This is a genomic window from Flavobacterium sp. 2755, assembly GCF_031455715.1.
In the GTDB taxonomy this organism is placed as follows: Bacteria; Bacteroidota; Bacteroidia; order Flavobacteriales; family Flavobacteriaceae; genus Flavobacterium.
The window spans coordinates 1-461373 of the sequence record NZ_JAVDTG010000002.1; the positions used below are offsets into that span (position 1 = coordinate 1).

A 461373-nucleotide genomic window follows, 5' to 3' on the forward strand; every position below is an offset into this window, starting at 1 on the left:
ATTGAAGCTGTATTGGTAAGGTGCTGTTCCTGTTCCCGCAGTTACGTTGATTGTAACAACTGCTGGCTGAGTAGCATTACCTGTTCCACAAGTTAGTCCCTGCGTTAACACAGCTGTTGCAGCAAGAGCTGTAGGCTGAGTAATAGTAGCTTGTACGCTTACTGAAGAACATTGCTTAGCATCACGAACAACAATGTTATAAGTTGCCGCTGCTAATCCTGTGAATATGTTTGAAGCTTGGAAAGCTCCTCCGTTGATACTGTACTGATATGGAGCAATTCCATTTGCAGCAGTAACAGTAATACTTCCGTCATTTCCTCCTACACAGCTTACATTTATTTGTGCTAATGTTGCTGTTGGAGTTGTTGTTGGCGTTACTACTACCGGAATAGATATTGCCTGACATCCCTGACTGTCTGTTACTCTGAAAGTATAAGTTCCAGCTGCAGTAGCAGTATAAGGTGATGTTGCAGGGAAGTATCCTCCTGCATTAAAGTCAACTTCGAATCCTGCGTAAGTACCTGTTCCCTGAGTTGCCGTTAATGTGATAATCGCTGATCCTGCACAAGTTAAATCTTGTGTTAAAGCAGCATCTAATAATAATTGTGGGTTTAATGTGTACGGACTTGGAACAATACAGCCGTTAGCATCTTTAATATAGAATGTATAGTCGCCTGGTGTATTCAATACAAAATTAGGACTAGACTGATATGTATTATTATCAATACTGTATGTTAGAGGTGCAACACCTGTTCCGGTTATTATAATTGGCACAGGGCTTCCTGTATAGCAATATAATCCAGCTGATGAATTAATTGTTGGAAGTGGATCTGTATCAATTGTAACAGGAATCTGAGTTCTACATCCATTCGCATCCAGTACATAAACATCCCATTGTGTGTTTGTTGTCGGAGCCAATACAGCACTTGCGCTATTAGTGTAATCTGAAGCCTGTGGAGTAACTCCAACCTGAACAAATGCATATCTGTAAGCCGGTGTTCCGCCTGAGGCAAGAACTGAAACTTTAGCACCAGAATTACAATTTGCATTTACGTTGCTTATTTCAGTAAGCGTTAAAGCCGCTGGTTCAGTTACATCAACAGAGGCAGTGTTTTTACATCCTGTAATTACGTCAGTAACTTCAAGAGAATAAGTTCCAGGAGCTAATCCTGTAACAGTTACTGTATCTCCAGTTTGTGTTAATGTACCTGAAGCAGGTGTCAATACTACTGTGTAAGTACCGCCGTAATTTGCAACTGTGAATTTAATCGCTCCATTTGCATTTCCGTTACAAACCACATCACTTACTAATTCTCCTGAAACAGTAATGTTTGTAACCGGATTAACAGTATATGATTTTTGATCTTTACATCCATTAGCGTCTGTTACTTCAAATAAATAAGTATCTGGAGCTAATGATGTAAATATTCCACTAGCTGCACCTGAAACGTTTGAAGTTGCACTAGCTGGTGATAAAATTGCATAAGCTAAAGTACCAACACCATTTGTAGTAGTGATTGTAACTGTACTTGTCGTATTAGCCACTGGCTGACAATAAATTGGCGTTCCATTAATTGCCGTAATTGTTGGCGGGTTTAACGCCGGAATATTAACTCCATTTGTTAACGTAAATGGACATCCTTTAGCATCTTTAACTAAAACATCAAATGTTATTCCAGCAAAAGCTTCGTATGTATTAGTACTTGTATAAGTTACACCGTTATCGAAACTATATAAATATGGACCAGTACCACCTGCACCTGTTACCGTAACTACTGCTTTTGTCGGCACATTTCCAACAGCACATGTTAATGCTGTTGTAAGAGTCGAAGTTGCTGTTAGAGCTGGCGGTTGTGCAATTGTGATTGCTGTACTTGGGTAAAGACATGATTTAGCATCTCTTACCGTAATAGTATATGCAGTACCTGCAGCTAATCCTGTAAATACATTTGATGTTTGGAAAGTTCCACCATCTAATTGGTATTGATAAGGACCAACTCCAGAAGTAACATTTACAGTAATAGTTCCATCTGCACCACCATTACAGCTAACATCTGTTTGAACAGTAGTAAATACCGTAGGCGGGATAGGATCTAATGTTAAAGCAGCTGTAGCCTCACATGCAGTTGCTACTGGTAATTTAGCATCTTTAACTCTAAATATATAGTTTCCTAAACTACTAGTTGTTAGAACATTTGATGGCATTAATATATATGTACCTCCATTTAGAGAATACTCATAAGTGTATGCTGTATTGTAACCTCCAGTAGCATTCAATGTAATTTCAGCACTGAAAGTTGCAGTACAATCTAATTCTTTTGTTAATACAGCATTTAAGTGTAACTGTGGTTTAACCTCATAAGTTGTAGTTGCTGTACAACCATTACCATCTTTAATTACAAGAGTATAAGTACCAGGAGCATTAAATGTAAAGTTTGGACTTGTTTGGAAAGCACTTCCGTCTACGCTGTAAGTAGCACCACCAACAGCTGAATCAACAGTTCCGGAAATTGCAAATGTGAATGGATTACCGTCATAACAAATTTCAGCTGGTGCTGTGATTGTTGGATCAGCATCTTTATTTAATATAACATTCGCAAATTTAATACAGCCATACGCGTCTTTTACATATGCAGTATAACTTCCAGCGTTTCTGTTAAATGAATTTGCAACAGCCCATCCCGCAGTCACTGCTGTTGGTGCAGGATCTGTAGACAATAATAATTGATACGTATATGGACCTGTTCCGTCTTTTGCAATAGCTGTAATTATACCAGAGTTTGGATTACAATTTGCCTTTTTAGTAACTGAAGCTGTAAGTGATAAATCAATAGCTGATTCGGTAATGTTAAATGTATCACTAGCAACACTACAGCCTGCATTAGTTCCACCTGCAGTTTCTTTAATTACCACTACGTAATTTCCAAAACCTAAAGCTCCAATATTGCTAAGTGTAAGTATTCCATTAGCAGGTACTGTACCTGCTCCTGTAACACCAGTAGTAACCATAGTGAAAGAATTAAATATCTCATAACTAATAGGTGTTGCTGCTGGATATGTACTATGTATAGTCAATGAAACATTTCCATTATTACTTCCTTTACATGTAACATTGTTAGTTGTTAATCCAGTTACAGTTAAAGTAGAGCTAGTAGGAATAGCGAATTCAGATGTTTCATAATAGTAACAACCTGTTCCTGCATCATGTACAATAAAAGTATATTTAACACCTGGTAATAAATTTGGTATAGTTGTTTTTTTACTTCCTGGGTTTGTTCCTGCAGGAACCCCTAAAACGTCTTCATCATACCATGGTAAAGTAGTTGGAGAAGTATAAGTCATTCCCGGACCTGTATAAACAGCAAAGTGAAATGGACCATTACCTGTAATAGTACCCATAGGATCAGCACCAATAGCTACAACTGCTGAACCCAATGAAGAACAATCAGCTGGTGGTGCTGTTACAGTAATATCTAAATCTTTTGGCGGAGAAGCAACGAGTATATTTTGCTCGATATTAGTACAGCCATTCGCATCTGTAATAATAATTTGGTATAAACCAAAGTCAACAACTTCAAATACTGCTGTAGCTCCTGTTTGACCTGTAATTTGTTTGTTATATCCGTTTACTCCTGTTACATGGTACGTATAATTCGGAGTTCCACCAGAAACAGAATTAATTGTAATAGATCCTAAAGAAACACCTAATGCACCACATGTAATTGGAGTAACAGTTCTGATTACTACTATTGGTGTTGGCTGTGTAATGTTAATATTGTCCGTATCTGTACAACCTTTTGCGTCAGTTACAGTAATTACATAATTACCTGCAGCTAAGCCTGAAGTTTGTGAACCATAATTAACACCCGTAGTTGTGTTTAAAACAGTATATACAAATGGAGCTTGTCCTTGTGTATTATCGATTGTAATAGCGATTGCTGCAGTAGCATCACCATTACAGTTTATGCTTTGAGTTTGTGAAACTCCAGTAATATCTGGATTAACTGGGGTCGTAACGATAACCGCAGAAGATGTAGCTGTACAACTTCTTGAGTCAGTTACTGTGAAAGTATATGATCCCGCTGTGTTTGTCGTAAATACGTTTCCAGCAAATGTTCCCGTGTTAGGAGAAGCTGTGTAAGTGAATGGTCCACTTCCACCTATTGGTGTCAAAGTAATTTGTGCATCAGTAGGAACTGAACATGTAATATCTTTGTCTAATGCAGCATTTAATGTTAATGCATTATTTACTAAAACAACATTACTATCTGCTGTACATCCGTTACCATCTTTAATTTTGATAGTATAACTTCCAGGAGCATTAACAACAAATGTGTTACCTGCCTGATATGAAGCTCCTCCATTAATACTGTAGCTCAATGGTGCTACTAATCCAGCTCCAGGAGTTGCTGTAATAGTATAGCTTCCTACACCAAAACATTGACCCGCTGCAGAAGCTGTAACAGTTGGAACAACATCTTTAGCGATAGTAATATCTAATTTAAATGTACATCCGTTTGCATCTATAACATGAACGTCCCAGTTTAAGTTTACAGCTGGGTCCAAGTTTGCTTTGTTATTGTTTGAATAAGCTCCTACCGCAGCACCATCCTGAACAAATGAATATCTGTATATAGGCGTTCCTCCAGTTGCAGTAACTGTAACTGCTGAAGTACTAACGAAACAGTTAGCATTTACCGCAGCATAAGTTGCAGATAAAGCAGCAGCCGGTTGATTAATTGTAATCGAAGCAGGAGCAGTACAACCTGTTACTTCATCTGTAACAACGATCGCATAAGAACCTGCCGTTAAATTTGGTAAAGTTGCTGTTCCAGTATTAACTCCTGTTACTGCTGTACCTCCATTAACTGTATAAGAATATGTAGAACCGAAACCTGCAACATTTAATCTTATAGATCCTGTATTTCCTCCATTACATAATACATCACTTAGTTTACTAAGTGTAACAGTAATTGGAGTTACCGGATTAACTGTATATGATTCTGTATAATAACATCCGTTAGCATCTGTAACTTTAAACATATAAGTACCTGGTGCAAGATTTGCAAAAGCATTAGATGTTTGTTTAGGAATGATAACCGGAGATGGTGCAATTGTTTCGTATTGTAAAGTTCCAACACCATTTGTTGCTGTTAAAGTAACAGTAGTTGTTGTAGCTGTACAAGTAACTGCCGGAGCAGCGAATGTTAAGTCTGTTGGAGAGTTTAATCTCAATAATGTTCCATTACCTGTTACCGGACATCCTTTTGCATCTCTTACTGAGTAAGTATAAGCTTGGTTAGTTCCATTATCATTTAATGTTAAAACATTATTTGAGCTGTATCCACTTCCGTTGAAGCTGTATTCGTAAGGAGCAGTTCCTGTTCCTGCAGTAACATTAATAGTAACTGTTCCTGCAACTTTAGTATTTGAAGTGTTACATGAGAATGGAACTTCAGTAACTGTAGCTACTAATGTTAAAGGCTGTGTAATTGTAACTGCTACTGATCCTGTACAGTTTTTACTGTCTTTTACGTAGAAAGTATAAGAACCTGCAGCTAATCCTGTAAATACCGGATTTGCAGCAAATGGCCCTGCAACATTGTTGCTATATGTAAATCCGCCTGATCCTCCAGCACCTGTTAAAGTAACTGAACCGTTTGAACTTCCATTACAGCTTGCATTTACCTGAACAGCCGTAACTGTAGGGTTTGTAATTGGTGCAACTGTAACAACTGCAGTTCTTGTGCAACTGTTAGAATCTGTAATTACAAATGTATAAGTATCTGCATTTGCAGGTGTTACTGTGTAAGTAAATGTTGGCCCTGAAATAGGCGCACTTGCCGCACTTGGTGCACCTGCACCTTTTTGTACTGTATAAGTATAGGTAGATCTACCGCCGCCAATTGTAACTGTAATTGTTGCGTTTGGAGTAGCTGTACAATCTAATGTTTTTGTAACTGTACCAACAGCTGTTAATTGTGGGTAAACCACTGTTGCAGCCGGAGCCGCAGCAATACAGCCATTTTTATCTTTTACATAAACTGTATAAGTTCCTGCAGCTACTGAGAAAGTATTACTTGTTTGGAACGCTCCAGTTGGACCGGCAATTCCATAAGTTAATGGAGCTAAACCTGTAGCAGTCGCTGTAATAGTGAATCCGCTTCCAGAAGCTGTACATTGGTTGTTAACCGTTACGTTTGTTATTGCTGGCATTGCATCCAAAATAACTGTAGCCGTTGATTTAGCAATACAGCCATTTGCATCTTTTACGTAAACATCCCAAACTAAATCAGCTCCAGAATTAGTATCTACTGTTAAAACAGCGCTATTTCCGTAAGTTGATGTTGGAACTGTTGATGGGCTTTTCGCGAAAGCGTATGTATAATTTGGAGTACCGCCTGTAGCAGTAACCGTAATTTGTGAATTATCGTTGTTACAATTAACATTAGTTCCTACTGCTGTAGTAATTGCCAAAGCAGCCGCCGGCTCTCCAATAACAATACTTGTAGAATTAGTACATCCTGTTGCTGTATCTGTTACCTGGACAGTATAAGTACCAGCCGTAGCATTTGATAGTATTAATGTGTTTCCTGATTGTGTAACTGATGCTCCAACTGGAGTTACAGTAAATGTATAAGCACCAACTACAGCATTTCCTGAAACTGTATAAACTCCAGATCCTGTGTTTCCTCCTCTACATAAAACATCACTTGTTTTATTTCCTGTAATTGCAATTGGAGTAACCGGATTTACAATGTAAGGTTCTGTATAATAACATCCGTTTGCATCTGTAACTCTGAAAGTATAAGATCCAGGTGCAAGACTTGCGAATGCATTAGATGTTTGTTTAGGAATGATTACTGTTGATGGAGCAATAGTTTCATATTGTAAAGCTCCAACTCCATTTACTGCTGTTAAAGTAACAGTAGTTGTCGTAGCTGTACAAGTAACAGCTGGCGAAGCAAAAGTTAAATCTGTTGGAGGGTTTAGTCTTAATAAAGTTCCATTACCTGTTACCGGACAACCTTTTGCATCTCTTACTGAGTAAGTATAAGCTTGATTAGCTCCATTATCATTTAATGTTAATACATTATTTGAGCTGTACCCGCTTCCGTTGAAGCTATATTCATAAGGAGCAGTTCCTGTTCCTGCAGTAACATTGATAGTAACTGTTCCTGCAACTTTAGCATTTGAAGTGTTACATGTAAATGGAACTATTGCAACTGTTGCTGCTAATGTTATAGGCTGGGTAATTGTAACTGCTACAGATCCAGAACAGTTTTTACTGTCTTTTACATAGAAAGTATAAGTACCAGCAGCCAATCCTGTAAATACCGGATTAGTTGTAAATCCTGTTGTTGGATTATTACTGTATGTGAAACTACCTGATCCTCCAGCACCTGTTAAAGTAACTGAACCATCTGCAGCGCCATTACAGCTTGCATTTGTTTGAACAGCCGTAACTGTTGGATTTGCAATTGGAGCAACTGTAACAACTGCAGTTCTTGTACAGCTGTTAGAATCTGTAATTACAAATGTATACGTATCTGCATTTGCAGGTGTTACTGTATAAGTAAATGTTGGTCCGGTAATAGGTGCGCTTGCTGCACTTGGAGTACCAGCACCTTTTTGTACTGTATAAGTATATGTAGATCTACCTCCGCCAATTGTAACTGTAATTGTTGCATTTGGAGTAGCTGTACAATCTAGTTCTTTTGTAACTGTACCTGCAGCTGTTAATTGCGGGTAAACCACTGTCGCAGCCGGAGCTGAAGCAACACAGCCATTTACATCTTTTACACTTACCGTGTAAGTTCCCGCAGCAACTGTAAATGTATTTGAAGTTTGGAAAGAAGTTCCATCAATACTATATGTCAATGGAGCTAAACCTGTAGCAGTCGCTGTAATAGTGAATCCGCTTCCAGAAGCTGTACATTGGTTGTTAACCGTTACGTTAGTAATGGCTGGCATTCCATCCAAAATAACTGTAGCTGTTGATTTAGCAATACAGCCATTTGCGTCTTTTACGTAAACATCCCAAACTAAATCAGCTCCAGAATTAGTATCTACAGTTAAAGTAGCACTAGCGCCATAAGTCGATGATGGCACTGTTGATGGGCTTTTCGCGAAAGCGTATGTATAATTTGGTGTACCACCTGTTGCCGTAACTGTAATTTGTGAATTATCATTATTACAATTTACGTTTGTAGCAACTGCAGTAGTAATTGCTAAAGCAGCCGCTGGCTGGCCAATAACAATACTTGCAGAATTAGTACATCCTGTTGCGGTATCTGTTACCTGAACAGTATAAGTACCCGCCGCAACATTTGATAACGTTAATGTATCTCCTGATTTAGTTAATGTTCCTGATCCTAAAGTCCCTGCTGTTAAAGTAAATGTATAAGCACCTACTACAGCATTACCAGAAACTGTATAAGTTCCAGATCCTGTTGAACCTCCTCTACATAAAACATCACTTGTTTTATTTCCAGTGATTGCAATTGGAGTAACTGGATTTACAATGTAAGGCTCTGTATAATAACATCCATTTGCATCTGTAACTCTGAAAGTATAAGATCCAGGTGCAAGATTTGTGAATGCATTTGATGCTTGTTTTGCTCTAATTACTGTTGATGGAGCAATTGTTTCGTATTGTAAAGTTCCTACTCCATTTACTGCTGTTAAAGTAACAGTCGTACTTGTAGCTGTACAAGTAACCGCTGGAGAAGCAAAAGTTAAATCTGTTGGTGGGTTTAGTCTCAATAAAGTTCCTGAACCTGTTACCGGACAGCCTTTTGCATCTCTTACTGAGTAAGTATATGGCTGATCAGCTCCGTTATCATTTAAAGTTAATACATTATTTGAGCTGTATCCGCTTCCGTTGAAGCTGTATTCATAAGGAGCAGTTCCTGTTCCTGCAGTTACATTGATAGTAACAGTTCCTGCTACTTTCGCATTTGAAGTGTTACATGTAAATCCTACAACGGCAACTGTTGCTGCTAAAGTACTTGGCTGCGTAATTGTAACCGCTACTGATCCTGTACAACCTTTACTGTCTTTTACATAGAAAGTGTAAGAACCTGCAGCTAATCCATTAAATACCGGATTAGTAGTAAATCCTGTTGTTGCGTTATTACTATATGTAAAATTACCTGATCCTCCAGCACCTGTTAAAGTAACTGAACCATCGGCAGCACCATTACAGCTTGAGTTTGTCTGAGCAGCTGTAACTATTGGGTTTGAAATTGGGTCTACTGTAGTTACTGCTGTGGCCTGACATCCATTAGCATCTGTGATTACAAATGTATAAGTATCAGCATTTCCAGGAGTAACTGAATAAGTAAATGTTGGTCCGGCAATAGAAGCACTTGGTGCACTTGGAGTACCTGAACCTTTTCTAACTGTATATGTAAATGGAGTTCTTCCTCCGCCAATTGTAACTGTAATTGTTGCGTTTGGAGTAACTGTACAATCTAATTCTTTTGTAACAGAACCTACAGCTGTTAACTGTGGATAAATAACTAATGCAGCAGGTGTTGTAGCTGTACATCCGTTTCTATCTTTTACAGTTACTGTATAAGTTCCTGCAGGTACGCTAAAAATATTTGACGTTTGGAAAGAAGTTCCGTCAATACTATATGTCAACGGATTCAATCCTGTTCCTGTTGCAGTAATTGTAAATGAATTACCTGAACCAGTACATTGGTTGTTATTTGTTGCAGTTACGCTTGGTAAATTATCTGTAGCAATAGTAACTGTATTTTTTGTTGTACAGCCATTTGCATCTTTCACATAAACATCCCAAACTAAATCAGCCCCAGAATTAGTATCTACCGTTAAGGTAGCACTATTGCCATAAGTCGATGATGGTACTGTTGATGGGCTTTTCGCGAAAGCGTAAGTATAATTCGGTGTACCACCTGCGGCAGTAACTGTAATTTGTGAATTATCATTATTACAATTTACATTAGTAGATGTTGCTGTAAATGTTAATGCATTTGCAGGCTCAGTAATAATAATACTTGCTGTATTTGTACAACCTGTTGCATTATCTCTTACTTGTACAGAATATGTTCCTGCAGCAACGTTTGCTAATGTTAACGTATTTCCTGATTTTGTTATAGAGGCAGCTGCCGCAGGAGGTGTTACTGTATAAGTATAAGCACCAACTGTTGCATTACCAGAAACTGTAAAAGTTCCTGAACCTGTTGCGCCTCCTTTACAAAGAGCATCACTGGTTTTGTTACCAGAAACTGAAATTGGACTTACAGCATTGATAATATATGGCTCTTCATAATAACATCCGTTAGCATCAGTAACTTTAAAGTTATAAGTTCCCGCTGCTAATCCAGCAAATACTCCTGTAGTATTTGTTGCTACAGATGCTGCTGGTGATGTAATTGCATAAGTTAAAGTACCTACTCCATTTGTTGCAGTAGCAGTAACTGTTGTTGTAGTTGCTGTACAAGTAACTGCAGCGTTACTAAATGCTAAATCTGTTGGAGGGTTTAATCTGTTAATTGTAACTGTCTGAACTGGAGTTTTACAACCTTGAGCATCACTAACTACATAAGAAATAGTTTGGTTTATTCCATTATCTGTAACAGATAATGTACGTGTGCTTGTAAAAGTTGTTCCTCCGTCAAAACTATATTGATAAGGAGCTGTACCAGTTGTTGGAACAGCAATTGTTACAGTAGCCGCTTGTTTCACATTTGAAGCATTACATGAAAATGCTGTTGCACTTGCAGTAGCTGTTAATGTTGTTGGCTGTGTAATAGTAATATTTCCTACCGCAGATTTACAACCTTTACTATCCATTACCTGGAATGTATAAGTTCCTGCAGCTAATCCTGTGTAATCTGATTGAGCAATAAATGTGGCACTTCCGTTGAAGCTGTAAGTATAACCTCCAGAACCTCCTGCTCCAACTAATTGAATAGAACCTGTTGAAGCTCCGTTACATGTTGCATTTACTTTCGTAGCTGTAACTGTTGGGTTTGAAATTGGATTTACAACTGCACTAGTTGTAGTAACACAACCTTTTGAGTCTGTAATTTGGAAAGTATAAGTATTTGCAGTCGTTGCTGTATAAACAAATGAATTACCTGTTACATTATTACTACCACTCAAAGTTCCTGAACCTATTCTAACTCTGTATGTAAATGCACTTGTTCCTCCGTTAATAGAAACTGTGATAGTAGCATTTGGAGATGTAGTACAATCTAAAGTTTTAGAGATTGTTGCAGTTCCTTCTAATTCTGGTGCAATTACAATGTTGCTAACTGTAGCTGTACAGTTATTACTGTCAGTTACAACAACATTATGGGCACCAGGACCTACATTCGTAAATGTATTTGAAGTTTGTGCAGCCCCACCGTCTAAACTATATGTTAAAGTTCCTGTTCCTGTAGCTGTTACTACAAGTGTTGCCTGATTAGTAGAATCATAACATAAATCTGAACTTGCAGCTAATGAAGCTGTTGGAGCTGTTGGATTATTAATATTTACAGTAGCTGAAGCTGGAGAAGTACAAGCGTTTGCATCTCTAACCACTATTCTATATGTTCCTGAAGGAACATTTGTAAATATATTCGAAGTTTGGAAAGGAACCACTACAGTAGTTCCGTTATTTCTTCTTAATTCATATTGGTAAGCCGGTGTTCCTCCAGTTACCGTTGCAGTAATTGAAGCACCTGTTGTACAAGTTGGCTGAGCCGTAACCTGAGCCGTAACCGCCAATGCTGCTGGTGCAGTAATAGGTTGAGAGAACGGGAAGGTACAAGTCGATGCACTATTATTGAAACGAACTCGAATTGAATAGGTTTGGCTTGTTAAACCTGTTACTGTTACAGGAGATACTTTAGAGTTTACCCAAGTAGTTCCATTATTCATAGAATAATCGAATCCGTATGGAAGATTAAAGTTTTCTGCTGCTAATGTAATTTCTCCGTTATTTCCTCCGTTACAAGTAACATTTTTAACTCCAGTTATAGAAGCAGTAAATGCTTTATTACTGTCGACAACAATAGGGAAATCTTTTTGAGTAATACATGATTTTGGAATTTGACGTACCCAGATATCATCAATTACAATATCATTACCTCCATAAGTAATATATGTAGAACGTATTTTAAACGTAAGATTGGTATTATTGCCTGGGTTCATAGAAATACTAATAGGAACCCATTTCGTTCTGTTAGGATCATTTATTGCTTTTGCTATTTCACCCGTAAAATCTGAAGCCACAACATTGCCAGAACCATCAACTAACTCAATTTTTATATTTGGCGGATCACCAGCCTGTCCAACATTTAATAAATTACCTACATACAAATCAACCATTACGGGTTGGTTTGGTATTACATCTATAATTGGCTTACTATATAAAACTCCATCTGCACCTGCGGCATCACCAATATTTACCAATAAATATCTTCCGTTTGCATCAGCTCCATTTGTTGTATGATCTTTAAAAGGATACCAAGCTGTATCAGATCTCCAAAAGAAACTTGTAACTGAATACATATTGTCTTCAACAGAGCGTCTTGGCACACCATTTAAAGAACATGTATATGGCGGGTTTACTCTTTGATCATTGAAACAATAAGCTGCTGCAATACCAGGAGTTGTTGTGGTTCCTCCAGACCCAAAATTTTCAATTAATAAATTACTATAAGTTGGTACTGAAACTAATTTGTATTTTACACTTACCGTATGAGATCCTGATGGAACGTTTACAAAAACATTTGAAGGAGTATTTGTGTTTAAAACATTATCTAAATAATATTCATAGCTATAATTTGCTCCACCTCCATTTGTTACTGTTACAGTACTAGTTGCAGTTCCGTTACAGTTAAATACTGGAGCACCAACTGAAATTGTAGGATCAGCCGGTTTTGGATCTAAAACTACACCAGGCATTGGGAATGTACAGCCTTTTGAATCTCTAACATATAATGTATAAGTTCCCGGAGCTACGTAAGCTTCATTTGAAGTACCGTAAGTTGTACCTCCGTTAAAGCTATATGTATAAGGAGGAGTTCCACCTTGAGGGTTTGTAATACGTACTTTACCAAAACCATTACCTGATGGGTCGCAACCTGCTAATTCAGAAACACCTGCAGAAGCACTTAATGCATTTGCAGGAGCTGTAATTGTTATAGTAGTTGCAGGATCAGTACATGTAGTTCCAGATAAAGTATATCTAACTACAACATTGTAAGTTCCGCCTGTTAAATTAGAGAAAACAGGAGTACTGCTAAATGTCGCACCATTATCAATACTGTATTGTAAAGTATATCCGTTTGCGTTTGTAACATTAATATTGATTTGCGCAGTACCGCCGTTACAGTTAATTTCTGTATTTGTTATATTGTAAACTGGCTTAGGATTTCCTGTAACTGTAATTGATGTTGTTGCCTCACAGTTATTAGAATCAACTAAACGAATATTATATGTTCCAGCTGTTGTAAAAGTAATTTCGTTTGACGTAAGGAAAGTAGTCGATCCATTTACAAAGAAGAAATACGGTGCTGTACCTCCAGAACCTGATAATGTAATTTTACCATCGCTACAAGCGGTAAGAGGAGTTGTCAAAGCTGCAGTAGCCACTAAAGGAGCTGCAATGTTATTTATAGCAATAACACTTGACACATTACAAGTTGGCGCTGGTGTACCACCAATTGGCGCATTTGTAACTCTTACTCTATAAGTAGTTCCTGGATTTAAATTAGCAAAAGTATAATCTGAAGCTGCAATTGGTCCAACACTGTTTACAAGTGCATTAGTAGCATTATTATATAAGTAATAATAATATTGTGGATCTATATTAAGAGCACCAACTTTTATACTTCCTTTATCTCCATAACAAGTTGGCTGTGTAACCGCTGTAGTAATCTGTAAGTCTCTGCTTCTAATAAGAATACCTGGAACAGTAAAAATACATGGATTAGTAGCAACACCAATTTGTCTGATATAAACAGTATAAGAGTTTGGAGTTGTAATATTGAAAGTATTACTTGTTTGGTATGCTCCAACTGCACCACTAGGGTCCGTTCTTATAGCATATTCGTATCCTGCAGGTACTCCACCAATTGTAATACTTCCCGGAACACCACAAATAATATCTTTATGAGTTTCTGTTGGAGTTAACAAATTCGTATAAACATTAAAGTAGAAACGGTTGAAACATCCTCCCGCATAATTTAATGTTACTCGAAATTGTCCTGCCTGATTTGCTGTGTAATTTGGTCCTGAGCCTACACTAGTCCAAGCACAGGCCTCATTTTGGTTCGCACAATTCTGGTTTGTAACTGCTGGACAGCTTGCTGTATCTAACTTTTCCCAAACAATACTTGTTGCATCAGAAATACTTGTAGTAATTTGTCTGACAGCATTTGAACCACACAAGAAAATATTTGGTAATTTTTTTCCATCATTAGCACAAGTTACTACCTGATCTGCAAATGGTATTACCGGATTTTCTACTGTTGTTCCAAATCTTGTTACAACAAATGACTGATAGATTGATCTACAAGGTGCAGCAGCAAGATTGTAAACATAATAAGTTCCAGGATCTTTTACATTAAATACTTGTCCTTTTCCTATTTCAATAGTTCTTGCTTCATCGCTATACCAAGTATAATCTGTATAACCGTTAGCAGCTGTTAAATTAATATTTGCTCCACAAAGCGTAACATTCGTGGTGTATTTACAACCATCAACTCCAACTAAAAAGTTTGTCGCTTTTGGAACTAAAATACATCCCGTATTGGTGTTAACACTTGGGTCATCAGAAATTGTAAACGATGTATTTTGTTGTCCTTTGTATGTAGCATAAGCAGAGTTGTCAATACTATTAGAACAAGCCTCACTTAAACTTTGACAATCAGGAACAACTCTAACTTTAAAACTGATAATCTTTTCTGGATCACCAACTTTAACAATGTTACTGTTTACTGTAAAAACGATATTTCTCGTCGCTGCATTATAACTTTGTACCGTTACACCTGTTGGTAACGAAACAATATCTGCAGGATAATTAAAAATAATATTAATAGGCAACTGATCTCTAATCGTAAACTCAGTAGCATTATCATTACCCGTATTTTTAAATCCTATTTCATAATTTAACTGCTGGCCTAAAGTAACATTTTGCCCACCAATATTTGCTCCTAAATTATTTTTTACAATTTTAGTTAAAACAATTTTTGGCTCAATAATCTCGACGTTAAAAGCATTGAAGAAGAGTCCATAACCATCTCCCCCCGTACTAAGTTTTAATTGTGCCGAAGTATCGTTGTTTTTTATAATTGCATTTGCGGCATTATTAAGATTTATAATCCCGGCTTCAAATCCCAGCGTATTACCACTACTCGGTGTTCGATCTGTATAAGGACCATTAACGTCATTAAACGTACTATTAAAGAAGTTATTTACATTACGTTCAGTAGTAAAAATATCAGTATTATTGATAGAGTATTTATCCCCTGTAAGGTTAACGTCTCCCTCTAAAGCAGCAAAAGCCAGTTTTGCTTTTACAACTCCTGTTGGAATTGTTTTAAAACCTGTTAAGTCATAAGTTACTGGTCCACTAGATGCTTGTATCCAACGAAGACCATCGAAAGAAGTGATATATTTTGCAGATGATTTTGGATCTTCATAAACCACAAATAAATTCCAACCTGCAGAAAAACCTCCATTGATTCCACCTCTTCCAGAAATAATATTAGCAACTGTATACGTTCCTTCAGGATTTGCTAATCCTTGTACCATCGTTGTTAGATCATAATAGTATGCATAAGGCATCTGATCACCATTTGACGTCGTTGGATAGTAATCATAAATTAATGATCCTGAAATATTCGTATAAGCTGTTTGATTTGGAAGTTTAATCTTAATTGAACCAAGATTAGCACGATTTACAGTACCATTGTCAACAGTACCTTTACTGTAAATACCAGCCCAATAAAGACCTGCATATACTATTTTATAACATTCTCTACTAGATTGCGGAACAGTTAAATTTGCCGAACTCGAACTAAACGTAGTATTGTCACTATCAATATCAATATATTGCATAGTAAGGTCGTTATTGTTCTGGTTCGTCGCATTGAACGCATTGTTCGGCCGCTCACCATTCTTATTGTTATCTCTATTCAAAATATTATTACCTATCAAGAGCATATCACCTTTTAAACTCTGGTCAAAGCGAGAGGTGAAATCCTTTTGAGAGAACATAATAAAACTCTGTATAAAAAATAATACAGTTAAAACTAATTTTAAAGTAGTAGGTTTCTTCATGTTACTATGGTTTCAGTTTAACTGTTGTTCTTTGAAGGGGCATTCAAAGAACAACATTCAATCTTAATTTAAATTTATGTTTTTACTTTCCTTCTTCTTTCGAAGAAGCCGCCGTCTATATATCCTATTATTAATTCTCGACTTTTACGATAGCCATTTTCCCGTTGTATGGTGATTTGCCTTTAGCTTCTAATGCCTTAGTTGCTTCTTGCAGACCATCGAATTTCTCGTAATAGATATAATATTTACTTGTTGTTATATTGTAAAAGAAATTAATATTTGAAAGCCCTGATGCAACAGCTTTTGTTAAGAACTCATCTCGTTTTTCAACACTGCTGTGTACCGCAAGAATCATGTAATAACCACTTTCAGAATTTTTAATATTCTTAATAATCTGCATGTTTGACTGATCTTCACCAAAATCAAAATCAGCTGCTGTGAGCGGTGTACTGCTTACTTTCGTTGTTTCCTTAATACGTTTAAGAGCAGCTACATCCTGAGCATATCTTCCCTGATCATTTTCGTATGCCGCACGCTTAATTCTACGTTTTTTCTCAATTTCAGTTTCAGCTTTAATACGCTCTAAATCGGCTAATAATGCTGCGCCTTCAAGTTCCATTTTTAACTGTGCTGCTTTCAATTCGTTTATCTTCTCAAGATAAGCTTTGTTTAAAGCATCATTTTTATTTGGAACTTTTTTAAGTCTTTCGTTATATAAATTCGTCAGCTTCGCAATCTCATCTTTTTGAACTCTACTTGCATCAGCAAGCTGTGATTTTAAAGCTTCTATCTGACTGTTTTCTGCAGCTACACTTTTGAAAGGTTTTGGTTCTTTGTAAATACCTTTTTCACTTAAGTCATTCTCCTCTTTTAAATCATTCAGGTCTTTTTGTTTATTAGCAACTGTTGATTTAAACTGATCTAATAAATCATTTTGTGTTTTACCTGAACTTTCAATTGACTGAGTTAAGCTTTCAATTGCTTTTGCTGTTTCATCTTTTGCTGCAGCTGCTGCTCTGGCCGCTGCTGCTTCTGCATCAGCTTTTGCTTTCTCCGCAGCTAATCTTGCCTGACGCTCTTCTTCTTCTTTTAATTTTCTTGTTTCTTCGTCAGCTTTTTGTTTTTCTAAAGCTTCAGCATCCGCTTTTGCTTTTGCATCAGCTGCTAATTTTACTTTAAGAGCTTCAGCGTCAGCTTTTGCTTTTGCGTCTGCTGCTAATTTCGCTTGCAATGCTTCTGCATCGGCTTTTGCTTTTGCGTCTGCAGCCAGTTTAGCTTGTAATGCTTCTGCATCGGCTTTTGCTTTTGCGTCTGCAGCCAGTTTAGCTTGTAATGCTTCTGCATCGGCTTTTGCTTTTGCGTCGGCTGCTAACTTAGCTTGTAATGCTTCAGCATCTGTCTTAGCTTTTGCGTCGGCTGCTAATTTTGCTTGTAATGCTTCTGCATCAGCTTTTGCTTTTGCATCGGCTGCTAACTTAGCTTGTAGTGCTTCTGCATCAGCTTTTGCTTTTGCGTCAGCTGCTAATTTCGCTTGTAATGCTTCTGCATCGGCTTTTGCTTTCGCGTCTGCTGCTAATTTAGCCTGTAATGCTTCTGCATCAGCTTTTGCTTTTGCATCCGCTGCAAGTTTAGCTTGTAATGCTTCAGCGTCGGCTTTTGCTTTTGCGTCTGCAGCTAACTTAGCTTGTAGTGCTTCTGCGTCTGCTTTTGCTTTTGCATCGGCTGCTAACTTAGCTTGTAGTGCTTCTGCATCAGCTTTTGCTTTTGCATCGGCTGCTAACTTAGCTTGTAGTGCTTCTGCATCAGCTTTTGCTTTTGCGTCTGCTGCTAACTTAGCTTGTAATGCTTCTGCATCGGCTTTTGCTTTTGCGTCTGCAGCCAGTTTAGCTTGTAATGCTTCTGCATCTGCCTTAGCTTTTGCGTCTGCTGCTAATTTAGCCTGACGTGCTTCTTCTGCTTCTCTTAATTGTTTTTCTTCTGCTTCCGCTTTAGCTTTTGCAGTTGCTTCTGCATCGGCCTTAACTCTTGCATCAGCAATTAATTTAGCTTGTAAAGCTTCCATATCTGCTTTTGCTTTCGCTTCTGCAGCTAATCTTGTTTTTTCTGCTTCAGCATCAGCCTTAGCTTTTGCATCTGCAGCTAATTTCGCTTGTAATGCTTCTGCATCAGCTTTCGCTTTAGCATCGGCTGCTAATTTAGCCTGACGTGCTTCTTCATCTGCTTTCGCTTTCGCATCTGCAGCTTGTTTTGCTTGTAGAGCTTCTGCATCTGCTTTTGCTTTTGCGTCTGCTGCAAGTTTCGCTTTTAATGCTTCTGCATCTGCTTTTGCTTTAGCATCTGCTACTAATTTTGCTTGTAATGCTTCCGCATCTGCTTTCGCTTTTGCTTCTGCATCAAGTTTTGCCTGAGCTTCAGCATCGGCTTTTGCTTTTGCATCGGCTGCTAATTTTGCCTGAAGTGCTTCTGCATCAGCTTTCGCTTTTGCTTCCGCATCTAATTTTGCCTGAGCCTCAGCATCGGCTTTCGCTTTTGCATCTGCTGCTAATTTTATTTTTAATGCTTCTGCATCTGCTTTTGCTTTTGCTTCTGCAGCTATAATTGCTTGTCTGGCTTCTGCATCTGCTTTTGCTTTTGCATCAGCTGCTAATTTTTCTTTTAGAGCTGCTTCTTCAGCGGCTTTTGCTTTTGCGGCAGCGGCGGCTTTTGCTCTGTTTGCAGCATCAATCGAAGCTTTTGTTTTTGCTTCAGAAGCGGCTTTTGCTTTAGCTTCTGCAGCTAATCTAGCCTGAAGTGCATCAGAGTCAGCTTTTGCTTTTGCATCTGCAGCCAGAATTGATTGTAAATCTGCTTCTTCAGCTTTTGCTTTAGCATCGGCTTTACGTTTTGCTTCTGCGGCGTCTGCTTTAGCTTTTGCGTCTGCAGCAAGTTTTATTTTAAGTGCTTCTGCATCCGCTTTTGCTTTTTCAGCAGTTAATTGTGCTTGTGTTTTTTGCGGAGCCTGTGCTGGAGCTGGCGGTGTTGCTGCAGCAGTTTGTTTCGCTTTAGCTTCTGCATCTGCCTTAGCTTTTGCATCAGCAGCAAGTTTTATTTTTAATGCTTCAGCATCAGCTTTTGATTTGTCTGCTGCTAATTGTGCGGCTGTTTTTTGTGCAGCTGTTGCAGATGGTTTGCTTGCTTGTGCTTGTGCTCTCGCAGCAGCAGCAGCATCTACTCTAGCTTTATTATCTGCTGCTAATTTTATTCTTCTTGCCTCAGCATCAGCTCTTGCTTTATCTGCAGCTAATTGTGCGGCTGTTTTTTGTTCTGCTGCAACGGCTCTGTTTGCTGTTGCTGTCTGCGCTCTTGCTGCAGCTGCGGCATCTGCCTTAGCTTTAGCATCGGCGGCTAATTTTATCTTAAGAGCTTCTGCATCTGCTTTAGCTTTATTGTCTGCGTCTAATTTTGCTTTTGCTGCAGCATCGGCATCAGCCTTAACTTTTTCTGCAGCAGCAAGTCTTGCTTGTTTTGCTTCGGCATCAGCTTTTGCTTTTGCTTCAGCAGCTAATCTTGCTTTCTCGGCTCCATCTACTCTTGTTACAGGAGCTGCATTTGTTTTTGGTTTAGCAATTACTGGTTTAGATGTCGTTCTCGAAGGGTCTATTAATGATCCTTCTTCGTCATCTCCGTAATAGTAATTTCTGTTTTTGAATTTATAAGCAATTGCAAATTCATGAGAACCTCCCATATTTGTAAAATTGCCCATTCCTCTTTCGTAGTTATATTCGATTGCAATGCTAGGTGAAATGTTAACCCCTAAACCTGCAGAAACTCCGTATAAAGTATTGTAACCTGCCTGTGCCCAAACTCCTTGTTTCAGCGAAAGCATGGCAAGTCCTGAAAGAACTGTTTTATCTTTTTTAATTTCTGTTTTTACGATTCCTGAGAATTTACTTTGCTCAAAAAAACCATAACTGTCAATGTATCCCGTGTACATTGCATGCAATTCAATTGCTCTTTCCGGATCTTCTTTTACAACGCCTGAACCAAAATTGTAAAGAATTAAATTGTTTACCGATAATCCGAAATCAAGAAAAGCGGTTCCGTAATTAATCCCCGGATTTACAGTAAGCATTGTGTTTGAAGGATAGTCGCCATTTAAAATATCCGGATCATCAGATATAATTTTTCCTTTGTCTAAACCACTTTGATAAGCACCTACGTTTAAACCAAAAGTAAGATTGCTGTCTTCCTGCAAAACGATATTGTGAGCGAAATTGACAACTCCGCCAAACACGGTCATCAAACCGTAATTTTGTTGAAACAAACCAATAGCAAAAGCTTCATTTTCTCTGAATCGGCCAGAATAATTGGCTAAATAAGTTTGCGGTGCATTGTCAAACTGCACCCATTGTCTTTTGTTATAAAAGCTTGCATAAGCGTTTGTTTCGCGAACAAAGCTAAATGCAGGGTTTATTAAATATCTATTAAACTTTAATGAATTTCTGATAGGTAATGAAAACGAAACAACTCCATTCTCAACTTTGTCCTGAGAATAGAGTACATTAGAAAAACCGTAAAATAAAGTTATGAATAGTAAAATTTTCTTCATTATTTAATCACAGTTATTGATCCTTTTTTTTCACCTGTGTCTGATTGAATGACATAGTAATAAACTGGATTTACATTTTTAAAATCTTTTATAAAAGAGTTAAGTTCCGGATCGTAATTGCTGCCGACATCATCATACATTACCTCTCCATTTGAACTTAAAATTATTAGCTTCGTCGATGGTGTTTTATACGCATCTGGAATATTCCAGTAAGGATAAGCACCGCTCAGTTTAACAATGTTTGGAATTACAGTAGTAACAGCATCTGTTTCTGAAGTAACTCTAAATGTAAATTCTTTTGAAGCTATACAACCTGATTCCTGTGATATTTTAACTCTATATAAACCTCTTACGGCTACCAGATAACTTGAACTGCTAGCGCCGTTTATTGCAATATTATTTAAAAACCATTCGTATTTAGGAGTTGTAGCATCAGTCGTTATTGATACGTTTAATGTTTCTCCTTCTTTAAGCTGATACGTTTCCGGAACATCTATACTTGCCGTGAAACCATTAATTTTTAAATCGATACTTCCTGTAGCTTTACAACCTCCAAAATCAACCTCAACAGAATAAAGACCAGATTCACTTGCAGTAATACTGCGAGTATTTGGAGCGATTACTACACCGTCTTTTTTCCAAACATAACTGTTACCTGATGTTGCTGTTAAAATAGTTCCTGCACCATTTAAACAGAAAGGATTTCCTAAGCTGGAATCAACCGTTACTGCAGATCCTCCGCCAGAAGATACTACCGTAACACGATTAGAACTAAAGTTATCATCATCACAACCGCCATAATTGATTTGGGCATAATAAACACCCGGAGCATTTGCTACTAACGTTGTACCGCTTTGTCCTGCAATTAATATATCATCTTTGTACCATTTATAGGTTAGATTTGGATAATTGGCAGGAGAAGATGGGGTGTCTGCAGGAGTTGGATTATCAACAGAAAGACTTAAACTTCCGCCTGAACAAATAGTAGCCGAGGATTCATTATTATTGATAAAAAATTTCTCTGCATAGATTCTGTAATAAGCCGGAAACGAAGTCTGGTCCTGAAAATTCTTAACCCTCTGGCTGTAAGTAGGCGTCGCCGTATTACTTTTAATACGAAGACTGTATATATTTGATCCTTTTAAATTCGTAGGAATAGCAAACTTAATTGTTTGCTGCTGCGCCACAGGATCATCTACAAATGAAATTTTTGTTGTAGCAGTAGGAGTTGTGAAGCTTCCCAAATCGTCTGAAAGTTCTACTTCAAAAGTAGTTCCTGCCGGAAAATTTAAATAGCTGAATGTTGCGAAGTATTCATTAAATGGCGTTCCATTTACTTCTAAACCGGCACAAATTCTTTCAAAAGGAAGCTGTTGTCCAACTATTGCTGGTGTTTGGGCATAGGTATTCGATTTAGTAAACAGAATTATACTAAATAAAATGAAAACTTTAAAAAAAGATAAAGTAGTTTTTTGAATCATATAGTACGTGTTCTTGCTAAGTCTATACGCTCAAAAAACAAGATATCAATGAATGTTTCAGAAAAATCATATTTGTAGTTCTCTATAATATCTTTTGCAAGAATTGAAGTAGAACCAATCAATGAGTTTTCTTCACAATCTGAAGATTGATCTTTCGTATCAGCCGGCATAGTAAGGCTGTCCTTGGGGGTGGACAGCCCTACTATTAACTGATTAGAATTATCTAATTTGCTGACGCATTGATCAGCTGATTCGTTATTTTGATTTATCTCAATTGAAGCTAATTTGCAGTCAGAAACAGCAGAAACCGTAGGCTTTTCTATTGCTGAACTTTGTGCATACAGACTTAACGAAATAGGAGAAACCAAAAAGAATATATATAAATACTTTTTTGTAGATAGAGCCATTATGTTTTGATCTTTATTTGGTCCTTTTAAGACGGATACATAAATTGTGTCTGGGGACTTTATTAATAAAATTTACGCTTTGAAATAAAAATCGAAATCTATTTATCTATTGCCGCTTGAAGCTGTAATTTTTCCTAATTGTAATCTAAAGTCTGGCTTTTTAGGGTTGAAAATATCAATAAATGTCTCTTTATTGTCACTTTGAGAATAAACATTAAAGAACACACTGTTTCCATACCAGCTCTCTAAATCTTCGTTGTTTGAGTTGTATTCAGTAAAGATGTTTCCTTTACATAAGTTGAAATACATTTCCTCAAATTTGATTTTTTTAAGGTTGGCATCATTGATTTCTGTTTTGCTGTCTAATAACACTGCAGGGTTAAATCCAGAGATCACACTTCTTTTCATTTCAAGAGAAGCAGTTTCAGCTACGTAAACAGCCTCTTTTACTAAACCTGATTGAATGTCAGCATTGATGTTTTCACTGTCATTAAGCATTGTAATGTTAGTCGCAACAACTAAAGTAGTTTTTTTAGTAAAATCTGTTTCGCTTTTCTTTTCGAATGATTTTACCTCCATACAACGAGATCCGTCTTTGTTACTAGATAAGTAAGAAGATCTAACTGCTAAAGAGTTATATAAACGACATTGTACACCTTGTGTAAATTTGTAATCGTCGTTGATTGATTTATAAGAAACGAATTTTGTAGCGTTAACGTCTCCACCGAAGAAAGCAAATGAATCTCCTCCAGAGTAGCTAACCATAACGTTTTCAAGAATTGTTTTGTTACCAACACCTGCAATAGTTAAACCGTTGAAAGTATCAACTCCTTTCACTTTTTTACCTGCAAATTCGATTCTAACATATCTTAAAATTCCAGAGTTTGAAGCAACATTGTCACCACCATAAGTAGTTAAAGTTGGATCAAGGTCCATATTGTAAGAACCTACGTTACCGAATTTGTTAATTGGCGCATCACCAAGAATTACAACTCCACCCCAGTCTCCAGCTTTTTTCTGGCTGCGGTTAGATGTAAATACGATTGGGTCAGTTTCTAAACCATCAGCAACAAGTTGTGCACCTTTTGTAACTACCAATGTTCCTTTTGTTTCGAAATCACCAATAATTAAAGTTCCAGGTTCGATTGTTAAAACCGCATTGTTTGTAACGTAAACGTTACCTTGCAAAACATAGATATTCCTTTTAAGCAATTTAGTATTAACAGAAATGTTTCCTGCTAAAATTTGATTTGCTTCTCCATACTCTACTTTGTTAGGCTTAAATTCAGTCCAGTTATTTAACCAGTTAGTGTAGCCCATAATTCCTTTCTCTTGTTGAGCACTCATACTCGTAACTGTCAAAAGAACGCAGATCATTTGAGTAATTTTTTTCATGATAAAGGTGTGTATTAGGTTAATAATAAATTTGGGTATGCTTTAAATAATTTGGGTATGCGTAAATGAAAAAAACTGTTCTCGGTTTTTCTAATATTATTCAGAATAAATCGAGAACGAGTTGTTTTGTTTACTTTTTCAAAATAACGCAGAAACTAAATCCATCTACGTAAACATTTCAAAAAAGGTTTTAAAATATTTTTTTTAATCTTACATCTCGTTCAATTCGTTGAACTCATGTAAAGATTTTAATGTGTTTTCGTAAAATAAAATTGCCGCGATAAGGTTTCCTTTATCTGAGTAAGGCATCATTTTTCTTTGAAACTCAACTGTAGTATCTAAGAAAGTTGTTGTTCCAATTGCCTGAGCATCTAAAACTTTTTTGTGTTCACTATCGTCTGGAATACCTAAGTCTGCCATAGTAACACCCGGTTTTGTAACCAACGCAATATAAGGGAGAGTTTTTACTAATACTTTAATTCGCTCAATATACAATTCCAAAAGTTCTCCTTTTTGCATACCACTCAATTCTTTTTGATCATGGTATTTACGAATAAGAGCTGTTGTACTAATAATACTTCTTGGAGCGTTTTTTGCCTGCGCAGAAACAGCTGCAGTAGTCATGATAAAAAATGCACTAAATAAAATAATTTTCCCTTTCATAAATTCTTATTTATATTGGTTGTTGATGCAAACAAAAATATAGAAATTAACTTAAATTGCAACTTTATTGAATTCTTTTTTCAAAAAAAAACCTTAAAAAAACCTTAAAACCCCGCTCTATGTCGAGAAAATGTGCGTTTTAACGGGCTTTTTGTTAAATATGTTAAAACAGGAAACGTAAGAGATTATCTATAAAAAGGCGCTAAAATTTTACTATAAATAGCCAAAAAAAGTATACGTTTATCGTTTTGAACAAAAAAATATTAACAAAAAAGTCTTGATATCTGCTCGCGTGAAGTAATTTATTAACAAAAGTTAGCGGTAACAGAACAATATTTTTAGCAAAAAACAATCATATTCTCATAAATGAAATCCAGCTCAATAATCTTTAATCTAAAATTTTTGACTACATCATTTTCTGCTATCTTTGCTTCATGCAATTTTCTCAAATTTTAGGTCAGGATTACATCAAAAGTCACTTGATAAAAAGTGCATCTTCCGGGCGAATTCCTCATGCACAATTATTCATTGGGCCTGAAGGAAGCGGTACATTATCTACAGCAATTGCTTATGCACAGTACATTTTGTGCAGTAATACAGGAGATGAAAACGAAAATGGAAATGATTCGTGTAATTTGAAATTTCAAAATATTTCGCATCCCGATCTGCATTTTATTTACCCAACTGTTACTACAGAAGATGTTAAAACCAAACCCAAAAGTTTAGACTTTATTCAGGACTGGCGAAACTTTATTCAGGAAATGCCTTACGGTGGATTATTTGACTGGTATAAACTCCTTGGCGTTCAAAACAAACAGGGAGAAATCAGGGTCGAAGATGCTCAGGAAGTTTTAAAATCGCTTGCGCTGAAATCCTACGAAGGCGGTTATAAAATCATGATTATCTGGATGGCAGATAAGATGAATGTTGCCGCTTCGAATAAACTTTTGAAACTGCTCGAAGAACCTTCAGATAAAACTATTTTTATTCTGATTTCTGAAAACGAAGAAGACATTATTCAAACCATACGTTCTCGTTGTCAGGTAATTCACTTTAACGGACTTCCCGAAAAAGTAATTGCCGAAGCATTGGTTTCCAAAGAAAACATAGATTCGAATTTAGCCAAAAAAATTGCCCATCAGGCGCAGGGAAATTTTAATAAAGCATTGCATTTATTGAAAGAAGATGATACTGAATATCCTTTTGAGCAATGGTTTGTAAATTGGGTTCGCGCTGCTTTCAGGGCAAAAGGAAACGCCGCAGCGATTCAGGATTTAATTTCCTGGAGTGAAGAAATTGCCGGACTTGGCCGCGAAAGCCAGAAAAAATTTATTCAGTTTTGTATCGAAATGTTCAGACAGGCATTATTACTGAATTATCAAACGCCAAGTTTAGTTTACATTGAGCCAAAAGTCGACAAATTTAAACTCGAAAATTTTGCCCCTTTTGTAAACGGAAATAATATTCACGAAATTTTCAAAGAGCTTTCAGATGCAATGTATCATATTGAAAGAAACGGAAATGCGAAAATAATCTTAACCGATTTATCTATAAAACTTACTCGTTTAATTCATAAAAAATAGTCCTCAAATGAACAATGTTGCCTCTATTTTAATATTAGCATTTTTAGCCTTAACTTTTTTACAATCAGGCTATGAAAAAATTTTTTACTGGAAAGATAATGTTGCCTGGCTTAAAGAACATTTTGCCAAAACGCCATTAAAAAATCAGGTGCCGCTGGCTCTTTTACACTTGTTAATTTTAGAATTAATTTCCGGAATTTTAAGTGTTGTCGGCTCGATTCAATTACTAACAAACAGTGGTCGTGATTATGGTTTTTATGCCGGAATATTTTCATGTATCTGTTTGTTAATGATGCTTTTCGGACAACGATTAGCCAAAGATTATGATGGCGCAAGAACCATTGTTATTTATTTAATTCCTGCCGTTATGTTAGTTAACTGGATGAATTAATCAACCACAATTATTCAAAAAAGTCAGCCATAGATTTCACATATTAAAATGATTAAAAAATTTGTGAGAATCTTTGAAATCTGTGGCAAGAAACGTCCACAAAGCGGACATAAAATAAAATTTTATTATTAAAAAAATGAATCCAAAACACCCATCAGAATCGCTGACAATATTAACTGATTTAGTTTTACCGAGTGAAACAAATCCTTTGAACAATCTTTTTGGCGGCGAATTATTAGCCCGAATGGATCGTGCCGCAAGTATTGCAGCCCGCAGACATTCACGCCGAATTGTAGTTACGGCATCTGTAAATCACGTTGCTTTTAACAGAGCAATTTCCCTTGGAAGCGTTGTTACCGTAGAGGCAAAAGTTTCAAGATCATTCAAAAGTTCTATGGAAGTTTTTATAGACGTTTGGGTAGAAGACCGCGAATCTGGAAACAGAACGAAAGCAAACGAAGCTATTTATACTTTTGTCGCTGTTGACGATACCGGAAGACCTGTTGAAGTACCGGCAATTGTTCCTGAAACAGAGTTAGAAATACAACGTTTTGAAGCTGCTTTGCGCCGTAAACAGTTAAGTTTAGTATTGGCTGGAAAATTAAAACCTTCTGATGCTACTGAATTGAAGGCATTATTTTTGTAATACAAATTGTTACAATTTGAAACAATTTGAAGCAATCAAACTTCAAAAAAAGAAGTATTTTTACACATTCTAATTCGCCAAATAAAAATTCAGGAAGTTATTCCACTATTTGGTTTTTGAAAGGCAGATAATAACAATTTTAGATATTTAAGAAAAGATGAGTTCAGACAAAGAAGCCAAATTAAAAGCGCTGCAGTTAACGCTTGATAAACTTGACAAAACCTACGGAAAAGGAACCGTAATGAAAATGGGCGACAGAGCCATTGTAGAGGTAGAAACGATTTCTTCGGGTTCTCTTGGCGTTGATTTAGCTCTTGGAGTAAATGGATATCCAAAAGGAAGAATTATTGAAATATACGGACCAGAATCATCTGGTAAGACTACATTAACATTGCATGCAATTGCCGAAGCTCAAAAGGCCGGCGGAATAGCAGCTTTTATTGATGCAGAACATGCTTTTGATAGAAACTATGCTGAAAAATTAGGCGTTGATATCGAAAACTTAATTATCTCTCAGCCAGACAATGGTGAGCAGGCTTTAGAAATTGCCGAAAACTTAATCCGTTCTGGGGCTATCGACATTGTTGTAATTGACTCTGTTGCGGCTTTAACGCCAAAAAGTGAGATCGAAGGTGAAATGGGAGATTCTAAAATGGGTCTTCACGCACGTTTAATGTCTCAGGCTTTAAGAAAATTAACAGGGACAATCAGTAAAACAAATTGTACTGTTTTCTTTATCAACCAGCTGCGTGAAAAAATTGGTGTTATGTTCGGAAATCCTGAAACAACAACCGGTGGTAACGCATTAAAATTCTACGCTTCTGTACGTTTAGATATCCGTCGTTCCTCTCAAATTAAAGATGGTGAAAACGTGATTGGTAACAGAACTAAAGTTAAAATCGTTAAAAACAAAGTGGCACCACCGTTTAAAACTGCCGAATTCGACATTATGTACGGAGAAGGAGTTTCTAAAACAGGTGAAATTCTTGATTTAGCAGTTGAATTTGAAATCGTTAAAAAAGCAGGATCTTGGTTTAGCTACGGAGACACTAAATTAGGTCAGGGACGTGATGCCGTAAAAGCTTTAATTAAAGACAATCCAGAATTGGCTGATGAATTAGAAGCAAAAATTAAAGCTCACATGAAAGAATTAGCTGATGCTTAAAAACTATAAAAGTATTTAAAAATCAATACTTTACATTCTAAACTCGGAGGATTTTAAATCTTTCGGGTTTTTTATTTGAAAAAAAATTAAAAAAAGACGCAACCTTTTTGCAACTCTTTCATCTATACAAATAGACAGAATGTTTAATTGGTATTGGCCATAAATACGCAGTTCAACATTTTTTTTATAATAAATTTGGTTGGTTGATTCACTAAAAGTCCGTTAGTTTCACTCATGGTTCTAACGGGTTTTTACTGTTTTTTGAAAAAAAATTTAGCAGCTCATACAACCTTTTTACTTTTTTTCGATCTAATATATTATGCAGTTAACTTGAGTTTATCCAAACTCCTTATTACCAAGCCATAAATATTTAACCATGAAAGAAAAAAGAGAAGTGCTGAGGAGTAGAAAACGAAAAAAAACCAAATTAAAAATTAAGAAAATATTGCGTTTTATCTCAGAGAAAATAATTCATCGATAAGCTTTTTGAATATAAACGGGGGTTTTTATTTCGAAAGAAAACCCGGCAAGTGTAAAATCCTGCCGGGTTTGTTATTTTAATTACTTTTTGGAATCTTTCTTTTGAAATTCGAGTAAACCGTTATAAATCAATTGTCTTATCTGATCTCTTAACTCTTTTCTGTGATCCAGTGTTATACCGCTTGTTTCTACAAAAGGGAGGATCTTACCTCTCATTTTCCCTGGACTTCCGCTTAAAAAAGTATATGAGAAGCGTTCTTTATTATCGGCAAAAACAATCGGTACAATAGGAATTTGATGTTCAATTGCCAGCCTAAAAGCACCGTCTTTAAACTCGTCCAGTAAAATAGATTCATCGTCTGGAACTCCGCCTTCAGGAAAAATACAAATGCTTAAACCTTGATTTAAACGGTCTTGTGCACGTTTAAAAACTTCATTTTTACTTTTGGAAGAATTTCTGTCTACCAAAATACAAGTTCTTTTGTAGAAAAATCCAAATAGCGGAATCTTCACAAGCTCTTTCTTTCCAACAAAAACAAACGGATTTTTTATAATGGCAAGCATCAGCATAATATCCGTCATTGAAGTATGATTTGCGACAATCATATAACTTTTATTCTTGATAAGCTTTTGTTCGCGTTTTACTTTGTAATAAAAACCCATCCCGAAAAGGATAAATTTAGCCCAAATGCGGGCCATTTTGAAAAAATAAGGGTATCCTCTCTCCGAGATAATAGAAATCAGTAAAAACGGCAGCATAATCAATATTGGAACCGCCATTAAAACGTAAAACCAAATGCGCCAAATAATCCAAAAAACAATCTTTAATCCTTTCATGGTTTCAAATGTAAGAAAACCGAAATGAATTTTTATAAAGAATTTTAATGTTCGGTCTTTTGACGCAAAGGGCGCAAAGGATTTTCGCAAAGGAAAGAAGTTATCTTTTTTTGAGATTTGCTTTGCAATAAGTTCGCAAAGCTTTGTGTATAAGGGCTAATATTTTTAAAAGTTTAGACTTAGAATTATTGTATTTAATTATAAGAATATATTTATAAATTTGATGTTTTTTAATATGACAGAAAACGAAATATCAAATATTATAATTGGAATTGCTATTGAAATTCATAAAAAACTTGGTCCAGGTTTATTAGAGAATGTTTATAAAGAATGCTTGTTTTATAAAATTGCGCAGCGAGGACTTCTAGTAGAAAAAGAGAAAGCTTTACCATTAGTTTTTGAAGAAGTGAAGCTTGATTGTGGATACCGAATTGATTTACTTGTAGAGAACAAGTTTTTAATCGAAATAAAAACTGTAGAATCACTTACCGTTAACCATTTGGCACAAACTTTAACCTATTTAAAACTAGGAAATTATAAATTGGGCTTACTCGTAAATTTCAATGAAAGTCTCTTGAAAAATGGAATAAAAGAGTCATAAACAATTTATAGATAAAGCTTTGCGAACTCATTGCAAAGCAAATCTCAAAAAAATTAACTTCTTTCCTTTGCGAAAATCCTTTGTGCCCTTTGCGCTAAAAACTGCCAAAGAAACTTCAAAAACTTTGCGTTAAAAGCGCCAAAGAACTTCTAAACTTTAAGCAAAATCTTCGTGTGCTTTGCGGTTAAAAAAAACATCACGACCTTTGTGGTTAAAGAATAAGAAAAAACGAGAATGGCAAAAATACTTACTGGTGTTCAGAGTACTGGAACGCCACACTTAGGCAATCTATTGGGAGCTATTATCCCTGCAATTGAATTATCGAATAATCCAGCAAATGAATCATTTTTGTTTATTGCTGATTTACACTCGATTACACAAATTAAAGATGGTAAAACATTAAGAGAAAACACCTATAGCACTGCTGCGGCTTGGCTTGCTTGTGGTTTAAATCCAGATAAAGTTACCTTCTACAGACAATCTGATGTGACTCAAACTGCTGAATTGACTTGGTATTTAAGCTGTTTTTTTCCTTACCAAAGATTGACTTTGGCTCATTCTTTCAAAGATAAATCTGATCGTTTAGCAGATGTAAATGCTGGGCTTTTCACCTATCCGATGTTAATGGCGGCCGATATTTTATTGTATGATGCAGAGTTTGTTCCTGTTGGGAAAGATCAAAAACAACACATAGAAATTACACGTGATGTCGCTGCAAGTTTCAATCATCAAATGGGAGAAACATTTGTTCTTCCAGAAGCCAAAATTCAGGAAGAAGGCAAGTTGATTCCGGGAACAAATGGCGGAAAAATGAGTAAATCTGCCAATAATATTATCAATATTTTCCTTGATGATAAAGCTTTACGCAAACAAGTTATGAGTATTGAAACAGACAGTACTCCACTTGAAGCTCCAAAAAATCCTGATACATGCAACGCTTTTGCTATATATGCTTTGCTGGCAAATGAAACGCAAATTGCCGAAATGAGAGCGAATTATCTTGGTGGAAATTACGGTTACGGTCATGCTAAACAAGCTCTTTTTGAATTGATTACAGAAAAATTCAAAACCGAAAGAGAAAAATATAATTACTACATAAACAACCTTGAAGAAGTAGATGTCTTATTGAAAAAAGGCGCTGCAAAAGCTTCTGTCGTTGCAGATGGAGTTCTTGCAAAAGTTCGAAATGTTCTTGGATTTGAGAACTAAAAAAATTAATTTTTTAAAAAGCGACAAACAAAATTTGTCGCTTTTTCTTTAACGTTATATTTGTTATCTTTTAATAGCATGAAATCATGACAAAGGAAGAAGCAATAGAAGAACTAATGTACCAAAGCGCTCACCATGAAAACATAGAAAGTGATCGCTGGGAAAATGGTTTTCTTGGTCAATTACGCCCGTTTAGGAAAGTTTTACACGAGGAAAATTATCATTTAATTATGCGGGCTTTACAAGTCCTTGGGACAGAATTTGAAAAGGATTTTGTGGATAAAAGAATAATCTCTTGTGTTTGGGGAATTTGTCATTATGGAAGAATGTGGGCACTTTATCCAGGAGGAATGCTACAGAGTAATAATTTGATTACCAAAGAACAAGTAGAACAAATTGATCAGTGGTTAATTGATATTTCATATACTGCTTCCTGCCTTCTTGAAGGTGCTGTAGAAGAAGCCTTTTGGAATTATAATGGAGAAAACAAAGAGTAGATAAAAATATAAAAGCCTGCTAAAACTTATTGATTAGCAGGCTTTTTTATATAAAATTTCTTTAAGCTCTTCCTAATCTGGCCAATAATAAGATCAATCGTAATACAACGATAATAATAACAACTATGGACCAAGTAGACATTCCGCCAGATGAACTACTGCTGCTATATTCTCTATCTTTTGCAGTATCAATTCGGTCTTTGTGAGATCGTATTGTATTGCTTAATTCGTAATCAATTGGTTTATAATTAACCATTGAAGATACCATTGGTTCTAAAAACTCATTTCGTACGCCTGCATTAACAATTGAACCTGACATTTTGCTATAAATCGCTCTGATTTTCTTGTCATTTTCTGCAGATCTAAAATGTGAAAGCAACGTATAAAAGCTTCTGTATTTAATAAATTCAATTGTTTCGGCACCCGATGATAAAGAAGGATTTTCATCCAATTTATTTACAACAAAATCAAGTTTTGTACTCACCTTTTGACTCAGGTTGTCTAATGAATTTTGAGGAAGATATTCTTTAACATTCAGAAGATCATCAATAACATCAAATTTATTCTGCGCTATATTTTGATCGAAAAAAGTATCTAAATCTTTAGATAAAAATCTGTCTATAAATGATTTAATATTTTCTTCATTAACAGAAATAGAGTAATCTGTAATGAATCTGTTTCGGGAGTAATTTTTTCTGGAGAAGAAATTATACAGAATTCGATTATTCGAAATAAACAAAAGTTCTTTTGGAAATTCGTTAAATGCTACAATCAAATTTTCTGCAAGATTTGGATCTAAATTTGGGTTTTGGGATCGCTCAATTTCAAATTGCTTCCTGACTTTTTCGGAGTCATCAGTGCTGAATCCGCTTCGGTTTTCTTTATAAATCCCAGCGTTTTCAAATAGTTCTATTATATTCATTTTTAAGGTTTTTGGTAGAGCAAAAATATACTTTTATTACACTTTGCCTAATTTATTTTGGCATAAATGTTAAATAATTAAATATCCTTTACATTCAATTAATATTTAAGAAATCTGGAATTTAAATATGAAAATATCTTTAATGAGAATACACATTAAATCGCTTCAAATAATTTCCCTGGCAAAGGTCTAATAACGCCTTTAAGCTCCATATTTAAAAGAATTCCTGAGATTTTAAAAACAGGAAAATCACATTCGAGCGCAATAGTGTCAAGCAATTCTTTTCCATTTTTTAAGAGGAAATCGTAGATCTTTTGTTCATCAGGTTCCAGATCAATAAAGAGCTGTTTTTGAATTGCTTTGGGTTTCTTTTCAATATCCCAATTGAGAACATAAATCAAGTCGGCTGCACTGCTTAACAAACTAGCTTTTTGGGTTTTAATTAAGTCGTTACAACCCTGACTGTATCTGTCTGTAACTCTGCCCGGAACGGCAAAAACATCCCGATTATAATCATTAGCTAAATTGGCCGTAATAAGAGATCCGCCTTTATCAGCAGATTCGATAACTATTGTGGCTTCGCTTATTCCGGCAACGATGCGATTTCGGCGGACAAAATTCTCTTTATCCGGATTTGAAGTACTCCAAAACTCGGTAATAAAACCTCCGTTTTCTTCCATTTTTGCCATGTATTTTTTGTGTGCTTTTGGATAAACCTGATTTAAGCCATGGGCCAAAACACCAATAGTCTGCAGGTTATAATCCATTGCAAATTGATGTGCCACAATATCAACTCCATAGGCAAAACCGCTTACAATTACTGGGTCAAGCGGCGCAAGATCTTCAATAAGTTTTCGGCAGAATTCTGTTCCGTAAGATGTGATTTGGCGTGTACCAACAATGCTTATAATCTTCTTGTTTTTTAAATCTATATTTCCGCCAGAAAATATTAAAACAGGAGAATCAATGCAATGTTTTAAACGATCCGGATATGTTTCATCCTGAAAGAAAGAAACTTTGATATTATTTTTTCTGATAAATTCAAGTTCTTGATTTGCTTTTTCAAAAATGGCTTTGTCTTTTATATTCTTCAACATAACAGAACCAACTCCATCAATTGCAGCAATTTGATTGGCTTTTGATTTAAAAATTGCTTCTGCATTTCCGCAATGATTCAATAATTTTTTTGCCATAATATCTCCCACTCCATCCACTTTCATTAAGGCTAATAAATAAAATAAATCCTGATCTGACATTCTGCAAAATATTATGTAAAATAGAAATAAAAACTGTACTCAAATAATAGTGCAAATATGCTAAAAACAAAGTAATTTCTTAATAAAAATTAAAGTTTATACAAAAACAAAATAGGTGATGCTAATAAAGTATGATTTAAAATACTGAAAATTAATTGTCTATAAAAATCTTGCAATTGTTAATAAAAATTGTGAATAAAATTTTGATAACTATATTCATTACATAACTTTGTTGTTATGAAAATCGAAACTTATATCGCGCAATTATTATATCGTTATCAGTGTGTAACGGTTCCCGGATTTGGGGCATTTTTAACCGAAATTCAATCAGCACAGCTGAATGAAAGTACGAATTCGTTTTTTCCACCGAAGAAAACGGTTTTTTTCAACAGCCGCTTAAAAAACAATGACGGACTGCTGGCAAATCATGTTGCTCAGGCAGAAAACATATCTTACGGAGCTGCAGTAAATGGTATCGCTTTTGAGGTACAAAACTGGAGACAGACGCTTGAAGAAAACGGCGTTATCAGCCTGAAAAATATTGGAGATCTTCGTCTAAATTCTGAGAACAATATTATTTTTTCACCAAATGATCAAATTAACTATTTATCGACTTCTTTCGGATTAAGTCCGTTTGTTTCTCCAATGGTGAAAAGAGAAATTTTCGAAAAGAAAATCGAGCAAATCGCAGAGAGAGAAACTGCTGCATTGTATGAAGATGAAGAAGTAAGATCTTCAAGATCTTATTTGAGATATGCTGCCATTTTTGTTCTTGGTTTAGGAGTTACAGGAAGTATTGGTTATCCTTTGTACCAAAATCAAATTGCTGCACAAACGCTTGTTGTAGAAGGTAATGTTCAGAAAAAAGTTCAAAACAAAATTCAGGAAGCAACATTCGTAATTCAAAATCCGCTGCCGGCTGTAACATTAGCTGTTGATTCTGCAAAAGTAGAAACTGCAGAAGTGAAACTTATGCCGTATCACATCATGGCCGGTGCTTTTAGAAGCGAAGCAAATGCAAAAAAAGCCTATAACCAATTAATCAAAGATGGTTATAAAGCCAGAATGCTTGGAGAAAACAAACATGGCTTATTCCCGGTTTTATACGGAAGTTATGCCACAATGGGAGAAGCTGAAAAAGCGCAGAAAGAAATTCAAAAAGGTGAAAATCCAGATGCCTGGATTCTGGTCGAAAATTTATAAAATCCTCAAAATCCTATTCTTATCGAATAGGATTTTTTTTGTCTTATTTTGTCGTTTTTAAATAGTTATCTGGTAATTTTAGAATTAATCATCATTTAATTTCGTTGCCAATAAAATTTAAAAATGATGAATAAAATACTTAAAACATTTGCAGTAGTGCTGTTTATGATGAGCTCGCAATACTTTATGGCGCAACAAACAATTCAGGATCAAAAAGCTTACGAAATGGAATTGCAGAGAGCCGAAAACGAGGCCAGAAAAGCTTCTGTTGAAAATCACAGAAAACTTGACGATAGAATTTCTGAATTACAAAAGCAGCAAAAGGAAATTGAAAAGCAAAGGAAAGAGGTTGAATCAAAGAAAAAAGCATTGGTCAAATCAGAAGATAATTTAAAATCAACCAAAGAAAAGATCAACAAACTGGAGCTTGCCAATCAAAAAATCGAAAACAAAATAACAACATCTACAATCTCTGATGAAGAAATTCAAAAACAAAGGCTAAAAACCAAAGAAAACGAGGTTAGTATTCAAAAACTCAAATTAACGCAAATAACGCAGCAAAAAGAGCTTGAAAAGGCTATTTCCTCCCTATAACTAAAAACAAAAAACCCGATTCTATTTGAATCGGGTTTTTTGTTTATCGTGGAACAAATTTAGCGTTTTGAGAAAGAATTTCTTTTCCGTCCTGAGTAATTACTAATCTTGCTGGAGGAGAATCTTTTTCTCCCAAAAATATTATTGAACATTCGTAAACGTAATTTCCTTTTTTAAATTCATAACGATGGTTACCTCCAGTTCCTTCAGCAATAAATTTACCATTCTGAATTACTAAATCAGGTTTTTCAGTCATTGCTTTTTTTATTGACCAAGATGCGTAACGAAAATTATTATTGCCCAAGTCATCAATTCTAATTCTGAATTTTGATGTTTCTAAAGAATAAACAGGATTTTTAAATTTTGAAATTGAAGAATGAACTTTGTTTTTATCAGAAATTATCAATTTATTTTTTAAATCTTTTTCCAACTTCGACTGATAATTAACAGCTATTAATTTTCCGTCAGTATCAATCCAGATTGTTCCATCGTTCAACATAATTCCACGCCATCCCATTTCAGACCAGTCTTTATCGGGTTTTGACGATGTTATTTCTTTCTTTAAATCAGCATCAAAAATCTCCGAGTAACGTTTTATAAATTCCGTTTTATTTTTAATTGCGGGAATTGGATTTTCTCTTTTTAGCGGATAAGAAATCATATTAGCAATTGCTTCCTTCTTATCCCCTTTTACGTTGTTGATAAAGGTTTGAATGAATTTTTGATATTCTTTTTTTAGTTCCTGTCCGCTCATACTCGTGACAGAAAAAATAACTAATGTGATGTATATAAGCTTTTTCATGATTTTCTATTTTACATAATGTTTTTATAGTAAATTCCAAAATTTAGAATTCTAACCACAAGTTACAAAATCTAAAATTAGTTTATACTAGCTTTGAACATCTTAAGTTCATCCCAGGTAAATTCATCTCCGTATTTTTCTTTCAGCGGACTTAAAGATTCTTCTGCGTAAAATTCAAATGCTTCACGCAGCGCGAGGATTTTATCGTACGGAAGAACATCCGTGATCTCCACTTTCTTGGCCTGAATTAATTTTATTAAATGTGATTCAACTGTTTGAACCGTCAGCTTTCGCATGCGGGCAATATCTTCAACAGAATTTTTTGCCAGCCATAGTTCGTGCGTCTCTTCAACAGTGGTCTTTTTTTCTGCTTTTTCTTCCGTTTTATCCGCTTTTTTATACGAATATCGAGTAACAGGCTCATCAACCTGAAACATGTCTGTATTCGTCATTTTAAACTCTTCTTTCGTTCTTGAAATCTTTTCGGTTTTGTAATTTTTTATTGTTGGAGAAGTGAGGCTTTCTTTACTGATTGTTTCACGGGAAACCACTATTTCAACAAGCAGTTTGGCTTTCATTAAACGTAAAACTACTTTTGTCTGTAAATCATCCAAAAAGGCTAATTCTTCATAAAACTCTTTTACTTTTTTAAATTTCTGAATTTCAGCCATTTTACTCAAAAGATCCGTAACCAGTTTGTCCATTGGTTTAAAAAAGTAATCGTAAGCTGCCTCTACTCTTTCCTTCACAAACAACAAATCGACGGTTTCTTTGTTGAAAATTTTATTAAGCTGCTGCACGAATTTCTGCGAAGGATCTGTTAGTCCATCGATAATTTCCAAACGTTTATGCGCCCAGGCAGAATGTTTTGATTTTTCTGATGCAACGGCATTTTCATTATAACTAAAACGGTGGTTTCGCCATTCCTGCGCTAAATCTGTCCAGTTAAAACTATTAATCAAATAGTTATGAATAAAATTTTTGGTTTCGAAATGAAGCGAATTTTTCAAGTCGTCTTCCGTTGCTTTATTTAAAGCGTAATCCATCACATCCTGATCGTTCGACAGCCCGTTCATTTGTATCGGAGAAAGCAAAATAAGCCCATTTAAGGACGTTAAACGAGAAAGTGCTACATACGCCTGCCCTGGCAAAAAAACTTGCGATACATCGAGCGCAGCTTTTTCAAAAGTTAATCCCTGGCTTTTATGTACCGTAATGGCCCAGGCCAATTTAATTGGATAATGTGCAAATGTGCCTAAAACTTCTTCTTCAATCTCTTTTGTAAGTTCGTTTACTTTGTAGCGAATGTTTTTCCATTCGTATTTTTCGACTTCAATTGTTTTGTTTTCTTCGGGGAAATGAACGAAGATTTCTTCTGGCGAAAGTGATTTGATAACGCCCATTTTTCCGTTGAAATATCTTTTATCAAAAGACAAATCGTTTTTAACAAACATAACCTGAGCGCCTACTTTTAGCTTTAGATTTTCTTCTACGGGAAAAATTTTCTCAGGAAAATCATGAACTACAAATGGCTGATAAGAAAATTCATTTCCAGGCAAATCATTGATTGCTTGTTCGTTGATTGTATCTGCTTTGGCGTTATGAGTAGTTAAAGTTATAAAACCAGGATTCATTTTTAGATCGAAATCCGGTTTTACATATTCGTTTAAAATCTGAACATCTTCTTTTGTAATCTGGTTGTTTCGAAGATTATTTAAAACCGAAATAAATTTGTCATCGCTCTGACGGTAAATCTTAGATAATTCAATGTACAGCGGCGGATTATGCTGCATTACATGCGAGTGAAAAAAGAATTTTCCTTTGTAATAATTACGCAAAGTACGCCATTCTTCATCCCGAATTACGGGCGGTAATTGCAGTAAATCGCCAATAAAAAGTACCTGAACGCCGCCAAAAGCTTTTGTATTTCTGCGGACTGTCTGCATCATAAAGTCGATAGCATCCAGTAAATCAGCGCGAAGCATACTTACTTCATCAATAATCAGCAATTCCATATTGCGGATCACATTTCGCTTGACATTGTTCATTTTGAAATGTCGACGAAGTGATTCTTTATTCTCGAATTTTACTGTTTCTGTAAACTGAGAACTCTCTTCATAAGTGGGTAAAAATGCCGAAAATGGCAGTTGAAACATCGAATGAATTGTTACACCGCCTGCGTTTAGTGCCGCAATACCTGTTGGTGCCACTACTACGGTATTTTTGTGCGTTGTGGCAATGATTTCGCGCAATAAAGTGGTTTTTCCTGTACCGGCTTTGCCCGTAAGGAATATTGACTTTTGCGTTTGATTGATGAATTGTAAGGTGTAAGCTGCAGCTTCTGAAACGTTTTGCATTAGGCAGGTATTAAACGTCAAAAATATCGCATTTTTATAAAAGAAAAAAACCTAAATCCAGATCTGGATTTAGGTTTTTCATTTAGTTTAGTTAGTTTGGCAGTTTATTATTTTTTAGCCTCTTCTTTTGCAGCTGGTTTATCTTCTGCTTTTGGAGATGCTTTGTACTTATCATTCAACTCTTTAATAATAACTTTAGTGATATCGTACTTGTCTTCAGCGTATAAAACTGTAGCCGCATCACCTGTCCCGTAGATATAAGAATATCCGTTTTTCTTTCCGTAATCTTTGATGAATTTTTTAACTCCGCTTACAAGAGAATCCATTTCTACACCACTTTCTTGCTGTAATTGCTGTGATAAAGCTTGTTGAGCATAACCCAATTGCTGCTCTCTCTTTTGCAATTCAGCCCCTCTTTGTTGTGCCCAAGCTTGTCCATTTGCTTGTGCCTGACTTTGAAAATTAGCAGCGTCTTGTTTAAAACGAGTAATCTCAGCTTGCAGTTGTCTTCCTTTTTCTTCTGCCTGAGCTTTGTATTTAGCTTCAAGGTCTTTTGCCTCAGTGTACTCTTTCATCAAAACTGAAGTATCCACGTAAGCTGTTTTTACTTCTTTAGCTTCTGTCGCTTTATTACACGAAACAACCAAAATTGAAAGTGCGGTAATTACTAATGCTTTTTTCATTTTTTAAATTTCTAATTTTTTTATTGTATTGAAGACAAAAATATAAAAAAATAAATAGCATCGACATAAAGTTTAAAAAATGCTATAATTTTATGATATTGGTTTTATTTATGGACTAAAATACTACTATAAAATATCACTATTAAAAGTGGCTTTCATAGCTTTTGTTACAGCAATTTTCTCAAAAAAGACAATGCAAAGCCCCAATTTGCCTAAGAAAATGCTTTAAACACGCTTATTTTGCGTTTTTATGCTTTTGAAGTACTTAATTAGTGTCTAAAACTTTTTTGAAATTTACGTTTTTGAATTTCATGAGAAAATGAGTGAAAAAATGCTCATTTTAAAATTTTTGCTTTTTTTGAAAAATTGACTCGAAAATTTTTCTTGAAGGTTTTTTAAAATTTTCATTTTTGAAAAATAAAAAAACCGGAAGCGCAAAAAACAAAATTTTCGTAATTTTTTGTTCGACGAAATTCAAAAATCAAAAATCGGAAAAAACAAGAAAAAAAGCCAAAAACTGTAGTCTTTTTGAGGTATTAGTTTTCTTTATGGATGCAAAAAAAGCTATAAAATATCACTATTAAAAGTGACTTTCATAGCTTTTATTAGAGCTGTTTTCTCAGGAAAGACGACACAAACCCTCGATTAACCAAAGAAAACGTCTTAAATGCGTTTATTTTACGTTTTAGCTGTTTTTTAGCACATAAATGTGAGATGAATACTCTTTTGTACTTGACGCTTTTAAATTTGATCTTAAACCGATAAAAAATGCTTTGATGAAATTCATTTTTCCGGTTTTGTATTTTTCAGAAAGAAGGCTCACATAAAATGAATCAAATTTCATTGGAAGTACTTTTTCTAATTTCATGTCCACTTTTTCAAAAAGCGTTTTGATGGCTTTTTTCGAAAAATGCCAAAAATGAATTGGCACATCAAAAGCTGCCCAAAATTCTCCGTAATGTTTTGCGTCGAATGATTTGAAATTTGGAACCGCAATAATTAATGTTCCAGTTGGTTTTAATAATCGCTTCAATTCCTGAATTTGAAGTTCCAGATTTGGAACGTGTTCTAAAACGTGCCACATTGTAATTACGTCAAAAGAATTATTTTCGAGTTCGCTGATTTCTTCAACAAATGAAATTCCTTTTTGCTTTGCAATATTTTTTGCTCGCTCACTCGGTTCAACTCCAATTACATTCCAGCCGTCATTTTTTGCTGTTAACAAAAAATCACCTGTTCCGGCACCGATGTCTAAAATTTTTCCTTTTTGAGATTGTTCCGAATTAATCAAATTCAGTTTATTTTTTAAAGCGATACTTTTTACAAAATGATATGCTTTTTCAAAAACAGAACGTTTGTTATCTGTATGCGAAATATAATCTTCGCTTTCGTAATATCTTCCTAAATTTTCTAAATCCGGCTGCGGAGAAGTTATCAGCATATCCAGATTTTCATCATAGTACAAATCGAAAATTTCTTTCGAAACAGAATGGTCTTTTACAGTAAGAAAATGTTTTTTGTTTAAAACGTCCATTTTTTAATTATAGGTATTTTGGTTGAATTTCATAGCAAACCCTAAAAGTAAAATTTTCACTTTTAGGGCTTCCTGATTTTATATTTTATTTATCGTTTCCAATTAATTTTTACTCCTGACATTTTTTCGTTTTCAATTCTGATTTCGGTCAAAATTGTAAAACCATTTTTAATATAAAATGGCATTGGAGATTTATAATATGCTGCATTTTGTTTTACTTCATTTTCATGATCAATAACCCAGCCGTTCAAACTTGTATTATTCTTTTTTAATTCATCAATCAAAAATGAACCATTCCCTTTTCCCTGAATTTGATGATTCAAAATTATCGCAAACCAATTTTCATCTTCTCTCAAAAAAGTAAATGCCCAACCGTTAATTTTATCTAATGCATCAAACAGTAAATAATGTTTTGTATTTGAAAGACCATTTAAGTACAATTCAAAATCCTGCATTGTTTTGCAATTTAATCTTGCCGGATATTCTTCGTTCCAAAGTTCACGTAAAACTTCTTTTTCTTCTTCAGATAAAATTCCTCTTTCAACAATCTTCATAAAATAGAATTTTAAAATTTAGCTCTTTTGTCATTCTGAGGAACGAAGAATCTTCGTTAGTAACTCCACACCAAAAGAACAAATCTTTGTCGATCTAGCAACGAAGATTCTTCGTTCCTCAGAATGACAAACTATATCAATTTCAAATTCGTTTCACGTGGAACAAATACTATTTAGAGTTTAGAGTTTAGATTGCTCTATTGGAATCTAAATATTTTATCAACTTAAATTTGTTTCACGTGAAACAATCCTAATAAACTTTCCAGAATATATTCTTAGAAAAATCTAAAATCTAAACTCAGAAATCTAAAATTTAAAATCTCTACCTTCCCATATAAATCAAAAGCACGGAAATATCACTTGGTGATACGCCGCTGATTCTTGATGCCTGAGAAATTGTAACTGGTCGAATTTTGCTTAATTTTTGTTTCGCCTCAATCGACATTGATTTGATTTTATTGTAATCGAAATTCTCCGGAATTTTCACTTCTTCTAAACGAGTTAGTTTATCCGCGTTATTTCTTTCCTTTTCGATATAACCAGAATATTTAACCTGGATTTCGGCTTGTTCTAAAATCTCTTTGTCCAAATCATTTTCTTCAACATATGCTTTTACTTTTTCAAATTTCAGCATATCCTCCAAATCAATTTGCGGACGTGAGAATACTTTAAACATTTTATCACCTTGCGTAATTGGAGCAGTTTCTTTCGCTTCTAAAATTGGATTTGTTTCTGCAACCGAAACACTTGTTTCTTTGAAGAACGCAACCATCTTTTCAGACTCATTTAATTTCTTTTCCATTCTTCGCAAACGAGCTTCAGAAGCCAAACCAATTTCATGCGACATTGGAGTCAATCTGAAGTCGGCATTATCTTGTCGCAATAATGTTCTATACTCTGCTCTTGATGTAAACATACGATAAGGTTCTTCTGTTCCTTTCGTAATTAAGTCGTCAATCAAAACTCCAATATATGCTTCGTCACGTTTCAAAATTAACGGTGCTTTTTCGTGCACTTTTAAATGCGCATTTATTCCGGCCATCAAACCTTGCGAAGCTGCTTCTTCATATCCTGTCGTTCCATTAATTTGTCCGGCAAAATATAATCCTTCAACTAACTTCGTTTCCAAAGTATGTTTCAATTGCGTTGGCGGAAAGTAATCATATTCGATCGCGTAACCCGGACGAAGAAACTTTACATTTTCAAAACCTGCAACTGTACGCAAAGCTTTAAACTGAATATCCTCCGGAAGCGAAGTCGAAAATCCGTTTACATAAACTTCACAAGTTTTCCAACCTTCTGGTTCAACAAAAAGTTGGTGGCGTTCTTTATCAGCAAAACGATTAATCTTATCTTCAATCGACGGGCAATATCTCGGACCTAAACTTTTTATTCTTCCATTGAACATCGGAGAACGATCAAAACCAGATCTCAAAATATCATGAACATCAAGCGACGTGTATGTCATATGACAAGATCTTTGATGCGTTAACGGAACCGTTAAATCCGAATAAGAAAACTTATCCGGAACTGCATCACCTTTTTCTTCGTTCATTTTAGAATAATCCAAAGAGCGTCCATCAACTCGTGGCGGCGTTCCTGTTTTCATTCTTCCAGCTTCAAATCCTGCTTTGATCAAATCTTCGGTAATTCCGGTTGCGGCACTTTCGCCTGCTCTACCTCCACCAAATTGTTTTTCTCCAATATGAATTAATCCGTTCAAAAAAGTTCCGTTTGTCAACACAACCGATTTAGATCGAATCTCAACTCCAAGCGAAGTTCTAATTCCTTTTATCTTTCCGTTCTCGATAATCAGACCTTTTACCATTTCTTGGTAAAAATCTAAATTTGGAGTTCCCTCCAACATCATTCTCCATTCTTCTGCAAAACGCATTCGGTCACTTTGAACTCTCGGCGACCACATTGCTGGTCCTTTTGATTTGTTCAACATCTTAAACTGAATTGCAGTTCGATCTGAAACAATTCCGGAGTAACCTCCAAGCGCGTCGATCTCACGAACAATTTGTCCTTTTGCAATTCCTCCCATTGCAGGATTGCAAGACATCTGGGCTATGTTCTGCAAACTCATTGTAACCAACAAAGTTTTGGATCCTAAATTTGCGGCCGCTGCCGCGGCTTCAGATCCTGCATGTCCACCACCAACTACAATAACATCGTATTCTTCTAAAAACATTTTGTTTTATTATTCTCTGCAAACCGTTTAAGGCGGTTCTCAGAATTAACTTTATTTTCTTTTTGTTCCACGTGGAACGGAGATTTTTTTTTTATTTCAAGTTTTTTTTTGTTTCAGGTTTCACGTTTCGAATCAAACTTAAAAGTTCCACGTGGAACACTTGCTGATTTATTTTCAAAACCTGAAACCTAATACATAATGTTTCACGTGAAACATTTTAAAATCAACCTAAAACAAATTAAATTTCATGTTCCACGTGAAACATCTTCCTGATTAATTCTTTTCTTCGAATTAATTTTTCTATGTTCCACGTGAAACACATTATAAAAAACTATTTGAAACCAGAAACGTTTCACGTGGAACAACTTTAAACATCTTCTTAATGCAGCTTAAACTTGAAACTTGAAACAATAAAAACCTGAAACAAATTCCCTACTGTTCCACGTGAAACATCGCAATCTTTTCATCTTCTTTTGAACGCATAAATTCTGCATCAGCATCACTTTTATCTTTGTATCCACAGTAATGTAATATACCGTGAGCCAATACACGTTTCAATTCTTCTTCAAAAGAAACATTAAAATCTTTTGCATTGTCTTCTACTCTTTCTACAGAAACAAAAATATCTCCGCTGATTTCGTTACCAACTGTATAATCAAAACTGATAATATCTGTTAGTGTGTCGTGATCTAAATATTCTACATTTATTTTATGCAGGTATTCATCATCACAAAAAATATAATTTATTTCTCCCTCGTTCTTCTTTTCAGAAACAATAACAGCGCTCAACCAATCTGTAAAAGCTTGTTCGTTGTCTAAAGAAAATTCGGTTTCGTAATTAAAGTTTATCATTTTGTATTAAAATATTCTTGAACCTTTTGATTAAAATTCGAGCGCAAAGGTAGCGATTGTCTATTTAAAATTTCTACACTATTTAAATAATCAGTTAATGAGCTAGGTAACGCATTTGAACGATTAGAAAATTCAGCCTTGTTTGTTTCAGATTGACGCTTCGTATCTTGACCTTGTTCCTGAACTGCATTGTTTAATTTTAATAATTCTTGCTGAATATTTAAAATTCTCTGCAGGTTCTCATTCTTAAATCCTTTATTTAAAATCTGTTTTTCTGAAGCTTTCATCTGTTCAATTGCAGATCTTCCTTGCATGTCTAATCCTTTTTTAGCTAACTCTTTTTGTAAAGCTTCACGAAGTTTAACTTGCTCTTTGTAAATCTCCATTATCTTTTCAGCATCTCCTTCTCCATCTTCACCATTATTTCCTTCGTTGCCTTTTCCTCCTTCTTTACCACCTTGTCCATTTTTACCCTGACCATTTTTTCCGTCTTTTCCTTGTCCATCTTTTCCTTGTCCGCTTTCTTTACCCTGACCTTGTCCTTGTTTTCCTTCTCCACTTTTTCCTTGCTGACCACTTCCCGGTTTATCTCCCGGCTTCATTCCTTCTTTCATTTTATCTGCCAGACCTTTTTGTTTTTGAATAATATCTGGTAATTGCATTCCTTGTCCGTCTCCTTGTTTTGGTTTTCCCATTCCCGGTTTAGACATTTGCATCTGCATATTATTTAAAAGATCACTTAAAAAATCGGCTAATTTGTTTGCAGATGAAACAGCGTATTGTTGATGCGAAACTCCTTTTGGGATTTGAACATCGGTTAAAACTTCAATCGCTTTATCCATATTATATTGTACGTTTCCAATTTCCTTCGTTACATCTTCAGCAATTTTTGGATTTCTTAAAGACATTGCAAACAAACTATCATCGACATGGCGGAACTGTTGTTTTAAATTCTGCTGAATTTTTATGTTCTTTGTATACGCAGAAGAACCTAATTTCATCGATTTAAATTGTTTCATTACATCTTCCTGCGATAATGAAAATGCTAAAAGGTTATCCAGAATTTGACGAAGCATAGCAACATCTTCTTCTAATTGATCTTGTTCTCCGCCTTCCATACTTGAACTCATTTGCTCAGCCATAGACTTCATTTTCTTAGAAGCACTTTTTTGTTTTGGCTTAGCCGAAGAAGTATTTTTTTTATTTAATTCTTCTGAAGCTTTGTTCAAATCATTCTCTACATCTTTTTCTTTTGAAGCATCTTTAGGGATATCCAAAGGAGATTTTAAACTATTGTTTTCATCTTTCAAATCTTTAAGATCTTCCTGGATTTTATCAAATGATTTATTGATATCGTCTTGTTTCTCTTTTGTGTTTTCAGCATCTTTATTAGAAAGCTGTTCTTGTTTTTCTGCTAACTTATTTAGCTTCTCTGCAACTTGTTCTGCTTTCTTTTCTACATAAAAACGCTTCGTTAATTCAACTAATTGTTCTAAATTACGAGATTGGTTTTTGCTGATTTGTTTGAACTTTTCCATCTTATCAAACAACTCTTCGCTGTTTAATTTATCGTTTAGGTTCTTTAACTCATCCATTAATTTTTGATTTTTCTCTAAATCTTTTTCGGCATTATCCAAACGTTTTTGTAAATCTTCGGCAGTTTTATCTTTCTTATCGGTATTGTATTTGTCTAAATTCTTATTCATTTTTTCAGCAAACTGCTTCATCATTTCGTCTTGTTGTTTTTGACGTTTGATAAAATCATTTACTTTTTGCTGATCTTTAAACTCTAAATTATCTTTTTCTTTTCCTGTATTTTTTAGTTTATCCATTTCAGAAAATTGCTTTTCCTGATTCTTTAATGATTTAGATAAACTATTAATGTTGGCATTTTGCTGCTGCAATTCTGCATCCTGAATTTCATCTGTTGTAGAAACGCGATCTGAAAATGTAGAAGATTTTGTACTCTTAAATCCGTGCAATGCATCGTTATCAAAAACCTCAAAATAGTATTCATATGATACTCCTTCTTCAACTGCAAGATTACTTGGAAAGTTAAAAACGAACTGATCGAACACGGCTTGCTTAACAGGAATGGTTCCGCGTTTTGCAGTTTGTGGTTTCCCATGTTCGTAATAAACAACTTGTAATTTTGATAAACCATAGTCATCGCCAAGCCTTCCTAAAACATAATTTTTATCTAATTTTAAACTATCCGGTGCTGGCGAAACGCTGATTGTTGGATGCTGATCTTTGATAACTGACAGCTGATAGTCTAATTTCTCGTAATTTTTAACCTTATTATTCGAAGTAAGAATTTGATATTCTGTATTTTGATTAATATTTTTAGCTAGTTTAAACTCGTTTTCGGCCTTATTAAACTTCAAAATTGAGTTTTCATCTTTCCAAACTACCTCTTGAGTTGACTGCGTTTTCATTTTCCAAGTCACAATTGTTCCTTCTGGTACGATTGCATTTCCAGTTCCCTGAATCGTTTCTGATTTCTTTTTTAGGTAAGATGGAAAATTCAAAACCATTTCGAAGTTGGCAATTGATGGAACTGTAATAACTTTTAATTCATATTCATTTGATGAAACTGAATTTCCTTCAAATGAAAATGAAACATCCGAAGTTGGTTTTTCAATCTTGAATTCGAATTTTCCGGTTTGAGAAGATTCCATAAAATAGCTTTCGTTACCAATATGGATCATCACATTTTCGGGAACAACGTTTCCTTCCGTTTCTACTTTTACAATAAAATCTTTGTTTTGTTCTGTTTGAAGTTTGTCATTTAAAACCACAAATTTGAAAGGTGCCGGTGGCAAAAATGCAGAATTGAAATGCACTACTCTATTAAAACTTTGAGAAATAATATTGCTGTTACCGGAAACAAAAAAGACTACAAACAGTAAAACCGGAATCAAAGCTAATGGCAAATACTTTTTGTTTGATTTATAATTGATGGCATTTCCAAACGGAATTGGCTGTAATGAATTTGCTTTTTGTTCGATAGAAGCCAACATTAATTCTGAACTTTCTGCTGAATTCTCGTTTGAAGAAAGCTGTAAAAAGTTCGTCAGCTTATCACTTACTTCTGTAAAATGATTTCCAATAATTGCCGAAGCCTGATTATAATCGATTCCTTTTTGAAGTTTGAACAGCTTGAAAATTGGAAACAAGATAAAACGAAACAACAGAAAAACTTCTACTGCAATAAATATCCAGAATAAAAGTGTTCTTCCTAATGGTTTCAGCCAAAGAAAATACTCTATAAAAAGCGTAAACAGGAAATACAAAAGTCCAAAACCAATAAAAAGAAGTGCTCCTTTTATCAATTCATTCATGTAATATTTCTTTATAAATCCTTCTAACTTCTGATATATTGCAGATGATGTTTTCAAAATAAAATCTCTTTTAATTATAACCCATAAAAGTAGTAATTATAATAATACCTTTTTAAGATTCTAAGTTACTTAGATGCTAAGGTTCTAAGATTGGAAAATCTGAAATCAACATTCTAAAATCTAAAATCATAAAACGTATCTTTGCATCAAAATTTATACAAATGTCAAAGCAAGTTCGAGTGCGTTTTGCACCAAGTCCGACTGGACCATTACATATTGGCGGAGTTCGTACTGCCCTATTTAATTATTTATTTGCAAAAAAACATAACGGTGTTTTTTATCTGAGAATTGAAGATACAGATCAGACTCGTTTTGTTCCAGGTGCCGAAGCTTATATTATGGAAGCACTGGAATGGTTAGGAATTTCTCCTGAAGAAACGGTTGGAAAAAATGAAAAATTTGGTCCGTACAGACAAAGTGATCGTAAAGAAATATACCAAAAATATGCAGATCAACTGATCAATTCGGGCTGGGCTTATTACGCTTTTGATACTCCGGAAGCTCTTGATGCACATAGAAAACAACACGAAGCTGAAGGAAAAACTTTTATATACAATCATCATAACCGTGAAAAGTTAGATACATCCTTAGTAATTTCTGCTGAAGAAACTGCTAAAAGAATTGCAAATGGTGAGCATTATGTGATTCGTTTTAAAACTCCGGTTGATGAAACTTTACATTTAAAAGATATCATTCGTGGAGATGTTAAGTTTGAAACGAATCTTCTTGACGATAAAGTTTTGTTTAAAAGTGACGGAATGCCAACCTATCATTTAGCTAATATTGTTGATGATCATTTAATGGAAACTTCACATGTAATTCGTGGTGAAGAATGGTTGCCATCGATGCCACTTCACGTTTTATTATACAGAGCTTTTGGTTGGGATGCACCGGAATTTGCACATTTACCTTTGATTTTAAAACCAGTTGGAAACGGAAAATTATCTAAAAGAGATGGTGATAAATTAGGATTTCCTGTGTTTCCACTAGAATGGAAAACCGAAGAAGGGATTTCATCTGGTTACAGAGAGAAAGGATTTTTCCCGGAAGCAGTTGTAAACTTCCTTGCTTTATTAGGTTGGAATGATGGAACAGAGAAAGAATTATATTCACTAGAAGAATTAGTTGAATCTTTTGACTTAAACAGAGTTCATAAAGCGGGAGCAAAATTTGATCCTGAAAAGAACAAATGGTTCAATCACCAATATTTAATCAAACAAAATGATGCCGATTTAGCGAAAAGCTTCTCTCCTATTTTGGTTGAAAAAGGTGTTGATTTATCTAAATATGACGTTACAAAAATCGTTTCTTTGATTAAAGAAAGAGCTCATTTTGTTTCTGAATTTTGGGATTTAACTGATTTCTTTTTCCAGGCTCCAACATCTTATGATGAAAAAGCAAGCAAAAACTGGAAAGAAGAAACTCCGGCTTTAATGCAGGAATTGATTTCAACTCTTGAATATATTGATGGTTTTGATTCTGCAAATATCGAAGCAATCGTAAAAGATTGGTTAACTAAAAACGAAATTGGAATGGGTAAAGTTATGCAGCCTTTCCGTTTGAGTTTGGTTGGAGCTCTTAAAGGTCCTCACCTATTTGACATTGTTGAAATCATTGGAAAAGAAGAAACTATTTCGAGAATTCAGAAAGCGATAGCAACTTTATAATCAAAATAAAATTCAAAATAGAAACGCTAAGAAACATCTAATAAATGTTCTTAGCGTTTTTTAATGTTTTAAAATTTTATTTTAGAAGAATTTTCGTAATTTACCAAGATCAAAAATATAAACTATATCACCATGAGTACAGCATTTATTATCTTATTAGTACTAGCATTCTTTATTTTCATGTCTTCTTTCTTTACAGTAAAACAACAAAGTTCCGTAATTATCGAAAGATTTGGAAAATTTCATAGTGTTAGAAATTCAGGATTACAGTTAAAAATTCCATTGGTTGACAGATTGGCCGGACGTGTAAATCTTAAAATTCAACAGTTAGATGTTATCATTGAAACCAAAACAAGAGACAACGTTTTTATTAAAATGAAAGTTTCGGTTCAGTTTAAAGTTATTCAAGATAAAGTATATGATGCTTTTTATAAACTAGAATATCCACACGATCAGATTACTGCTTATGTATTTGACGTAGTTCGTGCCGAAGTTCCGAAACTAAAATTGGATGATGTTTTTGAAAGAAAAGATGATATTGCAATTGCAGTAAAAAGAGAATTGAACGAAGCAATGACTACTTACGGATATGATATTATCAATACTTTAGTAACAGATATTGATCCAGATATTCAGGTAAAAAATGCAATGAATAGAATCAACGCTGCTGACAGAGAAAAAACCGCTGCAGAATTTGAAGCTGAAAGTTCAAGAATTAGAATCGTTGCAAAAGCAAAAGCTGAAGCTGAAAGTAAACGTTTACAAGGTCAAGGTATTGCAGATCAACGTCGTGAAATTGCAAGAGGTCTTGTAGAAAGTGTTGAAGTTTTAAACAATGTTGGAATTAATTCTCAAGAAGCTTCTGCACTAATTGTGGTTACACAACATTATGATACTTTGCAGGCAATTGGAGCTGATGCAAATTCTAATTTAATTTTGTTACCAAATTCTCCACAAGCCGGAAGTGACATGTTGAATAATATGGTTGCTTCATTTTCAGCATCAAACCAGGTTGGTGAAATGATGAAAAAGCACAATAAAAAAGTGGAGAAACCAAAACCAATTCAACCACAATCTGGCTATGAAGATGACATTCAACCAGAAGTTCAATCATAATTTTAAAATAAAAAAGAGGCTTAACTGCCTCTTTTTTTATTTATAAACCAACCAATTACATAAGGTAAAATGGATTGCAAAATTTGCGGATACGAATTTTTAAAGTAATCTGTATAAGATGAAACAAATCCGTTTACAATGTTTTGCGGTGTTATGCTTTCTTTAGTTCTCTGAAAACTCAGAACTAATTTCTGATAATTGATATCTTTTTCCAGTTTTAGAATTTCTAAATCTCTGTCTATTTCAGCATATGAGGAGTATTTTTTCTTTTCCATAATTCTTAATCGTTAAAAAATATTTCTGAAAATTTCTCTAAAATTGGTCCTTCAACAATCTTATCTTTTATGAAGAAAAGTAAAATAGTGAACAAAAGATAGATCCCTCCTACTGCCAAAAATCCCAAAGCATTGCTTCCCAGTAAATCTCCAAAAGCATATGCTGCTGCAAAAGATCCGAAAAGCAAAACCATACTAAAACACAATAATATCAAAGTAAATTTGAAAATTAAAGTTGTCGATTTCATAGCTACTTTAAAACCCCAAAGTTTGTAGTAAGCTAAATGACTGTCAATGTAAACTTTAGTTTGATCCTGAATTTTCTCGGTATTTTCTTTTAACTCTTCAAAAGCCATAATTAGTTTTTTAAAATGAAAAAGCACAAAACTGTCTTATAAAAATAAGACAATTATGTGCTTCTTTAATAATTATTATTTTTGAAGTTTAGCGTTTTGTGCTTTTAAATCAGCCAATTTAGATTCTAAAAAAGTGATTACTTCTTCTGTTTTATGGCTTACATTTGAAAGTAAATCATTTAAAGTTCCATCAAGATTTTGTGTTGCACCTGTAAATTTTTCACGCAGCACTTCAGAACTTGCCTGAAAAGAATCCTGCAGATTATGTTTTGCATCATCAATTCCTTCTTTCAGTTTAGCTCTCGTTTTTGATCCTTTATCCGGGGCAAACAAAATTCCGATCGCTGCTCCTACTGCAGCACCAGCTAAAATTGCTGCAATTGTATTTGAATTATTTGACATGATATTTATATTTAAAGTGATTAATAAAGATACTCCTTTTTTAAAATGCTAAACTTTAAAATCTAAAATTTAACAATATAATTAATACACATAAGAAACAGCTTCATATTTTCCATCGGCCTTTTCAATAATACTCACAAAAGGATAACCATTTGAAGCTGACTTAGTTTTGATTCTCATAGCAGTCTGCTTTTGATTTGCAATTGGCGGTTCGCCTTTTGTCCTTGTCGAGACTCCGGTAAAACTTGCTGCCTGCTTCAGCCCTATTGTTTTTTCCTGAGGAAGAACAGTTACCATTTTGTAATCGTCTTTTGAATCTACTATTATTTTATCAGAAATTTTTTGAGTTTGTTTTGTCTGCTTATTTGTAATTGATGAAACAGCATATTTGCTAATTTTAATTTCTTCAGAACTTCCGTTCAATGAATAATAAATTAAACCATTTTCGTTTTTAATAAAATTAACATCAAGTTGTTCACCGTTGTGTTTTGTAATTTGATGAGTTTGAGAAATTGCAATATTTGCAAATAACATCATTAGCGTAAAATATAAAATTTTCATGATAATTGGATTTAAGTTTTTATAATTAAAATTTGTCAGATAGAATTATAAAACAATAATAACCTAAAACTAATGCTATGGAAATTTTATAATTATGAAGAAATTTGAAAAATACCTTTTACGCGAAATATTATCAAAACAACTTCATAATAAAATTAGAACATAAAATTTGTCGTTTCAAGAATTCAAATTAGAAATAATCTTAAAAACAAAAAGCATTGTCTTTGTTTTCAAAAAATTCAACTTAGAATCTAATTGGAAATATCAATTTTATAAAATCATTTCTGACTTTTGGTATTGAGATAAAAATAGCAACTTTATAAACAATTGTATGTTAATAACCCGTTAAACTGACAAAAATAACGGTGAAACTTTAAATTAAAACCATAAATAAACAATAATTCAAAAAACGAGTTATGTGTCGACCTAAATTAAATATTACCTTAAAATCAATTTATGATGGTTAAAATTAATCTATAAAAGCTATTAATTTTAATATTTAAATAGATTTTATAAATAATAATCAAAATTAATAATATTAAAAATTTAATAAATTATTTTAATAAATAAAAATTGGTTCATTTTCCATTTTTATGAAGTGAAAAAACCAAAAATTGACAAAAAAAGACGAAACTTAAAATAAAGAGTTTTAAAAAAGGATTTCAAAAAAAAGGATTCAAGAGATGGAGAAAATTAAAAATTGTCTTAAAATTAATTTATGAAAGTCACTTTTAATTTAAAATATTTATAAAAATTTTAATTATAATAGAAAATATAAATAATAAAAAAAGCGCTTATAAAAAGCGCTTTCAATAGATTCTAATTATTTTTATTTTTTTACCATTTCAGATAAAATTTCAATTTCTCTCTCCGATGCATTTTTTGGAGGATTTGAATATAATTTTAAAATTTCATCATCAAATTGATTTTTGAAACTTTCACTTTCTATATCTCTTAAATTTAAAAGTGCTTTTGATCTAACATAAGTCGATTCACTTTTTAAAGACATTGAATATAATTTTTTAATATCTTCTTCTTCAAAATCTGAAGATTTCCAGCTTGAATATTTCAAAATAAATTGAGAAAACAACAATGAAGCCTTATTATTGTTGATATTCTTCTTTAATGAATTTTGTAAAAGTGAGAAACTAGAAACATTTTTGATGTTCTCCCCTATTGCACTTTCAATTGCAATACGTTCTGGTTTAGTTTCAACTTTAAAATATTTGTTGATTTCTTTTAAAGAATTGTTGATGCTGTTCTCTTCTTTTTTACCTTTTTCTTCCCAGGCATCTTTCAGTCCAACAGTTTTGTTAAATACTAGTTTTGAATCAGTTGAGTCTTTATCAACAGTAAAATAACCTAAACGTTGAAACTGAAATTTATCTTCATTTTGAACTGTTGCTAAACTTGGTTCAACAAATCCGGTTACAATTTCTAATGAATTTGGATTCACAAAATCTAAGAAATTTTTGTCTTTATAACTGTCCGGAGCTTCATCTGTAAACAAACGATCGTACAAACGAACTTCTACTTCAAGAGCATGCTGAATTGAAACCCAATGCAAAGTTCCAGATACTTTTCTTTGGCTTGCTTCAGTGCCGCTTCCACTTAAAGAATCAGTATCATACGTTACATGAATTTCTGTAATATTTCCTTCCGCATCTTTTATAACACTTTCACCTTTAATAATATAAGCATTTTTAAGACGAACTTCTTTTCCTAAAGTCAAACGGAAAAATTTAGCAGGAGCTTCTTCTAAAAAGTCTTCTCTCTCAATGTATAATTCACGAGAAAAAGGTACTTTTCTGAATCCTGCATTCTCATCTTCCTGATTATTTTCGGCTTCCAACCACTCTTCTTTTCCTTCCGGATAATTTGTAATTACCAGTTTTACAGGATCTAAAACAGCCATTACACGAGGTGCAATTTTGTTCAAATCTTCACGAATACAAAATTCTAAAACCGATACATTTATTAAATTATCACGTTTTGCAATACCAATTGTATTGGCAAAATTACGTAAAGATGCAGCTGTATAACCACGTCTTCTTAACCCGGAAATTGTCGACATTCTAGGATCATCCCAACCGTTAACATGCTTTTCTTTAACTAGTTGCTGTAATTTTCTTTTACTAACAACGGTATGTGATAAGTTACGTCTTGCAAATTCTCTTTGCTTTGGACGCAGTTTATTTTCATCTAAAATTTGATCTAAAAACCAATCGTATAATTCACGGTGAGGCAAGAATTCAAGTGTACAAAATGAGTGTGAGATTTCTTCTAAATAATCACTTTGTCCGTGTGCCCAATCGTACATTGGATAAATTTTCCAGCTGTCTCCCGTTCTATGGTGATGTTTGTGTAAAATTCTGTACATGATAGGATCACGCATTAACATGTTTGTTGATTTCATGTCAATTTTTGCACGAAGAATATGTGTACCAGCCTCAAATTCACCGTTTTTCATTCTTTCGAATAAATCTAAGTTTTCTTCAACAGAACGATTTCTAAATGGAGAATCTGTTCCAGTTGTAGATGGAGTTCCTTTTTGAATCGCCATATCTTCAGAAGATTGGCTGTCAACATAAGCTTTATCTTTCTTAATTAATAAAACGGCCCAATCATACAATTGTTGAAAATAATCAGAAGCATAACGTTCTTCTGCCCAGGTATAACCCAGCCATTCTACATCTTTTTTAATAGCATCAACAAATTCCTGCTCTTCTTTTTCTGGGTTTGTATCATCAAAACGTAAGTTTACAGGTGATTGATAATCAATACCTAAACCAAAATTTAATGCAATAGAACTTGCATGTCCAATGTGTAAATAACCATTTGGTTCTGGTGGAAAACGAAAATGAAGTTTAGTTTGTGAAAGACCTGATTTTAAATCTTCCTCTATGATTTGTTCAATAAAATTGAGTGATTTCTCTTCTGATGCCATTATTTTATAGTAATTTTAGCAAAGATAAAAAAAAGGTTTCAGGTTTCAGGTTTAAAGTTATTTAAGTGGCGCATAACCTGAAACTTTAAACGTGAAACAATATAAAAATGGGAATTATTAAACTAAAAAATATCCGTACTTTTTCTTACCACGGATGTTTAATTGAAGAAGGAAAAATTGGGTCTGATTATACAGTTGATCTAAAAGTGAAAACGAATCTTCAAAAATCAGCAGATACAGATCATCTTTTAGATACTGTTGACTATGTTCATTTGAACAAAATTGTTACCGAAGAAATGGCAATTCGTTCTCATTTATTAGAACATGTAGCCAAAAGAATCAATAATCGTGTACTTGCAGAGATAGAAACTGTAGAAAAAACAACAGTTTGGGTTTCTAAAATAAATCCTCCTATTGGTGGTGATGTTGAATCAGTTACCATAAAAATGACGGAAATTAGAAAGTAATTATTTTTATTAAAATCGTATTTTTTCAAAATAGTTCATATGAAACTTTTGAATTTTAAAGATTTTAGTTACTTTTGCCATCCGTTCAAGCAATGGCGTCGTGGCCGAGCGGCTAGGCTGGGCTCTGCAAAAGCTCCTACTCCGGTTCGAATCCGGACGATGCCTCTAAAACCTTCAAGGAAACTTGGAGGTTTTTTTTATGTTTAATTTTTAGAAAAAATTAGATAAAATATTAGCGTTCGAATCCGGACGATGCCTCTAAAACCTTCAAAACAATTTGAAGGTTTTTTTATGTTTAATTTTTAGAAAAAATTAGATAAAGATTTAGGTTCGAACCAGGACGGTGTCTCAAAACCTTCAAGGAAACTTGGAGTTTTTTTTATACCTTGTCTTTGCGAAGAACGAAGCAATCTCAGGAGGTATATCAACAATTCTAAACTCATAATAGTGAGATTGCTTCGTTCCTCGCAATGACTTATAAACACAAAAAAACCTCTGAAATTCAGAGGTTTAATTTTATATTTTTGAGTTATTAACAACTACTTATTTTCAATCTTTTCAAAAGCATTCTTAACCATTTCTTTTTCTTTTGGAAACCAGCCTTGAGTTATTAACACCACTCCAAAAACCATTAAAACAATACTAATTCCTTTTTTGATTTTTAAGATATTAGTTGGTGTCATTTTTGATTTTAATTGTTTGGCTAATAATATTTTAAGACAGTCAACTAACAAATAAGTTATGATTACTGAAGTAAAAAAAGTAATCATTCTTGAGTTTTGCATTTCTAATTTTGGTCCAACTGAAATAATTACAGCTAACCAAAAACCTAAAACTCCAATGTTGATAACGTTGAGTAAAAAGCCTTTTATAAATAAACTTCCGTAATTTCTTTTTATAATATCACGGTCAATTTCTTCATCATCAATTTTTTCTTCATTTCTTAATCTTACAAAAGAAATTATACCGTAAGCCAGCATAATTATACCGCCAAAAATAAAGAGTGCAGGTTTATCTTTTAAACTCTGAATTAATCTGTAACTTCCTAAATAGGCAATTGCTATAAAAAAAATATCACCTAGAACTACACCAAGATCAAAAACAAGTGCTGCTCTGAATCCTTTTGTAATACTGGTTTCTAATAGTATAAAAAATACCGGACCTACCATAAAGCTTAGAAAAAGTCCCCATGGCAGTCCAGCCAGAATATCATTTATCATCAAATTACTAATTGTTATTTTACTTCTTCGATTTTACCTCCAAATACTGTTTTTTGATTTATTTGCTTTGGTTTACCATAAATGTAAATAGAGCCTCCTGCGCTAACTTTTGCGTCAACAAGGGTTGATGCATTAACATCGGCTTTTCCGCCCGCAGAAACGCTTACTTTAGTCTGAGACGTGGCTAATTTACTTCCCAGGAAATATCCGCCGGCTCCTAAACTAGCCTCAAGGTTGTCTGCTTTTCCTGTTGCAGTGATTTCTCCGCCGGAAACTGAACTTACTTTTAGTTTATCAACATCCAAATCTACATTAATTTTTCCACCTTCCTGTGCACTTACTTTAAATGAAGTTGCTTTTATAGCATCTTTACTTATCACTTCTGCACCTTCATTAACATCAATCAATTCAATATGCTTGTAATACAAAGTAACTTCAAGATCATTTCCTGACAACAATTTAGGAAAAGGCATTCTTAATTTTAATACACCATTTTTATTAACAGCTTCCAGCTCTGCTTCTCTTGCTCCTTTTATAACAACTTTATTTTCAGATGACGGAACTAATTTTACATTTAATTTATCGTAAACTTTTACGGTATCAAAATCACCTAACTCTTTAGTAACCTGACCAAAAGACATTTGTACAAATAAAATTGCTGCTCCAATAATTAGCTTTTTCATACTTTTATTTTTAAAAAATTAATACTTATTCTGCTCTTCGTAAAAAATGAAAATCAAGTTGTTTCTTCACTAAATCGGCATTTTTTACTTTCACATAAATTTCGTCCCCTAATTGCAAAATGCTGTTTGAAGTAGCTCCAACCAATGCATATTGCTTTTCATCGAAAGTATAATAATCATCTTTTATTTCTCTGATTCTTACCATTCCTTCGCATTTATTAGAGACAATTTCAACATAAATTCCCCATTCTGTAACACCAGAAATAACACCAAGGAATTCTTCATCCTGATGATCCTGCATGTATTTAACCTGCATGTATTTAATACTATCTCGTTCAGCATTAGTCGCTAAACTTTCCATATTAGAACAATGTAAACTTTTTGTTTCATATGTTTCTTCATCTACAGAAGCTCCTCCATCCAGATAATATTGTAACAAACGGTGTACCATAACGTCTGGATAACGACGAATTGGCGATGTAAAATGGCTGTAATAATCAAAAGCTAAACCATAATGACCAATATTATCAGTCGAATATTTGGCTTTACTCATACTTCTAATCGCAAGAGTATCAATTAAGTTTTGCTCTTTTTTACCATTTACTTCTTCCATCAAAGAGTTCAATGATTTTGCAATATCACCTTTATTTCTAAAATCAATTTTATAACCAAATTTAGCAATTACGGTTTGCATCGCAATTAATTTATCTTCGTTTGGTTCGTCGTGAATCCTGTAAACAAAGGTTTTCTTTTGTTTTCCGATATATTCAGCCACTTTTCTATTGGCCAAAAGCATAAATTCTTCAATTAGATGATTGGCATCTTTTGAGATTTTAAAGTAAACTCCTTCTGGTTCTCCTTCTTCATTCAAATTAAATTTTACTTCAACTTTATCAAAAGAAATAGCACCATTCTGCATTCTTTTCTTTCTTAAAATCTTAGCTAATTCATCTAGTTTTAAAGTTGCCTCTACAATTTCATCTGAAACCACATAAGATTCACCGGTAATAGAAATATCAACCGGAATTGTATTATCTTTTGTTTCAATGATATATTGTGCTTCTTCATAAGCAAAACGCTGATCTGAATAAATTACTGTTCTTCCAAACCATTGGTTAATAACCTGCGAAGTTGGAGAAACTTCAAATACTGCAGAGAATGTATATTTCTCTTCATTCGGACGAAGCGAACAGGCAAAATTAGACAATACTTCAGGAAGCATTGGCACTACTCTATCTACTAAATAAACCGAAGTTGCACGTTGATAAGCTTCATCATCCAAGATTGTTCCTTCTTCTAAATAATAAGAAACATCAGCAATATGAATTCCTATTTCGAAATTTCCGTTCTCTAACTTTTTGAAAGACAAGGCATCATCAAAATCTTTTGCATCTTTTGGATCTATCGTAAACGTAAGTGTATCACGCATATCACGACGTTTTGCAATTTCAGATTCCTGAATTGAAGTATCCAGTTTTTGTGCATACACCTCTACTTCTACCGGAAAATCAGATGGCAATCCGTATTCAGCTAAAATGGCATGAATCTCTGTATTGTGTTCTCCGGGTTTACCTAAAACTCTAATTACAGATCCAAACGGACTATCAGCTCTCTTTGGCCAGTCATCAATTTTTACTAAAACTACATCTCCATTTTCTGCTTCACCTATTTTATCTTTTGGAATAAAAATATCGGTATACATTTTAGGATTTGCCGTTGAAACAAAAGCAAAATTTGCCTGAATATCAATTACTCCAACAAACTCTGTTTTATCTCTTTCAATAACTTCAATTACTTCACCTTCAGGTCTTTTACCTTTTCTACGGTTATAAACGTAAACTTTTACTTTGTCTTTATCTAAAGCACGATTCAAATTATTAGTCGGAATAAAAACATCTTCTTCAAATTCGTCACAAATAAAATATGCCGTTTTTCTACTCGTCATATCTATTGTTCCTTCGTAATAATCCTGACTAATAGCTTTTACTAAATATTTTCCAGGTTCTGTTTCTATAATCTTCTTTTGAGCTGCCAGAATTTTTAAATCTTTTATAATCTGGTTTCTGCTATTTGTATCGTCAAGTTCTAACTTCGCTCCTATCTGTTTATAATTAAATGGCTTATTGGCATTTTGCGATAAAATCTTAAGGATCTTCCCAGAGAAATCTTTCTCTTTTTTTATCGGCTTTCTAATTTTCTTACTCATATATCTTTTCTTATAAGGTTTAAAATTACAAATAAGAAATCAGATAATTCTTTTTAACAAATAGAATTATTAAAAATATAACTTTTCGTACATTTACAAAAAGACCTCATATGGAAAGCTTTAAGACGATCGCCGTATTCAATTATCTGCACGAAACAGTGGTTCTCAAACACTTACTGGAACAGGAAGAAATTCCATATTTTTTCGAAAACGAAGTGACACTTTCTGTTATGCCGCTTTACTCAAATGCGCTCGGCGGAATCAAACTCAAAGTTCATCCAAACGATTTCGAAGAAGTGCAGCAAATTCTGGACAATCTAAACAATCCACTTAAAATCGTTTAAATTCCTTCTTTTTTCAAACTCAAAAAATTTTTTTTTCCTTTTCAACTTTTTTAGTTTTCAACATATATTAAATACAACAAAAAAGAAATTTTAAATTTAATTAATTTTTGATGGTTATTATAGCTTGTTAATATGTCGAATAAATTTATTTTTAAAAGTATTGAAATGAAGTTTCCCTTAGTTATTGGGAGTTATCAACATAGTTATATTTAGCTAAAAGATTAATTTATAAGACTTTTTGTATTTTAATTAACAACGGTTGACAACCAAAAATAGATTCATTTTGTAGATAAGTTCATATGTTGATATTTGTTGAAAATGGCATTTTTGATATTGATAACTTTTCCAAAAATTCCTGAAACTTTATTAGGATTTTTAATTCCAGTTTTGGATTAGGTTTTTTTTTGACACAACCAAAAAAAACTTCTAATTTTCTATCTCAACTTATTAACAAATAATGTTAACTTAAAGTTAATTGAATATCAACGAATTACGATTTGGTATTAACATTCTAAAATTTTAACAAATTTTATGTTTATTCTTAATTGATTATGAGGTACTTATAGAGTTATCAAAAATGTTGATAAGTGTTAAGGTTTTGATATGATGTGAGTTATAAAAAAGCCAGTATTTAGTGGATTTACCGCAAGCATACAAAGTTTTTATTCAAAGTTGATAAATTGAAATTTGGATAATCTTTGACTAAATTGTTGCTGCAAAAGAACACAAAGTTTAGTTTTAAAGTATTAAATTTTTGTAAACAAATTCAATTTTGATTTTTTAAAACACAGTAAAATGTTAGTAAGCAAAAAATTAGTGAAAATTACTGAAATTCGTGGCGAACATTTATTAATTAAGTAAATTTGCATAACACAACTTAATAGTATAGAAAAATGAAAATTTCGATAGGAAACGACCACGCAGGACCAGAATATAAAAAAGCAATTGTGGCAATGCTTGAAGCAAAAGGATATGAAGTAACGAATTATGGAACAGATACTGATGCTTCTGTTGATTATCCTGATTTTGGACATCCGGTTGCGAATGATATATCTGAAGGAAAAGCTGATTTTGGAATTGTTATCTGCGGAAGCGGAAACGGAATTGCAATGACGGTTAATAAACACCCAAAAGTAAGAGCCGGATTATGCTGGACTAAAGAAATTGCTTATTTGACCCGTTTACATAATGATGCAAATATTGTGAGTATTCCGGCGCGTTTTACTTCTATCCCGCAAGCGGTTGAAATCGTTGATACTTTTTTAACGACTGCATTTGAAGGCGGAAGACACCAAAACAGAGTTAATAAAATTGCTTGTTAATAAGAGTCGAAAAAAAATCGGGTGCTTCGCACCAAATAAATAGAAACACACCGGGCGGATTTTTAAAATCCATCCGGTTTTTTTATTTAATTATTTAGAATACAGTTGATTAAGTTAAAGGTAATCATCAAAAATTTAGGTTATTAACAATGTTAATATCTATCTTTTGTTAGTGAAGTAGAAGTAAACCAAAACAGCCTGAATTAAAAAAATCAACGAGAATTTGACAATAAATGAAGTTTTACTCGTTTTATGTTTGTAGAAAAACATCGCTGTTAATAAACCTGGTGTTCCTCCAATCGCTTCAAGAAAAAACAAAGTATTTTCGGGGATTCTTCGTTTATTTTTTCGGGCCAGATATTTATCATAACCGGCAAGAATAAAAACGATGATATTTATAAATAAAAAATAGAGTAAAAAAATTTCCATTGGCATAATATTCAAAACAAAGATATTATTTTAGCCGAATCATTGATTAATTTCCGAATTAATTTTAACAAGTAAATTATATCAATTTATAATTAAGAATTTATTTCATTAAAGTATGACTAATATTCAATTCATTGCCAAGTCTGTTCAGGCACCTGCAGTTAGTATTCAAAACACTGTAAAATTACTAGAGGAAGATTGTACGATTCCGTTTATTTCGCGTTACCGAAAAGACTCGACCGGAAATCTTGATGAAACTGTAATTGAGCTGATTGCAAAATTGCAAAAAGACTATGATACACTTGTAAAACGTAAAGAAGCAGTTCTAAAATCCATTGAAGAACAAAAAGCGCTTACGCCAGATTTGAAGAAAAAAATTGAAGAAAGTTTTGATTTACAGGAAATAGAAGATTTTTATCTTCCGTACAAAAAGAAGAAAAAAACAAAAGCCGATGTTGCTCGCGAATTTGGTTTAGAACCTTTGGCAAAATTGATTATATCTGAAAGTGATGTTGATATTGATTTCCTTTCTACACAATACATCAATGAAAATGTTATTAACGAAGAAGCGGCCATTCAGGGCGCAAGAGATATTGTAGCGGAATGGATTAACGAAAATATTTACGTTCGTAAACAGCTGCGAAGATTGTTCCAGAGAAAAGCAACTATTGGAACTAAAGTAGTAAAAAAGAAAGCGGAAGAAGAAGGTGCGCAAAAATTCAGTCAATATTTTGATTGGGAAGAATCTTTAACAAAAGCGCCAGCGCACCGATTATTAGCAATGCTTCGTGCTGAAAATGAAGGTTTTATTAAAATGAAAATTGATGTTGATATCGATGATGCTTACGATGTTATTGACGAAATCATCATTAAAAAACAAAATAATACGACAGCTCATTTGCAATTAGCAATTGAGGACAGTTACAAACGTTTGCTGAATCCGGCAATTGGAAACGAAACATTGCAGGAAGCAAAAGCAAAAGCTGATGCCAATTCAATTCAGGTATTTGCTAACAATTTAGGACAATTATTATTGGCTCCGCCTTTGGGAGAAAAACGAATTTTGGCAATCGATCCAGGATTTAGAAGCGGTTGTAAAGTAGTATGTCTGGACGAAAAAGGCGATTTATTATACAACGAAACGATTTATCCGCACGCGCCTCAAAACGAGGAATCGATGGCGATAAAAAAAATTCGTTCGATGGTAAACGCTTATCAAATAGATGCAATTTCAATTGGAAACGGAACAGCTTCAAGAGAAACGGAATTTTTCATTAAAAAAATCGCGTTTGACAAACCGGTTCAGGTTTTTATTGTTTCTGAGGCAGGAGCTTCGGTTTATTCAGCATCAAAAATTGCGAGAGAAGAATTTCCAAATTATGATGTAACGGTTCGTGGTTCGGTTTCTATTGGAAGACGACTTTCAGATCCATTGGCCGAATTGGTAAAAATCGATCCAAAAGCAATTGGAGTTGGACAATATCAACACGATGTTGACCAAACTAAATTAAAAGAAGAATTAGACAGTACGGTAATTCGCTGCGTAAACTCAGTTGGAATTAATATTAACACAGCGAGTAAACATTTACTAAGTTATGTGAGTGGAATAGGAGAGAAGCTGGCCGAAAACATTGTACAATACCGTTCTGAAAACGGACCTTTTGAAGATAGAAAACAGCTTAAAAAAGTACCGCGTTTGGGTGATAAAGCCTATCAGCAAGGAGCGGCATTTATTAGAATTACAAATGCTAAAAATCCGCTGGATAATTCGGCGGTGCATCCGGAGGCTTATCCGGTTGTAGAAAAGATGGCGAAAGATTTAAACCTTTCGTTAAATGACTTAATTGCGAATAAAGAGAAAACGGCGCTTATTAAGCCAGAAAAATATGTTACAGCTGAAATTGGTTTACTTACGCTGAAAGACATCATAAAAGAGCTTGAAAAGCCTGGATTAGATCCAAGAAAGTCGGCGAAGGTTTTTGAGTTTGATGCGAATGTAAAATCGATCAAAGATTTGAGAACCGGAATGATTCTTCCGGGAATTGTTAATAACATTACCAACTTTGGCTGTTTTGTTGATATCGGAATCAAAGAAAGCGGATTGGTTCATATTTCACAATTAAAAGCCGGATTTGTAAGCGACGTAAACGAAGTGGTAAAATTACATCAGCATGTTGATGTTAAGGTTACGGAAGTTGATGAAGATAGGAAGAGAATTCAATTGACGATGGTACTTTAAAAAATTCCAAAAAAGAAATTCCAAATTCTAATTGGAGATAAAACAAAAAATCCCAGACTACAATTAGTAATCTGGGATTTTTAATAACTTTCAAGTTATTATTTTGTTTCTTCCTCTTGTTTTTTCGCAGGAGCAGGTTGATCGTCTTTAGCAGCGTTTTTGAATTCCTTAATTCCACTTCCTAAACCTTTCATTAATTCTGGAATTTTTTTACCTCCAAAAAGTAATATCACAATACCTACGATAACAAGGATTTCTGTAAGACCTAATCTTCCCATGACTATTATATTTAATGCCGAAGCAAATTGATTTTTTATTTTCACCGCAAAGGTATATAGAATATACGAACAAGAATGGTTTTTGGATTAAAAAAATTGTTTTTATGTGCGTTAAATATTTTATAAAATCATTATATTACTGCCAATGCTCATTTTTTGCAAGCATTAACAATGCGATTAATTACTATATTTGCTCATATAAATAACCAAAATGGCTAAGAAAAAAAGGAACTTTAGGAAAAAATTATTCATCAAAAACCGATTGGTAATTTTGAATGAAGATACTTTTGAAGAAATTTTTTCCTTTAGACTTACGCTAATGAATGTGTTTGTAATGTTTACTTTAGGCGGAATATTTCTTATTCTGGTTACTACTTTCATTATCGCATTTACTCCTTTACGAGAATTTATTCCGGGTTATTCTTCTTCTCAATTAAAAAGAAATGCTACGGAATTGGCCATAAAATCGGATTCATTAGAAACGGCTCTCAAAAAAAATGAAGCTTATATAAAAGGAGTTCAAAAAGTATTGAATGGTCAGCTTGAATACGCAAAATTTAATAAAGACTCTATTATAGGTGAAGCTGATGAACCTTCCGATTTAAATATGAAAGCTTCTGAAGAAGAAATTAAGTTAAGGGAAGAAGTGGCGAAAACAGAGCAGGAGACAAGCCAGCAAAAGGGCAAGAAAAACAAAAGTGACAAAAAATAATACCACAAAAAATGTCAATTAAATCGATAGCAGCAAAAATATTTGCGCGCAAAATATATAACCAAACACTTTCCTGGGCCAATAAACCCGTTGAAACACAATTAGAAGTTTTTAAAAGCCTGATTCAAAATGCGAAAGAAACCGAATTTGGAAAAGATCACCATTTTGAAACGATAAAGACATTTAAAGATTTTCAAAATAACGTGCCAATCCGCGATTATGAAGATTTAAAAAATTATATCGAAAAGGTTAAGGTTGGTGAAGAAAATATTTTGTGGAAAGGAAAACCCATTTATTTTGCCAAAACATCAGGAACAACTTCTGGTGCAAAATATATTCCGCTTACAAAAGAATCAATGCCTACGCATGTCAATGCCGCACGTAATGCAATTCTTCATTATATAAACGAAACCGGAAATGCAGATTTTGTTGATGGCAAAATGATTTTTTTACAAGGAAGTCCCATTTTAACTGAAAAACACGGAATTAAATTTGGAAGACTTTCTGGTATTGTAGCGCATTTTGTTCCGAAATATTTGCAAAAAAACCGAATGCCATCTTGGGAAACCAATTGTATTGATGATTGGGAAACGAAAGTAAATACGATTGTAGGCGAAACGATTAATGAAAATATGTCTGTGATTTCCGGAATTCCGTCCTGGGTACAAATGTACTTTGAGCGTTTACAGGAAAGAAGTGGCGGAAAAAAAATAAGCGAAATCTTTAAGAACTTTAATTTGTTTATTTACGGAGGTGTTAATTACGAACCTTACCGCGCGAAGTTTGAGCAAATGATAGGAAAAAAAGTAGACAGCATTGAGTTATTTCCGGCTTCAGAAGGATTTTTTGCGTATCAGGATTCTCAAAAAGAAAAAGGAATGCTTTTATTATTGAATTCCGGAATTTTCTACGAATTCATTAAAGCCGATGAATTCTTTACCGAAAACCCAAAAAGATATACAATTGGCGAAGTAGAACTGGGCGTAAATTATGCTTTAATAGTTTCTACGAATGCCGGACTTTGGGGTTATAATATTGGCGATACGATTCAGTTTACATCTTTGGCTCCGTATCGTGTCATAGTTTCAGGACGTATTAAACATTATATTTCAGCTTTTGGAGAACATGTTATTGCAAATGAAGTAGAGAACGCAATGAAAGAAGCAACAGCCGGAACTAATATTGTTATAAACGAATTTACCGTTGCGCCGCAAATCACGCCAGCAAACGGATTGCCATATCACGAATGGCTAATAGAATTTGAAAAAGAACCGGAAAACATTGAAACTTTTGCAGAAGCGATAGACGATTCAATGCGAAAGCAAAACATTTATTACGACGATTTAATTACCGGAAACGTTTTGCGAAAAGTAGTCATAAGCAAAGTATCAAAAAACGGATTTCAGGAATACATGAAATCGCAAGGCAAATTAGGCGGACAAAATAAAATTCCGAGATTGTCTAATGACAGAAAGATTGCGGATAATTTGAAATAGAAACATTTATTTAATGACACAGAAACACATATTTGTATGAAATTTTTTAAAATTGCATTTTTTATATTAACTCTATCAATAATTTCTTGTGATAAAAAATCAATAAGTAAACCAGAGGATATAGGAAAAAATGTTTTTGAATTACTTAAGAATATTGATAAAAAAACGGTTGCTGATTACAATCTTGAAGTAATTACATATGATGAATTAAAAGCATTAGCTAATAATAAAAAAGCAAAACTTGGTGATTCCAGAAGCGAAATGCAAGGGATGACTTCTGAAAAATTCAAAAGTTTGTCTTTGATTCATTTACACAAAATACAAAATGGCGGGAAAAAATTTAATATTGATTGGTCGAAGATAACCTATTCAAATTTTGTATTTGATATTTTTGACTCTAATATACCGGATTTTGGATATGAATCAAAATTTGTTAAAGGAGAAACATATTTCAAAAATACTGATGGGAAAATATATTTTGTAAAATCAATATCTTATTATGATGGTAAAGGATATAAAACAGTACTTGTTACAGAAGTAGACCCAAAAGATAGAAGTTGAATGTAAAAAGATATCTTCTACAAAAAAAGTTTTAAAATAAAATAGAATGAAAGAAACCAAACATATATCAAGATCAAGAGCTCAGGAATCATCTGCAGCAATAGAAAAAATGTACATTACAATGCGCCATTTATTTAACCGTGGTTTTTACAAACCAATGGGAGTTTCTGGCGACAGCTTACGCGAATCATTATTAGCGTTACGTCCGGAAATTTACGGAAATATTGCCGAAGAAAAAGTAGAACTAAACGGACTTTTGTACGTTATAGAGCGTCTTCCTATAGGAATTGAACAATGTAGATTCATCAACTTAACTTCAGACGAAGGATATTCTAAATCACATTTTCAGCCAATTGTTCCTCCAAAAAGAAGAAGAAATTGCTACAGAATTGACGAAGAACAAATGAATGTTGAAATCACGCGCGGACGTTCAGATATTTATGATATCCTGACGCATTTGACTTTTATTTTCATTGAATCTCATAAAATTAAAAACAGAGTTTTAATTGACGACGGCGGAGAAGTTTCGCGTGATTGGCTAAAATTAGAACAAGCCGTTACGCAGACAAAAAAGCTTTCACAGATTGAAAAAGAAAAAGCAATTTCGCATGTTGCCAATATTTTAGCCAGAACTTTTGAAGAAGTTTTAGACATTTATGATGCCTTTGGTTCAGAAAATGCACCAGATCGTTTTCTGCATGTTATCTATTGGTTAGGAAAATTAGCGATCGAGGAAATTGTAGAAAACAATAAACGAACGATAACTTTTAGTCCGGTTTTACGTGAACGTCTTGGACATCATATTCACGGAGAAATCTGGGCAACAAACATCAAGGAAGTTTTAAAAGCAAACGATCTTTTAAAACGTCCAATTCACGTTATAAGTGCCAATATGCACAGTGTGATGAATTCGATTTTTGCAACTCCTTTATTAACATCAAAATACAAAGGCAAAACAGATTTCTTTATTTATGAAGAATTGAGCGGATCTGGTTCAAAAGAAATAAGAACTCAGGTTGAAGAACTGGCGTTAAAAAACGGAATGATTTCTTTGCCAGATACTTCAGGAACAAATATCGACGTTCAAATTTTTGATACTGCCAAAATTGACTGGTCAAAAACGGCATTTTCGCATGCAAATGTTGGTGAAGAAAAACCGGTAATTATTGTAATGGATTATGCTTTTGGAGAACAGGCTTATGAAACAATCGACGAACTTTTAAAACCATTTAAAAAAGAAACATTACTAAACGTAAGATCAGTTTCTATTATGGGTAAAGCCGGAATTCTGGAAGGCGGAAAAGGCGATATCATGATTCCTTCGGCACATATAAATGAAGGAACGGCGGATAATTATTTCTTCGAAAATGAATTAACAGGAGCCATGTTCGATGGAAACGACATTGACGTTTACGAAGGTGCAATGGTTACCGTTTTAGGAACGTCATTGCAAAACAGAGATTTGCTGAAGTTTTTCCACGAATCGACCTGGGGCGTGATTGGTCTTGAAATGGAAGGATCTTATTATCAAAAAGCAATTCAGTCGGCATCAAAAATTAGAAAAAGCGTGCCGCATGATATAAAAGTTCGATATGCTTATTATGCATCAGATAACCCATTAGAAACCGGAAGTACATTAGCTTCGGGCGGATTGGGAACAACAGGTGTAAAACCAACTTATTTGATCACAATTAAGATTTTAGAGCAGATTTTCAACATCAAATAAAAACCAAAAATGAGTACACAAGTACCACAAAATAATACAGATCAAGAGATTGATATTTTTCACCTTTCTAAAAGTATCGGCAGTTTTTTTGATAGAATAAATGCCTTAATTTTTCGATCAATCCAGTTTTTTATTAGAAACTGGATTATCGTTGCCATTTTAGTAATTCTCGGATTTGGATTGGGTTGGTATTTAGATGCAAGTAAAAAATCGTTTCAAAATCAGGTTATTGTAACACCAAATTTTGGGAGTGTTGATTATCTGTATACTAAAATAGATTTGATAGAATCGAAAATTATTTCGGGAGATACGGTTTTTTTAAAAGATGTTGTTGGAATCCAGCATCCAAAAACAATCAAAAAAATTGAAATAAAACCAATCGCCGATGTCTATAAATTTATCGAAGACAAAGAGCAGAATTTTGAGCTTATAAAATTAATGGCTGAGGTTGGCGAAGTTAGTAAAGTTTTAGAAGATAATGTAACGAGCAAAAATTATACTTTTCATACTATTTCGTTTGTATCAAACGCAGTAACTAACGAAAAAGATATTGTTGAGCCATTGTTGAAATATTTAAATAATTCAAAATATTTTGATGCGCTGCAAAAAATAGGATATAAAAACCTTGAACAGCAAATAGTTCAAAATGATACTATTATATCGCAAATTGATCAGGTTTTAAACGGTTTTTCGAATACTGTAAAAAACGGATCTAAAAATGACAAACTGGTTTATTATAATGAAAATACCCAGTTAAACGATATGATTAAAACAAAACAGTATTTAATTACAGATCAGGGAAAAAACAGATTAAAACTAGTGAATTATGACAAGACGATTAAAGAAATTAATGCGACTTTAAATATCAATAATACTAAAATTACAAATGGAAATTTAAAAATTTTATTTCCGCTTTTCTTGATTTTTGTATTTGTTTTAGTTCATTTATTCCAAAAGTTTTATCGCAAACAGCTTTTGAAATCTCAGGTTAAATAACATTCATTTGAAAACGAATAAAATCTTTGAAAGAATTTCAAGAAATCCATTTCTAAAACAAAGTTTAAGCACTTTGTTTTTGCGGATATTTGGAGTTCTTTTATTGTTTGGTTTTACCATTTTTTTAACCAAAAACTATACTCCAAAACTAGTTGGTCAATACGATTTTATACGATCCTTTTTATTAGCAGCCGGATGTATTTGTATGCTTGGTTTTGACCAGTCAATTTTATATTTCAAAGGATTTTTAGCAAGTCAAAATGCAATTGACCAGCTTAAAAAAGTCTATGTTAAAATGGTAGTGATGCTTTTTACGGCTTCACTATTGGCTTTGATTTTTATTCTGTGTATTGATAAAAGAAGAATAAATAATTATTTTTCTGATGATGAAGTTTACACAATACTTTTAAAAGGCGCTGCAACATTATTTTTCTATGGATTATCACTTTTAAACACCGAGGTTTTTAGAGCTTTAGATAAATTATATATTGCAGAATTATTTAGAAATATCTTAAAATATATTCCAATTATAATTGGATCTATTGTTTTGTTTTATTGGAATAAAGAAGCCTATTTAGTTGATGTATTTTTAATTGGGTTTGTTCTTTTGGCAATTTTAAGTTCAATTTTTGTTATAATTTATTTAAATAGAACACCAAAAATAGAATGCGAAGAAATTTTTTCGAAAAAAGAAATTTTTACAAAATCTTATCCCATTGCAATAAGCGGAATGGCTTTGTTTTTATTAATGTGTTTTGATATTATGTTTTTAAAAAAATATCGAAACGACGAAGCAGTTGCTTTTTATTCTGTTGGGGTAAAAGTAATGACCATTGTTTCAGTTATTATTTTGACTGTAAATATTACCGTTTCGGCAAAAATTGCAGAGTTATTTTTAAGCCACAATATTGTAGAATTAAAAAAGGTTTTGAGAAACAGTGCGCGCTTAATTTTCTGTATTACCTTTCCCGTAATTTTCTTAATAAGTGTATTTTCAGAACAAGTTTTGTCTTTTTTTGGACATCAATATATTGCGGCACAGCAGGCTTTTTTAATTTTAATTATTGGTCAGGGAATTTGTTCTTTATTTGGTTCAGCTCCAGTTTATTTAAACATGACCGGAAGACAGCATATTTTTCAGATTATATTAATTGTGGCAGTTATAATTAATTTTCTTTTAAACAGATTTTTGATTCCTGTTTTCGGAATGACCGGCGCAGCAATTGCTTATGTTTCAAGTTCTTTTTTCTGGAATTTTGTCTCGACAATTGTTATTTACAAAAAAGACAAATTAAAAGTTTTTTTGAATTAGTTGAAGATGAGAATACTACAGGTAATCAATAGTTTATATGCTGGAGGAGCGGAGAAGCTGCTTTTAGAAACAATTCCACTTTACAATAAAAAGGGAGTTGAGGTTGACCTATTGGTTTTAGATGGTACCGATTATCCATTTATGAAAGCTTTAAAAGAGGCTAATTGCTGTAAAATATATTCTTTAGGTACAACGGCATATAATCCATTAAATGTTTTTAAAATAATGCCGTTTTTAAAAAAATATGATATTGTACATGTGCATTTATTTCCATCACAATATTGGATTGTTTTATCAAAAATATTATCATTTTCCAGAATTAAAATAATAGTTACAGAACACAACACAACGAATCCTCGACTTGAAAATTTTTTTTTAAGTAAAATAGACTGGTTGATTTATAAAATGTACGGCAAAATTATTTGTATTACAGATGAGGTTTATAAAATAATGCAGGATCATTTAAAAACATCTAAATCAAAATTAACGGTAATTCATAATGGTATTAATTTAGATATAATTAATGATGCACAGCCTTATGCTAAGAACGAGATTTCTAACTTGTTTTCGGATAATGATATATTGTTAATTCAAGTAGCAAGATTTAGTAAACAGAAAGATCAGCAAACAGTTATAAATGCCTTACAATATTTACCTGAAAATATTAAGCTTATATTAGTGGGAAATGGCGTATTACAAAAGGATTGTGAAGCTCTCGTTGAAAAATTAAACCTAGAAGGAAGAGTAATTTTTTTAGGAATACGAATGGATGTGCCCCGACTTTTAAAAACAGCAGATATAACTGTTTTAAGTACAAATTGGGAAGGATTGAGTTTATCTGCTATTGAAAGCATGAATTCAGGAAAACCTTTTATTGCGTCTAATGTAGCGGGAATGTCAGATCTTATTAATGGATCAGGTATTTTGTTTGAAAAAGGAAACCATCAAGAACTTGCTTTTTACATTAAAAAGTTAATTAATGAAAAAGATTTTTATGAAGTGATAGTCAATTCTTGTAAAAAAAGAGCGAAACAATTTGATATACAATCGATGGTTGAAAAACATATAGATTTATATGAATCTATGATTAAAAAATGAGAAGAATTATAAGAAAAAATAATGCAGCTTTTTTAATTATTGCATCAGCTAATTTAGTTGTAGCACTTGTTTCATCTTTTATTTTACCACCTAAATTTTTTTATGACGCGGCCATTATTGCGTATGATAAATATAATCTAATAGGATATTTTGGAAGTTATCCCTTATCGATTTTATTTTATAAAGTAACAGGTTTACGTCATTTACCATTTTCATTAATTGCACTTTTACAATTTCCAATTCTCATGTATATCCTCAGGAAAATAGGAATCCCGGAGAATTTTGAAAAAATAAACATTAAGAACATTTTAGTGTATTTGGGAATTTTTATGATTGCCATTTTTATTTCAATGCCATCAAAAGAGTTTATAACCTTTTTGTATATCTCTCCAATTGTTTTTATGTGTGTAAATCAAAAGATTTCTTTAAAAAAAACAATTATATACTCAATACTTCTATTATTAATTTTTGGAATATTTTTTCGCCCTTATTACCTTTTAATTCCTGTAATTGGGGGAGGGATGTATTTAGTAAGTTTGATAAGTTTTAAAAGTAAAACCTTAACTACGATATTTTATGGATTATTAATTGCTGTTTTTTTATCTTTTAGTCATGGTATTATAAAAGGAAAATATCTTTCTGAAATTAGCCGTGAAGTTGCAAACAGTGAACGGGTTGGTTCTTCAGATGCTAATTCTATAATTATTTCGCCTGTGAAGACAGATACATGGTACGGAGAAACGATAGGTATCTTTTATGGATTTTTTACGGTTAATATTCCTGTAAATGGTTTAAAACACATATTATCTCCTCAAATTGTTATTTTTATAGTTTGGCAGCTGCTATTATTTTATATTTTATTAGTTCGTTTTGCGAAATGTCTCTTAGATAGAAAAAGATATCCGAAAGAACTTTTTATACTGCTAATTATTTTTGCTTTTTTTATTGTACAAGGAGTTTTCGAACCCGATTTAGGAACCGCTGTGCGTCATAAAATAGGTGTTTTTCCATTAATTTATTTTGCATTATACTATGAATCTTTCAGAAAAGAACTTCAATAAAGTATTCCATGTTTTTTTGTGTTTGATTGCTATTGCAATGATTTTCAGAAAACCATGTTCATTACTTATTATTTTGTTTGGCGTTTTTAATTTGATTTTTATCCGAAAATTAAAATTCACCAAAACATCATGGATTTTAATTCTTTGTATCGCTTCACCAGTTTTGTTAGAATTATTACTTTTTTGGAACAACGATTCTTTTTCTAAAGGATTAAAAGCCATTGAAAAAAGCACCTCATTAGTATTATTTCCAATCTTTATTATTGGGAATTATCAACGAGTTAAATTTTTAAAATTAATAGAAACTTATAGTATTGCAACAACAATGATAATGCTGGGATTTGCAATAAGGTTTTACATTGTATATCCTGATTTATTAAACAAATATCTGAGTAATATTGACCTTTGGGAAATGGGCTATAAATTTGCAGACAGCATTGGTATTCATGCGCCGGCTTTAAATATGCACTTAGCTTTTATTTCAGTAAGTGCCTTTTATTTCGTCTTTTATAGTTTTCAGAATAATGAAAAAAGCGTCATTAAAATTTTCCGCATTATAGTTTTTTTATTATCGTTTTTCTTTGTGCTTTTAGTAAATACAAGAATGGCATTAGTAAATGTTTTAATTGGTTTTGCTGTTGTTTTTATTATTGAAATAAAATCAAAGTCAAAGATTAGTTTAAGCAAAATCGCATTAACATTAATAGGACTTTTGATTGTATTAGGCAGTATTTTGTTTTTTTTCGCGCAGAAAAATCCATATATGAAACAAAAGTATTCTACTGTAAGTTTTGCTTATATGGACAAAGTGGGGAAATTAGATGAAATTGATCATCCGGAAATTTATGCTTTTAATACTTTAGCAACAAGACTTTCGATCTGGAAATCAGCTTGGGAATTATCGATTAAAAACCTTCCTTTTGGAGTTGGTGCTTCAGATGGAAAACCGGAATTAAATAAATATTATAAACAAACAAATCAGCAGTTTCTGGCTAAATATGAATTCCCAACGCACAATCAGTTTTTAGATTTTTTATTGAAATTTGGAATTCTTGGACCTCTGGTAGTAATGCTGTATATTTTTACTATTGGATATTTAGGTTACGATTTAAAAAATGCCGTAATAATTACGTTTTTTATCATCTTTTTGACTTCAAACTTAATAGATGACTTCCTGCTTCGATTTGATGGTATCGCTTTTAGCGGATTTTGGTTTTCTGTTTTTTCAAGTTATTGGATGCAGCAAAAAATTACTCTTTATAAAGAGCGAGAAGCTGTTTAAAATTCTCATTTTTATTAAAAAGCTCAAAGCACCTTTTTAATGCATTTTCTCCAAATTCAGTTCTTGTTTGTTTATCTTTTAATATCTGAAAATAGTATTCTAATTCGTTAATTTCATTAAAAAGAAACCCTGTTTTATTTGGAACAATTATATCTTTATTTCCGATAATGTTGGTTCCAATTACAGGTTTTTCCAGTGCCATAGCCTCTAAAACAGCAATAGGTAGGCCTTCCCACAAAGAAGTCTGAAGGTATATATCGACAGAATTTAATGTTTTAAAAACAACATTTTGATCTAAAAGCCATCCTGTTATTGTAATGTTTGTCGCTGTAATTAAATGATTTAATTCTCCGTCGCCAATCCAGACAAAGTTAAAATCCGGAAATTTTAAAGCTATGTCATTAAAAAGTTTTGGGTTCTTTTGAAAAGTAATTCTGCCAATCGTTCCAATTGTTAATTTTTCATTTGTTTTTTCGGTAAAATACTGACGAGCAAAATTAATATCTATTCCATTTCGAATTAATTTTGCAGGCCCAATATTTTTTGCAATTTCAAATTCGGTATCGCCACAAGCAATAGTTGTTCCTCCAAAAAGGCGTTGAAAACTTTTTTCTATTGTCAAATATAATTTTCTAAAACTTTTTGATATATCAGTTCTGAGAAAAGCGTAACCATGCGGAGTATAAAAAAGTTTTATCTTTTTAAATAAAAAAAAAGCTGCAATTCTCCCTAAAACACCTGCTTTTGACGAATGAAGATGAATTACATCGGGATTTATTTTTTTTAGTTCCTGGATTAATCTAATAATAGATTTTAAGTCTTTGATAGGAGAAATTTCTCTGACCATATTTAAGTGCACCAACCTGACGCCTCCAGAGAAGTCAGCTTCTATTTTTTTGGGGCTAACGCCATTCCTGTGCCCACTGTAAATAATCGTAGTATTTATGCTTTCGCTTGTTTCTTCATTTCCAAAGAAATGAGATAGATCTTTGAAATAATTATAAACGCCGCCTTCTAAAGCTTCAACAACGTGCACTATTTTCATATTAAAAGTTTAAAAAGTAAAAATATAAGTAAAGCTTTAATTACTAAAGTACTTTTATAAATCATTATCATTTATAAAAAATTAACAATAAAAAGATTATATTTGAATTTAATTTAAAAAAAATTAACATGAAAAAACTTTATTTATTGTTGTCGCTTTTTATTATGGGAAGTTCTTTTGCTCAAATTTATACTCCTTATGCCTCAACTAATGCTACGACGAATTCAAGTACAACAAGCAATGTTGGAATAGGAGTAATTAATCCAATTGAAAAACTAACTGTTGATGGTAATATTAATGTTATTAATGGGACTGGAGTATATCCAAAAATAGGGTTTGCTACGAATGATACTTTTTTAAATACCCAAACGAATAATATAGCAATTGCTAACTATGGTATAACAAAAAGCAAATTTGATAATTCTTCCAGTACCCCAACAATTTCATTATCTGGTTTTAATGGAATTAATTTTTATACAAATACTACAGAAAGAATGAAAATAAGCAGTTCGGGAAAAATTGGAATTGATGTAACCTCATTTCCAACAAATGCCCTTTATGCAAATTATAAACTTTTTGTAAGAGGAGGTATTTTAACTGATGAAGTGCGTGTTAGTTTAAGTGCAAATGGAACTTGGGCTGATTATGTATTTTTTGATAATTATAAATTAATGCCTTTGTCTGAATTAGAGATTTTTATATCAAACAATAAACATTTACCAAATGTACCGTCTGCTAAAGAAATAAAAGAAGATGGAATTAATATAGCAGATATGATAAGAATTCAACAAGAGAAAATAGAAGAACTAACACTTTACATTATTGAGCAAAATAGAAAAATAGAAGCTTTACAAGCTAAAGTTTATAAAGATTTAAAATAAGAAATTCAAAGTATTATGAAAAAAAGCAAACAAGTATACTTATTGCTTATTTCGATTTATTTTTCAAGCTGTGGAGAAGTTTATTATTTACAAACTAAGAATGATCCATGCAAAGAGATATATGGAAAATGGAAAATGTACAAAAGAAGTTATCCAAATAATAAATTTCGTTTAGAAGAATTTGAAACAGCAATATGGATTTTTGATGTAGATGGTACACTCACAATAAATGACAGCATAAAAAAAACATACAGATTAGAATATTGTGAAAAATTATTTATTGGATTGGATTCTCAAAGCATGAATGTAAACATGTCAAAAGACACGTTGCATTTAAGTAGGATATCTTATTCACAAGTATATTCTACTATTTCATTTAAAAAAATTAATTGAACATGAAAAAAAACGTTATAATTATTATTTCTTTTTTAATAACGATTTTTTGCTCTGCACAAAATTGTCTAACAGATGAGTATTATAAAGGAAATAAAACGATTGATCCACAACTAGATAAAAAAGTTAAAGAGATTATATCAAGCTTTAAAAATAATGAAACAAATGAAACGCAAAAGCCATCTGGGACGCAAGCACTAATTGGAGATGAGATAATAGTAATTCCAGTAGTTTTCAATGTGATTCACAGTGGCGAACCATTAGGGACAGGAAAAAACATTTCGTTAAATAAAATAGAAGAACAAATTAATATACTGAATGATGCCTATAGTGGAAAATATGGAGGAGTTGATACCAGAATTAGATTTTGTCTAGCAAAACAAAATACTGTTGGTCAAGCAACAACAGGTGTTAATCGTTTTTTTGGAAAAACTTCCTATGATGTTGGGATTAGAAATGGTAATAATTGTGAATTTACATTTGAAGTAGATAGGCAGATTAAGAGAAATATATCGTCAGGATTTCCAAGTAGTTTTTATTTGAATATCTGGACAACAGATATAATAAATTGTGGTAAAGATAATTATCTTGGGTATGGAACTTATCCATTTTATGACGATTTTAGTCTAGACGGTATTGTTTTAGATTATCTACAAGTTGGGATTAATGTAACAACAGATCCTAATGACATTAATTATTCTAACGGGAGTACATTGGCACATGAAGCAGGTCATTGGCTTGGACTTTATCATGTTTTTGAAGGTTACGAAAGCTCATCTTGCAGTCAAAGAAGCGAAATTCCTTGCGATATTGAAGGAGATATGATTTGTGATACGGAACTAGTTCCTAATTCTGGATTTCAGAATATAGCACCCGGAAATTGTTTAGGATATAATTGTAAAGGGCAAATAAAGGATGTCGTGCAGAATATTATGGATTATCAGAAGCCATCACGATATTATTGCCAGACAAAATTTACTGCTGGTCAGAAAAGAAGAATGAAGAGTATATTATCCTATTATAAACCCACAATTTATAATCAAGGTATGGTTGTAGATCTTGTTTCTTGTAAATCACCTACTATGGGTAGTGGCGGCGGTAAGACTATTGAAGGTGAAATTATAGATTGTTCAGCGGTTAATTCACTAAAAGGACAAAATATAGTAAAGCCAGTTATGAATCAAGATTTTTCACCATTTATAGGAACACCAGTTGAAAAATTCGGGCAAAGACTTGAAGTTAACGATAAGTGGCTTGTAACTACATTTGAGACATATGCACTCATCCTTGTTGGAAGCCCTAAACCTACTAAGCCAATCGTAAATTCTCTTGTTATATATAAAAGAGAAGGATGTAAATATGCATTGCACCAAATGATTGACATAGGATTTACAAGTACAAGCAAAACGACTGATTTTGGTTTATTATTAAATGGTAATGAAATAATTGTTACTGCAAAAAATAAAGATGAAGTTTTTATATGTCGTTTAAATGAAAATTACGACAGATGGGAATTAGTCCAACAAATTAAAAATGAGTCTGAAAGTGAGGTTGGGAGTAGTGCTTATGTAACAGGAAGATTTTTATTTATATTAGAGAATAATGATAAAGCAGATAATATATTACGAATTTATTATAAAAATAACAATGGTAATTATGATTTTCATCAAACATTTTCAATGCCGGTATTTAGCTTCACTTCCTATGGAAAACTTTTACAATCAGGAAATTTTAAAAAAGGTAATGTAAATTTTAATTCAAGTACTTTTACAGGATCTTACGATCCACCAGAAATACTTATAGGCAGAAATAATAGTAGTGCTTTTATGTTGCTTGGACTAAACAGTAATAATATGTGGACTATGCAACATGCAGCACAACCTCCAGGAATGAAAGGTACAGAAAGGGCACTTGATATAGAAATATCTAAAGATTTCATTTATGTATTAACAATTTCTAAAACAGGTGGAACTAAAGAGGATATCTTATATTTGTACTCCTACAAGATTACAGACAAAGAAGATTTAGGAACTTATCCATTCCAAAATCTCTATAATAAGCAAACATTAGATTATAATATAGATGGGTTATTTTCTGATGCTAAATTACAAGTATTTAACGATGAATTTTTATTTGTAGACAATCAAAGAGGTAGATCAATGAGGTTATTTTATAATACAAATTCGGGTTCTACGGATCTTCCTAATTGGGAAAAAAAGGAAAAAACGATAACTTGTTCAAATGGAAAGGACAACCTAGATGATTTTGAAGTATTTGGTAATTTGTTATTTTATGGATATGGTGGATCTGTTATACATATTTATAATATTTCTGATATTCTTAAGCAAGAAGGCTTCGATCAGACATTTATAAATAACACAGATTTTTATGATAAAAAGATAAATTTAGTTCCGGATAATTATTCTACTTCAGCTCAAAAAATTACAGTTGGAGAGTCAATTCCAATAGATTTTAACTATGTTGAAAAAGAGCTCATAGCAAATGAAAGTATTGTTCTGAAACCTGGTACAAAAATATCTAGTAGTTCAAAAGTTAAATTAAAAATTACTGATAATTATGGCCTTTGTAATTCAATTCTAACTTCAAAAAGAACTAATATTGAATCAGATGTTATAAATGATTATTTAAGCGAAAGAGAAGATCAAAATTTTTATAGATCCAAAGAGAAAGTACTACTTTATCCAAATCCTAATTCAGGTATTTTCACGGTATATTTTGGAAGAGAGAATGATAAACTTGTTAATTGTGATATTTACGATAGTACGGGACATCTATTATATCACTCAATTACAGAAAAATCATCAATTGAAATAAACTTATCAAACTTACCTGGGGGTAATTATATTATCAAGCTTAAAGGGAATAACTTTGATGAAGCAATTAAATTCATAAAACAGTAAATGAATTAAAATATTTAAAAAACTGCCTAATTATTTTTAGGCAGTTTTGTTTTTTATAATAGTTCTATAATTTTCAAATCACTTACATTTGCGTTGTATAAATAATCATTATGAAAAGAATACTTATTACCGGAGCAGCGGGTTTTTTAGGATCACATTTGTGCGATCGATTTATCAAGGAAGGTTATTTTGTTATCGGGATGGATAATTTGATTACTGGAGATCTTAAAAACATAGAGCATCTATTCAAATTAGAGCATTTTGAATTTTACCATCACGATATTACAAAATTTGTCCACATACCTGGAGACTTAGATTATATTTTACATTTTGCTTCGCCGGCAAGTCCTATAGATTACTTAAAAATTCCAATTCAAACTTTAAAAGTTGGTTCGTTAGGAACACACAATTTGTTAGGATTGGCAAGAGTTAAAAAAGCTAGAATTTTGATCGCTTCAACTTCTGAAGTGTACGGAGATCCTTTAGTACATCCTCAAACCGAAGAATACTACGGAAACGTGAATACAATTGGACCAAGAGGCGTTTATGACGAAGCTAAACGTTTTCAGGAATCTATAACAATGGCATATCATACTTTTCATGGCGTAGAAACGAGAATCGTGCGTATTTTTAATACTTATGGTCCAAGAATGCGCCTTAATGACGGGCGTGTAATTCCTGCGTTTATTGGACAGGCACTTCGCGGAGAAGATTTAACAATTTTTGGAGACGGTATGCAGACTCGTTCATTTTGTTATGTAGACGATCAGGTTGAAGGTATTTTCAGATTACTGCATTCTGATTATGTATATCCGGTAAATATTGGAAACCCAGATGAAATTACAATTAAAGATTTTGCAGAAGAAATTATAAAACTTACCGGAACAAATCAAAAAGTAGTATATCATCCATTGCCTATAAATGATCCATTGCAGCGTCAGCCGGATACGACCAAAGCAAAAGAATTATTGGGTTGGGAAGCAAAAGTAAGCCGCTCAGAAGGGATGAAAATTACGTATGATTATTTTAGATCACTTTCTAAAGAAGAACTTTCTAAAGAGGAACACAAAGATTTTTCAAGCTATATTAAATAACATCAATTAGAATTGTTTTCTAACTATATATGACCGCATTTCACACAGGAAGATATTCAAAATATATTCGGCCAATAAGTATTTTAATCGACCTATTTGTGATCTCGATCGTAAGTTTTTTTGTTTTTAATGATCTGGTTTCAAATATCTGGATTCTTATCTTATATCAAAATGCTGCATGGGGAATCGTTGCATTTTCAATTAAATTTTATGAGGTATACCGTTTTACAACACCAATAGCTATTGCATCAAAAATAATAAAACAGTTAACTTTATTTCTATTAACAAGTATTGCATTTTTTCCATTTTCGAGACAAGCGATTTTTAGCGAATCAAAGATTGTAGTATTTATATCCTTGATTTTGGTCTTGGTAGCGGTTTTTAAATTTGCTTTATTTTTCTATTTAAAAGAATATAGAATCATAACAGGCAGCAATTATAGAAATGCCGTTATTATTGGGTTTACGCCAGAAGCTATTCGATTAAAAGATCTTTTTGAAACAAGAAGAGATTATGGATATCGATTTCTGGGATATTTTTCGGATAAAAAAGTAAGCCAAAAAATAACAGGTAAACTAGCTGATTTAAAACCATTTGTAATTGAAAATGAGGTTGACGAAATTTATTGTTCTTTGAATGAAGTTTCGAATAAAAGTTTGAAAGACCTAATTGATTTTGCAGATGAAAATAATAAAACCATTAAGTTTATTCCTGACACAAAAGAGATTTTTTCGAAAAACTTAAAGATAGATTATTACGATTTTTTTCCCGTGCTTTCGTTAAAACTAACAATGCTTAATGAGCCGACAATAAAATTTATAAAACGTTTTTTTGATATTTCATTCTCAATATTAGTGATTGTTTTTTTGTTGTCATGGTTAATTCCATTACTAGCGATTTTAATAAAATTAGAATCAAAAGGGCCGGTATTTTTTAAGCAGGGAAGACCCGGAATGGAAGAGAACGAATTTGTATGTTATAAATTCCGTTCAATGTACATTAACAAAACAACAGAAAAAGAAGCTTCAAAAGACGACCCGCGTGTGACAAAAATGGGACGATTTATGAGAAAAACCAGCATCGATGAACTTCCGCAATTTATAAATGTTTTGTTAGGAGATATGTCTGTAGTTGGGCCTAGACCGCATTTATGGTCTCAGAATAAAGAATATGGTAACAGGGTTAAAAAATACATGATTCGTCATTGTGTAAAACCCGGAATTACCGGATTAGCACAAGTAAGTGGTTTTAGAGGAGAAATAACAGCAGAAAGAGATATGGTAAACAGAATAAAATTTGATGTTTTTTATATCGAAAACTGGTCATTAATTCTGGATTTGAAAATAATTTCGCAAACGATAATAAACATTTTCAAAGGCGATAAAAAAGCATATTAATGAACGATTTAGTATCTATTTTAACACCGACCTATAATACTGAAAAGTTCATTAGAGCCACTATAGAATCAGTTCAAAACCAGACGTATCAAAACTGGGAAATGATTTTGGTTGATGATGCATCGACCGATGAAACGGTTTCTATTATTGAAGAATTTGTTCAAAAGGATTCCAGAATTAAATTATTCAAATTATCTAAAAATTCAGGAAATGGTTTCGCAAGAAATGAAGCTTTGGAAAAAGCTACGGGAAAATACATTGCCTATCTTGATGCAGATGATTTGTGGTCTTCAACTAAATTAGAAAAACAGATTCAGTTTTTAAAAACAAATAATCAGCCTTTTACTTTTAGTTATTATGATTCTATTGATGAAGAGGGAAATAATTTAAAAAGAAGAGTAGAATCGCCAAATCCGTTAACGTATAAAGAATTGTTTTTTTGTAATTACGTTGGTAATCTTACGGCTATTTACGACACTGAATATTTTGGAAAAATCAAATTAGAATCTTCAGAAAAAAGGCAGGATTGGAGAATATGGCTTACGATTTTAAAACAATTAAAAGAGGTAGAAGCCGTTCCAGAATCTTTAGCTTTTTATAGAATTAGAAAAGATTCCATTTCATCTTCAAAATTCAAATTGATAAAACACAACTTTGGTGTTTATCGAGATTTTCATGGTTTTAATTTCGTGTCTTCTGTTTTATTGATGATACGATTTTTATTTACTCAGCTGGTTATAAAACAGAGATATATAAAGAAAGTTTAAATATTCTCTCTAAGGTCGCAAATTGCGACCTTGAAGAATCACGTTCAGAATTGGAGATTACAATTTGTGACTTCCAATTTTCAAATTAAGATATTTTGAGAGTCAATCATCGCAAAACTTGAAGTCGCAATTTGTGTCCTCCAATTTAAACATAAAATCTTCGCATAAACTTGAGGTCACAATTTGTGACTTCAAGTTTCTAAGGTCACAATTTGTGACCTTAAAGAATTATTTTTTATAACCAATCTTGATTCTTCCAACTTCATTTTCTTTTTTCTCAGTTAGTTCATCTAAATAAGAAAAAACTAATTCAATATTCTTATCATGATTCTCTAACTTCTTTTGAATCTGCAGAATATCAACTTTAATTTCCGTTGTATCCAAAAGCATTTGTCTCACTTTCGTGAAGATACGCATGATTTGAATATTGGTTTGAATTGCTTTGTCGCTTTTTAAGACACTTGACAACATCATTACACCATGTTCTGTAAAAGCAAATGGTAGATATTTTTGATATTTACCTCTTCCTTTCTCTAAGGTCGCAAATTGCGACCTTAGAGAATTGTGTTCATTATCATTGAGTTGAAACATGAAATCTTCAGGAAATCTAGATAAATTTCTTTTTACTTGTTCATTTAACCTTTTAGTTTCTACGCCATAAAGCAAAGCTAAATCACCATCAAGCATTACTTTTTGACCACGGATAAAATATATTTTATTAGAAATTGTTTCTTCAGAAAGTAAAGATTGATCGTCCATAAGTTTTTATTAGAAAAACAAATGTAAGATTTTATTTATATTTATAAATGAGATTTAAACTGTTTTAATTTCCCGCGATTGGATCTTTCTAAAACAGATTTTCTTGTAAAAGTGAAGTTTAAATTTGGCTCTAAATATAAATCGATGGCTTCTTTTATTTTTTGAATTTGTTCTGAAACCAATTCTTTTTCAGCAACATATTCAATTTCAAAAGTATCTAATTGCATTTGTTTGATGATAAATTCTTTTACGTTTCCATCATCTTCAATAATGCTTTTAGTTACATAATAGAACGTCAAACCAGGAGATTTTTTCCCACTTGGTAAAATGGCAACATCATTTGTTCTGCCAATTAATTTTTTTAAGATAGGTTTTTGAGGAGTACTTTTTTCATCGAGAATTCCGATGTCACCAATTTCATATCTGATAAAAGGATTTGCTTTGTTGAATAGCGATGTAATTACAATTTTTCCTTCCGTTCCATGTGGAACAACATTATTGTTTTCATCTAAAATCTCCACAAAAAGAGTTTCAGCATTTGCTTGCCATTCGCCTTGCGGATTTTCAAAAGCAATTAGATCAAGTTCAGAAGCACCGTATTCGTTAATAATCGGAATGCCGAATTGTTTTTCCAACAGTTTTTTATCCGTTTCAAAAAGCATTTCTGAAGTTACAAAACAAGCTTTTAAAGTGGGACAGATTTCATTTAGGATAATGTTTTTCTGTTCTAAAAATTTTGCAAATAAAACAATTGAACTGGTATAACCATTGATATAATCGAATTTTTTCGATCTGAATTTCTGCAGAAATTTTTCGAGAATTTCATCAGATAAATCAAAAACCGGAAAACGAAAACGATGCGTCAGGAAATCTTTAAAACGTTCTTTTTGATATCCAATAAAATCCATCGGAATGCCATAAAAACGTGCTTGATACGAATTATTAAAGTCAATATTAAACCATCCAAAACGCATAATATTTGAAGCCCAGGTTAAAGCGTGCGAATATTTATCTTTAGCAAAAACAAAAGGTGTTCCGCTTGATCCGGAGGTTTTGTTGAGGTAAATGTTGCTTTTTGAATAACCGTTTGACAGTCTTTCTTCGAGTGGTTTTTGCAGATTTTGTTTGTTCAAAATGGGTAAATCTTCCCAATTTTCGACAGTTGTATTTCCAACTAATTCTCTATAAAAAGAATTATTCTTTAAATGAAAATCAACAATTTCCTTCTTTTTACTTTCGAGAAACGAAACATATTCTTCTTCAGAAAAATGAACAATTTTATCCAATTCGGCTTTGGCTTTCTTTATAGGAAAACCATTTAATTGAAGGGAAAGATCAAAAAGACGAATCATTTTTAGGATAATTTTCGTCAAAAATAATATTTACCAATTACTAACAGCGAAGAATCAACAAGTTTTTAAGATTTAATTATTTTTTACGTGTAAAAGCAATTATTTTTGCACCACAACATAAATACAACTAAACATGACAATTTTATTATTGGGATCAGGCGGAAGAGAACATGCTTTTGCGTGGAAAATGATTCAGAGTCCGCTTTGCGAAAAACTTTTTGTTGCACCAGGAAATGCAGGAACAGCTGCAATTGCTGAAAATGTAGCAATTGCTCCAACCGATTTTGAGGCAGTAAAAGCATTAGTACTTAAAGAAAATATAAGTTTAGTAGTCGTAGGGCCAGAAGATCCATTGGTAAAAGGTATTTATGATTATTTTAAAAACGACGAAAGTTTAAAACATATTCCGGTTATTGGACCTTCAAAATTGGGTGCTCAATTAGAAGGAAGTAAAGAATTTGCAAAAGAATTCTTGATGAAACATAATATCCCGACTGCGGCTTATGATAGTTTTACTGCCGAAACCGTTGAAGAAGGATGTAAATTTCTGGAAACATTACAACCTCCATTCGTTTTAAAAGCAGATGGTTTAGCAGCAGGAAAAGGAGTTTTGATTATTCAGGATCTTGAAGAAGCAAAAACAGAATTAAGAAACATGCTGGTTCACGAGAAATTTGGAGCAGCGAGTTCAAAAGTGGTTATCGAAGAATTTTTGGACGGAATTGAATTAAGCTGTTTCGTTTTAACAGATGGAAAAAGCTATAAAATTCTTCCAACAGCAAAAGACTACAAAAGAATTGGTGAAGGAGATACAGGTTTAAATACAGGCGGAATGGGAGCAGTTTCTCCAGTTCCTTATGTTGACGCTGTTTTGATGGAAAAAATCGAAACACGTATCGTAAAACCAACAATCGAAGGTTTCCAAAAAGACGGAATCGAATATAAAGGTTTTGTTTTTATTGGTTTGATTAATGTGAAAAACGAACCAATTGTTATTGAATATAACGTAAGAATGGGAGATCCTGAAACTGAAGTTGTGGTTCCTAGATTAGAATCTGATTTAGTTGAATTGTTTCTTTCAGTTGCGAATCAAAAATTAGATGAATTCGAATTAAAAATTGATCCAAGAAGCGCGACTACAATTATGGTGGTTTCTGGCGGATATCCTGAAGATTTCGAAAAAGGAAAAGTTATTACAGGTTTAGAAAATATTACCGATTCGATAGTTTTTCACGCCGGAACAAAATTAGATGGCGAAAATGTCGTTAGTAATGGAGGACGTGTTTTGACTGTGACATCATACGGAGATGATTTTCAACAGGCCATAAAAAAATCTTACCAAAATATAGATAAACTAAATTTTGATAAGATGTATTTTAGAAAGGATATCGGCTTCGACTTACTTTAAGAAAGAGTGAGCCGTTGTATCTTGGTTTTCAGTTCCTGCAGCATCAAAAATACGTAATTGTTTAATCCAATATACGATTGCTGCAGAACAGATAATCATAAAAATCCAGTTAATAGTGTTTGCACCAAACCATGTTTTTAATTCTAAATGACGTAAAAAGTCAAGCGGAGCAAATAAAATGTTAACGAATAAGTATTGTATTCCTTCAAAAAAAGCTTTCATAATTTTATAAAATTATATGTTATTATTGTTTTAACGCCTTGAAGCAAAATTCAAACTGAGAATCTTTTTTCAACTTGTTGGTTTTCCTTTTTAAACAAGTATTATATTTACAGTCACAAAAGTATAAAATATCCTTATGATAACAAGTGTTTTTAAAAAATCTACACCATTAAATTATTCGTTGGTTGTAATTTTGATACTGGTTTTCTTCTTTATGTTTCAAATTCGAGAAACGTCTTGGATAAATTCTTATTTTACGATATTTCAAAAAGTAAGTTTACTGTGCTTTATTTTTGCTTCATTTTTCATGGTCAATTTTATTGTCAAGAAAAACGGACTCAGTAAAGACAACGGTTACGCGATATTTTTCTACTTATTATTCATCCTGTTTTTTCCAACAATATTCAACCATCCAAATGTTGTTTATGCCAATTTCTTTATATTATTGGCACTTCGAAGATTGATTTCCCTTCAGTCTTTAAAAGCATCAAAGGAAAAAATATTCGACGCTTCTTTTTGGATTTTTGTAGCTTCTTTATTTCAATTTTGGAGTATTCTTTTTGTAATTTTAGTTTTTATATCGATAATTTTTCACGTTTCCAGAGATTATAGAAACTGGGTTTTGCCATTTATTGCACTTTTGGCCGTGTCAATCGTGTTTTATATGGTTTCATTAATGTTCCATATTGATGCGTTTAAATTTGTTCAGGAACGCGCCGTAGTCGATTTTAGAATAGATTATTTTAAAAATAATTACGAAAATGGAGCGCTTTCCATATATGCAGCGGTTGTTGTATTTTTTGTATTTTCAATGTTAACAACCTTGTCAAACAGACCGCAGATTGTGCATACATCTTATAAAAAAGTGGTAGCCTGCTTTTTTATTGCCGTTCTTGTTTTTCTTATTTCGCCAGATAAAACCAACGATTTATTATTGTTCAGCATTGCACCATTATCAATGATGGCGGCAAGTCATGTAGAATATATGCAACAAAAACTCAACAACGAAATTGTATTTTATGTTTTGATTTTATGCAGTTTATTTACTTTTTTCTCTCAGTTATAATTTACTTCCGTACGCAAGATCGCCGGCATCACCAAGACCGGGAACAATGTAATTTTTCTCATTCAGTTTTTCGTCTAAAGAAGCAACCCATAAATGACAATTTTCAGGAAGGTTTTTTTCAAGATGCGCAATTCCTTCCGGCGCAGCGATAACTACTACAATATGAAATTCTGTAGGAGCAGCATTTTCAATCAGTTTTTTATGAACAGCTACAATAGATTGTCCAGTAGCCAGCATTGGGTCAAGAAGTAAAACCGTTTTGTTGTTTAAATTTGAAATAGCCTGATATTCAACTAATATTTCAAAATCATCACCACCATTTGGATGAAATCTGCAGGCAGAAACAAAGCTGTTTTCGGCATGGTCAAAATAATTTAAAAAGCCATTATGAAGCGGTAATCCGGCTCTTAAAATTGGGCATAAAACCAAATCAGTTTCAATTTCAGTTGTTTTTTTAATGCCCAGCGGAGTTTGAATTTCAACACTTTTATATGGTAAAGTTTTGCTTAATTCATAAGCCATAATTTCGCCAATGCGCTCAATATTTCTTCTAAAACGCATACTGTCGTTCTGCACATTTACATTTCTAATTTGTCCCAGAAAATGATTTAGAACACTATTGTTTTCAGATATATAATGAATTTTCATGATGATTTTTTAATTTATTAACGAACTATTATATAAAAACAAAAAATAATTTCTTTTTTTCGCAGCATAAAAGTATAAAAAGTATCTTTGTATCTATAAAAAATAAAGACATGTTTTCAAAATTAGCATATTCTGTTTTCGAACAAAGCATTAAAGATTATCATCAATTTGATAATGTTGACCAGCCTATAAACAATCCGTTTCCAAAAGATAAATTCGAACATTTATTATATTTAAAAAACTGGATTGATACTGTTCAATGGCATTTTGAAGATATCATTCGTGATCCGCAAATTGATCCTGTAGCCGCTTTGACTTTAAAAAGACGAATCGACGCTTCAAATCAAGAGCGTACTGATATGGTTGAATATATCGACAGTTACTTTTTGCAAAAATACAGCCATGTAAAAGCAAAAGACGGAGCAAAAATCAACTCTGAAAGTCCGGCTTGGGCATTTGACAGATTGTCTATTTTGGCTTTGAAAATTTATCACATGAACGAAGAAGCGACTCGTGCAGAAGCGACTCAGGAACACAGAGATAAATGTCAGGAAAAATTAAATATTCTTTTAGAGCAAAGAACTGATTTATCTACAGCAATTGAAGAATTATTGACTGATATCGAAAGCGGAGAAAAATTCATGAAAGTGTACAAACAAATGAAAATGTACAACGATGATGATTTGAACCCGGTTTTATACCAAAATAAAAAATAATTTGGCAGAGTTGTCTAACAGCCAAATCAAACATATAGCCGTCATGAGACTTTCCGCAATGGGAGATGTCGCCATGACGGTTCCTGTTTTACGTGCTTTTGTAAAGCAATATCCAACGGTAAAATTAACCGTTATTTCGCGTCCTTTTTTTAAACCTTTTTTTGACGGAATCCCTAATCTTGAGTTTTTTGCTTTTGATGAAAAAGAAAGACACAAAGGTTTTCCGGGACTTTTACGTTTATATAAAGACGTAAAAAAACTAAAAATCGATGCTTTTGCAGATCTTCATAATGTTTTACGATCTAAAATAGTGAGTTTACTTTTCGCTTTAAGCGGAAAAAAAAGAGCAACTGTAGATAAAGGCCGTGAAGGAAAAAAAGAATTGACAAGAGCTGAAAACAAAATTTTCAAACAATTGCCAACTATGTTCGAAAGACATGCAAAAGTGTTTCAAGAACTTGGTTTTCCTTTAGATTTATCGAACCCAGAGTTTCCTAAAAAAGCGGTTTTTGGTGGAGAAATCACAGATTTGGTTGAAGAAAATTATGAAAAACTGATTGGAATTGCTCCTTTTGCACAATATGATTCTAAAGTTTATCCTTTTGATTTAATGAAGGAAGTAATAACAAAACTGGCAGAAAATAAAGATTATACAATTTTGCTTTTTGGAGGAGGAAAGAAAGAAATTGAAATTTTGAATTCACTTTCGGAGCCTTTTAAAAATGTAATAAATGTTGCCGGAAAAATTAAGTTTCAGCAGGAATTAAAATTAATAAGCAATCTTGATGTAATGCTTTCTATGGATTCTGGAAATGCACATATTGCTGCAATGCTTGGTGTAAAAGTAATTACACTTTGGGGCGCAACACATCCTTATGCAGGATTTTTACCTTTCAACCAAAGTTTAGAAAATGCTTTAACTTCAGACAGAAATCAATATCCAAAATTACCAACTTCTGTTTACGGAAATAAAATTGTAGAAGGTTACGAGGATGCGATGAGAACGATTTCTCCAGATGAAGTTGTTTCTAAAATTAAGAAGCAATTATAATAACATTGTCAGACTAGCGAAGTCGAAGTCTTCTGGGCATATAAGCCCTTCGATTTCGCTCAGGGTGACTAAAAAGCAATAAAAAAAATTCCAAATTCCAACTTTTTAAAATTGGAATTTGGAATTTTTTTTATTGGAATTTTTATAAATCCAAAAGAAGATATCCTATTGCTTTCTTTTTGTTTTTATCAACTACAACTTTAACAAAATGATTTTCTTTTTCAGTGGCTAATAAAATATGTTCAAAATCATTGGTTGAATTTCTGTAAACTTTATGAACCAATTCAGATTCTTTGATTTTTTTCGATAAAATTTTAGCCGCTTTTAATTCACTTACATAAGGCCAAATATTAAAAAAACTATCATTAGAGATTGATATTTCTGTCATTCCCTCATTTTTTGAGCAATCATACTTTTCTTTTGAAAGTAGTTTAGGAGCTTTTCTGTTTTTTCTTTTTTTGATAACGAAGTAGAGACAAAAAAGAGAAGTTATTACAAAAAGTAATATAAAAGTTAGACGAAGGTAGTGATGCATTGCCATAATATTAATGTTTTAAAAACGTGTTGACAAGTCTTAAGTGCACTACTAATATACTAAATTTCAATCATGTTTTTTAAAAATAACCCAATTATTTAAATGCTTTTTTGTGTATTTCTTAAATTTGAAAAGTATATTTTCCAAATTTTAAAACTGATAAAAGAAATAACTCACAAAAAAAATTCCAAATTCCAATTGTAAAATCGGAATTTGGAATTTATATTTTTAAAATTTAGAAGACTAAACGTCGTCGTAATCTACATAAATAGTATCTGAAGTTGGGTGCGCCTGACAGGTTAAAATTAAACCTTCGGCAATTTCACCATCTGTTAAAATAGAATTTTTTGTCATTTCAGCAGTTCCGGCAGTAACTCTTCCTAAACAGCTGCTGCAAATTCCGCCCTGACAAGAATAAGGAGCATCAACGCCATGTTTTAAAGCTGCATCAAGAATGGTTTGTTTTTTAGACATTTCAAAAGTGACCTCTTCATCATCAACTAAAACAGTAATTTTAGTATGCCCTTCCTGAGAACCTTGAATTACATGTTCTTCAGAAGAAGTTGTAAAAAGCTCAAATTTAATAGCAGATTCTTTTACGTTTTTTTCTTTCAAAACATTCGAAACCGTATTGATCATTTCTTCAGGTCCACACAAATAAAACTTATCAAATTCTAATTCTTTGTGTTTGTTGTTCAATACAAAATTCACAGTCGATTTTTCGATTCTTCCAAACAATGCATTTTCAACTTTCGCCTGACTGTACACATAATGCACGAAAAAACGGCCAACATACTGCAATTGTAAATCGTGTAATTCCTGATGAAAAATAGTTGCTTCAGGAGTTCTGTTTCCATAAACCAATACAAATGAACTTTTAGGTTCATTCTTTAAAACTGATTTTAAAATAGAAAGTACCGGCGTGATTCCGCTTCCGGCAGCAAACGCAACATAATTTTTTTGTCTTTCAGCATCAGGCTCAAAAGTAAATTTTCCTTCCGGCTGACCCACTTCAAGAACATCTCCTGCTTTTAGTATTGTATTGGCAAATTGCGAAAACAAACCGCTTTTTACGGCCTTAACCGCAATTCGCAATTCACCGCTTTCTGGCGCAGAACAAATAGAGTAAGCACGACGAATTTCTTGATTGTCAAGAGTTAATTTTAAATTTATGTATTGTCCGGCTATAAATTTATAGTCCTGTTTAAGTTCTTCTGGAACATTAAAAAGTACAGAAACCGCATCGGCAGTTTCGCGTTTTACCTCTTTAATTATAAGTTTTAAGAATGAAGGCATGATTTAATTTTTTTGCAAAAGTAGCAAACCATAAGTAATTGACACTTACTAAAATATTTTTTTTAACTTTTTTTGTAACGTTTTCCTACATTTGATCTCTTACTACAAAAATCAAAACCAATTTACCATGATTAAAAAGTTTATTTATCTCGAATGGAAAGCCTTTATCAGATCGGCATCATTTGGTAAAAACCTGGCAATGAAAATTATAATAGGATTTTTAATGATCTATTTTTCATTAATTTTTATTGCAATGGGTATTGGAGCATTTTACATTCTTAAAGAAATGCATCTGGAACCATTAGTAACCGTAAACCGATTTCTGATTTATTACTTTCTTTTTGATTTAGTAATTCGTTTACTGCTGCAATCAATTCCCGTTTTGAACATAAAACCGCTATTGGTTTTACCTTTTAAAAAACCTGTAATTGTTCATTTTTCATTGGGAAAAACAGTTTTGTCCTTTTTTAATTGGGTTCACGGTTTATTTTTTGTTCCGTTTTCGGTTGTTTTAGCGATAGAAGGATATGATATAACAGCTATTATTTTCTGGAATCTGGCAATGCTTTCGTTTATATACATCAACAATTTCCTGAATATAATTTTAAGTAATATCGACAAATTATTTGTTGTTTTTGTTGGATTAATTCTTGTTTTGGGTGGCGCCCAATATTACAAATGGTTTGATATTACAACTTTTACAACTCCCTTTTTTCTGGGGTTTTATGCTAAAAAAGGACAATTTTTAATTCCCGTTTTAGTATTGGTGGGTTTATATATTTTTAGTTTTAAATTCCTCAAAAAAAATCTCTATCTAGATGCAGGACTTTCTGTAAAAGAAGATGTTGCTGAGACAGAGAATCTTTCGTGGCTGAATCAATTTGGAACTTTGGGAACTTTTCTGAAAAACGATATTAAACTTATCAAAAGAAACAAAAGGTCGAAAACGACTATTTTTATGAGCATTTTATTTTTGTTCTACGGATTTTTATTTTTCTCCGGAGGAATTGAAACATACGACAAACCAGTAATGCACCTTTTAGCGGGAATTTTTGTTTCGGGCGGGTTTTTATTTGTCTTTGGACAATTTGTACCCAGCTGGGATAGTGCGTATTATCAATTAATGATGACACAAAATATTCCGTATCGTGGTTATATTATGGCAAAATGGTGGCTGATTGTTATTGCCACAATTATTTCTACAATTCTGGCTTCGTTTTATATTTATTTTGGATGGTATGTTTATTTAACGATTGTTGTTGCGGCAATTTATAATATTGGAGTCAATTCACATTTGGTGTTATTGGGAGGCGCTTTTACTAAAACCCCAATCGATTTAAGTAATGCCGGCGGTGCTTTTGGAGATAAAAAAGCATTTAATGTAAGTGCAATGTTGTTAACGCTTCCTAAAATTTTACTGCCTTTGGGACTTTATGGAGCAGGAATTTATTTTGACAACAAAAACCTCGGATTAGCATTAGTTGCCGGAGCAGGAGTTTTAGGTTTTATCTTTAAAGACAAGGTTTTTTCTTTAATCGAAAAAAGATATAAAATCGAAAAGTACAGTACAATAAATGCTTATAAACAAAAGAGTTAATTAGAGAATATGTCATTTGATAATGAGATAATTTTATCAGATAGAGATCTAAAATCAACAATCCAAAATCTAAAATTACAATGATACAAGTAAATCAACTTTCAAAAAAATATAACGGTACTACAGTTTTAAACATTAATAATCTTGAAATTCCAAAAGGGCAGAGTTTTGGATTAGTGGGAAACAACGGAGCAGGAAAAACTACCTTTTTTAGTTTGCTTTTAGATTTAATCCAGCCTTCAACGGGAAATATAACAAGCAATGATATTCAGGTAAATACGAGTGAAAACTGGAAATCTTTTACCGGTTCTTTTTTAGATGAAAGTTTCCTGATTGGCTATCTGACTCCTGAAGAATATTTTTATTTTATTGGAGATTTACGCCATCAAAATAAAGCTGATATTGATGCATTGTTAGCCAAACACGAAGAATTTTTTAATGGAGAAATTTTAAACAACAAAAAATACCTTCGCGATTTATCAAAAGGGAATCAAAAGAAAGTGGGAATTATTGCCACACTTATAGGAAACCCTGAAGTGGTAATTTTAGATGAACCTTTTGCAAATTTAGACCCGACAACAGTAAGCAGATTAAAGAAAATTATTAAAGAATTAGCTGAAAATCCAAATGTTACTGTTTTGGTTTCGAGCCATGATTTACAACACACCGTTGAGGTTTGCGATAGAATCGTCGCACTCAATAAAGGTGAAATTGTAAAGGATATTCAAACCTCAGAAGAAACCTTACAAGAATTGGAATCTTTTTTTGCAGTGTAAGTCTCTAAAGTTTCAAAAAAGAAGTGTATTTTTACAAGTCATTATACTAAAAATGCTTTTTAGAAGTTAATGCTTTAAAATCAGTTCTATTGAAAAAGAGTACTCTTAAATATAGTTTTTTTCTCACGTTTTTTCTTCTTTTGATAGCATGTTCTACCAAGAATAATACTTTTGTGAACAGGAATTCCCATGCATTAAGTACAAAATATAACATTTTGTATAATGGAGGAATTGGTCTTGACAAAGGATTGCTAGCTATTCAGGCCAACAATCAGGACAATTTCTGGAAAAGACTTCCTATTGAAAAAATGCAGTTTGATGAAAATTTTTCGGAAGGATCAAAAACAAAAAATCCTGACTTCGAAAAAGCAGAAACTAAAGCAACAAAAGCAATTCAAAAACACTCCATGAATATTGGAGGAAGAGAAAGAAACTATCAAATTGACGAGGCATACTTAATGCTTGGAAAAGCCAGATATTACGATCAGCGTTTTATTCCGGCTTTAGATGCTTTCAATTACATTCTCTACAAATACCCTAACAGCAGTAATATTTATACAGCAAAAATCTGGCGTGAAAAAACCAATATGCGTTTAGGAAATGATGCGATTGTGGTTAAAAACATTAATCTGTTATTAAAGAAAACGGATTTAGATAAACAGACATTTTCTGATGCCAATGCTTTATTGGCAGAAGCTTTCCTGAATTTAGAAGAAAGAGACAGCGCCGTTGCAAAACTTAGAATTGCAGAAGAATTTTCAAGAATAAATGAAGATCGTGCCCGTTATAAATTCATCTTGGGACAAATGTATCAGGAAGTTGGAAATAAAGACAGCGCTACCTATTATTATGATGGCGTAATCGACATGAATCGTAAAGCCAACAGAAAATACATGATGCATGCTTACGCAAAAAAAGCGCAGATGTACGATTATGAAAAAGGCAACGATACCATATTTTTAAAAATCTATAATAAGTTAGTTGCAGATCGTGAAAACCGACCTTATTATGATGTTCTTTTTTATGAAATGGGGGTTTTCTATGATAAAAAGAAAGACAAAGAAAATGCATTAAAATTCTACAATAAATCTTTAGGCAGAAAATCTACAGATCCTTATTTAATGGCATCGGCTTATCGAAATATTGGAAACATGTATTTTAAAAATACAGACTATACAATGGCTGCTAAATATTATGACAGTACATTGACAAAATTAGACCCAAAAACAAGGGAGTTTACTTTTATCGAAAAAAACAGAAAAAATCTTGACGACGTAATTAAATACGAAGGAATTGCAAAAAGAAACGACAGTATTATTAAAGTCTACGGATTGCCTGATGCTGACAGAAAAATTTATTTTGAAAATTACATTGCCGAGCTTAAAAAGAAAGACGAAGCAAAACGAATTTTAGAAGAGAAAGAAAAAGAGAAGTTGGCTAATATCGACCGAAACACAAATGCTTCGAGTGCGCCAACAGCAGTAAATCCAAATTCATTGGGTAAACCTGCAGATCCTGATGACGGAATAAGACCTCCATCTGGAAATGACGCTACGGCAAGTACTTTTTATTTTTACAACCCAACGACAGTTGCATACGGAAAGTTGCAGTTTAAAAAAATGTGGGGTAACAGAACGCTTGGCGGAAACTGGAGACTGGCCACAATAAAATCGGCAAATGATGCAGCGATGCTCAATGACAGTATAAATGAAGCGGACGCGGCTAAATTGAAAGACACGGTTGTTATTGAAAAGTATACTACTGCTTTTTATGAAAAACAACTTCCGAAAACACAAATAGCAATGGATAGTATTGGCAAAGAACGCAATTTTGCCTATTATCAATTAGGTCTTATATATAAGGAGAAATTTAAGGAATATAAATTAGCCAGTGATAAACTGGAGCAATTACTTAAAAATAATCCAGAAGAAAAATTGGTGCTTCCATCGAAGTATAATTTGTATAAAATATATCAAATTACAGATCCGGAAAAAGCAGCAAAAATTAAATCAGACATAACGACAAATTACCCAACGTCGAGATATGCACAGATTTTAAATAATACAAATGCTGATGATATAGCTTCACCTGAAAAAGAATACCAAAAATGGTATAAATTATTTCAGGAGGAGAATTTTGATGTTGTCTTAGATAATATTGATAATTTAATCAATCAATATTCTGGAGAAGAGATTGTTTCTAAATTTGAATTACTAAAAGCAAACACTTTAGGAAAAGTCAACGGATTAGAAGCCTATAAAAAAGGTTTAGAAAACGTGGCAGATAATTATCCAAATAGTGAAGAAGGAAAAAATGCCAGAGAAATTTTGGAGAAAAATGTCCCAGCTTTAGAAAGACTTAATTTTACAACTGTAGATAATAAAAACTGGAAAATTGTATATCTGGTTTCTAATACGGATACTAAAACAGTTAAAAAGATTGAAGAAGCAATTAGAGTATTTTTGTTAGTCGAAAATTTCGAAAGATTAACAACGTCTTTTGATAAATACAACAGAACCCAAAGTTTTGTGTCAATTCATGGTTTAAAATCTGAAGCTTATGCCAGAGATGTAGCAGGAGTTTTGAGAGAAGACGATAAATATAAAATTGCACATCCGTCAATTATTATATCAGCAGATAATTACAAAGTGGTTCAAATTAAAAAGAACCTAGACGCCTACCTCGCCCCAAAAACCCCATAATATAATGTTTGACAAAGTAAAAAAAAACGGAACAGAACTTTTAGGAAAAACAAACCGAATTGTTGAAGGAACTTCTATTGTAGGAGATATTGTTTCAAAAGCCGATTTTAGATTAGATGGCGAATTGATTGGAAATTTCACCTCGCAGGGAAAATTAGTGATTGGCGCAACAGGCGCAGTAAAAGGAGAAATCATTTGTAATAATGCCGATATCGAAGGAGAATTTCACGGAAAAATTAAAGTTCTTGAAATCCTTAATATCAAAGCAGCAGCAAAAATTCACGGCGAAGTTGCCGTTGGAAAACTGTCTATAGAACCGGGAGCAGAGTTTACAGCAACTTGTACCATGCTCACACAAAATAAAGAAGTAACCATAAAAGATGGAAAAGGACCCGAATAAAAAACAAAACAATAAATGGATAGCCCTCATAAATATTCCTATTCAAATGGGGGTTATTATTTTCTTGTTTTCTTATTTAGGAACCTGGTTAGACGAAAACCATCCAAGCGAAAAGATATACTATAATAAGGTATTAGTTATGGTTGGAGTTGCAATTGCATTATATAATGTAATTCGTCAGGTAAACGAAATCAACAAAACAAAGTAAATTAAGTTTTAAAAATGGCTTGAATAAATATTGCATCTTTGCAAAAAAATGTTCGGGATGTTTTTAAAAAACTACAAACTTATTCTTCATCTGCATATTCTTGCATTTGCTTCCTATATATTACATAAGGGAGTTTTCTATATTTTTAAAATCAATGATCAAAACTTTCATTACAGTATAGAAGTATTGTATTTGATCTTTTTATTTTTTTCTGCCTTACTATTAACACTAACAGTAAAATTCAAAAAAGATAAGTTCGACAGCATCGGAATGTTTTTTATGCTTGGAACTTTTATTCAAATGTTTGTGTATTATTTTGTTTTGCGGCCGATTTTATCCGACAAGATTCACAACATCCGTGTTGAAAAAATCAATTTTTTTGTAACATTTATTCTCTTTTTGTTATTTCAAACGATTTTAACTGTCCGATTATTAAATGAAAAGCGTTAAAATGCGGATTCTTTAAAACAAGGTTCAAAAATAATTTTTCATATCCTTTTGAATATTAATAAAAAATGTACCTTTGCACCAAATTTTAGAAACATAAAAAATAAGAATTTCCACAGATATGGTGATTTCAAACAAACCACTCAGATTTATTCTTGCAGCTTTTGTAGCTTGTCTTCCACTAATGAGCTTTTCTAATTCAGAAAAAGACTCGGCGCATGTTCAAACTGAAACAGCTCACGAAGCAGCTTCTGAAGGGCACCATGCAGAACCAACTGATGTAAAATCTAAAATTAAGGCTTTCATTGGCCACCACGTTTTGGACTCTCACGATTTTACTTTAACACAAGATGATGAGACTGGTAAATATTATGGTTTTCCATTGCCGGTAATTATTTTGGATAATGGTCTTCAAATTTTTTCTTCTTCAAAATTTAACCACGGTCATGCAGTAGCAGAATCAAACGGAAATTATTACGTGATTAATCATCATGATGGTAAAATCTACAAAACAGATGCTGCCGGAACAATTACTGAAGATGAAAAAACTGGTCATCCAACAAATGTTCGTCCGTTAGACTTTTCAATTACAAAAACAGTACTTTCTATTTTTGTTGCAGCATTATTAATGTTCTGGTTATTTACAAGTTTAGCAAAATCATATGCTAAAAATGGAGGAATTGCTTCTGGAGCAGGAAGATTCTTTGAACCACTTGTAATTTTCATTCGTGACGAAGTTGCTATTCCTAATATTGGAGAAAAGCACCATAAAAAATACATGAGTTATTTATTGACAATATTTTTCTTTGTATTGTTTTTAAATATCTTCGGATTAACTCCACTAGGAATTAATGCTACTGGTAATTTAACAATTACATTCTCTTTAGCAATCCTTACTTTCTTAATTACAAACCTTACTGCAAATAAAAACTACTGGGGTCACATTTTCTGGATGCCGGGAGTGCCAAAACCAATGAGAATTATTTTGGCTCCAATTGAATTGCTAGGAGTTTTCATTAAACCATTTTCATTAATGATTCGTTTGTATGCAAATATCTTCGCAGGTCACATTGTATTGATGAGTATCATCGGATTAATGTTTATCTTTAAGAGCTGGATTGGAAGCAGTCTTTCTTTCGGATTATCATTTGCACTTTCTATACTAGAGATTTTAGTTGCATTTTTACAAGCCTATATTTTTACAATGCTGTCTGCACTTTATTTTGGTTCAGCAGTAGAAGAGCACCACCACGAAGAGGAGGGGCACCACTAAAATTAGATTTTAGAGTTTAGATTTCAGATTATTTTCAATCTAAAATCTATATTCAAAAATCTAAAATCAAATAGAATGTTTAATTTTTAATATATACATATATGAACGGTTTAAATTTCATTGGAGCAGGATTAATCGTAATCGGAGCTGCTTTAGGTATTGGTAGAATTGGTGGTTCAGCAATGGACGCTATCGCTCGTCAACCAGAAGCTTCAGGAAAAATCCAAACAGCTATGCTTATCGCTGCTGCACTTATTGAAGGAATTGGTTTCGCTGCGTTATTCGCTGCTTAATTAAAACACAAAAAACAATAGTTGCAACGGTTGGTTGTAACTATTGTTTTAAAATTAAAACATTAAAATTGCCTTTGGCAGTTAAAAAGACATAATTTAAAATTTATAATCATATATAATGGAAAAGTTAATAAATCAGTTTGAGTTCGGTTTGTTCTTTTGGCAGATTCTAATATTTGTTGGATTAATATTTTTATTGAAAAAATTCGCTTGGAAACCAATTCTTGATGCAGTAAATGATAGAGAACAAGGTATTAAAGATGCATTGCTTTCTGCTGAAAATGCTAGACAAGAAATGCAAAACTTACAAGCAGACAATCAAAGAATTTTGAACGAAGCTCGTGCTGAACGTGATGCTATGTTAAAAGAAGCTCGCGAAATGAAAGAGAAAATGATTGCTGATTCTAAAAACGAAGCACAAGCGCAAGGTCAAAAAATGATCGAGCAGGCTAAAGCGGCTATCGAAAGCGAAAAAAATGCTGCAATGGCAGAATTGAAATCTCAGGTTTCAACTTTATCATTAAGTATTGCTGAAAAATTATTGAAAGAAGAATTATCTAACAAAGAATCTCAAGCTAAATTAGTAGAGAAAATGTTAGGTGACGTAAAGTTAAACTAAGATTATGGCAAGTACAAGAGCAGCAATTCGTTATGCAAAAGCAATTCTAGACTTAGCAAACTCTAAAGGTGTTGCCGAAGCTGTCAATAACGATATGAAGTCAATTGCTTTGGCAATTGAGACAAATGCAGAATTGAGTACCTTTATTCAAAACCCAACTACAAAAGTTGAAGTTAAGGAAAGTGCTCTTTTAGAAGTTTTCGCAAATGTAAATGGCGTAACCAAAGGTTTATTTCATTTATTATTTGAAAACAAAAGATTTGAAATTCTAGAAGCAATTGCAGTAGAATACAGCAAATTATTTGATCAAAGTAATGGTATTGAAGTAGCAAAAGTTACAACTGCAATTCCTATGGATGCTGCATTAGAAGCTAAAGTTTTAGCTAAAATTGCAACTTTGTCAGATAAAAAAATTACAATTGAAAATATCGTAGATCCTTCTATCATAGGTGGATTTATTTTAAGAATAGGTGATAATCAATACAATGCATCTGTTGCAAACAGATTACAAGTATTAAAAAGAGAGTTAAGTAATTAGTTTTATTACACATAAAAAGTGTCTAAATTATAAATTAAGATGGCGGAAATCAAACCTGCTGAAATTTCAGCAATATTAAGAAAGCAAGTAGAAGGTTTTGAATCTGGTGCTACGCTAGAGGAAGTAGGAACAGTACTTCAAGTTGGAGACGGTATTGCTCGTATTTACGGGTTATCGAATGTACAATATGGTGAGTTAGTTGAATTTGATAACGGACTTGAAGCTATTGTATTGAACCTTGAAGAAGACAATGTTGGTGTGGTACTTTTAGGACCATCAACAGGAATCAAAGAAGGATCAACAGCAAAAAGAACACAACGTATTGCTTCTCTTAAAGTAGGTGAGCAAATGGTAGGACGTGTTGTTAACACTCTTGGTTTTCCAATTGATGGAAAAGGACCAATTGGTGGGGACTTATACGAAATGCCTTTAGAAAGAAAAGCTCCAGGAGTTATCTTCCGTCAGCCAGTTACTGAGCCATTACAAACAGGAGTAAAAGCAGTAGATGCTATGATCCCGGTTGGACGTGGACAACGTGAGCTTGTTATCGGTGACCGTCAAACAGGTAAATCAACTGTTTGTATCGATACAATCTTAAATCAAAAAGAATTTTACGATGCAGGAAAACCTGTATTCTGTATATATGTTGCAATTGGACAAAAAGCTTCAACTGTAGCAGGAATCGCAAAAATGTTAGAAGAAAAAGGAGCAATGGCTTATACAGTTATCGTTGCTGCAAATGCTTCTGACCCAGCTCCAATGCAAGTTTACGCTCCTTTCGCAGGTGCTGCAATTGGAGAATACTTTAGAGATTCAGGTCGTCCTGCACTTATTGTGTATGATGATTTATCTAAACAAGCTGTTGCTTACCGTGAGGTTTCTCTTTTATTAAGAAGACCACCGGGACGTGAGGCTTACCCTGGAGACGTTTTCTACTTGCACTCTCGTTTATTAGAGCGTGCTTGTAAAGTAATTGCTGATGACGGAATTGCTAAAAACATGAACGACTTACCAGATTCTATCAAGTCTATCGTAAAAGGTGGTGGTTCATTGACTGCTTTACCAATTATCGAAACTCAGGCTGGTGACGTTTCTGCATATATCCCAACAAACGTAATCTCGATTACAGATGGTCAGATTTTCCTTGATGGAGATTTGTTCAACTCTGGAGTTCGTCCGGCTATTAACGTAGGTATTTCTGTATCTCGTGTTGGAGGTAATGCTCAAATTAAATCAATGAAAAAAGTTTCAGGAACTTTAAAATTAGATCAAGCTCAATTCCGTGAATTAGAAGCGTTTGCTAAATTTGGTTCTGACTTAGATTCTGTTACTCTAAACGTAATTGAAAAAGGAAAAAGAAACGTTGAGATCTTGAAACAAGGTTTAAATGATCCTTATACAGTTGAAAACCAAGTAGCAATTATCTACGCTGGTTCTAAAAACTTATTAAGAAACGTTCCTGTAAATAAAGTAAAAGAATTTGAAGCGGATTTCTTAGCTTACTTAAACAGTAAACATAAAGATACGCTTAACGCGTTGAAAGCTGGTAAATTAGATGACAACATTACTGATGTTATCGAAAAAGCAGCAAAAGAAATTTCAGCAAAATATATCTAATTAGATAATTCGTAAATTAGATAATTAGAAAGCTCTTCAAAGACTTTTTAATTATCTAATTTTCAAATTGTCACATTTTTTTAATCGACAAATGGCAAATTTAAAGGAAATACGTAATAGAATTACTTCCGTTTCATCGACGATGCAAATTACATCGGCAATGAAAATGGTTTCTGCAGCAAAGCTTAAGAAAGCACAAGATGCAATCACAGCAATGCGCCCGTATGCCGAGAAATTAACGGAGTTGTTGCAAAATCTTTCTGCTACACTTGAAGGTGAAGTAGGAGGTGATTACACAACACAACGTGAAGTAAAAAAAGTATTGCTTGTGGCTATAACTTCAAATAGAGGTTTATGTGGTGCATTCAATTCAAATGTTATTAAAGAAATTAAAAACCGTACTGCCTTTTACGCCGGAAAACAAGTTGATATTTTTCCTATTGGTAAAAAAGGAAATGATGTTTTAAGTAAAACGTATAAAGTTCACGGTCATCATAATGCAATTTTTGATCATTTAACTTTTGAAAACGTTGGTCATATCGCAGATAATTTGACTGAAAAATTCTTATCTGGAGAATATGATAGAATCGAATTAATTTACAATCAATTTAAAAATGCTGCAACTCAAATTGTTCAAACGGAGCAGTTTTTGCCTTTAGCACCTATTAAAACTGATGTCGCAGTTTCTGCGGGAGATTATATTTTCGAACCTTCAAAAGAAGAAATTGTTTTGACTTTAATTCCGAAGTCTTTAAAAACACAATTATACAAAGGTATTCGTGATTCATTTGCTTCTGAGCACGGAGCGCGTATGACAGCAATGCACAAAGCAACTGACAACGCAACAGAATTAAGAAACCAATTGAAATTAACTTACAACAAAGCACGTCAAGCTGCAATTACAAATGAAATCTTAGAGATCGTTGGTGGAGCAGAAGCTTTGAATGGATAATTAATTCATAAATATATAAAAAAGCCAGCAAATTTTGCTGGCTTTTTTTTTGAAAAATATTGAATTTGTATTCTTAAGCTATTTATTTTTTGTAAGAACAATAAAACCAGTTTTAGTCGTTTTTATTGTTGCTTTTTTTAGAAGTAATGATGCATTATATCCTATTTTATATCCCCTATTTTTTGAAACCTACCTTCGATTTTCCTTATTCTTTTAGGAATATTTAAAGCTTTTTTTAACAATCATTCCCGCTCTTATTTTAAATTATTGTAATATATTATTTCTAATTATGGTTTAATTTGAAAGAAAAACTTTATAATTTAATTTAAAAGTATATTTTTGTCTTTTATTAATTCATCTTCAATTAATCAATTATATAATTGGAGCGAAAGAAAAGTAAGTAATAATGACAAACGATAGTTTTAATTGGAAGAAGCTCTTTATTAATGAAGAACAGAGCGATAATGAACAATCTGAATTTGTAAGAGAAAAAGACGCGTCATTAAACTCAAACAATCAATTTCCTGTTTAAAGCGAAGAAAAATATAATTCAAATTCGCCAAATCCTTTTCTAAATGAGATTCTTGATGTTTATGAAAAAGGTTTTGATTCTTTGAATCTTGCTGGTTTCGATTTCTTCGAAATGTATAAATCTGTTCTTGCTGTTGGAAGTTCGAATGCGCAAAGTTATCAAATGGCTTATACGATGGGTAAATCTTTAAATTCAGATTTAACAAAAGAATATCTTTTAGAAAAAGGAAATTTTTATATCACTGAAATTGAAAAGGTTTATGAAAAGTATAATGTTATAGGTAAAGCAAAAAAAAAGGAATTAGACAGTACGATCACACAAGAAAAATATAATCTTTCCAAAAGTGTTTCTGAACTAGAAACTAAAATTGCTGAATTGCAAAAAGAACTTGAATCTAAAAAAATGGAACTTCAAAAAATGGATCCGAATAATGAGAAACAGCTTTTAGAAATTCAGCTGAAAATAGAAGCCAACGATTTAGCTAGGCAGAAAATTTTATCGTCAATAAATACTGTAATTACAGGAATCAACCAATATTTATAGAAACATGGATAAGTACGAACAAGAAAAAAGTACACTTTTATCATTACCAATATTAAAACACTTTGATGAATCAAAGGGCGAAATAGCTTTAAAAACAGCAGATCTTAAAAAAGGAGAAAAAGGATTATTTCTCGCTTTGGCAATAGGCCTGTTGGGAATGGGAGGTTATTTAGTGTGGACTTATATTATTCCTCCATTATTTACCATGCTCGGACAAGCTATAGCATTATCTGCTACAGGTATTTTCCTGGTTTTTTTAGTAATGATGGCACCAGTTATAATGAAAGCACTTCGTTTTACTACAAAAAAAATTCACAAAGCTTTAATTCAAAGTGATCCTTTTAATGAATTGGAAGAGCAAAAGCAAAAAATGATTAAAAACCGTGAGGTTTTTAAAAATACAAAAGCCAAGCTAAAAGGACTGAAAAATGATATGGAAATAGAAGCTAATAAATCTGAAAAAGAAGCAAAATCTTTTCAGGATGATGTTTTGAGTTTACAGCGTCAGTCAGAAAAATTAAAATCGGCGATGGATGAGATGGTGAAAGTAAATGGCCTCGCTGCTAAGGACACTGATGAATATGTGGCTTTGCAAAGTGAGTTAGCTAAAAAACTAAGTGAATCTCAAAGAATCTCGACACAATATGAACAAAGTAAAAGTTTTATTCAGAAGTATGGAGTAAGAGCGAACGTCCTTGGAAAAATGGATAGGAAATTAACTTTGGCAGGAACAGCAATCGATATCAAAATTGCAGATTTTGATGCCACGGTTAAAATGCTTCAAAAAGAATATGAATTTGCAAAGAATGCCAGAGAAGCAACAGAAAGCGCAAAAAGCGCTATGATGTTTACAAAGGATTGGGAATTAGAATATGCTTTAGAAGTGGTGACATCAACAATTGCTCAGGATATTGCTAAAACATCTGAAAACTTAATTGATATTGATGCTTTGACTTCTAAATACTCTGTTGATAATGATGAGCTCTATTCAAGATTAGATTCATTGGCAGATGAAATTAAAACTGGAAATAACACAATTCCGGATTCTACAAAATATTCTGGTCCAAATTATAAAATGACGAAGGAAGATAAATTGTCAAGCGGCGGCTTTGGTGATATTTTTTAATAACGAATAAATAAAATTCAAATATATAATGGGAAAAATTTTAAGAACACAAAAGTTAACTACATTTTCAGAATTGCTGATTGTCATTGTAGCAATTGGAGTTGTTTTAGGAGGAATTTATTATTTATCTCCGGGAATCAAAACGGCTGTGTCAAAACAATTAAGCGGTATTGATCTTAACCAAATGGACGTTAATAATGTAACTAATGCCGAAAAAATTGCACTTCCATCTAAAGAGGTTTCTACAGAAGTTACTAATAAACCATTAGTAAGAATTGCGGCTTATGCGTGGAATGCTCAATCTGGAATTATTGTTTCTAACGGAGGTCCAAAAACTACAAAAGGTTCTTTGATGGAAAAAAATGGAGTAAATCTTGAAATTCTTCGTCAGGATTGGCTTTCGGAATTACGTAATATGCAAATGAAATTTATTGAAGAATTTGATAAAGGAGAAACTTATCCAAATTCAAATAAAAGTGCTTTTGCTATTATGATGATGGGAGACGGCGCGCCGTTTTATATCAGCTCTATGCAAAAATCACTAAATGAAAAATATGGAAAAAATAAATACCATGTACAAGTTTTAGGTGTTGTTGGAATGAGTAATGGAGAAGATAAATTGATTGGACCGCCAAATTGGAAATCTGATCCAAAATCAATGAAAGGTTCTGTTATTTCTGCCGTTCTTGGAGATGGAGACTGGGTTACAACAGTAAATTATTGTTTTGCAAATGGTTTAAAAGTAAATCCAGACCCAACTACTTATGATGCTGAAGCTGTAAATATTTATCCATCTGAAAATGATGATTATATCAAATCTGCTGAAGAATTGATTAAATCTCAAACAACAGGCTGGACCGTAACGCTTAAAGAAGTTGTAAATGGTAAGTTGACTGGAAAATCTGTAAACAGAAAAATTGACGGCTGTGCGACTTGGACCCCAGGTGATAAAACTGTTTTTGACAGGCTTTCGGGTTTTGTAGATATTGTTTCTACGAAAGAATTTAATAATCAAATGCCAACCGTAATTATTGGAGTAAAAGAATGGGCAGAAAAAAACCCTGAAATTGTTTCAAACATTTTGAAATCGGCACTTACAGCTTCAAACCAAATGAAAAATTATGAAGACTGGAAAGTAAGAGCTTCGCAGGCAGTTGCAGATACATATCAAATTGAAACGCCGGAATATTGGTATAAAATGTTTAAAGGTCAGCAAGAAACTAAAAATGGATTAACCTATAATATGGGAGGTTCTAAAGTATTTAATTATGCTGATGCAATGCAGTACTTTGGTTTATCTGATGGAGTTAACAGATATAAATCTGTATACAATCAGGTTTCTGGATATTTGACAGAATTGAATCCGTTTGGATTTAATGAAAATGTGGGAACTCCTGTTTCTTATGATGAAGCAGTGAATTTATTTTTCCTGAAAAACATTAATGATATTGAGTCAACTTCTGCAGATAAAGCAGATTATAGTAATAAAGCGACTGAAGTTGTGGCTTCAGGAGAATGGAAAATTAACTTTAATACAGGAAGTGCCGAAATTTCAAGTTCATCAAGCAAAGAAGTAGAAAGAATTTATAATCTGTTAGTTCAGGCAGAAAACACAAAACTTACAGTGGTTGGACATACAGATAACGTTGGAAATCCAGATGCCAATCTAGCATTATCAAAAAGCAGAGCTGAAGCAGTTGTAAATTATTTAAAACAAAAAGGAATCCCTGCAAGTCGTTTTCAAATGGTTGACGGAAAAGGTCAAAGTGATCCTGTTGCCGATAATAATTCTGCTTCTGGAAAAGCATTAAACAGAAGAGTTGTAATTACTTTCTTAAAATAAAAATTAAATATAGAAGGCTGTCTTATGATGGCCTTCTTCTATAATTATGATAAAATATTTTATTCCTTTTGAAAAATTATCAAAAATCAACAGCACCTTTATTGTAATGGCATGGCTGGTGCTTTTGATAGCGATTTGGTTTATAGCAACATCCGGGCAAAAACATCTTTTTCCTTCTCCGAGTCAGGTATTAACTGGATTTACAGAATTGTATAAAGAAGGTTTGGTAGTGCATATTTTTAATTCTCTAAAACTGTGTTTTGTCTCTATTTTTTTAGCAACACTAATATCATTGTTATTTGCTTATTTATGGCCGATACCATTATTAAAACCAGTATCTGAATTTATAACTAAATTTAGGTTTTTGCCATTTACCGGTCTTTCATTTTATATTACAATGGTTATTCACGAAGCGAGAATGATGCAAGTCTGGATTTTAGTTATTTTCCTGACTACATTTTTAACAACGTCATTAATTGCAGTCGTTAAAGACATTCCGCAGGAAGAATTTGACCATGCCAAAATGCTGAAATGTACACGTTGGGAAGTACTTTGGCAGGTTATTATTTTAGGAAGACTAGATTATGTGATTGATGTAATCAGACAAAATTTAGCCATAACTTGGATGATGTTGGTTACAGTAGAATCTATTGTAGTGGCTTCTGGTGGATTGGGTTTTTTAATTAAAAATTCTGATAAATTCATGAATACTGGCCGTATCATTGCATTGCAGATCATCATTTTATTAATTGGTTTAGGATTAGATTCAGGAATCAACTTTTTGAGAAAAGCACTATTTAGATATTCAAAAATATAAGTATGAAATATGAATTTAAAGAAACGCTTTTATATGTAGAAAATCTTAGCGTTGCATACGATGATAACATCATTATTAAAGATATAAATATTATAGAAAAAGATGTAGTGCGGGATGAAAGTGATTGTACAGGACAAGTTCTGGCTTTTGTTGGAAGATCAGGCCGTGGAAAATCTACTTTTTTTAAAGCACTTACAGGATTAGTACCTGCGAGTTCAGGAAAAATTTTAATTAAAGATTTTGAAAATCCTGCACCCAACATGGCCAAAACAATTCACGAAGGCGACATTGGTTTTGTAGATCAAAAATATACTTTGTTTAGACATAAAACAGTTCGGGAAGCGCTTAAATTTTCTTTAAGAAAAACGAATCTTTCAAATAGTGATAAAGACGAAAAAATTAATCAGTATTTAAAGGAATGGGGCTTAGTGAATTGTGCCGATAAATATCCTAATGAACTTTCTGGTGGACAAAGGCAAAGAACAGCAATTATTGAACAATTATTTTCATCTGATCAATTTATCGTTTTAGATGAACCTTTTTCAGGTCTTGATGTTGGAAATATAGAAGAAGTAAAAAAAGCATTTGAATTACTTGGAAATTCTTCGGAATTCAATACCGTTATTTTTTCTACACATGATATTGAACTGGCTTTAGAACTGGCGCAGGTAATTTATGTTATAGGATATCCAACCGTAAATGGAGTACAGCAATCCTATGGAACAATTGTAGCCAAATATGATCTTAGAGAAATGGGATTAGCCTGGACAGAATATTGCGAAGATCATTTAAAATTATCAAAAGAAATTATTCATCAAATGATGATTTCTTAAAATAGTATGCAATGAAAAAAAATCCGATCTCGATTATAGAAGATTCATTTCTGTCTTTAAAAAAATATTTAGAGTTAAATATAAATGATAATGAAGCCGTTTTTACGGCTTCATTTATTAAAAAGCTCCACAACGAAACAACCAATATTCTTGAAATTTGCGATGTATTAAATCAGGATCGAGATTTTATTGTAAAAATAAACGAATGTAAAAGCAATGGATTTCAAGGAAAATTATTGAAAACAGAACATTTTTTTCTGGCAGATTTCATTACGCTTTTTAAAATCGAAATGAAGCAAAACGAGAAAGCACAATTTGTAATGGCTTATTACTATGATGTTTTACGAAATAAACATTTTGCAGATAAAGATTCGTCAGATGTATTAAATCAGTTGATTTATTCAAATGAATTTAAAGAAAGCTTTCAAAATATTATTCAGGAAAATACCGTTATCCCGGCAAAAGAGATGAAACATCAGTATTTTTTGTTAGAACAATTAAATGATACAAAGCAGGAAGAAATAATCAAAAAATATAAAAACTTTATTGAATATGCCTTTGATAAAAAAGTTACTGATATAGAAAAATTCAAAGAATTTTTTGGAATAAAATCTAATTCTGAATTTGAAAAAAATAATGCAATAAGTGAAGTTTTAGAAGATGATACATTAGAAAAAGTACTTCAGGAATTAAACGGATTGATAGGTCTTGATGAAGTTAAAAAAGATATTGAAGAGCTTATCAATTTATTAGAAATCCAAAAAAAGAGATCAAAAGAAGGATTAAAGAATATTGAAATAACATTACATACTGTTTTCCTTGGATCTCCAGGAACAGGTAAAACAACTGTTGCGAGATTGTTAAGCAGAATTTTTAAACATTTAGGTTTTTTATCTAAAGGACAATTATACGAAACCGATAGAGAAGGTCTTATTGCCGGATATGTTGGGCAAACAGCCACGAAGGTAAACAATGTAGTAAACTCAAGCATTGGCGGTGTACTATTTATAGACGAAGCGTATGCCTTAACACAAAATTCGCTGGGGAATGATTATGGATCTGAAGCCGTAAATATATTGCTGAAAAGAATGGAAGATAACCGAAAAGATTTGGCAGTTGTAGCAGCAGGATATACAGAACCAATGAAAATTTTTATAGAATCAAATCCCGGATTAAGATCCCGTTTTAATAGATATTTTTATTTTAAAGATTTTACGCCTAATGAATTGTATGAAATTTTTGAATCGTTTTGTGTGAAATCTGATTTCATAATTTCTATTGATGCTAAAGAAAAACTAAAAGATACTTTTGAATTATTGTATAGAGATAAAACCGAAAGTTTTGGGAATGCCAGATTAGTGCGAAATATATTTGAAAAATGTGTACAAAATCAAGCAAATAGAATTATAACTTTGAAAGAATTAAACAGCGACACTTTGAAAACATTAATAGATGATGATATTCCGGAATTAAAAGAAATTGAATATAATTTTGATTCCTGATATAAAAAAATAGCCGACAAATATTTGTCGGCTATTTTTTTTGGAAGTTTTTTCTTTTTTAAGAATATCATCTATAAACAAGAAAATTTATAAAATGGTGATTCTCAATTTACCCAAAATTGAGAATCCATACCATTTTATAAAATTATTGACACAGATTTTATCACTCTGTAGCTTTGTCTTTCATGGGAACAAACTAGCTTTATAAATCCCAATGCTCTGTTTTTTTAAGGGTTACATTTCAGCAGAATCAATCCCTGTGCTTTGTCTTTTATGGGAACAAACTAGCTTTATTAGTCCCATTGCTCTGTTTTTATTAGGGTTACATTTCAGCAGAATCAATCCCTTGTGCTTTGTCTTTTATGGGAACAAACAAGCTTTATCAGTCCCAGTGCTTCCTTTTTTATAAGGGTTGTATTTAGCTTTCTCAATCCCTGTGAAACAAATTTAGGAAAATACGGTTTAAAAAAAGTTACATAATTTTCAGCCTTAATTTACATATTTCACATGTTAGTGTGTTGTTAATTATATAACTTGCTTAAAAAAAATAATTAATTTTGAGGTCTATATCTATCACAATGGCTTTACAAATACGCGAATTTACTACGATTGACGAAATGGTGACTCAAATTGACACCATTCGATTTCTATATCCTAATATAACTTTAGAAAAATACCAATCCTTTCTTTCTGAGATGGTTCCGCATAATTATATTCAGATTGGAGTTTTTGAAAACGAAGTTTGTCTGGGTATTACAGGCTGTTGGTCAGCAACAAAATTATGGACAGGAAAATATCTCGAAATTGACAATTTTGTGGTAAATCCTGAATATCGTTCTAAAGGAATTGGAAAAATGCTTACCGATTATATTGAACAAAAAGCACTTGATTTAGGATGCAGCAGTATTGTTTTGGATGCTTTTTCGGGAAATTTTGGCGCGCACAGATTTTATTACAATCAAGGATATGGCCCAAAAGGTTTTCATTTTGTGAAAGTTTTAGACGAAAATAAATTAACAGATTAAAATTGTCGCTAAGTTTTTTTATTGAACCGTCAAAAGGACTAATAAAACCAAAGAATTGGTTATTTTTGTTTTTTGAACTTTATTACTAATTATTTTGGGATTATATAAAAATCTATTCAAACAAACTGCAATTTATGGACTGGCAACCGTTTTACCGCGAATGCTCAGTTTTTTATTGGTCAGATTATATACAGGTATTTTACCGACTGCCGAATATGGCGAAGTTTCGATTGTTTTGTCTTGGATGGTTTTCTTTAACGTAGTGCTTTCTTACGGAATGGAAACAGCATTCTTTAGATTTTACAGTGCCGAAGAAGACAAGAAAAATGTAATTGCAACTTCAACAATATCAATATTTTGGTCGTCAATTGGGTTCTTGTTTGCGGCTTTAATTTTTAGGAATACGTTGGCAAACTGGGCCGAAGTTGATGCACAATACATTACCTATTCTGTTTGGATTTTAGTTTTAGACGCATTGGTTTTAGTACCATTTTCAAAATTAAGAGCAAATCAAAGACCAATGGTTTATGCTGCGATTAAAATTGGAAACGTGATAATTAATTTACTGCTGAATATTTTCTTTTTATTGTATCTGCCAAAATTAGCGGCTTCACATCCTAATTCCGTTTGGGATAATTTATATGTAGAAAATTTCCAAATTGCCTATATTTTCATCGCTAATCTGTTGGCAAGTTTAGCAACGTTCATCGTACTTTCTCCAAATTATCTTTCACTTGGACGAAAATTCGATCCCGTACTTTGGAAAAAAATGATGAAATATGGTCTGCCAATTTTAGTTGCCGGACTGGCATTTGCAGTTAATGAACATTTCGATAAAATTTTATTAGGATATTTACTTCCAGAAAATCTTGCAAAATCAGAAGTTGGAGCATATTCTGCCTGTTATAAACTAGGTTTATTTATGGTTTTGTTTGCAACCGCTTTTAGATTAGGGATTGAACCTTTCTTTTTCAGCCATGCAAAAAACGAAAATGCACCGCAGACTTATGCCGTAATTACAAAATATTTTGTGATTCTGGGTTCACTGATTTTATTAGGAGTTATCGTTTTTGCAGACATTCTTAAATATCTTTTATTAGACAATAAATCCTATTGGGAAGCCATGAAAGTGGTACCGTTAATTATTCTGGCAAACTTCTTTTTAGGAATTTACAACAACTTATCGGTTTGGTATAAACTAACAGATCAAACAAGAATTGGAGCCTATATTTCAATTGTTGGAGCAATCGTAACTTTGGTTTTAAATTACTTTTTAATTCCAAAATACAGTTATTACGGATCTGCAATTGCAACTATTTCTGCTTACGGAAGCATGATGTTAATATCGTATGTTTTAGGAAACAAATATTATCCTATTCCATATGACATGAATAAAATTTCGGCTTATTTAGGAATCTCAATTTTATTTTCTGCTATTTCTTTTTATGGATTTAGAGAAAATTATTTTGTTGGAATTCCGTTATTATTAGGCTTTATGTACTTTGTTTATCACAACGAAAAAGACACAATTAAAGGAATAATGAACAGAAAGTAAAAGTGCTTTTTTAATCTTTTATAATAAAAATGAAAATACAAATTATCAATAAATCACAACACGATTTACCAAATTACGAAACAATTGCTTCTGCAGGGATGGACTTGCGTGCCAATATTACAGAACCAATTACGTTAAAACCTTTAGAAAGAACAATTGTAAAAACAGGACTTTTTATTGAATTACCAATTGGTTACGAAGCACAGGTTAGACCAAGAAGCGGACTGGCAGCAAAAAAAGGAGTTACAGTTTTAAATTCTCCGGGAACTGTCGATGCAGATTACAGAGGTGAAATAGGTGTGATCTTGGTAAATTTATCAAATGAAGAATTTGTAATTGAAAACGGAGAAAGAATTGCACAATTAATTATTGCCAAACACGAAAGAGCAGAATGGATTGAAGTGGAAGAATTAACAGAAACTTCAAGAGGAGCAGGCGGATTTGGAAGTACTGGAGTAAAGTAGTTTTCAGTCTCAGTTGACAGCCCTTTACTGTATTTAAAACTTGAACTAACCAAACAAACGAAGGTTTTAGGATCTTCCCACATAAAATAAAATTAGATGAGAATAATCGTTCCAATGGCAGGTCGTGGATCAAGACTTCGCCCACATACATTAACAGTACCAAAACCATTAATTCCGGTTGCGGGAAAATCTATCGTTCACCGTTTAGTAGAAGATATCGCTAAAATATTAAAACAGCCTATAGAAGAAGTGGCATTTATTCTTGGAGATGAAGCGTTTTTTGGAGATGACGTTGTTACAAGTCTGCAGGATTTAGCACAAGGTTTAGGAGCAAAAGCTTCAATCTATCGTCAGGATTTACCTTTAGGAACCGGGCATGCGATTATGTGTGCAAAAGAGTCTTTATCAGGACCAGCGGTTATCGCTTATGCAGATACTTTAATCAGAGCCGATTTCGAATTAGATCCATCTGCCGATGCTGTGATTTGGGTAAAACAGGTTGATCAGCCGGAAGCTTTTGGAGTTGTAAAATTAAATCCAAATAATGAAATTATAGAATTGGTTGAAAAACCAAAAGAGTTTGTTAGTGATTTGGCTGTTATCGGAATTTATTATTTTAAAGAAGTTGGAGATCTGAAAAAAGAACTTCAGGAAGTTTTAGATAATAACATTCAAAATGGCGGTGAATACCAAATCAACGACGGTATTAAAGCGATGATGGCAAACGGTAAAGTTTTTAAAACCGGAAGTGTTGACGAATGGATGGACTGCGGAAACAAAGATGTTACTGTTGAAACGAACAGCAGAATGTTAGGATTTTTACACAATGACGGAGAACATTTAGTAGATTATAATGTAACGCTTGAAAATTCAACAATTATTCCTCCATGTTATATTGGCGAAAATGTAGTGTTGAAAAACACCACAGTTGGACCAAATGTTTCAATAGGAAAAGGCTGCCATGTAACCGACAGTTCTATTAAAAATAGCTTAATACAAACTAATTCTCAAATAAAAAATGCTAACTTAGATAATGCAATGATTGGAAATCATGTTAGTTATGATGGAAAATTCACAAGTATCAGCATTGGAGATTATTCGGTTTTAGAATAAAAATGAAATCGTAAAAAGATGAAAAAAAGGATTTTGATAATTTTATTTTTTGCTTTACTAAGCAATTCAGCTTCGGTTTTCGCGCAAACGGAACCAGAAGATATTGCTTTGGCACCAGATGAATATCAAGATGCTTTTTACGAATCTTTGAAACAAAAAGGAATCGAAAATTACGATAAAGCAATAGCATCTTTAGAAAAATGCATCAAAATCAAACCTTCTGATGCTGTCGCTTATTTTGAAGTTGGAAAAAATTACCTGGCACTAAAAGAATATCAAAATGCCCAAAATGCATTTGAAAAAGCCACGCAGTTAAATCCAAAAAACAAATGGTACTGGCTGGGAATTTACGACGTAAGTTACGAAACCAAAAATTACGCTCTGGCAATAGAAACGATTCAGAAAATTATTGTTTTTGATGAAGAATATAAAGACGATCTGATTTCGTTATACATGCTGACAAATCAATACGATAAAGCTCTTGTTGCTATTAATGAAATGAACGATAAATTCGGAAAATCTGAAGATCGTGATCGTTATAAAACGCAAATTTTATCGCAGGGAAAATATCAAAATGCAGAGATTTCAAATTTAATTGAGCAGATTAAAAAGAACCCAAAAGAAGAATCAAATTATGTCAATCTGATTTTTCTATATTCAAAATCTGATGAAACAGAGAAAGCTGTTGATGTTGCAAAACAACTGGCAAAAGAACTTCCAGATTCTGAATGGGGACAGGTAAGTTTGTTCAAAAGTTATTTAGATGCAAATCAGGCAGACAAAGCCATTAAGTCGATGAATGTAATTTTGTCAAGTTCAAAAATTGATTCAAAAATCAAACATCGAACTTTAAATGAGTTTTTGATTTATGTGAATAAAAATCCGCAATATGGAGCAGATTTAGAAAAAGCCATTTCTTATTTTGACAATGATAAAGAAGTTGATGTTGCTAAAGAAATTGGAAAATTTTATCACAGTAAAAACCAGTTTGAAAACGCCATTAAATATTATGAAAAAGATTTAATGACTAATTCAGATACAGATCGTGAAACGAATCTGCTTTTGCTTGAAGCTTATACACAAGCAAAACAATTTGCGCCAATGACAAAAAGAGCCATGACGATGATTGAAGTTTATCCAAGCCAGCCGCAATTTTATTATTATGCAGGTTTGGGAAGCAATCAGTTACAGCAATTTAAAAACGCAAAAACCGTTTTAGAAATGGGACTTGATTATGTTGTTGATGATAAAAAATTAGAGGCAAATTTTAATATTCAATTGGGAGAGGCATATAATGGATTAGGAGATGCTAAGAAAAAAGAGGAATACTTTTTGAAGGCAAATGAATTATTAAAAAAGAAGTAAGGAGAAATTAAGATGAAAAAATATATTATAATAATATTAATGTCGGCTTTTATGATTTCGTGTAAATCAAAAGCCGTTGCTGTTCAAAACAATAATACTACCGAAGTTGTTGCGAAAAAAGACAATAAAGCAATTGAAAAACATTACGAAAACAAACTAGATTTTTCGACCTTAAATATAAGAGCCAGCGCGAGATATGAAGACGAAAAACAAAGTCAGAATGTTACAGCCGATATAAAAATCGAGAAAGATAAACAGATTTTAATAAGTGTTAAATTCCTGGGAATTACAATGGCAAAAGCGTTGATAACTCCAACGTCTGTAAGTTATTACGAAAAAATAAAAGGTACTTATTATGAAGGTGATTTTAGCAGTTTGAGCGAATGGCTTGGAACTGACCTGGATTATAATAAAGTTCAGAATTTATTAATTGGAGAAGCTTTTGATGATTTACGAAAAGGAGAGTATACACAGACAATTGTAGAAAATCTTATTCGTTTAGAAGATCAAAAAAGCCAAAAGATTCAAAAAGCATTTTATTTAGATCCTGAAAAATATCTAGTACAAAAAGAACAGATTTCTCAGTCGGCTGAAAATATAAAGCTAGAAATCAATTATTCAGATACTAAAACTTTCAGTCAGGGAACTATTCCAACAACATTGGTAATTAATGCATTGCAGCCAAAAGGAACAACGAATATTAATTTGAATTATAACAATATATCATTTAACGAAGAACTTTCTTTTCCGTATAGTGTGCCAAGCGGTTATAAAAAAGTTTTAATTAAGTAAATTTGTAAAAAGAAAAATAGAAAGATGCCAAAATTTCTCCTAAGCCTAATTTTTGTTTGCGCCACGACTTTTGTCTGGGCACAAGATTCGCAGCAAGAAAAACTTGAACAACGCAAAGCGCAGATTCTTCAGGAAATAAAAGACAACGAAAAAATGCTGCAGTCTGTAAGGAAAAAAGAAAAATCAGCAGTGAATGAATATTTAATTCAGGCAAATAAAATTAAGCTTAAAGAAAAGCTGATCAATACAACAGCAAAACAGGAAAGAATTTTAAGCAACGACATGTATATTAATCAGGTTCAGGTTAATAAACTGAAAAAAGAACTGGCGGTTTTAAAAGAAGATTATGCAAAAATGATTTTGAAATCGTATAAAAGCCGTTCTGAGCAAAGCCGTGCGATGTTTATTTTATCTTCAGAAAGTTTTTTACAAGCCTACAAAAGAGCACAATATTTAAAACAATATACAAATTTTAGAAAAAACCAAGGTCTAGAAATTCAGTCTAAAACCGCGCAACTAGTTGATTTTAATGCCAAATTAGACGGGCAGAGAAAGGTTAAGAAAAAAATTATTGTTGAAAACGAAAAAGAAAAACAAAGTTTAGAAGTAGAGAAAAAAGAACAGCAAAAGCTTGTTAACGCAATTAAAAAAGATAAAAACAGAATTGCTTCTGATATTAAAGCAAAACAAAGCGAATCAAAAAGAATTGACAGACAAATTGATCGTTTGATTCGTGAAGCAATTGCCGAAGCAAACAGAAAAGCGGCACTTGAAAAAGCTAAAGAAAATCCTGGGTCTAATGCAACTGTAAAACCAGTTTCATCTTCTAAAATCGCAATGACGCCAGAAGATAAAGTTTTAGCAGCCGATTTTAAAGCCAATAAAGGAAGACTGCCTTGGCCGGTAGAAAAAGGATTTATTTCGTTAGGTTATGGAGATCAGCAGCATCCGCTTTATCCAGATATTAAAGTTCATAATTCAGGAGTTGAAATTACGACCGAAGATGGTGCAAATGCAAGATCTGTTTTTGCCGGTGAAGTTTTCAGTGTAATGGTTTTATCTCCGGTAAATACGGTAGTTATGATCCAGCACGGAGATTACTTTAGCGTTTACCAAAACCTGAGCAAAGTATTTGTAAGCAAAGGAGAAAAAGTTTCGATCAAACAAAATATTGGAAAAGTAAGAACCAGCGGTGATAGCGGAAAAACGGTTATCAAATTCTTGATTCTTCAAAATACAACCAATACCGATCCTGAAAATTGGTTGCAAAACAGATAATAAAAAGGGAGCTATTTAGGCTCCCTTTTTTATTTAATCATATTGTTCTAAAAAATATTTAATAACATCAGTTGTTGTTACAATCCCTTTCAGTTCTCCGTTGTCTACAACCGGAAGAGCGTGAAATTCTTCTTTTACAAATGTCGATGCTAGATCTTTAATAATAGTTTCAGAAGAAAGAGTTTTAGGTTTTGATGTCATAACCTGAGAAATCGTCAGCATATCTAAAATAGCTTCATCGATACCTTCCTGCCCTTCAAACAAAGCACCAAAAGTAAGACGATTCACATCTGTACGGCTGATAATACCCACAACTTCTTTGCCGTTTACAACAGGAATATGTCGAATAGAATTCGATTTTAGTTTTTCTACTACTTTTCTTAAATCGTCATTTTGATTTACAGTCACCACGGTTTTAGTCATGATGTGACTAATTGGTTCTCTTTTTTTCATAATAGATCAGTTTTATATTTATATCAAATATGTAGAATAATTCTGATAAATAACATGACCTTTATCAGCTTTTAAAACAATTAAAAACTCGATATAGAGATACTTTTTTGAGGGTAATACATTGAAAAGTATAGCGAAATTTCAATAATAATTCTTTACTTAATTTGAAATTGCAATGAATGAATTTAAAAATAGTATTTTTGCACTATGGAAACAAATAGACAGAAAAAAATAGGCAGTGTCATCCAAAAAGATTTGGTTGATATTCTGCAAGGTGAAGTGCGAAAAAATGGAGTTAGCAATTTGGTAATTTCAGTATCCAAAGTTAGTGTAACCTCAGATTTATCTGTGGCAACAGTATATTTAAGCATTTTTCCTCAAGAAAAAGCAAAGGAAACTTTAGAAGGAATAAAATCAAATACAACTTTAATCAAACATGATTTGTCGCAGCGCGTTCGTCTTCAATTGCGTCGTGTGCCAAATTTGGTTTTCTTTATCGATGACTCATTAGATTATATCGAAAAAATTGACAATGCATTAGCAAACAGAGAAAACCCAATTGAAAACCGTGATCTTTTAGAAAAAAGAAGAAAATCATAAATTGAATTTCCCATTTTACATAGCCAAACGTTATCTTTTCAGCCTTAGTAAAAATAACGCGATCAATATCATCAATTTAATTGCCAGTATGGGAATTATTGTTGGTACAATGGCTTTGTTTGTGGTTTTATCTGTTTTTAGCGGATTAAAAGTTTTCAGTCTTTCGTTTACAAATGAGATTGATCCGGATTTAAAAATGACAAGTACGTACGGAAAATCATTTTTAATTTCACCCCAGCAAGAAAAAGAGCTGAAAGAAATTAACGGTGTTGCCTGCTACACCAAAATTATTGAAGAAAGAGTTTTGTTTTTATTTAAAGACAAGCAGCGCGTTACTTATTTAAAAGGTGTTGACAGTATCTACCCGGTTGTAAACAATATTAAAGTAAAACTTTTTAACGGACAATGGCTAAAACCAGATTCGTATCAAGTTGTTATTGGTTACGGAATTGCACAGGATTTTTCGCTGGGAATTCTTGATTTTGAAAACCCGCTGCAGATATTTGCTCCAAAACCAGGAAAAGGAGCAATCGACAATCCCGAAGAAGCATTTAATAAAACTGATGTTTTACCCGTTGGAATTTACTCAATCAGCGAAGATTTAGATTCGAAATATGTTTTTGCAGATTTAGGTTTAACACAGGAATTATTGATGTATAAGCCAAATCAAATTTCGGGAATCGAATTCAGGTTAAAACCAAACGCAGACGAAAATGCGGTGAATGCTCAGATTAAAAAGATTTTTAATAATAAAGTCACTATAAAAAATAGAGAGCAATTGAATGAGTCTTTATATAAAATGCTCAACACCGAAAATATTGCTGTTTATTTAATTTTTACGCTTGTAATTATTGTGGCACTTTTCAATTTGATTGGCGCTTTAATAATGATGATTTTAGATAAGAGAGCAAATTTAAAAACCCTTTTTAATCTGGGAACAGAAATAAACAGTTTGAGAAGAATTTTCATTCTGCAAGGAACTTTACTCACTGTTTTTGGAGGTTTGATAGGACTTTATTACGGGATTATATTAGTCACATTACAGCAAAAATATGAGCTGATAATGATCACGCCAACGCTGGCTTACCCAGTTGTTTTTACACTCGAAAATGTTGTAATCGTAATGACAACAATTGTTTCCCTAGGATTCGTGGCATCACTTATTGCCAGCAGCCGTGTAAGTAAAAAATTATTAGATTAATATTTTCTTTCAAAATATTACTTATATTTACCGCCTTGAAAATTCACAGCATATGATAGTTTCTGCCTAATCCTATTTTATTTTTAAGAATAATTAGGATACTTACGTTTTTTACTTTTCAGTTCAGATAAACACATCTGGACCAATTTTATCATTTATCCTAATATATCATGACAGAAACAACTATACAAAAAAGTTTTTTTTCTAAATTTTTTACCACTTTAAAACAAGCCTTAAAAGGCGACGAATCATTTGATTATACTGCCGGAAGTATAAAGAAAGCCGTAATTCTATTAGCCATTCCAATGGTTTTAGAAATGATGATGGAATCGGTTTTTGCTTTAGTCGATTTATATTTTGTCGGACATTTGGAGCATAGCAGTTTTGCTATTCAAACGGTTGGTTTGACCGAATCTGTTTTGACTATTATATATTCTCTTGCAATAGGAATGAGTATGGCGGCAACAGCAGTTGTAGCAAGACGTATTGGAGAAAAAGATCCAGTCGCTGCAGCAAAAGCCGGAATGCAGGCCATAATTGTAGCATTTGCTGTTAACGCTGTCCTGAGTGTTTTGGGAATTATCTATGCAAAAGATATTCTGCTTTTGATGGGCGCTTCTGTTGATGCTGCCGAACACGGTTTCAGATTCACACAAATTATGATTGGCTCAAGTTTATGCATTATGCTTTTATTCTTGATTAACGGAATTTTCCGTGGAGCTGGAAATGCAGCAATTGCAATGAAAAGTCTTTGGATTGCCAACATTTGCAATATTATTTTATGTCCGATTTTAATTAACGGTTTTGGACCAATTCCTGCTTTTGGTTTAGTTGGAGCTGCCTTGGCAACAACTTTAGGAAGAAGTATTGGGGTTTTATACCAGGTTTATCATTTGTTTTCTGGAAACGGAATTTTAAAAATTAAAATAGCGTATTTCGCTCCAGACTTTAAACAAATAAAAGCTTTGGTTAAAATAGCTGCACCGGGAATTTTACAATTCGTAATTGCATCATGCAGTTGGATTTTCTTAGCACAATTAGTCGCAACAACTGGTGGAGACCACGGTTCTGCAGGATATCAAACAGCACTTAGAATTATGATGTTTTTTATTCTTCCAGCTTGGGGATTGAGTAATGCTGCGGCAACTTTGGTTGGACAGAATTTAGGAGCAAAACAAATTGAACGTGCCGAAAAATCGGTTTATACAACAGCAAGATATAACGTAATTTTCATGGCCACAATTATGATTATTACTTTAGGCTTTGGCCAATATATCATTTCATTTTTCACGAATGATGAAGCTGTAAAAACAATTGCTGTCGAAGCATTGCAAATCATGAGCATCGGATTTATCTTTTACGGAATCGGGATGGTTTTGATCAATACTTTCAACGGAGCGGGAGATACCTGGACACCAACCGGAATTAATTTCTTCGGTTTTTGGCTGTTCCAAATTCCACTGGCTTTTGTATTGGCCAAACATTTCAATATGGGACCAACCGGAGTTTTCATAGCAATTCCCGTTGCAGAAACCGCTATAACTTTAGCAGGAATCTTTTTCTATAAAAGAGGAAAGTGGAAAAGAGTTCAAGTGTAATAAAAATAAAAAGGCCTTCAATATTGAAGGTTTTTTTATTTGTAAGAAATTTATATTAAATTTGTTTCTTTGTTTTTTATTGAATTTAATATTTTATGATTAAAATTAACTTAGAAAATACCTTTGAAGCTAAATACGTAAGTCCAAATTTTGATCAATATATTTTTGAATCTCTATTAAAAGATAGTACAATAATTCAGCTTAAAGTTAAGTTTACCAATATTGCAGAATCCTTATTACCCAATGTTTATAATTTAGCTTTTGGTCCATTTGATGTAAATGGAAAAATTAATGATTCTATAAATCTTAAACACAATGATAGTAATAAAGTTTTCTCGACAATTATTTTGTTTTCGATAACTTTTTTAAAAAATAATCCTCATACTTCAATTGGCATTGATGGCTCAGATGATTTACGAGCCAATCTATATCATCGAATGTTTAGATATAATTACAAAGATTTAAAAGATTTTTTAGTGATTATCGGAGTAGATTGGTACGTGAGATTACTGCGAAATGGCACAATTGAATTAGATAATAATGGATCGGCGTTTTTTAAGCCAAAACCAGAATCGTTTGATTTTCAAAGAAAAACTAACGATCTTTATAGATACTATATGTTTAATTTAAATCAATAATGTTTAAATTTGCTTTATGAAAGATTCTATTCAAAATAAGATTAATAAAATTCAGGAAATTGCTTTAGCTTCTGCTTCTGACAAAAACATTGCTGATCACAGAGATGTTACAGAATCAAATTATAGCGATAATTTGACTAAATCAATTCGAAATAAAAAAGAAGCTGAACTATTTTTTTCTGAGTTAAAATCAGCTATTGATCTAGCTAAAAGAAATTCAACAAGAAATATTTTAGAATAAAAATATATAAAAAAAGACCTTCGATCGAAGGTCTTTTTTGTATTTCAGTTTTTTGTCAAAGTTCAAAACTTTGACAAAGATTATATTTTAAACAAATTCATATCCAGCATAAACCTGTTCGATTTCTTTCATAATCGCAAACAAATCTTCTGGAGCATCAGTCGTAACTAATTTCTGTTTGAATTCTTTAAAAGAATGAATACCTTTAAAATAGTTGGTATAATGACGACGCATTTCTACAATTCCTAAACGCTCGCCTTTCCAATCCATTGACCATTGCAAATGATTTCTCGCAGCTTCAACACGATCAATAACCGTTGGAGCAGGTAAGTGTTCACCCGTTTTAAAATAATGCTTGATTTCATTAAAAATCCACGGATAACCAATCGCTGCGCGGCCAATCATGATACCGTCAATTCCGTATTCATTTTTATATTTTAATGCTTTTTCGGGACTGTCGATATCGCCGTTTCCAAAAATAGGCATTGTAATTCTTGGATTATTTTTTACTCTTGCAATGTGTGACCAGTCAGAATGGCCTTTGTACATTTGAGCACGAGTTCTGGCGTGAATCGTCAAAGCCTGAACACCAATATCCTGAAGTCTTTCGGCAACTTCATCAATATTAATAGAACTTTCGTCCCAGCCTAAACGCGTTTTTACTGTAACAGGTAAATCTGTCCCTTTGATAACGGCTTGCGTCAAACGCACCATCAAATCAACATCTTTTAAAACCCCAGCTCCAGCACCTTTACAAACTACTTTTTTTACCGGACATCCAAAATTGATATCCACTAAATCAGGTTTTACAGTAGAAACAATTTTAGAAGACATCTCCATTGCTTCTTCATCACCGCCAAAAATCTGAATTCCAACTGGACGTTCGTAATCAAAAATATCCAGTTTCATGCGGCTTTTTATAGCATCACGAATTAATCCTTCCGACGAAATAAATTCAGAATACATCATGTCAGCGCCATGCGTTTTGCATAATCTGCGAAACGGCGGATCACTAACATCTTCCATCGGTGCGAGTAATAAAGGAAATTCGGGTAATTCTATGTTGCCAATCTTGACCATCTTCATAATTTTTTGCAAAATTACAACATTTAGTTTAATTCACAGAAAAACATTCAAGAAGCTGAAAATAAACCATATAAGTGATATAAGTTCATTTAAAAGATTGCGTATATGAGCGCTTTAATTAAATGAACTTATATCACTTATATGGTGAAAAATTTTTTATATGTTTCTGTAGTCAAAAAAACGAATTGGTTTTCTACTCATTGGGTTAAAAACTAAAGGATTTAAAGTTTCTTTTGAAGCAAATTCTATTTTTGGAGTTACTCTTAGTTTTGCTCTAAAGTGATCTTTAATTTCCTGCAGAAATTCTGGTGTTTGATTTTTAACCGCAATTTTTATCACGATTTCATCCGTGCCTAAATCGTTTGTAGAGATTTCGATAATATGATTTTCGATATTGTCAAATCCGCTTAAAACATCGTTCATTGCAGGCGGATAAAGCGTTGTCCCTTTGTATTTTATCATTTGCTTTTTACGGCCAACAACAGGACCAACACGCAAAGTATTTCTCCCGCAGGCGCAAGGCTCGTTATGAAGCTGTACAATATCTCCCGTTTTAAAACGTAATAACGGCATCGCTTCAATACCTAAAGTAGTAAAAGTAAGTTCGCCTGTTTCTCCGTCTTTAACGGGTAAATTATTTTCGTCCAAAACTTCAACAATGATTAATTCCGGATGATGATGTCCGCCATTTCCGTGTTCACATTCTGTAAACGCCGTACTCATTTCGGTAGAAGCATAAGTCGAAAACAACTTAATATTCCATTTATCCGTGATTTTTTTAGACAAAGTATTCATCGAAAAATCCTGATCTCGCAAAGATTCTCCAATGCAAATTGCCCCTTTTATACTCGAATTATTATAATCGATTCCGTGAATTTCGGCATATTCAATTAACTTCAATAAAAAGGACGGAACAGTAATTAAATAACTTGGATTGTATTTTAAAATCGAATCCCACTGCATTTCCGGAATTCCGGCACCAACACGAATCACGCCGACTTTTAATTTTCGTAAACCCAGAAAATAAGCCAAACCCGCCATAAATTTTCTATCGATTGTCGTCATCAATTGCACAACATCACCTTCGGTAATCCCGGCGCAGGCAAATGAAATAGCTTCGTTGTAAGCCAGTCGATCTAAATCAGAATCGGTTAAACCAAAAGTTACAGGATCGCCTAAAGTTCCTGAAGTAGAGGCGTAATCGATAATTTTATTTTGCGGAACGCATACAAAATCATCATTATATTGCTGTAAATCTTCTTTTGTCGTAACAGGTAAATGCTGTAAATCTTCTAAAGTTTTGATTTTTGAAATATCAATATTTTGTCCGGCAAAAAGTCTTTTATAAAAAGGAGAATTTTGACTGATATATTGTAAAAGTTCAGATAGTTTTTTTTCTTGAAAAATTTTAATTTCTTCTAAAGAATCTTTTTCTATTGCTGGAATCATTTTAATTTTCTTTTGATTTTTTTTAAATATTTTTCAATTTTTTCTTTTTCAGGCAACGTTGTAATTTCTTTGGTCAAAGCTTTTTCAAAATTAAGTTTTGCCTGCTGAAAATCTTTTATTTGGTAAAAGTACAATCCTGCCTTATAATATACAACCCAATAATCAGGGTTTAATGATTGATAATTTTGAATGAATTCTGGAGAAATCGTTTCCTTATTTTCAAGAAACGAATCTATTTTATGATCTTCAATTTTGAATATTTTATAATTGCGAAAAGCGACCGTTTCTAAAAACGGATCTTTGGCAATATTTAAATTTTCTTTTTGAAAAGAATTTAAGGAATCATTTTTTCTTTCGCCAAAAACCGAATTCAAATCGTAACAAACAAATTCTCCCAATTGATACGGATTTGCCGAAACCCAAACCAATTTTTCTTTTGGTTTAAAAATAATTCCATGATGCGCCATTAATTGGTTTAATGCTTTTTCAGAACCGTAACCAAGCGGAATATCTTTTAAACCATTTTTATTCCGAAGAATTTCTGAAGCAATTTCAGGGTTCACTTTTGGATTTTTTGCCAAAAGTTCCTCCATTCTTTCAAAGCGATATTCAGAATGACTGTTTATAATTTGTTCCTGATTTCGTTTATCAGTTGCAAAAACATTTCCCTGAAAATGATTCGAGCATATTAACTGATCGCTGTTTGGAACATCGTAAACATCCATTTTTGTTGGTGAAACCTCAATTAAAATTGCTTTATTGTCGTTTGCACTTCCTACCATTATGGATTCAGAAACAAAAACTTTTCTCTTTTTTGCAATAGAAATGGCTTCGTCTATGTTTTTAGCGTGCTGTAAAATTTCGCGTGTCAAAATCGAAATGGGCGTTTTGGCAATTAGCGGAATTTTAGATTTCGAAGCATTAATCGTCACGGTTAAACCTTCCTGATTCATTCCGGAAACGGCGCCAACCATTCCCGGCCAGGTAACCATCATAAATTTATAACCTGTTTTCGGATTTATAAACGCCACGATTTTATTTTCCGCGAAAGCGTCATTTACATAAAAATCAAAATTACGTCCGAGGATTAAATTTCCATCTTCCGTTTTTTCATTCCAAGCAGCAAAAGACGAACAGCCAACCAAAGCCAAATCTTGTAAAGCGTGGCCAATATCGTGCGCTGCATGAAGATATAAACCACGCTGATATTTGGGCGCAATGTTATCAAGTTCATCCGAAGTGTATTCAGAAACGCCATAAATTTCCGTTTGATATTCTTCGGGAACATTCAAATATAATTTTCGATTGTACCATTTTAAAAACTGACGGAGTATTTTTTGCTGAAAAGCAGACGGAATAAAATCTTTCACCTTAGAGAAAAAAACGCGCTGCTGATTTTTTAAAAGAGAATCGGTTAAAGCTCCGGTGTTTAAACCAATTTCAAGTGGATCGCCTTCGACATACAATTCCCAAATACCTTGTTTATTTTTTAAAAGAGAATTTTTTCCGGAGATAAATACAGAATCTGATTTTTTTAGAACAATTGGTTTTACCGAATTATAGTGAGAAAGATCAGGTTTATGATGCATTGATTTTGATGTTCCGCAAGAAACAAACAAGAATAGAAAACCGATAAAGAAGAAAAATAAAATTCGGTTTTTCATGATTTCTATTCAGATTCGGAATTAATTTTCGTAACCAAATATTCTTTGCCCACAATTTCAGAACAGGTTGAAACGGCACCAATTGTTACGCCCAAAACGCCGTGCATATTGATACTCTGCCCTGTAAGATATAAATTATCCAATTTAGTCTTTGCCGGAATTAACGTTCTCATCGGATTATTAGAATCTTTAACATATCCATACATATTTCCGTTATAACCGCCAATATAATCTCGATACGAAAGCGGAGTAGAAGTGTGAATTGATTTTATACAATCCCTGATTCCCGGAAATTTGATTTCAATTTCGTTTAAAAATTTTTCGGCTTTTCGGGATTTAAATTCCTCATAACTTTCGCCGCGGTCGCTTTCTTCTGCAGTTGTATTAAAAGTGTCGGCCCAGGGCGCAACATCTTCGTATTTCATGTAGGTTATAAACGTCATTCCGTCGGCCCAGATTTCCTCTTTTTTTGAAGCATTCATCGATGCCATAAAACCTTTTGGCCACGAATCTTCATCATATTCATGTGCTGTCCAGACTTCACTGCTTTTCTTAAAATGATAAAAATTATGATTGATATATTTAAAAGTTTTCGGCTTAAAAACAATATATAAACTAAAGGCAGAAATTACGCCTTCAAGACTTTGTACACGATTAATAAACGCTTTCCTGAAGTTTTCTTCGCCAGCCATTCTCAAAGTCGTTTTAGGTTCAATATTCGAAATAAACATTGAGCCAAAAACTTTTGCTCCATCTTTTAATTCAACAAAATCAACTTTGTTATCTACAACATTAAAACGCGTAACTTCTTTATATTTATAAAATTCACCGCCGTACTTTTTCAGTTGTTTTAAAAGCTGTTTTGTAATCTGGCTTCCGCCATTAATGCATCGCCACGAACTTTGAATATAAGAGTTTACAGATAAGGCATGAACGTAAAAAGGCGATTTATCCGGAATACCCGCATACAGAAAATTCGAACCGGCAAGAACCGCTTTTAATTTTTCATTCTGCGTACATTCTTCAATTGTTTCTTTTGCATTTAATGACAAAATCTCGTTGTCATATTTACCTTCCCAGTTTAAATTATAAAGAGGAAAAGCATCGCAGATGGTTTGCAGCTTTTCGCAGTATTTTTCAATATTTGCTTTTTCTTCAGGAAAAAAAACGGCAAGCTGTTTAGCAAAATTTTCATAACCCTGAGCATGCGGATATTCTATTTGATCATCTTCAAAAGAAATCATATCGTAACAATTCTCGTCTAATTTTTTTAAATTGAGATGATCAATAATGCCGATATATTTAAAATATTTATACAAATTTTGACCTTCGGACAAGCCTCCGATATAATGAATTCCGGTATCAAAAATAGTTTTATCACGAACAAAAGTCTGCAGATTCCCGCCATATTGATTGTTCTTTTCGAGCACACAAACGCTGTAGCCTTCTTTAGCCAAAATTATAGACGAAACTAATCCGCCTAAACCGCTGCCAACAATTACTACATCGTACTGCTCTTTCATTTACTTTTTATTTAATACCGTAATACCTTTTTCTTCAGAAATAATTTCAAAACCAGAATTAATCAATTTTGTTTTATAATGCAGAGAATTAATCAAGATTACAGAAGAAAATTTAGAGGTGAAAATTTCAGGATTTTCATTATAACTTTGATCCGAAATTAAAAGAATCTCGTGTTGATTTTCAACTACAGAATCTAGTGAATCCAGATAAGATATTTTTCTCTTTTTTAAAAAATAATTTGTTTTGGCAACCAATACTTTTTCTTCATCATTTATAAAAGAAACTATTTTTCGCTGCGGTTCCTGCAATGCCAATAAAACGTCTAATTGCCCATAATCATTGCCAAGATGTAAAATTTTTGCCTTTGGATTAATGTATTTATTTAAATTGAAATAGGTTTCTAAATTCTGCTTTAAATCTTTTTTTACAGCATCGCCAACTTCAATTTCTTTATAATCGTAACTATTAATCAGCATTTTTTTGAAATAATCCGGCCCTTCTAACTGCTGACGAATTTTGCGATGTTCTGCTTTAAAAAAGGTACTTATTTGTTTTGTTCTTTCGGCATAATTATTTCCGAAAGAAGTATTTTCAGGAGTAATTCTTTCTAAAATGGTAACCGTTAAAGTTCCGTCATGAATGACAAAATCACCTTTCGGAATTAACTCCGAAGCGCCATGAATGACAACCGGAATGATGTCTAATTTAAATTCTTCAGCAAGGAAAAAAGCACCTTTGTGGAATCGTTTAATAACATTATTTTCTGAACGAGTTCCTTCCGGAAAAACCATTAACGAATATCCTTCGTTTACTTTTTTACGCAAATGTTCAACGCCGCCTTCCAAACCTTCAGAAACGGGATAAAAACCTGCTTTCCTGACAACGCCGCCAAAAATAGGAGAGTTGTAAACCCAGTCGCTTACCAAAAATATAATTTTTGGACTCAGCATTCCAATTGATAAAATATCTAAAAATGAAGAATGATTGGCAATAATGACCGCTGGTTTTTCGAACGTTTCATTAAAATTGTTAACGACTTTTTTGTGTATAAACGGGTTCGAATATAAAACCGATTTCATGTATTTTGAAACCACATATCTAAAACCCTGCATTTTTGTTTTTTTGCTAAGTGGCAAAATCGGCATTAATGTGAAACTGAAAATTGACATTAAAATTCCACCCAAACCATAATAGAAAAATGACATTACACCAAAAATAAAAGTGCGTAATTGAAAAGGCGGATTTCCTTTTTTAGGTCTGTTTGACAAAAATAATTTGAACAGAATTGGATAGAAAATGAATGTTATAATTAACGCCGCAAAAACCCCAATTAAGGAAACGGAAGAAATAGAACGAAGCGCCGGATGTTTGGCAAAAATCATCGCACCAATTCCTAAAATAGTTGTAATTACTGCCAGAATAATGGAAGTTCTGTAAATGGCAATTTCGTTTTTTCCGTTTGTATATTCTTTCTGTAAAGCACTTGTCATGAAAATACTAAAATCGACACCATGACCAAAAATTAAAGTGCAGACAATCATGCTGAAAATGTTCATTTGAATGCCAAAAATGCCCATAATTCCGGCTGTTACAATTCCCGTTAAAGCAATTGGAATACAGCTTACAATTACCAATTCAATTCTTCTAAAAAAGAAAAACAGAATCAAAATTACCGCAACAAAAGAGTAATTGACAAGCGAATTAAAATCAGTTTTTAAAGTGCTGAAAAAAGTTTCGTTCATTTGCTGACGATCAATTGCAATAAGATTTTCTTTTGCAGAAGTCGATTTTACAAATTTATCACGCTGTTCCGGCGTAACTTTTACCAAAGTCGAAATCGTATAAAAACCATTTTTTTCGGTTACGAATTCCTTCAGCTGTAATGCCTGAATTTTTAAATAATCTTGGGTAGAAATGGGTTTGAAATCAAAATCTAAATGATCAAAAAATAGTGAATAAGTAGTTGGTTTAAAGCCGAGTTTTGAACCTTCAGTAATTAATTGAGATTTTAAAATTTGTTTTTTTTCTGAGTTCCAAAACGAATTCCATTTTTCGATTTTTTGAAGCTGCTCTTTTTGCGAAAGCACAATTCCGCCAACAGAACTAAAATTTAATATTTTGTCTTGTTGTTTTTCTTTGGATAAATCGGTAAAAAGTTTGCTGTTGTTTTGCAAAACTTCTTCCATGCTTTTTCCGTAAGCCGCAACATAAATCGTTTTTGAAGTTAAGCTGGTACTTTCTTCCAATTGTTTTTCGGCCGCCTTAATATCTTTTGGAACAAAATTTAACTGCGATAAATCGTTATTGAAACCAACATCGTTATATGTAAAACAGCAAATAATGGTAATGATAACACAAAAACCAATTAAGAATTTGTTATTGTGAAATGAAAAATGAGCCAGTTTATCGATCGCATTTTTCTTGTGTTCAAAATTGTTTTCCTTCGGTTTATATAAATGCGGAACAATCAAAAGAGAAAAAATTCCGGTTGCCATAACAATAACAGCGGCAAAAATTCCGAGATCATTTAAGGCGTCAGATTTTACAAAAAGCAGACATAAAAAGGCAACGGCAGTTGTTGAACTGCTCATAATTACTGGCATTGTAATATCTTTATACAATGTTTTGATGTCGCTGTTGTGTTTGTAATGCGTAAGAATATGAAGCGAATAATCGATCGTAATTCCTAATAAAATAGACCCAATTCCGAGAGAAATGGCTGAGATTTGTTCTTTTACAAAATATAAAAACGCCACGGCAAATAAAGCTCCGAAAACCGTTGGAAGGAAAATAATTAGCGGAATAAATATTTTTCTGTAAAACAAAATCAAAATCAGCATTAGCGTAATCATCGCAATTGTTGTCGTTAAAACAATATCGCTTTTAATTTGTTTGGCATTTGCGGCCGCAATTAATGCTGAACCAAAATAGCTTACCGAAGTTTTTCCTTTAAATTGTTTATTTAAGTTTTCCTGAATCGATTTTAGTTTTTCGGCAAAAATGCTGTTTTTTTCTGTTTCGCTTGAAGAAATATCTGAGGTTATAAAAAGCAGTAATTTCTTTTTATCCTTTGTCATTACAAAACCATTGTCAAGGGTAAAATCATCTCCAATATTTAATTGCTGTAATTTTTTTAAAGCGATAAAAGAAATCCCAAGCGGATCCTGCAGAATAAAATCTTTGGTAATAAATCCCGAAGGAGAAATAATCGATTTGTAATTTCCCTCAACGGTTGCTGCAATACTGTCTTTTTGCAGTTTAGTTTGAATGGCAGCATAATCTTTATCTTCAAGAAAAAGAGGCAGATTATTGTAAACAAAATCGATAGTTTCCTGAATGTTTTCTTCATCAACTTTTCCCTGAATTCCGGTTATGTAAGGTTTACAGGATTTAGCAACGCTGTCTGAAAAAGCCGCAGCTATTTCTTTTAACTCTTCGGCAGAACCGTTTTTTTCGAGTTTGAAAATAACGGTCGTTTTATCGGCAAAGTTTAATTGTTTTAAAACTTTTGCAGTTGCATCGGCTTTGTCGTTTGTTGGGATAAGTTTGGTTATGTCCTCTTCAAACTTAATTCGGGAAGCAAAAAATCCAAATACCAAAAGCATCAAAATAGCCAAAAGAACCGAGAGAGATTTTCTTCGGTTTACAAATAAATGAATGGCGTAAAAGTATTGATGCATAATTTTTTATATTGTTTTTTTGCCACAAATTAAAACATTAGCTTTAGTTTGTCACCCTGAGCGAAGTCAAAGGGCGTTCCAATTGGACGTGGGCTTCGACTTCGCTCAGCCTGACAAACGGGATGTAAAAATCATTTTAATCCGTATAATCTGTGGCAAAACTTTATTTAATATTCGTTTTGTTTTTAGAACTAAAAGCGCTTAAAAGCAAATAACTTATAAGCCCGGCTGATAGTGCTAAAACGGATGCTAAAATAAGACTTCCGACGATATATTGTGCAGCGTTTTTTTGAATATCGTCAAGCGTGGCCGAACTATCTAAAATCAGCGGCGCATCGCTCGTAATAAAAAGACTTCCTGTTTTTAATGAACCGTAGATTACCAACGGAATAAAAGGCGGGAAACTCACATTTGACGACAAAAAAGCGATTACTTTATTGAGCCTGAACAAAGCCGCAAAAGTAAAAAGAAGTATGGTTTGAAATCCCCAAAAAGGCGAAATCCCGATAAAAATTCCCAGAGCAATCGAAGCCGATTTTGTGAAATTAGAATCGTTGCTTTCTAAAATATCTTCTAGAAAAAACTTTTTAAAACCTTTTTTTTTTGCTCGCCGAAAGAAATCGCGAGGTTTAATATACAGCAAAGCGTTTGTTACCAAAACAGTATTCAAAATACTGATTCGGGTAAAATCCCTGAAAGGGCGAAAATGCGAAACACGTTCAGCCGGATCATACAAAACCTGAATCGGAATATTTTTTACTACAATTCCTTTCCATGCAGAACGTACAATCACTTCAATTTCAAACTCAAATTTATTGGTATAAAATCGTTTCGGAATTAATTTAAGCGGATATAATCTAAAACCAGATTGTGTGTCCTGAAGTTCAATTCCGGTTTCAAACTTAAACCAGAAATTGGAAAATTTGTTTCCGAAACTGCTTTTCTTAGGAACATTTTCCTGCGTCATGTTTCGGCTTCCAATTAAAAGCGAATTAGGTTCGTTTTGAATTGCTGAAATGAAACTTGGAATATCAGAAGCGAAATGCTGCCCGTCAGAATCTATCGTGATGGCATATTCAAAATTTAGTTCAATTGCTTTTCTAAAACCATTTCGCAGCGCTCTTCCTTTTCCTAAATTTTTAGGATGATGAATTTGCGTAAACTGCGAATATTGTTTTAAAATTTCGTTGGTTTCATCTGTTGAACCATCGTTGACAATAATGATATTTTGAGTGAAATCTAAAATAGAATCCAACACTTTTTTCAATGTTTTATGGTTATTGTAAGTGGGTACAATAACACAAAAAGAAGTTGAATCGAGCAATTCCTGCTTTGATAAAATAGGTTTCATTGAGAATTTTTCATGAGCTTATTTTACAAACTGTTTCTCTTTGTCAGAGAAACTTTTCGATTGTAAAACAAAGTCTTTTAGATAATCTTTCAAAGCACCATTTTGCTCTGCATAATGTGCTGTGATAAATTTTTTATCTTCTTTAATATTTTTTCTATAACCTGTAATTCCGGGAACATTTTCCTGAATACTTAATCGAATCATTCTGATTTCGATATTATTAGGCTCGCTTTTTATAGTCGATTCCAGAAGTTTTGCCCCTTCTTTAAAACGAGAAATTTTGCTTCCTAAAACACTTTCAAATTTAGAATCTAATAAAATCGAAGCGGCTTTGTAAGCCACTAAAATTTTATCATCGGTGTTTGAAACGCCTGAAAGTTTTTCGATAAATTCCTTAGAATTGGTTTCTGATTTGGTAACATCAGTGTACATTTTGCGAATGGAAGCCAAATCTGGAGTTCCTGCAAAATTTATCCATAGAAGTAATGACAATAGTAATTTCATAATTATAATTTTTTATACACATTGCTCAATTTTAAAGCGGTGGTATCGTTAAAATATGTGGTGTTTTTCACCTTTACCAAATCATCTTCTGTGGTTGTAATGTCAAGTTCTAAACGGAGTTCCGGATTCGTCTCCGGATTAATTAATGCCATGAATTTTACATTCGAAAGTGTTTGTATTATCAAGGAACTTTTTGTGATTGACTCAGCAAGTTCTTTAATAATTTGAATCATGCAAACGCCCGGCATTATTGGGTTTCCAGGAAAATGACCTTTAAAAACCTCATGATTGGCATTAACTAATATACGAAAATTATATTTAGCATCGCCTGTTTTCTCCTCCGAAAGGACTTTGTAAAAGTCTTTTAAAACCATAAATTTTTATTATTTCACATCAAAAGAATAGGTAACACCTATTTGAAAATTGACATTAGAATTATAATCACTAAAAAAGTAATCATTGTTATTAGAATTATTATAATAATAATCGCTGTCTAAAATATCATAAAGACCTTTTTTAAATCGAATCTCAAATCCAAGTCCCGAGGGTATTTTATAAGCAACGCCAGTAACAAATGCCAGATCATTGTTTGTTTTTCTAAAAGCTAAATTGTCGTCTAAAAGAACATCTAAAGCAGGGCCAAACTGTACCTGAAAACCTTGCCCAAATTTTAATTTGTTAATCAAACCAATCGACAAATAACTAATTTGTAAATCCTGATAAACGACTCTTTCTGTCTGCGTATTTGGATCGAAAAAATTTCGGGCAACGTTATTAGAACCCTGCCTGATATAATTTATTTCGGGCTGAAGCGCATAACGTTTCGATAAGTTTATTTCTCCAAAACCGCCAACATAAAAATCAGGCTTGTAATCAGCATGCGTTTCTGAAATTGTCGAAAGACTCAAACCAGCTCTTAAACCAGGACTAAAAGTGACTTGGGCTTTTGAGGTAAAGATTCCGATAAATAAAACAAAAGCAAATACGATTATTTTCCTCATTATTTTACTTTAAAAGTATAACTGATTCCTATTTGGAAAACCTGATTTAAAATTACATCATTGTAATAGTAATCATCATTGTTATTATCAAGTCCGTCATAACCATAAATATCTATCATACCTTGTTTGATTCTCGCTTCAAAAGTCAATCCATTTGGCAGTGTATATCCAACACCTCCCACAATTGCAAGGTCAAAACCTTCAGGATTGCTGTTGATATAATTATCACCAACTTTTATATCTAAAGATGGACCGGCTAAAACATGAAAACCTTTACCTCCAAAATGATATTTGGCAACGGCACCAAGTGTAAGATAGTTTAATTCATACTTTTCAGAATAATAACGACCGTTTTCGAAATATCTTCCTTCATCACCTTGTCTTGAATATGTTATCTCAGGCTGCAGCGAAAAATATTTATTAAATTTAATGTCCACTAATCCACCAATATAAAAATCTGTTTTAGATCTATTATCGTCAATATTGGTTAATGTTGAAATATTCAAACCGCCTCTAAGGCCGGGACTAACTTTTACCTGTGCTTGTGATTTTACAAGACCGATAAATAAAACGAATGCAATTAAGGTTATTTTTTTCATCTTTTGATTAGTTTAATTTTATGGTTAGTTTAAGTTTCTACTCTGATTTAAAATAATTTAGCTCAATTTTAAGCTTAATATTTTGATGAATTATCTGGATTTTCTCAGCAAAAATATTGTTTTCTGAATTGAAAAACAGCGTAAATTTTTCTTTTGTTTTAGATGCGTGAACGATCTTTTCTAATTTTCGATCTTTTTTAGAGATAAAAATATAATTGTCACGTTTTCCATCTGCCGATTTATAAATGTCATTTGATTCGTTTTCAAATTGTTCCTGAATCAAATATTGCTTTTTTAAAAGCAGTCGAAAATCTTCTTTTAACGTATTGATTAAAATTTTTCGATCTAATTCTGAAACAATCGAATTGACTTTAAAATCATTTTCAGAAATTTCAAAATCCATTAATTTATTTCCGAATTCTGTTGTAAAAACAATTCGATGCGTAGTGTCGTTTATTTTTTTGGCAATGAAAATTCCCGACAATTCATTTCCGTAAACAGATATATTAGTTTTATAAACATAATCGGTTTTTGAATCAGAAAAATACGGAACGTCATAAGACGTTTTGTCTAATTTTTTCGGCGTATAGTTTTTTGTGACCGAGCCGCAAGAAACCAAAACAATTGCCAGAAAGCAATTAATTAGTAAAAACTGAATCGTCGATTTTTGCATTGATCACTTTATTTTTAAGTACAATTCGGGTATAATCCTCAGATGATTCTAATAATTTTACCTGAACTACAGTTGCCTCTTCCTTGTCAAAAGTCAGTTCAATTTGTTTGATGTATTTTTTCAGCGTCGCATCTTTCGGAATAAATTTCGCTAAGTTTTGACCTTTCAATTTAAAATATGAAATCGTAAATTCTTTATCATCAAACATGTTTCCGCTTACGCTTCCCACAATTAATTTATTGATGCGGGCAAAGATTTTGCTGTTGCCAATATCGACCGCACTTTTCTTTCCTTCGTCGTTAATCAGGATTTTACCGTTCTTGAAAACAATGCTGTAATTGTATGGTTTTTTATATTGCCATTGCAAAAGTGCCGGTTCTTTAAAAATCATTTTTCCAGAAGTTTCAATGTCTTTCGAAAGAAAATCCAAATGTTTGTACTGAACAAAATCTGTACTTAAAGTCTTGATTTTTTTCGCCACAACGTTTACATCTTGTTTAAAAGAAGCAATTTCGGCATCGGTCATTTTTTGTTCCTGAGCGAACAAACTTCCTGAAAAAAATAGAATTAATAATGCTATTTTAGTTTTCATATTTTTTTAAAAATTGTGCTTTTAAAATTTTTTAGCCACAGATTAAATGGATTTAAACAGATTATTATTTAATAAAAAATCCGTTTTAATCCGTGTTTTCGCTTTAGCGAATCCGTTTCATCCGCGTTCAATTTCATAAGCATTAAGATTCAGTAATTCTTCAATCGAAACCACTTCATAATCATTCTGCTGTAAAAATTGCAAAAACTGTTCCAATACTAAAACAGAATGTGATTCGGTATCATGCAAAAGTACAATTCCGCCCGGAGAAACCCGTTTTATAATTCGATTCAAAATTAATTCCTGATTTTTTGTGCCTCCATCAAGAGAACGAATATTCCAGCCAATTGTTTTATGTCCGGTGATTTTTAAAGCTCTTCGAATCGAAGGAGTAGTAACTCCGTAAGGCGGACGAAAGAAGTTTATTTTCTTAGAAGTGAATTTTTCCAGCAATTCATCTGTTTTACGAAGTTCATTCGTTATTTTATCTTCATGATAAAAATCGAAAAATTTAGAATGAGAATAAGAATGATTTCCAACCAAATGTCCTTCTTCAATAACTTTTTGAATAATTTCAGGATGTTTTTCAATGTTTTTTCCAATGCAGAAAAAAGTCGCTTTAGCATTGTGTTTTTTCAGAAGCTCTAAAACTTCCAAAGTAAATTCACTTGGGCCGTCATCAAAAGTTAGAGCAATTTTTTTCTCTGTTTCCAGCGGATTATTGCAGAAAGCTTTTACATGATAATTAGAAGAAATTATAGAAGAGCCAACAGCATTTATTCCGATCCAAACAAAAACTACAGCAAAAAAATACCACAAATTTATTGCCATAAAAAGATTCAGAAGAAAAACTAAAAGCAATAAAAAGATAAAAAAGATCGAGATGTTTTTATGCGTTATCATTTTGAAAGTAACGTAAAACTATGATTTTTTCCGTTTAATTGATTGTACAATAAAATGGTTTTGTAAACTGGTTTTACAGCCGAATTTACTTTTATAATTTCTGGAATTTCCTGTGTTTTTAAAATCTTCGAAGCCATCCAAAAAGCAAAAGCCGAAGCCGTATCATATTCGCCACTCAAATGTTTGTAATATAAAACAGGAGTTTTGGCGAAAGCATTTTCGGCAAGATTTTTATAATAATTTTCAAAAGAAGCATTTCCGTCAAAACCTAAAACTAAAGCGTCAACATCAGAAATTTCTAAATTATTTGATTTCAAAAAAGATTTAATCTCTGTTTCAATTTCGTTTTCTTCCAGCGTATTTACGATTGCAATATCCAGAAGTTCAGCATAAGTGTTTTCTTTTCTTTCGTTTTCTAAAACAAAAAAACTCGCACCTTCACCATAAACAGCTCCGCTGGTTTTAGAATTTAAAACATCATAAGGCGCAGCATTATCTGCTTTGATTCGGCCGTTTAATTTAAAAAGCGAAGTCGTATAATCACCATTTTCATCAACGCCGCCTACTAAAATTGAATTAGCTTCGTCTTCTTCAATCTGCATTTTAGCATCCAAAAGTGCCGATTCAAAAGAAACTGCGCCGTTTACATAAGTAAAATTATAACCTTTACATTGCTGTAAAAGTGCAATTTGCGCACCAACTGTATTGTGCGTAGATTGGATAAAAGAAGTTGGCGTTAGAAATTCTTCTTTATTATCTAAAATGCTTTTCAGGAATTTTTCAGAATCTTCGATGCATCCTAAACCCGTTCCAGTAATAATGGCATCGACTTTTTCGACATTAGCATCTTTCATTGCCAAAGCCGAAGCTACGATTCCGTTTTTCACCCCTTTTGCCATTCTGCGGCTTGCAGCTGGCGAAATATATTCTTTGTATGCCGGCGAAACAATTGCCAGTACATTTTCATCGTGATTTACATTGGCTTCTTCTAAAAAAACAGTATCAAATGTTTTTTGAGTCGAAATACAGCCTACTCCATTTATATATGTTTTTTTCATTTTAGCTTTTTGAAAATATAAGAGTGGAACAATTTCCTCCAAATCCAAAAGAATTAGACAAAACGTGTTCGATATTTTTAGTTATTAATGAAGTCTGCGGAGTCAAATCGAATTCTTCCATTTGCGTTTCAAAATTCAAATTCGGATAAACAACATTATTCTGAATCGCCAAAACACTGTAAACAGCTTCAATTGCCGCCGCAGCCGCTAAAGTATGTCCTGTAAAAGGTTTTGTTGAACTAAAATCAGGCACTTTTTCGTCTTCGTAAATTCGGCGTAAAGCTCTTCCTTCAGATAAATCGTTGTTTGGCGTTGCAGTTCCGTGAACGTTGATATAGTCAATTTGAGAAGGTTTTAAACCCGAAATTTCAAATGCTTTTTTCATCGCCAAAAAAGCGCCGTCTCCATTTTCTGAAGAAGCCGTTTGATGAAAAGCATCATTTGCATTTCCATAACCCGAAACTCTTGCCAATACTTTTTTGTTTTGTTTAGCAACAATTTCATCCGATTCTAAAACTAAAAAAGCAGCAGCTTCCCCAAGATTTAATCCTTTTCTGTTATTGTCGAAAGGCTTGTTATAATCGTCAGATAAAATCATTAAAGTCTTAAATCCGTTGATGGTGAATTTTGACAAAGCATCGGCTCCGCCCACAATTACGCGATCCAATTTTCCGGTTTTGATTAATCTTGCACCCAGCATAATTGAATTTGCTGCAGAGGAACAAGCGGTACTGATTGTTGAAACCATTCCTTTTAAACCCAGTTCTTCGGCAATTTTATCGGCAACATCGCCGCCGTCGTGACAAGTGATATATTTAACCAATTCCGGTTTTTCGAAATAATCGTAATAATGTTTCTCCGTCATGTCCATTCCACCCACACTTGTAGCCGAAATAAGTCCGGTTCTAAATTCGTTGATAGAGGTTATGCCGGCATTTTCAACAGCTTGTTTTGCTGCCAAAGTACCAATCATAGCGGTTCTCGAAAAATTGTTATCGCTGTTTAATTCCAGTTCAGCGATAAGTTCATCGTTGGTTTTTTTGATTTCACCTACTTTAATAACATCCGCATGAACTGTAGAAATATTAGAGATACGGGAAATTCCGATTTTATTTTCGATTAATGAATGGTAATTTTCCTCAACCGAATTCCCGATTGCGGAGATAATTCCCATTCCCGTTATTGCAACACCCTTTGTCATTTTAGATTTATGATTTTAGATTTTAGATTCTTAGAACTTTGTCAAAGTTTTAAACATTGACAAAGTTGACGGATTTTTAAACCATTTTAGATTTTAGATTTCCAACTGGAATCTAAAATCTAAAGTCTAAAATCTACAATTTATTTAGTTCTGTTAGCGCTAATGTAAGCCGCCATAGTCTCGATAGACTGGAAAATTGTTTTTCCTTCTTTCGGATCTACTAATTTAATTCCGTAATCTTTATCTAAAATCACGATCAATTCAAGTGCATCAATCGAGTCTAAACCTAAACCATCTCCAAACAAAGGATCGTTATCAGCAATGTCTTCAATTGTGATATCTTCAAGGTTTAAAGTCGTAATGATTTTATTTTTTAATTCTTCTTTTAATGCTTCCATGATTATTTATTGTATAATGTATTGATAGTTTCGTTTGTATATTTTGTGTTTTCTGCTGCGCTTATAGTGCACAGAAAAGCCTTATAATTATCATTAAAATATTCTACCCAGCCGCACAAAACCATATCTGCCTTATTTGTATTCAGGAGAATATCTGAATAATTCGACATGAATTCCGTGTTAAAGGTGTCAAATATAAAGAAAGAATTTTCACTTTTCAGCTGATGACGGATACTTATTTCGCCCAGACAAATATTTGGCAGCGTATAAACGAAAACCGCCGGACTCGGAAAATAGTTTTCTTTATCTGAAATTGATTCCTGATATTTTACATCGGTATCTAAACTCGACGATTTATTCGCCAAAACCAAAGCGATATTATGTTCTCTTTCTTCTGAAGTTATCGGACTCAAAAGCAATTCTGATCCTAAAAAAGCGAGTTTGCTCAAAGCATCCATTTTGAAAAATTTTGGATATTGCATTTCAAAATTACGATAGGCTTGTTTGGAGAAATCAGCAAAATCTGTTGGTTCAGTTTTGAATACAGAAGTTCCGTTCAAAACAATTTCGTTGTTTTGGATGGTGATGTAGGATTGTATGTAGGTTTTGTTTTGAGTCATTTTGCTTAATTAGTATAAAATTTATACTGATTACTTGTTTTCAGTCGTCTGCATTTTTTTATTAATAACTTCATTTATTTGTCTAATAAAATTATCTACATTTTCTTCTCCATTTTTTATAATGTAAAAATTCTTCATTTTCTCTTTCATCTGTAAGAAGAATTCTAAAGAGACTTTTTCAAAATTTAAATTTTTAAAACAAGGAATTATATACTGTGATAAGTAATCTAGATTTTCTATGTCATTAATTATTAAATATATAGAGCAAAATAAATAGTCCTTGTCGATATATTCATTGTTGCTAAAAAGCATTTCATCAGCTAATTGATAAAGTACATCTTCATTCCAATTTAATATTTCGATAGAAAATTTTTCACTATCTGTTTGATTTAAGTTACTAATGTAATCTCTAATATTAGGATGTAATACGTATTCCCAGCAGCCACTACTTTCACCAAGATTATTTTCAATATATTTTTTTAAAGCTTCAATTCCGTCGTTCATAATTGAATATTTATTTTATGAAACCCAAGTATTAACAATTTTACTAATATGCCATTCTCCGGATTTATTTTCAATTGTGATTTGAAACCCTTGTCCACAAGTTCCACCGCCACATGAAGCACTAGCCGTTATAGTTCCCAAAGTTTTGTTTTTATTAAACTTTATATTAGAAATCTGGATTGTGCCAACTGGCATTCCGCTTTTTTTATCTTCAATATCCCAATATCGTTCTTCTGGAAATTTGGAAGCGTATTGAAAATCAAATTTTTTATTGTTTTTAAAAGGTGTTAAATCAAATTTTTCATTTCGGATTTTGTTATTTACTACAAAATCATAAACGCCAATTAAAATTCTGTTTTTGTCATTTTTAATACTGTCTTGTTCAATCTGATATCTTTTTAATCTATCGTGATATCCAATAGTATCTTCTTTATTTGTTTTGAAATCTCTCCTTGGCATTGGCGGCGGAAGTATCGTTCTTCTATCCATATAAATAGAATCTACAATTTCGACAAAGACAGTATTCATGACGTCTTTTTCAAAATCAGATTCGGACACTTCTTTCTTTTTACATCCAAAAGATGAAAGAAGAATAAGAATTATAAATATGGATTTTGATAATTTCATCTTTGATTTAATATATTTTGAACTTGCAAGATTTACTTGAATGTTGAAATTTATTTTACCTTTTCAAAAACCACAGCCGTATTACAACCTCCAAATCCAGAAGCCGTTTTCAAAAAATATTCAATAGTTGCCTTTTCATTTTTCTCAATCACATTTACAGTTTCACTAACCCCAATTTCATCAAAACCTTTTGATTCAAAAAGCATATTTTGATTGGCAGATTCAATTGCAATTACCGTTTCTAATAATCCCGAAGCGCCTAAGGTATGACCGTAAAATCCTTTTAAACTATTTACAGGAACATTTTGTAAACCTAAACGGTTTAAGGCAATTGCTTCCATTTCGTCGTTAAACGGAGTTGCGGTTCCATGCGCTGAAATATAATCTAATTTATTTGCTTCAATTTGAGCTTCTTTTAAAGCATTTTGAATACTTCTGAACAAACCTTCACCTGTTCTTGATGGACCCGAAATATGATTCGCATCGTTTATCGAACTATCTCCAATCACTTTTATTTTAGCGTTTTTGGCTTCCGCCGAAACTAAAACGGCTGCTGTTGCTTCGCCTAAACTTACCCCGGTTCTGTTTTTTGAATACGGTTTACAAGGCAGATCGCTCATGGCTTGAAACGCATTAAAACCAGACAAAACAAATTCTGAAACTTCATCGCCAGCAACGACAAAAACATTATCGTAAAGTTCAGACTGAATCATTCTTTTGGCAATTGAAACCGCTAAAATTCCAGAAACGCAGGCATTTGAAACGACAATTGGCTGTGTTTTAAATCCGAAGAAATCTGAAATGTTTTTTGCTAAAACATCTAAATGTGCGTTGTTGAAACTTTCATCAGAATCATTTGCTAAAGCCGTAACATTTCCTTTTGTGGTAGAAAGTATAAAAGCCGTTTTCGAATTTAATTCAACTCCTGAGTTTTTGATAATCGGCTCTAAAGCCAAAATCATCATTTTCTCTAAACGAGAATATTTAGTTTCAATGCTGATTTCTGCAAAAGCACTGTTTATTTTTTCATCAGAAATAATCGAAGCATAAAATGAATTTGGCATTAAAGAAATGTCATTATGAAGCTGAATGCCAGAATCGCCACGAAGAATCGCTTCAACATTCGATTCGACATCAAAACCTAAAGGTGTGATACAATTGGTTTGCGTAATGTATATTTCTCTTAACATTTTATGGTTTTTTCCTGTGTGTTTTTTATGGCTCGCAGATTTTACAGATTAAGCAGGTTTACACAGCGTATTTTATTTTTAATTCGTGAAAATTAGTGCAATCCGTGTTTTATAATAGTAACCCAACTTTCTTTTTCCATTCAGCATAAAAAGGAGGATTTGTCAGCATTAAATTCCCTTCCTTATCTAAAAAAACCTGAACGGTTTCGCCAGTGCAGGCGATTTCACCTTTGTCATCAATAATTTTAAAACGGTAAATCATTTTTGCAGCGGGCGTATCGACAACTGTTGTTTCGATTGTAACCACATCGCCGTAACGTAAAGACAATTTATGTTCGCAAGTCGATTTTACAATTGGAGTTGTATATCCGGTTTTGGCAATGTCTAAATACGTAAGTCCGTGCTGACGGCCAAACGCTTCACGTCCATCTTCAAAATAGGTTATATAGTTGCCGTGCCAAACAATTCCAAGCGGATCAGTTTCGTTAAAACGAATTCTGATTTCGTGTGTAACGGTCAGGTTTGTAGCTTCGTTAAACTGCTCTTTTCTTTTTATCATAAAATAATGCGATGGCTGTGGTAAGAATAAAAAACAAAAATAGTAAACTTATTTTTGGGATGATTTCCAGGAAAGAAACGTTGCGTAAAAGAACGTCGTAAAAAGCATCTAATCCCCAGTTCATTGGAGACGATTTGGCAATAATCTGCATGATTTTCGGCATGGCAAAAACCGGAACCCAGATTCCACCAATTGCTGCTAAAATAATAACACTCGTTGCGCCAAACGGAGCCGATTGTTCCTGTGTGCTTGCAATTGTTCCCAATAAAATTCCGAATCCGATGGCAGCAAAACCTGAAAATAATGCTACGACACTCATCAATACTAAATGTCCTTCGATATTTAAAGACGGCAATCCGATAGATGGAAATAAAAATACAGCAACGGCAACCATCATATAAAACTGAATCATACAGATTACAGAATAAGTAATGGTTTTTCCAATAATCACGACTAAACTAGAAACAGGATTTGTTCTTAATCGAACGAAAGTTCCTTGTGATTTTTCTTTTACAATATTAATAGATAACGGAATTACAATAAAAAATATCGCAAAAAGTGTCCACGCGGGAACATTGTGTTGTACCGAATTTGGACGAACTTCTTTATTATTAATCTTCGGGATTATCTCTTTGAAAGAAATGAAACTTTTTTGCTCAAAATTGGTAGTTCCTTCTCCTAATTGATTTTGGAAAGTCGTGTAAATTGATTTGGTTTCAATTTGCGAAATCATTTTGTCGATTGAACTCATGACCGCATTTTTGAAACTCATTTGAACTGCCGGATCAAAATACAGTCTTACTTCTTTTTCTTTGATAATTCGCTGAGGTTCGCTTGCTGCGGTACTATCAGTCATGCCTAAACTGCTGACAATTTTTTCGACATTTTGATCAACTTTTGCCTGCAAATCAGAACTTAAATTTTTCGGGATTATAATTGCCAATTGAAATTTTCCTTTGTAAACGTTTTCTCTGGCAACATCTTCGGTAATTGTTTTATTGTCTATTTGTGTTACAACGCTAAACAAATTACTTTTTTCTAAATTCTCAAAAACGGTTTTAGAAACAGAACCTTTGTCGTAATCCACCAATAAAATTGGAATTTTAGAATCGCTTACGGTTTTAAAAGTACTGTCCTGAATTAACGTAACAGTAATGACTAAAACCAATGGCATTATAAACAGAATAATCAATCCGCCTAAATCGCGTTTAAGCAGTAAAAATTCTTTTACGACCGACATCCAAATTTTATATAGCATCTCTCAAGTCTTTACCGGTTAATGAAATAAAAACGTCTTCGAGATTTCGGGCATCTTCAACAGAATTGATTAAAGTTGAAGGCGTTCCTTTTGCATAAATTCGGCCTCGGTCTAAAATGGCAATATTGGTGCAGAAATCTTCGGCTTCAGCCAAATGATGCGAAGTATAAATAATGGATGTTCCGTTTTGGTTCAACACTTTTAGATAATCTATAATGGCATTTTTAGACTGTACATCAACGCCAACAGTTGGTTCATCTAAAAATAAAACTTTTGGTTTGTGCAGAATTCCGGCAATTAAATTCACACGACGTTTCATCCCGCCGGAGAAAGTTTCAACAGGTTTGTCGGCAAATTTTAAAAGGCCTAAAAGATCTAAAGTTTCGATTACTTTATCTTTTAAATCAGAACCTTTTAAACCGTACATACTTCCAAAATAATGCAGATTTTCTCTTGCTGTAAGAGTAGGGTATAAGGCATATTCCTGAGGAACAACACCTATGATTTTTTTAATTTTTGAAGAGTGATGCTGATAATCTAAATCATCAATTGTAAAATGTCCCGATGTTGGTTTTACCAATCCGCAGAGCATTGAAATTAAAGTTGTTTTTCCGGCACCGTTTGGGCCGAGTAGACCAAAAATTTCTCCTTCATTTATATTTAGCGAAACGTCGTTCAAAGAAAACTGATCGGCATCTTTGTACTTTTTCGAAAGGGATTCTATTTTAATTATGGATTGCAAAATATCTTAGCTGATGGCTTTTTTTAGTTTTTTGAAAAAGATTTCTTCTCTGTTGGCAATGTCCAAAAGTTCATCGGCAATATTGTTGTAAGCATCTTCTTTGGCACTTCTGTTTTTATAAATTCTTGAGGCTTCAACGGCAAAATCTCGCCAAGAATCGCCAATTTGTGTCATTTCTTTCGAAAGTTCTTTCAATTCTTCATTATTTAGAATAACCGAAGCTTCCTGCAAAAATGCCGCATAAATAAAACGGAAACCACCGCCTCCAGTTCCAATTTCTTCCTGCATACGAACCATTTGCGCCAGATAATGATTGGCTTTTTTAGTTCCGTGCTTTATAGGCCATTTTCTAATTTGTTTCGATACAAATTTGATGCCGCGAACACCTACAATTGGCATTGGCGCCAGCATGTCTCTGCATGTATTTTTTATTCCTTTAATGATGGCACTTTTTAAATCAACATCTTTCGGAACCTGAATTGGATAATACATTTGTCCGCGCGGTGCAAAAGCACCTTTTGCAAAACGAACTTTATCTAATTCTTCATGCGTTAAAGTGGTTACGGTTTCCATTACAGGATCGCTTACTAAATAATCAGTTTCGGTTTTTCCGTAAACAACTAAATTGTGTGCGTTGAAATGAAAACGATATTCGTCTGGGAAATAACTTAAATTGTAAACACCAACTTGTAATCCCGTTGGAATATTATTTTTTAAATTTTCATCTAATGCTTTAGTGGCATTTGATACCGATGAAAATTTTTGTCTTTTTATTTTTAAATTTAAACGATTGGCAACTTTATTAAAAATTTGTCCAGGCAGAGTTCTGTAACTAATTGCAGGAGCATAATTGACTTTTATAAAAGGCAGATATACAAAAAATAATCCTGAGCCAATACCAAAAACCATCGGTTCGCTGATGTTTAGTCCGCTATTTTTTAGCAGATTCGACGCTACTCCATTCTCGCAATGAGCAGACTGATGATGTGTGAAAGTTAATTCCATTATTTGGTGATGCTGTTTTTTAATTCTTCAATTGAAATTTCAAATGTGTCGGCATATTTCTGTAAAACTTTATCGTTTAGTTTTGCAAAAACGCTTGGTTTAAAATGCCTTTTTACACGCCATTTCCAAAGTCCTACGTAACTTGATAAAATAGTAAGATCCATTTTATTTACTTCCATAAAATAAACAATCGGGCTTACTTCGCCATTTAAAACCTGTTGTCTGGCTTCGGCAATACGCTCGTTTATTTCATCAATAGAATTTGAAAGTGCTATTGTTTTGGGTTCCCAGCCTGTGCTTAGCGTTGTGGTATAATTGCCGTTTTCATCAGTTGCGTACAAAAGCTCTTTTACGTTGTTTTTAGTTAAGTTGCTTTTATCCTGAGGTACTTTATCTTTTTCCATTACCTAGTTATGTTTTCAAGTGGAATTATTACGAAACCGAAACTGTTTTTTGAATGAACAAATTAATTTCGCATTCTAAGAGTATCTGATCTTCTACTGAACTTTGACAGCTCATTGTGCATAAAGTGTAATCGTCGCCAACAAATTTTGAAACTAAATCTGCTTTGGTAATTATGGTTTCGCCAACTTTTGGCAGCGAATGAATTTTTACATTTTTTAAGGCACTGATAAATCCAATTACATTTACGTTCTCATTTTCTGTTCCGTCTTCGTCAAAAAAATATTTTTTTCCAACAATAGACGAACAGGTCTGCGCCGTATTTTCAATTAAACCCGCTTCGATAAAAACATTATTCTGTACAAAAATATTGTCTTCTTTTATCAAAAAAGTGGTTTCTACGAAGTTGGCATCAATATCCAAAATTAAATCTACCATAAGCATTGGCGCTCGGTGCGGTAAATAATTTTGTATGTCAACTCCGGTATTCAAAATCATATTATTTGGCTAAAACGGTTTTCATTTGTCCGTTTGCAATTTCTTCATTATTTAATGTTGTAACGATATTCACCAAAGTGATTCCAGCAAATTCCTGTAAAATAGTTACTTCAGACTGAATATTGTCGTTTAATTGAGGCAGTTTTTTAATTTCAATTTCTTTAATAGAACCAATATAACCTGTTGGAGCAGTTTCGTTTCTTAAAAAAAACTGATATCCTGTATGTAGTGCCACAGATTGTGCCATGTGTTCAATTAAACCGGCTTCCAGAAAAATATCGTTTTTTACGAAAATATTATCCTGCTGAATTTTTAAACCAGAAACCAAAGAAGTTTCGGTATAAGAATGCATAGCATCAACCATTACAAAAGGGAACTTTTGAGGTAATAAATTTTCGACTGTTTCTTTTTCTAAAAGTGCCATTGTTTCCATTAGCAAACTGTTAAATACGCATACGCAAAAGAGAATCTTCCGCTTTCCGGAACTGATAAAAGAACTTTATCTCCTTTTTTCAAATTCCCTGAATTCATTAATTCTTCTAGGGCTAAATAAATAGAAGCAGAACCAACATTTCCAACTCTGGAAAGGTTCATGAACCATTTATCATCGCTCATTCCAATTCCTTTTTCAGTTAATCCTTTTTTCAATCCTTCGACAAAAAAGTTAGAGGAAACGTGAGGAATAAAATAATCGATATCTTCAGATTTGATGTTGTTTTTGTCCATCGCATCTTTCATACTTTCGGCACCTTTAGAAAGAATAAATTCATCTAAAAGTTTAACGTCTTGTTTAATAGAGAAAACAGATTCATTTAACCATTGTTCCGGCGCGTAATCGCTCCATGATTTTATTTCTCCATTTTCTAATTTATCACCTCCGGCATACATGCAGGTTTCTAATTCGTATGCATACGAAAAAGCTTCCATCCATTCTATTTTTAGAGAAATCGTTCCTCGTGGTTTATTTTCTAATAAAAAAGCTCCGGCACCGTCAGACAACATCCATCGTAAAAAATCTTTTTTGAACGCGATAATTGGCTGTTCTTCCAGATTTTTTAAATTGTCGGCTTCGTGATTGTATTTTTGAGCATTCAGCCAGGTAGAAACTTTTTCAGATCCTGTGCAGATTGCATTTTTTGAATTTCCAGAACGTACGGAAAGAAAACCAAATTTAAGAGAGTTCATTCCGGCACAGCAAACTCCTGTTGAAGAGTTTAATTCTACCGATTTATTTTTTAGCAAACCATGAACCATTGCCGCGTGTGAAGGCAGAAAGATGTCCGGAGTTGAGGTTCCGCATGAAAGTACTTCTAAATCCTGAGGCGTAAAATTTTCGTCGAATAACGGCAAAATAGCATTTCTGGTTAATTCGGCATTACTATGAGTGCTTTTTCCTGTTTTGTCAACAGCGTAATAACGGCTTGTAATTTTGTTGTTGCGCAAAATAATACGTCTTGCTTTTGAGGCAGTATCGTTGATAAGTCCTAAATAAGCTTCCATTTCGTCATTTGAAACAGCTTCGTTAGGCAAATATTTTGCAGCTTTTGTTATATATACTTCAAACATAATCTAAAATTCGCTTCTAAACTCCTTGATAATATTGAGTTTGTCTTTTTATGGTTTTTAACTTAAAAGGGTAGGAAATAAAGTGCAATATATACACTATTGGTGAGATTAACCAAATTGCCAAGAATAAATAAACATTAAATACTTTTAGAAGCTTTTTTCGGTTTTTTTGATTTTTAAAAATCAGGTTTGACCATTTATTGAAAATTTTATTGGCCGTTTTGTCTACTGTTACTAAGTACGGACTAATTTTTACGGCTCCAATTTGTACTAATTTTGGCTGTAATTGGTCTAAATTATTCTCGTTAAAGGCAGAAAGCATTGCTTCACCAAACTTTGGGGATTCGTTTATGTCTTTTTCTGAAACTCCCGGCAATGGAAAAATACCTAAATACTTTTTCTTAACGCCGGAGAACATCCATTCTACAATTGTAATAACGCTTATTAAATTTCCAACACGATCTACTAAAGCTACATTACCTACTAATTGTGCATTGGCTTCTTTTAGTAACGTTTTAATTTTTTCCTGCGCCATAATCCACATGTTTCTTGAGCCGCTGATGGTTACAACAGGCGTATTGTTCAGGATTTTTTTGGCTTCGTCGCTTTTTAAAAACGAGTTGATTGGAATTGAAGGCGACAAATACCAAACCTGATAATGGAAAAGCACCAAATCAAATTTTGTGTTTAAAATTTCTTCAGGAACTGGTTTTAAGGCTGTTGGAATTTGTAAAAACGATTCTGGAAAGGCATCAAAAAAAGCATCTTTACTCCACGGAAATGGGAATGGTTTTTCTAATTGTATTTCGTGAAAAGTCACCTTTATATTCTCTGAATTTAGAAATGGTTTTGCGATGTTTTGCGCAATAGTTTCTAACTGTCCGGATTGAGAATAATAAATAACAAGAACATTTTTCATTAGGGTTTGTTGCTTTGGTTGCGAACAAAAATAAGTAAATTTATTTAAACGGATTTTTCTTGTTTGTTATGAGGTTTTTGGCCCGCAGATTTTACGGATGAAACGGGTTTACACAGGTTTTCTTTATAAGTAACTAAACAAAAAATAATCCGTGTAAACCCGTTTCATCCGTAAAATCAGTGGTCTATTTCTTCAAATCATTCCAAAAATCGAAATAATTAAACCATTGCAAAGGGTATTTTTTTAAGATGTTTTCTACGCTTGTTATGTATTCTTTTAGCAATGCTTTTTCGTCACGGTGTTTAACTGTGGCTTCTCTGGCGTATAAATGATAATGTAAATTTGGCTCTTTCATAACATAAACAAACACAACCGGAACTTTTAATCTTGATGCAATTAAAAATGGTCCGGCAGGGAAGTTGGCTTCTTTGCCTAAAATGTTTTCAGAAAGTGATTTTGTGCCTTCAAAATAACGATCGCCTGTAAAACAAACTAATTCGTTATTGGCCAAAGCCGCATTGATCTCAAAGATATGAGACAAGTCTTCTTTGATAATGATGAATTTTACGGTTGGTTTTTGGGTAATGCTTTCCAGATAATTTTTAATGGCAGAATGTTCTAAATCTGTAGTGACTAAATTGATTTGAAAATCAAGATCAATATCACCTAAGAAATGTTCTGCAATTTCAAAATTTCCAACGTGTGCGCTAATTAAAACACCGCCTTTTTTTTCGGCGAGGAGCTTTTTTAAAATTTCAATTCCGTCAAATTCATAGGTGAATTTGTTTCGCATTCCTGCCGAAATGGAAACTTTATCAATAATGGTCTGTCCAAAAGTGTAGTAACTTTTGAAAACCATTTTTTTTGATTTAAAATAGGAGTATTGAAGCCTTTCTTTAAAGTAATAAAAAATAGCACGATTGCTTTTCTTTAAAAATAAAAAGTAATAAGAAGCGACAAAATAAAGTAAAACATAAGCAGATTTGACACCCGCTTTTTGAATCAAAAAAACGAATATTCTATAACCTAAAACAGTTCCTTTTGATTTGCCATCCCATTCACTCATTAAGCTGTTTTGGCTTTTAATTTGGTTTCGATAAGGTCATAGAAGCTTTGGAAATCAGAAATTCCAACAAAATCTGCCTCAACTAGTTTTACGCCAAAGTTTGATTCTATTGAAACTACTAAATCAACATAATCTAAACTATCTAAGCCAAGCGTATCTTTTAAATTAGCATTTGGTTCAATGTCGTCATTGTCTACTTCAAATTCATCAACTAAAAAACCATTGATTTTTGCTATAATATCTTCTTTATTCATCGTTCAATTTAAACTTTTTAACCACCAACGCCGAGTTGGTTCCTCCGAAACCGAAAGAATTGGACAAAAATATGTCAAATTTTTTGTTTAACGTAGTTTTAACTAAATTTAATTTTGAAGCATCTTCATCTGGATTGTCTAAATTGATGTTTGGTGCAATGAAATCGTTCAGCATCATTATGATAGAGTAGATAATTTCGCTTGCTCCGGCCATCCAGCATTCGTGACCTGTCATTGATTTTGTTGAACTTACATAAGGGTTTTTCTCACCAAAAACTTCAAAAATAGCTTTGGCTTCGTTTGCATCGCCAACCGGAGTTGAGGTTGCGTGTGCATTTATATACTCAATATCTGATGCTTTTAGTTTAGCATCATCCAGTGCTCTTTGCATCGCTGTAGCGGGACCTTCCACATTTGGAGTTGAGATATGTCCGCCGTTTGATGAAAATCCGTAACCTGAAACTTCGGCAATAATATTAGCTCCACGTGCAATTGCAGATTCGTAACTTTCCAGAATTAAAGTTGCACCTCCGCCACTCGGAATTAATCCGTCACGTCCGGCATCAAAAGGCCTTGAAGCTTTTTCAGGATCACTTTCTCGGTTAGAAAAAACGCCTAAACCATCAAAACTGCTCATCGCATATTTGTTGATTTCCTGCGCTCCTCCAGTTATAATGATATCCTGAAAACCACTTTTTATTAAAAAATAAGCTAATCCAATAGAATGTGAACCGCTTGCACAGGCAGCACTTACGGTTAAATTGATGCCGCGAAGTTTAAAAATCGTGGAAAGATTCATCGTAACGGTAGAATTCATTGATTTAAAAATCGCCCCTGAACCAATTAAGGCAGTATCTTTTTTCTCGCGCACGATATCTGTAGCATCAATTATTGCTTTAGAAACGCTGTCGTTTCCGTACATAATTCCAACTTCGCGAGTGTCAAAAAAAGCATCGTCGATATTCGCATTTTTCAGTGCTTCGATAGTAGCCATATAAGCATATTCGGTTTCTTCACCAATGCTCATACGTTGTCTACGGGTCAATAGGTTTTTTAAATCAGCTTTAGGAACCATTCCGGTTAAGGCTGATTGAAAACCAAATTCTTTTCGTTCAGCATCAAACTGAATCCCCGATTTTCCGTTATACAATGATTCCTTTACTTCATCTAAAGAAGTTCCGATACAAGAATAAATTCCCATTCCAGTAATTACAACTCTCTTATTCATCGTCTTTCAAAGTAATTTTTTATCCTTAAAGTGTAATTTTTAAACAAAGGCACAATTTTTTTAATCTATTTATTATGCAAACATAGTATTTTAAGAATATATTCCTCCGTTTATATTAATAATCTCGCCGGTAATATAGCTCGATTTTTTTGAAATCAAAAAGCTTACCAAATCTGCAACTTCTTCGGCTTCGCCAAAACGATTTACAGGAATCAGCTTTAATAATTCTTTTTCATCAAGCGCACTTGTCATATCTGTTCTAATAAAACCCGGTGCAACAGCGTTTACCGTTATATTACGTTTTGCAACTTCTTGTGCCAATGCTTTTGTTGCGGCAACAATTGCACCTTTTGCAGCCGAATAATTGGTTTGTCCTGCGGTTCCTTTTACTCCGGAAACAGAAACCATATTTACAATTCGGCCGTATTTATTGCGAAGCATTTTTTGAATAAAAAACTGCGTCACATTAAAAAATCCGTTTAAACTTGTGTTTACAACCCCGTTCCAGTCTTCTGGAGTCATCCACATAAAAAGACCATCTTTTGTAATTCCGGCATTGTTTACAATGGCTTCTACAATAGCTTCAGGATTTGATTCCTGCCATTGTGTTAAAACAGTTTGTACTTGTTCAAAATTGGCAACATCAAAACCTAAAATTTCTCCGGTTGCGCCTAATTTTTGTATTTCCTGAAGTGTTTCTTCGGCAGCGGTTTTGTTTGAATGATAATTGATCAGAATATGATAATTAGATTCAACGGCTAATTTTTTACAAATAGCACTACCAATTCCTCTTGAACCGCCTGTTACTAATACACATTTCATTTATGTAGATTTTATTTTTTTTTCTTAGTTGCTGGTTTGCTTGCCGGTTTTGCTGTTGTTTTTGTTTCAGCTTTTGGACTTTCAGCAGCTACACTTGTTTCCTTTTTTTCTCTTTCTGCTGTTTGTGAAAACAATTCAGCATTTTCAAACCATTGGTTTCCTAATACAGTTCCGTCAGGTCTTAAAAATCCCCATTTTCCTTCATTTTTTACTCTTGCAAGACCATCAATAAAACCTTTATCCTGCTGTACAAAAAGTGCAATAACGAATCCGTTTGAAGTAATTCCGTATTGCGTTGGAATTACTAGTTTTCCGCTTTCATTAATAAATCCCCAGTTGCTTTCTTTTACAGGAGCTAAACCATTTGTGCTGAAAACCTCTGCATCGCTGTACGTTGGTTCTATTACAAATGTTCCTTTTAAATTGATATAACCCCATTTTTTTCCAACTAAAACCGGAGCTAAATTTTTTGAGAATGCTTTTCCTTTGTCATATATAGGCAGGATTACCCAATTTCCGTTTAAATCAATAAAACCAATCTTTCCGTTCTTTTTGGCATATGTTAAATCCTGAGTTTCAAAATCCCATATTTTTTCGGCACCATCAACCGGAATAAATTTTCCGTTGCTTACCAATCCAAAAGTTTTATCTTTTCTTGCCCAGGTTGTGCCTTTAAAATAGTTTCCAATTTCTGCGTAAGCCGGTTCAACTAATTCTTTTCCGGAAGTATTTATAATTCCCCAGTTTTTATTTAGTTCCACTCTTGCATAACCATTTTCAAAAGGTTTGATCTGGTCGTATTTTGGTTCTAAAACCACGGCAAGTTTTGAATTGATTAATCCAACTTTGTTTCCTTGTCTTATAAAAGCAACGCCGTTATTAAAATCGAATATTTTTTCGGTAGCAGGCGCTTTTAAAATTTCACCTTTTGTATTAATATAAACCCAGTCCTTATCTTTTTGTACTACTGCGATTCCGCTGTTAAAATCTTTAGCATTATTAAAAGATGCCGGAATTACCCAGCTTCCTTTGGTGTCAATAAAACCCCATTTTCCATTGTCTTCGACAGCGGCTAAACCTTCAGAAAAACTTTTGGCAGATTTATATTGAGGTTCAATTTTAAAGGATCCGTCTTTGGAAATATATCCAATTTTTGAATTCTTTTTAACTAATGCCAGTTCTTGACTATTAACAAATTGAATGCAACTTAGCAACAAAAAAATAAGTGTTTTTTTCATGATTTTAAGATTCAATATTAATAATATAAAAATGCTTTTTTATTCCTGAAAGAGTTCAGCATTCTGAAACCATTCAATCAAAAGCTTTCCATCTGGTTTAAGAAAACCCCATTTACCATTGCGTTTTACTCTTGCTAATCCGCCGATGAATCCTTTTTCTTCACGCATATAGCTTCCAAATGCTGCTGAAATTTCATAATCTGCCGGAATAACTACTATTCCGCTTTCATTAATAAATCCCCAGCCGTATCCTTTGTTTACAGCAGCAAGTCCGTCGCTAAAAGGCTCTGCATCATAAAACATAGGTTGTACCACACATATTCCTTCTAGATTAGTATAACCCCATTTTTCTCGAATGCGAACAGGTGCTAAATTATTAGAGAATGGTTTTGTTTTGTCAAATAGTGGTTTAAGAACCCATTGTCCTTCAAAATTTACAAATCCCCATTTTGCTCCTTTTTTCGCAGCAATTAAATCCTGCGTTCCAAAAGCGCCAAATTCACTTACATCGTCTATTTTAATAAACTGTCCGTTATGAACCAGTCCATAATCTTTTCCTTTTTTTGCCCAGGTTGTGTTGTTGTAGTAATCTCCAACTTCGTCATAAATGGCTTCAACAACCTCTTTTCCAGATGGGTCAACAATTCCCCATTTATCATTTACGGCAGCTTTTGCATAACCATTATAAAAAGCTCTGATCACATCATATTTTGGAGCCAGAACAATTTCAAATTTATTATTGATAATCCCCACTTTGTCGGCTTGTCTAAAAAAAGCTGCTCCGTAATGAAAATCAAATAATTTATCAGATTCCGGATTGCCTTTTAATATTTCGCCTTGTTTGTTGATGTAATACCAAACTGCTTTTTTTTCTATAGTCGCAATTCCGCTGTTGAAATCCCTTGCATTGTCAAAAGTTGCAGGAATTACAAAAGTTCCTTTTCTATCGACATATCCCCATTTTCCATTTTGTTTAACAGCTGCTAATCCATCAGAAAAATCTCTTGCACTGTCAAATTTTGGTTCAACGGCAAAAGTTCCTTCTTTTGTAATAAGACCAAATTTACCGTCTTTTTTAACTAAAGCCAGTTCTTGGGCATTAACGAATTGAAAAGCTATTAGAGATAAAAAAAATATTTTCTTCATGTTTTTAAAATATGATTCATGTCCAATTAATTGTTAATCAAATAATCTTTTACATTTTGAACAAATGGATACATTACCTGATCTTCCTTAAATGTTGGAATTATATTTCTAACATCATCGTACCATTTTTTGGTAACCGATGAAATTTTATCTTTTTGTCCTAAATAATCAATTGCCTGAACGATAGTAATCATTTCGATTGCCAATACTTCAAAAGCATTTTCGATTACTTTTGATGTAATTACCGCAGCATTTGTTCCCATACTTACAATGTCCTGATTGTCATTGTTATTTGGAATACTATGAACGTACATTGGATTTGAAAGCATCTGACTTTCGGCAGTTGTTGAAGTTGCTGTAAACTGAACTCCCTGCATTCCGAAATTAAATCCTAATGTTCCTAAATTTACAAATGGAGGCAGTAATTCGTTGATTTTTGAATTTAATAAATAATTCAACTGACGTTCTGCAAGCATCGTTAATTTTGTAATAACAATTTTTAGTTTATCCATTTCCAGCGAAATATAATCTCCGTGGAAATTTCCTCCGTGATAAACGTGTTGATTTTTTACGTCGATAATTGGGTTGTCGTTTGCCGAGTTAAATTCGTCTTCAAGAATAGAAGCTACATTATTAATCGTTTCTAAAACCGGCCCCAAAATTTGAGGAACACATCTTAATGAATAATATTCCTGAACTTTTTCTTTGAAGATTTCTTCGGTATTTTCACCAGAATATAAATGGTCTTCCCTTTTACGGATTAAAGTACTGTCTGAAAGATTCTGACGCATTTTAGCCGCAATTTCCTGTTGTCCTTTATGACGTTTTGTTTGGTTTAATTCTGCAGAGAAATGATCATCATAAGCCTGAACCAATTCGTTTATGGCGCAAGAAGATTTTAATGACCAGTCTAATAATTTTTTAGCGTGATATACATTTACAACGCCAATTCCTGTCATTACAGAAGTTCCGTTGATTAATGCCAGACCTTCTCTAATTTCTACCTGAATTGGTTTTAAACCTTCAATTTCGAAAACTTCAGGAGTTGGTCTTCTTTCGCCTTTATAAAAAACTTCACCTTCGCCAATTAAAACTAAAGCTAAATGTGATAACTGCACTAAGTCACCGCTGGCACCAACGCCGCCGTGTTCAAATATTAAAGGTGTAATATCTCTATTAATAAGTTCAGACATTAAATGAATTACTGACGGATGTACACCAGAATTTCCTAATGAAAGTGTATTTAATCGAGCCAATATTGCTGCTTTTGCACAAGCTGCATTTAATGGTTTTCCTGTTCCTGAAGAGTGGCTGCGGATTAAATTATATTGAAGCTGAATTTGATCAGACTCTTTAATTCTGTATTGCGCCATTGGGCCAAAGCCTGTGTTTACGCCGTAAATTACTTTATTTCCAGAGAATTCTTTTAAGAAATTGAAGCTTTCGTTTACTCGGTTTAGAACTACATCGCTAATTGTAACTTTTTGATTTCCAAAGATTATGGCTTCAAACTCTGCTAAACTTAAATATTCATTAATTGTATTCATTAACTCGTTTTTGGTTGTGCTAATTTAATTTTATTTATCAAAATAAATGTAGTTATTTTGATGATGGCAAATGTAGGTTAATAATTGATAATATTTTTATTATGACAAAGGAGTTTGTAGATGTTTTAGTAATAGGCGCCGGACCATCTGGATGCGTATCGGCATCGTATCTTCATAAAAACAATGTTAAGGTGAAAGTTGTTGAGAAACAGAAGTTTCCGAGACTTGTTGTGGGCGAAAGCTTAATTCCGAGAGTAATGGATCATTTTGCTGAGGCAGAATTGTTTGATGCTCTTAATTCAATGAACTTTGAAAAGAAACTTGGAGCCCGTTTTATTAGAGGTGAAGAGATTTGTGTTTTTGATTTCAGTAAAAAATTTGGAGAAGGCTGGGATTGGACCTGGCAGATTCCAAGAGCTGATTTTGACAACACAATGGCACAGGAAGTAGTTCGTAAAGGTGTTGACCTTGAATTTGAAACGGAAGTTTTAGAAGTTTCTTTTGAAGGAAAAAATTCAAAAACAATTGTAAAAGATAAAGAAGGAAATTTAAAAGAGATTCATGCTAAATTTATCGTCGATTCCAGCGGATATGGACGTGTTTTGCCAAGACTTTTAGATTTAGATACGCCTTCGAAATTAGATCCGCATTCTTCGATTTTTACACACGTAAAAGATATTAACAGACCAGAAGGTGAGGAAGGAACGCAGATTTCATTTGATATTTTAGAAACTGAAGTATGGCTTTGGGTAATTCCGTTTTCTAACGGAAATACTAGCTTAGGTGTTGTTGGCCCAACAGATTTTATTAATTCGCTTTCTGAAAATAAAGATAATGCGGAGGCCTTGAAAAACGCCATTCAGCTATCAGATTATTATATCCAAAGATTTAAAGGAACAGAATTCTTATTTGAACCTGTAAAACTGGAGAATTATTCGAGAGCAGTAAAAAGAATGTATGGAGACGGTTTTGCTTTAACAGGAAACAGTTCTGAATTTCTTGATCCTGTTTTTTCGTCTGGAGTAGCTTTTGCAACAGAATCTGGAATGCTGGCAGCAAAATTATACTTAAAAGAATCGCAGGGAATTCCTGTTGACTGGGAAGTGGAGTTTACACAATATATGAAACGCGGAATTTCGGTATTCACGACTTATGTGCAGGAATGGTATACTGGAAACCTTCAGACTTTATTTTTCCATCAGCCGGAAAATCCTGAAGTAAAAGAAAAAATATGTTCTGTGTTGGCAGGTTATGTTTGGAACGAAGAGAATTCGTTTGTCAAGAAACATGATCACGTTATAGCAAATATGGCGTATTTACTGAATATGCAAAAAGAACAAAGCCCTGAATAATCAGGGCTTTTTTTTGGTTTTATTTGAATGCTTTTTTCAATAAAAGCTTAGATAACGATTTTGCAGTTTTGGCGAATCCTTCTCCAATTCTTGTTTCATTGCTAAAATTACTTCCCCATTGATCTCCGGGAGCTTCTTCGCTTGTAATTTCTAATAACACATTTGATTTGTTTGCTGTTTCAACAAATTTAAGATTTGTAGTAACCTTTGCAGGCTGTTTCATAATTCCTGCATCCCAGCCCGGATAAATCCATACCGTTTGTACAATTAAAGTATAAGGAGTATTTAATCCTTCCTGAAAATTTACATCTTTTCCAGCTTTAGATAATACAATGTTTCCTATTTCTAAAAACTTAGGAGTCCAGATTTGATCTTTTGCAACAGCCCATCTTTTTTCCCAAAGGTTTCCGTTTCCTTTTGCTTTTTCGTCTAAATCGGCTTTGTGTTCTTTAATGTATTGCGCTTCAGATTTTTTTTCTTTCATCATAGTGAAGCTGCTATAATCAAATATGGTATTGATTTCTTTTTGATCTTTTAAGAAATCAAAGTTTCCTTTTACTACTTCCATGTCCTGAGCAAAAGCGGTTCCGGAAATAATAAATAAAGCAAAAATTAGTTTTTTCATTTTTTATTTATTTTGGTTAATTACTGGGCTAAAAGTAATTAAAATGTTTATACAAACATTTTTCTTGTTAAAATAAAATTGTCGATAAAATCTACTTTTACTTATAACGGAAAGATTTTGACTAAAATTAAAATAATTGAAACAGAGAAGAATAGTAATGCTTCAAATTTAATAACTTGTTTTAAAGATAATCCTAAACGCATTTTTTTGCCAAGAATTCTGCTTATCAAAATAGCGGTAATTAAAAACAGGAATATAACTATAGAATTAAGAATAAAACGGTTAAGAAATAGCAGGAATAATGAATCATTTTTTAATTGAATGTTTTTTTCCTCACTTCCGATCCATAAATAGGTACTAAAGCATATTGCAATTATCCCCAGGATTAGGAGAATTGTGTGGATAATTTTAAAAAAAATATTCTTCATGTTTTCTCCGGAATAAAGAGCTTTATGACTATTTCTATTTTGTATTAATGTTTTGACTTTCGTGTCATTAAATTTTGATAATATACTTCATAATCAAATACTTGTTTGAGCTGATTGTTTTTATACAAATAAATACTGGACTGACCTTTAACTTTTACTATTGAGTCTCCAACTTCTACTTCATACCAAAAACTATCTACTACAGCATTGCTTGAACTACTTGTAAATTTAAGCATTGGCGTACAATGTTGCGATGAATCAATATATTTTTCAATCACAATGCCTGAATATGATTCTTCTTTACGATTCTCAAGTGCTCTTTTATAAAAAGCTTCATTTCCTGAAAGATAATTTGCCCAAAAACCCATTGCAGTTACTAAAGTTACGAAAACCAGAAGTTTAAGTACGTTTTCTTTTTTTATCATAGAGAGCAAATTTTTCTTTTTTGTAATAGTGGTTCTTATTTAACTTAATCCAAAAACAAATTTTAAAAAACAAATTACGGAACAAAAGGCAGAAACTAAAATAATTCCCCAATGTTTAATTTTATCTAAACGATGCCCTTCTTTTACATAGAATTCATTTTTACTATTTTTAAGCCAATACTTGTGAAATTTATAGGATCCAAATGAAAACAAGGCAAAGAAAACGCAATAAAACAAATTAGATTCCATAAAATTTTAATTTGACCAGAAGCAAAAATAAAAAAAGGGATCCCATACAGGATCCCTTTTCACTTCAAAATTACTTATTAAAAAATTACCAGAATTTAACGTACAATGCTACGATAATCAGTAATGTAATTACAATTAAAACTGTTGTTTGTGGTTTTACTTTAAACATTTCAGAGTCTATTTCAAACGCTTTTGGATTTACTTTTGGTCCAGCAAAACTGATTCCAATCATGGCTAACATTGTAAAGAAGAATGATAATCCCATACAGATGTGGAAAGGAATTTCGTACACAGGAACACCGCCTATAACTTTTCCAGTTGGCCATGCGGTATATAGTAAAGTTTCGTTTCCAAATAAAGCCGGAGCATATTCGTTGAATAATACAGATAAAAGAAATCCTAAAATTACCCCAACAATAGCGGCAGTTCCAGTAGTTCTTTTCCAGAACATACCAAGGAAGAACATAGCGAAAACTCCAGGGCTAATGAAACCAGTATATTTTTGAATGAATGTGAATCCACCTTCTCCTCCAATTCCAAGAAGGTCATTCCATGTAAATAAAACAGCCAAAAGCATAGCAGCAAAAACAGCAATTCTACCAATATTTACCTGTTGTTTTTCGCCAGCTTGTTTTTGAATGTATTTTTTATGAACATCTAAAGTATAAATAGTAGAGATACTGTTTACTTTTCCAGCTAATGAAGCTACAATTGCAGCAGTTAATGCCGCAACAGAAAGTCCTTTAAGGCCCGTTGGAAGAAACGTTAACACAGCCGAATAAGCTCCATCTTTTCCTCCAACTAATTGTGGTAAATGACCGTCTTTGTACAAAACAAAAGCTGCGATTCCAGGAAGCATTACAATTAAAGGCATTAATAATTTTAACATTCCGGCAAATAAAATTCCGGTACGAGCCGTTTGTAAATCTGCACCAAGAGCTCTTTGTGTAATGTATTGGTTACATCCCCAATAGTTTAAGTTGATGATCCAGATACCTGCAAGGTAAGACATCAAACCTGGGAAAGTTAAATATTTATTGATTTCAAGTTGAGATGAAGTTGCGGTTGGTCTTGGTATAATCATTTTGAAATGTTCAGGAGCTTCTCTCATTAAAACTTTAAAACCTGCAATTGCATTTTCTCCAACTCCAAAAGCACTCCCAACAGTTGTAAGCGCAATGTATGAAGTTACTAAACCCCCAATGATTAAAACCGCTACCTGAATAACATCTGTATAAGCCACAACCTTCATTCCTCCAAGAGAAATAAATAAGGCAAACACAGCCAGACCAATCATAATAATGTGAAGATATCCTCCACCAGCAAGACCGTCAATGGCAACTGCCCCTAAGTATAGAATAGAAGTTAAATTTACAAATACATATAAAAACAACCAGAAAACAGCCATAATCAACGCAGTCGATTCGTTATAACGTGTTTTTAAGAATTGAGGCATAGTATATATCTTATTTTTAAGATACACCGGAATGAACCAAACGGCTACAATAATTAAGGCAATAGCAGCAAGCCATTCATAAGCAGCAACAGCGATTCCTAAAAAGAAACCTTCACCACTCATCCCGATGAATTGTTCTGCTGAAATGTTTGATGCAATTAACGAAGCTCCAATTGCCCACCAGGTTAAATTTCCTTCGGCAAGAAAATAAGCTTTAGCATCGTGCTCGTCTTGTTTACGTTTGCGATAAACGGTGTAACCGTAGACAGATACTACGATAAAATAAATAATAAAAACCGCATAATCTGCGAGTGCGAGGTTTGACTTCATTGTTAATAGTATTTTAGATAATTAGTATAGGTGATTGTTTAAGTTAAAAACTGAAATTAATATTTATGTGGTTTAATGTGTTTAAAACTGAAATATGTGTTTTTATTTTGTTATTTTTTTGTCAAAACAAAAACGAAAGCCAAATTTAAAATAAAAACTTAAAAAACAATCACTTTAAATGTGTTATTTACATTTATAAACAAATAATTCTGTTAAATTTTCAAATTATTGGTTATTGGCGTAAAATTTAGTCAATTTTTACTGCATTTTTATAATGCACTTCAGCTTGTTGTCTTAAAATTTCGGCACTTTTCTCCGGAGTAATATCTCTTTGCGATTCCCCCATCATTTCGTAACCAACCATGAATTTTTTTACGGTTGCAGAACGAAGCAACGGCGGATAAAAATGCATGTGAAAATGCCATTCCGGATGGTCAAAACCATCTGTTGGTGCCTGGTGAATTCCAGACGAATACGGAAATGAAGTGTTGAATAAATTATCGTATTTGATCGTTAACTGCTTTAAAATTTTGGCGTAAGCCGAAACTTCTTCAGCCGTAAAATCAGTGATTTTGCTAATCGCTCTTTTGCTTACAATCATTGTTTCGTAAGGCCAGATTGCCCAAAACGGAACTAATGCCACAAAATATTCGTTTTCAATCACGATACGGCTTCCTACTTTTAATTCGGCCTGAACGTAATCTTCTAATAAAGTTCTGTGGTTTTTATCAAAATACGATTTTAAGCTGTTATGTGTTTTTTCAACCTGAGTTGGCAATGAAGACTGTGCCCAGATCTGCCCGTGCGGGTGCGGGTTGCTGCAGCCCATAACACTTCCTTTATTTTCAAAAATCTGAACGTGGTTGATGTATTTTATATTACCTAAATCAGTATATTCTTTCTGCCAGGTTTTTACAATATTTTCAATGTCTGAAACTTCCATTTCCGGAAGCGTAAGATCGTGTCTTGGAGAAAAACAAACCACTCTCGAAATTCCTTGTTCTGGTTTTGCCTTAAAAAATGTATGCTTAATATCTTCTTCAAAAATAATTTCATCCTGTTTTAAAGCAGCAAAATCATTGTCGAAAACAAAGTTGTTTTTGTATGCCGGATTACTAACTCCGTTTGCACGAACATTTCCCGGGCATAAATAGCATTCGGGATCGTGTTTAGGAAGTGATTCTGTCGAAATGGTTTCATTTTGTCCCTGCCACGGACGTTTTGCACGATGAGGTGAAACCAAAACCCATTCATTAATTAAGGGATTAAAACGTCTGTGAGGATCTTCGTTAATGTCAAAATTTTTCATTGTGTTGTGTGTGGTATTAAAGTAATGTTGTTCCGTTTGAGATTTTTACATCATAAAATTTTAATTCAATCCCAAATGTATCTAAATAAAGATTTGAAAACTTACTTTTTACCTGATTTTCATGTCCTTTTTTAATTAAATTTATAGTGCAGCCTCCAAAACCGCCTCCCATAACGCGAGAACCAATAATGGCGTCATCTGCTTTTGCAGTGTCTACAAGCATGTCCAGCTCGTCGCAGCTTACTTCATATTCCTGCGATAAACCATAATGCGTTTCAAAAAGCAATTGTCCTAAAAGTTCAATATCTCCTTTGTCCAGCGCTTCACAGGCTTTTATAACCCGGTTGATTTCTTTTACAACAAAATGAACTCTTTTAAAAACCGTTTCGCTCATTTTATCCTGAATGCTTAAAAGCTGTTCTTCAGAACAATCCCTGAAACTTTTTACTTCAGAAAAATTACTTTTAATAATCGCTAAACCTTGCTCACACTCAATTCTGCGGGTATTATATTCCGATGTAAAAAGAGAATGTTTTACATTACTATCCATTAAAATCAATGAATAATCTTTGAAATCGGCGTTGTGATATTCAAAATCAAGCGTGTTGCAATCTAGTTTTATAACTTTATTTTCAAGACCGTGAACGCTCGAAAACTGATCCATAATTCCGCAGTTAATACCAACCCAGTGTTCTGCTTTTTGTCCTAATAATGCTATGTCAACTTTTTCAATTTTTAAATCAAAAAGCTGTTTGATTCCGAATAAAGTTCCGCATTCTAAAGCGGCAGAAGAAGACAATCCAGAACCAACCGGAATATTACTGCTAAAAACACAGTTGAAACCTTCAAACGAATATCCGTTATCCTGTAATTGTTTTATAACACCGCGAATGTAATTCGTCCAGACAACGTCGCTCAGTTTTACTTCTTCGGTTAAATCAATTTCAAATTCTTCATTTAAATCAATTGCGATTACTTTTGATTTTTTTGATTTGTTTTTTTCAAAAGCAAAACAAATCACTTTATCAATTGCAGCCGGTAAAACAAAACCGTCATTGTAATCAATATGTTCTCCAATAATATTAATTCTTCCCGGAGAAAGCACCACTTTTTCTGGCTTCGAGCCAAATGATTTCTCAAAAAAAGCAGTCGTATTTTGTATTAAAATATCACTCATTATATTGTAATAGGTAGTTAGTTTATATTTTCAAATTTGTAAACCGTTTTCTGATTATATTCTTCGCTTTTTTTCAAAACAGAATTTGGAAAATGTGCGTGGTTTGGAGCGTCTGGAAAATTTTGGGTTTCAAAACAAATACCGCTTGTTTTGTGGTAAACCACATCGTTTTTTCCTTTTAAAACATCAAAACAGTTTCCGCCTACATATATATGTACACTTGGCTGATCTGTAAAAATGCTCATTTTTAAATTATTTTTTGAGCTTGATAAAACCGCCGCAGCATTCTTTGTCGGTTCGATCACAAAAGAATTATCTATCGAAGCCGGACAGCTTTTCGCAGCTCTAAAATCAAATTCATGATTCGTAAGATCAATAAATTTTCCCGTTGGAATATTCTCGTGGTTCGTCTCAACTATTTTTTCAGCATCAATAAAAACGGTCTGATTCAAAACATTTCCATCGTGTCCGTCGAGATTAAAATAACTGTGGTGCGTTAAATTTATAATGGTATCTTCTGTTGAAACCGCTTTATAATCTAATTTCAATTCATTTTCTTCTGTCAAAGTATACGTTAAATCAACGTGCAATTCTCCAGGATAATTTTCATCTAAATCTTTACTTATAAGGCTAAAAGTTATCGAAGGATTTTCGCCCAAAGTTTGATTGGTAACATTCCATACTTTTCTTCCAAAACCATTATTTCCGCCATGAAGGGAATTTTCATTATTGTTTTTAGCCAACTCGTATGTTTTTCCATTCAATGAAAAAGTACCTTTATTGATTCTTCCCGCATAACGTCCAACAGTTGTTCCAAAATAAGGAGCACTTGGCAGCAAATAAGATTCCAAATAAGAAGAAACAGAATCAAAACCTAAAACCACATCAACAAGATTTCCGTTAGAAACAGGAACTTGTAATGACGTCACAGTCGCTCCATAATTTGTAATCTCGACTTTCATACCATTTTTATTCGATAATTCTAAAGAAAGAATTTCGTTATTATCTGGAGTGAAACCAAAGGATTTAGAATCATAAGTTTCCTTTAAATGCGATTTATGTTTTATTTCCATGTAAATTTTGCCAAAAGTGAAATTCAAAAATAGAAACATTTCTTTACTTTTACATACCAGTACCTACCAGTTTTTGTATATTGCACAAAATTTCTCCTTTCCTATGAATATAATTTCGATTCAAAACAACATTGGTCTGCCAAAATATAAGCAGATAATTCTTTCAATAGAAAAAGCAATTGAAGAAGAAAAATTAGTAAAAGGCGACAGGCTTCCGTCAGTAAACAAAGTCTGTCTGGCGTTTTCATTATCGCGTGATACTGTTTTGCTGGGCTATGACGAACTCAAAAAAAGAGGGATTATTTATGCCATTCCTGGAAAAGGATATTACGTTAAAAGCGTTGAAATCACTATAAAACAAAAGATTTTTTTGCTTTTTGATGAGCTGAATATTTTTAAAGAAGATATTTATAACTCGTTTTTAAACAACATTGGAAAAAATGTTCAGGTCGATATTTTCTTTCATCATTTCAATAGTCAGGTTTTTCAAAAGCTCATAAATGACAGTAACGGCAATTATACCAAATACATTTTGATGCCCACAAATTTAAAAGATATCATTGCCTCGATAAAAACCCTACCAGTAGGTGACGTAATTATACTGGATCAAACCAATCCTGATTTGAAAATATATCCGGCCATTTATCAAAATCACCAAAAAGATATTTTTGAAGGATTACATAGAGGAAAAGAGCGTTTGCGTAAATACAAAAAACTGATTTTGATTTTTCCTGGTTTTCGCGAACCGCTGGGAATGAAATTGGGTTTTGAAGATTTTTGTTCCGAATATAATTTTGAATCGGAAGTTATTGCCGAATTTACAAACAGAGAAATTACCGAAGGAGATTTATATATAATTCCGAATGATCGTGATTTAGTTCGCGTAATCGAAAACGCCAGAGATAAAAACTTAAAACTCGGAACTGATTTTGGAATTATATCTTATAATGAAACACCGTTGAAGAAAATCGCGGCCAACGGAATCACCACTATTTCAACACATTTTGAAGCGATGGGAAAAATCCTGGCCGAAATGGTTCTTAAAGGAAAGAAGGAACAAATTGAAAATAAATCATCCTTAATTATGCGAAATTCTTTATAATCACTCAACAAAGAACTTTAGCAAAATGATTGTTTATATCACAGTAAAACAGCTTTTTGTTTGAAAAATCTAATAGTAAATTAATAAAAAACAATTTCTTGTTTTTGAAGATATATTTTGCTTACATTTGCAAATGTAAATTTTACACTTATTAATTTGTTTTAGCGGTTAGTGTTCATAATGACCGCTAAAAACAAGGTTAAAAAAGATAATAAATAATTTTGTTTATTTTTTTAATAGTAGTTTTATTGAAGAAAAAACCCTGAAAATTGTGGATTTCAGGGTTTTGTTTTTTTAGTATTTTGCCACAGATTAAAAAGATTCACACAGATTTAAAAAAATCATTTTAATCTGTGGCAATATCTATAATCTGCTTTATCTGCGTGAGACTTTTTATAAATTCAATACAAAATCGTTTAAAAGTTTCTCTTCATACTTCTCTTTATTAAAAGTGTATAAATAAGATCCTTTTCTGGACGACTGCATGTCTTTTTCTTCCAGTTTATTCAGAATTTCAAGAGAATTTATTTTACTGATAAAATTTCTCTTATCTAATTCTTTGCTTAAAATCGCTTCGTATAATTCTAAAAGCTGACGCATGGTGAATTTTTCCGGAAGCAATTCAAATCCAATTGGTTTTATCGAAGTTTTATAACGAAGTCTTTTTATCGCATTTTGAACCATGTCATTGTGGTCAAAAATTAAATGCGGTGCTTCGTTAATAGGAAACCATTCAGCGTGATAATTTTTAATTAGTTCTTCATTATGGTTTTCGATATTAATCAAAGCAAAATACGAAACCGAAATTGTTCTTTCGACAGGGTCACGATCAATTTCGCTGTAAGCATATAACTGCTCCATGTAGATATCGTTAAGACCTGTATATGTATTTAAAATTCGGATAGCCGCATCGTCTAAAACTTCATCACGTTTTAAAAACCCCCCAATTAAAGACCATTTTCCCTTTTCAGGTTCAAAGTCCCTTTGAATTAAAAGTATTTTTAAACCGTCACTGTCGAATCCAAAAATAATACAATCTACCGCTAGTAAAACCTTATCGGCAGAGCTATAACTGTTTAGCATATTCAATATTTTATTGGTAAAGATATAAACTTCCTCAATTGTTTCATAATTTATTAATGTAGATTTCACACTTACAATAATAACACTTCAAAAATAGAGTTAAAAAAATCACTTTTTGGACAAAAATAACATTCATTTTTCTTTTTTAAGATTTTTTTAATTCAAAAACAGGATAATACAGGATAATACAGGATAGTTTTTTGAAAAAAAGTTAAAAACACCAATCGGTTAAATAAGTTTTTATTTACAAAAATAGCAATTAAATGGTGTTTAAATAATTAAAAAACAACTCATTTATGCATTTTTTCTATAGGCCGTTTTTTTGATTAAAAAGTGGCTTTTTGATTAAAAGTGTAGTTTTTACACAATTAACACATCAAAAACGTTTCTTTTTTTGAAATATATAGCAATTTTTTAAATGTTACAAATACACTTAATTTGCGATATATGTTTTTTTTCAGATGTTTTTTTGCCATATTAATTTGTTTTTGCGCATTTTTTTTATTTAAATTTACAAATGTAAGATTAACACTTATTAACTAACCACAAAACCAACCTTAAACAAACCAGTATGATAACAAACCAACAATTAATTTTTTACTGCAATTTTTTATTGCCAAAAAAAGACTGGATTTTAGCAATTTGCATGCTAATTTTTTCTGTTAATCAAATGTCGGCTCAAGGCAAAACGATTAGCGGAGTTGTTACTTCGGCACAAGACAATCTGCCTTTGCCGGGAGTTAACATCATGATAAAAGGAACCAAAACAGTTGTTACAACTGGATTTGACGGAGAGTATACGATTAAGGCATCTTCGACAGATGTTTTAGTTTATTCATTTATAGGATTTCAAATTCGTGAAATCCCGGTAGCAAATCAATTAAAAATAGACGTAGCCTTAAACGAAGACACAAACAAATTAAACGAAGTCGTGGTTATTGGTTACGGAACTCAAAAGAAATCAGACTTAACCGGTTCTGTAAGTGTTGTAAATTTAGAGTCGGCAAAAAAAACAGTTACTTATGATGCGGCTAAAATGCTGCAGGGACAAGTTCCGGGCGTAACCGTACAATCATCAGGTGAGCCAGGAGGTTTTGTCAATATTAAAATTAGAGGGATAACTTCCTTTACCAATAATAATCCGCTTTTTGTAATTGACGGGATTATGGTAGACGCTCCGTATGATTTTGCTCCGGGAGAAATAGAATCTATGCAGGTTTTAAAAGACGCTTCTTCGGCAGCAATTTATGGTGTTCGCGGTGCAAATGGAGTCGTAATTATTACAACAAAAAAAGGTAAAGCGGGCCGAATGGACGTTAAATTCAAATCGATTGTAGGACTTCAGAATGTAGCTAAAAAATGGGATGTTACAGATCGTGAAGGTTATCAAAAAATTACCAGTGAAGCCGAAAGAAACAGAGATATTAGAGCGGGTGTTCCAATAAGTATTGCACCGGGAAATGACCCAAACAGTCCATCTTATATTACAAATGTAAATACAGACTGGCAAAAAGAAGCTTTACAAACGGGAGTTATACAAAATCAAGCGCTTACACTTAACGGAGGTGCAGAAAATATAGCCTATAGTTTTAATGTCGATTATTTTAAAAACACGAGTTATATTAAAACGCCTCAGGATTATGAGAGATTGTCTACCAATTTGAATTTAAATGGTAAAAAAGGAAAATTCAAATACGGTGTAAAAATAAGCTACACACAATCTGATAAAGAAATTTTTAATGAATACAATGCGGGGCAAACGGTTATCAGCGATATTCTGGGTGCAGTTCCAACAATGCCGGTTTATGATTCTAACCGATTGGGCGGGTACGGCGGAACAGATAATTTAACGCAAAGAGCGATTTCAATGAACCCAATTGGGTATAACAATCTAATTGAAAACAATGGAAAAAGAAACCGTTTCCTTGGCGATGTTTGGGGAGAAATTGAAATCGTAAAAGGTCTAAAATATAAATTAGATGTAAGTTACGACCGAACAGACTGGCAAAGCAGAAAATTTATTCCGCCAAGTGATTTAGGATGGTATTATATCACCACAAATGACGAAGCATCTTTAGATATTTCTAACGGAAATGAATTAAGAACGTTCCTGAATAATTTATTGACTTATGAAGTTACGCTTGGTAAACACAAAATAGATGCTCTTGCAGGATGGATTCAGGAAAGAAGAGAAAATTACAATCACTGGTCAAGAGGAGTAGGTTTTAAACCGGGCGAAATCAGCATGATGCAGTACGCAGATTCCAGAGATGCAGGAGAATACAAGTTTACCATAACCGGAATATCGTATATCAGCAGATTAAATTATTCTTATGATGACAGATATTTGCTGCAGGCCAATTTTAGACAAGATAAAACCTCTCTTTTTAGTGAGATCAATAATTCGGCTAATTTTTATTCTTTTTCAGGAGGATGGAAAATCAGCAATGAAAAATTCATAACCTTACCAAAATGGATCAGCAATATTAAACTTCGCGGTGGTTATGGTACATTGGGTAATAACACGATTCCGCAATACTTTTTTGCTTCAACAGTAAACAGTTTCGCCGGATACGATTTCAACAACGAACTGGCACCGGGTACAACCGTAGTAAGTTCTCTTGACCCAAATGTAAAATGGGAGAAAACAAGCAGCAATAACATTGCCTTAGAACTTGGTTTTTTTAATAACGATTTACAATTTACAGCGGAGTATTTTTCTAAAAAAGTTACAGATATCTTAGTAACGGTGCCTCTGCCGTTTTCTACGGGAGCTTTTCCAGCAAGTATTTTTACGAATGCAGGAGACATGAAAAATCATGGTTTAGAATTTACAGCATCATACAGCAATCATCATAATAAATTTAAATATGATATCTCGGCTAATTTTGGAACGCTGAAGAATGAAGTTACCAAAATTGGAGTGAATTCAAATCCGCTTTACGGAGCAGTTTCAAAAACAGAAGTAGGAAGATCTGTGGGTGAACTTTTTGCATGGGAAGCAATTGGAATTTTCCAAAATGCAGCTGAGGTTGCGGCTTCTCCAACACAAACGGGTGCAGCTCCCGGAGATATTAAATTTAGAGATGTAAACGGCGACGGCGCCATTACAGATGCCGATAGAACTTTTCAGGGTGTAACAATTCCTAAATATGGTTTCGGAGTGAATTTTAGTGCTTCTTATGCCAATTTTGATTTCTCGATGTTCTGGCAGGGAAGCGGCGGAAATAAAATTTTCAATGCCATGTACCGTAATTTGATGATTGGACAATATACAAACCATCATACAGATGAATTAAATTATTGGACGCCAACCAATACAAATACGAACGTTCCGGCTCCGGTTATTGGCGATCCTAACGGAAATTCAAGAGACTCAAACAGATTTATTGAAAGCGGGGATTATGTAAGACTGCAAACAATGGAATTAGGATATAACATTCCGTTAAAAGATAAATTTATTCAAAGTGCTAAGGTTTACATCAATGGGCAGAACTTATTAACGATCACAAAATACAAGGGTTACGATCCTGATTTTAATAGTGACGGACTACTTTCAAGAGGATATGATGCAGGATCTTTTCCAAATCCAAGAACTATTTCTTTGGGTGTTGAAGTAAATTTTTAAACTAGCCTAACCAACTAAAAACGTATTAAAATGAAATATAAAATATTTAACTATATAGCGGTTTTCTTTTCACTGGCTGTTGTAACAACAAGCTGTGTTGATGATGAAGATTTAACCCAACTCGACCCAAATAATGATGCAGTAGATTCTTTTTGGAAAACAGATCAGGATGCTCTTGAAGGAATTAACGCCGTTTACGGAAGTTTATTAACAGATGGTACGTACATGAGAAGTACACCATTATTATTAGATGCCAAAGCCGATGATTCTCGCACAAACAGCCCTTGGCCGTCGATGTATAATGTTGGACATTTTAACTCCAATGTAGCCGATGCAGCTATTTACGGATGGGCTTTTGAAACTTATTATCAAGGTATTTATCGTGCGAATCAGGTTTTGACAAATGTTCCCGATATTCAATTTGAAAACGAAGCACTTAAAAACAGAATTTTAGGACAAGCTTATTTTTTAAGAGGATTGTATTTATTTCACGCCGTAAATATGTTTAAAAATGTACCAATTCCATTAGACGTTGAGGTATATCATCCGCAAAGATCAAATGAAGAAGGCTGGGCTCAGGTTATTGCCGATTTTAAAACAGCAGCCGAATTACTGCCTAATTCTTACGTTGGAGTTACAGGTCCGGATGCAGGTCAAAAAGGACGCGCTACAAAAGGGGCAGCTTTAGGATATTTAGGAAAAGCGTATTTATTTACTAAAGATTTTACAAATGCCAGAACGACTTTTAAACAAGTTATTGATTTAGGAGTGTATTCTTTAGTTTCAAATTATCGAGATAATTTTACAACAGCAAACGAAAACAATTCAGAATCCCTGTTTGAAGTACAATTTAGCAGAGATGCCGGCGGTGTTGATTTAGGCTGGGGCGGTGCACCTGCATCTGGCTGGGGGAAAACATCTGCTCGTGCGATTACGTATGCACCAAGAGCTTTTGGATGGACAGATGTGCAGCCAACATGGGCATTATTTAATGAATTTCAGGAAGAAAAAACAAAAACAGGAGACGTTGATCCGCGTTTAGATGCCACGATATTTTACAATAAACCCGGAACAAAATTATACGGAAGAGATTTCGCCGCTTTTTATGCTTCAAGTCCCGGAGATTTAAACGATTTGTTCTGTAGAAAATATCAAAATTCTGATGGTGAATTTGCAGACGAATACGACTGGCGTTCTGGAATTAATGAACGATTATTAAGATACGCCGATATTCTTTTAATGTATGCCGAAACTTTAAATGAAACAGGCGATACACCGGGAGCATACACGTACATTCAAATGGTTAGAAACCGAGTGAACCTGCCGGATTTATCAGTTACAAAACCGGGAATGAACCAAGACCAGATGAGAGAACAAATTGGTCACGAAAGATTTTTAGAATTTCCTCTGGAAGGCCACCGTTTTGATGATATACGCCGCTGGGGATGGCTTCAAAATCAAACAAAATTAGCATGGCTGAAAACAAGAGACGCCGAGTTTAATTCGTATACAGCAGGACGTGAATATTTCCCAATTCCGCAGTTAGAAATGGATAATAATCCGGGAACAAAACAGAATGACAGTTATTGAGTTTTGAGTTTTCAGTCGCAGTTTTCAGTGAGACTGGGACTGTAAACTGAAAACTGCGACTGCAAACCGAGACTAAAAATAAATTTTGAGTTAGTTAGAATACTTAATATCATGTGAAGACCTCAAAACCTTCACATGATATTGCAACATTAAAAACCTATGAAAAAAGCACTTTTAATTACATTTCTTATCGCCTTTTGTAATCAGGCAGGATTCTCCCAAAGCACAGTTGTTACTATAAAAAACAACGCAGATGCGCCAACAATCAACAAAAATATCTACGGGCATTTTGCAGAACATTTAGGACGCTGTATTTACGGAGGTTTTTTTGTGGGAGATACTTCAAAAATACCTAACACAAAAGGAGTTAGAAATGATATTATCACTGCTTTAAAAGATCTAAAAATTCCAAATTTAAGATGGCCTGGAGGATGTTTTGCCGATACGTATCATTGGAAAGACGGAATTGGACCAAAAGAACAAAGACCTACAATTGTAAATCAATGGTGGGGTGGTGTAACCGAAGATAACAGCTTTGGAACACACGACTTTTTAAACCTTTGTGAAGTATTGGGAGCAGAACCGTATTTATCAGGAAACGTAGGCAGCGGAACCGTTCAGGAATTATCAGACTGGGTTCAGTATACCAATTTTGGAGGTAAAAGTCCGATGAGTGATTTGCGTGTAAAAAACGGAAGAACAGAACCTTGGAAAGTAAAATTCTGGGGAATTGGAAACGAAGCTTGGGGCTGCGGCGGAAATATGACTGCAGATTATTATGCTGGAGAATACCGCAAATTCACCACTTTTATGTCTGACTGGAATAATTCTGGCGGGATCACACGCATCGCATCTGGAGCAAATAGCAGCGACTACAACTGGACAGAAGTTTTAATGAAAAATATTCCGCTAAATATGTTAGGCGGAGTTGGCGTTCACCATTATGCCGTAATTGACTGGGGTAAAAAAGGAGACGGCGTAAATTTTTCTGAAGAAGAATATTTCAAAACTATGCAGTCTGCCTTAAAAATGGAAGAACTGGTAACCAAACATGCTGTCGTAATGGACAAATACGATCCGGAGAAAAAAGTAGCAATGGTTGTAGACGAATGGGGAGGCTGGTACGAAGTAGAAAAAGGAACAAATCCGGGATTTTTATATCAGCAAAATACTATGCGTGATGCCGTTTTAGCCGGAGCAACTTTAAATATTTTCAATAACCACGCTAACAGAGTTCGTATGGCAAATTTGGCACAATGCGTAAATGTTTTACAAGCCGTAATTCTTACCGATAAAGCTAAAATGATTGTAACGCCAACCTATCATGTAATGAAAATGTACAGCGTTCATCAGGATGCAAAATTACTGCCAATCAGTTTTCAGTCGCCTTTGTATACCGTTAAAGGAGAAACACTTCCTGCGGTATCTGTTTCAGCATCAAAAGATAAAAACGGAGCCGTTCATATTTCAGTAGTCAATGTTGATGCTAAAAATAAAAACAAAATAGAAATCGACACCAATGATCTTGGCGTTAAAAACTTTACAGCAACAGTTTTAACATCAGCAAAATTGCAGGATTACAATTCATTCGATACACCAAACAAAATTGTACCAACAGTTTTTAAAGGTTTTGAAAACAAAAAAGGAAAACTTGAAATTACTATTCCTCCTTTCTCAGTAATTGTTTTAGAAGGAAAATAAAAGATAAAAAAGATGAAAAAATTAAATTCCATTTTAAAAATAGTTCCTTTCATCGGGTTTTTGGTGATAGCTGTTTTATCCGGCTGTTCCAAAGATGATCCGGCGTTAGAAACTCCTACTCCGCCCGTAGTCGTAGATCCGCCTGTAGTTACGCCAGCTTTTCCCGGGCCGACTTATGCAGATAATTATACGGCAATATCAAGCTGGGGAAACAGAACACAATGGAATTTAGCCAACGTACACGATCCCTCAGTAGAAAAATCGGGAGAGTATTATTATATGTACCAAACCGATGCTTCTTATGGAAATGCTCATGACGGAAACGGACATTTTTTCTACAGAAGATCAAAAGATTTAATCAATTGGGAATTCATGGGATCATCAATGACTCAGGCTCCGGCTTGGGTAAAAGATTCTTTAAATAATAAAAGAGCGAGAATGTCTCCCGCACTTCCTCCAATAGAAAACCCAAATTATGGATATTGGGCACCGTGCGTTCGCAAAGTCGGAAACATTTACAGAATGTATTACAGCATTGTAGTAACCAATCCAATCACAGGAACAGATACAAATACTTCCTGGACAGAACGTGCTTTTATTGGTTTGGCAGAAACGAATGATCTAGCCTCAAACAATTGGACAGATAAAGGAATGGTAGTCTGCTCAGAACCCGACGGCGTAAAAAGTTACGTTCGAAACGGAGGAAACGATTGGGACGCTTATTTTAAATTCAACGCCATTGATCCAAGTTTTATCGAAACTCCAGAAGGCGATCAATATTTAATCTACGGTTCATGGCATTCCGGAATTGCTGCTTTAAAATTAAACCCAACAACAGGAAAACCAGACAAACTAAAAACAATCGACGATTACGGAACAAGAATCGCAGGACGCGGAAATGTAAATACAAACCGCTGGCAGGCACTCGAAGGCCCTGAAATTATCTACAATCCAGATACACAATTCTATTATTTATTTTTGGCTTATGATGAATTATCTGTTGCTTACAATACTCGTGTAGCACGCTCAAAAAACATTTTAGGTCCTTATGTAACCAATACCGGAATCAGTATTACCAATGGAGCAGAATGTTATCCGATGGTAACACATCCGTATCAATTTAAAAATCATACAGGCTGGGTTGGATTTTCGCATTGTGCTGTTTTTCAAAATCCTACAACCAAACAATGGTATTACGCGTCACAGGCGCGTCTGCCCGAAGGTGTTGCCGGAATTAACGTTTCAAACGCTGTAATGATGGGACATGTTCACGGCATTCAATGGACAGAAGACGGCTGGCCTGTTGTAGAACCGGAACGCTACGCAGGAGTTCCAACAACTACAATTGCCGACGCAAGTTTAGTGGGAACCTGGGAGCAAATTACCATGAATTACCAATATAAAACCATGCAAAAATCAGTTACGATTTATTTAACTGCTGATAAAAAAGTAAGCGGTGATATAACCGGAACATGGTCGTATGACGCGACTAAAAAAATTGCAACCATAAACGGAGTTAAATGCAACGTAATTGATGCTTGGGATTGGGAATCAGCAACAAGAAAAGTGACGTTAAGTTACACCGGAATAAACAGCGCAGGATTAGCAGTTTGGGGAAAGAAAATAAATTAAAGATAATGCCACAGATTTCACAGATTAAAAGGATTAAAAAATCTGTGTGATAAAAAATAAGTCACGAATTACACAAATTAAATTCGAGAAAATTGGTACAATTCGCGGCAAAAAAATAAAGACAAAGATTAAAAAGAAATCATTTTAATCCATTTAATCTGTTGCAAAAAAATAATAATAATGAAAAACCTATTTACAAGCCTATCCATTTTGCTTTTATCGATTGCAGGAACTGCTCAATCGATAAAGACAAACAATCCCATTATTAAAGATAAATACACCGGAGATCCCGCAGCATTGGTTTATAAAGACAAAGTATATTTATACGCCGGTCATGACGAAGCACCAAACGATTTTCACTTTTATAAAATGAATGAATGGCTGGTATATTCTTCATCAGATATGAAAACCTGGGAATCGCATCCCGTGCCTTTAAAAGTAACCGATTTTAAATGGGCAAAAAGCGATGCATGGGCTTCGCAGGTAATTGAAAGAAATGGAAAATTTTATTGGTATGTAACAGTGGAACACGGTTCTGTACCCGGAAAATCAATTGGAGTTGCCGTTTCAGAAAGTCCGACAGGACCTTTTAAAGATGCATTGGGAAAAGCTCTAGTTACAAACGATATGACCAAATTTTCAAATATAAGCTGGGACGATATCGACCCGACAGTTTATATTGATACTGACGGACAAGCGTATTTGTTTTGGGGAAATACCGCCTGTCATTACGCCAAATTAAAAGAAAACATGACTGAAATAGACGGTGAAATTCATCATATAAAACTACCAAATTTTACAGAAGCACCATGGATTCACAAACATAAAAACTGGTATTATCTATCATACGCCTATGAGTTTCCGGAGAAAATTGCCTACGCCATGAGCAAATCGATTAACGGCCCATGGGAATTTAAAGGAATTTTAAATGAAATCGCAGGAAACAGCAACACCAATCATCAATCGATAATTGAGTTTAAAGGACAACCCTATTTCATTTATCACAACGGAGCATCCATTCCCGACGGAGGAAGTTTTAGAAGATCAGTCTGTGTCGATAAATTATATTATAACAAAGACGGAACAATGAAAAGAGTAGTTATGACATCTGAGGGAATTCAATGATTAGTGTTCAGTATTCAGGTTTTTAGTGATCAGTCGCAGTCGCAGTCACAGTTTTCAGTCACAGCTTATATGACCTAAAAAACATTCAGATAAAACCAAACTTAAATTAACTTATATAACTTATATGGTTTACAAAAACATAAAATATACACTTTCTGTTCTAATTTTCTGGATTGGTTTAATCTCGCATGCACAGGAAATTGTAGTACACGATCCCGTTGTTATCAAACAAAAAGACACGTATTATTTGTTCTGTACCGGAAAAGGAATCAGTGTTTTTAGTTCCAAAGATTTAAAAAACTGGAATCCAGAACCACAAGTTTTCAAAGAAAAACCAGTTTGGGCAGACGGCGTCGCAGCCGATTTTAAAAACCATATTTGGGCGCCGGATATTTCATTTCACAATAATACTTATTATCTGTATTATTCGGTTTCGGCTTTCGCCAAAAATACTTCGGCGATTGGCGTTGCGACCAACACAACATTAGATCCAAAAGACAAAAACTACAAATGGGTCGATAAGGGAATTGTCATTCAGTCACAGCCAAACCGCGATATGTGGAACGCCATTGACCCGAATTTAATCCTTGATGAAAACAATACACCATGGCTGGCTTTCGGTTCTTTTTGGGAAGGATTAAAACTGGTAAAACTAAATGCAGATTTAAAATCAATTGTACAGCCACAGGAATGGCATACGATTTCGAAACGCAAAAGAACTTTTGAATTACCAGATTCTGATCCCGGAGACGGTGCACTCGAAGCTCCTTTTATCTTTAAGAAAAATGGATATTATTATCAATTTCTTTCGTGGGATTTATGCTGTCGCGGAGAAAAAAGCACTTATAAAGTGGTCGTGGGAAGATCTAAAAATGTAACCGGACCTTATATTGATAAAGACGGAAAATTATTAACGGAAGGCGGCGGAAGTTTAGTCGTTCAGGGCGATGAAAATTACTTTGGCGCAGGCCACAACAGCGCTTATACATTTGACGGTAAAGATTATATTTTTTACCATGCTTACGAAAAGAAATCAAACGGAACGCCAAGATTAGTAGTAAAAGAAATGAAATGGGACGCAGATTTATGGCCAATTTTAAAATAGAATAATCAATAGAATGAAAAAATATACTTTCACTTTAATACCAATTTTAATCACACTCCTCGTTTTGATTTCCTGTAAAGAAACCAAAAACGATGTCGTGCAATCGAATAAAACTTCGGCCTTAAAAGCGGGTTACGAAATTGAACCCGTTAATATTCAAAATGTAAAATTGACCGATTCATTCTGGCTGCCAATTATCAAAAGAGTGCAGGAAGTTACGATTGCATACGCCATTCAAAAATGTAATGAAGAAGGCCGTTTCGAAAATTTCTTAATCGCAGGAAAACAAAAAACAGGAGAAGTTCGAGGGCAAATGCCTTTTGACGACACTGATGTTTATAAAATTATTGAAGGTGCATCAAACACTTTAATTTCAGCTCCAAATCCGAAATTGGAAAAAGTGCTCGATTCCTTAATTGCCATTGTAAAAATTGGTCAGGAAAAAGACGGTTACTTAACTACATGGAGAACCATAAATCCAGCAAAACCGCCAGCACCGTGGGTTCCTGTTATTGAAGGAAAACGTTGGGAATCGCTGCAAATAAGCCACGAATGCTACAATGCAGGTCATTTAATTGAAGCTGCCGTGGTACATTATGAAGCAACCGGAAAACGAAATTTCCTTGACATCGCCATCAAAAATGCTGATTTATTAGTGAAAACTTTCGGTGATAAACCAGGTCAGGTAAAAGGCGTTCCGGGACATCAAATTGTAGAAACAGGTTTGATTAAATTATATCAAATTACAGGAAAAGAAGATTATCTAAAACTGGCAAAATACTTTCTAGACAATCGCGGAAACCCAAACAATCATAAATTATATGGAGAATATGCACAGGATCATATTCCGGTAATTCAGCAAAATGAGGTGGTTGGACACGCCGTAAGAGCCGTTTATATGTACGCAGGAATGACTGATATTGCTGCCATGACAAAAGATCAAGGTTATACCAATGCCGTAAATAATTTATGGGAAAACATGGTGAACAAAAAAATGTACATCACAGGCGGAATTGGCTCAAGACACGATGGAGAAGCTTTTGGAGCCAATTACGAATTACCAAATTTAACCGCATACAACGAAACCTGCGCAGCAATTGGCGATGTATACTGGAATCACCGACTGCATAATTTATACGGAAAATCACAATATTTTGATGTGATCGAAAGAACTATGTACAATGGATTAATATCCGGAATTTCATTAGACGGAAAAGAATTTTTCTATCCAAATGCCTTAGAAGCCGATGGCATTTTTAAATCAAACAGAGGTTCTTGTACGCGTCAGGCTTGGTTTGATTGTTCTTGCTGCCCAACAAATTTAATCCGTTTTATTCCGTCGATTCCGGGGCTTATTTATTCGAAATCAAAAGATGTTTTATATGTGAATTTATATGCTTCAAATAATGCAAATTTCACACTAGGAAAAACCGATTTACAGATTTCACAGCAAACATCTTATCCTTGGAACGGAAAAATAGCTATTTCGGTTAACCCGAAAAAAGAAAGCCAATTCACAATCAAACTTAGAGTTCCGGGCTGGGCAAGAAATGAAGTTTTACCGGGAGATTTATATTCTTATAAAAAAGCTTCAACTCAAAAAGCAACCATTAATCTGAATGGAGAAATATTAGCAATTCAGCAACAAGACGGTTATTTCGTAATCTCAAGAAACTGGAAAAAAGGCGATAAAATCAATCTTAATTTCCCAATGGAAGTTCAGGAAGTAGAAACTAATTCAAAAGTAGAAACCAATAAAAGCAAAGTTTCTTTAGAATATGGACCAATCGTTTATGCCGTAGAAGAAATCGACAACAAAACCAATTTCGACAACATAAATGTAGAGTTATCAGACACTTTCAAAGTAAAAAAAGAAGCCAATTTATTGCAAGGTGTAAATGTTATCGAGAATGAAAAATTCAAAGCAATTCCATATTATTCATGGTCAAACCGAGGAATAGGAAAAATGAAAGTTTGGCTAGACTACAAAGCGAATTAATATGAAGAATTAAAGTTCCGAAGGAACGATTCATATTGTAGAGACGGATTTCAATCCGTCAGACGTATAAGAAATAAAAAATAATAGCCACAGATTTCACAGATTAAAAGGATTTTTAAAGTCTGCTAAAATGAAATCATTTAAATCATTTTAATCTGTGGCAAAAAATAATTAAAAAATAAATAGAATGAATAATCTTATTACAAAAATTACCCTTTGCGGAGCCTTGCTGACGAGCATTTACACATCGGCGCAAAAAAACAATTTTGAAGTAGACGCATCCAAATCGATTACTAAAATTCAGCCAACGATGTACGGAGTATTTTTTGAAGACATCAATTTTGCTGCCGATGGAGGTTTATACGCCGAAATGATCAAAAACAGATCGTTCGAATTCCTGTTTCCAATGATGGGATGGAACGAACCAAACAGTGACCGTCATAAACTAAACCAACAATCCGGAATCGCAACTGTAATTCAGTATTCTCAAAAAGGAACCAATCACAATTATTGCAGAGTTACGATTAATGATGCAAATGGTTATCAATTGGTAAACGAAGGCTTCAGAGGAATGGGGATCAAGAAAGATTTGAAATACAATCTGACTTTAAAAGCATCAAAAGTTTCCGGAAACATTTCGAAAATTAAATTTCAGTTTATTGATAAAGACAATAAAATTTTGGGAGAAACTTCAATTGTGCCGACATCGAATGATTGGTTGAATTATTCAGCTCAGTTAACATCAAATGCAACGGAAGCTAAAGCTAAATTGAAAATCACTTTTGAAGGAAACGGAGTAATTGATCTGGATAATATTTCATTGTTTCCGGAAGATACCTGGGCAGGAAGAAAAAACGGACTTCGTAAAGATTTAGTACAATTATTATACGATTTAAAACCGGGATTTTTACGTTTCCCTGGAGGCTGTATTGTTGAAGGGAGAACGCTGGCAGAGCGTTACCAATGGAAAAAATCAGTAGGAAAAGTTGAAGAAAGAGAAACTGCAGTAAACCGTTGGAATATGGAATTTGCCCACAGACCTGCACCAGATTATTTCCAGAGTTTTGGTTTAGGGTTCTTTGAATATTTTCAGCTTTCAGAGGATATTGGCGCTTCTCCGCTTCCCATTTTAAGCTGCGGAATGGCTTGTCAGTTTAATACGGGACAATTAGTTCCGATGGATCAGTTAGATCCGTATGTGCAGGACGCTTTAGATTTAATCGAATTCGCAAATGGCGGAACAGAAACAGCTTGGGGAAAAGTAAGAGCCGATATGGGACATCTAAAACCATTCAACTTAAAATTCATTGGAGTTGGAAATGAGCAATGGGGACCAGATTATATTGAGCGTTTCAAAGTGTTTCAAAAAGCCATCAAATCAAAATATCCAAACATTACCATTGTTTCAGGAACGGGACCTTTTCCTGACGGAGATTTTTATGATTACGGTATGAAAGAACTTAAAAAATTGAACGCCGAAATCGTTGACGAACATTATTATAAAGATCCAGCTTGGTTCAGAAAAAACGTAACACGTTACGATAATTATGACCGAAAAGGGCCAAAGATTTTTGCTGGAGAATATGCAGCGCAAAGTGTAGCAATTGCAAGCCCGGATAACAAAAATAATTGGGAATGTGCATTTTCTGAAGCCGCTTTTATGACCGGAATGGAGAGAAATGCTGAGGTTGTTCAATTAACATCTTATGCGCCTTTATTAGCTCACGTTGAAGGCTGGCAATGGACGCCGGACATGATTTGGTTTAATAATTTACAATCGTACGGAACGCCAAATTATTATGTTCAAAAGTTATTTTCTAATAATAAAGGAACAGACTTAATCAACATTACAAAAGACGGAAAAGCAGTTACAGGCCAAAATGATTTGTTTGCATCTGCAGTAAAAGATGTGAATTCTAAAGAAGTAATTCTGAAAATTGTAAACACATCGGCAGCGTCTCAAAATATTTCAATTGATATAAAAGGAGCAAAATTAGACGCAAAAGGAACAGCGGTAATTTTAAAAGGAGATGGAATAAATGATGAGAATTCTTTTGAAAATCTGACTAAAATCAGCCCAAAAGAAAGCGAATTTAAAGTGTCTGGAAATAAAGTTCAATATGATTTTCCGGCATACTCAGTTACTGTTTTGAAAATTAAGATGAAATAATCGCAATGTAATAAATGTAACACTAACATTTATTTTTTGTTTTGGTCTTAAACCCTTGTTTTGATGCATTATTTGTAAAAATTCAAACGCTATATTTTATTAAGTGTTTTTAATACACTTATAAATTATTTATAATTATATTTGTCATTATTTAAAATTAATTTCGAATGAAAAATTACGTAATAGGATTAGACTACGGAACAGATTCTGTTCGTGCGGTGCTTATCGATACTGAAAATGGACAGGAATTAGCATCTAATGTTTCTCATTACAAAAGATGGAAAAACAAGCAATATTGTGACGCATCTATTAATCAATTTCGTCAGCATCCTTTAGATCATATTGAAGGATTGGAAATCACAATTCAAACCGTTATAAAAGAAAGTAAAGTTGATCCAAAACTGGTTCGCGGAATTTGTATCGACACAACAGGATCTTCTCCAGTTCCGGTTACAAAAGACGGAACTCCGCTGGCTTTGACAAAAGGTTTTGAAGAAAACCCAAATGCAATGATGGTTTTATGGAAAGATCATACGTCTATAAACGAAGCAAACGAAATCAACGAACTGGCAGTAAGCTGGGGTGGAGAAGATGTTACAAAATATGTTGGAGGAATTTATTCGTCTGAGTGGTTTTGGGCAAAAATCCTTCACATTGCCAGAGAAGATGAAGCCGTTCGAAACGCAGCGCACACCTGGATGGAGCACTGCGATTTAATGACGTATTTATTAATTGACAATAAAGACTTAAAAACATTCAAAAGAAGCCGTTGCGCAGCAGGTCACAAAGCAATGTGGCACGCAGACTGGAACGGACTTCCTCCGGTTGAATTCTTAGAAAAATTACATCCGTATTTAGCACAGCTTCGCGGAAATTTATATGATGAAACCTATACATCTGATTTATCAGCAGGAAATTTAAGCAAAGAATGGGCGGATCGTTTAGGACTTTCTACAGAAACAGTTGTAGCTGTTGGAACTTTCGATGCGCATTCTGGTGCAGTTGGAGCTAAGATTGGCGAGAATACTTTAGTTCGCGTTATGGGAACTTCAACCTGCGATATTTTAGTTGGTTCTTATGATGAAGTTGGAACCAAAACCGTTCGCGGAATTTGCGGACAAGTTGATGGATCAGTAATTCCAGGCTTTATTGGTCTAGAAGCCGGACAATCTGCTTTTGGAGATTTATTGGCTTGGTACAAAGAATTATTGCTTTGGCCTACAGATCATTTATTAGGTTCTTCAGCTGTTTTAAATGAAGCTCAAAAAGAACAATTAAGAGAAGAATTCAGCGATAAATTAATTGTTGAATTAACGAAAGAAGCAGAGAAAATTCCAGTTTCAGAAAGTCTTCCAATTGCTTTAGACTGGATTAACGGACGTAGAACTCCAGATGCAAATCAGGAACTAAAAAGCGCGATTTCAAATTTATCTTTAGGAACGAAAGCACCACATATTTTTAAAGCTTTAGTAAACGCAATTTGTTTTGGAGCGAAGAAAATTGTAGATCGTTTTGAAGAAGAAGGAGTAAAAATTGACAGTGTTATCGGAATTGGCGGTGTTGCCCGTAAATCTCCTTTTATCATGCAGACTTTGGCAAATGTTTTAAACAAGCCAATCAAAATTGCAGCTTCAGACCAAACACCAGCTTTAGGAGCAGCAATTTACGGAGCAGTTGCAGCCGGAATTTATCCGAACGTAATCGAAGCAAGTCAAAAAATAGGAAGCGATTTCGACGGAGAATATTTCCCTCAATTAGATAAAGTGGCAGCCTATCATAAACTGCTTTTAGGATACGAACAATTAAGCGCTTTTGCAGATCCAAACCTTAAAATATCGGAACATGAGCTCTCTTTATAAAGATTTAAAACAAGAATGTTACGAAGCCAACATGCAGTTAAATGCATTGAATTTGGTGGTATATACTTTTGGAAATGTGAGTGCCGTGGACAGAAAAAATGGTGTTTTTGCCATTAAACCAAGCGGTGTTCCGTATGAAGATTTAAAGCCGGAAGATATTGTAATTGTTGATTTTGACAATAATGTTATTGAAGGAACTATGCGTCCGTCATCAGACACTAAAACGCATGCTTATTTATATAAAAACTGGCCAAATATTGGCGGCGTTGCGCATACACACGCGACATATTCTGTGGCTTGGGCTCAGTCGCAAAGAGATATTCCAATTTTCGGAACAACACATGCTGATCACTTGACTGCTGATATTCCGTGTGCTCCGCCAATGGCAGATTCTCTTATTGAAGGAAACTATGAACACAATACCGGAATTCAGATTTTGGATTGTTTCAAAGAAAAAAATCTTTCATACGAAGAAGTAGAAATGATCCTGATAGGAAATCACGGCCCGTTTGCGTGGGGAAAAAATGCAGCAAAAGCGGTTTACAATAGTAAAGTTTTAGAAGTAGTTGCCGAAATGGCTTACCTGACTTTGCAAATAAATCCAAATGCTCCAAAATTGAAAGATTCATTAATTAAGAAACATTACAACCGCAAACACGGAAAAGATTCGTATTACGGGCAATAATAATTTTAGATTTTAGAATGCAGATTTTAGATTTTTAGAACCTGCAAACGATTAAACAGTTCAACAAATAAACGATTAAACAGCATGATTGATATATCTCAAAAAGAAGTATGGTTTGTAGTAGGAAGCCAGGAATTATACGGTGAAGAAACATTAAGAAAAGTAGCAGAACATTCGCAGATTATTGCAAAAGGATTAGACGCTTCGTCTAGTATTCCGGTAAAAGTGGTTTATAAAGATGTGGTGAAATCTCCTTCGCAGATTTTAGATGTTTGTTTGGCTGCTAATTCGGCTAAAAACTGTATCGGAATTATTGCCTGGATGCATACTTTTTCACCGGCAAAAATGTGGATTGGAGGATTAAATATCCTAAAAAAACCATTATGCCATTTGCATACACAATATAATGCTGAAATTCCATGGGGATCTATCGACATGGATTTCATGAACCTGAACCAATCCGCTCACGGAGATCGTGAATTTGGTTTTATCATGTCAAGATTACGTAAAAAACGTAAAGTTGTGGTTGGACACTGGGAAGATCAAAGAGTTCAAAAACAATTAGGAATCTGGTCAAGAGTTGTCCTTGGTTGGGATGAACTTCAAAACTTAAAAGTGGCTCGTATTGGAGACAATATGCGCGAAGTTGCCGTTACAGAAGGTGATAAAGTAGAAGCTCAGATTCGTTTTGGAGTTTCGGTAAATGGATACGATTCTTCAGATGTTACGAAACATATTGAAAAAGTAACTGACAAACAACTAGCTGATTTATTAGCGGTTTACGAAGCATCTTATACTTTAACTGATTCTTTAAAAGAAGGCGGAATGCAAAGAAGTTCTTTAGTTGAAGCAGCAAAAATTGAATTAGGTTTAAGAACTTTCCTTGAAGAAGGAGGTTTTGGCGCTTTTACAGATACGTTTGAAAACCTAGGTGTTTGGAAACAATTACCAGGAATTGCGACGCAAAGATTAATGGCCGATGGTTACGGTTTTGGAGGAGAAGGAGACTGGAAAACGGCGGCAATGGTAAGGGCTTTAAAAGTAATGAATATTGGGCTTGAAGGAGGAACTTCTTTCATGGAAGATTACACCTATCATTTCACACCGCAAAAATCATATGTTTTAGGATCACACATGTTGGAAATTTGTCCTTCTATTGCTGATGGAAAACCTTCTTGCGAAGTACATCCGTTAGGAATTGGTGGAAAAGAAGACCCAGCTCGTTTGGTATTTAATTCACCTGTCGGAGATGCAATCAATGTTTCTTTAGTTGATATGGGAACTCGTTTCCGTTTAATTGTAAACGAAGTTGAAGCAGTTAAACCAATGGCTGAATTACCAAAATTACCAGTTGCAAGAGTTTTATGGGATTGTAAACCAAACCTTGAGATCGCAGCAACAGCTTGGATTTTGGCAGGAGGAGCACATCACACGGTTTACAGCCAGTCATTAACAACAGAATACATGGAAGATTTCGCCGATATCGCCGGAATTGAATTATTGGTTATTGATGAAAAAACTACTGTAAGAGAGTTTAAAGATAAGATCAATGCTAATGAAGCTTATTTCCATTTGTTTCAGCATGGACTATAATTAAGGTATTAAGATTCTGAGTTGCTATCCTGATAGCTATCGGGACTAAAGTTTTTTTTGTTACTTTTAAACTTCTCACATTTCACTTTTTACAATAATCAAAAAATATCATTTATGAATGTATTAAAACGTTGTTTTTTTGGAATTGGCCTGTTAAGTTTGGCTTTAGTTTCAGTTCAATGCAAAAACGATAAAAAAATGGATGACACTACAGTTTCTTCAGATCAAAAAGCTAAGGTTACAATCGAAAAATCTTCTTACGGAACAACTGCTAAAGGAGAAAAAGTAGACAGTTATAAACTGAAAAACCAAAATGGGATGGAAGTCGATATCATCACTTTTGGAGGAAGAATTACAGATTTGAAAGTGCCAAATAAAGAAGGAGTTTCTGAAAACGTGGTGACCGGATTTAATTCTTTGGCACAATATGAGAAAGAAAATCCATTTTTTGGAGCTTTAATTGGAAGATACGGAAACCGAATTGCGAAAGGAAAATTCACTTTAGACGGTAAAGAGTATCAATTAGCGATAAACAATGCTCCAAACGCTTTGCACGGTGGACCGCAGGGATATTTTAATGTTGTCTGGAAAGCAGATGAGGTTAAATCTGGTGAAACAGCTTCTTTAAAATTATCTTATTTAAGTAAAGATATGGAAGAAGGTTATCCCGGAAACCTAAAAGTTTTTGTAACGTATACATTGACAAATAATAATGAATTAGAAGTTTTGTATGAAGCAGAAACTGATAAAAAGACGGTTGTGAATTTAACACAGCACACTTATTTCAATTTATCTGGAGATTTTTCGAAAACAATTCTAGATCACGAATTGACTTTAAATGCTGATAAAATTGTTCCGGTAGATGCGACTTTAATTCCAACAGGAAAATTAGAAGATGTTGCCAATACGCCTTTCGATTTTAGAAAACCAAAATTAATTGGAAAAGACATCGAGGTTAAAAACGAACAATTAGAAAGAGGAAAAGGTTACGATCATTGCTGGGTATTGAACAATCTTGAAAAAGGAAAAACAATCATTGCAAAAGTATATCACGCACCAAGCGGAAGAGTTTTAGAAATGACTACAGACGAACCTGGAATTCAGTTTTACTCAGGAAATTTCCTTGATGGAACTTTACCAACTCGTGATGGAAAAACATACGCTCACAGAACTGGACTTTGTTTAGAAACAGAACATTATCCGGATTCTCCAAACCAGAAAAATTTCCCAACAACGGTTTTAAACCCGGGAGAAAAATACAAAACTAAAACTACCTTTAAATTCTCAGTGAAGAAATAGTTTTAGAATTTGTTTATTCGTTTAATTCTCTAAGAAACCTCGAAAGTGATAAACTTTCGAGGTTTTTTATTAAAAAAACCACAATTGAATTTATAATTCTTTCTTTACATTTGATGATTTTGATAAGTTTTCTAATTGAATAAACTGCTATAATTTTCTAAAACAGAATGAAGATAAATTTTATAATCGAAAGTATTTTACCATTATTATTTGTGTTGCCACTGACTATTCTTTTTATAAAGGATAAATCTCAAATTAATATAATTGCACTTTTTTCTGTAGTTTTTATTGTACATGAAATAATTCTTCATTTGCCAAAAGAATTTATTGAGCTTCAATTAATCAAAGGAAAATGGAATTGGACCGGAAAGTTGGCAGGAATCATTTTCGGAATTTTCACATACATGATATTAAGGGATAAATTGAAACCTTTCGATTTTTTGAGATTTAGACAGTACCCTAAAACTTTTTTTAAAACCTTAGTAGTTGTTTTAATTATGGTTTGTATTTCTTTTTTTTCGTATTTTGATACTGCAAAAGAATTTGACTGGGAAACACTCATTTTTCAATTGACGATGCCGGGTTTCGATGAAGAAATAATATTCCGGGCAATTCTTTTAGGATTATTATTAACGTGCTTAAATGATAACATTAAAATTAGCAGATGGACTTTAGGAAATCCAAGTGTTCTAATTGTGAGCCTTTTATTTGGATTAGTACATGGAATTCATTTTAAAAATAATTTTGAATTTGAGTTTTATCCATTTTTTGCATCCTCTCTCTATGGTTATGTTTGGGGCTGGATAACAATTAAGAGCAGAAGTATTCTGCTTCCAATAATATCTCATAATTTGACAAACTTTTTGAATAATGTATTAAGAATGATTTAATAGAATTATAATCTATTGGAGTTGAGTTTACAGCGAATAATTAAATTTGGAATAAAATGACATTGAAAAAACATATATTTAAGGCAGTATTAAACTGGACTTCAAAACAAAATTCAGCCGAATCATCAAGGAAATTCTACAGCAAAAGCCATCAAATTAAAATTGAAGGAAAACCGGTTTTAGATGTTTCAGCTGCAAAAGCTTTCAAAGGCGATCCATCATTATATAATCCCGAAGATTTATTACTGAGTAGTTTGGTTTCTTGTCATATGATGTCATACTTATATGTGTGTTCTCAAAACAGAATAGAAGTTCTAGAGTATTCAGACAATGCTGAGGCAACACTCGAAGTTTCTCCAGACGGAAGCGGGCGTTTTGTTGAGGTTAGATTATATCCGAAGATAAAAATTTCAAATCCAGATCAAATCAAATTGGCTTTAGAGTTACATTTTAAAGCAAATCAATTGTGTTTTATTGCTAATTCGTGTAATTTTCCTGTTTTACATGAGGCGAGTTGTGAGGTTTAAACCATATAAGTTATATAAGTAAATATAAATATGAGTTATAAAAAGACAGCTATTAAATGAACTTATATAACTTATATGGTGGAAATAATCCTCCTAAAACTAAAAAAACCTCTTCCGTTAAGAAGAGGTTTTTTGTACCCGGAGCCGGAGTCGAACCGGCACGGTTTCCCACAGGTGTTTGAGACCAGCGCGTCTACCAATTCCGCCATCCGGGCTTAGCAGACGAAAAAATAATGATAAATCAGTTATTTTAACGCAATAGAATGAGAACAAAAATGTGCCCATTCCTTTAACACGGTGCAAATGTAAAAAATAAAATTAAATGTTCTACTAAAAATACTTAAATATTTCCTTTCAGTCTCCAATAAATTTTATAAATTTGCACCTCGTTAAAACGACGCACACACAACTAACTACACCCGAGGCATTTATACAAGTCTGGCTTTACGAAAATCATAAAGTCGAATTGTGCAGAGCGCAGCGGAGCAAAAACAACAAATTATAATGTCGCACCTAGAACCAGAAGCTAAAATTTTTGCTTGTTCACAAAGTGTTTATCTTGCAGAAAAAATTGCAGAACAATACGGAATTCCGTTAGGAAAAGTAACGATGTCAACGTATAGTGACGGAGAATTTCAACCGTCTTACGAAGAATCAATAAGAGGATTACGTGTTTTTATTGTGTGTTCAACTTTCCCATCTGCAGATAATTTGATGGAATTGTTATTAATGATTGATGCAGCAAAACGTGCATCAGCAAGACATATTACAGCTGTTATGCCTTATTTTGGTTGGGCAAGACAGGATAGAAAAGACAAACCAAGAGTGCCGATTGGAGCGAAGTTAGTAGCAAATCTATTAACCGCTGCAGGAGCAACAAGAATCATGACAATGGATTTGCATGCAGATCAAATTCAGGGATTCTTTGAAAAACCAGTAGATCATTTATTTGCATCTACAATCTTTTTGCCTTACGTGCAGAGTTTAAATTTAGAAAATTTGACTATTGCATCTCCAGACATGGGAGGTTCAAAAAGAGCTTATGCTTACTCTAAGTTTTTAGAATCAGATGTAGTAATCTGCTATAAACAAAGAAAAGCAGCGAACGTTATCGACACTATGGAATTGATTGGTGAGGTTAAAGGTCGTAACGTAATCTTAGTAGACGACATGATCGATACAGGAGGAACTTTAGCAAAAGCAGCCGACTTAATGATCGAAAAAGGAGCACTAAGCGTAAGAGCAATTTGTACACACGCTATTTTATCAGGCGGTGCGTATGAGAAAATTGAAAATTCGAAACTAACAGAATTAATCGTAACAGATTCAATTCCGTTAAAGAAAGAATCAAACAAAATTAGAGTAGTGAGTTGTGCACCTCTTTTTGCCGAAGTTATGCACATGGTGCACCACAACAATTCCATTAGTGGAAAATTTATCATGTAGAAGCAATAGGCTGTAGGCTTTAAGCCGTAAGCTTTGTTTCTCATTTTAAAAAGCGTAAAGCCTAGTGCCTAAAGCTTAAAGCAAACGAGAATATTTATTAATAACTATATTTTTTTACAATGAAATCGATTACAATTAAAGGATCAGAAAGAGAAAGCGTGGGCAAAGTGTCAACTAAAGCCTTACGTAATGCTGGAGCGGTTCCTTGCGTGTTATACGGAGGAAATCAGGCAGTACATTTCTCAGCGGACGCTGCGGCATTCAAAAACTTGGTTTACACTCCAAACGCTCACACAGTTGTGATCGAACTTGGAAAAGGAAAATCATTCAATGCAATTTTGCAAGACATTCAGGTTCATCCGGTATCTGACAAAATTTTACACATTGACTTCTTCCAATTATTTGATGATAAAGAAATCACAATGGAAGTCCCTGTGAAAATCGTTGGTACATCTAAAGGTGTTCTTGCCGGAGGTGTTTTACGTTTAAACACTCGTAAATTAAAAGTAAAAGCTTTACCTAAAAATCTTCCTGATTTTGTTGAAGCGGATATTACTCCACTTGAAATGGGTAACAAATTATACGTTACTAAAGTTGGTGCTCCAGAATACAAAATTATGCACCCAGACAACACAGTTGTTGCTCAGGTAAGAATTTCACGTGCTGCTATGAAAGCTGCTCAAGAAGCTGCAAAAGCTGCAAAAGCTCCTGCAAAAGGAAAGAAAAAATAATTTTTTTCAACTCAATACAAAAAGCCTCAATCTTACGATTGGGGCTTTTTTTTGAGTTTCTAAGTTTCTAAGGTGTTGAGATACTAAGTTTTTTCATTGCTGTCAGGCTGAGCGAAGTCGAAGCCCGCACAAAGTATTAAATTTAGATTATCGAGTATCTTGCGGTCCTTCTCCCGAGGCTTCGGGATCGCTCAGGATGACAATATTGAACATACAAGTAAAAATTAGTGTAAACCAGTTTTATCCGCGTCATCTGTGTGCCATTGTTAACAATCTTCGCTGTTAAAAAATAATTATCCAATCAACCAATTGGCACATTCTCTAATTAATCTTACTTTTGCAAACATGATAAAATGGATAACAAAACTGTTTTCATCAACACAAAAAGAAGAGAACATAGATAATATGAAGAAATATTTAATCGTTGGTTTAGGGAATATCGGAGCCGAATACGTAAACACAAGGCACAATATCGGATTTAAAGTATTAGACTTTTTAGCCAGAAAAGAAAGTCTTTCATTTGAAACCGTAAAACTAGGATCTTTGGCCGAATATAAGTTTAAAGGAAGAACGTTCTTTCTGCTTAAACCAAATACTTACATGAACCTTAGCGGGAAAGCAGTAAAATACTGGATGGATAAAGAAAATATTCCATTAGAAAATATCTTGGTAATTACAGATGATTTAAACTTGTCTTTCGGAACTATCAGAATTAAACCAAAAGGAAGTGATGGCGGACATAACGGATTAAAAAACATTAATCTCGTTTTAAACACGCAGCAATATACCCGATTCAGATTTGGAATCAGCGATCAATTTAAAAAAGGACAGCAGATAGATTATGTTTTGGGAGAATGGAATGATGACGAAAATTCAAAATTACCAGAACGTTTAGAAACTTCAGCTGAAATTATTAGATCTTTTGGAACAGCCGGATTAGAAAATACAATGACAACCTTTAATGGAAAATAAAGATTTTCAGTTATTTATATTTTAATTAATCAATAAATCGATTAATTAAATTGAATTATAACGAAATAGTATTTTCAATTCCAAAGTTAAATGTCTAAATTTGGGATAAATTATTATAAACCATAAAAATCCTTATATCATGGCTTTTGAATTACCACAATTACCTTATGCATATGATGCATTAGAACCACATATTGATGCGCGTACAATGGAAATCCACCATACAAAGCACCACAATGCATACACTACAAATCTTAACGCTGCTATCGCAGGAACTGATTTAGAAGGAAAAACAATCGAAAATATCTTAATCAACCTAGATAAATCAAACGCTGCAGTTCGTAATAATGGTGGAGGTTTTTACAACCACAATTTATTCTGGACAGTAATGTCTCCAAACGGAGGAGGATTACCAACAGGAGATTTATTAGCTGCTATCGAAGATTCTTTTGGAACTTTCGAAGAGTTTAAAGCAAAATTTGCTAAAGCTGGAGCAACTCAGTTTGGTTCAGGATGGGCTTGGTTAACAGTATTAAAAGGAGGAAAATTAGAAGTTGTAGGTACTCCAAATCAAGATAATCCATTAATGCCGGAAGTTGCTGGTAATGGTGGAACTCCAATCTTAGGAATGGATGTTTGGGAGCACGCTTATTATTTAAACTACCAAAACAGAAGACCAGATTATATTGAGGCTTTCTTCAGTGTAATTAACTGGACAGAAGTTGCTAGAAGATATGCTTTAGACAAATAAGAAAATAGAGCAAAGAATAAAGAGAAAAGACGAGTGCCAAATGGTACTCGTCTTTTTTTATATCTATAAGTCTAGTCTTTATTCTTTTTTCTTCTCTAAAAAAAGAAAATAAAAAAGGCGGAATCTCTTCCACCTTTTTTGCCCCAAATCTACCATAAACTTAACCTACTAATGTTATGGTTTTATAAATGTATGACAGTTATTTTTATTAAGAAAATTTTTCGGATGAAAGGTAAATATATCCGATGAAATGAATATAATGACTTAAAGGAGAAATACTTGAGTTTATTCCAATAAAAAAGGTGGAATCTCTTCCACCCTTTTTGCCCCAAATCTACCATAAACTTAACCTACTAATGTTATGGTTTCCCAAAAGTATTGTAGCTTTTCATTTTTACCAAACAAACAGGATAAACGGCAAAAAAAACCGATGAAATGCACAAATTAACCTTTTGTTAATACTTTTTTAATACGCTCTGGCGTCTTTTCCTTCGTAGAAATTCATAAACGCACGGTTTACAACACGGTTTCCTCCTGGGGTAGGATAATCACCTGTAAAGTACCAGTCTCCTAAGTTTTTAGGACACGCAATATGTAAATCTTCTACTTTTTGGAAAATAATTTTTACTTCGGCATTAATTTCAGGAGAACTTAACATCTCGGCAATTTTATCTGAAATCTCTTCTGGTGTAAATTGATCGTAAATTGCTGTTACGTAATTCACAACATCTTTATCTGCGAAATTTTCCTGTGCTTTACATTTAGCATAAACTTCGTCAACAATATGATATAAGTTTCTTTCTTTCAATAACGTTAAAGCAGCTCTAAAGGCAACTAGTCCTTCAAGTTTTGCCATATCAATTCCGTAACAGTCTGGATAACGAATTTGTGGAGCCGATGAAACAATAACAATACGTTTTGGTTTTAAACGGTCCATCATTTTAATGATACTCATTTTTAATGTAGTACCACGAACAATACTATCGTCAATAATAACCAAGTTGTCTTCTGGTTTAATTACGCCGTAAGTAACATCATAAACGTGAGCCACTAAATCGTCACGGCTGCTGTCTTCAGTAATAAAGGTTCTAAGTTTAGCATCTTTAATAGCCACTTTTTCTGTACGTATTTTTACAGCTAAAAGTTCCTGAAGCGTTTCTGCAGTAAGTGTATTTCTATTTTCTAGAATATAATTGTTTTTTCTCTGATTTAAGAAATCCTGAGCAGCTTCGACTAAACCATAAAATGAAGTTTCGGCTGTATTTGGAATATAAGAGAAAACAGTATTGTCTGTATCACTGTCAATTGCATTAAGAACAGCAGGTAAAATTAATTTACCTAAGTTTTTACGTTCCTGATAAATTTCAGCATCACTTCCTCTTGAGAAATAAATTCTTTCAAACGAACAAGCTTTCTTTACAGTTGGTTCTAAGATTTGATTCATAGAAACTTTTCCGTTTTTCTTGATAATCAAAGCGTGACCCGGATCGATTTCCTGAACACTTTCAAACGGAACATTAAATACAGTTTGAATAACAGGTCTTTCAGAAGCAACGACAACGACTTCATCATCTTGGTAAAAATATGCTGGACGAATTCCGGCTGGATCTCTAAAAACAAAAGCGTCTCCATGACCTAATAATCCGGCCATTGCGTAACCTCCGTCTAAGTTTTTAGCAGAACGGGCTAATATTTTTGCAATATCCAAACGTTCAGCAATTACTGGCGAAGCTTCTCTTTTTGAGTAACCTTCAGCTTTACAGTCTTGGTACAATTGCATAACTTCTTTATCTAAGAAGTGACCAATTTTTTCCATTACCGTAACAGTATCAGCCATTTCTTTTGGGTGCTGTCCTAATTCAACTAAGTTTTCGAAAAGCTCTTTAACATTCGTCATATTAAAGTTTCCTGCCAAAATCAAGTTACGGTGCATCCAGTTACTTTGACGTAAAAATGGATGAACGCTTTCGATACTGTTTTTTCCGAAAGTTCCGTAACGAACGTGTCCTAAAAACAATTCGCCAACATATGGAATTTCCGATTTTATTTTTTGAACATCTTCACCAATTTCAGGCTGTGCTTTTAACTCTTCACTGATTCGCTCATTGATTTGTTTAAAAACATCTTGTATTGGCTGAGAGTGGTTTGAACGAACTCTGCTTATGTAGCGTTGCCCAGGTTCAACATCTAGTTTGATGCTTGCAAAACCAGCTCCGTCTTGTCCACGGTTGTGCTGCTTTTCCATCATCAAATACATTTTCTGAATTCCGTAAAAAGCAGTTCCGTATTTTTCTTTATAATATTCAAGCGGTTTGAGAAGTCTAACTAAGGCTATACCACATTCGTGTTTTAAAGCGTCGCTCATTGTTTTTTGTATTTTGTGTTGTTGTAAGTTGTGTGTATTAACGTAATAAAAAAAGCCCCGTGTTATCGAGGCTTTTGGGCATTATATTTCTATGTCAAACTGAGTTAACGACTTAAATTGCTGTAATCGAATCGCTACTTCTGCTTTGCTTAATGTTTCCATCCTTTCAGTTCCAAATTTTTCTACGCAGAACGAAGCTAAATTTGAACCGTAAATAATTGCGTTTTTCAAATTGTTAAACGAAATGTTTTCGCTTTGTGCAATGAATCCAGAAAATCCTCCTGCAAAAGTGTCTCCAGCTCCTGTTGGATCAAAAACATCTTCTAGCGGTAAAGCTGGTGCAAAGAATACTTCTCTATTGTGGAATAAAAGTGCGCCATGTTCTCCTTTTTTGATCACCACATATTTTGGTCCCATATCCTGGATTTTAGCCGCTGCTTTTACTAATGAATATTCACCAGAAAGTTGTCTTGCTTCTTCGTCATTGATTGTAATAACATCTACACGTTTAATAACGTCTAATAATTCCGGAAGAGCGCAGTCCATCCAAAAGTTCATTGTATCTAAAACAACTAATTTTGGTTTTTTCTCTAATTGATCTAAAACGCTGCTTTGTACTAACGGATGTAAATTTCCTAACATTACAACATCAGCATCTTTATAGTTTTGAGGAACTTTTGGCTGAAAATCAGCTAAAACGTTCAACTCAGTAACCAATGTATCTCTAGAGTTTAAATCATTGTGGTATAAACCGCTCCAAAAAAACGTTTTACCGCCTTTTACAATTTCGATACCAGAGATATCAATATTTTTTGAAGTTAATAAGTCTAAATGTTCTTGTGGAAAATCGTCGCCAACTACAGAAACGATAGCCGATTGCAAGTTAAAAAATGAAGCTGATAAACCAATGTATGTTGCAGCACCACCTAAAATTTTATCTGTTTTTCCGAAAGGAGTTTCAATCGCATCGAAAGCAACCGTTCCAACAATCAATAATTTATTCATTTTATGAATTTCGAATTAGGGTGCAAAGATACTCTATAAGTTACAATATTGCAACGGTTTAGGTTCTCAAAATTTTCTTAAAAAAAAGATATCGATTTCGGGGCTAATTCCATTGTAAATGAATGAATTATATTTGGTTTTTGAGAGTGCTTAAAATATGTTTTCCGAATTTAAATCGCAAGTTTTATTTTGAAAAAATCGCTTAATATTTTTGCTAGATTTGTTTCAACATCAAATTCCATTTATGAAAAAAAACGTAATCATATTAATGTTGTTGTGTCTTTTGATTTCCTGCGAAAGAAAAGAGCCTAATTTTTCTGAAGAAATGATTGAGAAATTGGTTTATCAGGGTAATAATAAAGATGGATTTGCAATTCCTACTCCGTATAATTCCTTTGATTTATACATTCGTACATATAATAATGAAATTTTTATAACGAATTCTAGTTATTTATATGAATCCTACAAACGTTACTATATAACCAAATTTAAAAGCTTTAAAGAGTTTTTGGAAGTTGTTTTAGATGAAAATTATGTCTTTGTCAAGACGAATCCAAAAATAATGCTTGCAAGATATTTTGAATTAAATCAAAAAATCGAAAAAGAATATTCGACCTTAGGATTTGATAAATTTTTAAAGAAATATTCTGAACGATCAAATAGGGAAAATCAAATTGAATTGAAGAAATCAATTATACAATCAGAAGAATATGCTACAATTAGCTACTTATTATATTTAAACCGATATGATGTTAGTTTTGATGATATCCATGTTAGATATTCTATAATTAAAAGAGAAGATTCGTTCAAACAATAACGCTACAACTGATACTTCTTATCAAAATAATTCTTCAAAACCCCAATTTGAATTAAAACCATAAAAGGAACAATTAAAATAGCATACAATATAGTTTTAGAAATATGAATACCAGAAACAATTGCCGAAATTTTATCGGTATACGATTTTCCTATTTCTAAATTATTTTCTGCTCCGGCAAAATACATATTATATATAGCTAAAAGAGCCAAAGCAAATCCAATAAAAATCCATGTTGAGATGGAAATTAAAGGTTTGTAAGGTTTGACTTTTACTTCTTCGGCAGCAAGGATTTTTGACATTATATTTGAAGTAAAGTCGGCAGATGGCGATTGAAGCGTATTTTCAGCCATCATTTTCTCAATAAGATTTTCTATATTTTTATCTTCCTCTTTCATAATACTCTACTATTTCTGGTTCTAACTGCTTTTTTAAAATTACGGCTAATTTTTGTCGGCTCCTAAATAATTTTACCTTGACATTATTAGCATTGATGCTCATGATTTTGCCAATTTCTTCTAAGTTTTGATCTTCAAAATAAAACAAAGTCAGCAGGAAATTCTCTTCACTTGGTAACAAATTTAAACAATTTTGAATGGTTTGCTTTCGTTCCTTATCTTCTAAAGCACTTAAAGCATTATCCATCGTTTTGATCAAATGAGATGAAAAATCATCTATCGAAATATTCAAATCTTCTTTTTTGCTTTTCTTTAATCTGTCGAGGCAAGTATTATAAGCAATCTTATAAATCCAGGTTGAAAACTTAGAATCACCCTTAAATTTATTGAGCGAATTATAAATTTTGATAAAAGTGTCTTGTGAAACTTCTTCTGCTTCCTCTCTGTTTTTTACCATTTTGAGTGCCAAAGTAAAGATCATATTCTTATAACGATCTACCAGCACGGCAAACGCATTGGTTTGTCCCTGCAGAACTTTATCGATATAATGCTGATCATTTAATGTACTCATATTATATAGGACGACAGTTTATTTGTTCAGGTTACAAGAAAATTAAAATAAATTCTAAATTTTTTTAAAAGCACAAATTCTAAATGGAAAATCCAATATTAAAATTCCAAATTTCAATTTGATTATATATACATATATATATAAGTATAGAACTTTGTCAAAAACTTATATTCACAATTTGTTCACGTATTCTTGTCATTTCGACGAAGGAGAAATATCCACAAGTAACTCCGCAACGAGAGTCTAAATCTTTGACGAGCTTCTCGAGGAGATTTCTCCTTCGTCGAAATGACAATTACGACTCGTATTTGTTATTAAATACTTTTAATAAAACTCAAAATTAACTGATAATCAGCAAGTTTTGGAGTTTGAAATTTAAAAATTTAAATTTTTTTAATTTTCTTGTAACCTGAATTTAAAAAGCCTCGTCATATGGAGTATCAATCAATTAATAAAAACATAAAATTATGGGACCACAAGTTTTAGTACCGCTTAGTTTATTTTTGATGATCTTCGGGATTGTCTATCTTATTTATTCAACACGAAACAGAGAGCGTTTGGCTCTTATAGAAAAAGGAGTTGATGCCAGCATCTTTTTAAAAGGAAAGATAAATGGAGGTTCAGCATGGAAAATTTTTGTTGTAAATCTTGCTTTCTTATTAATAGGAAGTGGAGTTGGAATTTTTCTTGCCTTGATTATTACAACTTACACTTCTCTTAACGATGGTGCAGTTTATCCTTCAATTATTTTTATAATGGCTGGTATTGGGCTTTTGGTAGGGTTTAAAACCGCAAAAGATTTAGACAAAGAGTAGTAGAGTATGTAAAGATTTTAAGTTAGTAATTAAAAAACGCGTTTAAAGCAATTGTTTTAAACGCGTTTTTGTTATTCTTTAGATCCAATGGTTTCGTAATAAACATCAACAGAAAGCTTGGGCTGTGCTGATGCCATAACGGCAAGTTCGTCGCAGCGTTCATTTTGTGGATGATTATTGTGACCTTTTATCCATTTAAAATCTACCTGATGTTTACGATAAATAATTAAAAAGCGTTTCCATAAATCGGGATTTTTTCTGCCGGCAAATTTCTTTTTTTCCCAGCCCAAAACCCATTTTTTTTCAACAGAATCGACTACATATTTAGAATCAGAAATTACAAGGACTTTCATATTTGGCTTTTTCAGTTTTTCTAAACCAACAATTACAGCCAAAAGTTCCATTCTGTTATTAGTAGTAAGTCGAAAACCTTCGTAAAATTCTTTTTTATGCGGAGTTCCAACCAATTCCATGACCACGCCATAGCCGCCATTTCCCGGATTTCCTTTTGCAGCGCCATCTGTATATATATGTACTTCGTGTTGGGTCATTTTATTTTTTTGTTAACCATATAAGTTATATAAGTCCATTTAAAGTATTGTCTTATATTTCTTAGGTTATTTAAAAGTTCATTCCGATTTTAGTATTTTTTAAACGCCAGCCTTAAATTATCTTATATAACTTATATGGTTTTAAATTTTAGAATCTGAATCTTCCAAAATTCTATGAATAATCTCAGGAAAATGTTTTTGCTCTAATTCATGAATCTTTTCAGCCACCGTTTCCGGAGTATCTTCTTCAGTTAAAAGAACATTTTGCTGAAATATGATACCGCCTTCATCGTAGTTTTCGTTTACATAATGAATCGAGATTCCGGTTTCTTTTTCCTTATTATTAACTATTGCTCTGTGTATATGCATTCCGTACATTCCTTTGCCTCCATATTTAGGTAAAAGCGCTGGATGAATGTTGATTATTTTGTTTGGATACTCCTCAATTATGTTTTCGGGAAATTTCAATAAAAAACCGGCAAGAACTATCAAATCCGGGTCGATTTTTTGTATTTTTTGTAATACGTTTCTTTCTAAAAGTTCGCTTTTTTCGAAAATTTCGATAGGAATTTGATGATTTTTTGCTCTTTCAATAACTTTTGCCGAAGCATTATTTGTAAAAATAGAAACGACCTTTGCAATTTCAATGTTCGAAAAATATTTTATAATGTTTTCTGCGTTAGTTCCTGATCCTGAGGCAAAAACGATAATTTTTTTCATAATAGAATTTATTTTGAGAATGCAAAAAACGGAATAAAAATCGAAAATAAATAGCTTTAAAAGACCTTTCTTGAAATTAATTTTATAAATTAGTGTCACATTTATAAACTAAATAGTTGTTTTAAAATAAAGTTTTTTATTTTTGCCAACAAATTAAATTCTAAAATTAAAGATTATGTCAGACATTGCATCAAGAGTAAAAGCGATTATCGTAGACAAATTAGGTGTTGACGAAAACGAAGTTGTAACAGAAGCAAGCTTCACTAATGATTTGGGAGCTGACTCATTAGACACTGTTGAGCTTATTATGGAATTCGAAAAAGAATTTGATATTCAAATTCCAGACGATCAAGCAGAAAACATTGCTACTGTAGGTCAAGCTATTTCTTATATCGAGGAAGCTAAAAAATAATAATACCACACCCGATTTCTAAAAATCCCAATTTTTGAAATTCCAAATTCCAATTGGAATTTGATTTTTGAAATGTGAAATTTTTAAGAGTCGGGTGTTATTATTTTTTTAAATTTAAATTTCGATTGATTTTCAATCAAAAAGATATATTTATATTGTAATACCCATGGCTCTTAAGTAACAAAACGGTTAAGAAAGCGTGGGTTTTATTTGTTTAAAGACACAAAATACATAATTTATGACATTAAGGCGAGTTGTGGTAACAGGATTAGGTGCACTTACTCCTATCGGGAATAATATCCAGGATTATTGGAATGCACTTGTGAATGGGGTAAGCGGAGCCGCTCCTATCACATATTATGATACAGAGAAGCATAAAACGAAATTTGCCTGCGAAGTGAAAAACTTCAATATTGAAGATTACATGGATCGCAAGGAATCTCGAAGATTAGATAAATTTGCTCAATATGCAGTTGCTGCCAGTGATGAAGCTATTAAAGATGCTGGACTTACAGATGATAATGTCGACAAAACTAGAGTTGGGGTTATCTGGGGAGCAGGAATTGGAGGTTTAGAAACATTCCAGGAAGAAGTAATTTATTATGCAAAAGGTGATGGAACTCCAAAGTTCAATCCGTTTTTTATTCCAAAAATGATTGCCGATATCGCTCCAGCGCATATTTCTATGCGTAACGGGTATATGGGACCAAATTATACTACAGTTTCTGCATGTGCATCTTCTGCAAATGCATTAATTGATGCTTTCAACTACATTCGTTTAGGAATGTGTGATATTATTGTATCTGGTGGTTCTGAAGCTGCAATTACCATTGCCGGTATGGGAGGTTTTAACTCTATGCACGCTTTGTCTACAAGAAATGAAAGTCCGGAAACAGCTTCAAGACCTTTTGATGCAACCAGAGATGGTTTTGTTTTAGGAGAAGGAGCAGGAGCTTTAGTTCTTGAAGATTACGAACATGCAAAAGCAAGAGGCGCAAAAATTTACTGTGAAATTGGCGGAGGCGGAATGTCATCTGATGCTTACCATTTAACAGCACCACATCCGGAAGGAATTGGAGTTATTGCAGTAATGAAAAATACGCTGAGAGATGCTGGAATGAATCCTGAAGATGTTGATCATATCAATACTCACGGAACTTCTACTCCACTAGGAGACGTTGCTGAATTGAAAGCTATTAGTGCCGTTTTTGGTGATCATGCTAAAAACATCAATATCAACTCGACAAAATCAATGACAGGACATTTACTTGGTGCTGCCGGAGCTATTGAAGCTATTGCTTCTATCTTAGCAATGAAACACGGTATTGTTCCTCCTACGATCAATCACACAGTAGTTGATGAGAATATCGATCCTGCATTAAACCTTACCTTAAACCAACCTCAAAAAAGAGAAGTGAATGTTGCTATGAGTAACACATTTGGTTTTGGCGGACACAATGCTTGTGTGTTATTTAAAAAAATCGCTGACTAATTTTCGTATATGAATATTATCAAAAAAATATTTTCTAAATCCCGTTCTCTAGAAGACGGGATTTTTTTTGACACTATTCAGAAAATTCTTGGTTTTCAGCCTGTAAATATTGAATTTTACAAAAAAGCTTTTACCCATAGATCGTCAAATAAATTAGATGAAGCAGGGCATCCTATAAATTACGAACGTTTAGAATTTTTAGGAGATGCTATGCTAAGTGCCGTAATTGCTGCGCATTTGTTTAATAAGGCGCCAAATGGAGACGAAGGATATTTAACAAAAATGCGTTCAAAAATCGTAAGCCGCGAACATTTAAATGAACTTGGCAAAGATTTGAATTTAGTGCGTTTTGTAGAAAGCAAAGTACCTGTTCAGCATTTTGGAGAAAATATTCATGGTAATATTTTCGAATCGCTGATTGGTGCTATTTATTTGGATAAAGGTTATTCATATTGTGAAAGATTTATCCAAAAAAGAGTAATTACACCTTATGTCGATATTGCAAGACTTGAAGGAAAAGTAATTAGTTATAAAAGCTTAGTTATCGAATGGTGTCAGAAAGAAAAGAGGATCTTTCATTACGACATTTTCGAAGATAACGGTATTGACGGACAACGCTTGTTTGGTGTCAAATTAAGTATAGACGATAAGGTAATCGCACGAGCGCGGGCAACCTCAAAAAAGAAAGCAGAAGAGAAAGCTTCACAAAGAGCATATTTTGCATTTCAGGAAAAAATAGATAAGAAATAATTACAATTTTGATGTAATTTTCTTAATGCTAAATCGTTTTCGTTTATAAATTAACAAAAACAAGCTGCTTATAACTATTGATGCTCCGTTAGAAATAGTATATTTACAACTTGATTTTTCATGACATGGCTATTCATAGATTGGATTTAGACGAATTTGACGAAATTGATTATTATTTAATGGCAATTCATACTTCATTAGAAGATTATAGACTGGCCTATTTTATCAATAAGAACCTTCCGATTAACTTAAGTAAGAGCAAAAACGAGATCCATGCTCAGACTAAAGAAGGTGAGGCAAATTTTTCGAGATTTTATTATTATGATTCTGAGAAAGCTGTATCGTGGAATTTGATTCAGAATAAAAATGAGATCATTTCTGTGAGTACAAATGATTTCCAGAATTTGTTTTCTAATGAAACAAGTGAGGTTTCTACAACAATTCATTTACTTCCTGAATTCAAAAAAGTAGATTTTTTCCTGAAAATCGATAACAGTGAGGAAGCTGTCGATTTTTCAGAAATTCAGCAACAACTAAATTCAATAGAAAGTATTGCAGCAATTTATGCTGTGGATACCAATAAAATAAAATCAAAAAACAATCTAATTTTTTAAAAAAAATGTTAACAAACAAGAAAACCAAAATTGTAGCTACATTAGGCCCTGCATGTGGTACGAGAGAGATTATCAAGGATATGATCGACGCAGGGGTGAATGTGTTTAGAATCAATTTTTCGCATGCAGACTACGAAGGAGTAAAAGAAAAAATTAACATTATTAGAGGCCTGAACGAAGAGTTTGGTTACACTACAGCGATCTTAGGAGATTTGCAGGGACCAAAACTTAGAGTTGGTGTAATGGAAGAAGGAACGGTTGTACATGATGGTGACGAAATTACTTTCACTACAGCAGAAGATATTATCGGAAATGCAAAAAAAGCATTCATGAAATATCAAAATTTCCCAAATGATGTAAATGTTGGAGAACGTATTTTGCTTGATGATGGTAAACTGATTTTCGAAATTGTTTCAACAGATAAAAAAACAGAAGTTGTTGCTAAAGTAATTCAGGGTGGAGAATTAAAATCTAAAAAAGGGGTTAATCTTCCAAACACAAAAATTTCTTTACCGGCTTTAACTGAAAAAGATATTGCAGATGCCATTTTTGCAATTGAACAAAAAGTAGACTGGATCGCACTTTCATTTGTGAAAACTCCTCGCGATTTACAAGATTTACAAGAATTAATCGCTAAGCATTCAGAATATAAAATTCCAATTATTGCTAAAATTGAAATGCCGGAAGCTCTTGAGAACATGGATAAAATTGTAGCATATTGCGATGGTTTAATGGTTGCTCGTGGAGACCTTGGAGTTGAACTTCCTGCTCACGAAGTACCATTAGTACAAAAAGATTTGATCCGCAGAGCAAAAACGGCTAGAATTCCTGTTATCGTTGCTACACAAATGATGGAAACAATGATTACAAGTTTAACGCCAACAAGAGCAGAAGTAAATGACGTTGCTAACTCAGTAATGGACGGTGCAGATGCTGTAATGTTATCTGGAGAAACGGCAACAGGAAACTATCCTGTACAAGTTATTCAAAGAATGACACAAATTTGTGAGGCTGTTGAAGATTCTCCACTAATTCGTGTTCCACAAAATACACCACAAATTAAAACAAAACGTTTTGTTACTAAAACAGTTTGTCATCAGGCAGCTTTATTAGCAAATGAAATCGAAGCTAAAGCAATTTGTACATTAACAAATAGTGGTTATACAGCTTTCCAAATTTCGGCATGGAGACCATCTTCGGCACATATTTTAGTATTTACTTCAAACAGAAGAATCTTAACACAATTGAATTTATTATGGGGAGTTAAATCATTCTTCTATGATAATGAAGAAAGTACAGATGATACTGTAACAGATGTAAACAAAATTGCAGTTGAAAAAGGATATGCATCAAAAGGAGATTATTTAATCAATCTTGCTGCAATGCCAATTAAAGAAAAAGGAATGGTTAATACCATGAGAGTTTCTGAAATAGAATAGTTTTCTTTTAAGATCACGATATTTTTAAAATCAAATCCACCCATTCGGGTGGATTTTTTTTGCTTTATATATTCTTCAGTTTATAAATCCTGAGGTTTCAAGTTATAATTTGAAACATCATGGAGCAAAATAAAACCATTTTCATGTTGCAAGTTATAATTTGCAACAACCTACAGCCTTAAAAATAAGATTATTCGTGTTTTTATTGCTTAATTTTGAGATACTTAACAAAACGTTAAAAAAAAGTTGTTGCAAATTCCCTCAATGTCAACAGCTAAATGTTCCAATAAATTGCTTCTAATACAGGTTACATTTTCTACTTCTTTATTGTAGGAAATTATGATTCGATTTTAAATAAAACCATTATACAAACGAATTATTAACAAATCTTATTACCATGAAACAAAGTAAATTTAGAAATGCCATAATGCTTTTTGCATTAGTATGCTTCACGATTGTTCAGGTGAAAGCTCAGAAAAAAGTCAACATTTTAGTATTATGGGGCGATGATATTGGAACAACCAATATTAGTGCCTATAGCGATGGACTTATGGGATACACTACCCCAAATATTGACCGTTTAGCAAATGAAGGATTACGTTTTTTACATTATTATGGAGAACAAAGCTGTACAGCAGGACGTGCTGCTTTTTTAACGGGACAACACGGTCTTAGAACCGGACTTACAAAAGTTGGTTTTCCAGGAGCTCCAATGGGTATGAGTCAGTTAGATCCTTCTATTGGTGGAATAATGAAAAGCCTGGGGTATGTAACAGGTCAGTTTGGTAAAAACCACGTAGGAGACCGTAATGAAAATTTACCAACGGTAAACGGTTTCGATGAATTCTTTGGAAATCTGTATCACTTAAATGCAGAAGAAGAACCAGAACTGCCAGATTATCCTAAAGATCCGGAATATTTGAAAAGATTTGGACCAAGAGGAGTATTAAAATGTACAGCCACAAGTGCAGATGACGGCACAGTTGATCCTCGCTTTGGAAAAGTCGGAAAACAAAAAATAGAAGATACCGGAGCGCTTACTAAAAAAAGAATGGAAACGGTAGATGATGAAACATCAGCCGCAGCAATTGATTTTATCAAAAGACAAAATGCAGCAGGTAAACCATTTTTCTGCTGGTTTAATGCTACTCGTATGCACCTTCGTACGCACGTAAGAGCAGAACACAGAGGAAGATATACGCACGGCGATAGTGAATATATTGATGGTATGATTGAACACGATGAAACTATCGGTAGTATTTTGAAAGCTTTAGATGATTTAGGAATTGCTGACAATACTATTGTAGTATATTCTACAGATAATGGACCTCACATGAATACATGGCCAGATGGTGCAATGACACCTTACCGTTCAGAAAAAAACACAAACTGGGAAGGAGCTTTCCGTGTACCTTGTATCGTACGTTGGCCAGGACATATCAAACCAGGAACTATTACTAACGAATTAATGAGCCATAATGACTGGATGCCAACCTTGGCTTCAATTGCTGGTGAGCCAGATTTAACTAACAAACTTTTAAAAGGTTACACTGCAAACGGAAAATCATACAAAGTCCATTTAGACGGTTTTGATCAAAGTAAATTTTTAGAAGGCAAAACACCAAAAAGCGCCAGAGATAAATTCTTCTATACAGATGATGATGGTTTATTAGTTGGTTTAAGAGAAGGAGATTATAAATATGTTTTTGCAGAACAGCGTTTGGAAGGTACACTTGGAGTTTGGGCTGAGCCGTTTACTAAACTGCGTTTGCAAAAAACATTCAATTTATTTCAAGATCCTTTTGAAAGAGCTGATATTACCTCAAATACATTTTGGGACTGGCAGATGAATCATGTCGGGTCAATTTACGGTGCAATACAAGATGTAGTAGTATTTGCAGAAACATTTAAGGAATATCCTCCAAGATCAATTCCGCCAAGTTTCTCTGCTTATACGATTATGGAAGAAACAATGAAAGATATTAAGGCACAAAAATACATAGAGAAAAACGTTTTGCCTAAATTAAAAGAAGACGAAGCTGCAGATTCAAAAAAGAAAAAGTAGAAAAATAATGTTTAACAGAGCTTGAATTACCCCCTAGTTCAAGCTCTTTAACTTAAAAATCAATACCATGTATAAGAAAATATATGTATTGTCTCTGCTTTTATTTTTACTGGTTTCGTGCAAAAATAAATCAGATGACGCCACAACTGTTAATCCTAAAGACAGTTCAGCCGTTATAGTGGGAGATCCGCTTCCCAGCTGGAACAAAGGTGCTTTAAAAGATGACATTATTGCTTATGTTGAAAAAGTAACCAAAAAAGGAAGTCCCGATTTTATTCCGATAGAGGATAGAATCGCGACTTTTGATAACGACGGAACATTATGGGCTGAAAAACCATATGTTCAGGAACTATTTGCTTTTTATCAGGTAAAAAAAATGGTTGGAGCCAATCCGGCTTTGGCACAAAAACAACCTTTTAAAGCCGTAGTTGAAAAAGACAAAACCTTTTTTGAAAAAGGCGGAGACAAAGCACTCATAGAACTTGTCGCGGCAACCCACACCGGAATGACTGAAGATGAATTTGAAAAATCAGTAAATGACTTTTTTAAAACCGCTAGCTATCCGGGCAAAAATATTCCTGTAAAACAAATACGGTATCAGCCTCAATTGGAATTGCTAAATTATCTCCGTGCCAACGGATTTAAAACCTATATCGTAACAGGCGGTACAATTGAAGTGGTGAGAGCAATATCTCAGGATTTTTATGGAATTCCAAAAGATCAGGTCGTAGGAACTTCTTTTAAATACAAATATGATGATGCTAAAAATGCCGTGCAGAGAGAATCTGCTTTAGATCATTTTAATGATAAAGAAGGAAAACCGGTTGGTATACAACTGCATATAGGCCAGCGTCCGGTTTTTGCGTGCGGAAACGAAGGCGGCGCAGGAGATATTGCCATGCTGAAATATTCGCAGGGAAACAAATATCCATCCTTTCAATTATTGATCAATCACAATGATTCCATCAGAGAATACAGCTATCAGGAAAAAGATAATTTATCATTAAATACAGCCGCAAAAAATAAGTGGCATGTAGTAAGCATAAAAGACGACTGGAAAAAAGTTTTTGCAGATAAATAATTTGAATTAGTTAGGATCTCAAATGAAGCAGCTTTTGCCCGTCAAAAGTTGTTTCATTGGGATTTTTAGAGGAATTAAAAATCTTAAAAAAACAGCTATGAAACGAATCAAGTATTACATCAGTCCTAAATTATTTTTCAGCACTCTGTTTTTTACTTTTTCTTTTGTTATTTCTGCTCAGGAAGCCGCGCCAAAAGCCGGTGCAAGTGCGCAGGAACTAGCAGATAAATTAGCAAATCCCGTGGCAAGCTTAATTAGTGTGCCTTTGCAGAATAACTTAAATTATGGTATTGGCCCTTTTAACGGATCAAAATATACAATAAATGTGCAGCCGGTAATTCCGTTTAAATTAACAGAAAATCTAAATTTAATTACCCGCTATATATTGCCAGTTGTAGATCAAAGAGACATTACAGGAGAAAATACACATCAATTTGGATTAAGCGATGCAACGGTTACCGCTTTTTTTGCTCCAAAAACAAAAGGACTTATTTTAGGAGTTGGGCCCGCATTTTTAATTCCAACTGCAACAGATGAATTATTAGGAACAGAAAAATTTGGAGTTGGTCCAAGTGTATTAGTAATGCATCAGGGAAAAGGACTTTCAGTAGGTTTTATTGCCAATCAAATTTGGTCCGTTGCCGGAAATGAAGACCGCGCCGATTTCAATCAGTTTTACACTCAGATATTTCTTTCTCACAGTTATAAAAGCGGCGCCAGTTTAGGGATTAGCTCAGAAATTACTCAAAATTGGGAAGGCAATACAACTTTAATTACGATTAGTCCTAATATAGGAGCCGTAACAAAATTGGGCGATCAGGTCGTTCAATTTGCCATTATGCCATTAATTCCGATTGTAGGACCACATGAAATTAAACCAGATTGGGGATTACGTGCTGTTTTGGCCTTTGTTTTTCCGGGTTCATAACACCGTTTTTGAGCTTCTTTCATCTTAAAAAAACAAATCATGAAGTTAAAAAATCTATCCATTATAATAATGAGTTGTTTGGTCTCGTGTACCAATTCTACAACAAAAAACGAAACTTCAACTCCTGCCGATACTACAAAAACAACAGCGTTTAAGCCTGCAGATTTTGAAGAACAACTTATTTATAATAGAGCAGTTGAATCTGTGATTTGGGGAATTCCCGTTGTTAATTCAGAATTACTGCATGAAAGTCTTGTAAAAGTAAAAGGCGATTACAATCAAATTATTTATTGGTCGGGATTAATCAGTTCCAAAAATCAAACCTTAACCCCAAATCCAGACGTGATTTATGTAAATCCGCTTTATGATACACGACAAGGCCCTGTTGTTTTAGAAATTCCTCCGGTTGATGGCGTTTCATCACTAACAGGAAGTTTAGATGATGGCTGGCAAACGGCAATTGAAGATATTGGCCCAGCGGGTGTAGATAAAGGAAAAGGCGGCAAATACCTCATTTTACCGCCCAATTATAAAGATGCCGTTCCGTTAGGTTACATACCCATGCCATCTTCAACTTTTACAGGATATGCCATACTTCGTTCAAATCTTACAGACGGAAGTCCAAATGATATTAAAAGAGCGGTTGACTACGGAAAAAAAGTTAAGATATATCCGCTTTCTGAAGCTGATAATCCACCCGCAACAACATTTGTTGATTTGTTAGAAGTTCCATTTAGTAACACCATTCCATACAACTTTCATTTTTTTGAAATATTGAATCAATTTATTCAAAGAGAACCTTGGATAAATCGTGACATAGCAATGATTGATCAGTTAAAAACTATTGGAATTGAAAAAGGAAAAACCTTTCAGGCCGATGCCAGAAAACAGGAAATTTTAAATGCTGCAATAAAAGATGCACATGCCTGGATTGATTCAGAATATGAAAATGCGTTTAAAATACCTTTTTATAATGACACCAAGTGGGCATTGCCGGTTTCGCAGGATTTTGTAAAATCAATTGGAAGTAATTATTCAATACCAAATCTTTATCCTGTACGTGAAAGAGCAATAGCTTATTCAATAGCCTATTTTAGTGCCAAACATTTAGGAACAGGACAATTCTATTTAATATCAATTAAAGATGATAAAGGACAAGAATTTGACGGCTCAAAATTGTATAAACTTCATTTGCCTGCAAAAGTTCCGGTAAAACTATATTGGTCCGTAACAGTCTATGATCGTGAAACCCACGCCCTTATTTTAGGAATGAAATATGCAAGCCGGGCTTCAACATCGCCGGGACTTCAAAAAAACAGTGATGGTTCTGTAGATATTTATTTTGGAGCAAAAGCTCCGGCAGGAAAAGAATCAAATTGGGTTCCAACTAATCCAAAAGGGAAATTTGAATTATTAGCACGTTTCTATGGACCTGAGAAAGGGTTTTTTGACAAAACATGGAAAATGGGAGATGTTGAAGAAGTAAAATAAGAATCATTTTTATGATTGAAAAAGCAACACATAAAAACGAAACTTTATTTGATCCACTGGCATCAAAAGCAGAACGTTATGAGAAAGGCGCAGCAATCAGAAAAAATGTCCCGTGCTCTTCTCATCAGGAATATAAGGCTGCAGAAGATCGGGAAGATCCTATCGATATTTTGATAAAAACCAGTGTTGGCAGAATAGAAAGTTTGCTGCCCATTCGATACAGAAGAATGATGGAATCTCCATTTGCCTTTTTTCGCGGTGCGGCGGCAATTATGGCAGCAGATTTGACACAAACGCCAAACACAGGAATCGATTTACAGCTTTGCGGCGATTGCCATTTAATGAATTTTGGAGGATTTGCAACACCAGAACGTAAATTGGTTTTTGATATAAATGATTTTGATGAAACTTTTCAAGGCCCTTGGGAATGGGATGTAAAACGCTTGGCAGCAAGTTTTGCTATTGCAGGAAGATGGCTCAAATTTTCTAATAAAAGCAATAAAGAATTTGCCTGGCATGTGGCAGATAGTTACAAAAGACACATGTTGGATTACAGCAAATTATCGGCACTTCAAATTTGGTATGCTGATATTGATCTGGCCGAACTTATCGAACTCGGAAAAGATGAAGAAATAAAAGAATTTCATCAAAAGCGAATAAAAAAAGCAGCCGAATATACGGCACACGAAAAGGAATTTGCAAAAATGACGTATCAGGATGGAGTTCGCGCCCGAATAAAAGATGAACCGCCCTTGATATTTCATTCCTCCGGAAATGATGAAAAGATAATTATGAAAGAAGCAGAATTAGTTCATAAACGCTACATAGAATCATTGCCAGAAGACAAACAAGTTTTGCTAAGCAGATATTCCATGCATGACTTTGCCATAAAAGTGGTAGGCGTAGGAAGTGTAGGCACACTTTGCGGAATTAGTTTATTAATGTCTGCCACGGGTGAACCTATTTTTTTGCAGTTTAAAGAAGCAAGACAAAGTGTTTTAGAACAACACGTAAAAGCTAAAAGAAAATACAATCATGAAGGAGAACGAATTGTAATGGGACAAAAGCTGATGCAGTCTGCTTCGGATATATTTTTAGGATGGACAAATGACGATAGGGGAAGATTTTTTTACATCCGTCAGCTTCGCGATGCAAAGGTCAAACCCGTTCTTGAAATAATGAAAGAAGAAAACCTGGCAGATTATGCCAAAGCCTGCGGATGGGCGCTTGCAAGAGCTCATGCACGCTCCGGAGATCCATCTGTATTATCCGGATACATTGGCGATGGTAATGAATTTGCCAATGCCATTTCGAAGTTTTCCCTTTTATATGCAGATCAAAATGAATTAGATTATAATAAAATGATCAAAGCCATAAAAGAAGGAAAACTACCCGTTTCTGCAGAAATATAAGATAAATAAAACAATTTCAAATAAGTAAGAATATTTTGCTAAATGTTATGTCAATTAAATAAAATGATTATCTTTGAATATTTGTTAAAAGCCTGTATTTTAGTTCTTTGTGTTTAGTTTACGCATTGTGAAAGCCACTTTATCATTCATTCAAGATTTTTCAGAATTAATAATTCCAGTTAAGTAATTAATCATTAATTTAAATTCTACAAAATGAATATTAAAAGAACAAATCTTCGCATCATCCCAATGTTAGTGTTAGTATTGGGTTTAATTTACAGCTGTTCCCCAACAGTTAATGTTACAACAGATTATGATCATGCTGCAAATTTTAGTGAATATAAAACTTTTGCAGTTTACGATTTAAAAGCACAACAAGGTCAGGTAAACGAATTAAACGCAGATCGTGTAACAAAAGCAATTCGTGCTGAAATGATTGCAAAAGGATTTACAGAAAGTTCAAATCCTGATTTAAAAGTAAACGCTGTTTCTATCTTAAAAAATAAAACACAAGTTACTGCCGATTCTAATTTCTACGGTTATGGGGGAATGTATCGCCCATACGGATATTGGGGCGGCGGAGCCATGATGGGCGGTGGTACTACAACCTTTAATACTTATGATTATGTAGATGGATCATTAGTAATTGATATCGTTTCTACAAAAACACAAAAACTGCTTTGGCAGGGAGTAGGAAATGCTCAAATTGACAGCAAACCAGATAACCCTGAAGAATTTATTAACGGCGCAGTAAAAAAAATATTAGCAGGATTCCCTCCTGGCGCAGTAAAAAAATAGCATAAAACTACTGTTTTAATAGGCTGTACTTTCCATTTTAGTAAGTACAGCTTATAATCGCACATTTTATTTTCTTTGAAAATCCCCCTTCTCAAAGAAAAAGGACAAACTAATCAAAGCTTAAAACGTATGACCGATATAGTACTTTCGCTTTTCTTTTTTATAGCTACAATTGTAGGATTTGCGACTTCATTTATGGTTCTTTTTTCAAAGAAAAATTATTCTAAAAGTTTTTTCTTAGGACTGTTTTTGTTTAGTCTTGCACTTGTAAGCGTCTATAATTTTTACTTATCGGCAAATGTTTTTAAGGAGTTTCCGGATCTGTTTATGATCACAAAATCGTTTATTTTTTTAGCAGCTCCCTGTGCATTTTTATACGTGCGGAATATTTTATTCCCAAATTCATCTTATAAAAAATACGACTGGTTTCATTTCCTGCCATTCCTCATTTATTTCTCCCTGACCATTGTGGTCTGGATTGGAAATTACACCAATATTTATTTGATAGACTATATTTCGGTAAAAACAAAAAATCCATTTTCAATGTTAAGTCTCAGCGTTTGGCTTATGTATGCATTTTGCCAGACCATGATGATTTTAAATTACGACATTAAAAAATTTAAAGAAAATCATCTGCAGCGAATAAAAATTTTAGGCTGGATCAGAGTTTATAATCTGGTTATTTTGTTTTTGTTTTCAACGCTTTTCGTGCATTTCTTTTTAATTAATAATGTAGACAATTTAGATTTATCCTGCTACATTCTTATTTCATCGGTTTTAATATTTACGGTTGGCTGGCTGTATTTTAAACCGCAGCTTTTTTATGATACAAACGAAAATGAAACAGATTTTGTTAATGAAGACTTGAGAACCTACGCCTCACAGGAAACCAAAAATTCACTGCCAATAGTAAAAGAGTTAACACTCGAAAAACGACAGCTGTATCTGGCCAAACTAGAAAACATTTTCGACTCTAAAAAACTCTTTTTAAAGAAAGATCTGGTGATACGTGATATTTCAGAAGAAACCGGAATTACAGTAAACAATCTTTCTTGTTTAATAAATTCAGAATTCAACCTGCACTTTCAGGATTATATCAATTTAAAACGAATCGAATATTTTAAAGAAAAAATAAACGATTCAGACTGGAAAGATCTTTCACTCGAAGGAATGGCCTGGGCATCTGGTTTTAAATCCAGAACAACCTGTTTTAGGGCTTTTATAAAACATACGGGAAAATCTCCTTCAGAATATTTTAGAGTAATCAGGATTAACCCTGAAAAAAGCAGTTCTTATTTTTTTAAGCAGTCTACAAATTGAAATAGTTTGTAAAAATGGATTGTAAAGTCTCATTAATTTAAAGAAGAAACCATGAAAACGAAATCAAAACAAACCATAAAATCAGTATTCACCTTATTATTTCTGTTCGTTTGTTTTTTAGGAAACGCACAGCTAAAAGGAGGTCATATTCTTGGAGCAATGGGATTACAATCCGGAACTCAGACTCCGGCAAATACATTAAGTATTTACGTGCCGGGTTATTTGTATGATGCAGGTTCGCTGCGAGATGCAAACGGTGACGAATCTCTTGCAAATCCAGACATTACGATGTTTATAACAGGAGTTGGGGCCAATTATGTAAGTGATTTTAAAATTTTAGGTGCCAATTATGGAGCTACTATTTTGCTGGCTTTTGCCTCAAATACCATTCAGGGAAATAGTATTGATGCGACAAATTCACTCGCTTTTACAGACATGTATGTGCAGCCAATTCAATTAGGCTGGCACAACAAAAGAGCCGATTTTGTTTTTAGTTACCAATTATATCTTCCAACAGGAAAATTTACTGCCGGAGCTTCAGACAATGCCGGTTTAGGAATGCTGATGAATGAATTTTCGGCCGGAACAACTGTATACTTTAATGACAAAAAAACATTTCATTTTTCTGCTTTAGCCTCTTACGAAATAAACGGAAAAAAGAAAGATACCGATATCAAAACCGGAGACATTTTAAGTGTTGAAGGCGGCTTGGGAAAAACCTTTTACACGCTCAATGCGGCGAAAACTGCTCCAAGCGGAATACTAAATGCAGGTTTAATTTACTATTTGCAATATAAAATTTCAAACGATAAAATTCCTGTTGGCAATTTAGTTCTTGAACCAGACAAAGACAAAATAGGAGGCGTTGGTGCTGAGGTAAATTATTTCCATATAGGCTGCAAAACTTCTGCTGGACTTCGCTGGGTTTCAGAATTTGGAGCCGAAAGCCGTTTTCAGGGAAATACTTTTTTCCTGACACTTGCCCATGTGTTCAGTCTGGCAAAAGAGAAAAAAGAATAACCCTCAAAACGATTTAAGTTGATGTTTTTTTAAGTGAATACGATAATTTTAAATTGATTTAAATGAGAAATACATATTCAGATTCTTCCATAAAAAACAGAAAACTTTTTCTAAAACTGGTTTTCATTTTTGCTTTGTGTTTTTTTTCTCTTCAAAATATAAACGCACAAACAGCACAAAAACCGCATATTACCACAAAAGACTCTCTTGACGGAGCTTTTGATTTAAGTAATTATATTATTTACGCACACGGTTTTATTGTAGTTCCTACCGTTATTACAGAACCGGCTCTGGGCGGAATTGGAGGTGCAATCGTCCCCGTTTTTCTTAAAAAACGTGCTCCGGTTGTAGACGAAAACGGCAAAAAACGGTTTATAAATCCAGACATAACCGGAGGAATTGGTATGTATACCGAAAATAAAAGCTGGATGGCAGGTGCTTTTCGTTCGGCAACTTTGGTAAAGCCTAAAATATTATATCGTGTTATGGCCGGTTATGGCGATATGAATTTATCTTTTTATGCCAATAATATCCCAAATGCAAAAGATCAGGAATTTAAACTCAATTTTAGATCAACTATATTTTATACACAATGGCTAAAGCAATTTAGAAATGCAAAATGGAGCGCCGGGCCGCAATACCTCTTTTTAAACTCAAAAATAAACCTGCCCGATGTTGATCTTCCGCCGCCATTTGTACAGCCAAAAGATATCAAAAGTACCATAAGTCAGCTGGGAGCTGCGCTTCAGTTTGACGGACGCGACAATATATTTACACCAGATAAAGGAATCCGGCTTCAGTCAGATTTCTTTTGGTCAGATGATGCAATAGGAAGCGATTACGACGCCTGGCGCGTCAATTTATCGGCAATAGGATTTTATCCATTAACAAAAAAATTAATTGGCGGGCTTAGGGTAGAGGGAGAGCAGGCGTTTGGGAGTCCGCCTTTTTATCTATTGCCCGGAATCAATTTACGCGGAATTCCCGCCGCCAGATATCAGGGAAAAACCAGTATAGTTACCGAAGCCGAATTGCGTTGGGATTTATACCGAAGATGGAGTCTTATGGGTTACGGAGGCCTCGCAAGTGCTTTTAACGATTGGGATAAAGCCTTTGCAAAACCCGTTGTCTACAGTTACGGAACCGGATTCAGATATCTATTAGCCCGAAAATTCAAACTCCGCATGGGCGTTGACGTAGCAAAAGGCCCCGAAGATTGGGCGTATTATATTGTTTTTGGAAGCAATTGGCTGCGATAATTGTTAATTGTTAGTTGTGAATTGTGAAAAGTAAAAAAGTAAAATAAAAATTCCCGATAATAAATATCGGGAATTCAAATATAATTTGTGGAAATTCGTGCAATTCGTGGCAAAAAAAAACTCTATTTCCTCCAATAAGGCTTAATAATTTTATTTTCTTTTTGGCTCAAGGCCAATAATATAATGGCGGCCAAAGTGCAGAAAATAACAGCTTGAACAGATCCTTCGGGACCAAATTCTCCTCCGCTAATAAATTCAGAACCCTGAATTTTTGAAACCAGTAAACTATTTGTTTTTGAATTTCCAGATGTTATAGCTCCAAAAATTCCCGACTGCATAAAATTCCACGCAAAATGAATCGCAATAGGAAACCATAAATTTCTGGTATAAATAAAAGCCGCGCCCAAAAGCAATCCGGCTTCAATGGCAATACATAAAGCAGAAAGCAAAGTACTGTGTTCGTTTGCCAAATGCAAAGCGCCAAAAATTAGTGCCGAAATAATAAGCGCCACATAACTTCCCAGTTTTTCTTCCATAATTCTAAAAAGGATTCCGCGAACTAAGATCTCTTCGATAACAGCAGCCGTAAAAGCAATCGTAAGCGGAATAATGATAAACGAAAAAGGATTTATAGAAAGAACTTCATAACCGCCATTAAAATAAATCACCAAAATTGTCAGCGATTGTAAAGCCGCACCAATTAAAATCCCGATGATTAAATTTTTGGCAAGACCTTTAAGAGCTAATTCTGTTATGGTTCTTTTTTCATAATATTTATAAAAATCAATATAACTTATCAAAGCTAAACCGCACACAATAATTCCTTTTATAAGATTTCTATAATCTTTGTCCAGAGAAGTTTGCAGTAATAATTTCCCCGCAAAGAACTGCCCAATATTAATTATTAAAAGACAGGCAATTAATCCTAAAATAATTTTGGTTAACGGGAAATTGAATATTTTTTGTTTTGTAGTTAAAGTTTCCATCAGTTTGGTTTATTAATTTGAAGCAAAGTTAAATCGCATTGAAAACAAAAAATAGAATGAAATTTGCCTCTTTATAATTTTTGAAATTGTTTTGGCAGAAATCCCGTTTGACTTTTAAACGTTCTAATAAAATGACTTTGATCTGCAAATCCGCATTCGAGGGCAATTTCGGTTAAATTATTTTCGTGAGATTGTATCAGCGAAAGCGAACGGTTTATTTTAATTCGGCGCATGTATTCGCCCAAAGTACAGCCAAAATACTTAGGAAAATGTTTAGAAATTGTAATAGGATTTAAATTTAAAACCGTCGCCAAATCCTGCAGATTTGGGTTTTCGTTCCAGCAGTCATTCAGTAATTCCTGTAAACTTTTCACCCAAAACGGACTTTTTTCAAATCGTTCCAAATGATTTTGGGCACTTGCCATCTGCGAAAAAAGCATCGTAATTGTATCGGCAGAAAAAGCATCGGCAGTAAGCGTTTCCTTAAAAATCTTTAGAATAAGAAATTTACTAAATGCCGAATTTTGAATGGATTTTTCGAGCACAGCCTCAGACATTTGAAGTTCTTTCAGCAAATTTTCTTCAACTTCAATATTGATATTTCGGGACGGAAAAAGCGTATCCTGATTCAAATGCAGTTCGTCGCTGTGGTAAAACAATAACGAACCGGGACCAACTGTTTCGCTGAAATTTTTTCGTTTTTCGGTTGTTCCGCCTTTCAGGAAAAGCGTTATGTGTGCGTTATTGTGCGAATGCCAGCCTTCGTAAACCTTATTTTGATATTCGGTTTCGACAACCGCAATTCCGTTTGAGGTTGTAAAAATGTTTTTAGTATTACCTAAGTATTTCTCTTTTTCGAGTTCGTACATTTTGGGGTTTATAGCGTGGCATTTCAACAGCCAAAATACTATTTATTTGCATATAAAATCAAAAAAGATTTGATTCTAAACAGATTATGTTTTTATATAGTTTGTAAGGTTTTGAGGATTAATAAAAACATTGTATAAACATTAACTGTTAAATAATAGTTTATTTACCGAATATTTAATTTTTTTGTAACAAAAATATAATACAGGCTACTAATAAGTAACTATTTAAATCTTTTGATTATGTATAAAAATACGATGAAATCAGTTTTCGCGGCATCTGCTTTTTTAGTTGGTGTAAGTGGCTGTTTTGCGCAGGACATTTTAGTAAATTCCTTAAAGCTAAATGCGAGTGATAAAAGTAAAGAAGCTTTTAAATTCACTGAGGTAGTTAACTTAGGAACAACGTCGATTAAAAACCAGGGTTCATCAGGAACTTGCTGGAGTTATGCATCAAACTCATTTTTAGAGTCAGAAATGATTCGTTTAGGAAAACAGCCTGTTGAGCTTTCTCAGGTTTTTTCTGCAAGAAATGTGTATGTTGACAAAGGAGTAAATTATGTTCGTATGCACGGCGCGATCACTTTAGGTGACGGAGGTTCGCTGCACGACGTAATTAATATGTACAAAAAATACGGAACCGTACCAAGAGAAGTTTACACTGGTTTGAACTACGGAACAGATAAAAATAAATTTGCCGAAATGTCTGCACTTATCGAAGGTGTTTTGGCTGCGGTGGTTAAAAATCCAAACGGAGAGTTAACTCCAAACTGGCAAAAAGCGTATGCTGCCGTTATTGATTCTTATTTAGGAAAAGTGCCGGATAACTTCAACTACAAAGGAAAAAACTACACACCGCAGTCTTTTGCTAAAGAAGTGGTAGGAATTAATCCTGATGAATATGTAGAAATGTCTTCGTTTACAACTGCTCCATATTACCAAAAAACAGTTCTTGCTGTGCCGGACAACTGGTCTTTAGATCAGGTTTACAACGTAAAAGTAAACGACATGACAGATGTTATCGACAATGCTTTGAAAAAAGGTTATACTGTAGCTTGGGCAACAGACGTAAGTGAGAAAAGCTTTAGCTGGAAAAATGGTGTGGCATATGTTCCAACAAAGAAATTTGACGACATGACTGCCGAAGAAAAAGCAGATATGTTTAACGGACCAAAAGCAGAACCGGAAATTACTCCAGAAATGCGTCAGGCTGCGTTTGATAGTTACGGTACAACAGACGACCACGGAATGCACATTATTGGTCTTGCAAAAGATCAAACCGGAAAAGAATATTATATCGTAAAAAATTCTTGGGGAGAAACAAACGACTATAAAGGTTTCTTGTTCGTAACCAAAAATTTCGTAAAATATAAAACAACTGCCTTAATGGTAAACAAAGGCGGAATTCCTGCTGAAATTGCTAAGAAGTTAGGGGTTTAAGAAGTTTAAGGTTTTTAATGAAATGGAAAAGCGCTGTGATCTTTGGATTGCGGCGCTTTTTTTATTAATCTAAAAAACTATCTCGATATACTAATTTATCGGGTAACTCTCGATATTTAATATCGTTATACTCAGAATAGATCTCATTCATCTTTTTCTTGTGTATTGTAACAACTTTTGTCCCATTAGTAGAGCTTTCTTCACTTACGATATCATAATATTTTTGAAAGAGATTTTTAGGATTTCTTTTGAATATGGCTTTAATTGTGTTTTCAAATTCCAAAATTAAATCATCTTGGATGAACAACTTAAGTTGATTCATATCTTTATTACGAACTAAATAGTTTGAATACAATTGAAACGCAGCTATTCCAACTAAATTACTTCTATTAAAATCTGGTTTTTCAATGATAAGTCTAGTTAAAAATATTTGATAGAATTGATAACTTAATTTGACATTGTTTAATCTGCTAAATACTAATTCGGTAAAATATTGACTTGGATTGGAAGATATAGAAACCGCAATTGCAAGTTCATTTGGAATAGTTCTTATGATGAATTCGTTTGGAATTGTCGGCAATCGCACGATGTATTCTGCAGTTAAATATTCTTGTAAAGATTTATGAGCAAATTCATAAAATTCATATCCTGATTGAAGAAATAGACCTGTATGAGTTTCTAATTCTTCCATCACATTTTTTGAGTCTTTTTTTTCTAAACCAAAATCTTCATTTATTTTATAATATGCACTTTCTAGATTGGACTTTGAAAATATAGATCTTTTGCTACTTACCGTTAAAAAATATGCAATACTTGTAAGGAATTCAAATTTTCGATCAATTTCAAAATCGGCATATTTGGAAATTCTTTTTACGTTTCTTTGTTCATCCCATTCTTCAAGTAATAGATTAACAATCTTTTTATATACTGTTTTTGGTTTTTCGGGTATTTTGCCAACTCTTTCATAAATTGCACAAAGATGTGCAATTGTTAAAGGACGGACAGCTGTGTCGATAAAAGGAGAGTTATATACTTCTTTTAAGAAAGAAATAACTTTTTGATCATCATTTAGCCATTTTTTTGCAAAATCATTAATTTGCAGATTATTTAAAGAACATAATTCGTATATATCTATGTTTTCAAAATCATAATTAAAGTCGGATGTTCTTGAAGTTAAAATTAATTTTGAGTTTTCTAAATAGTTGGCTAACTCGATAATTTCACCTAATACTATATCTCTATGACTTCTGTAGCTTAATTCATCAAACCCATCAATTATTAATAAAACATTTAACTTTTCAACGATATAATGTACTAATTTTTGCTTTGTTCTAATTATTTCTGCTTCGCTTTGATTGTCTTTTATTTCGATTGAAAATCCAAAAACATTATACAAATATTCGATTAAAATCCCAGCATCATTTTTATTATTTCGTGGAGTATTAAAATCTCTTAGTTTAATTAAGATTGGATATTTAAATTCTAAATCTATAGAGTTTTCTGAAAAGAAAATCGATTGGCAAAGGTATTTCATCGAGGTAGTTTTCCCCGCCCCTGGTTGTCCTAAAATTGCAAAATGATTTTTACTAGTAGTAAAAATTTTATTAAGAGGAATAGTTTGTATGTTTTCATTTTCATACATTCTAATTTTACGTGGATAAACATACATATCTAATTCGATATATGTTTGTTGCACATCTTTTGATGCTTTTAAATCTTTGAAAGTTATTTCGCTAGACCAATTTTTTGTTTTTTGAACGTGTTCTATCAAAGAATCTTGAATATCTTTTTCTTTTGAAATTAGTTTGCCTAAATTCTTCTTTAGAAAACTGCTTGCGTATTTAAATATTTCTTTAGCAGATTCTTTTAAAATTAATTCTTGTATCATGATAAATCTTAAATAAAAATAAATATATAATAATATTTTTACAAAATGATATATCTATGGTTTTATACGATGTTATGAAACATTTTTATTTTGCCTTCAAAAATTGATTTAGTTCAATTGCACTCCTAACTAGTTTTTCAGGATTTTCAAGTATTTTCAAATATTTTGGATCTAAATATTTTTTAAAACTTACAATAGGATTTTTATAGATATTGTTTTTTGTTTCTGTGAGAGCTTCTGAAATAATTAATATATTAAAGTAATCAGCCCATTTGCTTTTCATGTCTTCTTCGTCAAGTTCAGATAGGATTGAACATGTTTCATCTCCAGCACCTATTGCCCAACTTAAAAAATTAATGCAATTAAATAACCTCAAATAATTAGAAAAAGAGTATTCAATATCTTGATTTAATGCATGAAAAATGAGATGACGATTAAAAGAATCAGTTACAACAGTATTGTGCTTTGTGTTTAAATATAAATTGTTTTGTAAATAATTTTTCAACTGTTTAATCCATAATTCAAAATATTCTTTGTGTTTTTTTAAAATTTGCTTTTCTTGATTTGTGTCAAAATATTTGTTTATAGTAACTAAGGAATGATACCGTCTTTTTAGATATTTTTTTTGTAAATCAACATAATCAATTGTCATTAATTCAAAAACACTTAATAATTTAGAAATATTAATTTCTTGTTCTTTTTCAATCCCTTGTTTTGAAACTAAATATTTTCGTAAAGTGCCCTCGATTACTGGTAATAAGACATTGATAGCGCCATTAAAATCTTTTTGAATGCAAAGAATTACGGATTCCTCAATTGATGAAGAGTATTCTTTTAAAAAAGGTCTTTTAGAGTAAAAACCATCTATAAAATGAATTGTATTGCGTAAATCTAAAAACTTTTTAGCAAAGAAATGTAAAATTTCTTCCTTTGGATTTTCAGCTTCAGTTGATAATCTTTGAAGTATTCCAATATCCATGCCTTGGCTATAAGGATGAAGAAAAATCCAGTTATATTGTTGGAGATATGAATTAATAGAATCTAACTTAGATAGTAATTCAATTTCTTTAGTAATAAGATTGATTTCTTTTTGGAATATTTGTTTCGTCAATATTTTTTAAAGTTAAGATTTCTATGTAAAAGATTTTGTTGTGAATAAACTCTCTTTTGTAAGAATCCTGTTGTAAAAATAATTTATTATTTGAGAATTTGTAATTTTCTAAATTATGGTGTTATAGTTGGTTTTTTTCTAATCGACACGAATATTGTTTTTAAAAATAGAAATCCTACTTCCCTTTCAACAACTTCTCCAAATATTCAACCTTATCTTTTTCAGCCTGAACCAAACGCTCATAAAGTTCAATAACTTTATCAAGAGGATTAAAATTACAGTGATATGCATTTCCATTAATAACACTTCCGTCATTTAATGTATTTCCAATAATATTTAAAACCGCTTCTTCAGAGAAATTTTTAATTCCTTCAACAGTCACGCCTAATATTTCGGCAATTGCCTGAAGTTTTTCATCATCAATTGTTTCGCTGTTTTCAATAATCGAAATAGTTTGTTGGTTCGTGCCTAAAGCCTGCGCCAAAGCTTCCTGCTTCATATCGCGAAGTTCACGAATACGGCTTATTTTTCGCCCTATATGATTTGGTTTTGTTAGTGTGCTCATAATTCAAAGATATTTAAAATTCCTGAAAAAAGTATTTCTGCTGTAAAATACAAGATGTTTTTGTGTGATACAATTTGCTGCGATTTCGGGAGAAAACAAAAATACAATTTTTCGCACAACGAATAATTAAAAACTAAAATTATAAAAACGATTAGCGTTGGTCAAAAAAGCAAAACGCACACTTAATCGTCTTTATAAGCACTTCACGGTCAAAGTAATGCATAAACGTCACGAAATCAGTAGCTTTATATAGTGTTTTACGGAGTATCAACTTTAATTTATTACTTATGAAAACATATTTACTACATTTTGCGGCTCTTGCCGGTTTGTTTTCAATAAGTGGTTTTGCTCAGCAAACCAATTATATGGTAGCAAACACAGACTCACGAAGAGTGCCCTATAAATTTGACAGCAAACCAACCGATGATCGTGTTATAGAATCGTATTTGGTTGTAGAAGTAATTAATATGCCTTTCGGAAAAAGAACTACAAAATACGAAGTTTCAAAACTGGATATGGTGTATACAAATGATCTCGGTCCAAATAATACCAGAACGGTAACTCCAATTTATAAAAAACCAAAAGTAAGAACAGAAAGTACAATTTTACCCTCAAAAGCAATGGCAGATGCCACTGCTGAAAAAATTAAACCAGTCGAAGTTGAGGTTACAGCTCCGGCTTATAGTGAGAAGTTTGTAAAAATAGATATTCTCGATACCTACGCCAATGTTTTGGATAAAGGGTACGAATCTATAGATATGCTTAAAAAAGTCGCTGACAAGTACTATTTTGAAAGTAATTTTGATGATGCCGTTAAATATTACACTGAGTTATTTACGCTCGATGCAAATTTAGACACCATTTATTATTTCAGATACGCACAATGTTTAAAAGCAACAAACGAAAAAGAAAAGGGTGAAGAGATGATGAAATTATTTGAAAGCAAAAACCTTAATCAATAAATGTCTAAAACATAAAATAGGCAAGGAATTAAACTATAAAAGACTTAATAGGATTTATAAACATAGCCCGGGATTTCAACCGCGAAGATGCAATTTTTGGGTAATACATTTTTTATAATTTGTATAGCGTTTCCCGTGGTTGAAACCAGGAGCTGTGTTTGAAATATGATTTAATTGAGAAGAGATATAATGAAATTTTTCGGGAGTAAAAATCGAATAAATATAAATGAGATTAAAAAACATCAAGAAATTAAATCGTAAAAAAGGTTTTGCACAATATAATAAACATAGCCTGCGGTTTCAACCGCAGGAACGCAATGATTGGACAATATATTTTATTATGATTTGTATCACGTTTCCCGTGGTTGAAACCACGGGCTATGTTTGAAAGTAGGCTCAGTTTTGTCATTTCGACTGAAAGGAGAAATCGCACTAGTAATTCGACATGCAAAATCGCCAATCTTTGTAGAGCTTTGAGTGCGATTTCTCCTTTCAGTCGAAATGACAAACTTTGAGTAAAAACAGTTAAAAACAAAAAAAGACGATCATTTGATCGTCTTTTTTTAAGCTCCCCCTCTTGGGCTCGAACCAAGGACCCTCTGATTAACAGTCAGATGCTCTAACCAACTGAGCTAAGGAGGAATCACCTTAAAGGTAAATATGTTTGCTAAAAAAAGTTGCTCCCCCTCTTGGGCTCGAACCAAGGACCCTCTGATTAACAGTCAGATGCTCTAACCAACTGAGCTAAGGAGGAAGTTGTTGCTCTTTTTAGCGAGTGCAAATATAATTGAATTTTTAGTTTCTCAAAAATATTTTAACTCTTTTTCTCAAAATATTTTTTTACTTGATAATTGCCTTATAAATGTCGTTTCCGTTTGCGAACAAAAGCAGTGCTATAAGTAGTACAAAGCCAACCATTTGGGCGTTTTCAAGGAATTTATCGCTCGGTTTTTTACCGCTGATAATTTCATACAATAAAAACATCACATGTCCGCCATCAAGTGCCGGAATTGGCAATAAATTCATAACTCCAAGCATAATTGACAATAAAGCAGTGATTGACCAGAATGTTTCCCAGCTCCAAAAACTCGGAAAAATGTTGTAAATCGCTGCAAAACCACCCACTTGTTTGTAAGCTTTTGTTTCAGGATTAAAAATCATTTTCAATTGTTTTCCGTAACCTACTAACTGATCTTTTCCTTTTTGAATTCCAACCGGAATAGATTCAAAGAAACTATATTCTCTCGTACTTACTTTATAGTAACCTAATTTTTCTAAAGACTCGATTCCTAAACCGCCAACACCAATACCTAATTTTCCTAGTTTAGAAACCTTAACCGTAATAGGGGTTTCTTTTAAATCACGTAAAACAACAGCAGGAATGGTTTTTCCTTTGTTAGCCTCTAAAACAGCTTTAGCTTCGTCAAAATATTTTATCTTTTGATTATTCAGGCTTACAATGATATCTTTTGGTTTTAAAGAAGTATTTTCTGAATCTTCAGAAATTTTACCCACCACAAAAGGCATTCTGATACCAATCAATAAACCTTTTTCATATTTAGATAATTGGTCAACAAAATCATTCGGAATATTAATCGTTTGTTGTTTTCCGTCTCTTTCGATCAAAACATGTTTCGACATGATAACGTTCATATTCATGTCGCTGTCAAAATTTTCAACCGTTTTACCATCAATAGAAATGATTTTGTCTCCGGTTTTAAAACCAGCTTTAAGCATTGCAGGATTTTCGATAAAAACTCCGTCTTTCAAATCAGCATTTGCCACATACGTATCGCCGTAAGCAAAAGCCATTCCTATATATATAATAAACGCCAGAATAAAGTTTACCGTAACACCGCCAAGCATAATAATTAAACGCTGCCAAGCCGGTTTAGAACGAAATTCCCACGGCTGAGGTGGAAGTGCCATTTGCTCCTTGTCCATACTCTCGTCAATCATACCAGAGATTTTCACATAACCTCCAAGCGGTAACCATCCAATTCCGTATTCTGTTTCGCCAATTTTCTTTTTTAACAGCGAATATTTAACATCAAAAAATAAGTAAAATTTTTCAACTCTCGTTTTAAACAATTTGGCAGGAATAAAGTGCCCTAATTCGTGAAGAATAATAAGTAAAGATAAACTCAATAGAAATTGAGAGAGTTTGATAACTATATCCATTTTGTATTTTTAGTTCGTATTTAACGCACAAAAGTAGCGTTTCTATTTTAATTTGAAAGCGCAATATAATACATAAGGTTTTAAATGTTTGTTAATTAATAAACATTTCAATTTCTCGTTTTAACAAGATACAGTAACTTTACTTTTTAAACGGCTGTCAATATCTATTGGTAGTCCAAAACCATTAAAAGTTACAAACATGGCTTCACAATTATTTTCCCCCTTAACTTTAAAAAACATCACCTTAAAAAATAGAATTGTTATTTCGCCAATGTGCCAATATTCGGCAGTTGACGGCTTTGCAAACGACTGGCATCTGGTTCATTTAGGAAGCCGTGCAAGCGGAGGCGCCGGATTAATTATTCAGGAAGCCACAGCGGTTTCTCCCGAAGCAAGAATTTCTCCTGCCGATTTAGGAATCTGGAAAGATGAACATATCGAAAAACTAAAACAAATCAACGAATTTATCGTTTCTCAAAATGCTGTTCCCGGAATTCAGCTGGCACATGCCGGAAGAAAAGCAAGTGTTTCTTCTCCGTGGGAAGGAAATAAAAAATTAGATTTCGCTCAAGGCGGATGGCAGACTGTTGCGCCAAGTGCGATTCCGTATCACGACGGAGAACCTTTTCTTCCCAAAGCTTTAGACAAAAACGGAATCCAAAAAGTAATTTCCGATTTTAAAGAAGCAACAAAAAGAGTTGTCAAAGCAGGGTACAAAGTTTTAGAAATTCATGCCGCACACGGTTATTTGTTACATCAGTTTTTATCGCCTTTAACCAACGTAAGAACCGACGAATATGGAGGAAGTTTTGAAAACCGAATTCGTTTTACACTCGAAATTGTAGAAGCAGTTCAAACCGAATGGCCTTCAGATTTGCCTTTAATCGTTAGAATTTCAGCTACAGACTGGGCAGAAAACGGATGGAATCCTGAAGAATCAGTACAGCTTTCAAAAATATTAAAAGAAAAAGGAGTAGATTTAATCGATGTTTCGTCTGGCGGACTGGTTTCGCATCAAAAAATTGCGATTGGTCCGGGTTATCAGGTTTCTTTCGCAGAAAAAGTAAAAAAGGAAGCTAATATTTTGACAGGCGCTGTTGGTTTAATTACCGAAGCAAAACAAGCCGAAGAAATTTTGAAAAACAATCAGGCCGATTTAATTTTGTTTGCCAGAGAATCACTGAGAAATCCAAATTTACCGTTAGATTTCGCTAAAGAATTAGACAGCGATATTCAATGGCCAAAACAATACGAACGAGCTAAGATTTAAATTTTTATTAGCCACAGATTGCACAGATTAAAGTGATTTTTTTAGTTTTTTTGCCACGAATTTCGCGAATTTCCACAAATAATTGCGTTTAGAAAAACTTAAAAATTCGTGATAATTAGTGAAATTCGTGGCAAACAAAAAATCCTTTTTAATCACATTAATCTGTGGCAAAAAAAACATACAAAATGAAAAAAATAAAAACAGCACTATTATCATACGGAATGTCGGGAAAGGTTTTTCACGCGCCTTTTTTAGATATTCATCCGGGTTTTGAATTATTAGGATCTTGGGAAAGAAGCAAAAAACTAATTCAGGAAGATTATCCATACGTAAAAAGTTATCCTTCAATCGACGATTTATTAGCCGATGATGTGGACTTGGTAATTGTAAACACTCCGGTAGGAACACATTATGAATATGCTAAAAAAGTACTTTTGGCAGGAAAACATGCCGTGGTCGAAAAAGCTTTCACAACAACTGTAGCCGAGGCTGAAGAATTAGCCAAAATCGCCGAAGAAAAAGGATTAAAATTAGCCGTTTTTCAAAACAGAAGATGGGACAGCGATTTCAAAACCATTCAAAAAATAATCAATGAAGGAGTTTTGGGAGATATAGTAGAAGCCGAATTTCACTTCGACAGATACAATCCGTTATTAAGTCCGAAAGCCCATAAAGAAACCGCCAATGACGGAGCCGGAGTTTTAAAAGATTTAGGTCCGCATATTATAGATCAGGCTATTTGTTTATTTGGTTCTCCAAAATCAGTTTTTGGAGATGTCAGAATTACAAGAGAAAACTCTTTAGTCGATGACTGGTTCGATTTATTATTGATTTATGACGATTTCAGAGTACGTTTAAAAGCTGGTTTCTTTGTACGAGAAGCAAATCCGGCGTATACCATTCACGGAAAAAAAGGTTCTTTTTTAAAACATCGTGGAGACATTCAGGAAGATGAATTAAAAATTGGTAAAAAACCAAACTTAGAATCTTGGGGAAAAGAACCGGATGATTTACAAGGAATTCTGCATACTGAAATTGACGGAAAAGTAATTCGCGAAAAAGTATCGACACTTCAGGGAAATTATTTCTCTTTTTTTGATGGCGTTTTCAATTCTATAACAAACGATGTTGCAGAACCAGTTACCGCTCAAGACGGCGTAAAAGTAATGCAGATTATCGAAGCAGCAATTGCAAGCAGCGCGCAGCGTACTGTAATTAATTTATAGCCCACTCCCGATAGCTATCGGGATTACGGATTAAACGGGTTTACGCTGGTTTAATTTTTTATAATCTGTAGAGAGAATGCACACAATATATATCGTAGAGACGCACAGCAGTGCGTCTTTTTTTATGCGTAAAAATAAAATAACATCTGTGTAAACCCGTTTAATCCGTAAAACTCGTGGGCAAATTCGTAGAAATCTGTGGGCAAAACCCCGCTATTTATAAACAATAACGTTGTAAATAATTCAACAATTTGTACCTTTAAGTAAATACAAAGGTTTTTTGTACATTTATAATATAATCCCAAAACGCATACATTTTGATAAATTTTAATCCACTACAACTTTTTCAGACTAAAGGAAAAATCAAGAAAGTTTTTAGAGAAGCAAAAGCTTCGTATTTAAACCGAATTCGTTTTGCCGTTGGAATGTTTTATTTCGGAATGGGATTAAGTTTTGCAACCTGGGCAAGTCGAATTCCGGATATAAAAACCGCACTTCACTTAACCGAAGGCGATTTAGGTTCTATACTTTTCTCCCTGCCAATGGGACAATTAATTATCATGCCTTTTTCAGGAAAAATGGTAACGAAGTTTGGAAGTCACCGCATTTTAGTTTTCTCCCTAATAATGTATGTTTTGTGTCTGGCTAATTTAGGTTTAGCCACAACGGGTTTGCAGTTATCGGTTGGATTATTTTTATTTGGCTTATTCGGAAATTTAGCCAACATAGCCGTAAATACACAAGGTGTTTATACCGAAGTTCTTTTCAAAAAAACAATCATGTCTTCTTTCCACGGAATGTGGAGTTTCGCCGGATTTACAGGTGCATTGGTTGGTTTAGGAATGCTGGCCTTAAACTTAACACCATTACATCATTTCCTGATTGTTGGAGGAATTGTGTTATTAATGGTAGCTTTTAATTTTAAATTTTTAATTCGTGCCAAAGAAAAAATCAAACATAATACAGAGAAAAGAAAAATCTTTGTAAAACCAGACAGCGCCTTAATTTGGCTTGGTGTAATTGGTTTTTGCAGCATGGCAAGCGAAGGTGTAATGTTTGACTGGAGCGGAGTTTATTTTAAAGATGTAGTAAAAGCACCAGGTCCATTAGTAATTTTAGGATATACTTCTTTTATGATTATGATGGCTGGCGGAAGATTCCTGGGCGACGGATTAATCAATAAATTTGGTCGTGAGCGTGTCATGCAGATAAGTGGAGTTATGATTTCTGCCGGACTTTTTACAGCTGTTTTTCTACCTTATATTATTCCGTGTACCATTGCTTTTATGGCAGTTGGTTTAGGAGTTGCCACTATTGTTCCAACCGTTTATAGTATGGCTGGAAAAAACCCAACAGTTCCGCCGGGAGAAGCTTTAACAATAGTTTCGAGTGTAAGCTTTTTAGGTTTTTTAATGGGACCGCCTGTAATTGGTCACATCGCTCAAAATTTCGGATTGCAGTTTTCTTTTGCTTTTATTGGAATTTTTGGTGTTCTGATCGCCTTTATGGTTTCAAAAATTCGAACAACTGCTTAATTTTTTATTGCCCACAGATTTAACGGATTAGGCTAATTTGCGCCATGTTTTTTTAAACTTCTTTATGAAATAAATTATTTTTGTAAGAATTTATTTCTTTTTAAGCGTTATTTTTTTCTACATTTGAACCTAGAGTTTGCTTGTCTTACGGACAAGACTCTTTTCCAAAAACCAATTTTATCTTTTGAATAGGAGATTAATATCCGAAAACAATTTTCAAAGTAAATTGGAATTTTTAATGGTAAAAAAATACGTGCTCTTTTTTATTTTATGGTCTTTTAGTTTTGCCTTTGCACAAGAAACAGTTTTTAGAGGAATTGTTGTTGATGCTAAAACGCAAAATCCTCTTGAAAATGTTGTAGTAAGTATTCAAAATTCTTCTATAACAAAACTTACTTCTAAAAGAGGCAAATTTGAATTGAGTTCTCCTATAGAAGGAGAACAGCTGCTTTTGATTCACAGTCAGGACTGCAAAGATTTACTGCTGAAAATTCATTCTAATTTTGGTCAGATTATATATCTCGGGGTATTACAATTAGAAGATATTTATTCTGATGAAGTTCCCGCTGCACTGATCACATTATTAGAAAGCGATTTGTCTGATGATAATAGTTCATCTGAAATGACTTCAGGACTTTTGCAATCTTCCAAAGATGCTTTTATGCAGGCATCGGCATTTAATTGGGGTCAAGCCCGATTTAGAGTTCGTGGTTTAGACAGTGAAAACGGAACCATGATGCTCAACGGAATGACGATGAATAAAATCTACGACGACAGACCGCAATGGAACAATTGGGGCGGACTAAATAATGTACTTCGTAATCAGGAATTTTCGGTTGGAACGGCCACTTCAAATTATACTTTTGGAGGTGTTTTAGGAACACAGCAAATTTTTACCCGCGCTTCTTTATATCGCAAAGGAGCACAGTTAACCTTTTCAGGAAGTAATACAACCTACAGCTTGCGTGCAATTGGAACTTATGCTTCGGGAATGGATATTGACGGCTGGGCTTATGTAGTTTCTGCAGGAAAAAGATGGGCAGATGAAGGTTATTTTGAAGGAACAAATTTCAATGCTGATTCTTTTTTTATGAGCGTTGAGAAGAAATTCAATAATAAACATTCACTCAATTTTACCGGATTTTATACGCCCAATTCCCGCGGAAAAAATTCTCCAAATACAAACGAAGTAACCAGTTTAATGAGCGAAAAATACAATTCGTATTGGGGATTTCAGAATGGCGAAAAGCGAAATGCAAGAGTGAAAACTGTTGAAGAACCGTTGTTCATGCTGAATCATTATTTTAAAATTGATGAAAAAACAAACCTGAATTCGAGTGTAATGTATCAATTTGGGAAAGTTGGAAACAGTAATATTGATTATCAAAACGCCGACAGTCCTGATCCGGTTTATTATAGAAAAATGCCGAGTTATTTCAGTTCGCTTTATGCAAAAGACAAAGGTGAATTTTCGGGAGCATTTACGCCGGATTATGAAAATGCAGAAAAAAGTAAACTCACCTTTCTGGCAAATTCGCAAATTGACTGGAACGCCATGTATTCTGCAAATCAAAAACCAGGCGAAAATGGTTATGAACCTGCAAAAAGCCATTATGTTTTATATGAAGACAGAACAGATGATAAAACTTTCGCAGTAAATTCAAACTTAAATACGCAGCTAACTCCAAATATTTCCTTTGATGGAGGAGTTACGTATCAGAATTTAAAATCACATAATTTTCAATATTTACTAGATCTTCTTGGCGGGAAATATTTCGAAGACATTGATCCATTTTACAAAGGCGACCTTTCACAGTCTGACTTGCAAAACCCAAACAGACAAGTCGTAAAAGGAGATATTTATGGCTACAACTATAATTTCTTAGCCAATACAATTAATGCTTTTGCACAGTTTAAATTTTCATACAATAAAACTGAATTTTATTTGGCACAATCCTATTCCGTTTCTGATTATCAAAGAGAAGGATTGTACCAAAACGGACTTTACCCAACTACTTCTTTAGGGAAAAGCGAGAAAGTAACTTTCGAAAACTTTGGTTTTAAAGGAGGTTTCACTTATAAAATTTCAGGAAAACAATGGCTGTTTTTTAATGGCGCGCATTTAACCAGAGCGCCATCGCTTCGAAACACATTTTCAAATTCACGTTTAAATAATAATATAGTTGATGGAATTGAAAGTGAAAACATTACAAGTGCCGAAGCCAATTATGTTTATCGTTCGCCAAAGTTGAAATTACGTTTAACAGCTTTTTATACTCTGATTAAAAACATATCGAAAACTTCCTTTTTCTATGCCGAAGGAATTTTTGATAACGGAGCGGGTTACGACGCAACAGATGCTTTTGTCAGTCAGACTTTAACAAACTTAGATAAGAAAAACACAGGAGCAGAATTGAGTTTTGAATATCAGATTTCGTCAACGTTTAAAACTACTTTATCAGCCGCTTACGGAAATTATATTTACAACAGCAATCCAAATGTATCAATTACAAACGATGCAAACGCTGCAAAAGACGGAGCACAGACTGCTTTTGATTTTGGTAAAGCCTATCTTAAAAATTACAAACAAGCCGGAACGCCTCAAAATGCACTCTCATTAGGTTTGGAATACCGAGATCCTAAATATTGGTGGATTGGAGCTAATATTAATTATTTAACCGATAATTACATTGATGTTTCACCCATTTCAAGGACATCACAATTTTACATTAATCCCGCAAATGGATTTCCTTTTCCCGAAGCAACTTCTGAGCGAGGAAATGAATTATTAAAACAAGAAAAATTTGATCCCATAACCTTATTAAATATCAATGGCGGAAAATCCTGGCGCGTTCATAAAAAGTATATCGGGCTTTTTGCCAGCATTAATAATGCATTAGGATTAGTGTATAAAACGGGTGGTTTTGAACAGGCCAGAAATGCAAATTTTAGAGCACTGAATCAAGATGTATCCAGCGGAACACCATCATTTGGTCCAAAATATTATTACGGTTACGGAAGAACCTATTTTTTAAATCTCACAATCGGTTTATAAATCGAAATCTATTTATCATGAAAAATATAATTTTAAATACATTTTTAGCTTCATCATTATTATTTATCTACAGCTGCAGTACAGAAATAGCAAACCCAAAATTAGAATGTAATCAGCCTGATTTTAAAGTAAACAAAACGGTAGAAAAAGTTTATGAACTTTCAAGCAATACGGCTAAACAATATTTGTATGATGATATTATAGAAGCTTATGTTGTTTCGAGTGACGAAGGCGGGAATTTTTTTAAATCTATTTCACTCCAGACAAAAGCTTCTGAAGGAATTCCTGCCATTGGTTTTAGCGTTCCCATTGATGTGTCAAATACTTATATCGATTATCGAATAGGGAATAAAGTATATGTAAAACTTAAAAATCAGTTTACAGATTTGTACTATGGAGGATTACGAATTGGCAGTTTATATGTGAACAACGCCGGCGATCCAACAATAGGCAGAATTTCTCAAAATGAATATAAAAATGTTTTAAACGCTTCATGTTCTATCATTGATGAAAATCAGCTGGTTGAATCACTTTCTATAGAACATGCACTATCCGATAGTAAATTAAACACATTGATAGAACTTAATGATGTTGAATTTACAGAAGGGGCATTGGGGCGTCATTATTTTGAAGAATCGAATAATATTGGAGGATCAACAAACTGGAACTTGCGTGATAAAACCGGAAATCAAATTATTTTTAGAACAAGCAGTTATGCAAAATTTGCAGATCATTTTGTGCCGGAAGAAAGCGGGAAAGTTAGAGGAATTTTAACCAAGTTTGGTACAGATTATCAATTAATGGTTCGTTCAGAAGAAGATGTGGTTATGAACGGAAAAAGAAGTGTTCCATTTTTTGCAGAGGATTTTCAATCGGTTAAAAACAATGTCAATTTTGCACTTCCGGGTTGGAGCAACATTGTAGAAAAAGCAACAAAACTATGGAAAAGCATGGTTTATGCGGGAAATGGTTATGCAGAATTTAATACCACAAGTACAACAGCGGTCGAAAATATTGCCTGGCTGGTTTCTCCCAAAATTAATTTGACGGGCTATAAAAATGCGGTTCTTTCTTTTAGAAGCGCACAGCATGATTTAAAAGTCGATTCGCCATTAAATACGCTCGAAGTATATGTCTCAACAAACTTTGACGGTTCAAGTGTGACCAAGGCAAAATGGACCAAATTAGAAGCAAAAGTTCCAACGCTTTCAACTCCTACTCGTGAATTTATAAGTTCTGGCGGAATAGATTTATCTGCCTATACAGGAATTATAAATATTGCCTTTAGATATGTGGGTTCAGGAAAAGATAAAACACTAAATGGTGCATTTATGGTTGATGATGTGAAGATTTTTGGTGAGAATTAAGAATTGTATTTATGTAAGTTGTTGATTTATAATTTTCTAAAATTGATTTTCTGTTTTTTTAAATTTTAAATTGTCAAATTTTGGCAGAATTTTGTATTTTGGTCATCCCAAATCAATACAAAAACAAAATGAAAACCTACTTTATTGCCATCCTGATGATGGTGTTTCCATTCTTGATGCAGAGTCAGGAAAACGTTAGATTGAAGCAGATCAATATTGTAAAAACAAATTACCAAAATTCTAAAGACGGTGAAATTGTAAATAAAACAATGGTCTTTAAAGAGGGTAAACTTCAAACCATTACAACTTCAGACGTTATTCAGAACTTTTTTTATAACAAAAAAGGTTTATTGGATATGTCTGTTAAAGATAAAGTGGGAAGTGACTGGAAAGAAGTTATCAATTACACTTATGATGCTGATAACAACATTACAAAATTTGTAAAAAAATATCAGGAAGGACCGGATTATATTACAAAAGTTGTATCGTTTGTTTATGAAGGTGCTAGAGTAAAAGTAACGACTAAAAAAAGCACAAATCACCAAAATTTAGTTGAAGATATTGAATATATCATTGAAAACGGTACTATCGTTAGACGTACTTCACGTGATAGAAACAAGGCAATTATCGGGAAAATCGAGTACGTTTATGTAAACGATAATGTATCAAAACATAAAGGATTAGTTGGAGATAAAATCTCTAAAACGTATACTTATGATGATAAAAAATCGGTAGATCAGTTAATCGTTCAAAGCCTTTTTGGAGATAATTATAAAGTAATTGTACCAATGATTTCATACCATGAAGACGAATTTACTTTTGAGTCGATTTCATATAATAACGAAATGAATTTTAGTCCTTCGTCTACAGCTTTAGTTGCGGTAAGCCGAAAATACAAATACAACAAATTAAATTTTCCAATTTCATGTTCTCAGATTGAAGAAAATGGAATTGTAAAAACAGAAAAAACTTTTATCTACGAATAAAAAGTTTTTTGAATCCTTTTAAGCCATTTAAAAATCAAGTTTTATTAAAGAAATACTTTTGTAAAACATGATTTTTAGATGGTTTATCATTTTAAATAATATTTAAAAACGTAATTCTATAATTGTAGTAGTATACAAATGATTAAATTTGTAGCTTATTTTAAGATATGTTAGAGAAAGAAGTTATAAATTTTGAGAAAACAGCCATTGTTGGTATTATAACTCAAAATCAAAGTGAGGAAAAACTTAATGAATATTTAGACGAATTAGAGTTTTTAACCTTTACTGCAGGAGGTGAAGTTATTAAACGCTTTTCGCAAAAAATGGAACGCCCGAATCCCAAGACTTTTGTGGGTACGGGAAAAATAGATGAAATCAATCTTTTTGTAAAAGAAAACGGAATATCGACTTTAATTTTTGATGATGAATTATCACCATCACAACAAAAAAATATTTCCCGAATTATAGATTGTAAAATCCTTGACAGAACCAATTTGATTCTGGATATTTTTGCGCAAAGAGCCGAAACTTCCTATGCAAGAACACAGGTAGAATTAGCGCAGTGTATTTATTTACTGCCAAGACTTTCTGGTTTATGGACGCACCTTGAGCGTCAAAAAGGGGGAATTGGTATGCGTGGTCCTGGTGAAACAGAGATCGAAACAGATAGACGTATTGTACGTGACCGAATTTCGTTATTGAAAGATAAAATCAAGACAATCGACAAACAAATGAGCATTCAACGAAGCAATCGCGGCGCAATGGTTCGTGTGGCGCTTGTTGGATATACAAACGTTGGAAAATCGACTTTGATGAATGCTATTGGTAAAAGTGATGTTTTTGTTGAGAATAAATTATTCGCAACATTAGATACAACAGTTCGAAAAGTGGTGATTAAAAACCTTCCGTTCTTACTTTCAGATACAGTTGGTTTCATTCGAAAACTGCCAACACAATTAGTTGATTCTTTCAAAAGTACACTTGATGAGGTTCGCGAAGCCGATTTACTTTTACACGTTGTCGATATTTCGCATCCTGATTTTGAAGATCATATTGAATCTGTAAATCAGACCTTGCAGGAAATTAAGAGCAATGATAAACCAACCATTATGGTTTTCAATAAAATCGACGCTTACAAACATCTAACCATTGACGAAGATGATTTGATCACCGAAAGAACCAGAAAACATTGGACTCTTGAAGAATGGAAACAAACCTGGATGAGTAATGTGGGAGAAGATAACGCCTTGTTTATTTCGGCAACTCAAAAAGAAAATTTTGAAGAATTTAGAGAAACGGTTTATGAAGCTGTTCGTCAGATTCACATAACAAGATTTCCATATAATAAATTTCTGTATCCAGATTATAAGGATGCAGTTGAGAAAGAAGAGGAGCAGGATTAATTTAATTTACCGCAAAGAGCGCTAAGATTATATTAAAGTATCTTTCAGAAAACACAAAGTTCGCAAAGCTAATCTACATCCAGCTTTGCGAACTTTGTGTTTATATGAAACTTAACATATAAAATCTTTGCGTTCTTTGCGGTAAAATATAAGCGTTTCGACTTTCAAATTAAAATCCAAAATTAATCCCTAAACCAAATACTTCTCTGGTTTGAAGACCTTGAAAAGCATTGTCATCATAAATAGCCTGGAACGCTAAATTTGCAGATAAGTACTTGTTTACTTTCATGATAATATTTAAAGAGTAATTGATGTCTACGTTTTGAGGATCTTCCAGATAATTAGAATATAAATTCAACGTGTTTTCTGCGGTTACGTTCGTCATAATGGCCAATTTGTAATAGACAGAAGCATAAAAACCCAGTTCATAACGCATAGTTTTACCTTCGTCAACTCCAAAATAATCGCCATCTACATAAGGCAGACCAGTAAATTTATCAATTCCACTTGTATAAGCGTTGTCTACAAAAGTGAATTTTGAAGTTAGAGGAGCAAAGTTTATTTTCAGGTTTTCGTCTTTAGACCAGTAAATACCAGGTCCAGTAGTAAGATATCCAGGCGACATAAATTTAGTCTGCTCGGTTCTAATTTCTTTTCCATTGGCATCCTGACCGTAAATATAGCCCGTTGTAAATTGAGTTCTAAAGTTTAGAAAGAAAGAGTAATACCATTCACCAAAAGCTCTTTTACCAACAATTGAATTAAACTCTAAACGGTCATCAGTCTTTTTTCCGAAATCGGTATTTTTAGTTTGTAAAAGCCCGTAAGAAGCAAGGATTTTATTGTCCCAGGTTACATCGTCTTTTTTGTAGTTGAAGTCGTAGTTTATTCCTAAAGTCCCAGAGAAACTATCCTCACCACCTGCGATCCAGTTATTGAAGCTGGATTGGTTTAATAAAAGAGAAACTGTTCCTTTTGCTTTCCATCCTTCGTCCTCAATTGTATCGTTTATTTTTTTTACCGCTTTTTCGGTATTCTGAATTAGTTCTTTTTCTGAATTTTGGGCCTGAACAAAAGTAAAGTTCGCTAAGATAAATAGTAATAACGTCAGCTTTCTCATAGTTGTTTAGTTTAAGTGTATATTAACAAATATACTAAAATACAACCGAAGGTTAAGGGAATATTACTTTAAAATGAAGGTTATTTCTTAGATTCTTTGTATAAAGGCACAGCAGAACAAGCTTCGCCATACATAATACTGCGGGCAAAGGGCTGTAAATAAGTCGTTGCTAAAATATAAGCACGCATAGGAACCGGTTTCTTTGAACAGCCTTTTACAATAACCGGTTTGTTTTTGTATGCCGAATAATCGATTTTGCTTAAAATTTCTTCGTATAAACTTGAATCCAGATCTTCAATAGTTCCGTTTACTACTTTTTTAGCAAAAGGAGCTAAATGAACGCTTACTAAAATTAATGCCCAAGCGGGAATTATAGCGTCTGTAGCACAATGTACAGCGACATATTGATCTTGGTATTGTGACCAATCATGATTTTTAAGATGCTCTCTAAAGTCTTTTTCTTTCAATAAAAATCCTTCCAAAAGCCATTGCGAAATGTCAATTTGCACACGCATTCCTTTTGGATAATAATCCTCTAAATCAAAAACTTCTAAAGCACTATTGGCAACTTTATTGATAATTTCTTCCATGATTTTTGTAGTAGGCAGTGGTCAGTTTTTTAGTATTCAGTAACTTCTGAACACTAAAAAACTAAATACTGAACACTTTATTTTAAAGCATTCCTAATTCTAATTTTGCTTCTTCGCTCATTAAATCTTTACTCCAAGGCGGATCAAAAGTAATCTCTACTTCAACATCTTTAATGTGTTCGATTGTTTTTACTTTCTCTTCAACTTCTCTTGGTAAACTTTCTGCAACCGGGCAGTTTGGCGATGTTAACGTCATCAGGATTTTTACTTCGTAATCTGTATTAACCATTACGTCATAAATTAATCCTAACTCATAAATATCAACGGGAATCTCAGGGTCGTAAATTCCTTTTAAAATTTTTACGATTGATTCTCCTAATTCGTTTGTGTCTATTTCTTGTTCCATTTTGTTATTTGTTTTTTCGCCACGAATTTCACAAATTTCCCGAATTTAAAAATTAGTGTTAATTCGTGAAATTCGTGGCAGAAAGAAATTTAATTTTTGTTTTTTGCATCAAAGGCCAAAGCGTACATTTTGATGTTTTTTATCATCGAAACCAAACCGTTTGCACGAGTTGCTGATAAATGTTCTTTTAATCCAATTTCGTCTATAAATTCAGTATCAGCATTTATAATGTCTGATGCTTTTTGATTAGAAAAAGCGCGAATTAAAATTGCAATTATTCCTTTAGTCAAAATAGCGTCACTGTCTGCAGTGAAAACAATTTTATCATCGTTTTGCTCGCCTTGAAGCCAGACTTTTGACTGACAGCCTTTGATTAAATTCTCGTCGGTTTTGTATTCTTCTTTAATTAACGGAAGACTTTTCCCCAGTTCGATAATGTATTCATAACGCTGCATCCAGTCGTCGAACATCGAAAATTCGTCTATTATTTCGTTTTGTATGTCTTTAATTGTCATAATTATTCTTTAGCAAAATCAACCAGTAAATTTACCAGTTTTTCAATTTCCTTTGGAGGAAAACCATTGTCGAAACCTGCTGTTTCGTATGTTTTTTGATCTTGAGTTATTTTTAAATTTCCAATCGCTGCACCATCATAAAAACGTTTTTCAGTTGGTGCTTTTAATGCCGAAAGTTTGTTTAAATCTACTTTTGAAAATTCAGCAACAATTTTGTTCCATTTCGCATCGTCAATTTTAGTTTCAATAGGCTGTTGATCTCTGCCGTTTGTAACATAAACAGTCTGATTTTGAACTACAATCTTTTTGTAATATCCTCTTGACATTGCAGAATATTCAATTTGAGTTGTAGCCATGTTTGTCTTTTTTTGACTGCAGCAGCCTGTTGCGATAAAAAGCGTTAAAAGCAATAAAGATATTATTCTCATAAAAATAGATGTTAGCTTAGCATTGTTTGTGCCTTTTTAACGGCATCGACCATTTGGTCAATTTCTTCTTTGGTGTTATAAAATGAAAAAGAAGCGCGAATCGTTCCCGGAATACAAAAGAAATTCATAATTGGCTGCGCGCAATGATGTCCGGTTCTTACTGCAATTCCTAATTTGTCAATAATTGAACCAACATCATATGGATGAATTCCATCAATATTAAACGAGATTACAGAAGCTTTATTTTTTCCTGTCCCGTAGATTCTTAAACCTTCAATTTCAGATAAACGTTTTGTAGCGTAATCTAAAAGTTCAGTTTCATATTCGTGAATATTCTCAAAGCCAACACTGTTTAAATAATCAATTGCAGTTCCTAAAACAATTCCGCCCGCAATGTTTGGAGTTCCAGCTTCAAATTTATGTGGAAGATCTGCGTAAGTCGTTTTTTCGAAAGTAACTTCTTTAATCATTTCACCGCCGCCTTGATAAGGAGGAAGTTTATTTAACCATTCTTCTTTTCCGTACAAAATTCCAGTTCCCGTTGGACCACACATTTTATGACCAGAAAAAGCATAAAAATCACAATCTAATTCCTGAACATTTGGTTTTAAATGCGGAACTGCCTGCGCACCGTCAATCAAAACTGCAGCGCCAACAGCGTGAGCTTTATCAATGATATATTTTATCGGATTAATAATTCCGAGTGCATTTGAAATATGATTAACCGTAACCACTTTTGTTTTTTCTGAAAGAAGGGCATCAAAATCTTCAAGAATTAATTCTCCATTTTGATTAATCGGAATAACTTTTAAAGTTGCTCCCGTTCTTTCGCATAACATTTGCCAAGGAACAATATTACTGTGATGTTCCAATGAAGAAACCATTACTTCGTCGCCAGGTTTTAAAATAGAAGCAAAACCGTTTGTAACTAAGTTGATTCCGTGCGTAGTCCCCGAAGTAAAAAGGACTTCGTGAGCATGTTTTGCGTTTATATGCTCTTTTACTTTGCCACGAGAAATCTCGTAAGCATCAGTCGCTAATTGGCTTAAAGTGTGAACGCCGCGGTGAATATTGGCGTTAATTTCCTGATAATATTTTACTTCTGCATCGATCACGATTTGTGGTTTTTGCGAAGTAGCTCCGTTGTCGAAATATACTAAGGGTTTTCCATTTACAGTTTGTGAAAGTATTGGAAAATCAGCTCTTATTTTTTGAATATCTAGCATGTCTTATTTAGAAAAAATCTATTTACAAAAGTACTAAAACTAAATTTGTTTATACAGCAATTCTATAATTTCCTTTTATGGCACCATTGTAGCAAGGCGTAAATGCTGATTCCGTAAAAATCAATTCAATTTTCTGAATTATCCGAATCAGATTTATAATTTGAGTTCTAAAATCGTGAACATAAATTATTTATATTGCAATAAAAATATTGACATCATCATGAAAAAATTTCTTAAAGTACTTTTGCTTCTAGTGGTTCTCGCTTTTTTGTATTTCGGATTTACAACTTATCCAAAACTGGATTTAATTTCTGGTTTTTCGGCTAAGAGTGTTGCATCCGGACATTTTATAGACAATCGTCCGTTAGATTTAATTCAAAAAACAGACAATGATATCGATATGATTGATCTGGCTAAAAACTCAATTGATGAAAACGGAAAGTTTGCCTCTTCAACAGTTTACGGTCTTAAGGAAAGAAAAGCAATTTATCGTGAAGGTTTAGGAGCGATTTTGATTAACGATGATTTTGATGTTTCAAAACCTTATTTACTTCCAAAGAGAACAAAATTGGTAAACAATCTTCCGTTTCCTTACGGAAATAATGAGCCAAAAGATTCTGCTTTCGCGAATGTTGATTACTCCAAATTAAAAAATGCAGTTGAAAATGCTTTTGATAAAAATGGAGGAAGATCAAAAAGAACCCGCGCCGTTGTCGTTTTATACAAAGACAAATTAATCGCCGAAAAATATGATACTGGTTTTAATAAAGACAGTAAAATTTTAGGTTGGTCGATGACAAAAAGTATTACAAGTTCTGCTTTTGGAGTTTTAGCCAAACAAGGAAAAATCGATATTTATAAACCAGCTCCAATCAAAGAATGGCAAAATGATGAGCGTAAAAATATTACGGTTAACGATTTGCTTCATATGAATTCTGGTTTAGAATGGGAAGAAAACTATAGTACAATTTGCGACGCTACGCAAATGCTTTTCCAATCTGAAGATATGGGAAAAGTGCAAATGGATAAACCGGCGAAATATAAACCAAACACACATTGGTATTATTCATCAGGAACAACAAACTTATTATCGAGAATTTTAAGAAGTCAATTTAAAACACAACAAGAATATCTTGATTTTTGGTATAGCGCCGTAATTGATAAAATTGGAATGAATTCGATGATTGTCGAACAAGATATGTCGGGAACCTTTGTTGGTTCATCTTACGGATGGGCAACACCAAGAGACTGGTCAAAATTTGGATTATTATATCTGCATAAAGGAAACTGGAACGGCGAACAGATTCTGGACGAAAGCTGGGTAAAATATACGGCAACACCAACTAATACTTCTGAAGGAAAATATGGAGCGCAATTTTGGCTAAACGCCGGAGGAAAATTTCCAGACGTTCCGCGTGATATGTTTTATTGCAGCGGTTATCAAGGTCAAATGGTGGCGATTATTCCGTCTTTGGATATGGTGATTGTGAGAATGGGAGTGCGAGAAGGTGATAAAAGTTTTGATTTTAATGGGTTTTTGAAAGAGGTTATTGCTTCAGTAAAAAAATAAAATTTTACCGCAAAGACGCCAAGTATAAAGTGCAAAGTTCGCAAAGTTTTGTAATAAACCTTTGCGAACTTTGTGTAACCTTTTGCAATTACATTATTCTTTATAAAAAAGTATATCCAAATCCGAAATTTAAAGTTATAGCCGAAATTCCGTCATCAGGAAAATTATAACCATGATTATCTATTTCAATAAAAAAAGTTTCAATGTTGTCTCTGCTTGTAACTTTGCCATAGGCAATAGAATATTTTTTTAAATAACCACTAAGATTTTCCGGGCCCATTTGAAAGCTTCTTCCATAGCCAAACGAAAAAAGCAATTTTTTATCGTCAGCTATATTTAAAGCAAGTTTACTATTTAAATAAACTGGAAGTATACCAGTGGAATGTCTAAAATTACCTTCGAATCCTGAATATATTCCTAAAAACAAATTATTTTCTTCATCATGAACTCCTAAGCCACCTCTAAAGCTTAATCCGCCCAAAGTAAATGGAACAGTTTCTCCTTCAGGATTAGTTACAAAAAAGGAGCTGATTGCGCCAAGTTCTCCTTCGGTATAAACATATTTTTTAAAAAACTGAGCTTGACTAAACTGAATTCCAAACAAAATAAATAGTGATGAAAAAAGAATTTTTCGGATAGATTTCTTCAAAGTCTAGCTTAATTACTTTTTACAAATCAAATCCTAAATTCACGCCTAATTTCATGGCAATAATTTTAGTAATTCTTTGTTTTAATTCCGGTATTTTAATGCTTTCGATAACGGCATTTGAGAATGCGTACATCAATAAAGCTTTAGCTTCTTTTTGAGGGATTCCACGAGACTGCATATAGAACATTGCTGTTTCATCAAGCTGTCCAACAGTACAACCGTGCGAACATTTTACGTCATCTGCAAAAATCTCTAATTGTGGTTTTGCATTGATAGTTGCTTTGTCACTCAATAAAATGTTATTGCTTTTTTGGAAAGCATTTGTTTTTTGAGCTTCTTTTTCTACCAAAACTTTTCCGTTGAAAACTCCTGTCGAACGATCAGAGAAAATTCCTTTATAATCCTGGAAACTTTCGCAGTTTGGAGTTGCGTGGTTTACCAAAGTATAATGATCAACGTGTTGCTTGTCATTTAGAATTGAAATTCCGTTTAACGTACTTGTCAATCTTTCGCCAAAATGGTAAAAGTTTAAGTTGTTACGAGTTAAATTTCCACCAAAAGAGAAAGTGTGCACATAAGCATGACTTTCCTGTTGTTGCGAAACGTAAGTGTTGTCAATTAAATTGGCTTCACTATTGTCGTTTTGAATTTTGTAATAATCAACAATTGCACATTTTTGAGCAAAAATCTCTGTAACCGAATTGGTTAAAACCGGATTTTCATTCAAACTTTGGTGACGCTCGATAATTTGAACATGTGAATTCTCACCCACAATTACCAAATTTCTTGGCTGAACCATTAATGCCGCTTCATTTCCAGTTGAGAAATACATAATCTCAATTGGTTTATCTGCTACTTTTTTCTTCGGAATATTGATAAAAGCACCTTCGCTCGCAAAAGCAGTATTCAATGAAGTCAAGCTGTCATCTTTACTTGCAATTTGATTAAAGTAGGTATCAATAATCATTTTATATTTTGGTTTGGTTAATGCCGATGACATTAAGCAAACGTCGATTCCGTCGTGCGTTGTAGAAGACAAATGTGAACTAAAAACACCATCAACAAATACTAATTTATAAGTATCTATTTCGTGTAAAAAGTATTTTTTTACCTGATTAAATTCGATTGCATTTTCTTCCTTTGGAAAAACCGTAAAGTCATTTTTTAAGATGGCATTTAGCGATGTATATTTCCAAGCTTCTTCTTTTTTGGTTGGGAAACCTTTATTTTCGAAGTTTTTTAAAGCATTTGTGCGTATGTCATGTAAATCTGAATGTACATCGACACGCTCTTCAAAAGCCATAAAAGACGATACTAATTTTTCTTTTAAATCCATTTCTTTAGTTATAAGTTATGAGTTATAAGTTATGAGTTTTGTAAACTGTTAACTGTAACTGTAAACTAGTTTTCTGCCTTGATCCAGTCGTATCCTTTTTCCTCAAGCTCGTAAGCCAATTCTTTCCCGCCAGACTTTACAATTCTTCCGTTGTAAAGAACGTGAACGAAATCAGGAACGATATAATCTAGCAAACGTTGGTAGTGCGTGATAACGATAATAGCGTTTTTGTCGCTTTTTAATTTGTTTACACCATTAGCCACAATTCTCAAAGCATCGATATCAAGACCAGAATCGGTTTCGTCAAGGATAGCTAATTTTGGTTCTAACATTGCCATTTGGAAAATCTCGTTTCTTTTTTTCTCTCCTCCAGAAAAACCTTCGTTTAAAGAACGAGATAAAAATTTACGATCAATTTCTAATAATTCAGATTTCTCACGAATTACTTTCAACATTTCGTTTGCCGGCATTTCTTCTTGTCCGTTTGCTTTACGAGTTTCGTTGATTGCTGTTTTCATAAAGTTAGTAACACTAACTCCAGGAATTTCTACAGGATATTGAAACGAAAGGAAAACTCCTTTGTGTGCTCTTTCTTCTGGAGCTAAATCAGCAAGATCTTCTCCGTCAAGGAAAACTTCTCCGTCAGTAACTTCGTAGTTTTCATTTCCTGCAATAACCGCAGAAAGTGTACTTTTTCCAGAACCGTTTGGTCCCATGATAGCGTGTACTTCGCCAGCTTTAACTTCTATATTAATTCCTTTCAGGATTTCTTTATCACCAATTGAGGCGTGAAGGTTTTTTATTGATAACATTGTTTTTTTATTTTATATAAATGTCAATTCTATTTTTGTTTGTTGGTTTAGGATATTGGCATTAAAATGCGCGTGTCCTAAATATTCCATGCCTAAATAATCGGCTGATTTTTTGAACGGGATGTAAAAACTGTCTTCGATTTCATTATCGTGTGAATTTGTAATCACTCCAATTTTCTTTCCTCTTAGTTTTCTTCCGGTTTCTTTTTCAATTCGGATTAAATCTGAAATCCTATCGAAAAAGACCTTCATAATACCGCTCATATTGTACCAATAAACCGGCGTTGCAAAAAGTAAAGTGTCGTAATCTTCCAATATTCTTCTTATTAAAGGAAGAAAATCATCGTCTATATTTTTGCTTTCGTAATCATAATACGAAATATTGTAATCACTTAGATTCACTACATCGATGTGATGCTCCTTAGAAATTTCATCCACAATTTTCGTTGTGTTTCCGTTTTTTCTGGAAGAACCTAAAATGATGACTTTTTTATTTTCCATCTTTAAATTATCCTACAGAACCTTCTAAAGAAATCTCTAATAATTTTTGCGCTTCAACTGCAAATTCCATTGGCAATTTGTTCAATACATCTTTACTGAAACCGTTTACAATTAAGGCAATCGCTTTTTCAGTCGGGATACCTCTTTGGTTGCAATAGAAAACCTGATCTTCTCCAATTTTACTTGTCGTTGCTTCGTGCTCAATTTTAGCAGACGGATTTTTACTTTCGATATAAGGGAAAGTATGTGCTCCACAATTGTTTCCCATTAAAAGAGAATCACATTGAGAAAAGTTTCTTGCATTCTCAGCTCTTGGACTAATTTGGACTAATCCACGGTAACTGTTTTGTGATTTACCAGCCGAAATACCTTTAGAAATAATAGTCGATTTAGTGTTTTTTCCTAAATGGATCATTTTAGTTCCTGTATCTGCTTGTTGGTAATTATTAGTAACGGCTATAGAATAAAATTCACCTACCGAATTATCTCCTTTAAGTACGCAAGAAGGATATTTCCAAGTTACAGCAGAACCAGTTTCAACCTGTGTCCAGGAAATTTTAGCGTTTGTTTCGCATAAACCTCTTTTGGTTACGAAGTTGTAAACTCCTCCTTTTCCTTCTTTATTTCCTGGGAACCAGTTTTGAACGGTAGAATATTTAATTTCAGCATCGTCAAGAGCAATTAATTCAACCACAGCAGCGTGTAATTGATTTTCGTCACGACTTGGAGCTGTACATCCTTCAAGGTAAGAAACATAACTTCCTTCATCTGCAATAACCAAAGTTCTTTCGAATTGTCCGGTTCCTGCCTGATTGATTCTGAAATAAGTTGAAAGTTCCATTGGGCAGCGAACACCTTTTGGAATATAACAGAAACTTCCGTCAGAGAAAACCGCTGAGTTTAATGCTGCGTAGAAGTTGTCTTTTTGAGGTACAACAGTTCCTAAATATTTTTTTACTAATTCAGGATGTTCTTTGATAGCTTCAGAAATTGGACAGAAAATAATTCCTTTTTCTGCCAATGTTTTCTTGAAAGTTGTTGCTACAGAAACAGAATCGACAACAATATCCATAGCGACATTGTTCATCATTTTTTGCTCATCAACAGAAATTCCAAGTTTTTTGTACATCTCTAACAGTTCCGGATCAACATCGTCCAGAGTTTTATTAGGATCTACTTGTTTTGGAGCTGAATAATAAGAAATTGCCTGGAAATCTGGTTTTTCGTAACGTACGTTTGCCCATTCCGGCTCAATCATTTCTTTCCACGCGCGAAAAGCCTCGATGCGCCATTCGGTCATCCATTCAGGTTCTTCTTTTTTAAGCGAAATAGCTCTTACAATTTCTTCGTTTAAGCCAATAGGGAAAGTTTCAGATTCTATATTAGTATAAAATCCGTATTCATATTCTTTGGTTTCGAGTTCGATTTTTAAATCGTCTTCTGTGTATTTACTCATTATTTTTTATTGTCTAATAGTTTTAAAGTCCAAAGTTTGAAGTCAATTTAGTCTTTATGACTTTACGATTTTCGGCTTTTGACTAAAGAGAGAATGATTCGCCGCAGCCACAAGTTCTGCTTGCATTTGGATTATTGAAAACGAAACCTTTTCCGTTTAATCCGCCAGAAAATTCTAAAATTGTTCCGGCTAAATATAGGAATGATTTTTTTTCAACTGCAATTTGTATATCATTGTCTACGAATATTTTATCATCATCGCCTTTGGTTTTATCAAACTTTAAATCATAAGACAAACCAGAGCATCCACCACTTTTTACACCTACTCTTACGTAGTCGCTTGCGGCGTCAAAACCATCATCTGTCATCAAATCGATGATTTTCTTTTTGGCTGTATCAGAAACCTTTATCATTGTTTATGGTATTTGTTTTTAAAAGATCATTTTAATCTGCATTTAAATAGTAATCAAATTATTACATAAAATTTAAATGCCAATTTCAACGTTCAAATGAAATTGTCTGCAAAGATACGACTTAAAAACCTTTTTCCATAACGGTTCACATTATTATAACAAATGTTAAAATAGACAGAAGTTATTTTGGCATAAAAGCTCTTTATTGAGTGACTTTTATTTTACAAGGGATTTTGTTTTTGAACGAAAAGTCAGATGATTCTGTAAAATACTGGTTTACTGTGTTTTAAGTTATTGTAAATAAGCGAAAAAACCGTATTTCTACTTGTTTAGTCGAATAAAATAATGGTATTTTTGCAATAAATTGTGATGAATGATGAAGAAAAATTACACAAACGAATGGATCAGGGCACTTTTAGCAATATTCTTTATTTTTGGAATAGGTGCTACTTTTTATATATTCAGTAAAGAATTAAAAGACGAGGCAGACAAGGAAGAAGCAAGTAATAAAAAAATTAAACTTGTCAACAACAATAAGGAATACATTGCTCAAAAAAGTATTCTTGATTCTTTGAATGTTTTGAAATTAGAATATGATGTTGCAATTTTAGAAAAAACGGCTCTTTCGCAGCAATTGGTATTTGAAAAGAAAAATGTCGAAAATTTAATGGAAATTATAAAAGCTTCGGAAAACCCTTCGAATAATCAAATTCAAATTTTTAGAAAACAACTTTCAGATATGCAGACAGCATTGGCATCTAAAGTTGCAGAAATAAAAAACCTCAAATCTCAAAATAAAAGCCTGCTTACTGAAATTGAGTCTCAGAATGTTGTTATGTACAAGCAAAAGGCAGAAAATGATACTTTAATTTTAAAGCAGAAAAAATTAGAATCAACAATAAAAGATGCTTCTAAACTAGTTCTAAATAATTTTAAAGTGATTGCCCTTCGTGAAAAAAAATCAGGAAAAGAGCAGGAAACAGATAGAGCAAAAAGTACTAATAAATTAAAAGTAAGTTTTTCGGTTAACGGAAATGCTGTTGCCAAAACAGGAAAAAAGGTGTTTTATATTCAGGTTTTAGACCAAAAAAATACTGTTCTTGGTGAAAATAAATTAATAGAATTTGGAAACGATAAAGCTTTGGTTTACAGTTTTATTGTGGCCGCAGATTTTCAGGGAAAAGCTTTAAATCTTTACGGAATTTTAAATTCTGATGAAAATCCATTTAAAAAAGGAACTTATTTTGTCAACTTCTTCGACAAACAAGAAATAATGGGAAGTGCTTCAATTACTTTGGAATAAAAATATTTTTTTAGCCCACTGATTTAACTGATCTAACAGGTTTACACAGAGCACTTTTAATTAATGCAATCTAATTATTAAAAATAAAAACACGGCGAAAACCCGTTGAATCCGTAAAATCTGTGGGCAATGTATATTTGTGAGAGAAACATTATTTTAAGAATGCCTAGCAAAAGGAATTTGGATTTCCTAGCTTTGTTTTCAATATTAGAAATGTACTCTTATGAAACTTTACCCAATAGAATCCGGAAATTTTAAATTAGATGGCGGCGCTATGTTTGGCGTTGTTCCTAAAACTATTTGGAATAAAACCAATCCGGCCGACGAAAATAACCTTATTGATATCGCAGCACGCTGTTTACTTATTGAAGATGGAAACCGCCTGATTTTGATTGATACCGGAATGGGAGATAAGCAATCGGAGAAATTCTTTGGTTATTATTCACTTTGGGGATCTCATTCTATTGATAAATCATTGGCTAAATATGGTTTTCACCGAGATGATATTACCGATGTTTTTATGACGCACTTACATTTTGATCATTGCGGCGGAAGTGTTCAGTGGAATTCTGATAAAACTTTTTATGAGCCGGCTTTTAAAAATGCAAAATTCTGGACAAATGAAAATCATTGGAATTGGGCAACAAAACCTAATCCTCGTGAAAAAGCTTCTTTCTTAACAGAAAATATTATCCCAATGCAGGAAAGCGGACAATTGAATTTTGTTGAAAGACCGGAAAGTGATTTTGGTTTTTCAAATGAATTAGGTTTCGGAATTTTCTATGTAGATGGTCATACCGAAAAACAAATGATTCCGCACATTCAATATCAGGATAAAACGGTAGTTTTTTGTGCCGATTTATTGGCAACAGCCGGACATCTTCCGCTTCCATATGTTATGGGTTACGATACAAGACCTTTGTTGACAATGCCGGAAAAAGCTAAATTTTTAAATGCTGCGGCAGATAATAATTATTATCTTTTTTTGGAACACGATGCTCACAATCAAATTATAACAGTCGAACATACAGAAAAAGGAGTGAGACTAAAAGAGGTTTTTACTTGCGAAGATATCTTCTAAAAAACATAAAAAAATCCCATTTTCAACTTAATGAAAATGGGATTTTTTAATTGAACTAAATTGTATTGTTTATTCCAGGATTATTTTTTTTGCAGAAGCAGTGTCCTGATTGATTAAATATATGTAGTAAACTCCTTTTGGTAAACCGCTTAAATTGATTGAATGATTTAAATCTGCAGAATTTAAGCTAAACGATTTTACTAATTGCCCTAAAGAATTATAAACATTAGCTTTTTCTAAGTTTACATTATTAATAGTCAATTCGCCTTTTGTTGGGTTTGGATATATATTTACCTTCTCAAAAACAGATGCTTCCAAGCCTAAAGTTTTGTTGCAATCTTCAGAAAAAGTTGTGACAGCTGGATTTATTGCCCCTTTCCAATTAGCATTAGTATACGCAACATCATCAACTTGAATGCATTTTAAGTTAGGATTTTGAAGAGAAAGCGCAAGGATGTTTTTGTTGTGGCCACTTTTTAGATCTATGCTTATTAAATTCTGATTGTTACTGCAATTTAAATTATTTAATAAGGTATTTTTAGAAAGATCTAATGTTTTTATGTTGCTTCTGGAGCATGTTAAACTTTTTAATAAAGTATTGTTTGAAACATCCAGTGTACTTAAGCCTGTTATAAAAAATGAATAATAAGAAAGCTCAATTAATTTTGTATTTTTAGAAAGATCTATAGTTGTAATTTCATTGTCACCAATATATAATGATTCTAATGATACGAAACCTTGAATCCCTGTTAAATCTTTAATGCCACTAGTGCCAAGATGTAATGATGTTATAGAAGAGATCTTAGAAGTTAGTACTTGTCCGTCAGGATTGCCTGAGTCAATGTCCAGAGCGATTAATTTGTTTTCAAAAGCAACGTCTGGAATTTGGGTGTATTCTTCAGAAATAGCATCGGTGTAAACCTGAACATCATCAATTAAAATATCAAAAACAGCACTGTCAAAACTAAACATGGAAATTGACAGATCATAAGAAAGATCCGAATCAGGTGTAAAAGTTGTTTCTTTTTGTGTCCATGAATTATTAGATGCAAAAGAGCTGCCTGACATACTTGTCGCACTTCCATCCTTAGAAATTTTTAGCGAAATAGGATGATCACCACCATAATTATTGCTAAGGTATTTGTACTTATATTTCACTGTATAAGTAATACCTGCTTTCATTGGCACCTGAGCAATGATTTTTGCAGAAGCAGTGGTAAAAGATAATTTTGCACTATACTGTCCAGTTGCAGCATCAGAGCTTGAAACAACATTATTAGAAATGGCCCAGTTATCAGGCGTTCCTCCGGTCCAGTTTTCGAATCCTCCGTTTGGGACTAAATTTGTCTGTGCATAAATAGAAAAATTTGCTAAAAATAGCAATAAGAGTAGTTTTGTTTTCATAGGCTGATTAATTATTGTTATGCAAGGGTATAAAATATAAACGAGATTTCTTTACGTCTTTCCGTAAAGCGACTATATATCTTTAATGAAATAAAATCCCATTTTCAACTTAATGAAAATGGGATTTTTAGTATAACTAAAGTGAAATATTATTCCACGATTATTTTTTTTGCAGAAGCAGCGTCCTGATTGATTAAATATACGTAGTAAACACCTTTTGGTAAACCGCTTAGATTGATTGAATGATTTACATCGGCAGAATTTAAAGTAAATGACTTAACTAATTGCCCTAATGAATTGTAAACATTCGCTTTTTCTAAGCTTACATTTTTAATATTCAATTCACCTTTTGTTGGGTTTGGATAAATTGCTGCTTTATTAAATACAGAATCTTCAAGTCCTAATGTGCAAGTTTCAGAATAAACTGTAGTGCTTTCTTTAATCTTAGACCAATTTGCATTTGCGTATGCAGCATTGTCAACTTTTATACAACCAAGTTTGCTATTTTGCAAGAAGCTTGTATAAAGACCAGCAGCAGCTTTTTTACCATTTTCTGAAGGCAGAACAAAGTTTTCATTATTGCCATTTTGAACATTCAAGGACGTCAATGGGTTTAGAACCAAATAAATGATAGTTAAATTTGGGTTTTTAGATAAATCCAAAGTTGTTAACTGATTTGATGAGGAATTTAAAGTTTTTAGTAAAACATTATTACTTAGATCCAAAGTCGTTATTTTATTGTTGCTACAATCTAAATATGTAAGTAAAGTAAATTTTTCAATTCCTGTTAAATCAAAAATATTACTGTTAGAAAGATCTAAATTAGTAATTGAAATGATGTTTAACGTTTCAATTTTTCCATTAAAACCATCCGTATCAATCTTCAAATCAATTAGTTTTTTCTCGAAATTCGAATCAGGAATTAAAGTATAAGCAGCACAATTTGTGTTGTAAGCCGCTGATGAGTCTTTAAGATTTGACCAATTATCTGTTGAAAAAATGGCATCATCAACCTGAATGCAGGTTAAGTTTGGATTAACTCTAAAATTTGATTGTGAGAAAGAACGATTATTTCCATTTTTCAAATTCAGAAATTCTAATTGATTTCCTGAACAATCTAAAGTAATTAAGGCAGGATTTTTAGAAATATCCAAGTTTTTCAAATCATTTTTATAACAAATTAAAGAGGTAAGTGATGTGCATTTTGAGACATCTATAACTGCTAATTTATTTCCTCTACAGTCTACGGTTTGAAGTTTGGTATTTTTTGACAAATCTAAATTTCTTAAAACGTTCGAACTGCAATCTAAAGTTGTCAGGAAAATGTTTTTGGAAAGATCTAAATATGATAGCTGGGTTGAATTACAATCTAATGAAATTAAAGCGGTATTTGCTGTAAAATCTATTTGATTCAAAGCATAATTGTTTTTGATTGTCAGCGATGTCAATTTGATGTTTTTAGAAAGGTCAATTGTGCTCAATTTATTTGATGAACAATTCAAAGATTCTAAATTTGTAAAATCTTGAATACCGGTTAGGTCAGAAATAGAACTAGAAGAAACATTTAATGAAATTAGGCTATCTATACTTGAAGTAAGTACTTTTCCATTTATTCCATCAGTATCAATTCCTAAATTAATTAGTTTTTTTTCAAAATTAACATCAGGGATTAATGTATAAGCTTTCTCACAAGGAATTTCGCTGTAAACTGCAGTATTATCTTTGCTTGTTTTCCAGTTATAACTTGAAAATATGGCATTATCAACAAGTATGCAAGTTAAATTTGGGTTTAACGTAAAATTAGTATCGTATAAAGAAATGTTGTTTCCATTTTTTAAATTTAGATTTTCAAGCTTATTAGAGTTGCAATATAAAGTACCAAATTCTTTATTTTTGGTTATATCCAAATCTTTTAACTGATTGTTATCACAGCGTAAATGTTTCAAAGCTGTATTGTTAGAAATATCTAAACTTGTTAATTGATTTTGACTGCAAAGAAGCTCGGTTAGTAAAGTATTTTTTGAAACATCCAGATTTGTCAATTGGTTTTTCCCACAGTAAAGAGAAGTTAATAACAGGTTTTTAGAAACATCTAGGCTTGTTAGATTGTTGTCTTCACAATTTAAAGATTCAAGATTTTTAAAATCCTGTATACCAGTTAAGTCAGAAATAGAACTCGAAAAAATATGTAAAAAAGTAATTGATGCAATACTTTTGGTTAGTACTTTTCCATTTTTCCCATCAGTATCAATCTCATTTTTTATTAGTATATCTTCAAAATTAGAATCAGGAATCAAGGTAAAAGCAGTATCACAAAAAGTGTCAGAATAAGTTGCTTGTGTGTCTTTGCTCCATGAGGTATAATTAGCATACGAGTACGCAGCATTATCCACCAGAATACAATAAAGATTAGGATTATATGCAAAGTAAGCTCTCAATAAACTTTTATTACTTCCGTTTTTTGCATTTACAGATTCCAGATCATTAGTGTTGCATTCTAGAATTGTCAGAGCGTTATTTTTAGTAATATCTAAGTTTTTTAATTTATTATTAGAACAGATTAATTGTTTTAAGTTAAGATTCTCAGAGACATTTAGTATCTCAATTTTGTTAAACTTGCACAGAAACCATGTTAATGAGTAATTTTTTGAAATATCAAGGCTTGTAAGTTGATTTGTTGAACAGTCTAAATTAACCAAAGCAGTGTTTTGACTAACATCTAAGGCTGTTAATTGATTTTGAGAGCAATTTAGATAAGTTAATAGACTATTTTTTGATACATTTAAATTTGTTATCTTATTTCTGTCACAAGATAAAATCTGTAACGTCGCATTTGAAGAAAAATCAAGATTTGTAAAAAGATTAGAATAGCAAGTTACATTTGTTAAACCTGTGTTTTTTGAAAGATCAATATTTGTCAGCTTATTCATTGGCATGCTCAATTCTTTTAAATTGGTGTTTTTTGACAAATCTAAAGTTGTTAGATTATTGCCTCCACAATTTAAAATTTCTAAATCTTTAAAACTTTGAATTCCTGTTAAATCAGCTATTGAGCTACTTGCCACATTTAAAGAAGTTACACCTAAGACACTTGATATGGCGATTTGACCATTTTTGCCATCTTTATCAATACCTAGTCTAATTAATTTGTCTTCAAAATAAGCATCAGGAATTAAAATTGAACAAGTAACTTCATTATAACTAGCAATATCCTCTTTTGCACTAGCCCAATTTGTATCAGAATAAGAAGCGTTGTCAACTAAAATACAAGTCAGTTTTGGATTGTTTTTGAAATCGGGTTCGATTAAAAGATTGTTTTTCCCATTTTTCAAATTCAGATATTCAAGTTTATTCCTACTACAATTTAAATTGATAAGAGTAGTATTTTTTGAAAAATCCAAAAATGCGAATTGATTTGCTCCACAATCTAAAGTTGTTAAGGCAGTATTTTTAGAAATATCTAGTGTTTTTAATTGATTTCCATTAAAATTAAAACTAACTAGTTTTGTGTTTTTTGATACATCAATCGTAAGAAGTTGATTGCTTGCACAATTGAAGTTAACAAGATTAATGTTGTTAGAAATATTTATAGAAGATAAATTATTATTGCTTACAATTAAATCTGTTAATAAAGTGTTTTTAGAAAGATTTAGTATCGTTAAAGCATTTTTATCGGCATCTAAATATGTCAGATCATAATTTTGTGAAAGATTTAAGCTGGTTATTCTGTTTTCGAAACATATTAGCTCTTTTAGCGAGGTAAAATTTTCAATTCCCCTTAAATCTGTGATTGAACTTGCAGATACATCCAAAGTAGTTATTGCGCTAATGTTTGCGGTTAACACTTTTCCATCGATATTGCCGGAATCAATTCCAAGAGCAATTAATTTAGATTCAAATTTATTATCAGGAATTAAAGTATAAACATCACAAGTTGAATGGTTAAAGCTTGCCGAAGCATCTTTTTTAGTTGCCCAGTTTGTGTCAGAATAGGCTTTATTATCTACTAAAATACAGTTTAAAGATGGATTTGTTCTTAAATCAAGAGTGGTTAAAATGTTATTATTGTTATTTTTTAAATTTAAACTCGTCAGGTTATTATTTGAACAGTTTAAACTTTTTAAAGAAGAATTTAAGCTAAAATCTAATTGTGTTATCTGATTAAAAGCACTCGAAAAATTAGCCAATGCTAAATTTTTTGACGTATCAAGCCCTGTCAATTGGTTAGAATCAACTTTTAGATCAGTCAGAGCAGTATTATTTTTAATATTTAGATTTGTTAATTTATTTGATGACACATCTACATTAAACAACTTTAAATTTTTAGAAAGATCTATATTTGTTAATTGATTAGATGGACAATATAAAATTTTTAAATTAACAAAACCTTCAATTCCTGTTAAATCGGTAATAAAGCTAGACGCTATATTAAGTTGTGCAACTCTGGAAATATTAAATGTAAGTACTTTTCCGTTTTTTCCATCTTTGTCAAAGCCCTCAGCAATTAGTTTATCTTCAAAATTTGGATCTGGAATCAAAGTATAACCATAACAATTATTACTGAAAACAGAGGTTGCATCTTTTAAACTTAACCAATAACGATCAGAATATTCTGGATCATCTACCTGAACACATTTAAGACCATCATTTCTTTTAATATTGAAAACAGTAAAATTGATATTATTACCGTTTTTTAAATTTAAGGAATTCAGAGAACCATCATTACATTTGAACGAAGTTAATTTTGGGCAATTTGAAATGTCTAGACTTTTGATGCCTGAACCGGAACAATCTAAACTAAGCAATTCCGTGTTTTTAGAAAGATCTAAAACGGTTAATGCACCGTTTGAACAGCTTAAGCTTTTCAATTTTGTATTATTCGTTACATCTAAAGTTGTTATTGGATTAAAAGTGCTGTAAAAATCGATTAATAAAACATTTTTAGAAATATCTATACTTGCAAGTTTATTAAAACCGCAATAAAAGGTTTTTAACGCGGTATTGTTTGTAACATCTAAACTAACCAATTCATTTCTTTGAATATCTAACAAATCTAATTTAATATTCTTTGAGAGATCAATTGTTGTTAATTTGTTATTGGAAAGACCCAAAAAAGTCAAAGCTGTTAATTTTGTAATATCTAATGTCGTAATATAATTATTACTGCATATAAGTTTTTCTAAACTAACAAAGTCTTGAATTCCAGTTAAATCATTGATTGAACTGCCTCCTACATCTAAAACAGTTAATTTGGAAATTTTAGATGTAAGAACTCGTCCGTCAATGACACCAGAATCTATTCCTGATGCAATTAATTTTTTTTCAAAATTAATATCAGGAATTGAAGTATATTGTGCATAAATTGAAAAATTGATTAAAAAAAATAGTAAAAGTAGTTTTGTTTTCATTGGCAGAGCTAAATGTTTTGACGGCACAATAATACGATAATCATTTCAGATTTTATTACGGGAAGCCGTATTAAAAAAAATATTGAATGAGTAATAAATATCTTATCAGAAGGAAATTATTTTTTTTAAAAACAGACATAATTTCATAACACAGTGTTAACAGTTAGCTTTTTGTAACAAAAAAGCATAATTTAGGCGCATCTTTTAACTTTACAATTATATTCTAGATACATGAGTCATATAAAACCTCTCAAATTATCTGCTTTTGCATTACTTGTTTTAGCAGGTTGCAGCGCTACTTTACAAGCGCAAGTTTCAACTTCTAAAGAATTTATTACAGCGCCTCAAGCAGTTGTAAAAAAAGCTCCGGTTAGTGAAAATGAATTAAAAAGATGGAGTCATCTTGATTTAATAAAAGATTCTATTCCGGGAATGAGTGTTGATAAGGCTTACGCCGAATTACTTCAGGGAAAAACAGGTAAAAAAGTTATTGTAGGAATTGTTGATTCTGGTGTTGATATTGAGCACGAAGATCTTAAAGGAATGATTTGGACTAATCCAAAAGAAATTCCAGGAAACGGAATCGACGACGATAAAAACGGATTCATTGATGATGTTCACGGATGGAATTTCCTTGGAAATGCTGTTGCCGAAAATCTTGAAATGACCCGTATCATTAAAAAGAAAGACGACGGTTCTGCAGAATATAAACAAGCTTTAGAACAATATACTAAAAAATATGAAGAAGCTTTAAAGGATAAAGAACAAGTAGATTTTTTACTGGATGTTCATGCAACAATCAAAAAAGAGCTTAATAAAACAACATACAAAATTGAAGATTTAGCAGCGATTACTTCTACAGATCCAAAAGTGGCAAGAAGTAAAATGATTATGACTCAAATTTTTACAAATGCAGGACCAACTTTTGATCCTGAAGCTGATTTTGAAGAATACAGAGAACAAGTTTACGATCAGTTAAACTATAACTTAAACAAAGAGTTTGACGGAAGAAAAGTGGTAGGCGATAATCCAGAAGACATTAAAAACAACCATTATGGAAATAATATTGTTTTTGGTCCGGACAAAGAAAAAGCACTTCACGGAACTCACGTTGCCGGAATCATTGCGCAGGTTCGCGGTAATAATTTAGGTGGAGACGGAGTAGCAAACAATGTTGAAATCTTAACAGTAAGAGCAGTTCCAGATGGGGATGAATATGATAAAGATATCGCTCTTGCAATTCGTTATGCGGTTGATAATGGTGCAAAAGTAATCAACGGAAGTTTTGGAAAAAGCTTCTCTCCACACAAACAATGGGTTTACGATGCGATTAAATATGCAGCAAAAAAAGACGTTTTAATTGTTCACGCAGCAGGTAACGATGGTTACAATATTGACGAAACAAAAAACATCAATTATCCAAACGATTCTCAGGACAATATCAAGGAATTTGCAGATAACGTTATCACAATTGGAGCAATTAACAAACAATATGGAGAAACTGTCGTGGCAGGATTTTCAAACTTCGGAAAAATAAATGTAGACGTTTTTGCTCCGGGTGAAGAAATTTATGCAACTGTTCCAAACAACAAATACAAATACTTACAGGGAACTTCAATGGCGTCTCCAAATGCGGCAGGTGTTGCAGCTTTGATTCGTTCTTATTATCCAAAATTAAAAGCTTCTCAGGTTAAGAAAATTTTAATGGATTCTGGTGTTGCACTTCCTGCAAATGTAGTTCTTGGCACAAGCGAAAATCCAAATGAAAAACCAGTTGCAGTTTCTTCTGCAGAATCATCAAAAACAGCAAAAATGGTAAATGCTTATAACGCTTTATTAATGGCTGAAAAAATGTCGAAGAAATAAACAATATATAGAATACTAATCCAATGGAAGAGCCACAGCTCTTCCATTTTCATTATTAAATTAACATGCGAAAAATTATTTTACTTTCTTTTTTGAGTTTAGGTTTAAACGCTTCTTTTGCCCAAAGTACCCCATATTGGCAGCAGCATGCCGACTATAAAATGGAGGTTTCAATGGATGTAAAAAACTATCAGTATAAAGGGAAACAAGAATTGGTTTATACCAATAATTCTCCTGATACATTAAGAAAAGTGTTTTATCATTTATTCCCAAATGCTTTTCAGCCGGGAAGTGAAATGGATGCACGTCTGCATTTTATCAAAGATCCAGATGGAAGAATGGTAAATAAAGTAAAAACTGCTGACGGAAAAGAAGTAAAACAAAGCCGTATTGAATCTTTGAAACCTAATGAAATTGGGTATTTAAAAATTTCTGATTTCAAACAAGACGGAATTTCAGCGCAGACAAGAGTTTCAGGAACTATTTTAGAAGTGATTTTGCCTAAACCAATTTTGCCAAATTCAAAAACTACTTTTACTTTAGGTTTTGATGGTCAGGTTCCGGTACAAATTCGTCGTTCTGGAAGAAACAATTCTGAAGGTGTTGAACTTTCAATGTCACAATGGTATCCAAAATTAGCCGAATTTGATTTTGAAGGATGGCACGCAGATCCATACATTGCAAGAGAATTTCACGGTGTTTGGGGTAATTTTGATGTAAAAATTACAATCGATAAAGACTATACAATTGGAGGTTCTGGATATTTACAAGACAAAAACTCAATTGGTCACGGTTATGAAGATGCTGGTGTAACAGTTGTTTATCCAAAAAAAGCAAAAACATTAACATGGCATTTTATTGCACCAAATGTTCACGATTTTACTTGGGCAGCTGATAAAGAATATACACATGATATTGTAAAAGGACCAAATGATGTCGATTTGCATTTCTTCTACAAAAACAATGAAAAAACAACTGCAAACTGGAAACAGTTAGAGCCTTTAATGGTAAAAGTAATGGATTATTACAACCATAGAGTTGGAGCATATCCCTATAAACAATACTCCTTTATTCAGGGCGGCGACGGCGGAATGGAATATGCAATGTGTACTTTGATGTTAGGAAACGGAACCCTTGAAGGAATTCTTGGAACTGCAACTCACGAATTAGGACACTCTTGGTTTCAGCATATTTTAGCTTCAAACGAATCAAAACATCCTTGGATGGACGAAGGTTTTACAACTTACATTGAAGACAGTGCTTTGAATGAATTAAAAGGAGATAAAAAAGAAGCAAATCCGTTTAAAGGAACTTATGCAGCATATTACAGTTTAGTAAATTCTGGAAAAGAACAGCCACAGACAACGCACGGAGATCGTTACGATGAAAATCGTCCTTACAGTATTTCATCTTATGTAAAAGGATGTATCTTTTTAGCACAATTAGAATATGTAATTGGGAAAGAAAGCCTGGATGCAACTTTAAAAAGATATTTCAACGATTTTAAATTCAAACATCCAACTCCAAACGACATTAAAAGAACGGCAGAAAGAGTTTCTGGAGCAGAGTTAGATTGGTATTTAATTGATTGGGCACAAACTGCTAATACAATTGATTACGGAATTAAAGACGTTGCTGATAATTCAGGAAAAACAACCATTACTTTAGAAAGAATTGGAAGAATGCCAATGCCAATTGATTTAAAAGTGGATTATACGGATGGAACTTCTGAAAACTTCTACATTCCGTTAAGAATGATGAATTTCATTAAACCAAATCCAAACCCGAACGAAAAAAGAACAGTTGTAGAGGATTGGGCTTGGGCAATGTCAAACTACAGTTTTACAATTGACAAGAACAAAACAGCAATCAAAAAAATCACAATTGATCCAAGCGGATTAATGGCTGATGTAAAACCTGCAAATAATGTTTTTGAAGTGAAATAATCAACTTTGATAAAATAATAAAAGCCCTTAAAAAATTAATTTTAAGGGCTTTTCTATTTAGTTATAAATCTATAAAACAGGTTTTATATCCGTTACAATATCGTTTTGTGCCGTCTTTTTTAAAGGAAACATTTTTCTGTAACTTAAAACTCTCCATAACCATTCAACAGGGCCATAATTGAATTTTGAAAGCCACCATTTGCTTATAAACAACTGAATTGTAAAAACAAAAATGGCTAAGAAAAAATAAAACCAATAAGGCAGCGTATTGTAAATTTTGAAACCAATTCCGGAGAAAAGAAAACACGCAATAATATTTTGCATTAGGTAATTTGTCAGTGTCATTTTACCGCTCACCCTAAAATAACTAAAAATGGTTTTCAGTTTTCCGATAGTATACAATAAACAAATTCCAGACGCGATACATATCATTGTATTTATTATGATCCAAAAAACAGGATGAAAAATCGGGAAAGTCACTTTTTGTTTAATCGCAATTTCAAAAAGAATACCTGCAATTATTGCCAGAACCAGCGTTATTAAAAAAGTCTTTTTTAATAGTTTTTTAAATTCGGGCAAACGATTAAAAAAGTTAATTTTTTGAGCGTAAAAACCTAAAAGCATAAGCGCAAACATCACAACATGAACCGTAATGGCATAACCAAGACTAATCATTTCCTGATAATAAGTTCCCAGTAAATTAAATTGAAATACATCCAGCCAATTATCAGAATAAAATAGTTTCAAATATTTAGCAGTAGACTGCACATCGGGTAATGTTTGTTTTATCGAATTAATATAAGCACTAAGAAACGGAACAGATAAAAGAAGAATTCCAGACATTATTAAAATTGTTTTTGGAGAACTTCTGTAAAAGAACAAAAGCAGTAACCCTAGAAAAGCATAATCTTTTAAGATATCTCCAAGCCAAAAAGCAGAATTTATAAAAGCAAAAATGAAAAGGATAAACATTCTCCAGCAAAAAAAGGAAAAAGGATTTTTACCTTTTTCGGCAACATTATTAATAAGAACGGCAAATCCGTAACCAAATAAAATGCTTAACAAAGTCCAGGATTTAGCAGAAAAAAAGTAGAGATTGAAATAGCTGATAATCTCAGAAAAAATCCCTTTTTTCATTATAAAACGCTCTAATCCAATGTATCGAAAATCAACATAATTACCTATTGCAACTCCTAATAAAGCCCAGCCTCGTAAAATATCTACAATAGCGGTTCTTTTATCCTCCTGAATAGGTTGAAATGAATTTGTCATAAATTAAAATGGTTTTTTGGGGTATAAATGTTTTGGTTTAATGTATTCAAATGTAAGAAAATAATCTAGAAATCAATTTTTATAACATTATGTGAAATCCCGAGATAAATTCAGAATTGTTGCTTTAGACTGTGCTTACTTCCGAAATAATATCCGATTCTATTTTCTTTTTAAGTGGAAATAATTTTCGATAACTGGCAGATCTCCATAACCATTCGATTGGGCCATAATTATATTTTGAAAGCCACCATTTGCTTATAAATAATTGAACGATAAATACAAAAGCCGCTAATGAAAAGTAAAACCAATAAGGCATAGTATCCGCAATTCCGAAACCAATTCCGGAGAAAATAAAGGCTCCTAAAATATTTTGAGTTATATAATTGGTTAATGTCATTTTTCCGCCAGCACTAAAATATCTGAATATTGTTTTTAGTTTCTGAGCATCGTAAAGTAAAATAATTCCCGATACAATAAAGATCATTGTACTTATAATAAACCAAAAATAAGGATGAAAGTAATTAAGAAATTCAGCTTTATTTTCGGTCGCAAAGTAAGAAACAACGCCTAATATAACAGCAATAAACAAGTTACTTATAAGTGCATAAATTAAAAGTTTTTTCATTTCTTTCAAACGATTAAAAAAATCTAATTTTTGAAGCATAGCACCAAAAAGCATACACCCCAGCATTACAGTATGCGCTACAATGGCATAGCCGGGAGCAATGATTTGCTGATAGAAATTAGCGAATAGATTAAATTTAAAGAAGTCCAGCCAGTTTCCAGAATGATATAGTTTTAAATATTCCGGATTTGTAATAATGGACACTCTTTCAATGTTTAAACCTTTAATATAGGCCATTAAAAATGGAATAAAAAGAATAAGAATTGCTGAAATATAACCCAGTGTTTTTGCTGAACTTTTGTAAAATAATAATAATATAAGTCCTAAAAAGGCATAATCTTTTAGGATGTCGCCAAACCAAAAACTAGAATCTATAAAAGCCAAACCAAAGAGCAATAACATTCGCCATGTAAAAAAGGTAACAGGATTTTTGCCTTTTGCAGCAACGTTATGAATTAAGATAGCAAAACCATAACCAAATAAAACAGTTAGTAAAGTCCAGGATTTTCCAGCTAAAAAATACTCATCAAAATAGGAGAGTATATTAGATACAAGATTATTCTTGGTTTCGTGCGGAATACCGATGCGCATATAACCGGAATAATTGCCAATGGCAACACCTAATAAAGCCCAGCCACGAAGAATATCCAAAATAGCAGTTCTTTTGCCTTGCTCAACAGGATGATAAGAATTTGTCATTTGATTAACGATTTCGTTGTGATTTGATTGATGATTTTAGATAATTTCGAAATTATTCTAATGCAATCAAAAGTAAGAAAATTAAGCAGGGAACAAAATCCTATCATAAAAAAAGCGTGCTATTTTAAAAGTATTTTTTTAAATAGCACGCTTGGTATAAAGTATATTCAGATTAACTCAAATGATCAATCATGTCTTTAGTCATTGATTCTAAATCAAATTTATGATTCCAGTTCCAGTCTTCTCTTGCAGAAGAATCGTCAATACTTGCCGGCCAGCTGTCCGCAATTTTTTGACGGAAATCCGGATTATAAGTAATTTCAAATTCAGGAATATGTTTTTTGATTTCGGCAGCAATTTCTGTTGGAGTAAAACTCATAGCCGCTAAATTGTATGAAGAATGTATTTTAATTTCTTCTGCCGGAGCTTTCATAATATTGATAGTTGCTTCAATTGCATCATCCATATACATCATCGGCATTTTTGTTTCAGATGATAAAAAGCACTCGTATTTTTTATCGGCAATAGCCTTATAAAAAATATCAACCGCATAATCTGTAGTTCCTCCGCCCGGAGGAGTAGACCAGCTTATTAAACCCGGATAACGAATACTGCGAACATCAACACCATAAATATTATGATAATATTCGCACCATCTTTCTCCCGCTTGTTTGCTGATTCCATAAACCGTTGAAGGTTCCATAATCGTGTATTGCGGCGTATTTTCTTTTGGAGTTGTAGGCCCAAAAACAGCAATACTTGAAGGCCAGAAAATCTTTTGGATTTTTTTAGCTTTCGCCAGATTCAAAACATGAAAAAGTGAATTCATATTCAAATCCCAGGCAAAAGCCGGATTTTTTTCTGCCGTAGCAGACAAAAGAGCCGCCATTAAATAAACATCGGTAATTTTATGAACTTCTACCAAATGTTCTATTTGATTAAAATCTAAAGCATTAACCACTTCAAAAGGTCCTGAATTAACGACATCAGTATTTAATTTTCGAATATCAGAAGCGATCACATTTTCGGTTCCGTATAATTTACGCAGTTTTTGCGTCAGTTCAGTTCCAATCTGACCGCAGGCGCCAATGATTAATATTTTTGGATTCATTTGTTTAGATTTAGTGTTGCAAATATAACGTTTTCGCAAATATCAACGTTTTTTCAAACATTAAATTATAAAATTAACAATGATAAAGAGCGTTTTTTAGATTATTCACTATTCAAAAAGTTAAAGCAGATAAAGTTTAGCCACAGATTCCACAGATTTAATGGATTATTTTCTCAAAACTTAATCAAAAAAATCATTTTAATCTGTGAAATCTGTGGCAAAAAATAATATGAATTTTAAAAGTTTCTTGGCATAAATCACAATTCGTAATTGTAAATTTACTTCGTAACTTTGCACCCTAACATTTTATCAAATGAAATATAAAATAGCGCTGTTTTTACTCTTGATTTTTGTACTTCAATCATGTCAAAATGAGAATGAAAAGCGTCTTGCCGAAAATGCTAAAGAAGCTAAAAAGAACGAAAAAATCTTTAACAATATCAATAAAGCCTGGATTTTTATAGACGAACCAATAAATGAGGTTTCTGAACAAAATGTAAAAGGTTGGACAGAGTGGCGTGATTTCCTAAAAGAAATAGGAGACAAGCCGAGAAAAACTATTGGCGCTTTTCAAAAAAAATCAACAGCGATTTCTAAAAAAGCGATAGCATTAAACAATAATATTCCGTCACAATTTAATCAGCCGCAAATAAAAGCGAGAATTGCCATTTTGATTACCAAAGTCAAAATGATGGATTTATTTATTCATTTAAATCAAATTCCAGATGATAAAGTTGCTTTTTTAATTGGTGAAATAAACAAGGAGTTAGTTTCGTTAGAAAGACAAATGGATAAAATTGTCGAAAAGGCCAAAATTCCAAAAGAAGAAGGAGAAGCTGATTTCCTTAAAATGTTAGACACAACCCGCGCAATCCCAAGTTCTGCGCCTCCAATAGATCAAAATTTACCAAGAGTTGAGTAAAAACGCCTTATATACGATATACGACAATTTGCCAAAAGCGCAGCAAATTGCAGCCAATTTACTGGAAGGAAATCAGATAAAAATGCACCTTCAAGGTTTGCTGGGATCTGCAGTTTCCTTTGTAATACGCTCTGTTTTTAAGAAAACAGAACTGCCTTTTTTGATTGTTTTAGACAACAAAGAAGAAGCGGCGTATTACCTAAACGATCTGGAACAAATGATTGGCGAACAAGATGTTTTGTTTTATCCCGCTTCATTTCGTCGTCCATATCAAGTTGATGAAACTGATAATGCCAATGTTTTGCTCCGTGCTGAGGTTTTAAACCGAATAAATTCCCGAAAAAAACCGGCGATAATTGTTACGTATCCCGAAGCACTTTTTGAAAAAGTCGTTACACGTCAGCAATTAGATAAAAACACTTTAAAAGTAGCGCTTAACGATAAAATTTCGATTGATTTTATCAACGAAGTTTTGTTTGAATACGAGTTTAAAAGAGTTGATTTTATTACAGAACCCGGAGAATTTTCGGTTCGTGGAGGAATTGTCGATGTATTTTCTTTTTCAAACGATCATCCGTATAGAATTGAATTCTTCGGAAATGAAGTAGACAGTATCAGAAGTTTTGATGTTGAAACGCAGCTTTCTGTAGAAACCCACAAAAAAATCACGATTATCCCGAATGTTGAAAACAAAATATTTCAGGAAAACCGCGAAAGTTTCTTAGATTATATTGCTGAGAAAACGGTACTATTTATTCAAAATACCGACGGACTTTTTAGTCAGTTAGACAAACAATTTGCAAGAGCAGAAGAAGCTTTTGGGAAACTTTCGAAAGAAATAAAACACGCAGAACCGGAGCAATTATTTTTAAATCAAAGTTCGTTCATAAAACGCGCTTTAGATTTTTCGATTGTTGAATTGGCTTCAAAACCAATTTTCAAAACCACTAAAAAATTCGAATTTCATATTCAGCCTCAGCCATCTTTCAACAAACAATTTGATTTGTTATTGAATAATTTGAGCGACAATCATTTTAACGGATATAAAAATTATTTGTTCTGTTCGAATGAAACGCAGGCAAAACGTTTTCATGATATTTTTGAATCTTTAGATGAAGCTAATTCTGAAAATATCAGAAAGCAATATAATACCATTGTACTGCCTTTGTACCAAGGTTTTATTGATGAAGAAAATCAAATAACGGCTTATACAGATCACCAGATTTTTGAGCGTTATCATAAATTCAACATCAAAAATGGATATTCTAAAAAACAGAATATTACGCTTAAGGAATTAACCGCACTTTCTGTTGGCGATTATGTAACGCATATTGATCACGGAATTGGAAAGTTTGGCGGATTGCAGAAAATTCAGGTGGAAGGCAAAACGCAGGAAGCTATAAAACTGGTTTATGCCGATAATGATATTGTTTATGTAAGCATTCACTCGCTTCATAAAATTTCCAAATACAACGGAAAAGACGGAACGCCTCCAAAAATCTATAAGTTAGGATCGAACGCCTGGAAAGTTTTAAAACAAAAAACCAAAGCGCGAGTCAAACATATTGCATTCAACTTGATTCAGTTGTATGCAAAACGTCGTTTAGAAAAAGGTTTCCAATTTGCGCCTGATAGTTATCTTCAAAACGAATTAGAAAGTTCGTTTATTTATGAAGATACACCAGATCAAACTAAATCTACAGCAGAAGTAAAAGCCGATATGGAAAGCGATCGCCCAATGGATCGTTTGGTTTGTGGCGATGTTGGTTTCGGAAAAACGGAGGTTGCAATTCGTGCTGCTTTTAAGGCGGTTGACAATAGCAAACAAGTTGCAGTTTTGGTTCCGACTACGATTTTAGCGTATCAGCATTATAGAACTTTCTCTGAACGTTTGAAAGATATGCCAGTTACAATTGGTTACTTAAACCGATTTAGAACGGCAAAACAAAAAACGCAGACTTTAAAAGATTTAGCCGAAGGTAAACTCGATATTGTAATTGGAACACATCAATTGGTAAACAAAAATGTAGTTTTTAAAGACTTAGGCTTATTGATTGTTGATGAGGAACAGAAGTTTGGAGTTAACGTAAAAGATAAATTAAAAACCATTGCGGCAAATGTTGATACATTGACATTAACAGCAACGCCAATTCCGAGAACGCTTCAGTTTTCATTAATGGCGGCGCGCGATTTATCTGTAATTACAACGCCTCCGCCAAACCGTTATCCTATTGAAACTAATGTCGTTGGTTTTAATGAAGAGATTATTCGTGATGCGATTTCGTATGAAATTCAACGAAACGGACAAGTTTTCTTTATCAATAATCGAATCGAAAATATAAAAGAAGTGGCAGGAATGATTCAGCGTTTGGTTCCAAATGCAAGAGTCGGAATTGGTCATGGACAAATGGATGGAGCCAAACTCGAAGAACTGATGTTAGGTTTCATGAACGGAGATTTTGATGTTTTGGTGGCAACCACAATTATTGAAAGTGGTTTGGATGTTCCAAATGCCAACACGATTTTCATTAACAACGCCAATAATTTCGGATTGTCTGATTTACATCAAATGCGTGGCCGTGTGGGACGAAGTAACAAAAAAGCATTCTGTTATTTTATCTGTCCGCCATATTCATCAATGACCGAAGATGCCAGAAAGCGTATTCAGGCATTGGAACAATTCAGCGAATTGGGAAGCGGTTTTAATATTGCGATGAAAGATCTTGAAATTCGTGGAGCTGGAGATTTATTAGGAGGAGAACAAAGCGGTTTCATCAACGAAATTGGTTTTGATACGTACCAAAAAATCATGAACGAAGCGATTGAAGAATTGAAGGAAAACGAATTCAAGGATTTATATCCGGAAGAAAATAATATCGACACAAAAGAATACGTAAAAGACATTCAAATCGATGCCGATTTTGAGCTTTTATTCCCAGATGAATATATCAATAACGTTTCGGAACGTTTGGTTTTATATAGCGAATTAGGTGCGATAAAAGATGAAGCTGGTTTACAGGAATTCGAAAGAAAACTGATTGACCGTTTCGGACCTTTGCCAAAACAAGCTATTTCATTGTTAAACAGCATCAGAATAAAATGGATTGCCACGAAAGTCGGAATCGAGAAATTAGTTTTGAAACAAGGCAAAATGATTGGTTATTTCGTTTCAGATCAGCAATCAGATTATTACCAATCGGTGAAGTTTAGAAATGTTTTAAACTTCGTTCAGAAGCATAGCAATCTTTGCAAAATGAAAGAAAAACAGACTGTGAATGGATTACGTTTGTTATTGACTTTTGAGAATGTGAAGTCGATTAAACGAGCTTTGGAGCTGATGGAATTGTTTGAGGAGTAAATATAAAGTTTGCCACGAATTTCACGAATTTCCACTAATTCTTTTTTTTGCCACAGATTAAAAGGATTTAAATGATTTTTTTAATCTGTGGCAAAAATTTTAAAAATAAATTCGTGCTAATTAGTGGAATTAGTGGCAAAATAAAATAAAAAATGACGTATGAGATTATCATACGTCATTTAGTTTTAATCTAAAACAGAATTATTTAACGATCAGTTTTTTAGTCACTTTAAAATCTTTAGAAACAATATTTACAATATAAATTCCCGAAGCTAAACGATGATCGATTTTTCCTGATGTTGAAAGTCTTTCGGTTAAAACCGTTCTTCCGTTTATATCTGAAACAGAAATTGCAGCAGAATCTCCGTTTTCTAATTCTGGTAATAAAACATGAAATTCATTATTCGTTGCCGGATTTGGATAAATACCAATTACTTTTTCGGTTTCTGAAACTTCATTAATGGTTAGGGCAGATTTTCCTGTTCCAACTGTTGTTGGCTCTAATTGCCATTGTGCGCTGTACCAGCCGTCTTGCGAATTTCCGTATTGTGCAGAACCTGTTTGGTTTTCAACATGAATAATATTTCCAGTCTGCCATCTGTTTCTTAAGCGAACCCAAGTTCCGTCGATATAATCGCTAGACCATTGCGCGCTCCAGAAAGTAGTATCTGTTATATTAGATTGAACTGTTCCGGTTTGGCTTTCAATATTCATTAATTCACCAGTTGCCACATTTTTAAGAACGAAATAAGTAGCGTCAATCGCTATTTTCTGCCATTTGTAGCTGTTACCAGAAACTGTAGTTCCATAACCAACATTTGCTCCGGCATCAGATAAATAGGCGCCTGTCCATCTGTTTTTAATAGTGTAATAATTTCCTCCCGTTGAAGTCGAAACGGTTACGGCGCATGTACTAGTTTTGCTTCCGTCAACGGTTGTAACCGTAATAGTTGCTGTTCCGTTTGCAACAGCCGTAATCAAACCTGAGCTGTTTACAGTTGCCACAGCAGTATTACTTGAACTATAATTTACAGATTTGTTTGTTGCATTTGCCGGAAGAACAGTTGGCGTTAATTGCTGTGTTCCTCCAACAGATAATGATACAGAACTCGGACTCAAACTCACACTTGTAACCGCAACATTTGATGCATTTACCGTAACGGCACAAGTCGCTGTTTTTGCCCCATCCTGAGTTGTAACCGTAATTGTTGCAGAACCTGCAGCGACAGCAGTTACCAAACCTGAACTGTTTACTGTTGCAACAGCTGTATTACTTGAACTATAAGTTACTGCTTTATTCGTTGCATTTGAAGGATTAACAGTTGGAGTTAATTGTTGCGTTGCGCCAACCAATAATGTTGAAGTTGTTGGTGATAAAGTTACGCTTGTAACCGCAACAACAGTTCCCGGATTTGAATCGTACCAAGTTGTATTCATGTACCAGCCTGTTTTGTTTCGGCTTAAATCGGCAGTTTGGTTTGTTCCGTCGTTAAAAATTAAATTAGTTGACGTTACATTTGTAAATGTGTAGCTGTACCATCCATTTCCGGCATCGGTCATGTTTACGCCCGGCCAGTTTACAGCTGCTAAAACTCCTGTTGGAAGAGCATTCCAGTAATAAATTTTAATTCCTGTTCCCCAGTTTGATGGTTTATAGAAATACACCGTAAAATTAGTATTTGGATTTACGGTAATCGTTGCCGAAGCTGTTTTATTTCCGTCTTGGGTAGTGGCTGTAATTGTTGCTGTTCCTGCAGAAACTGCTGTTACAAGTCCAATTGAATTTACGGTTGCAATTGCAGTATTACTTGATGACCAGGTTACATTTTTATTAGTTGCATTTGCAGGCGAAATTGTCGCTGAAAGCTGCTGTGTATTTCCTGCATACAAACTCGCTGTAGTTGGCGAAACTGCTACAGAAGAAACTGGAATCGCAGCGACAGTTACAGCGGAAGTTGCTGTTTTGTTTCCATCAACCGTTTTTACAGTAATTGTTGTTGTTCCTGCTGCAACAGCTGTAACTAAACCTGACGCATTTACAGTTGCAACAGCCGTATTGCTTGATGTCCATGTTAAGTTTTGGTTTGTTGCATTTGCCGGAGCAATTGTAGCATTTAATTGTTGTGTAGATCCTAAACCAACTGTTACCGTTGTTGGACTTACAGAAACTCCTGTAACGGCTACAACCGGAGCATTTGTATTGGTTAAAACCAAATATTCGTAAGCAGCAAATGTTCTTGTCGCGCCTGTTGTTAAAGTTACTGAGGCATTATTGTTATATGGATTTACATAAGTCCCTGCTAAAGCTGCCGGAATTACATACGATTTTGAAGCATTTCTCAAATTCGACATTACAATAACTTTTTCTGTACCTAATGTTTTAGTGAAAATGCTGATATCATCATTTGCATACGTGGTTAAATCTCCACGTCTGATGGCAGCACTTGTTGTTCTGAAATTTAAGATTTTGGCGAAATCTGCCGCTGCAGTTGGATTTTGTGACCAGTTGAATTTAAAATTTGTCCAAGGCCAATCTGTTTTTGGTTCGTAGTCGATTTCCTGTCCGCTCATTAAAAAAGGAACCCCTTTCATATAAGCCGAAACTAAGAAATTAGCAACGATTCCGTTATGACTTTTGAATGGAATAATTGGTCTTCTTACGCCATCATCATTTGTGTAAGTATCGTGATTTCCAGTGTATCTAACGATTTGCTGATTTCCAGTTGCTTTAGCATACTCATATGTAGACTGGTCCTGAAGCCTTTGAGAAACAGGCCCTCCATTAGCAATGTCATATAAACCGCTATGAAACCATCTGTCACCATAATTCATGTCAAAACCAACCTGAAAGTTCTCTTGTCTGTCTCCTTCGGCTAACATTAATAAATTATGAGAAGAAATTCCTCTAAGGTTTGAATTCACTTCAGACCAAAAATCTAAAGGGGGATTATTAGCATAATCGCAGCGATAACCGTCAATATTGGCTGCGAAAATCCAGTAACGCATAGCATCTTTTATAGCTGCTCGTGTAGCAGAATTATTAAGATCAAGCGCCGCAATATCAGAGAAGTTTCCTAATTGCTGAATCGTTGTTCCGGTTCGTTTATAATATTCCGGATGTGAAACTGTCCAAACATTGTCCCATGAAGTTCCGTTGATGGCAATATCCAAGATAACAGCCATTCCGCGGCTGTGAGCGCCATCGACTAAAGTTCTTAAATCCGCAAGAGAACCATATTCTGATCCTACGGCTTTAAAATCTTTAATACAATAAGGCGAAGCTGAACTTCGGGAATCTGTACCGTGCGGATAAATTGGCATTAAATAAATAACATTAGTGCCAAGTGCTTTTATATTATCTAATCGGGCGGTTACTCCGGCTAAATTTCCGTTGGCACTAAACGGACGTATATGAACCTGATACATGTTTACATCTCGTGTATCTGGTACGCCTGCAAATGGCGTTCCGTACTGAGCCGGATCTTGTGCATAAACTGAACTTGCAAATAATAATAGAAAACAGACTAGTGTTTTCGTAATATGAAATAATCTAGTGGTAATTTTGATTTTCATAATAATAGTTTTTTTGCATGCTTGTCAGCATTTCTTAACTAAAATTCATTCTCACTCGCATTGTTTTTAAATTTGACAAACATTTTGTGGTTAATAGTTTTTAAGTAGTAAAGTTGTAATTTTTGCTCAGAAATGAGCGTAAGTTTCTGCCACGAATTCACGAATTTTCAGAATTAAGGGTCGTATTTCTTAATCTAAAAATTGTAAATAATTCGTGAATTCGTGGCAAAAAAACTCAGTAATCTATAACTTTTTCAATCCCTTTAATTCTTCAGCATTTGCTTCTTTGATGCTGATTGCAGTACCTCCTCCCGGAGCTAAATACTGCTTCAATTTGCTTTTTGAGTTTACAACAACTTTGGTAACGGTATATTTCTGCGGATTTTGATTCCAATTTGCTTCTTTGGCATCAGCATAAATAGTGGCGATGAAATTTTTTCCGGCTGGTAAATAATCAAATGAAATGTTTGCTGTTCTTGCATTTTCATCTGTAATTCCGCCAATATACCACTCGTTTTTGCTTTTTGCTTTACGTGCAATTGTAATGTAATCTCCAGGTTCAGCTTCTAAAATATAACTGTTATCCCAATCTACAGCCACATCTTTAATAAACTGAAATGCATCTGGAAAACGCTCATAATTCCCCGGAATATCAGCGGCCATTTGCAGCGGACTGTACATGGTTACATAATAAGCCAATTGTTTTACCAAAGTAGTATTCACTCGCTGTGAACTTCCTGTCCCGTAATACGAAAGATCGGTTTGGAAAATTCCCGGCGTGTAATCCATTGGACCTCCCATTAAACGTGTAAAAGGTAAAATTGTAGTGTGATCTGGAGCTAATCCTCCCATAGATTCAAACTCGGTGCCGCGCGCTGACTCCTGAGCGATCCAGTTTGGAAAAGTTCTGTTTAAACCTGTCGGGCGAACGGCTTCGTGGCTGTCAATCATAATTTTATAATCGGCGGCACGTTTGGCTACGTTAATGTAATGATTCACCATCCATTGTCCGTCATGATGTTCGCCACGCGGAATAATTTTCCCTACATAACCTGTTTTTACAGCGTCATAACCATTGTCGTTCATAAATTGAAAAGCACGATCTAAACGACGTTCGTAATTTGTTGCAGATCCTGAAGTTTCGTGGTGCATGATAATTTTTACCCCTTTTGAGGCAGCATATTCATGAACCGCTTTTACATCAAAATCCGGATATGCTGTTACATAATCAAAAACTTCTTCTTTCCAGTTATTAATCCAGTCTTCCCAACCAATGTTCCAGCCTTCGATAAGGATGGCATCAAAACCATTTTTAGAAGCAAAATCAATATATTCTTTTGCACGTTCTGTTGTGGCTCCGTGTTTTCCGTTTGGAGTAAGTTTTGTAAAATCATCTGTTAATTTCACATTATTTTCTTTTCCAAAAGCCCAAGTACTTCTTCCTGCTACAAAATATTCCCACCAAATCCCGATGAATTTTACCGGTTTAATCCACGAAACATCTTTATAGCTTGTTGGTTCATTAAGGTTCAGAATTAATTTTGAAGCTAAAATGTCTGTTGCTTTATCGCTTAATACAATAGTTCTCCAAGGTGATTGTGCATCGGTCTGCATATAACCTTTTGCACCAACTGCATCTGGTGCCAAATGACTAATCATTTTGTTGTTTACGGCATCAACTTCAAGATACATTGCCGGATAATTGATTAATCCCGCTTCGTGAATGTTGATGTATAAACCATCATCTGATTTCATCATTGACGGCGTTTGTACTGCTAATTCTTTTATTGGCCACTGCGAATTGATTTCGATAGTAGCTTTTTTCATCAGCGAAGGAATTTCTGAAATTTTTGATGTTGTATACGCATATTCGTTGGTATCATAATCTCCCGGAATCCAGAAAATTTTATGATTTCCAGCCAAATTAAACTGTGAACGTTCTTCTTTTATTACAAAATAGCTTAGATCATTTTGTTTTGGAAATTCATATCTAAATCCCAATCCGTCGTTGAATAAACGGAAACGAATACGAATAAATCTATTGTTGTTTTTTGCTTGAGCTAATGTGACAACCAATTCGTTGTAATGATTACGAATTGTTTTTTCTTCTCCTAAAACCGGATTCCAATTTTCATCAACAGAAGATTGTGCTGTGTTTGTAATGGTAAAACCATCCAAAAACGAAGGCATATTTTGAAGTTCTAAACCCAAAGAACTTGGTTTTATAACTGCTTTTTGTTTGTATGATAATTGGTAAGACGGAATTCCGCCTTCTTTTAATTCAAATTTTAAAGAAAGATTTTTGTCTGGCGAAGTTATTTCTTGTGCGTGAAGCCATAACGTGCTTACGATTGCAAAAAATAAAAGCGCTGTTTTTTTGCTCAAACGAATTTGAAGCAATGATTTTTGGGATTGAAAATTCATGTTATTTAGTTTTTGGCAAATCTAATTTTATTTAAAGATGCTTTTTCGAATTAATTTTTCAATACTATATATTGAAAAGGTTGAAGTGTTATTTCTGCACCAACAGTAACTGCTGCTCCTGTAAAAGCGTCTTTCCAGTTTCCTTTTAAAGTCGACGGAACAAGATGTTTTACTGTTGCATCGGTCAAATTAGAAAGTACAAAAACTTTTTCCGAATCTTTTATCATTGTAAATGCACTTACTGAATTGGTGCTGTATCCTGTAAAAGTTCCTGTTTTAATAGCGTTGCTTGTATTTCTAAAGGCAATGATTTTTTTGTATTCAGCAAGCATTTCATTATCTGCGGTTGACCAGTCAATTGGAGTTTTTGCGAAATAATTTAATCTTTGCGCATATCCAATTTCCTGTCCGTTATAAATCATTGGAACAGATTTTAAATAAGCAGCGACAACAAAAGTGGCAATTGATCCTTTTTTACCTCCAAAAAGTTCCAACGGAGTTCCATCTGAAAGGTTAACGTCGTGATTGCTTGTGTATCTAACAACTCTGTTTTCTGGATTATAATTGTTTGCATATTCTGTTGCATTCGAATCCTGAATTGTAGTTGCTGGTTTGTTTTCTTTGAAAAGTTTTTCTAAAGTACTGAAGAAATTAAAACCAAATGTATAATCAAAACCAGAAGCAAAGTGATTGTATTTTGATCCTTCGGCAAGCATTAAAATAGATTGGTTTTTCTTGATTTTTCTCAATTTTGTAATGGCATCTGCCCAGAAATTATTCGGTACAAAATCAGCATAATCACATCTAAAACCGTCTATGTTTGCGTTGTAAACCCAGTAAGACATAGCATCAATCATTGCATCTTTCATTTCGGTATTGTCGAAATTTAACTGTGCTACATCATTATAATTTGTTCCCGGCGGAATTATAATGTTTCCGGCAGCATCTTGCTGGTACCAGTTTTTATGTTGTGTAATCCATGCATTGTCCCAAGCAGTATGATTGGCAACCCAGTCTAAAACAACAGCCATGTTTTTTTTGTGTGCTTCTTCAACTAATGTTTGAAGATCTTGTAAAGTTCCAAAATCCGGATTTACGGCTTTATAGTCTTTTACAGCGTAAGGAGAACCTAATTCGCCAGAAGCCCTTTCTTTTCCAACAGGGAAAACAGGCATTAAATAAATAACATTTGCTCCCAATTCCTGAATTTGAGAAAGTCTGTCCTGAACTCCTTTTAGAGTTCCGGCCTGACTAAAGGCACGAATGTTTACCTGATAAATTATTGCATCTTCTTTTTTTGGCATTTTTTCAAATGGAGCGCCATATTGTGTATATGGAGATTCGGGAGTTTTTTCTGAATCATCGTCAGAAGAACTGCACGAAACAAATGCTACGGCCAACAGTAATGCGTAAACAAATTTTATATTAAATTTCATAATTTTTATATTTTAAATGATTGAGAAGTAACCTGCCTTTCGAAGTAAAAAGACAGGTAAACTCAAACCAAACTAAACTTAATTTTTGTTATTTTTTAACGATTGAAGTTATTGCAGTTGCTGGATAACCCGTACTTGCCGGATCTGTTTCAACAATTTTAAAGGTAACTTCATAAGTTCCGGCTTCACCAATTGTGTAAGCTCCGCCGTTATCAAGATTAACGATGTTTGTTGAAGCATCTGCCGGTCCGTAATTCACAGTCCATGCATCATTCAATCTGAATTTTAAAGCACCCGCCAGTAAATTTGCCGTTATTTTCCATGTTTTTGTTACATGATCGTAAGACATTGGTACAGAATGATTCCATCCATAATTAGGATCACCGGCCGTTTGTTCTGCTGTTGCAGATGCTGGCCCAACAATTCCCCAAGCATAAGGAGTCTGAGACCATTTTAAAGTATTTGTGTTTACTTTAATTTGATATGAACCTGCACCAGGAAGTACAAAATCAGTATCGCTCATGTTTTTCAAATCATTATTTGAAGCCCCTGCGCCGTAAAATTGTGCCCAGTTTCTTCCTTTATTTAATTTAAATCCAGGACCTGCGCCTTCTGCAACAGTCATGTAACCCTGATAAACTCCTAATTGAATTTCGGTTAATGCAGCAGCTGTTCCTACATCCCATCCCTGATAGCTTCCCGGCATATAGATTTCTCCAAAAACAACCGTTTTCAAATAAGGAGTTACCGTTATTGTAACAGGATTAGAATACGTTCTATGATCCATTGAAGCTTCTACACGAATTACTAATTCTCCAGGAACATTAGGTTTTAATCCTAAGTCTAAGGCAATTTTATTTAATTCTAATCCGGTAAAAGATTTGCTTAAAACATCTTCTCCGGCTTCAACTCGTTTTGCTTTTGACCAAGCCTCACTTCCTTTGATGTCAGTAGGCAAATCTAATTGTACGGCATAGCTCACAGGCGCCGCAATTGGGAAGGTTACTTTTGGATAGGAAACCAGTAAAGCAGCTTGGTCTGAAGTCTCTTCTTTAAGTACTATTGTATTAGATGATACCTCAATTCCAGAAGGAAAATTTACTGATTTCAGTGTCGTTACTGTTCCTTCGGTTTCACAGGAAGCGGCTAAAAAAACCAAACTTCCAAGTAAGAATAATTTATTGATATATTTTTTCATGATAGTTTTGTTTTTAGTAACCTGGGTTTTGTTTAAGTCCGCGATTAGCATCTAAAGCAGATGTTGGAATTGGGAACAATTTTCTATAAGCAGGTGATGCAGGTCTAAATTCGTTTGCCAATAAAAATTTATCAAAACGAATCATGTCTTGTCTTCTGTGGCCTTCCCAGCTTAATTCGAAACCTCTTTCATTATAAATATCATCCAGAGTAGGATTGTGGTCTAAACCATCTAAGCCTGCACGTTGTCTGATTTGATCTACAAAAGGTTTTGCTGCAGCTGCATTCCCTAAACGAGCATTACATTCTGCCATCATTAAAATTACGTCAGCATATCTGAAAATTGGAAAGTCATTAGAAGCTCCTCCTCCTGATTTTACTCCTGCAGGATAAAATTTAACATTACGAACTCCAGCCTGAGGAAGCGCTCCGGGATTATCTAAAGAACCAACTTCAAGTGTATAATTGAATCCGCCAGGTTGTTCACCTACTAAAAACTGTTTTCTACGAATATCATTTACATCATATTTCAGGAAGAAATCTTTAGGAACAATAGTTCCGTTCCAGCCGCTTAATCCAAATAAATTCACACCCTGAGGACCGTATACACTACGAACAGCATAAACATTACGGGAAACAACATCCAGAGTTGCGTAAATAGGCAAAATAGTTTCATCATCTGGAAGGACGTCTCCAAATAATTCAAAATATTTATTCCCTAAAGGATTTGCAACATCGGCTGCGCCAGAATGAAGTGTAAATCCGCCTTCAGAAACTTTGTTACAAGCAGCTAAACATTCTGTCCATTTTGGAGTTCCGGTATAAACTTCAGCGTTTAAGTACACTTTTGCAAGCAATGTATAACCAGCCCATTTGTTGAACCTTCCATAATAATTTCCGCCTTTTGTTACAGAAAGTAATTCTACGTTTTCTGTTAGTTCTTTTACTATAAAATCAAAAACTTCTTTACGGCTTGACTGCGGGATTTTATCAACGGTAATATTGTTGTTGGTGTAAAAAGGAACATCACCAAAATCATCAATCAATAAATAATAAAAGAAAGCTCGTAATACTTTTGCTTCAGCAATTTTTGAAGGATCAGCACCTGATTTTTCTAATAATTCAACGGCTAAGTTTGCATTGAAAATAGATTTGTATAACCAGTTCCATGTATTATTAATAATGAATTCAGAAGGAAGCCATTCGTGTTTGTGCAAACGGGCAAAGTCCTGCTGCCAGTTACCATCTGTTCTATGCGGAATTACCTGCTCGTCTGATGACATACAGTTCATGTCGTACCAGCCATTATCAGCTCCTGCATAACCTACGCCAGGTACATTTTTACGTTCAAAGTCCCCCGGAATTTCTGCATAAACACTGGCAAGAGCAATATTAGCTCCTTCCGGAGTTCCATAAAAGGTGTCCGGCTGATATTTATCGTATATATTTTCGTTGATATCTGTACAGCTAAAAAGTGTTAGAAAACATACGCTTCCTGCTGCTACTATATTTTTAATTTTCATCTCTTTTTACTATTTAAATTTTACAGTCAAACCAAATGCAACACTTCTGGTACGAGGATAAATTCCTTTATCGCCTCCAAAATTATCATTAGGGTCACCACTTCCGCTTACATTCAATTCAGGATCAACACCTGTGTAATCTGTAATTAGCAGTAAATTGCTTCCTGTAAGAGAAAGTCGAACAGAGTCTACATATTTATCTGTAAAACGGAAAGTATATCCAGCAGTAACGTTCTCTAAACGAACGAATGAACCATCTTCTAACCATGCATCAGATCCGTATGGAGAAGAAAAAATTCCTTTATCACGAGCGCTTTCCAAAACATTTGAACTACCAGTGTTTTCCAGCATACTTAACCTTTGATTAAGGTTGTTGTAAATTTTGTTTCCTCCAGAACCTCTCCACAACATAGAAGCGTCAAAGTTTTTGTATCTGTAAGACGGGTTAAACGCAAAAGTGTAAGTTGGCAATGCTGAACCTGCATAGTAACGATCTGGGCTTGTGGCTCCCTGATCAATTTTACCATCTCCATTTTGATCCTTAACTGTTTCAACACCATTTGAATTTGTACCGGTACTTTCTAAAATATAGAATGAACCAATTGGCTTTCCTTTTACCAATAAAGAGTTTGGTGCTCCCCAATTTACAAAGTCCGTATTTAAAGGAATACCATTAATACTGCCACTTAAATTAAGCACTTCATTTTTCATAAAAGAAACGTTTCCAGCTAATGTCAATGTACTGTTATTAGTTCTGATAACATCGTATGCAAGTGCCACTTCTAAACCCTTGTTAGAAATGCTTCCAACGTTTGCTTTAATTTTATTATAAGGATAAGGAGGCTGAGGTACAGTATAATCAAATAAAAGATTATCTGTTGTAGAATCGTAAACATCAACACTACCTCTTAATCTATTATCTAAAAGAGCAAAATCAAGTCCAATATTAGTTTGTCTTTTAGTTTCCCATTTCAAGTCAGCATTTGCATTTTGAGAAATACCAAAATTGGTAATGATAGATCCTCCAAAATAAATATTTCCTGCGCTGTCTACTAATGGTAATGACGTTTGCGGATAAAGACCTTGTTGATTACCAGTTTCACCATAACCTACACGTAATTTTAATTCGCTAAATAGATTTTGATTCAACATGAATGACTCTTTGTTAATTTGCCATGCAACAGATGCTGAAGGGAAATTTCCCCATTTGTTGTTTACACCAAATACAGATGAACCATCACGTCTGATACTTGCTGTAAGTAAATAACGATCTAATAAAGAGTAGTTTAATCTTCCTAAATAAGAAACTAACGATCTGTCATTTTTATAAGATCTGATATCTCCGGCTCTAACTTTAGATAAATCACCAAACTGAAGTGCATTGTAAGTAGCTTCATCACTTATAAAACCTCTTGCCTGAGTATAATTACCCTGATAAGTCTGACTTTGCCATTCGTATAAAGCCAATGCATTAAAAGTGTGGATTCCTAACGTTTTTTTATAGCTAAGGCTAACATTGGTTAATTTTTCATTTTGTCTTGCGTTGTCAATGTTTGCAAAACCGTGCTGTTCCACTGCATACGCTTCTGTAGATTCTGCCGGCATATAATATCCTATAGTTCTGTTGGTTTTTCTCCAGCTTCCAAACCAGTTTGCTGTAAAACCTTTACCTAACTCTAAATCAGCTTTTAAACTTCCAAATAAATTATCATCTTGTCTTTCATTTGTAACCGTTTGTGCAGCAGCATAAGGATTTAAATAATGAAAAACAGTTCCATCTGTAAAATAAGTTCCATCAGTATTGTAAACAGGATCTGTTGGTCTTGCCAATAATGCATTTGTAATTAAGTTTGATGTATAAGCAACTGTACCAATACTTCCAATACTGCTTGTTGTATTGTTTATTCCTGAGTTTAAGTTAAAAGTCAATTTTAATTTGTCATCAAGAGCCAATTGTGTAGCCTGAATGCGTCCAATATATTTTTGATTGCTAGAATTGATTACAACTCCATCTTGCATAATAGCTGTTATAGAAGCTCTGTAATTGAATTTATCCGTTCCTCCGCCAAATGACAATGTATGCGTCTGTGTAATTCCCGTTTCAGTCAAAAGACCGTACCAATTTGTATTTGAACCGTGATTTGAAGATGCCGGAACACCATACTTTTGAGCAGTTTCCCACCATTGGTTAGCATCAAGCATGTCTAATTTCTTTGGAATAAAATCAACAGATGTTGAACCAATGTATTCAATCGTAGTTTTTCCAGCTTTGTTTTTCTTAGTTGTTACAATGATAACTCCAGGTGCTCCTCTAGAACCATAAACAGCCGTAGCCGAAGCATCTTTTAAAACATCGATACTTTCAATTTCACTTGGAGGAACTTGATTTAATAAATCCATGTTTCCCTGAATTCCATCCACAACAACCAAAGGATCATTTCCTCCAATTAAAGAAGAAATTCCACGAATACGAACGCTTGGTCCTGAACCCGGCTCACTTCCGATTTGAGTGATATTTACACCGGCAGCTTTTCCTGCAATTAATTGTAAAGGATTAACAATGGCTCCCTGATTCATGTCTTTTGCAGCAATTGAAGAAACTGCTCCGGTTACATCTTTTTTTATTGCAGTTCCATATCCCACTACAACAATTTCCTGTAAGTCAGTTGCATCTGGAAAAAGCTGAATGTTTATTACGTTTTGGTTTGCGGTTACTTTTTTCTCTTTGTATCCTACAAATGATACAATAATTACAGATTGAGTGCTTTCGACAGTAATTTTATATTTACCGTCAAAATCAGTAACCATTCCGTTTTTTGTACCTTCTTCAAGAACAGAAGCTCCGGGTAAAGGCAAACCATTTTCATCGGTAATTACACCAGAAACAGTTTGTTTTTGAAATTCGATTACCTGTGTTCTAAGCTCTGGTTTTTTAAGGATAATCTGCGTATCTCTGATTTTAAATTCAGTTGGAGTTCCTTTAAAAATTCTATCTAAAACCACATATATCGACTGATCTTTTACAGAAATAGAAACCGTACGATCTAAGTCGATATCGTTCAGTTTATAAATAAATCTGAAATCTGTTTTTTGTTCAATGGTCTCAATAACCTTCTCGATTGTTGAATTGTTTAATTCCAGGGTAACTTTTGTTTTTTGGGCATAAGTATTCCCTCTAATATTAAACATGGCGACCAAAATAAGTAGTGTAGTTAGTTTCAATTTTAGGTCATTTTGGAACAATGAGTATAGGAACCCATTATTCTTAGATTTTTTTTTCATAATTTTGTTAATTGATTGTAGTTAATTCGTTATATTCAATCACTTAGTTAATCGGAAATTGTTCGCAGCTCTTTCCGATTTTTTTATTTCTGTAATTTTAGTTCTTCATAAATTTTCATTGGTTTTAGTGGTTATTTAATTAGTATTTGATCGTTTTTTATGGTGTAATTAATACCATGAATGTCGTTGAAATAGCTCATCACTTTATCAATAGATTCGTCGCTGAAACTTGCATTGAATTTTTCGTTAGCCAGTTTTTCATTTTTATTTACAATAGTAACATTGTAGCGTCTTTCCAGTTTTGTAATAATATTTTTGAAAGTCATATTTCTAAACGTCAGTCCGCCGTTTATCCATGAAGTATAGATATCTGTAATAACCGCTTTAGTCGAAATTTTAGCATTTTCTTTATTAAAGCTTCCTTTAAATCCAGGTTTCAGAATAGTGTTTTTTAAAGCATCAAATTCTTCATTTGACTGATACATCCCAACTGAACCTTCAACTAAAACAACATCAGTCGCAGCATCTTCAGGATAATTTGAAACGTTGAAATGTGTTCCCAAAACTTGAACATTCAATTCGTCAGCATTTACAATGAAAGGGTGTTTTTTATCTTTTGCAACATCAAAAAATGCTTCTCCATCAAGAAATACTTGCCTGCTTTCTCCAGCGATAAATTTTACAGGATATTTTAAAGTCGTTCCCGCATTTAGGTGAACCATAGTTCCATCTGATAATTGAAGACGGAATTTTTTACCATATGGAATTTTAATCGTGTTGTAAACTAATTTTTCTGGATCTAAACTGTTTTCATAAGCAATTTTATCTCCGCTTTGATTTCCAACAATATTTCCTTTAGCATCTTTTATTTGTGCCGAATTATGCTCTGATAAAATCTGTGTTTCGCCATTTTCTAATTGAAGCACAATGTCAGAACTTTTAAAATCGAATTTTTGTTCGACAACTTTGTTTGAAATATGTTGTTTGTAAAAGAAACCAATTCCAAGTAAAACAATTACAGAAGCAGCAATCGAAATATATTTTCTGAAATTTGATCTTCTCTCTGGCATTTCAATTACGGATTCTTCTTCTTTTGATGCTGATAAGATATTCATGAAAATATCATCGGCTGTTTGTTTGTCCATTTTCGGCATTTCACCAAGAAGATTTTGAATTTCTTCTATCGTTGGAAAATCATCCGTAAGTTGATTTTTTTTATAATAAGCAACCACCTCGTTTATTTCTTCGGGCGTGCATTGGTTTAAAACAAACTTTTGTAAAAGACTTTTTATTTCAGAATTTGAATTCATTACGAATTGTTTTTAGAGGGTGTTCTGAATATAATACAGCCGAAAACGATTTCAGTACTACTCAAACGTTGTAAATTTTTAAATTTTAACATTTAAAAAGATGAAATTTACCGTAAGTTGTTGATTTATAAGTTGTTTAAAAATGAAGTTTTTTTGTAAAAATTAAATGGAATGCGGTTTTTGCCCACAGATTTAGCGGATGAAACAGGTTTACACAGGTTTTTTAACGCTGCAATAAACAACAAACAGCGGAAATCTGTTTAAATCTGTCAAATCTGCGTGCCATTAGAATAAAAAAAATCACCCGGAAAGAGTGATTTAATTGGTTAAAAATTGGTTTTGGTTAGATAATCTCGTCATGAACCTGAAAAAAGACCCGCATTGATTCTAATGCTTTACTCATTTGATTCCGGACAGTATTTATAGAGATGCCGAGTTCCTGACTAATTTCTTCGTAACTCATGCCTTTCTTTCGTGACATTTTAAAAATCTGTTTCCGCTTTGGCGGTAATTGTTTCATTGCTTGTTTTTGAAGTTTTTTACAGTCTTCTTCCCGAATGGAATAATCTCCGTATTCATGCGATTTCTGACTTTCATAAAAAACAGCTTCCTTCAAAACCAAATCATTTGCGGCTTTATTCAAAGTGTTAAAAGCTTGATTTCGGGCAATGGTAAAAATATATGCTTTAAAAGATTGCTCTGTGTTGAGGTTTTCGCGATGCTGCCAGACTTTCATAAAAACATCCTGTACATTTTCTTCGGCAGCTTCTTTTGATTTTAATAAACTAATGCTGTAGCCATAAATATCCTGATAATACAAATCAAAAAGGGAACGAAAAGCTTTTTCGCTGCCATTTTTTAATTCGCTTACCAATAATTTGTCGCTATAGTCTTTGGCTTCCAACATTAAATTAATTAGTTTGTATTTAAATCTAATTATATTACGATACTATCAAAATCGATACTCTAATGCGTTGAGTGGTTAGCAAATATATAAAAATATTATTCGCAGCAAATAATGGTAAAATAAACTTAATTCGGTTTTTTGTGATTTATTCTATGCGAAATCTCAGTAAACACGGCAGTAAAATGCTTTTTATCAAGTTGATGGCTTTTTGGCTAAAATTTTAAAAATTAACTATATTGAACCCTGTTTTTTGAGAATATTCTTATTTGATAATGGTTTGAATGAAAAGTATGAAATGCGAATTTGTAAAGAAAATCCTTTTATCTTTTTTTGAGAAAGACAAAAGGATTATTGAAAATTGAATTTATTCTAAGATGTAAAATTAAATTTTGTGCGATTAGTTTTTCAAATCTTTAATTACTTTAAAAGCAACATCAACCTGATCTTCTCCAACAAGAATTGTAAATTCATTTGAAGTCGAAATTACCTCATTTATAATAATTCCTTCCCAAGCCAAACGTTGGAAAATGAAGTAATAAATACCAGGAACAACGATGTTTTCTTTTGGTAATTTTACCGTAATAGAAGCAAGGTTATCTAATTTCTGAATTAATTTTTCTCTCATAAAGTGTTTCTCCACTAAATGATTTACACTGCTGCTTACCACAATATTCGTTTCGTTTACACCACGAGATGAGGTATAGAAAATATCAGATAAAGCATTGATATCAGAAATTAAATCAGCTTGTTTGTTTAATACAGTTTCAGAAGCTGCAAAAGTGTAATCTGTCAGCTCAGATCTAACTGTAATCTCGCCAATATTCTTGATTACCTTATTGATTTTATGGTTTAATTTAAAATCTAATTCTTCAGTCAATCTCTTCAGCGACATTACAACAGCGCCCTGTTTTACTTCTTTGCCAAATTCATTTTCCAACTCGGTCATAATGTTCCGAGAAAGAGAAGTCAGGTTAATAATCCCGAGAGACAAAGCGTTTAAGAGAAATGGTTTCGTTTTGATGTAATTTTCGACGATGGAAGAAACGGTTTTCATAGTTTTTTTTTCTTTTTTTTTGTAACTTAATTGGTGTGGTTTAGTTAATTTGATGTTATAAATCTATGCAAATATAAATAAAAAAACAATTTGTTACAATTATAACAAGAAAAAATTATGTTAAAAATGATAAAATGCATCAGTAAGATGTTCAATTGCAAATGATTCCCCGTTTTTATGGATCGCAACGATGTCAAAACGAATATTTAAATCTTCGTTAAAATCCTTTTCCCTATAGTTTATGTAGGCATTTACTGCTTTTATTAGAAGTTGAATTTTTTTTGGTTTTACAAAATCCTGCGGAGAACCAAAATCTAAACTCGATCTTGTCTTCACTTCGACGATTGCCAAGACATCATTTTTTTGAGCAATAATATCTATTTCGGCTTTTTGAAAAACCCAGTTTCGGTCTAAAATTTCGTAACCATTTTGCTCAAGATATTCCACGGCAAGTTCTTCTCCTTTTTTACCGAGCTCATTGTGTTCCGCCATGTTTTTTGAATTATATAATATTAAAAGTAACTATCAAATTAATTATTTGATAATTTATTTCTTTGTAAAGGTTGAATTCCAAGAATTTTGTTTTCAGTATCAAAAATTACTTTTATAATAGATAATGGTACTTCATTTAGTTCATTATTATATTTGTACTGTACCATTAAGTAGGTTTCTCCTGTTAGTGTAGTTTGAAATCCTCTAGAAAAGGGGATGAGTTTATTTTCGAAATTAATTGATTTTTGTAATCCTATTAATTGATTATCGGTTATATTTTTTAAAACTATTTCAGATAAAAATAATTTTGACTCGCTAATATTGTTCTGTTTTAGTTTTGAAATAAAATTTTCAAAATTTTGATTTGCAATAGATATAACATTTTCATCGAACTTTGGTTCGATTTTTTTCTTAATGTTTCTTACGTAAAGTCTAATCTTGTGAGTTGGATTTGTTGTTGCAAACCCCTCTTTCTTGTAGTAATTTGAAATAGTAGTATACATTTCGATTTCTAAGCTGTCACTAGGGCTCCAACTATCGTTTCTTTTTAATCCCTTATTGGTATCTATTTCCTTGAAATTATCTAAATTTCCTTCACTTTTGCTTTCTCCATATTTATTATTCAAAGTCTTTAAAAGCGTTTTATATTTTTCAATTAAAGCTTTATTGAACTTTTCAGGTTTAACATTATTATCCTTCTTCTCAAAATTATTAACGTCCCATTCATAAAGAATTTCATTAATGATAGAATCTTTTTTGCTGAAAAAATATTGAACTAATAAATCAGGGATGTTTTTTTCTTTTCTTTTGTAAATTAGTGGTTGAGCAGAATCATCAAGGCTTATATAATTTTGATTTGTGTCAAATAATTCGCTTTTTAAATTCTTCTCAATAGTTATAAAATAATCTATTTTCTTCCCTTGAATTTCAGTGAAAATTTCTTGAGAAAAAATTAGATTGGAGGAAGAAATTAGAAGAAGAAAGATGATTGTTTTTCCCATTCGGATATTTTTAAGGCATATATTTTTTAAAATTTACTACTTCGTTTGAAAAGTAACCGTACTTCCAGATGCATTAACATCAATAGAAATCGTACTTCCCATAACTAAAGCGCGATTATCCTGAATATGCCCAGCTGGAAAATTAAAAATTACCGGAATATTATATTTTTTAGTAACATCGTCAATAATTTCTAATGCATTTTTCCCCCACGGAACTTCATTGTCTTTCATTTTGGTCATTCCGCCAATGATAATTCCTTTAAGGTTTTCGATACAGCCGTTACGTCTTAAATTCATCATCATACGATCAATATGATATAGATATTCATCTAAATCTTCAATAAACAAGATTTTATCTTTACAATCAATTGCCGAAGGAGAACCTAATAAACTGTATAATATAGAAAGGTTTCCTCCCACTAATTCACCCGTTGCTTTACCAAAACGGTTCATACTGCTCGGTTCAATAGAATAGGAAAGAGGCTCCCCAAATAAACTCGATTTCATTGAACTAATAGCCGCCGGAGTAGCACGCGGAATCGTAACCGGCATAACACCATGAATAGATTTATAACCCATCGTGTTTAAGTGATTGTGCAAAACCGTAACATCGCTAAAGCCGATAACCCATTTTGGATGTTGTTTGAATTTTGTAAAATCCAGCAGATCTAACATTCTAACAGTTCCGTAACCGCCTCGAACGCACCAAATCGCTTTTATATTCGGATTATCCAATTGCTTTTGAAAATCGGCAGCACGCTGTTCATCTGTTCCGGCCAATTGATGATAATCTAATCCAATTGAACTTCCAACAACAGCTTCCAGACCCCAGCTTTTAAGTAAATCTATAGTTGGTTTTAAGTTGTCGTCGATATTTTTTCTGGCTGTTGCCAAAAGTGCTACGGTATCTCCTTTTTGTAAATAAGGTGGTGTTATCATGATTTGTTGGGATTGACAGGTAAATGATTGTAAAGCAAAAATAAGAAATGCCAGTTTACAAACTGTAAAGTGTTTCTTTATGTATTGTAATGGTTTTAGTTTCATAATTTCTTTTGCTTAATTATATGTTTTTTATATTCTAACCTTTATATTTTTTTTGAAGCTCCTCTAAGATAATCATTAAACCTTTATCTGCTTCTTGAGATTGTACATTCGAAAAAATAATAAATGCTTTGTTTATTGATTTACAAATATACACTTTGGTTAAAAAAGTTCCCGGACTTCCGTTATGAAAAGAATATTTCAAATGACTTTTTTCATTTATTTCAGAATTCCATCCAAAAGAAAATTCAGGTAAATCATAATGCATTAAATCAAAATCTTCGACAGTTAGTACTTTAGATTTTCCTAATAAACCCTGAAGCTGCATTTGTGTAAATTTACAATAATCAGGCAAACTAACATTTATATTTCCTGCAGATGAAAGCCAGTTTAATTTGTAATTCAACGCAGGTTTCTCCGGTTTTAAATCCTCGCCATGTCCCCAAGGCTGATTTGAATCTTTTAAATTTGGCTGACCAAAATCAAAATCAATTTTCAAATCACGGCCTAATTCTTTAACCAGAGTTTCATAACTTTTTCCAGTTGCTTTCTCCAGCATAAGTCCCGCCGCCACATAACTCGGATTTGACCAATAAATATCTTGCTTTTCTAAAATAGTATTTTGTTTAAAAAACCATTTGATAAATTCATATCGCTGCTGTTGATCGTTTCCTTTTATTTCTTTTTGAGTTGGAGTTTCATTCCCATAAGACCAAATACTAAGATTGGCTCGAAATGTCAGGAAATCTTTTAATGTATAATTATAAGTTTCCGGATTACTACTTGATTTTAATTCGGGATATAAATCGAAAAATTTAGTATCCCATTTTATTTTTCCTTCTTTAACTAAAATTGTGGCAATATAACTCGTTACTGTTTTTGTAATCGAACCTAAGCGAAATCTATCTGATAAATCAGCTTTTATATTTGTATTAATTCTTTTGTTTCCCAAAGCGGCTATTTCTAAAATAGAATCAGAAGAAACTACTGCGTAAGCAATTTCCGGAATTCTATATTTTATCCTAATGCTGTCAACAAATCTGGTATTTTTTTGTGCAAAGCAAAAATTAGAGAGAATAAATAGAATTAGAAATAAAAGATTTTTTTTCATTTTTTAGAGAAGGGATTGAGTCAGCAAGTTACACTACAAATTGAATATAAAAAAGTAAAAATGAAATTAAATATTTAGAAATTTCCTACAAATTAATTAAATTTTATAATTTCGGATTTTTTTAATTTACTAAGTTATGCGCCATATTTTTAATTATCTGCTTCTTCTTTGTTTTATTATTTCAAACGCACAATCTAAAAGATATGTAATTCATACCACAGCTTTTTACAATTTCGAAAACCTCTTTGATATTAATGATGATCCAAATACAAATGACGATGAATGGACGCCAAATGGAGCGCAGCATTGGACAAAAGAAAAATACGATCAAAAACTAAAAAATCTTTCCAAAGTAATTTCTGAAATAGGAACACCTGAAAATTCTAATGCGCCAACTTTATTAGGCTGTTCTGAAATTGAAAATCGAGGCGTTCTTGAAGATTTAATTAAACAAGAAAAAATCAGGGATTTTGATTACGGGATTATCCATTTTGATTCTCCAGATCAACGCGGAATTGATGTTGCGCTTTTGTATCAAAAGAAATATTTCAGGCCGACTTCTTATGCTAATATTCCGTTGTTGATTTACAAAAACAAACCCATTATTCAGGAAGATAAAAATGAAGATTTAGGTGATGTTGAAATTAAAATAGATACTAAAAATAGGGTTTTTACCAGAGATCAGCTTTTAGTAACAGGTTTTTTAGACAATGAAGAAATACACATTATTGTCAATCACTGGCCATCGAGATCTGGCGGAGAAAAAGCCAGCAGTCCTTTTCGTGAAGCAGCAGGAAGATTAAATCGAAAAATTATAGATTCTCTTCAGCAGATAAACCCAACGGCAAAAGTTATTACAATGGGAGATTTAAACGACGGACCTTTTAACAAAAGTGTAAAAACCGAATTGGGGGCAAAAGCAAAAAAAGCAGACGTTCCTGAATTCGGTGTCTATAATCCATTCGAAGAAATGGCAGAAAGAGGAATGGGAACTTTAGCGTTTAGAGATTCCTGGGATATTTTTGACCAAATCATAATGACCAAATCTTTTATTGAACCAGATTTTTCAAGTTTTAAATTCTGGAAAGCAGGGATTTTTAATAAGCCGTATCTTATTCAAACTTCAGGTAAGTACAAAGGATATCCGTTAAGAAATACTTTAACCGAAGCAGGATTTAGTGATCATTTTCCGGTTTATGTTTATTTAATACGAGAGATAAAATAAATCACAGTTTACAGTCTGAATACTGCGACTGAGACTGTTTACTGAATACTTTTCACTACCTTAGCTTTTCATAAATTCTGAAAAAAAAATGGCTATAGCAAAACCATTCAATCTAACAAAATGGATTGAAGATAACCGACACTTATTAAAACCACCAGTTGGAAATAAAAATCTATATGTTGATTCAGGCGATTATATTGTAATGATTGTTGCCGGACCAAATGCACGAAAAGATTATCATTATAACGAAACTGAAGAACTTTTTTATCAATTAGAAGGAAGTATAAAAGTTGTAATTCAGGAAGACGGTGAACGTAAAGAGATGGAATTAAATGCCGGAGATATGTATTTACACCCTGCTAAAATTCCGCATTCTCCAGTTCGTTCAGAAAGCTCAATAGGATTGGTTATTGAGCGTAAACGTGCCGGTAAAGGTTATACAGACGGTTTACTTTGGCATTGTGATAATTGCAATCACAAACTTTATGAAGTGTATTTTGAACTGCATAATATCGAAAAAGACTTTCTTCCTCATTTCGAACATTTCTACAATTCAGAAGAATTAAGAACTTGCGATAAATGTGGAACCGTAATGGAAACTGATCCTAGATTTACAGCTAAGAAATAATTTATTAATCTCAAGTACGAATATTAAACCCGACAGATTTTAAACCTGTCGGGTTTATTTTTGTGTTAAAGAAAAATTTATTGTATCATTTTTGATATATATTTGTATCAAATATAATATTTAAAAGAATCAATTATGATACAAGAAATTATCGCATATAAGAAAATTATAGATAATATTGAGTCTTTAATGGACAAATCACCTTATAAAAAGAACTACATTATTGAAAAAGTAGGTATTCCAAGCCCAACGTTTTATAGAAAATTGAAAACACAATCATTTACTCCAGATGAAGTACTTTCAATTGCTAAGATTCTTTCTCCAGAAGAAAATTTTAGATTACGATTAAAGACTGAAATAGAAAATGCTAAGCGCGAATATGAAGAAGGGAATTACATGACGCATGAAGAAATGCTACTTGAGTTAAAAAGTAAAAATATAATTTAAAAATTTAAAATTGTTAAGGGTTTTTGTCGATTGTCATGAAATTCAATTAAGTGAATAACATCTCGATTTAAAATGTAATAAAGAGAAATGTTTTTTGTGACTAATATTTCATTGCATTCTAAATCATGTCTAAATTTTCCTAAATGAGGATTTATTGTAACTAAATCAATAATGTGTAAAACCTCTTTTACAAATTTTTGTGCAATTTCATTACTTCGAAATTGTGTTAGATAATTCCTTGTTGTATAAAATGTATAAGTTGCCCTTGAAGACCAAACAATTTTCATTAATAAAAAAAATTATTTGGCTAAAATATAAAAATTAACTTACAAATATTTCTTTTTACAACTCAAATTTTTTCCCTTGTTCAGGATAAATAATCTTCAATCCTAAATCATTTTGACTTTTCAACTGCTCTTTAATTTTAGCAATATTTTTAGCAGGTGGTTTTAAATGGGTAATAATGATTTTGAAATTCATCAAAGAACCTTTTCCCGCTAATTCTTCTAAAACATGAAGTTCAGTCATTAAATGATTTGGTGTTAAGTGTCCAAATAAAAATTTGTCCGGTTGCTCATTCGGGAAAGAAACTTCAATTAAAATACCTTTCAATTGTTTGCTTTGAACCAAAGGCGCAATTGCTGCCCACAGAGCTTTTAATTTATCGCTTTTTTCAACAGAATCAGGTCCCGTGTCTCCTAAATAAAGAACATAATTATCTTCATTTTTAATTAAAAATGCAGTACTCTCAAACGGATTTACATGGCTTAAAGGAAAAGCTTTAACGGTCATTTTTGTATTTGAAAGAGGAGTTTCTTCGCCTAAATTTAAAGTTTGAAAATGATATTTTTTTAAAGGAAAACCAACTCCTTTGTCTCCAAAATTAGCCCAGGTTTGATCGTTGAAATAATGGTTTTCCATCATTTCCATACATTTTTCAGTTGCATAAACCGTTTTAGATGAATCGGCAGGAGAATTTATAATTAATCCCGAAACGTGATCTAAATGCGCATGCGAAATTAAATACCCTTTTATATATTTTCGTAAAACTTCACTTGTAGAAACTTTGAAGACTTTGTTTTCAATTGCTTTTTCAATTCCGGCATTTATTGTTCCGGCATCCAGACAAACAAAATCTTTTGTGTTTGCTGGTGCTATTAAATAAGCCGAAAGATTTTTCTCGTCAATTCCGCCTTTTATTCCTAAAGGAACAATCTGAAAAGAAGATTTCTGTTCTTTTTGAGAAAAAGCATTAAATGAAATTAAGACAAAACAAAGCAAAAGCCGACTGAAATTGGTCATATTTATAATTTTAGAAATGCAAATTTCATCAAATTTACCGAATAAATCAGGATCGCTTTGCGTTAATACTTGTAAAATAACGCTAAATTTACTTTGTCTTTAATAGTTCAATATCATTTGAAATTAATTCTAAAATAATATCTTTACATAAAAATATAACAATTTTAACTAAAAAAGTTACAATGACAACAATAGCATCACAATTTGGCATGAATGAAGCTTTGGAAAAACTAGGAATTAAACTAGTTAACGAAGGAACTTCAACTGGAGTAGAGAATTTTTCATCGGGAGAAATTTTAGATAGTTTTTCACCTGTAGACGGAAAATTAATTGCATCTGTAAAAACTTCAACACTTGAAGATTATGAAAAAGTAATGCGTTCTGCAACTGAGGCATTCAAAACTTTCAGATTAATTCCTGCACCGCAGCGTGGAGAAATCGTGCGCCAGTTTGGAGAAAAATTACGTCAAAATAAAGAAGCTCTTGGTAAATTGGTTTCTTATGAAATGGGAAAATCATTGCAGGAAGGTTACGGAGAAGTTCAGGAAATGATTGATATCTGTGATTTTGCCGTTGGTTTATCTCGTCAGTTACATGGATTGACAATGCATTCAGAAAGACCAGGGCACAGGATGTATGAGCAATATCATTCATTAGGAGTTGTTGGAATCATTTCGGCATTTAATTTTCCGGTTGCAGTTTGGTCTTGGAATACGGCTTTGGCTTGGATTTCAGGAGATGTGTGCGTTTGGAAACCTTCTGAAAAAACACCTCTTTGCGGAATTGCCTGCCAAAATATTATTGCTCAGGTTATCAAAGAAAATAATCTTCCGGAAGGAATTTCTTGTTTGATAAACGGTGATTATAAAATAGGAGAGTTGTTGACAAAAGATACTCGTATTCCTTTAATTTCCGCAACAGGTTCTACCAGAATGGGGAAAATTGTAGCACAAACCGTTGCTGGAAGATTAGGTAAATCGCTATTAGAATTAGGAGGAAATAATTCAATTATTGTGACTCCTGATGCCGATATTAAAATGACCGTTATTGGAGCTGTTTTTGGAGCTGTAGGAACTGCAGGTCAGCGTTGTACATCAACTAGAAGATTGATTATTCACGAAAATATTTATGATAAAGTAAAAGATGCTTTAGTAGCAGCTTACAAACAATTAAGGATCGGAAATCCGCTTGACGAAAAAAATCATGTTGGACCGCTTATCGATACACATGCTGTAGAACAATATGCTATAGCCTTAAATAAAGTAGTTGCTGAAGGTGGAAAAATTTTGGTTGAAGGTGGAGTTCTTTCGGGTGAAGGTTACGAAAGCGGCTGTTACGTAAAACCTGCAATTGCTGAAGCTGAAAACTCTTTTGCTATTGTACAGCACGAAACTTTTGCTCCGGTTTTATATTTGATTAAATATTCTGGTGATGTTGATAATGCAATCGAACTTCAAAATGGAGTTGCACAAGGATTATCTTCTGCAATTATGACCAACAATTTACGTGAAGCAGAAAGATTTTTATCTGTAACAGGTTCAGATTGTGGAATTGCGAATGTAAACATCGGAACTTCGGGAGCTGAAATTGGCGGTGCTTTTGGTGGTGAAAAAGAAACCGGCGGTGGACGTGAATCTGGTTCTGATGCCTGGAAAATCTACATGAGACGTCAAACAAATACGATTAATTATACAACGAATCTTCCTTTGGCACAAGGAATTAAATTTGATTTGTAATTAAATCTCTTTTAAATATAAAAAAAAGGCTTCCAAATTTCGGAAGCCTTTAGTTTTTTAAATTATTATCAGGGTTTATTTTTTAATAATAGTTTGGTTAAACGAATCCTCAGCAGTATAAATTTTTGCTAAGTAAGTTCCCGTTGAAAGCTGACTGATATCAATAGTTTCAGTTCCTTTTTGAACAGTTTTTACCAATACTCCAGAAATATTATAGATCAAAACTTTTTCTACTTTTTGGTTTGGATCTGTTAAATATAAAATGTTTGAAGCCGGATTAGGATAAATAAATACTTTTTCAATTTCTGTATCGGCAGGAGCTTCTATTTTTGCCATACGAAGCGTTCCGCCGCTGTAAACCGTACTCATATAAAATAAGTTCGAAGTATCTTTTTTCGTAATAGTATGATTTCCTGAAGCCAATGAAACTGTTACAATTCCGTTTGAAGCTACTTTGTCAACATTGTCAACTTTTATTGTTGCCGAAGCTTCTACAAAAACAAGCGTTAAAGTACTCGCCTGACTTGTAGTAAATGAAATATTGGTAGAAGATTCAATTTTTAAACATTGCGTTAAAGTCAAACCATTGTAGGTCACGGTACCTTTAGTAGTCGAAAGGTTTCCTGTAATTGCATAAAAGGTGCTTGTTTTTCCAGAAGTTGTAAAATTGTGAATTTCGCTTCCAGACGAACCTGTATTTACCGTAATTGTTCCAGATCCTGTTGCTGCAGTTCCTGTTCCTGTCGTTGTAATTGAATACGAAACTGTTGCAGTTGGAGTTCCCGAAATAGTTATTGTTTTGGCCGATGTATTTTTTACAAAAGTTAATCCAGAACTTGGTAATCCGGTTACGGTTGCATCAGTTGCGGTTCCTCCCCAGGTAAATACGATCGGGTTAATAGCAGTTCCGCTGGTTATGGTTTGGCTGTTATTATTTGTAGATGTTAAAGTTTGAGTTCCTGTTGCATTTACAGTAATAGTTCCAGATCCAGTTGCAGGAGATCCTGCTGTTCCTGTTGTAGCAATTGAATAATTTACGGTTGCAGTTGGCGTTCCAGAAATTGTGATTGTTTTAGCTGAAGTATTTTTTACAAAAGTCAATCCAGAAGCTGGTAAGCCAGTCACAGCAGCATCAGTTGCGTCTCCTCCCCAGGTAAACACAATTGTTCCAATAGCAGTTCCACTCGTAACGGTTTGATTGTTATTTGAGGTTGAAGTTAAAGTTTGATTTCCAGCAGGAGGATTTGTTCCGTCCTGAACATAAACTAAATTCGTTTGATAATTTGTCAAAGCCGATTTCAATCCTGTATTTACTGCATCGGCAGTATCGTCAACGGCATTGTTAAATGTCCATTGTAAATCACCACCAGATACACGCCCTGCATATTGCATAACATTTGTTCTTGCAGTTTCCGGACTGTCAGGCGTATAAGAATACATTACACTTGAGTTGGTATCAAAATTATTATACGTTTTAGCGCCTTTTTTTGATGTAATACTACTGCTGATAGTTTCGTTTCTGGTCGATGCTACATAAGCATCAAATTCAACTGGATAGGTTGAAGAATTGTACCCTACAAAACGAGTTTGTCCGCTCATTGTATTGTTAAAAGCTTTAATGGTTCCGCCGTCTTCGCTTGAAAAAGTTCCCTCGGCACCATTGTAAACATCAGTTCCCTGCATTGAAGTCAACATTGGGTATTTACAATTTCTAAAATAATTAGCTTCTACAAAAACAGAAGAGCCTAAAGTTGATCCAACTCCGTATTTCGAATTTCCATCATAGTAGTTGTTGTAAACGTGAGCAGAATAATAACGCACACGCGGATGACGAGAATCAGAGTGATCGTACCAGTTGTGGTGATATGTAATATATAAACCTGCAGTAGTTCCTTCGCTTAATCCTAAAAGATTACTTTTTCCTGAATCCCAAAAGTGATTGTATGAAAAGGTAATGTAAGTAGATTTTTTACAGTCTAAAGCTCCGTCCCCTTTTACCTGGTCGGCATCACTTCCGGCATTTCCGTAAAAGAAATCACAGTTGTGAACCCAAACGTAATCATTATCCTGCTGTAAACCAATATTATCACCTTCGCCGCTGTCGCAGTTCATTGTTCCAATATTTCGAATTTCGATATTTGATGCATTTTTTACTCTTATTCCCCAGCCATCAGCAACAGCATCATTTCCTATTCCTTCAAGAGTAAGATAAGCCGAAGCATTTTTGCTGTTTTCAATAACAATATCACCGCTCATCATATATGATAAATCGGTAATCTGTCCAACCAAACGAATGATTACAGGTCTTAACTCTTTACCCTTTTTGTATCCGTCAAGAATGGTTTGTAATCCAACGCAAGGATTTGTTGTTGCTCCGGTTACATTAAGCGAAACAGTGTTTTTAGTCTGCTCTGTTACGTAGATAATTACTGCATTACTTTTTGGAGTTCCATCTGCATTATAGGCACCTGGAACGCGGGAATTAGCAAAAGCAAATCCGGCTCTATCGTGTGCTTTAACGGTTAATGAACTTGTTGTGGTACCAGTTCCTTCAACACCAGAAATAACGGGTTTGATTTTTACAGTATAAGATCCGGCTTTTAAACCCGGAATATCGGCACGAAAATAACTTCCATAGCTTCTAATAAGCTGGTTGTCAATTTTTTTGTCAACAATTCCTTCACCTGTATAATACACATTATAAGTTTGGGCATTGCTTACAGGCTGCCATTTTACAAAAACGGATTCTAGCCATCCGCTGGCTTCATTAATTTGCTGTGACCAAGTTTGGACAGCAATAAAAAACATAGCTAAAAAAAGTAGGTTTTTTTTCATAATTGTTTAAGTTAGACATTAATAAAAGTTTTTGTGGTTTTTGTGATTCTCGATTGCAATTAAAATTGTAATCGATTACACGAAATTATACAAAATTTTGATATTCTTATTTATTTTGTCTTAAAAAAACATATATGTAAAATTTATAGACAATATTTTAGTTAAAATGTAATTTATTGCATTAATTGTAATTTATTACATGTTAAAATATTTTAAGTAAATGCCTAGTTTTATTGATGTTTTAAAGAAGTAAAGAAGAACATATTTTCTGAATTTGCATTTTTACAACTTTTAAAGTCATTTTTGTTAAAAATTATTTTTTGTAAGAAAAAGAATCTTTTTTGATTAATTTGTATTTTAGACTTTTAAACTGATTATTAGAATATGGAGCATAAAAAAAGCCTTTTTGAATCTCAAAAAGGCTTTTTTAATTATGTGGACAAAGAAGATTTTTAGTTCTTATTTGTTACTTGCTAGTTTAGATAATAATCTTAAAAATTCAATATACAACCAAACTAATGTAACCATTAATCCCATTGCTCCATACCATTCCATGAATTTTGGCATTCTTTGTTGTGCCCCTTTTTCTATTAGATCAAAGTCTAAAAATAAATTTAAAGCAGCTATAATGATAACAAATACACTGATTCCAATACTCATCATAGAATTTCCATAATGAACAGGCGTGAAATTAAAAATCAAAGAAGCAAGCCATGAAAATAGATAATAAGTTGCAATAGCAAAAGTAGCAGCAATTACAACTGATTTGAATTGTTCTGTAACCTTTACGATTTTAAATTTATATAAACCTAAACAAACTAAGAAGGTAACCAATGTGGCTCCAACGGCGTTTATTACTATTCCAGGATACATAGCTTCAAAAATAGCTGAGATTCCTCCAATGAATAATCCCTCAAATAAGGCATAACCCGGAGCAAGATACGGTGACAAATGTGGTTTAAATGCAGAAACTAAAACAAGAACAAATCCAACAATTGCACCTCCAATAGCAGGAAGCATAATGTTTATTCCGTTAAAAGCCATCCACCATGTTACCATAGCAGCGCCGCATAATATTAAAAATAAAATAGCTGTTTTATTAATCGTACCAGACAAAGTCATTTCCTGATTGTAATCAATAATCTTTGCTTCGTGTACTTCTTCAGCTCTTGAAACAGCATTTGATGAAAAACGCTTGTTACTTAAAAAAGGATTTTTTGAATTGAAGGCCATAGTTTTTATGCTTTTAGTGAACCCAAATATATGGAGTTTTTTCGAAGTCTGTAATTTAACTTTAAATTTTTAACATGAAATTTTCTTTTGAAAACTGCTGTAAAACAAAAAATCCACCAAAAGAAACTTGATGGATTTGTATATTTTTTAATCTGAATTTTTAGTTCAATAAATCTAAAACTAATGAAGGGAATAAACCTAAAGCAATATTTAAACCGATTGAAATAATTGCAACCGCATAAATAAGGAATGGTTTTCCTGTACGTTCTTCATTTGGTTCTTTAGAATACATAGCCAAAATTAATTTGAAATAATATCCAACACTTATAATAGAGTTAATTACTGCAACAATTACAATGGCAACGTATCCAGCATGAAGTGCCTGATCAAACAAGAATAATTTTGCAAAGAATCCTGAGAAAATCGGAATACCGGCCATAGACAATAATGAACCAGTCAAGATTGCAGCCAATAACGGATTTGTTTTTCCTAAACCGTGAAAGTTTGTGATATCTTCGTTATCCTGATTTTTACATACATATAAAATAACGCTGAATGCAGCAATACCGGCTAAAGCGTAAGCAGCAGTGTAGTACAATAAAACTCCTGCAGAAGTTGCAATAGTTAAGAATGTAATTAACATGAAACCTGCGTGAGAGATTCCAGAGAATGCCAGCATACGTTTTACATTTACCTGACGTAAAGCCATAATATTTCCAACGGTCATAGAAGCAATTGAAATTACAAGAATGATATTTTCAAATGTTCCTAAAAGATCCTGATTTTCTAGAGATGGAATTAAATTCAATCCTGAAACTAATTTAAATAATGTTGCAATTGCTATTACTTTTGCCAAAGTACTCATTAAAGCAGTTGTTAAAGCTGGAGAACCTTCGTAAACGTCTGGTGCCCAAAAGTGAAAAGGTACAGCAGCAATTTTAAAGAACATTCCAATTGTCATTAAAATCATTCCGATAGGAAACCAGATCGGTAACTCAGCAGATAAAGAACTTTCGTGAATTTCTGCAATATCAAAAGTTCCCATAGCTCCGTAAATCAAACAAATTCCGAATAAGATAATTCCAGATGCGAAAGATCCCATTAAGAAATATTTCATACCTGCTTCATTACTTTTAATATTCAAACGATCGCTCGCTGCAAGAACATATAATGCAATAGATAAAATTTCGATTCCAAGGAAAAACATCGCTAAGTTTCCAAAAGAAACCATAGCAACACCTCCAGCCAATAAAAATACTTTTATAGCAATGTAATCAGAAATTTTTGTCTGGTGATTTTCGTAAAAATTATGGCTTAATGCTACAAGGAAAATAGTTAAAATAATAAACAATGATGAAAAAGCAGTCGAGAATTTACTCACCGTAATCATGTTATTGTAATAACTTGCTGTTGTTCCAAATTCGTAAAAGTTTAGTGCCAAAACTCCCAATAAACCTAAAATGGTAAACGGAACGATGCCTTTTCTAAAATTTAGAATTTCAAACAATAGGCAGAAAATACCCAATCCTGTTATAGCTATTAATGTATTCATTTTTGTTTTTTTGATTTAGGAAATCTAAAACGCCCTAATTTATTTTATTTAAAATATATTTTTATTTTTTAATGTTTAACTTTTTAAGTTTCGGAAAATCTGAAATCAAAAATCGTTAATCATTATTCTAAAATCTTAGTTTTTATTGATAACGTTTAAAATCGTTTCTAAACTTGGAGTGATCAAATCTGTAATTGGTTTTGGATAAAATCCAAAGAAAATCAAAACAGCAATAATCGCAACTAAAGAAATTCCTTCGTTAACAGAAACATCTGCAAATGTTTTTGAATTTGTTTCGCCCAACATTACGTTTTGGAACATTTTCAACATATAGTAAGCTCCTAAAATAATAGTTGTTCCGCCTAAAACGGCAAACCAGATATTAATTTGAGAAAGGCTGTATAATACTGTAAACTCTCCAACAAAATTAAATGTAGTTGGTAAAGCAACAGAAGCCAAAACCAAAATTAAAAACATTGAAGTGAATTTTGGAGATTGTGTACGGATTCCGCCTAATTCACTAATATTTCTGGTTTCAAATCTTCTGTAGATAATTTCTGCAGCGTAGAATAATCCAACAACCACAAAACCGTGAGCGATCATTTGTAAAACTGCTCCACGGAAACCGTCAAGAGTTAATGTGTAAGATCCCGCAGCAATTAATCCAACGTGAGCAAGAGATGAATAAGCTAATAATTTCTTTAAATCTTTTTGTCTTAAAGCAACGATTGAACCGTAGATAACACCTGCAATTCCTAAAGCAATAAAAATATTCATGTATTCTTTTGCAGCAAGAGGTGCAATTGGCAATTGCCAGCGAATAACACTATATAATCCCATTTTTAACATGATACCAGATAAAAGCATTGTTCCAACAGTCGGTGCTTTTTGGTATACATTTGCTTGCCATGTATGGAAAGGAATAATAGGAATTTTGATTGCATAAGCTAAGAAGAAAGCAAGGAAAATCCAAAGCTGTTCGCAAGCAGATAATTGTACTTTGTATAAATCTTCAATTAAGAAAGAACCTGCTTTTTGGTATAAATAGATAAAAGCAGTTAACATAAATAATGAACCCGCAAGTGTGTAAATAAAGAATTTAACCACTGCTTTTCTGCGTTCTTCAGCATCTCCGTTACCCCAAATAAGAGCAATAAAGTAAATAGGAATAAGAGCTAACTCCCAGAAAATATAATATAAAAGACCATCTGCAGCAAGGAAAGTTCCTGTCATAGCAAATGCCATAAATAAAATCAGAGCATAAAAAGCTTTTGAGTTTTTATATTCATTCCCGAAAGAAGAGAATATAATAATTGGAGTTAAAGCCGTTGTCAATAAAAGCATGGCAAGACCTAAACCGTCAGCATTTAGCGCAAATGAAATTTTAGGCTGATTGATCCATGCATTAATAAGGCTGATATTTTCTCCAGCATTAAAATGGTTTAACAATACAACCGAACAGCCTAAAGCTGCCAAACTAAAGAACAAAGCTACTTTTGAAGCGAGTTTGTCACCAACGAAATAGGTGATAAATGCACCAACTAAAAGAATAATTAATATAAGAGAAACGTTCATAGTTATAAAATTATTGAGCTAAAAATATATAAGAAACAATGGCACAAAGACCTATAACGAAAGCAAAAAGATATAATCCAATGCTTCCAGTCTGTAGTTTTTTACCTTGAAAAGCTAATTCATTCGTTATTTTTCCTAATCCGAAAACAAGTGCAGATAAGCCGGTTTCAACTTTGTCTCTAAAAAATCTTGATAATATGTTTATAGGACGAACAAATACGAAATCGTAAATTTCATCTACATAATATTTGTCATATAAAAGTCTGTTCAAACCGATAATTTTATCATCAGATTCAGGAACATTATCTTGTTTAAAGTATTTTACGTAAGCAATTAAAATTCCTAATAATCCACCTAAAACAGCAACTCCCATTAAAGTATATTCTGTTGCACCTAAATGATGTTCTTCGCCAGCTACTTTTGTGAAAAGAGGTGCTAAATATTCATTTAACCAACTGTTTCCAGGTAAACTGATTAATCCTCCAAAAGTTGCTAAAAGAGCTAAAATCATTAAAGGGAACGTAATTAAACCGTCACTTTCGTGTAAATGATGTTTTTGTTCTTCAGTTCCTCTAAAATCTTTAAAGAAAGTTAAGAACATCAATCTAAACATATAGAAAGCCGTCATGATTGAAGCAATAGATCCAACAACATATAATGGAATACTGTGGTGGAAAGCTGTCAATAAAATTTCATCTTTTGAGAAGAAACCTGAGAAAAATGGAACTCCTGAAATTGCCAATGAAGAAATTAACATTGTCCAGAAAGTAATTGGCATTGCTTTACGCAATCCACCCATTTTACGCATATCCTGTTCTCCGTGTAAACCGTGAATTACAGAACCAGATCCTAAGAATAAACAAGCTTTGAAGAAAGCGTGTGTGATAACGTGGAAAACAGCTACTTCATAAGCTCCAAATCCTAATGCTAAGAACATTAATCCTAATTGAGAAACTGTAGAATAAGCTAATACTTTTTTAATGTCAGTCTGAACTAAACCAATTGTAGCAGCAACTAATGAAGTTATTGCTCCAACAATTGCAATTATAGTTTGTACATCCGGTGCTAAATCAAAAACAAAGTTCAATCTTGTTACCATGAAAATACCAGCTGTTACCATCGTAGCAGCGTGGATTAATGCAGAAACAGGAGTTGGTCCTGCCATCGCATCTGGTAACCAAGTGTACAACGGAATTTGAGCAGATTTACCACAAGCTCCAATAAACAAACATAAAGCTGCTAAAGAAAGTAATGGTAAATTTAAGTTTGTCGCTCCTGCGATTGCCGTTTTTAAAGTTGCATAATCTAATGTTGAGAACATTGAACCAATAATGAACATACCAATTAAAAGACCTAAATCTCCAATTCTGTTCATGATGAAAGCCTTTTTTGCAGCATCGTTATAATCCTGATTTTTATGCCAGAATCCGATTAGTAAATAAGAGCAAAGTCCAACACCTTCCCAACCGATAAATAAAACTAATAAGTTGCTTCCAATTACAAGCGTAATCATAAAGAAAACGAACAGATTCAAATACGCAAAAAACTTGTGCATATTCTCATCATCATGCATGTAACTGATAGAGTATAAGTGAATCAAAGATCCAATTCCGGTTACGAACAATAACCAAAGAACAGATAACTGATCTAATAAAAATCCAAGGTTGATTTTTAGATTACTAATTTGAATCCAGTCAAATAAAGTAACTTCAATTCCTTTTCCGGTTGAAGTTATTTGATTAAAAAGAACAAGAGTAACTATAAAAGAAACAGCCACGGCAGCAGTTCCGATAATTCCGGAAACTGTTTTCCCTAAGCTTTTTCCAAAGAAAACATTGATTAAAAATCCTAAAAAAGGAGCTAAAACTAAAACTAAAGCTAAATTGGTATCCATTTCTATTTTATCCTTTTAAATTTTTTAAATTATCGATACTAATTGAACCGATGTTTCTGAAAATAGAAACTAAAATCGCCAATCCTACCGCAACTTCAGCAGCAGCAACCGCCATCGAAAAGAATACAAAAACTTGTCCTTGTGCATCCTGATGGTAAGTTGAAAAAGCCACAAATAAAAGGTTTACTGCATTTAGCATGATCTCGATAGACATGAAAACGATAATTGAATTTCGTCTGTACAATACACCAAAAACACCAATACAAAAAAGTACAACACTTAAAAAGATGTAATTTTCAATACCTATTTGATTTAATATATTACCCATTATTTATTTAATTTTTCTTTTTTAGACAATAATACAGTTCCAATCATCGCAACCAAAAGTAAAATCGAAGCAAATTCAAAAGGTACCATATATTCGTTCAACAATATTTTACCCAATACTTTAATAGATTGGAAATCTTCTCCGGTTGAATCATAATCTCCAACAATTGGTTTAGAATTGATGAAAATTGCAATTAAAACAATAACAATTAAACAGAAAGAAACAACAGCTCCTAAACGTGTAATCCTTGGTCGGTGAACATCTTTTTGTTCGTTAAGATTCATCAACATAATCGTAAACAGGAACAAAATCATAATCGCTCCAGAGTAAACTATTATATGTACAACAGCTAAAAATTGAGAGTTCAATAATAAATAATGACCAGCGATAGAGAAAAAACAAATCACTAAGTAAATAGCAGAGTGAATTGGGTTTCGGCTAAAAATGGTTAAAAATGCAGTTATTACTGTAATAAACGCTAAAATACAAAATATAACACCTACTGGAGTTGCGTTTGCGAAATCAGGAATATGTATCATTAGTTAGCGTTATTAAGTTGTGAATTTTTAATAGCCATTTCTAAAGGCATCACTAATTTGTCTTTTCCAAAGATGAAATCTTCTCTTTCATAACTTGCAGGAACTAAAACCTTAGAAGTTGTCAAATAAATAGCATCTTTTGGACAAGCCTCTTCACATAAACCACAGAAAATACAACGAAGCATATTTATTTCATAAATCGAAGCATATTTTTCTTCTCTGTATAAATGTTTCTCGTCTGGCTTACGTTCAGCAGCTTTCATTGTAATAGCTTCTGCAGGGCATGATAAAGCACATAATCCGCAGGCAGTACAGTTTTCACGGCCTTGCTCATCACGTTTCAACATGTGCTGACCGCGATAAACCGGGCTCATTTCACGAACTTGCTCCGGATAATGAATCGTAATTTTTTTTCTAAAAAGATGCTTAAGCGTAATCGCCAAACCTTTTACAATCGCCACAAGATACAATCGTTCAATAAAAGTCATCTCTTTATTAGAGACCACTTTTTTTCTACCCGATAATGATATAGTTTCTATTGACATTTTTTAATCTATGATTTATGATTTACAATTTGAAGTCAGTCAAATTCAAAATCTATTTTATTTTTATTTGAAGCTTAATCCTGCTATCCGCTTTATCTTTTATGGTGAACCCCACCATAAAAGGATGCCGCTTCTATCAGGGCTAGGGCATTACGGGTTCTTAGAATCCTAAAGCGGCTGCGATATCGTGTCTTAAAATAACAGCGCCCGTAATCATAATATTAATAATCGAAAGCGGAATTAAAATTCTCCAGCCTAAGTTCATTAATTGGTCATATCTAAATCTTGGAATCGTCCAGCGCACCCACATGTAAAAGAATATGAAGAAACATATTTTTACAAATAATACGGCAATTCCTAAAAGATTAGCGGTATTTACTCCAACATTTTCTACCATCCACTGCATTCCAGGATAGTTATAACCTCCAAAGAATAATACTGAAATAATAGTAGCAGAGATAAACATACTTGCATATTCAGCAAATAAATAGAATCCCATTTTCATTGATGAATATTCGGTATGGTAACCTCCAATTAATTCGTTTTCACATTCTGCTAAATCGAACGGAGTTCTGTTAGTTTCTGCAAATGAACAAATTAAGAATATTAAAAACGAAACCGGCTGATAAAAAACATTCCAGTTCATTCCTTGCTGCTGTAATGAAATTTCTTTTAAACTCATTGTTCCGGTCATCATCAATAATGCAATCATTGATAATCCCATAGCAACTTCATAAGAAACCATTTGAGAAGCTGCACGAACAGCTCCCATTAATGAGAATTTATTGTTAGAAGCCCATCCACCAATCATGATACCGTAAACTCCAACAGAAAGAACTCCAAAAATGTATAATAAAGCAATATTTACATCAGTTGCCTGAAGAATAATATCTTTTCCAAAAAGATGAAGTCTGTCTCCCCACGGAATTACAGCACTTGTCATCAAAGCTGTACTCATGGCAATTGCCGGACCTACAATGAATAAAAATCTATTTGGTGTGTTTGGAAAAAATTCTTCTTTAGAGAATAATTTCATACCATCGGCAAGCGGCTGTAGTAAACCTCCCCAACCTGCACGGTTTGGCCCAACACGATCCTGAAGAAAAGCAGCAACTTTACGTTCTGCCCAAGTAGAATACATTGCCATAATCATTGTTACCGCAAAAACGACAACAATTACAACACTTTTTTCTATAATAAATGCACCATCAACCATTGTTAAGAAATTTTGTTGTTAGTGTTTAATGGAATTTCAGCCATACTAATTTTTTTACGGTCGATATCTCTACCTAATAGAATATTCTTTTCGGTATCAATTTCTACTTTCTCCAATTTCTGAGTGTAGTTATTTTGGTTGATAACAGAATCTTTTTCAAATTCTCTTGGTCCTTCAATAACCCAGTCATTTACATCTTTGTGATCAAAACGACAGCTGTTGCAAATGAATTCTTCTACTTCATGGTACTCATCTTTACGACCAGTTACACGTTGAATTTCTCCACCAAACATCCAAACTGTAGTTTTACCGCAGCATCCAGGAGTAGTACATTCTCTGTGTGCGTTATAAGGTTTATTAAACCAAACTCTTGATTTAAAACGGAAAGTTTTGTCAGTTAAAGCTCCAACCGGACAAACGTCAATCATGTTTCCAGAAAACTCATTGTCGATTGCTTTAGAAATTCCGGTTGAAATATTAGCGTGGTCACCACGATCTAATACTCCGTGAACTCTGTTGTCTGTCAATTGATCTGCAACTTGTACACATCTTTGGCATAAAATACAACGGTTCATATGCAGTTGAATATTTGGACCAATATCTTCTGGTTCAAACGTTCTTTTTTCTTCAATAAAACGTGATTTTGGGTTTCCGTGCTCAAAACTTAAATTTTGAAGATCGCATTCACCAGCCTGATCACAAATAGGACAGTCTAATGGGTGGTTGATCAATAAAAATTCTGTTACAGATTTACGTGCTTCGGTAACTCTGGCAGAAGATTTACTGTTTACTTCCATTCCGTCCATACATCCTGTTACACAAGATGCCATTAATTTTGGCATTGGTCTAGGGTCAACTTCACTACCTTTCGAAACTTCAACTAAACAACAACGACATTTACCGCCGCTGCCTTTTAATTTTGAGTAATAGCACATGGCTGGCGGAACCAAATCTCCACCAATCATACGTGCAGCCTGCAGGATCGTTGTTCCTGGCTCTACGTCTATACTTTGACCGTCTATGGTTACTTTCATCTCTTAATTTTGTTTTTTTAGTTTCATGTTTCATGTTTCAGTTTTTAACCTGAAACTAAAAAAAACTTGAAACTTGAAACTATTTTAAACTTTTTTGTTGAAAGTCGGAATATTGAAAAGAATTGCTGTCCTTTTTAACATTTTGAACTTTATAACTTTCTGCTTTTTATTTTTATACGATTACTTTACCGCCTACTAAATGCTTTACTTGTGAAAAAGGTTCAGCAACAAAGTGATCTCTATTTTTGATTTTTTCAGGGAAACGAACGTGATATTCAAATTCATCTCTAAAATGGCGAATCGCTGCTGCTACTGGCCAAGAAGCGGCGTCTCCTAGAGGACAAATTGTGTTTCCTTCAATTTTACTTTGAATACTCCAAAGCAATTCGATATCTTCTTCACGGCCTTGACCGTTTTCAATTCTCCATAAGATTTTTTCTAACCATCCTGTTCCTTCACGGCAAGGCGTACATTGACCGCAAGATTCGTGGTGGTAAAAACGTGCAAAGTTCCAAGTGTTTCTTACGACACAAGCAGTATCGTTGTAAACAATAAATCCTCCAGAACCTAACATCGATCCGGTAGCAAAACCACCATCACTTAAAGATTCGTAAGTCATTAAACGATCTTCACCGTTTGCTGTTTTGAAAATCAATTCAGCTGGTAAAATCGGCACAGAAGAACCTCCCGGTACAAATGCTTTTAATGGACGGTTTGAAGACATTCCTCCTAAATATTCATCAGAATTCATGAATTCGTCAACGCTTAAACCTAATTCAATTTCATAAACTCCAGGATTTTTGATGTGCCCAGATGCAGAAATTAATTTAGTTCCAGTAGAACGTCCAATTCCAATTTTAGCATAATCGTCACCAGAGTTGTTTACAATCCAAGGCACCGTTGCAATAGTTTCAACATTGTTTACTACTGTTGGGTTCGCCCAAAGTCCTGAAACCGCTGGGAAAGGTGGTTTAATACGAGGATTTCCTCTTTTACCTTCCAAAGACTCAATAAGTGCAGTTTCTTCTCCACAGATATAAGCTCCGGCTCCACAGTGAACGTGTAACTCTAAATCGTAACCCGTACCTAAAATATTTTTTCCTAACCATCCGGCAGCCTTAGCTTCGGCGATTGCTCTTTCTAAAATTTTGAAAACCCACATATATTCTCCACGAATGTAGATATACGAAAGGTTAGCGCCTAAAGCGTAACTAGAAGTAATCATTCCTTCGATCAATAAGTGAGGAATAAATTCCATCAAATAACGATCTTTGAACGTTCCCGGCTCAGATTCATCGGCGTTACAAACTAAATGTCTTGGTTTTCCTGATTTTTTATCAATAAAGCTCCATTTCATTCCGGCAGGGAAACCTGCACCACCACGGCCGCGAAGACCTGATTTTTTTACTTCTTCAGTAACTTCATCCGGTGTAAGTGTTTTTAAAGCTTTTTCTACAGATGCATAACCACCATTTTGGCGATATACTTCGTAGGTTTTAATTCCAGGAATATTGATTTTATCTAATAATATTTTTTGTGACATCTTATTTATCGTGTAATATTATTTTATCATCTTTACAATCAGCGATTAACTGATCGATTTTTTCTTCTGTCAATTTCTCCTTGTAGAAATCACCTAACTGCATCATCGGAGCGTATCCGCAGGCACCTAAACATTCTACACCAGCAATGGTAAACATTCCGTCTGGAGTTGTTTCGCCCATTTTAATGCCTAATTTTTCAGAAGTATAATCCATTAAATTTTCGGCACCGCTTAAACAACAACAAGACGTCTGGCAAAATTCAAACATGTATTTTCCAATTGGTTTTTGGTTGAACATGGTATAAAAAGTAACCACTTCATAAACCTCAATTGGTTTTATCTGAAGAATTTCGGCAACCTTGTCCTGCAGTTCAGTGCTAAGCCAGTTGTTATGCGCATCCTGCACTTCGTGCAAAACAGGCAGTAGAGCCGATTTTTGTTTGCCTTCCGGATAATGACTAATCAATTCATTGATACGAGCGATCAATGCCTCAGTCATATTTATTTCTTGTTTGTAATGTTTACGTTCCATTTTTTATTTTGGATTTTAGATTTTAGATTTTAGATTTTTCAATCTGGATCTATAATCTGCATTCTTTTTAAATTTTAGATTTCTGATTTTAAATTTTAGATCTTCCAATCTGCAATCTAAATTCTAAAATCTGCAATCTTTTTACGCGTCTAGTTCTCCTGCAATTACGTTTAAACTCGAAAGGATAACAATCGCATCAGAAAGTAACGCACCTTTAATCATTTCAGGATATGCCTGGTAGTAAATAAAACAAGGTCTTCTGAAATGTAATCTATATGGAGTTCTGCTTCCGTCTGTAACTAAATAAAAACCTATCTCTCCATTTCCTCCTTCAACAGGATGGTAAATTTCGGCAACCGGAACAGGAACTTCTCCCATTACAATTTTAAAGTGATAGATTAATGATTCCATCGAATTATATACATCTTCTTTTGGAGGAAGATAATAATCAGGAACCTGAGCATGATATTCGTTTCCTTCCGGCATTTTTTCTAAAGCCTGACGAATAATGCTTAAACTTTCCCAAACTTCAGCATTACGAACACAGAAACGATCGTATGTATCACCTGATTTTCCAACAGGGACAATAAAATCAAAATCTTCGTAAGATGAGTAAGGCTGAGCTACACGAACGTCGTAATCAACTCCGGCAGCACGTAAGTTTGGACCCGTAAATCCGTAAGCCATTGCTTGTTCGGCAGAAATTGCACCTACGTTTACAGTTCTGTCAAGGAAAATTCTGTTTCTTTCAAATAAGTTTTCGAATTCTTTCCAGGCAACTGGAAATTCTTCAAGGAATTTATCAAGTTTTTTGAAAGCTTCTGGAGACCAGTCTCTTTCAAAACCACCAATTCTTCCCATATTTGTAGTCAAACGAGCTCCACAAATTTCTTCGTAGATTTCGTAGATTTTTTCTCTAAATTGAAAAACGTATAAGAAACCAGTATACGCACCAGTATCAACCCCAAGAATCGAGTTACAGATTAAGTGGTCTGTAATACGAGCCAGCTCCATTACAATAACTCTTAAGTATTGCGCTCTTTTTGGAACTTCAACACCTAATAGTTTTTCTAATGTCATCCACCATCCCATATTATTAATAGGAGAGGAGCAATAGTTCATACGGTCTGTAAGAGGAGTAATTTGGTAAAACGGACGATTTTCGGCAATTTTTTCGAAAGCTCTGTGGATGTAACCAATAGTTGGTTCAGCTTCCAGAATTCTTTCACCATCCATTAATAGGATATTTTGAAAAATACCGTGAGTCGCAGGGTGGGTAGGACCTAAATTCAGTACTGAAAGCTCGCTTCCGTCTTCGTTTAGTTTCTCCTTAATTATTTTAGCATAACGATGCTCTGGTGGTAATAATAGTTCTGACATTTTATAATGTTGAATTATTTATTTTTTAGCAATTTGTTGTTGTTCTTCCAAAGAATCTGTCGTCTTTATCAGTTCTTCCGCTGTCTTCCATTGGGAATTCTTTTCTCATTGGGAAAGACACCATTTCATCCATATTCAAAATACGTTTCAATTGCGGGTGGCCAATAAAATTGATTCCGTAGAAATCGTATGTTTCTCTTTCCATCCAGTTTGAACTTAAAAAGATATTTGAAACAGTTTTGATTTCTGGTTTTTCGCCGTTTAGATAAACTTTGATTCTCAAACGTTTGTTTTCGTACCAGTTGTGCAAATGATATACGATAGCAAACTGACGTTCTGAATCGTTGTCCGGGTAATGAACCCCGCATAAATCTGTTAAAAAGTGAAAACGCAGTTCAGAATCGTTTTTAAGGAATAAAATCAACGCTGTAATTTTATCAGCTGAAGCTTCTAAAGAAAAAATATCTCTTTCTTGCTGAAAGTTAAAAACATCGTTATTAAATGTTTCTGTAAGTTTATCTTGAATCAGGGTATTTTCTAAAGCCATCTTATGAGATATTATATGAAGCTAATAATTCTTGGTATTCTGGTGAACTTCTGCGTCTAACAGATTCGCTTTTTACCAATTCTTGTAATCTCATTACACCGTCAACAATCTGCTCTGGTCTTGGCGGGCATCCAGGAACGTAAACGTCAACCGGGATTACTTTATCAATTCCTTGTAAAACTGAGTAAGTGTCGAAAACACCACCTGATGAAGCACAAGCTCCAACAGCAATTACCCAGCGCGGCTCAGACATTTGTTCGTAAACTTGTCTTAAAATTGGAGCCATTTTTTTAGAAATAGTTCCCATTACCAATAACATATCTGCCTGACGAGGAGAGAAACTCACACGCTCAGATCCAAATCGTGCTAAATCGTAATGTGAAGCCATTGTTGCCATAAACTCAATTCCGCAGCAAGATGTTGCAAAAGGTAAAGGCCAAAGAGAATTCGCGCGTGCCAAACCAACAACGTCATTTAGTTTTGTAGCGAAGAAACCTTCTCCTACAACCCCTTCCGGTGGCGCAACCATATTTACATTTGAATCGCTCATTTTTATTTTAGATTTCTGATTTTAGATTTTAGATTTGTTGAAATCGTAAAAAGTAAAATCAATTTTTTAAATCAGTATTAAATTTCAATTGAGTTTAAATTTTAAATTTTAATTCAAGACATAATCTAAAATCAGAAATCTAAAATCTAAAATCTTTTTTATTCCCAGTCTAAAGCTCTTTTTTTGATGATGTAGAAAAAACCAACTAAAAGTAAAGCCATAAAAACGACCATTTTAAGCATTCCTTCTATACCAAGATCTTTAAAGTTTACTGCCCACGGATAAAGGAAAATTACCTCTACGTCAAACAATACAAACAAAATTGCTACCAGAAAATATTTTACAGAAAAAGGAATACGGGCATTACCAACAGATTCGATACCGCACTCGAAGTTTTTATCTTTAACTTCAGAGGTTCTTTTTGGGCCTAATTTTCCAGAAATAATGATTGTTCCTACCACAAAACCAACAGCCAGAATGAACTGCATTAAGATAGGAATGTAACTGTATTGATCAGATTGCATAAGCTTAGCTTTTTTACTTAAAGAATAAGCCACAAAGATAACTTTCAACTATGTAAATCACAAACTAAAGGGAGATATAAGTACACCATGAAAGCGCGTTTACATGTAATTTTTATTGATTATAAATAAGACATGCTTTTTTTAATATTTTTTTAAGAAATGGACAAAAAAAAACGTTTCGAAATAAATCGAAACGTTTTTAAAACCATTCAGAGGCAAAAAAAATAAATTGCTATATTTTTCTTAGATTACTGCTACTTTAGCAGCAACTTTCCCTTTTCTTCCTTCTTCTTCTTCATAGCTTACACGGTCACCTTCGCGTAATTCTTCCGCGTTAATTCCTGAAGCGTGAACGAAGATGTCCTTTCCTGTTTCTTCGTCTGTAATGAATCCATAACCTTTAGATTCATTGAAAAATTTTACTGTACCTGTACGCATTGTAATTGTAATAATAATTTATAATAAAGCAAATGTAATATATAAATTCATACAAAAGACATCTACCTGTTAATTTTTTGTAAAAATTATTGATTTCCAGTGTTTTTACGTAGTTTATTGCATCAAATTATATATGAAATACCATAATTTGAGAATCGTTAATTGTAAGAATATCAAAAAGATGAACTTGTAGGAATTTAATATCTCAATAAATGTAAATCAGCCCATTATTTTTTGTGACTTTATTGCATAAAAAAAACAGCTGAATTTCAGCTGTTTTTAAATATTTAAATTTCTATTAATTAAATAGAATCAATTTTAATGTGTAATTCTTTCAATTGAGATTCATCAATTGTTGATGGAGCATCAATCATCACATCGCGTCCTGAATTGTTTTTAGGGAAAGCGATAAAATCTCTAATAGTTTCCTGACCGCCTAAAATGGCAACCAATCTATCTAAACCAAAAGCTAAACCACCGTGAGGAGGCGCTCCAAATTGAAAAGCATCCATTAAGAAACCAAACTGTGCTTTTGCTTCTTCTTCAGTAAATCCTAAATACTTGAACATTAACTGTTGTGTCGCTTTATCATGAATACGAATTGATCCACCGCCAATTTCGTTTCCGTTTAAAACCATATCGTAAGCATTGGCACGAACTTTTCCCGGTTCTGTTTCCAACAAAGCCATATCTTCTGGTTTTGGAGATGTAAACGGGTGGTGCATAGCATGGTAACGACCGCTTTCTTCGTCAAGTTCCAATAATGGGAAATCAACAACCCATAATGGAGCAAATTCTTCAGGATTACGCAATCCTAAACGAGTTGCTAATTCCATACGAAGTGCAGAAAGCCGCGCACGGGTTTTGTTAGCTGGTCCGGAAAGTACAAAAATCATATCTCCAGGATTTGCTTCTGTAGCTTTTGCCCAGTTTGCTAAATCATCATTATCGTAGAATTTATCTACAGATGATTTGAAAGTTCCATCTTCATTACATTTTACATAAACCATTCCAGACGCTCCAACTTGCGGACGTTTTACCCAGTCAATTAATCCGTCAATTTCTTTACGGGTATAATTTCCTGCTCCCGGAACTGCAATTCCCACTACTAATTCAGCTGAATTGAAAACTGGGAATTCTTTGTGCTGTGCAAATTCGTTTAACTCACCAAATTTCATCCCGAAACGAATGTCCGGTTTGTCATTTCCGTATGTTTTCATAGCATAATCGTAGGTAATTCTTGGGAATTTATCTACTTCTATACCTTTAATTTCTTTTAATAAATGTCTTGTCAAACCTTCAAAAACATTCAAAATGTCTTCTTGTTCTACAAAAGCCATTTCGCAGTCGATTTGTGTAAACTCCGGCTGACGGTCTGCACGTAAATCTTCATCACGGAAACATTTCACAATTTGGAAATATTTATCCATTCCCCCAACCATCAAAAGTTGTTTGAAAGTCTGCGGAGATTGCGGTAAAGCATAAAACTGTCCTTCGTTCATACGGCTTGGTACAACGAAATCTCTTGCTCCTTCCGGAGTTGATTTGATTAAATAAGGAGTTTCAACTTCGCAGAAATCTAAATCAGATAGATATTTACGAACTTCCATTGCTACTTTATGACGGAACAATAAGCTGTTTTTTACCGGATTTCTACGAATATCTAAATAACGGTATTTCATTCTGATATCTTCACCACCGTCAGTTTCATCTTCAATTGTGAAAGGAGGCGTTAAAGCAGCATTTAAAATCGTTAATTCAGAAACTAAAATTTCGATTTCACCAGTCGGAATGTTTTTGTTTTTAGCTTCACGCTCAATAACAGTTCCTTTTACCTGAATTACAAATTCACGACCAAGAGTTTTGGCTAATTCAAAAACAGTTTTATCGGTACGACTTTCGTCGAAAATAAGCTGTGTAATTCCATAACGGTCGCGTAAATCGACCCAGTTCATAAATCCTTTATCACGTGATTTTTGAACCCAGCCCGCAAGTGTAACTTCGGTATTAATATTTGAAGCGTTTAGTTCGCCGCAATTATGACTTCTATACATAATCTCAATTTTAGACTGCAAAAGTAAACACAAAATTCAAATTAATATAACAAAGTGTGCAACTAGATGATTATTAATTTAAAATATTTTGTTAATTCTGAAATTTTGAACTTGTAATTTCTTTAGATTTGATGTACTAAAAACAAACTTTAATACTATGAAGAAACTTCTTATTGCAGGTTTAGTACTTTTCAGTGCTTTGAATATCAGCGCACAATCTAAAAAGTATGTAACTTTTGAAGCAAATATCGCCAACAGAAATACTGACATTATAAAGATTATTAATGAAGGCAGAGTAATCAAAACCATCTATGTCGATAAGAATGGTATTTTTAAAGATACTCTGTCTGTTGATGGAGGCAGAAGCCGATTATATGATGGTGTAGAATCGACAGAATTGTTTCTAAAAAACGGTTACGATATAAAACTGAAAATGGATGCCAAACAATTTGATGAATCTATTGTTTACACTGGTAAAGGAAGTGCCGAAAACAACATTTTAGCGCAGCGTATTTTAGCCGATGAAAAACTTTACGATAATAGTGTCATTGCTCTAGATGATGCTGCTTTTAATAAATTGGTCGATGCAAAAAAAGCCGGCGATGCTGCTCGCTTAAAAGATAAAAATCTAGATCCAGAATTTGTAAAAATTGAAACAGAAAATGGAGCTAACGCAATTGCAGAAATCTCTCAATATCGCAAAGAAGCTCAGGATATTGCAAAAATGAGCAATAAACCTTCTCCAGATTTTGATTATGAAAACCATAAAGGAGGTAAAACCAAACTTTCTGATTTAAAAGGAAAATATGTTTATATTGATCTATGGGCAACTTGGTGCGGACCTTGCAGAGGAGAAATTCCATATTTGCAAAAAGTGGAAGAAAAATATCATGGAAAAAATATTGAGTTCGTAAGTATTTCGATAGACACGCCAAAAGATCATGATAAATGGCAAAAGTTTGTAACCGATAAACAACTAGGAGGTATTCAGTTATTTTCTGATAATGAATGGAAATCGGAGTTTGTAACTAGTTATAATGTAACTGGAATTCCAAGATTCATTTTAATTGATCCAAAAGGTAATGTTGTCGATGCAAATGCATCAAGACCCTCTTCTCCAGACCTTGAAAAGCAGTTAGACTCATTATTGAACTAATTTATGCATTAAATTTATAACGTTATCGTAGTTTTAGTTTTTTACTAAAACACCAGTAAAACCAATGCCTCAGCGTTGGTTTTTTTGTTTTTGGGAAATTTCCAATGTTAAGTTTTTATTCAATGTTACCAAATTGTTAAGTAAAAGTTTTTTTAATGTAAACAATTAACTATATTTGATAATGATTTCTTAACATTAAGACCTAAAGATATGAAAAAGAGTGTAATTTTAGCAGCGTTGTTGTTCTCTGGAATATTAGCTGCACAAGAAGTAAATCCTGAATTAGAAGCTGTTGGAAACAAAGTAAAAGCTACTTATTATTATGATAATGGCAGAGTACAGCAAGAAGGCTTCTTTAAGGATGGTAAATTAGATGGTGTTTGGGTATCTTATGATGAAAGAGGAAATAAAAAAGCCATAGGAGAATACACAGACGGAGTTAAAACTGGAAAATGGATTTATTTTAATGACAACAACAACTTAAGTGAAGTTGCTTATGTTGACAATAAAGTAGCCTCAGTTAAAAACTTACAGAAAAATGCTTTAGCAAACAGAAACTAATTAAGTTTCGACGATTTATAAAAAAACCGTCCTGTTGAAAAACGGGACGGTTTTTTTATGCCTGTTTTTTAGATTTTTTTCTTCTTCCAAACCAAATTATAAAACCGGTTACAGGTAAAGCGGAAGCAATTAAGCTTACCGTAAAAGCAATAATTTTTCCGGGTAAGTCTAAAATTTGTCCCGTGTGGATTCCGTAATTCATTTCGACAACCTGAAGACCTAAACTTTTTGATTGATATGGGTCACTTTGAATTAATTTTCCGTCTTGTGGATGAAAATAATAATTGCTTTGATGATCGTATCGTAATGTATGGGGATATGCTCCGGTGCTGATGATGTCGCCTTTTTGCTGCGGATATATAACAAAAAGCATTTCGGCTTTTGGCTGTAATTTCATGGTTTCAATAAAAGCCCGATCGACAGCTGTTATAGTATTTGAATCGAATTTTGTTGTGTCGATTACAGGCGCTTTTGTTTCGGCAGCTTTGTCTCCGCCAAAATTGAATGTTTTGTAAATTCCGTCGCCAACCCACTCGTATGTAAAAGTCAATCCGGTTATGGCTAGAATAAGTGCAATTAGTGCGATATAAAATCCGGAAGTATTGTGCCAGTCATAATTTACACGACGCCATCTTGCGGACCATTTTATAGTAAAACTTCTGTTGACATCGCTTCTTCGTTTTGGCCACCATTGTATAATTCCTGAAATCAATAAAACAATAAAAATTAGGGTCGAAACGCCAATAATATGTTTTCCGATATAATCCGGCAGAAGCAAATACAAGTGAATATATTCGACAATGATGAAAAAATCGGTTTTGGGATTTTCAGTTTTTAGATATTCTCCTGTGTATGGATTAAAATAGAGATATAAATTTTCGGTATCAGAATAGGTGAAAACAATTGCCGAACGATTTCTTCCATAATACGAAACCATTGACTGTTTGTTCTTTGGAAGAATTTCTTTTGCTTTTTCCTGTAAAACAGATGGCATTAAAAAAGGTTTGTTTTGAGGTTCAACCAAACGCCATTCTTTTCGGGTAATGTCTTTTATTTCATCATGAAAACAGAATATGCAGCCCGTAATACAGACTATAAAAACAATAAGCCCGGAAATTAATCCGAGCCATTTATGTAGAAAACGTATTTGCGTTTTAAATCCCATTTTTTGATTAAAAGCGTAAAAGTAGACGCAAAATCAATAGAGGGCAAATAATTTATGCTAATTTTAAGCTATTGCTCAAAAAGTAAAAAAAGTTAGCCACGAATTTCACAAATTTCCACAAATTTAATTCGTGCAAATTCGTGAAATTCGTGGCGGAAAAATTTAAACTTTTGTTTCTGCAACAACTTCTTTTTTAGGCTTTAAATGATATGCAGTATAAAGTGATATGGAAGCCAAAGCAATCCAGAAAACATCAATAAAGAAAATCTGAATTTTGTGTTCCATAAACGAAATCCAAAACCAATCTCCGGAAACAATTCCGTTTGTGATTGGAATTAGGAAACCTAAAATACTTCCAGAAATTAAGCAAAACTTATTCGTAAAATCATCATTCTTTTTAATGATAAAGAATACAGTCAATATAAGCCATCCGCCAAAATATAAACTGAATAAGCTGGACTGACTTAAAGGATAAAATATTTTTGAACCAATAAAAGCCAAAGCGGTAATTGGATACATACTCAAACAAATGGCCAGATAAATGCGTACAACTGCAGCGTTGAAACGTCTTTTCTTTTCGGGTAAATTATTCTTTTGTCTTGCCACTAACCAGATCATAACGCCGGAAATAATGACAAAACACGTTATAATTCCCAAAATGAAACTGACGATTTTTAGTGCATATCCGCCGTAATCACCAAAGTGAATTCTATATAAAACATTTTTTACAACATCAATATAGCCATTTTGAGTAACAGGATTTTTGCGGGCAACTTCTTTTCCGTCAGCAATGCGATATACTACTTTTCCAATTCCGGTAAATTTTTTGTCACTCAATAATTCACCTTCAACTAAAACGTGCATGTTGGCATCGCCATAATTTTGAATAAAAACTCGGGTAATTTCAAAATCAGACCAATTGCTTTTTGCTTTAGAAACAAGCTGATTGATATTAAAAGGCGTCGCTAATTTTTTATTGTCAAATTTAAAATCAGGATCGTTGTACTCTAATTCTTTATATAATTTGTTTTCGTCGCCTTTATACAAAGCCATTACAGCAGGCGCGACAATTAAAAGTTTAATCATGAAAAATGCTCCGGTTACAGCATAAACAAATTGAAACGGAAGTCCGATCATTCCTAATGCTGTATGTGCATCCGTCCACAATGTTTTTAATTTTTCTTTTGGACGGAAAACATAAAAGTTAGAAACAATTTTTTTCCAATGCAGTAAAAGCCCTGTTACAATGGCAAATAAGAAAAACAAAGCTGTAAATCCTGAAAGATAATATCCAACCGGATACGGAATCTGAGCCAGGAAATGCAGACGATATAAAAATTCACCTAAAGAATAAGATTCTTCGTAAGTGTATGATTTGAATTTTTTGTTGTCCAGATAAAAGAAAGTTCCTTCTTTTTGTTTGGCTGGAGCCAAAGTATCTTTGGTGCCTTCCATATAAACGGCAACTCTGTTTTCTGTAGAAGGTTTAGATATTGTTATATTTCTTCCGTGTAAAACGTATTCTTTATCAAGATTTTTTAAAGCTTTATTGTAATCTAATTCAATTTCTTTTGTAATGGCAGTAGATTCGCTTCTTTCCCAATTGATGATTTCATCTCTAAAAAAAGAAAAAGACCCTGCAAAAAAGATCACAAAAAGCACAACACTAATTACAATTCCGCTAACGGTATGTGTATGAAAATAAATATTATAATGGCGATTATTCATAAGGATTACGCAACGGGATTATAAGTTTGACCAAGATAAATAAGAGCAGAAAAAACTAAAGTAAGAAGAATGTAAATTCCCCAAATTTTCAATCCGCTTTTGGCTAAGAAAGCCAAGACCATCAAAACAACCCAAAGTATAAATCCGCTAAAAGCCATTGTCATTAAAACCTCCGGACGATTAAACCAGGAAGCTAAAGCTAAATGAAAGGTAACTGAAACAAAGTAACCGCCTAAAATTGCTGCGGTAATTTTGGCAAAACGAGGCCAAAAGGCAGGAGTTAAATATTTTGAATTTGCTGGCATTGGTCAAAAAAGATTAATTGTAATAAAGTTCTAATAAAGCAACAAGAATCAAGATGGTTAAAAGTGCTTTACTATTTACTTTTTTTAATGGTCTAAGAATAATAATTAAACTCCCAATGGTCATTAGCTGAATAAAAAACATTAAAGTTCCGCTTCCTAAAGACTGAGTAAAAAGCCAGATTGCATAAGCTGTTACAAGAAGTGCTAAACCAGTAATTTTAGTTTGTTTTGGATTTTTCTGCATCCATTTTTCAAAACCAAAATCATACGATAATGCGGCTCTTTTTGAAGTGTAGTAAAGTGTATAAAAAGCTAAAAAAACGATAAGGCTTGCTATTGTTATCATGATTTTACAGATTGAATTAAATTATCGCTTAGTTTATAAAAAGGATAATTTTAAATTGTTTTTGATTCTGCAAATCTAAGTCATGAATGCCAACAATGCAAGCTATTTTTATTTATTCTAAATTAAATTTTAAAAATAAAATGATTTAATTCGATACTATAAATAAAAAAACCTGCTCAAATGAATGAACAGGTTCTGTATATAATTGAAAAATTATTCTGATTACAATTCTAAAGCACGTTTAGCATCGCCATTCATTAATAATTCTAATGGGTTTTCTAAAGCTTCTTTCACAGCAACTAAGAAACCAACAGACTCACGTCCGTCGATAATTCTGTGGTCGTAAGAAAGTGCAACATACATCATTGGGTGAATTTCAACCTTTCCGTTTACAGCAATTGGACGCTCAATAATGTTGTGCATTCCTAAAATTCCTGATTGAGGAGGGTTGATGATTGGAGTACTCAACATACTTCCAAAAACACCACCATTTGTAATAGTGAAAGTTCCACCTGTCATATCATCAACAGTAATTTGACCATCACGAGCTCTTAAAGCTAATCTTTTGATTTCAGCTTCAATTCCACGGAAAGTTAATAATTCTGCATTACGAACAACAGGAACCATTAATCCTTTTGGTCCAGAAACTGCGATTGAGATATCAGCAAAATCGTAAGCAATTTTGTAATCACCATCCATCATTGAGTTAACATCTGGGTACAATTGTAAAGCTCTTGTAACTGCTTTTGTAAAGAATGACATGAAACCTAAACCTAAACCACCATGTTTAGCTTTGAAAGCATCTTTGTATTCATTACGAATTTGGTTAATTGGCGTCATGTTTACTTCGTTGAAAGTAGTAAGCATAGCTGTTTCGTTTTTAGCCGAAACTAGTCTTTCTGCTACTTTACGACGTAACATAGATAATTTTGTACGCTCAGTTCCACGGCTTCCACCAGTTGGAGTTCCCATAGAAGGTACTGCATTTACAGCATCATCTTTAGTAATTCTTCCGCCTTTACCAGTTCCTGAAACTGTAGCTGGAGCTATGTTTTTTTCGTCTAATATTTTTCTTGCTGCAGGAGATGGAGTTCCAGCTGCGTAACTTGTTGCTGCCGGAGCTTGAACCGGAGCTGTTTTTGGAGCCTCAGCTTTTACTTCTGCTTTTGGAGCTTCAGCCTTTGGTGCCTCAGCTTTAGGAGCTTCTGCTGCCGGAGCGCCGCCTGCAGGTTTTGCTGCATCCGTATCAATTAAACAAACTACAGCGCCTACAGCTACTGTATCACCTTCTTCAGCTTTTAGTGTAATAACACCGCTCATTTCAGCAGGTAATTCAAGAGTAGCTTTATCTGAATCAACTTCAGCAATAGCCTGATCTTTTTCTACATAATCTCCGTCTTTTACTAACCAAGTTGCAATTTCAACTTCTTTTATTGATTCCCCTGGTGATGGGACTTTCATTTCTAAAATCATCTTTGTTTTTGTTTAAGGTTTTTATGGTTTCAATCCCGATAGCTATCGGGACTGAAACTTGAAACATTTTCTTTTTATCTGAATAAATTTTTATCGAATACCATTCTAATTGCATCTGCGTGACGACGTTTTGCACGTGTATAACTTCCAGATGCCGGAGCAGCGTATGCTTTTAATGAAGCCAATCTCCATTTTACAAGATCAAAGTTCATTAACATAAAGCTGTAAGCTCCCATGTTTTTAGGTTCTTCCTGAGCCCAAACATAATCATCAGCATTTGGATATTGTGCGATAATTGCTTTTAATTGCTCAACTGGTAATGGGAACAATTGTTCGATACGAACAACTGCAACATCAGTTCTTCCGTTGTTTTCTCTTTCTGCAACGATGTCATAGTAGAATTTACCGGTAACAAAAACTAACGTTTTTACTTTCTTTTTATCTACTGTATTGTCATCAATTGTTTCCTGGAAACTTCCTTTTGCTAACTCTTCAACTGTAGATACGCATCTTGGATCACGTAATAAACTTTTTGGAGAGAAAACTACTAAAGGTTTACGGAAATTAGTTTTCATTTGTCTTCTTAACAAGTGGAAGAAGTTGGCTGGCGTTGTACAATCGGCAACATACATGTTTTGTCTTGCACAAAGTTGTAAGTAACGCTCCATTCTTGCAGAAGAGTGTTCTGCACCTTGTCCTTCGTATCCGTGAGGCAATAATAAAACAATACCATTTTGGTTGTTCCATTTATCTTCACCACATGAAATATATTGGTCAATCATGATTTGAGCTCCGTTTGAGAAATCTCCAAATTGTGCTTCCCAAATTGTTAACGCTTTTGGATTTGCTAATGCATATCCATAATCAAAACCAAGAACACCGTACTCAGATAAAAGTGAGTTGAATACGCCGAATTTTCCTTTTTTGTTTTCGATTCCGTCTAATAGAATTACTTCTTCTTCAGAATCTTCCACTTTAACTACAGCGTGACGGTGAGAGAAAGTTCCTCTTTCAACATCCTGACCAGAAATACGAACGTCAAATCCTTCTGTTAAAAGTGAACCGTAAGCTAATGCTTCTGCAGTTCCCCAATCAAGAGTGTTATTGTCGTATCCAGTTTTTCTGTCCGTAACAATTTTAGTTATTTTACTGATGAATTTTTTATCAGCTGGTAAAGTTGAGATTGTATTAATGATAGAATCCAATCCTTTTTTGTCAAAAGTAGTATCTACTTTTTGAAGCATTTGTGTATCAGTTACCTGAACAAATCCATCCCATTCGTTTTTCATGAATGGAGTTATGATTGTCAAATCTTTTTTACGGGAAGCTTCTAAGTTTTCCTCTAAAGCAGATTTGTATTCTTTTTCTAAAGCATTTACATAAGATGCATCGATTACGCCGTCTGACAATAATTTTTCAGCATAAATATCTCTTGGATTTTTATGTTTTGCGATGATTTTATATAAAACCGGCTGTGTAAAACGAGGTTCGTCACCTTCGTTATGACCGTATTTTCTGTATCCTAATAAATCGATAAATACGTCACGTCCAAACTGCATTCTGTAATCTAAAGCAAAAGATACTGCGTGTACAACTGCCTCTGCATCATCAGCATTAACGTGTAATACCGGAGATAAAGTTACTTTAGCAACGTCTGTACAATAAGTTGATGAACGAGCGTCTAAATAGTTAGTTGTAAAACCAACCTGATTGTTAATTACAATATGAATTGTTCCTCCAGTTTTGTAGCCGTCAAGCTGCGCCATCTGAATAATTTCATATAAAATACCCTGACCTGCAATTGCAGCATCTCCGTGTACCGCGATTGGCAATACTTTAGAGAAATCTTCTGGGAAATATTTATCTTGTTTCGCTCTTGTAATACCTTCAATTACAGCTCCAACCGTTTCTAAGTGAGAAGGGTTTGGTGCTAAATTGATGTTGATGCTTTTTCCAGATCTTGTTTTTTTGTCGGCAGTAAGACCTAAGTGGTATTTTACGTCACCGTCGAAATATTCCTGATCGTAATCTTTACCGTCAAACTCACCAAAAATATCCTGAGTAGATTTTCCGAAGATGTTTGCCAAAACGTTCAAACGACCACGGTGAGCCATTCCCATTACGAATTGTTCAACACCTTTTTCTGCAGCCTGCTCGATCAAAGCATCTAAAGCTGGAATAATAGATTCTCCACCTTCTAGTGAAAAACGTTTTTGTCCAACATATTTAGTGTGAAGGAAGTTCTCGAAAGAAACAGCTTCATTTAATTTATTTAAGATTGTTTTCTTTTCTTCTGTAGAGAAATTTGGCTGGTTTACATTAACCGCCAGTTTTTCCTGAATCCATTTTACAACGCCAGGATTCCTGATGTACATATATTCAATACCAATATGCTGGCAGTAAATAGCTTTAAGACGATTTACGATAGCTTCTAATGAAGAAGGCGGGATTCCGATTGTCTGCGCAGCATCAAAAACAGTTGAAAGGTCAGCTGCTGATAATCCGAAATTCTCAATATCTAAAGTAGGAGAAGAAGTTCTACGGTCACGAACAGGGTTTGTTTTTGTAAACAAGTGTCCGCGCGTACGGTATCCATCAATTAATTTTAAAACATTAAATTCTTTTTGCAGTTTGTCTGAAACCTGACTGTAATCTGTGTTTGGGCTAGTCACATACTCAACAATCGTCTGCACAGGATTTTCGTCATTATAAGTCGTTTGTCCAAAGTCAAAACCTTGAAAAAAACTTCTCCAGCTTGGCTCAACGCTGTCTGGGTTAACTAAATATTGATCGTATAATTGTGCAAAGAACTCGGTATGCGCTGCATTTAAAAATGAAAACCTATCCATAATATTAGTGAATATACTTTTTGTTAAATAGAAAGGCAAAAGTACAACAATCGACTTTATTTAAACCTTTTTTTTACGTACTTTTACGTAAAAATTTGTTAAAATAAACGTTAACTATGAAGAAAAAACATTTTTCAATCGATTGCAGATCTTTTTTTGTGATTTTGACAGTCTTATTCTCATGTTACGCAAATGCGCAGCAAACGTATGTTATTGATAACAAAAACCATTTCTGGGATAAAGTGCAGTTTGGAGGCGGACTCGGTTTAGGAATTGGTTCTGGTTACACAGACATCTCAGTAATGCCAAGCGCGATTTACAATGTTAACGAAATTGTTTCCTTTGGTGTTGGTTTACAATTTGGTTACTTATCTTCAAAAAACTATTACGAATCGTATGTTTATGGCGGAAGTTTAATTACGCTTGTAAACCCAATTCCGGAAGTTCAATTATCTGCCGAATTAGAGCAAGTAAGAGTAGATACAAGATATGAAGCCAACATCAACAGACCGGCTTTTTCTGATAGTTATTGGAATACCGCCTTGTATCTTGGAGCTGGTTACAGAACTGGAAATGTAACAATTGGCGCTCGCTACGATGTTTTATATGATCCTGATAAAAGCCTTTATGGTTCTGGGTTTATGCCTTTTGTGAGAGTTTATTTCTAAAGATGCTAAGGTGCTGAGATACTAAGTTTCTAAGTTTTGAATTGCGAATAAAAATACTCAAATGAATCAAGCTTTATATTCTGAAATAACTTTAAAATATTTAAAAAAAAATCACCCTGAATTTTTAGAAAATGTTGATTTCAAAGAAGATCATTCTTTTGATTGTTCTATTAAAAGTGTAAGTGGAAACAGATTTTTGTGGATAGCGACTTACGATTTAGAAATAACAATTGGTTTAGAAAACTATAAAAAAGAATGTGATTGGCATTTTCACATAGGAGCTTCAGGAGGAAATAACCAAAAAGAAGAATTAAAAGAATTAACCAAACAGCTGAATGAAATTTTAAATAGTGAACAAGTTTTTATTTTGGAAAATGATAAATATATTCCATTTGATAAAAATAATGAGCCAATTGTAAAAAGAGATGAAAAGTTTTTTATGTGGAATGAAATATAAGTTTCAAAATCTTAGAACCTTAGTATCTCAGCAACTTAGAACCTCTATTTATAGTGATTACGAAACCACACTTTCTGCCATTCTCTTTTTAAGATTAGAAAAGCAACTTGTTCAGCAAGAATTACTAAATCAGACCCATCGAGTTTTTTGATTTCAATTTCAGAAACATCAATAATATAAAGCAGATTCAAATATTCAGCAAACTTGTACTGAATCATTCGGTAGATTTTTTCGTGAAGCTGGATTTTTAATTCTTCGGGAGAAATACTAAGCGGAAAATCAATTCCTTCATTGGCCAGATTAAAATCTTTATTGATTTGCTCAATCAGACTTAAATATAAATTTTCTCTTTCGGCATCAGCCAATAAAAAATCGGTATTTTCAGGAATTGGAAACATTGATGCTCTTTAAGAATTGAGGCAAAGTTAAAACTAAAAAATCATTTAACCGTTGATTCTCTTTCAATGATTCTGGTTGGAAGTTCTATAATTTGATGCGTTACCGGTTTGTGTTCTTTTATATCGGCAATTTCATCAATTAAAATAGAAACTGCTGTGTGTCCCATTTCAAATCCGGGCTGATCAATTGTCGTTAATTTAGGAGAAATAACGGTACTCATAAACCAATTACTAAAGCCAAAAACCGCTACCTGATCCGGCGTTTTTATTCCCGCTTCATTAAAATATTTAATAATCCCGATAGCGACTAAATCTGTAATCGCAAAAATGGCATCGATATCCGGATGTTCGTTCATGATTTTTTGGGCATTTTCGTAGCCGTCTTCAAAATCTGTATTGTTATCGCAAACGTAAACTAATTTCGAATCGTACTCAATTCCGTGAGCTTCGAGCGCGCGTTTATAACCTAAAAATCGATCAATAGAATTTTGAGGGACATAAGAACCTCTAAAATGAGCGATTTTTTTATAACCTTTATTAATAAGATACGTAACAGCATCATAAGCTGCTTTGGCATCATTGATAACCACTTTAGAACATTCTACTCTTTTGGCAATTTTATCAAACAAAACAACAGGCGTATTTTTTCGGATTGCTTCATTAATATGAGAGAAGTCATCCGTTTCGTTTGAAAGAGACATTAAAACGCCGTCAACCCGCTTTTGAATCAATAAAGCAAGCTGTTTTTTTTCCATTTCATATTTTTCGTTTGATTGCAGAATGATAACTAAATAACCTCTTTTTTCGGCTTCTTCTAAAATGCCATTTAAAACACTCGAAAAAAAGTGATGAACCGTTGCAGGGATAATGACACCAATGGTTTTGGTTTCGTTGGTTCTTAAATTAACCGCTACAGAATTAGGCATATAGTTCATCGTTTCGGCCATTTCGATAACTTTGGCGCGCGTCGATTTGCTAATGTCTGTATATCCTTTTAATGCCTTTGAAACCGTTGTGACTGATATTCCTAAGGCCGAGGCTATATCTATTAATTTTGTATCATTCATGAAATAAATGTAGTAAAAAATAAACTTCATTGATAAAAAATATATTTCCGAAAACGTTTTAGGTGATTTCGAAAACGTTTTCGATTTAGAATTGCTAAATTGTGTTTAATTAGTGTTTTAAGTTTACAGTACAAATGAAAAATTTACTAACTAAACCAAAAAAATCATGAAACAGAAACACTCTTACTTAGGTATATTATTTTTGATAATATGCTTAATTACTGTTCCAAATAATTTATTTGCTCAGGCAAAAAATACGGTGTCTGGAAAAGTATTAGATGAAACCGGACAATCTATTCCGGGAGCAAATGTATCTTTAAAAGACACGGGAAAAAATACGATAACAGATGAAAACGGACGCTATGTTTTTACGGATGTTATTGCCGGAAATTATGTTGTAGAAGCAACAAATGTGGGTTACAAAACATACAGTAAAGAAATTTCGGTAAAAGAAGGAGAATCTGTAGTGGCAGATTTACTTTTAGAAACCGAATCTCAAAGCTTGAAAGAAGTTGTGGTAACAGGTTCATCTGCCCCAAGATCGAAACTAGAATCAAGCGTTGCCATTACTACAATGGGAGCCAAAGCAATCGAAGACAGAGCGCCATCAAGTACGGCGGCTTTATTGCAGACAATTCCGGGATTTGTAGTTGAAGCATCTGGAGGAGAAATTGGAAATAACCTTTTTGCAAGAGGTATTCCGTCTGCGGGAGCATATGAATATGTACAGATTCAGGAAGACGGATTACCGGTTTTTGAAGATGGAGCTTTACAATTTGCTAACGCCGATACTTTTTACAGATTAGATGAAACGGTAAGCAAAATGGAAGCTGTTCGTGGAGGTTCTGCGTCAATTTTTGCAAACAATGCTCCTGGGGGAATTATCAACTTTATTTCAAAAACAGGTCAGAATGATTTTCAGGGAAGAGCAAAATTCACGACTTCAGACTACGGTATGTTCAGAACTGACCTTAATTTATCTGGAGCTTTAATTCAGGATAAATTGTTTTTTAATGTCGGCGGATTCTACAGAGCTGATAATGGCGTAAGAAATACTGGTTTTACAGCTAATAAAGGCGGGCAAATAAAAGGAAACATCACTTATAAATTTGACGACAACGATTATTTAAGAGTTAACTTTAAACATCTTGATGACAGAAATACATTCTATTTGCCAATTCCTTTAAAAAGCAATAACGGAAAAATTGAAGGTATCGACGGATTTAATCCAAATTACGGAACGTTGACTTCGGTAAACTTTAGTCATTTAAATGTTCCTCAATATGGAGGCGGAACTTTTAGCGCAGATTTAGAAGATGGTTCTCACCCAGTTATCAACTCAATTGGAGCTGAATTCAAAAAGAAAATTTCAGATAAGGTTACTTTCAAAAATGCTTTCAAACAAACAAGCATCGATTTAAATTACAATGCTATTTTCCCAAATGGCGGGCCTTGGACACAAGATGCTTATGCAACAAGCGTTCAAAATACAACGGCTAGTAATTTGACTTATAGTTATGTAGATAACGGAGCTACTCTTGATCCAAATGCTTTAATTATGAGAGCAGACCTTTGGCACATTGAAAAGAAAATGAACAATTTTGCGAATAATTTCTCTTTTTCTTTTGATTTAGATCCTGTGAAATTAACAGCTGGTTACTACTATTCTAACTGGAAATCAAATCAATACTGGAACTGGAATTCCTATTTAGTAGGCGTTTCAGACAATCCAAGATTATTAAACGTAAAAGATAATACAACCGGAGTGGATCATACCTGGAATGGTGTTGAAAGAATTACTTGGTTAGAAAGAGATGCGCAAACAAAAGGACTTTTGAATGATATTTATGCTGACGCAGAAATTAAAGCTACAGATAATTTGACTTTCAACGCAGGTTTAAGATACAACAAAGACAAATATTCCGGATACAGAGACAACGCTAGATTTTTCTCGGAAGATTTAGGAATTTTAGACAACAACACGGCCGATGATGCAGTAACAACTGTAAAAGGAAATCCGTACACCTATTGGAGATATGATGTAAGCGAATGGTCGTATACTGCCGCTGGAAACTACAAATTCAATGATAATATGGCATCATACGTTCGTTACAGCCACGGATTTAGATCCCCAATTGAAGAATCATTTTATGATAATGCAGCCGATTTAAGCAAATTAGAAAATACAGAAGTAAATCAGTTTGAATTAGGTTATAAATATTCAAGTTCTTTCTTCTCTGTAAATGCGAATTTATTTCACATGAATTTGAAAAACGTTGCTTTCACTGATATTTTATCTGATGGATCTTCAGAAAATAAATTTGCCGACGTAAACAACATTGGTCTTGAAGTAGAAACTAATGCGAGATATGAATTCGTAAAACTGAACTTTACATTCACGGTTCAAAAACCAGAGTACGATAACTTTACAGGAACAAATGCCGACGGTTCTACTTTTGATTTCAACGGAAATACAGCAAGAAGAATCCCTAAATTTTTCTGTAACCTAAGACCAGAAGTTGATATTACAAAAGATTTTACAGCTTACGTTCAGTTCTCTTATTACGATAAAAAATTCACGAATCAGGATAACAAACAAGTTTTACCGGCTTATAAAGAAGTTGGAGCAGGTTTAAATTATACGTATAAAAACCTTCGTTTTGCAGTCGATGCATCGAATTTATTCAACGAAATTGGTTTAACAGAAGGAGATCCAAGACAAACAACATCTGCAGCAAGCGATGTGTTTATGGCAAGACCTATTTTAGGACGCGCGTTTAGATTTTCTGTAGCGGTTAATTTCTAAATCTAAATATACGCAAAGTTACTGTAGAGGCGCACAGCAGTGCGTCTCCGCACAGTAACCACAACGAATAAATGTAGCTTGTAAAAAATATTAAACACATAGAAACATAGATTTTATTGTTTAAAAAAAAAGAGCAAAAAAGAAACTAGTTTCCACACATAGCTATGTGAATTAATGCAAGTGAAACGCCTTTTTAACATAAAGTAAACTATGTCTCTATGTGTTAAATTTCGGCACAGTAAACACAAAGCATAAAAAAATAGAAAATGAAAAACATAGGAATTAAAATCTCACTTTACCTCAATTATTTTGTCTTCGCGATTTTATTAAACAGCGTAGGAATTGTGATTTTAAAATCGCAGAAAAATTATGGAGTCGATGAAGTTCAGGCGAGTATTTTAGAGGCTTTTAAAGACATGCCAATTGCTATTGTATCCTTTTTTATAGCCTCTTTTTTGCCCCGAATAGGCTATAGAAAAGCGATGTTAATAGGATTGGCTTTAGTTACTTTAGCCTGTATTTCTATGTATTTTGGAAATTCATTTGATAATGCTAAAATCCTTTTTGCAACCGTTGGAGTTTCATTTGCTTTGATAAAAGTTTCCGTTTATTCGTTAATAGGAACCGTAACCGAAACCAAAAAAGAACACAACGCTTTAATGAGCAGTATCGAAGGTTTTTTTATGGTAGGAATTGCGCTGGCTTATTTTTTATTTCCGGCTTTTAATAACGAAAACGATCCCAATTCATGGTTAAATGTATATTGGTTATTAGCAGGATTATCGTTTGTGTCGTTCCTGTTTTTACTCTTTATAAAATTTGAAGAAGCCGAAGTCGCGGCAGGAGCAAACATTAAAGATGATTTTTTGCAGATGTTCAAATTAATGGCAAAACTGCTGACGGTTATTTTTGTGATCAGCGTGTTTTTATTTGTAATGATCGAGCAGGGAATACTTTCGTGGCTGCCAACATTCAATACAAAAGTGCTTCATCTGCCGGAAAATATTAGTATTATGATGGCCAGTATTCTGGCAATTTCACTAGCAATAGGAAGATTGATAGCAGGCATTGTAACCAAAAAAGTAAATTGGATTTATGTTTTAAGTGTCTGTATAATTTCAGCCATGTTAATAGTTGTTTTTGTACTTCCAAAAACAGTCGGATTAGAAGTAAAAAACATTAATACACTTTCAGATATTCCCTTAATTGGTTTTGCATTTCCTTTAATCGGCTTATTTATTGCGCCTATTTATCCGTTATTAAATTCAATTGTATTAAGTGCTTTACCAAAGAATTTACAAAGTTCTATGACTGGATTAATCGTGATTTTTTCTGCTCTTGGCGGAACATTAGGGTCCAGAATAACAGGCTGGCTTTTTAAAAATGAAGGGCCGGAAAAAGCTTTTTATTTTACGTTAATCCCAATGACTTTATTACTGATCTCATTTTTTATTCTTAAAAAAATAACTGCAAAAGATGAAATTTAAATTACATATAACCCAAACCATCGAAAAATTATTGACTCAGGAAGATACTGACGGCGATAAAAAAATTACGATTGATGATAACGGTCCAAAAAAGTTTTTGCTGTACGATCTAGATGGAAATCCCGCAGATATTAAAGGAACTTATCAGCTTTCGAATTTATTGCAGGAATTGGCTTTGGCTAAAAAAAACAATACTGAATTTGCAGTAATCGATTTAAATGAAATCACCGAAGATCCTGTAAAACGTATTTCAAGAAAAATAAAAGACTTATACTGGAATGGTCTTACTCGAACAATTGATGCAACGGGCGTAAAGAAAATTCTGGAAGACGATAAAATCGAAAATGAATTTGCATACTTATATGTGCCTTTTGGCGACGAAATTGTTTTTGATTATTTCAAGAAATTAGAAGCTACAACTCCAAAGTTAAAAGTAGTGCAGCTGCCTAAAAATATTTCACCGGAATATGTTTTATCGCTGAATAAAAAACCGGGAATTCTGGCATTGGCACTTCAAATAAAAAATAATAAAATTTCGGGTGTTCCGTTTGTGGTTCCCGGCGGAAGATTTAATGAAATGTACGGCTGGGACAGTTATTTTATTGCCAAAGGACTTTTGATTGATGATAAAATTGACCTTGCTTTGGGCATTGCGGAGAACTTTAAATATCAAATAGATCACTACGGAAAAATTCTAAATGCCAACCGCAGTTATTATTTAACCCGAACACAACCGCCGCTTTATACATCGCTGATTATGGATGTTTTAGAAAAGTCAAATCCGGATATTTTTTGGATTGAAAGACATTTAAAAACCGCCATAAAAGAATATTTAACGGTTTGGATGGAAGAAGGAAAACGACTTACAGCAAATGGCTTAAATCGCTATAAAGCAGAAGGAATAGGACTTCCGTTTGAAGTTGAAGAAGGACATTTTGATGATATTCTGGAACAATACGCACCAAAATATAATCTATCAACCCGTGAATTCGAAAAGAAATATCTTGAAAGAGAAATCGTCGATCCTGAACTCGATAAATATTTTACACATGATAGAAGTATGCGTGAAAGCGGCCACGATACAACACATCGTTTGGTTGGAGTCTGCGCGAATTTAAATACCGTTGCAATAAATAGTTTACTTTATAAATACGAAACTGATATTGCTTTTTTAATTAAGAAATACTTTAAAAACGAATTTCAATATTTTGAAGACAAATCTTTTTCGAGCGATTATTGGATTTTAAAATCATCTGAGAGAAGAGAAAAAATAAACAAATTGTTATGGAATCCTGAAAACGGAATTTATTTCGATTATGATTTTGTAAACGAAAAACAGCATGTTTTTGACGCTGCAACCACTTTTTATCCGCTTTGGGCAAAAATAAGCACGCAGGAACAAGCCGATATTTTGGTTAAAAAAACACTTCCAAAGTTTAAAATGAAAGGCGGAATTGCCGGAAGTACGAAAGAATCAATTGCAGGTTTTGATGATAATTCGCCAACAAGACAATGGGATTATCCATTTGGCTGGGCACCGCATCAAATGCTTTTGTGGGAAGGTCTGCTGAATTATAATTTTAATGAAGAAGCGCAGGAAATGGTGTATCGCTGGCTTTGGCTGATTACCAGAAACGCAGTTGATTACAACGGAACCATTCCGGAAAAGTTTGATTTATCAATAAGTTCACATAAAATTTTTGCCGAATACGGAAACGTCGGAACGGAGTTTAATTACATAACCGAAGAAGGTTTTGGATGGATGAACGCTTCGTATCAATTTGGTTTAACCATTTTAGAAGATAATTTAAAACAAAAATTATCGGATTTAGTTGATCCTGATGATTTGTTTTCATAAGCCTTCTCCCGAAGCCTCGGGATCGCTCAGGATGACACTCAGTTCTATAATAACGTTTGTCAGGCTGAGCGAAGTCGAAGCCCTTTTAGATGATACTGTAAATGACAAACCCGACAGGTTTTTAAAACCTGTCGGGTTTACTATATGTAGTTTTTCGCCACGAATTACACGAATTTTCACTAATTTAATTATGATAAATAATTCGTGGAAATTAGTGTAATTCGTGGCAAACAAAAATTAAACTTTTCTTCCCATTAAATTCTCCCCAAAAGTTCTTAAAATATCTTTCTTTTCAGCGTTAATGTCCATTTTTTCTAAAGTATCAAAAGCCTTAAAAGTATACATTTCAATCGCTTCCTGAGTCGCTTTTGAAGCCCCAGATTCGTTGAAAATAGCTTTTGCAGTTTCTATTTTTTCTGAATTATCTTCTAATTGTAAGCTAAATAATTGCTCTAATTCTGAAGCTTTTTCAGGAGAAGAAAATTCCAAAGCTTTTAAGTATAAATAGGTTTTTTTGTTTTCGATAATATCGCCGCCAACCTGTTTCCCAAAAGTTTCAGGATCTCCAAAAGCATCTAAATAATCATCCTGAAGTTGAAAAGCCAATCCTAAGTTTAATCCGAAGTCATAGATTAAATCGCCGTCTTTTTCAGAAGATTTGGCAACAATAGCACCCATTTTCATGGCAGCCGCAACCAAAACAGCCGTTTTATATTCAATCATTTTTAGATATTCCGGAATCGTAACATCTTTACGTGTTTCAAAATCAACATCCCATTGCTGTCCTTCGCAAACTTCAAGAGCCGTTTTGCTAAAAAGTTTTGCTAAATCTCTAAAAACAGAAGGCTCATATTGTTCAAAATATTGATACGCCAGAATTAACATAGCATCGCCAGAAAGAATTCCCGTGTTTAAATTCCATTTTTCATGAACCGTAACCTGTCCTCTTCGCAAAGGTGCATCATCCATAATATCATCATGAACAAGCGAAAAATTATGGAAAACTTCAACAGCCATTGCCGCCGGAAGTGCCACTTTATAATCAGTATTAAAAACCTCAGCAGCCATTAAAGTAAGTACCGGGCGCATGCGTTTTCCGCCAAGTCCTAAAATATATTCAATAGGTTCGTAAAGATTTGTGGGTTCTTTATCTATGTCTTGTTTACTTAAATATTCAATAAAAAAATCCTGGTACTGACTAATATCGTGCATAAAATGAAATTCTGATTTACGAAGTCCAAAGATACGATTCATAATGAATTATTCCTTTCTTAAAATTAAAAGATAGTTTCCACTTAAAATTGCCATTAAATCAACTAAATCTTAAGAAGTTAAAATTATTTTTAAAAAAAATTGGAAACTTTTTTGGTGTTTAGAGTTTCCTTTCTATATTTGCGCCATTAAACGGAAACTTAGAACACTAAAAAAGTTTCCGTGAAGAGTTTGAAAAATTTATAAACTCATTAAAATTAGGTATTTATGAAAACAACATGGACTATAGATTCTACTCAATCTGATGTTTTAATCAAAATGAGACATTCTATAATTGCTTATTTAGGAGGAACGACAAATAAATTTGACGGTTATGTGAATATAGAAGACAATGAAATTGAAGACGCATCGGTTGAATTTTCATTGGATATTAATAATAAAAAAGAAAGCTTTCAGCAAATCGATACGAATTTACAGCTTCAGGATTTCTTTGATGTAGACGAGCATCCAATTATTAGTTTTAAATCGACTTCATTTCAAAAGATAAACAACAATATCAATTTCTTTAAAGGCGATTTAACAATAAAAGATGTTACTAGAGTGGTAGAACTTGATGCAGAATTTATTGGTGTCAACACTTACAACGGAGAAAAAAAGGTTGCTTTTGAAATTAAAGGAGATATCAAACGTCAGGATTTTGGCCTCGACTATAACTCTTTTAATCATAATGGAGGTTTAGCTCTTGGAAAAGATATTAAGCTTATAGCTAATCTGGAATTTAGTATATAAATCTTACATAATGAATAATTTAATGTAAAATTATTACAAAAATAACGGAAACTATTTTTTTGATTTTAGTTTCCTAATTATATTTGTAATGCAATTGGAAAAATTAAAATGAAAGAGAAAATTATATCAAAAGCAAGTGAGTTGTTTTTAAGACTTGGTTTTAAGAGTGTTACAATGGACGATATTGCTGGAGAAATGTGTATCTCAAAAAAAACGATCTATAAATATTTTTGTAATAAAGAAGTTTTGATCGAAGAGAGCACCTCATCAGTTCACAGACAAGTACACGAAGTTATTGATACCATCGTAGCTAAAAACTACAACGCAATTCATGAGAATTTTGAAATTAGAGAAATGTTTCGCGATATGTTTAAAAACAGCACCGACACCTCTCCTTTATACCAGTTAAAAAAGCATTATCCTGAAATTTATCAAAATGTAATGACGCATGAAATAGAGCAGTGCAACCATTATTTTAGAGATAATATTTTAAAAGGCATTCGTGAAAATTTATATCGACCAGACATCAATATAGATTTATATGTGAAATTTTATTACACCTTGATTTTTCACATTAATGAAACAACCGTTTCTGAAAGAGAAGCGCAAAAAATAGAATTAGAAGCTTTAGAATATCATACCAGAGCAATGGCGACAGAAAAAGGTATAATTGAACTGGAAAAGCAGCTTGAAAAAATTAAAGAATAATCATAATCATCAATCTCTAAATAATATTTAACTACATATGAAACGAATAGTTCTTATATTTTTGTGCACAATTGGTCTGTCGGCCAACGCGCAAGTAACCACCTTAACCTTAAAAGACGCCATAAACTACGCGCTTCAAAATAAAGCCGATGCTAAAAAAGCAAAACTGGAGGTTGAAAACAGTGAATACAAAATTCAGGAAGTGCGTTCAAGAGCATTGCCTCAAATTAGTGCAAACGGAAACATAACATATAATCCGGTTATTCAGACAACAGTAATTGACGGAGCAGGATTTGGTGCACCGGGAACTACAATCCAGGCTGCATTTGGTCAAAAATGGACCTCAAATGCAGGGCTTTCTTTAACTCAGGCAATCTTTGATCAATCTGTTTTTACAGGTTTAAGAGCAGCAAGATCAACTCGTGAATTTTATCAAATAAACGATCAGTTAACAGAAGAACAAGTTATTGAAAGAGTTGCAAATAACTACTATTCTGTTTATGTACAAAAAGAAAGATTGGTTTTGTTAGACAGCAATTTTGTAAACACAACAAAAGTTCGTGATATCGTAAAAGGCCAGTTTGATAATGGTTTAGCAAAAAAAATCGACTTAGATCGTATCGTTGTAAAAATGTCAAATATTGACACTGAACGTCAGCAGATTAAAAACCAAATTACTTTACAGGAAAATGCATTAAAGTTTTACATGGGAATGCCTATTGAAACTGTAATTGATATGCCAAAAGAAGAATTTGAAGTTGTTCCTGCTGCATTAACAGAACAGCCAAATGTTGAAAACAGAACAGAATATCTGCTTTTGAAAAAACAAGAAGAGCTTTTAGTATACAACAAAAAAGCAGTTGAAGCTGGATATTACCCTACACTTTCCTTAACGGCTGGTTACAATTATATTGGACAAGGCCCTGAATTTCCTTGGTTTGCAAAACCAAAAGATGGAGTGTATTGGTCAGATTACTCTGCAATTGGATTAAACTTACATGTGCCAATTTTTACAGGTTTTGGAACTCGTGCAAAAGTTAGACAGGCAGATGTTCAAATCAGATCACTTCAGGAAGATATCAAAGACACTAAACTTTCTCTTGATTTAGATTACAGAAATGCAATTGCTCAAATCGAAAACAATCTTGTAACGATTGAGAATCAAAAAGAAAACATGCGTTTGGCAACTGAAATCTTAAGCAATACAAAAAACAATTACCTTCAGGGGTTAGCATCTTTAACGGATTTGTTAGATGCTGAAAATGCATCACTTGAAGCACAAAATAATTATACAAGAGCAGTTTTAAATTATAAAATTGCCGAAATATCTTTAATCAAATCAAAAGGCGAACTAAAATCTCTTATTAAATAACTAATTACAATGAAGAAAACTATTACAACAATCGTAATCATAATTGCAGCCCTGGGTGTAATTGGATATGTCTTAAATAATAATAAGAAAAAGAACAAGGCAAAAACTGATATCGTAGCAGAGAAAAATGCAGCAGTTTCAGTAAAAATATCTCCGGTAAAAACAGAAGAAGTTTCATTAGATTTCGTTGCAAACGGAAACTTCCAGCCAATTCAGGAATTAACTTTCTCTGCAGAAAAATCGGGAAAAGTAATCAGCGTTTTAGCTAAAGAAGGGGACTACGTAAGAGTAGGACAGACATTATTAACTGTAAGAGGAGACGTTATTAATGTTAGTGCACAACAAGCTCAGGCAGCTTTTCAAAATGCAAAATCAGATTACAGCAGATACGAAAATGCATTTAAAACAGGCGGTGTTACAAAACAACAATTAGATCAGGCAAAATTAGCTTTGACAAATGCAGAATCTAATTTAAAACAAGCTAACATCAATGTTGGAGATACTAAAGTAAAAGCTCCAATTAACGGTTTTATCAATAAAAAATATATTGAACCGGGATCTATTTTAGCAGGAATGCCAGCTACAGCTTTATTTGATATCGTAAACGTTTCTAAATTAAAATTAGTAGTTACAGTAAACGAAAATCAGGTTGCAAGCTTAAAAGTAGGAAACCATATTAATGTAACAGCTAGTGTTTATCCTGATAAAAATTTCTCTGGGAAAATTACTTTCATCGCTTCAAAAGCAGATGAGTCTTTAAATTTCCCGGTTGAAATTGAAATCCAAAACAATGCAAACAACGACCTAAAAGCAGGTATGTACGGAACTGCAAACTTTGCGTCAAACCAACAAAAACAAAACCTGATGGTTGTACCTAGAAATGCTTTCGTAGGAAGTGTGAACAGTAACGAAATCTTTGTTGCTGAAAACGGTATTGCAAAATTAAGAAAAGTAGTTGCTGGAAGAATTTTGGGAGATAAAGTAGAAGTTATCAAAGGATTATCTGATGGTGAAAAAGTAATCGTTACAGGTCAGATTAACTTACAAGACGGAAATACAGTAGAAATTATTAAATAATTATTTGGCTATAAGCCGTAAGCTATAGGCTATAAGCAAATACAAAGCTTAAAGCCTACTGCCTACAGCCTAAAGCCTAAAGAAAAAATATATGAAATTAGCCGAAATATCCATAAAACGTCCGTCGTTGGTAATTGTATTGTTTACAATTCTGACACTTGGTGGATTGTTCAGCTACAGCCAGTTAGGTTATGAGCTGATCCCAAAATTTGAACAGAACGTTATTACAATTTCTACTATTTATCCTGGAGCTTCTCCAAGTGAGGTAGAAAATACAGTGACAAAGAAAATTGAAGATGCGATTGCATCTTTAGAGAATGTCAAGAAAATCGATTCGAAATCATACGAAAGTTTATCTATTGTTTCGATTACACTGACATCAAATGCAAAAGTCGATTTCTCTTTAAATGATGCACAGCGTAAAATCAACGCAATTATTAGTGATTTGCCAGAAGATGTTAAAACACCTGCATTAACTAAATTCTCGCTGAGTGATTTACCAATTATGACGCTTGGTGCAAACGGAAAAATGGACGAAGCAGAGTTTTATGACTTAATAGACAAAAAAATTGCTCCTATTTTATCTCGTGTACAAGGTGTTGCTCAGGTAAATATTATTGGTGGTTCTGAGCGTGAAATTCAGGTGAATCTTGATGCTGTAAAAATGCAGGGTTACGGATTATCTGTTCCTCAGGTACAACAAAACATTTTGACTTCGAACTTAGATTTCCCAACAGGAAACATTCAGACACGTAATCAAAAAATATTAATTCGTTTAGCGGGTAAATATAAAAGTGTTGAAGAATTAAGAAACCTTGTAGTTTCTTCTCAAAACGGAATCCAAATACGTTTAGGCGAAATCGCTGACGTTCAGGATACGCAAAAAATTGCTGAGAAAATTTCTCGTGTAGATCAAAAAAGTGCGATTGTTTTACAAATCATCAAACAATCTGATGCGAATGCCGTTGCGGTAAGTGAGCAGTTATTAAAAACAATTGCTACTCTTGAAAAAGATTATGAAAAAAATAATCTAAAATTAGAAGTTGCAAAAGATAGTACAATCTTTACTCTTGAAGCAGCAGATTCTGTTGTACACGATTTATTGATTGCGGTAATTCTGGTAGCATTCGTAATGTTGTTCTTCCTTCACAGTATTAGAAACTCATTGATTGTAATGGTTTCGATTCCTGCATCGTTGATTGCAACTTTCATCGGGATTTATTTAATGGGATATACATTAAACTTAATGAGTTTATTAGGATTATCTCTGGTGGTAGGTATTCTGGTCGATGACGCGATTGTGGTACTGGAGAATATTTACAGGCACATGGAAATGGGTAAAAGCCGAATTCGTGCGTCGTATGACGGAACAGCAGAAATTGGTGGAACGGTAACTTCTATTACATTAGTAATTGTGGTAGTATTCTTACCGATTGCGATGAGTTCAGGATTGGTATCTAACATCATTACACAATTCTGTGTTACGGTAATTATCTCAACGATGTTATCACTTTTAGCTTCGTTTACTATTATTCCATGGTTATCATCTCGTTTCGGGAAATTAGAGCATATTGAAGGAAAGAATTTATTTGGAAGAATCATTCTTGGTTTCGAAAATTATTTAACACGTTTCACTGACTGGGTTTCTCATTTATTGACTTGGTGTTTAGATCATTATATTAAAACTTTTGTTGTCGTGATTATATTATTCTTTGCTTCAACAATTGGATTAATGGGTGGAGGTTTCATTGGAGGAGAGTTCTTTGCTTCTTCTGATAGTGGAGAGTTCTTAGTTCAAATCGAGATGCCAAAAGATGCTTCGTTAGAGCAAACGAACTTTATGACGCAAAAAGCAGAAGCTTTCTTAAAATCTCAGGAATATGTTCACAGTCAAATTACAACAGTAGGACAAACCAGTGAAGGTTTTGGAGCATCGCAAGCTACTGCTTATAAAGCAGAGATTGACGTAAAAATGATCGAACAAAAAGATCGTACGGATGATGCGAATGTTTACGCAGCAAAAATCAAACGTAAACTTGAAAAAGTATTAGTTGGAGCAAAAGTAAAAACAGTTCCGGTGGGTATCTTGGGTACTGCTGAAGATGCAACTTTAGGATTAATTGTAACAGGTCCTTCGACAGATGCAGCGATGGCTTTTGCTAAAAAAGCGGAAGCTGAATTACGTACAATTCCTGGAACAACAGAGATTAAATTAACAGTTGAAGACGGAAACCCAGAGATTAACGTAAAAGTAGATCGTGATAAAATGGCTGCTTTAGGATTAACACTTCAAACAGTTGGTTTAACCATGCAGACTGCTTTTAGTGGAAATACAGACGGTAAGTATAGAGCTGGTGAATATGAGTACGATATCAACATTAGATACAATGCATTCGACAGAAAAAGTATTACTGACGTAAGTAACCTAATTTTTGTAAACTCAGCCGGACAGCAAATTAAATTGTCTCAGTTTGCAGATATTACAGAAGGATCTGGACCGAGCCAGTTAGAGCGTAGAGACAAATCTGCATCTGTAACTGTAAAAGGACAAAACGTTGGGGTTCCATCAGGAACAATCGTGCAGCAATGGCAGGCTAAACTAGATAAATTAGATAAACCAGCCGGAGTAAATTATATTTGGGGTGGTGACCAGGAAAACCAATCAGAAGGATTTGGTACTTTAGGAATCGCTTTACTTGCCGCTATTATTTTAGTTTACCTTGTAATGGTGAGTTTGTACGACAGTTTCGTTCACCCGTTTGTTGTATTATTTGCAATTCCACTTTCGTTTATTGGAGCGATGTTAGCACTGGCATTAACAAACAACTCATTAAACATCTTTACCATTTTAGGTATTATCATGTTGATTGGTCTGGTGTGTAAGAATGCGATCATGCTTGTTGATTATACCAACCAAAGAAGAGCAGCAGGAGAATCAATCAGAACGGCATTAATTCAGGCAAACCACGCTCGTTTACGTCCAATTTTGATGACAACAATTGCGATGGTATTTGGTATGTTCCCAATTGCATTAGCAAAAGGAGCTGGAGCAGAATGGAAAAACGGTTTGGCTTGGGTAATTATTGGAGGATTAATTTCTTCTTTATTCCTAACGTTGATTGTAGTTCCTGTAATTTATAATATCATGGAGAAAATCATTCATAAATTCTCTAAAGGAGAAAAAATCGATTACGAAGCTGAAATGGTTGCTGATTATGAGCACACAGAATTAAGCGAAGACGGTTTTAATCCTAAACATACCCATTAATTTTGATTTAATTTTAGACGAAAAAATCCCAGATTCCGAAAGGAGTTTGGGATTTTTTAATTGATATAATTAATATTGAATATTAAAAGTACCTTTTAGTTCTGTTGAAGTTTCTTTATTTGAAGCCAATAATTTTCCGGAAAAACTTCCTTCTAATTTCTTTTCACTACTGTTAATTAAAGTATTTGATGTAAAATTATATTCTTTTTCATCTTGGGAATCATAGTGATGATCTTCCTTTTTACTATTTATATATAATAATTTGTGAATTGCATCTGATCCGGTTTTTCCTTTATTAAGAGAAATAAATATTCTTTCATTACTATTTTCAATACTGCCGATAATTGTTAGTTCAGTATATTCATTTATAGTGCCTTCATTTTTCACACGTTCGGTAGTTTGAGTCTCAAAGGTTGTAGTTTTCCCATTAATCTCTACAATTAAACCTTCAGGAATTTTGTCATTGGTATCTTCGTCATTTGAACAGGAATTCAATAAAAAAATTAATAAAAGGTTTAAAATAATTGCCGATGCTTTTTTCACGATTTTTGCTTGTTAAAATTAAACAGCAAATATATCGAAAACTAAATTATCTTATTTAAGGTACAAATAATGATTAAAATAATCAATAATAGCCTTTCCTTCAAGTAGAACATCAGCACCAATAATACCATGAACAGGCTTAGCTTTATAGGATTGTAAAGCCTCATTTACATGCGAAAGATCAAAAATTACAATAGTGAAACCTTTATTTTTCCAACTTCCCAATTGTAAAGTATTCTGCGAAGAAATTTGTGTTGACATCCCCGTTCCACCAGCTCCTGATGCTTTTGTTTTGGATTTTTTTGCAGATAATTCAAAACGTTCGATGCTTTCAAAACCAATGCAGGTATTTGATGCGCCCGTATCTAAAATGAAATTTCCTGAAATGCCGTTTATTTTTGCTTTTATAGAAAGATGCTGTGTTTTAGTAACCTTGAATTTTATTTTTTTATAATTCTCTTTTTTGAGAATCTCGTGAAGATTTTCCATTTACGATATTGATTGAATATCAAAAATAAACCAATTACAATCAAAAAGCTAATTACATAATAGATATAATTTCCGGATTTTTCTTTTGCTGAAATTGAACCGTAATACACAAACGAACTCCAGTAATAAGGCGATTTCTTCGCATTTGGAATCGATTTATCGTTTAAATATTCCAATTTGGCATTTGAATTTGCCTCAAAATAAGAAACATCATTTTTGACATTTTTATAAAAATCAGACATAAAAACCGAAGTTGTAAAATCGTTTACTTTCCATAAAGAAAACAATAAATTCTGCGCGCCTGCAAACTGAAAACCTCTTGCAATACTCATGGCGCCTTCTGCTTTATACAATTTTCCAATTCCGGTTTCGCAGGCACTTAAAACTACTAAATCAGGATTTATATGCAAATTATACAATTCAGAATATAAGATTTCCTGATCGTAAAATTTAATACTCGCAGGAGTTTCAATATCGCCCGATGACGCGTGTGTACTTAAATGCAAAACAGAATAATTGGAAGCATTATTTTTAAAATTAGAAAAACTCGCACTCGAATTTTCTAAATATTTCCCTTTAAAATTACTTCGAATCGATTCTAATTCTTTCTTCGAATAACTCAATTCAAAAGCCGTTTTTTCGAAAACCGGAAAAACGCCCAAAACTGTTTTCTCTGATTTTGAAACAGGTCTTGAATTCAGATAAATATTTGCCGATGTATTATAAGCAATCTTGAAATCATTTAACAAATAATGCATTTTAGCAAAATTCGTTGTTTTTGATTCCTGAGTAATTAATGCTTCAAAAGGAAGGAAGTTTAAAATTCCGTCAGGAACAATTATTAGGTTTTGGTAAGCGGCATTGCTTGGTAATTTTAATAAATCATAAACATCTTTTCCATAATGATTATAACCCGAAATATCATTTGTAATAGCATCTGGTTTATTAAAATAATCAATAAACTGTGCAATTCTCGGAATACCAAGATGAGTGATGTTAATGTGATTTAGACCAATTTGGTTGTTTTGTAAAATGAAAAAATATAAATTTTCTGATCCCATAAAATAATAAACCATCATCGCTTTATCATTTTCTAATTTTGAAAGTAAAGCTTTTGAATCACATTTTTCAGGAATATAATCTGCATTTTTTGATTGCACATTTTTTAATGAAATCATTATCTCATTTTGCTTTTTTATGAGCCTGTTTATTTCTGAAATATTAGCCAATTCGACCTTTTGCTGTTCTTTTAAAATGGAATTACTAATGTTTTGAAGTTCTTGTAAAAGCTGTTTTTCTTCCGCGGAAGCGTTTTTAATATTCGAACGATAACTTTTTAAAATCCCCGATTTTGTTTTTTCTGATAACTGAAAAGCATTCTCAAGATATTCGGTTTTATTTTCTTTTTTAAACAATTCCTCATAAATCGAAATGCATTTTTCGGTACGATTTCGTGATCGCAATTGCATTAGGATTTTTGAGTTTTCATAAACCAGACTATTCATTAATAAATCTTCAATGTAAAATGAAAGTTTAAAAGCTTTTAGTGCTTTTTTAGGATCTTTTATTTTTAGAATTTCCGCCTGTAAATCAAGTGCATCAACTAAAACAGTTTCAGCATATAATTGATTTTGATTTGGAAGAACATCTTTCGAATTATAATTCGGAATTAAAACTTTAAAAACAGCCGAAATCTGCTTTATACTTTCGTCATATTTTCTTTCATCAAAAAATAACAAGGCTTTTTCATAATATAATTTTGCCAATTTTCTAGGCTGCTTATTTTTAGATTCTAAAAATAATTTTTCAGCCTTTTGCATATAAGAATCAGCAACATCAAATTGCTGCCATTGTCTGTTCATCGAAGCCAGATTTCGATAAGAATTGGATAAAGTTTCGAATTGTTCTTTTTCGTTCTGAAGATATTTTATGGAAGATTCAAATGCTTTTTCGGCATTCTGCGGAGCATTTTTAATGAATTGTTTGGAACTCAACCAATAATTATTTCCAAGATTATTCAGTAAAATACCTTTTTGAGAATTAGATAATTTATCTGTTTTTAGAGTATTTTCTAAAAGCTCAATTGCCGAAGAAATTTTCCCGGAACTCTGATAAACATTAGATAAATTCAAAATCGCAGCAAACTTTTGTTTTTGTGCGTCAGGATAATTTTTAGAACTATTTACAATAAAAAAATACTGTTTAATGGTATTTTCGGCACTATCATAATCCCCCAAAACGGTATATAAATTACCCAAAGGTTTTAAGCAGAATTCAATAATATCGTAATTGCTGAGCTTCTGTTTTTGGTAAATCTGCCATGCTTTTTCATAACTTGAAATTGCATTTTGTGTCTGCCCAAATTGATTTTCATAATACGCTTTATTGCAGTTTAAAACCACAATTGCCAATAATTCGTCTTTGGTTTTGGTTTTGGGATTTCTCCAAAAATCAGCTTCTGCAGCGTTTAAATTTTGTAACGCTTTCGCGGAAGGATGAGCAACAAAACCGTCAACAGCATTATATATTTTATCTTCCTGATTCTGTCCTGAAACATTCAGAGTTAGGAAAAGAAAGATTAAACCATATAAGTTAAATAAGTTCATATTAAATTTTATTCCACAGAGATTCGCAAAGATTTTTCGCAAAGATTCACAAAGTATAAAAAATCTTCGTGTATCTCTGCGTATCCTTTGTGTGTCTTTGTGGAATAACTTTAAAACTTCCATATCCCATAAACCTGAAAGTAATTAAAATTCTGTTCAAAATTAATTACGTAGCGAGCGCCCAAGCTCGGTCCAATTCTCGCGAAACCGGCCGTTAAATCAAGCAAAAGGCCTGTTTTAATATCTGTAAAAGAAGTTTTCATATTGTTGGTTTCTGTTTTTGTACCAATTAAAAAACTTTCTTTATCGCCTTCATAAGTATCAATAGTTAAGTTTTGATTTTGTTCTTGCGAGATATTTATATTCGCCTGAATTCCGGCGCCAATTCCGATATAATTATTGATGTTGTACCGAATCAAAACAGGAACTTCCCAATTGATATTTTTATTTTCGGTTGCTGTAGTCGTGCGTATCAATTGCCGCACTCCGTTTGCATTCGTATTTATTTGGTCGACAACCGTAACGGCACTATTATATTGATTTAAAGCATTTACCCATTCAACCTGCCAGTAAAAACGATACGATTTAAAAGGCGAAAGCGTCGCACCCAGAAAATAGCTAGTTGATTTGTCCAAATCAGGATAAAAGTTGTAACCCGCTTTTACACCAATCGAAATTCCCGGCAAAAATCTAGTAGTGGCATAATTGGTAATTATAGGTTCATTTTTATCGAAAATAATCGAAGTACGGCTTTTGGTTTTTACTTTATGAAAGTCTTCGCCAAACTTCATCGAATATTTTACAAAACCTTTTGTACTGTCTTTTTCGTGAACATTTTTTTGTTCCGTTCCCGGAAGATAAATATTCTTAAACGTAAAAATAATTTGCTTTTGTTTGATAATGGTATCGAGACAGCTCACTGTTGGTTCTTCGCCTTTTGGGCAAATCGGACATTCTGGATACATGCTTTCGATCTGGAAAGTTTTCTTGTCAAACATATCCGGAATATCGGTTTCTAAACGAATTTTTCTCGCCGGACCTTCACCGTTATTTTGAAAACGGGTTTTAAAATTTACCCTTTTAAAACGCACCAATCTATAATTCATAAAACGTCCGTTAGAACCCATTTTATTGGGATCGTGTGACGTTACGATTTCCATTTCAAGATTTTTAATCTTATGGTTTTTATAGCTTCGATTCGGAACAAAAATACCACGCATCGTAACCGTTGCGCTCGTATCTTTTATCATTTCGGGAGTGGTTTTAAACGTATAAAAAACATTGCGTGTTTCTCCCGGATTTGCATCATCAAATTCTAAAACCGAAACATTATGATAGGTTTTATTGGCGTCTAAAAGTGAAGCATCGAGATCTTCTTCGGTAGTTGTATTTCGGTATTTTTTAAGTTTGAAACTATTTTCGGCGGAAGCCACAAAATTATTCGAATCGTCAAGATCATCGACAGAAGCAACTAAGTTTTCTTTTACTTCACGTTCGTTTGCATACGTTCTAAAATCGCTTAATTCGAAATTATTATGTTTAAATTGTTTCTCATTATAAAATAAATAAAGCTTTCCGCTGGAAACATAATTCTCCAGATTTTGATAACTTACTACGACTACCATTTCCTGCTCCGGAATGGGATCGCAGTTTTTGAGAATCGCAAAACCATTTTGATCAGCAATAGAAGCAATGTCTTTATAATTAGTATCTGTAATATCATTTACAGCCACTTTTTTCGGGCGCGTTGCCGGAGGTTTTCCGTTGTCGTAATTGTTGGTTACGGCAAGTCTTGTTGTATAAGTTCCTTTGTTCTTATAAACATGTTTTGGTTCTGCTTCTTTACTGTAATGTCCGTCGCCGAGTTCCCATAAATAAGAATAACTTGGCTTTGGCGCACCTGCAATTGGAATCAACGGCGGTGTTTCGGGTTTAAAAGAAACAGCATTTCCGTTTTGGATAAATCCAATATTGGCTCTTCGGGTTATGGTGTCTTTTACTTTGGTTTGTCCTATTGAGAAAATTGAAAATAGAATAAAGAAAATAGACAGTTGTGGTTTCATAACTAGACAGTTTTTAGTCTTAAAATCATCAGAATCAATTTTAAAACAGGATTAAATGTAAAAAAAAGTGATGAGCAAATCATCACTTTCTCTTAAAAAAAGCATTTATAAGTTACTGAATGGCATTAATTGCAGCAACAAGTTGAGCTTCGGTACCGACTGTTGTTTCGGCTAGTGTAAAAGTGTAAACAGCATTTGCAGTTGTAGTCACTCCTTTTATGGCATATCTCCAGTTACCATTATCTTCTGTTGCAAAAATAATGTGGCACGCAAGACCAATAGGAATTTGTCCGTAGTGTTCGCTGAACAATCCTTCGGCAGTATAGGTATCCAGTTTTGCAAGAGCATTTGTACCTTCTCCATCATAAGAAAGATATACAGCACTGTTTGTGTTATTGTATCCGTCTGGAACGTCAACTAAAATAGTGGTTTTAGGTCTTGGATCGCTGTAAAAACGGTCAACATTTGTCCATCCAAAGTTTCCAAAAGTTACATAATAACTGTTTCCTTCGCCCTGAACGCCGCCTTTTCCGTCAGCACCTTTTGCATCTCTCCAGGCCAAATCACCATCTTCGTCAATTACACCAGTCCACAATGTCATGGCATTGTCATAACCGTCAGTCAGCGCAGTTGGAACCACTAAACTCAAATAACAAGAAGTTTGTAATTCAACACCGCCTTGTGTAGCTTTAATAAAGAATTCTCCGCCAGAAATTAAAAGGTTTTTCTTTCCGTCTGGTGTAATTCCCATTGTTGGTTTGTTAGTAACCAACATATTTCCTTTGTCAAAAAGTTCAATATATTCGATATTAACTTCTCCTGTTACAGCATTTCCGTTTTTAGTAAGACAGTTTCCGTTGATGTGTAATTTTACACCTTTTGCAGACGTAAGCGTTACCATACCATCTCCGGCCGTAATGGTGAAGTTTTGTGTATTTCTTTTTACTCCTTTTTCGCTGATGCTTTTAAAAGCTGCCGATGTTGGAGGCAAAATAACGTTGCCTGTATCATCGCCATCGCTGGTGTCGCAGCTTACAAAAGAAACTAATAATAGAAATAAAAGTCCGATAGTTTTAAAATTTGTGTTCATAATTTCTAGTTTTTATAAATCTGTCTTGATCGTCAAGTGGTTTTCAGATTCTGGTTATTAATTACAATCTTATATCAATTAGGGTTTGATATTGTTACCCCTGTTTTCAAAAAATATTTTTATGGTGCTTATATGCTTATATCAACTTGTGGTTTTATTTGTTACCCCTCGTTTTATTTTTTTTTGATTTATGCCGAAAGACATTTGTCTTCAAAAAGATTTCCGTCTTCATCAACAGCCACGAGAATGTTTTGCTTCCGCGAAAGCGTAACAATTAAATAAATCCAGACAATCGACCAAAGTCCGAAAGTGAGACAGGTAAGAAATAAGTGCAGAAAATGTTTAATGACTTTTTTTTCTCTGCATAAAACAACATAGGGTAGTTTCTCGTTATGTTCTACGATTACAAAGCCATTTCGGGTCTTGGCAGAGATCATTTTGTAAAATTGATCTAAAGTCTTGTCGCTGGTAAATTGATAGGTTTCCATTTTCTCTTAATTTTTAACTCTTTTAAAAGATTTTTGTTTCCTTATATCAACTGTAATTGTTAATTGTTACCCTTTTATTTGAAATTTTTTGAGATTCTTTTTTAACTTTATCTGATTAAAAGTTTTTTTATGAGTAAAACTAAAGTGCATCCCGACCAAAAGTATATTGACGGGCTTGCTGCAAACGATTCGGTGATCATTCAATCTATATATAAAAAGTATGTTCCTAAAGTCGTAATGTTTATTATGAACAACTCCGGCGATAGAGACCATGCTCAGGACATTGTTCAGGAAGTATTGATTTTGCTTTTTAATCAGGCCAAAGCCAATTCGCTCCAATTAACCTGCCCGTTTGATGCGTACTTTTTTCTTTTGTGTAAAAGAAAATGGCTTAACGAATTGAAAAAAACCTCCAACAAAGGGGTAACAATTATTGAAGATGCGGTATCTATTAATGAATCTGCATTGGAGCTCATTGGACAAACCGAAGAATTTGATGAAAAACAACAGCTTTTTGACACCATGTTTCAGAAATTAGGAGACAAATGCAAAGAGTTATTAAAGCTGAGTTTTGAAATTAAATCGATGGAAGAAGTGGCCGAAAAACTAAACGTAACGTACGGTTATGTTCGTAAAAAAAAGTCGCTTTGTGTTGGTCAGTTAACGCAATGGATTCAGGAAGCAAAAAACTTTAATTCTTTAAAAAACGATTAGTCATGAACGAAGAACGCTATATATTATTTGATGAATATCTTCAAGGCGAATTAACGATTGAGGCAAAAAATGATTTTGAAAAACAATTGTTAGACGATCCTGAATTTGCTTCACAGTTTGAGACTTTTAAAAACATACAATTTCAGCTGGACAATAAATTTGGATTTGAACAGGAAAGAGAAATTTTTAAAGAGAATTTAAGTCAAATTTCTGAGAGACATTTTGATAATAAACCAAAAGTTATCGGCTTAAAACCTTGGTATTTGGCAGTTGCGGCTTCGGTTGCCGTTTTATTCGGATTGTTCTTTTTTAATTACAACCAAAATCCTGTTTATGGAGATTACAATAATCCCGAACATGCCTCTTTTACCGAAAGATCAACAGCTGATGAAGATTTAAAAGCAGCAGAAAAAGCATATAATCATAAAACATATAACAAAGCAATTCCGCTTTTTGAAAAGGTTTTGCAAAAAAACAAAACAGCAGAAATTCAATTCTTTTATGGAGTTTCGCTTTTAGAAGAAAGCCATTATATAAAGGCAGAAGCTATTTTTAACGAATTGAAAACAGGAGGTTCTGCCTATAAAGATAAAGCAGTTTGGTATCTGGCTTTATCTAAATTAAAGCAAAAAGACTACGAAGGATGTAAAAAAATACTGGAAACCATTTCTGAAGATTATGAAGGTTACGATCAGGTTGAAGAACTTTTGCATCAGCTGGATTAGATTTTCTTTTAAAAAATATTCATCCCTTACGGGAAACCTCAATCGAATTTAGAATTTTAGTTCTAAATTCGATTTTTCTTTTTATAAGAATTTATCCAAAAACTATCTAAAACCTAACCGAATTAATTAATGAAAAAAATTATTTTATTTCTTTTTATTGTATTTTCTCAAACCATTCTTAGTGCCGCCAAAATTACAGAAACTGAAAAACTTACCGCAGTCTGTAAAGTCTGGGGATTCTTAAAATATTATCATCCCACAGTAGCAAATGGAGAAGTTAATTGGGATAAACAGCTTTTAGAAAAATTACCTAAAATAGAAAAAGCACAAACAAAGGAAGAGTTCTCGTTAATTCTCGAAAACTGGATTGATGATCTTGGGCCGATAAAAGAAATTGCGCCAATTCCTGAACCAAAAGATGTCGAGTTTTTTGATAAAAACTTCGATTTGGGGTGGTTTAATAATAAGTTATTTTCTAAAAAACTTTCGAAGAAACTTAAGTTTATAGAAGATAATAGATTTCAAAGTAATGTAGAATTTGATCCAAGTTTTGATGGCTTCAAAAATATAAATAATTACAACAATTTTGATTATAGCAATAAAAACAACAGATTACTTATGATGTTTGCTTTTTGGAACGTAATAGAATATTATTATCCGTATAAATATGTAATGGATCAAAAATGGAGCATAACTCTGGAACAAATACTGCCTTTGGTTATTGATGCTAAAAACGATAAAGAATTCTATCTGTCAATTAAGAAAATGTCGAGTAAAATCAATGATAGCCATGTAGAATTTATAATATACGGAGCATTTGCAGAAACAGGAGTTAGTGATTTTTATTATTTTCCGGCAACAGGAAAAATAATTGATGAAAAATTAGTTGTTACCAATATTCTAGGAGACAGTCTGGCAGAAGCAGATAATATCAAAATTGGAACCGTAATTACTAAAATTAACAATAAAACGATCAAAGAACTCATTGAAGAAAACAGAGATCAGGTTTGTGCTTCAAATGAATCGTCGTATTTAGATAAATTAGTAACGCAAATTTTAAAATCACATTTAGAAAATGTAAATGTAGAATTTCTAAAGGATGAAAAATACGAAACAAAATCAATGATCTGGGCAGATTATCATGATTCTCATAGAAATGAATTTAAAAAAGGAGCCCTGAAAAAGAATGAGAAATTTAAGCTTTTGGATAATAATATCGGTTATGTAAATATGGGCGTTATAAAACCCAGACATATTCCTGATATGATTGAAGCCTTAAAATCAACAAAAGCAATTGTTTTTGATATTAGGAATTATCCACAAATCACATGGGAACTGATTTCGAATTTTTTAAATCCACAGGAAAAGGAATTTTGTAGATATACCCATCCATATCTAAACTATCCAGGAAAATATTTTTGGACAGAAGGTAGAAAATGCGGGTTTGAAAATAAAGATAATTACAAAGGAAAAGTAATTGTACTGCTCAACGAAGATTCTATAAGTCAGTCTGAATGGACAGCGATGTGTTTTCAAACTGCAGGAAATACAACAATAATTGGAAGCCAGACCGCCGGAGCTGACGGAAATGTGTGGGAACTTGATTTTAAAGGATTTCATACCAGATATTCAGGAATTGGAGTATATTATCCAGACAAAAGAGAAACCCAAAGAATAGGAATCGTACCAGATATCGAAGTAAAACCAACCATAAAAGGTATTCAGGAAGGAAAAGATGAGGTTTTAGATAGAGCTTTGTTGTTTGTAGAAACAGGAAAATAACTAATTTTAATTACACAAAATCAGAATGCAAAAAATTATTGTATTACTACTTGTTTTATTTTCTCAAACTATTTTCAGTGCCAAAATTACCGAAACTGAAAAACTTGCAATGACCTGTAAGGTATGGGGTTTTCTAAAATACTATCATCCAAAAGTGGCGAGTGGAGAAGTCAATTGGGATAATCAGCTTTTAGAAAAGTTACCTAAAATAGAAAAAGCAGAAACTAAAGAAGAGTTTTCTTTAATTCTCGAAAACTGGATCGATAATCTTGGCCCAATAAAAGAAATTGCACCAATTCCTGCTCCAAAAGATGTGGAGTTTTTTGATAAAAACTTTGATTTAAGCTGGTTTAATAATAAACTGTTTTCTAAAAAACTTTCGAAGAAATTAAAATTCATTGAAGCGAATAGATTTCAAGGCGAGCAATTTTATATTTATGGAGCAGAAAATGTTGGAAATGTTGGTTTGATAAATGAAAATCTAAAACATCCGGACTTTACAGATAAAAATTCAAAACTTCGAATGGTATTTATGTTTTGGAATTTAATAGAATACTTTTTTCCCGACAAATATTTAATGGATCAGAAATGGGATACGACTTTAGAAAAAATAATTCCACTTGCCATTCAATCTCAAAATTACAATGATTTTTATATGGTAATGAGAAAATTAGTTTCCAAAATTGATGACAGCCATACCGAATTTTATTTGTATTCTGAACCTACGGAGGTTCGTAAACAAAAGCTTTTTTTTCCTGCTCTTGGAAAAATAATTGACGAAAAAATAGTCGTTACAGAAATTTTAGGAGATAGTCTTGCTGAAGCCGATGATATAAAAATAGGAACTATTATTACTAAAATAAATGATAAAACAATAAAAGAGCTTATCTCAGAAAACAGAGAATTAATTTGTGCTTCAAATGAACCGAAATACTTAGACAAATTGACCGAGAAGTTTTTAAGCGGCTATTCAGAAACGGTAAAAGTAGAGTTTCTTGTAGATGACAAGTATATTACAAAAAATATGAAGTGGTTTGATTATCATGATTCGCACCGAAATGAATTTAAAAAAGGCGCAAGAAAAAAGAAGGCAAAATTTAAACTTTTAGAAAATAATATTGGTTATGTCGATATGGGAATTATACAAATCAGACACATTCCAGATATGGCTGAAGCACTAAAAAACACAAAAGCAATTGTTTTTGATATGCGAAATTATCCCAACGGAACTTTTGAAGAAATATCAAATTTTATAAATCCTCACAAAGAGAAATTCGCCATTTACACATATCCTGATTTAACGTATCCGGGAAAATACAAATGGACCAGTGAAATCACAACAACCGGATTTGAAAATAAAGAGTATTATAAAGGAAAAATGATCCTTTTACTAAATGAGAAAACGCAAAGTCAGGCAGAATGGACAGCGATGTGTTTTCAAACTTCGGGACATACGACCATTATCGGAAGTCAAACGTCAGGAGCGGACGGGAATGTTTCAATATTTGATTTTGAAGGATTTAATACTTGTTTTTCAGGAATTGGAGTGTATTATCCAGACAGAAGAGAAACCCAAAGAATAGGAATCGTTCCAGACATTGAAGTAAAACCAACCATAAAAGGAATTCAGGAAGGAAAAGATGAAGTTTTAGATAGAGCTTTATTATTTATAGAAACAGGGAAATAACATTTTGCATTTTGTTTGTCATCCTGAGCGATCCCGAAGCTTCGGGAGAAGGACGCACAAGCAACTCGACAAAGATTAGCTTCTTCTCTTTGCGGGACTTCGACTTCGCTCAGTCTGACAAAAAGCATAAAAAAATCCGTTTTAAATCCGCGCTTTCACGAAGTGAACCCGTAAAATCCGTGTGCCAACAAGCAATTGCTATTCTTTTAATATTGTCGTAATTTTGACAACTTTAAAATTAGACCATTGAATTCAACACCCATTATTACCGATACACACACGCACTTATATTCTGAAGAGTTTGATCAGGATCGTGACGAAATGATTCAACGCGCCATTGATGCCGGAATTACACGTTTTTTTATACCTGCCATCGACGCCGCGGCGACACAATCAATGTACGATTTAGAGAAAAATTATCCGGAGAATATTTTTCTGATGATGGGTTTACATCCCACTTACGTGAAAGATAATTATCTGGAAGAATTAGCACATGTAGAAACCGAATTATCAAAGCGAAAATTCTACGCTGTTGGCGAAATCGGAATCGATTTGTATTGGGATAAAACGCATTTAAAAGAACAGCAAATAGCTTTTAAAAAACAAATTCAGCTGGCAAAACAATACAAATTACCCATCGTAATTCATTGTCGCGAAGCCTTTGATGAAATCTTTGAAATTTTAGAAGAAGAAAAATCTGAAGATTTATTTGGGATTTTTCATTGTTTTTCCGGAACTTTAGTACAAGCGAAACAGGCAATTTCTTACAATATGAAATTAGGAATTGGAGGCGTAGTAACATTCAAGAACGGAAAAATTGATCAGTTTTTAAATCAAATCGATTTAAAATACATTGTATTGGAAACAGATTCGCCTTATTTGGCGCCAATTCCGTACAGAGGGAAAAGAAATGAGAGCAGTTATTTAGTCAATGTAATTTCGAAGCTGGCAGACTTATATGATGTGTCTGAAGAAGAGATTGCAGCAATAACAACTCAAAATTCAAAAGACGTTTTTGGGATTTAACCCAAGCCTTACAAAACTTTAATTTTTTTTTTGTTCTTTTGCCCACTTAAAACCAATATAAATAATGCAGAAATTTGATGCCATTCGACCGTTTTATGATTCCGAAATAAATGAAGCACTTCATGATGTTGTAAATCACCCAATGATGAAAACCATGATGAACTTTACTTTTCCGGAAGTAGAAGATGAGGTTTGGAAAGATCAATTAAGGAAAACGCATTCTATTCGCGATTTTCAGTGCAATTTTATTTATAACACTATACAAAAGGTTTTAGAGAAAAGTTCTGAAGGCTTAACAACTTCGGGTTTTGAAAAATTAGAACCAAATACGTCTTATCTATTTATTTCTAATCACAGAGATATTCTTTTAGATACCACTTTGCTGAATGTTTGTTTGTTTGAACATGGTTTGGTAATGACAGCATCTGCAATTGGAGATAATTTGGTTAAAAAAGCTTTCCTGGCAACTTTAGCAAAATTAAACAGAAACTTTTTGGTTTTAAGAGGATTAACGCCTCGTGAAATGCTGCAAAGTTCTAAACTACTTGCCGAATATATGGGACAGTTATTGCTTCGCGAAAATCGTTCGGTTTGGATTGCACAAAGAGAAGGAAGAACAAAAGATGGAAATGACGAAACTAATCCGGGCGTTTTAAAAATGATTGGAATGGGTTCTGACGAAGAAAACTTAATGGATTATTTTAAGAAATTAAAAATCGTTCCGGTTTCTATTTCTTATGAATATGATCCTACAGATGTTTTGAAAATGCCGCAATTAATGGCAGAATCAAAAAATGAAGTTTACGTAAAAGATAAAAACGAAGATTTCATGACCATTTTGAGTGGTATCATGGGAACTAAAAAAAGAATACATATTTCTGTTGGCGATGTTTTAGATACTGAAATTGATAAAATCGTAGCAGAAAATGACAACGTAAACAAACAAGTTCAGGCTTTGGCACAAGTTATTGATGATACCATTTTAACAAATTATCAATTATGGCCAACTAATTTTATTGCTTACGATATTTTAAACGAAACAACAAGATTCGCTCATTTGTATAAAGAAAGTGAAAAATCACTTTTTGAGCGTCGTTTAGAAATGCGTATCGGAAGCGATAATCCTGTTACAAGACAAGGATTTCTGGCAATGTATGCCAATCCGGTTGTCAATAAATTAAAATACCAAGATGTCATCTAAAGCAAAAATACTTTTGATTTATACCGGAGGAACTATCGGTATGAGCAAAGACTTTGAAACTGGCGCGCTTAAAGCATTCAACTTTAGTAAACTAATACAGAAGATTCCGGAGATTAAACAATTAGATTGTGAAATCGAATCGGTATCATTTGAAAATCCGATAGATTCATCCAACATGAATCCGAAAATGTGGACCAAAATTGCCACAATTATCGAGGAAAATTACGCTTTGTATGACGGATTTGTCGTGCTGCACGGTTCAGATACCATGTCATATTCGGCTTCGGCATTGAGTTTTATGCTGGAGAATTTAGCAAAACCGGTTGTTTTTACGGGATCGCAGTTACCAATTGGAGATTTGCGCACCGATGCTAAAGAAAATCTTATTACAGCAATTCAAATTGCTTCTTTACAGGAAAATGGAAAACCTGTTATCAATGAAGTTTCTTTATATTTTGAATATAAATTATACCGAGGAAACAGAACGTCAAAAGTAAATGCTGAACATTTTAGAGCTTTTACTGCACCAAATTATCCTGAATTGGTAGAATCTGGCGTACATTTAAAGTTAAACTCCCATTTATTTCTTCCAATAAAAAAAGATGCGGAATTAATTGTTCACAAAAACTTAGACAATCACGTAGCGATTATAAAAATGTTTCCGGGAATGAGCGAAGTAGTTTTGGCTTCGATCCTGTCAACTCCAGATTTACGAGGTATTGTTTTAGAAACGTACGGCTCAGGAAATGCCCCAACTGAAGAATGGTTTTTGAACTTAATTGAAAAAGCAATCAATTCCGGAATGCACATTGTAAACGTAACGCAATGTTCTGGCGGAAGCGTAAACATGGGACAATACGAAACCAGTACAGCCTTAAAATCTCTTGGTGTTATTTCTGGAAAAGATATTACTACAGAAGCCGCAATTACAAAATTGATGTATTTGCTTGGACATAATATTCCGCAAGACGAATTTAAAGACGTTTTTGAAACGGCTTTGCGCGGTGAAATTTCACTATAAATTTTCCACCATATAAGTGATATAAGTTCATTTAATTAAGTTCGTTCTTCGAAATGACAAGTTTGCGCGTACTTGTTTTATGCACACAAGCTTTCAAAGCTAAACTTATAATTTCTTATATTACTTATATAGTTTAAATAACTTTCTTTTTAGTTGTTGGAATTTCTATAAGGAACAGGGCAAGTTTCCAATTCTTCTGAAGTTTTATGTCTTTTATAATACACATAAACGATCACAGAAAGGATACAAATAATTCCCTGAATGGCAACCGTATGTCTGGTTCCGATAATGTGTGAAACGTATCCAATAATTAAACTCCCCACGGGAATCATTCCCTGATAAGCCATTAAATAATAACTAATACTTCTTGATCGCATATTTACAGCACTTTGTGTCTGCACATAAATGTTGATGGATGAAGTTTGCGCCATCATTCCTATACCACTCAGAGCCATACAAATAAGCGCCACAGTCAAATTATTTGAATAAGCCAGTATAATGATGCTAAAACCTAATAATAAGCTCGCAGCGATCATTATTTTACTCATTTGATCTGATTTTTTAAGATTTGCCAAATAAATAGCAGACAAAATAGAACCAATTCCGGCAGCGCTTTCAAACCAGCTGAAAGTTTGTGCGTTTCCGCTAAAAATATCTTTGGCAAAAACCGGCATCAGCGTATTAAAAGAAATTACAAATAAACTACTGCACATTAACATTAAAAGCATTTTGGCCATTTCTGCTTCTTTTTTTACATAATCAAAACCTTCAATGAAATCTTCGAGCATTTTAAATTTATCCACGGCTTTGATGTGTGGTGTAATTTTCATCATTAAAAGTGAAATTAAAACCGGAATATAGCTAAGGAAATTTCCAATAAAACAAATGTCTTCACCATAATTGTGCAGAATAATTCCGGCTAGTGCAGGTCCCGCAATTCTGGCAAAATTATTTAAAGTTGAATTTAGAGCAACGGCGTTTGGCAGATCTTCTTTGTCATCCACAATATCAATCATCATCGTTTGTCTGCAGGTCATATCAAAAGCATTTATAATTCCCTGTATAAGGCTCAAAGCCAAAATAAAGTTGATATTGTAAATTTTAAAATAAATTAAAATTGCCAAAGCTCCGGCCTGCATCATTGCCATAGACTGCAATAAAAGCATTGCTTTGTGTCTGTCGTAACGCCCAATAATACTTCCGGCTAAAGGCGCTAAAAACAAAGACGGAATCATGCTTAAAAAAGTAGCCAGTCCTAATAAAAATACTGATCCGGTTATGCTGTAAACCATCCAGCTTATAGCAGTTTTCTGCATCCATGTTCCAATAACTGAAACAGATTGCCCGTAAAAGAATAACTTGAAGTTTTTAGATTTTAACGCTTTAAACATGACCTTAATTATTTAATACAAAGGTCGGGATTATGATTTCATTAGAAAAATTAATAATTTTACTGATAATAAGTATTAAAACTTATCAATATGGAAATTTACCAACTCGAATACTTTATTAAAACGGCTGAGGTTCTTCATTTTACAAAGGCTGCAGAATTGTGTTTTGTAACGCAATCCGGGCTTTCGCAGCAAATAAAAAAACTAGAAGAAGAACTCGGCCTGCCTTTGTTTAAGCGGATTGGCAAGAAAGTACAGCTTACAGAAGCGGGTTCTGTTTTTTTAATTCACGCTAAAAAAGTAGTCGAAAATGTAGAAAACGGAAAACAGGCAATTGAGGATTTAAACGAAATGATTGGCGGCGAACTGCGCATTGGTGTAACTTATGTTTTTGGTTTATTGATTCTTCCTATCGTTAATACATTTGCTAAACAATACCAGAATCTGAAAATTGTTGTTGAATACGGAACGACAGAAGCTTTAGAACAAAAACTTCTTGATAATCAATTAGATGTTGTTTTGGTTGTTTCATCACACGAAATTGAACTGCCAATTCAAAAAGTGCCTTTGTTTACTTCTTATATGGTTTTGGCGGTTTCCAAAAACCACGCTTTGGCAGACTTAGATAAAATAGCTTTTAAAAAAATAGAACAAATTCCGTTGGTATTGCCCGGAAAAGGATCGAATTCGAGAGAATTTGTAGAAGAGTTATTTCAGAAGTTTAATATGAAGCCCAAAATCTCAATAGAGCTGCATTCTATACACGCTTTATTGCAAATGGTAGAGAACAGTGATTGGGCGACGATCGTGGCTGAAAAGGCTTTAAAAGGCTGGGATCAGCTCAAAGCGATACAAATTACCGGCGTTGCAACTAAAAGAGAATCTTTTATGCTAACAATTGGAGGTTATCAAAAAAAAGCAGTAAAAATATTCATGGAAGAATTTAAAAAAAGCATTTAAAAGTAATCTTAGATTTTACTTTTGAAACTCGATTTTTTTTGTGTTATTTGCAGACCAATAAAGAAAGGTGTCCGAGTGGTTTAAGGAGCTAGCCTGGAAAGCTAGTATATGGGTAACTGTATCGAGGGTTCGAATCCCTTCCTTTCTGCTAAATAAAAACCCGCAATTTCATTTTTTGAAGTTGCGGGTTTTTTGTTTATATAAAAAAGTGATGATTATTTTTATATATTGTTTTTGAATTCAATTTTAATAAAACTAAAAGAATGAAAGTCTTTTTAAAGAAAATTATCCTTTTGTGTATAATACTTGCATCAAACCCATTCTTTGCTCAAAATAATTTGGCTGTTAAATTTCAAAGGACTTATTCAGATCATGGAGATGATTTTCATATTAGTGAAATCATTATTTTAAGAGACAACCAATTGTTTAAGAAAATAGAAAGTCCTAATGCGTTTGTTCTTTATGAGTCAGTTCCTGATGGTAAATATTCTTTCGAATACGCTAATATTTTTGGAGAAACAATTAAGAAAGAATTTTCTATTCCAAATAGTAAAAAAAGCTTAAATCAATCAGAAGTTTTGCTTTATGCTGATAAACTTCAGGATAGTATTCCAAAGGATTTGTTCATTCAAAAAATAAAAAATGACGAAAAAATAGTTGTAAAGTTTAGATTTTCTGGTTGTTATAGTGGTAGAAAAGATTCGTTGACTATTTTTAAAAGCAATAATGCTTTATATGTTTTGCATAAGAGAAAAAAAAGAAAATTAAAAACTGATGAAATTGAATTTCTAATGCAATATGAAAATGAGTTAAAACATTTAAAAGAAGTGAATTTTGCGAGTACAGCAAACGGAATTAATGAAGTGATTTACAATTCAGAAAGATTATATTATGTTGAGCCTTCAGTTTACTGGGGAGGTTTTGATTTATTGAAGAAGAAATTAAAGTTAAAATAGTTCAGTAGTAATAGGGTAAAAATAAAAATTATAAACACAAAAAAAGAGGCCTTATAGAGATCTCTTTTTTTCAAAATTTATATTTTATCAAAAACTTTATTTCCCCTTCAACAATTTCTCCAAATATTCATTTTTATCCTTTTCAGCCTGAACCAAACGCTCATAAAGTTCAACAACTTTGTCTAAAGGATTAAAATTACAATAATTGCCAGTATTAAAAACTCCATTATCGTAAATATTATTAAAATAATTAATTACGGCTTCTTCCGAAAAGTTTTTAATTGCTTCAACTGTCATTCCAAGTACTTTTGCTACTTCTTTTAGTTTTTCTTCGTCTATGGTTTCGCTGTTTTCCATAGCTGAAACTGCTTGCTGATTTGTTCCCAAAGCCTGTGCAAGTGCTTCTTGTTTCATGTCTTTAAGTTCACGAATACGGCTAATTTTTCGCCCTATATGATATGGTTTTGTTGCTGTGCTCATGAATCAAAGGTATTTAAAAATTTTTAAAGAAAATAGATTTTAGTAAAAAACAGGTTCGTTTTTGTAAGATACTCTTTTCTTTTTTTATTACGCTACGGGAATATAAATATCAAATTTAGCTCCTTGATTTAATTTTCCGGTTGCCGTAATAATTCCATTGTGATTTTCTACAATTTTTTTAACGATGGCAAGACCAATACCAGTTCCTTTATAATCCGTTTTGCTGTTAAGCTGCTGAAACATTTCAAAAATACGTGTTTCAAACTGGGGGTCAAATCCAATACCATTATCGGTAATTGTAATATGGCAATAACCAGCCGAAGATTTCTTTTTTGTATTAGTTTTTGGTTTGGTATAAAGGGTTTCAATGATTATATGAGGTGTCGCTTCGGGTTTCGAAAATTTAAGGGAATTACTTATTAGATTACACATTAACTGGTCAAACTGAGATGGAATTATATAGGCTTTACAATTTCCAGATAATTCGATAATAGCTTTTTTTACTGTTATTTCTTCTTTCAAATTTTCCAGCACTTTGTTTATAACCGTATTAAGAGAGATGTTTTCAAATGTCTTTTCGGTGACACTTGTACGTGAATAAGTCAATAAATCATTTATAAGCGCCTGCATATGAGAAGCTGAGACTTCTATACGGTCAAAATAATACTTCCCCTTTTCGCTTAAATTTTGATATTCATCTGTTGTAATTCGGTTCGAAAAAACCTGAATTTTTCGCAAAGGTTCCTGAAGATGATGAGTTGATATATAAGTAAATGCCTCAAGTTCTTTATTAGCAAGGCTTAATTCGACCGCACGTTTTTCTTTTTCAATATTCTGAAAAGTAAGATTTTCATTGGCTATGAGAAGTTCTGCAGCACGTTTTTCTTTTTCTAGGTTTTGATAAGCTAATTCTTTATTTGCAATAGCAAGTTCAGCCGCGCGGTTTTCTTTTTCTTTATTTTGAAAAGCAAGTTCTGTATTGGCAATGACAAGTTCAGCAGCCCGTTTTTCCTTTTCTTTGTTTTGATAAGCAAGTTCAGTGTTTGCTATAACCAATTCGGCAGCTCGTTTTTCTTTTTCTTTATTTTGAAAAGCAAGCTCAGTATTGGCAATAATTAATTCCGCCGCACGTTTTTTTCGCTCTTCGATTTGTTGTGCAAGTCTTTTATTAACAAGTAATAATTCATCATTATGATTTGCTTTAATCTTTTCTGAAAAAGTAACAGCCTTAGGCGAAACCATCTTTTTTTTACTCATTTTCCCGCGCATTTATCTCAAATATAGCCTAACTGAATTTAATGTCTTGGTTTTAAATATAATTAGTGCAATTTTAATCTGGAAATAAAGCCATCACTGATGTTGTTATTTTGAATATTATAGGTTTTTTCTTGTATTTTTATTTTCTAAGAATTAACAAAGAAATATTTTTACTGGCTTAGCCCCGATAGAAACGGCATCCTTTTGTGGTTTCGTTTCTTTAACGAGACCACAAAAGATAAAGTGTATAGCGGGACAATTGGTCTTTTGGAAATTTTAATTTCTGCTTCTTTAAAAGAAAAAATCAATCCTGTAAAGCCATTTTTACCTTGGGCAATATACGCTCCACAAACATTGTATAAGCAGATTCTGAAGGATGTAAACCGTCTGAAGCAACCAGGCTTGTATTAGTCAATCCGTTTCTTGTGATATCTGTAATAGAAACAAATGTTATGTTATTCATCATGCAGTAGTTTTCGGCAAAAGTGTTGTATTTGTTTATTTCTTCGGTGATTTTCATTCTTCCTTCGATTCCAAACATCATTCCAAAAGAAGTATAAGCATAATCTGGAATCGATAAAACAATTACGTTTTTTTTATCGCCTTTTGCCAAGGCAATTGCTTTTGTAACTAATTCGGGAAATTCTTTTTCATACATAGAAAAATCCCTGTGTTGATATTGATTGTTTACGCCAATTAATAAAGTTACCAAATCATAATTTGATTCTGGATTTTGCTCTTTTATTGCAGTAAGTAAATTATTGGTTGTCCAGCCTGTTGTAGCAATTACTTTTAAGGAAAAACTAGTTTCGGGATAAAGAGCTTTTAAGCTGGTTTTTAATTGTTCCGGATATCTGCAGGTTTCACAAACACTTTGGCCAATAGTATAACTGTCTCCTAAAGCTAGATAATTTATGGATTTAGAAATTGGAGTAGTAGGAACTTGTGTTGTTGGAGGAGGAGTTACAGGTCTTGGCGTAACAGAAGTTTCTGAAGAAGATTCTTCGGTACTGCAGCTTAATAGAAAAACTGAAAGAATAACGGTAACTATTTGTTTGAATTGCGGTTTCATAATTTGTTTAAATTAATTGGCTTGTTTAAACAAATAGTTACGTTAAATATCTTGGTATGGTTTTTAGACCATTTCTGTTTTCATTAGAATTTCTTCTTCAATGGCATTCCAAAGTCCGATGCGTTTTTCTAAAGCAAGAATTGAAACTTCTTCAACTTCTTTCCATTTTTGTGCGTCGTCTTCACATAAATCAGTAATCATCTGCATTGCCATTGGTCCGTGTTCATCAGCATCTAATTCGATATGTCTTTCAAAATAATACAGCAATTTGCTTAAGTCTGTATCGGGAAGGTTTTTTTGAAAGTTGCCTAAGATTTCGGTAAACATACTCGGAATCAAATCTTCTCTTCCAAAAGTAAATGCTGCGGCAATTTGATGTGGTTTTCCTTCTTCGATTACTCTAAAAGTAAAATCAAGGAAAGCTTTAATTTCTGGATGAAGCGAACTTTGTTTAATAGCAACAAAAATGTTGTGAAGCGAATTTACTTCGGCTAAAAATTTATTGATTTCTGTAGTGTCTGCACCGCAGTCTTCCATTGCTTCAAGATACATTTCATAATGACTTTGTCTTCTTCCGTCGATGCTTAAATCAGTTTCTTCGGCAAGAACAATTTCGTTGATTAAATATCTTGTTTCTGGGTTTTTAGTGGCGAACCAAGGTGTTGTAGTACAAGTAAGTTTGGCTTGTAAAGCTTTTAATAAAGACATGAAATCCCAAACAGCAAAAACGTGATTTTCTACAAAGCTGTGTAAATCATCAATCGTTTGGATTTTATTGTATAAGGAGTGTTTTAAAAGCTGTTCTTTTTGAGGTTGAATGCTATTGTTTATAGTTTCAATATTCATTTATGTAAATTTTGGGGCAAATATAAAAAGCTTCTCGGTTAGAAGAAGCTTTTTTATATTGTTTTTATATATATTTTAATAGATGTTTATGATTTAAATGCTGGAATTCCAGTTACATCCATTCCGGTAATCAATAAATGAATATCGTGAGTTCCTTCGTAAGTTATAACACTTTCCAGGTTCATCATATGGCGCATAATTGAATATTCACCTGTAATTCCCATCCCGCCTAACATTTGTCTGGCTTCACGTGCAATTTGAATCGCCATGTTGACATTATTACGTTTTGCCATCGAAATTTGAGCTGTTGTAGCTTTTCCTTCATTTCTCAAAACGCCTAAACGCCAGGTTAATAATTGTGCTTTTGTGATTTCGGTAATCATTTCGGCCAATTTCTTTTGCTGTAATTGAGTTCCTCCAATTGGTTTTCCAAATTGAATTCTTTCTTTAGCATAACGTAAAGCAGTATCGTAACAATCCATTGCAGCTCCAATTGCTCCCCACGCAATTCCGTATCGTGCTGAATCTAAACACCCAAGCGGAGCTCCTAAACCAGATTTATTTGGTAATAGATTTTCTTTTGGAACTTTTACATTATCAAAAATTAATTCTCCGGTTGAAGAGGCACGAAGCGACCATTTATTATGAGTTTCAGGAGTTGTAAAACCTTCCATACCGCGTTCTACAATTAAACCGTGAATTCTTCCTTCTTCGTTTTTTGCCCAAACAACAGCAATATCTGCAAAAGGAGCATTCGAAATCCACATTTTGGCACCATTTAAAAGATAATGATCTCCCATATCTTTAAAATTGGTAATCATACTTCCCGGATCAGAACCATGATCTGGTTCTGTTAAACCAAAACATCCTATATATTCACCAGTTGCTAGTTTTGGTAAATACTTCATACGCTGTTCTTCGTTTCCGTATTTCCAAATTGGATACATTACTAAAGAAGATTGTACTGACGAAGTTGATCTTACACCAGAGTCTCCTCTTTCAATTTCCTGCATAATTAAGCCATAAGAAATTTGATCTAAGCCGGCACCTCCATATTCAACAGGAATATAAGGCCCGAATCCGCCAATTTCTCCAAGTCCCTTTATAATTTGCTTAGGAAATTCTGCTTTTTGAGCATATTCTTCAATAATAGGAGAAACTTCTCTTTTAACCCACGCACGTGCAGATTCTCGAACTAGTTTATGTTCGTCTGTTAACAAATCGTCAAGGTTGTAATAATCTGGAGCTTGAAATAAGTCTGGTTTCATTTTTGAGTAATTTTACAAAACAAATTTACGTAATAAAAATATAACAAAACAAAGATAAATTGTTATATTTTTATACATTAGTTAAAAAATAATCACAAATTAGGTAAATTAATTTTAGTTTATTGATAATTTATAGACTAATTTTGAGATTCCAAAAAAACATAAATTGAATGAGGCTGATCATCTCTTTTGTACTTTTTTTTGTTCTTAATACTGCATTTGCCCAACAGAAAAGTGCACTGACTGAAGAGGAGTATCTTATATTGCAGGAAAAAATTCGACTAAATTATAATGCAAATGTCGATAGTGCCCTTGTATACGCTAAGGAGATGTCAAAATCAAGCAATTTTAAACATTTAGCTTTTGCAAATGGAGCAATGACTCAATTGTTTCAGATAAAAGGAAATACTAAACTTTCTAAAGAAAAATATTCTTTAGCTCTTAAATACCTGGAAAAAGTTCCGGAATCACGTGATAAAATACAATTAAAGTCCTACATCTATAATTATGGTGGTTTGGCAGAATGGAAAAGAGGTAATTTTAGTGCTGCGCTAGACAAATATCAGCAGGGAATGAAGCTTTCTGTCGAAATTGGCGACATTATACAAATTGTAAAATTTAGAGGAAACATAGCTTTAATTAACGAAGCTGTTGGAAATTATCAATTAGCGATTCAGAATTTAAAGGAACTGAATGATTTTGTCGATAAAAACGAAGGAATATTTACCAAGGAAGATTTTTTAAATAGAAAAAGTAACATCAATGTTAATTTAGGAAGTGCTTACGAAAACTATTTTATTAAAAATTCAGATAAAAAATTCTTACTTGATTCGGCAGAATACTATTATAAAAGGGCAATTAATTATTCACAGAATTTTGCAGATAATAAAATTACTGCGAAGTTAAGTTTAGGTAATATATACAATTGGAAAGGAGACTATAAGGCTGCTGAAAAAACATATTATGATATTGTATTTTATTCACAGCAAAACAATCAGCCAGATTTATTATGTGTTGCCAATTATAATTTAGGAGATATATACTTTACTACCAAAAAGTACGATAAAGCACTGGTTTTCTTTAAAAAATGTGATTCTCTTGCTGAAATAACAAAGTCCAATAATATGGATTTTTTGAAGTCAAATTATTATCAGGCGAAAATTTACAATATAAAGAATGAACCTGAGCTGGCTTATAAACATTCTAAAGTTTACTTGGATAACTATGAAGATTTCCAGACAAAACTAAATCATGAAGCTTTAGAGGTAAATTATAAATTAGGAGTAAATGATTTGACTGAAGAAATGGTAGTTATTCAGGAAAAATATCAGTATGATGTGCTTATTAATAAGGCATTAAAGGTGTTTTATGTTTTATTAGTTGTTGGAATTGTATTTTTATTGATAAAAAATATAAGGGATAAAAATAAGGCACATAAAAAAATGAATGCTTTAATAGAAGAGTTTAAGGCAAACATTGAAAAGAAAAATAATGCTGAAATTGAGCCGGAAGAAGTAGAAGAAATTCTTGAAACAGAAGAAATTCATCTTAAAAAGGAAAATCTTACGCTGAGTATTGATGAAGCGAAAGAAAATAAAATTGTCGAAAAATTACTGGCACTTGAAAATAAATTAGAGTATTTAAATGCAGATTTTACTTTGCCTTATGTGGCTAAAAAAATAAAAACAAATACTACTTATTTATCTTATGTAGTGAACAAACGATTTGGGAAATCTTTTGGAGAATACTCAAATGAGTTAAAAATTAATTATGTAATCAATGAAATGATTACTAATCATATGTATCGAAAATATTCAACACAAGCAATTGCAGAAAGTGTAGGGTTTAAAAATGCAGTTTCTTTTGCCAAATCATTTCGCAAAAGAACTGGAGTATCTCCAGCTCAATTTGCGAATAATATCTAGTTTTAAAAAAAACTTATTGAAGCTTAAATAAGGAAACAATTATCCGTTACCATTATTATCTTTTTTTCCAGGATCAACTGGTGGTGGTGGTGGATCTCCTCCTAGTACCATTTTTTGTTGATTTTTTGATAATTTTTCTCCCTGGAAATCTTCGAATTTTAATTTCATATTTGCCATCTTTTTACATGTTACGGTTACTGATTTATCAAAACTAAATAAAAACTGAAGCTCTTGATCGAGAATTGGGTTTTGAACTCTTTTTTGAAACATGTTTGCTTTTAATTTATTGAAAATCAATTAGTTGCAATTAAATTATACATGCTATAATTTATAAATTGTATGTAGTATAATATATAAAATGTGTGCTTTCACCAATATTTTTAGAATAAAAACAACAATCTTTGTACTGTAATTCGATTTAAAACAGGTTTCAAAGATGCTAAAACTTATCCAAAAATTTCTTCAAATAAACAGATATTCGGATGTGAAAAACGAGTTTAAAGACTTGTTTCTTTCACACCCAAATTATCCAAGTTTATTTGCGATAACAGATTCGTTTGATTTGTTGTCGATAGAGAATGCTGCTATAAGAGTTCCAAAGGAACAAATAGTTGATTTACCGTCAAACTTTTTAGCTTATTTTAAAGAGGAATTAATCTTAGTTGAAAAAGCAAAAGACTTTGTTCGTATTAACACAATAAAAAAAGGTGTTCAAAAAATTTCATACGAAAAATTCCTTTTAGACTGGAATGGAGTAATTGTTGCAATCGAACCAAATAATGTAGTAGCAAGAGAAAATTTAAAAGTTGAATTAAACTGGTTAAAATATCTTATACCTTTTATACTTGTAGCTGGATTATCATTTTTTTATAGTTCATACAGTATTTTTAGCACTGTGTTTTTGCTGACATCAGCTTTAGGACTAATTGTGAGTATTTTAATTGTTCAGGAAAAACTTGGTTTTAAAAACAATCTTATTACCAACTTTTGCAATTTAAGCACAAATTCTTCTTGTAACTCTGTTTTGAGTTTTAGTGAGAATTATGAGAATAGATGGATTAGCTTTTCAGACTTGCCGCTTTTGTTTTTTGGTGCAAGCTTTATTTCAATATTAGTACAACCAGCGAGCTCGTCAATTTTTGTTGGATTTTTAAGTTTATTGGCGATTCCAATTATTGTGTCTTCAATCTGGATTCAAAAATTTGAACTTCAAAGATGGTGTGTGATGTGTTTAATGGTTTCCTTTTTAATATTTACACAAAGTATAATTTGGTTTTCATCAGACTTATTTACGTTAAGTTTTAGTTTTAGTGCAATTTTCCCGTTTTTATTTTCTTTAATCCTTCTTATACCAATTGCATTTGTTGTAAAATCAATTGCTAAAGATGTTCTTAATAATGAAAACTCTTTAAAAGAGCTCAAAAAATTCAAAAGAAATTATTCATTATTAAACTTTTTATCTAAAAAAGTTATACATCAAAATGGATTTGAAGATTTAAGAGGATTAAATTTTGGAAACAGAAGTGCTGTTGTAAAACTGGCGGTAATTATAAGTCCAAGTTGTGTTCATTGTCATAAAACGTTTCAGGAAGCTTTTGACTTAGTTTTAAAATTTCCGGATAAAATATATTTAAGTGTTTTATTCAATATCAATCCTGAAAATATTGACAATCCGTATAAAGCGGTTGTTGAAAGACTTTTAACAATAAACAGATCAACTCCGGGAAAAACAGTTGAAGCCATTTCAGACTGGCATATTAAAAAAATGAGTTTGAAAAAATGGTTAAAAAAATGGAATGTTGACAATGTCAGTATGATGATAAATCAGGAAATAAATAAACAATATGAGTGGTGTTCTAAAAACAACTTTAATTACACTCCGGTAAAAATTGTTAACGAAAGGTTGTTTCCTAATGAATATGAATTAAGTGAATTGAAATACTTTTTAAACGACTTTGTCGAAGAAAAAGAAACAACAGTACTAGAAAGAATAGCCTAGTTTGACATTTAATAAATTCTCTAACAATTAAAAATTCACAGTTATGCTAAAAAATATATTAAACTTAGAAGGAACGCAAGAAATAAGTGCTAGTGAACAAAAAACTATCATTGACATCTTTAGTAAAGAAGTATCATCTAAATGTGATGCAAATTCGATAATTGCTTACGATGATTGCACAGATTATTTTTCAGAATTAAATTATTCTGGAGCAAATTAAAAAACTGTACGATTATTGTTAGAGTAGAACCAGCAGAGAATTTTCGAATAATTTTTGCTGTCAATTTTAAATTATTTAAAGTAATAAACAATAAAGCCTTTTTAAAATTTAGTCATGTTTTTTTTAATTTGTAGGCGCTCGATCGTGGAACATTGAGCAATTTATCCCAACATTGATGATTGGTGTCGGGATTCTCAGGATAATTGGTCACTTGGGTCGGTTTTATTTGGTTAGGGCTGATCAAGTGCCATCTCCTAGAGAAATTGGTATTACTAAAATATATTGAATATTTAAGAGAGAATTATGTTCTCTCTTTTTTTGTCATAAAACAAAAGAGTAGTAAAAATACTATAAATATAAATCTCGGCGATCAATAACAAAAAGATTGAAACATAATAATTTATCCCATAGTAAACATTCTATTAAATATAGACAAAAATCAAATTATGAAAAAATTAAAAAATTTAACTGGAGTTGAAATTTTAAGTGTAAGTGAAAAGAAAAGTATTAATGGCGGAGGGCCTGGTATAGAGGCTTGCTATTGCCCTAGAACGGGTCTTTTTGCAGGTATTATACATCCAGGCGAAGGTGAAACTTGCGCGTCGGTTATTGAGGAAAACTGCCCACTGGAATCTTAAAAATTTATTGAATAGTATTTGAAAGCTTTGTTATTTATTTAGCAAAGCTTTCTCTTTTTATAAACCCAAATAATTTTTTTGAATGTATTTAATAATACTGTTTAGAGAGAAAAATAAAGATATTAATTATGATAAAATTGAAATTGATATAATTTAGATCATTTTTTATTTTTTTAAGAATTTTTGTATAATATTGCTAAGAATAAACCCAAATATCAGAATTGAAAAAATTCATCAATTATAAGCAGGCAGATTTTAAAGATTGCGGACCTACATGTTTAAAGATCATAGCCAAACATTATGGTAAAACAATCAACATTCAGGAGTTGCGCGACAGCAGCGAGACAACTCGTGAAGGAAGTAATTTGCTTTTTTTAAGCGATGCTGCCGAGAAAATTGGTTTTAGGACACTGGGCGTAAAATTAAATGCAGAAAGACTCGAAGAAGCACCTCTGCCATGCATTCTGCATTGGAACAAAAATCATTACGTTGTACTTTATAAAATAAAAAAAGGAACTTATTATATTTCAGATCCCGGTTTTGGATTAATTGAATATAATAAAAAAGATTTTCTAAAATTCTGGATCGGAAACAATGCCGATGATTCTACTCAGGAAGGTATTGCTTTATTAATAGAAGCCACGCCAAAATTCTTTCAGTCTGAATTTGATAAAGAAGACAATAAAGGTTTAGGATTTGGAATGTTGTCTCAATATGTCTGGCGATATAAATCATTTTTGATCCAGCTGAGTATAGGACTTTTAGCGAGTAGTTTACTGCAGCTTATTTTTCCGTTTTTAACCCAGAGTATTGTCGATGTAGGGATACAAAACCAGAACATTCATTTTATATATTTAATTCTTTTTGCACAGCTGTTTCTCTTTGCCGGAAGAACGGGCCTTGAACTTATCAGAAGCTGGATCTTACTGCATCTTTCAACCAGAATCAATATCTCCTTAATTTCAGATTTCTTTATTAAATTAATGAATCTGCCTATTTCGTTTTTTGATGTGAGAATGACAGGAGATATCATGCAGCGCATTAACGATCACCGCAGAATCGAAAAAATACTGACCACATCCTCTTTAAATGTATTATTCTCTGTAATCAATATGTTTGTTTTGGGAGGTGTTTTGGCCTACTTTAATCTAAAGATATTTCTAGTATTTTTTGCAGGAAGTATTCTTTATTTTGGATGGATTACATTGTTTTTAAAACGACGGGAAGTTTTAGATTATAAACGTTTTGCTGAGGTTTCTCAGGAACAAAGTAAGGTAATGGAACTCATTAACGGTATGCAGGAAATCAAACTCCACAATGCCGAAAAACAAAAACGCTGGAGCTGGGAATATGTACAGGCAAGATTGTTCAGGGTTTCGATAAAAGGATTGGTTTTAGAGCAGACACAATCTATAGGCTCTTCAGTTATAAATGAGTTAAAAAATATTTTTATCATTTTCTTATCTGCCAAATTAGTAATAGACGGTTCAATAACATTAGGGATGATGCTGGCTATAAGTTCAATTGTAGGGAGTTTAAATGGACCCATAACCCAGCTTATTGAATTTGTGAGAGAATTGCAGGATGCTAAAATATCTTTGGCAAGATTATCTGAAATTCATGAAAAAGAAGATGAAACCCAGCAGGAAATTCATCAGACCAATGATGTGCCGTATGATGCAGATATTGAAATTAAAAATCTTTCTTATCGTTATTTAGGATCAGATATTCCGGTTTTAGATGATTTAAGCCTTGTGATTCCAGCCAATAAAGTAACCGCTATAGTAGGCGTGAGCGGAAGTGGAAAAACGACTTTAATGAAACTGCTTCTTAAGTTTTATGAACCAGAAAAAGGCGAAATCAATATTGGCAGTTCACAGTTGAAAAACATTTCGCAGAAAGCCTGGCGTTCAAACATTGGGGCTGTAATGCAGGAAGGTTTTATTTTTAGCGATACAATAGCCAATAATATTGCTTTTGGAGTAGATAAAGTAGATAAAGAACGATTGGTTTATGCAGCAGACGTAGCCAACATCAAAGAATATATCAGTGAGCTTCCTCTTGGTTATAATACAAAAATTGGCGCCGAAGGAACCGGAATGAGTACAGGACAAAAACAAAGACTCTTAATTGCCAGGGCAGTTTATAAAAACCCGGAAATATTGTTTTTTGACGAAGCCACATCAGCTTTGGATGCCAATAATGAAAAAGAGATTATGCGGAAACTGGATATTTTCTTTAAAAACAAAACCGTAATTGTAATTGCGCATAGATTAAGTACAGTTATGAATGCAGATCAGATTGTAGTTTTGCAAAAAGGGAAAATTATTGAAATAGGTTCACATTCGTCATTGGTGGAACAGAAAGGAAATTATTTTGAATTGGTTAAAAATCAATTGCAGTTAGGAAATTAATCATGGAAGAAGATAACAGCACATTTGAATTAAGAAGCGAGGAAGTTCAGGACATTCTCACCAAAGTGCCGCACTGGATGATTCGCTGGGGAACGGTTTTGATTTTCGTAATCATACTGATGCTCTTTTTTGTTTCCTGGTTTATAAAATACCCGGATGTTGTTAATACTGAAATTGTGATTACGACCAATATCCCGCCGGAGAAAATTGTTGCCAAAACATCTGGACGTATTGAAGCTATTTTGGTTAAAAACAAATCAGTTGTGTCTAAAAACAGCACACTTGCTATTATAGAAAACACAGCGAATTACAACGATGTTTTCCTGCTGAAAAGTATTGTTGATAATTATAACATTAATGATCCAAAAATAGAATTTCCGTTTTCAAAATTAAAAAACACACAGCTTGGAGAAATAGAAAGTGCTTATGCTGTTTTTCAGAAAGATTATCAGGCACAGGAATTAAATCATGACCTGCAGCCTTTTGCAATTGAAAACAGAGCACAGATTTCTGAAAAAATCCAAATAAAGGAAAGATTAGAAATTTTGCAGCAGCAAAAAGTAATCAATGAAAGTGAGCTACAGCTTCAAAAAAATGAAGTGAGTCGTTTTGAAGTTTTGTTTAATAAAGGCATTATTTCGGCTCAGGAAATGGAAGTTAAAAAACTAAGTTTCCTGCAAGCACAAAAGAGTTACAGAGGCTTATTGTCGTCGATTTCTCAGTTAAGATCTTCTCTTATCGATAATACAAAATCGAGTCAGAGTTCGCAGGCAAACAGCACTAAGGAAGAAGTTAATCTTGGCAGGAACATGGCGCAGTCGTTTTATCAGCTGAAAAAAGTGATAAAAGACTGGGAACTGGCTTATGCCTTAAAATCTTCCATTAGCGGAAAAGTTACTTTTTTACAGGTTTGGACAGAAAACCAAACGATAAATTTAGGCGACAATGTTTTCTCAATTATTCCCGATGCAAAAAATGGTTTTATAGGAAAAGTAAAAGCTCCGGCTTTAAATTCAGGAAAAATCAAAACAGGGCAGAGAGTCAATATTCGACTGGCTAATTTTCCGGACAGGGAATTTGGTGTTTTAAAAGGAAAGATTCAGAATATTTCTTTGGTTCCGGATAAAGATGGAAATTTATTAATAGATGTCGCTTTACCAGACGGATTAAAAACTTCTTATAACAAACAAATTTTATTTCAACAGGAAATGAAAGGAAGCGCAGAAATCGTAACGGAAGATTTACGCTTAATAGAAAGAATCTTGTATCAGTTTAAAAGTATTTTTGAACAAGTTTAGAATTTCAAATAAAAATCCTTCGTTAGTTCAATATATTCTGATGTATAAACATGTCTGTCAATTTCGATTGTTAATTCGTCGATTTCGATTTCGTCAGTTTCATTTCGGCTAAAAGCCAATAAAGTACGCTTAATAGGAGAAGTTGGTGTTCCTTTTACTCGGGTAATCTTTATTGGATATAATTCAGCTTCTTTTGCTAAGGCAATGAATTTTTGTTCTTCTTTAAAAGGAAGAATTATAGCAAGAATTCCGTTTTCAGAAAGTAATAAATCAGCAGCTTCGACGATCTCTTCAAAAGGCATTGCTTCTTGAAAACGTGCTAAATCTCGCTGTTCATTTTCCGTTTTATAATCTTCAGCGTAAAAAGGCGGATTTGAAACAATCAAATCGTATTCGTCTTCCGGTTCTTCTATGAATTCATCTAATCCGGCATGAAAGCAAAATAAACGATCGCCCCAAGGAGAATTTTCGAAATTCTCTACAGCTTGTTCGTATGCATCTTCATCAATTTCAAGCGCATCAATTTGTTCGGCATGAGTTCGCTGTGCAAGCATTAAAGCAATAATGCCAGTTCCCGCACCAATATCTAATATGCTGAAAGGATTATGCTGAATGGGAGTCCAAGCACCAAGTAAAACGCCGTCAGTGCCTACTTTCATAGCTGTTTTGTCTTGCTTAATGGAAAATTGCTTGAAGCTAAATAAAGACATTTCTAAAAATTAAAAATAAAATTACGAAAGGCAGTGACTGAATACTAAAAACTGTAAACTGAATACTTTTATAAGTACATCTCAACCAATCCTTCCGGAAGGTTCATGATAACCTTTTTATTTTCTCGGTCAATCTTAACTAGGAAATGATCGATCATTGGAACTAAGATTTCTACTTCACCATTTAAAACTTCGAAAAGAGGTTGTGCAGAAGAATCATTAATTGAAGTAATTTTCCCAAAGACACCTAAGCGCTGGTCTTCGATTTCGAAACCAATAACTTCGTGGAAATAAAATTTGTTGCCAGAAAGTTTTGGCAGCATTGATAAAGGAAGATAAATAGCATTGCCAACAAGTGCATCTGCTTCTTCTTCATTATTTACATCTTCAAAACGAACTCTAAGAAAGTCGTTTTTATGTAAAGAACTTGTTTCAATAAAAAAAGGAACCAAGTGTTTGTTGTGTTCAACAAACACTGATTCCAGATTTTCGTATAACTCAGGTTCGTCTGTGTCTAAATAGATCAGAACTTCACCTTTGAAACTAAATTTTTTAGCGATTTTACCTAAATAAAAACATTCTTCTTTACGCATTCTCGCTAAGTAAAATTATGCTTCAGTTGTTTCGTTATTCTCTTCAGCAGCAGGAGCTTCTTCAGTAGCAGCTTCTGCTTCTACTTCAGCAACTTCTTCTTCAACTGCAGGAGTTGCAGCAGCGATAGCATCAGCTTCAGCCTGAGCTGCAGCAGCTAAACGTTTAGCGTTAACTTCTTTTTCAGCTTTTAAAGCTTTTGCTTTAGCATCAGCTTGTGCTTTTGATAAACCATCTTTTTTAGCATCAACTTTTCCAGATTTTGCCTCTAACCAAGCAGCTAATTTAGCATCAGCTTGTTCTTGAGTTAAAGCTCCTTTACGGATACCTCCATCAAGGTGGTGTTTCAATAAAGCACCTTTGTAAGAAAGGATTGCTCTAGCAGTATCAGTTGGTTGTGCACCATTGTGTAACCATTTAACTGCGCTGTCAAGGTTTAACTCAACAGTTGCTGGGTTTGTGTTTGGATTGTAAGTACCGATTTTCTCTAAGTATTTACCATCTCTTTTTGAGCGTGCATCTGCAGCTACAACCCAGTAAAAAGGTTTTCCTTTTTTACCGTGTCTTTGTAATCTAATTTTTACTGACATAATCTTATGATTAAATTTTGAGGTACTCGACCTCTGTTAATTAAGGGCGCAAAGATATAATTTTTTTATCAATTATCCGTTTCAAAAAGTATTAAATATATTTAAGACAGGTTTTTAGCTTTTTTTTGACTTTTAATTTTAAATATTTACCTCATAATGTGATACTTTTGCATTAAATTCATCTTTATATATGAAAAAATATTTTTACGTCTTATCTTTTTTACTACTGCTTACATCTTGTACAGAGGATGTAAAATTCAATAATCCTGCTTTTCAAACGCTGAAAAATAATGTTTTCTGGAGAGCTCAAACATATAAAGCTTATTTTGGTGCAAATGGGACTGTATTTATTGAAGGTTCTTTAGGATATGAAAATGTTATTTTGCAAACTGCTTCTTCTGCAGAGCAAACTTTTATTTTAGGTCTTAATGAAACTTCAAAAGCATCTTATGAAAATACATTGCCTGCTGAATTATCTTCATTTTCTACAGGAACAAATATTGGTAACGGTCAAATTGTTATTACAGAATACGATACCGATACTAATACTATTTCAGGAACATTTAAATTTACTGCGATGAATGAAGATGAAAGCGATACGGAGAATCCAAAAATTAACTTTACAGAAGGTGTTTTTTATAAAGTACCGATTGAAGGAAGTGATATTGTTCATCATCAGATGTAACTTTTGGAAATACGGCGTTTTATGAGCTGATTTTCAAAATCAAAATAAAAACATAAATAAACTAATATATAGTAGATTACAGAAAAATAAGACTACATTTGCTACATTATTATAAATAAGTACATATGAACATTTTTGTTGGAAGCCTTCCATTCAGTATTGAGGAAGCAGATTTAAGAGAGTCTTTCGAGGCTTATGGAGCAGTAGATTCAGTTAAAATTATCACTGATAAATTTACTGGAAGAAGCAAAGGTTTTGGTTTCGTTGAGATGCCAAACGATGCGGAAGCTCAAAAAGCAATTGATGAATTGAACGGAGCTACTGTTCAAGGTCGTTCAATTGTTGTTAATAAATCTGAACCGAAACCTGAAGGTGAAAGAAGAAGCTTCAATAATAACAGCCGTGGTGGAGATTCACGCGGAGGTTATGGTGGAGGAAACCGTGGTGGAAATGACCGTGGTGGTAACAGAGGAGGATATTAATATTTTTTTTCTAAAATATAAAAGGGATCAACGAAAGTTGATCCCTTTTTTTATGGTGATTTTTTCTGTAGAGGCGCACAGCAGTGCGTCTAACATCTCGAGGAGACGCACTGCTGTGCGCCTCTACGATTTCTTTTTATTACAAATTAGCAACTAACCAGTCACCAACTTCGCTTGTTTTATATGCTTTTGATCCTTTAGAAGCTAAATCTTCTGTAACAACACCTTGTTCTAAAGATTTGTTTACTACAGCACGAATAGCTTCAGCTTCGTCTTTTAATCCGAATGCATCTTCGAACATCATTGCCGCAGATAAAATTGTAGCTAATGGATTAGCAATATTTAATCCGGTTGCCTGTGGATAAGATCCGTGGATTGGTTCGTATAAAGAAGTGTGCTCTCCAACAGAAGCAGAAGGCATTAATCCCATTGAACCTGAAATTACAGAAGCTTCGTCAGTTAAGATATCTCCGAATAAATTTTCTGTGATTAATACATCATAAGAATTTGGCCATTGAACCAAACGCATTGCAACAGCATCAACAAATTCGTAAGAAACCGTAACTTCAGGATAATCTTTTTCCATAGCCTGAACTGTTTCTCTCCATAAACGTGAAGTTTCCAGAACGTTTGCTTTATCAACGCAGCATAATTTTTTAGAACGCGTCATTGCCAGTTCAAAACCTTTTTTAGCTAAACGCTGAACTTCTGCACGTGTGTAGACACAATTGTCAAAAGCAGTATCTCCATTATCTTTTCTTCCTTTTTCTCCAAAGTAAATTCCGCCAGTTAATTCTCTTAAGAAAACTAAATCAGTTCCTTCGATTCTTTCTCTTTTTAAAGGAGAATTATCAATTAAAGAAGGAAAAGTAAATGTTGGACGTACGTTAGCAAACAATCCTAATTTTTTACGCATCAACAATAATCCTTGCTCAGGACGAACTGGTGCGCTTGGATCATTATCATATTTTGGGTGACCAATTGCTCCAAATAAAACCGCATCGGCTTTCATACAAACTTCGTGCGTTTCATCTGGGTAAGGAACTCCAACTGCGTCGATTGCGCAAGCTCCGGTTAAAGCAGGAGTCCATGTGATTTCGTGATTGAATTTTTTTGCAATAGCATCAGATACTTTTACAGCTTCATTTATTACTTCTGGTCCGATTCCGTCTCCGGCTAAAAGGGCTATGTTAAATTTCATTTTTTAAGTATTTATTATTTTAAGGTTCTAAGGTTCTGAGTTGCTAAGATTCTAAGTTTTTTTTCTTAATATGTTAGCAACTAGGTGTTGATTTTTTTTAAGATTCTGAGTTTTTAAGGTTCTAAGCTCAAAGAAAAAATCTCAGTAACTTAGAATCTTAGCAACTTAGTACCTTAAGCTATTACATTCAACATTTTTTGCGTTGCGATAATCGCTGCAACGGTTTGATCGGAATCTAATCCTCTAGTTTTAAATTCTTTTCCATTGTTTACCCAGGTAATAATAGTTTCGCACAAGGCATCAGAACTACTTCCCGGCGGTATTCTTACTGCATAGTCAATCAATTTTGGAAGCGTTAGTTTTTTGCTTTTGTAAATCTTTGATAAAGCATTCATAAAAGCATCAAACTGACCGTCGCCCTGAGCGTTTTCTTCGATGATTTCTTCGCCAAATTTTAAGCACAAAGTCGTTGACGGACGCATTCCTTTTGAATGTACTAATATATAGGACTCGATTTTTATTTTTTCTTCGTAAGTATGACTGTCCAAAACATCTGAAATAATGTATGGAAGATCTTCCTTAGTAACGGTTTCTTTTTTATCGCCTAGTTCGATGATTCTTTGTGTAACTAATTTCAAATCTTCCTGATTTAGTTTTAAACCTAATTCCTGAAGATTTTTTTCAATATTAGCTTTTCCAGAAGTTTTTCCTAAAGCATATTTTCTTTTTCTTCCAAAACGCTCCGGAAGTAAATCATTAAAATATAGATTGTTTTTGTTGTCACCATCTGCGTGAATTCCGGCAGTTTGTGTAAAAACATTATCGCCTACAATAGGTTTGTTGGCAGGAATTCTGTATCCTGTAAACGTTTCAACTAATTTACTTACCGTATATAAAGAAGTTTCTTTGATGTTGATGCTTACTTCTGGCAAATAATCATTAATTACCGCAACTGTACTTTCAAGCGGTGCATTTCCAGCGCGTTCTCCCATTCCGTTTACAGTTACGTGAAGACCGTTTATGCCGGCTTTTATAGCCTCCATAACATTGGCAACACTTAAATCGTAATCGTTATGAGCATGAAAATCAAAATGAATATTGGGATATTTTGCTCTGATTTTAGAAATAAATTCAAAAGCCAAAGACGGAATTAAAACTCCTAAAGTATCAGGAAGTAAAATCCTTTTTACAGGCTGCGTAGATAAGAAATCCAAAAATTGAAATACATATTCAGGAGAATTTCGCATTCCGTTGCTCCAGTCTTCTAAATAAACATTGGTTTCAATATTGTTTTCTTTTGCTAAAGCGATGATTTGAGCAATTTCAGAAAAATGCTGTTCCGGTGTTTTTTTTAACTGATGCGTTAAGTGGTTCATTGAACCTTTGGTCAACAAATTCTGTACTTTGGCGCCGGCTTTTTTCATCCAGTCGATTGAAACACCACCGTCAACAAAAGAAAGGACTTCGATACGGTCAATATAACCGCGTTCTTCTGCCCATGAAGTAATGCCTTTTACAGCTTGAAATTCTCCTTCGCTCACACGCGCAGAGGCAATTTCGATTCTATCAATATTTAATTCCTCCAACAATAATTGCGCAATGGTTAATTTTTCTGCAGCAGAAAATGAAACTCCTGAGGTTTGTTCACCGTCACGGAGTGTCGTATCCATTATTTCAATTTTTCTTTTTTCCATATTGATATTGTAATTTCTAACGGGTTGGATATTATTGATTATCCATATTTTAATTTGAACACTGATTTTACGGATTCGCTTTGCGAAGACGCTGATAAAACGGATTTTTTATTATTGGATAAAATAAAATCCGCATTAATCCGTGTTTTTGCGATAGCAAATCTGTTTTATCCGTGTTCTATTTTTTTTCTCATTTAATTTAGAAAGACCCGACTGGTTTTTGAAACCTGTCGGGTCTAATATCCTGAATGAGATTTCTATTAGTAAGGAAGTTTATCGGCGAAAGCCACAATATCTTCTTTAATATTTTGTAAATAATCAATGTCGTCAAAACCATTAATCATATTGTTCTTTTTGTATCCGTTGATAGCAAAAGATTCTTGCTGACCAGTTGATAATAAAGTAATTGTTTGGCTTGGAAGATTGATTTCTAATTCTGTTTTAGGATCAGCTTCGATAGCTTTAAAAATTATGTCAGCAAATTCTGGGCTAACCTGAACTGGTAAAACACCAATATTTAAACAGTTTCCTTTAAAGATATCTGCAAAGAAACTAGAAACTACAGCTCTAAAACCGTAATCGTAAACTGCCCACGCAGCGTGCTCTCTTGAAGATCCAGAACCGAAGTTTTTTCCTCCAACAAGAATTTTTCCAGAATAAGTAGAATCGTTTAAAACGAAATCAGCTTTTGGACTATCGTCTCCATTGTATCTCCAGTCTCTAAAAAGGTTGTCTCCAAAACCTTCGCGTTTTGTAGCTTTTAAGAAACGAGCCGGAATAATTTGATCTGTATCGACGTTCTCAATTGGCAGCGGTACTGCACTGCTGGTAAGTATGTTAAATTTATCGTATGCCATTTTTGTTCTTTTTATTTTATTCTGTTTTTTATTTCCTCAAGGATGTAAATATTTAATTCTAGTCCACTTTTGCCTTCAGGTAAACTAAAATCGCTAATGATTATTTGTTTTATTATTTCATAGCCATTTAAAGCATCAACATTACTGAAAAAAATATTCTCCCATTTTGGTATTTTATCCGGATCTTTTAACTCTATTCCATTATCATAAAAATTAATAGGCAGAAAATTTATCTCTTTTAAAGAAACACTTTCTTTTTTTTGATCCTGATTATATTTTAAATAAGTAATTGAATACTCTAAACATTGTTTGACTCTTTTCGAGATTCCTTTTATATCTTCAGGCTCATCAGGTTTTTTTCTCCAAAGATTGTATTGTTTTTGAGTGTAATCGAATTTTGAATTGTTTAATTCTTGATTCTCTTTTGTAAAAACAAATTCCATGTCTTGTGTAATAAGTTTATCCTTACCGATTATGTTAAACTTTAATTCTTTGTCACTTACAGAATGAATTTTCAGGAAAGGTTTTGTGATTCTGTTTTCAGTAAATGATAGTACAGAATCAGTTTCGTTAAGAGACCAATTTCCATCAGTATATCTTCCACTGTAAGCACCTAAAGTTCCTTTAAAACTTTTCTCTTTCTGAAAAAACAAATAATTTGTTTCGAAAAAACTACTACCGAATATATTGCTAAGATTCAGATTAGAATTTTTGTATCGTAAACTTGAATCGTCTAGTATTTTAGAATTTACATTTTCAAAATTCCATTTTCCAACAATTTTGTCTTCTAAAGATTGATTGCAAGAGTAAAAAGCTAAAATTGTAAATACGAATACTATTTTTTTCATGAATGTGTTTTACTTGATAGGAATCTTTGATCTAAAATTAAAATAACTCTCTCGGATCTGTCAATTTCCCTGTAACAGCAGCTGCGGCAGCCATAATTGGACTTGCTAGTAAAGTTCTAGATCCAGGACCTTGACGACCTTCAAAGTTTCTGTTTGAAGTACTTACCGCATATTTCCCAGCAGGAACTTTATCGTCGTTCATTGCTAAACAAGCAGAACAACCCGGTTGACGTAATACGAAACCAGCTTCAGTCAAAATATCTAAAATACCTTCTTCTTTAATCTGAGCTTCAACAACGTGAGAACCCGGAACTAACCAAGCGGTAACATTATCTGCTTTTTTTCTTCCTTTTACAATTTCAGCGAAAGCTCTAAAATCTTCAATACGTCCATTTGTACAACTTCCTAGGAAAACATAATCGATTTGTTTTCCAATCATTACGTCGTCTTCGTGGAAGCCCATGTAAGCCAAAGATTTTTTGTAAGTTTCCTCACCACCTTCAACTTCTTTTGCACTTGGGATATGTTTTGTAATACCAATTCCCATTCCAGGGTTAGTACCATAAGTAATCATTGGTTCGATATCTTCAGCTTTGATGTTTAATTCAGCATCAAATACAGCATCTGCATCCGTTTTTAGAGTTTTCCAGTATTCAACAGCTTTTGTCCAAGCTTCACCTTTTGGAGCGTATAATCTTCCTTCAAGGAAATCGAAAGTAGTTTGGTCAGGAGCGATCATTCCGCCACGAGCACCCATTTCGATACTTAAATTACAAACCGTCATACGACCTTCCATAGTCATGTTTTCAAAAACATCACCAGCATATTCAACAAAATAACCTGTTCCTCCAGAAGTAGTTAACTGCGCAATAATATAAAGTGCAACGTCTTTTGGACCAACACCTTTGCTCAATTTTCCATTTACGTTAATACGCATTTTCTTTGGTTTAGGCTGCATAATACATTGAGTAGACAAAACCATCTCAACCTCAGAAGTTCCGATACCAAAAGCAATTGCTCCAAAAGCACCGTGAGTAGACGTATGTGAATCACCACATACAATAGTTGCACCTGGCAAAGTAATTCCGTTTTCAGGACCAACTACGTGTACAATACCATTTTTTTGATGACCTAATCCCCAGTGCGAAATTCCGTATTCTGCAGCATTATCTTCAAGAGCCTGAAGCTGATTTGCTGATAAAGGATCCTGAACTGGTAAATGTTGGTTTATAGTTGGGGTATTGTGATCTGCAGTTGCAAAAGTACGTTGTGGGTATAAAACGTTAACGCCTCTTGATTTTAATCCTAAAAAAGCAACAGGACTCGTAACTTCATGAATGAAATGGCGGTCAATAAAAAACACATCTGGTCCATCTTCAATTTTACGCACTACATGTGAATCCCATACTTTGTCAAATAATGTCTTACTCATTTTTTATTTTTTTTAATTGTAATTTCTATAACCACAGCAATTTCCTGTTCATTATAATAGCAAAACAAAAGTAAAAAAAGATACAAAAGTGTCAATTTCGATATTTCATTATATACGATACCCAAACCGAATTACAAATTGCCAATAAGCTTTTGCAAGTTAAATTTTGGCAGAAAAATGATTTAGAAAATGACTTTCTTTTTCTTTTTCAACTTTGTTTTTCTTTGATTGTTTTTTGTTTTAATAGTTTGCAAATTTATTTCAAAATCACTATAAAATATAAGAATTTAATTGAAAAAATCTAACAAAATGAATAAAAATAGTAATAATTGTTAGTTTTGATTTCTTTGCAAAAAGAATGCTTTGTTGGTTTTTGAAGGCTTTTAAAGGAGTTTTTGAGACGTTATTTAGATTCAATAAATCATCTAAATACTACGACATCCAAGAAGTGTATTTTTATGAAATTTTATGCTTTTTTAAGACAAAAAGAGCTTTTTTGAAGAGAATAATTTTGAAGATTAATTCAATGAGTTTTTAAACTCTAATGGAGTAAGATTGGTTTTCTTTTTAAACAATTTACTAAATGACTGCGGATATTCGAAACCTAATTGATAAGCAATTTCTGCCACCGAAAGATTGGTAGTCATCAGGAAATCTTTTGATTTTTCAATTAGCTTGGAATGAATGTGCTGCTGCGCATTTTGCCCTGTTAAATTGCGAAGCATATCGCTTAAATAATGACTGGAGACATTTACTTGTGAAGCAAGAAAATCGACTGAAGGCAAACCTCTTTTTAAGGTTTCGGCATTATTGAAATAATCATTTAAAGTTTCTTCTACTTTAAGCAATAAATCATTGCTGACTGTTTTTCTGGTAATAAATTGGCGTTTGTAAAAACGATTGCTGTAATTCAGCAAAACATCAATATAGGAGATAATTACATCCTGACTCATTTCGTCAATAGCCGTATGAAGCTCATTATCAATGCTATTTAATAAGCCTATAATCGTTGTTTTTTCGCTGTCAGAAAGATGCAGTGCTTCATTAGTATCGTAGGAGAAGAAACCATACTTTTTGATATTTTTCCCTAAAGGATAATTTCTAATAAAATCAGGGTGAAAAAACAAAGTATAACCGTGATATTCGGTTCCTTCTTCATTATCGGTAAAAATCAATTGATTGGGAGAAGTGAACATTAAACCGCCTTCGTTAAAATCATAATAACCCTGACCGTAACCCATTTTACCATTCGTAGAATATTTATAAGATATTTTATAAAAATCGAGTAAAAATGAGTTATTCGTTTCTGCTTTAACAGCTAATATTTTATTGTCAACCAAACTGATCATGGGATGCAGCGGCTTTGGCAGATCAAATAAAGTATGGAACTGCGATACAGAGGAAATTTTGGTTGGAGTATTGTTTTTCTTTTCCATGATATAAAGGTATAAAAAATGAAAATTAATACCACACAGATCATCAAAACCTGAGCGGTATTAGTAATAAATTAGGCTCCCAAAAATTGTTTACCAAATGAAGCGCGAAAAACTTCGTCACCTTGTTCCAATCTTTGCTGGTAAAGTGCTTTTGCATCTTCTCCCGCCACGTATCTTAGTTTTGTTTTTCCGTCTGTAGCAGCTTCATAAACAACATCGGCAATATATTCCGGAGTCGATGCCATTTCAAACATTACATCTACATTTTCGAACATTTTGTCTGCCATTGCTTGATATTCAGGTTTAACTCCGGTATCAAGAGAACCGTGTAAAAATTCTGTTTTAATGCCGCCCGGAGAAACCGTTTTAATATTGATTCCAAATTGATTCAATTCATAAGCCATACTTTCGCTCCAGCCTTCTAACCCCCATTTTGTTGCGTGATAAACAGAACCTAAAGGAAAAGAAATCAATCCGCCAATAGAAGTTGTCGAGATAAATAAACCGTTTCTTTTTTCTCTGAAATACGGAATAAAAGCATTCGTAACACGAATAGTTCCTAATAAATTAGTATTTAATTGTTTCGTGATTTGGTCATCGTTAAAACTTTCAAGAGGGCCAATTAATCCGTAACCAGCATTATTAAAAACGATATCAATATCGCTTAATACAATTGCTTTTTGAACCGTGCTTTGTATTTGGTCATAATTCGTAACGTCTAATGGTAAAAGGGTTACGTTTTCTAAACCAGCAAGTTCTGTTTCCTTTTCTGGAGTTCTCATTGTTGCAATTACATTCCAGCCTTTTGCTTGAAATAATTTTGCTGTTGCTTTTCCTAAACCTGATGATGCGCCTGTGATAAAAATTGTTTTCATGATTATTATTTTTTAATTGTTATAATTTGATGAAGCAAAGTTCAGCATACAGTAAAGCTTAAAAGTGTTCATTTTGGTCTAATGAGTATCCAAAATGAATAATCGGAGTTTTTTAAGAAAAAAAGAATCAAATTCGGTTCTTTTTATGTTTAGAAAACAAAGATGTTAATTATGCTTTTGTTGATAACTTCGTTTTTCTTTCGCTTAAAAAAAAGCGTAAATTTGAACTTCTTCCATTTTTCATTTCGTATTTTGTTATGTTTCATATTGTCAGTATTTTGCAATATGAAAGACTTGGAATTTGGGATTTTAAAATTTGACTTTTTTACAACTCTATGTATTTAATATTCGATACCGAAACAACCGGATTACCAAAACGCTGGGACGCCCCAATAACCGATTCTGATAACTGGCCTCGCTGTATACAGATTGCGTGGCAGCTTCATGACGAAATGGGACAGCTTATTGAGCATCAGGATTATTTGGTAAAACCAGAAGGATTTAATATTCCGTATGATGCCGAGCGTATTCACGGAATCTCAACTGAATTGGCTGAAGCCGATGGAATCTCGCTGGCCGAAGTTTTAGAGAAATTTAATATCGCTTTAAGCAAAACCAAATTTATTGTTGGACAGAATTTAGGTTTCGACGTTAATATTATGGGAGCTGAATTCCATAGAATGGGCGTCGAGTCTCAAATGAGTTCAATGCCCGTTCTGGATACTTGTACCGAAGTTACGGCTTCGTTATTGCAGCTTCCGGGAGGTCGTGGAGGAAAATTCAAACTTCCAACGCTGACCGAATTACACAGCTATCTTTTCGATCAACCATTCGCGGAAGCGCACAACGCAACTGCCGACGTTGAGGCAACCACGCGTTGTTTCCTTGAATTAGTTAGAAGAGAAGTTTTTACAAAAGAAGAATTAGATGTTCCGCAGGGTTATTTCAAGGACTTTCAGGAAAGAAATCCACAGGAATTTCCGTTAATTGGTTTAAAACACATCAACTTAAAAGCAGCTTCTGATAAAATCAGAGAACAGCTTAAAGCTTTACAAGTTGATGAAAAACAGACTACCGTTTCAGAATCTGATAAAGCAGATTTTAAAGCGGCAAAATTTGCACATTTACATAATCATACACAGTTTTCGGTTTTACAATCTACTATCGGAATTGGAAATATTGTTGCGGCTGCAGCGAAAAACGGAATGCCGGCCGTTGCCATGACGGATACCGGAAACATGATGGGAGCTTTTCACTTTGTGAGCGCCGTTATGAACCACAACAAAGCAGCATCTGGAAAAAATAAAGCTTTAGTTGAAGCTGGAGAAGAACCGACAGAAACCGAAGTTAAACCAATTGTAGGCTGTGAATTTAATATTTGTGAAAACCATTTAGATAAAAGCAAAAAAGACAACGGTTATCAGGTTGTTTTGATGGCTAAAAACAAAGCAGGTTATCACAATTTGGCTAAAATGGCTTCGATTGCTTATACCGAAGGATTTTATTATGTACCAAGGATTGACAAAAATATAGTCGAAAAATACAAAGAAGATATCATGGTTTTGTCTGGGAATTTATACGGAGAAATTCCGAGTAAGATCCTGAACATCGGTGAAAACCAAGCCGAAGAAGCTTTGATTTGGTGGAAAGAACAATTTGGCGAAGATTTCTATTTAGAAGTGATGCGCCACAATCAGGAAGATGAAAATCGTGTCAACAAAACCCTGATTGAATTTTCGCAAAAACACAATGTCAAATTAATTGCGACCAATAATACCTATTATTTAAATAAAGAAGATGCCAATGCACACGATATTTTACTTTGTGTAAAAGACGGTGAAAAGCAGGCGACGCCTATTGGACGCGGACGTGGTTACCGTTACGGACTTCCAAATCAGGAATATTATTTTAAGTCAGAAGAGGAGATGAAAAAGCTCTTTTCTGATCTGCCTGAAGCGATTATCAATATTCAGGAAATTATTGATAAAGTTGAAGGATATTCGCTTTACCGAGATGTATTACTTCCAAAGTTTGATATTCCGGAAGAATTTATAGTTCCTGAAGATGAAGCAGACGGTGGGGTTCGAGGTGAAAATAAATACCTGCGACACCTTACAATGGTTGGTGCCGCAAAACGATATGGAGAAATTACAGAATCGATTCAGGAACGTTTGGATTTTGAATTATTAACGATTTCAAATTCAGGATATCCGGGTTACTTTTTGATTGTACAGGATTTCATTGCCGAGGCTAGAAAAATGGACGTATCGGTTGGTCCAGGACGTGGATCTGCAGCGGGTTCTGCCGTTGCGTATTGTCTCGGAATTACCAATATTGACCCCATTAAATACGACTTACTTTTTGAGCGTTTCCTAAATCCTGACCGTGTATCGATGCCCGATATTGATATCGACTTTGATGATGAGGGTCGTGGACGTGTAATGGATTATGTAATCAACAAATACGGTCAAAAACAGGTAGCGCAGATTATTACTTATGGTAAAATGGCAACCAAATCAGCGATTCGTGATACGGCTCGTGTATTGGATTTGCCACTATTTGAAGCCGATAGAATTGCAAAATTGATTCCAGGAATGATGCCGTCAAAATGGAATTTGGCGCGTTTTATTTCGGAAAGCGAAGAAGAAGTCAAAAAAGCACTTCGTTCTGACGAATTTGACAATGTAAAAGAATTAATCGCGATTGCCAATGAAGATGATTTGGCGGGAGAAACTATTCAGCAGGCAAAAATCCTTGAAGGATCGATGCGTAACACGGGAATTCACGCCTGTGGTGTAATTATCACGCCATCGGATATTACGAATTATGTTCCCGTAACAACAGCAAAAGATTCTGATTTATATGTAACACAGTTTGATAACTCGGTTGCAGAAAGTGCCGGATTGCTGAAAATGGACTTCTTGGGTCTGAAGACCCTTACGCTGATAAAAGATACCGTTAAACTGGTAAAATACAGAACCAATATTGATCTGGATCCCGATACATTTCCGATTGATGATGAAGAAACGTATGCGCTTTTCCAAAGAGGTGAAACCGTTGGAATCTTCCAATACGAGTCACCTGGAATGCAGAAATACATGAAAGACCTGAAGCCGACGGTTTTTGGAGATTTAATTGCCATGAATGCACTTTATCGTCCGGGGCCTTTGGAGTATATTCCGTCTTTCGTTCGAAGAAAAAACGGTGATGAGGAAATCAAATACGATTTAGATGCCTGTGCGGAATATTTATCAGAAACCTACGGAATTACAGTTTACCAAGAGCAGGTAATGCTTTTGTCTCAGTCTTTGGCAGGATTTACAAAGGGTGAGGCCGACGTTTTGCGTAAAGCGATGGGTAAAAAACAAAAAGACGTACTTGATAAAATGAAGCCGAAGTTCGTTGAACAAGCAGCACAAAAAGGCCACGATGCCAAGATTCTGGAGAAAATCTGGAAAGACTGGGAAGCTTTTGCGAGTTATGCCTTCAACAAATCGCACTCGACTTGTTATGCATGGATTGCGTATCAAACTGCATATTTAAAAGCGCATTATCCTGCCGAATATATGGCTGCGGTACTTTCGAATAATATGAACGATATCAAACAGGTTTCGTTTTTTATGGAAGAATGTAAACGCATGGGATTACAGGTTTTAGGCCCAGATGTAAACGAATCGTACTATAAATTTACGGTAAATGATAATTACGCTGTTCGTTTCGGAATGGGAGCGATTAAAGGTGTTGGTTCCGGAGCTGTTGAAACTATTGTAGAAAACAGAAAAGACGGAAGATATAAATCAATTTTTGATTTGGCGAAACGAATTGATTTGCGTGCAGCCAATAAAAAAGCAATTGAAAACTTAGCATTAGCTGGTGGTTTTGATTCTTTTGAAGGAACAACCAGAGCGCAATATTTCCATGATGATGGCGACGGAATTACATTCTACGAGAAAGCAATGCGTTACGGATCGAAATTTCAGGAAAATGAAAACTCATCGCAGGTAAGTTTATTTGGAGAAACCAGCGAAGTACAAATTGCAGAACCTGTTGTACCGCCATGTGAAGACTGGAGCACAATGGAAAAACTGGCTAAAGAAAAAGAGGTTGTAGGGATTTATATTTCAGGACATCCGCTTGATGATTTCAGGTTTGAAATGAAATACTTCTGCAACGCCCGATTAGAAGCGTTGAAAAGTATGAATGAATATGTAGGTAAAAATCTAAACTTTGCCGGAATCATTAATAACGTACAGCATCGAGTAGCCAAAAATGGAAAAGGGTGGGCTGTATTTAACTTAGAAGGATATGACGAAAGTTTTGAGTTTAAGATTTTTGGAGAAGAATATCTAAAATTTCGCCATTTCCTGATTCAGAATAATTTTGCTTACTTGAAAATATTGATCAAAGACGGCTGGGTAAATCACGATACAGGTAAAAAATCAGAACCCAGAATGCAGTTTGTTGAGGTGCGACAGCTTCAGGATATCTTAGAAGCATTTGCTAAAAAATTGATTCTGTTATTAAATATCAAAGATCTTCAGCCTGAGTTTATTCATAAATTAAGTCATTTATTCAATGAAAATAAAGGCGATAATACCGTGAGTTTTGACATCATGGAAATCGAAAATGTCAAGCGTTTAGTTGAGGTTGAAACCACAAGCGAATTTGAAGACAGTGAAGATGCCGTTTTTGAAGACGAAAATGATGATAATGAAACTGTGGCCGGAGAAGCTAAAATGCAGGAAGTAAAAGAAGTCGAAGAAGTGAAAGTGGTAACTAAATTAACGATGCCAAGCAGAAGGTTAAAAATCAGAATTTCGGCTGAACTTCTTCAGGAATTAGAGAAAATGCAGATAAATTTTAAGCTGAACTAAATTTTAACAGTTAAAATTTAATAGAATCTAAAATTTTAGTGTTAAAAATATGCATGCATAATACTTTTTTAGTAATATTGCCCGAAATTACAACGATTTCGTTCCAAGTCTAACAATGCAAATTATAAGAATATGTTAAAAAATTCTAAGTTTGTATAAATTAATTAAATCAGAATTATGAAAAAGAACCTATTTTTATTAGGATTATTAGTTTGCTCTATGGCTACTATGGCGCAGACAGAAAAAGCAGACAAACCAGAAAGCTGGTACTTTAAATTGGGTGGGTCATATTTCATCCAAACTGCTGCTGCTGAATTCCCAACTGTATCTGGGGCATTACCTAATACTGATGTTTATGGGCCAGATGGTACGACTTTAATTTCTAGAGAAACTAATCATGGTTCTTTCGGACAAGGATTCCGTACAGGTTTAACTGCTGGATATCGTTTTACGCCGCGTTTAGGTGTTGAGTTAGGATTTAACTATTTTAATAGTGCAGATAAAACTATGGTTGAAACAACTCATAGATTAGTAGCTGCCGGACCAACTTTTGCAACTGGTAAAGCAGTAGGAAAACTTGAAGCTTATGATATTGCTCCTGCAATCGTTTTGTTTTTAGGAGAAACTCATGGTTTTGAGCCTTACACTAAAGTTGGAGTTATTGTTCCTGTTCACGGTACATTAGATATCGAAACTACCAGAACATATACAAACCCAGCAGGAGTAACAGAAACTTATTCAAAAGATGTAATTAAACCAAACCCAACTGTTGGATTTACTGCAGCATTAGGAACATCTTATAAATTAGGAACACACATCTCTCTTTTCGCTGAATTAGAGTACCGTAACTTTACAGTACACGGAAAAACAAAAGAAACAGAAATATATACTGAAAACGGTGTAGATAAATTAAATACTCCTACAGCTTTCCGTCCAGATGCATCATATTCTGCAAGCCATACTAAGTATGTAAAACAAATTAATACTAGTTCAAACAGTAAAGTAACTAATGCAGCTGGTTTTGATAATACAAGAGCAACTGATGATATCAGTTCTTACGTTGGAATTTCTGGTTTAGGATTTACTTTTGGTCTTAAATACAGCCTATAATTTTTTATAGAAGTTTTATAGTTTTTTGAAGAAAAGGATATTCGAAAGAATATCCTTTTTGTTTTTTGTCATTTCGACGAAAGGAGAAATGACAAGATCTATTAAATTGCCTCCAGCTTTAGCTGGAGGTTGATAGGATTGAATTTAAAAAGGCTTTAGCCAAACAAATGTTTTTTGGCTAAAGCCTCTTGATATGTTTTAATTTTTATCCTCCAGCTAAAGCCGGAGGCAATTGAAATTTGTAATATTAAGATTTCGAATTCCTAAACTCCTTCAAAACTTCATCAATAACCCAAGTAGTTCTCGCTCCTGAAATCCCTTTTGATGGAGAAGCACCTTCTTTACCTAAAAGTTCAGCCATTACAGTTTCTATAAAAGGCTGCTGAATATGAAGCGGATTTTCTATTGTAATACTTTCTTTTTTTCCATTTGCATATTGAATATGAATTGGATCATTTCCGAAAGTTGAAAATGAGATTTTACCTTTATCTCCCACAATTTCAGTATTATCATAACGTTCAAAACTGGCAAAATTCCACAAACCAGATCCGTGAATTCCGTTTTCAAATAAAAACGACATGGAAACCGAATCTTCTGCAGGATAAGCTTGCAATTGAGAAGTCGCATGTCCGCGAACAGATTTTATCGGACCTAAAACAAAATCCAGAAAATCTAAAGTATGACAAGCTAAATCAACAAAAATTCCACCACCTGAAATATGTGGTAAAACAGTCCACGGAAGATTGATTTCGTCGTCGTAACGAGCTTCAAAAGGATGGTATAAAACAGAATTTACGTGACGTATGTTTCCTAATTTTCCCTTGTCAATTATTTCTTTTATTTTTAAAAAGCGCGGTAAACCTCTTCTGTAATAAGCAACAAACAAAGGAACATTATGTTCTTTGCAGGCGCTGATCATTTCATTACATTCTTCAAAAGTCAAAGCCATAGGTTTTTCAACATAAACAGGTTTTCCGGCTTTGGCACACAAAAGAGTATATTCTTTATGCGAAGATGGCGGCGTAGCAATATAAACCGCATCAACTTCAGGATCGTTTATTAAATCGACTGCATTCGAATACCATTTCGGGACATTATGGCGTTTGGCGTAATCTTCGGCAAGCTTTGCATCTCTTCGCATCACAGCAACCAAAGAAGAATTCGGAGCCCTTTGAAAAGCCGGTCCGCTTTTTACTTCCGTTACATTCCCACAGCCTATAATTCCCCACTTTATAATTTTCATCGTTTGGTTTTTTAGTTATTCAAATTTAAAAAAAGGTTTGCCACGAATTGCACTAATTCCCACGAATTATTTTTTTGAAGTTTTGCCACAGATTAAAAAGATTTTCACAGATTTCTAGTGTGAAAAATCTGCCTATCTGCTAAATCTGTGTGAGACAAAATATCAAGCAAAGAAAGTTAGCCACGAATTACACTAATTTCCGCGAATTATTTTTTGAAGTTTGCCACAGATTAAAATGATTTTCACAGATTAATAAAAATCATTTTAATCCTTTTAATCTGTGGCAAAAAAACAACCACGATTACTTACACATCCCTCATAATAAATTCGTGCTAATTAGTGTAATTCGTGGCAAAAAAAATAGCCACAAACTCACAAAAATAAACTCGTGAATTTATGGCTAAAAAATTAAGCGTCTAAAGTCTTACTTCTTAGGTAAAGCTTTAAAACCCATATTATAAAGAGTGAAAGCCTGGATATCTACATTCTCCTGAATTGTAGCTGCAACAGATTTCCCTGCGCCGTGACCTGCTTTTACATCAATTCTAATTAAAACAGGATTTTCTCCCGCTTGCTTATCTTGCAATTCAGCAGCAAATTTAAAACTGTGCGCCGGAACTACACGATCATCATGATCTCCGGTTGTAACCATCGTTGCCGGATATTTAGTACCGCTTTTAACGTTTTGAACAGGAGAATATCCTTTTAAATATTCAAACATTTCTTTGCTGTCCTGAGCTGTTCCGTAATCATAAGCCCAGCCCGCACCAGCCGTAAAAGTATGGTAACGAAGCATGTCCATAACACCAACCGCTGGCAAAGCTACTTTCATTAAATCAGGACGCTGAGTCATTGTTGCACCAACTAATAAACCTCCGTTAGATCCTCCGCGAATCGCTAAATAATCAGATGAAGTATACTTTTGAGCAATTAGATATTCTGCAGCAGCAATAAAATCATCAAAAACATTTTGCTTTTGAAGCTTTGTTCCTGCATCGTGCCATTTTTTACCGTATTCACCGCCGCCTCTTAAATTGGCAACCGCATAAACACCTCCGTTTTCCATCCAAACCGCATTTGAAATACTAAATGCAGGAGTCAAACTAATATTAAATCCGCCGTAACCGTAAAGAATCGTTGGGTTTTTACCATCTAATTTTGTTCCTTTTTTATAGGTAATAATCATAGGAACTTTTGTGCCGTCTTTTGAAGTGTAGAAAACTTGTTTAGATTCATAATCTTCACTTTTAAAATCAACTTTTGGTTTTTGATACACTTCTGATTTACCAGATTTTGGCTCAAAAGAAAAAATCGTTCCCGGAGTTGTATAGTTTGTAAAACTGTAGTATAAAATCTTTTCTTCTTTTTTTGCACCAAATCCGCCGGCAGTTCCAACCGCAGGAAGTTTAATTTCACGAACTAGTTTTCCACTGTAATCGTATTGTAAAACTAACGAAACTGCATCTTTTGTATAATTGGCAAAGAAATAGCCGCCGCCTGTAGATGGAGATAAAACATTCTCTGTTTCTTTAATAAAATCTTTCCAGTTTTCCTGTTTTGGATTACTGAAATCTACCGAAACCACGCGTCCGTTAGGAGCGTTATAATCCGTTTGTATAAATAATTTACTTCCTTCGTTTTCGATAATATTATTATCACTGTTGAAATTATCTACAATGGTAATAATTGGGCTGTTTGGCGTTTTTAAATCTTTAATATAAAGTTCATTTCCGTAAGTCGAATTAGCAGCCGTAATAACTAAATAATGATTGTCTTCGGTCACATAACCGCCAACATATCTTCTTTTTTGATCTGCACCAAAAATTACTTTATCGTCTTTTTGAGAAGTTCCTAACTTATGAAAATACAATTTGTGCTGATCTGTTTTTGCAGATAGCTCGCTTCCTTTTGGTTTATCATAACTAGAATAATAAAAACCTTCATTTCCAAGCCATGAAACACCGCTGAATTTAACATCAACTAGAGTGTCTTCCAAAACTTTTTTAGAAACTGCATCAATAATAATCACTTTTCTCCAGTCGCTTCCGCCTTCAGAAATAGAATATGCCGCTTTATTTCCGTCTTTAGAAAAATCTAAACCGCCAAGCGAAGTAGTTCCGTCTTTTGAGAAAGTATTCGGATCCAGAAAAATTTCTTCTTTTCTGTTTTGGTCTTTTCTGTAAATAACAGATTGATTTTGAAGTCCGTTATTTTTAGAATAATAAGTAAACTTTCCTTCTTTTGATGGAGCACCTATTTTTTCATAATTCCAAAGTTTTTCCATTCGCTTTTTAAGTTCTTCGCGAAACGGAATCTTATCTAAATATCCATAAGTTACTTCGTTTTCAGCTTTTACCCAAGCGCCAGTTTCAGCAGATTTATCATCTTCAAGCCAACGATACGGATCGCTTACTTTCGTATCAAAATATACGTCGACAGTTTCTCCTTTTTTTGTTTCCGGGTATTGAATCTTATTTTGTCCAAATGAAATTCCTGCAGTTGTGATTGCCATTATAAGAAAGGTTTTTTTCATAGTTTTTAATTAACAGTTGTAACAAAAATAACACTTTTTGTTGTGAAAATAATTTAAACCATATAAGTTATATAAGTTCATTTAATTTAAGGCGTACTTAATTTTTAGCTGTATGACTTATTTGAAGAATAAAGAATTAAACCATATAAGTTATATAAGTAAATGTAAGCAGGCTTAAATTAAATGAACTTATATAACTTATATGGTTAAAAAAAAATGTTACAGATTGAAATTAACGCCCAGAACGATGTTTCTTCCAATATTTGGGATTCCGTCTGTTTTTAATCTTGAAAGGTGTGCAATGTATTTTTTATCGAATAAATTGTTTCCGTTCAGGTTGATATCAAAAGCCGTTTTACCCAATTTTACCGTTCCTCCAAAACCTAAATTAACCAAAGTATAACCTTTAGAAGCCGTTTCGAAACCACTCACATTATCCTGGCTGAAAGTTGAAGAAACGTTTAATGAAGCAAAACCTTCACTTAACCAGTTTTTGATATTAAATTCAGTTCTAAGCGTATTATTCCAGTTGTTTGCAGGAATCAGCGGCAAGTAATCGTTATTATCTTTTTTACCCGTAACAGTTTCAAAACTAGTTTCAAAATGCAGCCAGTCTAAAGGATGTGGGTGAAAATGTATACCAGCTTCACCTCCGTACAATTGTGCATTATCCTGAATGTAAGCAAAAACATCATTATCGTCACGCGTTTCTCCAGTTGGCGAAGTGTAGATATAATTGTTTACGTGATTGTAAAATCCGTTAACGAAGAATTCGAAGTGTGTATTTTTATATTCTAAATTCAAATCAGTCTGAACGTTTTGTTCCGTTTTCAAATCAGCATTTCCAATTTCATAACGATTTGTTCCTTCGTGAACTCCGTTTGAAGTTAACTCCGCTAAGTTTGGCGCTCTAAATCCGGTTGCAACATTTAAACGAAGCGTAAGCGGTTCAGCCAGTTTTGTTTTATATCCTAAAGAAGCATTAAAACTGTCAAAAGATTTGTCAAGAGGTAAAAAATAACCTTCTTCACCTTCAATTCCATGCGCATCAGAAGTAACGTTTCTGTTGTCAAAACGTAATCCGGCTTGTAAAACGCTGTTGTTCCACTCGTAATTTGCAGTTCCAAAAACACCAAAATCATTCGTTGTTGCATCTGGAATTAAATACTCTTCACCAGAGTTTTTATTGGTTTGATGCATTCCCTGAATCCCTACAATAGTTTCGATTTTTCCGAATTTAGGAAAATGATATTTTAGATTGTAATTCAAAGTATTCAGTTTCATGTGAAGCGAAGCATTATTGCTGTCTTCAAACTCACTTCTGTCATTTGAAATATATCCCAAATCAACATCCAGTTTTGAGTTTTCAAAAAAGATCACATTGTTTAAACTCAATAAATGATTAAAAATTCCCTGTCTTGGAAACTGCGTGTCTTTGCTTGAAGATTGTTCTGCAATTCCATCTTCAGGAATTCCAATATCCAGTTTGTTGTAATTGTATCTTAAAACACTTGAAAAACTTGAATTACTGTAGCCAATTCCAGTTTTAAAATCGGTTTCATTATAACGAGAATTTGTTACGCGGTCGCCATCGGCAATTTTATAATCAGAATGAGTGTTATAACTTCCACGTGCCAAAAATTTCCAGTTATCAGTAGATGTTTTTAAACCGATAGAAGAATTACTTCCTTCTGTATTCGTAAAATATTTTTGACTGAAATTAGCTTTAAAAGTACCGGCATCAGCAAATTTTTCAGGATTAAAGTATAAAACTCCTCCTAAAGCATCAGAACCGTACAATAGCGATGCCGGGCCTTTAATAACTTCTACACTTTCAATTCCGGCATCGTTTAAACCTAAACCATGTTCGTCTCCAAACTGCTGGTTTTCGATACGAACGCCTTGAGAATATACTAAAACACGGTTTCCGCTTAATCCGCGAATAACCGGTTTACCAATAGATGTTCCGGTAGAAATTTGTGAAACTCCGGGAATTGTAGCCAAACCTTCAATTAAAGTCGAAGTTCCTTTTTGCTGTAAAGTTTTAATGCTTTCATGCTCGATTTTCATTACGTTTTGCGATTGCAATTTGTTGAAAGGGGTAGAAACCACAACTTCATCCATTTCTAAAATAGATTCTTCAAGCGTTACATCAACGGTGTTTTGTTTTACTAATTTTAAGATGTTTTTATTTTGAGTAGCATATCCAACATAAGAAAAAGACAGACGCAGATTCCCGTTTGGAAGATTGTTTAATTCGTATTTTCCGTTTGCATCAGTCGTTGTTCCTTTATGCAATTCTTGAGCGTAAACAGAAACGCCCGGTAATGGCTGGTTTTGATTGTCAGTTACTGTTCCTGAAACCGAATTTTGGGCAGAAAGCAAGCCCGAAAACCCTAAAACAAGGGCAATTATTAATTTTTTCATTTGAAAATTTTGCTATAGTTAAATGGATTTTCTTCTTCTAAATGAAAATTAAACGAACAGTATAGCATGCTAATCCCAATTTAATAAACAGGATTAGGAAACTCAAAGTTGTTTTGAATTTAGATTTTAAAAAAAGAGATGTTGAATTATTAAGAAACTATAGCAGCGGGAGGGCCTCGTAATAAATACGAACTTTTTGAAACAAAGAAAATCTTTTCTGACAGCGGAAAAAAATAAGGGATTTCGCTGCTGAAAGAATGAAATTGAAAAGAGAAAGTTTCCGGAACAATATAACTTCCAAAAGCAAAATTACAAACATAACAAAGGTCGTAATTATGGTGCTGATGTGTTATTTCGCCACTTGGATCATTATAATCGTGGTGACATTGTTTTTCTGAAAGCTGTTTTACAATATGCTCATAACTGTGTATGGACTGAAACAATATTGAGAACAATATTGTGACAGCAAAAGAGAAACTTAATATGAGCTGCTTTTTCTTCATACCCGACAAAGGTATAAAAGATCAAATTCATTTTTTGAATTCTAATGCAGATTATTTGAAAAAAATTCAGCAAACACAAATATTCGTCATCAAAAACAGAATAATTGCTTTCTAATCGTTACCTGAACTATCATTATATTATATTTGTAAGTGAAATAAATCGATTCAATTAAGCGTTTATTTTATAGAACCTCTTTTAAACTCAAAAAATTATATGCGATTTCTTTTTAGCTGTTTGTTTTTAGTTTCATTTTTTAATGCTTTTTCGCAAGAAGATGTCAAAGCAGAAATAAAACCTATAGTTAAAATAGATTCTTTGTATAGAGAAGATCAGTTTTATTTTTCTGTAACGTATAATATGTTTACAGATATTCCTCAAAAATTTAAACAGAATAAATTTTCCCTTGGACTTTCGGGCGGTTTTTTACGCGACATGCCAATTAATAAATCCAGAACAGTTTCGATTGCAGCAGGTGTAGGATTGAGTTATCAAAATTACTTTCAAAATTTTGGTATTTCAAAAGATGGAAACGGAGCTGTAGTTTATAATGTTGTTGATGCCGGAGAAATTGCTTCAAATCGTTACAAACAATACGCTGTAGAATTTCCGATAGAATTTAGATGGCGTAATTCTACTTACGAAAGCACAAAATTCTGGAGAATTTATGGCGGAGTAAAATTAAGTTACATCTTCTCTAATACTTCTATTTTAGACGATGGCGAAAATACGTATCGTATCAATAATAACGACTCCATTAACAAATTCCAGTACGGGCCTTATATTTCTGCGGGTTACAATACATGGAATGTTTATTTGTATTATGGTTTAAGTCCTTTGTTTAAAGATGGCGTTACCACGTTAACCGGAGAAAAAGTTACCATGAAAACGCTGAATGCAGGATTGATATTCTACATTTTATAACCACAAATACAAAAATAATACTTGCGGTAAAACGCCAATTAACAAACCAATTGATATTTCTTTTGGTGTATGTGCGTTCATTTCTAAGCGGGATGAAGCTACAATTCCAGACAATAAAATTAGCAGTGCGCCCCAATACGGATTGTGCATTTGTAAATGAATATTTAGCCCAATTGCAAAGATTGTAAACCCTGTAATAGCTGTCATGTGCAGGCTGGCCTTAATTTTAAAAAGCGAACAGACTAGCGCTAAGATTGTACTAAACAGCGCGCCCAGAAAAAAGAAATGAAGTTCTGGATAACGAGTAATAACAATACTTCTTTTTACCAATAAAATATATAAAAAGCACTGTAAAATAAGCGGAATACGACGCTGGGAATTTTCCGGAAGCATCATCGATTTTACGTGTCCGGTAGAACGTAACAACATGAAAAACAGAATAGGAACAATAATGGTAATTACCAAAATTTGAAACAGAACAAAGTATTTTTCCTGTGTCGTAAAAATATCATCCTTACAATAAAGGTATAATAATGTGGTGTACATCGATATAAAAATCGGATGGAGTATATAGGAGAATAATGGAAGTATTTTTTTCAAAACGTATTATTTTGTGGTATTGAACAAATATAAGGAATTAATGTTTTTTGCAATTAACTGCGTAAATTTTCACAAATTATTAGCATATTTTTTTGCCACGAATTGCACGAATTTCCACGAATTATTTTTTTAATTTTTTGCCACAGATTTAAAGGATTCTCACAGATTAGAAATCCTTTTAATCTTTTTAATCTGTGGCAAAAACGTTCCACATGTTTTAAAATAAATTCGTGGAAATTAGTGTAATTCGTGGCAAACCTTTTTTTAAATTTGACAAAAAGAAATTTCTAAATGAGCATAAATTTAAAAAGCCTTATTCCGGTTTTTAACGCCGAATGGATAGGTTCAGATTCTGATATTTTTGTTGATCATATTTCGATCGACAGCCGTTCATTACAAAACGGGTCAAAAACATTGTTTATTGCCCTTTCCGGGGTCAATAATGATGCTCATTTGTATATTTCTGAATTGATAGAAAAAGGCGTTCAGAACTTTGTTGTTCAGTATATTCCCGAAAATGTAAAAGGAAAAGCCAATTTTTTCGTCGTAAAAAATACGCTCAAAGCCCTTCAGGAATTAGCCGGTTATTATCGTGATTTATTCGATTTCCCTATAATTGGTTTAACCGGAAGTAATGGAAAAACCATCGTGAAAGAATGGCTTAATTTCCTTTTAAGTCCCGACTATAATATTATCCGAAGCCCTAAAAGTTATAACTCGCAAGTTGGCGTTCCGCTTTCGGTCATTGCCATAAATGAAAAACATAATTTAGGAATTTTCGAAGCCGGAATTTCGACGGTTAACGAGATGGTTAACCTCGAAAAAATCATCCAACCAAATATTGGTGTTTTAACCAGTATAGGTTCTGCGCACGATGAAGGTTTCGAAAATCTGGCACAAAAAATCAAAGAAAAATTACTGCTTTTCAAAAAATCAGCCGTAATAATCTATCAAAAAAATGAATTGGTAGATCAATGTCTTTTAGATTTTTCTCCTGAATATCCACTTCAAAACAGAACTTTATTTTCATGGAGTTTTACAGACGCTTCTGCTGATGTTTTTATTCTGATGAAAGAAACTAAAAACGATTCGACAATCATTAAATACCAATATAAAGACGAAGTTTTCAATTTAGAAATTCCGTTTAGTGATTCGGCTTCTATCGAAAATACCATTTCCTGTTTATTGGTTTTACTGCGTTTTAATTATGATTTTGAGGTTATTCAAAATCGTGTAAAACTGCTTTATCCGGTTGAAATGCGTTTGGAAGTTAAAAACGGAATCCACAATTGCAGTTTAATTGATGATAGTTACAGTTCCGATTTTCAATCGCTGAAAATTGCCTTAGACTTTCTGGAAAGCCAGAAAAAGAATGCTTCAAAAGCGGTCATATTATCAGATATTTTTCAAAGCGGATTTTCAAATGAAGAACTCTATTCTAAAGTTGCACAGTTAATTTCGGATAATAAAATCAACCGCGTTATCGGAATTGGAACTACGATTTCATCTTTTGCAGATAAATTCCCAAACAGTACGATGTTTCAAAATACGGCAGAATTTATCGCCGAAATTGAAAACTTGAATTTCAATAATGAAACGATTTTAATAAAAGGAGCAAGATCGTTTCAGTTTGAAGAAATTGTTTCGCTTCTTGAAGAAAAAACACATGAAACGGTTCTCGAAATTAACCTTGATGCCATAAACCATAATTTAAATTATTTCAAATCAAAACTTGCCGACGATGTAAAAATCATGGTTATGGTGAAAGCTTTTGGTTATGGAAACGGCGGACTTGAAATTGCAAAATTACTCGAACATAATAAAGTAAATTATTTAGGTGTGGCTTTCGCCGATGAAGGAATTTCGCTGAAAAACGGCGGAATAAAACTGCCAATTATGGTTTTAAATCCAGAATCGACCAGTTTTCCTTCGATAATTCAATATAAATTAGAACCTGAAATTTACAGTATAAAAGGATTAAATGCCTTTTTGAAAATTGCCAGAGAAAAGAATTTAAAAGATTTTCCAATTCATATTAAAGTAGATACCGGAATGCATCGTTTGGGTTTTGAAGACAATACGATTGATGAATTGATTGCGACTTTAAAAGGAAATTCAGCCGTTCGTGTTCAGAGTATTTTATCGCATTTGGCAACAAGCGACGATCTAAATCATTATGATTTTGTCATTAAACAGATTAATTTGTTCGAAAGATTGTCTTCAAAATTAATGACAGAATTAAACATAAATCCAATCCGTCATATTTTAAATACATCGGGAATTAGTAATTTTCCAGATGCACAATATAATATGGTTCGTTTAGGAATTGGTTTATACGGCGTTTCAAACGATCCGTTAGAGCAGAAATATTTGGAAAATGTAGGCACATTAAAATCTATTATTTCGCAGGTTCGCACTATTCCAACTGGCGACAGCGTAGGTTACGGGCGTCGTTTTATGGCCGAAAAAGAAACCAAAATTGCCACAATTCCCATTGGTTATGCAGATGGAATTTCGAGATTATGGGGTAATCAGGTTGGTTTTGTAACGATTAAAAATCAAAAAGCCTATATCGTAGGAAGCGTCTGTATGGATATGTTAATGGTTGATGTAAGTCATATTAATTGCAAAGAAGGCGATTCGGTAATTATTTTCGGCGAAAGCCCAACCGTTATCGAAATGGCTGAAGCTTTAAAAACCATTCCTTATGAAATAATGACAAGTATTTCGCAGCGTGTGAAACGAGTATTTTTTAGATAGATTTTGGAAACTCTAAAGAAAATTACGTATTTTCGGTATAATTAATTTATAAACTAAAAGAAATAATTATGAGTGTATTTTCAGAATTTAAGGAATTTGCAATGAAAGGCAACGTAGTCGATTTGGCTGTCGGTGTGATTATTGGAGCAGCTTTTGGTAAAATTGTAAGCTCATTAATTGAAAATGTAATAACGCCATTGATATTGAAACCGGCATTAGATGCGGCACATTTATCAACTATTGAAGAACTGACGGCTTTTGGAGGTGTCAAATACGGTTTGTTTCTTTCGGCAGTAATTAACTTTATAATCGTTGCTTTTGTTTTGTTCTTAATCATTAAAGGAATAAACAATCTTAAAAAGAAAGATGTTCCGCCACCGCCGCCAGCCGGACCAACGCAGGAAGAATTACTTACGCAAATTAGAGATTTATTAAAAAATAAATAAGATATAATACCGCTACACTAAGTCTAACTTAACCGCTTCTTAATTGGGGCGGTTTTTTTAATTTGTTTTCTTTTAGATCTGAAAAAATAAGAACTAATTTATACATTAATTTATGGGGTGCCATGTAGATTTTTATCTTTTAAAAAGAGATATTTTAACGGCTAAGTTTATTGAACTAGAAAAAGAAGAAGATAAGTATACTTTTTTCAGAAACTATTTAATTGAGAAAAACATTAAAGAAGGGAATACATATTCTGCAACTGATGCAAGTATTATAGTTCAGAAAGTTAAAGAGAATACGTTATTATTGAATAGAGATGAATTAAGTGATATTAAAAATTATATTTATGAAGTAGCCATTGGCTACGGGCAAGGGTATAATCCAGAAGACGAGAGATTCGTAAAAAAAATGCATCAATTTGGTTTCGAATTAATACATGATATATCACATGGCTGTGCAAGTCTTTTTCTTATAAGTCTTGGTGATTCTGAATCATTAGATTATTCAAGTTGGAATTATGATGAAAGGGACAGAATGAACCTAGAAAGAGACGAGTTTACAAGAGAACTCGAATATATTATGCTTCTACATAGTAAGATACAACTTAATGAATGTGATAATCTTAATGAAAAAAACGAACTGATCATTACTATTGAAAATCTTGAAAAAAACGAGTTATTGAATAGTGTTGTAGAAAGTGATTTTGATTCTGCAATGAAAGACGAAAGGTTGATGAATAATAGTGAGTCTATATTATTTAATGCTGTAGAATTAAGTAGGAAAATTGAAAACATTAGGGGTGGAATCGTGATTTTTTATTCTTAATTGATATTTAGGAGTTAATTAAGGTAAGTCTTCAAATTAAACAAAACACATTGTTTAATTTATAACATTTTGTTATTTTTTGTGAAGCATGTTGTTTTCGTTTTTATTATAACTATTTTTGCAGAGTAAAATTAGATTAATAGCTATTTAAAAATATAAATAATGAGAATTGCAGTTGTAGGTGCTACCGGAATGGTTGGCGAAGTAATGCTTAAAGTTTTAGCAGAAAGAAATTTTCCTGTTACAGAATTAATCCCTGTTGCATCTGAAAGATCAGTAGGAAAAGAAATTGAATATAAAGGAACTAAATATAAAGTTGTTGGTTTACAGACTGCTGTAGATATGAAAGCTGATATCGCAGTTTTCTCTGCCGGAGGTGATACATCTTTAGAATGGGCTCCAAAATTTGCTGCTGCCGGAACAACTGTTATCGACAACTCTTCGGCATGGAGAATGGACCCAACTAAGAAATTAGTAGTTCCAGAAATCAATGCATCTGTATTAACAAAAGAAGATAAAATTATTGCAAACCCAAACTGCTCAACTATTCAAATGGTTTTGGCTTTGTCTCCTTTGCATAAAAAATACAACATTAAAAGAATCATCGTTTCTACTTACCAATCTATTACAGGAACTGGTGTAAAAGCAGTGAAACAATTAGAAAATGAGTACGCAGGAATTCAGGGTGATATGGCTTACAAATATCCAATTCACAGAAATGCAATTCCACACTGCGATAGTTTTGAAGAAAACGGATACACTAAAGAAGAAATGAAATTAGTGCGTGAAACTCAAAAAATTCTTGGTGATAACACAATCAGAGTTACAGCTACTGCAGTTCGTGTACCGGTTGTAGGCGGACATAGCGAAGCGGTAAATGTTGAGTTTACAAATGATTTTGAAGTAAATGAAGTTCGTGAAATTCTACACAATACTGATGGAGTAGTGGTGCAGGATAATTTAGATACATTTACTTACCCAATGCCATTATATGCAGAAGGTAAAAATGATGTTTTTGTTGGAAGAATCCGTCGTGACGAAAGCCAGCCAAACACATTAAATATGTGGATTGTTGCTGACAATTTAAGAAAAGGTGCTGCAACAAACACGATTCAAATCGCTGAATATTTAATTCAGGCAGGTTTGGTATAATTGAAAGATTAAAGAAAATTGTTATAAAGAAAAAGCCGTAATTGCAGTAATGTAATTACGGCTTTTTTGATATTTTAGAATTGGCTTATTTTAATAATTTTACGGTTTCTGTAGATACTTTATTAGATATTTAAATAAAAATAATCTTAAACAATTAAATAAATGAAACCTATAACTATATATGGATTTCAATGTTCAAAAAAAGATGAGAAGATAATCGTCAAAAGAATCAATGATTATCTGGCAGTTCAAGATAGAACAATGTCAAAAGCAAAGAACAAATCACTTCTTAATGCGCGATTGCCTTTAGTTTTAACTCATTTTTATTGGAATCTCAATAAAAGTAAAGGAACTTGGTTTGAAATTTTTCCAAATGAAGATGCGGAAGGCAAATATTATAATGAAAAAAATAAAGACTTTGCCTGGATTATAATAACTCGAATAGACTTAATGCATCCGATGTATGAGAAGTTCTCAACAGAATCATTTCTAACAGAAATTCTAAACGCAGCAGGTTTTGAATATTTTATTTTGGATGAAAAAGAAGAAGATTAACTAATATAACTCAATAAAAAAAGCGAGAACCAATTTGATTCTCGCTTTTATATTTTTAATATTCCGGAGCCAGTTCTAATTCGAGTCCTTCTAATTCTTCAGTAATTGGGATCTGACAGCCTAAACGACTGTTAGATTTAACATAAAACGCTTCCGAAAGCATAGCCTCTTCTTCATCCCCCATTTCTGGTAACGCAACATCATTTAGAACATAACACTGGCAGGAAGCACACATTGCCATTCCTCCGCAGGTTCCTTCAACAGGAAGTTCGTATGCTTTGCATAACTCCATTATATTCATTGCCATATCAGTCGGAGCCTGTAATTCGTGTATAACTCCTTCTCGATCTTTAATCTTTATTAATACATCCATTTATTATGGGAATTTATTGGTAGGATTTTATAACGTGAAAAAATCCTCGTATTTATACTAACTCGTAGGTTTTGTACTAAAAGCGTATTCTTTTCCGTTGCTTTCTTTAAGACGCATTTTTACGCCTAAAATACTATCGCTTTTCTCAAGAATTGTAATAACAGCAACTACTGAATAATAATCTCTGTCAGATTGAAAAATTAATGTGCCTTCGTAAGTAGAGTTTAAAACTCCTTGTTTGTCTGTCGTTGCAGAAACCTTTCTCGGATTAGAAAATTGGGCTGAGCTATATGTAGCTTTGTTTGCAAACTTTCCTTTTCCGTCAACAAAATCATATAAGAAATCATAATTCCCAATACTTAAAGTTCCAGGTACATCGGCAGGGTTAATTGAAAATACAATTTTACCTGAGTATGTAAAATCTGACCATTCTTCGGCTTCGCTTATCCAAGCTTTGTCAACAACAACTGTTTTATTTTGCGCATAAATGCCTGACGCAAAAAACACTAACAAAAATAGAGTGTAAAATTTCTTCATAAAATATAAGATTAAGGGTTATGTGACAAATTTAAGTTAAAAATGTAACAAATAGTTAACTAAAACTCTTAAATCTTTATATTGTTTTTTATGAAATCCTCAAAAAACCGTAATAATCGAGTTGGTTTATTGAATTTTTACAAATCTTTCTACTTAAAGGCTTATTATTCTTGTTAATTCAACCAATCAAAAACAGAAGCAAAAATATCTTTTTTATTACATGATATTTACCACAGTTTCAATTTGCGGTGCATATTTTTTTATAGTTGTTTCTACTCCGGCTTTAAGTGTCATCTGGTTTACGCTGCAGCTTATGCACGCGCCTTCCAGACGAACTTTTACATGTTTATCGTCATCTATAGAAATTAGCGAAATATCTCCGCCATCAGACTTTAAGAATGGCCTGATCTCGTCTAAGGCCAATAAAACATTATTTGTTAATTCTTCTGTTGTCATAATTAATGTGTCAATTGTGAAAATGTGTCAATTAGATAATCATCTAATTGTCGTATGATCTCATTCTAATTATTTAATTTTTTTTAACTGCAGAGCAGCCTGCCATTGTTGTAATTTTAATGGCTTCGGTAGCAGGAAGACTTTCGTTTCTGCTTACTACTTCCTGAACTACATTTCTTGTGATTTCTTCAAAAACAGCCTCAATAGGTGATGCAGTTTGTAAAGCTGCAGGGCGTCCATAATCTCCTGCTTCACGAATAGACTGTACAATTGGAACTTCTCCTAAAAATGGAACATCTAAATCTGCTGCAAGATTTTTTGCGCCTTCTTGTCCAAAGATATAATATTTATTATTTGGCAATTCTTCTGGTGTGAAGTAAGCCATATTTTCGATAATTCCCAAAACAGGAACATTAATATTATCCTGCATAAACATCGCAACTCCTTTTTTAGCATCGGCAAGAGCCACAGCTTGCGGTGTACTTACTACAACAGCTCCCGTAATAGGTAAAGACTGCATGATAGAAAGGTGAATATCTCCAGTTCCCGGAGGTAAATCAAGAAGCATGAAATCTAATTCTCCCCAGTCTGCATCAAAAATCATTTGATTTAATGCTTTTGCAGCCATTGGTCCTCTCCAGATTACTGCCTGGCTAGGTGCCGTGAAAAATCCAATAGAAAGCATTTTAATTTCATAACTTTCAATTGGTTTCATTTTAGATTTTCCGTCAACAGTAATCGAAACCGGTTTTTCGTTTTCAACATCAAACATAATTGGCATAGAAGGTCCGTAAATATCGGCATCTAAAACTCCAACTTTAAAACCCATTTTTGCAAGCGTAACGGCAAGATTTGCAGTAACAGTTGATTTTCCAACTCCTCCTTTTCCAGAAGCTACTGCAATAATATTTTTAATTCCCGGAATAGCACGACCTTTAATTTCGGCTTTCTCCGGAGTTTCAACTTTAATATTTACTTTAATTTTAGCATCAGCAGATATTAATTCGTGAATTGTTTTTTTAATATCATCTTCGGCTCTTTTTTTAATATGCATCGCTGGCGTATGCAATACTAAATCGACAACAACTTCGTCGCCAAAAGTAAGTACGTTAGCAACCGCACCGCTTTCGACCATATTTTTTCCTTCTCCCGCTATAGTGATTGTTTCTAAAGCTTTAAGAATTTCTTTTCTATCTAATTTCATTTTATTGTGCTATTATAGTATGGAAAGAAATCGATTTAAAATTCTATATTAATTTAAACTGATTTCAGACTGCAAAGATAACAGATTAAGTTCGGATTTAAACTCTTTTAAATTGTATTTATTGATATTGAGATTAGTCAAAATGATGAATCCTGATTTTTTAAAATTATTAAAATTCGAAAATTTGTTTTCAAACCTTATTCTGTATTAATTATAACGAATACTAAAATGTATGAAATTTACAGCAGTAAATGTAAGAATTGTCAAATATCTTGATTAAATTTGAGTGCCTTAAATCTAAGATTTCAAAATAGTACAAAAAAGTATGAAAACTTATTTTTGGAGGTTCTTTATGAGTTTTCGATATTTTTTAAATGATTTAATATTAAAAATTTAAACCTTAAAAATATGCGAAATTTTACTTCTCTTACTGTAATTATTGCTGCTTGTGGTTTTTTAATGTTTTCTATTAATGCGGCAAGCCATACATCGAAAATTAAAAATGAAAATTCTGAGTTTGAAAACATTTTTAAACTCAAAAACAAATTCGTTTTAGGAACAATTGATGCCGCTTCAATAAATAACTTTTATGCGAAGTATCCCAAACTAAAAAAATATCAAAAAGACGTTGAAGATCTTTATAAAAAGAAAGCATATAACACGATTTGGTATGATGATAAAAGTGTCAGCGAATTTGGTGCTTTATTATATCACAAAGTAAGTCTTTTAGAAGAGCAGGGAATTAATGCCGAAATGCCTTATATGGAATTGGTTGACAATGTTTTCAATGAAAATGTTTCAAATAAACTGCCGCAAATTGACACAGAATTGATGCTGTCTAACATGTATGTGTTTTATGCAAGCAATGTATATTCTGGAGTTGATGCGCAGACGCTGAAACAAATTGGCTGGTATCTTCCAACTAAAACTATTTCATACGATCGAATTCTGGATTCTTTAATGGGCGATCCAAACCGATTGAATAAGGATGAAAACCTTCTTTTTGGACAATATTATAAACTTCAGGATGTATTACAGAGATATCGAAATATTGAAAAAAAGGGTCTTTGGAAAAAAATTGAGATCGACGAAGCAAATTTCAAAGAATTAAAACCTTTAGACAGCGGAAAAGTGATCCAGCAAATTAGAGAACGTTTATTTGTGGTGGGTGATTTAAAAGAAGATTCTAAAAGCCAGTATTATGATCAGGAAATGATGGACGCGGCTTTAAAGTATAAAAAACGATACGGACTTAAATTGAATTATACTTTTACAAAAGAGCAAATTGACCAAATGAACGAACCAATTGGAAACAGAATCCGCACCATTATGCTGAATATGGAGCGCTGCAGATGGATTCCGACCAAACTGGCAAAAGCAGATGAATATGTAATGGTTAATATCCCGTCGTTTAGACTGGTTTATGTAAAGAATGGAAAATATGATTTGGTTTCGGATGTTTTTGTGGGAACACGAATGACAGAAACGGTGATTTTTAGCGGTAATATTGACCGAATTGTTTTTAGTCCGTATTGGTATGTTCCGGCGAGTATCATCAAAAATGAATTAAAACTCAAAATGGCCGAAGACAAAAATTATCTCGCCGATCATAATATGGAATGGAACGGAGGAAATGTGAGACAAAAACCGGGTCCGGACAATTCTTTAGGTTTAGTCAAATTTATGTTTCCAAATCCAAACGATATTTACCTGCACGATACACCTGCAAAAAGCTTGTTTGAATTTGAAAAACGTATTTTCAGCCACGGCTGTATTAACGTAAAAGATGCTAAACAACTCGCACTCGAAATTTTAAAAGACAATCCTGACTGGCCGGTTGATAAAATTAATCAGGCAATGAGCGGAGAGAAAGAAACGACCTGCATGCTCAAAAATAAAATCCCAATTTATATAGGATATTTTACGGCTTGGGTAAGTGATGACGGCGAAATTGGTTTTTATCCGGATGTTTATGACCGTGATAAACGTTTAGATAAACTGCTCTATTCTGATCAGGTTGCTTTAAAATAAAAAACAAATCCCCGTCAAGATTCTCATATCTGACGGGGATTCTTTTAAAAAAATGGTCTACAAGCTTATTCGTATTTTAAATATTTTAAAACGTCTATTTTGGTTACCTGATACGCTTTTGCCAAAACAATCAGCAAAGTCAAAACTAACAGCGAAACAAGCGCAATACTAAACGGAACGGGCGAAACATTAATTCTGAAAGCAAAATCCTCCAGCCATTTTTGCAATAAAATATAAGCTGGAACAATACCAATTGCAAATCCTGTTAAACAGAAAACAATGTATTGTTTTGATAATTCTTTCAGCAAAACATCTGTTTCTGCGCCAAGCGTTTTTCTAATCGCAATTTCTTTCAATCTTCTTTCCATCGAAAATGATGCCAAAGCAAACAATCCAAAAATAGCAATTGTGATTACAACCAGGTTCAGGATAAAAAATAAATCTTTTTGTTTGACTTGTTCTTCGTATGTTTTTGCAAAACCTTTGTTTACAAATTCAAAAAAGAAAGGATAGTCAGGGTTTACGTTTGCTTCCCAGTATGTTTTTAATTTATCTAATGTTTCGCTCAAATTATTTGGAGAAACCTTTACATATACATTTTGAAAGTTATTCCATTTTAAGGTTTTCATATTGATGAAAACCATTGGCGGAACCTTATCCTGCAGTCCTGTAATATGAAAATCCTTTACAATTCCAACGACTTTAAACTTTAGGTTTCCTTTTTCATTTCCCCAGCCCGAAGTTATCACTGTATTAATTGGATTTTTAAGCCCTAAAGTTTTAGCCAGAGTTTCATTTATAAGCCAGTTATCAATAGTATCCGAAGCAAATTTTGGTGACAAATCGCGGCCTTCAACCACTTTAATTTTCATCATTTTAAGGAAATCAAAATCCATTTCGACATTTCTTGGCTGAACAAATACACCATTATGTGTAAAACCTGAACTTGAATTCGTGCTGTTTCCAAAAGTACCTGCAAAAGTAGAAACTTCCTGAACACCTGGTATTTTAAGAATTTCTTGTTTTGTAAGCTGATATTTATCTCCTTTTTTATTGTAATCCTGATAGTTAAACGGAATTCTGATAACCTGATTTCCATTAAAGCCAAGATCTTTATTCATCATATAATCAACTTGAGAATTTACAATTAAAGCTCCAATAATAAAGAAAGCAGCGATTCCGAATTGAAAAATAAGCATCGAATTTCGAATCCAGATACCGCTTTTGCTTCTGGAGAAATTACCTTTTAATACTTTTAAGGTTTCAAAATTTGAGATATAAATGGCAGGGAATATACCCGCAAGAATGATTACTAATCCAAAAATCAAAATGAGCTGCAGGTAAAATTCACCGCCATTCATAGTCAGGGTTTTTCTTAAAAATGAATTATAATACGGAAGCGAAAGTTCAACAATTGCTAGAGCAAACAAAATTGACAGTGTTACAATTATTGCAGTTTCAAAAATAAATTGTGCAATAATTTGGTTTTTTGATGCACCCACAATTTTACGAACACCAACCTCTTTGGCACGTTTTATCGCAGAAGCTGTTGCAAGATTAATATAATTTACCAACGATAAAACCAAAATTAAAATTGATAAACCAGCCATAATATAAATTAGCTGTAAATTTCCTCTTCCTTCCGGAGAATTAGATCCAGAAGTTTTTGTACCATGCAAACGGGAAGTTTTTAACTGATCAAGAACAATTTTTAGTTCACCATTTTCTTTAATGTATTGCTCAACTGTCTGGCCGCTTTCTTTAGCATCTTTTAAAGTTCTGTTTACATAATTTACATGATGCATTTTCTTTAAAACGACATTAATATCGGTACCTTTTTTGATTTTAATCTTCAAACCATAACTGAAATTTCCCCAGCTGTTTATATCGTTTTCACGAATAATACCGCCAAAAACATAGTTAGGTTCAACAGAAGAAGGTCTTACAATACGATAAACAGATTTTACGATATAAGGTTTATCTCCGTAAGTAATAGATTTCCCGATAGGATCTTCATCTTTAAAAAGCAGTTTAGCCTGTTCCTCAGAAATAGCAACGCTGTTTTTCTCTTTTAAAATGTCTTTTTTAGCACCTTTTATAATAGGAAAAGGGTAAAAATCAAAAAAGTTATTATCAGATACCGTTATCTTTTTATCGATTAGTTTTTTATTCTGATATTTCACAACAGCCTCATTATACCAGTCGTTCATAAAGCAGATTTGTTCAATTTCAGGAATTGTAGCTTTACAGGTCTGTCCAAATGGTATCGAACTTGTTGCCCAGGTATCACCAGTTCCTCCTATTACATTAAGGACTTGGTATACGTTTTCCTTCTCAGGATTCCATTGATCGTAAGCGTGTTCATTATTCCAATATAAAATGGCAAAAATCACGCTGGCAACCCCAATGCTTAATCCTAAAACATTTAAAAGCGAAAACAATTTGCTTTGCCTCAAATGATAAATAAATATTTTAAACCAGTTAAAAATCATGGTATAAGTTTTATAATTACGTTAGTTATTTTTTTGGTCTAAAGGCTGGTTTTGCCTTTTATAGAAGAGTAAAAATTTTGCAAACAAATCCTACCAGAACTAAGATTGCAGTAATAACAAATTTTATCATTTTTTCGATTATTTAGCGTCCATAAAAACATCAACATTGCGTTGATTTAATTTTTCAGAGAATATAACACCGTCTTTCATATGAATCGTTCTTTGCGAAAAAGAAGCATCATAATCAGAGTGGGTAACCATCAAAATGGTAGCACCTTTAGCATGTAAATCAGTTAAAAGTTCCATTACCTCATTACCATTTTTACTGTCCAGATTTCCTGTTGGCTCATCGGCAAGGATAATTTTAGGATCATTAACCAAAGCTCTTGCAACCGCAACCCTTTGCTGCTGACCTCCTGAAAGCTGCTGTGGAAAATGTTTCAAACGGTGTGAAATATTTAGTTTTTCAGCAATAGCTTCTATTTTTTGTTTTCTGTCTGATGCTTTTACATTATTGTAAAGCAAAGGCAGTTCAATATTATCATAAACCGAAAGTTCATCGATCAAGTTGAAATTTTGAAAAATAAAACCAATGTTTTCTTTACGAACAGCAGCTCTTCCTTTCTCTTTTAAATTAATCATTTCCTGATCTAATAATTTATAACTTCCAGTAGAAGCGCTGTCTAAAAGCCCGATAATATTTAATAAAGTCGATTTCCCGCAGCCAGAAGGCCCCATAATTGTTAAAAAATCCCCTTTTTTAATTTCTACATTAATACCGCTTAAAGCAGCAGTTTCAACTTCTTCTGTTCTAAATACTTTGGTTAAATTTTGTATCGTTATCATATTTTAAAAGATTAGTTATTAATTACGTTTTTTGATTGATGATTGATGTTTTTATATTTTTTTGTTTCGCCACGAATTCCACGAATTTTCACGAATTAATTTTTCGTAATGCGTATAATAATTAGTGCAAATTAGTGAAATTCGTGGCAGACTTTTTTTATTAAACCGCGACTGAACACTAAAATCTGAACACTAAAAACCTGAACACTGATTACTTAAAAATTACTGCGATTGAATCGAAAGTTCCTCAATATCCTTATAATCTGAATAAGAAGAAATAATCACAGATTCGCCTTCTTTTAAACCTTCCAGAACCTCATAATACGAAGGGTTTTCTCTTCCTAATTTTATATTTCTTCTTTCGGCTTTATTTCCTTTTACTACAAAAATCCATTTTCCTGCAGTTTCCTGATTAAAACTTCCTTTTTGTACAACTAGTATTTTATTTTTCTCAGATAAAACCAACTTCACGCCAAAACTTAAACCATCTTGTAAAGCAATATCTTCTTTAGAAACAAAAGCTAATTCTACAATAAAATGCCCGTTTTTAACCTCTGGAATTACTTTAGTAACAACAACTTCCAGTGTTTTTCCTTTAAATTCAACCTGGCCTTTTAAACCTTCGCGAATTTTCTCCAAATAAAACTCATCAACATCGGCAGATAATTTATACCCTTTTTTAGAGTCGATTTTTCCGATGCTTTCTCCAGCCTGAAACGTCTTTCCTAAAACCGGTTCAAAAGAAGTCAATCGGCCAGATTCCGGAGCAGTAATCAAAAAATTCTTTTTGTTATTTCTTAAAATCTCCAAACTCATTTCCATGGTTTGAATCGAACGGTTAATTTGAGAAATCTGCAATTGATTTGATTGTTTTTCTTTTTGAATGCTTTGCTGAATCGTTTTTTTACGCTCTTCCTGAAAACGAAGACTTTCCTTAAAAGTATTCCAGTCATTTTTTGAAATCACGTCTTTAGCAAACAATTTTGCATTCAAATCATACAATCTTTTAGCATCATTATAATCATGTTCGATTAAAACATAATCTTTAGTCAAGTTCAATTCCTGATTTCTAATGTTTAGTTTTCCCGTATTTAAATTGTTGATTTGCTCGATAATAGCAGTTTCCTGAGTCAAATAATTCAATTCTGTATTTGGATTGTATAAACGAGCCAGCGATTGTCCTTTTGTAACCATTGCACCGTTTTCTACAAAAATCTCTTTTACAGACCCTCCTTCTGTAACGTTTACAAGCATTACGTTCAACGGTTCAACTTTTGCCTGAAAAACCACAAAATCTTCAAAAAAAGCTTTTTCAGCTTTATGGATCGAAAGTTCCTCGGCTTTTACATTTAAACTTCTTTTTGAATTAAAAGAAAAAAAGAGAATTGCGGCCAAAACTAAAAAAACTCCAATTGCTATTGTGAGATATCTAAATTTTCTATTTTTACGAGGAATTATCGTGTCCATTTTTTAAATAATTTACTGATAATCAATAGGTAAATACTGTGCCATAAAATTTATTTTTTGCAAAGCCCTGATTTTAAAGAGGCTTTAAAAAACATCCAAAAACAGAGTGTTCGATAATGAACAGTTGACCGTTCAAAATCGGACAAAAAAATACCAGCATGAGAAAAAAACAAGCCCAAATATTAATTGTTGACGATCAGGAAGAAATTCTTTTTTCGGCAAAAATGATTCTCAAAAAACATTTTGAAACGATTTTTACGACAAACAGTCCCAAAAAAATCATTTCAATTTTGAGTGAAAACGAAATAAATGTCGTTTTGCTGGATATGAATTATAGAATTGGTTTTGAAGACGGGCGAGAAGGAATTCATTGGCTGAAAGAAATAAAAACACTTTCGCCCAATACAATCGTGATTTTGATGACTGCTTTTGGAAAAATTGATACAGCCGTTGAAGGAATAAAAATTGGCGCTTTTGATTATGTTTTAAAACCCTGGCACAACGAAAAATTACTTGAAATAATTGATAAGGCTGTCGCCGAAAGCCGAAAAAACAGTAAAAAACAAGTTGTTGAAAAAACAGAAAAAAGATATTTTGTCGGCACATCCCAAAAAATAAAACAAGCCTATTCTATTGCCGAGAAAGTAGCAAAAACCGATGCAAACGTTTTAATTTTAGGTGAAAACGGAACCGGAAAATATGTTTTTGCGGAGTTTATCTATCAAAATTCGGCACGAAAAAAAGAACCTTTTATTCATGTAGATTTAGGCTCTTTAAGTGATAATTTATTCGAAAGCGAACTTTTTGGATATGCAAAAGGCGCTTTTACAGATGCCAAAACCGATACGCCCGGAAGGTTTGAAATGGCGCAAAACGGAACTATTTTTCTGGATGAAATTGGGAATATTCCGCTTCATCTGCAGTCAAAATTATTGCATGTTCTGCAGACTAAAACTGTTACACGTTTAGGCGAAAGCAAACCAAGACCTTTAAATGTCCGAATAATTTCGGCAACAAATAATGATATCAAAGCTGAGGTAAAAAGTAAAACTTTTAGAGAAGATTTGCTGTACAGAATTAATACAATGGAAATAAATCTGCCTTCACTTCGCGAAAGAAAAGATGATATAGTTCCGATGGCAAATTTTATTCTTGAAAATATTGCCGAAAAATACAATCATGGTCCCGAAGCTTCGGGATGGCATTTTGAAGAAAATGTCGCACCATATTTAGAAAAATATCCATGGAAAGGAAATGTCCGCGAAATGGAAAACAAAATTGAACGCGCCCTTATTTTAGCCGAAAACAACACGATTTCTGTAACCGATTTAGATATTCTTGATTTTGAAGAAATTCAGGAAAATGATGATAATCCATTATCAGAAATGGAAAAAACAGCAATCGAAAAAGCGCTTTTTAAACATCACGGAAACATCTCAAAAACCGCCGAAGAATTAGGTTTATCAAGAGCCGCTTTATACAGAAGAATAGAAAAATACGATTTAAAAAACTAAGATAATTTTGGCCACAGATTACACAGATTAAAAGGATTTTATTTGATATAATTCTCTCGTAGATTCTGGAGATAAAAATGAATTATAATTAATCTCCAAAATCTGGAGAATCTGCGAGAAAATAAAATTTCAAGACAAAGTATAAAAAATCATTTTAATCTGTGTAATCTGTGGCAAATAAAAAATAACAATGAAAAACTGGAAATTTTATAACGCTTTATTTGTGAGAGTCTTGTTTGTCATGATTCTCTTTTTTGTCTGCGTTTTTCTAATTTATAAAATGTTCTATTACAACGCACTTTTGGTTGGTTTTTTCGCTTTTATATTCTTAGCCGAAATGTATCTTTATGTAAAAAACGAACTCCAGTTTTACGACAGAACACTGCTTTCGATTCTTCAGAACGATTTTTCTACCAATTTTCCCGAAGAGAATAAAAAAGACAATTTTAAAAGCCTGTATCTTTTATATGAAAATTTAAAAGTGCAGCAACAAGAACAGACATCAAAAGAAATGATTTATCGTTCGCTTTTAAATAATATTGATACCGCAGCTTTAATTCTGGAAAAAGAAAACGAAGACTGGGATATATTTTTGATGAATGATTGTTTCTCTGATTTATTTAAAGTACCAAAAGTAAGCCATTGGAAATATCTTAAAAATTATCTGCCTTCGCTTTGTAACGAAATTGAAAAAACCGAATTCAGCGAATTAAAATCGGCGATTTCGATTAAAATTGAAGAACAGGATTTGCAGACTTTTATGCTTCAAACATCAAAAACGCAAACGTATAATAAAGAATATTATATTATTTTATTAGACAGTATTCAGCGTGTTATTGAGAAAAAAGAAAAAGAAGCGTGGATTAATTTGATGAAAATTATTTCGCATGAATTAATGAATTCCTTGACGCCAATTCGTGCGCTTTCGCAGAATTTACTCCATATTGTAGATCAGGAAAGTTTAGAAGAAGATGATTTTGACGACATAAAAAGCAGTATTTCGACCATAATAAACCGAAGCGATCATTTGCAGGTTTTTGTAGAGAATTACCGTAAACTCGCCATGCTGCCAACGCCGACGAAACAAATGACACCAATCAACGCTCTTTTCGAAGACTGCCTCCGAATTATGAGTCCGATTTTGAAAGCAGAAAATATCGAATTGATAAACGATATTCACAGTTCACGTTCTATTATGATTGATAAAAACCAAATGGAACAGGTAATTATTAATTTGATTACCAATAGTGTTTATGCCTTAAAAGAGAAAAACGAAAAGAAAATGTATGTTTCGAGTTATACCGAAAACAATCGTTTTTTCATCTCGATTTCGGATAACGGAAAAGGAATCGATCCTGAAATTCAGGACAAAATATTTCTTCCTTTTTTCACCACTAGAAAAGACGGCGCCGGAATTGGTTTAACGCTTTCTAAAAACATTATCGAAGCGCACGGCGGCTACCTAAGCTACCAAACCGATGAAGATAAAACAAGTTTTGTGATCTGCCTGATTTAGTTTTTTTGAACCATATAAGTTATATAAGTTCATTTAAAGTTTTTTTTGATTTGCTTTATCATTTAATCTCGCAAAGTCGCAAAGCTTTTTTAATTTTCTTTGCGAGAGATCTATGCGCAATGCTTAATATGAACTTATATAACTTATATGGTGGAAATTTCAGGTTTCCAAAAGTGTTTTTCGAAGTCGACGATTTGATTGTTTACTACTTTAATACCTTCGTTTTCTAAAAGCTGCTGCATTAAATTAGTTCCGTCAAAATGATGTTTTCCTGTCAAAAGTCCTTTTTGGTTTACGACTCTATGCGCCGGAACGTCGTCCATATTATGACACGCATTCATTGCCCAGCCCACCATTCGTGCCGAACGAGCAGTTCCTAAAGCCTTTGCAATTGCACCATAAGAAGTTACTCTCCCAAACGGAATTTGTCTGGCAATTACATAAACTCTTTCGAAAAAATTTTCCTCAGCCATAATTATTTTTTTGCCACAGATTATACGGATTAAAAGGATTTTGTCTTTGTCTATAAAGTTTCACGCAGATTTTGCAGATTAAAATGATTATTTTTTTTATAAATCCTTTTAGATATGCTAAATAAATCCGTGTAAAATATTTAACCACAAAATAAAAAAATCATTTTAATCCGTATAATCTGTGGCCTATAAATTTTACCCGAAATAGTAATTCAAAATATTAAAAAGTGTCACAACGGCAACTAAACCCGTAATGCTTCCAATAATGGTATTCATGTTTCGCATTAAGTAATCGGTTTTCTTTTCGATTTTTTCAAAGAAACCAATATAACTATACAAAACAGCAAACGAACCCAAAACAGATCCTAAAACAAAAGTAAAAATAATGCTGTTTTCAAACACAAAAAGATTGTATGAAGCCAAAGTCACACTTACCACAACATAATACGGAATAGGAAAAAAGTTTAATGCAGAAAGCAGCATCCCAAGAAAGAAACGGCTTTTTTTACTGCTCTTTTTAATCTTCGATTTCTTTTTGGTTTTTGGCTCTTTGGCAATAAACAAAAAGTATATGGTTAAAATCGAAAAAATAACAAAACCTATTTCACGTAATAAGGTTACAACATCCGGGCGATTGTCGATTACCTGCGCAAATAATACCGCAACGTAAACCTGAAAAAAAATCACCAAAACAGCGCCAATAACAAACCATAAAGCATTCTTTTTTCCTTCTTTCAGGTTTATTTTGGCTGCCGTCATATTGATTAATCCCGGCGGAATAATCCCAATTGCAGCGGCAATAAAGCCTGAAAGTAATGGAGTAAGATATACCATTCAGTAGTTTAAGCGATTAAAAGATGTTTTTTAAAATTAAATTAGTCTTTAATTTTAAAACGAATATACGTAATTGCCTTGTTAATTTCTAAATATTGTTTTTCATAAAATGTTTGAAAAGCAGTAACTTCTTCCGGGCTTCCTTCATTTCTGTATACATTATGATTCGCATACAAAACTTCGTGGCCTTCTCCGTGAAGCAGTCCAAGCGTATAACCGTGCATAAATTCGCTGTCGGTTTTAAGATTTACGACACCGTCTTTTTTAAGGATTTTTTTGTACAATTTCAAGAACTCAGAATTCGTCATTCTGTGTTTTGTTCTCTTGTATTTTATCTGTGGATCCGGAAAAGTAATCCAGATTTCATCCACTTCATTTTCGGCAAAAATATGATTGATAAGTTCGATTTGAGTACGAACAAAAGCAACATTATGAAGACCGGTTTCCACGGCAGTTTTAGCACCACGCCAGAAACGCGCGCCTTTAATATCAATTCCGATAAAATTTTTGTTGGGATATTTTTCTGCTAATCCAACTGAGTATTCACCTTTTCCGCATCCTAATTCTAAAACCAGAGGATTATCATTTTTAAAGAAATCCGAATTCCATTTTCCTCTCAAAGGCATTAAATTGCCTACAACTTCTTCTCTTGTTGGTTGAAAAACGTTTTGAAATGTTTCGTTTTCTCTGAATCTTTTTAGTTTATTTTTACTTCCCACTTTTTACAAAAATTTTCAGCAAAATTAAGGAATATAAACGAATGAAAATAGCTGAATTAGGTTTAAAATAAGTTTGCCACGAATTGCACGAATTTTCACGAATTAATTTTTGCCACAGATTATTAGGATTAAAAAGATTTTTCTAAACATTAATCTTTTATCTCGGAGAGATTATATATCGGTAGAAAAAATGTGATAGCAATAAAAATGTCCCGTAGGGACTTATGTTTTAAATTGTTTGCCACGAATTACACTAATTTTCACGAATTAATTTAAACGGTATAATCGAAAAAAAAATTAGTGAAAATTAGTGTAATTCGTGGCAAAAAAAAATATTTTTTAACCGTAATGCGGTTCTGTAATTGGTTTTAATTTTGGATCTAATGTTTCATCGTGCTGCGATAAATCCAATCCGATGTGTTCGTTTTCTTCAGAAACACGAAGCGGAATAATGAAATTCGTTACTTTAAATAAGAAATAAGCCCCAAAGAAAGTAAAGATTGAAACCAGTACCAATGCCATCATATGATGTGCAAAAACATTCCAGCCTCCGTGTAATAAACTTGCATTTTCGCCATGCGCAAAAATAGCGGTTAAAATCATTCCCATAATTCCTCCAACACCGTGACAAGCAAAAACATCAAGTGTATCATCAAATCTTTTTGATAAACGACAATTTACAACCGAGTTTGAAACCAAAGCCGTAACGAATCCGAAGAACATACTTTCAGGAACAGAAACAAATCCTGCGGCTGGAGTAATCGCTACCAAACCTACAACGGCTCCAATACAAGCTCCAAGAGCCGAAACTTTTCTTCCGTTCATTCTGTCAAAGAAAACCCAGGTTAACATGGCCGCCGCCGATGAAGTTGTAGTAGTTGCAAAAGCCATAGCAGCAGTTCCGTTGGCTGCAAGCGCAGAACCAGCGTTGAATCCGAACCAGCCAAACCATAACATTCCAGTTCCTAATAATACAAACGGAATATTAGTTGGAATATGCTGACTGTTTTTTCTTTTACCTAAAACTAAAACGCCCGCCAAAGCTGCAAAACCAGAACTCATGTGAACTACGGTTCCTCCTGCGAAATCTTTTACGCCAAAATAACTTCCTAAAACTCCTGTTGGATACCAAACAGAATGGCACAAAGGCGCATAAATAAAAATGGTAAACAAACTAATGAAAAGTAAATACGATATAAAACGAACACGTTCTGCAAACGAACCCGTAATAATGGCCGGAGCAATAATGGCAAATTTCATTTGGAACAAAGCAAACAACATAAACGGAATCGTATTTGCCAATTGTTTATGAGGAAGGATATTTACATAATCCATAAAGGCAAAAGTGGTTGGATTCCCGAAGAAACTATAAAAGTGATCTCCAGAACCAAAACCTACAGGTTCACCAAATGCAAGACTAAAAGCCACAACAACCCATAAAAGTGTTACCACACCCAGACAGATAAAACTTTGAAGCATGGTTGAAATCACATTTTTACGGCCTACCATTCCGCCATAAAAGAAAGACAATCCCGGCGTCATGATTAAAACCAGACAACAAGAAGTTAACATCCAGGCAACATCCGCAGGGACGATATGATCGGTTGTGCCAAATTCAGACAATACATAACTATTTTCAGTAACATTTGGCCAAAAAGCCCCAATAATACAAACGATGCTGATAATGATAAAGGAAATGATCCAGCGTTTCTCTATTTTCATTTTTTCAAATACTTTATTGAACCCTATTTTTTTTGGGGTCAAAGTTAAAAAAAATTAAATATTTAGATTTCAGGGGCTGTTAAAATAGTGGTTGTGTTTTAATTTTAGTCGATTTTGTAAAATACGGTTCGCTTTTTTAATAGTTTTTCATTTTACTATTCCAAAACACACCCAATATTGTCAATTATACTATAATTAATTTGATACCAACGCTTATAAAGTCCTATAAAAGTTATGTTTATAAGAATAAAGCATAAAAATGTTTATTTTTTCTGAAGCTTCGCAATCAAAGCGTCTTCAATTGGTGCTTTTATTTTTGTTACAGCATCAACTTCATCATTCGGAATTGTCATCGACAATACATAATGCTGAATTTTCCATTCTTTGCCCACTTTTACCAAAACTCCAGAACCACGGCAGATTTTCATTTGAGTATCTAATAATTCATCAAACCAAGCTGTTTTTCCAGATTTATCAAAAAAGATATGACGTTCAAGGGCTTTAAAATTCCAGGTTGTTCCTTTGTCAAAAAACGGTTTTGCCCAAACAGAAAATTCTTTTTTAGTCCAGTTTTCGGTCGCATCAGTTCCTATGTAAATCGCATCATCGGCCAAAGCACTAAAATAAGCATCAAATTTTACCTCGCCAGCAGCTTTGTGCCATGCATCAAGAGTTTGATTGATTTTGTCCTTGTCGGTTTGAGCATTTGCAAAAGAGGCAACGAATAAAAGTAATAGAATTGTTTTTTTCATGAGAGATTTTATTTGAGATTAAAGATAAGGAATTTTTGATGGCGCACGGATTTTACAGGTTTAAACAGATTAAACACAGGTAAAATTTTAAGAAATCTGTTTAATCTGTGAAATCTGCGCGCCAAAAACTTTACAGTATTGCGAGATCCAAAACTTAAATTATCTTACATAACTTATATGGTTTAATCTCAAAAAGTGATTATATTTGAGTGCTTTAAAATATCCCAAATATGAATCCGAAAATCTTTATAAGTTCACTCGCTATAACCTCATTACTTTTTGTTTCCTGCAAAAAGGAATTAGAACCACAAGAAAGTACTGCAACATCTGAATTGGTAAGACTTGGACTTGCAAAAGACACGACGAAAACACCTTCAGTAGTGCAGCAGACTCAGGCTTCACCTTCAAACCCAAATACGGTTTTAAGCGATACAAAAGGATTAAATCCAGCTCACGGACAACCGGGCCACCGCTGCGATATTGCCGTTGGAGCACCTTTAAATTCTGCACCAACACAACAAGTTCAGCAAGTACAACAAGTTCCAGCGCAAGCAGGGCAGACAGTACAAGTAAATCCGAATCAAAAAAATGTGGTTACGACCACAGTGGCTGCGCCAGTAAAAGTTGGAAAAGGAATGAATCCGTCGCACGGACAGCCGGGGCATAGATGTGATATTCCGGTTGGAGCACCTTTAAATTCTCCGGTAGCGGCTAAAACTACTCCCGCAGCATCGACACCACAAGGCGGAACAATGACACAAAATGTAACCGTTCCTGCAGGAAATCCAGTTCCTGCTCTATTAAGCACAGATGCAAATAAAACAGTGGCAGAAGGAATGAACCCGGCGCACGGACAGCCAGGCCATCGCTGCGATATCGCCGTAGGAGCGCCACTGCCAAAATCATAAAGAAGAGGTACAAAGTGACAAAGGTTCAAAGGTGCAGAGTAAAACAAGCGCAAAGAAAACTTTGAGACTTTGTCACTTTGCATCTTTGAACCTTTTCAAAATAGATAAAAAAAAGACGTTTTCAACTTGAAACGTCTTTTTTTTATCTATTTTGAAATTTAGTGCGCTTTCAGTTTTTCGAAAGTTGTAGTAAGTGTTTTTTTAGCTTTGCTCAAAGCACCGTTAAAAGCTTTTTCAAGAGTTTCGGCATGTTCAGTTACAGTGATTGGCTGTAATTTTGCTGTACGAACTTCAAGAACACATTTTTTATCATTTAGGCTGAATTTCTCTCCATTTTCATCTCCAAAATGTACTTCAATGCGTGTGATTTTATCTTCAAAACGCGCTAAACCTTTTTCTAATTCTTCAGAGAAATATTTTTCTAATCTTTGGTGTCCTTCGATGTTTTTGTCGGTATTGATTTGAATTTTCATAACGGTTTATATTTAATGTTTGTTTCTCAAATCTATTTATTTTAGAAAGGAAAGCCAAGCGAGTTAATAAAACATTATGATATTTTTAGTGTTAATTTTTTATTCTGAAGATGGAAGAATCGCGCTAGAAACGCCATAACAACGAGTAAACTAAATTGTAAGAAAACCACATAATTCCCTCGGGTTTTTTAATATCTTTGCAGTCCTAAAACTTTCAGACTATGAACATAAAAAAACTTCTTGCCCGTGTGGTACGCTGGCGGTATTGGAAACAACTGCAACGCTCTGAAAGGCGTAGGACAGCTAACCCATACGGGTTTATATTCCTTAAATTTTCAGACTATGAGTACAAACACCCTTTCCAAAGAAACCGAAATTCGTTTAGCAGATTTCTTCAACAAAACTGTTGATCCAGAAAGTCTGGCAAAAGCGATTAGGCAAATCAATTATTTAATTGCTTTAAGTATAATTCGGGATTGCGAAACTTTTCAAACAGAGAAAATAAATCTTGAAAAAGGTTATTATTGGCTGAATGAATTAGCCGAGATTTTGAATCCTTATTTTGAGGTTGAAAATTAAGAAAATGTAAAAAGCCACTGCGAAGTGGCTTTTTTATTTTGTGGTTTGTCTTTCGTTTATTGCGTTTTGAATTTCGAGAATACAAGCGTCTAAATTCTTTTTGATGTCATTGCTCCAGAAACGTAAAATCTTCCAGTTTTGAGATTCTAAATAAGCGTTTACTTCGATATCTCGCTGCATGTTTCGTTCGATTTTTTTGATCCAGAATTCTGCGTTGGTTTGTGGTTTTTTGCGAGTTTGCCAATCTTTTCCGTGGAAGAATTCTGAGTCTACAAAAATGGCAATTTTGAGTTGCTTAAATGTGAAGTCCGGTTTTCCGAAAACTGTTTTGTTGTTTTTTCGATAACGATAACCCAGATGCCATAATGCTTTTGCTAAAGCAACTTCTTCTTTGGTATTTGTGCTGCGAACAGCTTGCATATTTTTGGATCTCTGTTCTGGGGTTATTTTATCCATTCTTAAAGATAAAAAAACAATGTTATTTTTTAAACCTGATCTGTAAATTAAATTTAATCTTTTGTTGGTTATTCTCAGTATAAACATTTCCAAAATCATGTTTTTTAACATCACCAGTTTCGAGTTTAGTATTGTTAAATAGATAATCTTCGAAATTTTTTGCAAAATAAAAATGATAACAAAGTAGTTCACCATCATCTTTAACAATTAAATACCCGCCTGTAGCTTGATAATTTCTTTTCCAGACTTCTGCTGCTCTCATTCCTAAAGCATAATCAGTTAAGAACTTCTTCATTATCATTTCGTATATGCTAGAGTTTATATTTAAATCATAACCTATTGAGTTTTCATTAGTTACTTTTTCAATAAATTTAGCAACAGTGTTTTCTGAAGCAATATCATTAGTGCAAAAATGTAATATAACTTCAGAGAGTATTTTATCAAAATTATAATCTATTGTTTGTAAGTTTGAAGCAAATATAGGATTATCAACTTTATCATATTCAAGTATAGCCCCATATTGATTCAATAAATTAATTTTTTTAGAAAATAACCTTTCATTATTTATCGAAGAAATTTCGTTAACAGAAAGGACTCTGTTCTTTATTAGATATGTGAAATTAGTTGCTTTGCTTGCATTTACAAGAGTAGACGCCTTTCCTAATTGAGATTTTATACTAAATCCTAAAGTAGGTGCAATAAATGATTTTGGGTCTTCAATTTGAATTGTTATATCATTTTTTAATTTAGATTTTGCTTTTAAAGTGGTTATTGAAAATAATGATAAAAAATTTTCTATTTCAGGTATATCAAAAGAACCTTTTCCTTTTTTTGGAGCCTTTATTTTGTCAAAACACAATTTAGTGTTTTTTATAAAATCAACAAGAGGGATATTAAATAATAAAACACCATCAGAAATAACTATGAGTTGTCCATCGTAAGTAAAATTAACATTTCGATTTTTTTCATGACGTATAACTTGTACAATTGGGTAAAAAAGACCTTTTATTTTATTATAATTTTCGTCTCCCAAATATAATTTTCCATCAACTAATAATTTAAGTAGTACATACGGTTCACTCCATTCTCCTTTATTCCCTGTCATCATAATTTTTCTTTTATCAAATCAATTATTTTTTCAGCAGTTGCCTGTATTGCAGGAATAGCTACAGAATTTCCGAATTGTTTGTAAGCTGAAGCATCGGCAACAGGAATTAGAAAATTATCAGGAAAACCTTGTAATCTGGCCCATTCGCGAGGAGTCATTTTTCTAATCCCTTCACGATTTACTTCTCCTTTAATATGTGTAGATGGAGTATAATCTGTAATTCGGTTATCAATTACTAAATTTCTTTCGCGACCCATTCCACCAACTAAAATTGAATTCGATATTTCATTATCTTCAATTATTTGATATCCAAATCCATTTCCTTTATTTGCGTGTCTATCTTTATGATTTTTTAAGGTTTGCAAATATTGAGTTGATAAATAATATTTTGTAGGTACAACTTTCTTTTCCTTAACATTTTTGAATGTTACTTTTTCATTAAGTGGCTTTGGATATTGAAATGTATCAATATTTAAATCTTTTCTAAATCCAACAATATAAATACGTTCTCTATTTTGAGGGACACCAAATTCTTTAGCATTCATTATTTGTGGTTCAGGAACATAATAACCTAAATCATTTCTTAGAACATTTAGAATTGTCTCTAAAGTTTTTCCTTTATCATGACTTTTTAAACCTTTTACATTTTCTAAGAAAATTGCTTTTGGCTTTTTTTCTTTGATAATTTCAGCAACATCAAAAAATAATGTTCCTCTTGTGTCTTCGAAACCACCTCTTTTTCCGGCAATCGAAAAGGCTTGACAAGGAAATCCGGCACATAGAACATCAAAATCTTTTGGAATATAATTTTTAGTTTTAGGTTTAGTTATATCGCCAAAAGGAGTTTCTCCAAAATTTGCTCTATAAGTTTTCTTTGCATTTTCATCCCATTCAGAAGTAAATACGCACTTACCACCTAAATTTTGTAATGCAATTCTAAATCCACCAATTCCTGCAAAAAGGTCAATAAATTTGAATGTATAATTTTCAGGAGTTGGAAAAGGCACATCTTCAACTTCAAACAATAATTGCTGTAATGCAGAGTCAGAAAGAATGTTTAATTTTTCTTCTTCATTTTTGTATTCAACGATTTGTTTTAAATATTGAGTAGCTTCTTCTTGAAAATGATCTTTAACTCCGTTGTTGTAATTGTGCAAATAGTGTGTTAAAACGGCTTTTCTATTATCATCTTCTTCTACGAAACGAATTTTAAATTTTTTACCGTCAAATTCATCAATTGATATTTTCTCTTTCATTTTTTAAAATTGTTATCATTAAAAAAAGCTCCAAAATCAGTATTAAGAGCTGTGATTATTTTTTCTATAATTTCTATTGAAACATTTCGTTGACCTTTTTCAATATCTGAAATGTAGTTCCTGTCAACGTTAGAAATATTGGCTAAATACTCAATTGAGTATCCTTTTTGTTCTCGAAGTTCCTTGACTTTGAATCCGAATTTTTCCTTGATATTCATAGTTTATAAAAGTAGGTTCGTGCGTACAATTGACCTGCGTACAATTGACCTCATTATTTAATAGTTTTCAACTTGATTATTAACTTTTTTAAAGTATAGAATTTAGTTTCAAGATTTAGAAGGGTATAAATCTTAGTCGAGTTTCAAGTGCGATTCCTTCGTTCCTCGGAATGACAAAACTGTGGAGATAATTTTGCTTACTTCTCCTTTTTCCCCCACTTAATCTTCATTTTCCCACTATCATCAACAGCAAGTAAATGAAGCACAATACCACGCTCACGAACAGCATCGCGTTCGGCTTTGCTGGCTAGTTTGGCGTCGTTTTTAGAATTCCTTAGTGGAATTGTCAGGGCGAGATTGGTGCCTCGGCCGAAAGAATAAATTCCGTCAACATCGATATTTAGGACGCTTGAACTTATAGTTAAATTATTTATGTCGATTTGTTCGCCGCGCATGTTGAGGTTTCCGGATAAATCGCTGAAAGTTATATTCTTGACATCACGAAACGGAAAAGCAAATTTGCCCACTTTTACAATAGGTTCAAAGTTGAGCAATGCACCTTGATTGACGGTGAAATTCAGTTTTCCGTGCATTGAATTGGTAATTAATTCGCCGCGGCTGTTTATAAATCCGCTTACGTTTGCGGTGCTAGTCAATCTTCCTTTAATGTTATTTGGATTAAAAGATTTGATTCCGAAATTGTTGAACGATCTCAAAAAACTTGCAATATCAACCCGGTTTACCTGTGCGTTTGAGGTGAAAGCATAATTTTTTCCACTTGGTAAAACTTCGCTGTTAAAAGTGATGTTGCCGCCCGAAGTTTGAAGCGAACCATTTTTTATAACTAGTTTAGAATCCAACATGGAGATTGTTGCTCTTGTATTTGTTGCGGTTAGTTTGTTATAATTGATTTTATCTGCTTTAATATCAATAACAACAATGCAATTTTCGATTACGTTTCGCAGATGATTTGAAATCGTAGTTCTTTTATTGTTTTTAAGTGCAGTTTTCTTTTTTTGAGAAGAAGCCAAAACACCAAGAAATTGTTTTAAATCAATATTTGGACAGTAAATGTTCCAGTTTACGATCATTTTTTCGGGTGCATCGTAATACAAATTCAGGAAATTATCGATTTTTCCTTCTATGAAAATAGTATTCTTTTTGTGTTTGTAAGCGATTTGTTTTATGAGTAAAGCTTTCTCGGTAAAATCGAGATGAATGTTGGTTTTTACGGCGTGAATATCTTTTGGTATATAATGAAAGGAAGCGTTGTCAACATCAACATTTCCTATAAATCTGGGTTTATTAATGTACAAATCGACAATATCAAACTGAAATTTCAAATTGGCTTTGGCGTGGCCTTCTTCAAAATGAATCCATTTTTCGTTGCTTACTTCGTTGAGTCTTTCGATATCAAAATCAGAACTTACGATTCCGGTTGCGATGGGTTTTTCGAGATTGCTAATTACAACTTGCGGAATTGAAAGCGGAATATTTTCATATTCTCCCGAAAATCGGGTTAAAATTACAGCCGAATTTGGATCGTTAAATCCGTTTTTTGGTTTGAAATTATTCGTGAAAATTCCTCTGAAACTACATTTATCAATTCGTCCGTCGGGAATAGTAAGTTCGTTGTTTTTGGCTACAGCCTGAACCACAATTTTAGGATCGTCGTGAACATTCAAATCGCCTTTTAGGTCGCAATTTACATCGATTGGTTTTTTCAAATCAAACCGATTCAGTTTTGAACTAATATTTCCGGATAATAAATGAGAAGCGTTACTCCATAAAATACGCGTATTAATGTTGATTCCGAAAAGGGAATTGCTTTTACCAACGTTGAAATAAGCCACAATATCAAATGAATCAGAACCAATTTTTAAGTTTTTGGTCGAAACATCAATTTTTTGTTTGTCGGCCTGATAAGAAACAGCAAGCGTTCCTTTAAGTTCTTTTTGTTTGGCAAAACTTCCGTGAACGGTATTAAAAGCTAAACTGTTTATTTGAGTATCTAAAAATAAATCGGTGTTCCAGTCGTCTCCGTCATAATCAACTTTTGATTTTAAGCTGTGAACATCAAAATCAAACAATTTATTTCCAAGTTGATTATCAATAATAATATGAACATCGCTTAAGTCGATTTCGTCGATTGTGGTTTCGGGTTTTGATTTATTTTCTGGAGATTTCTTCTTTTTCGCTTTAAAAATATCTGAGTTGGTGTAGCCGTCTTTGGTTTTATAAATATAAATATCGGCATCGTTAATCAGTATTTTATGAATATTGACTTCTTTTCGCAATAAACTCCAAACGTTTAAACGCGCTTCGATTTCCTGCGCTTTCAGTAAAGTATGATGGTGTGTATTCCATTTATTGTCTTTGAGTTCGACATCTTTTAGAGCCAGCGTAAAATTTGGGAAACCGGTTAAAAACTTATACTGAAAATCGCCAATATGAAACTTTCCGTTTATGTTCTCATTAATCTTGGTGTTGATTTTAGCAATAATTTCGGTTTTGTTCTGATTGAAATAAACAGATAATCCTCCACAGGCCAATAAAAGCAATCCAATTAGTATCAGAATAAAAATACCAAAACGTTTGGCGTATTTTTTAAAATGAACCGACTGGAAAAAGGTTTTTATTTTGTGTAAAGTTTCCTTCATTTTGTGTGGATTTTACGGACAAATAAAGATAAGTATAAAAAATGACTTTGTTTAGGATAGTTATAGCTTGTAAATAAAGCACATGTGAATGTTATAATAATTGACGATACATTTATAATCAAAACTAATTTGGGAATGGTGTATGATTTGTTTTTAATTTTTAACTTTGTACCTCAGTTTTGAAAGTATTTAAAAAGTCTCCCGAGACAAAAGCTGAGAATAACTTTAAAGAAAAATAATTATGGCATTAGCAATAACAGATGCTACTTTTGACGAAGTAGTTTTAAAATCAGATAAACCAGTAATGGTAGATTTTTGGGCAGCATGGTGCGGTCCTTGTAGAATGGTTGGTCCAATCATTGACCAATTAAGCGAAGAATATGCAGGTAAAGTTGTGGTTGGTAAAGTAGATGTAGATGCTAACCAGGAATTTGCTGCTAAATATGGTGTGCGTAACATACCAACCGTTTTGGTGTTTCAAAATGGTGAAGTAGTAGGAAAACAAGTAGGAGTTGCTCCGAAACAAGCCTACGCTGACAGCTTAGACGCTTTGTTGTAATCGTAAGATTATGATTTATATAAAAAAGGCCTGATTTTTTCAGGCCTTTTTTATTTGGATAAAGCAGCGTTTTTTCTAAACACATAGAGACATAGTTTTTGTAAACTCAATAAAAGGCATTTCATTTGGTTTAAACAAACATAGCTATGTGTATTAAAAACAAGTGAAACGCCTTTATACACAAAGAAAAGCTATGTCTCTATGTGTTTAAAAACAATAGTAAAAGTTGTTCCGAAATCTGGTTTTGAAGAAACTTCTATTTTGCAATTGATTGCTGTTGCGAGATCCCGGATTAAATGCAATCCTAAACCAGATTTGATTCCTATAACTTCTGAATCGTCATAAAGGGCTTTGAATTTTTCCTGATTCCCGCCTGCGCCGTTATCGGTTATAGAGAGAAAAGCTTGGTTGTTTTCTCGCCACGCTTTCCATATTATTTTTTGATTTTCTCTTTTGTCAAGCGCTTTTATGGCGTTTCCGGTTAAGTTTCTTATAATGGTTTTCAGGTAATTTTCATCTGTTGTAAGAATAACATTTTGCGGATTTTCAAACAAAATTGAAATGTTCTCATTGCTAGAAAAATGCTTTTGCATTTCATCAAAAATAACATCAACAGCAATTTCTTTAAAATGAGGTTTGAAGTTTTCCATTTGGCCTTTACTCCAAAGCAAAATGTCTTCCATAGAAGTTAATAAATTTTCAGCTCCCGAAATAACTTTAGTCTGCATTCTCGCAGCCGTTTCTTCGTCAATTAATTCAGGGTTTTCTTTTTGAAGATGTAAAAAATGAATCAAATTAGAAACCGGACTTCTTAAGTCGTGATTTAAAATACTAAAGAATCTCGCTTTTATTTTATTGGCTTCGTCTAATTCCTGATTTAAAACCTGTAGTTTCTGATTGGTTTTTTTTCTATTTTGGTTTTGGTTGAATAATAACAATCCGATAATTGCAACTAAGGCTAATCCCGAAATTAAATACAATCGCTGTTTTTTAGCTTCGTCAATCTGAATATTTTTAATCGTGTTTTCGGTCGAAAGATTGTTGATTTTTTGTTGTTTGGTTTTATTTTGATAACGGGCTTCGGCATTTGCAATACTTTGTTTCGCTGATTCGTGCATCATTTCGTCATTGTACTTGCTGTATATTTCGTTATAATGAAAAGCTTCTTCCCAAAGTCCCAGCGCAGCATAACTTTGAGAGAGTTTTTTATTTATAGTAACAAAGAATTCTTTGTCATAATTTAAAGCATTTACCGATGCTTTTTTCAACGTTTCAATCGCACTTTTATAGTCTCTTTTTTCATATAAAACCCTTCCCATAATGGTGTTGGCTTCCATTAGAATTTCTTCGTCGGTTGATTTTTGCCCAAACAAAACTGCTTTTTTAGCATAATTATACGCTGTATTGATCTGGCCTTTATCAGCATAAAATTTAGACATACTTTGATTGGCAAAACTCAAATTAAGAAACAAAGAATCTTTTACAGTTGGGTAAGTATAAATTAACTTGTAATACTTCAAAACGCTGTCGGGTTTTTTCTGCGCAGCAAAACACTGCATATAATAATTGCACGAAAATGCACTTACATACGGAGAAGTTTTTATATAAGGTTTTGCTTCATTTAAATATTCAATTGCTTTATCAAATTGTTTCATTTTGATATACGCACTCGCAATCTGGCTGTACGAAACACCAATATTTTCAATATTTGGAGTGCTTTTTTTAAGCAGTTTTTTATACGTAATCGCTTTTAGCTGATATTTAATAAAGTTTTCATATTGAGCATAATCGAGATAATATTCACCTAAACTTCCGTTAAGTACAGCCTGTGTATAAGTGTTTTTTGTAGTGTCGAGAACTTGTTTGATATAAACAATTAAGTCTTTCCTTTTTAAAGTATCATTCAGCGAATAATAAATATAATTGAGCCGCATTAAGGCCGAAGTTTTATTTTTTAGATGATTTCCTATTTGGGCATATTTCAAAGATTGCTCATAATTAACCAAAGCCTTTTGATATTGGTTATTGCTGAATTCATAAGCAGTTCCAATATAAAGATAAAACCGGCTTGTGTAGGCAGGATGATTTTTAGAAAGCTCAATTCCTTTTTGTGCAGCAATTATAACTTTCGAATAATCTTCTTTATCTAAAAGTTCTGTAGCATATTTGAGCCAGATTTTTAGTTTTTCGTCTGTAGTTTTATATCGGGACAAATTCGGTTCTTGTTGTGCAAAAACAGAAATACTGATAAAGAACAAAAACAAAAATCCGACTTTTTTCATCTAAATCAGGTTTAAGTTTTCTTTGTAACTTCTCCCAACCGGAATCGTGACATTATTGTTTAAAATAATTTCTGTCGAATTCATCTTCTGAATAAACTGTTTCTGAACGGCATAACTTCTGTGAATTCGAATAAAAGATTGAAAATGATCTTCTTTCAATAAATTTCCAATACTCGATAAAACACAATGTCTTTTTTTATCGGTAATAATCAAAGTATAATCTTTTAGTGCTTCGAGATACAAAATTTCGTGAAGTTTTACTTTAGTCTGATCGTGGCCTTCTTTTATATAAATAGTATCACCGCCAATGCTGGCTTCAAAAAGAGAAGCTTTTAACTTGATTTCCATAAACTCTTCAATTCGGCTTACGGTTTGCGTAAAGCGATCCAGTTTTAAAGGTTTTACGATAAAATCCAAAGTTTCTATTTGAAAACTCTCAACAGCATGTTCAGGATGTGCGGTAATAAAAACACAAACCGGAATATCCAAAGCTTGTTTTCTGAATTCAATACCATTTAAATCCGGCATATCAATATCCAGAAATAAGATATCAACTTTTTTTTCTTCTATAAACGGAAGCGCATCTTCGGCAGAATCAAAAACACCTAAAATATCCAGAATCGGGAATTTTTTAGCAAAAGACAATACAGTCAGTCTGTCAATTTCGTCGTCATCAACAATAATACAAGAGTATTTTTTCATCATTCAAACCTATTTTATGTCGTCTGTCTATTTAAAATGTTGTTTGTCTATTGACTGTTTTTACCGCGGTTTTAATCGTGCAAATTTGCCTTGTAATTCATTCGAAAGCTGAAAATAACTATCCCTGACAGCCTCCTGAGTTTTACAAAAATAATGTTATTGAATTAAATAAGAACGATTTGACCAATTTAAAACTAAAATTATTATGAAATTTTCTAAAACCCTTTTTTCAATTTTTTTATTAGCAATTTTTACAATTTCATGCAGCGGCGATGACGGTGTTGACGGAGCAACAGGAACAGCAAATGTAATTTATAGTGCTTGGATAAATGCCCCAGCGGCAGCTGCAGAAACGATAGATGGTACTTCTGGATTGTCTACTTCTATTAATGCGCCAGAACTATCAACAGATATTTTAGCTAAAGGAACAATCTTAGTTTATATGTCTTTTTCGGGAAGTGTTTATACACTGCCTTACACATCGACAGCTGGCGGAGCAGCTAATACAATTACAGCTATTTCAACCTTGCAAAAAATTAAACTATTCAGATTCAGACACGATCAAGTAGGAACATTAGGTCTTCCGGTATCACTTGGCTGGAGATATATTTTAATTCCGGGAGGAGTTGCGGCAACAGCAAAAACAGCAAAAGTAGATTACTCTAAAATGAGCTACGAAGAAGTTTGTGCACGTTTCAACATTCAGCCGTAAGCTCTGAAAAAAATCAATTTAATAAACCAAATAAGAACCAATTAATATAATTATTTATGAAAACTATAAAAACACTTTTTATCCTTTTAACAGTCTCAATTTTTACTATTTCGTGCAGCAGCGACGATGATAAAGACAACACGCCAAAATTTGAAACAGAAAACCCATTAGCGGTTTATTATACTCAAACCGGATTTTCTACGGTAACCAATTTTATAAATGCTGGTGATTATGAATTTGGATTGGTTTTTACACCAACTGTAAAGGGAAACCTTAAAGCAATTACCTTAAAATTGCCGGCAGTAAACCCAACATTACGTGTAACAATTTGGGACTATGCATCAAAAGCTGTTTTGCGTTCTGAAACTTTAAATGTTGCAACTGCAGATGTTCAGGTTACAAAAGAAATCAGCGTTTTAGGTCTTGAAAAAGACAAAAAATATATGATCACCATGAACTCAAACGACTGGTATAAAAAGAATAAAGCAGACTTAACCAATGTTACTTATCCAATTGTTGCCGGAAATATCACATTTAACGAATACAGATGGATAGGCGGAACAGCACAAACTTTCCCAACCAATGTTTCTGCAAATTATAATGCAGGAGATTTAAGTTTTGAATTTCAACAAACTGAATAATTTTATTTTTGGATAGCTTGAATTAGTAAGTTTGGAAAAAGGTTTGGCACTCGTCAAACCTTTTTTTCCATTAAACTGAAGTTAGAAAATGCACTATAATATTTTGATGTTGTAGAGAGAAATAAAATGGAATAACGATATAAAAGATCTAGATATTCCATTTCACATTTGGTACTAAACAATGAATTTAAACGAATAAAAATGGACACATTCTTTTTTTTGATGTTGTGCTGCAGCTTCTTATTTGTTTCAACTAAAAATAGAGATTAAAGTTGAAGGAAAAGTTTGCCACGATTTGATTTTAGACCTGACAGGTTTTTAAAACCAGTCAGGTCTAATTCTATAAAATTGACTTTAACCATTTCAATTAGTTATTATAATTTGTGAAAATTCGTGCAATTCGTGGCAAACTTTTTTTATTTTTAACGAATCTTATATCTCTAAAAAATGAAAAATCTGTACAGCTTTCTTTGTTTTGTTATGTTGATTCAAATTGGTTTTGCTCAATTAAAAGAAAAAGAAAGTGCATTTTTAGAAAATGGAGTTTCAGAACAATTGGCCCAATTTCGTAAAAAACAGATTTCAGCTATTCAATACGAATTGTCTTTTGAGATTCCGAATCAGAAAGAGGAAAATATTAATTCACATTTGAATTTAAATTTGAATTTGTCTGATTTAAGCCAGCCTTTACTTTTAGATTTTAAAGAGAAAACTTCAAACATAAAAACAGTTACCGTAAACGGAAAAGGCACTGCAGTTGTTCATGAAAACGGACATATTGTAATTTCTCCTTCAGCTTTAGTTTTAGGAAAAAATACCATTTCAATTTCCTTCATCGCAGGCAATTTATCTTTAAACCGAAACGACGATTTCCTTTATACACTTTTAGTTCCCGATCGTGCAAGTACATTATTTCCGTGTTTTGATCAGCCGGATATAAAAGCGACTTATAAACTGAGTCTTTCTGTTCCAAAAGATTGGTCGGTTTTGGCTGGAGCCGATGTAAAAGAGAAACTCGAAAAAGGCGATTTCATAACGTACCATTTTGGAGAATCAGATAAAATGAGTACGTATTTGTTTTCTTTCGTTGCCGGAAAATTCAAAAGCGCAACACAAAAACCAGGTTTAGAAATGACGATGCTGTATCGTGAAAATAATCCTGAAAAGATAAAATCCAGTACAGATACTATTTTCAGGCTTCATCAACAATCTTTAGATTTCTTAGAAAAATATACCAATTATAAATTCCCGTTTCAAAAACTAGATTTTGCTGCAATTCCAGTTTTTCAATATGGCGGAATGGAACATGTTGGCGCAATTCAATACAGGGAATCGACTTTGTTTCTGGACAACAGTGCAACCGACAGCGAGAAATTAAATCGTGCAAAACTCATCGCGCACGAAACTTCACATATGTGGTTTGGCGATTTAGTAACGATGAAATGGTTTGACGATGTTTGGATGAAAGAAGTATTTGCCAATTTTATGGCCGATAAAATTATGAATCCAATTTTCCCAAAAGTCAATCATAATCTGCAGTTTTTTACAGCGCATTATAGTAACGCTTTCGCGGAAGACCGATCTTTGGGCACACATCCGATAAAACAGCATTTGGAAAATTTAAAAGATGCCGGATCGCTTTACGGAGCCATTATTTACAATAAAGCCCCAATTATGATGCGTCAGTTAGAAGCTTCGATGGGAGCTGAAGCTTTTCAAAAAGGAATCGAAAAATACATTACAAAATATGCCAACGACAATGCCGACTGGAATAATCTCGTAGAAATCCTTGATGCCGAAACGCCGCTCGATATGAAAAAATGGAGTGAAGTCTGGGTTAACAAATCCGGAAGGGCCATTTTTACAGATAAAATAGAATACGATTCTAAAGGTCAAATTAAAAAGTTTGAAATTCAGCAAAACGCCGAAGATAAATCTAATAATATCTGGCCTCAGGTTTTTCAAATTGGTTTAGTTTATGATGACAATGTCAAAATTTTAAACGTAAACATTAAAGACAAAAACATTGTTTTAAAAGAAGCTGCCGGACTCGAAAAACCAAACACGATTATTTATAATTATAATGGTTTTGGATACGGAGTTTTTCCGCTTGACGGTAATAATTTAGATTATATTTCAACCTTAAAAGATGAGGTTGCAAGAGCTTCTGCCTACAGTAATTTGTATGAAAATATGCTGATTGGGAATATTTCTGTAGATGAAGCTTTTAATTGTTTTTTTAAAGGAATTCAATTTGAAGAAAATGAATTGGTTTTGCGAATTGTATCTAATAATCTGAACTCAATTTACTGGAGATTTTTAACCCAAAAACAGCAAGAAAGAGTGCAGACTTTATTGAGTTATACTTTATATTCACGCTTGCAGACAAATTCATCTGCCAATGTAAAAAAGACATTATTTGGTTTTTTTAGTTCAACCGGTTATTCCTCTTCGGCGAAAGCCAAATTATATCAAATTTGGAATAAAGAAATCGTAATTCCGGGTTTAAAACTAAACGAAGACGATTTTACCAATATGGCGATGAATCTGGCAATATTTAAACATGAAAAAGCAGATGAAATTTTAGAAAAAACCAGAACAACGATTTCAAATCCTGATAAACAAAAACGATTTGAATTCCTTCTTCCGTCATTATCAAAAGATGAATCAGTTCGAAATGCTTTTATGGAATCTTTAAAAGAGGAAAAAAACCGTGAAAAAGAAGCATGGGTTGAGATTGGTTTGAGTAACATTCATCATCCGCTTCGCCAAGAAAGTGCACAAAAATATATTAGATTTTCATTAGATTTGGTTGATGAAATTCAGCGTACTGGAGATATTTTCTTCCCGAAAGACTGGCTTGAAGATACAGTTGGGAAATATTCGTCTAAATTTGCTTTTGATGAAGTACAGCGATTCTTAAAAGAAAACCCTAATTTTAGTCCGATTCTGAAAAGGAAATTATTTCAGGCCACAGATTTGCTTTACAAAGCACAAAATATTAAAAAAGAAACCGAATGAAAATCGAATCGGAAATAGAGAAAGTTTCAAGTTTTCAGCATCTCGAAATGCTGGCAAATCAGGTTGTAGAAGGTTTTATATCCGGAATGCATAAAAGTCCGTTTCATGGATTTTCAGCTGAATTTGCTGAACATAAAGTCTATAACGCAGGCGAAAGTACTAAACATATTGATTGGAAATTATTTGCTAAAACAGACCGTTTATACACGAAACGTTTTGAGGAAGAAACCAATTTGCGCTGTCATCTTATTGTCGATAATTCGTCGTCAATGCATTATCCCGAACTAAAATCGAATCAGCCATTTTATGAAAAGAAGATTGGTTTTGCGGTTTTGGCTTCGGCAGTTTTAATGAATATTTTAAAAAAACAGCGCGATGCAGTTGGTTTAAGCGTTTTCTCGGACAAATATGAATATTATGCTCCAGAAAAAGGAAGCGATCGTCACCACAGAATGCTTTTGAACAAACTGGAAGATTTATTAGTACAGCCAAAAGTCAAAAAAACGACCGATACCATTACATATCTGCATCAAATAGCAGAGAAAATGCACCGCCGTTCGATGATTATTTTATTTACCGATATGTTTCAGTCCGAAGACGATGAAAAGCTTTTTAACGCTTTACAGCACCTTAAACACAACAAACACAAAGTAGTTTTGTTTCATGTGGTTGATAATGAGACTGAATTGAAATTTGATTTTGACAACGCACCAAGAAAATTTATAGACTTAGAATCGGGAGAAGAAGTTTCGATTTTTGCCGATAATGTTAAAGTTGAATATGAAAAAAGGGTAGAAGCCTACTTTAAAAACCTGGCTTTAACCTGTGCGAAGAACCAAATTAAGTACGTTCCGGTAAATGTGGGCGACAATTTTGAAAAAATATTGACTACATATTTAGTTGAAAAACAAAACTTTGGCTAAGAATTTGAAAATTTATTTCATTTTTTTTATCAAAACACTTGCAGAAATGAAATTCTGTACTATCTTTGCAACCGCAATAACGCAGAGGTTTGGTAGTTCAGTTGGTTAGAATACATGCCTGTCACGCATGGGGTCGCGGGTTCGAGTCCCGTCCAGACCGCAATATTGGGAGAAGCCTTTCTTAACAGAAAGGCTTTTTTGCCCAAATACGGTATCTAAGATTAGTTGTGTTGTTTTGCTACGACTTTGTAACTCGTAGCTGGTTTAGTAGTTAGACCAATGAAAAGCTTTCCACTTTTGTGGATGGCTTTTTTGATTTAAGACATATCGAGTTTAACCGCAAAGAGCGCTAAGATTTACGCAAAGTCCGCAAAGTTTTTTTTAAGCTTTGCGGACTTTGCGCTTTTATACTCATTGCATTTTAAATATAGCCCGTGGTTTCAACCACGGGAAACGAAATTGTGGTCATCATTGTGTCCCCGTGGTTGAAACCATGGGCTATGTTTAAATAGGATAAATATTTTTATTTGAAAGAAAACTATCGGGATTTCGGTTAAAAAGAAAGAAAGTTCTTGTTTTTTGGTTTAGTTCTGGAATTTTAAAATATTGGAATTTAACCAATTAAAAATTTCTCAATTTTTATTCTTAAAAACCCTTGCAGAATCCAACTTCTGTTGTATTTTTGCACTCACAATAAAGCAGTGGGTTTGGTAGTTCAGTTGGTTAGAATACATGCCTGTCACGCATGGGGTCGCGGGTTCGAGTCCCGTCCAGACCGCTTAAATTTAAAATGCCTTTCTTAACGGAAAGGCATTTTTTGTTTTTAGGGTTTTACCGCAAAGGCGCTAAGATTTACGCAAAGTTCGCAAAGGTTTTTTTGGCCACAGATTACTCAGATTACACAGATTTTGAAAATCCTTTTAATCCTTTAATCTGTGGCTAAATTTTAAGCTTATAAAGCTATGCTCCCGATAGCTATCGGGATTGCGCTTTTACCTTGCGTGCTTTGCGGTTAAATTTCTTTCTTATCTTTATAGTACGAATCATCGTATCGTTTAAATGGAACAATCAACCTTTAAAGTAGACCAATATTACATCACAAAAGTAGATGCTGATAAAAAAAGCATTTATTGCCATCATGATATAATGGGAGAATTGTTCGTTCCAAGGCATAAACACGATAAAGCACAAATGTTATATGCAGAAGGCGATGTAGTTTTTGTAACAACTGAAACGAAATCGTACTTTTTACCTGCAAGACATTTTATTTGGATTCCGGCGGGTTTAGAGCATAGTATTGAGCCAAAGTCAGAACATGTGATGATGCGAAATCTGTATTTTCCGGTTGAAAAAGACGAAGATGAATTCTATAAAAACGAAGGTATTTATCCGGTGAATAATTTACTGCTGCAAATGATGCTTTTCACTAATCAGTGGAATGGTGATTTGAAGAAGGGTTCTCCAAACTTTACCATTGCAAAAGCGATAAAAGCGATTCTTCCTCAAATTTGTACCAATAATTTACCTTTAGAATTACCACAGCCAAAAGATAAACGTTTAGGGAAAATTCTTCGACATGTTGAGAATAATCTTGGTGAAACAATTTTGTTTTCTGAGGTTGCACATGAATTCGGCTATAGCGAGCGCTCTTTGTATCGCTTATTTCAGAAGGATCTCAAAATGTCTTTTATTCAATATTATACCATTCGCAGAATTTTAAAAGCAATCGAACTTTTATTAGAAAGAAAACTTTCGGTAAAAGAGGTAGCTCAAGAAGTTGGCTACAATAGTGTTCCGACTTTCAGTAATACTTTTTTTAAGATTCTAGGACAAAGACCTTCCGATTATTTAAATGGAAAAGAAATTTTGGAAAGAAGTAAATAGTTTTATTTCACAAGTCAAATCCATTTTGTAATAAATTGTTTTTCAATATTTTAATATAACGTTTTCGGGAAATACGATTTTAACATTTGTCCGAAATGAATATGTTATTGACTTTTTAGAATTATCAGTCAACAGAAAAATGAAGGAACTTTGCAGCATAAATTATTATCATGTTCCTTAAAACAACAAACTCTACAGACGATTGTTTTTCCAGAATCCTGCTGTTACTCTTAATTGTGTTAACATTCAACGGTTTACAAGCGCAGGAAGTTCATTCGGTTTCATTGAAAGAAGCTTTGAAACTAGCAAAAGAGAACAACAAAAAAATCCTTCGATCTCAACTAGAGATCACGCTCTCGGAGCAAAACATCAAAGAAAGAAAAGAACTCCGCTTGCCAGACATCGAATTAAACGGTGAGTATTCCAGAATTACGAATATTACCGAATTTAAAGGAAGCGGTTTCTTAAATGGAAAAGAAGTCACCAAGGCAATTCCCGAAATTTATCAGGTGAATTCGACTTTTAAAATGCCAATTTATGCGGGTAATAAAATTAATAATGCCATCAAAATTGCGAATCAGGAAAGCGAAATTGCTAAAATAAAAACAGAAAAGACCGAAAATGATATTGAGCTTGAAGTTGTAGCAAATTATCTGTCGATTTATAAAATGATGGAACTTCAGAAGATTTTTGAAGAAAACATCAAAGAAGAAAAAAGCCGATTGAAAGAAGTACAATCGCTTCAAAAACACGGAACGGTTACAAAAAACGAAGTCATTAGAGCCGAATTACAGCTTTCGGATCGTGAATTAAATGCGCTTACAAATTCCAAAAACATAAAAATTGCGCTTCACGATCTGAAAACTTTAATTCAGATTCCTGAAAATGAAGAAATTGCGATTGATACAACGTCAAGTTTAGACGAAATGAACGGTTTGGATCCGTATGATTTTTACTTGGAAAAAGCGTTTGCTAATGAAGAAATGCGAATTGCGAGCCAAGAATTAAATATCAAAAAAACAGAATTGCAATTGGTTAAAGGAAATTATCTGCCAACGGTAAACTTCTTTGGGAATTATGGTTTTTATTATCCAAACTACAAATTTTTTCCGCCAAATCCGTATTTGTACACTTTAGGTCAAGTGGGAATCGAAGCTAGTTTTGATATTTCGGCTTTATATAAAAACAAAACTAAAGTAGAACAAGCCAACAAAAAAATCGAATGGCAGCAAATGCAGTCTGAAATCATTAAAGATGAAATTCAAGACAAGCTTTATAAAGAACATACGCAGTATCAGGAAATCCTTGAAAAGTTTGTAGTTGTTGATAAAGCCTTGGATTTAGCCAATGAAAATTACCGAATCGTAAAGCTGAAATACTTAAATCAGCTGGTTTTAATTACCGAAATGGTCGATGCGGATAATGCTTTGCTTCAGGCGAAATACAACAAAATTTCTACTCGATTGGATGCGGTTTTAAAACATTATGAACTGCTTCATACTGCGGGGATTATGCCACAGAGTTAGGGGTTTTTAGAAGAAAGAAGCAAGAGACAAGACTTAGAAAATAGAATATAGAGAATAGAAAAAGCTATGGTTAAGATAAAAAATGAAACTAGAAGAAACAGAACGTTTCATATATTAATAACAGTTATTGCGTGCGCACTTGTGATAAGCGGAGTTATTTTAGGAATTTGGTTTTATGTATTCAACAGAAACCACGAAGAAACTAATGACGCGCAAGTCGAGCAATATGTAACGCCAATTATGTCGAGAATTACGGGTTATGTGCAGGAAGTTCGTTTTGATGAAAATCAGTTTGTGCATAAAGGCGATACTTTGGTTGTAATAGACAATCGTGAATACAAATCTAAACTGAATGTGGCGCTTGCCGATGTTCAAAACGCACAGCAAAATAGCGTTGTGGCGCAAAGAAATGCGGTTACAACGGCAAGTGCAACGGCAATTAACGAATCGCAGTTAGAAGGCGCAAAATCGAATCTTTGGAAAACAAAACTAGAATACGAAAGGTATAAAGCTTTGGTAAAAGATGAAGCGGCAACGTCTCAGCAATTGGAAAAAGTAAAAGCAGATTATGAATCGGCTCAGGCGCATTTTGAAGAAATGAAAAACAGAATTCATTCGGCGACTTTAAGCACTTCTGTTGCTGAAGCAAATGTTCCGACAACGCAAACGAATATCGCGTCGAAACAAGCTTTGGCAGATAATGCGGCATTGTTTCTTTCGTACACGATCATTACGGCGCCTTATGACGGCTGGGTTGGAAAACGAACTTTACAGCCTGGACAATTGGTAAAAGAAGGACAATCTCTGCTTTCAATCGTAAGTAAAGAAAAATGGATTACGGCTAATTTTAAAGAAACACAATTGCAATATTTAACCGTTGGTCAGGATGTTGAAATTAAAGCCGATGCCGTGAGCGACAAAACTTTCATAGGTACAATTGCTTCTTTATCGCCTGCGAGCGGAGCAAGATTTTCATTGCTTCCTCCAGATAATGCAACAGGAAACTTCGTGAAAATTGAGCAAAGAATTCCGGTTCGAATTCAGTTAAAAGACAACGACAAACAAACCGATTTTTTAAGAGCGGGAATGAATATCACTGTGATTGCAGCACACTAAAATGGAAGATAAAAGTATTTTTAAATCCTGGGTTCCAAAATGGGCAATCATTATTATTTTGTTTGTCTGCCTTTTGCATTCCATGATTTTATTGGGAGTTTATACTTCAAATGTAACGTATGCAGCAAGTTTTCTGGACATTGAGCCCGAAGATTTGCAGTTTGCAATGTGCGTCACGTACGGAACTTTGCTGGCAACGATTTTGATCGAAAGCCGATTTTCGAGTTTTTTCCCTGCAAAAAATTACCTGATGGCCGTGTATTCCTTAATCGGGATTACGATTGTTTCATCGGCGTATATTACCAATTTTTATCTTTTTTTAATGCTCAGAATTGCCGAAGGAATTTTAATGGCGCTTCCGGTAATTACGATCAGACAATTGTTGATTGAGCAGTTTAATTCTAAAAATGCCATTATAATTGGTTTTTCGTTTTATTACGGTTCGCTGTTATTGTCAACGCCTTTTATTATGAATATTGCGGTTTGGTTTCTGGATCATTACGATTGGAAATACATGCTGTATGTTTCGGGCGGCTTGCAGGTTTTGAATGTCTTTTTAATCTTAGTTACTTTTCGTGGGCACCGAATCACAAAGAAAATTCCGTTGTATCAAATCGACTGGATGAGTTATTTTTTGGTTTTAACTGCCATTCTTTGCGGTGCCTACTTTTTTGTTTATGCCGAGAAAAAATATTGGTTCGATTCTTCTGAAATGGTTTTAATGCTGATGATTGCTTTGATTACAGGCGGTTTGTTCATCTTTAAAGAACTTTTGGTAAAAAGACCCACTTTTGATTTTGAAGTCTTCAAATATGCCAATCTCCGAATCGGATTTTTATTGTTTTTCCTTTTCTATATCAGCAGAGCAACGCTGAGTCTTTGTCATTCGGCGATGTTTTCCATTTGGAATTGGGATCCTTCGCGCGTTGCGGGCGTGCAATACATAAACGGATTGGGAAATGTAATCGGACTAATTTTAGCTGCTTTTTTCCTGATGAAATCCGTTTCTACGAAAATCATTTTTATAATTGGTTTCTCGTTGATTGCTTTATTTCATTTTTGGTTTACATTTCTTTTTGTGCCCGATGTGGCTTTATCAGATATTATTATTCCATACTTTTTACAAGGAATTGGAGTTGGCTTTTTATTCGTTCCTTTAATCTTATTTACGACATCTTCGGTTCCGGCAAAAATGGCTGTTTCTTCGGGAATTGTAGGCGTTTCGGGACGTTTTTGGGGAAGTACAATTGGGTTTTGTGTCATGCAGAATGCGACCGTATTTTTAAACAAAAAACACTTTTTAAAACTAAGCCAATTTGTAACCGGCGAAAATCCCGAAGCGCAGCAAATTATAACCGCAACAGCACAGAGTTTTATGGCAAAAGGATATTCTGCAGATAATGCGAATACTTTGGCGTTGAAAAAAGTCTTCGGAACAGTTGCCAAACAAGCCACTTTATTGGCCGATATGGAGATTTACACGATTGTGGGCTATGGTTTGTTGGTTTTAATTATTTTGATTGCGTGTAATCAACATTTAAGACAGACGATGACTTTGGTTAAAAGTAAAATTTGGATTGGGTAGTTTTTTTGTTTCAAGTTTCAAGTTCAAAGTTTTGTCTCATTTTATGTCATCCTGAGGAACGAAGGATCACACGAGAAATTCCGCAAACTGAATCGCCAATCTTTGTCGAGTTTCTATTGTGATCCTTCGTTCCTCAGGATGACAAAAGTGCGTTTAAAGAATTACTTAAAAAAAACTTTGCGGCTCTGCGACTTTGCGAGATTAAAAAAACGCTGCGAGAAACCTCCACACAACTTTGCGGTAAACCACACTTATCAGTATCTTGCAGCCGTTAAAAAACAAAAATATAAAATGAAACAGCAATGTGTAATTTTTGATATGGATGGCGTGATTTCGCACACCAATCCACATCATGTGAAGGCTTTTGAGGCATTTTTTGATAAATATAATGTTCCTTATACCAATGAAGAATTTGAAGAACATATGTACGGAAAACATAATAGTTACATCATGACGCATTTCTTCAAACGTCCAATTGCGGGAGAAGAACTTTTAAAACTCGAAGACGAAAAAGAAGGAATGTTCCGTGAAATTTATAAAGACAAAGTCGATACGATTCCGCATTATTTGGATTTTTTAAGCGAATTAAAATCTCGCGCATTCAAAACGGCAGTTGCAACATCGGCGCCGCGTGCGAATCTGGATTTGATTATAAACGCCTTAAAAATCACAGACAAAATGGATTCGATGATGTCCAGCGAAGACGTTACGTTTCATAAACCAAATCCTGAAGTTTATCTAAAATCGGCAGAGCGTGTTGGAGTTTCTCCGTCTGATTGTGTGGTTTTCGAAGATTCTTTTTCGGGAATTACTGCGGGACTAAATGCCGGGATGAAAGTCGTTGGTGTTTTGAGTACGCATACAAAAGAACAACTTCCTGTATGTGATTTTTATATTAATGATTATAGTGAAATTAATGTGGATAAGATAATTGAATTATTAAATTTCAATTCTTAGAAATTCCAAAACTATACTAGAGATCTTTGTCAAAGGTTTAAACTTTGACAAAGGTTTTTTAATGGAATTTTATATTAACAAACTAGATGAATTTTTATTATTCTAAAGCCTTACTCGTTTTATAATTTATTATGCGGTCTATTTTTAATGATAGTTTTTTCGCTCCTATTTCGTTTAAATGATCGGCATCATAAAAATCTTTGTCAATGAAGGATTTGTCATTTAATAAATTATAATACATAACATTTCGATTGTCTTTAGCTATTTTATTCATGAAGCTAATAGTATTATTAAGCTGGTTATGTTCCAGATTAGCCGTATAAGTTTTGTAAGCAGGAGAAGTGATAAAAATTACTTTCGTATTAATTTCTCCAGCCAGTTGAATAATAGACTTAATCGTCCTAATATTTTCTTCGTAATAAATATTGTTGTGTATGTTTATAGTGTGTCTTTTTGCTGCGGTTTTACCTGTTTCGGCTAAGTTTAAACTTTTTTCAGATTTGTAGGTTGTTCCCCATCCCAATTTATTGCAGGTAATGTTATCATTTTTATGTTCCTTATAATATAAATTAGCCCGCATTATGTTATCGCTGACTTTTCCATTTAGCAATTCAAAATGATTGGATAATTTAAAAGGACCACTGCTGTTTATATTATAGTATATATTATAATTTTTTATTCTCCACTTTTCAGTTCCTTCTTCAAGTCTGGAATAAAGCGAAAAATAATCAATAGGAATAACGATAAATTTTAATTGCTTAAAACGTGTTTTATATTTCTTTAAAATTTCAAAGTCATAATCAACAGATTGTGAGATGTAAGCACTATTATAACTTTTTAGTTTTAAATATTCAGGATCAATTCCAAAATAGGTATGAGAACTTCCCAGAATTAAAACTTCAATTTTATCGGAATTTTTATCCAGATATTCTTTTTTAATAGAATAATCATTAGGCACACTTCTTACTATGTTTTCTATAAAAATTACAAAAAGCAATACTGGAATTACAAAAAGAATTGATTTTAAAATAAACTTTTTCATGGCTAAAACTGGAAATAAATAAATTGTTGTTCTGAACCTGAAAAATAAAATATTGCCACTACAATAGCATAATAAAAACCCCAGCGAATAATACGAGGAAATGATGTTCCGAATTTAGCTATCGCAAATTCTTGTTCTCTGCCAATCCATTCAATCAGCATAAAAATAAGCAGTAAAAAGAGAAATTTTTTGGGAAGAATTTCTGGTTTTGTAAACAATGTATGAGAGAATATATGAGATATAATATTCCATGCATGTTCAAGATTTTCTGCCCTGAAAAAAATCCATGCGAAAACAGTTAAACCAAAAGTTAAGCACATTGTAAATAATTCTTTTAGGTTTGGAAAATATTTGCCTTGTGCAACTGTATCCAGGTTATTTCGGTTGTTTTTTAAAATAATGGACGGCATAATGTACAACGCATTTAAGAATCCCCAAATAATAAAAGTCCAGTTTGCACCGTGCCAAAATCCGCTGACAATAAAAATAATAAAAGTGTTTCTTATTTGATTATAGATTCCACCTTTGCTTCCGCCTAACGGTATATAAAGATAATCCCTAAACCAAGTAGAAAGAGAAATGTGCCAGCGTCGCCAAAACTCAGCAATATTTCTTGAAAAATAAGGGAAAGCAAAATTTCGCAGTAATTCTATTCCAAAAAGTCTGGCAACTCCTAATGCAATATCCGAGTATCCCGAAAAATCCCCATAAATTTGAAAAGCAAAAAACACAGCACCTACAACCAAAGTACTTCCGGAATAATCATTAGAATGATTAAAAATTTGATTGGCATATTCAGCACACTGATCTGCAATAACTATTTTTTTAAACAATCCCCATAAAATCTGCCTTAATCCATCGACGGCTTTTTCGTAATCAAAAGTTCTTTTTTGCTTAATTTGAGGCAAAAGATGCGTGGCACGTTCAATAGGACCGGCCACTAAAAGCGGAAAAAAACAGACAAAAACAGAATAATCGATGAAGTTTTTTTCTGCCGAAATTCGGTTTTTATAAATGTCAATTACATACGATAAACCATGAAAGGTATAGAAAGAAATCCCAATAGGAAGAATAACTTTTAAAGTCCATGGATTTACCTGTAATCCAAAATTTGAGATGGCTGCGGCAAAAGATTCAGCAAAAAAGTTATAGTATTTAAATACTCCTAAAAAACCTAAATTGATCGAAATACTAAGCCAAAACCAGAATTTTTTTATCTGAATGTTTTTAGCATTATACATTTTCAATCCTGTAAAATAATCTAATAGGGTAGAAAAAATCAAAAGAAATAAAAAACGCCAATCCCAGCAGGCATAAAAAAAGTAACTCGAAACCAGCAGAAGAATATTTTGATACTGAAGGGATTTTTTATTGATAAGCCAATAAAGAATAAATATTACAGGTAAAAATATTGCAAAATTGATTGAATTAAAAAGCATTATTATTGTTTTGGATTGAGGCTGATTTGTTGAACTATTTACTGTTGCAAATCTCTGGCAAATAACGACTTTTCGATTATATCATACAATTTTTTTTAAGATCAAATTTTTTAAAACATTTTCATTCAACGTACAGTTTGTCATTTCGAGGAACGAGAAATCGCATTAGAAACCCGGCAAAGATTGGCGATTCTCTTTGTAGATTCACGAGTGCGATTTCTCGTTCCTCGAAATGACAAACTAGCCGAAATTTAAAATCATTTAATACTTCTCCTCCAAAAAAGCAATCCAGCCTTTTTCAAATTCTTTAGTTGATATATTTAATGTTTTCTCAATATTCCCAAAAGAAGCAATCAGTTTTGGCAGTATATCATTTCCCCATTTTTGGGTAAGATATTCGATTATCGTGTAGCCAATATTGTAAATCTGATTACTGTGATTTAGTTCTTCTAAAGTTAGGTTTTTGCTTTTGGCATATTTTACGCTTAATGAATTTACCTCTCCAGCTTTAAAAATACTGATCGATTCCCAAAGCCAGCGCGGATATTCGGCTGCAAACTTTTTATCAAATTGCTTATCAAACTCAGAGCGGTTTTGTGTTGTAATCGTTTCTTTTGCTTTGTCGATTAATATATTTAACTGAACGCAATGCGTAAATTCATGCAGAGCCGTTTTTAGCGGATCGTCTGGGAAAATCGAATTAAACCAGTTTGTCCAGACAAAATGAAATTCATTTGGACCGCGGCTTGTGCCGTTTGCATTTTCTTTTAAACCAGTAGCGACACTAAATTTGTATTGCGAACCGTAAACAAAAACCTTTATCAGGCCGTGTTTTACATCTTTTAAATTCGTTCTTATTTCAGCATAATTGTTTTCAAGATGTTCGCTTAGTTTTTCAGCTTCACTTTTATAAATTCCGTCGTAGGAAATAATAAAATGTTCCGATTCCAGAGTTTGAGCCTTGTGTTTAACAGTAAAGGTTCGGATTGTTCTTGCAGCGTAAAAAACGGCAATAATCCCTAAAAGAATAACTAATAATTTGTATTTCCTCATGTGTTCTAAATGTTTTTTGAGATTTAAAAACAAGCAAAATATTGAGAATTAGGTTTTTGGTGTTTTAAAAATAAGAATATTTAAATACTAAATACAAAAAGATTTAAAGAAATTTCTGAATTGCTAAGCTTTGGCAGTTTTAATCTAGCAATCCCTATAGCTATCGGGAGCGAAGTTGCAAAGTTTTTTTAGCCACAGATTGTTAAGATTAAAAGGATTTTTGCTGTGTTTTAATCATAAAGAATTGTCATTTCGAGATACGAGAAATAACAAGTGAAACACATTTACTTTATTGAATAAGAAAGCTAAATAAATTGCCTCCTGCTTTAGCTGGAGGTTTTTTATGTTTGAGAGGGAAGGGCTTTAGCCGAAAATTTGATTTTCTATATGAAAAAAATAATTAGAGTTGAAGGCATATTTGCTCATATTAAATAAATGTTCCTGATGATTTTTGTAATATTTTAAATTCTAAAATTATGAGCACAAATAAACTTTCAGAAGAAGTTGAAAACAGAATAAAAGATTTTTTTGTTAATAGAATTGACCCAAAAGATTTGGCAAAAACTATACGAGAAGTAAATTACGCTCTTTCGTTATGTTCAATGCGAGGTTGTGAAACTCTGGAATCTGAATTAAATAACCTCGATGATAATTTTTATTGGTTGAATAAATTGGCAGAAGTTCTTGATCCTTATTTGGATGTTGAGTGAAGGAAGGTTTTAGGTTTAGTTTGTCATTCCGAGGAACGAGGAATCGCACAAGAAATTCCGCAAAGATAAGCGTCAATCTTTGTCGATCAACGCGTGCGATTCCTTGTTCCTCGGAATGACAATATTGAGGTTATTGTGGTTTTCGGCGAAAGCCTGAATAAATTTTATAAGGCACATGAATTTTAGAAGAATTTAAAATAGATTATTGCATCCAACCTTCGATTTTGTAATTTTTAGAAAATAATTTTCGTTCTTTTTTACCATTGTCAGGTTTAAACCAAACTTCAAATCTTGCTGCGTAAGGTTGCCCCCAATCGCCTTCGTAAATTGTAAAATGATTACTTGTGCCGTATTTCTGTATATTATCTGTAGGATTGTAAACGCTAATATGGGTTGTTTCGAATAGTCTATCATCAGAAAGCGCTGTGTTTTGAGTAACCTCAAAAGCTTTTAAATAAATTGTACCGCTTTCTATTTTTCCAATCCAAAAATCATATTCATAAAGTCCGGGTTGAAATGAATTATACAATTGAAATTCTGTTTTTTCAACAATTTTGTTTGTAATGCTATCAGGCTTTTTTTCGTCTTGGTTTACACCAGATTCCATGTCAACAGGATTACTAATTTGTATGTTTTTTGGGATTTTTAAGTTCTTTGCCCAAGTATCGGGCTTCTCTTGTTCAATAATAAATGTAGTAACAATGCAAATTATAATGATAAAAATTGTTCCGCCAAATAAAAATAAGGTTATAATACTTTTGACCCATTTCCTTTTTGATAATTGGCAAAATACGGAAATCAATAGGAATAATAAACTAAATCCGAAAATTGCAAAACAAATGTTTTTAAAAATGTGGCTTTCAATAATATCAGCAACTATTAGAAGTAGAATAGAAATAATCCAAAAAAGTATTGGTTTTCCCCAGCTGTTAAAAAAACTTGAAAGGTATTTTTCCATAATTATTTAGTTCTCCTTTTGTTCGGCTAATCTAAATTAAAAAAGAATGAGAAACTAGATTTTATTATTACCATAAAGTAAATCATTCCTTCGGAATTTTATATAGCGTTCCGGAGGAACAAATTATATTGTAGGGATGGATTTCAATCCATCTTCGCAATCATAATCGACAATCTTTGTAGAGCTACTCGTGGAGATTCCTCGTTCCTCGGAATGACAAATGTTAGGGGTACCTTGTGTTTTTAGTGAAGTCGAATTAATTATTCTAAAGATATTCGTAACTCCATATCATTTTCTTTTACGAACTTTAAGAAGATTATTAAATCTGTTATGCATTTAAAATCCCAAACTAGATCTGTTGAGTTTTCAAATACTTTTTCATTAACTAATACGGTTTTTTCAATTAACCAATCTATTTCATTTTCGGAAATTATATCTGGAACGTCTTCCGAACTCCAGCCAATACTTTTAATCCAGTTTGTAATAAATTCGGGTAAATCGGGAGAAATTGGAATAACATTTAATTCAGATATTAAAGAATAAAAATATCCTTCCCATAAACTAAAAAAATAAATTCCATTTTCTCCTTGTTTTAGTAGATATTCAGTTGAAGTTCCATCTGAATTTTTTTGAATATTTCTTTGAAAGGGAATATTTTTAGAATTAGTATAAAATCTGATTTCTTTTTCGCCTAGAAAATCTGAATAATAATCTAAATTTAGGTCATCGATTTTCATAAGATCATTGTGAGTTTTAGAGTTTATAAACCAAATATAGACCAAAACAAAAAAGCTTCTGAAAATCTTCAGAAGCTTTTTTAGTGCGGATAATAGGACTCGAACCTACACGCCTTGCGGCACCAGATCCTAAGTCTGGCATGTCTACCAATTTCACCATATCCGCGTAATTGTGGGTGCAAAGATAAGCATACTTTCGAATATTCAAAGAAAAATTTCAAAAAAAATATTAATTCTCTTTTTTGTACTTTTGGTTTTCTATAAAAATTATTTAAATGGAAAATATTAAGTCCTACGTTCAACAACATAAAGATCGGTTTATCAATGAATTGATCGAATTATTAAAGATTCCGTCGGTAAGTGCCGACACTGCATATTCACAAGATGTTATTGATACAGCAGAGGCTGTAAAAGAAAGTTTATCAAAAGCAGGCTGCGATTTAGTTGAAGTTTGCGATACTCCGGGTTATCCAATTATTTATGGAGAAAAAATAATAGACCCAAATCTTCCAACAGTTTTAGTTTACGGACACTACGATGTTCAACCGCCAGATCCATTAGAATTATGGACTTCACCACCATTTGAACCTGTTATAAAAACTACAGATATTCACCCAGAAGGCGCAATTTTCGCACGTGGAGCATGTGACGACAAAGGCCAAATGTACATGCACGTAAAAGCGCTTGAATATATGGTACAAACCAATAATTTGCCTTGTAATGTAAAATTCATGATTGAAGGTGAAGAAGAAGTTGGTTCGGCAAGTTTGGCTTGGTTCGTAGAACGCAATCAGGAAAAACTGAAAAACGACGTTATTTTGATTTCAGATACTGGAATGATTTCTAACCAACAGCCATCGATCACGACAGGTTTAAGAGGTTTGAGTTATGTTGAGGTTGAGGTTACAGGACCAAACCGCGATTTACATTCTGGTTTATACGGTGGAGCTGTGGCGAACCCAATTAATATTTTGGCAAAAATGATCGCTTCTCTTCATGACGAAGACAATCATATTACGATTCCGGGATTCTATGATAAAGTTCAGGAATTATCTGCAGAAGAAAGAGCTGAAATGGCAAAAGCGCCTTTTAGTTTAGAAAAATATAAAAATGCTTTAAACATTGCTGATGTTTATGGCGAAAAAGGTTATGTAACCAACGAACGCAACTCAATCCGTCCGACTTTAGACGTAAACGGAATCTGGGGCGGTTATACTGGCGAAGGTGCAAAAACGGTTATTGCGAGTAAAGCTTTTGCTAAAATCTCAATGCGTTTGGTGCCAAATCAGGATTGGGTTGAGATTACAGAACTCTTCACAAAACATTTCACAAGTATTGCTCCGGCTGGAGTTACAGTAAAAGTGACGCCTCATCACGGTGGTCAAGGTTATGTTACGCCAATTGACAGCATTGGATATCAGGCAGCAAATAAAGCGTATACAGAAACGTTTGGAGTTCCTGCAATTCCGGTTCGTTCTGGTGGAAGTATTCCAATTGTAGCTTTGTTTGAGAAAGAATTAAAAAGCAAAACGATTTTGATGGGATTTGGTTTAGATAGTGATGCAATTCACTCGCCAAATGAACATTTCGGAATCTTTAATTACTTGAAAGGAATTGAGACTATTCCGTTGTTTTATAAGTATTTTGTGGAATTGAGTAAATAAGGTGTTTTTGCCACGAAGGCGCTAAGACACTAAGTTTTTTAAGATATAGAATCCGTTCAGAAATGAGCGGATTTTTTTTGTCTTTTGTTAACCTACAAAGGCGAATAAAGTGCTAATTTTCAAAAACTTAAAAATTTATTTGCAAATTTAAAAATTAACTCTACATTTGTAGAGTTAAATCTATAGTTGTAGAGTTAAAAATAAATATGAAAAATCTTCTCTTCTTATTGTTTTGCGGACTAATGCTTTTGAGTTGTAAAAGCAAACCAATTAATCAGAAAATTGACAAGAAAAAAGAAGGTGTTTGGATAGATAATTATTCGCAAGACGGAACGAATTATAAATCGTATGAATACTATAAAAGTGATCAGCCAGTAAAAAAGTGGAAAACTTATATTAATGGAAAAATTTACAAAACAGAGAAGTATAAAAATGGAATTTGCATTGTAAAAACTTACTACGAAAACGGAAAACTAGAATCGAAAGGGAAAACTAAACTAGAAACTAATTTAACTGAAACACATTGGTTTTATTTCGGAAAATGGAAATTCTATTCGGATAAAGGAAAGTTAAAAGGAATCAGAAACTATGAGAAAGGCGAATTGATTTCAGAAAAAAATATAGAAAAAACTAACAACTTAGAACCTTAAAAAAAATGCAGCTATCAAACTCAGAAGAACAATTAATGGAACATCTTTGGAAGCTTGAAAAGGCTTTTATGAAAGATTTACTCGAAGCGTATCCAAAGCCAAAACCGGCAACAACAACCGTAGCAACGCTTTTGAAACGAATGATCGATAAGAAATTTGTTGCTTACAACGAATTTGGAAATTCGAGAGAATATTATCCGCTCGTAAAGAAAACCGATTATTTTTCAAAACACGTAAACGGCTTAATAAGCAATTTTTTTAATAATTCGGCTTCACAATTTGCTTCTTTTTTTACGACTGAAACCAATTTATCTGCTTCGGAATTAGAAGATCTTAGGAAAATAATAGATTCAGAAATTCAAAAAAAGAAAAAATGACAGACTTTCTAATAAAATCGACAGTTAGCTTAAGCGTTCTTTTGGTTGTATACCATTTGTTCTTGCAAAAAGAAAAAATGTTTCGCTTCAACAGGTACTTTTTATTAGTCAGTTTATTGTTTTCAATAGCGATTCCTTTTATGTCTTTTGAAATTCAACAAGACGTTCCTATTGTGTACAATAATGTAATTCCGCTTCAGACTAATACAGGCAATTTTCCGCTTCAAGAAGAATTGATACATATAAACACAGATGAACAAACCAATTACTGGCTTTTACTATTATGGATTACTTATGCCATAATTACCTTAATACTAAGTTATCGGTTTATCCAAAATATTTATAGAATAACATCTAAGGCGAAAGTATCTAAAATCATTGTGTATCAAAACATAAGAATGGTTTTGCTTTCAGAAGAAACATTGCCTTATTCTTTTTGGAATTCCATTTACATGAATCAAAATGATTTTGAAAATGGACTAATAGAACAAGAATTGTTTACGCATGAAATTGCCCATGTAAAGCAAAAACATACTCTTGATGTAATTTTTATAGAAGTTTTAAAAACGTTATTTTGGTTCAATCCGATCTTTATTTTTTATAAAAAAGCCATTCAGCTTAATCATGAGTTCTTGGCAGATGAAAATGTAATAGCAGCGCATAATGATGTTTATTTATATCAGAACCTTTTGCTCAACAAATTCAACATTTCCAAACCCATTTATTTGACTAGTAATTTAAATTTTTTATCAACAAAAAAACGACTTATTATGATGACAAAAATCACTTCAAAAACAAAAGCTCTAATGATGCAGTCTTTAGCTGTTTTTGGCCTTTTAACAATCTTTTTGATATTAGCTTTTAAACCATTGCCATTGAGCAGTAAAAAAACTATAGTAATTGATGCCGGACATGGAGGAGAAGATATTGGAGCGCAAATTGGTGCTGATCAAGAAAAGAAAATTGTAGAAAATATTGCGAATAAAATAAAGTCATTGAATGGCAAAGATGAAATTGAAATTATTTTGCTTAGAAAAGATGACAGCTTTATTCAATTAAGCGAAAGAGTATCGAAAATAAACAAAATAAACCCAAGTTTGGTCATTTCCTTACATGTAAATAGTTCAGAAAATTTGAATGAAAATGGAGTAAATGCATATGTTTCAAAACAAAATGGTTTTTATGAAGAATCAAAGGAAAGGGCTGAAAATTTAGTTGATAAAATCTCAAATGGAAAACTTGCCAAAGGCGAGGTTAAAGATGCAAACTACTTTGTTCTTAAAAACTCAAAATGCCCTGCATTATTGGTAGAAATTGGCTATTTGACAAATGAAAATGATAGAACTTACCTGATTAGCGAAAATGGACAAAATGAAATTGCTAATAAAATCATTGAGTTCATAAAAATATAAACGTGTGTTAAGACACTTCTGTGAATATTGAATTAGTTAATTAATATTTTAATCGCAGCATTAGCATATAAAATATTTAAAGATCAGTTAATGAATGGGTTTTAAACTTAAAAAAAGAAAAAATGACAGACTTTCTTATAAAATCAACCGTGGCTTTAGGTGTGTTTCTTGTCTTTTATCATTTGGTATTAGAAAGAGAGAAGATGCATCAGTTTAATAGATTTTATTTGCTTTTTTCAATCTTAATTTCATTAATTATTCCTTTTGTTTCATTTGAGATTATCAAAGAAATTCCGGTAAGTTCTGCAAGTCATATTGTTGTTAATCAGCCACTAATTCAGATGCAAAATATTGAAGAATCCAATTATAAATTGATTTTTCTGTGGAGTTTCTACGCATTAGTGACTTTGATATTGATACTAAGATTTGGAAGAAATATTAAAAATTTTAGATCTAAAATAAACAGTAATCCCTCAGTAGATTTTAAAAATTCAAAATTGGTTTTGGTAGAAGAAAAAATTCTGCCGTATACATTCCTGAATTATATTTTTATTAATGCGGATGATTTTAAAACTCAAAATATCGAAGCCGAATTATACTCGCATGAATTAGTTCATGTTACTCAAAAACACACATTAGATATTTTGTTTGTGGAGTTTTTGAAGACTATTTTTTGGTTCAATCCTATATTTTTATTTTATAAAAAAGCAATACAACTCAATCACGAATTTCTTGCCGATCAGGAAATTGTGAAAACTTATAAGGATGTTCCATTTTATCAGAATCTGCTTTTAAATAAAGCAAGTAGAAGTCAAACGATTTACCTGGCCAGTAATTTGAATTATTTAGTAACAAAAAAACGATTAATTATGATGAAAAAAAGAACATCAAAAAAAACAGCGTTTCTAAAAAAAATTGCTGCCTTGCCTGTTGTCATTGGCTTAATTTTTCTGTTATGTGTGGAAACGATTGCTCAGGAAACAAAAACAGATATAAAAAATCAAAGAACACAGAATGCTTCGTCTTTCGATAAATACTACGCAAATACTGCTTTTGTCTTCAAAAGTAAAAACAGTAAAGTTTTTGCCCAAAAGAAGTACTCCGAATTAACAGAACAAGAGAAAAAGCTGATCCCGCCTCCGCCATCTCTTGCTAAAAAATCTCCTGATTTAAAGGAATATGAAGGTTTCAAAAACAGTGAAAATTATGCTGTTTGGATTGATGGAAAACATGTTCCTAATTCAGATTTAAATGAATATAAGGCAAGCAATTTTGTTTCTTACTTTAATAGTTTTGTGCATAAAAATGCCAGAAGTAAGAAGTTTCCACAAAGATTTCAAGTGACATTGTATACCGCCGAAGGTTATAATAAAGCGTATGGTGATAATCAAGTACTAGATGCTGGAACCATAACAATTATGGCCAGTGAAGACACACGTAAAAATGAAATTCAAAAAAAGCAGGAAAAAGAAATTAGAGAAACGGTTAACGATGTCAATAGACAACCTGAATATCCAGGTGGTATATTGGAGTTCTATAAATTTGTAGGGAAGAATTTCAAAACATCTGCGGAAGCGACAGCAAACAAAATTCAAGGAAAAGTTTACATAGAATTTATGGTGGAAAAAGACGGCTCGCTTTCAGAATTTAAAATAGTGAAAGATTTAGGTTATGGAATAGGCGATGAGGTAATTCGTGTTTTAAAACTTTCACCAACATGGACGCCCGGTACTAAAAATGGGGAGCCAGTTCGTGTACTTTATAGTTTGCCTGTAACTATTGAAAATAATGAAGAGCCAAAAAAATATAAGGTAATAAATGCATCCTATCCGAGAATGGATTTTGCACCAACTATTTTTGGAAATTAAAAAGTATATAAAATCTTTTTTTACAAGCAAAAAAAATCCGCTTCCAGATTTCTGGAAGCGGAAAAATAAACTAAAAAAATTCTAAAAATAAAAAGTAATCTGGATTAAAATAAATCCGGATTGTATCCAAAATAAGGTACGCCTTGTTCATTAAAAATAACGCCGTACTCTTCTAATTCCTTTAATATTGGTTCGTAAACTTCTTTTTTTATAGGAAGCTGAACGCCTGGAGTTGTAATTTTTCCGTTTAAAATCAGCAAAGTTGCCATTGCAACCGGAAGTCCGACTGTTTTTGCCATCGCCGTATACGTTTGGTCGTCGCCAATACAAACCATTTTTGAATCGATTTGTTTTTTCTCGCCGTTTAGTTCATAACCAAATTTATGATACATCACGATCATATCTTTATCATCTGGTTCAAGCGCCCAGCTGTCGGTTAAGATTTTTTCTAAAATTTGAGCCGGAGTCGCATTTGGCAGATTTACTTTTTTGTTTGGGTTAAATAAATCCAATTCTAAAAGTTTATCCCACATAATATCGTCCTGATCGATTTTAAGGATAAAACGGGTTTTAATTTCAACAGAATCTGTTGGATGATAAGGAAGAAACGAATTCATGAATTGACGATAACTCATGTTTTCAGAATCTTCGATAACATAACTGTCATCTGTCATTCCGAGTTGCACAAACATATTCCACGCTTTCGAAAAACCAACTCTTCGAATTGTTCCTCTATATAAGGTCAGGACATCGTCAAGTCCGTAAATTGATCTGTATTTAAGCGAATCACGGTTGGAGTAGGCTTCAAATTTTCCGTAACCTTCGACTTCAAGAAATTCTGTACGGCGGAATAATGCGCTGTACGGAATATATTTATAAGTGCCTTCCTGAATAAATTTAGCAGCTCCGCCTTGTCCGGCCAAAACCACATTTCTAGGAGCCCAGGTAAATTTATAATTCCATAAATTATTATCAGATTCCGGAGCGACTAAACCGCCGCAAAACGATTCAAACAAAAGCATTTTACCGCCTTTTGAGGTGATTTCGTCAATAACTTTCATTGCGCTCATATGGTCGATTCCGGGATCAAGACCAATTTCGTTCATGAAAATCAGGTTGCTCTTTTTGGCTTCTTCATCCAGAGCCTGCATGGCATCACTTATATAAGATGCTGTTACAAGATGTTTTTTAAACTGCAGACAGTCTTTTGCGATTTCGATATGTAAATGTGCCGGAAGCATCGAAATTACAATCGAAGCTTTTTCTATGGCAGCACGTCTTTCTTCGGTATTAAAAATATCTAAAGCAATTGGAGTTGCGTTTGGATGTTTTTGTGTTTTTTTTTCGGCTAAAGCCAAAGACAAATCGGCAACAACAAGATGCAGGTTTTCGGTTTCTGATTTTGCAAGTAAGTAACGAATCAGCGAAGATGCTGATCTGCCGGCTCCAATTATTAAAACGCTTCTCATAAC

381 protein-coding genes and 8 tRNA genes are annotated in these 461373 nt (G+C 33.3%); 182 read left to right on the forward strand and 207 right to left on the reverse strand.

Going from position 1 to position 461373, the window contains the following annotated elements; genetic code table 11:
* The 6 genes from J2Y38_RS03830 to J2Y38_RS03855 all read right to left on the reverse strand — a co-directional run.
* Positions 1–16308 (reverse strand): hypothetical protein (locus tag J2Y38_RS03830; protein WP_309839737.1); only part of this gene is annotated, 16308 nt, incomplete at its 3' end.
* Between the two features lie 130 nt (positions 16309–16438).
* Positions 16439–20896, reverse strand: coding sequence for a type IX secretion system membrane protein PorP/SprF (locus tag J2Y38_RS03835; protein WP_309839738.1), 4458 nt, complete (start codon positions 20894–20896; stop codon positions 16439–16441).
* A complete protein-coding gene (gene sprC, locus J2Y38_RS03840; RefSeq protein ID WP_309839740.1) occupies positions 20896–22377 on the reverse strand; it encodes a gliding motility protein SprC in 1482 nt (493 codons plus the stop codon). Before sprC ends, J2Y38_RS03835 begins: the two co-directional genes overlap by 1 nt.
* Complete coding sequence (locus J2Y38_RS03845; RefSeq protein ID WP_309839742.1) at positions 22374–22784, reverse strand: hypothetical protein; 411 nt, start codon at positions 22782–22784, stop codon at positions 22374–22376. Before J2Y38_RS03845 ends, sprC begins: the two co-directional genes overlap by 4 nt.
* Before the next feature lie 102 nt (positions 22785–22886).
* The gene (locus J2Y38_RS03850; RefSeq protein ID WP_053474361.1) at positions 22887–24179 is read right to left on the reverse strand and encodes a hypothetical protein; all 1293 of its coding nucleotides are present in this window, start codon (positions 24177–24179) and stop codon (positions 22887–22889) included.
* A gap of 210 nt (positions 24180–24389) precedes the next feature.
* Positions 24390–24842 carry a hypothetical protein gene (locus J2Y38_RS03855; protein WP_056207289.1) on the reverse strand — a complete coding sequence of 151 codons (453 nt, stop codon included), beginning with the start codon at positions 24840–24842 and terminating at the stop codon, positions 24390–24392.
* Positions 24843–25276: 434 nt separating this feature from the next.
* Here J2Y38_RS03855 and J2Y38_RS03860 point away from each other — a divergent pair, with 434 nt between their 5' ends.
* From J2Y38_RS03860 to recA, 4 genes are all read left to right on the forward strand, one after another.
* A complete protein-coding gene (locus tag J2Y38_RS03860; protein WP_309839748.1) occupies positions 25277–26425 on the forward strand; it encodes a DNA polymerase III subunit delta' in 1149 nt (382 codons plus the stop codon).
* Between the two features lie 7 nt (positions 26426–26432).
* The gene (locus tag J2Y38_RS03865) at positions 26433–26816 is read left to right on the forward strand and encodes a DoxX family protein (RefSeq protein WP_309839750.1); all 384 of its coding nucleotides are present in this window, start codon (positions 26433–26435) and stop codon (positions 26814–26816) included.
* Positions 26817–26952: 136 nt separating this feature from the next.
* Positions 26953–27462, forward strand: coding sequence for an acyl-CoA thioesterase (locus tag J2Y38_RS03870; RefSeq protein ID WP_073486072.1), 510 nt, complete (start codon positions 26953–26955; stop codon positions 27460–27462).
* Between the two features lie 157 nt (positions 27463–27619).
* Positions 27620–28627, forward strand: a complete 1008-nt coding sequence (gene recA, locus J2Y38_RS03875) for a recombinase RecA (RefSeq protein ID WP_232679799.1) — start codon at positions 27620–27622, stop codon at positions 28625–28627.
* A 561-nt stretch (positions 28628–29188) separates the two neighbouring features.
* On the opposite strand, the gene J2Y38_RS03880 is transcribed toward recA, so the two are convergent.
* On the reverse strand, positions 29189–29944 hold the full coding sequence (locus J2Y38_RS03880) for a lysophospholipid acyltransferase family protein (protein WP_309839759.1): 756 nt from the start codon (positions 29942–29944) through the stop codon (positions 29189–29191).
* 235 nt (positions 29945–30179) lie between these two features.
* On the opposite strand from J2Y38_RS03880, the gene J2Y38_RS03885 reads away from it, so the two are divergent.
* The 3 genes from J2Y38_RS03885 (at position 30180) to J2Y38_RS03895 (ending at position 32251) form a co-directional block, all read left to right on the forward strand.
* Positions 30180–30545 (forward strand): GxxExxY protein, encoded by a 366-nt coding sequence (locus tag J2Y38_RS03885; RefSeq protein WP_309839764.1) that lies wholly within the window; start codon positions 30180–30182, stop codon positions 30543–30545.
* Between the two features lie 234 nt (positions 30546–30779).
* Entirely contained in the window at positions 30780–31754 is a 975-nt protein-coding gene (gene trpS, locus J2Y38_RS03890) for a tryptophan--tRNA ligase (RefSeq protein WP_309839765.1), read from the forward strand.
* Between the two features lie 86 nt (positions 31755–31840).
* Positions 31841–32251 (forward strand): hypothetical protein, encoded by a 411-nt coding sequence (locus J2Y38_RS03895; protein WP_309839766.1) that lies wholly within the window; start codon positions 31841–31843, stop codon positions 32249–32251.
* Positions 32252–32312: 61 nt separating this feature from the next.
* Here the strand turns inward: J2Y38_RS03895 and J2Y38_RS03900 are convergent, their stop codons facing one another.
* Both J2Y38_RS03900 and dprA read right to left on the reverse strand, forming a co-directional pair.
* Positions 32313–33173 (reverse strand): hypothetical protein, encoded by an 861-nt coding sequence (locus J2Y38_RS03900; protein ID WP_309839768.1) that lies wholly within the window; start codon positions 33171–33173, stop codon positions 32313–32315.
* Positions 33174–33328: 155 nt separating this feature from the next.
* Positions 33329–34429 carry a DNA-processing protein DprA gene (gene dprA, locus J2Y38_RS03905; RefSeq protein WP_309839770.1) on the reverse strand — a complete coding sequence of 367 codons (1101 nt, stop codon included), beginning with the start codon at positions 34427–34429 and terminating at the stop codon, positions 33329–33331.
* 237 nt (positions 34430–34666) lie between these two features.
* Between dprA and J2Y38_RS03910 the strand changes: the two genes are divergently transcribed.
* Together J2Y38_RS03910 and J2Y38_RS03915 are read left to right on the forward strand one after the other, a co-directional pair.
* Positions 34667–35632 carry an SPOR domain-containing protein gene (locus J2Y38_RS03910; protein WP_309839772.1) on the forward strand — a complete coding sequence of 322 codons (966 nt, stop codon included), beginning with the start codon at positions 34667–34669 and terminating at the stop codon, positions 35630–35632.
* A 123-nt stretch (positions 35633–35755) separates the two neighbouring features.
* A complete protein-coding gene (locus J2Y38_RS03915; RefSeq protein ID WP_309839774.1) occupies positions 35756–36226 on the forward strand; it encodes a hypothetical protein in 471 nt (156 codons plus the stop codon).
* Positions 36227–36269: 43 nt separating this feature from the next.
* On the opposite strand, the gene J2Y38_RS03920 is transcribed toward J2Y38_RS03915, so the two are convergent.
* The 8 genes from J2Y38_RS03920 to J2Y38_RS03955 all read right to left on the reverse strand — a co-directional run bounded on the left by J2Y38_RS03920 (position 36270) and on the right by J2Y38_RS03955 (position 48603).
* The gene (locus J2Y38_RS03920; protein ID WP_309839775.1) at positions 36270–37028 is read right to left on the reverse strand and encodes a hypothetical protein; all 759 of its coding nucleotides are present in this window, start codon (positions 37026–37028) and stop codon (positions 36270–36272) included.
* Positions 37029–37105: 77 nt separating this feature from the next.
* Positions 37106–39385, reverse strand: a complete 2280-nt coding sequence (locus J2Y38_RS03925; protein WP_309839777.1) for a helix-turn-helix domain-containing protein — start codon at positions 39383–39385, stop codon at positions 37106–37108.
* Between the two features lie 107 nt (positions 39386–39492).
* Positions 39493–40068, reverse strand: coding sequence for an OmpH family outer membrane protein (locus J2Y38_RS03930; protein ID WP_053474345.1), 576 nt, complete (start codon positions 40066–40068; stop codon positions 39493–39495).
* Between the two features lie 685 nt (positions 40069–40753).
* On the reverse strand, positions 40754–41602 hold the full coding sequence (locus J2Y38_RS03935; protein WP_309839779.1) for a class I SAM-dependent methyltransferase: 849 nt from the start codon (positions 41600–41602) through the stop codon (positions 40754–40756).
* Positions 41603–41691: 89 nt separating this feature from the next.
* On the reverse strand, positions 41692–42156 hold the full coding sequence (locus J2Y38_RS03940; RefSeq protein WP_309839782.1) for a hypothetical protein: 465 nt from the start codon (positions 42154–42156) through the stop codon (positions 41692–41694).
* A gap of 322 nt (positions 42157–42478) precedes the next feature.
* A complete protein-coding gene (mnmG, locus tag J2Y38_RS03945; protein WP_309839784.1) occupies positions 42479–44350 on the reverse strand; it encodes a tRNA uridine-5-carboxymethylaminomethyl(34) synthesis enzyme MnmG in 1872 nt (623 codons plus the stop codon).
* A 432-nt stretch (positions 44351–44782) separates the two neighbouring features.
* On the reverse strand, positions 44783–45202 hold the full coding sequence (gene ybeY / locus J2Y38_RS03950) for an rRNA maturation RNase YbeY (protein WP_309839786.1): 420 nt from the start codon (positions 45200–45202) through the stop codon (positions 44783–44785).
* Positions 45199–48603 (reverse strand): DUF4175 family protein, encoded by a 3405-nt coding sequence (locus J2Y38_RS03955; RefSeq protein ID WP_309839788.1) that lies wholly within the window; start codon positions 48601–48603, stop codon positions 45199–45201. Before J2Y38_RS03955 ends, ybeY begins: the two co-directional genes overlap by 4 nt.
* A 164-nt stretch (positions 48604–48767) precedes the next feature.
* On the opposite strand from J2Y38_RS03955, the gene gltX reads away from it, so the two are divergent.
* Together gltX and J2Y38_RS03965 are read left to right on the forward strand one after the other, a co-directional pair.
* Positions 48768–50273, forward strand: a complete 1506-nt coding sequence (gene gltX / locus J2Y38_RS03960) for a glutamate--tRNA ligase (RefSeq protein ID WP_309839790.1) — start codon at positions 48768–48770, stop codon at positions 50271–50273.
* Between the two features lie 132 nt (positions 50274–50405).
* Positions 50406–51389, forward strand: coding sequence for an SPFH domain-containing protein (locus J2Y38_RS03965; RefSeq protein ID WP_053474338.1), 984 nt, complete (start codon positions 50406–50408; stop codon positions 51387–51389).
* A 20-nt stretch (positions 51390–51409) separates the two neighbouring features.
* On the opposite strand, the gene J2Y38_RS03970 is transcribed toward J2Y38_RS03965, so the two are convergent.
* From J2Y38_RS03970 to J2Y38_RS03990, 5 genes are all read right to left on the reverse strand, one after another.
* Complete coding sequence (locus tag J2Y38_RS03970; protein WP_053474337.1) at positions 51410–51664, reverse strand: DUF6327 family protein; 255 nt, start codon at positions 51662–51664, stop codon at positions 51410–51412.
* A gap of 5 nt (positions 51665–51669) precedes the next feature.
* Positions 51670–52020, reverse strand: a complete 351-nt coding sequence (locus J2Y38_RS03975) for a competence protein (protein ID WP_309839794.1) — start codon at positions 52018–52020, stop codon at positions 51670–51672.
* A gap of 75 nt (positions 52021–52095) precedes the next feature.
* Entirely contained in the window at positions 52096–52422 is a 327-nt protein-coding gene (locus tag J2Y38_RS03980) for a YtxH domain-containing protein (RefSeq protein WP_053474335.1), read from the reverse strand.
* Positions 52423–52503: 81 nt separating this feature from the next.
* Positions 52504–52983: a hypothetical protein gene (locus J2Y38_RS03985; RefSeq protein WP_309839797.1), complete on the reverse strand. Its 480-nt coding sequence runs from the start codon at positions 52981–52983 to the stop codon at positions 52504–52506.
* An 829-nt stretch (positions 52984–53812) separates the two neighbouring features.
* Complete coding sequence (locus tag J2Y38_RS03990) at positions 53813–55930, reverse strand: glutamine--tRNA ligase/YqeY domain fusion protein (RefSeq protein ID WP_309839800.1); 2118 nt, start codon at positions 55928–55930, stop codon at positions 53813–53815.
* 107 nt (positions 55931–56037) lie between these two features.
* Between J2Y38_RS03990 and folB the strand changes: the two genes are divergently transcribed.
* Both folB and J2Y38_RS04000 read left to right on the forward strand, forming a co-directional pair.
* A complete protein-coding gene (gene folB, locus J2Y38_RS03995; protein ID WP_309839802.1) occupies positions 56038–56397 on the forward strand; it encodes a dihydroneopterin aldolase in 360 nt (119 codons plus the stop codon).
* Positions 56398–56491: 94 nt separating this feature from the next.
* A tRNA-Cys gene (locus tag J2Y38_RS04000) sits at positions 56492–56562 on the forward strand.
* A gap of 374 nt (positions 56563–56936) precedes the next feature.
* Here J2Y38_RS04000 and J2Y38_RS04005 read toward each other — a convergent pair.
* The 3 genes from J2Y38_RS04005 to rnr are packed head-to-tail and all read right to left on the reverse strand — an operon-like array spanning position 56937 to position 60506.
* Positions 56937–57617 (reverse strand): LysE family translocator, encoded by a 681-nt coding sequence (locus J2Y38_RS04005; protein WP_053473025.1) that lies wholly within the window; start codon positions 57615–57617, stop codon positions 56937–56939.
* 14 nt (positions 57618–57631) lie between these two features.
* Entirely contained in the window at positions 57632–58300 is a 669-nt protein-coding gene (locus J2Y38_RS04010) for a head GIN domain-containing protein (protein WP_309839807.1), read from the reverse strand.
* 25 nt (positions 58301–58325) lie between these two features.
* A complete protein-coding gene (gene rnr, locus J2Y38_RS04015; RefSeq protein WP_309839809.1) occupies positions 58326–60506 on the reverse strand; it encodes a ribonuclease R in 2181 nt (726 codons plus the stop codon).
* 110 nt (positions 60507–60616) lie between these two features.
* Here rnr and J2Y38_RS04020 point away from each other — a divergent pair, with 110 nt between their 5' ends.
* Both J2Y38_RS04020 and rpiB read left to right on the forward strand, forming a co-directional pair.
* Positions 60617–60850, forward strand: a complete 234-nt coding sequence (locus tag J2Y38_RS04020; RefSeq protein ID WP_053473022.1) for a putative signal transducing protein — start codon at positions 60617–60619, stop codon at positions 60848–60850.
* An 893-nt stretch (positions 60851–61743) separates the two neighbouring features.
* Complete coding sequence (rpiB, locus tag J2Y38_RS04025; RefSeq protein WP_309839811.1) at positions 61744–62172, forward strand: ribose 5-phosphate isomerase B; 429 nt, start codon at positions 61744–61746, stop codon at positions 62170–62172.
* A 159-nt stretch (positions 62173–62331) separates the two neighbouring features.
* Here the strand turns inward: rpiB and J2Y38_RS04030 are convergent, their stop codons facing one another.
* Complete coding sequence (locus J2Y38_RS04030; protein WP_309839813.1) at positions 62332–62601, reverse strand: DUF1294 domain-containing protein; 270 nt, start codon at positions 62599–62601, stop codon at positions 62332–62334.
* Positions 62602–62716: 115 nt separating this feature from the next.
* Here J2Y38_RS04030 and J2Y38_RS04035 point away from each other — a divergent pair, with 115 nt between their 5' ends.
* Positions 62717–64840 carry a Tex family protein gene (locus J2Y38_RS04035; RefSeq protein WP_309839814.1) on the forward strand — a complete coding sequence of 708 codons (2124 nt, stop codon included), beginning with the start codon at positions 62717–62719 and terminating at the stop codon, positions 64838–64840.
* Positions 64841–64938: 98 nt separating this feature from the next.
* On the opposite strand, the gene J2Y38_RS04040 is transcribed toward J2Y38_RS04035, so the two are convergent.
* The gene (locus J2Y38_RS04040; RefSeq protein ID WP_042564899.1) at positions 64939–65118 is read right to left on the reverse strand and encodes a twin-arginine translocase TatA/TatE family subunit; all 180 of its coding nucleotides are present in this window, start codon (positions 65116–65118) and stop codon (positions 64939–64941) included.
* 211 nt (positions 65119–65329) lie between these two features.
* Here J2Y38_RS04040 and J2Y38_RS04045 point away from each other — a divergent pair, with 211 nt between their 5' ends.
* From J2Y38_RS04045 to J2Y38_RS04085, 9 genes are read left to right on the forward strand one after another with little or no spacing between them, the layout of a single operon-like run.
* The gene (locus tag J2Y38_RS04045; protein ID WP_309839820.1) at positions 65330–65830 is read left to right on the forward strand and encodes a peptidase; all 501 of its coding nucleotides are present in this window, start codon (positions 65330–65332) and stop codon (positions 65828–65830) included.
* Between the two features lie 11 nt (positions 65831–65841).
* On the forward strand, positions 65842–67326 hold the full coding sequence (locus tag J2Y38_RS04050; RefSeq protein WP_309839822.1) for a GH3 auxin-responsive promoter family protein: 1485 nt from the start codon (positions 65842–65844) through the stop codon (positions 67324–67326).
* A 36-nt stretch (positions 67327–67362) separates the two neighbouring features.
* Positions 67363–67887 (forward strand): hypothetical protein, encoded by a 525-nt coding sequence (locus J2Y38_RS04055; RefSeq protein ID WP_309839823.1) that lies wholly within the window; start codon positions 67363–67365, stop codon positions 67885–67887.
* 46 nt (positions 67888–67933) lie between these two features.
* A complete protein-coding gene (locus tag J2Y38_RS04060) occupies positions 67934–69613 on the forward strand; it encodes a DUF6909 family protein (RefSeq protein WP_309839825.1) in 1680 nt (559 codons plus the stop codon).
* A 9-nt stretch (positions 69614–69622) separates the two neighbouring features.
* Positions 69623–70609 (forward strand): hypothetical protein, encoded by a 987-nt coding sequence (locus J2Y38_RS04065; RefSeq protein WP_309839827.1) that lies wholly within the window; start codon positions 69623–69625, stop codon positions 70607–70609.
* 7 nt (positions 70610–70616) lie between these two features.
* Complete coding sequence (locus J2Y38_RS04070; RefSeq protein WP_309839829.1) at positions 70617–71921, forward strand: polysaccharide biosynthesis C-terminal domain-containing protein; 1305 nt, start codon at positions 70617–70619, stop codon at positions 71919–71921.
* Positions 71922–71927: 6 nt separating this feature from the next.
* Entirely contained in the window at positions 71928–73019 is a 1092-nt protein-coding gene (locus J2Y38_RS04075; RefSeq protein WP_309839831.1) for a glycosyltransferase, read from the forward strand.
* Positions 73016–74080: a hypothetical protein gene (locus J2Y38_RS04080; RefSeq protein WP_309839833.1), complete on the forward strand. Its 1065-nt coding sequence runs from the start codon at positions 73016–73018 to the stop codon at positions 74078–74080. Before J2Y38_RS04075 ends, J2Y38_RS04080 begins: the two co-directional genes overlap by 4 nt.
* Positions 74052–75362 (forward strand): O-antigen ligase family protein, encoded by a 1311-nt coding sequence (locus tag J2Y38_RS04085; RefSeq protein ID WP_309839835.1) that lies wholly within the window; start codon positions 74052–74054, stop codon positions 75360–75362. Before J2Y38_RS04080 ends, J2Y38_RS04085 begins: the two co-directional genes overlap by 29 nt.
* Here the strand turns inward: J2Y38_RS04085 and J2Y38_RS04090 are convergent.
* Positions 75331–76407: a glycosyltransferase gene (locus J2Y38_RS04090; protein WP_309839837.1), complete on the reverse strand. Its 1077-nt coding sequence runs from the start codon at positions 76405–76407 to the stop codon at positions 75331–75333. The genes J2Y38_RS04085 and J2Y38_RS04090 overlap by 32 nt on opposite strands.
* A 128-nt stretch (positions 76408–76535) precedes the next feature.
* Between J2Y38_RS04090 and J2Y38_RS04095 the strand changes: the two genes are divergently transcribed.
* From J2Y38_RS04095 to J2Y38_RS04120, 6 genes are all read left to right on the forward strand, one after another.
* A complete protein-coding gene (locus tag J2Y38_RS04095; protein WP_309839839.1) occupies positions 76536–77288 on the forward strand; it encodes a hypothetical protein in 753 nt (250 codons plus the stop codon).
* Positions 77289–77303: 15 nt separating this feature from the next.
* Positions 77304–77681, forward strand: a complete 378-nt coding sequence (locus tag J2Y38_RS04100; RefSeq protein WP_309839840.1) for a hypothetical protein — start codon at positions 77304–77306, stop codon at positions 77679–77681.
* A 2-nt stretch (positions 77682–77683) separates the two neighbouring features.
* Positions 77684–80602 carry a zinc-dependent metalloprotease gene (locus J2Y38_RS04105; RefSeq protein ID WP_309839842.1) on the forward strand — a complete coding sequence of 973 codons (2919 nt, stop codon included), beginning with the start codon at positions 77684–77686 and terminating at the stop codon, positions 80600–80602.
* Between the two features lie 110 nt (positions 80603–80712).
* The gene (locus tag J2Y38_RS04110; protein WP_056207444.1) at positions 80713–81696 is read left to right on the forward strand and encodes a UDP-glucuronic acid decarboxylase family protein; all 984 of its coding nucleotides are present in this window, start codon (positions 80713–80715) and stop codon (positions 81694–81696) included.
* Between the two features lie 29 nt (positions 81697–81725).
* Positions 81726–83093, forward strand: a complete 1368-nt coding sequence (locus J2Y38_RS04115; RefSeq protein WP_309839845.1) for an undecaprenyl-phosphate glucose phosphotransferase — start codon at positions 81726–81728, stop codon at positions 83091–83093.
* Positions 83093–83860 (forward strand): glycosyltransferase family 2 protein, encoded by a 768-nt coding sequence (locus J2Y38_RS04120; RefSeq protein WP_309839847.1) that lies wholly within the window; start codon positions 83093–83095, stop codon positions 83858–83860. The genes J2Y38_RS04115 and J2Y38_RS04120 overlap by 1 nt, the downstream gene beginning before the upstream one ends.
* A gap of 228 nt (positions 83861–84088) precedes the next feature.
* Here the strand turns inward: J2Y38_RS04120 and J2Y38_RS04125 are convergent, their stop codons facing one another.
* Entirely contained in the window at positions 84089–84619 is a 531-nt protein-coding gene (locus tag J2Y38_RS04125) for an ORF6N domain-containing protein (RefSeq protein WP_309839849.1), read from the reverse strand.
* A gap of 41 nt (positions 84620–84660) precedes the next feature.
* Complete coding sequence (locus J2Y38_RS04130) at positions 84661–85971, reverse strand: phenylacetate--CoA ligase family protein (RefSeq protein WP_309839851.1); 1311 nt, start codon at positions 85969–85971, stop codon at positions 84661–84663.
* A gap of 133 nt (positions 85972–86104) precedes the next feature.
* On the opposite strand from J2Y38_RS04130, the gene purD reads away from it, so the two are divergent.
* Positions 86105–87379, forward strand: a complete 1275-nt coding sequence (purD, locus tag J2Y38_RS04135; protein WP_309839853.1) for a phosphoribosylamine--glycine ligase — start codon at positions 86105–86107, stop codon at positions 87377–87379.
* On the opposite strand, the gene J2Y38_RS04140 is transcribed toward purD, so the two are convergent.
* Positions 87371–87601, reverse strand: coding sequence for a DUF6341 family protein (locus J2Y38_RS04140; RefSeq protein ID WP_053472999.1), 231 nt, complete (start codon positions 87599–87601; stop codon positions 87371–87373). The genes purD and J2Y38_RS04140 overlap by 9 nt on opposite strands.
* A gap of 136 nt (positions 87602–87737) precedes the next feature.
* On the opposite strand from J2Y38_RS04140, the gene J2Y38_RS04145 reads away from it, so the two are divergent.
* A complete protein-coding gene (locus J2Y38_RS04145; protein WP_256636522.1) occupies positions 87738–88667 on the forward strand; it encodes a DUF6427 family protein in 930 nt (309 codons plus the stop codon).
* Here the strand turns inward: J2Y38_RS04145 and upp are convergent.
* Positions 88662–89315, reverse strand: coding sequence for a uracil phosphoribosyltransferase (upp, locus tag J2Y38_RS04150; RefSeq protein WP_180857018.1), 654 nt, complete (start codon positions 89313–89315; stop codon positions 88662–88664). The genes J2Y38_RS04145 and upp overlap by 6 nt on opposite strands.
* A 110-nt stretch (positions 89316–89425) precedes the next feature.
* Between upp and J2Y38_RS04155 the strand changes: the two genes are divergently transcribed.
* Together J2Y38_RS04155 and J2Y38_RS04160 are read left to right on the forward strand one after the other, a co-directional pair.
* Positions 89426–90031, forward strand: a complete 606-nt coding sequence (locus J2Y38_RS04155) for a DUF4254 domain-containing protein (protein WP_053472996.1) — start codon at positions 89426–89428, stop codon at positions 90029–90031.
* A gap of 43 nt (positions 90032–90074) precedes the next feature.
* The gene (locus J2Y38_RS04160) at positions 90075–91082 is read left to right on the forward strand and encodes a glycosyltransferase family 9 protein (RefSeq protein ID WP_309839857.1); all 1008 of its coding nucleotides are present in this window, start codon (positions 90075–90077) and stop codon (positions 91080–91082) included.
* Positions 91083–91224: 142 nt separating this feature from the next.
* Here the strand turns inward: J2Y38_RS04160 and J2Y38_RS04165 are convergent, their stop codons facing one another.
* Both J2Y38_RS04165 and J2Y38_RS04170 read right to left on the reverse strand, forming a co-directional pair.
* On the reverse strand, positions 91225–91623 hold the full coding sequence (locus tag J2Y38_RS04165) for a hypothetical protein (RefSeq protein ID WP_309839859.1): 399 nt from the start codon (positions 91621–91623) through the stop codon (positions 91225–91227).
* A 237-nt stretch (positions 91624–91860) separates the two neighbouring features.
* Entirely contained in the window at positions 91861–92913 is a 1053-nt protein-coding gene (locus J2Y38_RS04170) for a ferredoxin--NADP reductase (RefSeq protein ID WP_309839861.1), read from the reverse strand.
* A 127-nt stretch (positions 92914–93040) separates the two neighbouring features.
* Between J2Y38_RS04170 and J2Y38_RS04175 the strand changes: the two genes are divergently transcribed.
* The 25 genes from J2Y38_RS04175 to J2Y38_RS04295 all read left to right on the forward strand — a co-directional run bounded on the left by J2Y38_RS04175 (position 93041) and on the right by J2Y38_RS04295 (position 119123).
* Complete coding sequence (locus J2Y38_RS04175; RefSeq protein ID WP_309839863.1) at positions 93041–94510, forward strand: DUF5687 family protein; 1470 nt, start codon at positions 93041–93043, stop codon at positions 94508–94510.
* 80 nt (positions 94511–94590) lie between these two features.
* Complete coding sequence (locus J2Y38_RS04180; RefSeq protein WP_309839865.1) at positions 94591–95286, forward strand: ABC transporter ATP-binding protein; 696 nt, start codon at positions 94591–94593, stop codon at positions 95284–95286.
* Between the two features lie 89 nt (positions 95287–95375).
* The gene (locus tag J2Y38_RS04185; RefSeq protein WP_309839867.1) at positions 95376–97988 is read left to right on the forward strand and encodes a tetratricopeptide repeat protein; all 2613 of its coding nucleotides are present in this window, start codon (positions 95376–95378) and stop codon (positions 97986–97988) included.
* 4 nt (positions 97989–97992) lie between these two features.
* The gene (locus J2Y38_RS04190) at positions 97993–98388 is read left to right on the forward strand and encodes a polymer-forming cytoskeletal protein (RefSeq protein WP_309839869.1); all 396 of its coding nucleotides are present in this window, start codon (positions 97993–97995) and stop codon (positions 98386–98388) included.
* On the forward strand, positions 98369–98596 hold the full coding sequence (locus J2Y38_RS04195; protein WP_053472989.1) for an AtpZ/AtpI family protein: 228 nt from the start codon (positions 98369–98371) through the stop codon (positions 98594–98596). Before J2Y38_RS04190 ends, J2Y38_RS04195 begins: the two co-directional genes overlap by 20 nt.
* 568 nt (positions 98597–99164) lie before the next feature.
* Positions 99165–100316 carry a F0F1 ATP synthase subunit A gene (atpB, locus tag J2Y38_RS04200; protein ID WP_309839870.1) on the forward strand — a complete coding sequence of 384 codons (1152 nt, stop codon included), beginning with the start codon at positions 99165–99167 and terminating at the stop codon, positions 100314–100316.
* Between the two features lie 101 nt (positions 100317–100417).
* Complete coding sequence (atpE, locus tag J2Y38_RS04205) at positions 100418–100609, forward strand: ATP synthase F0 subunit C (RefSeq protein WP_053472986.1); 192 nt, start codon at positions 100418–100420, stop codon at positions 100607–100609.
* Between the two features lie 118 nt (positions 100610–100727).
* Complete coding sequence (locus J2Y38_RS04210) at positions 100728–101228, forward strand: F0F1 ATP synthase subunit B (protein WP_053472985.1); 501 nt, start codon at positions 100728–100730, stop codon at positions 101226–101228.
* A 4-nt stretch (positions 101229–101232) separates the two neighbouring features.
* Positions 101233–101766 (forward strand): ATP synthase F1 subunit delta, encoded by a 534-nt coding sequence (gene atpH, locus J2Y38_RS04215; protein WP_180857024.1) that lies wholly within the window; start codon positions 101233–101235, stop codon positions 101764–101766.
* 39 nt (positions 101767–101805) lie between these two features.
* On the forward strand, positions 101806–103383 hold the full coding sequence (gene atpA / locus J2Y38_RS04220) for a F0F1 ATP synthase subunit alpha (protein ID WP_065451758.1): 1578 nt from the start codon (positions 101806–101808) through the stop codon (positions 103381–103383).
* 91 nt (positions 103384–103474) lie between these two features.
* Entirely contained in the window at positions 103475–104335 is an 861-nt protein-coding gene (gene atpG / locus J2Y38_RS04225; RefSeq protein WP_309839880.1) for an ATP synthase F1 subunit gamma, read from the forward strand.
* A 406-nt stretch (positions 104336–104741) separates the two neighbouring features.
* Positions 104742–104867: a hypothetical protein gene (locus J2Y38_RS04230; RefSeq protein WP_309839882.1), complete on the forward strand. Its 126-nt coding sequence runs from the start codon at positions 104742–104744 to the stop codon at positions 104865–104867.
* A 111-nt stretch (positions 104868–104978) separates the two neighbouring features.
* The gene (locus tag J2Y38_RS04235; protein WP_309839884.1) at positions 104979–105410 is read left to right on the forward strand and encodes a hypothetical protein; all 432 of its coding nucleotides are present in this window, start codon (positions 104979–104981) and stop codon (positions 105408–105410) included.
* 4 nt (positions 105411–105414) lie between these two features.
* On the forward strand, positions 105415–106536 hold the full coding sequence (locus J2Y38_RS04240; RefSeq protein WP_309839885.1) for a hypothetical protein: 1122 nt from the start codon (positions 105415–105417) through the stop codon (positions 106534–106536).
* 28 nt (positions 106537–106564) lie between these two features.
* Positions 106565–108379, forward strand: coding sequence for a phosphate ABC transporter substrate-binding/OmpA family protein (locus J2Y38_RS04245; protein ID WP_309839887.1), 1815 nt, complete (start codon positions 106565–106567; stop codon positions 108377–108379).
* 46 nt (positions 108380–108425) lie between these two features.
* Entirely contained in the window at positions 108426–109196 is a 771-nt protein-coding gene (locus tag J2Y38_RS04250; RefSeq protein ID WP_309839889.1) for a hypothetical protein, read from the forward strand.
* Positions 109197–109198: 2 nt separating this feature from the next.
* Positions 109199–110029, forward strand: coding sequence for an ATP-binding cassette domain-containing protein (locus J2Y38_RS04255; RefSeq protein WP_309839891.1), 831 nt, complete (start codon positions 109199–109201; stop codon positions 110027–110029).
* A gap of 11 nt (positions 110030–110040) precedes the next feature.
* The gene (locus J2Y38_RS04260; protein WP_309839893.1) at positions 110041–111531 is read left to right on the forward strand and encodes an AAA family ATPase; all 1491 of its coding nucleotides are present in this window, start codon (positions 110041–110043) and stop codon (positions 111529–111531) included.
* 578 nt (positions 111532–112109) lie between these two features.
* The gene (locus tag J2Y38_RS04265; RefSeq protein WP_309839895.1) at positions 112110–112556 is read left to right on the forward strand and encodes a GNAT family N-acetyltransferase; all 447 of its coding nucleotides are present in this window, start codon (positions 112110–112112) and stop codon (positions 112554–112556) included.
* 94 nt (positions 112557–112650) lie between these two features.
* Positions 112651–114111 (forward strand): oligosaccharide flippase family protein, encoded by a 1461-nt coding sequence (locus tag J2Y38_RS04270; RefSeq protein WP_309839897.1) that lies wholly within the window; start codon positions 112651–112653, stop codon positions 114109–114111.
* 29 nt (positions 114112–114140) lie between these two features.
* The gene (dut, locus tag J2Y38_RS04275) at positions 114141–114575 is read left to right on the forward strand and encodes a dUTP diphosphatase (RefSeq protein ID WP_053472973.1); all 435 of its coding nucleotides are present in this window, start codon (positions 114141–114143) and stop codon (positions 114573–114575) included.
* Positions 114576–114671: 96 nt separating this feature from the next.
* The gene (locus J2Y38_RS04280) at positions 114672–115688 is read left to right on the forward strand and encodes a sugar phosphate nucleotidyltransferase (protein WP_309839900.1); all 1017 of its coding nucleotides are present in this window, start codon (positions 114672–114674) and stop codon (positions 115686–115688) included.
* An 18-nt stretch (positions 115689–115706) separates the two neighbouring features.
* Complete coding sequence (locus tag J2Y38_RS04285) at positions 115707–117053, forward strand: tetratricopeptide repeat protein (RefSeq protein ID WP_309839902.1); 1347 nt, start codon at positions 115707–115709, stop codon at positions 117051–117053.
* Between the two features lie 12 nt (positions 117054–117065).
* On the forward strand, positions 117066–117845 hold the full coding sequence (locus tag J2Y38_RS04290; RefSeq protein WP_309839904.1) for a DUF4292 domain-containing protein: 780 nt from the start codon (positions 117066–117068) through the stop codon (positions 117843–117845).
* 24 nt (positions 117846–117869) lie between these two features.
* Positions 117870–119123, forward strand: a complete 1254-nt coding sequence (locus J2Y38_RS04295) for a murein hydrolase activator EnvC (RefSeq protein ID WP_053472969.1) — start codon at positions 117870–117872, stop codon at positions 119121–119123.
* 33 nt (positions 119124–119156) lie between these two features.
* Here the strand turns inward: J2Y38_RS04295 and J2Y38_RS04300 are convergent, their stop codons facing one another.
* Positions 119157–119576 carry a CBS domain-containing protein gene (locus tag J2Y38_RS04300; protein WP_309839906.1) on the reverse strand — a complete coding sequence of 140 codons (420 nt, stop codon included), beginning with the start codon at positions 119574–119576 and terminating at the stop codon, positions 119157–119159.
* 207 nt (positions 119577–119783) lie between these two features.
* Between J2Y38_RS04300 and rbfA the strand changes: the two genes are divergently transcribed.
* The 5 genes from rbfA to J2Y38_RS04325 all read left to right on the forward strand — a co-directional run bounded on the left by rbfA (position 119784) and on the right by J2Y38_RS04325 (position 123854).
* Positions 119784–120176: a 30S ribosome-binding factor RbfA gene (rbfA, locus tag J2Y38_RS04305; protein WP_053472967.1), complete on the forward strand. Its 393-nt coding sequence runs from the start codon at positions 119784–119786 to the stop codon at positions 120174–120176.
* Position 120177: 1 nt separating this feature from the next.
* On the forward strand, positions 120178–121377 hold the full coding sequence (locus J2Y38_RS04310; protein WP_309839908.1) for an ABC transporter permease: 1200 nt from the start codon (positions 120178–120180) through the stop codon (positions 121375–121377).
* A gap of 170 nt (positions 121378–121547) precedes the next feature.
* Positions 121548–122975 carry an MATE family efflux transporter gene (locus J2Y38_RS04315; protein ID WP_309839910.1) on the forward strand — a complete coding sequence of 476 codons (1428 nt, stop codon included), beginning with the start codon at positions 121548–121550 and terminating at the stop codon, positions 122973–122975.
* A 95-nt stretch (positions 122976–123070) separates the two neighbouring features.
* The gene (locus J2Y38_RS04320) at positions 123071–123613 is read left to right on the forward strand and encodes a DUF6934 family protein (RefSeq protein ID WP_309839911.1); all 543 of its coding nucleotides are present in this window, start codon (positions 123071–123073) and stop codon (positions 123611–123613) included.
* Between the two features lie 16 nt (positions 123614–123629).
* Positions 123630–123854 carry a hypothetical protein gene (locus J2Y38_RS04325; protein WP_309839913.1) on the forward strand — a complete coding sequence of 75 codons (225 nt, stop codon included), beginning with the start codon at positions 123630–123632 and terminating at the stop codon, positions 123852–123854.
* An 87-nt stretch (positions 123855–123941) separates the two neighbouring features.
* Here J2Y38_RS04325 and dusB read toward each other — a convergent pair whose 3' ends face one another.
* From dusB to hutH, 36 genes are all read right to left on the reverse strand, one after another.
* Entirely contained in the window at positions 123942–124934 is a 993-nt protein-coding gene (dusB, locus tag J2Y38_RS04330; protein WP_180857035.1) for a tRNA dihydrouridine synthase DusB, read from the reverse strand.
* Between the two features lie 162 nt (positions 124935–125096).
* Entirely contained in the window at positions 125097–126389 is a 1293-nt protein-coding gene (locus tag J2Y38_RS04335) for a phenylacetate--CoA ligase (protein ID WP_309839914.1), read from the reverse strand.
* The gene (locus J2Y38_RS04340; protein ID WP_309839916.1) at positions 126386–128053 is read right to left on the reverse strand and encodes a C45 family peptidase; all 1668 of its coding nucleotides are present in this window, start codon (positions 128051–128053) and stop codon (positions 126386–126388) included. Before J2Y38_RS04340 ends, J2Y38_RS04335 begins: the two co-directional genes overlap by 4 nt.
* 5 nt (positions 128054–128058) lie before the next feature.
* Positions 128059–129576: an NAD(P)/FAD-dependent oxidoreductase gene (locus J2Y38_RS04345; protein WP_309839918.1), complete on the reverse strand. Its 1518-nt coding sequence runs from the start codon at positions 129574–129576 to the stop codon at positions 128059–128061.
* Positions 129577–133257 carry a 1-acyl-sn-glycerol-3-phosphate acyltransferase gene (locus J2Y38_RS04350; RefSeq protein WP_309839920.1) on the reverse strand — a complete coding sequence of 1227 codons (3681 nt, stop codon included), beginning with the start codon at positions 133255–133257 and terminating at the stop codon, positions 129577–129579.
* Positions 133258–133420: 163 nt separating this feature from the next.
* Complete coding sequence (locus J2Y38_RS04355; RefSeq protein ID WP_309839922.1) at positions 133421–134608, reverse strand: DUF2062 domain-containing protein; 1188 nt, start codon at positions 134606–134608, stop codon at positions 133421–133423.
* Between the two features lie 18 nt (positions 134609–134626).
* Positions 134627–135112, reverse strand: a complete 486-nt coding sequence (locus J2Y38_RS04360) for a hypothetical protein (RefSeq protein ID WP_056207126.1) — start codon at positions 135110–135112, stop codon at positions 134627–134629.
* Between the two features lie 2 nt (positions 135113–135114).
* Positions 135115–135486 (reverse strand): 3-hydroxyacyl-ACP dehydratase, encoded by a 372-nt coding sequence (locus tag J2Y38_RS04365; RefSeq protein ID WP_309839926.1) that lies wholly within the window; start codon positions 135484–135486, stop codon positions 135115–135117.
* A gap of 9 nt (positions 135487–135495) precedes the next feature.
* A complete protein-coding gene (locus J2Y38_RS04370) occupies positions 135496–136113 on the reverse strand; it encodes an outer membrane beta-barrel protein (protein WP_309839928.1) in 618 nt (205 codons plus the stop codon).
* Entirely contained in the window at positions 136113–136712 is a 600-nt protein-coding gene (locus J2Y38_RS04375) for a porin family protein (RefSeq protein WP_291149040.1), read from the reverse strand. Before J2Y38_RS04375 ends, J2Y38_RS04370 begins: the two co-directional genes overlap by 1 nt.
* A 37-nt stretch (positions 136713–136749) precedes the next feature.
* Entirely contained in the window at positions 136750–137385 is a 636-nt protein-coding gene (locus J2Y38_RS04380) for a hypothetical protein (RefSeq protein WP_309839930.1), read from the reverse strand.
* The gene (locus J2Y38_RS04385) at positions 137351–137977 is read right to left on the reverse strand and encodes an outer membrane lipoprotein carrier protein LolA (protein WP_309839933.1); all 627 of its coding nucleotides are present in this window, start codon (positions 137975–137977) and stop codon (positions 137351–137353) included. The genes J2Y38_RS04380 and J2Y38_RS04385 overlap by 35 nt, the downstream gene beginning before the upstream one ends.
* Positions 137978–138094: 117 nt before the next feature.
* Positions 138095–138808: a polysaccharide deacetylase family protein gene (locus J2Y38_RS04390; protein WP_309839935.1), complete on the reverse strand. Its 714-nt coding sequence runs from the start codon at positions 138806–138808 to the stop codon at positions 138095–138097.
* 68 nt (positions 138809–138876) lie between these two features.
* Positions 138877–139938 (reverse strand): beta-ketoacyl synthase N-terminal-like domain-containing protein, encoded by a 1062-nt coding sequence (locus J2Y38_RS04395; protein WP_309839937.1) that lies wholly within the window; start codon positions 139936–139938, stop codon positions 138877–138879.
* A 1-nt stretch (position 139939) separates the two neighbouring features.
* The gene (locus J2Y38_RS04400) at positions 139940–141139 is read right to left on the reverse strand and encodes a beta-ketoacyl-[acyl-carrier-protein] synthase family protein (protein WP_309839940.1); all 1200 of its coding nucleotides are present in this window, start codon (positions 141137–141139) and stop codon (positions 139940–139942) included.
* A gap of 140 nt (positions 141140–141279) precedes the next feature.
* Positions 141280–141537, reverse strand: coding sequence for a phosphopantetheine-binding protein (locus J2Y38_RS04405; protein ID WP_012023174.1), 258 nt, complete (start codon positions 141535–141537; stop codon positions 141280–141282).
* Positions 141538–141539: 2 nt separating this feature from the next.
* Complete coding sequence (locus J2Y38_RS04410; RefSeq protein WP_309839944.1) at positions 141540–142157, reverse strand: 3-oxoacyl-ACP synthase; 618 nt, start codon at positions 142155–142157, stop codon at positions 141540–141542.
* 30 nt (positions 142158–142187) lie between these two features.
* Positions 142188–142661, reverse strand: a complete 474-nt coding sequence (locus J2Y38_RS04415) for a hypothetical protein (RefSeq protein ID WP_309839947.1) — start codon at positions 142659–142661, stop codon at positions 142188–142190.
* Positions 142662–142676: 15 nt separating this feature from the next.
* Positions 142677–143288 carry a hypothetical protein gene (locus J2Y38_RS04420; RefSeq protein ID WP_309839949.1) on the reverse strand — a complete coding sequence of 204 codons (612 nt, stop codon included), beginning with the start codon at positions 143286–143288 and terminating at the stop codon, positions 142677–142679.
* Between the two features lie 50 nt (positions 143289–143338).
* Positions 143339–144478 carry a beta-ketoacyl synthase N-terminal-like domain-containing protein gene (locus tag J2Y38_RS04425; protein ID WP_309839950.1) on the reverse strand — a complete coding sequence of 380 codons (1140 nt, stop codon included), beginning with the start codon at positions 144476–144478 and terminating at the stop codon, positions 143339–143341.
* Between the two features lie 109 nt (positions 144479–144587).
* The gene (locus J2Y38_RS04430; RefSeq protein WP_232679599.1) at positions 144588–145037 is read right to left on the reverse strand and encodes a thioesterase family protein; all 450 of its coding nucleotides are present in this window, start codon (positions 145035–145037) and stop codon (positions 144588–144590) included.
* Entirely contained in the window at positions 145012–146295 is a 1284-nt protein-coding gene (locus J2Y38_RS04435; protein ID WP_309839952.1) for an ABC transporter permease, read from the reverse strand. Before J2Y38_RS04435 ends, J2Y38_RS04430 begins: the two co-directional genes overlap by 26 nt.
* Positions 146285–147037 (reverse strand): ABC transporter ATP-binding protein, encoded by a 753-nt coding sequence (locus J2Y38_RS04440; protein ID WP_309839954.1) that lies wholly within the window; start codon positions 147035–147037, stop codon positions 146285–146287. The genes J2Y38_RS04435 and J2Y38_RS04440 overlap by 11 nt, the downstream gene beginning before the upstream one ends.
* Before the next feature lie 6 nt (positions 147038–147043).
* Positions 147044–148042: a BtrH N-terminal domain-containing protein gene (locus tag J2Y38_RS04445; protein ID WP_309839955.1), complete on the reverse strand. Its 999-nt coding sequence runs from the start codon at positions 148040–148042 to the stop codon at positions 147044–147046.
* Positions 148042–148446, reverse strand: a complete 405-nt coding sequence (locus J2Y38_RS04450) for a hypothetical protein (protein ID WP_309839957.1) — start codon at positions 148444–148446, stop codon at positions 148042–148044. The genes J2Y38_RS04445 and J2Y38_RS04450 overlap by 1 nt, the downstream gene beginning before the upstream one ends.
* A 28-nt stretch (positions 148447–148474) precedes the next feature.
* Positions 148475–148942, reverse strand: coding sequence for an ABC transporter permease (locus J2Y38_RS04455; protein WP_309839959.1), 468 nt, complete (start codon positions 148940–148942; stop codon positions 148475–148477).
* A 1-nt stretch (position 148943) separates the two neighbouring features.
* Positions 148944–149375 carry a FabZ gene (locus J2Y38_RS04460; protein ID WP_053472940.1) on the reverse strand — a complete coding sequence of 144 codons (432 nt, stop codon included), beginning with the start codon at positions 149373–149375 and terminating at the stop codon, positions 148944–148946.
* Positions 149375–150508, reverse strand: coding sequence for a beta-ketoacyl-ACP synthase III (locus J2Y38_RS04465; RefSeq protein WP_309839962.1), 1134 nt, complete (start codon positions 150506–150508; stop codon positions 149375–149377). The genes J2Y38_RS04460 and J2Y38_RS04465 overlap by 1 nt, the downstream gene beginning before the upstream one ends.
* A 16-nt stretch (positions 150509–150524) precedes the next feature.
* Positions 150525–151427: a dialkylrecorsinol condensing enzyme DarA gene (locus J2Y38_RS04470; RefSeq protein ID WP_309839964.1), complete on the reverse strand. Its 903-nt coding sequence runs from the start codon at positions 151425–151427 to the stop codon at positions 150525–150527.
* A gap of 184 nt (positions 151428–151611) precedes the next feature.
* The gene (locus J2Y38_RS04475; protein WP_309839966.1) at positions 151612–152493 is read right to left on the reverse strand and encodes a lipid A biosynthesis acyltransferase; all 882 of its coding nucleotides are present in this window, start codon (positions 152491–152493) and stop codon (positions 151612–151614) included.
* A complete protein-coding gene (locus tag J2Y38_RS04480; RefSeq protein ID WP_053472936.1) occupies positions 152493–152747 on the reverse strand; it encodes an acyl carrier protein in 255 nt (84 codons plus the stop codon). The genes J2Y38_RS04475 and J2Y38_RS04480 overlap by 1 nt, the downstream gene beginning before the upstream one ends.
* Positions 152740–153975 carry a beta-ketoacyl-[acyl-carrier-protein] synthase family protein gene (locus tag J2Y38_RS04485; protein WP_309839968.1) on the reverse strand — a complete coding sequence of 412 codons (1236 nt, stop codon included), beginning with the start codon at positions 153973–153975 and terminating at the stop codon, positions 152740–152742. The genes J2Y38_RS04480 and J2Y38_RS04485 overlap by 8 nt, the downstream gene beginning before the upstream one ends.
* A 90-nt stretch (positions 153976–154065) precedes the next feature.
* Entirely contained in the window at positions 154066–154797 is a 732-nt protein-coding gene (gene fabG, locus J2Y38_RS04490; protein ID WP_053472934.1) for a 3-oxoacyl-ACP reductase FabG, read from the reverse strand.
* Between the two features lie 11 nt (positions 154798–154808).
* Complete coding sequence (locus J2Y38_RS04495; RefSeq protein ID WP_309839971.1) at positions 154809–156035, reverse strand: WG repeat-containing protein; 1227 nt, start codon at positions 156033–156035, stop codon at positions 154809–154811.
* A gap of 39 nt (positions 156036–156074) precedes the next feature.
* Complete coding sequence (locus J2Y38_RS04500) at positions 156075–157181, reverse strand: WG repeat-containing protein (RefSeq protein ID WP_309839973.1); 1107 nt, start codon at positions 157179–157181, stop codon at positions 156075–156077.
* A gap of 26 nt (positions 157182–157207) precedes the next feature.
* Entirely contained in the window at positions 157208–158728 is a 1521-nt protein-coding gene (hutH, locus tag J2Y38_RS04505) for a histidine ammonia-lyase (protein ID WP_180857063.1), read from the reverse strand.
* 101 nt (positions 158729–158829) lie between these two features.
* Here hutH and J2Y38_RS04510 point away from each other — a divergent pair, with 101 nt between their 5' ends.
* On the forward strand, positions 158830–160080 hold the full coding sequence (locus J2Y38_RS04510; RefSeq protein ID WP_309839975.1) for an NAD(P)/FAD-dependent oxidoreductase: 1251 nt from the start codon (positions 158830–158832) through the stop codon (positions 160078–160080).
* A 19-nt stretch (positions 160081–160099) separates the two neighbouring features.
* On the opposite strand, the gene J2Y38_RS04515 is transcribed toward J2Y38_RS04510, so the two are convergent.
* The 6 genes from J2Y38_RS04515 to J2Y38_RS04540 all read right to left on the reverse strand — a co-directional run bounded on the left by J2Y38_RS04515 (position 160100) and on the right by J2Y38_RS04540 (position 167152).
* Complete coding sequence (locus tag J2Y38_RS04515) at positions 160100–160705, reverse strand: hypothetical protein (protein WP_309839977.1); 606 nt, start codon at positions 160703–160705, stop codon at positions 160100–160102.
* A gap of 472 nt (positions 160706–161177) precedes the next feature.
* Positions 161178–161558, reverse strand: a complete 381-nt coding sequence (locus tag J2Y38_RS04520) for a hypothetical protein (protein ID WP_309839978.1) — start codon at positions 161556–161558, stop codon at positions 161178–161180.
* 334 nt (positions 161559–161892) lie between these two features.
* Positions 161893–163593, reverse strand: a complete 1701-nt coding sequence (locus J2Y38_RS04525) for a sodium/sugar symporter (protein WP_309839980.1) — start codon at positions 163591–163593, stop codon at positions 161893–161895.
* Between the two features lie 247 nt (positions 163594–163840).
* Positions 163841–164902, reverse strand: a complete 1062-nt coding sequence (locus tag J2Y38_RS04530) for a UDP-glucose--hexose-1-phosphate uridylyltransferase (RefSeq protein ID WP_309839982.1) — start codon at positions 164900–164902, stop codon at positions 163841–163843.
* Between the two features lie 16 nt (positions 164903–164918).
* Positions 164919–166079, reverse strand: coding sequence for a galactokinase (gene galK / locus J2Y38_RS04535; RefSeq protein ID WP_309839984.1), 1161 nt, complete (start codon positions 166077–166079; stop codon positions 164919–164921).
* Positions 166080–166096: 17 nt separating this feature from the next.
* Positions 166097–167152 (reverse strand): aldose epimerase family protein, encoded by a 1056-nt coding sequence (locus tag J2Y38_RS04540; RefSeq protein ID WP_309839986.1) that lies wholly within the window; start codon positions 167150–167152, stop codon positions 166097–166099.
* 103 nt (positions 167153–167255) lie between these two features.
* Here J2Y38_RS04540 and J2Y38_RS04545 point away from each other — a divergent pair, with 103 nt between their 5' ends.
* Positions 167256–168254: a GntR family transcriptional regulator gene (locus tag J2Y38_RS04545; protein ID WP_309839988.1), complete on the forward strand. Its 999-nt coding sequence runs from the start codon at positions 167256–167258 to the stop codon at positions 168252–168254.
* 393 nt (positions 168255–168647) lie between these two features.
* Here the strand turns inward: J2Y38_RS04545 and J2Y38_RS04550 are convergent, their stop codons facing one another.
* Positions 168648–169337 (reverse strand): NrtR DNA-binding winged helix domain-containing protein, encoded by a 690-nt coding sequence (locus J2Y38_RS04550; RefSeq protein WP_053473033.1) that lies wholly within the window; start codon positions 169335–169337, stop codon positions 168648–168650.
* Positions 169338–169908: 571 nt separating this feature from the next.
* Here J2Y38_RS04550 and J2Y38_RS04555 point away from each other — a divergent pair.
* The 14 genes from J2Y38_RS04555 (at position 169909) to J2Y38_RS04620 (ending at position 191140) form a co-directional block, all read left to right on the forward strand.
* On the forward strand, positions 169909–172965 hold the full coding sequence (locus J2Y38_RS04555; protein WP_309839991.1) for a TonB-dependent receptor: 3057 nt from the start codon (positions 169909–169911) through the stop codon (positions 172963–172965).
* A gap of 30 nt (positions 172966–172995) precedes the next feature.
* Positions 172996–174555: a RagB/SusD family nutrient uptake outer membrane protein gene (locus J2Y38_RS04560; RefSeq protein WP_309839993.1), complete on the forward strand. Its 1560-nt coding sequence runs from the start codon at positions 172996–172998 to the stop codon at positions 174553–174555.
* 159 nt (positions 174556–174714) lie between these two features.
* Positions 174715–176256 (forward strand): alpha-L-arabinofuranosidase C-terminal domain-containing protein, encoded by a 1542-nt coding sequence (locus J2Y38_RS04565; RefSeq protein WP_309839995.1) that lies wholly within the window; start codon positions 174715–174717, stop codon positions 176254–176256.
* Between the two features lie 12 nt (positions 176257–176268).
* Complete coding sequence (locus tag J2Y38_RS04570) at positions 176269–177888, forward strand: arabinan endo-1,5-alpha-L-arabinosidase (RefSeq protein WP_309839997.1); 1620 nt, start codon at positions 176269–176271, stop codon at positions 177886–177888.
* Positions 177889–178068: 180 nt separating this feature from the next.
* Positions 178069–179013, forward strand: a complete 945-nt coding sequence (locus tag J2Y38_RS04575) for a glycoside hydrolase family 43 protein (RefSeq protein ID WP_309839999.1) — start codon at positions 178069–178071, stop codon at positions 179011–179013.
* Positions 179014–179137: 124 nt separating this feature from the next.
* The gene (locus J2Y38_RS04580) at positions 179138–180118 is read left to right on the forward strand and encodes an arabinan endo-1,5-alpha-L-arabinosidase (protein ID WP_309840000.1); all 981 of its coding nucleotides are present in this window, start codon (positions 179138–179140) and stop codon (positions 180116–180118) included.
* Between the two features lie 13 nt (positions 180119–180131).
* Positions 180132–182117, forward strand: a complete 1986-nt coding sequence (locus J2Y38_RS04585; RefSeq protein ID WP_309840002.1) for a glycoside hydrolase family 127 protein — start codon at positions 180132–180134, stop codon at positions 182115–182117.
* A gap of 187 nt (positions 182118–182304) precedes the next feature.
* Entirely contained in the window at positions 182305–184287 is a 1983-nt protein-coding gene (locus tag J2Y38_RS04590) for an alpha-L-arabinofuranosidase C-terminal domain-containing protein (RefSeq protein ID WP_309840004.1), read from the forward strand.
* Positions 184288–184454: 167 nt separating this feature from the next.
* Complete coding sequence (locus tag J2Y38_RS04595) at positions 184455–186146, forward strand: ribulokinase (RefSeq protein WP_309840006.1); 1692 nt, start codon at positions 184455–184457, stop codon at positions 186144–186146.
* Entirely contained in the window at positions 186130–186831 is a 702-nt protein-coding gene (locus tag J2Y38_RS04600; RefSeq protein ID WP_309840007.1) for an L-ribulose-5-phosphate 4-epimerase, read from the forward strand. Before J2Y38_RS04595 ends, J2Y38_RS04600 begins: the two co-directional genes overlap by 17 nt.
* 84 nt (positions 186832–186915) lie before the next feature.
* Positions 186916–188424, forward strand: coding sequence for an L-arabinose isomerase (gene araA / locus J2Y38_RS04605; protein WP_309840009.1), 1509 nt, complete (start codon positions 186916–186918; stop codon positions 188422–188424).
* Between the two features lie 114 nt (positions 188425–188538).
* A complete protein-coding gene (locus J2Y38_RS04610; protein WP_309840011.1) occupies positions 188539–189723 on the forward strand; it encodes an aldose epimerase family protein in 1185 nt (394 codons plus the stop codon).
* A 167-nt stretch (positions 189724–189890) separates the two neighbouring features.
* On the forward strand, positions 189891–190613 hold the full coding sequence (locus J2Y38_RS04615; protein ID WP_309840013.1) for a CPBP family intramembrane glutamic endopeptidase: 723 nt from the start codon (positions 189891–189893) through the stop codon (positions 190611–190613).
* 56 nt (positions 190614–190669) lie between these two features.
* Complete coding sequence (locus J2Y38_RS04620; RefSeq protein WP_309840015.1) at positions 190670–191140, forward strand: OsmC family protein; 471 nt, start codon at positions 190670–190672, stop codon at positions 191138–191140.
* A 135-nt stretch (positions 191141–191275) separates the two neighbouring features.
* Here the strand turns inward: J2Y38_RS04620 and J2Y38_RS04625 are convergent.
* Positions 191276–191355, reverse strand: a tRNA-Leu gene (locus tag J2Y38_RS04625).
* 289 nt (positions 191356–191644) lie between these two features.
* Between J2Y38_RS04625 and J2Y38_RS04630 the strand changes: the two genes are divergently transcribed.
* From J2Y38_RS04630 to J2Y38_RS04645, 4 genes are all read left to right on the forward strand, one after another.
* Positions 191645–192586 (forward strand): ribose-phosphate pyrophosphokinase, encoded by a 942-nt coding sequence (locus J2Y38_RS04630; protein WP_053472911.1) that lies wholly within the window; start codon positions 191645–191647, stop codon positions 192584–192586.
* 119 nt (positions 192587–192705) lie between these two features.
* Positions 192706–193317 carry a 50S ribosomal protein L25/general stress protein Ctc gene (locus J2Y38_RS04635; RefSeq protein ID WP_053472910.1) on the forward strand — a complete coding sequence of 204 codons (612 nt, stop codon included), beginning with the start codon at positions 192706–192708 and terminating at the stop codon, positions 193315–193317.
* Positions 193318–193662: 345 nt separating this feature from the next.
* Positions 193663–194289: an aminoacyl-tRNA hydrolase gene (gene pth, locus J2Y38_RS04640; protein WP_073483906.1), complete on the forward strand. Its 627-nt coding sequence runs from the start codon at positions 193663–193665 to the stop codon at positions 194287–194289.
* 139 nt (positions 194290–194428) lie between these two features.
* Complete coding sequence (locus tag J2Y38_RS04645) at positions 194429–195040, forward strand: superoxide dismutase (RefSeq protein WP_053472908.1); 612 nt, start codon at positions 194429–194431, stop codon at positions 195038–195040.
* Between the two features lie 466 nt (positions 195041–195506).
* Here J2Y38_RS04645 and J2Y38_RS04650 read toward each other — a convergent pair whose 3' ends face one another.
* The gene (locus J2Y38_RS04650) at positions 195507–197405 is read right to left on the reverse strand and encodes an amidophosphoribosyltransferase (protein ID WP_309840019.1); all 1899 of its coding nucleotides are present in this window, start codon (positions 197403–197405) and stop codon (positions 195507–195509) included.
* A gap of 81 nt (positions 197406–197486) precedes the next feature.
* Positions 197487–198410: a PfkB family carbohydrate kinase gene (locus J2Y38_RS04655; RefSeq protein ID WP_053472906.1), complete on the reverse strand. Its 924-nt coding sequence runs from the start codon at positions 198408–198410 to the stop codon at positions 197487–197489.
* A 244-nt stretch (positions 198411–198654) separates the two neighbouring features.
* On the opposite strand from J2Y38_RS04655, the gene J2Y38_RS04660 reads away from it, so the two are divergent.
* Positions 198655–199227, forward strand: a complete 573-nt coding sequence (locus J2Y38_RS04660; RefSeq protein WP_309840023.1) for a hypothetical protein — start codon at positions 198655–198657, stop codon at positions 199225–199227.
* A 2-nt stretch (positions 199228–199229) separates the two neighbouring features.
* On the opposite strand, the gene J2Y38_RS04665 is transcribed toward J2Y38_RS04660, so the two are convergent.
* Both J2Y38_RS04665 and J2Y38_RS04670 read right to left on the reverse strand, forming a co-directional pair.
* Positions 199230–199625, reverse strand: a complete 396-nt coding sequence (locus tag J2Y38_RS04665) for a hypothetical protein (protein ID WP_309840026.1) — start codon at positions 199623–199625, stop codon at positions 199230–199232.
* Positions 199609–200196, reverse strand: a complete 588-nt coding sequence (locus J2Y38_RS04670) for a sigma-70 family RNA polymerase sigma factor (protein ID WP_309840028.1) — start codon at positions 200194–200196, stop codon at positions 199609–199611. The genes J2Y38_RS04665 and J2Y38_RS04670 overlap by 17 nt, the downstream gene beginning before the upstream one ends.
* 467 nt (positions 200197–200663) lie before the next feature.
* Here J2Y38_RS04670 and J2Y38_RS04675 point away from each other — a divergent pair, with 467 nt between their 5' ends.
* Positions 200664–201011: a DUF6249 domain-containing protein gene (locus tag J2Y38_RS04675; RefSeq protein ID WP_309840030.1), complete on the forward strand. Its 348-nt coding sequence runs from the start codon at positions 200664–200666 to the stop codon at positions 201009–201011.
* 71 nt (positions 201012–201082) lie between these two features.
* Here the strand turns inward: J2Y38_RS04675 and rnhA are convergent, their stop codons facing one another.
* Positions 201083–201562: a ribonuclease HI gene (gene rnhA, locus J2Y38_RS04680; RefSeq protein ID WP_053472902.1), complete on the reverse strand. Its 480-nt coding sequence runs from the start codon at positions 201560–201562 to the stop codon at positions 201083–201085.
* A gap of 141 nt (positions 201563–201703) precedes the next feature.
* Entirely contained in the window at positions 201704–202282 is a 579-nt protein-coding gene (gene purN / locus J2Y38_RS04685; protein WP_309840033.1) for a phosphoribosylglycinamide formyltransferase, read from the reverse strand.
* 175 nt (positions 202283–202457) lie between these two features.
* Here purN and J2Y38_RS04690 point away from each other — a divergent pair, with 175 nt between their 5' ends.
* The 14 genes from J2Y38_RS04690 to J2Y38_RS04755 all read left to right on the forward strand — a co-directional run bounded on the left by J2Y38_RS04690 (position 202458) and on the right by J2Y38_RS04755 (position 218363).
* A complete protein-coding gene (locus J2Y38_RS04690) occupies positions 202458–202694 on the forward strand; it encodes an acyl carrier protein (RefSeq protein ID WP_007137004.1) in 237 nt (78 codons plus the stop codon).
* Between the two features lie 238 nt (positions 202695–202932).
* Entirely contained in the window at positions 202933–204186 is a 1254-nt protein-coding gene (fabF, locus tag J2Y38_RS04695; RefSeq protein ID WP_053472900.1) for a beta-ketoacyl-ACP synthase II, read from the forward strand.
* Positions 204187–204195: 9 nt separating this feature from the next.
* Positions 204196–204936, forward strand: a complete 741-nt coding sequence (gene rnc, locus J2Y38_RS04700) for a ribonuclease III (protein WP_053472899.1) — start codon at positions 204196–204198, stop codon at positions 204934–204936.
* 125 nt (positions 204937–205061) lie between these two features.
* Complete coding sequence (locus J2Y38_RS04705; protein WP_053472898.1) at positions 205062–205550, forward strand: IPExxxVDY family protein; 489 nt, start codon at positions 205062–205064, stop codon at positions 205548–205550.
* 5 nt (positions 205551–205555) lie between these two features.
* On the forward strand, positions 205556–206989 hold the full coding sequence (gene pyk, locus J2Y38_RS04710; RefSeq protein WP_309840037.1) for a pyruvate kinase: 1434 nt from the start codon (positions 205556–205558) through the stop codon (positions 206987–206989).
* Positions 206990–207386: 397 nt separating this feature from the next.
* Entirely contained in the window at positions 207387–209054 is a 1668-nt protein-coding gene (locus J2Y38_RS04715; protein ID WP_309840039.1) for an arylsulfatase, read from the forward strand.
* A 67-nt stretch (positions 209055–209121) separates the two neighbouring features.
* The gene (locus tag J2Y38_RS04720; RefSeq protein ID WP_309840040.1) at positions 209122–210135 is read left to right on the forward strand and encodes an HAD family hydrolase; all 1014 of its coding nucleotides are present in this window, start codon (positions 209122–209124) and stop codon (positions 210133–210135) included.
* 97 nt (positions 210136–210232) lie between these two features.
* Positions 210233–211063, forward strand: a complete 831-nt coding sequence (locus tag J2Y38_RS04725; protein WP_309840043.1) for a hypothetical protein — start codon at positions 210233–210235, stop codon at positions 211061–211063.
* A gap of 39 nt (positions 211064–211102) precedes the next feature.
* Complete coding sequence (locus tag J2Y38_RS04730) at positions 211103–212554, forward strand: DUF1254 domain-containing protein (RefSeq protein WP_309840045.1); 1452 nt, start codon at positions 211103–211105, stop codon at positions 212552–212554.
* 11 nt (positions 212555–212565) lie between these two features.
* Positions 212566–213966, forward strand: coding sequence for a DUF2252 domain-containing protein (locus J2Y38_RS04735; protein ID WP_309840047.1), 1401 nt, complete (start codon positions 212566–212568; stop codon positions 213964–213966).
* 213 nt (positions 213967–214179) lie between these two features.
* Entirely contained in the window at positions 214180–214764 is a 585-nt protein-coding gene (locus tag J2Y38_RS04740) for a DUF4136 domain-containing protein (protein WP_309840049.1), read from the forward strand.
* A 129-nt stretch (positions 214765–214893) separates the two neighbouring features.
* Entirely contained in the window at positions 214894–216084 is a 1191-nt protein-coding gene (locus J2Y38_RS04745; protein WP_309840051.1) for a helix-turn-helix domain-containing protein, read from the forward strand.
* 51 nt (positions 216085–216135) lie between these two features.
* Positions 216136–217104, forward strand: coding sequence for a transporter (locus J2Y38_RS04750; RefSeq protein WP_309840054.1), 969 nt, complete (start codon positions 216136–216138; stop codon positions 217102–217104).
* Between the two features lie 62 nt (positions 217105–217166).
* The gene (locus tag J2Y38_RS04755) at positions 217167–218363 is read left to right on the forward strand and encodes a BamA/TamA family outer membrane protein (protein ID WP_309840056.1); all 1197 of its coding nucleotides are present in this window, start codon (positions 217167–217169) and stop codon (positions 218361–218363) included.
* Between the two features lie 122 nt (positions 218364–218485).
* Here J2Y38_RS04755 and J2Y38_RS04760 read toward each other — a convergent pair whose 3' ends face one another.
* Both J2Y38_RS04760 and J2Y38_RS04765 read right to left on the reverse strand, forming a co-directional pair.
* Complete coding sequence (locus tag J2Y38_RS04760; protein ID WP_309840058.1) at positions 218486–219349, reverse strand: type II CAAX endopeptidase family protein; 864 nt, start codon at positions 219347–219349, stop codon at positions 218486–218488.
* Between the two features lie 71 nt (positions 219350–219420).
* Positions 219421–220218, reverse strand: a complete 798-nt coding sequence (locus tag J2Y38_RS04765; protein WP_309840060.1) for a helix-turn-helix transcriptional regulator — start codon at positions 220216–220218, stop codon at positions 219421–219423.
* A 240-nt stretch (positions 220219–220458) separates the two neighbouring features.
* Between J2Y38_RS04765 and J2Y38_RS04770 the strand changes: the two genes are divergently transcribed.
* The gene (locus J2Y38_RS04770) at positions 220459–221655 is read left to right on the forward strand and encodes an aminopeptidase C (protein ID WP_409025133.1); all 1197 of its coding nucleotides are present in this window, start codon (positions 220459–220461) and stop codon (positions 221653–221655) included.
* Between the two features lie 64 nt (positions 221656–221719).
* On the opposite strand, the gene J2Y38_RS04775 is transcribed toward J2Y38_RS04770, so the two are convergent.
* From J2Y38_RS04775 to J2Y38_RS04785, 3 genes are all read right to left on the reverse strand, one after another.
* The gene (locus J2Y38_RS04775; RefSeq protein ID WP_309840064.1) at positions 221720–223543 is read right to left on the reverse strand and encodes an NACHT domain-containing protein; all 1824 of its coding nucleotides are present in this window, start codon (positions 223541–223543) and stop codon (positions 221720–221722) included.
* An 85-nt stretch (positions 223544–223628) separates the two neighbouring features.
* The gene (locus J2Y38_RS04780) at positions 223629–224654 is read right to left on the reverse strand and encodes a hypothetical protein (protein ID WP_309840066.1); all 1026 of its coding nucleotides are present in this window, start codon (positions 224652–224654) and stop codon (positions 223629–223631) included.
* 175 nt (positions 224655–224829) lie between these two features.
* Positions 224830–225219: a helix-turn-helix transcriptional regulator gene (locus J2Y38_RS04785; protein ID WP_309840069.1), complete on the reverse strand. Its 390-nt coding sequence runs from the start codon at positions 225217–225219 to the stop codon at positions 224830–224832.
* Positions 225220–225506: 287 nt separating this feature from the next.
* On the opposite strand from J2Y38_RS04785, the gene J2Y38_RS04790 reads away from it, so the two are divergent.
* Positions 225507–226181 carry a hypothetical protein gene (locus J2Y38_RS04790; protein WP_309840071.1) on the forward strand — a complete coding sequence of 225 codons (675 nt, stop codon included), beginning with the start codon at positions 225507–225509 and terminating at the stop codon, positions 226179–226181.
* Positions 226182–226749: 568 nt separating this feature from the next.
* On the opposite strand, the gene J2Y38_RS04795 is transcribed toward J2Y38_RS04790, so the two are convergent.
* From J2Y38_RS04795 to rseP, 3 genes are all read right to left on the reverse strand, one after another.
* Positions 226750–226823 (reverse strand) — tRNA-Asn (locus tag J2Y38_RS04795).
* Positions 226824–226861: 38 nt separating this feature from the next.
* A tRNA-Asn gene (locus tag J2Y38_RS04800) sits at positions 226862–226935 on the reverse strand.
* A gap of 86 nt (positions 226936–227021) precedes the next feature.
* Entirely contained in the window at positions 227022–228362 is a 1341-nt protein-coding gene (gene rseP / locus J2Y38_RS04805; protein WP_309840073.1) for an RIP metalloprotease RseP, read from the reverse strand.
* A gap of 199 nt (positions 228363–228561) precedes the next feature.
* Between rseP and namA the strand changes: the two genes are divergently transcribed.
* The 7 genes from namA to hflX all read left to right on the forward strand — a co-directional run bounded on the left by namA (position 228562) and on the right by hflX (position 239204).
* Complete coding sequence (gene namA, locus J2Y38_RS04810; RefSeq protein WP_309840075.1) at positions 228562–229632, forward strand: NADPH dehydrogenase NamA; 1071 nt, start codon at positions 228562–228564, stop codon at positions 229630–229632.
* A gap of 185 nt (positions 229633–229817) precedes the next feature.
* Positions 229818–230858: a Gfo/Idh/MocA family oxidoreductase gene (locus J2Y38_RS04815; RefSeq protein ID WP_309840077.1), complete on the forward strand. Its 1041-nt coding sequence runs from the start codon at positions 229818–229820 to the stop codon at positions 230856–230858.
* A gap of 317 nt (positions 230859–231175) precedes the next feature.
* Positions 231176–232393, forward strand: coding sequence for an MFS transporter (locus tag J2Y38_RS04820; RefSeq protein WP_309840079.1), 1218 nt, complete (start codon positions 231176–231178; stop codon positions 232391–232393).
* Positions 232394–232631: 238 nt separating this feature from the next.
* Entirely contained in the window at positions 232632–235448 is a 2817-nt protein-coding gene (locus J2Y38_RS04825; RefSeq protein WP_309840081.1) for a TonB-dependent receptor, read from the forward strand.
* Between the two features lie 17 nt (positions 235449–235465).
* Positions 235466–236815: a DUF5689 domain-containing protein gene (locus tag J2Y38_RS04830; RefSeq protein WP_309840083.1), complete on the forward strand. Its 1350-nt coding sequence runs from the start codon at positions 235466–235468 to the stop codon at positions 236813–236815.
* Between the two features lie 128 nt (positions 236816–236943).
* Positions 236944–237801: a hypothetical protein gene (locus J2Y38_RS04835; protein WP_180857123.1), complete on the forward strand. Its 858-nt coding sequence runs from the start codon at positions 236944–236946 to the stop codon at positions 237799–237801.
* Between the two features lie 167 nt (positions 237802–237968).
* Positions 237969–239204 (forward strand): GTPase HflX, encoded by a 1236-nt coding sequence (hflX, locus tag J2Y38_RS04840; protein ID WP_256636611.1) that lies wholly within the window; start codon positions 237969–237971, stop codon positions 239202–239204.
* A gap of 169 nt (positions 239205–239373) precedes the next feature.
* Here the strand turns inward: hflX and J2Y38_RS04845 are convergent, their stop codons facing one another.
* From J2Y38_RS04845 to J2Y38_RS04870, 6 genes are all read right to left on the reverse strand, one after another.
* A complete protein-coding gene (locus J2Y38_RS04845) occupies positions 239374–240324 on the reverse strand; it encodes a DUF3078 domain-containing protein (protein ID WP_309840087.1) in 951 nt (316 codons plus the stop codon).
* A gap of 80 nt (positions 240325–240404) precedes the next feature.
* Positions 240405–240914, reverse strand: a complete 510-nt coding sequence (locus tag J2Y38_RS04850; protein ID WP_256636613.1) for a DUF2480 family protein — start codon at positions 240912–240914, stop codon at positions 240405–240407.
* 82 nt (positions 240915–240996) lie between these two features.
* Positions 240997–241320 carry an SUF system Fe-S cluster assembly protein gene (locus tag J2Y38_RS04855; protein ID WP_134138925.1) on the reverse strand — a complete coding sequence of 108 codons (324 nt, stop codon included), beginning with the start codon at positions 241318–241320 and terminating at the stop codon, positions 240997–240999.
* A gap of 89 nt (positions 241321–241409) precedes the next feature.
* Complete coding sequence (locus J2Y38_RS04860; protein ID WP_309840091.1) at positions 241410–241835, reverse strand: SufE family protein; 426 nt, start codon at positions 241833–241835, stop codon at positions 241410–241412.
* Positions 241836–241837: 2 nt separating this feature from the next.
* Entirely contained in the window at positions 241838–242263 is a 426-nt protein-coding gene (locus J2Y38_RS04865; protein ID WP_309840094.1) for a hypothetical protein, read from the reverse strand.
* Positions 242264–242274: 11 nt separating this feature from the next.
* Entirely contained in the window at positions 242275–243489 is a 1215-nt protein-coding gene (locus tag J2Y38_RS04870; RefSeq protein ID WP_309840096.1) for a cysteine desulfurase, read from the reverse strand.
* A gap of 220 nt (positions 243490–243709) precedes the next feature.
* Here J2Y38_RS04870 and J2Y38_RS04875 point away from each other — a divergent pair, with 220 nt between their 5' ends.
* The gene (locus J2Y38_RS04875; protein ID WP_309840098.1) at positions 243710–245059 is read left to right on the forward strand and encodes a serine hydrolase; all 1350 of its coding nucleotides are present in this window, start codon (positions 243710–243712) and stop codon (positions 245057–245059) included.
* Between the two features lie 100 nt (positions 245060–245159).
* On the opposite strand, the gene J2Y38_RS04880 is transcribed toward J2Y38_RS04875, so the two are convergent.
* The 6 genes from J2Y38_RS04880 to J2Y38_RS04905 all read right to left on the reverse strand — a co-directional run bounded on the left by J2Y38_RS04880 (position 245160) and on the right by J2Y38_RS04905 (position 250225).
* Positions 245160–245708, reverse strand: a complete 549-nt coding sequence (locus J2Y38_RS04880) for a hypothetical protein (protein ID WP_309840100.1) — start codon at positions 245706–245708, stop codon at positions 245160–245162.
* A gap of 19 nt (positions 245709–245727) precedes the next feature.
* Positions 245728–247044: a Fe-S cluster assembly protein SufD gene (gene sufD / locus J2Y38_RS04885; protein ID WP_309840102.1), complete on the reverse strand. Its 1317-nt coding sequence runs from the start codon at positions 247042–247044 to the stop codon at positions 245728–245730.
* Between the two features lie 65 nt (positions 247045–247109).
* On the reverse strand, positions 247110–247856 hold the full coding sequence (sufC, locus tag J2Y38_RS04890) for a Fe-S cluster assembly ATPase SufC (protein WP_089053659.1): 747 nt from the start codon (positions 247854–247856) through the stop codon (positions 247110–247112).
* Between the two features lie 12 nt (positions 247857–247868).
* Positions 247869–248357 (reverse strand): flavodoxin family protein, encoded by a 489-nt coding sequence (locus J2Y38_RS04895; RefSeq protein WP_309840105.1) that lies wholly within the window; start codon positions 248355–248357, stop codon positions 247869–247871.
* 7 nt (positions 248358–248364) lie between these two features.
* Positions 248365–249813: a Fe-S cluster assembly protein SufB gene (gene sufB, locus J2Y38_RS04900; protein ID WP_053472855.1), complete on the reverse strand. Its 1449-nt coding sequence runs from the start codon at positions 249811–249813 to the stop codon at positions 248365–248367.
* A gap of 82 nt (positions 249814–249895) precedes the next feature.
* Positions 249896–250225, reverse strand: a complete 330-nt coding sequence (locus J2Y38_RS04905) for an iron-sulfur cluster assembly accessory protein (protein ID WP_068841559.1) — start codon at positions 250223–250225, stop codon at positions 249896–249898.
* Between the two features lie 373 nt (positions 250226–250598).
* On the opposite strand from J2Y38_RS04905, the gene J2Y38_RS04910 reads away from it, so the two are divergent.
* Both J2Y38_RS04910 and J2Y38_RS04915 read left to right on the forward strand, forming a co-directional pair.
* Positions 250599–251528, forward strand: coding sequence for a hypothetical protein (locus J2Y38_RS04910; protein ID WP_309840109.1), 930 nt, complete (start codon positions 250599–250601; stop codon positions 251526–251528).
* A gap of 223 nt (positions 251529–251751) precedes the next feature.
* Positions 251752–252609, forward strand: coding sequence for an MBL fold metallo-hydrolase (locus J2Y38_RS04915; protein WP_309840110.1), 858 nt, complete (start codon positions 251752–251754; stop codon positions 252607–252609).
* Positions 252610–252678: 69 nt separating this feature from the next.
* Here the strand turns inward: J2Y38_RS04915 and J2Y38_RS04920 are convergent, their stop codons facing one another.
* Both J2Y38_RS04920 and J2Y38_RS04925 read right to left on the reverse strand, forming a co-directional pair.
* Positions 252679–254013 carry a T9SS type A sorting domain-containing protein gene (locus J2Y38_RS04920; protein ID WP_309840112.1) on the reverse strand — a complete coding sequence of 445 codons (1335 nt, stop codon included), beginning with the start codon at positions 254011–254013 and terminating at the stop codon, positions 252679–252681.
* A 149-nt stretch (positions 254014–254162) separates the two neighbouring features.
* Positions 254163–259421 carry a T9SS type A sorting domain-containing protein gene (locus J2Y38_RS04925; RefSeq protein WP_309840114.1) on the reverse strand — a complete coding sequence of 1753 codons (5259 nt, stop codon included), beginning with the start codon at positions 259419–259421 and terminating at the stop codon, positions 254163–254165.
* A gap of 231 nt (positions 259422–259652) precedes the next feature.
* On the opposite strand from J2Y38_RS04925, the gene J2Y38_RS04930 reads away from it, so the two are divergent.
* A complete protein-coding gene (locus tag J2Y38_RS04930; protein ID WP_309840116.1) occupies positions 259653–261287 on the forward strand; it encodes a S8 family peptidase in 1635 nt (544 codons plus the stop codon).
* A 65-nt stretch (positions 261288–261352) separates the two neighbouring features.
* Positions 261353–263233, forward strand: a complete 1881-nt coding sequence (locus J2Y38_RS04935; RefSeq protein ID WP_309840118.1) for a M1 family metallopeptidase — start codon at positions 261353–261355, stop codon at positions 263231–263233.
* A 69-nt stretch (positions 263234–263302) separates the two neighbouring features.
* On the opposite strand, the gene J2Y38_RS04940 is transcribed toward J2Y38_RS04935, so the two are convergent.
* The 3 genes from J2Y38_RS04940 to J2Y38_RS04950 all read right to left on the reverse strand — a co-directional run bounded on the left by J2Y38_RS04940 (position 263303) and on the right by J2Y38_RS04950 (position 266940).
* Positions 263303–264505 carry a DUF418 domain-containing protein gene (locus J2Y38_RS04940; RefSeq protein ID WP_309840120.1) on the reverse strand — a complete coding sequence of 401 codons (1203 nt, stop codon included), beginning with the start codon at positions 264503–264505 and terminating at the stop codon, positions 263303–263305.
* Between the two features lie 124 nt (positions 264506–264629).
* Positions 264630–265829 carry a DUF418 domain-containing protein gene (locus tag J2Y38_RS04945; protein WP_309840123.1) on the reverse strand — a complete coding sequence of 400 codons (1200 nt, stop codon included), beginning with the start codon at positions 265827–265829 and terminating at the stop codon, positions 264630–264632.
* 172 nt (positions 265830–266001) lie between these two features.
* Positions 266002–266940, reverse strand: a complete 939-nt coding sequence (locus J2Y38_RS04950) for an L-threonine 3-dehydrogenase (protein ID WP_309840125.1) — start codon at positions 266938–266940, stop codon at positions 266002–266004.
* A gap of 313 nt (positions 266941–267253) precedes the next feature.
* Between J2Y38_RS04950 and J2Y38_RS04955 the strand changes: the two genes are divergently transcribed.
* Complete coding sequence (locus tag J2Y38_RS04955; protein ID WP_309840127.1) at positions 267254–267862, forward strand: hypothetical protein; 609 nt, start codon at positions 267254–267256, stop codon at positions 267860–267862.
* The gene (mfd, locus tag J2Y38_RS04960) at positions 267855–271220 is read left to right on the forward strand and encodes a transcription-repair coupling factor (protein WP_309840129.1); all 3366 of its coding nucleotides are present in this window, start codon (positions 267855–267857) and stop codon (positions 271218–271220) included. The genes J2Y38_RS04955 and mfd overlap by 8 nt, the downstream gene beginning before the upstream one ends.
* 201 nt (positions 271221–271421) lie before the next feature.
* Here the strand turns inward: mfd and J2Y38_RS04965 are convergent, their stop codons facing one another.
* The 13 genes from J2Y38_RS04965 to J2Y38_RS05025 all read right to left on the reverse strand — a co-directional run bounded on the left by J2Y38_RS04965 (position 271422) and on the right by J2Y38_RS05025 (position 291571).
* Positions 271422–274793: an Ig-like domain-containing protein gene (locus J2Y38_RS04965; RefSeq protein WP_309840131.1), complete on the reverse strand. Its 3372-nt coding sequence runs from the start codon at positions 274791–274793 to the stop codon at positions 271422–271424.
* A gap of 243 nt (positions 274794–275036) precedes the next feature.
* On the reverse strand, positions 275037–277217 hold the full coding sequence (locus J2Y38_RS04970) for a glycoside hydrolase family 97 protein (RefSeq protein ID WP_309840133.1): 2181 nt from the start codon (positions 277215–277217) through the stop codon (positions 275037–275039).
* Positions 277218–277267: 50 nt separating this feature from the next.
* The gene (locus J2Y38_RS04975) at positions 277268–278653 is read right to left on the reverse strand and encodes an alpha-amylase family glycosyl hydrolase (protein WP_309840135.1); all 1386 of its coding nucleotides are present in this window, start codon (positions 278651–278653) and stop codon (positions 277268–277270) included.
* A gap of 88 nt (positions 278654–278741) precedes the next feature.
* The gene (locus J2Y38_RS04980; protein WP_309840137.1) at positions 278742–279851 is read right to left on the reverse strand and encodes a SusE domain-containing protein; all 1110 of its coding nucleotides are present in this window, start codon (positions 279849–279851) and stop codon (positions 278742–278744) included.
* Between the two features lie 13 nt (positions 279852–279864).
* Positions 279865–281373 carry a RagB/SusD family nutrient uptake outer membrane protein gene (locus tag J2Y38_RS04985; protein WP_309840139.1) on the reverse strand — a complete coding sequence of 503 codons (1509 nt, stop codon included), beginning with the start codon at positions 281371–281373 and terminating at the stop codon, positions 279865–279867.
* Between the two features lie 9 nt (positions 281374–281382).
* Complete coding sequence (locus J2Y38_RS04990) at positions 281383–284595, reverse strand: TonB-dependent receptor (protein WP_309840141.1); 3213 nt, start codon at positions 284593–284595, stop codon at positions 281383–281385.
* Positions 284596–284786: 191 nt separating this feature from the next.
* Positions 284787–285965, reverse strand: coding sequence for a FecR domain-containing protein (locus tag J2Y38_RS04995; RefSeq protein WP_309840143.1), 1179 nt, complete (start codon positions 285963–285965; stop codon positions 284787–284789).
* Positions 285966–286308: 343 nt separating this feature from the next.
* Entirely contained in the window at positions 286309–286872 is a 564-nt protein-coding gene (locus tag J2Y38_RS05000) for an RNA polymerase sigma factor (protein ID WP_073413377.1), read from the reverse strand.
* A gap of 397 nt (positions 286873–287269) precedes the next feature.
* Positions 287270–287926: a hypothetical protein gene (locus J2Y38_RS05005; RefSeq protein WP_012023298.1), complete on the reverse strand. Its 657-nt coding sequence runs from the start codon at positions 287924–287926 to the stop codon at positions 287270–287272.
* A gap of 120 nt (positions 287927–288046) precedes the next feature.
* On the reverse strand, positions 288047–288418 hold the full coding sequence (locus J2Y38_RS05010) for a YraN family protein (protein WP_073483786.1): 372 nt from the start codon (positions 288416–288418) through the stop codon (positions 288047–288049).
* Positions 288419–288456: 38 nt separating this feature from the next.
* Positions 288457–289419 (reverse strand): hypothetical protein, encoded by a 963-nt coding sequence (locus tag J2Y38_RS05015; protein ID WP_309840152.1) that lies wholly within the window; start codon positions 289417–289419, stop codon positions 288457–288459.
* 36 nt (positions 289420–289455) lie between these two features.
* Complete coding sequence (locus J2Y38_RS05020) at positions 289456–290358, reverse strand: LD-carboxypeptidase (protein WP_309840154.1); 903 nt, start codon at positions 290356–290358, stop codon at positions 289456–289458.
* A gap of 139 nt (positions 290359–290497) precedes the next feature.
* Positions 290498–291571, reverse strand: a complete 1074-nt coding sequence (locus J2Y38_RS05025; RefSeq protein WP_309840156.1) for a serine hydrolase domain-containing protein — start codon at positions 291569–291571, stop codon at positions 290498–290500.
* A 136-nt stretch (positions 291572–291707) separates the two neighbouring features.
* Between J2Y38_RS05025 and J2Y38_RS05030 the strand changes: the two genes are divergently transcribed.
* The 3 genes from J2Y38_RS05030 to J2Y38_RS05040 all read left to right on the forward strand — a co-directional run bounded on the left by J2Y38_RS05030 (position 291708) and on the right by J2Y38_RS05040 (position 293871).
* Positions 291708–292796, forward strand: a complete 1089-nt coding sequence (locus tag J2Y38_RS05030) for an endonuclease/exonuclease/phosphatase family protein (RefSeq protein WP_309840158.1) — start codon at positions 291708–291710, stop codon at positions 292794–292796.
* Between the two features lie 88 nt (positions 292797–292884).
* Positions 292885–293424 carry a 3-hydroxyanthranilate 3,4-dioxygenase gene (locus J2Y38_RS05035; protein WP_309840160.1) on the forward strand — a complete coding sequence of 180 codons (540 nt, stop codon included), beginning with the start codon at positions 292885–292887 and terminating at the stop codon, positions 293422–293424.
* A 135-nt stretch (positions 293425–293559) separates the two neighbouring features.
* A complete protein-coding gene (locus tag J2Y38_RS05040; RefSeq protein WP_309840162.1) occupies positions 293560–293871 on the forward strand; it encodes a hypothetical protein in 312 nt (103 codons plus the stop codon).
* Between the two features lie 342 nt (positions 293872–294213).
* Here the strand turns inward: J2Y38_RS05040 and J2Y38_RS05045 are convergent, their stop codons facing one another.
* Positions 294214–295173: a 3',5'-cyclic-nucleotide phosphodiesterase gene (locus tag J2Y38_RS05045; RefSeq protein ID WP_309840163.1), complete on the reverse strand. Its 960-nt coding sequence runs from the start codon at positions 295171–295173 to the stop codon at positions 294214–294216.
* Between the two features lie 182 nt (positions 295174–295355).
* Here J2Y38_RS05045 and J2Y38_RS05050 point away from each other — a divergent pair, with 182 nt between their 5' ends.
* Entirely contained in the window at positions 295356–296909 is a 1554-nt protein-coding gene (locus J2Y38_RS05050) for an aldehyde dehydrogenase family protein (RefSeq protein ID WP_309840165.1), read from the forward strand.
* A 75-nt stretch (positions 296910–296984) separates the two neighbouring features.
* On the opposite strand, the gene J2Y38_RS05055 is transcribed toward J2Y38_RS05050, so the two are convergent.
* From J2Y38_RS05055 to aspS, 18 genes are all read right to left on the reverse strand, one after another.
* Positions 296985–299744 carry a T9SS type A sorting domain-containing protein gene (locus J2Y38_RS05055; protein WP_309840166.1) on the reverse strand — a complete coding sequence of 920 codons (2760 nt, stop codon included), beginning with the start codon at positions 299742–299744 and terminating at the stop codon, positions 296985–296987.
* Positions 299745–300203: 459 nt separating this feature from the next.
* Positions 300204–300977, reverse strand: coding sequence for a Bax inhibitor-1/YccA family protein (locus tag J2Y38_RS05060; RefSeq protein WP_309840168.1), 774 nt, complete (start codon positions 300975–300977; stop codon positions 300204–300206).
* Positions 300978–301137: 160 nt separating this feature from the next.
* Positions 301138–302529: an NADH-quinone oxidoreductase subunit N gene (locus J2Y38_RS05065; RefSeq protein ID WP_309840171.1), complete on the reverse strand. Its 1392-nt coding sequence runs from the start codon at positions 302527–302529 to the stop codon at positions 301138–301140.
* Between the two features lie 135 nt (positions 302530–302664).
* The gene (locus tag J2Y38_RS05070; protein ID WP_309840173.1) at positions 302665–304104 is read right to left on the reverse strand and encodes an NADH-quinone oxidoreductase subunit M; all 1440 of its coding nucleotides are present in this window, start codon (positions 304102–304104) and stop codon (positions 302665–302667) included.
* A gap of 10 nt (positions 304105–304114) precedes the next feature.
* The gene (gene nuoL / locus J2Y38_RS05075; protein WP_309840175.1) at positions 304115–305998 is read right to left on the reverse strand and encodes an NADH-quinone oxidoreductase subunit L; all 1884 of its coding nucleotides are present in this window, start codon (positions 305996–305998) and stop codon (positions 304115–304117) included.
* A 7-nt stretch (positions 305999–306005) separates the two neighbouring features.
* Positions 306006–306326: an NADH-quinone oxidoreductase subunit NuoK gene (gene nuoK / locus J2Y38_RS05080; protein WP_012023318.1), complete on the reverse strand. Its 321-nt coding sequence runs from the start codon at positions 306324–306326 to the stop codon at positions 306006–306008.
* Positions 306326–306865 carry an NADH-quinone oxidoreductase subunit J gene (locus J2Y38_RS05085; RefSeq protein WP_073483764.1) on the reverse strand — a complete coding sequence of 180 codons (540 nt, stop codon included), beginning with the start codon at positions 306863–306865 and terminating at the stop codon, positions 306326–306328. The genes nuoK and J2Y38_RS05085 overlap by 1 nt, the downstream gene beginning before the upstream one ends.
* Complete coding sequence (locus J2Y38_RS05090; protein WP_053471551.1) at positions 306865–307410, reverse strand: NADH-quinone oxidoreductase subunit I; 546 nt, start codon at positions 307408–307410, stop codon at positions 306865–306867. The genes J2Y38_RS05085 and J2Y38_RS05090 overlap by 1 nt, the downstream gene beginning before the upstream one ends.
* 160 nt (positions 307411–307570) lie before the next feature.
* Positions 307571–308626 carry an NADH-quinone oxidoreductase subunit NuoH gene (nuoH, locus tag J2Y38_RS05095; RefSeq protein ID WP_309840185.1) on the reverse strand — a complete coding sequence of 352 codons (1056 nt, stop codon included), beginning with the start codon at positions 308624–308626 and terminating at the stop codon, positions 307571–307573.
* Between the two features lie 2 nt (positions 308627–308628).
* Entirely contained in the window at positions 308629–309660 is a 1032-nt protein-coding gene (locus tag J2Y38_RS05100; protein WP_309840187.1) for a 2Fe-2S iron-sulfur cluster-binding protein, read from the reverse strand.
* A gap of 172 nt (positions 309661–309832) precedes the next feature.
* Positions 309833–311203, reverse strand: a complete 1371-nt coding sequence (gene nuoF, locus J2Y38_RS05105) for an NADH-quinone oxidoreductase subunit NuoF (RefSeq protein WP_309840189.1) — start codon at positions 311201–311203, stop codon at positions 309833–309835.
* 1 nt (position 311204) lies between these two features.
* Positions 311205–311735: an NAD(P)H-dependent oxidoreductase subunit E gene (gene nuoE / locus J2Y38_RS05110; protein WP_133523518.1), complete on the reverse strand. Its 531-nt coding sequence runs from the start codon at positions 311733–311735 to the stop codon at positions 311205–311207.
* Between the two features lie 141 nt (positions 311736–311876).
* The gene (locus J2Y38_RS05115; protein WP_053471547.1) at positions 311877–313115 is read right to left on the reverse strand and encodes an NADH-quinone oxidoreductase subunit D; all 1239 of its coding nucleotides are present in this window, start codon (positions 313113–313115) and stop codon (positions 311877–311879) included.
* A 25-nt stretch (positions 313116–313140) separates the two neighbouring features.
* Positions 313141–313662 carry an NADH-quinone oxidoreductase subunit C gene (locus tag J2Y38_RS05120; RefSeq protein WP_053471546.1) on the reverse strand — a complete coding sequence of 174 codons (522 nt, stop codon included), beginning with the start codon at positions 313660–313662 and terminating at the stop codon, positions 313141–313143.
* A 1-nt stretch (position 313663) separates the two neighbouring features.
* Positions 313664–314212: an NADH-quinone oxidoreductase subunit B gene (locus J2Y38_RS05125; protein WP_057121621.1), complete on the reverse strand. Its 549-nt coding sequence runs from the start codon at positions 314210–314212 to the stop codon at positions 313664–313666.
* A 158-nt stretch (positions 314213–314370) separates the two neighbouring features.
* Positions 314371–314736: an NADH-quinone oxidoreductase subunit A gene (locus J2Y38_RS05130; RefSeq protein ID WP_053471573.1), complete on the reverse strand. Its 366-nt coding sequence runs from the start codon at positions 314734–314736 to the stop codon at positions 314371–314373.
* Positions 314737–314979: 243 nt separating this feature from the next.
* Positions 314980–315174, reverse strand: a complete 195-nt coding sequence (locus J2Y38_RS05135; RefSeq protein WP_007137066.1) for a cold-shock protein — start codon at positions 315172–315174, stop codon at positions 314980–314982.
* 302 nt (positions 315175–315476) lie between these two features.
* On the reverse strand, positions 315477–317228 hold the full coding sequence (gene aspS / locus J2Y38_RS05140) for an aspartate--tRNA ligase (RefSeq protein ID WP_309840242.1): 1752 nt from the start codon (positions 317226–317228) through the stop codon (positions 315477–315479).
* Between the two features lie 157 nt (positions 317229–317385).
* Between aspS and J2Y38_RS05145 the strand changes: the two genes are divergently transcribed.
* Complete coding sequence (locus J2Y38_RS05145) at positions 317386–318384, forward strand: TlpA disulfide reductase family protein (RefSeq protein ID WP_309840244.1); 999 nt, start codon at positions 317386–317388, stop codon at positions 318382–318384.
* Between the two features lie 210 nt (positions 318385–318594).
* Positions 318595–318945: a toxin-antitoxin system YwqK family antitoxin gene (locus J2Y38_RS05150; RefSeq protein ID WP_180857155.1), complete on the forward strand. Its 351-nt coding sequence runs from the start codon at positions 318595–318597 to the stop codon at positions 318943–318945.
* Between the two features lie 55 nt (positions 318946–319000).
* Here the strand turns inward: J2Y38_RS05150 and J2Y38_RS05155 are convergent, their stop codons facing one another.
* The 6 genes from J2Y38_RS05155 to J2Y38_RS05180 all read right to left on the reverse strand — a co-directional run bounded on the left by J2Y38_RS05155 (position 319001) and on the right by J2Y38_RS05180 (position 326811).
* Positions 319001–320110: a PepSY-associated TM helix domain-containing protein gene (locus J2Y38_RS05155; protein WP_309840249.1), complete on the reverse strand. Its 1110-nt coding sequence runs from the start codon at positions 320108–320110 to the stop codon at positions 319001–319003.
* 162 nt (positions 320111–320272) lie between these two features.
* Complete coding sequence (locus J2Y38_RS05160) at positions 320273–321838, reverse strand: PepSY-associated TM helix domain-containing protein (RefSeq protein WP_309840254.1); 1566 nt, start codon at positions 321836–321838, stop codon at positions 320273–320275.
* A 5-nt stretch (positions 321839–321843) separates the two neighbouring features.
* Complete coding sequence (locus J2Y38_RS05165) at positions 321844–322143, reverse strand: hypothetical protein (RefSeq protein ID WP_073483744.1); 300 nt, start codon at positions 322141–322143, stop codon at positions 321844–321846.
* A gap of 13 nt (positions 322144–322156) precedes the next feature.
* Complete coding sequence (locus tag J2Y38_RS05170) at positions 322157–322489, reverse strand: hypothetical protein (RefSeq protein ID WP_309840257.1); 333 nt, start codon at positions 322487–322489, stop codon at positions 322157–322159.
* A gap of 222 nt (positions 322490–322711) precedes the next feature.
* Positions 322712–323962, reverse strand: a complete 1251-nt coding sequence (gene odhB / locus J2Y38_RS05175) for a 2-oxoglutarate dehydrogenase complex dihydrolipoyllysine-residue succinyltransferase (RefSeq protein ID WP_180857161.1) — start codon at positions 323960–323962, stop codon at positions 322712–322714.
* 74 nt (positions 323963–324036) lie between these two features.
* The gene (locus J2Y38_RS05180) at positions 324037–326811 is read right to left on the reverse strand and encodes a 2-oxoglutarate dehydrogenase E1 component (protein WP_309840262.1); all 2775 of its coding nucleotides are present in this window, start codon (positions 326809–326811) and stop codon (positions 324037–324039) included.
* A 116-nt stretch (positions 326812–326927) separates the two neighbouring features.
* On the opposite strand from J2Y38_RS05180, the gene J2Y38_RS05185 reads away from it, so the two are divergent.
* Both J2Y38_RS05185 and J2Y38_RS05190 read left to right on the forward strand, forming a co-directional pair.
* Positions 326928–327479 carry a hypothetical protein gene (locus J2Y38_RS05185; RefSeq protein WP_309840264.1) on the forward strand — a complete coding sequence of 184 codons (552 nt, stop codon included), beginning with the start codon at positions 326928–326930 and terminating at the stop codon, positions 327477–327479.
* A 61-nt stretch (positions 327480–327540) separates the two neighbouring features.
* The gene (locus J2Y38_RS05190; protein ID WP_309840267.1) at positions 327541–327936 is read left to right on the forward strand and encodes a hypothetical protein; all 396 of its coding nucleotides are present in this window, start codon (positions 327541–327543) and stop codon (positions 327934–327936) included.
* Between the two features lie 44 nt (positions 327937–327980).
* On the opposite strand, the gene J2Y38_RS05195 is transcribed toward J2Y38_RS05190, so the two are convergent.
* Together J2Y38_RS05195 and J2Y38_RS05200 are read right to left on the reverse strand one after the other, a co-directional pair.
* On the reverse strand, positions 327981–328334 hold the full coding sequence (locus tag J2Y38_RS05195; RefSeq protein ID WP_053471534.1) for a hypothetical protein: 354 nt from the start codon (positions 328332–328334) through the stop codon (positions 327981–327983).
* A 41-nt stretch (positions 328335–328375) separates the two neighbouring features.
* Positions 328376–329401 carry a LacI family DNA-binding transcriptional regulator gene (locus J2Y38_RS05200; protein WP_291151119.1) on the reverse strand — a complete coding sequence of 342 codons (1026 nt, stop codon included), beginning with the start codon at positions 329399–329401 and terminating at the stop codon, positions 328376–328378.
* A gap of 166 nt (positions 329402–329567) precedes the next feature.
* On the opposite strand from J2Y38_RS05200, the gene J2Y38_RS05205 reads away from it, so the two are divergent.
* From J2Y38_RS05205 to J2Y38_RS05215, 3 genes are all read left to right on the forward strand, one after another.
* Positions 329568–332207 (forward strand): TonB-dependent receptor, encoded by a 2640-nt coding sequence (locus J2Y38_RS05205; protein WP_291151122.1) that lies wholly within the window; start codon positions 329568–329570, stop codon positions 332205–332207.
* Between the two features lie 266 nt (positions 332208–332473).
* The gene (locus tag J2Y38_RS05210) at positions 332474–333694 is read left to right on the forward strand and encodes an MFS transporter (protein ID WP_309840272.1); all 1221 of its coding nucleotides are present in this window, start codon (positions 332474–332476) and stop codon (positions 333692–333694) included.
* The gene (locus J2Y38_RS05215) at positions 333684–335552 is read left to right on the forward strand and encodes a trehalase family glycosidase (RefSeq protein WP_309840274.1); all 1869 of its coding nucleotides are present in this window, start codon (positions 333684–333686) and stop codon (positions 335550–335552) included. Before J2Y38_RS05210 ends, J2Y38_RS05215 begins: the two co-directional genes overlap by 11 nt.
* Here J2Y38_RS05215 and J2Y38_RS05220 read toward each other — a convergent pair.
* Positions 335547–335786 (reverse strand): hypothetical protein, encoded by a 240-nt coding sequence (locus J2Y38_RS05220; RefSeq protein WP_309840278.1) that lies wholly within the window; start codon positions 335784–335786, stop codon positions 335547–335549. The two genes, J2Y38_RS05215 and J2Y38_RS05220, sit on opposite strands and share 6 nt — an antisense overlap.
* 3 nt (positions 335787–335789) lie before the next feature.
* Positions 335790–336764, reverse strand: coding sequence for a polyprenyl synthetase family protein (locus tag J2Y38_RS05225; protein WP_309840933.1), 975 nt, complete (start codon positions 336762–336764; stop codon positions 335790–335792).
* 267 nt (positions 336765–337031) lie between these two features.
* On the opposite strand from J2Y38_RS05225, the gene J2Y38_RS05230 reads away from it, so the two are divergent.
* The 5 genes from J2Y38_RS05230 (at position 337032) to J2Y38_RS05250 (ending at position 343978) form a co-directional block, all read left to right on the forward strand.
* Positions 337032–337553: a YceI family protein gene (locus tag J2Y38_RS05230; protein ID WP_309840280.1), complete on the forward strand. Its 522-nt coding sequence runs from the start codon at positions 337032–337034 to the stop codon at positions 337551–337553.
* Between the two features lie 108 nt (positions 337554–337661).
* On the forward strand, positions 337662–338261 hold the full coding sequence (locus tag J2Y38_RS05235) for a TetR/AcrR family transcriptional regulator (protein ID WP_053471528.1): 600 nt from the start codon (positions 337662–337664) through the stop codon (positions 338259–338261).
* A 37-nt stretch (positions 338262–338298) separates the two neighbouring features.
* Entirely contained in the window at positions 338299–339633 is a 1335-nt protein-coding gene (locus J2Y38_RS05240; RefSeq protein WP_309840287.1) for a TolC family protein, read from the forward strand.
* A 9-nt stretch (positions 339634–339642) separates the two neighbouring features.
* Positions 339643–340710 (forward strand): efflux RND transporter periplasmic adaptor subunit, encoded by a 1068-nt coding sequence (locus J2Y38_RS05245; RefSeq protein ID WP_309840290.1) that lies wholly within the window; start codon positions 339643–339645, stop codon positions 340708–340710.
* A 91-nt stretch (positions 340711–340801) separates the two neighbouring features.
* Complete coding sequence (locus J2Y38_RS05250) at positions 340802–343978, forward strand: efflux RND transporter permease subunit (protein WP_309840294.1); 3177 nt, start codon at positions 340802–340804, stop codon at positions 343976–343978.
* A 69-nt stretch (positions 343979–344047) separates the two neighbouring features.
* On the opposite strand, the gene J2Y38_RS05255 is transcribed toward J2Y38_RS05250, so the two are convergent.
* The 6 genes from J2Y38_RS05255 to J2Y38_RS05280 all read right to left on the reverse strand — a co-directional run bounded on the left by J2Y38_RS05255 (position 344048) and on the right by J2Y38_RS05280 (position 351257).
* The gene (locus J2Y38_RS05255) at positions 344048–344521 is read right to left on the reverse strand and encodes a hypothetical protein (RefSeq protein ID WP_256636660.1); all 474 of its coding nucleotides are present in this window, start codon (positions 344519–344521) and stop codon (positions 344048–344050) included.
* Between the two features lie 51 nt (positions 344522–344572).
* A complete protein-coding gene (locus J2Y38_RS05260) occupies positions 344573–345010 on the reverse strand; it encodes a retropepsin-like aspartic protease (protein WP_309840297.1) in 438 nt (145 codons plus the stop codon).
* On the reverse strand, positions 344962–347616 hold the full coding sequence (locus J2Y38_RS05265) for a CHAT domain-containing protein (protein ID WP_309840298.1): 2655 nt from the start codon (positions 347614–347616) through the stop codon (positions 344962–344964). The genes J2Y38_RS05260 and J2Y38_RS05265 overlap by 49 nt, the downstream gene beginning before the upstream one ends.
* 110 nt (positions 347617–347726) lie before the next feature.
* The gene (locus J2Y38_RS05270) at positions 347727–349679 is read right to left on the reverse strand and encodes a PKD domain-containing protein (protein WP_309840301.1); all 1953 of its coding nucleotides are present in this window, start codon (positions 349677–349679) and stop codon (positions 347727–347729) included.
* 112 nt (positions 349680–349791) lie between these two features.
* Positions 349792–350769, reverse strand: coding sequence for a hypothetical protein (locus J2Y38_RS05275; RefSeq protein ID WP_309840304.1), 978 nt, complete (start codon positions 350767–350769; stop codon positions 349792–349794).
* A gap of 188 nt (positions 350770–350957) precedes the next feature.
* Positions 350958–351257 (reverse strand): hypothetical protein, encoded by a 300-nt coding sequence (locus tag J2Y38_RS05280; protein WP_232677601.1) that lies wholly within the window; start codon positions 351255–351257, stop codon positions 350958–350960.
* Between the two features lie 129 nt (positions 351258–351386).
* Between J2Y38_RS05280 and J2Y38_RS05285 the strand changes: the two genes are divergently transcribed.
* The 7 genes from J2Y38_RS05285 (at position 351387) to J2Y38_RS05315 (ending at position 359413) form a co-directional block, all read left to right on the forward strand.
* On the forward strand, positions 351387–351971 hold the full coding sequence (locus J2Y38_RS05285; protein WP_309840311.1) for a sigma-70 family RNA polymerase sigma factor: 585 nt from the start codon (positions 351387–351389) through the stop codon (positions 351969–351971).
* 2 nt (positions 351972–351973) lie between these two features.
* Complete coding sequence (locus tag J2Y38_RS05290) at positions 351974–352696, forward strand: tetratricopeptide repeat protein (RefSeq protein WP_309840314.1); 723 nt, start codon at positions 351974–351976, stop codon at positions 352694–352696.
* A gap of 129 nt (positions 352697–352825) precedes the next feature.
* On the forward strand, positions 352826–354478 hold the full coding sequence (locus J2Y38_RS05295) for a S41 family peptidase (RefSeq protein ID WP_309840317.1): 1653 nt from the start codon (positions 352826–352828) through the stop codon (positions 354476–354478).
* A gap of 25 nt (positions 354479–354503) precedes the next feature.
* Entirely contained in the window at positions 354504–356165 is a 1662-nt protein-coding gene (locus J2Y38_RS05300) for a S41 family peptidase (RefSeq protein WP_309840320.1), read from the forward strand.
* A 246-nt stretch (positions 356166–356411) separates the two neighbouring features.
* Positions 356412–357191: a TatD family hydrolase gene (locus tag J2Y38_RS05305; protein WP_309840322.1), complete on the forward strand. Its 780-nt coding sequence runs from the start codon at positions 356412–356414 to the stop codon at positions 357189–357191.
* Positions 357192–357255: 64 nt separating this feature from the next.
* Positions 357256–358392, forward strand: a complete 1137-nt coding sequence (locus tag J2Y38_RS05310; RefSeq protein ID WP_309840325.1) for a 1-acyl-sn-glycerol-3-phosphate acyltransferase — start codon at positions 357256–357258, stop codon at positions 358390–358392.
* Positions 358382–359413, forward strand: a complete 1032-nt coding sequence (locus J2Y38_RS05315; RefSeq protein WP_309840327.1) for an asparaginase — start codon at positions 358382–358384, stop codon at positions 359411–359413. The genes J2Y38_RS05310 and J2Y38_RS05315 overlap by 11 nt, the downstream gene beginning before the upstream one ends.
* A gap of 149 nt (positions 359414–359562) precedes the next feature.
* On the opposite strand, the gene J2Y38_RS05320 is transcribed toward J2Y38_RS05315, so the two are convergent.
* The gene (locus J2Y38_RS05320) at positions 359563–360804 is read right to left on the reverse strand and encodes an MFS transporter (RefSeq protein ID WP_309840329.1); all 1242 of its coding nucleotides are present in this window, start codon (positions 360802–360804) and stop codon (positions 359563–359565) included.
* A gap of 90 nt (positions 360805–360894) precedes the next feature.
* Between J2Y38_RS05320 and J2Y38_RS05325 the strand changes: the two genes are divergently transcribed.
* From J2Y38_RS05325 to J2Y38_RS05335, 3 genes are all read left to right on the forward strand, one after another.
* Positions 360895–361764 carry a LysR substrate-binding domain-containing protein gene (locus tag J2Y38_RS05325; protein WP_053471509.1) on the forward strand — a complete coding sequence of 290 codons (870 nt, stop codon included), beginning with the start codon at positions 360895–360897 and terminating at the stop codon, positions 361762–361764.
* A 61-nt stretch (positions 361765–361825) separates the two neighbouring features.
* Positions 361826–361912, forward strand: a tRNA-Ser gene (locus J2Y38_RS05330).
* A 115-nt stretch (positions 361913–362027) separates the two neighbouring features.
* Positions 362028–362720, forward strand: coding sequence for a hypothetical protein (locus J2Y38_RS05335; RefSeq protein ID WP_309840332.1), 693 nt, complete (start codon positions 362028–362030; stop codon positions 362718–362720).
* 96 nt (positions 362721–362816) lie between these two features.
* Here J2Y38_RS05335 and J2Y38_RS05340 read toward each other — a convergent pair whose 3' ends face one another.
* The 5 genes from J2Y38_RS05340 to J2Y38_RS05360 form a co-directional block, all read right to left on the reverse strand.
* Positions 362817–363200 (reverse strand): helix-turn-helix transcriptional regulator, encoded by a 384-nt coding sequence (locus tag J2Y38_RS05340; protein WP_309840334.1) that lies wholly within the window; start codon positions 363198–363200, stop codon positions 362817–362819.
* An 87-nt stretch (positions 363201–363287) separates the two neighbouring features.
* A complete protein-coding gene (locus J2Y38_RS05345; RefSeq protein ID WP_309840337.1) occupies positions 363288–364457 on the reverse strand; it encodes an ATP-binding protein in 1170 nt (389 codons plus the stop codon).
* Between the two features lie 304 nt (positions 364458–364761).
* On the reverse strand, positions 364762–365529 hold the full coding sequence (locus tag J2Y38_RS05350) for an SGNH/GDSL hydrolase family protein (protein WP_309840341.1): 768 nt from the start codon (positions 365527–365529) through the stop codon (positions 364762–364764).
* Between the two features lie 63 nt (positions 365530–365592).
* A complete protein-coding gene (locus tag J2Y38_RS05355; RefSeq protein WP_291151204.1) occupies positions 365593–366375 on the reverse strand; it encodes a DUF3050 domain-containing protein in 783 nt (260 codons plus the stop codon).
* Positions 366376–366461: 86 nt separating this feature from the next.
* The gene (locus J2Y38_RS05360) at positions 366462–367643 is read right to left on the reverse strand and encodes an acyl-CoA dehydrogenase family protein (protein WP_053471504.1); all 1182 of its coding nucleotides are present in this window, start codon (positions 367641–367643) and stop codon (positions 366462–366464) included.
* Between the two features lie 170 nt (positions 367644–367813).
* On the opposite strand from J2Y38_RS05360, the gene J2Y38_RS05365 reads away from it, so the two are divergent.
* Positions 367814–369568 (forward strand): AraC family transcriptional regulator, encoded by a 1755-nt coding sequence (locus J2Y38_RS05365; RefSeq protein WP_309840351.1) that lies wholly within the window; start codon positions 367814–367816, stop codon positions 369566–369568.
* A 39-nt stretch (positions 369569–369607) separates the two neighbouring features.
* Here the strand turns inward: J2Y38_RS05365 and J2Y38_RS05370 are convergent, their stop codons facing one another.
* Positions 369608–369865: a hypothetical protein gene (locus J2Y38_RS05370; RefSeq protein WP_309840354.1), complete on the reverse strand. Its 258-nt coding sequence runs from the start codon at positions 369863–369865 to the stop codon at positions 369608–369610.
* 139 nt (positions 369866–370004) lie between these two features.
* Between J2Y38_RS05370 and J2Y38_RS05375 the strand changes: the two genes are divergently transcribed.
* The 5 genes from J2Y38_RS05375 (at position 370005) to J2Y38_RS05395 (ending at position 376137) form a co-directional block, all read left to right on the forward strand.
* Positions 370005–371567, forward strand: a complete 1563-nt coding sequence (locus tag J2Y38_RS05375; protein ID WP_309840357.1) for a vitamin K epoxide reductase family protein — start codon at positions 370005–370007, stop codon at positions 371565–371567.
* Between the two features lie 43 nt (positions 371568–371610).
* Positions 371611–371787, forward strand: coding sequence for a hypothetical protein (locus J2Y38_RS05380; RefSeq protein WP_309840359.1), 177 nt, complete (start codon positions 371611–371613; stop codon positions 371785–371787).
* Positions 371788–372233: 446 nt separating this feature from the next.
* Positions 372234–372425, forward strand: coding sequence for a hypothetical protein (locus J2Y38_RS05385; protein WP_309840363.1), 192 nt, complete (start codon positions 372234–372236; stop codon positions 372423–372425).
* A 221-nt stretch (positions 372426–372646) separates the two neighbouring features.
* Positions 372647–374839: a peptidase domain-containing ABC transporter gene (locus J2Y38_RS05390; RefSeq protein WP_309840366.1), complete on the forward strand. Its 2193-nt coding sequence runs from the start codon at positions 372647–372649 to the stop codon at positions 374837–374839.
* A gap of 2 nt (positions 374840–374841) precedes the next feature.
* Positions 374842–376137 carry an HlyD family efflux transporter periplasmic adaptor subunit gene (locus J2Y38_RS05395; protein ID WP_309840369.1) on the forward strand — a complete coding sequence of 432 codons (1296 nt, stop codon included), beginning with the start codon at positions 374842–374844 and terminating at the stop codon, positions 376135–376137.
* On the opposite strand, the gene J2Y38_RS05400 is transcribed toward J2Y38_RS05395, so the two are convergent.
* From J2Y38_RS05400 to J2Y38_RS05410, 3 genes are all read right to left on the reverse strand, one after another.
* Complete coding sequence (locus tag J2Y38_RS05400) at positions 376134–376796, reverse strand: methyltransferase (protein ID WP_309840373.1); 663 nt, start codon at positions 376794–376796, stop codon at positions 376134–376136. The genes J2Y38_RS05395 and J2Y38_RS05400 overlap by 4 nt on opposite strands.
* Before the next feature lie 119 nt (positions 376797–376915).
* Positions 376916–377440, reverse strand: a complete 525-nt coding sequence (gene rimM / locus J2Y38_RS05405) for a ribosome maturation factor RimM (RefSeq protein ID WP_180857194.1) — start codon at positions 377438–377440, stop codon at positions 376916–376918.
* Positions 377441–377455: 15 nt separating this feature from the next.
* Positions 377456–378028 carry a 30S ribosomal protein S16 gene (locus tag J2Y38_RS05410; protein ID WP_073483667.1) on the reverse strand — a complete coding sequence of 191 codons (573 nt, stop codon included), beginning with the start codon at positions 378026–378028 and terminating at the stop codon, positions 377456–377458.
* A gap of 190 nt (positions 378029–378218) precedes the next feature.
* Between J2Y38_RS05410 and J2Y38_RS05415 the strand changes: the two genes are divergently transcribed.
* Positions 378219–378713 carry a DUF6252 family protein gene (locus J2Y38_RS05415; protein WP_309840378.1) on the forward strand — a complete coding sequence of 165 codons (495 nt, stop codon included), beginning with the start codon at positions 378219–378221 and terminating at the stop codon, positions 378711–378713.
* A 125-nt stretch (positions 378714–378838) separates the two neighbouring features.
* Positions 378839–379195: an RNA-binding protein gene (locus J2Y38_RS05420; RefSeq protein ID WP_073483663.1), complete on the forward strand. Its 357-nt coding sequence runs from the start codon at positions 378839–378841 to the stop codon at positions 379193–379195.
* Positions 379196–379334: 139 nt separating this feature from the next.
* Here the strand turns inward: J2Y38_RS05420 and leuB are convergent, their stop codons facing one another.
* The 7 genes from leuB to J2Y38_RS05455 all read right to left on the reverse strand — a co-directional run bounded on the left by leuB (position 379335) and on the right by J2Y38_RS05455 (position 387538).
* On the reverse strand, positions 379335–380396 hold the full coding sequence (leuB, locus tag J2Y38_RS05425) for a 3-isopropylmalate dehydrogenase (protein WP_309840382.1): 1062 nt from the start codon (positions 380394–380396) through the stop codon (positions 379335–379337).
* A 173-nt stretch (positions 380397–380569) separates the two neighbouring features.
* Entirely contained in the window at positions 380570–382090 is a 1521-nt protein-coding gene (locus J2Y38_RS05430) for an alpha-isopropylmalate synthase regulatory domain-containing protein (protein WP_309840384.1), read from the reverse strand.
* A 260-nt stretch (positions 382091–382350) separates the two neighbouring features.
* The gene (gene leuD, locus J2Y38_RS05435) at positions 382351–382947 is read right to left on the reverse strand and encodes a 3-isopropylmalate dehydratase small subunit (RefSeq protein ID WP_309840386.1); all 597 of its coding nucleotides are present in this window, start codon (positions 382945–382947) and stop codon (positions 382351–382353) included.
* Positions 382948–382958: 11 nt separating this feature from the next.
* A complete protein-coding gene (locus J2Y38_RS05440) occupies positions 382959–383795 on the reverse strand; it encodes a hypothetical protein (protein ID WP_309840390.1) in 837 nt (278 codons plus the stop codon).
* Positions 383796–383832: 37 nt separating this feature from the next.
* Positions 383833–385227, reverse strand: a complete 1395-nt coding sequence (gene leuC / locus J2Y38_RS05445) for a 3-isopropylmalate dehydratase large subunit (RefSeq protein WP_309840392.1) — start codon at positions 385225–385227, stop codon at positions 383833–383835.
* A gap of 518 nt (positions 385228–385745) precedes the next feature.
* On the reverse strand, positions 385746–386663 hold the full coding sequence (locus J2Y38_RS05450) for a helix-turn-helix transcriptional regulator (protein ID WP_309840395.1): 918 nt from the start codon (positions 386661–386663) through the stop codon (positions 385746–385748).
* Positions 386664–386734: 71 nt separating this feature from the next.
* Positions 386735–387538: an SDR family oxidoreductase gene (locus tag J2Y38_RS05455; protein WP_309840398.1), complete on the reverse strand. Its 804-nt coding sequence runs from the start codon at positions 387536–387538 to the stop codon at positions 386735–386737.
* Positions 387539–387873: 335 nt separating this feature from the next.
* On the opposite strand from J2Y38_RS05455, the gene dnaE reads away from it, so the two are divergent.
* A complete protein-coding gene (gene dnaE, locus J2Y38_RS05460) occupies positions 387874–392412 on the forward strand; it encodes a DNA polymerase III subunit alpha (protein ID WP_309840400.1) in 4539 nt (1512 codons plus the stop codon).
* 177 nt (positions 392413–392589) lie between these two features.
* The gene (locus J2Y38_RS05465; protein ID WP_309840402.1) at positions 392590–393522 is read left to right on the forward strand and encodes an outer membrane beta-barrel protein; all 933 of its coding nucleotides are present in this window, start codon (positions 392590–392592) and stop codon (positions 393520–393522) included.
* Positions 393523–393769: 247 nt separating this feature from the next.
* On the opposite strand, the gene J2Y38_RS05470 is transcribed toward J2Y38_RS05465, so the two are convergent.
* The 4 genes from J2Y38_RS05470 to J2Y38_RS05485 all read right to left on the reverse strand — a co-directional run bounded on the left by J2Y38_RS05470 (position 393770) and on the right by J2Y38_RS05485 (position 400228).
* On the reverse strand, positions 393770–394765 hold the full coding sequence (locus tag J2Y38_RS05470) for a Gfo/Idh/MocA family oxidoreductase (RefSeq protein WP_309840405.1): 996 nt from the start codon (positions 394763–394765) through the stop codon (positions 393770–393772).
* 424 nt (positions 394766–395189) lie between these two features.
* On the reverse strand, positions 395190–397298 hold the full coding sequence (locus J2Y38_RS05475; RefSeq protein ID WP_309840407.1) for a prolyl oligopeptidase family serine peptidase: 2109 nt from the start codon (positions 397296–397298) through the stop codon (positions 395190–395192).
* 219 nt (positions 397299–397517) lie between these two features.
* Positions 397518–399725, reverse strand: a complete 2208-nt coding sequence (locus tag J2Y38_RS05480) for a TonB-dependent receptor domain-containing protein (RefSeq protein WP_309840410.1) — start codon at positions 399723–399725, stop codon at positions 397518–397520.
* Positions 399726–399874: 149 nt separating this feature from the next.
* Positions 399875–400228, reverse strand: a complete 354-nt coding sequence (locus J2Y38_RS05485; protein ID WP_056206627.1) for a hypothetical protein — start codon at positions 400226–400228, stop codon at positions 399875–399877.
* Positions 400229–400442: 214 nt separating this feature from the next.
* On the opposite strand from J2Y38_RS05485, the gene J2Y38_RS05490 reads away from it, so the two are divergent.
* On the forward strand, positions 400443–401150 hold the full coding sequence (locus J2Y38_RS05490) for a porin family protein (protein WP_309840415.1): 708 nt from the start codon (positions 400443–400445) through the stop codon (positions 401148–401150).
* Here the strand turns inward: J2Y38_RS05490 and J2Y38_RS05495 are convergent.
* A complete protein-coding gene (locus J2Y38_RS05495) occupies positions 401145–401750 on the reverse strand; it encodes a hypothetical protein (protein ID WP_309840417.1) in 606 nt (201 codons plus the stop codon). The genes J2Y38_RS05490 and J2Y38_RS05495 overlap by 6 nt on opposite strands.
* Positions 401751–402041: 291 nt before the next feature.
* Here J2Y38_RS05495 and J2Y38_RS05500 point away from each other — a divergent pair, with 291 nt between their 5' ends.
* The 5 genes from J2Y38_RS05500 (at position 402042) to J2Y38_RS05520 (ending at position 407489) form a co-directional block, all read left to right on the forward strand.
* Positions 402042–404510 carry a bifunctional UDP-N-acetylmuramoyl-tripeptide:D-alanyl-D-alanine ligase/alanine racemase gene (locus tag J2Y38_RS05500; protein WP_309840419.1) on the forward strand — a complete coding sequence of 823 codons (2469 nt, stop codon included), beginning with the start codon at positions 402042–402044 and terminating at the stop codon, positions 404508–404510.
* A gap of 68 nt (positions 404511–404578) precedes the next feature.
* Positions 404579–404956 (forward strand): large conductance mechanosensitive channel protein MscL, encoded by a 378-nt coding sequence (mscL, locus tag J2Y38_RS05505; protein ID WP_309840421.1) that lies wholly within the window; start codon positions 404579–404581, stop codon positions 404954–404956.
* A gap of 112 nt (positions 404957–405068) precedes the next feature.
* Positions 405069–405782 carry a hypothetical protein gene (locus J2Y38_RS05510; RefSeq protein ID WP_309840423.1) on the forward strand — a complete coding sequence of 238 codons (714 nt, stop codon included), beginning with the start codon at positions 405069–405071 and terminating at the stop codon, positions 405780–405782.
* Between the two features lie 162 nt (positions 405783–405944).
* On the forward strand, positions 405945–406934 hold the full coding sequence (locus J2Y38_RS05515) for an aspartate-semialdehyde dehydrogenase (protein ID WP_309840424.1): 990 nt from the start codon (positions 405945–405947) through the stop codon (positions 406932–406934).
* 162 nt (positions 406935–407096) lie between these two features.
* A complete protein-coding gene (locus J2Y38_RS05520; protein ID WP_309840425.1) occupies positions 407097–407489 on the forward strand; it encodes a hypothetical protein in 393 nt (130 codons plus the stop codon).
* A gap of 55 nt (positions 407490–407544) precedes the next feature.
* Here the strand turns inward: J2Y38_RS05520 and J2Y38_RS05525 are convergent, their stop codons facing one another.
* From J2Y38_RS05525 to J2Y38_RS05540, 4 genes are all read right to left on the reverse strand, one after another.
* Positions 407545–407862 (reverse strand): 2Fe-2S iron-sulfur cluster-binding protein, encoded by a 318-nt coding sequence (locus tag J2Y38_RS05525; protein ID WP_012023404.1) that lies wholly within the window; start codon positions 407860–407862, stop codon positions 407545–407547.
* Between the two features lie 57 nt (positions 407863–407919).
* Complete coding sequence (locus J2Y38_RS05530) at positions 407920–408399, reverse strand: hypothetical protein (RefSeq protein WP_309840428.1); 480 nt, start codon at positions 408397–408399, stop codon at positions 407920–407922.
* Positions 408400–408615: 216 nt separating this feature from the next.
* Positions 408616–408855 (reverse strand): NifU family protein, encoded by a 240-nt coding sequence (locus J2Y38_RS05535; RefSeq protein ID WP_053469915.1) that lies wholly within the window; start codon positions 408853–408855, stop codon positions 408616–408618.
* Positions 408856–408928: 73 nt separating this feature from the next.
* Positions 408929–410059 (reverse strand): Mrp/NBP35 family ATP-binding protein, encoded by a 1131-nt coding sequence (locus J2Y38_RS05540; protein ID WP_309840430.1) that lies wholly within the window; start codon positions 410057–410059, stop codon positions 408929–408931.
* A gap of 408 nt (positions 410060–410467) precedes the next feature.
* On the opposite strand from J2Y38_RS05540, the gene J2Y38_RS05545 reads away from it, so the two are divergent.
* A complete protein-coding gene (locus J2Y38_RS05545; RefSeq protein ID WP_309840431.1) occupies positions 410468–412090 on the forward strand; it encodes a L,D-transpeptidase family protein in 1623 nt (540 codons plus the stop codon).
* A 65-nt stretch (positions 412091–412155) separates the two neighbouring features.
* On the opposite strand, the gene J2Y38_RS05550 is transcribed toward J2Y38_RS05545, so the two are convergent.
* From J2Y38_RS05550 to J2Y38_RS05560, 3 genes are all read right to left on the reverse strand, one after another.
* The gene (locus tag J2Y38_RS05550) at positions 412156–414582 is read right to left on the reverse strand and encodes an ABC transporter permease (protein ID WP_309840432.1); all 2427 of its coding nucleotides are present in this window, start codon (positions 414580–414582) and stop codon (positions 412156–412158) included.
* Between the two features lie 138 nt (positions 414583–414720).
* Positions 414721–415428: an ABC transporter ATP-binding protein gene (locus J2Y38_RS05555; protein ID WP_291151322.1), complete on the reverse strand. Its 708-nt coding sequence runs from the start codon at positions 415426–415428 to the stop codon at positions 414721–414723.
* A gap of 222 nt (positions 415429–415650) precedes the next feature.
* The gene (locus J2Y38_RS05560; RefSeq protein ID WP_309840435.1) at positions 415651–416895 is read right to left on the reverse strand and encodes an HlyD family efflux transporter periplasmic adaptor subunit; all 1245 of its coding nucleotides are present in this window, start codon (positions 416893–416895) and stop codon (positions 415651–415653) included.
* Positions 416896–417053: 158 nt separating this feature from the next.
* Here J2Y38_RS05560 and J2Y38_RS05565 point away from each other — a divergent pair, with 158 nt between their 5' ends.
* Positions 417054–418409 (forward strand): sigma-54 dependent transcriptional regulator, encoded by a 1356-nt coding sequence (locus tag J2Y38_RS05565; RefSeq protein ID WP_309840437.1) that lies wholly within the window; start codon positions 417054–417056, stop codon positions 418407–418409.
* A gap of 190 nt (positions 418410–418599) precedes the next feature.
* A complete protein-coding gene (locus J2Y38_RS05570; RefSeq protein ID WP_309840438.1) occupies positions 418600–419925 on the forward strand; it encodes a HAMP domain-containing sensor histidine kinase in 1326 nt (441 codons plus the stop codon).
* Positions 419926–420068: 143 nt separating this feature from the next.
* On the opposite strand, the gene J2Y38_RS05575 is transcribed toward J2Y38_RS05570, so the two are convergent.
* The 5 genes from J2Y38_RS05575 to J2Y38_RS05595 form a co-directional block, all read right to left on the reverse strand.
* Entirely contained in the window at positions 420069–420398 is a 330-nt protein-coding gene (locus J2Y38_RS05575) for an MGMT family protein (protein ID WP_309840440.1), read from the reverse strand.
* Positions 420399–420593: 195 nt separating this feature from the next.
* Complete coding sequence (locus tag J2Y38_RS05580) at positions 420594–421232, reverse strand: LysE family transporter (protein ID WP_309840442.1); 639 nt, start codon at positions 421230–421232, stop codon at positions 420594–420596.
* A 41-nt stretch (positions 421233–421273) separates the two neighbouring features.
* A complete protein-coding gene (gene trmB / locus J2Y38_RS05585) occupies positions 421274–421951 on the reverse strand; it encodes a tRNA (guanosine(46)-N7)-methyltransferase TrmB (protein ID WP_053469925.1) in 678 nt (225 codons plus the stop codon).
* Between the two features lie 339 nt (positions 421952–422290).
* Positions 422291–423673, reverse strand: coding sequence for an ammonium transporter (locus J2Y38_RS05590; RefSeq protein ID WP_309840445.1), 1383 nt, complete (start codon positions 423671–423673; stop codon positions 422291–422293).
* A 263-nt stretch (positions 423674–423936) separates the two neighbouring features.
* On the reverse strand, positions 423937–424425 hold the full coding sequence (locus J2Y38_RS05595; RefSeq protein ID WP_309840446.1) for a nuclear transport factor 2 family protein: 489 nt from the start codon (positions 424423–424425) through the stop codon (positions 423937–423939).
* A 230-nt stretch (positions 424426–424655) separates the two neighbouring features.
* On the opposite strand from J2Y38_RS05595, the gene J2Y38_RS05600 reads away from it, so the two are divergent.
* Positions 424656–425333 (forward strand): hypothetical protein, encoded by a 678-nt coding sequence (locus tag J2Y38_RS05600; protein WP_232677433.1) that lies wholly within the window; start codon positions 424656–424658, stop codon positions 425331–425333.
* A 158-nt stretch (positions 425334–425491) separates the two neighbouring features.
* Here the strand turns inward: J2Y38_RS05600 and J2Y38_RS05605 are convergent, their stop codons facing one another.
* Positions 425492–425806, reverse strand: a complete 315-nt coding sequence (locus J2Y38_RS05605) for an HPF/RaiA family ribosome-associated protein (RefSeq protein WP_053469929.1) — start codon at positions 425804–425806, stop codon at positions 425492–425494.
* Positions 425807–426148: 342 nt separating this feature from the next.
* Here J2Y38_RS05605 and J2Y38_RS05610 point away from each other — a divergent pair, with 342 nt between their 5' ends.
* Positions 426149–426385, forward strand: coding sequence for a hypothetical protein (locus J2Y38_RS05610; RefSeq protein WP_309840451.1), 237 nt, complete (start codon positions 426149–426151; stop codon positions 426383–426385).
* Positions 426386–426418: 33 nt separating this feature from the next.
* Here J2Y38_RS05610 and J2Y38_RS05615 read toward each other — a convergent pair whose 3' ends face one another.
* From J2Y38_RS05615 to J2Y38_RS05635, 5 genes are all read right to left on the reverse strand, one after another.
* Positions 426419–426841, reverse strand: a complete 423-nt coding sequence (locus J2Y38_RS05615; RefSeq protein ID WP_309840452.1) for a very short patch repair endonuclease — start codon at positions 426839–426841, stop codon at positions 426419–426421.
* Between the two features lie 22 nt (positions 426842–426863).
* Complete coding sequence (locus J2Y38_RS05620; protein WP_309840453.1) at positions 426864–427949, reverse strand: HpaII family restriction endonuclease; 1086 nt, start codon at positions 427947–427949, stop codon at positions 426864–426866.
* Positions 427946–429205, reverse strand: a complete 1260-nt coding sequence (locus J2Y38_RS05625) for a DNA cytosine methyltransferase (protein WP_309840454.1) — start codon at positions 429203–429205, stop codon at positions 427946–427948. The genes J2Y38_RS05620 and J2Y38_RS05625 overlap by 4 nt, the downstream gene beginning before the upstream one ends.
* Entirely contained in the window at positions 429202–429423 is a 222-nt protein-coding gene (locus J2Y38_RS05630) for a helix-turn-helix transcriptional regulator (RefSeq protein ID WP_309840455.1), read from the reverse strand. Before J2Y38_RS05630 ends, J2Y38_RS05625 begins: the two co-directional genes overlap by 4 nt.
* A 197-nt stretch (positions 429424–429620) precedes the next feature.
* Complete coding sequence (locus tag J2Y38_RS05635; protein ID WP_309840457.1) at positions 429621–432083, reverse strand: AsmA family protein; 2463 nt, start codon at positions 432081–432083, stop codon at positions 429621–429623.
* 241 nt (positions 432084–432324) lie between these two features.
* Here J2Y38_RS05635 and trxA point away from each other — a divergent pair, with 241 nt between their 5' ends.
* Positions 432325–432642 (forward strand): thioredoxin, encoded by a 318-nt coding sequence (gene trxA, locus J2Y38_RS05640; protein ID WP_008466289.1) that lies wholly within the window; start codon positions 432325–432327, stop codon positions 432640–432642.
* A 191-nt stretch (positions 432643–432833) separates the two neighbouring features.
* Here trxA and J2Y38_RS05645 read toward each other — a convergent pair whose 3' ends face one another.
* Both J2Y38_RS05645 and J2Y38_RS05650 read right to left on the reverse strand, forming a co-directional pair.
* Positions 432834–434924 (reverse strand): ATP-binding protein, encoded by a 2091-nt coding sequence (locus tag J2Y38_RS05645; RefSeq protein WP_309840460.1) that lies wholly within the window; start codon positions 434922–434924, stop codon positions 432834–432836.
* Positions 434925–435629, reverse strand: coding sequence for a LytTR family DNA-binding domain-containing protein (locus J2Y38_RS05650; RefSeq protein ID WP_309840462.1), 705 nt, complete (start codon positions 435627–435629; stop codon positions 434925–434927).
* 202 nt (positions 435630–435831) lie between these two features.
* Between J2Y38_RS05650 and J2Y38_RS05655 the strand changes: the two genes are divergently transcribed.
* The 11 genes from J2Y38_RS05655 (at position 435832) to J2Y38_RS05705 (ending at position 447991) form a co-directional block, all read left to right on the forward strand.
* The gene (locus tag J2Y38_RS05655; RefSeq protein WP_309840464.1) at positions 435832–436338 is read left to right on the forward strand and encodes a hypothetical protein; all 507 of its coding nucleotides are present in this window, start codon (positions 435832–435834) and stop codon (positions 436336–436338) included.
* Positions 436339–436394: 56 nt separating this feature from the next.
* Positions 436395–436979 carry a hypothetical protein gene (locus J2Y38_RS05660; RefSeq protein WP_309840465.1) on the forward strand — a complete coding sequence of 195 codons (585 nt, stop codon included), beginning with the start codon at positions 436395–436397 and terminating at the stop codon, positions 436977–436979.
* A 447-nt stretch (positions 436980–437426) separates the two neighbouring features.
* Positions 437427–440000 carry a M1 family aminopeptidase gene (locus tag J2Y38_RS05665; RefSeq protein ID WP_309840467.1) on the forward strand — a complete coding sequence of 858 codons (2574 nt, stop codon included), beginning with the start codon at positions 437427–437429 and terminating at the stop codon, positions 439998–440000.
* Complete coding sequence (locus J2Y38_RS05670; protein ID WP_309840468.1) at positions 439997–440923, forward strand: DUF58 domain-containing protein; 927 nt, start codon at positions 439997–439999, stop codon at positions 440921–440923. Before J2Y38_RS05665 ends, J2Y38_RS05670 begins: the two co-directional genes overlap by 4 nt.
* Positions 440924–441009: 86 nt before the next feature.
* Positions 441010–441083 (forward strand) — tRNA-Asp (locus tag J2Y38_RS05675).
* Between the two features lie 544 nt (positions 441084–441627).
* Positions 441628–441701 (forward strand) — tRNA-Asp (locus J2Y38_RS05680).
* 281 nt (positions 441702–441982) lie between these two features.
* Positions 441983–442807 (forward strand): AraC family transcriptional regulator, encoded by an 825-nt coding sequence (locus J2Y38_RS05685; RefSeq protein ID WP_309840469.1) that lies wholly within the window; start codon positions 441983–441985, stop codon positions 442805–442807.
* 170 nt (positions 442808–442977) lie between these two features.
* A complete protein-coding gene (locus J2Y38_RS05690) occupies positions 442978–444333 on the forward strand; it encodes a TolC family protein (RefSeq protein ID WP_309840471.1) in 1356 nt (451 codons plus the stop codon).
* Between the two features lie 66 nt (positions 444334–444399).
* The gene (locus J2Y38_RS05695; RefSeq protein ID WP_309840472.1) at positions 444400–445449 is read left to right on the forward strand and encodes an HlyD family secretion protein; all 1050 of its coding nucleotides are present in this window, start codon (positions 444400–444402) and stop codon (positions 445447–445449) included.
* A gap of 1 nt (position 445450) precedes the next feature.
* Positions 445451–447034, forward strand: coding sequence for an MFS transporter (locus J2Y38_RS05700; protein ID WP_309840474.1), 1584 nt, complete (start codon positions 445451–445453; stop codon positions 447032–447034).
* Between the two features lie 291 nt (positions 447035–447325).
* The gene (locus J2Y38_RS05705; protein ID WP_309840475.1) at positions 447326–447991 is read left to right on the forward strand and encodes an HAD family phosphatase; all 666 of its coding nucleotides are present in this window, start codon (positions 447326–447328) and stop codon (positions 447989–447991) included.
* A 97-nt stretch (positions 447992–448088) separates the two neighbouring features.
* On the opposite strand, the gene J2Y38_RS05710 is transcribed toward J2Y38_RS05705, so the two are convergent.
* The 3 genes from J2Y38_RS05710 to J2Y38_RS05720 form a co-directional block, all read right to left on the reverse strand.
* Positions 448089–449033 carry a hypothetical protein gene (locus J2Y38_RS05710; protein WP_309840476.1) on the reverse strand — a complete coding sequence of 315 codons (945 nt, stop codon included), beginning with the start codon at positions 449031–449033 and terminating at the stop codon, positions 448089–448091.
* Between the two features lie 2 nt (positions 449034–449035).
* Positions 449036–450472: an MBOAT family O-acyltransferase gene (locus J2Y38_RS05715; protein ID WP_309840477.1), complete on the reverse strand. Its 1437-nt coding sequence runs from the start codon at positions 450470–450472 to the stop codon at positions 449036–449038.
* Between the two features lie 261 nt (positions 450473–450733).
* Entirely contained in the window at positions 450734–451525 is a 792-nt protein-coding gene (locus J2Y38_RS05720; protein ID WP_309840478.1) for a DUF6055 domain-containing protein, read from the reverse strand.
* A gap of 476 nt (positions 451526–452001) precedes the next feature.
* Between J2Y38_RS05720 and J2Y38_RS05725 the strand changes: the two genes are divergently transcribed.
* Positions 452002–452235 carry a hypothetical protein gene (locus J2Y38_RS05725; RefSeq protein WP_180857238.1) on the forward strand — a complete coding sequence of 78 codons (234 nt, stop codon included), beginning with the start codon at positions 452002–452004 and terminating at the stop codon, positions 452233–452235.
* 202 nt (positions 452236–452437) lie between these two features.
* On the opposite strand, the gene J2Y38_RS05730 is transcribed toward J2Y38_RS05725, so the two are convergent.
* The 3 genes from J2Y38_RS05730 to J2Y38_RS05740 form a co-directional block, all read right to left on the reverse strand.
* Complete coding sequence (locus J2Y38_RS05730) at positions 452438–453193, reverse strand: hypothetical protein (RefSeq protein ID WP_309840479.1); 756 nt, start codon at positions 453191–453193, stop codon at positions 452438–452440.
* 260 nt (positions 453194–453453) lie between these two features.
* Complete coding sequence (locus J2Y38_RS05735; RefSeq protein WP_309840480.1) at positions 453454–453930, reverse strand: hypothetical protein; 477 nt, start codon at positions 453928–453930, stop codon at positions 453454–453456.
* Between the two features lie 84 nt (positions 453931–454014).
* Positions 454015–454096: transfer RNA gene (locus J2Y38_RS05740), tRNA-Leu, on the reverse strand.
* Between the two features lie 109 nt (positions 454097–454205).
* On the opposite strand from J2Y38_RS05740, the gene J2Y38_RS05745 reads away from it, so the two are divergent.
* From J2Y38_RS05745 to J2Y38_RS05765, 5 genes are all read left to right on the forward strand, one after another.
* Positions 454206–455594, forward strand: coding sequence for a dipeptidase (locus tag J2Y38_RS05745; RefSeq protein ID WP_180857241.1), 1389 nt, complete (start codon positions 454206–454208; stop codon positions 455592–455594).
* 206 nt (positions 455595–455800) lie between these two features.
* Positions 455801–456244, forward strand: a complete 444-nt coding sequence (locus J2Y38_RS05750; protein WP_309840481.1) for a hypothetical protein — start codon at positions 455801–455803, stop codon at positions 456242–456244.
* Positions 456245–456249: 5 nt separating this feature from the next.
* Positions 456250–456621, forward strand: coding sequence for a BlaI/MecI/CopY family transcriptional regulator (locus J2Y38_RS05755; RefSeq protein ID WP_053469954.1), 372 nt, complete (start codon positions 456250–456252; stop codon positions 456619–456621).
* Positions 456618–458033: an N-acetylmuramoyl-L-alanine amidase gene (locus J2Y38_RS05760; RefSeq protein WP_309840482.1), complete on the forward strand. Its 1416-nt coding sequence runs from the start codon at positions 456618–456620 to the stop codon at positions 458031–458033. Before J2Y38_RS05755 ends, J2Y38_RS05760 begins: the two co-directional genes overlap by 4 nt.
* Before the next feature lie 122 nt (positions 458034–458155).
* The gene (locus tag J2Y38_RS05765) at positions 458156–459901 is read left to right on the forward strand and encodes a M56 family metallopeptidase (RefSeq protein WP_309840484.1); all 1746 of its coding nucleotides are present in this window, start codon (positions 458156–458158) and stop codon (positions 459899–459901) included.
* Positions 459902–460005: 104 nt separating this feature from the next.
* On the opposite strand, the gene J2Y38_RS05770 is transcribed toward J2Y38_RS05765, so the two are convergent.
* On the reverse strand, positions 460006–461370 hold the full coding sequence (locus J2Y38_RS05770) for a saccharopine dehydrogenase C-terminal domain-containing protein (protein ID WP_309840486.1): 1365 nt from the start codon (positions 461368–461370) through the stop codon (positions 460006–460008).
* Positions 461371–461373: the final 3 nt, after the last annotated feature.

What these genes read in the sequence shown, in the direction of transcription:
- J2Y38_RS03835 (WP_309839738.1), bottom strand. Translation starts at nt 20,896, where the DNA reads ATGAAGAAAATTTTACTATTCATAACTTTATTTTACGGTTTTTCTAAT.
- sprC (WP_309839740.1), bottom strand. Translation starts at nt 22,377, where the DNA reads ATGATTCAAAAAACTACTTTATCTTTTTTTAAAGTTTTCATTTTATTT.
- J2Y38_RS03845 (WP_309839742.1), bottom strand. Translation starts at nt 22,784, where the DNA reads ATGGCTCTATCTACAAAAAAGTATTTATATATATTCTTTTTGGTTTCT.
- J2Y38_RS03850 (WP_053474361.1), bottom strand. Translation starts at nt 24,179, where the DNA reads ATGAAAAAAATTACTCAAATGATCTGCGTTCTTTTGACAGTTACGAGT.
- J2Y38_RS03855 (WP_056207289.1), bottom strand. Translation starts at nt 24,842, where the DNA reads ATGAAAGGGAAAATTATTTTATTTAGTGCATTTTTTATCATGACTACT.
- J2Y38_RS03860 (WP_309839748.1), top strand. Translation starts at nt 25,277, where the DNA reads ATGCAATTTTCTCAAATTTTAGGTCAGGATTACATCAAAAGTCACTTG.
- J2Y38_RS03865 (WP_309839750.1), top strand. Translation starts at nt 26,433, where the DNA reads ATGAACAATGTTGCCTCTATTTTAATATTAGCATTTTTAGCCTTAACT.
- J2Y38_RS03870 (WP_073486072.1), top strand. Translation starts at nt 26,953, where the DNA reads ATGAATCCAAAACACCCATCAGAATCGCTGACAATATTAACTGATTTA.
- recA (WP_232679799.1), top strand. Translation starts at nt 27,620, where the DNA reads ATGAGTTCAGACAAAGAAGCCAAATTAAAAGCGCTGCAGTTAACGCTT.
- J2Y38_RS03880 (WP_309839759.1), bottom strand. Translation starts at nt 29,944, where the DNA reads ATGAAAGGATTAAAGATTGTTTTTTGGATTATTTGGCGCATTTGGTTT.
- J2Y38_RS03885 (WP_309839764.1), top strand. Translation starts at nt 30,180, where the DNA reads ATGACAGAAAACGAAATATCAAATATTATAATTGGAATTGCTATTGAA.
- trpS (WP_309839765.1), top strand. Translation starts at nt 30,780, where the DNA reads ATGGCAAAAATACTTACTGGTGTTCAGAGTACTGGAACGCCACACTTA.
- J2Y38_RS03895 (WP_309839766.1), top strand. Translation starts at nt 31,841, where the DNA reads ATGACAAAGGAAGAAGCAATAGAAGAACTAATGTACCAAAGCGCTCAC.
- J2Y38_RS03900 (WP_309839768.1), bottom strand. Translation starts at nt 33,173, where the DNA reads ATGAATATAATAGAACTATTTGAAAACGCTGGGATTTATAAAGAAAAC.
- dprA (WP_309839770.1), bottom strand. Translation starts at nt 34,429, where the DNA reads ATGTCAGATCAGGATTTATTTTATTTATTAGCCTTAATGAAAGTGGAT.
- J2Y38_RS03910 (WP_309839772.1), top strand. Translation starts at nt 34,667, where the DNA reads ATGAAAATCGAAACTTATATCGCGCAATTATTATATCGTTATCAGTGT.
- J2Y38_RS03915 (WP_309839774.1), top strand. Translation starts at nt 35,756, where the DNA reads ATGATGAATAAAATACTTAAAACATTTGCAGTAGTGCTGTTTATGATG.
- J2Y38_RS03920 (WP_309839775.1), bottom strand. Translation starts at nt 37,028, where the DNA reads ATGAAAAAGCTTATATACATCACATTAGTTATTTTTTCTGTCACGAGT.
- J2Y38_RS03925 (WP_309839777.1), bottom strand. Translation starts at nt 39,385, where the DNA reads ATGCAAAACGTTTCAGAAGCTGCAGCTTACACCTTACAATTCATCAAT.
- J2Y38_RS03930 (WP_053474345.1), bottom strand. Translation starts at nt 40,068, where the DNA reads ATGAAAAAAGCATTAGTAATTACCGCACTTTCAATTTTGGTTGTTTCG.
- J2Y38_RS03935 (WP_309839779.1), bottom strand. Translation starts at nt 41,602, where the DNA reads ATGGACGTTTTAAACAAAAAACATTTTCTTACTGTAAAAGACCATTCT.
- J2Y38_RS03940 (WP_309839782.1), bottom strand. Translation starts at nt 42,156, where the DNA reads ATGAAGATTGTTGAAAGAGGAATTTTATCTGAAGAAGAAAAAGAAGTT.
- mnmG (WP_309839784.1), bottom strand. Translation starts at nt 44,350, where the DNA reads ATGTTTTTAGAAGAATACGATGTTATTGTAGTTGGTGGTGGACATGCA.
- ybeY (WP_309839786.1), bottom strand. Translation starts at nt 45,202, where the DNA reads ATGATAAACTTTAATTACGAAACCGAATTTTCTTTAGACAACGAACAA.
- gltX (WP_309839790.1), top strand. Translation starts at nt 48,768, where the DNA reads ATGTCAAAGCAAGTTCGAGTGCGTTTTGCACCAAGTCCGACTGGACCA.
- J2Y38_RS03965 (WP_053474338.1), top strand. Translation starts at nt 50,406, where the DNA reads ATGAGTACAGCATTTATTATCTTATTAGTACTAGCATTCTTTATTTTC.
- J2Y38_RS03970 (WP_053474337.1), bottom strand. Translation starts at nt 51,664, where the DNA reads ATGGAAAAGAAAAAATACTCCTCATATGCTGAAATAGACAGAGATTTA.
- J2Y38_RS03975 (WP_309839794.1), bottom strand. Translation starts at nt 52,020, where the DNA reads ATGGCTTTTGAAGAGTTAAAAGAAAATACCGAGAAAATTCAGGATCAA.
- J2Y38_RS03980 (WP_053474335.1), bottom strand. Translation starts at nt 52,422, where the DNA reads ATGTCAAATAATTCAAATACAATTGCAGCAATTTTAGCTGGTGCTGCA.
- J2Y38_RS03985 (WP_309839797.1), bottom strand. Translation starts at nt 52,983, where the DNA reads ATGAAAATTTTATATTTTACGCTAATGATGTTATTTGCAAATATTGCA.
- J2Y38_RS03990 (WP_309839800.1), bottom strand. Translation starts at nt 55,930, where the DNA reads ATGGCATCAGAAGAGAAATCACTCAATTTTATTGAACAAATCATAGAG.
- folB (WP_309839802.1), top strand. Translation starts at nt 56,038, where the DNA reads ATGGGAATTATTAAACTAAAAAATATCCGTACTTTTTCTTACCACGGA.
- J2Y38_RS04005 (WP_053473025.1), bottom strand. Translation starts at nt 57,617, where the DNA reads ATGATAAATGATATTCTGGCTGGACTGCCATGGGGACTTTTTCTAAGC.
- J2Y38_RS04010 (WP_309839807.1), bottom strand. Translation starts at nt 58,300, where the DNA reads ATGAAAAAGCTAATTATTGGAGCAGCAATTTTATTTGTACAAATGTCT.
- rnr (WP_309839809.1), bottom strand. Translation starts at nt 60,506, where the DNA reads ATGAGTAAGAAAATTAGAAAGCCGATAAAAAAAGAGAAAGATTTCTCT.
- J2Y38_RS04020 (WP_053473022.1), top strand. Translation starts at nt 60,617, where the DNA reads ATGGAAAGCTTTAAGACGATCGCCGTATTCAATTATCTGCACGAAACA.
- rpiB (WP_309839811.1), top strand. Translation starts at nt 61,744, where the DNA reads ATGAAAATTTCGATAGGAAACGACCACGCAGGACCAGAATATAAAAAA.
- J2Y38_RS04030 (WP_309839813.1), bottom strand. Translation starts at nt 62,601, where the DNA reads ATGGAAATTTTTTTACTCTATTTTTTATTTATAAATATCATCGTTTTT.
- J2Y38_RS04035 (WP_309839814.1), top strand. Translation starts at nt 62,717, where the DNA reads ATGACTAATATTCAATTCATTGCCAAGTCTGTTCAGGCACCTGCAGTT.
- J2Y38_RS04040 (WP_042564899.1), bottom strand. Translation starts at nt 65,118, where the DNA reads ATGGGAAGATTAGGTCTTACAGAAATCCTTGTTATCGTAGGTATTGTG.
- J2Y38_RS04045 (WP_309839820.1), top strand. Translation starts at nt 65,330, where the DNA reads ATGGCTAAGAAAAAAAGGAACTTTAGGAAAAAATTATTCATCAAAAAC.
- J2Y38_RS04050 (WP_309839822.1), top strand. Translation starts at nt 65,842, where the DNA reads ATGTCAATTAAATCGATAGCAGCAAAAATATTTGCGCGCAAAATATAT.
- J2Y38_RS04055 (WP_309839823.1), top strand. Translation starts at nt 67,363, where the DNA reads ATGAAATTTTTTAAAATTGCATTTTTTATATTAACTCTATCAATAATT.
- J2Y38_RS04060 (WP_309839825.1), top strand. Translation starts at nt 67,934, where the DNA reads ATGAAAGAAACCAAACATATATCAAGATCAAGAGCTCAGGAATCATCT.
- J2Y38_RS04065 (WP_309839827.1), top strand. Translation starts at nt 69,623, where the DNA reads ATGAGTACACAAGTACCACAAAATAATACAGATCAAGAGATTGATATT.
- J2Y38_RS04075 (WP_309839831.1), top strand. Translation starts at nt 71,928, where the DNA reads ATGAGAATACTACAGGTAATCAATAGTTTATATGCTGGAGGAGCGGAG.
- J2Y38_RS04080 (WP_309839833.1), top strand. Translation starts at nt 73,016, where the DNA reads ATGAGAAGAATTATAAGAAAAAATAATGCAGCTTTTTTAATTATTGCA.
- J2Y38_RS04085 (WP_309839835.1), top strand. Translation starts at nt 74,052, where the DNA reads ATGAATCTTTCAGAAAAGAACTTCAATAAAGTATTCCATGTTTTTTTG.
- J2Y38_RS04090 (WP_309839837.1), bottom strand. Translation starts at nt 76,407, where the DNA reads ATGAAAATAGTGCACGTTGTTGAAGCTTTAGAAGGCGGCGTTTATAAT.
- J2Y38_RS04095 (WP_309839839.1), top strand. Translation starts at nt 76,536, where the DNA reads ATGAAAAAACTTTATTTATTGTTGTCGCTTTTTATTATGGGAAGTTCT.
- J2Y38_RS04100 (WP_309839840.1), top strand. Translation starts at nt 77,304, where the DNA reads ATGAAAAAAAGCAAACAAGTATACTTATTGCTTATTTCGATTTATTTT.
- J2Y38_RS04105 (WP_309839842.1), top strand. Translation starts at nt 77,684, where the DNA reads ATGAAAAAAAACGTTATAATTATTATTTCTTTTTTAATAACGATTTTT.
- J2Y38_RS04110 (WP_056207444.1), top strand. Translation starts at nt 80,713, where the DNA reads ATGAAAAGAATACTTATTACCGGAGCAGCGGGTTTTTTAGGATCACAT.
- J2Y38_RS04115 (WP_309839845.1), top strand. Translation starts at nt 81,726, where the DNA reads ATGACCGCATTTCACACAGGAAGATATTCAAAATATATTCGGCCAATA.
- J2Y38_RS04120 (WP_309839847.1), top strand. Translation starts at nt 83,093, where the DNA reads ATGAACGATTTAGTATCTATTTTAACACCGACCTATAATACTGAAAAG.
- J2Y38_RS04125 (WP_309839849.1), bottom strand. Translation starts at nt 84,619, where the DNA reads ATGGACGATCAATCTTTACTTTCTGAAGAAACAATTTCTAATAAAATA.
- J2Y38_RS04130 (WP_309839851.1), bottom strand. Translation starts at nt 85,971, where the DNA reads ATGATTCGTCTTTTTGATCTTTCCCTTCAATTAAATGGTTTTCCTATA.
- purD (WP_309839853.1), top strand. Translation starts at nt 86,105, where the DNA reads ATGACAATTTTATTATTGGGATCAGGCGGAAGAGAACATGCTTTTGCG.
- J2Y38_RS04140 (WP_053472999.1), bottom strand. Translation starts at nt 87,601, where the DNA reads ATGAAAGCTTTTTTTGAAGGAATACAATACTTATTCGTTAACATTTTA.
- J2Y38_RS04145 (WP_256636522.1), top strand. Translation starts at nt 87,738, where the DNA reads ATGATAACAAGTGTTTTTAAAAAATCTACACCATTAAATTATTCGTTG.
- upp (WP_180857018.1), bottom strand. Translation starts at nt 89,315, where the DNA reads ATGAAAATTCATTATATATCTGAAAACAATAGTGTTCTAAATCATTTT.
- J2Y38_RS04155 (WP_053472996.1), top strand. Translation starts at nt 89,426, where the DNA reads ATGTTTTCAAAATTAGCATATTCTGTTTTCGAACAAAGCATTAAAGAT.
- J2Y38_RS04160 (WP_309839857.1), top strand. Translation starts at nt 90,075, where the DNA reads ATGAGACTTTCCGCAATGGGAGATGTCGCCATGACGGTTCCTGTTTTA.
- J2Y38_RS04165 (WP_309839859.1), bottom strand. Translation starts at nt 91,623, where the DNA reads ATGGCAATGCATCACTACCTTCGTCTAACTTTTATATTACTTTTTGTA.
- J2Y38_RS04170 (WP_309839861.1), bottom strand. Translation starts at nt 92,913, where the DNA reads ATGCCTTCATTCTTAAAACTTATAATTAAAGAGGTAAAACGCGAAACT.
- J2Y38_RS04175 (WP_309839863.1), top strand. Translation starts at nt 93,041, where the DNA reads ATGATTAAAAAGTTTATTTATCTCGAATGGAAAGCCTTTATCAGATCG.
- J2Y38_RS04180 (WP_309839865.1), top strand. Translation starts at nt 94,591, where the DNA reads ATGATACAAGTAAATCAACTTTCAAAAAAATATAACGGTACTACAGTT.
- J2Y38_RS04190 (WP_309839869.1), top strand. Translation starts at nt 97,993, where the DNA reads ATGTTTGACAAAGTAAAAAAAAACGGAACAGAACTTTTAGGAAAAACA.
- J2Y38_RS04195 (WP_053472989.1), top strand. Translation starts at nt 98,369, where the DNA reads ATGGAAAAGGACCCGAATAAAAAACAAAACAATAAATGGATAGCCCTC.
- atpB (WP_309839870.1), top strand. Translation starts at nt 99,165, where the DNA reads ATGGTGATTTCAAACAAACCACTCAGATTTATTCTTGCAGCTTTTGTA.
- atpE (WP_053472986.1), top strand. Translation starts at nt 100,418, where the DNA reads ATGAACGGTTTAAATTTCATTGGAGCAGGATTAATCGTAATCGGAGCT.
- J2Y38_RS04210 (WP_053472985.1), top strand. Translation starts at nt 100,728, where the DNA reads ATGGAAAAGTTAATAAATCAGTTTGAGTTCGGTTTGTTCTTTTGGCAG.
- atpH (WP_180857024.1), top strand. Translation starts at nt 101,233, where the DNA reads ATGGCAAGTACAAGAGCAGCAATTCGTTATGCAAAAGCAATTCTAGAC.
- atpA (WP_065451758.1), top strand. Translation starts at nt 101,806, where the DNA reads ATGGCGGAAATCAAACCTGCTGAAATTTCAGCAATATTAAGAAAGCAA.
- atpG (WP_309839880.1), top strand. Translation starts at nt 103,475, where the DNA reads ATGGCAAATTTAAAGGAAATACGTAATAGAATTACTTCCGTTTCATCG.
- J2Y38_RS04230 (WP_309839882.1), top strand. Translation starts at nt 104,742, where the DNA reads ATGACAAACGATAGTTTTAATTGGAAGAAGCTCTTTATTAATGAAGAA.
- J2Y38_RS04235 (WP_309839884.1), top strand. Translation starts at nt 104,979, where the DNA reads ATGTATAAATCTGTTCTTGCTGTTGGAAGTTCGAATGCGCAAAGTTAT.
- J2Y38_RS04240 (WP_309839885.1), top strand. Translation starts at nt 105,415, where the DNA reads ATGGATAAGTACGAACAAGAAAAAAGTACACTTTTATCATTACCAATA.
- J2Y38_RS04245 (WP_309839887.1), top strand. Translation starts at nt 106,565, where the DNA reads ATGGGAAAAATTTTAAGAACACAAAAGTTAACTACATTTTCAGAATTG.
- J2Y38_RS04250 (WP_309839889.1), top strand. Translation starts at nt 108,426, where the DNA reads ATGATAAAATATTTTATTCCTTTTGAAAAATTATCAAAAATCAACAGC.
- J2Y38_RS04255 (WP_309839891.1), top strand. Translation starts at nt 109,199, where the DNA reads ATGAAATATGAATTTAAAGAAACGCTTTTATATGTAGAAAATCTTAGC.
- J2Y38_RS04260 (WP_309839893.1), top strand. Translation starts at nt 110,041, where the DNA reads ATGAAAAAAAATCCGATCTCGATTATAGAAGATTCATTTCTGTCTTTA.
- J2Y38_RS04265 (WP_309839895.1), top strand. Translation starts at nt 112,110, where the DNA reads ATGGCTTTACAAATACGCGAATTTACTACGATTGACGAAATGGTGACT.
- dut (WP_053472973.1), top strand. Translation starts at nt 114,141, where the DNA reads ATGAAAATACAAATTATCAATAAATCACAACACGATTTACCAAATTAC.
- J2Y38_RS04280 (WP_309839900.1), top strand. Translation starts at nt 114,672, where the DNA reads ATGAGAATAATCGTTCCAATGGCAGGTCGTGGATCAAGACTTCGCCCA.
- J2Y38_RS04285 (WP_309839902.1), top strand. Translation starts at nt 115,707, where the DNA reads ATGAAAAAAAGGATTTTGATAATTTTATTTTTTGCTTTACTAAGCAAT.
- J2Y38_RS04290 (WP_309839904.1), top strand. Translation starts at nt 117,066, where the DNA reads ATGAAAAAATATATTATAATAATATTAATGTCGGCTTTTATGATTTCG.
- J2Y38_RS04295 (WP_053472969.1), top strand. Translation starts at nt 117,870, where the DNA reads ATGCCAAAATTTCTCCTAAGCCTAATTTTTGTTTGCGCCACGACTTTT.
- J2Y38_RS04300 (WP_309839906.1), bottom strand. Translation starts at nt 119,576, where the DNA reads ATGAAAAAAAGAGAACCAATTAGTCACATCATGACTAAAACCGTGGTG.
- rbfA (WP_053472967.1), top strand. Translation starts at nt 119,784, where the DNA reads ATGGAAACAAATAGACAGAAAAAAATAGGCAGTGTCATCCAAAAAGAT.
- J2Y38_RS04315 (WP_309839910.1), top strand. Translation starts at nt 121,548, where the DNA reads ATGACAGAAACAACTATACAAAAAAGTTTTTTTTCTAAATTTTTTACC.
- J2Y38_RS04320 (WP_309839911.1), top strand. Translation starts at nt 123,071, where the DNA reads ATGATTAAAATTAACTTAGAAAATACCTTTGAAGCTAAATACGTAAGT.
- J2Y38_RS04325 (WP_309839913.1), top strand. Translation starts at nt 123,630, where the DNA reads ATGAAAGATTCTATTCAAAATAAGATTAATAAAATTCAGGAAATTGCT.
- dusB (WP_180857035.1), bottom strand. Translation starts at nt 124,934, where the DNA reads ATGGTCAAGATTGGCAACATAGAATTACCCGAATTTCCTTTATTACTC.
- J2Y38_RS04335 (WP_309839914.1), bottom strand. Translation starts at nt 126,389, where the DNA reads ATGATTCCAGCAATAGAAAAAGATTCTTTAGAAGAAATTAAAATTTTT.
- J2Y38_RS04340 (WP_309839916.1), bottom strand. Translation starts at nt 128,053, where the DNA reads ATGAAAAACCGAATTTTATTTTTCTTCTTTATCGGTTTTCTATTCTTG.
- J2Y38_RS04345 (WP_309839918.1), bottom strand. Translation starts at nt 129,576, where the DNA reads ATGAAAGAGCAGTACGATGTAGTAATTGTTGGCAGCGGTTTAGGCGGA.
- J2Y38_RS04350 (WP_309839920.1), bottom strand. Translation starts at nt 133,257, where the DNA reads ATGCATCAATACTTTTACGCCATTCATTTATTTGTAAACCGAAGAAAA.
- J2Y38_RS04355 (WP_309839922.1), bottom strand. Translation starts at nt 134,608, where the DNA reads ATGAAACCTATTTTATCAAAGCAGGAATTGCTCGATTCAACTTCTTTT.
- J2Y38_RS04360 (WP_056207126.1), bottom strand. Translation starts at nt 135,112, where the DNA reads ATGAAATTACTATTGTCATTACTTCTATGGATAAATTTTGCAGGAACT.
- J2Y38_RS04365 (WP_309839926.1), bottom strand. Translation starts at nt 135,486, where the DNA reads ATGGTTTTAAAAGACTTTTACAAAGTCCTTTCGGAGGAGAAAACAGGC.
- J2Y38_RS04370 (WP_309839928.1), bottom strand. Translation starts at nt 136,113, where the DNA reads ATGAGGAAAATAATCGTATTTGCTTTTGTTTTATTTATCGGAATCTTT.
- J2Y38_RS04375 (WP_291149040.1), bottom strand. Translation starts at nt 136,712, where the DNA reads ATGAAAAAAATAACCTTAATTGCATTCGTTTTATTTATCGGTCTTGTA.
- J2Y38_RS04380 (WP_309839930.1), bottom strand. Translation starts at nt 137,385, where the DNA reads ATGCAAAAATCGACGATTCAGTTTTTACTAATTAATTGCTTTCTGGCA.
- J2Y38_RS04385 (WP_309839933.1), bottom strand. Translation starts at nt 137,977, where the DNA reads ATGAAAACTAAAATAGCATTATTAATTCTATTTTTTTCAGGAAGTTTG.
- J2Y38_RS04390 (WP_309839935.1), bottom strand. Translation starts at nt 138,808, where the DNA reads ATGGCAATAAATTTGTGGTATTTTTTTGCTGTAGTTTTTGTTTGGATC.
- J2Y38_RS04395 (WP_309839937.1), bottom strand. Translation starts at nt 139,938, where the DNA reads ATGAAAAAAACATATATAAATGGAGTAGGCTGTATTTCGACTCAAAAA.
- J2Y38_RS04400 (WP_309839940.1), bottom strand. Translation starts at nt 141,139, where the DNA reads ATGACAAAGGGTGTTGCAATAACGGGAATGGGAATTATCTCCGCAATC.
- J2Y38_RS04405 (WP_012023174.1), bottom strand. Translation starts at nt 141,537, where the DNA reads ATGGAAGCATTAAAAGAAGAATTAAAAAATAAAATCATTACGACTTTA.
- J2Y38_RS04410 (WP_309839944.1), bottom strand. Translation starts at nt 142,157, where the DNA reads ATGACTCAAAACAAAACCTACATACAATCCTACATCACCATCCAAAAC.
- J2Y38_RS04415 (WP_309839947.1), bottom strand. Translation starts at nt 142,661, where the DNA reads ATGAACGACGGAATTGAAGCTTTAAAAAAATATATTGAAAATAATCTT.
- J2Y38_RS04420 (WP_309839949.1), bottom strand. Translation starts at nt 143,288, where the DNA reads ATGAAATTATCAAAATCCATATTTATAATTCTTATTCTTCTTTCATCT.
- J2Y38_RS04425 (WP_309839950.1), bottom strand. Translation starts at nt 144,478, where the DNA reads ATGTTAAGAGAAATATACATTACGCAAACCAATTGTATCACACCTTTA.
- J2Y38_RS04430 (WP_232679599.1), bottom strand. Translation starts at nt 145,037, where the DNA reads ATGATAAAAAGAAAAGAGCAGTTTAACGAAGCTACAAACCTGACCGTT.
- J2Y38_RS04435 (WP_309839952.1), bottom strand. Translation starts at nt 146,295, where the DNA reads ATGCTATATAAAATTTGGATGTCGGTCGTAAAAGAATTTTTACTGCTT.
- J2Y38_RS04445 (WP_309839955.1), bottom strand. Translation starts at nt 148,042, where the DNA reads ATGGAATTAACTTTCACACATCATCAGTCTGCTCATTGCGAGAATGGA.
- J2Y38_RS04450 (WP_309839957.1), bottom strand. Translation starts at nt 148,446, where the DNA reads ATGGAAAAAGATAAAGTACCTCAGGATAAAAGCAACTTAACTAAAAAC.
- J2Y38_RS04455 (WP_309839959.1), bottom strand. Translation starts at nt 148,942, where the DNA reads ATGATTTTGAATACCGGAGTTGACATACAAAATTATTTACCGCACCGA.
- J2Y38_RS04460 (WP_053472940.1), bottom strand. Translation starts at nt 149,375, where the DNA reads ATGGAAACAATGGCACTTTTAGAAAAAGAAACAGTCGAAAATTTATTA.
- J2Y38_RS04465 (WP_309839962.1), bottom strand. Translation starts at nt 150,508, where the DNA reads ATGTTTGAAGTATATATAACAAAAGCTGCAAAATATTTGCCTAACGAA.
- J2Y38_RS04470 (WP_309839964.1), bottom strand. Translation starts at nt 151,427, where the DNA reads ATGAAAAATGTTCTTGTTATTTATTATTCTCAATCCGGACAGTTAGAA.
- J2Y38_RS04475 (WP_309839966.1), bottom strand. Translation starts at nt 152,493, where the DNA reads ATGAGTGAATGGGATGGCAAATCAAAAGGAACTGTTTTAGGTTATAGA.
- J2Y38_RS04480 (WP_053472936.1), bottom strand. Translation starts at nt 152,747, where the DNA reads ATGAATAAAGAAGATATTATAGCAAAAATCAATGGTTTTTTAGTTGAT.
- J2Y38_RS04485 (WP_309839968.1), bottom strand. Translation starts at nt 153,975, where the DNA reads ATGAATAAGAGAGTTGTAATTACTGGAATGGGAATTTATTCTTGTATC.
- fabG (WP_053472934.1), bottom strand. Translation starts at nt 154,797, where the DNA reads ATGAAATGTGTATTAGTAACAGGCGGTTCAAGAGGAATTGGTAGTGCT.
- J2Y38_RS04495 (WP_309839971.1), bottom strand. Translation starts at nt 156,035, where the DNA reads ATGAAAAAAACACTTATTTTTTTGTTGCTAAGTTGCATTCAATTTGTT.
- J2Y38_RS04500 (WP_309839973.1), bottom strand. Translation starts at nt 157,181, where the DNA reads ATGAAGAAAATATTTTTTTTATCTCTAATAGCTTTTCAATTCGTTAAT.
- hutH (WP_180857063.1), bottom strand. Translation starts at nt 158,728, where the DNA reads ATGAATACAATTAATGAATATTTAAGTTTAGCAGAGTTTGAAGCCATA.
- J2Y38_RS04510 (WP_309839975.1), top strand. Translation starts at nt 158,830, where the DNA reads ATGACAAAGGAGTTTGTAGATGTTTTAGTAATAGGCGCCGGACCATCT.
- J2Y38_RS04515 (WP_309839977.1), bottom strand. Translation starts at nt 160,705, where the DNA reads ATGAAAAAACTAATTTTTGCTTTATTTATTATTTCCGGAACCGCTTTT.
- J2Y38_RS04520 (WP_309839978.1), bottom strand. Translation starts at nt 161,558, where the DNA reads ATGATAAAAAAAGAAAACGTACTTAAACTTCTGGTTTTCGTAACTTTA.
- J2Y38_RS04525 (WP_309839980.1), bottom strand. Translation starts at nt 163,593, where the DNA reads ATGAAGTCAAACCTCGCACTCGCAGATTATGCGGTTTTTATTATTTAT.
- J2Y38_RS04530 (WP_309839982.1), bottom strand. Translation starts at nt 164,902, where the DNA reads ATGAAAAATTTTGACATTAACGAAGATCCTCACAGACGTTTTAATCCC.
- galK (WP_309839984.1), bottom strand. Translation starts at nt 166,079, where the DNA reads ATGAGTGATATTTTAATACAAAATACGACTGCTTTTTTTGAGAAATCA.
- J2Y38_RS04540 (WP_309839986.1), bottom strand. Translation starts at nt 167,152, where the DNA reads ATGGAAATAAAACATAAATCGCATTTAAAGGAAACTTATGATTCTAAA.
- J2Y38_RS04545 (WP_309839988.1), top strand. Translation starts at nt 167,256, where the DNA reads ATGAATATAATTTCGATTCAAAACAACATTGGTCTGCCAAAATATAAG.
- J2Y38_RS04550 (WP_053473033.1), bottom strand. Translation starts at nt 169,337, where the DNA reads ATGCTAAACAGTTATAGCTCTGCCGATAAGGTTTTACTAGCGGTAGAT.
- J2Y38_RS04555 (WP_309839991.1), top strand. Translation starts at nt 169,909, where the DNA reads ATGATAACAAACCAACAATTAATTTTTTACTGCAATTTTTTATTGCCA.
- J2Y38_RS04560 (WP_309839993.1), top strand. Translation starts at nt 172,996, where the DNA reads ATGAAATATAAAATATTTAACTATATAGCGGTTTTCTTTTCACTGGCT.
- J2Y38_RS04565 (WP_309839995.1), top strand. Translation starts at nt 174,715, where the DNA reads ATGAAAAAAGCACTTTTAATTACATTTCTTATCGCCTTTTGTAATCAG.
- J2Y38_RS04570 (WP_309839997.1), top strand. Translation starts at nt 176,269, where the DNA reads ATGAAAAAATTAAATTCCATTTTAAAAATAGTTCCTTTCATCGGGTTT.
- J2Y38_RS04575 (WP_309839999.1), top strand. Translation starts at nt 178,069, where the DNA reads ATGAAAAACCTATTTACAAGCCTATCCATTTTGCTTTTATCGATTGCA.
- J2Y38_RS04580 (WP_309840000.1), top strand. Translation starts at nt 179,138, where the DNA reads ATGGTTTACAAAAACATAAAATATACACTTTCTGTTCTAATTTTCTGG.
- J2Y38_RS04585 (WP_309840002.1), top strand. Translation starts at nt 180,132, where the DNA reads ATGAAAAAATATACTTTCACTTTAATACCAATTTTAATCACACTCCTC.
- J2Y38_RS04590 (WP_309840004.1), top strand. Translation starts at nt 182,305, where the DNA reads ATGAATAATCTTATTACAAAAATTACCCTTTGCGGAGCCTTGCTGACG.
- J2Y38_RS04595 (WP_309840006.1), top strand. Translation starts at nt 184,455, where the DNA reads ATGAAAAATTACGTAATAGGATTAGACTACGGAACAGATTCTGTTCGT.
- J2Y38_RS04600 (WP_309840007.1), top strand. Translation starts at nt 186,130, where the DNA reads ATGAGCTCTCTTTATAAAGATTTAAAACAAGAATGTTACGAAGCCAAC.
- araA (WP_309840009.1), top strand. Translation starts at nt 186,916, where the DNA reads ATGATTGATATATCTCAAAAAGAAGTATGGTTTGTAGTAGGAAGCCAG.
- J2Y38_RS04610 (WP_309840011.1), top strand. Translation starts at nt 188,539, where the DNA reads ATGAATGTATTAAAACGTTGTTTTTTTGGAATTGGCCTGTTAAGTTTG.
- J2Y38_RS04615 (WP_309840013.1), top strand. Translation starts at nt 189,891, where the DNA reads ATGAAGATAAATTTTATAATCGAAAGTATTTTACCATTATTATTTGTG.
- J2Y38_RS04620 (WP_309840015.1), top strand. Translation starts at nt 190,670, where the DNA reads ATGACATTGAAAAAACATATATTTAAGGCAGTATTAAACTGGACTTCA.
- J2Y38_RS04630 (WP_053472911.1), top strand. Translation starts at nt 191,645, where the DNA reads ATGTCGCACCTAGAACCAGAAGCTAAAATTTTTGCTTGTTCACAAAGT.
- J2Y38_RS04635 (WP_053472910.1), top strand. Translation starts at nt 192,706, where the DNA reads ATGAAATCGATTACAATTAAAGGATCAGAAAGAGAAAGCGTGGGCAAA.
- pth (WP_073483906.1), top strand. Translation starts at nt 193,663, where the DNA reads ATGATAAAATGGATAACAAAACTGTTTTCATCAACACAAAAAGAAGAG.
- J2Y38_RS04645 (WP_053472908.1), top strand. Translation starts at nt 194,429, where the DNA reads ATGGCTTTTGAATTACCACAATTACCTTATGCATATGATGCATTAGAA.
- J2Y38_RS04650 (WP_309840019.1), bottom strand. Translation starts at nt 197,405, where the DNA reads ATGAGCGACGCTTTAAAACACGAATGTGGTATAGCCTTAGTTAGACTT.
- J2Y38_RS04655 (WP_053472906.1), bottom strand. Translation starts at nt 198,410, where the DNA reads ATGAATAAATTATTGATTGTTGGAACGGTTGCTTTCGATGCGATTGAA.
- J2Y38_RS04660 (WP_309840023.1), top strand. Translation starts at nt 198,655, where the DNA reads ATGAAAAAAAACGTAATCATATTAATGTTGTTGTGTCTTTTGATTTCC.
- J2Y38_RS04665 (WP_309840026.1), bottom strand. Translation starts at nt 199,625, where the DNA reads ATGAAAGAGGAAGATAAAAATATAGAAAATCTTATTGAGAAAATGATG.
- J2Y38_RS04670 (WP_309840028.1), bottom strand. Translation starts at nt 200,196, where the DNA reads ATGAGTACATTAAATGATCAGCATTATATCGATAAAGTTCTGCAGGGA.
- J2Y38_RS04675 (WP_309840030.1), top strand. Translation starts at nt 200,664, where the DNA reads ATGGGACCACAAGTTTTAGTACCGCTTAGTTTATTTTTGATGATCTTC.
- rnhA (WP_053472902.1), bottom strand. Translation starts at nt 201,562, where the DNA reads ATGACCCAACACGAAGTACATATATATACAGATGGCGCTGCAAAAGGA.
- purN (WP_309840033.1), bottom strand. Translation starts at nt 202,282, where the DNA reads ATGAAAAAAATTATCGTTTTTGCCTCAGGATCAGGAACTAACGCAGAA.
- J2Y38_RS04690 (WP_007137004.1), top strand. Translation starts at nt 202,458, where the DNA reads ATGTCAGACATTGCATCAAGAGTAAAAGCGATTATCGTAGACAAATTA.
- fabF (WP_053472900.1), top strand. Translation starts at nt 202,933, where the DNA reads ATGACATTAAGGCGAGTTGTGGTAACAGGATTAGGTGCACTTACTCCT.
- rnc (WP_053472899.1), top strand. Translation starts at nt 204,196, where the DNA reads ATGAATATTATCAAAAAAATATTTTCTAAATCCCGTTCTCTAGAAGAC.
- J2Y38_RS04705 (WP_053472898.1), top strand. Translation starts at nt 205,062, where the DNA reads ATGGCTATTCATAGATTGGATTTAGACGAATTTGACGAAATTGATTAT.
- pyk (WP_309840037.1), top strand. Translation starts at nt 205,556, where the DNA reads ATGTTAACAAACAAGAAAACCAAAATTGTAGCTACATTAGGCCCTGCA.
- J2Y38_RS04715 (WP_309840039.1), top strand. Translation starts at nt 207,387, where the DNA reads ATGAAACAAAGTAAATTTAGAAATGCCATAATGCTTTTTGCATTAGTA.
- J2Y38_RS04720 (WP_309840040.1), top strand. Translation starts at nt 209,122, where the DNA reads ATGTATAAGAAAATATATGTATTGTCTCTGCTTTTATTTTTACTGGTT.
- J2Y38_RS04725 (WP_309840043.1), top strand. Translation starts at nt 210,233, where the DNA reads ATGAAACGAATCAAGTATTACATCAGTCCTAAATTATTTTTCAGCACT.
- J2Y38_RS04730 (WP_309840045.1), top strand. Translation starts at nt 211,103, where the DNA reads ATGAAGTTAAAAAATCTATCCATTATAATAATGAGTTGTTTGGTCTCG.
- J2Y38_RS04735 (WP_309840047.1), top strand. Translation starts at nt 212,566, where the DNA reads ATGATTGAAAAAGCAACACATAAAAACGAAACTTTATTTGATCCACTG.
- J2Y38_RS04740 (WP_309840049.1), top strand. Translation starts at nt 214,180, where the DNA reads ATGAATATTAAAAGAACAAATCTTCGCATCATCCCAATGTTAGTGTTA.
- J2Y38_RS04745 (WP_309840051.1), top strand. Translation starts at nt 214,894, where the DNA reads ATGACCGATATAGTACTTTCGCTTTTCTTTTTTATAGCTACAATTGTA.
- J2Y38_RS04750 (WP_309840054.1), top strand. Translation starts at nt 216,136, where the DNA reads ATGAAAACGAAATCAAAACAAACCATAAAATCAGTATTCACCTTATTA.
- J2Y38_RS04755 (WP_309840056.1), top strand. Translation starts at nt 217,167, where the DNA reads ATGAGAAATACATATTCAGATTCTTCCATAAAAAACAGAAAACTTTTT.
- J2Y38_RS04760 (WP_309840058.1), bottom strand. Translation starts at nt 219,349, where the DNA reads ATGGAAACTTTAACTACAAAACAAAAAATATTCAATTTCCCGTTAACC.
- J2Y38_RS04765 (WP_309840060.1), bottom strand. Translation starts at nt 220,218, where the DNA reads ATGTACGAACTCGAAAAAGAGAAATACTTAGGTAATACTAAAAACATT.
- J2Y38_RS04770 (WP_409025133.1), top strand. Translation starts at nt 220,459, where the DNA reads ATGTATAAAAATACGATGAAATCAGTTTTCGCGGCATCTGCTTTTTTA.
- J2Y38_RS04775 (WP_309840064.1), bottom strand. Translation starts at nt 223,543, where the DNA reads ATGATACAAGAATTAATTTTAAAAGAATCTGCTAAAGAAATATTTAAA.
- J2Y38_RS04785 (WP_309840069.1), bottom strand. Translation starts at nt 225,219, where the DNA reads ATGAGCACACTAACAAAACCAAATCATATAGGGCGAAAAATAAGCCGT.
- J2Y38_RS04790 (WP_309840071.1), top strand. Translation starts at nt 225,507, where the DNA reads ATGAAAACATATTTACTACATTTTGCGGCTCTTGCCGGTTTGTTTTCA.
- rseP (WP_309840073.1), bottom strand. Translation starts at nt 228,362, where the DNA reads ATGGATATAGTTATCAAACTCTCTCAATTTCTATTGAGTTTATCTTTA.
- namA (WP_309840075.1), top strand. Translation starts at nt 228,562, where the DNA reads ATGGCTTCACAATTATTTTCCCCCTTAACTTTAAAAAACATCACCTTA.
- J2Y38_RS04815 (WP_309840077.1), top strand. Translation starts at nt 229,818, where the DNA reads ATGAAAAAAATAAAAACAGCACTATTATCATACGGAATGTCGGGAAAG.
- J2Y38_RS04825 (WP_309840081.1), top strand. Translation starts at nt 232,632, where the DNA reads ATGGTAAAAAAATACGTGCTCTTTTTTATTTTATGGTCTTTTAGTTTT.
- J2Y38_RS04830 (WP_309840083.1), top strand. Translation starts at nt 235,466, where the DNA reads ATGAAAAATATAATTTTAAATACATTTTTAGCTTCATCATTATTATTT.
- J2Y38_RS04835 (WP_180857123.1), top strand. Translation starts at nt 236,944, where the DNA reads ATGAAAACCTACTTTATTGCCATCCTGATGATGGTGTTTCCATTCTTG.
- hflX (WP_256636611.1), top strand. Translation starts at nt 237,969, where the DNA reads ATGTTAGAGAAAGAAGTTATAAATTTTGAGAAAACAGCCATTGTTGGT.
- J2Y38_RS04845 (WP_309840087.1), bottom strand. Translation starts at nt 240,324, where the DNA reads ATGAGAAAGCTGACGTTATTACTATTTATCTTAGCGAACTTTACTTTT.
- J2Y38_RS04850 (WP_256636613.1), bottom strand. Translation starts at nt 240,914, where the DNA reads ATGGAAGAAATTATCAATAAAGTTGCCAATAGTGCTTTAGAAGTTTTT.
- J2Y38_RS04855 (WP_134138925.1), bottom strand. Translation starts at nt 241,320, where the DNA reads ATGGAACAAGAAATAGACACAAACGAATTAGGAGAATCAATCGTAAAA.
- J2Y38_RS04860 (WP_309840091.1), bottom strand. Translation starts at nt 241,835, where the DNA reads ATGACAATTAAAGACATACAAAACGAAATAATAGACGAATTTTCGATG.
- J2Y38_RS04865 (WP_309840094.1), bottom strand. Translation starts at nt 242,263, where the DNA reads ATGAGAATAATATCTTTATTGCTTTTAACGCTTTTTATCGCAACAGGC.
- J2Y38_RS04870 (WP_309840096.1), bottom strand. Translation starts at nt 243,489, where the DNA reads ATGCTAGATATTCAAAAAATAAGAGCTGATTTTCCAATACTTTCACAA.
- J2Y38_RS04875 (WP_309840098.1), top strand. Translation starts at nt 243,710, where the DNA reads ATGAAAAAATTTCTTAAAGTACTTTTGCTTCTAGTGGTTCTCGCTTTT.
- sufD (WP_309840102.1), bottom strand. Translation starts at nt 247,044, where the DNA reads ATGGATTTAAAAGAAAAATTAGTATCGTCTTTTATGGCTTTTGAAGAG.
- sufC (WP_089053659.1), bottom strand. Translation starts at nt 247,856, where the DNA reads ATGTTATCAATAAAAAACCTTCACGCCTCAATTGGTGATAAAGAAATC.
- J2Y38_RS04895 (WP_309840105.1), bottom strand. Translation starts at nt 248,357, where the DNA reads ATGGAAAATAAAAAAGTCATCATTTTAGGTTCTTCCAGAAAAAACGGA.
- sufB (WP_053472855.1), bottom strand. Translation starts at nt 249,813, where the DNA reads ATGAGTAAATACACAGAAGACGATTTAAAAATCGAACTCGAAACCAAA.
- J2Y38_RS04905 (WP_068841559.1), bottom strand. Translation starts at nt 250,225, where the DNA reads ATGATAAAGGTTTCTGATACAGCCAAAAAGAAAATCATCGATTTGATG.
- J2Y38_RS04910 (WP_309840109.1), top strand. Translation starts at nt 250,599, where the DNA reads ATGATGAAGAAAAATTACACAAACGAATGGATCAGGGCACTTTTAGCA.
- J2Y38_RS04915 (WP_309840110.1), top strand. Translation starts at nt 251,752, where the DNA reads ATGAAACTTTACCCAATAGAATCCGGAAATTTTAAATTAGATGGCGGC.
- J2Y38_RS04920 (WP_309840112.1), bottom strand. Translation starts at nt 254,013, where the DNA reads ATGAAAACAAAACTACTCTTATTGCTATTTTTAGCAAATTTTTCTATT.
- J2Y38_RS04925 (WP_309840114.1), bottom strand. Translation starts at nt 259,421, where the DNA reads ATGAAAACAAAACTACTTTTACTATTTTTTTTAATCAATTTTTCAATT.
- J2Y38_RS04930 (WP_309840116.1), top strand. Translation starts at nt 259,653, where the DNA reads ATGAGTCATATAAAACCTCTCAAATTATCTGCTTTTGCATTACTTGTT.
- J2Y38_RS04935 (WP_309840118.1), top strand. Translation starts at nt 261,353, where the DNA reads ATGCGAAAAATTATTTTACTTTCTTTTTTGAGTTTAGGTTTAAACGCT.
- J2Y38_RS04940 (WP_309840120.1), bottom strand. Translation starts at nt 264,505, where the DNA reads ATGACAAATTCATTTCAACCTATTCAGGAGGATAAAAGAACCGCTATT.
- J2Y38_RS04945 (WP_309840123.1), bottom strand. Translation starts at nt 265,829, where the DNA reads ATGACAAATTCTTATCATCCTGTTGAGCAAGGCAAAAGAACTGCTATT.
- J2Y38_RS04950 (WP_309840125.1), bottom strand. Translation starts at nt 266,940, where the DNA reads ATGAATCCAAAAATATTAATCATTGGCGCCTGCGGTCAGATTGGAACT.
- J2Y38_RS04955 (WP_309840127.1), top strand. Translation starts at nt 267,254, where the DNA reads ATGAAATATAAAATAGCGCTGTTTTTACTCTTGATTTTTGTACTTCAA.
- J2Y38_RS04965 (WP_309840131.1), bottom strand. Translation starts at nt 274,793, where the DNA reads ATGAAAATCAAAATTACCACTAGATTATTTCATATTACGAAAACACTA.
- J2Y38_RS04970 (WP_309840133.1), bottom strand. Translation starts at nt 277,217, where the DNA reads ATGAATTTTCAATCCCAAAAATCATTGCTTCAAATTCGTTTGAGCAAA.
- J2Y38_RS04975 (WP_309840135.1), bottom strand. Translation starts at nt 278,653, where the DNA reads ATGAAATTTAATATAAAATTTGTTTACGCATTACTGTTGGCCGTAGCA.
- J2Y38_RS04980 (WP_309840137.1), bottom strand. Translation starts at nt 279,851, where the DNA reads ATGAAAAAATATATCAATAAATTATTCTTACTTGGAAGTTTGGTTTTT.
- J2Y38_RS04985 (WP_309840139.1), bottom strand. Translation starts at nt 281,373, where the DNA reads ATGAAAATTAAAAATATAGTAGCAGCAGGAAGCGTATGTTTTCTAACA.
- J2Y38_RS04995 (WP_309840143.1), bottom strand. Translation starts at nt 285,965, where the DNA reads ATGAATTCAAATTCTGAAATAAAAAGTCTTTTACAAAAGTTTGTTTTA.
- J2Y38_RS05000 (WP_073413377.1), bottom strand. Translation starts at nt 286,872, where the DNA reads ATGTTGGAAGCCAAAGACTATAGCGACAAATTATTGGTAAGCGAATTA.
- J2Y38_RS05005 (WP_012023298.1), bottom strand. Translation starts at nt 287,926, where the DNA reads ATGAAAACCGTTTCTTCCATCGTCGAAAATTACATCAAAACGAAACCA.
- J2Y38_RS05010 (WP_073483786.1), bottom strand. Translation starts at nt 288,418, where the DNA reads ATGGCGGAACACAATGAGCTCGGTAAAAAAGGAGAAGAACTTGCCGTG.
- J2Y38_RS05015 (WP_309840152.1), bottom strand. Translation starts at nt 289,419, where the DNA reads ATGGGAAAAACAATCATCTTTCTTCTTCTAATTTCTTCCTCCAATCTA.
- J2Y38_RS05020 (WP_309840154.1), bottom strand. Translation starts at nt 290,358, where the DNA reads ATGATAACACCACCTTATTTACAAAAAGGAGATACCGTAGCACTTTTG.
- J2Y38_RS05025 (WP_309840156.1), bottom strand. Translation starts at nt 291,571, where the DNA reads ATGAAAAAAAATCTTTTATTTCTAATTCTATTTATTCTCTCTAATTTT.
- J2Y38_RS05030 (WP_309840158.1), top strand. Translation starts at nt 291,708, where the DNA reads ATGCGCCATATTTTTAATTATCTGCTTCTTCTTTGTTTTATTATTTCA.
- J2Y38_RS05035 (WP_309840160.1), top strand. Translation starts at nt 292,885, where the DNA reads ATGGCTATAGCAAAACCATTCAATCTAACAAAATGGATTGAAGATAAC.
- J2Y38_RS05040 (WP_309840162.1), top strand. Translation starts at nt 293,560, where the DNA reads ATGATACAAGAAATTATCGCATATAAGAAAATTATAGATAATATTGAG.
- J2Y38_RS05045 (WP_309840163.1), bottom strand. Translation starts at nt 295,173, where the DNA reads ATGACCAATTTCAGTCGGCTTTTGCTTTGTTTTGTCTTAATTTCATTT.
- J2Y38_RS05050 (WP_309840165.1), top strand. Translation starts at nt 295,356, where the DNA reads ATGACAACAATAGCATCACAATTTGGCATGAATGAAGCTTTGGAAAAA.
- J2Y38_RS05055 (WP_309840166.1), bottom strand. Translation starts at nt 299,744, where the DNA reads ATGAAAAAAAACCTACTTTTTTTAGCTATGTTTTTTATTGCTGTCCAA.
- J2Y38_RS05060 (WP_309840168.1), bottom strand. Translation starts at nt 300,977, where the DNA reads ATGGCCTTCAATTCAAAAAATCCTTTTTTAAGTAACAAGCGTTTTTCA.
- J2Y38_RS05065 (WP_309840171.1), bottom strand. Translation starts at nt 302,529, where the DNA reads ATGAATACATTAATAGCTATAACAGGATTGGGTATTTTCTGCCTATTG.
- J2Y38_RS05070 (WP_309840173.1), bottom strand. Translation starts at nt 304,104, where the DNA reads ATGAACGTTTCTCTTATATTAATTATTCTTTTAGTTGGTGCATTTATC.
- nuoL (WP_309840175.1), bottom strand. Translation starts at nt 305,998, where the DNA reads ATGGATACCAATTTAGCTTTAGTTTTAGTTTTAGCTCCTTTTTTAGGA.
- nuoK (WP_012023318.1), bottom strand. Translation starts at nt 306,326, where the DNA reads ATGGGTAATATATTAAATCAAATAGGTATTGAAAATTACATCTTTTTA.
- J2Y38_RS05085 (WP_073483764.1), bottom strand. Translation starts at nt 306,865, where the DNA reads ATGATACATATTCCTGATTTCGCAAACGCAACTCCAGTAGGTGTTATA.
- J2Y38_RS05090 (WP_053471551.1), bottom strand. Translation starts at nt 307,410, where the DNA reads ATGTCAATAGAAACTATATCATTATCGGGTAGAAAAAAAGTGGTCTCT.
- nuoH (WP_309840185.1), bottom strand. Translation starts at nt 308,626, where the DNA reads ATGGTTGATGGTGCATTTATTATAGAAAAAAGTGTTGTAATTGTTGTC.
- J2Y38_RS05100 (WP_309840187.1), bottom strand. Translation starts at nt 309,660, where the DNA reads ATGAAAGTAACCATAGACGGTCAAAGTATAGACGTAGAGCCAGGAACA.
- nuoF (WP_309840189.1), bottom strand. Translation starts at nt 311,203, where the DNA reads ATGTCACAAAAAATATTATTAGATAAAATCAATATTCCTGGAATTAAA.
- nuoE (WP_133523518.1), bottom strand. Translation starts at nt 311,735, where the DNA reads ATGGAACGTAAACATTACAAACAAGAAATAAATATGACTGAGGCATTG.
- J2Y38_RS05115 (WP_053471547.1), bottom strand. Translation starts at nt 313,115, where the DNA reads ATGTCAGAACTATTATTACCACCAGAGCATCGTTATGCTAAAATAATT.
- J2Y38_RS05120 (WP_053471546.1), bottom strand. Translation starts at nt 313,662, where the DNA reads ATGGCTTTAGAAAATACCCTGATTCAAGATAAACTTACAGAAACATTT.
- J2Y38_RS05125 (WP_057121621.1), bottom strand. Translation starts at nt 314,212, where the DNA reads ATGAGCGATTCAAATGTAAATATGGTTGCGCCACCGGAAGGGGTTGTA.
- J2Y38_RS05130 (WP_053471573.1), bottom strand. Translation starts at nt 314,736, where the DNA reads ATGCAATCTGATCAATACAGTTACATTCCTATCTTAATGCAGTTCATT.
- J2Y38_RS05135 (WP_007137066.1), bottom strand. Translation starts at nt 315,174, where the DNA reads ATGCGTACAGGTACAGTAAAATTTTTCAATGAATCTAAAGGTTATGGA.
- aspS (WP_309840242.1), bottom strand. Translation starts at nt 317,228, where the DNA reads ATGTATAGAAGTCATAATTGCGGCGAACTAAACGCTTCAAATATTAAT.
- J2Y38_RS05145 (WP_309840244.1), top strand. Translation starts at nt 317,386, where the DNA reads ATGAAGAAACTTCTTATTGCAGGTTTAGTACTTTTCAGTGCTTTGAAT.
- J2Y38_RS05150 (WP_180857155.1), top strand. Translation starts at nt 318,595, where the DNA reads ATGAAAAAGAGTGTAATTTTAGCAGCGTTGTTGTTCTCTGGAATATTA.
- J2Y38_RS05155 (WP_309840249.1), bottom strand. Translation starts at nt 320,110, where the DNA reads ATGGGATTTAAAACGCAAATACGTTTTCTACATAAATGGCTCGGATTA.
- J2Y38_RS05160 (WP_309840254.1), bottom strand. Translation starts at nt 321,838, where the DNA reads ATGAATAATCGCCATTATAATATTTATTTTCATACACATACCGTTAGC.
- J2Y38_RS05165 (WP_073483744.1), bottom strand. Translation starts at nt 322,143, where the DNA reads ATGCCAGCAAATTCAAAATATTTAACTCCTGCCTTTTGGCCTCGTTTT.
- J2Y38_RS05170 (WP_309840257.1), bottom strand. Translation starts at nt 322,489, where the DNA reads ATGATAACAATAGCAAGCCTTATCGTTTTTTTAGCTTTTTATACACTT.
- odhB (WP_180857161.1), bottom strand. Translation starts at nt 323,962, where the DNA reads ATGATTTTAGAAATGAAAGTCCCATCACCAGGGGAATCAATAAAAGAA.
- J2Y38_RS05180 (WP_309840262.1), bottom strand. Translation starts at nt 326,811, where the DNA reads ATGGATAGGTTTTCATTTTTAAATGCAGCGCATACCGAGTTCTTTGCA.
- J2Y38_RS05185 (WP_309840264.1), top strand. Translation starts at nt 326,928, where the DNA reads ATGAAGAAAAAACATTTTTCAATCGATTGCAGATCTTTTTTTGTGATT.
- J2Y38_RS05190 (WP_309840267.1), top strand. Translation starts at nt 327,541, where the DNA reads ATGAATCAAGCTTTATATTCTGAAATAACTTTAAAATATTTAAAAAAA.
- J2Y38_RS05195 (WP_053471534.1), bottom strand. Translation starts at nt 328,334, where the DNA reads ATGTTTCCAATTCCTGAAAATACCGATTTTTTATTGGCTGATGCCGAA.
- J2Y38_RS05200 (WP_291151119.1), bottom strand. Translation starts at nt 329,401, where the DNA reads ATGAATGATACAAAATTAATAGATATAGCCTCGGCCTTAGGAATATCA.
- J2Y38_RS05205 (WP_291151122.1), top strand. Translation starts at nt 329,568, where the DNA reads ATGAAACAGAAACACTCTTACTTAGGTATATTATTTTTGATAATATGC.
- J2Y38_RS05210 (WP_309840272.1), top strand. Translation starts at nt 332,474, where the DNA reads ATGAAAAACATAGGAATTAAAATCTCACTTTACCTCAATTATTTTGTC.
- J2Y38_RS05215 (WP_309840274.1), top strand. Translation starts at nt 333,684, where the DNA reads ATGAAATTTAAATTACATATAACCCAAACCATCGAAAAATTATTGACT.
- J2Y38_RS05225 (WP_309840933.1), bottom strand. Translation starts at nt 336,764, where the DNA reads ATGCACGATATTAGTCAGTACCAGGATTTTTTTATTGAATATTTAAGT.
- J2Y38_RS05230 (WP_309840280.1), top strand. Translation starts at nt 337,032, where the DNA reads ATGAAAACAACATGGACTATAGATTCTACTCAATCTGATGTTTTAATC.
- J2Y38_RS05235 (WP_053471528.1), top strand. Translation starts at nt 337,662, where the DNA reads ATGAAAGAGAAAATTATATCAAAAGCAAGTGAGTTGTTTTTAAGACTT.
- J2Y38_RS05240 (WP_309840287.1), top strand. Translation starts at nt 338,299, where the DNA reads ATGAAACGAATAGTTCTTATATTTTTGTGCACAATTGGTCTGTCGGCC.
- J2Y38_RS05245 (WP_309840290.1), top strand. Translation starts at nt 339,643, where the DNA reads ATGAAGAAAACTATTACAACAATCGTAATCATAATTGCAGCCCTGGGT.
- J2Y38_RS05250 (WP_309840294.1), top strand. Translation starts at nt 340,802, where the DNA reads ATGAAATTAGCCGAAATATCCATAAAACGTCCGTCGTTGGTAATTGTA.
- J2Y38_RS05260 (WP_309840297.1), bottom strand. Translation starts at nt 345,010, where the DNA reads ATGGAAAATCTTCACGAGATTCTCAAAAAAGAGAATTATAAAAAAATA.
- J2Y38_RS05265 (WP_309840298.1), bottom strand. Translation starts at nt 347,616, where the DNA reads ATGAACTTATTTAACTTATATGGTTTAATCTTTCTTTTCCTAACTCTG.
- J2Y38_RS05270 (WP_309840301.1), bottom strand. Translation starts at nt 349,679, where the DNA reads ATGAAACCACAACTGTCTATTTTCTTTATTCTATTTTCAATTTTCTCA.
- J2Y38_RS05275 (WP_309840304.1), bottom strand. Translation starts at nt 350,769, where the DNA reads ATGAACACAAATTTTAAAACTATCGGACTTTTATTTCTATTATTAGTT.
- J2Y38_RS05280 (WP_232677601.1), bottom strand. Translation starts at nt 351,257, where the DNA reads ATGGAAACCTATCAATTTACCAGCGACAAGACTTTAGATCAATTTTAC.
- J2Y38_RS05285 (WP_309840311.1), top strand. Translation starts at nt 351,387, where the DNA reads ATGAGTAAAACTAAAGTGCATCCCGACCAAAAGTATATTGACGGGCTT.
- J2Y38_RS05290 (WP_309840314.1), top strand. Translation starts at nt 351,974, where the DNA reads ATGAACGAAGAACGCTATATATTATTTGATGAATATCTTCAAGGCGAA.
- J2Y38_RS05295 (WP_309840317.1), top strand. Translation starts at nt 352,826, where the DNA reads ATGAAAAAAATTATTTTATTTCTTTTTATTGTATTTTCTCAAACCATT.
- J2Y38_RS05300 (WP_309840320.1), top strand. Translation starts at nt 354,504, where the DNA reads ATGCAAAAAATTATTGTATTACTACTTGTTTTATTTTCTCAAACTATT.
- J2Y38_RS05310 (WP_309840325.1), top strand. Translation starts at nt 357,256, where the DNA reads ATGCAGAAATTTGATGCCATTCGACCGTTTTATGATTCCGAAATAAAT.
- J2Y38_RS05315 (WP_309840327.1), top strand. Translation starts at nt 358,382, where the DNA reads ATGTCATCTAAAGCAAAAATACTTTTGATTTATACCGGAGGAACTATC.
- J2Y38_RS05320 (WP_309840329.1), bottom strand. Translation starts at nt 360,804, where the DNA reads ATGTTTAAAGCGTTAAAATCTAAAAACTTCAAGTTATTCTTTTACGGG.
- J2Y38_RS05325 (WP_053471509.1), top strand. Translation starts at nt 360,895, where the DNA reads ATGGAAATTTACCAACTCGAATACTTTATTAAAACGGCTGAGGTTCTT.
- J2Y38_RS05335 (WP_309840332.1), top strand. Translation starts at nt 362,028, where the DNA reads ATGAAAGTCTTTTTAAAGAAAATTATCCTTTTGTGTATAATACTTGCA.
- J2Y38_RS05340 (WP_309840334.1), bottom strand. Translation starts at nt 363,200, where the DNA reads ATGAGCACAGCAACAAAACCATATCATATAGGGCGAAAAATTAGCCGT.
- J2Y38_RS05345 (WP_309840337.1), bottom strand. Translation starts at nt 364,457, where the DNA reads ATGAGTAAAAAAAAGATGGTTTCGCCTAAGGCTGTTACTTTTTCAGAA.
- J2Y38_RS05350 (WP_309840341.1), bottom strand. Translation starts at nt 365,529, where the DNA reads ATGAAACCGCAATTCAAACAAATAGTTACCGTTATTCTTTCAGTTTTT.
- J2Y38_RS05355 (WP_291151204.1), bottom strand. Translation starts at nt 366,375, where the DNA reads ATGAATATTGAAACTATAAACAATAGCATTCAACCTCAAAAAGAACAG.
- J2Y38_RS05360 (WP_053471504.1), bottom strand. Translation starts at nt 367,643, where the DNA reads ATGAAACCAGACTTATTTCAAGCTCCAGATTATTACAACCTTGACGAT.
- J2Y38_RS05365 (WP_309840351.1), top strand. Translation starts at nt 367,814, where the DNA reads ATGAGGCTGATCATCTCTTTTGTACTTTTTTTTGTTCTTAATACTGCA.
- J2Y38_RS05375 (WP_309840357.1), top strand. Translation starts at nt 370,005, where the DNA reads ATGCTAAAACTTATCCAAAAATTTCTTCAAATAAACAGATATTCGGAT.
- J2Y38_RS05380 (WP_309840359.1), top strand. Translation starts at nt 371,611, where the DNA reads ATGCTAAAAAATATATTAAACTTAGAAGGAACGCAAGAAATAAGTGCT.
- J2Y38_RS05385 (WP_309840363.1), top strand. Translation starts at nt 372,234, where the DNA reads ATGAAAAAATTAAAAAATTTAACTGGAGTTGAAATTTTAAGTGTAAGT.
- J2Y38_RS05395 (WP_309840369.1), top strand. Translation starts at nt 374,842, where the DNA reads ATGGAAGAAGATAACAGCACATTTGAATTAAGAAGCGAGGAAGTTCAG.
- J2Y38_RS05400 (WP_309840373.1), bottom strand. Translation starts at nt 376,796, where the DNA reads ATGAAAGTAGGCACTGACGGCGTTTTACTTGGTGCTTGGACTCCCATT.
- rimM (WP_180857194.1), bottom strand. Translation starts at nt 377,440, where the DNA reads ATGCGTAAAGAAGAATGTTTTTATTTAGGTAAAATCGCTAAAAAATTT.
- J2Y38_RS05410 (WP_073483667.1), bottom strand. Translation starts at nt 378,028, where the DNA reads ATGTCAGTAAAAATTAGATTACAAAGACACGGTAAAAAAGGAAAACCT.
- J2Y38_RS05415 (WP_309840378.1), top strand. Translation starts at nt 378,219, where the DNA reads ATGAAAAAATATTTTTACGTCTTATCTTTTTTACTACTGCTTACATCT.
- J2Y38_RS05420 (WP_073483663.1), top strand. Translation starts at nt 378,839, where the DNA reads ATGAACATTTTTGTTGGAAGCCTTCCATTCAGTATTGAGGAAGCAGAT.
- leuB (WP_309840382.1), bottom strand. Translation starts at nt 380,396, where the DNA reads ATGAAATTTAACATAGCCCTTTTAGCCGGAGACGGAATCGGACCAGAA.
- J2Y38_RS05430 (WP_309840384.1), bottom strand. Translation starts at nt 382,090, where the DNA reads ATGGAAAAAAGAAAAATTGAAATAATGGATACGACACTCCGTGACGGT.
- leuD (WP_309840386.1), bottom strand. Translation starts at nt 382,947, where the DNA reads ATGGCATACGATAAATTTAACATACTTACCAGCAGTGCAGTACCGCTG.
- J2Y38_RS05440 (WP_309840390.1), bottom strand. Translation starts at nt 383,795, where the DNA reads ATGAAAAAAATAGTATTCGTATTTACAATTTTAGCTTTTTACTCTTGC.
- leuC (WP_309840392.1), bottom strand. Translation starts at nt 385,227, where the DNA reads ATGAGTAAGACATTATTTGACAAAGTATGGGATTCACATGTAGTGCGT.
- J2Y38_RS05450 (WP_309840395.1), bottom strand. Translation starts at nt 386,663, where the DNA reads ATGGAAAAGAAAAACAATACTCCAACCAAAATTTCCTCTGTATCGCAG.
- J2Y38_RS05455 (WP_309840398.1), bottom strand. Translation starts at nt 387,538, where the DNA reads ATGAAAACAATTTTTATCACAGGCGCATCATCAGGTTTAGGAAAAGCA.
- dnaE (WP_309840400.1), top strand. Translation starts at nt 387,874, where the DNA reads ATGTATTTAATATTCGATACCGAAACAACCGGATTACCAAAACGCTGG.
- J2Y38_RS05465 (WP_309840402.1), top strand. Translation starts at nt 392,590, where the DNA reads ATGAAAAAGAACCTATTTTTATTAGGATTATTAGTTTGCTCTATGGCT.
- J2Y38_RS05470 (WP_309840405.1), bottom strand. Translation starts at nt 394,765, where the DNA reads ATGAAAATTATAAAGTGGGGAATTATAGGCTGTGGGAATGTAACGGAA.
- J2Y38_RS05475 (WP_309840407.1), bottom strand. Translation starts at nt 397,298, where the DNA reads ATGAAAAAAACCTTTCTTATAATGGCAATCACAACTGCAGGAATTTCA.
- J2Y38_RS05480 (WP_309840410.1), bottom strand. Translation starts at nt 399,725, where the DNA reads ATGAAAAAATTAATAATTGCCCTTGTTTTAGGGTTTTCGGGCTTGCTT.
- J2Y38_RS05485 (WP_056206627.1), bottom strand. Translation starts at nt 400,228, where the DNA reads ATGAAGAAAAAGCAGCTCATATTAAGTTTCTCTTTTGCTGTCACAATA.
- J2Y38_RS05490 (WP_309840415.1), top strand. Translation starts at nt 400,443, where the DNA reads ATGCGATTTCTTTTTAGCTGTTTGTTTTTAGTTTCATTTTTTAATGCT.
- J2Y38_RS05500 (WP_309840419.1), top strand. Translation starts at nt 402,042, where the DNA reads ATGAGCATAAATTTAAAAAGCCTTATTCCGGTTTTTAACGCCGAATGG.
- mscL (WP_309840421.1), top strand. Translation starts at nt 404,579, where the DNA reads ATGAGTGTATTTTCAGAATTTAAGGAATTTGCAATGAAAGGCAACGTA.
- J2Y38_RS05510 (WP_309840423.1), top strand. Translation starts at nt 405,069, where the DNA reads ATGGGGTGCCATGTAGATTTTTATCTTTTAAAAAGAGATATTTTAACG.
- J2Y38_RS05515 (WP_309840424.1), top strand. Translation starts at nt 405,945, where the DNA reads ATGAGAATTGCAGTTGTAGGTGCTACCGGAATGGTTGGCGAAGTAATG.
- J2Y38_RS05520 (WP_309840425.1), top strand. Translation starts at nt 407,097, where the DNA reads ATGAAACCTATAACTATATATGGATTTCAATGTTCAAAAAAAGATGAG.
- J2Y38_RS05525 (WP_012023404.1), bottom strand. Translation starts at nt 407,862, where the DNA reads ATGGATGTATTAATAAAGATTAAAGATCGAGAAGGAGTTATACACGAA.
- J2Y38_RS05530 (WP_309840428.1), bottom strand. Translation starts at nt 408,399, where the DNA reads ATGAAGAAATTTTACACTCTATTTTTGTTAGTGTTTTTTGCGTCAGGC.
- J2Y38_RS05535 (WP_053469915.1), bottom strand. Translation starts at nt 408,855, where the DNA reads ATGACAACAGAAGAATTAACAAATAATGTTTTATTGGCCTTAGACGAG.
- J2Y38_RS05540 (WP_309840430.1), bottom strand. Translation starts at nt 410,059, where the DNA reads ATGAAATTAGATAGAAAAGAAATTCTTAAAGCTTTAGAAACAATCACT.
- J2Y38_RS05545 (WP_309840431.1), top strand. Translation starts at nt 410,468, where the DNA reads ATGCGAAATTTTACTTCTCTTACTGTAATTATTGCTGCTTGTGGTTTT.
- J2Y38_RS05550 (WP_309840432.1), bottom strand. Translation starts at nt 414,582, where the DNA reads ATGATTTTTAACTGGTTTAAAATATTTATTTATCATTTGAGGCAAAGC.
- J2Y38_RS05555 (WP_291151322.1), bottom strand. Translation starts at nt 415,428, where the DNA reads ATGATAACGATACAAAATTTAACCAAAGTATTTAGAACAGAAGAAGTT.
- J2Y38_RS05560 (WP_309840435.1), bottom strand. Translation starts at nt 416,895, where the DNA reads ATGGACACGATAATTCCTCGTAAAAATAGAAAATTTAGATATCTCACA.
- J2Y38_RS05565 (WP_309840437.1), top strand. Translation starts at nt 417,054, where the DNA reads ATGAGAAAAAAACAAGCCCAAATATTAATTGTTGACGATCAGGAAGAA.
- J2Y38_RS05570 (WP_309840438.1), top strand. Translation starts at nt 418,600, where the DNA reads ATGAAAAACTGGAAATTTTATAACGCTTTATTTGTGAGAGTCTTGTTT.
- J2Y38_RS05575 (WP_309840440.1), bottom strand. Translation starts at nt 420,398, where the DNA reads ATGGCTGAGGAAAATTTTTTCGAAAGAGTTTATGTAATTGCCAGACAA.
- J2Y38_RS05580 (WP_309840442.1), bottom strand. Translation starts at nt 421,232, where the DNA reads ATGGTATATCTTACTCCATTACTTTCAGGCTTTATTGCCGCTGCAATT.
- J2Y38_RS05590 (WP_309840445.1), bottom strand. Translation starts at nt 423,673, where the DNA reads ATGAAAATAGAGAAACGCTGGATCATTTCCTTTATCATTATCAGCATC.
- J2Y38_RS05595 (WP_309840446.1), bottom strand. Translation starts at nt 424,425, where the DNA reads ATGAAAAAAACAATTCTATTACTTTTATTCGTTGCCTCTTTTGCAAAT.
- J2Y38_RS05600 (WP_232677433.1), top strand. Translation starts at nt 424,656, where the DNA reads ATGAATCCGAAAATCTTTATAAGTTCACTCGCTATAACCTCATTACTT.
- J2Y38_RS05605 (WP_053469929.1), bottom strand. Translation starts at nt 425,806, where the DNA reads ATGAAAATTCAAATCAATACCGACAAAAACATCGAAGGACACCAAAGA.
- J2Y38_RS05610 (WP_309840451.1), top strand. Translation starts at nt 426,149, where the DNA reads ATGAGTACAAACACCCTTTCCAAAGAAACCGAAATTCGTTTAGCAGAT.
- J2Y38_RS05615 (WP_309840452.1), bottom strand. Translation starts at nt 426,841, where the DNA reads ATGGATAAAATAACCCCAGAACAGAGATCCAAAAATATGCAAGCTGTT.
- J2Y38_RS05620 (WP_309840453.1), bottom strand. Translation starts at nt 427,949, where the DNA reads ATGATGACAGGGAATAAAGGAGAATGGAGTGAACCGTATGTACTACTT.
- J2Y38_RS05625 (WP_309840454.1), bottom strand. Translation starts at nt 429,205, where the DNA reads ATGAAAGAGAAAATATCAATTGATGAATTTGACGGTAAAAAATTTAAA.
- J2Y38_RS05630 (WP_309840455.1), bottom strand. Translation starts at nt 429,423, where the DNA reads ATGAATATCAAGGAAAAATTCGGATTCAAAGTCAAGGAACTTCGAGAA.
- J2Y38_RS05635 (WP_309840457.1), bottom strand. Translation starts at nt 432,083, where the DNA reads ATGAAGGAAACTTTACACAAAATAAAAACCTTTTTCCAGTCGGTTCAT.
- trxA (WP_008466289.1), top strand. Translation starts at nt 432,325, where the DNA reads ATGGCATTAGCAATAACAGATGCTACTTTTGACGAAGTAGTTTTAAAA.
- J2Y38_RS05645 (WP_309840460.1), bottom strand. Translation starts at nt 434,924, where the DNA reads ATGAAAAAAGTCGGATTTTTGTTTTTGTTCTTTATCAGTATTTCTGTT.
- J2Y38_RS05650 (WP_309840462.1), bottom strand. Translation starts at nt 435,629, where the DNA reads ATGATGAAAAAATACTCTTGTATTATTGTTGATGACGACGAAATTGAC.
- J2Y38_RS05655 (WP_309840464.1), top strand. Translation starts at nt 435,832, where the DNA reads ATGAAATTTTCTAAAACCCTTTTTTCAATTTTTTTATTAGCAATTTTT.
- J2Y38_RS05660 (WP_309840465.1), top strand. Translation starts at nt 436,395, where the DNA reads ATGAAAACTATAAAAACACTTTTTATCCTTTTAACAGTCTCAATTTTT.
- J2Y38_RS05665 (WP_309840467.1), top strand. Translation starts at nt 437,427, where the DNA reads ATGAAAAATCTGTACAGCTTTCTTTGTTTTGTTATGTTGATTCAAATT.
- J2Y38_RS05670 (WP_309840468.1), top strand. Translation starts at nt 439,997, where the DNA reads ATGAAAATCGAATCGGAAATAGAGAAAGTTTCAAGTTTTCAGCATCTC.
- J2Y38_RS05685 (WP_309840469.1), top strand. Translation starts at nt 441,983, where the DNA reads ATGGAACAATCAACCTTTAAAGTAGACCAATATTACATCACAAAAGTA.
- J2Y38_RS05690 (WP_309840471.1), top strand. Translation starts at nt 442,978, where the DNA reads ATGTTCCTTAAAACAACAAACTCTACAGACGATTGTTTTTCCAGAATC.
- J2Y38_RS05695 (WP_309840472.1), top strand. Translation starts at nt 444,400, where the DNA reads ATGGTTAAGATAAAAAATGAAACTAGAAGAAACAGAACGTTTCATATA.
- J2Y38_RS05700 (WP_309840474.1), top strand. Translation starts at nt 445,451, where the DNA reads ATGGAAGATAAAAGTATTTTTAAATCCTGGGTTCCAAAATGGGCAATC.
- J2Y38_RS05705 (WP_309840475.1), top strand. Translation starts at nt 447,326, where the DNA reads ATGAAACAGCAATGTGTAATTTTTGATATGGATGGCGTGATTTCGCAC.
- J2Y38_RS05710 (WP_309840476.1), bottom strand. Translation starts at nt 449,033, where the DNA reads ATGAAAAAGTTTATTTTAAAATCAATTCTTTTTGTAATTCCAGTATTG.
- J2Y38_RS05715 (WP_309840477.1), bottom strand. Translation starts at nt 450,472, where the DNA reads ATGCTTTTTAATTCAATCAATTTTGCAATATTTTTACCTGTAATATTT.
- J2Y38_RS05720 (WP_309840478.1), bottom strand. Translation starts at nt 451,525, where the DNA reads ATGAGGAAATACAAATTATTAGTTATTCTTTTAGGGATTATTGCCGTT.
- J2Y38_RS05725 (WP_180857238.1), top strand. Translation starts at nt 452,002, where the DNA reads ATGAGCACAAATAAACTTTCAGAAGAAGTTGAAAACAGAATAAAAGAT.
- J2Y38_RS05730 (WP_309840479.1), bottom strand. Translation starts at nt 453,193, where the DNA reads ATGGAAAAATACCTTTCAAGTTTTTTTAACAGCTGGGGAAAACCAATA.
- J2Y38_RS05735 (WP_309840480.1), bottom strand. Translation starts at nt 453,930, where the DNA reads ATGAAAATCGATGACCTAAATTTAGATTATTATTCAGATTTTCTAGGC.
- J2Y38_RS05745 (WP_180857241.1), top strand. Translation starts at nt 454,206, where the DNA reads ATGGAAAATATTAAGTCCTACGTTCAACAACATAAAGATCGGTTTATC.
- J2Y38_RS05750 (WP_309840481.1), top strand. Translation starts at nt 455,801, where the DNA reads ATGAAAAATCTTCTCTTCTTATTGTTTTGCGGACTAATGCTTTTGAGT.
- J2Y38_RS05755 (WP_053469954.1), top strand. Translation starts at nt 456,250, where the DNA reads ATGCAGCTATCAAACTCAGAAGAACAATTAATGGAACATCTTTGGAAG.
- J2Y38_RS05760 (WP_309840482.1), top strand. Translation starts at nt 456,618, where the DNA reads ATGACAGACTTTCTAATAAAATCGACAGTTAGCTTAAGCGTTCTTTTG.
- J2Y38_RS05765 (WP_309840484.1), top strand. Translation starts at nt 458,156, where the DNA reads ATGACAGACTTTCTTATAAAATCAACCGTGGCTTTAGGTGTGTTTCTT.
- J2Y38_RS05770 (WP_309840486.1), bottom strand. Translation starts at nt 461,370, where the DNA reads ATGAGAAGCGTTTTAATAATTGGAGCCGGCAGATCAGCATCTTCGCTG.